This is a genomic window from Salegentibacter sp. T436, assembly GCF_001932675.1.
GTDB classification, from domain to species: Bacteria; Bacteroidota; Bacteroidia; order Flavobacteriales; family Flavobacteriaceae; genus Salegentibacter; species Salegentibacter agarivorans.
This window is the reverse complement of record NZ_CP012872.1, coordinates 400889-862261: the sequence shown is the minus strand read 5'-3', so window position 1 is coordinate 862261 and position 461373 is coordinate 400889. Positions and strand designations below refer to the sequence as shown.

Here is a 461373-nt window from a genome sequence, read left to right as displayed (position 1 = left end):
CTGTGAAATGCAGGTGGACTGGATGGCTCTTTCTTTTGTGCGTCACGCGGAAGATTTAAAAGAACTTCAGGATTTAATTAAAAAGCACAGCGAATATAAAATCCCAATTATAGCCAAAATCGAAAAACCGGAAGGTGTAGCCAATATTGATAAGATTGTGGCCTACTGTGATGGTTTAATGGTGGCTCGTGGAGATTTAGGAGTAGAAATTCCTGCGCAGGAAGTTCCACTTATTCAAAAGAAATTAGTTTTAACGGCCAAGAAAGCAAGAATTCCGGTAATAATCGCTACTCAAATGATGGAGACGATGATTACCAGCCTTACGCCAACAAGAGCCGAAGTTAATGACGTAGCGAACTCAGTTATGGATGGTGCCGATGCGGTAATGCTTAGTGGAGAAACTTCAGTAGGGCAGTACCCAGTGCAGGTGATTCAAAAGATGACACAAATTTTGGAGAGTGTTGAAAACTCACCATTAATTAAAGTTCCCCACGATCCGCCGCATGTACGTACCAAGCGTTATATTACCAAATCTGTTTGTTATCACGCGGCCCATATGGCTAACGAAATTAAGGCCAAAGCAATTTGTACCTTAACCAATAGCGGGTACACAGCTTTCCAAATCTCTGCTTGGAGGCCTGAAGCGCATATTTTAGTGTATACTTCTAATAATAGAATTCTTTCACAACTTAGTTTGTTATGGGGTGTTAAAGCTTTCCATTACGATAAATTTGTAAGTACAGACGAAACTATAGAAGATATTAACCGCATTGCAAAAGAGAAATCTTTTGTAGAGGTGGGGGATTATACCATTAACCTGGCTGCGATGCCAATTGGTGAAAAAGGTATGGTAAATACGCTAAGGATTTCAGAAATAGAATAATCTAATAATATTTATACTTCAAGCCCCGAATACACTCTATTTGGGGTTTTTTTTTGTTTAAAATTCAAACTTTAGCTGTACTTCAACTTTTTTCTCTTCTTCCGGTTTCTTTTCGCTTTTATCGGTATTTAGGTTGGAAAGAGAAATTCCCAAAAGTCGTACGGAATTCTTCATTTTTTCCTGGTATAATAACTCCTTTGCATTTTCAAGAATTAATTCTTTACTGGAGATATAGAACGAAATAGTTTTACTGCGAGTCTGCAGGGTAAAATCGCTATACTTAATTTTTAGGGTCACCGTTTTACCAGCAACCTTGCTTTTTTTGAGCCGACGTTCTATTTCTTCGGCAATGTTTTCCAGCCTTTCCAGCATAAAAATTTCCGAAGAGATATTTTCATTAAAAGTGCGTTCGGCACCAAGAGATTTTCTTATTCGGTTTGGTTTTACTTCGCTCAAATGTATACCGCGAACCACGTTGTAATAATGCGCACCGCTTTTCCCGAATTTTTCGATTAAATATTCTTGAGATTTCTTTTTAAGGTCTTTCCCGGTAAAAATACCCAGCATATACATTTTTTCAGCAGTCACTTTACCTACTCCATGAAATTTCCTGATGTCTAAAACTTCCAAAAAAGCTTCTACTTCTTCAGGATTTACAGTTTTTTGTCCGTTAGGTTTATTAAAATCACTGGCAATCTTTGCGATAAATTTATTGATAGAAATTCCTGCCGAGGCATTTAATCCTGTTTTCTCCTTAATTTTCTCCCGTATTTCTTTTGCAATTAGGCTTGCACTGGGATTTCCTTTTTTATTCTCGGTTACGTCCAGGTAAGCTTCATCTAAAGAAAGTGGCTCTACCAGGTCTGTATATTCATAAAAGATCTCCCTTATTTGTTGTGAAATCTCCCGGTAACGGTCAAAACGGGTTTTTACAAAGATTAGATGCGGGCAATTGCGTTTGGCAATTATGCTACTCATAGCGCTTTTAACGCCATATTTTCGCGCTTCATAACTTGCCGCGCTAACTACACCTCTTTGCGAACTTCCGCCCACAGCAATCGCCTTACCGCGTAATTCGGGATTATCCAGTTGTTCTACCGAAGCATAGAACGCATCCATATCTATATGAATGATTTTTCGAAGAGGAAGGTTTTGGTTCACTTTACAAAGTTAAAGAAACTTCAAGTTGTCTGGAAAGCTATTTATTTCCCAAACCTGTTATAAAATCTTTCAACTTCAGAAATTTAAAAATCGTAACTTTATAAAAATCAATTAAAAAAAATGAAGAAAGAGAAGGAGCTTAAGCAACGGGTTTTGGCTTACGTTCAGGAAGCTGATGAAGAATTACTTCATCTTATAGCAGAAGTGGCTGAAACTTATAAAAAGCAAAAAAAAGGTGATTTGTGGGATAAGCTTAGCGACATTGAGAAAGCTGCTATTCAAAAAGGCTTAGAGGATGCCAATAACGATAAGGTGTTAGCTAATGAAGATGTTATGCGAATGTTTAAAAAATGGCATTAGAGATCTTTTGGACAGAGACTGCAAAGACAGGTTTGCAGAGAGTGCTGGAATATTTGGAAGAAAATTGGACTGAAAAAGAAATATTTAAACTGGAAGAAAAACTTAAAATAGTTATTCAAATCATCATTTTAAACCCAGAATTTGTTTCCTAAGTCCACGCAAAACCCTAAGCTTTTTAAAGCTTTGATAGATAAAAATAATTATATAGTTTATAGAGAAAATAAAGAGAAACAAAGAATCGAAATAATTAATTTTAGAGGAACCAGAAAAAGACCGGTTCATTAATAAATAATATATGCCAAAAACAGCAATAATTTTAGGAGCTACCGGCCTAACCGGAGGAATGTTACTACAGCAATTACTTGAAGACGACAGGTATGGGAAAATCAAACTTTTCTCGAGAAATTCAGTAGAAAAAAAACATCCTAAAATCGAAGAACATTTAATAGATCTTTTTAAACTGGAGGAATATAAAGACAAATTTACCGCCGATGAGGTTTTTTGTTGTGTGGGTACCACCAAAAAGAAGACCCCAGATCACAATACGTACACCAAAATTGATCGCGGAATTCCTGTGACAGCGGCCAGGCTTTGTAAAGCAAATAATATAGATACATTTCTGGTAGTTTCGGCACTTGGAGCGAATCCCAAAAGCAGGGTGTTTTATAACCGTATTAAGGGGAAAATGGAGAAAGAGGTATTAGAGCAGGAAATTAAGAATACCTATATCTTACAACCTTCACTTATTACTGGTGAGCGGAAGGAAAGCCGAAGCTTTGAAAAAGTTGGAAAAGTAATGCTCAATTTTATAAATCCGTTTTTCCTGGGAACTTTACGTAAATACAAGTCTATTTCGGCTGAAAGTATTGCCAGGGCTATGGTAGCCATTGCTAATAAGCCCGAATTGGACGTAGAAAGAATTCCTTCAGATGAAATTAAAAATATAGCACACAATAATTAAATGCAGGAAATTGAACGTAAATACCTTGTACTTTCAGAAGATTTTAAAAAGGAATCATTTAAGAATTTCAGCATAAAACAAGGATTTTTAAACACCGATCCCGAACGTACAGTGCGCTTAAGAATTACCGGCGATAATGCTTTTCTTACTATTAAAGGGAAATCTTCAAAAAACGGACTTACACGTTTTGAATGGGAAAAGGAAATTGATATAAAGGAAGCCGAAGCGCTATTTGGACTTTGTGAACCTGGAGTTATAGAAAAAACCCGCTATTTGGTGAAAGGCGGTGATTTTGTTTTTGAAATTGATGAATTTCACGCTGAAAATGAAGGTTTAACCGTAGCAGAAATAGAATTGAATTCTGAAACCGATACCTTTAAGAAACCCAATTGGCTGGGAGAAGAAGTAACCGGAGATATAAAATATTATAATTCACAATTAAGCAAGAACCCGTATAAAAACTGGTAAAATTTAATATGAAGAAATTAATTTATATACTCGTTTTTCCGTTTTTAATACTTTCCTGTAAAGATATTCCAGAACAGGAGCGAGGTATTCCCGGGCCAGAGAAAGTTGAGAAGAAAAAGCCCAAAACCAATATAGATTCTATTGCGAAACATTTAAATGAAAAAGGTTATCAAACTTTTACCTACAAAGAGGGCGACAGCACTTATTTGATGCAGCAATATTATATGGTTTTTTTGAAAAAGGGAGAAAACCGCAACCAGGATTCTACTGAAGCGGCAAAACTGCAAAAGGAACACCTGGCTTATTTAAGCAAAATGGCACAAGAAGGCTACGCAAGCTTAATTGGCCCCTTTGGTGATGACGGGGATATTCGTGGAATTGCGGTTTATAATACGGCTACGCAGCAAGAAGCCGATAGTTTGGCAAAACAGGATCCTATGGTAAAAGCCGGTAGATTAAAAGTTGAAGTTCATCCCTGGTGGACCGCAAAGGGTGGAAAACTCGATTAAATCCAGACAAAATTCTTAAAAATTTGAATTATGAAGATTGAACAAGTTGATGAAATTAAGAAGGGCTTTTTTCAAGCTTTGGAAAATGAAAAAATTGCCGGGAAAGTAGAATATACCTGGGCAGGCCGAAGCAAGTTTATAATAGACCATACCGAAGTTGACCCCGATTTTAAAGGCCAAGGTATAGGCAAGAAATTAATAAAAGCTACTGTAGATTTTGCAAAAGAAAATAAGCTGAAGGTGATTCCGCTATGTCCTTTTGCAAAAAGTGTGATAGAAAAAGAACCCGAATTTCAGAAGGTTTTAGCTTAAAATAATTTCAAAAACATACATTGCTTCCCAGCTTTAGGTTTCTATTAGGAATTAGAATTAATAATATTTACAATTTCAGCTTTTTGTAAAACTCCAGATTGTCTCCAAAGTTGCTGGCCATTTTTAAATAGCATCATTGTGGGAACACCGCGCACCTGGTATTTTCCCGCCAATTCCTGGTTTTTATCTACATCTATCTTTACAATTTTTACGCCATCGCCCAATTCGGCCTTTACGTCTTTTAAAATTGGCGCCAGTGTTTTGCAAGGGCCACACCAGTCAGCATAAAAATCAACTAGAACAGGTTTTTCATCTTTTATAATATCACTAAAACTACTTTTCATTTTAATAAAATTTAAGCTTTCTTAAAGTTACTGAATTTACTCGATAATCGAGATTTAAATGCTACGAGGTTTGCCTCAAATCAAACTATTTTTCTTACAAAAAGTCCCGTGGGCTTGCTCCAGGTAGTGTACTGGCTTAGTCGAAATTAAATTTCAATCTCAACAAAAAAACAGCCCCAAAATTTAATTCTGGAGCTGTTTATTCAACAATTAACAAAACAAATTCAACACAATTTATTGCCAGCCTCCACCAAGGGCTTTATAAAGATTTACGATGGAATTCAATTTATTGTATTCAGCATTTATAAGGTTTAGCTGAGAATTTAAAGCATTTTCCCTTGCGGTTAATACTTCCAGGTAATTTATAAGACCGTTATTCAATAATTCTTCTGAATAGCCTGAAGCCTTATTGTAAGCTTCATATTCATTCTCAAGAATATCTATGCGTTCGGTACTTGCCTGGTAATTAGAAAGTGCATCTGAAACTTCCCTGCCGGCCACTAAAATGGCTTGTTTAAAGTTTAGTAAAGCTTCTTCTTGTTGTGCCTGCGAAACTTCGTACTGGGTTCTTATTTGCCGCTTATTAACAATTGGCTGCAAAAGCGAAGCACCCAAATTAGCAAAAAGGGAATTGGCATTTAATAATTTATCCAGTTCTAAACTTTGAAAACCACCTGAAGCGGTTAATGTAAGCGAAGGATAGAAGTTAGCGCGAGCCGCATTAGTAAGTTCAAAAGCATTAATTAATCCGTACTCGGCGGCAATCACATCTGGCCTATTTCTTAGGAGTTGTGAGGGCACTCCTGTATTCAACGGACTTACAATATTTTGTTGTGATAAATCAGTTCGTTCTATTTCCTGTGGCCCTGCGCCCAGTAGAATGGAAAATGAATTTTCCAGCAAGCGAATTTGGTTTTCAAGCTGCACTACTAAAGCCTCGGCTGTATGCAACTGCGCTTTGGTTTGTTGTACACCAACTTCAGTTACATTTCCGGCATCTTTAAGGGCCATTGTAGTTTCCAGGCTGCTTTTCCTGGTTTCCAGGGTTTCTTTTGCAATTCTAAGTTGCTCGTCCAGGCTTAGTAATTGATAATAATTATTAGCAATATTGGAAATAAGCTGAGTCTTTACCGCTTTATGAGCAGCTTCACTTTGTAGATAAGCTGCGGTAAAAGCACGATCGTTACTTCTTATTTTTCCCCAAATATCAGCTTCCCAGGAAAGATTTCCGGTAACGTCGTATTGGGTAATACTTCCGTCAAAGAAAGAACCAAACTGGCTGTTAGGAGATAAGATTTGATGATTTACGGCCGGCCCTGCACTTAGGGTAGGGAAATAACTCGCTTTCCCTTGTTTTACATAAGCTTCGGCTGCCAACATTTGCTGTATGGCAATGCGTATATCTATATTATTCTCCAGGCCTTCTTCAATATGGTTTTTCAGAATAGGATCGGTAAAAATTTCGGTCCAGGAAATAGTGGCCATATTTAAGGAATCCTGCGGAAGATTATCTGTTCTATACAATTCTTCAGAAATCTCTTCTATTTCAGGACGTTCGTAATCTTTGGCTGCAAAACAGGAAACCAATAAAAATGGTAAGGCTCCCCCAAGCAAAAGTTTATATATACTGTTCTTTCTCATTGTTATTCTTTTTCAGAAATTGATTTGTTTTCTGTTTTAGCTGCTTCTGGTATCCCGGTTATTTTTTCCTGTAAATGTTGGAAAATGATATAAAGAATTGGAATAATAAAAACTCCCAATATGGTACCAACTAATAAACCTCCAACAGCTCCCGTACCTATAGAGCGGTTACCTGCAGCACCTGTACCACCGGCAAAAACCAAAGGAAGTAAACCAATAATAAAGGCAAAAGAGGTCATTAAAATAGGTCTTAACCGCACTCTTGCACCCTCTAAGGCAGCATCTACAATAGAAAGGCCTGCCTGCCTTCGTTGCATGGCAAACTCTACAATAAGAATTGCGTTCTTAGCCAGCAGCCCCAGCAGCATTATTAAAGCAATTTGGAAATAAATATTTGCCTGAAGCCCTGTGAATTTAGTTACCAGGTAAGAGCCCATTACCCCAACCGGCAATGAAAGTAGCACTGCGAAAGGAATAAGGTAGCTTTCATATTGAGCTGAAAGAATGAAGTAAACAAACAGAATACTTAAAATCAAGATAAAAGTAGTCTGTGAACCTGCTGAAACTTCTTCCCTGGTAAGTCCGCTATAATCTACGCTAAAATTAGAGGGTAGTGATTCTGCACTTACTTCTTGTACTGCTGCAATAGCATCTCCAGAAGAATATCCCGGAGCCGGGGCACCGTTTATAGTTGCCGAGTTAAACAGGTTAAACCTGGTTACCGATTGCGGACCATAAACCCGTTTTAAGCTTACAAATTCACTTAAAGGCGCCATTTCTCCCTGGGAATTTCTTACAAATAGAGAATTTAAATCGTCGGTGCCGGCGCGATCTTCAGGTAAAGCCTGAACATACACACGATATTGTTTACCAAATCTAGAGAAATCTGCTGCGTAAATACTTCCAATATACCCTTGTAATGTTGAGAAGATGGTAGAAATATCCACGCCTGCTTCTTTAGCTTTCGGAATATTTAAATCCATTTCATACTGCGGATAATTTGTGTTGAAAGAACTTTGTGCATACTGAATTTCCGGTCTTTGGGAAAGCGCTGCAATATAATTTTGGGTTTGGGTATCCAGTTCCTGGAAACTACCACCTGATCTATCTAACAATTTAGCTTCAAATCCCCCTGAAACTCCAAAACCTGGAATACTGGGAGGAGAAAAGAATAGCATTTCAGCATCAGAAAATGAAGCGCCAATTTGAAATAATTGTCCCTGGATAGATTCTACCGATAGGTGATCTTCTTCACGTTCACTCCAGTCGTCTAATTTAATAAAACCAAGTGCATAGTTACTACCTGCTCCACCAATTAAACTATAACCATTTACTAAAGAAACACCCTGTACACCTTCTATTTGTTGTGCTTTTTTCTCTAATTCTGAAGTAATTCCCACGGTTCTGTCTAAAGAAGCACCGGCAGGTAATTCAACATTTACAAATAATATTCCGCGGTCTTCATCTGGTACAAAACCGGTTGGAGTAGTCTTAGCTCCCCAAAATATAGCAAGTACCGCAGCTACAAGGATTAGCCCTGTAATCCACTTATGTTTACTTAAAAATGAAAGGGAATTCACATACTTGTCAGTAGTTACTTTAAAAGCGGTATTAAACGAACTAAAGAAGCGCTGTAAAAAATTCTTTTTCTTATGTTCTTCGTCTTCACGATGTGGTTTTAAGAAAATGGCACAAAGCGCAGGACTTAAAGTTAAAGCATTAACTGCAGATATTGCAATAGCTACAATTAAAGTCACCCCAAATTGTTCATAGAAAACTCCTGTGGGTCCCGTGATAAAAGTTACGGGAATAAATACCGCTCCCATTACCAGCGTAATAGAAATAATCGCCCCGGTAATTTCGTCCATCGCTTTTCTTGTACCGCTTATGGCATCTTTAGCTCCTTCTTCCATTTTTGCATGTACGGCTTCTACTACTACAATAGCATCATCTACTACAATACCAATAGCCAGTACCAGCGCAAATAGCGTTAGTAAGTTTATAGAGTACCCAAACAGGTTTAAGAAAAAGAATGTACCAATTATGGAAACCGGTACCGCAATGGCAGGAATAAGGGTAGACCTAAAATCCTGAAGAAATATAAAAACTACAATAAATACCAGTATAAACGCTTCAATAAGCGTTAAAATCACTTTATCTATAGAAGCGGTAAGAAATTCGTTGGTATCAAAATTTATATATACCGAAAGCCCGGTTGGAAAATCTTCTTCCATTTCGTCCAGCTTCTGGTGAATATTTTCAATAATTTCCTGGGCATTAGAACCTGGCGTTTGGTAAACAGCCATATTCACTCCTGGCTTACCATTGGTATATCCAATAACATTATAACCTTCGGCATCCAGTTCAACTTCTGCAACATCGTCTAACCTTAGGTATTGCCCATTATCAAGGGCTTTAATAATAATATTTCGGTATTGATCTTCGTCCTGGTATCTTCCGCTATAACGCAGTACATATTCAAAAGCTTCAGCATTATTTTGACCTAAAGATCCCGCAGCAGCTTCCTGACTTTGCTCATTAATGGCTCCAATAACATCTGAAGGGATTAAATTATAAGCCGCTAATTTTTCAGGCTGAAGCCAGATTCGCATCGCATATTTCTTGGCGCCAAATACATTTACGTTCCCAACCCCGTTAATACGCTGTAATTCTGGAATCACGTTAATATTCAGGTAATTCTGAATAAAAGTTGCGTCATATTCTTCGTTGTCTGAAACCACGGTAAAGAACATCAATGCACTGGTTTGTTCTTTTTGCGTGGTTACCCCAGATTGGGTTACTTCCTGCGGCAGTAAAGGTGTAGCACGTGCCACACGGTTTTGAACGTTTACCGCGGCAATATCTGGATCTACTCCCTGGTCAAAAAATACCTGTATACTGGCACTACCGTTGTTACTGGCAGTAGAGGTAATATAATCCATTCCCTCAACCCCGTTTATTTGCTCTTCAATGGGAATAATTACACTCTCCAGTACTGTTTGAGCATTTGCCCCCGGGAAATTAGCCGAAACCTGAACCGTTGGAGGGGCAATATCTGGATACTGCGTTACAGGCAGTGTTGAAATTCCCAACACACCCAATACCACAATTATAATGGAAACGACCGTAGATAATACCGGTCTTTCTATAAATTTCTTTAGCATCTTAAAGTCTTATTTAAATACTGTATTAATAGAATTCGCAATACTATCAAAAGGAATTTCTTGCGGTTTTATTGGAGTGTTGTTTCTTAGTTTTGCCACGCCCTGAGCAACAATTTTATCGCCTTTTTTAAGGCCGGAAGCAACAACAATAAGATTATTTACTCTTGAAGTTTCTGTGATTGGTGTAGAAACGGCCAAACTATCACCCTGAACTTTGTAAACGTAAGTTCTTCCCTGTTGCTCATAACTTGAGATTTCGGGTACTACAATTACGTCTTCAAAAGTTTGTGGCACTCGAATCTTACCACTATTACCGTTAGATAATAGTTGATTTGGATTAGGAAATTTGGCCCTGAAGGTTACTGTACCTGTTGAAGGATCAATTTGTCCAGAAATTGTTTGAATTTTCCCTTTTTGTTCATATTCTTTACCATTGGCCAGAATTAAACTTACATCTGGGAAATTAGATATCTTTTCTTCTATACTGCTGCCCGAAGTTTCCTGAAGAAAACTCATATAATCTTTCTCGTTCATAGAAAAGAACGCATAAACCTCATCGGTTTGGGAAACCGTAGTAAGCGGTGTAGGGTCTCCGGGAGATACAAGTGCTCCATTTCGAAAATTAATATTACCTACATAACCATCTACCGGGCTTTTAATATTTGCATAATCAATATTTGCAGCTATACTGTTGTAGTTAGCCTGGGCCTGGGAGAGCTGTGCTTTTGCGGTTTGTAGTTGTACTCCACTAATAATATCTTTTTCAACTAAGGGTTTTAGTTTTTCAACTTCAACCCGGGCGGCATTTACATTTGCCTGGGCAGCTTCAGCATCACCCGATAAAGATTCTGTTTCAAGCTTAAAAAGCCTTTGTCCTTTTGTTACTTTTTCTCCTGCATCTACTAAAACATCTGTGATATAACCAGAAACTTTTGCTCTAACCTGACTGTTTACCACACCCTCTATACTGGTAGGATAGGAAGTGAAACCGGTAACTGTCTTTGTTTGTACTTCTAATACCGGGAGTGGTTGTGCACCCTGGCCCTGTGCTGCTTGCTGTTCTTCTTTCCCGTTAGAACAGGAAGTGAAAACGGCAGCACCTATAAACAGACTGAAATAAATTATCTTTTTCATTGCTTTTTATTGTAATTAATGGTTGTTGATGTTCTTCTTTAATTTATTAAGCGCTGCCGTTGCTTCATCTAAAAAGTCTAACAGGCTTTTTTGAAATTCCATATCAAAAGGCGGATCTTCTTTATTCAATTCGTTGCTCTTTTGCTTGTATTCCAGAACCTCTTTATGAATACATTTTTGAGCTTCCCACTTCGCGGTGAGCTCATCAATATGGTTTTCCATCAGGTCGGGTTTTACAATAAAATACCGCTTTCTGTCTCCAGATTTTGTGTAGTATTCAATACGGTTTGTTGTTTGAAGATGTTCTAAATGAGTAGAAACCGTACTTTTTCCGGCATTTAAATCTTTTACCAATTGCTCAAAAGTGATTCCTTTTTTACCGGTAACAATAAGCGTGGCAAAAATCCTGGCTGCAACCGGAGCTAACTGATGCTCTTTTTCAAACTGAACGCCCAATTTTTCAATTAAACGTGTTTTTTGTGCTTGTAAGTCCGTATTGTTCATTTTAATAAATTGAAGGCGCGAAATTAATATTTAGTTCCGAATAACCCGAACCAAATTTCTAAAAGGTTTGTTAAATTGCATCGGGAAGCGATTTTAGGAAGTTTAATTCGTCTGATTTTAGAACGAAGCCTGCGCGAATCATACTTCGGTTTTCTTCAAAATTAATAAGGCTTTCTGCATTTCCTTTATACCACTCCAGCATTACCTGGAAATTAGAAGAATTAAAAGGTTTATAAAGAAACCTGGTGCGCACCGTTCCATTCCAGTTTTTAATTCCCTTTCTAAGCATAAGATCTACCAGTAATTTTTCTGGAATTAAATTGTAAGTAAGGCTTATTTTTCCGTAGCCAACATAATCAATTAGCTCGGGATTATCCTTTTTATATTTAAATGGCAACCAGCCTTTTACACTAATTAAAAGGTTTTTATTTATCGCGGTGTGATAACTTAAAGAAAGAGAGTTCCAGCTTCGGGAATAAATACTATCCCGCCCGTTAGATTCGTGTTCCAACTGTAAATAGGCCATTCCGGCCAAATCATCATTTTTATTATATACTGGTTTTCCCAAGCCTACCCCCGGATTAAAATTAAGTTCGCGAAAGGGGCTTGAAAACTCATAAATATTCCAAAAAGCTTTTTGGGTATAAGTGAGAAACAAGTAGGTATCAAGCGGTAGGGTATTACGCGTAATTAATGCTTTAAAACTAATTTGATATTTTGCATCTGCAGATTTAGAATTGAGATCTTTATTTGTAGAAATTCCCGTGATAAAATAATTATCCTTATGAATAGAAAAAGTGGGCATATTTTCTATGGTATCGTTTATTTTTTCACGTGATAAACGTTGTGAAAAAACCTCTCCATAACAGAATATAAAGACCAATATTAGAATTACACCGTACTTATTTCTCATTTGTAAATTATTTAGAAGTTTGCAAAATTATAATTAGTTCGGAATTCTCCGAACTAACGAATTCTAAAATTGAGTTAAAAAAAAGCCCAACCGTTTAGGTTGGGCTTGTAAAGATCTTATTTCAAAGGTTATTCGCTATAGATTCCTATTTCCAGGTCGCCGTCTTGGTTCATTTTTGCACGGTACATCCCAGCGGTATTAAATTCCATGGAAACATTCCCATTACGATCTATAGCAATGATGCCACCGTTTCCTCCCAGTTCGGGATTTTTGTTTTGAATTACTTCTTTTGCAGCTTCAGCAAGGCTCATTCCTTTATATTCCATCATTGCTGAAATATCGTAGGCTACCACGCCCCGTATAAAAAACTCTCCCCAGCCGGTTGCTGAAATCGCTGCGGTTTTATTATTAGCATAAGTTCCTGCGCCAATTATGGGTGCATCTCCTATACGTCCCCATTTTTTATTAGTCATTCCGCCGGTTGAGGTTCCTGCGGCAAGGTTTCCATTTTTGTCTAAAGCGGCACAACCAACCGTACCAAATTTAGAATCTTTAATAAACGGATCTACAAATGCAGTTTTGCTATCGTGATCCAACTCTGTTTTTTCTGAATCTCTTGCTTTTAAACGTTCTAAACTTTTAAAGCGTTTCTCGGTATAAAAATATTTTGGGTCTACAATTTCCAAATTTCGTTCTTTAGCAAACTGTTCGGCGCCTTTCCCTGAAAGCATTACGTGCTCTGAATTTTTCATTACTTCCCAGGCGAGATTTATAGGGTTTTTCACAGTAGTTACTCCAGAAACTGCACCTGCATTTAGAGTTTCTCCTTCCATTATGGAAGCATCAAGTTCGTTTTTGGCATCATTTGTAAAAACGGCACCTTTCCCTGCGTTAAATAGCGGCGAATTCTCCATCACATTTATGGTTCGTTGTACGGCTTCTATCGCGGTACCGCCATTTGCTAAAATTTCGTGCCCGGTTCTTATGGCTTCTTCCAGCTTGGCTTTGTAAGCCTGTTCCAGAGAATCACTCATATTTTCTTTTAGAATTGTGCCGGCACCACCATGAATAACAATCCCAAAATTGCCTACGGAATCCTGAACTTTTTCAGCTTCGGGGGATTCATTTTTTTCTGAATCTTTTTCAATTGAAATATTACAGGCTAAAAAGAGAGAAAGACTGAATAAAAGGAATATTTTTTTCATATTGAGTGTGATTTTAAGTCGAAGATACGCATTTTGTTAAGTTTTTTATTTTGCGCCAGGGATAGCAGCGTAAAGCCCACAGGAGCCGATAGGCGACGAGGACTTGTAGCGTATAGCCCGTTAAGGTGCCCAAAAAGATAAGAAAATGGGGCATTTGTCTAAGCTTTAAGTTGTAATTTTAAGGAATATAAATTAGAAATCATGGCAGTAAATAAACCTTTTAATCTTAATAAATGGATTGACCAAAACCGGGAATCTCTTAAGCCGCCGGTGGGCAATCGAAATCTTTACAAAGAATCTGAAGATTATATTGTGATGGTGGTTGCAGGGCCAAATGCGCGCAAGGATTATCATTATAACGAAACCGAGGAGCTTTTTTATCAATTGGAAGGCGAAATTGAAGTACATATTCAGGAAGATGGTAAGAAAAAAACGATGAAATTAAGTCCTGGAGATATGTATTTGCATCCCGCAAAAGTGCCACATTCGCCGGTTAGAAAAGAAGGTTCTATTGGGCTGGTTGTAGAGCGAAAACGCGTGCAACTTGAAGGCAAAGATGGGCTATTATGGTTTTGCGATAATTGTAACCATAAATTATATGAAGTTTATTTTCCATTAGAAGATATTGAAAAAGATTTTTTAAAGCATTTTAAACATTTCTACGGAAGTAAAGAATTACGTACCTGTGATAATTGCGGGGAAGTAATGCCGGTAGATGAGCGTTTTGTAGCCGAAACGGAATAGCATAAAAATTTTATTATTTTAGCAGGAAACACACAAAAGAACAGATAAAATTTACAATTTAATGAGTGAAATAGCAGAAAAATTCGGAATTAAACAAGCTTTAAAAGATCTTGGTTTACAGGAAACCAATAATGGAACTTCTACCGGAAAAGATTTTTTTAGTAGTGGTGAAGTAATTGAATCTTATTCTCCGGTAGACGGTGCTTTAATTGGAAAAGTAAAAGCCACCACCAAAGAAGATTACGAAAAAGTAATTACTACTGCCACTGCAGGTTTTAAAGAATGGCGCACCTGGCCGGCACCTCAGCGTGGTGAAGTGGTTCGCCAGTTCAATGATGAATTAAGAAGATTAAAAGAACCTTTGGGGAAACTGGTTTCCTACGAAATGGGAAAATCTTACCAGGAAGGTTTGGGCGAAGTTCAGGAAATGATAGATATCTGTGATTTCGCAGTGGGACTTTCCCGCCAGTTACACGGATTAACCATGCATTCTGAACGCCCCGGGCATAGAATGTATGAGCAATACCACCCGTTAGGAATAGTTGGAATTATTTCGGCATTTAACTTTCCCGTAGCGGTTTGGTCATGGAATACCGCTTTAGCCTGGGTTTGTGGAAATGCTTGCGTTTGGAAAGGATCAGAAAAAACTCCGTTAACTTCTGTGGCCTGTCAAAATATCGCAGCAAGAGTTTTTGCTGAAAATAATGTTCCTGCAGGGATTTCTTCATTAATCACTGGCGATTATAAAGTTGGTGAAATGATGACCAACGATAAACGAGTGCCGTTAATTTCGGCTACCGGTTCAATTAGAATGGGAAAAATAGTTGCCCAGGCCGTGGCCGCAAGGTTAGGAAAATCACTTCTTGAATTAGGAGGAAATAACGCGATAATCGTAACGCCAGATGCCGATATTAAAAATACGGTGATCGGTGCGGTGTTTGGAGCCGTAGGAACCTGTGGGCAGCGTTGTACTTCTACCCGAAGATTGATAATTCACGAATCTATTTACGATAAAGTAAAAGATGCTATTGTAAAAGCTTATAAGCAATTGCGTATTGGAAACCCATTAGATGAAAATAATCACGTGGGGCCGCTTATTGATAAAGATGCGGTTAAAAATTATCAAAGCGCTTTAGATAAAGTTGTAGAAGAAGGCGGTACGATCTTATTTGAAGGCGGTGTTTTGGAAGGCGAAGGTTATGAAAGCGGATGCTATGTGAAACCAGCCATTGCCGAAGCAAAGAACGAGTTTAAGATCGTGCAGCACGAAACTTTTGCGCCGGTGCTTTATATTATGAAATATTCCGGAGATGTTTCTAACGCTCTGGAATTACAAAATGGGGTAGTGCAGGGACTTTCTTCAGCAATAATGACCAACAATTTAAGGGAGGCCGAGCGTTTTCTTTCGGTTGAAGGTTCAGATTGCGGGATTGCAAATGTGAATATTGGAACTTCAGGTGCTGAAATTGGCGGTGCTTTTGGCGGTGAAAAAGAAACCGGAGGCGGAAGAGAATCTGGTTCTGATGCGTGGAAAATCTATATGAGACGTCAAACCAACACTATTAATTATACCACTGAATTGCCATTGGCGCAGGGTATTAAATTCGATTTGTAGTATTTAATAATAGAATCGTCACCCTGAACTTGTTTCAGGGTCTAATGTGTAGATTATAAAAAACTTAGATTCTGAAATAATCCGCAGTTTCGGGAAAGAATGACGGAGTAGCTTAATTGGAATTATGAACAAAACCTCACAGCATTTAAAATCTGTGAGGTTTGTTTTTTCTCAGATTTTAGCATTTCCCTAATTAAACCTTCAATAATAATTTTATATTTTGTGGTCATCAAAAAAATAGACAATGAGTAAAATCGATAACGAAACAATTAAGAAAGAGCATAAAAAGCTTCAGGACGATTTTGAAGAAGAAGATATAGATGATGTACTGGAAGATGAAGATGCGATAAAATCTAAATTTGAAAATAAAGGAAAATTACAGCGTTATCTGGATGATGCGGTAATACTTTTTAGTTTGCTAAAAGATTATGCGAACGGGAATTACAGGGAAGTACCCTTTAACGTAATTGCAGCTATTGGAGGCGCTCTTCTTTATGTACTTTCGCCCATAGATCTAATCCCCGATTTTATTCCAATTATTGGTTATTTAGACGATGCTGCGGTAGTTGCTTTTTGTCTAAATCTCATAGAAAAAGATCTAATTTCTTATAAAATTTGGAAGAAACAGGAAGTGTAGTTTTAAAGATTTCTCACGAATAAATTCAAAAAAAAGACCTCACAGGTTTTCATAACTTGTGGGGTCTAATTTTTTTATAGACAAATTGCCTTAAATTCTTCCGTTAGGCTCAACCCATTTAAAGATATGCTGATCTTGCGGAACAGCCATACGGTCTGCAATTCTTCGCATTCTATCGGGCAATCTCATAAGATAATCCCTGGCTTTTTCAGCTTCATCGGTAAGGGAACGCATTTTATCAATTTCCCAGTATCCATTTAGTTTTTCAAGGATTTCAATATAATCGTAAGTGGTGTATACGCCAAGTCTTTGGGCTGCGTTAGAGAAGTTTTCAAAAGCTTCGGCAATTCCCTGTCCGCTTTCACGTAAAAACTGAGCTGGCATAACAATCTTTCTTTTCATCATATCGTGAAAAGCCAGCATCATTTGGCTGGGATCGTGTTCAAAGATGGTTTTTACAAATTCCCGGTAAGCCATATAATGTCTCATCTCGTCTCCGGCAATAATATTACACATTTTTCCCAGCATTTTATTGCCTTTTTTCTTAGCTAACTGGCCAACACGCTTATGCGAAATATTGGTTGCCAATTCCTGGAAACTGGTATATACAAAGTTCTTATAAGGATCACGCCCCGTTCCAATGTCAAAACCATCATTTATTAAATGTTGTGTGGTTTTTTCAATTTCACGCATATTTACCCTACCAGAGAGGTAAAGGTATTTGTTAAGCGTATCTCCGTGGCGGTTTTCTTCTCCGGTCCAGTGACGAACCCACTTAGACCAGGCGTTTTCTTCACCACGGCTTTTACCGTGTTGTTTTACCCCTTCCATGTCCATAAGCCAAGATTCGTAGGTTGGGAGGGCTTCTTCGGTAACCATATCGGCAACTAAAACTACCCAAAAATCGTATTCAAGTTCTTTTGCTTCTTCCCTAATTTGGGTAAGCTCATTCATATAATCCTCTCCCTGTAAATTTGGAAGTAAATCTGTAGGTTGCCAGATTTCTTCTACCGGGATAAGGTATTTTTCAATGAAACCGTCTACCTCTTTCTCAACGGTGTTCATTACTTCTAATCTAATATTATCGAGGGCCATTTTATGTGGATTGGAGCAGGTATTTTAGAAACCCTGCTGGGATTTATAATTATGCTACAAAAACTGTGTTTTAGTTTTTACTAATATAATTCAGCTTAAATAAAACTCAAAATCATTAAAGTACAAAGATATAAAGAGTAAAGGCGTTTTCTGGTAAAATCGTCTTAATTTCTACCTTCCTCCTCGGGATATAGCTTAAAAACTGGCTCACTTTGCCATATTTCCTTTGAATTTACATCTATAGCCGATAATTTTCCCATAAAAGCAGCGCCGGTATCTACATTCCAAATGTTTGCTTTTTTTACCGGGACATCTTCGTTAATTCGGGTAACCGGGGTATGGCCAATAAATATTTCATCAAAAAGTCTTAGGCGCTTTGGGTAATTTATATCATCTGGCTTTATATTTTTATCTAAAGAAAGTGCCATTTCCCATAGGGTTCTATCCCAGTAAAATCCGGTATCGTGGTATTCCTGTTCGGGACCATGTTGATTTGTAAACCCCGCGTGCACAAAAAGCCTGTTTTTTTTATCTACGTAATAATTAACCATCTGATTAAAAAACTCGATATGCGCTTTTATTTCTTCTGAAGAAAAATTTCTATACGCATCAATACTGGATTGCCCGCCGTGCTCCAGCCACTTTTCATTAAGCTCTCCAGATTCCAGCCAGCGATGAGTAAGATCGTCATGATTTCCCCGTATAAAAATACAGGTATTTTGCTTTGCGAATTCTATTAAATAGGAAACCACGTTTGCCGAATCACTCCAGCCATCTACATAATCGCCCAAAAAAATTAGTTCATCGTCTGGGGTGACTTCAATTTTTTTAAGCAGTTGTATTAATGCTTTTAATCCGCCGTGAATGTCTCCAATGGCAATACTTCTACCCATATTAATTGTATTTTACTTTTCTTAAAATTCGCATACTTTCCTTATAATAATTATAAACTTCCTGGCTGTATTCTTTTAAAAATGGTTTGGCTTCTTCCAGTTTGTCTATTGCCTGTGCAAAGTTATTTAAATAACAAAGTAAATAAGTTGAAGGCAAATTTTTGAGATCTTTTATTTGTTGTTTATTTAACGGAAGTTTCTTTTTAAGTCTTTCCAGAAGTTTATTGTTTGTGTTGTATATATGATAAAGTGTTTTCTTGTCGAATTCTGGTGGCTCAAATAGCAATTTGCTTTCTATCTCATAACTCACGCTGTCTTTAAAACGAATAGTTACCTCTTCTAAGGGATAAAACTGGTATTTATCGTGCAGTCCCAATTGTACATATTCCAGGATTTTAAATTGTTCTTCGGTAAGGCTAATACTCACCTGGTCCAAATCTGAATAAAACAATTTCACCTGTTCGTTTATTAATTCTATATCTACACGGGAGTAAAATGTTTCATTTTTTACCTGAATCTTTTTTCCGGCCCAACAAACCACAAAATATTCTTTAAAAACTTTATAAGTGGCGTTATAATCTTTTCTCTTCTGAAGAAAATCAAACACCCCGTCCAGGGTTAATTCTATATTATTATGGGAATGGTTTTCTATAGAATTTACCACTTCTGAATTCACATCGCTAATAGTAATATCAAAAACCTTGGGCATACTAATGCTCCCGTCTCTAAGAAAAACCGAGCCACCATAATATTTCCAAATGTTTTTTCTAAGCGAGCATATTTTTCCGTGGTTGGGCTTAATGGTCACCAGGCCAACCACAAGGTTTCCCGGCAAATGCGGAAAAGGAATATTTTCATAAGATATTAATGGCGGATTACTTAAATAAGCATTCACCAGGTTTTGAATTTTACTATCGTCAAAAAAATCGGTGCCAACAATACGGTTATCTTCGTCCTGGACTCCAATTACGATATAAGAATTGTTTTCAGGATTGGAATTAGAAAGTGCGCAAACGTGCTTTAAAAACTTGGCTTTTCCTTCGCGTTCGCCAATATTAAGCTTCAGCTTTTTATCATAAAAGCTATTCTCGTCGTTATGAGCGAGTAAGTTTTTTATTAAAAGCCGTTTGTTGATCATATTTACTTTGTCATTTCCGTGAAGACGGAAATCTCTTTAATTATTATCTATTCTTTTTCCCATTACATATCTGCGTTAAACCATATCATTTTTCAATATTTTTATTCCTAGGGTATTCCAAAAACTAAACCTATAAGGTTTTTAAAACCTTGCAGGATGTAAATCTCAAGAAATATTAATTTTTATTCACCGTAGTGCTGTTTGCTTGCGCGGTTGGCATCACTACTAAATCTGCAATATTTACGTGATAAGGCCGGGTTACCACAAACCTGATTATATCTGCGATATCTTCCGGGCGTAAAGCTTGAAATCCTTCATAAACACTTTTCGCTTTTTCGGAGTCGCCTTTAAATCTCACTTCGCTAAATTCTGTTTGAGTAAGCCCCGGGTTTACGGCGCCAACTTTAATTCCGTGTTTGTTGAGGTCTATACGCATTCCCTGGTTTAAGGCATCTACCGCGTATTTGCTTGCGCAATAAACATTTCCGTTAGGGTAGACTTCTTTCCCTGCGGTAGATCCAATATTAATAATATGCCCGGTTCCCTGGTTTATCATTTTTGGAAAAATTGCTTTGCTAATATATAGCAGACCTTTTACGTTAATGTCTAACATGGCATCCCAATCGTCTATATTTCCATCCTGTATGGGGTCTAAACCGTGTGCGTTTCCGGCATTATTTATTAGAATATCAATTTTGCTGAATTTCTCTGGAAGTCCATTTATTTTTTCAAAAACCGCAGCTTTGTCACGAATATCAAAACAAAGGGTATAAACCGCGACCCTTTTTGACAATTCTTTTTTTAATTCGTCTAAACGTTCTTCCCTTCTTCCACAGAGAATTAAATTAATGCCTTCTCTTGCAAAAGCATTGGCGGTAGCTTTTCCAATTCCACTGGTGGCGCCGGTAATTAGTGCAGTTTTCATAAGTTTTTCTAAGTTATAAAGCTTCTACAAGAAACTAGCTTAAATGTATAAATGCAATTTAAAATCCTGTTAAATTTAGTTAATCTAGTCATCTGGATAAAATTTATTCAATGATGCTGCGTTTTCCTCTCTAAACAATTAATAAACCTATTTATGAAAAGAACGATGAAGAACCTAAAATTAAAAAGCTTATTGCTTGCGGCAGTAGTTGCTTTTGGATTTACCAGTTGTAGTGATGATGATGAAAACGGAGTGGAAGAAGGCAACGCCCAATTAACGGTTAGAATGACAGATGCCCCCGGAGACTACGATGAAGTTTGGGTAGATGTGCAGGATGTAATGATTAAAACAGAAGCCGCCGTTGGCGAAGAAGAAGCGGAATGGGAAAGCCTTTCTAATGTAGAAACTGGCCGTTATGACCTTCTACAATTAACCGGCGGAGTATCACAATTACTGGCCGATGTTGAAATTCCTGCAGGTTATCTTGATCAAATAAGACTGGTTTTAGGACCAGACAATGTGGTGGTAATTGATGGAGAAGAGAATCCTATGGCTACCCCAAGTGCACAACAATCTGGATTAAAATTAAATGTGCAACAAGAGCTGGAAGCAGGAGAAAGCTACGAATACCTTCTGGATTTTGATGTAGACGAATCTATCGTGACAACCGGGAATGGAGGTTACATCCTTAAACCTGTAATTAGAATGTCTGCTATGGCTAATACCGGTTCTATTGTAGGCGAAGTACATCCTAACGATAGAAAATCTTTGGTAAAAGCTCAGAATGCAAGTCATACTATTTCGGCTTATACTGACGAAGACGGCAATTTTGCGCTGCACGGGGTGCCGGCAGGAACTTATAAAGTTATTGTAACTCCAGATGCCGAAACTGGGTATGATGCCATTACCGAAGACAATGTCGAAGTAGTACAGGGGGAAGCAAAAGATCTGGAAACTATTTATTTGGAATAATTAAAAGATTTCCCTTATAAAAAAAGAGCGGCTATTTTTAGCCGCTTTTTTGTTTTTTAACCATACATTAACAGCAGAAACGCTAATAATTTTCCAATTTGCGGCCTCGAATTCACGGTCTTAAATACGCATAAAATGATAGATAACAACGCCTCTGTAGATATTGCAAGTTTAAATGAAAAAATAGAGAGGGAAAGTGCTTTTGTAGATTTACTAAATACTGAAGTCAATAAAGTAATAGTAGGGCAAAAGCATATGATGGAGCGCTTGCTTATTGGTTTATTGGGGCAGGGCCATATTTTGCTGGAAGGTGTTCCCGGTTTGGCAAAAACCTTGGCTATTAATACCCTTTCTCAAGCCGTTCACGGTAGCTTTAGTAGAATTCAGTTTACTCCAGACCTTTTGCCTGCAGATGTTGTGGGTACTATGATCTATAATATGAAGCTGAATGATTTCAGTATTAAAAAAGGACCCATTTTTGCAAATTTTGTTCTGGCAGATGAGATTAACCGGGCTCCAGCCAAAGTACAATCGGCTTTACTGGAAGCTATGCAGGAAAAGCAGGTAACCATTGGCGAAGAGACCTTTATTTTAGATAAACCGTTTCTGGTAATGGCCACGCAAAACCCGGTGGAACAGGAAGGAACTTATCCTTTACCTGAAGCCCAGGTAGACCGTTTTATGCTGAAAACCGTAATAGATTATCCCGAAATTAACGACGAGCAGTTAATTATGCGCGCCAATTTAAGAGGGGAATTCCCAAAAGTGAATCCGGTGGTGAGCATTGAGCAAATTTTACGTGCACAACAGGCTGCCAGGGAAGTTTATATGGATGAGAAAATTGAAAAATATATTCTTGATATTATTTTTGCCACTCGTAATCCTGAAAAATATAATTTAAAAGATCTAAAACCTTTAATAAGTTTTGGCGCTTCTCCAAGGGGAAGTATTAACCTTGCGCGGGCTTCAAAATGTTACGCATTTATAAAACGTCGTGGTTATGTAATTCCAGAAGATGTTAGAGCCGTGGTTTTAGACGTGCTTCGCCATAGAATTGGAATTACCTACGAGGCGGAAGCCGAAAATGTAACTTCAGAAGATATTGTGCATAAAATAGTGAACGAGATTGAAGTTCCATAAACCTTGTAGTTCACTTAATTTTCGCATTTTCCAATAATTGCTGTGTAAACACACAACCGCTTCCTGATGGATACCAAAGAACTTTTAAAAAAAGTAAGAAAGATTGAAATAAAAACCCGGCGTTTGAGCGATCACGTTTTTGGCGGGGAATATCATTCTACTTTTAAAGGTCGTGGGATGACGTTTAGTGAAGTGCGGCAGTACCAATTTGGCGATGATGTTAGAAGTATAGACTGGAATGTTACCGCTCGCTACAATGAGCCCTTTGTAAAGGTTTTTGAAGAAGAACGTGAACTTACCATGATGCTTATGGTAGATGTTTCGGGTTCAGAATTCTTCGGCACACAAAATCAGCTTAAAAAAGATGTGATTACCGAAATTGCTGCAACTTTAGCTTTTTCGGCTACCCAAAATAACGACAAGATTGGGCTGATGCTTTTTTCAGACAAAATAGAGCTTTATATTCCGCCTAAAAAAGGGCGTTATCACGTGCTTAGAATTATCAGGGAATTAATAGAATTTAAACCGCAATCTAAAAAAACTGATATCGCGGTAGCCATAAAATACCTTTCTAATGTGATGAAGAAAAAGGCGATTGTCTTTATGCTTTCAGATTTTATGGATGATGATTACCAGCAAACTTTAAAGATTGCGGGTAATAAACACGATGTCACCGGAATAAGGGTTTACGATTCGGCAGAGGAGGAAATTCCAAATTTAGGATTGGTACAAATGTTGGATGAGGAAACCGGCGAGTATGTAACTGTAAATACAGGCTCTAAATCGGTTAGAAGAAATTATGCTGAATATTATCGCGAAAGAGCTGCTTATTTTAACGAAAGTTTTACCCTAAGTGGAGCTGGCGTTATCAACAATCGTGTTGACGAGAGTTATGTGAAAAAATTACTGGGTTATTTTAAAAGAAGAGGTTAGAAACAAATGAATAATAGATTTACAACAACATTAAATAGTTTTAAAGCGGCGGCCTTGTTGCTTTTTTTGTTGTTGTCTTTTTCAGCTTTCGCCCAGCAACCTCAAATTAATGCTGGCATAGATTCAACTTCCATAAAAATTGGAGAACAAATAATTTATAGTATTGAAGTAGAAACTGATTCTACCAATTTGGTGGTTTTCCCTGAGGGCCAAACTTTTGACCCAATGGAAATGGTGGAATCTTTAGGGGCCGATACTACCACAGTTGAAGATCGTTTCAGGCTTTTAAAGAAATATTCGCTTACGCAGTTCGATTCCGGTGCATATACTATTCCGCAGCAAAAAATTATTATTCAAAATAGGGAATATTTAACCGATTCTTTTAGAGTTGAGGTTGCCGATGTGAAGGTGGATACCACTCGCCAGAAAATGTATCCTATAAAACCGGCGGTAGATGTTCCAAAACCTTTTAGTATTCCGAACTGGATTTGGTGGTTACTTGCCGCTTTAGTAATTCTTGGACTTGCTTTTTACTTTTTTAGAAGAAGAAAGAAAAGAAAAGAAGCAGAACCCGAATTACCACCTTACGAGCAGGCCATGTTCGAGTTAAAACAATTAGATAATTCTTCTTTGTTGCAAGACAGGGAAATCAAGGAATATTACTCAAATCTTGCCTTTATTGTTAGAAAATATTTAGACAGAAAAATTTACGATAGGGCACTGGAGAGTACAACCTCAGAACTTATTGCGTACCTGGAATTAAGAAAACAAGCGGGAGAATTAAGTTTAAAAGATAAATCTATAGATAATTTTCAGCAATTATTAAAACGCGCCGATTTAGCCAAATTTGCTAATTCGCGCCCCGATGTAATTACCGCAAAAAGTGATAGAACTAAAACCGAGCATCTTATAAAAGACATTCGCCAGGTAGTTCCTGAGCCAACCGAGGAAGAATTGATGCAGGATGAAAAATACCGAACAGAGAAATTAAGAAGAAAAAGAAGAAATAAAATTCTGGCCATAATTGGTGGTGTGTTGGTGCTGGGAATTATTGTAATAGTGGTTTTGGTAAATACCAGAGGATTTGATTATGTAAAAGATTCGGTTTTGGGAAATGAGACCAAAGAATTGCTGGAGGGCGACTGGATTAGAAGTGAATACGGCACACCAAGTGTAACCATAACCACTCCAGAGGTACTGGTAAGAAAGGCTGTAGATAGGGACAATGAGCTACAGGAATTGCTTCTGGGAAGTGAAACTTTTGATTCTGGAACACTGGAGAGTAATTTATATATTTTATTAATTACTGGGCCGGTAAATCCGCAAAGTGATTTTAACCTTGATAAGGCAGTAGACGGTATTTATGAAAACCTGGAAAACCAGGGAGCCCGTAATATTATTATGAAAGAAGAAGAATTTTCAACTTTAGATAGCGCCAAGGGAATTAAGGTTTTTGGAACTTTTAATCTTGAAAATCCAATTACCGGCGGCCCAATTCAAAAGCAATATGCTATTATAAACCTGGGAGAAAATGGCGGATTTCAGCAGGTTATGGTAGTTTTTGATGAGGATGATAAATATGCCGAAGAAATATTACAACGAGTAGAAAGTTCTATAGAATTAAGAAATCAGTCTAATTGATGTTTGCTAATTATACATTCGAAAATCCAGAATTTTTCTGGCTGCTTTTGCTGCTTCTGCCGGCAACGGCCTGGTATTTCTGGAAACGAAAGCAGCAAACTCCAGAACTTAGAATGTCTAGTGTAAAAGGTTTTAAGGTAAAGCAATCGCTGCTTTCAAAATTAAAACCTATACTTTTTGTCTTACGCTTACTAGCCTTGGCCCTGTTAATAACTGCAATGGCCCGTCCAAGAACGGTAGATGTAACCACGCAAAGCAGCAACATTAGGGGTATAGATATTGTAATGGCTATAGATGTTTCGGCAAGTATGCTGGCCCGCGATTTTGAACCTAATCGACTGGAATCTGTAAAGGAAGTAGGAGCTGAATTTATAGAAAATAGGCCTACAGATAGGATTGGTTTGGTGCTTTTTGCTGGAGAAAGTTTTACAAAAACGCCCATTACCAGCGATAAAAGTATTGCTTTAAGAGCTATTGAAGAAATTGAATACAGTAATGTATTACAAAACGGAACGGCAATTGGTTCAGGTTTGGCAACTTCGGTTAACCGTTTAAAAGATAGTGATGCCGAAAGTAAAGTGATCATTTTATTAACCGACGGGGTAAATAACTCCGGGTTTATAGATCCTAAAATAGCCAGCGAGCTCGCTGTGGAATTCGACATTAAAGTCTATACAATTGGCGTGGGAAGTAATGGAAATGCCCTAACTCCAGTAAATATTTTGCCTAACGGAAAGTTTCAATATGGGGTGCAAAAAGTAGAGATAGATGAAGCTTTATTGCAGCAAATTGCTGCAGATACCGGCGGGAAATACTTTAGAGCTACCAATAATGAAACCCTCGAAGAGATTTATGAAGAAATAGACAGCCTGGAGAAATCTGAAATAGAAGAATTCAGGTATTATAATTATACCGAAAAATTTAGGCCTTATGCTTTACTGGCTTTAGGATTATTACTTTTTGAAATAATCTTGCGGTATACAGTATTTAGAGGCTTTATTTAAAAATTAGAAAGAAAGTTTTAATGATCTTAGAAGAAAAAATATATTTATGGCTTTTACTACTCCTTCCGGTAGTAATCTTGCTATACCTTATTTTTAGGCTTTGGCAGAAGCGTGCACGCTCAAGGTTTGCCAAACCCGAGCTTCTAAGTTTTTTATCCCCAAACAAATCGGCATTTAAGCCTGTTTTAAAATTATTGCTCATCCTTGGCGCTTTTGCCAGCTTAATTTTTGGCCTTGTAAATCCTAAATTAGGTTCACAGTTAGAAACAGTAAAACGCGAAGGTGTGGATATTGTTTTTGCGGTAGATGTTTCTAAAAGTATGGAGGCCGAAGATATTGCGCCCAATAGATTAGAAAAATCGAAGCAATTGGTAAGACAAATAATAGGCAACCTGGGAAGCGATCGCGTGGGAATTATCGCCTATGCAGGGAGCGCTTTTCCGCAGTTGCCAATTACTACAGATTACGGCTCGGCAGAGATGTTCCTGGAAAGTTTAAATACCGATATGATTTCCTCGCAGGGAACCGCCATTGGAGATGCTATAGATTTAGCTACCGGCTTTTTTGACGATAACCAACAAACCAACCGGGTGATGTTTATTCTAAGCGATGGCGAAGATCACCAGGGTAATGTTGAAGATATGGCGGAACGAGCCGCTGAAGCCGGGATTAGAATTTATACTATAGGTGTAGGCACCACCAAGGGAGGACCAATTCCTATTAAAAGGAATGGAGTGGTGCAGAATTATAAAAAGGACAACCAGGGCGAAACCGTAATTACAAAACTTGATCCGGCAATTCTAGAGCAAATTGCGAGCGAAACAAATGGAGAATATATTGATGGTAGTATAACTGCTGAAGTAACCGAAAAAGTTCAGGAAGAGTTGCTTACCATTGAAAAAACAGAATTTGAAGCAAAACAATTTGCCGATTATAAATCGCAGTTTCAGTGGTTTGTTGGTTTGGCAATCTTATTGCTGTTACTGGATGTATTTATGTTAGAACGCAAGACCGGCTGGATAAGGAAGCTTAATTTATTCAACGAAAAAAGAAAGACAGAGGAGTGATTCAATGAGAGGTTTTTCAGCAAACATATTACTCGATAATCGAGATTTAAATTTATCCTTGAGCTTTCTTCGAGTTAGTTTATGTGTGTTTTTTGGGTTGGTACTTGGACTTCCGGTATTAGCCCAGCAACAAAGTGATAAAGAAAAAGAAAAAGCCCAAAAGGAAGCCCGGCAATTTATGCAGGAAGCTGATGTTGCTTTAGGAGAAAATAATTTCCCGGAAGCCGAGGCGGCTTATAGAAAAGCTATTGCCAAAGATGCTGAGAATGCAGACGCGCGATATAATATGGGAAATATGTATTATACCCGTGAAAATGCACCACAGGCTGCACAACGTTTTAAACAGGCGGCTGAGGTTGCAGACACGAAAACTGCCAGGCACAAAGCCAACCATAATTTGGGAAATGCTTATATGAAGCAAAAAATGTATCAGGAAGCGGTAGATGCCTATAAAGATGCTTTAAGAAACGACCCAACTGACGATGAAACCCGCTATAATTTAGCCCTGGCTAAAAAGATGCTGGAACAGGAACAGGAACAGGAACAGGAAAACCAGGAAGATAACCAGGATGGTGGCGATGATGAGAATGAAGATCAGGAAAATCAGGATCAGGAAAATCAAGATCAAAACCAGGAACAGGAAAACCAGGAGCAGCAGAATCAGGATGGTGAGGGAGATAATGAAGGTGATCAGGATCAACAGGATAAGGATCAGGAAGAACAGGAAGGCGACCAGGATGATCAGGAGCAGCAAGATGGCCAGGGCGACGAGCAAGAGGAAGAGCAGCAACCAGAGCAAGGCCAGCCTCAACCCGCGCAGGGACAATTGTCTCCAGAGCAAATTCAGAGTTTACTGGAAGCGATGAATAATGAAGAAAGAAAGGTGCAGGATAAAGTAAATGCGGAAAAACAAAAAGGTGCCAAAGTGCAATCTGAAAAAGATTGGTAAAATTTTTGATACACTTCTTTCCAAAATCATACTTATCTTAAAGAAAGGAATTTTATAGATGAAGGTGAAGTTTTTAATACTTAGCATTTTATTATTTACCGGCTTTGGTTTACAGGCCCAGGTAAAGTTCGAAGCAAAAGTGAGCAAGGACAAACTTGGGGTAAACGAACGCCTTAGGGTAGATTTTGAAATGAACCAGGATGGCGATAATTTTCGTCCTCCCTCTTTTGATGGTTTTACCGTTGTAGGCGGCCCAAACCAGTCGGTGAGTAATCGCTGGATTAATGGGGATCGTACATATTCAAAAACATATTCTTATTATTTACAGCCCAATTCCCGCGGAAGCAAAACCATTGCCCAGGCTGAAATTACCATAGACGACAAGATTTATAAAACCACCCCTATAGATATCCAGGTTACCGCTGCGGTAGACCAGCCAACCGATGGTGATAATTCAGATCTTATAGCTTCAGATAACCTGCATTTAGTTGCTGAAGTGTCCAATCCCAATCCTTATTTAAACGAAGGGATAACCGTGGTTTATAAGTTATTTGTGAGTCCGCGAATTAGCGTGAGCAATTTCAGGGAAGTAGATAGCCCTAAGTTTTCAGATTTTTGGAGTCAGAATATTGAAATAAGGGAATTAAGACCGGAAAATGGGGAATATCAGGGAGAGCCATATCGCTATGTAGTACTTAAAAAGGCGGTGCTTTATCCCCAGAAAACCGGTAAATTAGAGCTTGAACCACTTACTCTGTCAGTTTCGGTAGATGTACCAAGTGACAGGCGTGACATTTTTGGCAGTAGAATTTATAAAACTATAAATAAAACTGTTGCTGCGGGCACTAGAACAGTCGATGTAAGACCATTGCCCGAAGGGAAACCTGCTGGTTTCACCGGCGCCGTGGGACAATTTAGTTTAGATGTGAGCACCACTAAAGATAAGCTGGATGCTTCAGAATCCCTGGAAGCAAAGGTTGAAATTAGAGGAAATGGGAACTTAAATTTATTTGAATTACCCTCGCTTGAGGTACCATCTTCACTTGAAATGTATGATCCACAAAGAACCGAAAACGTTACCACTACTTTAAATGGAAAACAGGGAAGTATTATAGATTCTTACACTATTGTGCCTACCAGAAAAGGTCAATATCCAATTCAGCCATTAACTTTTTCATATTTTGATCCAAAAACGCAAACTTATAAGAGTTTGTCTTCCCAGGAAATTTTAATAGATGTAGAAGAAGGTCCGGTTAGTACTTCGGGTGGTAGAATTGCAGAAAACAGTAAGCGCGCGGTTAATTTACCTTCAGAACAGTTTAGGTTTATAAAAACCCAAACCAATCTTAGGCCGTTAGAGCAACAAGCCTTTTTTAGGTCGTGGACTTATTGGGGATCGTTACTTTTGCCTTTTGCAGCTATTCCGCTCTTTATTTTATTCGGAAAAAAGAGAGAAGCCATTGCCGCCGATGTACATGGAAACCGACTTAAAAAAGCGAATAAACTGGCAAGAAAATACCTTTCTGAAGCCAAAAAGAACCTTGGCGATCAGCAGGCTTTTTATGAATCTTTAGAGCGTGCAATGCACAATTATTTAAAAGCGAAACTTCATATTCAAACTTCTGAAATGAGTAAAGAACGCATTTTAGAAATTTTGAAGGAAAAAAATGTTCCCGATGAAACTTCTGCAGAATTTATTGAGGTTTTAAAAAGCTGCGAGTTTGCGAGGTACACCCCAGCGTCAAATTCTGCGCAGCAGGAAGATTACGATAAAGCTGTAAAAGTAATTTCAAAACTGGATAAAGAGATTTAGTATGAAAAAGCTGATGTTAATTTTTCTGGTATTTGTTTCGGCCACGACTCTGGCACAAAAGCCCACGCTTTTTGAAGAAGCAAATGAGGCCTATGCAAACGATGATTTTGAAACTGCCATAGCCAAATATGAAGAAATCCTGGCAAATGGAAAAACTTCAGTAGCAACCTATTATAATCTTGGAAACGCGCATTATAAATTAAATAATGTAGCCCCAAGTATATATTATTACGAAAAAGCATTACAGTTAGATCCTACAGATGAGGATGTGCAAAATAATATAGAATTTGCACGTAGTATGACCATAGATGATATTCCTGTGGTAGAGGAAACCGGTTTTGAAAAAAAAATTAATCAATTTCTATCTACGTTTTCTTATAATACCTGGGCTTATTTTTCTATTGCTTTCTCCATAATCTTTGTAGTGCTCTTTTTATTTTATTATTTCAGTAGAAAACCGCTTATAAAACGAACTTTGTTTGGATTTGCGATCTTCATATTTTTACTTGGAGGAATTTCAGTATTCTTTGCATTTCAGCAACAGGAGATTCAATTCAACAATCAATTCGCTATAATTTTTACTGAAGAAGCGGCCGTAAAAAATGAACCTTCCCCTCGGGCCGAGACTGCTTTCAGCCTTCATGAAGGTACAAAAGCTAAAGTGCTTGAAGACTACCAGGGATGGGTGAAATTAGAACTATCTAACGGCACCCAGGGCTGGACAGAAAATAATAATTTAAAGCGACTATAAAAATTATTGATATTAGTTTAACATTAAAGTATGAGTATTTTTTGCTAGTTAGACGCATTTCTTGTTATTTTTGTCGCTGTGAAAACACCGGTCTACATTCTAACTTTTATTTTTATGGCATTTCTAGCAACGCCTAGCATTGTTGCCTATATAGATAATTCTGTAGATGTTTCTTTTGCTTTTAATGTAAATGAAGAAGAAAGTTCTTCTAAAAACCAGATTAACCTGGAATTTAATTTTGAAGAGCAAAATACTAATTACGCCAGTATTCATTTTCTTCAGGAGCAGGATTATACCAAAGATTTCTATACTGAAAGTTATCCTGTAGTATTTTTAGACGTGATCTTTCCCCCACCCAAAAACGCATAATCTAATTTAAATTTTTCTGGATTTTTAAGAACTATCTGCAATTTCTGCAGTGGCTATAGCATTCGTATCTAGATTGTTATAAAAAATTCTATTCATTTTTCTAAAAATTAGATTTTAGAGACATTACTAGGCTAAATTTTGCTTAGGTCTCAATTAATAAAGCGTTTTATATGTTTAAACATTTTAATAAAGATTTCCCGGCAAGTATTGTAGTATTTTTTGTAGCGATTCCGTTATGTTTAGGAATTGCACTTGCCAGTGGAGCCCCACTATTTTCCGGTTTAATTGCCGGTATGGTTGGAGGTATCGTTGTAGGTAGTATTTCAAATTCTCAATTAGGGGTTAGTGGTCCTGCAGCAGGTTTAGCGGTTATTGTTTTAGGAGCAATACAATCGCTTGGGAGCTACGAAATATTTCTGGTTGCCGTAGTAATCGCCGGAATTCTTCAAATAGTAATGGGAGCTTTAAAAGCTGGTATTATTGGATATTATTTCCCTTCATCAGTAATTAAGGGTATGCTTGCGGGTATAGGTATTACCATTGCTATTTCACAAATTCCAAACGTTCTGGGCTTTTCCAGTGATTTAGAAATTTTTTCTATAGATGGCGGTATTGGTTCTGCATTAGGTAACATAGCAGATAACCTTCATTATGGTAGTATATTAATTACTCTTGTGGCCCTGGCAATTTTACTATTATGGGAAAAAGTTCTTACTAAAAAGAGCAAAATATTCAGTATTGTTCCAGGACCTCTGGTAGCCGTTGCTATGGGGGTAGTTTACTATCTAGTAGTAGATGGTCCTGCTTTTGGGATTCAGGATTTTCAATTAGTAAGTGTACCTGTACCAGAAAGTGCAGCTTCTTTCTTTGGGCAATTTTCTATGCCTAATTTTGCTGAAATCACTAATTCTGAAGTTTGGATTGTTGCCGTAACAATAGCTATTGTTGCCAGTTTAGAAACTTTATTAAGTGTGGAGGCTATAGATAAAATAGACCCATTAAAAAGAACCACAAATACCAACCGTGAGCTTTATGCGCAAGGTGCCGGTAATATGATTTCTGGTCTTATTGGAGGTTTGCCAGTTACACAGGTAATTGTAAGGAGTTCTACTAATGCACAATCTGGTGGTAGAACTAAACTTTCTGCAATTTTACACGGTTTCCTCATACTTTTTTCTATTATCGCTATACCAACTGTGTTGAATATGATTCCTTTGGCCGTACTTGCCGCCGTGCTTCTACTGGTGGGTTATAAGTTGGCTAAACCGGCACTTTTCAAGCAAATGTTTAAATTAGGAAAGGGACAATTTCTTCCATTTATTATTACCATTCTTGGGGTTGTGTTTTTGGACTTGCTAATGGGTATAGGACTTGGACTTGCAGTAGGAATTGGAGTTATTCTAATTAATAGCTACAAAAACTCTCACTTTCTTCACAAAGAAGGTTACGATGTTAATGATGGCCAGTACAAAATCACACTTGCTGAAGAGTTGTCTTTCTTAAATAAAGGTGCAATCCTAAGAGAGTTAAATGAAATTCCAGATAATTCTACGGTAATTTTAGATGTAAGAAAAACCCGTGTACTGGATTATGATGTACTTGAAATCTTAGATGAATTTGCTATTAAGGCAAAACGAAAGGATATAACTATTAAGCTTATTGCCGATAAAGGTGAAGTAGTGAATCCTGAAAGTTTTAGAAGATTTTTTGGACTGGACGTTCCGGTTTAAAAGTATAGAATAGAATTTTTTAGAGGAAGTTTGAGAAGTTTAGTTCTCGTCAGGCTCTCCCGAAATTTCGGGATTAGCTTCTAAAATTTTAGATCCTGAAATAAAATTCAGGATGGCGAACTAAAACTTTTTAAACTTCCTCTTTTTCATTCCTGAAGAAATCATTTTCTTCATTTAATATATCTCGTTCTCTGGCTTCTCTTATAATTGAAGGGAGTACTGCCGGGGCTATGGTTTTTACAGGAGCATATAATTTAGATTCCTCCAGGCTTTCTTCACTTACCAAATCTATTTCTTCGTTTGTAGCGCCAAAAAACATAATAACCACACTGGCTAAAAAAGCCATTTTTAGTAGCCCAAATGCACCGCCGAGTAATTTATTCACAATGCCAAGGGCAGCAAAACCGGCCATTTTGGTTAAAATTTTCCCGGCAAGGGAAATTAGAAAAACAATGAGAATAAATGTAATAGCGAAGGCGATTAGGTTAACATAATCTGAATCCCAATTCATATTTTCAGAAAAGAAATCGCTTAAAATATGAGAAAAATGAATGGCACCGTAAATACCGGCTACAATACCTACCAGGGAAGCAATTTCGGCCAGCAGGCCTCTAAAAAAACCTCTAACGAGTCCGTAAAGCAGGATTAAAGCCAGGACGATATCTACTGTGTTCATATTTCAAATATAGTAAAAACTACCTCGGAGCAAGCGTACGAGATATTCGATAGAACCAAGATTTAATTTTAGAGGCAGGCTTCGGAGTATTTAAATCGCGAGTATCGAGAAAAATACCTTTATCAAACTTTCCGCAAATTAATTCAAAGAAATCAGTCCTGTGAGAGGCTAAATACAAATACTAAGATATTATCTTTGCGGTATGACAAGAGACGAAAATTTGAAAGGGAGATGGGAAGGTTTGCAAAAAAAGCTTTCTAATCAGTTTGCCGATGGAGAATCAATGGATCTGGATGCGATAATTTACGTAATTGGCGTTCAGGAATTAGGTCAGCCACACAAGAAATTTAAGAAAGATCATAAAATAGATTTGATGCATATTGCTATTTGCCGTTTGCTGGAACCTTACGGTTACTATGAATTTGATTATTTTGATGAAGACGGATGGCCGCATTATAAGATCTTGGAGCAATTACCTACTTTAAAAGCCGGGGAACAATCGGTTTTAATGAAGGAGGCCATTGTAAATTATTTTATCAATAACGGATACATAGATTAAGGGCGACACGTGCTGCCTAAAACTACATTTTTACTAAATTTGCCCTTCTGAAAAGAAAAGGATCTCATGATAGACAAAATAAAGCAACATATAGCTGAAGTAGAAGCTTTTAAAACCGAATCGGCTAAAGAAGTAGAAGCATTCAGAATTAAATATCTTGGTAAAAAAGGAATTTTAAACGATTTTTTCGCTTCGTTTAAAGAAGTTCCCAACGAACAGAAAAAAGAGTTTGGCCAGGCCGTAAATTCACTTAAAAAAGCTTCTGAAGCCAAAGTTGCGCACCTTAAAGAACTCCTGGAAAGTAAACAGGAGGAAAGCGGGGTTTATGGCGACCTTTCAAGACCGGGAGAACCTATTGAAATTGGAGCAAGACATCCTATTTCTATCGTAAAAAACCAGATTATCGAGATCTTTTCAAACATTGGTTTTAATGTTTCTGAAGGGCCCGAAATGGAAGATGACTGGCATAATTTTACGGCCTTAAATCTTCCCGAATATCATCCGGCTCGCGATATGCAGGATACTTTTTTTATTCAAACAAATCCCGATATTTTATTGCGTACCCACACTTCTTCGGTGCAGGTGCGTTATATGGAAAATAACAAGCCGCCAATTAGAACAATTTCTCCGGGAAGGGTTTTTAGAAACGAGGCTATCTCGGCACGTTCCCATTGTATTTTTCACCAGGTAGAAGGACTTTATATAGACAAAAATGTAAGTTTTGCCGATCTTAAGCAAACTTTACTTTATTTTACAGAACAATTATTCGGGAAATCTAAGATAAGGCTAAGACCTTCTTATTTTCCGTTTACAGAGCCAAGTGCCGAGGTAGATATTTACTGGGGCCTTGAAACCGAAACCGATTACCGAATTACTAAAGGAACCGGTTGGTTAGAAATTATGGGTTGCGGGATGGTAGATCCCAATGTACTTAGAAATTGTAATATAGATCCTAAAGAATATTCAGGATTTGCTTTTGGAATGGGAATAGAACGTATTGCAATGCTGCTTTATCAAATAGGCGATATTAGAATGTTCTATGAAAACGACCTAAGATTCCTGGAGCAGTTTAAATCGTCGTTTTAATAACCTGCCTTGGCCGAAAGCTAAAGCAAAATATCTTTTTTATGAAAAAAATTGGTTTAGTAATTTTCGGGATTCTTGCCCTTGGGGTAATTGTTATTTTAGTTGCTGTAGAAATAATAGAACTGGCTTTAGGAGCTATTTTATTAGTTATTGCAGCACTTATTCTTTGGGGCTTGTTCAAATGGGCTAAAAATAAGATTGAAGATTAGTGAAGAAAGATATTGATATACCAAAGGTTGAAAAAGTTTATGTAGCGGCGGTGAAAGTCTATAACGAAGCTTTTAAGGTAGAGGAGTGGAATGCATATCTTATAAATGATAAAGATGAGGCTATCGAGATGGCTTTAATTGTGAGTAAGGGTTTTGATGAAAACAAAGTGACCTCTACCATTCGCCATAAACTGGAACATTTACCTGCGAAATCTTTCGCTAAAATCGAATTCATACAGGATGAAGTGCTTGCCCTTAATAATCAGTTTCAGGTGACTTTCTTTTCTGAAGGTAAAATGTATGAGAAGAAATATGTATTCAGGAAAAACAGCGTAAACGAAAAAGCTTTGCGCGACCTCCCAATTATCCCAAACAAAGGAATTTTAGCCAAATAATTAAGTCAGCTTTTCTGCCAGTTTTTTAATCACTTTTTTAGGATTTTTTCCTTCGTAAAGAATGCCATAAACTGCGTTTATAATTGGTGTTTTTGCACCTTTGTCTTTATTTATTTTATAAGCACTTTCGGTAGCGTAATAACCTTCAGCAATCATACTCATTTCCATCTGTGCACTTTTGACCGTGTAGCCTTTTCCAATCATATTCCCGAACATACGGTTTCGGCTAAATACAGAGTATCCTGTAACCAAAAGGTCTCCTAAATAAGCTGAATCGTTTATATTTCGCTTCATCTTATGTACTTTTTTAATAAAGCGTTTCATTTCTTTTATGGCGTTACTCATTAGAACACTCTGGAAATTATCTCCATACCCTAATCCGTGGGCAATTCCGGCTGCAATGGCATAAATATTCTTCAGCATTGCAGCATATTCGGTTCCGGTTACATCATCGCTTATTTTGCATTTAATGTATTCACTGTCCAGGTTTTTAGCCACGATTTTAGCTTTCTCTTCATCGGTACAGGCAATGGTAAGATAAGAAAGCCTCTCCAGGGCAACCTCTTCGGCGTGGCAAGGCCCGGTAATTACTCCAATATTATCGGCGGGAACGTGGTGAAAATCTTCAAAATGTTCGCCCACAATAAGGCTACTCTCGGGCACAATTCCTTTAATAGCCGAAAAGATTATCTTGTCTTCCAAAGAAACCGTTAGCGCGTCTAATTCGCGCTTTAAAAAGGCCGAAGGAATGGCGAAAATTAGATAATCTGCGGCCGCAATAGTTTTATTAATATCATTGCTTAGTTCTAACTGGTCGTTATCAAATTCAACCGAGCTAAGGTAATTTGGGTTATGTTCCTGTCTTTTAATATGCTCAATAGCGTAGGTGCTGCGCATATACCAATAAATAGTATCTACATTTTCGCTTAGCATTTTTACTATTGCAGTAGCCCAGCTACCGCCGCCAATTACGGCAAACTTTGGAGACTTATCCATAGGTTGTTTTATTGTAATTCAAAAATAAGCAATTTTCTAAGTATAACTAAAAAGACTGCGGTTATAAAGCAAAATATTAATGAATAATCAAAGAAATCAAGACTAAACTTTAACATCTATAAATTTTACCAATTTACAATTCTACACAAGTTTTTGCGTTCTCTTATAGACGATGAGGTTCTTTTTTAAAGAAAATGGATTTCTTAGTTTTTTGGTTGGTTATTTAGTTGAAAACCGCAAACTCGCAATATCTATTGTGGTTTGCGGTTTTTGTTTGAGAATTGAAAAATCTAACAAAAATTTAGGACTAAGAGTAAGACGATTACAAATTTCCTTTTGTACTTTTCTTTCACTAACTTAGTAATCAAGGATATGGGAATATTTTCATTTATAAAAGATGCCGGGGAAAAAATCTTCGGAAAAGAAAAAGAACAGGAAGAAGAAAACATAGAAATTTCTGAAGCGAAGAAAGAGATTATACGAAAAGAGAATGCAAAAGCGGCAGATAAGCTCTTAAATACTATAAAGAGCCTGGATTTAAAAGTAGAAAATCCTGTAATTAATATTGAAGATAGTACAGCTATAGTTTACGGACTGGCAGATTCGCAGTCTGTTCGTGAAAAGATAGTGCTTGTTATTGGCAATTCTGGCGGAATTGCGAAGGTAGATGATAGGTTGGCCGTGAAGAAAGAAGAACCTGAATCTGGTTTTCATACGGTTGAAAGAGGTGAGAATTTAAGCAAAATAGCCAAAGAGCATTATGGGGATGCAAATAAATATACGGTGATTTTTGAAGCCAATAAACCAATGCTTAAAGATCCCGATAAAATATTTCCGGGGCAGGTTTTACGAATTCCGCGCCTGGATAAGAAATAAAGATTAAAGACTGTTTAAAGTTTTTGAGGTTGTTACATTGAGGGCAGACGACGTCCTATAGCTTGTAGTTCCACAATGAAAAAAGTAGGTTCAATCAGCTAACCAGAACAGCTAACATAAGATTTTTAAACAGTCTTTTGTTTTTTTTTAATTCCGACTACTTATAAAAATTCATCAGTTTAATATAATCCCAAACCGCATCAGGCAACATGGGCTTTATAAACTTTCCTTCCTTTACCGCTTTTCTAATAAAAGTTGAAGAAATTTCTATCACGGGAGCCATTACGCGGGTTATTTTTGGATGATCTTTAAACTCATTTTCCACCTTTCTGCCTGAAATTCTTGGGTAAACATATATTTGATGATTTTCCAAAATCACCTCGTAATTCTTCCACTTGTGGAAGGTTTTCAGGTTATCCTCCCCCATAATCGGGCAAAATTCGTTTGTAGGATATTTTTCCTGAAGATGTGCCAGCGTAGTACTTGTATAGTTGGGTTGCGGTAAACCAAACTCTATATTAGAAGGTTTTAAATGTTCAAAACCTTCGCAGGCTTTGTATACCATCTCCAGCCGGTGATGATTTTCAAGTAAAGTACTTTTCTTTTTATGCGGATTATGAGGAGTAACCACCAGCCAAACTTCATCTAAATCTGAAAATTCAGCCATATGATTGGCAATAATAAGGTGTCCGATATGAACTGGATTGAAAGTCCCAAAAAACAAACCGACTTTCCTATTCATTTTTAGCCGAATTTTTTACGCCTACATAAGTTGCCACAAGATCGTAAGCTTCCTGAAGTGCGGTATCTAAATGATGATTTTCAATAATAAAATCGAATTGTGGTGCGGTTGCCAGCTCAATGGAAGCTTTTGCAACTCGCATATTTATTTTATCGTCACTTTCCGTTTTTCGCTTTTTCAACCGAATCTTTAATTCTTCAATACTTGGTGGTTTTACAAAAACCGCCAGGGTTTTATCCGGATAGATATTTTTAATATCCAGTCCGCCTACAACATCAATATCAAAAATCACGTTTTTTCCGTGAGACCAGATGCGTTCTACTTCGCTTTTTAAAGTTCCGTAGAAATTATCGCGGTAAACTTCTTCCCATTCCAGGAATTCGTCGTTTTTTATCTTCCTTTTAAAGTCCTCTAAAGAAAGGAAATAATAATGCTGCCCGTCTTTTTCTTCACCTCTTGGCTCACGAGATGTGGCAGAGATAGAAAACTCCAGGTCCAATTCTTTGTGCTTTAATAAATGTTGGACTATCGTGGTTTTTCCCGATCCTGAAGGCGCCGAGAATACGATAAGTTTACCATCGCTCATTTAGAGTACGTTTAAAAGTTGTTCTTTAATTTTTTCCAGCTCATCTTTCATTTGCACCACCAACTGTTGCATTGGGGCATAGTTAGATTTACTACCTATTGTATTGATCTCCCGGCCCATTTCCTGAGAAATAAAACCGAGTTTTCTCCCGTTTGAATCCTGTGAATTTATGCTTTCGTTAAAATAGGCAAGATGGTTTTCCAGCCTCACTTTTTCTTCGGTAATGTCGAATTTTTCAATGTAGTACACCAATTCCTGTTCAAAACGGTTTTCGTCTACATTCTCTTTAAGATCTGCCACTCCTTTTCTAAGACGTTCCTTTACCGCCTCAACCCTTTCTGGGTCAATTCTTAGAACTTCCTGCAGTAATGCTTCAATGTTATTTACACGAAGTTTAAGGTCTTTCTCTAAAGCTTCCCCTTCATCTGTTCTAAATTGGTTGATTTCTTCCAGGGCTTCAATCACCGCGGCTTCAATTGCTTTAAATTCAGATTCATCAATTTCTTCGCGCTCGGTAGTCACTGCATCAGGCATTCTTACTGCCATTTTTAGCAATTCGGTTTTATCGCCATCAACAATACTTTTTAATTGTTGCATATAGTTTCTCACTACTCCCCGGTTTACAGAAGCGGTAGTTTCCTCGCCGGTTACCTCTACAAAAAGGGAAAAATCCACTTTTCCGCGGGTAAGCGATTTAGAAATTGTATTTCTTAGTTGAAGTTCTTTTTCGCGGTATTGCGAAGGGATTCGGGCGTTTACGTCAAGGTTTTTGCTGTTTAGCGACTTGATTTCAACGGTTACTTTTTTTGATGGGAGTTGCGTTATGCTTTTCCCAAAACCTGTCATTGACTGAATCATGCGTGATTTTTAAGCTTGCGCAAAGATAATCAATTCTGTAGCAGCGCAAAGCCGGCCAAAGCCTATTTTGAAGATTCTGAAATTATTGACTTGCTTGAAGTTATAAATTCTAAGGCCCGCTGTTCGTGATAATATATTTTTTTATGCTGAAAAAACCCTACGTGTCCCCCGTGTTTTGGAATTTCTAAATGAAGAAATTCAGAATTTTTTGCCACTTCTATGGGATAGGAATTTGGCGAAAGAAAAGTATCATTTTGTGCATTAAGCAAAAGTGTGGGAACTTTAATATAAGGTAGAAAACCTATACAGCTGCATTTTTTATAATAATCTGAAGCATCTTTAAAGCCGTGCGCTCTACTGGTATAAAGTTCATCTATGGCGAGTAGTGAATTACATTGTGTGATCTCTTCTTTACTAATTTCCGAAGGAAAATGGATTTGCCTAAGCTGGAGTTCTTTTTTTAGATTTTTAATAAAGCGTTTTGAATATAAAAAATTATGCGTTTTATTAAGTTCTTCCAGGGAAGCACCTAAATCACAAGGGGTAGAAATCGCGACTGCTGATTTAATTTCTGAAGGAATCTCATTTCGTTCTCCCAAATATTTCAACATTAAATTGCCACCCAAACTAAACCCCACCAGGCCGATTTCTTTATACTTTTGTTCTTGCTGAAGATGATTTATCACCGCTTCAAGGTCTTCAGTAGCACCCGCGTGGTAGCTGCGGTATAGTCGGTTTATTTCTCCACTACAACTTCTAAAATTCATGGAAGCTATATCCCAGCCGTTTTCCTGAAAATACTTTGCCATTCCCAACATATAAGGGCGATTGGCGTGTCCGGCGAGGCCGTGTAATAAAATGATTATTTTATCATTTTCAGCAGAATAAAAACTACGCTCCAAATCCAGGAAATCTCCATCGCTTAATTCAATGCGATCTTTTCTGCCAAAACTAAAACTTACTTTTCGTAAAGTAGCGGCATAAATACTTGAAACATGGGCATTTTTAAAAATACCAGGAGATTTATATTTAGTGTTTATTATAGGCATATGGCGCTAAGGTAAGGATGTAAATTTTTAAAATAATTATGCGTGCATAATATTTATGCTTAATTTTATTAAAAAAATAAAGAGAATGTACACCAAAGAATTTGAAATACGCTGGAGTGATATAGATGCAAACAGGCATTTGGCCAATACGGCTTATGTGAATTTTATGAGCCACACCCGGATGGCTTTTTTAATGGAAAACGGGTTTGGACAAAAGGATTTGGCGAAGAATAATATTGGTCCGGTGGTTTTTTACGAGCACATTTATTATTTTAAAGAAGTTTTTGCGGGAAAACCCATAAAAGTGACTTTACAGTTAAAAGGCCTTGCTGAAGATGGCATGTACTTTGAATTCCTACATAATTTTTATGATGAAAAAGGTCGAAATTTTGCCAGCTGTGAAATGATGGGTGCGTGGATAGACTTAAAGGAAAGAAAACTTACCAAATTGCCTAAAGCCCTGCGAGATAATTTAGACAGTTTAAGCCACACCGATGATTTTAAAATTTTAACTAAAGAAGATACCAGGAGATTTGGAAAACGGCCTCAACATTTAGATCCGGAAAAGTTAGGTTTTTAAACCCTTCTTCAGCGAAATTGCTTAAATTCCCGCATCGAAAAACATCAATTTTATATAAAACCACAAAAAGAACAAACCCGGGAAATCCTTAGATTTTCCGGGCTTGCTTTTTTGATATTTCTTGGATTTGTAATTATTGCACTAATGCTGGAATGGTATTATTTGCCATTATTTGTAGCTCCGCTAATCCTATCGGTTTTGGCGCCGTTTATAGATACACCCCAGGGAAAGAAGCAGGGAAAATTGATTTATCATTCTCCACTTTTTATTACTGAAAAAGAGAAAAATGGTAGAATTATTATTCACGGCGGGACTTTATTTGATTATTACTACGTGATTGATAGAAACTGGAAAGCGAAGCAACGCATAAGATATATTTTAAGGCAGTATATTTTAGGACTGGTGAATCTTACTGAATCTTATTCCGAAAAGGAAGCCGCTGAAATCACTCTGGAAGGTACCAGCTATATTTTAAATAAAAGAACAGCTGAAAAACTGGGTTTTACAACAAAAAGAACCGATATACTTCAGCAAATTATACTCATTTATAATTATTTACAAATATTACTTGCAAATTCTATGGCCAAAGGGAAATTGAGTTTTCCAGACGTAGGTAAGGTAAATACTTATACCGCTTCCCTTTCTTCCGTTAAGAAAAATAAGAATTACTTAAAAAAACTTGCGGAAAAACTGGCAGATTAAAACCTAAGCTCTTATTTCGGTTTTCTTCTTGGTAACCATATACACTCCTACAAAAACCAGAATTGCTGCCACTACTTTTACCATATTCAGCTCATCTGCGCCGGTTAAAATTGCATAGGTAATTGCAATAAGCGGTTGCATATAGATAAACACGCTTATGGTTGAAGCCGAAAGTTGTTTTAGTGCATAAATATTCAGCAAATAGGTAGAAAAGGTGGTTCCTGCTACTACAAAAGCCATTTTCCAAATCGCATCAAAAGGTAAACTTGTCCAATTTACATCGGTAAATTCACCAATGGTTATAGGGAAATTGATGATTACCCCAATTAAAAATAGCCATTTCATTAAGGTAAACGCGTGATATTTTGCGGTTAGGGGTTTTACCAGAATTAAATAAAGTCCGTAGCTAAAAGCGTTTACAATAAATAGTACGTTCCCCATAGGAATGTTAGGTGCATTTCCGGCACTTTCAGCGCTAAAAAGAACCAAAACCAGGGCACCGGCCAAACCAACGATTATTCCCAGGGTTTTTAATAAGGTAATGCGTTCCCTGATGAGAATTGAAGCCAGGATTAACACCATAACCGGCGAAAGCGTGACAATAACCGAACTATTTATAGGTGTTGAAAGGCTTAATCCTTTAAAGAAGAATAGCATATTAATTACCATTCCAAAAACGGCACAACCTAAAATTCTTGGCCAGTCTGAAGTTGCAATTTTTTCTTTTGGCCCCAGGAAACTAATTACCCAAAATAGAACAGCAGCGCCGAAAACCCGTAAAAAAATAAATCCGAAGGGTTCAATATAAGTAGGCATTACGCCTTTAGCAATCGTATGGTTAAGTCCGTAGATCGCACTTGCGCCAATGGCCGCAAAGATGGCCAGAATACGTTTGTTATCCATGAACCGCTGCTTTGGCCGCCGCGACGGTTTTCTTAGAATTTCCTATAAAAATTTCCTCATTATTAATAATTACCGGTCTTTTCAGGAAAGTATAATGATCTAAAATTAGTTCTTTATAATCGGTTTCAGAAAGTTCCTTTTCCTTAAGCTCTCTTTCGCGATAAAGTCTTGCCCTGCGGCTAAATAAAGCTTCGTAACTACCGGCGAGCGCTTTCATTTCTTCGAGTTGTTTTTCAGTAATTTCTTCTTCTTTTATATCCTGAAGCTCAAAAGAACCTGGCAATTCCAGTTCTTTTAAAATCTTTTGGCAGGTGTTGCAGGTAGAGAGATGATATACTTTTTTCATAGCTAATTTTAATTAGTAGTTAAGCCATTCGCTTACTTTATTCTTCGGAAAAGAAAGTTTTAATTCCCCTTCGGCATAACTGGCAGCTTCGTACCGATTATAAACCAGGATAACCCGGTTTTTGGTTACGGCAATATTTTCCGGAAGTGCAAAACTATCCTTTTCAAAGAAAAATCCGTTGGAATTTATATTTTCTCCTTCAGGAATCTCATATTTCTTTCTGAATTCTTTTTCAGTAAAATTCGTAAAAGCTTCCAAATCTGAAAATAAATCGTTTTTATAAAGTAATTCGCCTGAAGTGATATCGTAATTAGCATAACGCGTTGCACCGTAACCGTGCGCACCACCGGTGAAAAGGTAGAAATTTGTTTCCAAAACCAGTAATTTCTTCGTCTGGCTTAATACCGATTGAGAGATTTCAACTTCATATTCGGCTTGAGATTCGGGGAAATCCCTTTTAAAATTCTGAAAATCCTGGATAAATTCATTAACCACGGCCTTTACATTTTCAGCTTCAGAAGCTACTTCAGTATTATTAAAAATTTTAATAAGGTTCTCCTGGTTGTAACTATTCATTTCTTTGGCAGCCTCCCTATCTTCTCTAAATTTTAAATAATTGACTCGTATTTTAGGGCATGTTTCGGTTTTACAGGCTTCAAAATCTTTTGGTAAAAAGCTTTCTTCGTAGAAACTAAGCGCTTCGGTATCGCCCTTCACCTGTTTTACGCCGGCGTCAGATTTTTCGTCCCGACAGGAAGTGAATATTAGGAAAATAACCAGGAGGGAAAGGATTTTTTGAGACATAGAAAAGGCTGTTAAATACGCGAATAAAGATAAACCTATTTTGTTTAAAGACAATGAGCGCGCTACATTTGCTGTAAACGCAAGAATTATGAAATTTAATACTAAAACCATACATGGAGGGCAGGAAAATATAGATCCCGCATACGGCTCTGTAATGCCGCCTATATACCAAACAACTACATATTCACAAAGTACACCCGGTGGCCATAAAGGTTTTGAATACTCACGAAGCGGAAATCCAACCCGTTCGGCTTTAGAAAAATCCCTGGCTAGTTTAGAAAATGGGAAATTTGGACTTGGTTTTGGTTCCGGACTTGCGGCGATAGATGCGGTGATGAAACTTTTTAAACCCGGTGACGAAATAATCTCTACCAACGATCTTTATGGTGGTTCTTATAGGTTGTTTACCTCCATTTTTGAAAATATGGGGATTAAATTTCATTTTATTGGAATGAATGAAGCCGGTAATATTGAAAAATATATAAACGAAAACACCAAATTACTGTGGATTGAGACCCCCACCAATCCCATGATGAATATTATTGATATTGAAGCGGTTTCTAAAATTGCCAAAACACATAATTTACTACTTGCCGTAGATAATACTTTCGCTACGCCTTATCTCCAACAACCTTTAGAGCTTGGGGCTGATATTGTGATGCACAGCGCAACAAAATATTTAGGCGGCCATAGTGATGTAGTTTTGGGTGGATTAGTTGTAAAAGATGAAAAATTAGCTGAAAAACTATATTTTATTCAGAAAGCCAGCGGTGCAATTTGCGGTCCGCAAGACAGTTTCTTGGTTTTACGTGGAATTAAAACTCTGCACCTTAGAATGCAGCGTCACTGTGAGAATGGAGAAGCCGTTGCAAAATTTCTGAGATCACACCCAAAAGTAGGAAATGTTTACTGGCCCGGATTTGAAGATCACCCAAACCACGATATTGCAAAGAGGCAAATGAAAGGTTTTGGCGGAATGATCTCTTTTAGCACAAAAGAAAATACTCTAGAAAGTGCAACAAAGCTTGTTGAAAAGCTAAAAATTTTCACCCTGGCCGAATCGCTTGGCGGGGTAGAATCTTTAGCCGGCCACCCCGCCACTATGACTCACGCTTCTATCCCAAAAGAAGAACGAGCAAAAACCGGGGTTGTAGATTCCTTAATTAGATTAAGCGTGGGAATTGAAGATGAAGAAGACCTGATAAACGACCTGAAACAAGCTTTAGGGTAGCTTGTTTTTTTAGAGAGAATTTAAAATTCAATTAGAATCGTCATTGCGATCCCGTTTTTATCGGGAGAAATAATCTCAAACCTGAGTAACAGAAATGGACAGATTGCTACGCAATGACGAAACTTTATTATACTAAATTTACTAAATCACCTTTTTTAAAGTCCATATTAATCGTTGTACTTCATCCAGGGTGTTGTAATGCACTAAACTTACTCTAACCACGCCATTTTTCTCTTTTAAACCAGCATCTTCAATAAGTTTTTTGGCATAAAAATCTCCAAATCTAATACCTATTCTAAAATCATCAACCTTTTCAACTATTTGATCACTCGTGAGCTCATTATGTACAAAAGAAATGGTAGGCACTCTTTTTTCCCTTTCTGCAGTATTCTGGCCAATTATTTTAATTTTTGGATGTTCATTTAAATAAGAAATCAAAGGTTTGCTTATTCGCTCTTCGTGCCTGCCAATCAGCTCAAAAATTTTATCCAATTTTTCCTGAAAATCGGTTTTCTTTTCCTTCGGAAATTCGTGCTTAAATAATTGATCAAAATATTCGATAATTCCGAGTAAACTATAGGTTAATTCAAAATTAAAATTTCCGGGCTGAAATTTATATGGCACATCTTTTTTAGTGAAAAAATAATGGTTAAATCCTTCCATTTGGTATAATTGATTATACCTGCCATACATCACCGCTAAATGCGGCCCATAGGTTTTATACCAGCTAAAAACATAAAAATCTACATCCAATTTTCTAACATCTACCCGTCGGTGGGGTGCATAGGCAACTCCATCTACACAAATAAGTGCTCCTGCTTTATGTACCGTTTTTGCAATTTCTTTAATAGGATTTATACTTCCTAAAATATTTGAAGCGTGGGTAACGGCAACCAGTTTGGTGCGCTTGTTCAGTAATTTTTTTAGATCGCTTATTTCCAGTTCAAGACTGTCGGGATTGGCTTTCCAAACCTTTATATTAATGCCTTTTTCCTTTAAATCTGTCCAGGGAGAAACATTGGCTTCGTGATCTGTATTGGTAACAATCACCTCGTCTCCTTCCTGCCATTGTTTGCTAATACAAATACTTAAAATTCGTAATAGCATAGAAGAAGAAGGCCCTATGACCACTTCTTCTGGTTTGCCGGCATTTATAAACCTGCTGACTTGCTTAGTGGCGTAATTCAGTTTTTCACCAGCTTCCCGGGAAACTTTATAGGAAGCTCCTAGTTGTACGTTATGATGGAGTAAATACCCGCTAATGCGCTCGGCAACCTTTTTTAAGGTTTGAGAGCCACCAGCGTTATCCATAAAAGTAAATTCCTTTTCCAGAGCTGGAAACTGACTTCTTACAAATTCAATATCCATTAGTCTAAAAGGCTTTCATTGAACAATTCAAGGATTCTACGGTACTCATCGGTCCAACTGCTGGGTTCAACAAAACCGTGATCTTCTACGGGATAAATTGCCATTTCCCAGTCTTCCTTGCCTAATTCAATTAAACGTTGTGAAAGCCTAACCACATCCTGAAAATGCACATTTACATCTACCATTCCGTGGGCGATCAATAAATCTCCTTCCAGACCTTCAGCAAAATAAATGGGTGAAGATCTTCTATAAGCGATTGGGTCTGCCGCAGGTTCATTTAAAATATTAGAAGTATAGCCGTGATTATAATGCGCCCAATCGGTTACCGATCTTAATGCAGCGCCGGCTTTAAAAGTTTCAGGTTCGGTAAACATTCCCATTAACGTGATAAAACCGCCATAACTTCCGCCATAAATCCCGACTTTTTCAGGATTTATCCCATGATTTTCAACTAAATATTCCACCCCGTCAACCTGGTCAGAAAGGTCTTTTCCTCCCATGTGGCGATAAATCCCTGTACGCCAGTCACGACCATAACCAGCACTTCCGCGGTAATCAATATCTATTACGGTGTAACCAAGATCGGTTAATAAATTATGGAACATATATTCTCTAAAATAACTGCTCCACCATTTGTGAGCGTTTTGCAGGTAACCTGCACCGTGCACAAAGACTACCGCAGCGTCATTCTTTACATTTGCTTCGGGTTTGTATAACCTGGCGGGAACCATAGCGCCATCTTCGGCTTCAAATTCTATTAATTCGGGTTCTCTCCAGTCGTAGCTGCTAAATGCTTCAGATTGTCCTTCGGTTAGTTGTTTGACTTCAGCATTTGCTTTCGTTTTCTTTAAATATAATTCCCACGGCTTGTTACTGTAGGAATGCAAAATGGCCATGTTTTTTTCATCGGGAGAAAGGAAGACATTGTTATTCCCTTCCATTTGGGTAAGTTTTTCCATTTTACCACCCATCACCGGCATTTTATAAAAGTGACGTTCTCCGGGTCCAACTTCAGAGGTTGTTAAAAACCAATGTTTTTTATTGTTTGAAAGTTCAGGATCAAAAACTTCAAAATCACCTTCGGTTAGTGCTATTTTATTTCCGGTATTCACGTCTAATAAATACAAATGCGAATACCCGGTTTCTTCACTTTGAAAATAGATATGTTTATTGTCGGGTAACCAACCCATTTCTTCACCGCCGTAGTAAGCGTAGCCAATTCCCGGCCCGGCAATCCAGGCTTCATCTCTTTGGCGGTCTAAAGTGTTTAGCTCGCCGGTTTCCAGGTCAATTTTAGCGATCCACCGGTCTTTATTGTCTTTAGAACGTATATTGACCACCGCGTGTTCCCCATTTTCTGAAAAATAAACCGTTGTGGGTGCTACCTCCCTGTGGGTTTCTTCCCATTCCTTATCGGGATAATCTTCTACGTAATCAGGCAAATCGGTAATTCCTGGTAAATTATCAGTTTTTAAAGTATAAACAGTATCCTTTTCAAAATTGTAAATCGCCAGTTCAATACTGGTTTTATCTTCACCAACTTTACTTCTGGCAGGTAGGTTAGCGGTATAGCCAGATTCATCTACATAATTTGGTACATCGGTGCTTCCATTTCGCTCCCGGGTAATAAGTTTGAAAGTTGCAAATTTCGCATTTGGTGAAACCTGTAAATTACTAAGATCGCGATCTTCTAAGTAAAAGGTATAGTCCTCTTTTTCAGCCGTAGCTTCACGGTAGGTTTCCCTACTTTCTTTTTCAGTTTTACGCTGATTTACAACTTCCAGGAGTTCCAGGTTTTCATCCCGTACCCAGGCATCTTTTTCTGAAGTTTTATCTTCTTTTTCCTCTTCAGCTTTACCATCAGTGATATTGGTTAGTTGTTTAATACTTCCCGCTTTTCTATCGTATATAAAAGCATTGTTACCGGAGTTGAAGCTAATTTTATTTTCGTCTGCGAGGAATTCAGCATTGCTAATAGCTTCCGATAGGTCTAATAATTGAGTAGTTTCGCTAGATTTTACATCGTAAATAACGAGGTTACCATCCTTGCTGAAAATCTTTTTACTCCGGTTTTTATTGAAATCGCCGTAGGATGGAATTATTCCTCGCTCTTCTTCCAAACTCACTTTACTGATTTTAGAAGTATTGTTCAACTCTATTTTATAAAGCGAATCCTTTACATTTTTCTCAGGATTATAATCAAAATAGATGGTTTCGCTATCGGCACTCCATTTTACGTTTGACGGGAAAGTACCCATCCAATTAGGATCTTGCATAATTTTTTCTACAGAAAGTTCGATAGTTTGGGAAATTCCGGAAAAACTTAAACCTAAAAATATTAAAAAGAGAAACTGAAATTTAAAATTGAAGGGGTTTTGTAGCGTTTTTTTCATTGATTTAAGGAGTTGTGGGTTTATTTTTTAAAAACACTGCCAATATAGTTAAATAGATAATATTTGTAAAGAATCTGTAGGAAATGCCCACCCGGATTTAATTAATATATTTACGCTTAAAATTTAAATTTAATAATTCAGGATGAAGAAAAATTTCCGCACACTTTTTAGTTTATTCCTTGTAGCCGGGGCATTGCAGGTACAGGCACAGGAAGAGATGGTTAACAAAATTGTAACCGAGGCCAATGAAAATTCAAAATTAGAAGAACTTGTCCACGAACTTGTGGATGTGGTAGGACCACGTTTAGTAGGGACACCACAGATGAAAAATGCTCACGACTGGGCAGTAAAAAAATATGATAGCTGGGGAATTTCAGCTGAAAACGAAGAATATGGCACCTGGCGTGGCTGGGAGCGTGGCATTACCCATATTGACCTTGTAGAGCCAAGATTAAGAACGCTGCAAGGTAGGCAACTTGCCTGGAGCCCTTCAACCGGAAAAAAAGGGGTAACCGCTGAGGTTGTGCTATTGCCAGAAGCTTCAGATTCTACTGCATTTGCCAATATGCTTTCTTCGGTTAAAGGAAAATTTGTGATGATCTCGGTTAATGAACCTACCGGTAGACCTCCATACAACTGGGAAGAATGGGCTACTGAAAAGTCATGGAAAAAAATGCAGGGAAGTATAAAAGAAGCCGATTCAATTTGGAGAGACCGAATTAGCAAAACCGGGTATGGTTACAGAGAATTACCTAAAGCACTTGAAAACGCAGGAGCTGCCGGAATTATAACTTCTAACTGGTCTCACGGGTTTGGAGCAAATAAAGTATTTGGAGCTTATACCAATAAAATTCCAACTTTAGACCTTAACCTAGAAGATTACGGCTTGCTTTATCGTTTAGCTGAAAATAATAATACTCCCAAAATAAAAGTGGTTGCTCAATCTAAAGATCTTGGAGAAGTACCTACGTTTAATACTATTGCAAGAATTGAAGGCAGCGAAAAACCTGAAGAATATGTTGTTCTTTCAGCACATTTTGATTCCTGGGATGGTGGAACCGGTGCTACAGATAACGGTACGGGAACTATTGTAATGATGGAAACAATGAGAATTCTTAAAAAACTTTATCCAAACCCGAAGCGAACAATTATTGCGGGACATTGGGGAAGTGAAGAACAGGGACTTAATGGTTCTCGAGCTTTTGTAAAAGATAATCCGGAGATTGTAGCTAATGTACAAGCCTTATTCAACCAGGATAATGGAACTGGAAGGGTTAAGAATATTAACGGACAGGGTTTTCTACACGCCTACGATTATATAGGAAGATGGCTGGAGCCGGTTCCGCAGGAAATTAAGGGAGAAATTGAAACTTCATTCCCGGGAACTCCATCCAGCGGAGGAACAGATCACGCTTCTTTTGTAGCAGCCGGTGCGCCTGCATTTATGCTAAACTCCTTAAACTGGTCTTACTGGGATTATACCTGGCATACCAACTTAGATACTTATGATAAAATTGTTTTTGATGATGTGAGAAGCAACGTGATCTTAACCGCTATTATGACCTATATGGCGAGTGAAGATCCAGAAACTACCTCCAGGGAAAAAGCAGTATTGCCAATAAACAGAAGATCGGGTGAGCAAATGACCTGGCCTGAGCCAAGAGATGGAGAGCGAAAAGGAGGATTGGATTAAGGGCTAACTATTAAAAAGCTTGTTTGATTTTTTCTCTTTTCGTCAAACTGAACTTGTTTCAGCTTCTAACTTGTTTTAAATCCTGAAAAAAGTTCAGGATGACGAATTTAAAAACGTCATTACGAAAGACGAGCAGTCTGTATATTAATAGCAGATTACTTCACTCCGTTCGTAATGACGTTTTATTTTTTTATTTCAGAATTTATAAAACCTCAAAATTAACTTTGAAGATCAGCTCCTACAGGAATGGAGCAATCGTGATAGGGCTCACCGTGTGGAGGGTTTTTAGAAGGTTTTGAATCCTTCAACCTAATTGGTGAAGTAGTCATTTCAGATCCTGAACCTGCATTGGTGTTGTTACTTGCTCCGCTTAAAGAAGCGCCAACCGGCATATCACAGCGGTGCCCGGGTTCACCATGAGGGGGGTTTACATTTGGGGTTTCTGCATTTCCAGATGTGTTTCCACTCATTTGGGTATTTGGAGCAGTTTGGGTTTCTTCAGCAGTTTTTTCTTCTGCGTCTTTACAAGAAGTAAATGCGGTAAGTGATACAACCGCAAGTCCAAGCATAACTTTATTAAAAGTAATTTTCATAACAGCATTATTTTAAGTTATAAAGATACTAAATCTGTGAAGATTACTTAGTAAGCATCTTCATTTCCTCTTTGCTAACGTTTATTAGGCCGGCTTTGGGCAAACGCTTTAGCATTATTCTCCAGTTTTCGTCTTCATCAAAAATCCTATCAAAAATTTGTTTCGCTTCTTGTAAACGATCGCTGTTAGCAAGAGCCACCGCTTTCCAAAAACGCATTTCCAGGTTGTTGGGAAACATACTTTCTGCGGTGCCGTATTCTTCTAAAGCTTTTTCTACATTTCCTTCTTCCATGGCAAGATCGCCGCGGTTCATAAATTCGTAGGCTCTTGCGGTTTTAAGCAAACGTTCTAATTCTTCAATAGGATTTTCGTGATCGTCTACCCTAAGATCTATTTTTTTGTCTTTCCAAACTTCGTCCACCTTATCTGGCCCCACCACAAATAAGGCCGCCGATTGTTTTCCGCGTATGTCTCCGCCAGCATGCTGGGCGGCTTTTAAAACCGCAACAACTCTTTCAGCCAAAGGTAAGTTTGCATTTTCAACGAAAGCTTCTGCCATTGCGGGAACAACTTTATCATTCAGCATCATATTAGCCTGGACCGAAAAATTATCTCCATTAAGATGTTCGGCTTCAGCTACACATTTTTCCCCGGTATATGCAGCATTAGCGCCAGATTTTCCTAAAATGGCAAGCTGTCTAAAATCGCGACCTTCATCATTATTTATAAGACTTTCTACGGCTTCTTCAGGCGTATAACCTTCATCTAAAAGTTTGAGCCCCTGGGGACCAAATGCGGGATTTACAAAAGATTGAGTAGCAACCACTCCAACCCCAGATTTCCCCCAGGCTACCAATGGACCCACCGAAAACCAGTGACTTTGAACGCCCACGGCCATTTCCCCGGTTTTTGCATCGCGAGCCACAATAGAATACGTGTGCGCGAAAGCGTCTCCGCTAATTTCAGAAGTTTGGGCTTTGGTATTTAAGGTTGAAATAAATATTAAAGCGAAAAAAAGTAAAAATTGCTTCATAATTCAGGTTTCTGATTAGAAGCTAAGATAACGAAACTCTGCTGAATAGCTTAAAAAGTATGATGCAGGCTAAGCTGAATTTGTCCTTTGCTAACCGTATTAGTAGTTTGTGTCATATACCCGGCCTGGAGTTTGAGATTGTCTTTTAGGGCATAACCCAGGGCAGAATAGAACCGGTTACGGTCAAATAATTCAACACTTCTACCATCACCAATTTCGCGTTCGCCATTAATGAAGATCTCGTTATATAAGGCAAGATAAACAGCATTTTTATTAAGGTTTGGCTGATTTAAAGGCACATTTAAAAACAAATTATAGCGGTAACGCGTTCTAAAATCCTGATTTTCTACCCAACGCTGTTCGTATCTAAAGCGGTGCGTGAGGTAAAATCTATTGCTCAACTTATGCGGAAGTAAAGCTTCCTGGTAAATCCTGTTTTCGCCCGAAGTTTCGTTAGCCTCACCAAACTCACCGGAGGTAATATTTCCATATCCCAGGGTGAGTTTTATATCGGCATTTTTTGGAGAATAGGTGAGTCCGCCACGAATAAGCAATTGTTCTAAATCACCGCCAAGATCCCAGTTTCTATATTGAATATCTCCCTGAAGGCCCCATTCACTTTCACCAAAATTTGTATTCCAAAAATACATATACCAGGCGCCGGTTTTTTCTTCATCAACTTGGGCATTGACAGAAAAAGAAATGAATAAACTAAAAAGAACTGCGGAAAGGAGTGATTTTTTCATTTTTGCTTTTTCCGCAAATATAACATTCCGCCTGGAAAAAAACAGGTCTTTACTATTCTTTCACCTGGGTAACGAGAATATAATCTGGCCCTCCATCTACGGGGTAACCTTCAATTTTTGATCCTGAAATTGTAACTTCTTTCCCTATATATTCATCCAAACTTACTTTGTCACTCTTAAGTGCATAAAATTCATCTTCAGTATTTAAAGTATGAGTGCCATATTGGTAGGAAGTTATACCCTGGCTTTCTATAGTTCCTGTAAGTTGCATATGTTCTTCAGAATTTTGCCTGTCACAATTTGTACTTAAAAAAATGAGCCCTGTAACCATGCTTAAAATAATAGCTTTCATAAAGATTGGGTTTAAAATATAAGTTTGATTAAAATTAATAAAAGCAAAATAACCAGCTGAAGTTTTAAATTATAATATGATGAATTTCTGAAAACATTATTATTTTTGTCCCGCTTACAAGGCCTCATAGTTCAACGGATAGAATAAGAGTTTCCTAAACTTTAGATCCAGGTTCGATTCCTGGTGAGGCTACTTTATTGAAATGGGGTGCTTGCTATAAAGTAGGCTGAGATGATACCCAGGAGTTTTACTCGATAATCGAGATTAAAACATTTAAAATGTTTTTTCTCGAATAAGATATATTTCCAAAAATGCCTTTTGGGGCTTGCCCCGAGGTTATTGACTCCAAACCTGATCCGGATAATGCCGGCGTAGGGATTTTCTAAGCATAGGTTGCATTACTGCAATTTTTAGCTATTTCATCACCTCATTTCATTGATAATTTAGAACAATGATAGAGGATTTCTTTACACAACTTACCTGGCTACAAGCCCTGGGAACCACTTTTGGAGTGGTGCAGGTGTTATTGGCACGAAAAAACAATATTCATAATTACTTATTCGGGATTGTCTCCATTCTTATTAGTCTGTTTGTAATGTACCGGTCTAAACTTTATGCCGATATAATTCTAAACCTTTACTATCTCGTAATGAGTATTTATGGTTGGTTTTACTGGAGATACGGAAAAAAAGAAGAAGAAACCCCCATTTCTTATTCCACTAAATCTGAACATTTAAAAGCCCTGGGAATTGTATTGACCTGTTTTACAATAATGAGTTATTGGCTTCGCTTCCATACAGATTCTGATGTTCAATTTTGGGATGCAGCGGTTAGCGGTTTTGCCTGGGCGGGAATGTGGCTTATGGCTAAAAGAAAAATGGAGAACTGGATTTTCCTTAATATCAGCAATAGCATTGCTATTCCTTTACTTATTTATAAAGAATTATACATATATGCCGGCTTAACCATTTTCCTGTTTATTGTAGGAACTTCGGGGTATTTTAAATGGCGAAAAATTATAAAAAATGAAAAAAGACAACAGGCAGCAAGTGCTTAGAGAGCTATGTTTGGGTGCAGATATATTTCCTGAAGAAGTTTTAACCTGGATTTCCGGAGAAAATCTCTGGAATATTTGGGTGCCTAAGAAATATGGCGGACTGGAATTTACGCTTACTGAAGGGCTTTTAAAACTGCAGGAACTGGCCCGAATTGACGGTAGTCTTGGTTGGACGGTAACTCTATGCAGTGGCGCTAATTATTTTATAGGAAACCTGGAACCTGAAACTGCAGCACAGATTTTTAAAACTCCAAATCCTACTATTTTAGGAGGTAGTGGTGGCTTTTTTGGAACAGCTGAAAAAATTGGTGATGATTATAAAATTTCCGGAACCTGGCGTTATGCGACAGGCGCAAATTATTTAACCCACTTTACACTTAATGCTGAAATTTACGAAAATGGTAAAGCCTTATTAAATGAGGATGGCTCACCCAAAATACGCTCGTTTATTTCACCTAAAAATGATGTGAAAATTGTTGAAGATTGGAACACGATGGGTTTAAAAGCTTCGGTTACGCATTCTTTTGAAGTAAAAAACGTTTTTGTTCCTAAACGCTTTAGTTTTATTTACAATGAATTTTACCAGCCGCAGGATATTTTTAAAATTCCTTTTTCAGTATTTGCCGATTTAACACTTTGGGTTAATTATTTGGGGATGGCCCAGCATTTCCTGGAAGAAGCACGCAGTTTTACTTCTAAAAGTATTCTGGAAAACTTAGAAAAATGTACTGCTGTTTCTCAAGATGAAATTTCAGCATATTCTAAAACTATTGAAAATGAGATTGCAGCCGGAAATAAAATTTTAGATTCCTATTCAGAAGAAATTCATTCTTCGGCCTCCAATTCAGTAAAAAACCTTTCAAAAAATATTATTGAAATCTATCCTTTTTTAGGCGTAAAAGCCAGTAGAAACGGTCATTCTTTAAACCAGGTTTTTTGCGATTATTTTACCGCAACCCAACATCATATTTTCAAAAAATAGCGCTTCTAAAAAGAAATAAGATTTAAAGTGAATTCATCTATTTAGTGGTGAAAAATGATTATCATGATCAATGCGGTAATTTATTTAAAAACCGACTAAATACTTAAGATGAAATATAAAATAAACATAGAGAAAGTTCAAACACTTGATGAAATTAAGGAATATTGGACGAAAGAAGATTATATAGAATTGCTAAAAAGATTTGATTATCCAGAGGCAGAAGAGTCTGATCCTGAAACTTTAAGGGAATTGCTATTTATGGCTATTTCCGATTTTGAACCCGTGGAAGCGGCAAAATTGGTTTTAGATTACAAGCTGGGCGAGGAATTATCTGAAGGCCAAATTGAGCAAATCTCCAATGATATGTTGATAGATACGGTTTGTGAAGAATATCCTGAAATGGAATTACAATCCAGGTTATTCCATGTTAATCAACTACTTTTTAAAGCTTACAACGGCAAATTCCCCAGTTCTAGCGCTACTATTATTCATTGCTCCATTACTTCCCCAGACGCCTCTGCAAAAATGGATAAAGCTACAATACTAAGATTATTGAATGATGGACTTTCTGACAGGAATATTGTGAAAAGATTGTTTGAAGAACAAATGAATGGTAATGGCGAATTTCCGGAAGCAGAAAATATTATCTGGGATTTAGAGGTTTCAGACAACGAGCATTATAAAATCACAACTTCTGGAAATCTTATTAAAAAAGATGAGATAATTGCTTCAGAATGGGAGAAAGAAATAGAAGAAAATTCAGAAAAATAAACTGAATAAGATTGCTACAGAGGGATAGAAATTTTATCTATTTTTATCTCTCTAAAATCTAATTATGAAAAAAACTTTCCTGCAGTTTCTTGCGGTAATTTTATTGCTTGTTTCCTGTTCTACCGATAATAATAATCCTGAAAGTTCAGAAAATCCTGAGACAGAAATTGAAGACACTTTCAATTATCTGGCTCTTCGTGCTAACGGGAATTTATATGAAATTGGAAATAAAACGGGAGAAGTTACGGCTGTGGGTTCAATTTCAGCAATGCGGGGTAATCTAAATATGATTCCCAGTACGGTAACGGCTTCAGCAGAGAAAATCTTTATTTACGAACATCTTTTTGATCCCTTTCACGGTCGGGTATTGGTGATGGATAAGGAAACCAGATCTGTAGAAGTTTTTGCACTTGATTTTCCGGTAGAAATATATGGTGAAAATGCCGGCTTAAATAGTTTAGATTGGGATGCTGCGCAAGGCAATCTGGTAGGAATTGTAAAAGATGAGATGGAGTATAATAACAATAATACCAGCCGTGTAGTGAGAATAGATCCTGAAACTATGGCCCTTAGTTATGAGGGGATTTCTTTTGATCATAATATTACGCTTTCAACAAGTCTGCTTGGTAATAAATTGTATGCACTAAGCTCTACTACCGGGGAGTTGGAAGATGCTGAACTTCTGGAAATTGATTTGTCTACCAAAACGCTTGAGCCTCTTGAAATTTCTGACACCGAACTTTTTATGGGAAACCTCGCCAACAATGGAAAGGATAATTTTCTTTTTGGTTTAATGCCGGTTAGAGGTAGTTCTTTGATGGGTGAAATGAAAGCCTATAAATTGAATCTTACTAATAATGAATTTGAAGCACTGCCGGAGGTAGGAAGGTTCTCTGGCCGTCACATTGCCCGAAAGAGCTTTTACAACAAAGAATTTAAAGAATTTGCTGAACTAATTTACAAGGACAATAAAAATCAGCTACTTCAATATAATCACCAGGAAAATGAATTAAGTGTCCTGGAATTAATAGGAGCCGGGGATTTTGACACTTCTGTTATAATTATAGATTATGTGAAAGTTCAGTAAAAATTCTATTATTTTTCCCGAACAATTGTAATCGAATATTATGAAAAAAGCCTGTACTTTATTTCTATTCAGCCTTATTATTACTCAAAGTTTTTCCCAAGAAAAAATAAAGGTAGCGGTGGCGGGCTTAACTCATGGTCATGTAGATTGGATTTTTAACCGGGAGGGAAAAAACGATATAGAAATTGTTGGTATTTATGAAACCAATAATGAACTCATTAAAAAATATTCAGACAACTATAACCTGGATAAAAATCTCTTTTACACTGATTTTGAAAAAATGCTGGATAAGGTAAAACCTGATGCGGTTTCAGCATTTGGGGCTACCGAAGAACATATTAAGGTTGTGAGGGCCTGTGCACCAAGAAAAATTCACGTAATGGTGGAAAAGCCACTTGCAACAACTGTCCAGGACGCTAAAGAAATTGAAAAGCTGGCCAACCAACATGAAATTCACGTGCTTACTAATTATGAAACTTCCTGGTATGCAAGTAATCAGTATATAAAAGATTTAGTTGAGAAGGGCGAACTTGGTGATATTAGAAAAGTAATGGTTAATTCTGGCCATCAGGGCCCTAAGGAAATTGGTGTGAGTAAAGAATTCCTGGAAATACTTATTGATCCCGAGAAAAATGGAGGCGGTGCCTTAATGGATTTTGGTTGCTATGGGGCTAATTTAATGACCTGGCTAATGAAGGGTGAAAAGCCACTTTCAGTTACCGCAGTAACTAATCAAAATAAACCCGAAATTTATAAAGAAGTAGAAGACGAAGCTACTATTATTCTTCAATATGAAGAAGCACAATGTGTGATCCAGGCTTCATGGGATTGGACTTTTTCCCGAAAGGATATGGAAGTCTATGGTACCCAAGCTTACGCAATAGCCAGCGATGCTACCACCATTAAAATACGTGGTGTGGAAAGTGAAAGAGAACAAACCATCAAGTTAGATCCAAGGCAGTCGCCTCACAACGATCCATTTTCTTACCTGGCGGCCGTTGTAAATAAAGACATAGAAATAAATGATTTTGGATTGTACAGTCTTCCGTTAAATGTTACCGTAGTAGAAATTTTAGAGAAGGCCAAAGAATCGGCAAGGATAGGAGAAACAATATATTTTCAAGAAGGTTGATTTTTAAAATTTTTGTATAAAAAAAGGGGGATTGACTTTCATTTCAGAATTGCCCCCTTATTACTCCAATTATACACTTCAAAATTAAATCAGATAAGGCCTATTCAGGTTAAATCAAGTTCAAGTAAATACTAAGCTTGTATTAATCCCATAGATTTGTTTCTCGGCTTAACATTCATTTAAAAATCAGGGATAAAGCCTTAATTTTTAAATAACCTTTCCAAAAATGTTTACATCTAATTTTGCTTAAAATAAAAGTAAAAAATCAAGTTATGGATTTAAGCGAAAAGAACAATTTAGCTTTGGAAACTTTAAAATTTCCGGTTAGGTACGATAGCAGGCAACAAACAATATGGGATGCAAAAGGAATGATGGTTTGTGATATTCGAGGCTGGGGAAAAATTCAATTTATGAACAAATCTGAAGCACGCCAGGATGCTATAGGTGAATTAATTACTAATTTGCTCAATAAATTTCACCGCAATGAAAATTCCAAAATAGACGAAGAACTTTTTAGGATGTTGGCCTCTTAGGTTTAAGTATTTTTAATTGAATGTGTTAAATTCATTCTTAAGTTATAAAGAATTAAATAAGGATCTTATATTTAGCTGCATTTTCCTTGAGTATTTTATTAAAAACCGCCCTTCCGGTTTACTTAACCAATCTCTATATGCGGCAATATTTTATACTTCTATTTTCTATAGTACTACTTAGTACTAATTTCAGCGTTTTTTCGCAGGAATACAGGGAAGAATTTAAAAATTTTGATGAGCTCGTAAATATTGAAAACACCAATTTATTATACGGCAAGGAGTATGTAGAACAGCACGCCACCATAAACAATAAACATAAATTTTTTCAAACCTCTGGGTTTTTGAATGGAGACGTGGTTTATAGCGGGGAAACTTATTACGACCTCGACTTAAAATATAATATTTTTGAAGATTTACTTGTTGTAAGAGTTAAAAAGGAAAACGGAGATGTAACTTACCAGTTATTTAAAAATAGGATTAATAGGTTCAGGATTGGTGGGCGAAATTTTATAAGTATATCGCCGAAAAAAAATAACAAAATTCAGGGATTTTTTGAAATAATTAGTGAATCTGCTTCTCTGAAACTGCTAAAAAATCATCGAAAGAAATTAAAGAAAATCCTCACTTCAGATTTTACTTATTTTGAATTTGAACCCGAGCCGGCGCAGTATGCCGTCGCTATTTCAGAAAAATATTTCCAATTAGAGTCTCAATCGGAGTGGATAAATGTCTTTCCAGAACATAAGGAGAAGATCGAAAGTTTTTTTAGCTCTAATCGGGCTTTAAAAGAAAGTGATCCCGATAGCTTTATGCTGCGATTGTTTAGCGAGATTTCTGAATCCTATAAATCGAATAACTCTTAATTCGAATGAGAATATTTCTAATTTTTCTATTCTTTCTCTGTAGTGTTTTAAAGCTTTCGGCCCAGGAAGCCCCACGAATAGATCTAAGTTTTGAAGATTCACCGGTAGAAGAAGTTATGATGATCATTGAAGACCGCACCGGATACAAGTTTTTTTATTCCGACGAATGGTTAGATGATAATTTAATTTCCGGGTCGTATACCAAGGAAGATTTAGAAACCGTACTTACTGAAATTTTTAATGCTACTAACCTCAATTTCTTTATCCTCAACGATCAAATAATTATTACGAGGAATAATGTGATTTATGATGAGTTGCCCACTAGTTTTTATCCTGAAAAAGACACAGATACTATAGCCAGGGATAAACCCGGGGCGGTGAGTGAAGATTCTGAAGAAAGAAATTATAAACCTGTTTTTTACCGGGAATCAGGAACTGTTGCAGCAGAAGAAATTGAAACAATTTACATAGGGAAGGAAGAAAAATCAAACCCTAGAAATCGATTTATGCTTTCAGGAATTGTTACTCATACTGAAACCGGGTTACCTATTTCAAATTTATCGGTGGTAACCGCAAATGGAAATCAGGGTTCGGTTACCAATGAGGAAGGTTATTATGAACTGGAACTTCCTGCAGGCGCCAGTATTATTGAAACTATCTCCCTGGGAAATTTGGATCTTAAAAAACGGATTGTGATTTATAATGATGGTCAACTAAACCTTAGCCTGGAAGAAAGTTTTGAGCAGTTAGGAGAAGTTTTGGTAGACTCTGAAGCCGATCGGAATGTGAGGAGCGTTATTGCCGGAGTAGAAAGTATAGACGTAAGTCAAATTAAAAATATACCCCTGGTACTTGGCGAAAGGGATATTTTAAAGGTTGCCACTACTTTACCGGGAATAACAACCGCAGGGGAAGGTGCTGCCGGTTATAATGTTAGGGGTGGAAAAACCGATCAAAACCTTATTTTACTTGATGATGCGGTAATTTATAACCCTGCCCATTTCTTCGGAATTTTCTCCGGGATAAACCCTTTTACAACGGGCGAGGTAGATATTTATAAAGGAAATATTCCTGCCGAATACGGCGGTAGGCTATCATCAGTATTTGATATTAAAAGTAAAGACGCTAATACTGAAAAATTCGCTGGCGAAGTTTCAGTGGGTCCCGTAACCAGTAATGTTGCTTTAGAAATTCCTATTGTAAAAGATAAATCTGGCTTGATACTGGGCGGAAGAAGCACTTATTCCGATTGGATCTTGAGAAACCTGGACGAAGAATCTCTTTCTAACAGCAGCGCTTCGTTTTATGATCTTATCGCGAAATATAATCATAAGTTTAATGAAAAGACTAATTTAAGAACTACGGGATATTACAGCCGCGATGTTTTTAGTATTACTTCAGATTCGTTGTTCAGGTACAGTAATCTGATTTTTTCGGCAAATTTTAATCATAAATTTAACGAGCGCAATGAGATGGAAGTGGTACTGTCTAATAGCGGTTACCAGTTTGATATAGATTATGAAAGTGAGTTTAATAATAATTTCACTTCCGGGTATAATATTAATGAAACCGAAGCGAAAATAAAGATGACTTACCGGCATAGTGCTGCCCACAATTTTGAATATGGTTTAAGTAGCAAACTTTATCTTGTAGATCCGGGGGAAATTTCTCCCCTAGGTAGTGAATCTATAGTTGAGCCTTTACAAATTGACAGGGAGCAGGGACTGGAGAGTGCAATTTTTATTTCCGATAATTTCAAGGTGAACGATGAGTTGCTGATAAGTGCAGGATTAAGATATTCCTTGTACGCAGCCTTGGGACCCAAATCTCAAAATACCTACGAAGAGGGCTTACCGAGGAACGAATCTACTATGGCAGGTACACGGGAAGTAGGAAATGGTGAAGTAATTGAAACCTATGCCAGGCCAGAGTTCAGGCTATCCGCCAGGTATGCTTTTTTGCCCGATTTTTCCGCTAAAATAAGTTATAATAATACCTATCAATATATTCATACACTTTCCAATAACACCACTATTTCACCCACTGATACTTATAAGCTAACCGATCTTAATATTAAGCCACAACAGGCAAAACAATATTCTCTGGGATTATATAAGAATTTCAAGGAAAATATGTACGAGTTTAGCGTTGAAGGCTATTATAAAGAATCAGACAATATTTTAGATTATAAAGTAGGAGCCCAGTTATTTTTAAATGAAAACGTTGAAACCGAAGTATTACAGGGTGATGGAAAAGCATACGGAGTAGAGTTTCTACTAAAAAAATCTGAGGGAAGGCTTAATGGTTGGCTAGGATACACTTATTCCAGGTCTTTGCTTAGGTTAGATGGCGAGTTTAGGGAACAAAGGGTAAATAATGGAGATTTTTTTCCGGCAAATTTTGATAAACCTCACGATGTTAGCCTTGTAGCTAATTATAAATTGACTAAAAGGTTTAGTTTTTCAGCTAACTTTGTTTATCAAACCGGAAGGCCAGTTACCATACCGGTGGGTAAATTTAATCCGGGAACCGGTCAATTGCCGGTTTACAGCGATAGGAACCAATTTAGAATTCCCGATTATTACAGGTTAGATCTTAGTTTTAATGTTGAGGGGAATCACAAGATTGAAAAATTTGCGCATAGCTTCTGGAATATTTCAGTGTATAACGTGTTGGGGAGGAACAATCCGTATTCGGTATTTTTTGTAACCGATGATGGTGATATTCAGGCATATCAGAGTTCTATTTTTTCAATACCAATTCCTACGATTACGTATAATTTCAGGTTTTAATTTAAAAGATTGGGGAACATGTTTTCAAAACAACAAATATTAATACTGCTTTTTACCGGTTTTTGCCTGTTTCAGTCTTGCGTAGAACCTATAGAATTTGAAACCGATGAATATGAAAATATTCTTGCGGTTAGAGCCACAATAACCGATGATTTAGAAACACAAAAGGTTTATTTAAGCCGAACTTTTCCTTTTGGCGAAGATGGTCCCGCACCCGAAAGTGATGCTTCAGTTTGGATTACGGATGCCGTAGGGAACGAGTATGAATTCAGGGAAACCGAAAATGGAGAATATCATTCTTTAAATCAATTCAAGGCGCAACCGGCAACTGATTATCAACTTCAAATTGAAACTAAAAATGGAATTTCTTATACTTCAGAGCCCACGCAATTAGCGAGTAGTTCGCCTATAGATAATGTAGAAGCACAGAGACTCACAGTAAAAGGAGAAAACGGGATAGCCATTGAGGTAGATAATTATAATACTAATGACGCGACTCAATTTTATCGTTATGAATATGAAGAAACCTATAAGATAGTTTCGCGTTATAGTTCCGACTCCGATCTTATTTATGAAAACGGACAATTTAAAGTCATTCCTAAAACCCGGGAAGAACGGGTTTGCTATAATACCTTAAATTCTACCAATTATATCCTGGCAAATACCAGCAATTTAAGTGAGAATAATATAGAAAATTTTCTGGTTAAATTTGTTGAAACAGCTAATCCAAAACTCTCGCAACGCTATAGTTTATTGGTAAGACAAATTGGTATTAGCAGGGATGCGCATTATTATTATAACGCCTTGGAACGCCTTTCAGGAAGTGATAATTTATTTTCTCAAAATCAGCCTGGTTTTGTTGAAGGAAATATTATTTCTGAAAATCCCGACGTAAAGGTTTTAGGTTATTTTAATGTTTCTTCGGTGTCAACCAAAAGGATATTTTTCGATTATTACGATTTTTATGAGGTAGGCGAAGATCCCAGGCCATATTTTAGCGAAGACTGTAACCCTGCACATCCTGTATTGCCTGAAGAATTGGAAAAACTCATTCCAATGTTGCAAAGTGGTTATGTGAAATTGCTTAGAACCAAATTTCCAACCTATGAAGTTGTGGAAACCGAATGTATAGATTGCAATGTATGGGGTACAAATGTTAAACCAGACTTTTGGGAAGAGTAAAAACTTAAAAATGAATAATTTATTTAAAATACTCTTAGTTTTCCTTCCGCTTTGTGAGATGTGGGCACAGCCTGTAACGCCCAATATGCAATTGCAGGAATCTTTTAAAGAACTTCCACAGGAAAAGGTTTTTGTGCATTACAATTCTTCTCTTTTAATGCCCGGAACTCAGTTTTATTATAAGGTCTATGTGTTAAATACTGCTGAAAATAAATTAAGTGAACTCAGTAAAGTAGCTTATGTAGCATTGATAGATAAGAGCGGTGAAGAAGTTTTCAAACATAAAATTTACCTTGAGAATGGAGTAGGAGCGAGTGATTTTTTTATTCCAAATTCGGTCAATTCGGGTCATTATAAGTTGGTAGCCTATACCCAATGGATGCAAAACGGAGGTGTTAAAAACAGCTTTAGAGCAGATCTTTTATCCATAAATCCATACCAGAATGAACAGGATATTATTGATACTGATAAGGAAATTAGTGCTGGGAATTTAAAAGATAATAATTCCGATGAATTTCTTTCGCTTTCTGTACCGAAAACTACCTATGAAAAAAGGGGAAAAATCAACCTGGAAATTATAAATACAGAAAAGATTACAGGAAATTTCTCGGTTTCAGTCAATAAGCTCGCCGAATTTGAAGTTCCTGAAAAGCCTACCAGCGCTAACTATGGCAGAAATTATGAAATTGATAATAAATCTACTTCAGAATATTTTATTCCGGAGTTAAGGGGAGAGTTGCTAATGGGAAGTATTTCACCTCGGCCTATTAATTCAAATCGTAAACCACAAGTTGCTTTATCAATTAACGGGAATCAACAAATTTTTAGAACTTCTGTAGTGAACAACGCCGGTGAGTTTTTCCTTAATCTTGATGAAAAGTTTGATGGGGAAACCGCGCTTCTTCAGGTTTTGAAGGATGAGGATTCAGAATATAAAATTCAGTTGAGGGAAAAGGAAAAAATCAATACTTCAGCATTAGATTTTAAGGATTATAAAATAAGTGCGGAAGCCACCGATGAGATTTTACAACGTAGTATTCATCATCAAATAGAAAACGCTTATTTTGAAGTAAGGGCTGATAGCCTTGCGGTAGCTGAAATAGAAAATAAGGAATTGTATCCAGGGGAGTCACAGTTGTATGTACTGGATAATTATACTAGATTTAAAACCCTGGAAGAAACCTTTGTAGAAATCATTTATTTGGCAAGAATCAGAAAAGGCGAGCATGGAGAGCCGGAGTTTAGGGTAAGCGGCATTGAAAACTCCCTGGATTATGGTTTGCCGCCATTGTTGCTGGTAGACAATGTGCTGGTAGAGGATCATTCTCATTTTATTAATTATCCTTCAGAAAAAGTGGAAAGTGTAGAAGTTTTTCGCAATAATTTTTACCTGGGTCCTATGGTGGCTCAGGGTTTAATAAGGGTTAAAACTCTTGAAGGTGATTATGTTGAAAGTTTAGATAAGCTAACCGAAATTAAAATTAAAAGTCCCCAGTTGAATAAAAATTATAGTTTCCAAAACTATAACCAGCTGGAAAAATTTAATAGAATTCCCGATTTTAGGTATCAACTTTTCTGGTTGCCTCAAATTGAGCTTGAAGAGAAAAATAAGTCTATTGAATTCTTTACTTCAGATGTTAAGGGTACTTTTGAAATAAGCCTGGAAGGTTTCACTCGGGATGGAGAGCCCGTTAGTTTAAAGAAACAATTTGAGGTGAAATAAACTTTTCCCAGGGCTAATTTATTTCCCAAAACTCCTTAAAACCGTACTTTTGTAGATTCACACATATTAAAGTAGAATTTATGAAAAGTCGATTAATATTAGGCCTCTTTTGCCTGGTTGTTTTTGGTAGTTTGCAAGCCCAAAAACTAGAATCTCCTAACGGAAACCTGGAGATGAATTTCTCTCTTCAGGAAGATGGTACTCCGGTTTATAACCTGGAGTTTGAAGGACGTGCTATTATTGAAAAAAGTAAGCTTGGCTTAGAGTTAAAAGAAGGGCAGCCTCTTACCTCTAATTTTAGCATAGAAAACACCGAAAAATCTACTTTTAACGAAACCTGGACACCGGTTTGGGGTGAAGAAAGTGAGATTAGAAATCAATATAATGAGCTTGTAGTTCATTTAGATCAGGAAGATTCAGAGCGTAAATTGGTTTTGCGCTTTCGTTTATTCAACGACGGACTCGGGTTTAGATATGAATTTCCGAAGGACTCCAGGCTTGGGCATTTCGTGATCTCAGATGAAAAAACCGAATTCGCTATGACCGGTGATCACACCGCTTTTTGGATCGCCGGCGATTATGATACCCAGGAATACGATTATACCGAAAGTAAACTTTCAGAAATACGAGGCTTGATGACAGAGGCGGTAACCGCTAATGTTTCTCAAAAATCATTCTCTCCCACAGGAGTGCAAACTTCTTTAATGCTTAAAACCGAAGACGGCCTTTATATTAATTTACACGAAGCCGCTTTACTGGATTATCCTGCAATGCATTTAAACCTGGACGACGAAACTATGGTTTTTGAATCCTGGTTAACACCAGATGTAAATGGGGATAAAGCCTTTATGATCGCTCCCGGAATAACGCCATGGAGAACTATAATTGTAAGTGATGAAGCTAAAGATATTCTTTCTTCAAGAATCACTTATAACCTGAATGAACCCAGTAAGATTGAAGATACTTCCTGGATTAAGCCAATGAAATATATGGGCGTTTGGTGGGAAATGATCACGGGAATGAGCTCTTGGGATTATACTGATGAATTTGCAGCGGTTAAACTGGGTGAAACCGATTTTGAAGCCGCTGAACCGAATAGTACTCACGCTGCAACTACTGAAAATGTAAAATACTATATAGATTTTGCATCAGAACACGGTTTTGACGGCTTATTGGTTGAAGGCTGGAATGTAGGCTGGGAAGATTGGTTTGGAAATTCTAAAGATTATGTCTTCGATTTTGTAACGCCTTATCCAGATTTTGATGTAGATGAAATTAGAGAATACGCCAAAAGTAAAGATGTGGAAATGATTATGCACCACGAAACTTCGGCTTCGGTTAGAAATTACGAAAGGCACTTAGATACGGCTTACCAGTTTATGAAAGCCAATAATTATAATGCGGTTAAAACAGGTTATGTAGGCGATATTCTTCCAAGGGGTGAAAATCACTATAGCCAGTGGATTGTTAATCATTATCAATATGCGCTTGAAAAAGCTGCGGAATATGAGATTATGATCAACGCGCACGAAGCTGTTAGACCAACCGGAATTGCCAGAACCTGGCCAAACCTTATCGCTAACGAATCGGCTCGTGGAACTGAATATCAGGCCTTCGGCGGAAATAAGCCAAATCACGTGGCCGTTTTACCTTTTACGCGTTTAATTGGCGGCCCAATGGATTACACTCCGGGAATTTTTGAAATGGATATCAGTAAACTAAATCCAGACAATAATTCTCACGTAAACAGCACGTTGGCTAATCAATTGGCTTTGTATATAACAATGTATTCGCCTTTACAAATGGCAGCCGATTTACCTAAGCATTACGAGCAGTTTATGGATGCATTTCAGTTTATAAAAGATGTAGCGATAGATTGGGAAAAAAGTGTTTACCTGGAAGCAGAGCCGGGAGATTACATTACGATTGCCAGAAAAGAAAAAGATGGAAATAACTGGTTTGTAGGTAATGTAAACGGACTTACTCCAAGAACTTCAGAAATTGAATTCGATTTCCTTGAAAAAGGAAAAACCTATATCGCAACTGTATATGCCGATGCTGAAGATGCGCATTATAAAGATAATCCTCAGGCTTATGAGATCAAGAAATATAGAGTGAACAGTAAGTCTGAGCTTTCACAAAAATCTGCTCCCGGCGGAGGTTATGCCATAAGCATTATGGAAGCCAGTAAGGATGAAGTAAAAGATTTAGAGAAACTGTAGATCGAAAAATGTATAGTGTATAATGTAGATTGTATACTGCAAATGATTCAATAACAAGAAACCCTCGTCAATTTGGCGAGGGTTTTCTTTTGGGAGCTAATCAAAAGCTTTTCAATTAGAAACCACATTTTATAAGAATTTAATAAATAATTTATAGTTTTAAGCAGTGTTAATAGATAATGCCCATCCAAACCCTACTTTGGGATGGGATATTTTAGTATGAGACTAATCGAATATTACAGTCAATTTTTGGTAGATCAGCACGTATAAATCTAAAAATTTGAACCTTAGCAATTTCATAGAAAATACCTTTAAAAAACTTATCCCGGCGCCCTTTACTTTAGCGGTGCTACTTACATTAATTACCCTTTTTGTCGCGTTCTTTTTTACGGAAGAAACGAACACTAATTCTGCAATTCAAATTCTCGATTTCTGGCAAACCGGGATGTGGGATCCCGCTCTTATTGTCTTTATGGTGCAAATGATGCTCATTTTGGTTTTGGGGCACATTTTAGTACTAAGCAAACCTGTTTCCTGGCTTACGAGTCAGTTAACTAAAATAGTGACCGGAAATGCGAGCGCAGTAATTATCGTTTCGGTTTCAACAATGTTAGTAGCATTTTTTAACTGGGGACTGGGATTGATCTTTGGTGCAATAATGGCGAGGAAAGTTGCCGAAGCCGCTTCCAATAGAGGCTTCAAAATTAATTATCCATTAATTGGAGCCGCCGGTTATGTAGGTTTAATGGTTTGGCACGGAGGAATGAGCGGTAGCGCTCCGTTAAAAGCGGCTGAAGACGGCCATTTGGCCAGTCTTTTCCCAGGAGCAGATGCAGATTTCCTTTCGTTATTACCGAATAATCTTCCTACTTCTATAACAATTTTTTCCACCTGGAATTTATTGATTTTCGGAATTTTATTGGTGTTAATTCCGCTTACGCTTTATTTGCTTTCCAGGATCAGCAGAACGAAGGAGGTGAAAATTGAAGCTGAAACAAAAACAAATCATATCGCAAAAATCACCGGTGCCGAAAAACTGGATCATTCAAAATCGCTAAGATTAATTTTTGGATTTCTTCTCCTAGCAGCTTTTTTCGCAAGTTATTCTGATGAAATTTCCGCGGGACACCTTACACCTAATATGCTGAATTTTCTAATGCTTTGCTTGTGTATTTTGTTACACGAGTCTTTTGCTTCATTTTTAAAAGCTCTAGAAGAAGCCATTGGGGGAGCGGCGGCTATTTTAATCCAATTTCCTTTGTATTTTGGGATAATGGGCATAATGCGGGAAACGGGATTGGTAAGTGATATTTCGGGGCTTTTTGTAAGTATCGCAACCGATGTTAGTCTGCCGGTTTACAGTTTCTTCAGCGCAGGCCTGGTAAATATTTTTGTTCCCAGTGGCGGCGGTCAATGGGCGGTACAGGGCCCAATAATTTTAGAAAGTGCTTTAAAACTTGGAGTGCCGCTTAACAAAGCTGTGATGGCTTTGGCCTATGGAGACCAGATAACGAATATGCTGCAGCCATTCTGGGCGTTACCATTACTTGCCATTACCAAACTAAAAGCCCGGGAAATCCTTCCCTATACGCTGGTAATGATGTTAGTGGGGAGTCTTGTTTATATAATCGGATTGGTACTGGTTTGATTATTAGAATTTCAATAAATTACTTTTGGGAGATAATTATCGGCAATAAGAGGAATTAATCTCGATTAACGAGTAAAACAGATTTAGATTTCTTATTTTATATAGGAATCAACAATTCTAATTATGGTACCACCAAAGACTAATCCGATAAAAAGACATAAGGCTATTCAACCTTTGAGTAGAGAACATCACCAGGGGCTTTTGCTCTGCTGGAAAATCCGAAAAGGTTTTGAAACCGGCGTGGAACCGCAACGCATAAAAAAATATACCGATTGGTTTTGGGAAAACCAGTTACGGGTGCATTTTCAGATTGAAGAAAAATATGTTTTTCCGGTTTTAGGTGCTAAAGATGTACTGGTAAAACAGGCCCTGGAAGAACACGAACATCTGGCATCATTATTCTGCCAAAATACTGATATCTCCCTTGCCTTAGAAATGATTAAAAACGACCTGGAAGGCCATATTAGGTTTGAGGAACGGGTGCTTTTTAATAAAATCCAGGAAGAAGCTTCAGCAGAAGAACTTCAGGAAATTCAACAACACCATAACAAAGAAATAACCTGCGGAGTGTGGGAAGATGAGTTCTGGAAATAAATTCATCTAAATCACCAAAATTAAGCAGCTTTTTGCATATGCTGCCTATCAGTCACTTCCTGTTTTAACCTAAAAACAGTGTCTTTTTCGTAAGCCAGAAAATAGTAGATCACAAAGAACAGGAAATACATAATCATTGATTTTTGCCTAAGAATTATACCAAGATTAGACATTACAAATGTCATTGCAAAAGACGTGGTAAAAAATAAGATTAGACTGAGTTTTACATGGCCCGGTGCCGTTTTTAAAAATCCGAAAAAACTCTTTTTAAACAATTTCCCGAACAATAATAAATAGATTAAATTCTCTATGGATACTATAACTCCAAGAATTCCGGGAGCATCAAAAAATAGTGGTCTAAACCAAAAAGTAAAGAATTTCTCTAGAAGTGAATAATCTGTCATTGGGACACCCGAAGTGGCATTATCCAGGTTATTAGAACGGTTTTCGGTAAAAGAAAGAAAATCTGCAATTAGGTTTTGAGAATTTCCAAGGTTTACCACATCCAGAATTTGTTTATGAAAAAGCAAGAGAACACCAGTTATAGCGCCCACAAAAATTGCTTTTTGTTTTAAACTAATCTGGTTTTTATTGATAAATATACTCAGCAGTCCTGCTCCTGCCAATAGTAAAAACATATGCGGCCTTATGGCAAAAACCAGTAAAGAGCCCAAACTTAAACTATAAATTCTGTTTTGTGGTTTTCTAAGGGCATAAGCAAATAACATTAAGCCCAGAAAAATAGGTGCTCCTTTGCCCAAAGATGCTGTCCAGAAGTGCATATTTGGTAGAAAAAGAATTAAAACCAAAAAATCTATTTTCTTAAAGATCTTAATATTTATAGCTATGTTTTCTTTAAAAAATAGGTAAGCATAAACAAAGCCCATAAAACCAACCCAGCTAAAAAGCAACATCATCATTTCGTAGCTAAAGCCGAAGAAATTTATAAATGGATAAGATAGAAAATCTATAAAAGAGGTGCCTGTTTCTAAAAATCCGTTCCAGGTTTTACCTTCTTTTCCCGGCACACTAAAATAGCGCTTTGAATCTGAAGGATTAAAAAAGGCGTAGGTGTAATAAACTCCGGCAAAGATTAGATGATAATAGAACAATTTATTCATCAGGTTTGCTGAGAAAAAATCGTGTTTTTCACTAATTTTTTTGAAAATATACTGGTTTGCCAGGTGCAAAAACGGAATAAGCATTACCGCCTGCAATAGGTTATGAATTAGGTTTATATTTGGGGACATTTCTTAAAATCTATTTATCCCCTTAAAACCAATTTTCTTACCTAAAATTTTTAATTATGATAGCTTTAAGTTTTAAGCCAATAATTAACTGAATTTAAGTCTTTTGTGGTAAAATGTTTTCAAGTTAACAATACTTTCAAATTTGAATACTGTGAACTTCTACAGTAATGTTTCCACAGGTGTGTAGATTTCAACACGGAAATTTAGAATTTAAATCCAAAAGTAAAGGTTAATCTTCCACCATCGTCACCGTAATAATATCCTGTGTTTGCGGTAAAAGCATTAAAGCCATTAATCCAGATTGAGCCGCCATAGTTGTTTCGCCATTTATCTGAAGTTGAATCTTCTGCCCATACCCGGCCGTAATCAAAGCCGGCACTTACTCCAATTTGCAGGGGAATAAAATTAGTTTTGAATCGGCTTATTCCAACTCTAAGATCGGTAGAGTGGTAGAAAGATTGTTTCCCATTGAAACGTTCCCAACGATAGGCCCTCAGATTTTCATTTCCGCCAAGGATAGCACCATCATAATATTCATAATTATCACCAAAGATGGCTTTACCACCAACTTTGGTAGCTAAAACCGCAATTCCGCTTTCGTGTAACGGATAATCTATAGCCAGCCACGGACTTACATAAGCAAATTCGTTGTTGTGACCGTCAATATTGGTTTTATAACCTGTGGTGATATCAGCTTCAAATCCGCGGGATGGATATGCAGGGTTATCCCGATTTTCATAATGATAATTTAATTCCCCTCCGGCATAAAGTTGTTGGTCAAAAAGATCATTTTCTTCAGGAAAGGCATCTGCTATAAATCGTTCTTCATCATAAGATACTTCTCTAGATTGTAGCATTGGCTTTGCATAAAAGCTTCCACCTGAATTTCCACGCCAAATTAGGGAAGGGGCAATTTCCCATTGCTCAATACGAACCCGGTTGTAATCTCTTCCAAAGGTATCACGTTGATTTTCGGAATTTATACCTTCTCCAAAATAATTCACAGCAAAATTAGGACTGGTATAACTAGCTAATATTCCCAGGTTCCAGTTGTAGAAAATATGTGCAAATTCTCCCTGATATCCTACTTCAAAACCGTTAGTGGCAAAATAATAAGCAGCATCAAAAGTATGTTGTGTATTAAATGGATTATTGGTGAGCCCGTATGTGGTGTAAGTATCTTTAATGCCTAAAGAAAGCCCTTCGTCGCCATTATAATCTACTTGCGGCATAATTTTATTTTCACTTCTTTTTCGTTTATCGGGGTTAAAAGTGTTTATCTCGTAATCGTCTACCAACCATTTTCTGGAAGCAGAATTGATGATTGTGTTTTCTTTGCTTTTATGATCGAATAATTTGATTTTTCTTGTATTCTGAAAATCGTAGATATCGTTTTCTTCTCCACCAACTACTTTTATTTCTACAGGATTATTTCCTTTTCCTAAAGTTTTAAAGGTATCGTCACCATCAAATCCATAGATCCAAATTTCATCGGTAGTTTCTGAATTATAAGTGTTTCTAAAGACTTCTTTTCCGTCTTCATTAATCATTATAATCTCGGTAAGACCATGGTCTTTTCTTTCAATACTAAAAGTATCATCTTCTTCGGTTCCTGTGAGGATTTGAAACTCCTGCAAATAATTATAATAGCGTTTGGCGATATCTTCTAAATTATCTCTTCTCGCTTTTAGGCTACTTTTAATATTTTCAATAGTTTCATCCTGAGCTTCTTCTGGTAAAGCTTTAAAAGCAGTCTCAATTTCATTATCGCTAAGTCGGGATTGAATAAACTCTACCTGTTCTTCCCAGTCTTCCCAGGTTAAGGTTTTTAATAAACGCTGGTCTAAAGGGTAACCCGATAAATTAAACCATTTTACATTATCTACATTCGCATCGTAAGTTTCCATTTTTCTAACCAGTGGCAATCCTAATTTTACCAGATCTGGAATAAAGCCATCATAATTTGGAAAGGCAAAATCACGGTCACGGGGTATGGGTTGGTAGAGTTTCGTGCTATCTTTCTGGGTGTGTAATGCCCATCGCCATTGATCGAAGTGTCTGTCCCAGTCGCCAATTAACATATCTACCAGCCTGTTTTTAATAAATTCTTTCTCATCTGTCCTGATGTTTTTAGATTTTCTCATTTCCTCAAGAAGATCGCGAGTACTTATAATATCTTCGGGCGAACCAAATCTTTCAAATTCTTTATTTTCATCTCCTACGTGGGCTTCAAACATATAAAGTTCATCGCCATATTCATCATTATTAAGTCCTAAGGCTTTTTGCTTTGGCACATAATATATCTGAGGTTTACCCGCGTAAATATCGAGTAGATCATTAATGTGTTTTAAAGAGTAACGGGCATAGGGGTGTGCACTGGTAAAAAGATCCATCGCATAGCGTTGGGCCACGGTATTTTCAATATAATCTTTAATATAATGGTCTTTAATAGTGGTGGCCTGTAAAAACCGGGTAGCGCTTTTTCTTAATGCACGAATAGTAAATTCATTTTTATCATCGGCAATAAACCTAAGGGAGCGGGATTGCATACCACCGCCTTCTTTTAAAGGTTGCAGGTTCCCTTCCAGGGTGTCCAGGAACAGCACGGGCGCTTTTATTTCTTTACTATACACTTCTCTATAAAAATCACCAATTAGGCTTTTATAGAGGCCAGATTTATCGGTTTCTTCTTCGGTATATATAGAAGCATTTACGGAGTCACCAATTTGTTCTTTAGTTTTAAAATCAATCTCGCTCCAATTTGGTTCGTCGCTTTTAAGCGTTTTGCTAAAAATGGGCTGATCTGAATTTTCAATGCTGAAAAATTCAATAAGCGTTTCATTATTTTTATAAGCTTTTATTCTAGCATAACCGCTTTTGTTGCTTCCAAAATGCTCGTTTTCTTTTCTAATACTAAGTTTTTGGGATTTTCCCGTGCTTCCGCTTATTATTTGCGGAATGCCGTCATCTTCTAAATATTGAAGATTTCTGTCCAGGCCTGAAAGAAAAATTACATTATCAAACTGGCTGGCAAGGGTCTCCAGGCGGCCTCTTAAATAACTTTGTTCTTTGCTTTGATAATCCTGTACTGAAAAACCTCCAATTTTTTCAAAGAAGGATCTTTTTGAATTACTCATTACCGGATGCTGTAGAGACACCAAAATGGTCTTACCGTGGGCATCTTTTATATCATCTTTAAATTCAGCAAAAAAGCGTTCTCTTGTTTTTATATCGCATTTAGAATTCATATTGGGATGGTCGTCCCAATCTTCTAAATACCACTGGGTATCTACGGTAATAAGAATTAGATCATCGGTAATATCTTCCTGTTCAATTGGGCAACCATCATCTGGCCAAACTTCTATGTTAGATTGGTTATCCTGAAGAAAAGACTCCAGATCATCTATTCTATTTTGTCCACCTTTGGTCCATTCATTACGGCCTGGAGTAAATATCACTTTACCGTTAAATTCCTGAACCGCATCTAATAGATTCTTTTTTAAAAATTCCTGTTGGTTCTCTCGTTCCCCTTCTTTTTCATATCCTTTCTGTGGAAGAAAATTTCCAGGAATTAATAAGGAAGCATTATCATCATTTTTTGAAGCCTCTACAATAGTATTTAGAATTTTTAGACCATCACCTGTAAGATCATTTCCAATATTACCGGCAACATAAAAAGTATGTTCCAGGGTTTTAGGCTCTTCGGCACCTGGAGAAACCTGTGCGGTAGTCGAGATAACTGAAGCTATAAATAAAAAGACGAATTTATAAATGGTATTAATATTCCCCATAGATGCGTTAACAATTTTAATTTGAACAAGCTTCAAATTTTTGGAAAAAAAGCCACTTAACAATAGCTTTTAACGCATTATAACACTTGTCTTTAGCAAGTCTTTAACTTTGGTTAAGCAGGGAATTAATTCAAATTTCGTTTCTCAATAAAAAAACGCTTTAATAATGCCGAAGCTTCATCTGCAAGAATACCAGATTTTACCTGGGTTTTAGGATGCAGCTTTACCCCGGTTTTTCGGTAGCCACGTTGTTCATCTTCCGCAGCGAAAATAAGTTTTGAAATTTGGCTCCAATATAGAGCACCAGCGCACATTTGGCAGGGTTCCAGGCTTAAGTACATAGTGCAATCTTTTAAATATTTTCCGCCCAAAAAACTTGCAGCAGCGGTTATTGCCTGCATTTCGGCATGCGCGGTAACATCGTTGAGGGTTTCGGTTAAATTATGTCCGCGAGCTATAATCTGGTTATTTATTACAACTACAACCCCAACAGGAATTTCGCCCCTTTCAAAAGCTTTTTGGGCTTCTTCCAGGGCTTTTTTCATAAAATATTCATCGTTAAAAGGCTGCAACATTTAAATAATCTTTTCTGCGGAAAGATAAAAATTATAAAATTAGCTTCTGAAGAAATCCTTGTAAGAAATAACTTTTCATAGCTTAACTTTGCGTACTATGAATCTTAATATTTTAGAAGATATAAACTCACCTGAAGACCTGAGGAAGCTCCCGGCTGAAAAGTTACGGGAAGTTTCAGCAGCGCTCAGGAAATTTATAATAGATATAGTGGCAACTAAAGAAGGCCACCTTGGTGCCAGCCTTGGAGTGGTAGAATTAACGCTTGCCCTGCATTATGTGTTTAATACTCCTAAAGATTTATTGGTTTGGGATGTTGGTCACCAGGCTTACGGGCATAAAATTTTAACGGGTAGACGTGAGATTTTTCATACTAACAGACGATTAAACGGTATTAGCGGATTTCCAAAGCGGGAAGAAAGCGAATATGATACTTTTGGGGTTGGGCATTCTTCTACCGCGATCTCTGCTGCCCTGGGAATGGCTATAGCTTCAAACCTTAAAGGTGAATTTAAAAAACACCATATCGCTGTTGTGGGAGATGCTTCTATTGCTAGCGGGATGGCTTTTGAAGGTTTAAATCATGCGGGAGTAACAAAAGCAAATTTACTGGTGGTGCTCAACGATAACGCTATTGGAATAGACCCCAGCGTTGGAGCTTTAAAACAATACTTAACAAAAGCGCGGGTAGGTTACAAACCTAAACAAAGTAATATTATTGAAGCGCTTAATTTTAAATATTTTGGGCCGGTAGATGGCCACGATATTGCTGGATTGCTTGAAGTTTTTAAACAAATGAAACAAATTGAAGGTCCCAAATTCCTTCACGTAATTACTACTAAGGGTAAAGGTTTAAAAAAGGCTGAAGAAGACCAGGTAAAATATCACGCACCCGGGAAATTTAGACCAGATACCGGGGAGCTTTTGCCATACGATACGGCAGGGCTTCCTTTAAAATACCAGGATGTTTTTGGTCTCACCTTGGTAGAATTAGCAAAAAAGAACGATAAAATTATAGGAATTACTCCTGCCATGCCTACAGGAAGTTCTTTAAAATTCATGATGCAGGCTTTTCCAGAAAGGGCCTTTGATGTTGGCATAGCCGAACAACACGCAGTAACACTCTCTGCAGGGATGGCTACCCAGGGTTTTAAAGTTTTTTGCGCTATTTACTCTACTTTTTTACAGCGCGCCTACGACCAGGTTATTCACGATGTGGCCATTCAGAAACTGCCGGTAGTTTTTTGCCTGGATAGGGCAGGACTGGTTGGGGAGGATGGGGCAACACATCACGGCGTTTTTGATATCGCTTATCTAAGATGTATTCCAAATATTATAATTGCCGCGCCCAGCGATGAAACAGAGCTTAGAAACCTGCTTTACACCGCCCAGCTAGATTTAAAACTTCCAATGGCCATAAGATACCCAAGAGGTAGGGGCGTTAAAACAAACTGGGAAACTCCTTTTGAGGAAATAACAATTGGAAAAGCCAAGAGCCTGAAAGAAGGTGATAAAATTGCGGTTTTAAGTATTGGAAATATGGCACAGAATGCAGCCAAAGCCATAGAAAGTATTAAAACAGAAAAAATTGGGCATGTTGATATGCGCTTTGTAAAACCGCTAGATGAAGAATTATTGCACGTTCTTTTTAGGAAATACGAAGCCTTTATTACTATTGAAGATGGAACTGTGGTGGGCGGCTTTGGTAGTGCTATTTTAGAATTTGCAGCAAAACACGATTATAAAGCTAAAATTAGGAATTTAGGTTTGCCAGATAATTTTATTGAGCAAGGAAATATAAATGAATTACAAGAAATTGCGAAAATTAGCGTTGAATATATTAGGGAAGAAGTAGTGTCTCTTCTTCAAAATCTTTAATTTTGCCATTCCGAAAAATCTAAATTAACTAATGAAAACCAAAGTCTTATGTCTTGTAGCATGCTTCGTTTACTTAACCACCACCGCCAACAATTCAATTTCAGATTATTATTTTGACATTTATAACGATACTATAAAACCTTCAGATTCTATTAAAGTGGTACAGGATACTACGAAAGTAGATTCTGTTATAGTAACGTTTTGGACAGAAAAGAATGAAGTTGGGGTAAATTTAAACGAGGTTGCTTTTATTAACTGGAATGCCGGTGGAAATAATTCAATTTCGGCTCTGGTTCACGGTAATGTAGAGCGCAATTATAAAAAAGATGATCTTAATTGGCGAAACCGGGCTACAGTGCGCTATGGTATAAACTCCCAGGAGGGCCAGAAACTTCGAAAAACAGAAGATGAGTTACGTTTAAATTCATCTTTTGGTTATAGAAAAGATTCGGTTTCCAATTGGTTCTATTCGGCAAAATTCAACTTTAATACGCAGTTTACCAATGGATATAAATATCCTGATACCGATAGTCCTATTTCGAAATTTATGGCTCCGGGTTATTTATTTCTGGGTATTGGTACAGAGTATTCAGATCCGGTAGAAGATCTTAAAGTATATATTTCACCGGTAACGCAAAAATCTACTTTTGTTCTTGACCAAAGATTGGCTAACGAAGGGATGTTTGGTGTTACGGGGGCAGTGAGAGATACGTTGGGCAATATTGTTGAAAAAGGAGAAAATGTAAGAACTGAATTTGGTTTTTTGGTTACCAGTGATTTTTCTAAAGAAGTTTTTGAAAATGTTGAACTGGATAATCAATTAAGCCTGTATTCAGATTATCTCAATAAATTTGGGAATATTGATGTGGAGTGGCAGTTAAACGTGAATTTAAAAGTAAACGATTTTATAAAAGCCAATGTGGGTTCCCATTTACGCTACGATGACGATGTAAAATTTAAAGAAGATATTAATGGCGATGGGGAGCTTGAAACTACCGGGCCCAGGGTGCAGTTTAAGCAAATGCTGGGCGTAGGCCTCGTCTACGAATTTTAAAGATGCCGGCTGTCTAAGCCGGCATTTTCTTATAATTTAATTCCTTTATATTTTTCAAAAGAAGCTACGGTAAACCCATCAGTCAACGAAGCGGTATGCGAACAAATTTCTAATAAACGCCTATAAACCGAATTCTCCTCCTGGAGATAAGCTAAATTTGGAACCGATTTTAAAACCAGTTTATTAAAATTAGAATATTCTTCGGCTTTCAACGGAAGTAAGGCTTCGGTATAAGTATCTAAAAGGTGCGAAAGCATTTTATACCCTGCAATTTCTTTACTTATTACCTCTTCACTCTGGTAGATTTTTTCAATACTAATTTTAATAATATCGTCTATTTGCGCTTCGTATTTACTCTTATCTAACAATCCCTGATGAAAACTTCCTGAAAGAATTGCATCTTCATTTTTTAAGAAGGTTTCTACCGCTTCGGTAATTAAGGTATTTATAGCCAGGGCTCTTAGGTAACTTAACCTATCTGCAGTATTTGTAAGGCTATTGTATTTGCCGGTATTTATATTGTCTTTTACTAGTTTTATAAGATATTCCAACGCATAATCTTCATCAATTAGACCAAGGTTTATCCCGTCTTCAAAATCTATAATGGTATAGCAAATATCATCGGCTGCTTCCACCAGGAACGCGAGAGGATGGCGGTAGTAACTTATATCGCCGTCTTTTCCTGTTTTAATTAAGCCTAATTCGCTTGCAACCTCTTCAAAAATCTCTTTTTCTGTCTGGAAAAACCCAAACTTCTTGTCGGCTATATTTTGTGAGGGTTTATGAGGTAAAGATTCTTTAGGATATTTTATAAAAGCTCCCAAAGTAGCGTAAGAAAGTCGGAGACCACCAGAGATTCCCGGTTTATTTTGTGTAAGGATTTTAAAACCGTTGGCGTTCCCTTCAAATTTTATAAGATCCTGGTATTCTTTTGGAGAAAGTTCATCTTTAAAACGTTTTCCATGACCGTGGCTAAAATATTCCCCAATAGCTTTTTCTCCTGAATGCCCAAAAGGGGGATTCCCAATATCGTGAGCCAGGGCAGCAGCGGCCACAATGGCACCAAAATCGTTCATTTTGTAAGCATGGGTTTTTTCCAGTTGAGGATGTTTCTCCAGAATTTTTTGCCCTGCCAGTCTACCTAAAGATCGCCCAACTACCGAAACTTCTAAACTATGCGTAAGCCGGGTATGTACAAAATCGGTTTTGGAAAGCGGAATTACCTGGGTTTTATCCTGCAAACTTCTAAAAGCCGAAGAAAAAATAATTCGGTCGTAATCTACCTCAAAACCAAGACGGGTTTCGTTTTGCTCTTTTCTTAAGCGTTTATTGGTATCTCCAAAACGTTTTAAGGAAAGAAGTTGCTCCCAGTTCATCATAATTTAGTGCTGTTTAGAATTGAATTTATAATCCAGGTTCAAAAATAGAAAAAGCTTATGAATATTGGCCGGTTGAGCGTGATTTGCTGAAAGGTATTAGCCTGAATCATTTAATTGAACTTGTGCATTTGAAATTTGGAAAGAAAAATAAACCGGGGGGCGGTAGTTTAAAAAAACTGAAACAGCGTCATATTGGGGAGCATGGCGCCAGTTCCAGTTTTTACAAATCAGTTTTTTTACTGATTTTATTAAACTCTTTATCTGTTTTGTTAATTTGAGAGTAATCTTGTGCTCTCTTATTTACTAAATTTTCTTTAGCAATGTTTTCCTCTTTTAAGTTTCTATTCAGTATTAAATCGGTAAACAATCTTTTGCTTTCGTACTCAAGATATTCGGTTAAAGATTTAATTTTGAGGTCAATTAAATCTAAAGGAAGAAAGTCAGCAATAAATTCTTTTTCTATAGCTACAGCTTCACCAATAATTTGCTGTATTTTTTTGTCTGAAATTTCTTCTAAAAGGTGATCTCTAAAAAGTTGAACTGCAAAATCCCTGTGTAAGGCTTTATCGCGGTAAATAAGCTCATAGGTAAAGCAAAGCCCAGGTATTAAACCGCAATTTTTTATCCAGAAAATAGTAGCAAAACTACTATAAGAAAAAATACTTTTTGCAGTAGCTAGAGCTACTAATTTTTCGGCAAAAGAGTTGCTATTAGTCCATTTTTTTATCCATTCTTCCCTGGCTGATGTAGCAGGTATTTTTTGAATGTCTTTAAAAACATTTTCTTGTTGAGTTGTATTAAAAAAGGAATTTAAACACATACTATAGGCTTCGGTATGTGTATTTTCCATAACCAGTTGTAAATCCAGAAAGGATCTAGCCTCAGGAAGATTAATCTTGTTGCTAATTTTTTTGGTTAAACTGCTCAGGTTTCTTTCTGCAGAAAGAATTAAACCAAGAACTTTATTAAGAAACAGGCGTTTCTCTCCATTTAATTCTTCCCAGGATAATAAATCTTTTTGAATATCTATTTGTCCCGCAGTCCAAAAATTAGCTTCAATAGCTTTATAGGCATCCCAAATATCGTTGTGTTTCACAGGAAATATTACAAATCTGTCTTTGTTATCCCGTAGCAAGGGCTCCTGTTTACTCATTTAAGTGGGGGTGTTACCGTTTATTTATTGGATTGGCAACAAATATTAAAAAAAATTCTTATTCCGCTAATATGCTTTGTTTAATATTTTTATAAAGTTTTCAACACAAAAAACTAATAATTAGTAGTTTGTATAGCCTGATATGGCTAATATCGTAAGAAATATGATTTATATATGTTGAAAAGTACGAAATAAAACAAACGTTAAAACCCCCTAATAGATTACTATTGGGGGCGTAAATTTACAATCTTACTTTTATGAAGAAAAATACCAGTTAATTTCTGAAGGGGTATTTTCAACTTGTTGTATCTCTGTAGTTTTAGGATAAATTTTTCCTGAAGAATCTTCAAAAACTTCAGTAATATGGTATTCAATAAGATTCCATCCTTTTTTTAGCTCTAAAGAATAATTTTCTGAAGCTTTAAAACTTTCATTTTGAGCCTGGGTGAAAGTTGTATTAATGCAGGTGCCTTTTACAGTAGCCGGTTCGTCAAGATAAGTCCATTCTATGTACTTCCCGGTACCGCTATTTTCTTCACCGTAAGTAAAGAAATAATCGGCAATAGCTTTTTTGGAGGCGGGCATAAGTAAACCCAAAATTTCTTTCTCTCCTTTAAACACCACAAGCTGTTTTGGTAAACTGCTTAAGTTGGTTTCTCCATTATTATATGATAGACCTCCAGATAGGCAAGAGAAAGTTCCGGAAACGGTTTTTAAAGATGCCTGCCAACCTTCAGGAGATTTTTCCTGTTCTTTCTCCATTTGTGCTTTCATTTTCTGAAGAAAATTTGGTTGCAATTCAATAGTTAGATTTCCATTGTTGTCTATACCACCAAATTCCTGGACACTACCTGAAATAAAATCCAGCACTCCGATTTTGGCACTACCATATTCCCAGTTTTCTACTTTAGTTTCAATTAGATTTTGAGAAAGCGCATTAAAACTAAACAGAAAACAGACTATTAAGTTTATAATTAAAGTTTTCATTTTTTAAATCTTAGCAAACCATTTCTCAAACTGATGCCCAAGCATAGGTACCGGTTTTGTTTTATGATTAATAGCATTTATAAGCCCCATTATCCATAAATACAACAGGAATATTGAACCGAGAAAACTTAGAATCCATCCCAATATTGGGATCATTCCAATAATAAAAAGCCCTAAACTAAGTATTACCAATCCCAGGGATTGTTTAATATGAAATGCTGCAAATTCGTCTTTTTTATCGTTATTTAAAACAAAGGCTACCACGAGCCCAATAATGGTTAAATAGGCAATAATAGCTATGGTTTTAGGGTCAAAAGTATTTTTCACTTCGTTAGATTGGTGTGTGTTTGAATTCTCCATAATCTTATATATTATTTAGATGCGCCCAGGGCAGCATAATTTTCTTTATTTATTGAAAAAGACTTTTTCTCAAGGCTGGTGCAGCGCATAGTGGTGTTGTGATCTGGATTATTTTTATCCAGCATTTGCATTTCCATCATTAAGGCATCGCCGTCTTCCAGCCAGTCTGCATTCCATCCTTTTGGAATATTGCTTTTTTCGTCACTATACATGTTGGCAAAACTAATAGGAGCTTCCCGGGTGAGGTAGAAGGTAAACTTGTTTTCTTTTGTTTCGGTTTCATAGCCCTGGCATTCATAACCCAGAATATTTTTTGTGCCAATTTTCTTTAATTCTGAATTTTCGTAAGGATTAGTTTCTTCTTCAGTATTGTCAAGGTTTATTTTACTGGCGGTAATAAAGTTAGTGTCATCTGAAGAGAGATACATAACGGTAAGTTTCCTATCCATATCCAGCACCATAAACATACCTTCGGCTTGCGGCACCCGCATTCCAAAATAGGGTGCATCTTCTTTAAGAAGATAGGTCATATCTACATTGCCATCTTTAGTTTCCATATTTAACTGGTACTCCCAGTTAAAATCGTAAGATTGCGGAACTTCACTAACATCTACCCGGTTAGCACCCATTGGGATAGGGCTATTTTTAAGATCGGTTTCCCACATTTTGTTGAGAGACTTGTTAGCTTCATTTGCAGCTTTATTAGAAATATTTTCAGTCACTGCATGTTCAACTTTTTTTTCTACTTTTTCTTTTAATTTCTTTAAAAATTGGGCCTCTGTAGTAGAAACACATAATAAAAGAGAGCACCCTAATAGAATAAGTTTTTTCATAATATAAATTTTAGGTTATCAATAAATTGTAACTAAACTACCTTGAACCATGCCCAAGGCATTCATTCAAACCATTGTTTAATTTTCGAGGCAGGCCTCGGAGCATTTAAATCCCGATTATCGAGTAAATGCTTAGGGTTAGGGGCGTAAATTTAAAAATGTAGGGGAATAAATAAATACCGGTTTAGAGGGTGAGCACCGGATAAATTAGGGGTGAAATTCAAAAAATGAATATACGAAATCTTTTAGAATATTTAAAATAATATTCTGCCAATCAAATGGATAAGAAATAATTCCAGTATTTAAAGGTCTTTAGCGGCTGCTTCGAGTTGATTGTACCAATCTTCGCCAAATTTTCTAATAAGTGCGTCTTTGGTGAATTTATAAACCGGTACCTGAAGTTCGGCACCCAAACTGCAGGCATCATCACAAATTTGCCATTTATGATAATTTACCGCAGAAAATTCTGAGTATTCCTGTATCCTAATTGGGTATAAGTGGCAGGAAATAGGTTTTTTAAAATCAATATCCCCCTGGTTGTAGGCTTCTTCAATTCCGCAGAGTGCAATACCGTTATCATCAAAAGTAACGTAGGCACAATCGGCGCCATCTATTAACGGAGTTTCAATTTCGTCAAGATCGGTAGTGATGTAGGTACCTTGTTTTTCTATGGCATCTATCCCTTTTTGTCTCAAATAAGGTTTTACTTTGGGATAAATTTCGTCTAGAATTTGACGTTCTTCTGGTGTTACCGGTGCCCCGGCATCGCCGTCTACACAGCAAGCACCTTTGCAAGCCGAAAGGTTACACACAAAATCTTTGGTTAAGATCTCTTCTGAAACTATGGTTTTTCCTATTTGAAACATAGCCGCAAATATAAATTTAACTTGTTTGATTTAGAAAGTTTTACCTAAAATTTCTATTATGATTTTTTCAACCTGAAATTTTCAGCGATAATTTCAAAAAATAGATAATCAAAATTAAAAAATTCGGTTTTATGAATGAAAAGTCAAAATTTTTAGAAGGCAAAACCTATCCCTATGTTGGCCATGAGCCCAGAAAATAGTAAGTTATAGGGTTTCACTTCAGAATCAAATTCAAAATTTATAGTTTCCCTGCTGCCATCGTTATACACCTTTATGGCTTCTACATGGTCTGGTAAAGAGGAGAAAGAGTAACCCACTTCAGGTCTAAAATAGGATAAACCACCTAGTTTTGCTCCCAACTTAATATTCAATGAACCGTGAGAAGCATCTAAAATATCCCTGGAATCTTCATAGTGAACAGTTCCTTTAATATTAATATTGCCATAGCTTAAGCCTCCATATAAACCTCTCCCGGGTTTAAAAAAATAATAATTTAATCCGCCTTCTATATAGGTGTAATTAAGTTCGTCGTTATTAGATGCGTCCACTTGCTCTTCTCCAACGAGCCAATCAGACTTTATATTAGAATAATCTACACTAACCGCCAATTTTTGATTAAGAAGTGGCGATACATATTCAAGGTTTCCACCTATAATAATGGGAAAGCCAATTTTGGCGCCAATTCTTATTGGTCTAAGCTTTTTTTCTTTTGCTGAATTTTCATTTATAGAAATAGCTTCCTGTGCGTGGAGATTTGCAAAACCGAACAAAACTGCACATACAATTAGAATATTTAAACTTCTTTTCATCTTTAAAATTCGTGGATTTAAAAATTCACATAAAATATCTAGAAGAATATCTTCTTATTTCTTAAAAAAAGTACTTGAATTAAGAAAATGGGGTGTGGGGAAGGATAAAAATATTTTAATTTGAATATGCTTCAAATACCTGATTATGGGTATTTTTTGGCAAATGTTATCTAAAATATTTAGCGCTTTAAGTTGAAATTAATCTTCGTTGAAATCACTATAAAAGAACACCTCAATTTTAATAAAAATTTTACCTGTTAATTCCTTGATGCTGTGTTTTTAAAAATTAATTTTGCGCAAAATTTTTCAAAAAGTGAGTTATGTGGAAATTACTCGATGCAAAACAAATTTTTACCGCCGGAATGATTCTTTTTGCGGTAATTGATATTATTGGAAGTATCCCTATTATTATAGACCTGAGAAGAAAAGTAGGTCATATTCAAAGTGAAAAAGCTTCGGTGGTCGCAGGTATTATTATGATTGTTTTCCTGTTTGTGGGAAAGGAGATTTTGAATTTAATTGGGATAGATGTAAACTCATTTGCCGTGGCAGGGGCGTTTATCTTGTTCTTCCTGGCTCTGGAAATGATTTTAGGAATTACACTTTATAAGGACGATGAACCCGAAACCGCTTCTGTAGTTCCGCTTGCGTTTCCCTTAATTGCCGGTGCAGGTACACTTACTACCCTGGTTTCACTTCAGGCAGAATATGAAACGGTAAATATCATTGTAGCTATACTTATCAATATTATCTTTGTATACGTGGTACTAAAATCTTCTACCAAAATGGAGAAAGTTTTAGGTAGCCAGGGAATTAGTGTAATTAGAAAAGTATTCGGCGTAATTTTGCTGGCTATTGCCGTAAAATTATTCGCCACAAACATTCAGAGTTTATTTTCATGAAGTTATTTATTTATACCGTAATTTTTTTAGCTGTAGTCATAATTGGTTACAGCGCAACTGTTTTAAATTTTGATGATCTTTTAAAAGGCGATAGCGCAACCGCTGTACTGGTTATTGTTGGAAGCCTTTGCGTAATTATTCTTATGGGGATTTTATTAACCTCCAGAAGTATTGCGAAAAAGCATAATTCTTAATATGAAATTTGATGTTCTTATTATTGGCGGTGGCGCGGCAGGAATGTCTTGCGCACTTATCTTAGGATCTGCACTGCAGAATAATATTATTACCAATAAAAAGGTAGGCTTGCTTACTCACCAAAAAGCTTCGCATTTAAATTCGGCGCTCTTAAATAATATTTTGGGAGTTGTGCCGGGAACTTCAGGACAACAAATTCTAAAAGATGGAATTCTACATTTGGAAGAACAATATCCTGAAATTGAACAATTAGCGAAAGAAAAAGTAAAAGAGATTATTCCTATAGCTGAAGGTTTCAGTGTAATTACCAACAAAAATACATACGAAGCCGAAAATGTAGTGCTGGCAACAGGTTACACCAGTCCTTTTAGAATTAAAGGTTTGGAAGAGGAAGTTATTCCGCATAAAAAAGCTAAAGTTTCTAAAGACCGTATTCAGTTAAAAAATGAAGATCATTTAGTGAAACCGGGATTGTATGTAGCCGGTAGTCTCGCTGGTTGGCGCAGTCAATTTTCTATAGCCTGTGGTAGTGGTGCAAGTGTAGCTACAGATATTTTAAGTTTCTGGAAAGGAGAGCATACGAAAGTACACGATAAGCTTTTATAGCATAAAATAGCCGGTAACCATCAAAGGAATAGAAAGTAGCATTAGAATTAAACAGGTACGGTGCAATCTTCTATAAAGAAGGGCAAGCCTTAATTTCTCTTTGAATTCTTTATCCTGAGTTTTTTTAATCTGATTTTTAATAGAAGTAACCGAAACATTTGCAGAAGTAACCAAAATATCCTTTTGTAAAAAGAGTAATGCGCTATTATCTAAAAGCCGGAAACTCACCGCAATTATGAAGAAAAATAGCGGGGAAACGGTTAAAAAAATTATAAAGTTTTCATGATTCGCACTCACGCATGCAAGCTATTAATTTTTTTGCGATAATTCAAGAATTTTCTCAATGGCAGGATCATTTTCATTAATTAGTTTTTCAAAAGCCGTGGTGCCGTAGAGCTGTTGGGCAATTACCGCTTTTAGATATTGCTTTAATAAAGTGGTATGGTTATTTACATTAAGCCTAATATTTCCATTTCCAACAAATCTTACAAAATCCTGCACCATTTCGTTAGAGATTGTAACTTTTTCATCAAACTCTTCCCGCTTTACATTATTGTAAAAAGTACGGTTTTCTTCGAGGACATTAAATATAAACCGACTCATATACCCGCCGTGTAAAAGAAGCTTTATATTGTTTCTTTCATTATCACTGTCTTGCGGAATAAACACATCGGGAATTATCCCTCCGCCGCCATAAACCACTTTTCCTTTAGGTGTTTCGTACCTAAGTGAATCATCTACATTTATGCTGTCGGCGCTATTGAGCTCCCCATTTTTATAGCGTCGCATATAATCTTTAAAATAGCTCTCATTACCGTTATCATATGGCTTTTGTATAGAACGGCCCGTTGGGGTGTAATATCGTGCAATGGTTAATCTTACCGCGCTACCATCGCCCAAATTCATTTCACGTTGCACAAGGCCTTTACCGTAAGATCTACGACCTACAATGGTACCGCGGTCGTTATCCTGTAGTGCGCCGGCCACGACTTCACTTGCCGAAGCTGAATTTTCATTAATAAGAACAAAAAGATCTCCATTCTCTAAAAGACCTTTTCTTCGGGAAAAAGTTTCTTCAACCGAGCCGCTTTTATTTTTGGTGTAAAGAATTAATTTATCGTCTTCCAGGAATTCGTCTACAATCTTAATCGCTTCTGAAAGATAACCGCCAGGATTGTCTCTAAGGTCCAAGGCTATTTGATTAGCGCCTTCTTTCTTGAGCTTTTTCAAGGCGTTTTGAAATTCTTTATAGGTAGTTTCAGAAAACCTGTTCACTTTAATATAACCTAAATCTGGCGATAACATATAAGCGGCATCTACACTTTTTAGCGGTACACGGCCCCGCTTCACTTTAAAGGTGAGTAAATCCTTGATTCCTTTTCTTTTAACTTTAAGTGTTACGCGAGAATCTTCTTCTCCTTTTAGGTGTTTTGTAAGCGAATCGTTAGTAATATCTTTATTAAAAAGGGGAGTGCCATCGGCATATAAAATACGGTCGCCACCGCGAATTCCTATTTTTTCACTGGGGCCGCCTTCCAAAGCCTGTATTACCACTACGGTATCGTTAACGTTATAAAAACTAACCCCAATGCCTACAAAATCGCCCTGCATATTTTCTACTACGCCGGCATATTCTTCTTTTGGAATATATACCGAATGCGGATCAAGATTTTCAAGAATTCTATTAACCGTAATATCTACAATACTATCGGTATTTACATCGTCTACATACTCATAGTCAATGTAGTCTATAAGTCGGTTGAGTTTTTGTTTTTTGGGATTTGAAGAAAAAAGGGCATCAGAAGAAGAAAAATCCAGTTTTCCGCCCAGCAAAACGCCGGCGGCGCAAGCTGTAGCAAGAAGAATAGGAATTAATATTTTTTGCCTGGTATTCAATCTTCTAAATCGTTAATTTGTTCAAGGGTGACCCCTGCTTTTTCAAGAAAATCCAGTCCGGAATTATCTTTATAATCTATATGATAAACCAACCTGGTAATTCCTGCCTGGTGAATTAATTTACTGCATTCTTTACAGGGAGACATTGTGATATAAAGTGTTGCGCCATTACAGGATTGCGTAGATCCTGCAACTTTTAAAATAGCATTGGCTTCAGCGTGCAGCACGTACCATTTTGTGTAACCTTCGTCATCTTCACAATAATTTTCAAATCCTGTTGGAGTGCCGTTGTAACCATCAGAAATTATCATTCTATCTTTTACAATAACTGCGCCAACCTGCTTTCTTTTACAATGCGATAATTTACTCCATTCGCGGGCAATTCTCAAATATGCCTTATCGTACTTTAATTGTTTTTTCTTATCCATATTAGCGCTATAATGCGGCTTTTTTAGACGAAATTTTTCGTCTTATTTTTAATTCACTAATTTATTAAATAGCCTGAAAATTTTCCTGGAGAATTGGTAAAATAATACCAATTACTATGGCTGAAGTTACTAAGATCCAGTCCCTTTTGGAAACCGAGAAGATATTTTGGGCAATAAAACCAAGAATTATTACAGCAATAACTACAATAACCTGCGCAGCTTCTATACCAAGTGCGAATTCTAAAAGTGGTAGAAATTTGCTTTCTGTATTTGAAGCCACCATTTTAAAATATGAAGAAAATCCAAGTCCATGAATTAAGCCGAAGAAAACCGTTGTAAAATATAACGGATTATGATTTTTATTACGTTCTTTTTTACTTGCTGTGATAATATTGTAAAGAGCTGTGAGAATAATTGTAATAGGAATTAACAATTCTACCCAGGCTGAATCTACTTTTACAATTTCATAAACCGAAAGAAATAAAGCTAAGGTGTGGCCAATTGTAAATAGGGTTACCAGCCATAGAATTCGTTTCCAGCTGCTAAAGGTGTAAGCGGCAACAAGTACAATAAGAAATAAAATATGGTCGTAAGCCTGCCAGTCAAGAACGTGTTCCAGACCTAATCTAAAGTACAGCCAGAATTGGGACATATCAGAAATATTAGAAAAACCCGAAAGTACAACTTATTCAGAATATTGCAAAAGCTTTTGCGGCTCTTAGTTTTAAGCCCAAATGCGTTATAAAATGACATTTTATGAGCCGTTTTTTGAGAAGATTTTTTTAGAAAATTAACACTTCTTGTGGTTTCACATGAAATAATGATAATAGACGTTTGTTAATTGTTGAGGTATTTCTTCTAAAAACTCAACATTAACGTTGATTTAAAGAGTGTTGAATAAGATTTTAGGTAGTTTTGTTTGTTAAATAGATTGCGAAATAAAACCTGAATTTGTTCACCGCTAAAAAAAGACTATGAAGAAGAATCTAATGAATATGCAGTGTCTTGATATTTATCTTTCCTCTTTAAGCCAGGAAGAATATGAAGAAATTGAAGACGAAATTACTGTTTCTGATATTAAGGTGATGCCTCTTCGCAGCTGGGATATTTATAACGAGCATTTTGCAGAGCAATTATTGAATTTAAAACAGGAAAAAGCAATTAAGTCGTTTAAAAAATTAGCCAAAAAATTCGATTGGAAAAACAACTGGAAAGAAGTGTTTCAAAACAAATCTTTTGATGCTTTGGTTTTAACAAATCAGGAAGCTAAAATCCAGTGGGTGAGTGAAGGTTTTACTGATATGACTGGTTATAGCAGCAAATTTGCGATAAATAAAACACCTCATTTTTTACAAGGAAAAGAAACCGATAGGGCTGTTTTAAACCGAATTAAACACAAATTGTCACGTGACGAACCTTTTACTGAAGTTTTGGTAAACTATAAAAAAGATAAAACTCCTTATAAGTGCGAGATTAGCGTTATTCCCTTGATAAATGACAGAACCACTCATTATTTAGCCCTGGAGCGGCAGGCCTAAACCTTTCGTCTTTTATTAAATTTTTGTAATTTCTGAATAAGAAATCAGAGTTATGAAAAAAACCATCCAGAATATTGAAATTGAAGTTTTTCAAGGAGATATAGCTAATCTACCCAATGTGGAAGCTGTGGTAAATGCTGCCAATGCACAACTCACCACTGGAGGTGGCGTTGCAGGGGCAATTCATCGTGCTGCCGGCCCAAAACTTTATGAAGAATGCAAACCTCTTGCACCTATCGCTCCCGGCGAAGCAGTAATTACCGTCGCTTATAATTTACCCAATAAGTATGTAATTCATAGTTTAGGGCCGGTTTACGGTAAAGATAAGCCTGAAAATAAGCTGCTGGAAAACTGCTATAAAAATGTTTTAAAACGAGCAGAAGAGAAGAAAGTAAAGTCTGTTGCCTTTCCTGCAATTTCTACCGGCGCTTTTGGTTACCCTATAAAAGAAGCGACAAAGATCAGTTTTAATACAATTTTAGCCGAAATCCCTAAACTTAAACACTTGCAAAAGCTTAAATTTGTGCTATTCAGTGAAGCAGATCTCGAGATTTACGAAACTATGCTTGCTGAAATGTAAACCAACCAAGCTATGCTAGATTTCTCCGCTACTTATACCGATCAGTATCAACTGGCGATGTCGCAGGTGTATTTTAAAAAGGGCCAAAAAGACCATACCGCAATTTTTGATTATTATTTCAGAAAACTTCCTTATAACGGTGGGTACGCGATTTTTGCCGGACTTCAGGATTTACTGAAGATCATTGAAAATTTAAAATTCAACGATAAAGACCTGGAGTACCTTAAAAAACAGGATTTTGATGATGATTTCCTGCAGTATCTCAAAGATTTTAAATTCCACGGAAATATTTATTCGGTTCAGGAAGGGGACGTGGTGTTTCCCACACGGCCTATTTTGCAGGTAGAAGCCAATATTATTGAAGCGCAAATTATTGAAACCATACTACTTAATTTACTCAATTTTCAAACTTTAATAGCTACTAAAGCCAGCCGAATTAAACTGGTTTCTGGAGAAAGAACTTTACTGGATTTCGGTTTAAGAAGAGCGCAGGGACCCGGAGGGTATTACGCCACCCGTGCCGCAATTATTGGGGGTTTTAACGGGACCAGTAATGTAATTGCCGGTAGAGATTTTAATATTCCGGTTTCGGGAACCATGGCCCATTCTTTTATTCAGAGTTATGATGATGAAATCACCGCATTTAGGGATTTTGCTGAGGGTAGGCCAAAAGATTGTGTTCTGCTGGTAGATACTTACGATACGCTTAAAAGCGGTGTACCCAACGCGATTACAGTTGCAAAGGAAATGGAAGATCGCGGCGAAAAATTGATGGCTATTAGGCTAGATAGTGGAGATTTAGCTTATCTCTCTAAGCAAAGCAGAAAAATGCTGGACGAAGCCGGACTCGATTACGTTAAAATTGCAGCTTCCAATCAATTAGAAGAAAATGTAATTAAAAGTTTGCTGGAACAAGGCGCCAGGATAGATGTTTTTGGTGTGGGAACCAATCTTGTTATTGGAAGTCCTGATGCTGCTTTAGACGGAGTTTACAAACTGGCTTATTCCAACGGAAAACCAAGAATCAAAATTTCAGAAAGTATTGTAAAGGTTACGCTTCCGCATAAAAAACAGGTATATCGTTTAAGAGATACTGAAGGCAACTGCGTGGGCGGAGATTTGGTGGCTCTTTTTGAAGAAGATAATATTAAAAATATGATTCATCCTTTTGAGCCTTATAAACAAATGAAAGTTGATGGTTTAGAAAAAGAAGCATTGTTGAAGCCGGTTATGGAAAACGGGAAGAATAAACTGGAAAAGAAATCGCTTCAGGAAATCGCGGAATATAGTAAAAACCGTCTGGCTGAACTTTCTATAGAATATAAGCGTTTTAACAATCCGCATATATATAAAGTGGGAATTAGTGAAGCATTAAAAGCCGAACGTGATAAATTAATAGCATCTTTTAAAAATTAGTTATGAAAACTTTGATTATTATAGATCCTCAAAACGATTTTATGCCAGGTGGCTCGCTTGCTGTACCTAATGGAGATGAAATTATCCCGGTGATCAATAAAATTCAGGAAAGCTTTGATTTAATAATTGCTTCCCAGGATTGGCATCCAAACGGCCACGCCAGTTTTGCCAGTAGCCACAAAGGAAAAAAGGAGTTTGAAACTATTGATCTTAAAGGAATAGAGCAGGTAATGTGGCCAGAGCATTGTGTGCAAAATACCGATGGCGCCGAGTTTCATAAGGATTTAAAAACTTCAAAAATTGAAGCCATTTTTAGAAAAGGCACCAATCCAGAAATAGACAGCTACAGTGCTTTTTACGATAATCAGCATTTAAAATCCACCGGGCTTTCTGGGTATTTAAAAGAAAAAAATGCAAAAGACCTTTATTTTTGCGGACTTGCTGCTGAAATTTGTGTGCATTTTACCGCTAAAGATGCAATTAAAGAAGGTTTTAAAGCGACCATAATAGAGGATGCTACACGCGCGCTAAACGCGGGAGATTTTAAAAAAGCTAAAGTAGAATTAAAAGAATTGGGTGGTAGAATTATTTCTTCAAATGCTATTGAAAGTTGATATAATAAACATAGCCAACATTCACCCAAAATATATAATCGTTGAATTTATTTTGAGGCGCGTCAATATTTAATCCGTCAAGCCAGTCGCTACCGTAATATTGTCCCCGGGCTTCAATTAAAAGATCGTGTCTAAATCCCAGGCGGTAGCGTAAACCAAGTCCGCCAATTATAGAATAAGTGCTGCCACGGTCAAAATCCATTCCGCCAATAAAAGTTGGGAAAACATTTTTAGGATTTTGCAAAGAACCTAAATCAGAATAGGCATCAGCTTTATAAGAAACAAAATGCCCGCCCAGGCTTATATAAGGAGAAAACATATAACCCGAATGCGTAAAATCCCGAATGCGAAAAGGGTGATATTCCAAATGAATTCCCCCTTCAATAATTTCACTTTCCCCGTGCATAGCGCGTAATAATTGTCCGCCCAGGGTTGGTTTGCTGGCTACAGGACCATAATGTTCTAATTTAGAGTAAAAATAATCCAGTTCATTTCTTATTCTAAAATGATTGGTAAAAAAAGAAGCCGCCTGTGAGTAGTGACAGTCGGTTTTATAGGCAAAGTTCATATAATGGGAAATCCCAATGCCATAGCCCGCGTTATTAAGGTTATTTCTAACATTCCAGCGTTCCCCATAATCGGTAAAAAATGAAGCTGGACCGGCCTTAACGCCAATTTCGTGTGCAATACCAAACTGGGCATAACTCTTTCCCTGAAAGAATAATGTAAAAACTAAAAGAGCTATAAATATCTTGCAATTATGCATAGTACCAGCTTGGGAGGATGCAACAAATATATAAAAACTACTTTAACAAAAAATTAGATAAAATATTCGCTCTATAAAACGCTGAAAGTAAGACGTTAATTTTATATGAAAAGATAAAAATTTGAGGTCGTTTTTTATAGAACTCATATATTTGCAGTACAAAACACAGCTTTTTTTATAAACTATTTGAAGTATCACATAATATGGAACAAAATATTCAGGATTTCCTCGATAAAGTATCAAAAAGGAATCAAAATGAACCCGAATTCATGCAGGCCGTGCACGAAGTTGCTGAGACTATTATTCCCTTTATAGAAGAGAATAAAAAGTACCAGAATATGCAACTTTTAGAGCGTATGGTAGAGCCGGAACGTGTTATTATGTTCAGGGTTTCCTGGTTAGATGATGAAGGTAATATTCAGGTGAATCGCGGGTTTAGAATTCAAATGAATTCAGCCATTGGACCTTACAAAGGTGGTTTGCGTTTTCACCCTTCCGTAAACCTTAGTATCCTTAAATTTCTTGCTTTTGAGCAGGTATTTAAAAACAGCCTTACCACTTTACCAATGGGTGGTGGAAAAGGAGGATCTGATTTTGATCCAAAAGGAAAATCAGATAATGAAGTAATGAGTTTTTGCCAGAGTTTTATGACAGAACTTTATCGCCATATAGGTGCAAATACCGATGTTCCTGCGGGAGATATAGGCGTTGGCGCTCGTGAAGTTGGTTATATGTTTGGCCAGTATAAAAGATTACAAAACGAATTTACCGGCATTTTAACCGGGAAAGGACTCTCTTACGGTGGGTCTCTTATTCGTCCTGAAGCTACCGGTTACGGGAATGTATATTTTGCACAAAATATGCTTAAAACACGCAATGAATCTCTTGAAGGTAAAACGGTAGTGGTTTCAGGATCTGGAAATGTGGCGCAATATGCTGCAGAAAAAGCCCTGGAATTTAAAGCGAAGATTTTAACAATGAGTGATTCTGGAGGTTATATTTATGATGAAGCCGGAATTGATTCAGAAAAGCTTCAGTTTATCATGGATCTTAAAAATGTTAGACGTGGTAGAATAAGTGAATATGTAGATCAATATCCTTCAGCTAAATATTATGAAGGAGAAACACCATGGAGTGTGAAATGTGATGTAGCGCTTCCTTGTGCTACGCAAAACGAACTTCAAAAAGCTGATGCTGAGAAGTTAATTGAAAATGGTTGTATGTGCGTGGGCGAAGGTGCGAATATGCCGTGTACCCCAGATGCTGTAGAGGTGTTTAAGGAAGCAAGAATTTTATTCTCGCCTGGTAAAGCTTCTAATGCTGGTGGTGTTGCCACTTCTGGTTTAGAAATGAGCCAAAATTCTATGCGATATAACTGGACTTCACAAGAAGTAGACCAAAAATTACACGCGATTATGAACGATATTCACGATCGTTGTGTTGAGTTTGGAAAGGAAGAAGATGGTTATATAGATTACGTGAAAGGAGCAAATATTGCCGGTTTCGTGAAAGTTGCCGATGCTATGCTTGCACAGGGAGTAGTTTAATTACTTTCTAAATAGAATTAAATTAAGGTCGCTTTTTGGGCGGCCTTTTTTAATTATCTTCGGGAAGAAATAATTGTTAAGGAATGCTTGTTACCACTCCGGCCATTGTAATTAGTGCTTTAAAATACGGCGAGGCCGATTTGATTGTGAAAGCCTATACTTATAGTGATGGCTTAAAAACCTATATGCTTAAGGGAGTGCTTAAATCTAAAAAAGGAAAGTTCAAAGCTTCCCAGTTTCAGCTGCTTACCCAGTTAGAAATTGTTGCAAACCACCGCAACCAGGGAAAAATGGAATACCTTAAAGATGCAAAGGTATTACACACTTATACCAGCCTTCATACCAACATGGTAAAAGGCGCGATGCTTATGTTTTTGGCTGAAGTTTTAAAAAACGCTATTAGGGAAGAAGAAACCAATCCACAGTTATTTAATTATCTTGAAAATTCACTAATGTGGTTAGATTTGCACGATAAAATCGCCAATTTTCATCTTTTATTTTTACTAAACTTAACGCGCTATTTGGGATTTTATCCCGATTCGGCATCTAAAGAGCTTCCTTACTTTAATCTTTTAGATGGCGTTTTTGAAATGAACAGTATCAATAATTATTGTATAGAAGGCCAAAATATCACTATTCTACGCCAGTTATTAGGCATAAATTTTGATGCTCTCAACGAAGTAAAGTTGAATCAGCAAAGTCGGTCTAATTTTTTAAATATGTTGCTTTTGTATTACGAGTTGCATATTGAAGGTTTTAAAAAACCAAAATCACTCGGCGTACTTAACGAAATTTTTAGCTAAATGCGAAGTCTCACAGGAGTAATACTCCTTTTTTTTATGGTTAATAGTATCTACGCCCAGCAGATACAGGTTTTAGATGAAGAAAGCCATGAGCCACTTGCCAGCGTGGCTATTTACAATGCGAATAAATCTAAAAGTGAGCTTACCAATTTTGATGGGGAAGCCGATATTTCAGCATTCGAAATGGAGGAAATTATACATTTTTCTCACGTAAACTATTCCAATAAAAGTTTAAAGAAATCCCAGATTATCCAAAACCAGAATACAGTTTATCTAAATGGGAATGATAACGAGTTGGAGCAGGTGGTGCTTTCAGTGGCAAAATTTGAAATGAATAAAGATGAAATTCCGCAGAAAATAGTCAGTTTTTCAGCTAAAGATATTATTATGGCGAGCCCGCAAACTTCAGCCGATCTTTTAGAAAGCAGCGGGCAGGTTTTTGTTCAAAAAAGCCAGTTAGGTGGCGGAAGCCCTATGATTCGTGGTTTTTCAACAAACAGATTGTTAATTACGGTAGATGGCGTGAGAATGAATACTGCGATTTTTAGAAGCGGAAATCTTCAAAATATCATCTCAATAGATCCCTTGGCGGTAGAAAATACCGAGGTAATTCTTGGTCCGGGATCGGTGGTTTATGGAAGTGATGCCGTTGGCGGGGTGATGAATTTCTATACTTTGAAACCAAAATTTTCATTTACTAATGAAACTTCGGTTTCCGGGAGCGCTTATTCCCGTTACGCTTCTGCCAATAATGAAAAAACCGTACACGCCGATGTTAATATAGGCCTGGAGAACTGGGCTTTTTTAAGCAGTATTAGCTTTTCAGATTTCGATGATTTAAGAATGGGATCTCATGGACCTGATGAATATTTGCGAAATGAATATGCCGTGCGAAGAAATGGGGAAGATCTAATTGTTTCTAATGATAACCCACAGGTGCAAAAACCAACCGGCTATAATCAAATAAATTTACTGCAGAAGGTTAAATTTATGCCGCATAAAGACTGGGATCTTAACCTCGGACTTATCTATTCTACCACATCAGATTTTCCAAGATTTGACAGGCTTTATAGAAAGCGCGATGCTGAATTGCGATCAGCAGAATGGTATTATGGTCCTCAGGAGTGGTTTATGGGTAATTTTAAGATCAATAAAAAAGGCCACGGATCTTTGTATGATAAGGCCCAGATGACCACCGCTTACCAATTTTTTGAAGAAAGCAGGCATAACCGTGATTTTGGGGAGGATTGGTTATACAACACCAAAGAAAATGTAGATGCATATTCGGTGAATTTTGATTTTGAAAAGACTTTTGAAGAAAGCCGGTTATTTTATGGCGCCGAGTATGTTTTTAATAAAGTAAATTCTACAGGATTTACAGAAAATATTTTAACTGAAGAAGAAAATATCACTGCGTCACGATATCCAGATGCTTCCACCTGGCAGTCAATCGCCGCTTATACCACTTATCAATGGAAAATCCAGAAAGATCTTTCTTTTCAATCTGGACTTCGGTATAATCATATTCTGGTGAATGCTGATTTTGATGAGAATTTATATGATTTTCCATTTCAGAAAGCCAATATTAATACCGGTGCCTTAACCGGGAGCGCGGGAATTAACTGGCAGCAAAACAGGTTTATTGGGTGGCGATTAAATCTTTCAACTGCATTTAGAGCTCCTAATATAGATGATATGGGTAAAATTTTCGATTCTGAACCGGGCGCTGTTGTAGTGCCAAATCCAGATTTAAAACCGGAATATGCCTACAGCAGTGAACTTGGTTTTGACTGGAAACCTGCCGAAAATATCAGTTTTATCGCGACCGCATTTTATACGTATTTGAATGACGCTATGGTACGCAGGGATTTCAACTTAAATGGAGAAACCGAAATAGATTACCAGGGAGAGCCAAGCCGTGTGCAGGCGATTCAGAACACAGCGAAAGCGCATGTTTATGGTTTTGAGAGTGGGATAGAAATTGATTTATCTGTCGCGCTAAGATTCAGTTCCCAAATAAGTATTACTGAAGGAAAAGAAGAGCAGGAAGATGGTTCTACCGCGGCATTACGCCACGCAGCTCCTGTATTTGGAAATACACATTTAATATGGCACAAAAAAAGACTGAAATTCGATCTTTTTGCTGAATATAATGGGCAATTCGATTATGAAGATCTTGCGCCTTCAGAACAGGGCAAAGCCTATTTATACGCCATAGACGATAATGGAAATCCATATTCACCTTCCTGGTATAGCCTAAATTTAACAGGACAATACGAGTTTAGCAAAAACTTGCTGGCAACCGCTTCCTTAGAAAATATTACCGACCAGCGTTACCGAACTTATTCCTCGGGAATCGCCGCTGCAGGTAGAAATTTAATTTTAGCGCTGAGGTATAGTTTTTAATCCTTTTTCGTAATTCTCAAGGCTTTTAAAAATCTTTCTGGGTTTATTTCATTTCAATTTCTTTTGGGTTAGCTTTTTCCGTTTTTCTATCGCACTCTTTTCTTAAATTTGATTATTTTCGCGACTCATTGGAAATTTTGAAAAAATGAGCAATAAGTTCCCTGAATATAAAGGACTTGACTTACCAAAAGTAGCTGAGGAAATCTTAAGTTACTGGAAGGAGAACGATATTTTTGAAAAAAGCGTTTCTACACGGGAAGGCAAAGAACCGTTTGTGTTTTTTGAAGGGCCACCTTCTGCGAACGGGCTTCCGGGAATTCACCACGTAATGGCGCGAGCTATTAAGGATATTTTTTGTCGTTATAAAACCCAAAAAGGATATCAGGTAAAACGTAAAGCAGGTTGGGATACGCACGGTCTCCCGGTAGAACTTGGTGTAGAAAAAGAACTTGGGATTACCAAAGAAGATATTGGGACCAAAATTTCCGTAGAAAAATATAACGAAGCCTGTAAAAATGCGGTAATGCGTTACACCGATGTGTGGAACGACCTTACCGAAAAAATAGGTTATTGGGTAGATATGGAAGATCCATACGTTACCTATAAATCAAAATATATGGAAACAGTTTGGTGGCTGCTTTCTGAAATTTATAAAAAAGACCTTATTTACAAAGGTTACACCATTCAGCCATATTCTCCAAAAGCAGGAACGGGACTAAGTTCTCACGAACTCAACCAACCTGGGACTTACCAGGATGTGACCGATACCACTGTTACGGCAATGTTTAAAATTACTGATGCTTCAGCAGCTTCGGTTGAAAAGGATTTGGAAGGCGCATTTTTAATCGCCTGGACCACTACCCCGTGGACTTTGCCTTCTAATACTGCATTAACCGTAGGGCCAAAAATTGAATATGTTTCAGTAAAAACTTATAATCAGTATACTTTTGAGCCAATCACTATTTTGGTTGCGAAGGCGCTGGTTAAGGCTCAGTTTGATAAAAAGTTTACAGAAGTTGAAACCGAAGAGGAACTTAAAGCTTATAACGAAGGTGATAAAAAGATCCCATTTTTAATCGGGGAAACTTTCACAGGAAAGGATCTGGTTGGGATAAAATTCGAGCAGTTGTTGCCGTATGCATTACCTGCAGAAAATCCTGAAAATGCTTTCCGTGTAATTGCTGGAGATTTTGTGACTACAGAAGACGGTACCGGAATTGTGCATACTTCGCCAACTTTTGGTGCAGACGATGCGTTGGTAGCGAAACAGGCTACACCTCAAGTTCCGCCATTATTGGTGAAAGATGAAAATGGGAACCTTGTTCCGCTGGTAGATCTACAGGGTAAATTTAGACCAGAGATGGGTGAATTTGCCGGGAAGTATGTGAAGAACGAATATTATGACGAAGGGCAGGCGCCAGAGAAATCTGTAGACGTTGAACTTGCTATAAAACTAAAAGAAGAAAATCGTGCTTTTAAAGTAGAAAAATATGTTCACAGCTATCCAAATTGCTGGAGAACCGATAAACCTATTTTATACTATCCGTTGGATTCCTGGTTCATAAAAGTAACCGAATTCAAGGAGCGCATGCACGAATTGAATAAAGGCATTAACTGGAAACCAAAATCTACTGGCGAAGGCCGTTTTGGAAATTGGCTGGCCAATGCGAATGACTGGAATTTATCCAGAAGTCGTTATTGGGGAATTCCCTTGCCAATTTGGAGAACCGAAGAAGGGAAAGAGGAAAAGCTTATTGGTTCTATTGCAGAATTGAAAGAAGAAATGGCGAAGTCGGTTAAAGCCGGCTTGATGGATAAAGATATTTTTGAAGGTTTTGAACCCGGAAATATGAGTGAAGAAAACTACGATCTGGTAGATCTTCATAAAAATGTGGTAGATGAAATCACGTTAGTTTCAGATTCCGGCAAGCCAATGAAACGTGAAGACGATCTTATAGATGTATGGTTCGATTCTGGTTCTATGCCTTATGCGCAGTGGCATTATCCCTTTGAAAATAAGGAAAAAGTAGAAGAAGGAGAACGTCAGGCCGATTTCATAGCCGAAGGTGTTGACCAAACCAGAGGCTGGTTTTATACCCTGCACGCTATCGCTACAATGATTTTTGATGATGTAGCTTATAAAAACGTAGTTTCTAACGGACTTGTTTTAGATAAAAACGGACAAAAAATGTCTAAACGTCTTGGAAACGCGGTAGATCCTTTTGAAACATTGGCGGCTTTCGGCCCAGATGCTACGCGTTGGTATATGATCTCTAACGCCAATCCATGGGATAACTTAAAATTTGATATTGAAGGAATTGCTGAGGTGCTTCGTAAATTTTTCGGTACGCTTTATAACACTTATTCTTTCTTCACTTTATATGCGAATATTGATAATTTCACCTATAAAGAGGATGATATTCCTTTGGAAGAAAGACCCGAGATAGATCGTTGGATCCTTTCAGAATTACATACTTTAATTGAGAAAGTAGATAAATTTTATGCCGATTATGAACCCACCAGGGCAACCCGGGCAATTTCAGAATTTGTTCAGGAAAACCTTAGTAACTGGTTTGTGCGTTTAAGTAGAAGAAGATTCTGGAAAGGCGATTACCAGCAAGATAAAATTTCAGCATATCAAACGCTTTATACCTGTTTAGTTGAAGTGGCCAAACTGGGTGCACCGGTGGCGCCGTTCTTTATGGATAGGCTTTACAAAGACTTAAACAAGAGTACACAAAAAGAAAACTTTGAATCGGTACATTTGGCTGAATTTTCAAAGTATGATGATAAGTTTGTTGATAAATCTTTAGAGCGAAAAATGGAGAAGGCTCAAACCATTTCTTCATTGGTATTATCGCTTAGAAAAAAGGAAATGATAAAAGTAAGACAACCGTTGCAGAGAGTAATGATTCCGGTGCTTGACGAGCAGCAACGTGAAGAAATTCAGGCGGTTGAGGACTTGATAAAATCTGAAGTAAACGTAAAAGAACTTCAGCTTATAGATGATGCTTCAGGCTTACTTGTAAAGCAAATAAAACCAAACTTTAAGGTTCTTGGCCCAAGATTTGGAAAGGATATGAAGCTGGTAGTCAACGAGATAAATAAATTAACTCCTGAAGATATTTCAAAGATAGAGCGAGAAGGCAATATTGCGATAAATCTTAACGGAGAAATGGTTAAATTAGCTTCTGAAGAAGTAGAAATTATTTCCCAGGATATTGAAGGCTGGCTAGTGGCAAGTAGTGGTAATATTACCGTAGCTTTAGACGTTAGTATCTCTGAAGAATTAAAAAAGGAAGGAATTGCCAGGGAATTGGTAAACAGGATACAGAATATGAGAAAAGATTCTGGCTTTGAAGTTACCGATACTATTGATGTGACCCTACAAAAGGACGGTATTGTCGAGGATGCCGTTAACCAAAATATAACCTATATTAAAAATGAAACATTAACTGCAAGTCTCGAATTTGCAGAGGTGGTAACTGAAGGAGCCGAGGTTGCTTTTGACGATATTACTACCAAAATGTTTATTAAAAAACATTAGAAATTATGGCAACTGAAGTAAAAGAACGGTATAGCGATGCCGAATTAGCTGAGTTTAAGGCCCTGATTAAAGGCAAAATCGCGAAGGCACAGGAGCAATTGGAAATTTACGAAAATGCTTATAAAAATGATGGAAACAACGGTACAGATGATACTGCTCCTACATTTAAAGCTTTTGAAGAAGGAAGCGAAACTATGAGTAAGGAAGCCAATTCTCAATTAGCTATTAGGCAGGAAAAATTTATCCGCGACCTAAAAAATGCTTTAACAAGGATTGAAAACAAAACATACGGAATATGCCGTGTAACCGGAAAATTAATCGCTAAAGAGCGTTTAAAATTGGTGCCACACGCTACTTTAAGTATTGAGGCTAAAAACATGCAGAAATAAATATTTTCTGTTACTCAAAATTTATAGCGCCCCTTTGCTTGTGCCTGGGGGCGCTTTTATTTTAAGATTATAAAATTTAAAAAATGCTTCCCAGAAGCTGATTTTTAGCCGGGTAAAAACTAAATAATATTAGTATTTTAGCGGCGTTTTAAATTCCACAGAGTTCATGTCCTTAAAAAAAGCGGGTATTATTATCGTTTTGGTTCTTTTAATAGACCAAATTTCAAAATTTTATATCAAAACAAATTTTTCGCTTGGCGAAGAAGTACCGGTTTTTGATTGGTTCAGAATTTTATTTGTAGAAAATGAAGGAATGGCCTGGGGAACCAAGATCCCGGGAGAATACGGAAAACTTTTCCTTACGCTTTTTAGATTGGTGGCCATTGTCGGTATTGGTTACTGGTTGTGGGATTCGGTTAGAAAAAATGGTTCAAGAATCTTAATCACCGCAATAGCTTTAATTTTCGCAGGAGCTTTTGGGAATATTATAGACTCTGTTTTCTACGGAATTGTTTTTAATGGCAGCTATGGGCAGGTAGCCGAATTTATGCCGGCAGAAGGTGGCTATGGTACCTTATTTCACGGTAAGGTGGTAGATATGCTTTACTTCCCATTATGGCAGGGCAATTTGCCCGAATGGATTCCTTTCTGGGGCGGAAATTACTTCACATTCTTTGAACCGGTATTCAATATAGCCGATACCGCAATTAGTGCGGGCGTAATTTTACTGCTGCTTTTTAATAAACGAGCTTTTCCAAAAGAAGAGGAAGAGGCTAAAGCAAGTAACTAACTAAGCGGCTGCGTTTCCGTTTCTATCAAAAATCTTTTCGAATTTCTTTAATTCTATTGGCTTAATTAGATAATCGGTCACCAAATTAATAGATTTTGCGCGTTCCAAATCTCGCGGATCTATTGAAGAACTTACCACATAAAGTGTGATCTTCTTCTCAAAGTTATTCTTAATTTTAATAAATTCATTTAGAAACTCCCAGCCATCCATAACAGGCATATTGATATCCAGGAAAATAATATCGGGAAGTCTATCTTCGGTAGCGTTTTCAAGAATCAACTTAAAATGATCTAAAGCTTCCATACCGTTTTTAAAAATGAGAAGATTGTTAGAAAGTTTTTTAATTTCAATAATCTTCTTAACCAGGTTAACGTATATCTTATCATCGTCAATAATACACGCCAATTCTACTTTTTGCCCCATGAGAATTAGTTTAATTTTTTAAAATTTAATTTTAAATGTAGTGCCTACATCTACAGTGCTGGTTACCGAGATTGTACCCCCAAGTGTTTCCACTTGATTTTTTGTAATAAAAAGGCCAATACCACGGGAATCCAGGTTCTCATGAAAGGTTTTATACATCCCAAACATCTTGTCACCATATTGATCCAGGTCAATGCCCAAACCATTATCACTAACCTCCAAAAAAGGAGTTTCATTCTTCAAATAGGTTTGAATATAAATTACCGGTTTTCTACCCGGATGTTTATATTTAATGGCATTTGTAATTAAATTTAGTAAAATACTTTCAAGATATTCAGGTATATAGCTAATTTCTTTTAGGGCGTGAAATTCAGCTACGATTTTTGCATTTTCCCGATTAATTAATGAAGAAGTTGAAGCCATTACCCCACTTAGGGCTTTTTCGAAAGAAACAATTCGGCGTTCTTTTCCTAAAACCGTTTGTTTATTTACAATTTCATTAAGCTCATTTATAGCTAAATCCAGATTTTCAGAAATATCGGCTACATTAGGAATTAATTCAATTTTATCTTTATCGGTTTTGGCGTCTTTTAGTAATTCAACAATTAGACACAGGTTACTGCTATGGGAGCGTAGGTGGTGGGAGACAATATGTGCAAAATTGAATAAACGGGAATTTTGGGTAGCAACAAGGTCTAGAGAATTCTGTAAATTCAATTCGTTTATTTTCTGATCGTTTATATCCTGAAAAACACCCCGAATTCCAATAATATCCTGGTCTTCGTTATAAACGGGTTTTCCGGTGGCGCGAACCCAGAAATCTTTGTTATAGAGATTCCGCATTTTTAGTTCAACCTTAAACGGAATTCCATATTTCTCACATTTATCAAATGCTGAAGTTACTTCCTGATGTTCCTCGGGCGCATAAAATCTTAAATGTTCATTGTAGGGTGGTTGATAATCCAGGGGGCATCCAATTATCTTTTTTGTCACATTATCCCAATAAATATTCTTGTTCTGGGTGTCTATATACCAACCCCCGGTATTGGTCATTTGTGCGGTTTCGTGATAATAAAAGAAGTTTTCTTCAATAGTATATTGGTCGCGTTTATTTTGATGAATGTTTACAAAAAGAAGTACTGCGGTTTCCTTATTATTTTCTTTATTCTTTAAGTTTCGGCATTCGAACCAGCGATATTTACCATTATTAAGTTTCAGTTTAAGCTCTATGCTAAAAGCTTCATTTTCTTCGGTAAGTTTATCAAAATAAAGTCTGAAATCGTAGCGATAATCCTGGTGCAGAATTTCCTTTAAAAAATATTCAAAATGAGATTCAGAAAAAATGGGATTCCCCACAAGTGTATCAAAATGTTCGGACCAGCTCACCTCTTTGTTGGGAAGATTGATCTTCCAGTAGGCGATATCAAAATCTTCAAGAATGCTGTTTAATTGAAGGTCGTTTAGCATTAAAGGGGCGAAAGTTTTGTTAAAAATAACAGAATACTTCCTAATTCCCTAATTTTTAAAGCTATATATTTTACCCGGTGTAACACAATAATCCAATGGAATATCGCTGCTAAAAACTTCTTTAAATGCCGGCTCTGCTTCGAAGAATGAAAGTCCTACCTTAATTACATCAGGCTTACATTCACTTAAAAAGTTATCGTAAAAACCTTTGCCGTAGCCTATACGGTGGCCGTTTTCGTCAAATGCGAGAAGCGGTACAAAAACCACATCTATTTGGGCTGGAGCGATTGGAATACCACCCTCGGGCTCTGGAATATTCCAGCGGTTCTTTTTTATAACGCTGCTATCGGTAAGTAAAAAATGTTCCAGTTTATGTTTTTTCACATCGGTTTTAGACAGCACTACGTTCTTGTCTTTTCCCTGGAGAATATGTAAGATATTTTCGGTATCGATTTCTTTTTGTTCCGCAATACTTAGAAAAAGATGGTAAAATTCTTTTTCCCAAACGGGTAGTTGAAGTAATTGATTGGCAATTTCAAGGCTAAGCGCTTCTATTTTTTCTTCGGAAAGCTCTAAACGTAATGCTTTGTATTTTTTTCGTAATTCGGCTTTATTCATCTTTTGGTGGTGCTGAAATATGAAAAATAGCATCTCCCTGGTAAACAATGGGAGATTCGTTAATATTAATTACATAGCCGGTATTTACCGCCTTAATTTTATGCCTGAATTTCCCATAAGGATCGGTAATAGTACCAATGTATTCCCCTTTTTCTACGTGTTTACCACAAGGAATTTTTATGTGAAGCAAACCGCTGTATTTAGCGCGCATCCAGTTGGTATTTTCAATCACTACGGTTTCGGTAATCGCATCTGGATATTCAAAATTTGGATTTAGCATTTCTAAAAAGCTCAAAATTCGCATGGCGCCTTCTACCCCGTGTTTGGCGATATCTTTATTGCTGTCCTGAGATTTTCCGCCTTCAAAAAGTAACACCGGAATTCCTTTCTTAGCACAGGTTTCACGATAAGATTTTGTAATGGTTTTTGAATGTATAGTAAAAGGAGCGCTAAAAATACGTGCGTATTTAAGACTTTGTTCATCGCCTCGTTTCACCCTTATCTGTGGGGCATTAAACCTGCTGGCGCCACCAGTGTGAAAGTCTAAACAGAAATTTGCAAGTGGTAATATTTTCTTTACAAACTGAAATGCAAACCTGCTGGCCAATGAACCGTGTTTGGTTCCCGGAAACATTCGGTTGAGGTCACGACCATCGGGAAATTCCCGGCGTAAGTTCAGAAATCCAAAAATATTCACCACGGGAATACAAATAACGGTTCCTTTTTGAGGCCTATTGATTCCTTTGGAGATAATTTGCCGAACAATTTCTACCCCGTTAATTTCATCGCCGTGAATTCCTGCAGTTATTAAAACAACGGGACCAGGCTTTTTAGAACGTTCAATAATTACCGGTACCTCCACCGAGGTAGTGGTGTAAAGTTTGGCCATATTAAAATTAATAGTGGCGCTTTTTCCCGGCTTTACCTTTTCTCCCAGGATTTCCAGAACATTGTCACTGGTTATTTTTGCCATAGGCTAAACGTTCCTTTCAATATATCTTATTATGGATTTGGCAATATCTTTACCGGTAGCTTTCTCAATACCTTCTAAGCCCGGAGAAGAATTTACCTCAAGAATTAGTGGCCCGCGGGCACTTTGTAGCATATCTACCCCGGCAACCCCAAGCCCCATTGCTTTGGTGGCTTTAACGGCTGCAATTTCTTCTTCGTCGGTAAGTTCAACAACTTCTGCGCTGCCGCCGCGGTGAAGATTAGATCTAAATTCTCCTTCTTTACCCTGTCTTTTCATGGCGCCAACTACGTGACCGTCTACCACAAAAGCCCTAATGTCTCCACCTTTAGCTTCTTCAATAAATTCCTGAACAATTACCCTGGCTTGTAAACCGTTAAAAGCTTCAATTACCGATTCTGCGGCGTTATTAGTTTCAGCTAAAACAACACCAACGCCCTGGGTTCCTTCTAATAGTTTTATAACTAAAGGTGTGCCGCCAACTTGTTTTATAACACCAGATACATCCCTGGAATAGTTAGTGAAAACTGTTTTTGGCAGTCCAATTTTTGCACGGGAAAGTACTTGTAAACTTCTCAGTTTATCACGGCTTCTTACCAAAGATTCAGATTCTGTAGTGGTGAACGCGCCCATCATCTCAAACTGTCTTACCACCGCGGTACCATAAAATGTTACCGAAGCTCCAATTCTTGGAATTACTGCATCTACACCTTCTATATAGCCACCTTTGTAGTAAATATTAGGTTTACGCTTCTCAATAACAATGTCACACTTTAGAGGATCTATAACTTCTACTTCGTGCTTGCGTTTTGTAGCAGCTTCTACAAGACGTTTTGTAGAATATAAATGGCTATTACGCGAAAGAATTTTTATTTTCATTTTTGTTTAAAATTGTAAGAAACGTCAGTTAATTCGGTGTCCACGATAAATTTTTTGGTAAGGAATTTTCGGCCAATTAGCACCGGAAACCTCATTTCCTGTCGGGAGGACAAAGAAAGGGAAATTTTATAGACCTTATTAAAAATTTTAATAGTGGATATTACCTGATATCTTTTTTGAATAATTCCGTTACTGCTGCGCACAAAAACGATATCATAATCTGTAAAAGTAAATTTTTTTCCGTTGTACAAAGGATGTTCTTCATCCAGAAAAGTGCATTCTAAAACCCCATCTTTTTCAACAATATTTTCACAGTGTATAGATGAAGTATAAGCACCGGTATCAATTTTAATAGCTATATCATTTAAATGCAGTGCAGGGAAATCTGCTTTATCAAAACGCCCAATTACTGTTTTCTCCATACCGCAAGGTAGTAAAATACACATCTAATTTTTTTATAGAAATTATAAAATTTAATGAACGTCAAGCCCATAGCTAAGCTGAGGAACGGAATTTTGACCTTCAAATTAATATAAATTTAACATTTACTGGCGCTATCAATTTTTACTGCTACGCATAATAAATTCTACCTTTGGGGAAATGGAAACGCCAGCTTTAGAAGTACAATTAAAAACTCTTCCCAATAGTCCCGGGGTGTACCAGTATTACGATAAAAACGGGAAAATTTTATATGTAGGGAAAGCCAAAAACCTTAAAAAAAGGGTGACTTCCTATTTTACCAAACGCCACGACAGTCATAGAATTGGCGTGATGGTAAAAAAGATAAAGGAGATAAAGCACATTGTTGTAGAATCTGAAACCGATGCTTTACTTTTAGAAAATAATCTTATAAAAAAGCATCAGCCGCGGTTTAACGTGATGCTTAAAGATGATAAAACCTATCCGTGGATTTGCATCAAAAATGAACGTTTTCCAAGAGTTTTTCCTACCCGGAAATTAATAAAAGACGGTAGCGAATATTATGGGCCTTTTACAAGTTTTAAAACGGTAAATACGCTGCTTGATCTAATAAAAGGGCTTTTCAAGCTTAGAACCTGTAGTTATGATCTTTCAGAAGAAAAAATAAGGAACGGGAAATACAAGGTTTGCCTGGAATATCATTTAGGAAACTGTAAAGGCCCTTGTGAAGCAAAACAGCCTGAGGCAGAATACAACAGTAATATTGAAGCGATTCGGCAAATTGTAAAAGGAAATTTTAAAGATTCTTTACAGCAATTTAGAGAGCAAATGAAGTTGCACGCTGAGAAAATGGAGTTTGAAGATGCACAGCGTATAAAAAATAAGATTGATGTACTGGAAAATTACCAGTCTAAATCTACAGTGGTTAATCCAAAAATTACCAATGTTGATGTGTTTTCTATAGTTTCAGATGAAGGCTATGGATATGTAAATTTTCTCCAGCTTTCCCACGGTGCGATTATTAGGTCGCATACCATAGAAATGAAGAAAAAGCTGGATGAAACCGATGAAGAATTACTGGAACTGGCAATTACCGAAATTCGGCAGCGCTTTAGTTCAAATTCTAAAGAAATATATGTGCCCTTTAAGGTTGATGCCGGCGAAGAAGTGAAAGTAACTATTCCAAAACTAGGCGATAAAAAGAAGATTGTAGATTTATCGCTTAGAAATGCCAAATATTACCGCCAGGAACGTTTTAAGCAAATGAAAATTGTAGATCCAGACCGCCACGTAAAACGAATTATGGCACAAATGAAAGAAGACCTTCGGTTAAATGTAGAACCAAGACATATAGAGTGTTTTGATAATTCTAATATCCAGGGAACAAATCCCGTGGCGGCTTGTGTGGTTTTTAAAAACGGCAAACCCAGCAAAAAAGATTATCGTAAATTTAATATCAAAACCGTGGAAGGCCCAGATGATTTCGCTTCTATGGAAGAAGTGGTTTTTAGGCGCTACAAACGTTTGCTTAATGAGGGTGAAGATTTGCCGCAACTCATCATTGTAGATGGGGGAAAAGGCCAGCTTTCTTCAGGTGTAAAAGCATTGGAAGCTTTGGATTTACGAGGAAAAATAGCCATTATAGGAATTGCAAAACGCCTGGAAGAGATTTTTTATCCGGGAGATACCATTCCGCTTTATTTAGATAAAAAGTCTGAAACTTTAAAAATTATTCAGCAGCTTAGGAATGAGGCGCATAGGTTTGGAATTACTTTTCATCGTAACAAAAGGAGTAAAACTGCGTTAAATACAGAGTTGGAAGAGATTACCGGCATTGGAGAAAAAACCGTGGTAGAATTATTAAAACAATTTAGATCGGTAAAACGAATAAAAGAAGCTTCAGAAAAAGAACTCGCCGAGGTTATTGGAGTTTCTAAAGCGGGAATAATTTTCAATCATTATCAAGAGAAAAATTAAAACAGCATTTTGCGCAATATAAATTACAAATGAAAAAACTACTGCTTTTACTTTTTCTGTTTGTAATGCTTCCGGGAATTTCCCAGGAGCAGGAAGATTTAAAAGTTGGGCTGGTTTTAAGTGGTGGTGGTGCAAAAGGCCTGGCTCACATTGGTGCGTTAAAAGTGATTGAAGAAGCCGGGATTAGAATAGATTATATTGGGGGCAGCAGTATGGGCGCAATTATTGGCGGTTTGTATGCTTCAGGTTATACGGCACACGAGTTAGATTCAATTTTTCACGAGACTAATTTTAATATTTTAATTCAGGATAATATTCCGCGTAGCGCAAAATCTTTTTACGAAAAGGAAGATGCCGAAAAATATGCCATTAGCCTGCCTTTTGATGATTTTAAAATAGGTTTTCCCGCAGGACTTTCCAGGGGGCAAAATATCTATAATTTAATGTCCCAGCTTACCATGCATTTGGGAAATGTAGATGATTTTGAAGAATTACCTATTCCGTTTTTTTGTGTTGCTGCCGATGTGGAAACCGGGGAAGAAGTGATATTAGACGAAGGCTCTTTTGCGCAGGCGGTTTCTGCCAGTGGCGCAATCCCTTCTATTTTTAGTCCTGTAAGTTTAAATGGACGGTTGCTAACCGATGGTGGGGTTGCCAATAATTATCCCGTAGAAGAACTTAGAAAAAGGGGTGCTGAAGTGATTATTGGCGTAGATGTGCAGGATAGCCTGGTAAATAAAGACGATTTGCGCAATGTTTTTGATATTCTTGCTCAAATAAGCAATTTCCGGACAATTAGTGATATGAAGGAAAAAATTCCTAAAACCGATATTTATATCAAACCAGATATTAGTCCATTTTCAGTATTGTCTTTTGAGAAAGGAGAGGCAATTATAGATTCGGGAAGGGTGGCTTCGCTAAAAAGAAAAGATGATCTGGAAAAGCTGGCTGCACGCCAAAGCACGGGTCCGCGCAATATTGTAATTCCAGAGATGGATACTTTGCAAATAAGTACGCTTACTTTAGAGGGTAATAATAATTATCCGCGGTCTTATATTCTGGGAAAATTAAGATTGAATTACTTTACAGATTTCACCTTTAAAGAGCTCAACGAAGGGATAAATAACCTATCTGCTACCGGGAATTTTAACCGAATTAATTATAGGTTAATTCCTAATAACGACGACCAACTTTACACTTTAAGTCTGCAAATAGAGGAAAGTAAAAATAAGAGCCTGCTAAGATTGGGAGTGCATTATGATGAACTTTACCAAATTGGTGCCCTTATTAATTTTACTCATAAAAGTTTGTTATTTACTAACGATGTAACTTCTTTAGATGTGGTGGTGGGAGATCAATTTAGGTATAATTTTGACTATTATATAGATAAAGGTTTTTACTGGAGTATTGGTGTTAAATCACGATATAATAATTTTGATTATCCGGTTTCTTTTGATTTTGCCAGTGAAAATGCCGAATTGCAGGATATTGGGGTAAACAGGATAGATATAGATTACCGCGATTTTACCAACCAATTTTATGCGGAAACTTTATTTAAGCAGGTTTTTTCATTCGGACTGGGAGCCGAACATAAATTTTTAAAAATTGCTTCTGAAACTTTAAATAATCCCAATCCTGAAATAAGCGATACCCGCCTTTTTGAAAACAGCCATTATTACAGTGCTTTTGGTTATTTAAAATACGATTCTTACGATAACAAATACTTCCCTTCGCGCGGTGTTTATTTTGATGGGAATTTTCATCTTTACTTGTTTTCTTCAGATTTTAATAATGATTTTTCTGAATTTTCTATCGCAAAAGGAACTTTAGGTTATGCTTTTTCTCCCATCAATAGATTTTCTACCCGAATTGTAACTGAAGCTGGATTTAAAATAGGAAACGACGGTGTAAACACGCTGGATTTCTTTTTGGGAGGATATGGAAATAACCTAATCAATAATTTTGTTCCATTTTACGGCTACGATTTTATTAGTCTTTCGGGAGATAGTTACATAAAAGGACTCGTGGAATTTGATTATGAAATTTTCAGAAAAAATCATGTGATTGCAAGTGCGAATATTGCCAATGTGGGCAATAAATTATATTCTTCTGGAGATTGGTTTACCATGCCAGATTTTACCGGCTATGCCCTTGGTTACGGCATAGATACTTTTATAGGTCCGTTAGAGGTAAAATATACCTATTCTCCCGAAATTAAATCCAGCCAATGGTTTTTTAGCCTTGGTTTCTGGTTTTAGGATATTCAAAAAAAAATTCTATTTTTTAAATAATCACCTACATTTTCTGATGCTAATTTCCTCCAGAAGTTTGCTTTTTTGCTACAGGTTTTTAGAGATGTTTTAAGAATGTTTCCTTAAAAATTCCCGATATTTGTTTTAAAGTAAAATAACACTGAAAAAAATAACAAATTCTCAATATTCTTTTGGAAATTGGGGGTTGAATTAAAAATATCAGATTATGCCTTTTTATCATAAACTCGGTAAAATTCCTCATAAACGCCATACGGTTTTTAAAAAGCCAGATGGCAGCCTTTATTACGAACAGCTTTTTGGAACTATTGGTTTTGACGGGATGTCTTCTAATCTCTATCACGAACACCGGCCAACCCAGGTTAAAGAGGTTAAAGGAAGTTATAGTGTAAAACCAAAAATAGCTTCAGAAAACAATATAAAATCTTATCGTTTTAAAGGTTTTCAGGTAAAACCGAATCCCGATTATCTTGAAAGCCGAAAAGTGGTTTTAACCAATAGTGATGTAGATATCACCCTGGCTTCTCCACAAGGTTCTACAGATGATTATTTCTATAAGAATTCAGATTCAGATGAATTGCTTTTTATCCATAAAGGAAGCGGAAAATTAAGAACACATCTTGGAAATCTTGATTTTAAATACGGCGATTATTTATTAATTCCGCGAGGAACTATTTATAAAATTGATTTTGACGATGAAGACAATCGCTTATTTATTGTAGAATCAAGAAGGCCAATTTATACGCCTAAACGCTACAGAAACTGGTTTGGGCAATTGCTAGAGCATTCTCCATTTTGCGAGCGGGATCTAAGACAACCGCACGAATTAGAAACCAATGACGAAAAAGGAGATTTTTTAATTAAAATTAAAAAGCAGGGCGAAATATTCGATATGGTTTACGCTACGCATCCATTTGATGTAGTAGGTTATGATGGCTATAACTATCCGTATGCTTTTTCAATTCACGATTTTGAGCCTATAACGGGAAGAATTCACCAACCACCACCGGTGCATCAAACTTTTGAGACCGATGCTTTTGTGGTGTGCAGTTTCTGTCCGCGTAAATACGATTATCATCCAGAAAGTATTCCGGCGCCATATAGTCACAGTAATATAGATAGTGATGAGGTATTGTATTACGTAGATGGTGATTTTATGAGTAGAAACGATATTGAAGCCGGACATATTTCGTTGCACCCGGCGGGAATTCCGCACGGGCCGCACCCGGGAGCCGTAGAACGAAGCATTGGCCAGGTAGAAACCGAGGAATTAGCGGTTATGGTAGATACTTTCAAGCCATTAATGCTTACCGAAGATGCAATGGAAATTGCCGATGAAACCTACCATAAATCCTGGTTGGATGAAAATCATTAAGATTTATAATTAAAAATATTAGCAATAAAAAATATAAAAATGAGTACTGATAATACATCACTTAAATTAGAAAAGGTAATGCAGGATGCTGAAGATTTTCTTCCTATCCTGGGAACCGATTTTGTTGAACTTTACGTAGGTAACGCCAAGCAGGCAGCTTATTACTACCAACATGCCTGGGGTTTCCAGCCTGTGGCTTATTCTGGTTTGGAAACAGGTAGAAAAGACAGTGTTTCTTATGTGCTTCAACAGGGAAAAATTAGAATTGTACTTACTTCCCCGCTTCAGCCGGAAGGTGATATTAATGCCCACATTAATAAGCACGGAGATGGTGTGAAAATGGTGGCACTTTGGGTAGACGATGCCAGGAAAAGTTATGAAGAAACCACGAAAAGAGGTGCTAAATCTTATGTGGCACCTTATGAAATGGAAGACGAACACGGGAAAGCTGTGATTTCAGGAATTCATACTTACGGGGAAACCATTCACTTGTTCGTAGAACGAAAAGATTACGAAGGTCCATTTCTTCCCGGTTATAAAACCTATGCTACTATAGTGCAGGCAGAAGATACAGGCCTAAAATACATAGACCATATGGTGGGAAATGTAGGCTGGAACGAGATGAACAAATGGGTAGATTTCTATGCTAAAGTAATGGGCTTCGCACAAATGGTGTCTTTTGATGATAAAGATATTTCTACAGATTATACGGCTTTAATGAGTAAGGTAATGAGTAATGGGAATGGTAGGATTAAATTCCCAATTAACGAACCTGCAGAAGGAAAGAAAAAATCGCAGATAGAAGAATATATAGATTTTTATAATGGTGCAGGAGTGCAGCATATTGCGCTGGCTACAGATAATATTATTGAAACCGTAACTCAACTTAGGGATCGCGGGGTAGAATTCCTGTATGTTCCCGAAACTTATTATGACACTTTATTAGATAGAGTAGGGAAAATAGATGAAGATCTAGAACCATTAAAAGAACTTGGGGTATTGGTAGATCGTGACGATGAAGGTTACCTTTTGCAGATATTTACCAAACCGGTTTTAGACCGTCCAACAATGTTTTTCGAGATAATTCAGCGAAAAGGAACCCAATCTTTTGGAAAAGGGAACTTTAAAGCACTTTTTGAAGCTATTGAGAGAGAACAGGATTTGCGAGGAACCTTGCAATAAATTTTAAAATAACTTAATTAACTAAAGTTTATAGTTAAAAAATTAAATTACTGAAAAATTTTGTGTTAAACTCAATTTTATGGTTGCTATAACTCTATTAAATACGGACTTTTGCGCTCGCATTTTTGGAGTGGTTACCAATAATGTATTTAATTTTTCATAATTTAAGTTTTAGTTGGTTAATAAGACAAAAACCCCGTCATTAATTTGATGGGGTTTTTTGTTTTAATACATTTGGAATAGAAATTGTAAATATCCATAGCCCAAGCACTCTGTAAATCAGTATTTAAAAATTTGGTATGAAAAAAAGTATATTTACAATATTCCTTCTACTTTTAACCGGCTTCGCACTTCAGGCTCAATCTCAAAAGGCATTTGGCGCGGGCGAATGGTTTAAATTCCGTATACATTATGGCCCTTTTAATGCAAGTTTCGCCACTTTAGAGGTAGATGAAACCAATATAAAAGGCAAACCGGTTTATCATATTGAAGGGAAAGGGAAATCTACCGGATTACTGCACTGGTTTTTTAAGGTAGATGATAATTATCAAACTTATATAGATAAACAAGACGGGAAACCTTATAAATTTATTAGAAAAATAGATGAAGGGGGTTATACCAAAGACCTGGAAATAGACTTTGATCATAGCGATAATAAGGCATTCGTTTTTGATAAAAAACACAACGAAAATCATACCTATACGACCAGGCCGAATGTTCACGATATGTTATCGGCATTTTATTATATTCGCAACAATATTAAAAACGACGAACTTCGCCCTGGAGATGAAATGCGCCTCAATCTATTTATAGATGATGAGAACATGGATTTTAAACTAAAATTTTTAGGCCGGGAGGTTATAAAAACCAAGTTTGGTAAGGTGGCTACTTTAAAATTCAGGCCGTATGTTATGGCCGGCAGGGTTTTTAAAGAAAAAGAAAGTCTTACTTTTTGGGTTAGTGACGATGCTAATAAACTGCCTATTAAAATTGAAGCAAATCTCGCAGTTGGATCTTTAGATGCCGATTTAGATGAATATAAAGGCCTAAAGCATCCGTTTAAAATAATTATGGAATAATACATGGAAATTAAGCCGGAAATTGCAGAACGTATTTTTGCATTAGAGGAAAAGTTTAAAAATTCAGGTCAGGATTTGGCTTCCTATTTAGATGGACTTTTATATGATAGGTACCTTACGTATTGGGATTATTTAAGTATAGACACTTTGTTAAGTCTGCAAAAAACCTTAACCCATTTTCCAGACGAAAAAATCTTTATTTCTTACCATCAAATTACCGAACTTTATTTTAAGCTCATTATCCATGAGCAGAAGCAAATAATTGAGGCTGAAGCTCCAGATGCCGGTTTTTTAATTGAAAAATACAATCGTTTAAATCGTTATTTCAGGATTCTAACCGATTCTTTTGATGTAATGATTAAAGGAATGGAAAGAGAGCAGTTTCTTAAATTTAGAATGTCTTTGTTGCCTGCCAGCGGATTTCAATCTGCACAGTTTAGAATGATAGAGCTCTATTCTACTCCTTTAGAGAATTTGGTTTCATTTAAAATTAGAGAACAATTTTCTAAAGAAAGTAGTTTAGAAGATTTGTACGAAAATATTTACTGGAAAAAAGGTGGTATCGATTTAAAAACGGGGGAGAAAACCTTAACCTTAAAACAGTTTGAGAAACGCTATACTGCGCGTTTTCTTAGAATAGCTTCAGAATATAAGGGGAGAACCCTTTACCATAAATATCAACAACTTCCAGATTCGGTTAAAAATAATAAGGGATTAAAAGAAGCATTACGTAATTTTGACGCCAATGTAAATATAAATTGGCCCCTTATGCATATGGGTGCTGCTTACAGATATTTAAATAAGGATAAAGAAACTATTGCTGCTACCGGAGGCACAAATTGGAAAGAATTTTTGCCGTCGGGATTTCAGAGAGTTAGTTTTTTTCCTTATTTATGGAGTGAAGAAGAATTAGAAGATTGGGGCAAAGAATGGGTGAACCATATGTTTAACACACAGAAAGAAAATTGCTAAAAAATTGAAGAAAATAAGTTTCCTACTGGTATTGATGTTGGCTTTCACAGCCTGTGAAGATGACGCAAAAGAAACCGCCCTTAATGAAGAAAAGGTAGAAAAGAAAGTGCCTAAACCTGTTGAGAAAGAATTCGGGTTTATCCTGGATAATTTCGAAGTTGTAAATGGCACTGTGGAATCTGGAGATAGTTTTGGCTATATTCTAGATCAACACGGGGTAGATCGCGGCAGGATTTACCAGATTTCAGAAAAAGTAAAGGACACCTTTAATTCCGCTAGAATTACTGCCGGGAAAAAATATAAAATTCTTAAAGCCAAAGATTCTGCTAATACCCCACAATTTTTCATTTATCAACATGACAGGGTTAATTATACAGTGCTGGGAATTGGTGATAGCATTAGTGTAGAGCGAAAAAAGAAGCCGGTAAGTGTAAAGAGAAGAGAAGTGTCTGGAGTAATTACATCTTCCCTTTCAGAAGCCGTTCAGGCGCAGGGTTTAAGTAATCTATTGGTTTATGAACTTTCAGATATTTACCAGTGGAGTATAGACTTTTTTAAACTTCAGAAAGGCGATCAGTTTAAAATGATTTATTCTGAAAAATATATTGATGATACCATTTTTGTGGGGATTGAAAATGTTGAAGCCGCAGTTTTTAAACACGGTGATAAACCTTTTTATGCATTTGAATACGAAACCGATTCACTAACCGGGCAACCCAGTTTTTATGATGAAGAAGCAAAGGCACTACAAAGCTTCTTTTTAAAAGCACCATTAAATTATAGCCGAATTTCTTCCAGATATACTAAAAGAAGATTTCACCCGGTTCAAAAACGATGGAAAGCGCACCTGGGAACAGATTATGCTGCGGCCCATGGAACGCCAATTGTAAGCACTGCCGATGGAACGGTAATCGCTTCCAGTTATACTTCCGGAAACGGGAATTATGTAAAAGTGAGGCATAACGGTAAGTATACCACGCAGTATTTGCATATGAGTAAACGAAATGTGCGTAGTGGCCAAAGAGTAAAACAAGGCGATGTTATTGGTTATGTGGGGAGTACCGGTCTTGCTACAGGTCCGCATGTGTGCTATCGCTTCTGGGTTCACGGGAAACAGGTAGATCCTTATCGCCAAAATTTACCCACTGCAAAACATATAGAGCCCGAGCATAAGGAACAGTATTTTGCCGCCATAGAAGATTTAAAAACTTCGCTGGATAAAATTCCTTATAAAGAATATAAAAAATAGGTTCCAATAGGAACATCCTTAATATTAGAGTGAAAAGATTGGTTCAATCTTAAATCACTCATTTTAAATAAAAATTAAAAGTTTTAGGCCAAGGCCAGGAAAAGAAAAATTTAAATGAAAAATATAAATCCAACCCAAACAACAGCCTGGAAAAAATTAGAAAAGCATTTTAACGAAGTGCAGCAACTGCAGTTAAAAGAGCTATTTGAAAAGGATACTGAAAGGGCTTCTGCATTTACCATTGCCTGGGAGGATTTTTACCTGGATTACAGCAAAAACCGAATAACTAACGAAACTCGCGATTTACTTCTTGAGCTGGCTAAAGAATGTGAGCTGCAATCGGCAATAGACTCATATTTTAATGGAGATGCGATTAACAAAACCGAAAATCGCGCAGTCTTACACACGGCATTAAGAGCTCCTGCTGGGTCTGAAATTACCCTGGATGGTGAAAACGTAGTGCCTGAAGTGCAGGAAGTAAAAGAAAAGATCAGGAAATTTTCTGAAAAAATTATTAGCGGCGAGAAAAAAGGTTTTACCGGGAAAGCATTTACCGATGTTGTAAATATTGGGATTGGAGGTTCAGACCTTGGTCCGGTGATGATCACAGAATCGCTTCAGTTTTATCAAAACCATCTTAAAGTTCATTATGTTTCTAATGTAGATGGGGATCACGTAAACGAAATCTTAAAAAATTTAAATCCTGAAACTACTTTATTTCTTGTAGTTTCAAAAACCTTTACTACCCAGGAAACTCTTTCTAATGCTACCACAATTAGAAATTGGTTTAGAAAAACTGCTCCGCAGGAAGCAGTTGCTGAACATTTTGCGGCAGTTTCCAGCAATTTAAAAAATGTTGAAGAATTTGGGATCGCTATAGAAAATGTATTTCCTATGTGGGATTGGGTTGGCGGTCGTTTTTCTTTATGGAGTGCGGTTGGACTTTCTATAAGCCTGGCAGTAGGTTATAATAACTTTGAAGCTTTATTGAATGGTGCCCATATGATGGACCAACATTTTAAAACTTCAGATTTTAAAGAAAATATTCCTGTACAATTAGCTATGCTAAGCATTTGGTACAACAATTTTTATAAAGCAGAAAGTGAAGCGGTAATTCCTTATACACAATATTTACACAGGCTTCCCGCATATTTGCAGCAGGCAATTATGGAGAGTAATGGTAAAAGTGTAGACAGAAACGGTAAAAAAGTTGATTACCAAACTGGAACTCTAATTTGGGGTGAGCCAGGAACCAACTCCCAGCATGCTTTCTTTCAATTAATTCACCAGGGCACTAAACTGATTCCTGCAGATTTTATAGGATTTAAAAAATCCCTGCACCAAAATGAAGATCACCACAATAAATTAATGGCTAATTTCTTTGCACAAACCGAGGCCTTACTTCAGGGGAAATCTAAAGTCGAAGTAAAACAGGAACTCGAAGCCCAGGGATTATCCAAAGATGCGGTAGAAAAGTTATTACCATTTAAAGAATTTGATGGGAATAAACCAACCAACACATTGCTTATAGATAAACTTACTCCTGAAAGTTTAGGAAAACTTATCGCGATGTACGAGCATAAGATCTTTGTGCAGGGTGTAATTTGGAATATTTTTAGCTATGACCAGTGGGGTGTGGAATTAGGAAAGCAACTTGCAAGTAAAATTCTTGCGGAAATCGAAAGCAAATCTCCAGATTCTCATGATTCTTCTACTAAAAATCTATTAACCTTCTTTTTAAAGTAATAATTCTAATTTTGTTAACAAAATGTTGAGATCAATAGGCCTCAACAAATCAATTAGTTAAAATTTTGTTTTAGTTTTGCGGCGGAACAGATGTTAAAGTTAATTTCTTAACATTCCAGTGATACTGGCCTGTGAGTATTTAGCTTTTTTTGCATCGAAATTTAAACTCAAAACAAACAAATTTTAAGCATGAGGAAATTATTACTCCTGGCCTTGGTTTTAACTTCGGCCACCATTTTTGCTCAAGGAACTCTTACCGGAACGGTAATCGATTCTGAAATGGATGGTCCCCTGCCCGGTGCAACCGTAATGGTAGAGGGAACAAACAATGGAACTACCACCGACTTTGATGGAAATTTTTCTTTGAATGTAGATTCAAATTCAGGAAAAGTAAAAGTTAGCTTCGTTGGGTACACTACAAAAACTTTAGATTTTAACCTTACCAATGGTACGCAGAATTTAGGTGAAATAATCCTTAATGCTGATGCAGGTGCTTTGGAAGAAATTGTAATAACAAGTTTTTCTCTGGCGATAGATAGAAAAACACCGGTTGCGGTTTCTACTATTAAAGCAGAGGAAATTGAATTAAAATTAAGTAACAAAGAATTCCCTGAGATCTTACAATCTACACCCGGTATTTTTGTTCACAAACAAGGTGGTGGATTTGGAGATGCAGAACTTAGATTAAGAGGTTTTGATTCTGAAAACGTTGCGGTAATGATTAACGGTGTTCCGGTAAACGACATGGAAAACGGGAATGTTTACTGGAGTAACTGGGCCGGACTTTCAGATGTTACTCAAACTATGCAGGTGCAAAGAGGTCTTGGAGCTTCTAAAGTAGCTGTACCTTCTATTGGTGGAACTATAAACATTGTTACAAAATCTACTGATGCCGAAGAGGGAGGAAGTATTTTTGCAACAACCGGTAATGACGGTTATCAAAAATATGGCGGAACAGTTTCTACAGGGTTGTTAGATAATGGTTTTGCCGCTACAGTTTCTTTATCTAAAACTACTGGTAACGGGTACGTAGATGGAACTGAGTTTGAAGGTTACTCTTATTTTGTAAACCTTGCAAAGAAATTTAATGAAGATCATGAATTATCTTTTACAGCTTTTGGAGCACCCCAAGAACATGGGCAAAGAGAAACTTCTCATTTAATTGAAACTTTTCGCCAAAGTGAAAGAGGAAGAAAATTTAACGGAGATTGGGGTTATTTAAACGGTGAGGTTACTCACGTACAAGATAACTTTTACCACAAGCCTCAAATGTCTTTAAACCACTACTGGGATATTTCAGATAAAACTGAATTATCTACAGCTTTGTACGCATCTTTCGGTACAGGTGGTGGCGGTGGCTACGATGGGGCTGCTAACCTAAGAAGTATCGATTCTCCATATAGAAATGGATATCTACAGCCTTTTAATTTAGATTTAGTAGTAGATGAAAACGTGGCAAACGGCGCGCTTGGTTCTGAAACTATTCTGTATAACTCAAGAAACGACCATAACTGGTATGGTGCACTTTCTACCTTAACTACAGAAATTACTGAAGATATAGATTTATTAGCCGGTATAGATCTTAGGTATTACAAAGGAGAACATTTCCAGGAAGTAAAGAATCTTCTGGGTGGTACTTACTGGTTAGACGATAGTAATGCTAACAACCCGGTAAATGTTGCGCAGGTAGGAGATAAAATTAACTATCATAATGATGGCTTGGTACATTGGGAAGGTGGATTCCTTCAGGCAGAGTACTCTAAAGACGATCTTTCTGCATTTATCTCGGGAGCTGCTTCAAATACTTCATATAAAAGAATTGATTATTTCAATTACCTGGATTCTGATAACCTTCAGGAAACAGATTGGGTAAGCTTTTTTGCACCAAGTATAAAAGGTGGAGCAAACTATAACATTAACGACACACACAATGTTTTTGCAAATATTGGTTATTTTGAAAGAGCACCTTTCTTTGACCAGGTTTTTCTAAACTTTGTTAATGATGTGAATGATGAAGCTGAAAATCAAAAGATATTCAGTACCGAAATTGGGTATGGGATTAGAAGCTCAAAATTTAGAGCTAACTTAAATATTTATAGAACGAGTTGGCAGGATAAACCTTTCACACAAACTATTTTCGATACTGAATCGGGTGAGAATTATACGGCTAATATCCTTGGGGTAAATGCTTTGCACCAGGGTATTGAATTCGACTTTAGTTTTAAACCTATAGATAATCTTACTATTAACGGTATGGCTTCTATTGGAGACTGGAAATGGGATAGTAACGTGCAGGATGTAATGATCTTTGATGAAGAACAAAACCCAATTCTTGAAGAAGGAATAGATCTTTATCTTAAAGATATTCCTGTAGGAGGTAGTGCGCAAAATACCTTTGCACTTGGTGGAGACTACGAAGTACTTCCTGGAACGATTATTCGTGCTAATTGGAATTATGTAGATAAGCTTTATACTCAATTCGATATACTTGGCGTGAGCTCGGGAGATGATTATGAGCCCTGGGAAATTCCATCCTACGGACTGTTAGATGCTGGCCTTACTCATAAATTTGAGTTTGGAGGTTTTGAAGCTACTTTAAATGGTAACGTAAATAACATACTGGATACCGAGTATGTAAGTTTTGGTTTTGATGGCTCTAACTCTAATGCAGAAACTGCATCGGTATGGTACGGGTTTGGTCGTACATATACCGTAGGAATGAAAATAAATTTTTAAAAACATAGAGATGAAAAATACTTTTTACCTTTTAATGCTTTTCATAGGGGTCGCCATCACGGGTTGCGAGCCTATGGAAGACATCCATAATGACATTGATGAGAAAATCAGCAATGTTGAGGGGTCTATGGACTATACCCTGCAAGAAGAAGACTATACCGATAATCTTGGTTTAAGTTTTACTAGCTTTGACTCTGAAGACGATGCACGCGAATTAATTCCTGCACTATTATCAGATCTTTATCCTGCTTTGGGAAAAAATTCTTCAGTAAATGTAACTTTTAACGTTTATGACCCAATTAGGGTAGAAGAATATGTGGTTACAGCAACAGATTATGAAGCTGTTGGATTAACTGAAAATTATTTTTCAGGAATGGTAGATATTGTAGATTTTCTTGAATTTCAATTTCCTCAGGCAGAAGAGGGAGATTATGTAGAATTAACTTATAACACTCTTGCCGATGAGGAAGTTTATATGCTTACTGATGCAGATTTCAGTTTAATTGGAGATGAGTTTGAAGATGATTATCCTAATCCGGCATCAAGTGTTAAGGAGCATGGAAACTTTGAAAGAAGAGAAACCAATGATGCGTACTGGAGTAGCGAGATGATTCTTGAAGCGATTAATGAGGTGCTTTTAGAAAATATAGACGGCGTAGAGGGTCAAAAATATAACGTATCCTACGATATATATAATGGAAGTGCAGGGACCGAAAGTATGACGGTTCAGTTCAATGGAAATGCCTATGTAGCTGTAGGAGGAACTCCTTATGAACTAACAACCGATGATTATGACCTGGCTGGTGCAGAATTAGCTGAAGCATATCCCGATCCTGCAGGAAATGCAGCGCAATATCACAGTTTTGCTATAGATGAGGATAGTGATGACTACTGGAGTATGGATATGATTTTAGAAGCTTTTAATATTGTTTTAAAAGAAAATTTTCCTGATGCAGTAGATGGAGATAAATTTGAAGTAAGTTATGATGTATATAGCGGCGGTGTTTCTACCAAATTACAGGCTGTTATTTTACAAGATGGCACTTATGTAATAGATGAAAGTGCTGCAGTATCTACTATTGAAGAAACAAAGGTATTTGCTTTTACTAACAATAGTTGGAATACTCCGCTTATACTGGAAGAGGAAGATTATACCGAAATGGGGCAGAGTTATCCAAACTTTGACGATGAGGATGAAGCTATTTATAAACTGGCTATTTTCTTAGAAAACCGATTTCCTTATGCTCAGGATGGTGATTTTGTAGCCCTTGGTTACGATTTCTACTCTGGCGAAACTACTAGAGAATATGCTAATTTCGTTTTTGAAGATGGTGAGTTTAATTATATTCCAAGTGTAGTAGAAAGTAGCCTTCAGTTTGGAAATGATGGTACACAATGGGTTCCAGACAATACAATTAGATATTCTCTTAGCGGGGCAGACTATGGAATTATAGCTTCTGCTTTAGAAGACGATTACGGAAATCCGGTAGAAAGTATGGAGAATTACTCTAACTTTGATAGAAGAGAAGGTAATTCGGCTTACTGGAGTGATGAAATGTTATTGGAAGCTATGCAGGCACTGCTTAACGAAATTGCACCAAATGCAGAAGTAGGTCAGCAGTATGTGTTAACTTTCGATATTTATAACGGTACAAATACTACCGAGTCTTTAAGCCTAATTAAAGATGAATCTGGAACCTGGGTTCTTAATAATGAAGAGTAAATTTCAGATTTCATAAAAGTATAAACCTCTTATCGGTCAATGCCGGTAAGAGGTTTTTGTTTATAGAATAATTATCAAATTTCAATTTTTTAAAATTTTTAAATGAAAAAGTTTCTTTTTTTAGCTTCAACGATCCTCTTTTTTGCAGGATGTAGTAGTGACGACGATGTTAGCCCGGTAGTAAATCCGGAAACTAAAAATCCTGTTGCGACAGCCGATGCGGTGTCAACTTCAGAAAATGAAGAATTAAAAATAGCAAAAGATTTTTTGCTTGAAAATGATGAAATTGTAGATCTATCCCGAATCAGTGATTTTGATTCTGAAACTACCGAAGGTGGTGAGGTTGTAGATAATCGTGACGGAACCTTTTCATATTTCCCACCAGAAGATTTTCAGGGAGAAGACAGTTTTTCCTATGATTTGTGTGTGCCTGGAAGCCAGGATCGTTGTGCTTCGGCAGTAGTTACTATTGCTGTTGGAGATGCCGGTTCTCCTGTTGCCGAAGATGATTCCTATGAGACCAATGAAGGAAGTGAACTTCGCATTAACAATCATTTATCTAACGATAATTTGATAGATAATGCCGAATTAAGTTCTGTTAACAGCGACGATACCGCTGGTACGGTAGTATTAGAAGATGATGGCAGTATAACTTATACTCCTGCTGAAGGTTTCTCAGGAGAGGATACTTTTACTTATACTATTTGCGATAATGATGAGGAAGCCGAGTGTTCTACAGCTACGGTTACTATTAATGTGATAGATGAAGGTTCACCTGTTGCTGCAGATGATACTGTAGTAATTGATATGAATACATCAGAATTTACTATTAATAGTTTACTAAATAATGATGAGGTTGTAGATGACGCCGAAATCACTTCTATAGACGATACAGACACTCGCGGAGCGTTAACTTTAAATGATGACGGAAGTATATCTTATATTCCTGAAGTTGGATACCTTGGTGAAGATACTTTTACCTATACACTTTGCGATGACGACGAAGAGGCAACCTGTTCTACCGCTACAGTAACCCTAACCCTTGTAGACCCTGTTAGTTTCAATATACCTTCAGAACTGGAAGATTATTATGATGGTCTTGCGATTTCTCAAAACGAAGATCTTAATTATAAGGTAATTTCAGAACTTACCAATGAGATGCATACTACCATTCTTTCTTATGGTCAGCGCCACGATTATCTCTATAATGCCGATGAAGATTTGGAAAATGAAGATAATGTAATTCTAATTTATTCTGGTGAAAGTAGGTATTGGGAAGAATATTCTTCAGGAAATAACTCATACTCTCCCCAAACTTTTAATACAGAACACGTTTTTCCACAATCACTTTTGGTTAGTGAGATAGCTCGTACAGATCTACATCATTTAAGAGCTGCAGATGCAGATGTTAACGAATTACGTTCAAATAATCCATATACAGAGGGTGGTGGAGATTACGATTCTGTAGATGATACTGCTTTCTTTCCAGGTGATGAATGGAAAGGAGATGTAGCACGTATGATTCTTTATTTAAATGTGCGTTATAATGAAGATATTAGTAAGGTTGGAAACCTGGAACTTTTCCTTAAATGGAACAGGGAAGACCCGGTTTCGGCTTTTGAAATACAAAGAAATAATGTTATAGAAGGAGCCCAGGGTAACCGTAATCCATTTATAGACAATCCATACCTGGTGACCCTTATTTGGGGTGGCGATGCAGCTGAAAATACCTGGGAATAATTTAATTTATTTCTTATTCTTAAAGAGGCCGTCTAAAAAGTATTTAGATGGCCCTTTTTCTTTATAAATGTTTTGTAAGAGGAAGCGATTCTTCTTTTTGTAAATCTTCTTTCTGATAAAAAAAGGCAAAGCAGCGCCCCTTTGCTATGCGATACTGAATTTTCTTAAGTTGTGCGCCATAGCTATTAATCCTATCTCAGTAGTTACTTTATCCATTCCCCGCAACATAAACCGCTTAAAGCCCATATTTTGCTTGATATTTCCAAAGACGGCTTCAACATCCCAGCATCTTCTTTTGCGATGTGCTATTCCCTCTTCACTTAGCAGTAGGTTCCTGGCCTTTTCCTTGAGGCGAATCAGGTTGTGATTACGTTCGAGAGTCCTGTTCCCTTTGGCTTTATGACAGCTGCCTCGCAAAGGGCATCCCTTGCAGTTGGCGGCCTGATACCGATGGATTTGCTGCTTAAAACCGGTAGTGGTTTCACTCTCATAACTTCTTACCTTCTTCATCGCCTGGCCCATCGGACAATAATACGTATCGGTTTCTTTATTATAAAACAGATTGTCCGGATGAAATGGGTTTTCTCTGTGCTTTTTATCGCGTTGCTCTTTATGGAAGTAATTGTATTTCACATAGGCAGTAATTTCTTTTTCTTCTAAATCGGTATAATTCTCTTCACTGCCATAGCCGGCATCTGCGGTAAGGCTCTCAGGTGTTTGATCGTAGGAATCTATATGATCTTGCAGGTGGTCTTTTAAGGTAGTGGTATCGGCGGTGGTTTGAGCTAAAGTATAATTGGTAATGAATTGGTTGTTGGTGGAAGCCTGAAGGTTATACCCAGGTTTTAACTGCCCGTTCTGCATATAATCATCTTTCATCCGCATAAAAGTGGCATCGGGGTCGGTCTTGCTATAGCTGTTGCGTTTTCCCAGGATAGCTTCCTGCTCCTGGTATTTCTTCAGGTTCCCAGGCCAGTTCTTCCTGGCATAGTTGAGCTTTTGTTTTACTTTTTTATCGACCTCCTTATCTTTTAATGCGTCATTAATGGCATCAATGGTTTTGGCTACTTCATCCGGATCGATAGCCTCAAAATCAGGCTCATTAGGAAGCAATTGTTCCTGGTCATAAACCTTTTCCACATAAGACCATAGTTCCCGAAGCTGTTTCTTAATACGCTCTTTACTGTTCTTGATAGATTTACCCCATACAAAAGTAAAGCGATTGGCATTGGCCTCTATCTTAGTGCCATCCACAAAGAGTTCCTTTAAAGATAATACACCCTGGTCAGCCAGTAAAAGAACCACCTGGTTGAAAATATTTTTAAACTTCCCTTTTAAGCGTTTTCCTCTAAAATCATTGATGGTATTATGATCAGGTTTACTTTGACCACTGAGCCACATAAAATGAATGTTCTCCAGAAGAGCCTGTTCTATCTTACGAGAGGAATACATATTGCGCAGGTACGCATAGATGATCACCTTAAGAAGCATCCGAGGATGGTAACTGGAAGTACCACCTCCTTTGTAACTTCGCTCCAGGTCAGCGATGTCGATTTGATCAATAATCGTATTGACGATTCTAACGGGATGATTTACAGGAACCAAATCATCATAACTGGGAGGTAAAAGACTTAACTGCGACTGGTTATAGGTCTTAAATACAACTTTAGCTTTCATTACATGAAAATAATAAAAACCTCAAAATAATCCAACAAGAAAGGCTGCCTTTTCAGACAGCCTCTTTTGTTTTAACTAAACTTAACTTTTTTAACAGAAAATGGTTTATTCTCTATCATTTCTAATTTTTTTATCTCACTAAAATTTAAGTTGTTAAGAGATAAATTGTTTCTATTGTATAAAAGTTAAAGTTAAAAACCTTAACAATCAGATAAACTTAGCAGACGATAATTTGAGTTCTTTTGCAGTGATTTTAAACTCAAAAAACAAACAACTTAAAACTCAAAAATGAGGAAATTACTCGCATTAGCGTTGTTTCTAACATCAGCTACAATTTTTGCTCAGGGAACTCTTACCGGAACGGTGATTGATTCTGAAATGGACGGTCCCCTTCCGGGTGCAACCGTTATGGTAGTTGGTACTAACAATGGTACTACTACAGACTTTGATGGAAATTTTTCTTTAGATGTAAAAGCTGCTTCGGGGAGAATAAGCGTAACCTTTATTGGTTATGAAAGACAAACCATTAACTTTAATATAACTGGTGGTGCTACACAAAATTTAGGGACAATTACTTTAGGTCCAGATGCCGATGCATTGGCCGAGGTGGTAATTACCGGTATTGCCGATTTAGCTAAAGATCGTGAAACTCCTGTGGCTGTTTCTACCATTAGAGCTGCCGAAATTCAGGAGAAATTAGGTTCGCAGGAATTTCCTGAAATTTTGAACAACACGCCTTCTATCTACGCCACCAAACAAGGAGGTGGATTTGGAGATGCCCGTATTAATATTAGAGGGTTTGACACTAATAACTCTGCGGTAATGATAAACGGTGTGCCAATTAACGACATGGAAAATGGTTCGGTTTATTGGAGTAACTGGGCTGGTTTAAGCGATGTAGCTTCGGCTATTCAGGTTCAAAGAGGATTAGGTTCTTCTAAATTAGCGGTATCTTCTGTAGGTGGAACCATCAACGTGGTAACAAGAGCCGCAGATAGATCTGAAGGTGGATTTGTAACAGTTATGACGGGTAATGATTCTTACTTAAAGACTGTTGCTTCTTATAACACGGGTCTAATGGAAAGTGGTTTTTCTACAACTGTATTATTAAGTCAAACTCAAGGAGACGGCTATGTTGACGGAACCGAATTTCAGGGGTACAACTATTATTTAGGTTTTGGATACAGACCTAATGATACTCACGATTTTCAGTTTACAGTAACTGGTGCACCACAATGGCACAACCAACGTAGCAGAAGTAGCTCGATTGATGTTTATCAACAATATAGTGATAATGAAGATCCAAATATAAAATATAATGAAAACTGGGGTTATAGAAATGGAGAAGAGTTTTCTTTTACCAGAAACTTCTACCACAAGCCAATTATGTCTTTAAACTGGGATTTCGATATTAATTCTGCCACTAAACTTTCTACTTCAGCTTACGCTTCTTTTGGACGTGGAGGTGGAACCGGAGAAATTGGTACTATAAATGGAAGAAGACAATTTGCGCTTCCAAGAACCGATAATGGCTTAATAAGAGTAGACGATATTTTTGCTTACAATAGTGGGCAGGCCGTTCCAGACTTTGGAAATGACGCTAACCCAGAAGGACAGAGAACACTTACCGATGGTATTTACCTTAACCAGGGTAATGGAGATAGGTCTTCTGCTAACGGAATTACAAGAAGAGCTTCTATAAACTCTCACAACTGGTTTGGTGTGTTATCTAACCTAAGTAACCAGTTAACAGATGAGCTTACTTTAGATGTAGGTGTTGATTTAAGAACTTACAAAGGTATTCACTATAGAAGAGTTAATAATTTAATGGGAGGTGACGCTTATTTACAAACCGATAACGTTAATAATGATCCCAATCCTGTACAACGTCAAACGTACGATGCAGATCCTAACTTCTGGGTATTCTCTGATATTGATTCAGAAGAAAAAATAGATTATTATAACGATGGTTTAGTAAGATGGGCCGGTACTTTTGGACAGTTGGAATATACAAATGATATAATTTCAGCATTCGTTCAGGGATCTATCTCTAACCAGGGCTTTAAAAGAGTTGAGTATTTTGGAGAACTTGAAGGTAGTCAGGAAACCGATTGGGAAAATATAATTGGTGGAAATATTAAAGGTGGTTTAAACTGGAATATTGACGAAAGACATAACATTTATGCAAATGCAGGTTACTATTCTAAACAACCTCTTTTTGATGCAGTGTTCATTAACTTCGGAAATAATTTAAACCCAGATCTTCAAAACGAACAGGTAATTGGTACCGAGATTGGGTACGGTTTTAGATCCAGTTTCTTTAGTGCGAACGTGAACCTTTACAGAACTTCGTGGGCAGATAGATTTGAAAGTACAGGAGCTGTATTTAATGCAGAAACGCCGCAGGAAGTTAGAGGTACTGCAAATCTTTATGGAATTACCCAGGTGCATACTGGTTTTGAATTAGACTTCACCGGTAGAATTTCAGATAAATTAAGATACAATGGGATGATGTCTATTGGTAACTGGGAATATCAGGATGATGTTGAAACAGCATATTTTGATAATGATCAAAGCCCTATCTTAGATGAAAACGGAAATCCACAAACTGCAACTTTAGCTTTAGATGGTGTAAAAGTTGGAGATGCTGCACAATTTACTGCCAGTCTTGGAGCAGATTATACCATTATAGAAGGTTTAAGAGTAGATGCGAATTACAGGTATGTAGATAATCTTTATGCTGACTTTGATGCTACTGATGCTTTAGGTGAGGAGAATTTTGAAGCTTTAAAATTACCTTCGTTTGGATTGGTTGATGCAGGTGCTTCGTTTAGATTGCCAATTGGGCAAAATAACAATAACCTGAACTTTAGAGTTAATGTAAATAACGTATTTGATACAATGTACATTTCTGAAGCTGATACCAATCTTTTAGCGGGTGCTGGTGATGAAACGTACCAGGGAATTAATGTTAATAACAGGGTGTATTTCGGATTCGGAAGAACCTGGAATGCGGGAGTTACTTTTAACTTCTAAATAAAAGAGATTAATTTTCGATAAAAAGAGGCCGTCTAAAAAGTATTTAGATGGCCTTTTTTATTGATAAAAGTTTTTGTGAGAGAAGTGCTTCTTCTTTTGTAGATATTCTTAATGATAAAAAAAGGCAAGGAAGCCCCCTTCCTATGCTATACTGAATTTTCTTAAGTTGTGCGCCATAGCAATTAACCCTATTTCAGTAGTTACTTTCTCCATTCCCCGAAGCATAAATCGCTTGAAGCCCATATTTTGCTTGATATTCCCAAAGACGGCTTCCACATCCCAGCACCGACGTTTACGATGTGCTATTCCCGCTTCACTTAATAGTAGGTTCCTGGCTTTTTCCTTGAGACGGATCAGGTTATGATTGCGCTCGATAATCCTGTTCCCTTTGGCTTTATGGCAAGCACCGCGAAGCGGGCACCCCTGGCAGTTTTGAGCCTGGTAGCGATGAACCTGCTGCTTAAAACCCGTAGTGGTTTCACTCTCATAACGCTTTACTTTCTTCATCGCCTGGCCCATAGGGCAGTAATATGTATCGGTTTCTTTATTGTAGAATAGGTTGTCCGGGTGGAATGGGTTTTCCCGATGCTTTTTATTGCGTTGTTCTTTATGGAAGTAGTTGTATTTCACATAAGCAGTAATTTCCTTTTCCTCTAAATCGGTATAATTCTCTTCACTGCCATAGCCGGCATCTGCGGTAAGGCTTTGAGGTGTTTGATCGTAGGAGCCTATATGATCTTGCAGGTGGTTTTTTAAGGTAGTGGTATCTGCGGTGGTTTGGGCTAAGGTATAATTGGTAATGAACTGGTTATTGGTGGAGGCCTGAAGGTTATACCCGGGTTTTAATTGCCCATTTTGCATATAATCATCTTTCATCCGCATAAAAGTAGCGTCGGGATCTGTCTTACTATAGCTGTTACGCTTGCCCAGAAGGGCTTCCTGCTCCTGGTATTTCTTCAGGTTCCCTGGCCAGTTCTTCCTGGCATAGTTGAGCTTCTGTTTTACTTTTTTATCGATCTCCTTATCCTTTTAATGCGTCATTAATGGCATCAATGGTTTTGGCTACTTCAGCCGGATCGATAGCATCAAAAGCAGGTTCATTGGGAAGCATTTGTTCCTGGTCATAAACCTGTTCCACATAAGACCATAGTTCCCGGAGCTGTTTCTTGATACGCGCCTTGCTGTTCTTGATCGATTTGCCCCATACAAAAGTAAAGCGATTGGCATTGGCCTCTATCTTGGTGCCATCCACAAAGAGTTCCTTTAAGGACAGTACACCCTGGTCGGCCAATAAAAGAACCACCTGGTTGAAGATATTTTTAAACTTCCCTTTTAAGCGTTTGCCCCTAAAATAATTGATGGTATTATGATCGGGTTTACTTTGACCGCTGAGCCACATAAAATGAATGTTCTCCTGAAGGGCCTGCTCAATTTTACGAGAGGAATACATATTGCGCAGGTAGGCATAGATGGTCACCTTGAGCAACATCCGGGGATGGTAACTGGAAGTACCTCCTCCTTTATAACTTCGCTCCAGGTCAGCGATGTCGATTTGATCAATAATCGTATTGACGATCCTAACGGGATGATGGGCAGGGACCAGATCATCATAACTGGGAGGCAAAAGACTTAACTGCGACTGGTCATAGGTCTTAAATACTGCTTTGGCTTTCATTACATCAAAATACTAAAAACCAGAAAATAATACAACAAACAAGGCTGCCTTTTCAGACAGCCTCTTTGTTTTTAAAGGTGGTTAGAAAGACCTGTTTATTAATTTACTTCACTTTTTACAAGTCTTATAAATTCCGCTCTGTAACCTTCCTTATCCTCTCCACGACCTTTTTCGGCAAGATCTAATATGAATCCAGTATTATGATTTTTCACAAATTCTGAATCGGTTAATTTCATTCCATAAAGAGCTACAGCAGCAGCAAACTTAAAATCGGTGCTGGCTTCTTCAAAATCCTTTTCAGTATCTGCTACCGTCTTGGTAATGAGCTTGCTTTTTGCACCCTCTGGATCCTTATACCTAAATTTTACCGTAAATAACTCACCGCTATTATTTTTTAATTCGGTGTTAGTATACTTCAGTGAGTCTATTTCTTTTAAATACTCACTTTCAACTCCTACAGGAATTAGCTCATAAAGAGCTGTAACGGTGTGGCCACTTCCAAGTTCCCCGGCATCCTTTTCATCATCATTAAAATCTTCTGCATTCAATAATCGATTTTCATAACCAATTAATCGGTAGGCCTGGATTTTTGCGGGATTGAATTCTACCTGTATTTTTACATCTTTGGCAATGGTGTGAAGTGTTCCTCCAAACTCAGTTCCCAGAACTCGTCTGGATTCCTGCATGCTATCTATATAAGCGTGGTTGCCATTCCCGGCCTGGGCAAGGCTTTCCAGTTTTGAGTCCTTGTAATTTCCCATTCCAAAACCTAAAGCGGTTAGAAATACACCACTTTCCCTTTTTTCTTCAATTAATTGCTTCATTGCGCTATCACTGCTGCTGCCAATATTAAAATCACCATCTGTTGCGAGAATCACCCTGTTGTTTCCCCCTTCAATAAAGTTCTCTTTTGCAATTTTATAAGCTAATTCTATGCCCTCACCTCCGGCTGTGGAGCCCCCTGCATTTAGGTTATTAATCGCTTCCAGGATCTTTATTTTTTCACTGCCGGGTGTGGATTCTAAAACAACCCCTGCAGCGCCCGCGTAAACCACTATGGCTACCCGATCTTCTTCCCGTAACTGGTTCACCAGGATTTTAAAAGAAGATTTTAGTAAGGGTAATTTGTTAGGGGAATTCATAGAACCTGAAACATCTAATAGGAATGTAAGATTGGATGCCGGGATATCCTCAGTAGGAATGTTTTTACCCTGTACGGCTATTTTCGCGATTTTTGTTTGTTGGTTCCAGGGAGATTTTGCTACCTCTGTATGTATGGCAAAGGGATGTTCATCTTTAGGCCCGGCATAATTGTAGTTGAAATAATTTATCATTTCCTCTATTTTAACGGCGCCTTTGGGTATCTCCTGCCCATTGTTGATCATCCTCCTAATATTGCTGTAAGAAGCACGGTCTACATCTATAGAAAAGGTAGAAAGTGGTGCGGTCTTAACACTCTTGAAGATATTCTCGTTTTTTTCTTTATAAGCTTCTGTGTTAGTTCTATTGTTATAGCCATAGCCAGTCTGTAAACTTGAAGTTCCTCGAATTCTTATCGTTTCTGAAACCGCTACTACTTCTTCGTTCAAAGAAACATTGTCAGGCTCTAAAGAGGCATTAATCACCTTTTTATCTTTAACCTTAACCTCTTTGGTTTTATAACCAATAAAGCTGAAGGTAAGAAGATCTCCTTTTTTAGCTTTAATGCTGTATTTTCCGTCGAAATCGGTTTGTGTCCCGGAATTTGTGCTCTTATTAAGAATGTTAACGCCGGGAAGTGGTGTTGAATTTTCATTACTTACCGTTCCGGTTATTGTCTGTGCCGAAATCGAGTTGCAGAGAAATAGGCTTAAAATAAATAGTAAATTATACTTCATGAATTGAATTTTTTAGGTATTGTAGAAAGTTGATTTTTATTCCTGAACCTGGAAAATTATGGGTAAGGCATAATTTACATTAACAGGCTTTCCGCGTTGTTTGCCTGGTTGCATTTTTGGTAGGGCTTCAATTAGCTTTTTGGCTTCTTCTTCCAGTTTTGGATGTGGCGCTCGTGCCTGTATATTTACGATATCTCCTTCAGTATTTATTTGAAAAAGAATATTGATACGATTTACTCCTGAAAGACCTAATTCACCACCCAGATCCTTATTGAAATTCTTATTTACATAAGTGGTTATTTTTTCACTCATGCAGTTCTTTCTTGCTGTATTATCTTCTAATGCTTCACAACCCGGAAATATTGGTACATCTTCAATTAATGTAAAAGGAACAGTTTCTACTTCTTCATCGGGTTTATGATCAATTATTTCCTCCGGTTCTACAATGTCGTCAAGATTTGCTTCGGTAGACTCAATTTCGTCTTCTTTGGCTTCGGGGTCATCTTTAATGACCTCTATTTCATCTGGAATTACCGGAGCTTTTGGTGGCGGAGTGTTTGCTAACTCGGTAATGGGGATAACTTCTTCTTCAAGATCATTTAAATAGACCTGCTCTTTTGTAAATTCATCCTTGACGTAGGTTTTCCATTCTATTAATAATAAGCTGGCCAGTAAGGCTACAATAAGTCCGAATGATAAAAACAGGTTTGATTTTTTCCGAAGATCGGCTTTGGCATTTTTCTTAGGTTTCATAATAAATTGGATTAATAGTTAGTAAATAAATGATAAGAAACTTAATAGAATGGTTGGTATTTTAAATAACCATCAATTAAAATGCCAAAAAACTAAAAAATATGATTTCAGTTAATATTGAAAAACTGGATATTCAATTCTAAACTTAGAAGTACAATGCTGCTACAATTTTATAGAAAATCCTATCTTTACTAAAAATTTACTCCTATGTATCCAACTGTACAATTCATTCATTCTTATTGGGCTTATTTAGTATTAATAGTTTTATTTGTAGCCTCTATAAATGCAATTATTGGTTATGCTTCTAATAAAGAGTATGGAGCAACTAATTTTAGGATTGCACTTTTCACACTTATCACTTCACATATTCAGCTTTTAATAGGAATAGTTTTATACTTTGTTTCTCCTTATTTTTCAGTACTTCTGGAAGAAGGAATGGGTACGGTAATGCCAGATCCTACTTTGAGACTTTACATTCTGGAACATCCATTAATGATGATTATTGCGGTAACTTTAATTACCATTGGATATTCAAAACACAAGAGTAAACTTACTTCAAAGCCTAAGTTTAAAATCCTTGCTATATTTTATACCTTAGGATTGTTGGTAATGTTATCCCGTATTCCCTGGAACGCCTGGTTTTAAAACTGTATAATTAAATTATTTCTAAGGTTTTACTTTCATCCAATCATCGAGATTTAAAGGCTACGAGGTAATTTATTTATTGTCTCGGTTTGGATTTGAAGAGACTTCTTTAAGCAGGTAAATATAAACCGGAAAATGGTCACTGTAACCGCCCTGATAACCTGAATAGCCGTAACTCCTAAAAGGATAACCTTTATATTGACCTTTCTCAGTAATGAGTTGTTTTTTATTAAAGATACCTGTTTTATAAAACTGAAATGTAGAATAATTTCTCCCGGTTAAACCGCCAGAAACAAGAATCTGATCAAATAAATTCCAGCCATCCCGGTAAGCAAGGGTGCCCATTCCTTTCTTTAGCATTTTTTCCATAGGGTTATATAATTGATGTGGGTTTACTTCATTTTGAGTAGCTACAGTTTTTAATACTTCCTTGAAACTTTTATTGGTGGGATCATCGTTAAAATCGCCCATACTTATAATCTTAGCCAAAGGTTCTTTCTTAAATATGGAATCAAGAATAATTTTATGGTATAGATCCAGTAAAATCAAAGCCAGGCTTTCTGCTTATTACACGCAAATTAAAGATGCTACTGAAATTTCATTTTATTATGCCGATGGACTTTCAGGATTGGGTAGAAATAGCACTACAGCATTCGTGCAAGAGGTTTTAAGCGGAATTGATAAACAACATTTAGGTTTGGAAATGGGAGTTGAGGCCCAATTAACTTCAGCCATAAAATTAAAAGCTGCGGCGGCATTGGGACAATTTGTTTATAGCAATAATCCTGAACTCTATTTAACTTCAGACGATTTTAATGATATGGTAGATTACGGGACTTCTTATTTAAAAAATTACAGGATAGCCGGCGGCCCGCAGAGAGCCGCGCAAATTGGATTTGAATATCGTGACCCCGATTATTGGTGGTTTGGAACTACAATAAATTTTTTCTCCCAGGCTTTTCTGGATGTAAGTCCGTTAACTAGAACTGCGAATTTCCTGAATGATAGCGATGGTCTACCCATTTTGAATTACGATGAAAATGTTGCCGAGAAACTGCTAAAACAAGAACAATTTAAAGATTATATGCTTGTAAATGCCATAGGTGGCAAATCCTGTTTGGTAAAAGGAAAGTTTATCGGCTTCTTTGTGAGTCTCAATAATATTTTTGATAAGCTCTATAAAACCGGTGGCTTCGAGCAATCCCGAAATGCCAATTACCGCACTTTAAAACAAGACCGGGATAGGGAAAACCCCATTTTTGGACCTAAATACTATGGCACCGGTGCTTCCTATTTTGCTATGATTTATGTTAGATTTTAAAATTATAGTTATGAAAAATTTCAATTTAATTGTAACTGTTTTATTCGCTTTTTTAGCTACTTCTTGCGTGAAAACTGATGATTTTCAGCTGCCGGAATCCAAAAATAAAGAGATAAATATTGAAGGAAATATTACCGGAATTTCTGCAGTAAAAAGCAATTTTAATCCAGAAACCGAAGAAATCTATGTTTTTTCTGAAACCAATACGGTAATGGAAGCTTGTGTAGTTTCCAGTGATGAGGGTGGAAATTTTTATAAAGAACTGGTGTTGCAGGATAAACCTGAAAACCCAACTGCTGGCATATTACTTCTGGTAGATGATAATTCGCTTTTTGAAACCTATAATTTTGGAAGGAAAATCTATGTAAAATTAGACGGTCTCGCTTTATGGTCTAACAATGGAGTGCATCAATTAGGAGTTCAAAATAGGGGAGACGTGGTGGCAATCCCACCTTCAAGGATAGACGATCATATTATTAGAACTATGGAAACTGCGGAAATTCTTCCACTACAACTTGAAATTTCAGAATTTAATGAAAGACACGAAAATTTATTTATTAAAGTTAAAAATGTCCAGTTCAATCTAAACCTACTAAGGGAACAGCATCATTATACTTTTGCAGGGGAAATAACCGATGAGTATGATGGTGAAAGGCAGCTGGAAAGTTGCCGTACCGGTGCCAGCGCGATGTTAAGCACCAGTACTTTCTCGGGTTTTAAATCCCTTTATTTGCCTGAAAATTCCGGAAGCGTAAAGGGGATTCTAACCCGTAATTTTTACGATGATTATTTTGTGATCGCGGTAAATTCACCCGATGATTTTAATTTTGATGAAGATCGATGCGACCCCGAATTTCTTAAATGTGAGGGTGATAATATAAGGGGTGGTTCCCTCATTTTCGAAGAAAATTTCATTAATATAGCAAGTCTTTCTGCATTAGAAAATAATGGATGGACTAACATAAATGTAAACGGCGGCAAAGCATTTGAACCGGGAACATTTGACGGGAATAGGTATATTCGGGTTTCAGCATATAATACCGAAGAAACCCCTATGGAAGTCTGGCTGGTGAGTCCGCCAATAGATTTGGATGAAGTTTCAGAAGCAAATTTATCTTTTGAGATTATGTCTTCTTATGATAATGCAACCATTCTAAGCGTGCTCGTTACAGAGGAATTTACCGGGAATGTCCTAACCACGAATTGGAGGCCGGTAGATGCTGTAATTCCTATAGGCCCAACTAATCAATACGGAAAAAGATTTGTAAAAAGTGAAATAGATATTACCTGCTTAAAGGGAGATATCCATTTCGCCTTTAGATATTTAGGTGCTGCACCAGATAAAAGCACAACTTATCATATTGATAACATACGAATAAGCGGGAATTGAGTAAATTGGGAGATTATTTAAACTCGGCGCATGAAGCAAAAATTACTCTTTTTATTCTTGATAATTACATCTTTAAGCTCTGCTCAACATTCCCAGGATTTTGCCGGAAATTGGTTCTGGAAATCTCCAGACGGCCAGAATACCATGGAATTAGAACTGGAGTATGAAAGCCAGGGAAGTATTAAAGGTAATCATTGCGTGATCTTCTCACAGGGTGAAAATACCGATTGTAAAAGAAAAAATGGAAATTCGTTTACAATCAATTTGGTTAAAATCGCTGAAGGTGTTTACGACGGAACTATAGAAAGTGCCGTAAGTTATACTTCAGGAAAAATACGTTTGCAATATATAGACAGTGAAAAAGCTATTCGTTTTTATCTAAAAGAAGTGCCTCCCGGAGAATTCTATATGCCCAAGGAGGCTTTTTTAGTTAGATAATTTATTTTTGATAAGCTTCGCTGTAAGGCGACCAGATTTCATAAATAGGATCTCCTTTAGAGCTTTTGCCTTTATGATGCCATTTGCCATTTTTAACTTCATATTGAAACTCTAAACTTGCTCCTACACGGCTGGCATCTCGTGAAAAGAATTCAATATTTTCAGTATATTTTCCATTTTCTGCAGAATAAGTTCCTCCACCCGTTCCATTAAATTCTTTGGTAGCCGAATTAAAGGCGATCCATTGAAACCTTCCACCGCTTAAAATTTTTACCGTGCGCCTGTCACCTGGGGTCATCGTACTCATTTCCCCGTTTCTTTCACGGCCGGTAATTACCCAGTTTCCTGTTAAAGCATCTGATTTATCTGAAACACGTTCCCATATTTTAGTAGTATTTCCGTCAGAAATTTCCATCTTGTTTTCACCTTCCCAGGTAATATTATATTCCCGTTCAGTCCCAATGTTTTCGGCATCGTAGGTGTCAAAATCCCGGATTTCGGTAAGGGTTTCATCTTCCAGGCTAAGTTCGCCTCCCGCAGCGCCTAAAAATTCATTATTACTTAAATTTTTAGAACCCAGGGCAAAATAACCGTCCTGAACTATTTTAATCACTTCACGATCGCTCACCGTTTCACCGTTTTTTTGAATTAGTTTCCAGGCGCCATCAAGCTCCTGAGCTCCCATTATTCCGAAGAAAAAAAGTAAGGGTAATAAGATTAATTTTTTCATTGTAGTAAATTATTGGTATACCCTAATTTACTGAAAATACCAATAAAAAGCCCCGAAATTTTCGGGGCTGTATACTTTTATTTTTCTTCTCCGTATTTATCATATTCCGGATATAGGAAGTTGTTATAGGGAAAACGGGTAATATGAATTTTACGAACAGCTTCATAAACTTTTCTGCGGAAATCTTCCATATTCTCTTTATTCAAAGCAGATATGAACAGAACGTTATCTCCCATTTTATTCATCCAGGTTTGCTTCCATTCTTTCAACGTATAATGCGCTTTTGTCCTTTCGGTCATTAAATCATCATCTTCAATTTCTTCAGCTTCATATTGATCAATTTTATTAAAAACCATAATCGTTGGTTTGTCATTACTCTTAATCTCACTCATAATCTGGTTAACCGATTCTATGTGATCTTCAAAGTTAGGGTGAGAAATATCTACCACGTGAAGTAATAAATCGGCTTCTCTAACTTCATCTAAGGTAGATTTAAAAGACTCTACTAGTTGTGTAGGCAACTTCCTTATAAATCCTACCGTATCGGTTAAAAGGAAGGGTAAATTTCGAATTACCACTTTTCTTACCGTAGTATCCAAGGTTGCGAAAAGTTTATTTTCGGCAAAAACCTCACTTTTACTAATGGTATTCATTAAAGTAGATTTCCCAACATTGGTGTAACCTACCAGTGCAACCCTTACCAACTGCCCGCGGTTACCACGCTGCACCTCCATTTGTTTGTCTATGGTTTCAAGTTTTTTCTTTAATAGGGAAATTTTGTCTCTAACAATCCTACGGTCAGTTTCAATTTCTGTTTCCCCTGGCCCACGCATTCCAATACCACCACGCTGGCGTTCAAGGTGAGTCCACATTCCCGCAAGTCTCGGTAATAAATATTCATATTGGGCAAGTTCTACCTGCGTTCTCGCGTAACTGGTTTGTGCGCGTTGAGCAAAAATATCGAGGATAAGTGTAGTTCTATCTAAAACTTTACATTTCAGGATTTTCTCAATATTTTTCTGTTGAGCAGGAGAAAGTTCATCATCAAAAATAGCGGTGCCTACGTCATTTTCATCTACGAACTGTTTAAGCTCGTTCATCTTCCCTGTCCCTATAAAAGTTTTTGGATTGGGTTTATCCATATTCTGGCTAAAACGCTTTATCACTTCCCCGCCTGCGGTATAGGTAAGGAATTCTAATTCGTCCAGGTATTCTTCTAATTTATCATGCCCCTGCTCTTTGGTTACAATACCAATTAGAACAGCTTTCTCGTGGGTTAGGTCGGTTTTTTCAATCATAAATACAAAGTTACACAATAGATTGCTACTGCGATTTTTGCGGAAATTATTTCAACATATATTTAACTAAAATAGGCTCATAAACAACAAACCCGCCGGAAAAGGCAGGTTGTATTTTTAATTTTGTGGTGGTTTTGTCTTCACTTTCAACTCGTTTCAGTATTTAAATAATCAAAATAACTACGGAAACAAGTTCAGCATAAATTATGGGTTTGTTATTGGTTAAAATCCATAATTAAACCCTAAACCAAAAACTTCTCTAATTTGAAAACCTTTTACTGCATTGTCGTCGTAAATAGCCTGGAAAATAAGGTTTGTAGAAAGATAATCGTTAATCTTCATTTTCATGTTCATCGTATAATCGATATCTACGTTTTGAGGATCTTCCAAATAGTTGGAGTAGAGGTTAATTAAATTCTCCATAGTTACATTCTCAATTATATCGAATTGCGCGTAACCCGAAACCGATGCACCAAGTTCAAAACGCATGGCTTTCCCTGCATCTACACCAAAATAATCACCATCTACATAATCTGGACCTGAAGTAAAATCTTTATCTACAAAGACCATTCTTCCCGTAGCCGGTGCAAGATTTATATAGAAATTTTCACTTTTTTTCCACATCATACCGGGACCAAATTGAAGGTAAGCGGGAGATAGAAAATTGGTATATTCACTTCGGGTTGTTTGGCCGCTTTCAGGGTCTTCGCCGAATTTATAGCCCTTTGTAATTTGCGTTCTAAAATTAAGAAAAAGCGAATAATACCAGTTTGATTCCTGTACCTGCTTTCCCGCAATCGAATTAAATTCTAAGCGGTCACTTGTTTTCCTGGCAAATTCGTCACTTCGCTGTTTAGTCATCCCATAATCAAGGAGCAATTTATTATCCCAGGTAAAATCGTCTTTTAAATAATTAAAATCGTAATCAAAAAGAAGGTTTCCAGCAATATTGGAAGTTCCACCGCCCGTCCACTCTTCATTAAAGGCTGACTGATTAAAAAGAATGGCTATGTTTCCTTCTTTTGTCCATCCTTGTTTTTGTTCTTTCTCTTCTTCCTGAGCCGATAAATTAAAAATCCCGCCACAAAGGGCGAGAGCAAATAATAATTTTTTCATTTTGTTTATAATTTAGGATCCCTATCTGGATGTTTACCACTATTTTGTATTTACTTCCTGCGTTTTGCTAATTGTAGCAGTATACATCCAGAGGGTTCAACTTAATTTTTTGGTTTTTTATACAATGGTACCGACGAGCAAGCCTCACCATACATTAAACTTTTAACTACCGGTTGCAGTTTTTCTATTAAAAGTAAATAGGCATTTTTTGGAACCGGTTTGTGAGAGCAGCCTTTAACGATCACAGGTTTATCTGTAAGATTACTAACATCCATTTTATTAATAGCTTCGGTATAAAGTACGGTTTCCAAAGTTTCCAGGTCACCGGTGATTACTTTTTTTGCATATGGCTGTAAATAAGTAGCCAATAACATATATGCCCAGGCAGGGATTATTGCATCGCTGGAGCAGGTAAGGGCTATAAATTTATCCTGGTATTGACTCCAGTCGTGGTTTTTGGCCTGTTCTCTAAATTCTCCTTCCCGCAGCACGAAACCTTCCAGAAGCCAGTCTTTTACATCAAACAATACGCGTTCCCCCTCAGGATAATAATCCTCCAGGTTAAAGGTAATAAGTTTACTGTTGGCTATTCGGTTTACTATTTCTTCGGCCATAAAATGGGTTAAGTGTTAATGGTTAAAATTTAATAAACATTTAAAGTAAAAGTTTTTATTCCCCTTTGGGAGCCAAGGGACTTTTATAAAAGACCTAATTCCAGTTTTGCTTCCTCGCTAATAAGGTCCTGATTCCACGGCGGATCGAAAGTAATTTCTACTTCTGCATCTTTTACCGTATCTATAGAAGCTACCCTCTCCTTTACTTCCTGCGGCAAACTCTCTGCTACAGGGCAGTTTGGTGTGGTTAAGGTCATTAATATTTTCACTTCGTGATCGGTATTTACCATTACGTCGTAAATAAGGCCTAATTCGTAAATATCTACCGGGATTTCTGGATCATAAATAGTTTTTAAAACCTTTACGATCTTTTCTCCTAATTCCTGTGTGTCTATTTCCTGTTCCATTTTAATTAAGTTGTGTTTGGTATGCTACAGCATACATTTTAAGTTGTTTGATCATACTCACCAAACCATTGGCGCGGGTAGGAGACAAGTGCTCTTTAAGGCCAATTTCATCAATAAATTTCGTGTCGGCTTCAATAATTGCTGAAGGATGATGATTGGAAAATGCCCTAATTAAAATGGCTACAATTCCCTTGGTAATAATCGCATCACTATCGGCCGTAAAAACCAATTTCTCATCTTCAAGTTCAGCGTGAACCCACACTTTACTTTGACAACCTTTAATAAGGTTTTCGTCTATTTTATATTTTTCGTCTATAAGCGGAAGCGCTTTTCCAAGCTCTATCATATACTCATAACGCTGCATCCAGTCCTCGAACATTGCAAATTCGTCTACAATTTCTTGCTGTATTTCCTGTATCGTTTTACTCACTATCTTCTGTTTTTTGCAGGTTTAAAAGCTCCTGATTTTCTTTAGATAAAAATATTAAATCTTTATCGCTAATTCTAACATTTCTAATTTCGGGAATTACTTCATTCATAATCTCTTCATATTCCATTTGCCCTTCGCAGTACATTTTGGTTCCCAACGGCGGATTGAATTTCACGATAGAATCCTGAATTTTATAGGTGGCTACAAAATTGTTGCAACCGGTTTTTCCCGATAACCTTTTTTCTGTACCATTAAAATTTAAAATGAAACCTTCTGCAGAAATATCTTCTCCATCCATTTCTACTAAATTATAATCGCCACTTAGTGAATTCAGGTCTGCTGGATCTTCTGAAATTTTTTCTTCTGAATTTCCGCAGGAAATCATTAAAAATGCGCTGAATATAAATAAGATCTTTTTCATTTAATATATTTAGGAAAGCATTGATTTTGCTTTTATAACTGCATCAATAAACCGGTCTATTTCTTCTTTGGTATTATAAAACGAAAAAGAAGCCCGAACAGTACCTGGAATTTTATAAAAATCCATAATAGGCTGTGCGCAATGGTGGCCGGTCCTTACCGCGACCCCCATTTTATCTACGAGCGTCCCAATATCATACGGATGAAGCCCTTCAATATTAAAGGAAATAACTGCGGTCTTTTCTCTTGAAGTCCCGTAGAGTTTCATCCCTTCAATTTCCTGAAGTTTTAAAGTAGCATAATCCAACAATTCTTCCTCGTAACGGGAAATTGCTTCAAAACCAATACTATTCATATAATCTATAGCTGCGCCAAAAGCAATGCCACCACAGATATTAGGCGTACCCGCTTCAAATTTATGAGGAAGACCGGCATAAGTTGTTTTTTCAAAGCTTACCGTAGCAATCATTTCGCCACCACCCTGGTAGGGGGGGAGTTTATTCAGCCATTCTTCTTTGCCATATAAAACGCCAACACCTGTTGGGCCACACATTTTATGTGCAGAAACCACATAGAAATCCACATCTAATGCCTGTACATCTGCCTTAATATGCGGGGCAGCTTGCGCGCCATCTATTAAAACGGCTGCGCCTTTCTCGTGGGCTCTATCTATAATCTTTTTAATAGGATTTATGGTTCCCAAAGCGTTTGAAACGTGGTTTAGGAAAACCATTTTTGTTTTTTCTGAAAGCAATTCTTCAAAAGATTCGTAAATAAGTTCTCCCTGTTCGTTCATAGGAATAACTTTCAGTTTTGCACCAGTTTTTTCGCAAAGCATTTGCCAGGGCACAATATTGGAATGATGCTCTAATGCTGAAACCAGGATTTCATCGCCTTCTTTTAGAATAGATGAAAAACCACTTGCCACGAGGTTAATCCCGTGCGTAGTTCCTGATGTAAAAATGATCTCATGAGATTTTCCAGCATTAAAATGTTGCTGAATTTTTTTCCTGGCACCTTCATATTTGTCGGTTGCTTCCTGAGACAGGCTGTGCACACCGCGGTGAATGTTGGCATTGTAATTAGAATAATAATCTACAATAGCATACATTACCTGTTTCGGCGTTTGCGAAGTTGCTGCGTTGTCAAAATAAACCAGGGGGTAACCATTAACTTCCCTATTTAGGATAGGGAAGTCTTTTCTAATTTCGTCAACGTTAAATGCTATATTATTAGTAGCAATGCTCATTTTTATATTTATTTGAGGATTCTATTAAAGCTACTTTTAATAGCGATTTACAGGTTGAATCCTAATTCTACGCCCAATTTAAGGGCTATAAGTTTATTGATTCTCTTCTTAATCTCTGGAATTTTTACACTTTCCAATACATTATTGGCAAATGCATACATTAAAAGTCCGCTGGCTTCTTTTCTTGGAATACCACGAGATTGAAGATAGAATAATGCTTCTTCGTCTAACTGTCCAATAGTACAACCGTGGCTACATTTTACATCGTCTGCAAAAATTTCCAGCTGAGGTTTTGAGTTTATGGTTGCTTTATCGTTTAATAAAACATTATTGTTAGACTGGTAAGCATTTGTTTTTTGCGCTTCTTTTTCAACCACTACTTTCCCGTTGAAAACACCAACCGATTTTTCATCAAAAATACCTTTGTAATCCTGGTGCGATTCACAATTTGGTTCTATGTGATGTACCAAAGTATTATGATCTACGTGTTGTTTTCCTTCAATAATGGTAACACCTTTCATAGTAGAATCTATGCGTTCCCCTCTTTGATAAAAATTAAGGTTGTTACGCGTTAATTTTCCGCCAAGAGAAAAAGTATGTACAGAGCAAAAACTTTCAGATTTCTGTTCTATGTAGGTATTATCAATTAAAGACGCCGAAAGTTTGTCGTTCTGAATCTTATAATAATCTACTATAGCACGTTTATCAGCAAAAATTTCGGTAACCGAATTAGTAAGCACCGGTTGATCTGTTAAACTTTGGTGACGCTCAATAATCTGGCAATGGGAATTTTCGTCTACCACAATTAAATTACGAGGCTGCACTAATAAAGAAGATTCGTTTCCGGTAGAGAAATTAATGATCTGAATTGGTTTATCGGCCATCGTATTCTTGTGAATATGAATAAAAGCCCCTTCTTTGGTAAAAGCAGTATTCAACGAATTTAGTCCATTTTTTGGAGCAATTTTGTTGAAATAATTATCAATTACCGGTTTGTAAAGATCTTTATTTAAAGCCGAAGACATTAAGCAAACATCAATCTTATCATGCGTAGTGCTAGATAAGTGTGATGAGTAAATACCATCTATAAACACTAAATCGTAAGTATCTATCTCGTGGATAAAATACTTTTTAATGTCTTTATATTCAAGCGTATTTTCCTGTTTTGGAAAAAGACTATAATCTTCCTTTAAAATTGATTTAAGGGAAGTATATTTATAATCTTCCTGCTTTCGGTTTGGGAAACCTATAGTTTCAAAATCCTTAATCGCCTGATTTCTTATTTTATGAAGATCATCGTTAGAACCTGTGTACTCTTCTTCAAAAGCCAGGAAAGATGATACTAATTTCTCTTTTAATTCCATGATAATGTATTTTGTCTTTCCCGCGTAAGCGGGAAACTTGACCAGTCTTCAAAAAGACTAAAATAGCTTTTCTTACTTTTTTCGAAATAAGTTATTAAACCGCTTTTTCGGCTTTAACCCATTCGTAACCTCTTTCTTCCAGCTCGAGTGCAAGTTCTTTACCGCCAGATTTCACTATTTTACCGTCTATCATTACGTGAACTACATCTGGTACAATATAGTTAAGCAAACGCTGGTAGTGAGTAATTAGCAAAACTGCGTTGTCTTTGCTTCTTAATTTGTTTACCCCGTCGGCAACAATTTTAAGGGCATCAATATCCAAACCTGAATCGGTTTCATCAAGAATAGCCAATTTTGGTTCTAACATTGCCATTTGGAAGATTTCATTTCTTTTCTTTTCTCCACCTGAAAACCCATCATTTAAAGATCTTGACAAAAATTTACGGTCAATTTCCAAACTTTCAGATTTCTCTCTAATCTTTTTCAGCATTTCATTTGCCGGCATATCTTCCAGTCCATTAGCTTTTCTATGAGCGTTAATGGCGGTTTTCATAAAATTGGTAACTGAAACTCCAGGAATTTCCACCGGATATTGAAAAGAAAGAAAGATACCTTTATGAGCTCTTTCTTCAGGATCCATTTCTGAAATCTCTGTGTTTTCAAAAATAATTTCTCCCTGGGTTTGTTCAAATTCCTCTTTTCCCGCAATTACCGAAGAAAGTGTACTTTTTCCTGAACCATTAGGTCCCATAATAGCGTGAACTTCTCCGGGATTAATATCAAGATTAATTCCTTTTAAGATTTCTTTATCTTCTATACTTGCGTGTAAATTCTTTATTTGTAGCATAAATTATCTGTATGCATCCCGAATAAATTTGGGATTGGTTTATTATTCTTCTTCCTGTTCTTCTAAAGCCTTCTCAGACTCCAGAATTTCTATAATTTCTCTTATTTCTATATTCTCATCCCAGCCTTCCTGTCTTGGGTTGGGCACAATTTTTCCTTTAACTTTTACTGGAACCATATCGAATTCTTCCTTCTGAAATGGTTGTACCTGCTCGGCGAGTACTTTAGACATCGAGTCTATAGTTACACCATAAACAAAATCGCTTCCTCTTAAAATTGCTGCATCGCCGGCATAAATAAATTCACCGGTTAGCGTTTGAATACTATCGGGAACTTTTTCTGCTTCAGGCTGGTTCATTAGATCCTGGCGGCCTTCGTCCTGACAGGAAAAAGCCGTAAAAGCAAGGCTAAGAATTAGTAAAAACTTCTTCATTTCTTCAATCTTCATTCGCCCAAATTATCCTACAGATCCTTCCAGAGAAATTTCTAATAGTTTTTGTGCTTCCACTGCAAACTCCATAGGTAGTTTGTTCAATACCTCTTTACTAAACCCGTTAACAATAAGAGCAATAGCTTTCTCGGTATCAATACCACGTTGGTTACAGTAGAAAATTTGGTCTTCTCCAATTTTACTTGTGGTGGCTTCGTGTTCTACCTGCCCGCTTTTGTTTTTAACTTCAATATATGGGAAGGTATGCGCGCCACATTTATTTCCCATTAAGAGGGAATCACATTGTGAAAAGTTACGGGCATTTTCAGCTCTGCCGTTTATTTGCACGAGTCCGCGATAAGAGTTTTGCGACTGTCCCGCTGAAATACCTTTAGAGATAATGGTACTCTTGGTATTTTTACCAAGGTGAACCATTTTTGTACCGGTATCTGCCTGCTGGTGGTTGTTGGTAACCGCGATTGAATAAAATTCACCAATAGAATTATCTCCTTTTAAAATACAGGATGGATATTTCCAGGTTACTGCAGATCCCGTTTCAACTTGCGTCCAGGAAATCTTAGCTCCTTTTTCACAAAGTCCACGTTTGGTTACGAAGTTATAAACTCCTCCTTTTCCTTCTTTACTTCCCGGGAACCAGTTCTGTACAGTACTGTACTTAATTTCGGCATCATCTAATGCTATAAGTTCTACAACCGCCGCGTGTAATTGATTTTCGTCACGGGTAGGTGCGGTACAACCTTCAAGATAACTAACATAACTTCCCGGTTCTGCAACTACAAGCGTACGCTCAAATTGCCCGGTACCAGCCTGGTTAATTCTAAAATACGTTGAAAGTTCCATTGGGCATCTAACGCCTTTTGGAATGTAGCAAAATGAACCATCACTAAATACTGCAGAATTTAATGCTGCGTAAAAGTTATCGGTTGTAGGTACTACTGAGCCTATGTATTTTTTAACAAGCTCAGGATGTTCCCTGATTGCTTCTGAAATTGAACAAAAAATAATTCCTTTTTCAGCTAGCGTCTTTTTAAATGTTGTGGTTACAGAAACAGAATCCATAACTACATCTACAGCAACACCGGCAAGTTTTTTCTGTTCGTCTACAGAAATTCCAAGCTTTTTAAAAGTATCCAACAATTCTGGATCTACTTCGTCTAAACTCTCGTATTTAGGTTTTTTATTAGGAGCCGAATAGTAAGAAATATTCTGAAAATTTGGCTTTTCGTAATGCACGTTAGCCCATTCAGGTTCTTTCATGGTTTTCCAATGGCGATATGCTTTTAGTCGCCATTCAGTCATCCATTCCGGTTCTTCTTTCTTTTTGGAGATCGCTCTAACAATATCTTCATTTAATCCCACAGGAAATGTATCCGATTCAATGTCGGTATAAAACCCGTACTCATATTCTTTCGTTTCGAGCTCTTTTTTTAAATCATCTTCAGTATATGCCATCTCTTATTTATTCAAAAATATTTAAGGTTCAAAAGTTTAAAAATTTCGAGGTTTAATCTTTATTTTTAAATTCTGTTCCTTTTAATTAATTACAGAGAAAAACTTTCTCCGCATCCACAGGTTCTTTGGGCGTTAGGATTATTAAATACAAATCCCTTGCCGTTTAATCCGCCAGAAAATTCTAAAACAGTTCCTGCCAGGTATAATACGCTGCGTTTATCTACTACTATTTTTATATCGTTGTCTTCAAAAAGTTTGTCATCTTCGGCCTTGGATTTGTCAAAATTTAACTCATAAGACAAACCAGAGCAGCCTCCGCTTTTCACACCTACCCGAACAAAGTCTTTCATATTGTCAAAACCCTCTTCACTCATAAGTGTGGCAATCTTTTTTTTAGCGCTTTCGCTTACTTTTATCATAGCTTAAAAAGATTAATTCTAAATTGGGTACAAATATACTATAAAACAAGCGGTTTACCATAGCGCTGGTATATGTTTTAAGAATACATTGATAAGTCCTGCCAATTCTAATTTTTGAAAGGTCAATTGCTTTTAAATAACTGAAAATTAAAGCATTTAGTGTTTATTTTCAATTCTTTCTGAAATAAATAAACCGTCGTTTTTTTAATCTATGCCTATCTTTATAATGGCAGTTGAATAATATTCAGTTATTTTGCAAATTAAAATAATTAGTTATGTTTCAGGATAGTCAGGATATGCGCACAAACCTTTCAGAATTAGGTGAATTTGGATTAATAGATCATCTTACCAAAGGTTTTGAACCCAAACTTTCTTCAACTGTAAAAGCCATTGGCGACGATGCTGCAGTATTAAATTTTGAAAATAAACACACCGTAGTAACTACAGATCTTTTGGTGGAAGGTGTTCATTTTGATTTGGCTTATATGCCTCTTAAACATTTGGGGTATAAGGCGGTAATGGTAAATGCTTCAGATGTTTACGCAATGAATGCTAAAGCCACCCAAATCACTGTTTCTATAGCAGCTTCAAACAGGTTTCCGGTAGAAGCGCTGGAAGAATTATATTCGGGTATTGAACTTGCTGCGAAATTATATAATATTGATGTGGTAGGTGGTGATACTACTTCTTCAACTTCAGGCTTATTAATTAGTATCACCGCACTCGGCATTGCTGACAAAGAAGATATTGTTTACCGTAGCGGTGCTAAACCAAATGATTTGCTTGTGGTGACCGGCGATCTTGGTGCGGCTTATATGGGTCTGCAAATTTTAGAGCGTGAAAAAGAGGTTTTTAAAGCCAATCCGAACGCCCAACCAGATCTGGATCCTTATACTTATTTAATTGAAAGACAATTGAAGCCGGAAGCAAGAAAAGATATTGCGCCTTTATTGAAGGAACTTGGTGTAAAACCAACTTCTATGATAGATATTAGCGACGGACTCTCCTCTGAAATCATCCATTTATGTAAAAATTCTCAGGTTGGTGCAAATTTATATGAAGAGAAAATTCCGCTAGACCCGGCAGTGATTTCGGTTTGTGAGGAGTTTGATATAGATAGTACTACTATTGCTTTAAGTGGTGGCGAAGATTACGAATTACTTTTCACTATTTCCCAGGAAGATTATGATAAAATAAAAGCAAATCCTAACTTAACCGTAATAGGCCATATGGCAGAGGAAAAAGAAGGAATGCATTTAATAACGCGTGCAAACCAGAAGTTGCCACTAATTGCAAGAGGCTGGAATTCTATGGAAGATAAAAATGAAAAATCTGAGAAAAAGGAATAAATTTCCGGGAATTTAATTCCGAAATAAATGCTTAAGAAGCGTGAGCGTAATGCTTACGCTTTCTTTTTTGGTGTATTTTGGAAATATAATCGTTGGTTTCTTTGAATTTTGGGGTTAAGCGAGCCAAAAAACCATTTGCGGTATCGGTCATTTCCATGCCGCATTTCTCGCATTTGTATTCGTGAACGTGATCTGTAACATTTTTAGACACGCGTAATTTATGCCCGAAAATGCTGCAAAGAACTCTTCCGAATGAAAATCTAGTAGGGTGTTTTTCTTTCATAAAAGCTTGATTTTCTTATTTCTGAAAGTCTAAAGTATAAAAAAAAGTTAAACTTTCGACAAAAAGTTAAAATTTATCGACAAATTGCAAAATTTTAAAGAGTTCATTTTTATCTTCCAAAAAGGCTAAATGACCACCCGGAAGACTTTCAAACTCACTTCCACAACGTTTAGCTATGACTTTTATTGTGTTAAAATCCATAACAGGATCATTTTTTCCTGCAATCACAATTTTTTGTCCTTTAAAATTTGCAAAAAGCCCGGTGTGATCTGTACGAATTTTCATTCCTTTAATTGCAGCGTAGATTCCTTCAGTAGAAAACTTAAGAGCGCGATTTTTTAATTCTTCAATTTGAGGTTTGAATAATTTATTATTTGCTGGCCTCAATAAATTTGAGATAGCCATACTTACAAAAGCCCTTTTGTTTTTTAGAACCAAAGCAGCCGCGCGGTCGCGATTTGCTTTTCGTTCTTCAGAATCTGCCTGCGGAGTAGAATTTACCAACACCAGACTGTTGCACATTGTAGGAAAAATATTTTGAAATTCCAAACTCACATAGCCACCCATAGAATGACCTGCAAAAGAAGCCTGTTGAATATCAAGCTCGTCCAAAACCGCTTTTACTGCTTTTGCCATTTCAGCCATCGTGTGCACTTCTACAATATTCCCAGATTCACCGTGCCCGGGGAGGTCTATGCAAATAACCTTTCGCTTTGCTGATAGTTCTACCACAAAATCCTGCCATATTTCTTTAGACTCTAAAAAGCCATGCAAGAGAACTAGAGGATTTCCTGTTCCCTGTGAGGTAAAAGAAATAGGTGTGTTTTTATAGGTTGTTTTCATTAGTGCTTAAAATAGAAAAAGCCACGAATTCACAAAATAATTCTTGCATTCGTGGCTTTGGTTTTAAATCGTCATCCTGAACTGGTTTCAGGATCTTTCATTATTCTGGTAGATCTCATATTTGAATCTGAAACAAGTTCAGATACGTAAAAAGTAATTGACCTATTCTATTAAGAATTCATAATATCCTCAATCTCCTCAATTTCAATTGGGATATTGCGCATTAAGTTGAAAGGCTCGCCTTCTGGCTGAATTACCACATCATCTTCCAAACGAATTCCGAAACCTTCATCGGGTAAATAAATTCCCGGTTCTACGGTGAAAACCTGGTTGGGCTTCATGGGTTCGGTTAAAATCCCGTAATCGTGGGTGTCTAATCCAATATTATGCGCGGTCCCGTGCATAAAATATTTTTTATATGCAGGCCATTTTGGGTCTTCATTTTGAACATCGGCTTTATCCAATAAGCCATGATCTAGTAATTCTGATGTCATTAATTTACCGACTTCTTTATGGTATTCTGCCCATATTGTTCCGGGAACCAACCATTTTGTAGCTTCTTTTTTAACCTTATTTACAGTGTTGTAAATCTGTTTCTGTCTATCAGAAAACTTTCCTGAAACCGGAATAGTTCTGGTCATATCACTGGAATAATTGGCATATTCTGCCCCGGTGTCTAAAAGGATTAAATCTCCTTCTTTACATTGTTGGTTATTCTCGGTATAATGCAGTACGTTGGCGTTATTTCCACTGGCAATAATTGGAGTGTAAGCGAATCCGCGGCTACGGTTTCTAATCATTTCATGCCAGTATTCGGCTTCAATTTCGTGTTCCCACACTCCGGGTTTTGTGAATTTTAATGCCCTGCGGAAAGCTTTTTCGGTAATATCGCAAGCTTTTTGCATTAGATCCAGCTCAATAGGGTCTTTTACTGAACGTAGACGCTGCAAAATAGGATTACTTTTCGCTACCTGGTGTGCAGGATATTTTTCTTTACACCATTTTATAAATCTTTCGTCACGAGTTTCGGTTTGTACATTCGCACGATAATGCTCGTTGGTATTGAAATATACTGTCTCGCATTGGGACATTACTTCAAAGAAAATCTTCTCAAAATCCTGAAGCCAGTAAACCGTTTCTATACCGCTAACTTCTAAAGCTTTTTCCTTATCTAATTTTGCGCCTTCCCAAACTGCGATATGCGGATTAGTTTCCGTAAGAAATAAAATCTCACGATGCTCCGGTTTTGGGGCATCCGGGAAAAGCACCAAAATTGCTTCCTCCTGGTCTACACCGCTTAAATAAAATAAATCCCTGTTTTGCTGAAAAGGCATGGTGCTATCGGCACCAATCGGGTAAATATCGTTAGCATTAAAAACCGCAAGGCTGTTAGGCTTCATTCCAGCCGTAAAGCTTTTTCGGTTTTTTATAAATAATTTACTGTCTATTTGATCGTATTTCATTTGTTTATATTTTAAACCTCGCAGGTTTCCAAAACCTGTGAGGTTTGTTCGTTTGTAAAGTCTTCCTGCAAAGTTATCATTATCTCCCAGAGGAAAAAACCTCCAGGCAAGCCTATAAGTATTATCTGGAACTATAACTTGATTTCGAGACAAATCCTGGTTTACTCATATAAACCCAAACGGTTTTTAAGCTCTAGATTTTTCTTTTGTAATTTTTTCACCTGCCTTAATAAATGCTGAATTGCTTCAAGCCCTTCCAAATTTATATCGAGGTCGTAATGCAAACGCCATAGCCTCTCAAATTCTGAAATCTCATCGCAATGCACATACTCTGTGTCTTCTACGGTAATAATTTCTATCAAACCGCTTTCGTAAAGCGAACTAACAAAAGTGCGTTTCACTTTATACCTTGCGCAAATCTCATCGGTTGGTATTAAATCTTCTAAATTCATGAGCGTAATTTTTGAAGTTCTTGAAACAGTTCTCTTTCTCTCGCGCTTAAGTTTGTCGGCATTTTTACATCATAAGTGATAATTAAATCTCCAAACTGATTTTCCTTTTTATATTTCGGAAAGCCTTTGCCTTTTAATTTCACTTTAGTTCCGGGTTGGGTTTCAGGCTTTACTTTTAACTTAACTTTTCCGCCAAAAGTGTCTACGGTGAGTTCCCCGCCAAGTAAAGCGGTATATAAATCCAGGTTTACAGTGCAGAATAAATTCTCTTTTTCTCTTTTGAATTTTGTGTTGTTTGCAATATTAAAAGTGATATAAAGATCGCCTTTAGGGCCACCCTGAACGCCCGGCCCGCCGTGACCTTTAATCTTAATGGTTTGCCCATTCTCAACTCCGGCGGGTATTGTAAGTCGGATATTTTTCCCATTTACCGTTAGCGTTTGTTTGTGACTGGTATACACATCGCTTAGGTTTAGCTGAAGTTCAGCATTAAAATCCTGGCCTTTAAAATGACGGCCGCGGCCTGAACCGTGAGCTCTTGCGCCACTGCCAAACATTTCTTCAAAGAAGTCTGAAAAAGTATCATCGTCAAAATTTCCTGAATAGGAATAGCCGCCCTGGCCGCCACCAAATCCGCCGCCCGAGTAAGCTCTGCCGCCAGAAGCTTGCTGTTGTTTTTTAGCTTCTTCGTAAGCATCGGCGTGTTGCCAGTCTTTCCCGTATTGGTCGTATTTCTTACGTTTTTCGGGATCGCTCAAAACTTCGTTGGCTTCGTTTATTTGCTGAAACCTGAGCTGAGCTTCCTTATTATTGGGGTTGAGATCTGGGTGATATTTCCTGGCCAGCTTCCGGTAGGCTTTTTTAATATCAGCCTGGCTGGCAGATTTATCTAATTCCAGCAATTTGTAGTAGTCTATAAAATCCATGAAAACTTATGAATTAATGTTGAAATTCTATCTCCTGAAATTACTAAAAAGCTGGCTTAGTTCCCATTAAGTTTTTGCAAAATCGGAGAAATTAGGAGAAATTCAACCAAAAGGTGATTTTCGCAATCTTCAAGTTTGGGAATAATATTTTTAATGTTTCCCGAAAATTCTACTCGAGTTTACTCCGAAGTAGTTTACTGCTGAAATTAAATTGTAATTATTATTAAAAATTATTTTTAATATGAAGTTAATATTCAATTTTAAATTTTCATATGTAATCAGATATACTCTATTAGCTTTTTTTATGAAATATTTATTCAATATTTGTTTCAATATTAATACTTAAAACTTTAATGCTGTGTGTGGAATTGTTTGTGCATTCGATTTAAAAGAGAAGTCTGAAGACTTAAGACCTCAAATATTAGAAATGGCTAAATGTTTAAGACATCGTGGCCCAGACTGGAGTGGAATTTATAGTGATGAAAAAGCGATTTTGGCGCATGAGCGTCTGGCTATTGTAGATCCTATTTCTGGTGGACAACCATTATTATCTGATGATAAACAGCTAGTGCTTGCTGCAAATGGCGAGATCTATAATCATAAAGAATTAAGAAGTCAGTTTCCAAATTATAATTTTCAAACAAAATCTGATTGTGAGGTTATCCTTGCGCTCTATAAAGAAAAAGGAGATAGCTTTTTAGATGAATTAAACGGGATTTTTGGTTTTGCTATTTATGATGCTGAGAATGATGAGTATTTTATTGCTCGAGATCATATGGGGATTATTCCTTTATATATAGGCTGGGATCAAAACGGAACCTTTTATGTAGCTTCAGAACTTAAAGCTCTGGAAGGAAAATGTACTAAGATTGAATTATTTCCTCCCGGGCATTATTTATCCAGTAAAAAGGAAGGTTTTCAAAAATGGTATGAGCGTGACTGGATGGAATATGATGCCGTAAAGGATAATGAAACCAGTATCGAAGATTTAAAGGAAGCTCTTGAAAAAGCGGTACACCGGCAGTTAATGAGTGATGTTCCTTATGGGGTTTTACTTTCAGGTGGCTTAGATTCTTCAATTACTTCTGCAGTTGCCAAATTGTATTCAGAAAAAAGAATAGAGAGTGACGATAAAGACGCGGCCTGGTGGCCGAGATTGCACTCTTTTGCCATAGGGTTAGAGGGTTCGCCAGATCTTGCGGCTGCACAAAAAGTGGCCGATCATTTAGACACGGTGCATCACGAAATAAAATTCACTATACAGGAAGGATTAGATGCGATTAAAGATGTGATTTATCATTTAGAAACTTATGATGTAACCACAATTAGGGCGTCTACTCCTATGTATTTAATGGCTAGAACTATCAAATCTTTGGGAATCAAAATGGTGCTTTCGGGTGAAGGTGCAGATGAAATATTTGGTGGATATCTTTACTTTCATAAAGCTCCGAGTGCAAAGGATTTTCACGAGGAGACCGTTCGAAAATTAGATAAATTACATCAATATGATTGTTTGCGGGCTAATAAATCTCTTAGCGCCTGGGGTATAGAGGGTCGTGTTCCATTTTTGGATAAAGAATTTATGGACGTAGCCATGAGAATAAACCCGAAAGATAAGATGATTACCGGGGAACGTATTGAAAAATGGGTCCTAAGAAAGGCATTTGAAGATTATTTGCCAGAAAGCGTAGCCTGGAGGCAAAAAGAACAATTTTCAGATGGGGTTGGTTATAGTTGGATAGATACTTTAAAAGAATTGGTTAATGCAGAGGTGAGCGATGAGCAGCTTAAAAATGCACACTTTAAATTTCCAATTCAGCCACCATCTAGTAAAGAAGAATATTATTACCGATCTATTTTCACCGATCATTTTCCAAGTGATGCGGCAGCAATGTCAGTACCTTCTGTACCTTCTGTAGCTTGTAGTACACCAACCGCTTTAGAATGGGATGAGTCTTTTAAAAATATGAACGATCCATCGGGTAGAGCAGTAGCAAATGTTCATGCTGATAGTTACCAAAAAGCTTAGAAAAATAATTTCGAAAATTAAATTTTATTAAAAAGCTACCTAAATCTATGGGTAGCTTTTTTTATGGAGTTTTAATTCCTAACCTGGTTGTGAATTGTGTAGCCGTATTTATATGAATTTTCAGCAAAAAGAATTGAAGTGCCTTGGAAGATAGCATTAGGTAAAGGTTTTAAGCTTTATTATTGTGTTAATTCGGAATAATAATCTTCAACAAAATTATCGCTTACTTATACTTGTTCTAAATAGTCCTATAAACAGCCTTGAAAGTTTGTCCGTAAGTGATTTGGAGTGTATTTTTGCTGTTAAATTTCTATAAAATTATCAAACCAATGGGTGGATTTCTAAATTCAACCATAGCAAGAAAATTTGCTATGGCCTTATCGGGACTATTTCTGGTCTTATTTTTAGCTCAGCATTTCAGCATCAATTTTATTTCAGTATTCAGTAAAGACGTCTTTAATGAAGTTTCTCACTTTATGGGAACCAACTTTTTTGTCCAGGCTTTATTGCAACCGGTTCTAATTTTTGGAGTGATTTTTCACTTTGTAATGGGTTTTATACTGGAAGCGAAAAACCGTGGAGCAAGAGACATAAAATATGTGAAGTTTGCCGGAAATGAAAATTCAAGCTGGGTTTCAAGAAATATGATTTACTCCGGACTTGTAGTTTTAGCTTTTTTAGGGCTTCACTTTTACGATTTCTGGTTTCCGGAAATGATTCATAAATATATAGAATCGCATCCCGAAGACGCTGCTCGTTATTATGATGAGTTAGTGGCGAAATTCCAAAGCCCGGTTAGAACAATATTATACGTGGTTTCATTTGTATTTTTGGCCCTTCACCTTTATCACGGCTTTTCTTCTTCTTTCCAATCTGTTGGATGGAGAAATAAGTACGCTAAAGGACTTAGAGGATTTACCAAAGCTTATGCGATCATCATACCGCTAGGATTTATTTTTATAGCCCTTTTTCACTATATTAATAACCTTTAATACGTAAGATTTATGTCAGTTTTAGATTCAAAAATACCTAAAGGGCCTCTAGCAGAAAAGTGGACCAATCATAAAAATGATATTAACCTGGTAAACCCGGCCAATAAGCGTAATATCGATGTTATCGTTATTGGAACAGGTCTTGCGGGAGGAGCTGCAGCTGCAACTCTTGCCGAATTAGGTTATAATGTAAAAACATTTTGTTATCAAGATTCTCCAAGACGTGCTCACTCAATCGCCGCCCAGGGAGGAATTAACGCCTCCAAAAATTACCAGGGAGATGGCGATTCAGATTACCGTTTGTTTTACGATACTGTAAAAGGTGGGGATTATCGTTCTCGTGAAGGGAACGTTTATCGTCTTGCTGAGGTTTCAGGAAATATTATAGATCAATGTGTGGCACAGGGAGTTCCTTTTGCCCGTGAATATGGTGGTTATTTAGATAACCGCTCTTTTGGTGGGGTGCTTGTTTCCCGTACCTTTTATGCGAAAGGACAAACAGGACAACAGTTGTTGTTGGGAGCATATTCAGCAATGAACCGCCAAATTAACCGTGGAAAGATCAAGCCTTACAACCGTCACGAAATGATGGATTTGGTATTGGTAGATGGTAAAGCTCGTGGAATTATTGCCAGAAATATGGTTACCGGTGAGATTGAACGCCACTCGGCTCACGCCGTGGTATTGGCTTCCGGTGGTTATGGGAATGTTTTCTTCCTTTCTACAAATGCGATGGGAAGTAACGTGATGGCAGCCTGGAGAGCTCACCGTAGAGGAGCTTATTTCGCTAACCCTTGCTATACACAAATTCACCCAACCTGTATTCCGGTTACCGGAGATCACCAGTCTAAATTGACTTTGATGTCTGAATCTCTTCGGAATGATGGACGAATCTGGGTGCCTAAGAAAAAAGAAGATGCAAAGGCAATAAGAGAAGGCAAGAAAAAACCAACAGAACTTTCAGAAGAAGAAAGAGATTATTATTTAGAGCGTCGTTATCCCGCATTTGGTAACCTTGTGCCTCGAGATGTGGCTTCAAGAGCAGCTAAAGAGCGTTGCGATGCCGGTTATGGAGTAAATAAAACAGGACAGGCAGTTTATCTTGATTTCTCTAGTGCTATTGAGCGTTACGGAAAAGAAAAAGCCTTTACCTCTGGAAATAAAAATGCTTCAAAAGAAGAAATTACAAAACTTGGGAAAGAAGTTGTGGCTTCTAAATACGGAAACCTCTTCGATATGTATCAGAAGATCGTAGACCAGAATCCGTATGAAACCCCAATGATGATATATCCTGCGGTTCACTATACAATGGGTGGACTTTGGGTAGATTACAACCTACAAACTACCATTCCTGGTTGTTATGCTGCCGGAGAAGCAAACTTCTCAGATCACGGCGCTAACAGACTTGGGGCTTCTGCATTAATGCAAGGGCTGGCAGATGGTTATTTTGTACTACCATACACTATTGGAGATTATTTATCAAAAGACATTCGTACCGGAGCAATTCCTACAGATTCAGCAGAATTTGAAGAAACCGAGAAAGCAGTGAAGGAGCGAATTGATAAAATGATGAATGCCGGCGGAACGAAATCTGTAGATTCCTATCACAAGGAATTAGGATTGATTATGTGGAACAAATGTGGAATGGCACGTAATGCAGAAGGATTAAAAGAAGCGATTGAAGAAATTGCAGCTTTAAGAGAAGATTTCTGGAAAAACGTAAAAGTTCCCGGAAGTGCAACTTCTAAGAACGCTGAGCTTGAAAAAGCAGGTCGTGTAGCAGATTTCCTTGAACTTGGAGAGTTATTCGCTAAAGATGCACTACATAGAGAAGAATCTTGTGGAGGGCACTTTAGAGAAGAATACCAAACCGAGGAAGGTGAAGCTTTAAGAGACGATGAGAACTTTAAGTATGTTGCTGCCTGGGAATATAAAGGGAAACCTGCAGATGCCGTGCTTCATAAAGAAGACCTGGTATTTGAAAATATAGAATTGAAAACAAGAAGTTATAAATAGAATTGAGATTTTAGTATTGAGTATAAAAGCTCAATACTAAATACTCACTACTCAATACTTTTAACGATATGAAGTTAACACTTAAAATATGGCGTCAGGAAAATGCCACTGCTAAAGGAAAAATGGTAGATTATCCTGTAGATGGGATAGACGGTGATATGTCTTTTCTTGAAATGCTGGATATACTTAACGAGCAGTTGGTAGAAAAAGGAGAAGATACCATTCAGTTTGATCACGATTGTCGTGAGGGAATTTGTGGTTCCTGTTCTTTGCAAATTAACGGGGAGCCTCACGGGCCAGATAAGTTAATCGCAACCTGCCAGTTGCATATGCGTTCTTTTAAAGATGGTGATACCATTTATATAGAGCCATTTAGAGCAAAAGCTTTTCCGGTAATAAAAGACCTTATTGTAGATCGTACTGCTTTTGACAGGATTCAACAAGCCTGGGGATATGTTTCGGTAAATACTTCGGGGAACACCGTAGATGCCAATACTATTCCTATAGAAAAAGAAAAAGCCGATGAAGCTTTTAACGCGGCAACCTGTATTGGTTGTGGAGCTTGTGTAGCAGCTTGTAAAAATGCAAGTGCTATGTTGTTTACTTCAGCAAAAGTTTCTCAATATGCTTTGCTTCCGCAAGGGCGTGTAGAAGCTACTGAGCGTGTTCAGGCAATGGTTAGACAAATGGACGAAGAAGGATTTGGAAACTGTAGTAATACGGGAGCCTGCGAAATAGAATGTCCTAAAGGAATTTCTTTAGAGAATATCGCGCGTATGAACCGTGAATATCTTGCAGCTAGCGTAAAAGGATAAAACTTCCTTAAATACAAATAAATCAATCCCAAATTCCTTTTGAATTTGGGATTTTTTATGCAACTTATTTAAAAATAACATAATGCCAGATTTCCAAAATCTTCCTTCAAAACTTCCAGCCGGAAAAACCAGTATATTTTCAGTAATGAGTGGACTGGCAAGAAAGCATAATGCGATAGATCTTTCTCAGGGTTTTCCGAATTTCGAAACCGATAATCATTTAAAGGAGCTGGTTTGTAAAGCTATGAAAGATGGCTACAACCAGTATCCGCCAATGAATGGCATTCCCGAATTGCGTGAGCAAATAGTTAGTAAAATAGAAAATCTTTACGGGAAGAAATACGATGAAGCTTCTGAAATTATCTTCACCGCTGGAGCTACCCAGGCATTGTATTGTGCTATAAGCGCATTTGTTCATCCTGGAGATGAAGTAATTGTCTTTAAACCGGCTTACGATTCTTACGAACCGGACATTAAACTGGCCGGTGGGAAACCTGTTTTAATTGAATTAAAAGGAAAAGATTTTAAAATTGACTGGCAGGAAGTGGAAGAAAAAATCACTTCTAAAACCAGGATGATCGTAATCAATACACCGCATAATCCGACTGGAACTGTTCTTTCAAAAAACGATATGCAGCAACTTGAAAAATTGCTAAAAGACACCAATATTATCCTGTTAAGCGATGAGGTTTATGAGCATCTTATTTATGATGAGGAACAGCATCAAAGTGCCTCAAAGTTCCTTGGTTTAGCTGAAAGAGCTATTGTTTGTGCTTCTTTTGGGAAAACTTTTCATAACACGGGTTGGAAAATGGGCTACTGCGTGGCACCCGAAGTTTTAATGAAAGAGATCATTAAGTTTCATCAGGCTACGGTTTTTTGTGTTAATCATCCAATGCAAAGAGCTTTCGCTGAATATTTAAAAAATCCGGATCATTATTTGAACCTGGGAAATTTCTATCAGAAAAAGCGAGATAAGTTTTTGGAATTGATGCAGGGCTCAAAATTTAAAGGAACACCTTCAAAAGGAACCTATTTCCAAGTGATGGATTATTCAGAAATTACCGATGAACACGATGTGGATTTTGCGAAAAGATTAATTACTGAATTCGGACTGGCCACAATTCCGGTTTCGGTATTTCATAAAGATGGCAAAGATCACAAACAATTGCGTTTCTGTTTTGCCAAAACCGATGAAACCCTGGAAAAAGCAGCTGAGATTTTACATAAATTATAATATTACGTCATCCTGAACTTGTTTCAGGATCTAATTATGCAAGTCTAAAGGAGAAGGCGGAAGCCGACGCGGCAATCTGTGCTTTTCTAAAATCCGCAAGAGATTACTTCTCCCGATTAGCATCGGGATCGTAATGACGTATAGTTTCATACATTGTAATTAGATGACAATAAACCTCCAAAACCAAACTTTTGAACTCCACCCCAGCGGTGCCGCTTTTTGGAAAGAAGAGGAAATCCTCTTAATTAGCGATGTGCATTTGGGGAAGATCTCGCATTTCAGGAAATTTGGAAGTGCAGTGCCTCATAAAGCTATTAATGCAAATTTTTTAAGGCTGAGTGAAGTTGTTGGGAAATTTCAGCCTAAAACCGTCTGTTTTCTAGGCGATCTTTTTCATAGCGATCTTAATAGTGAGTGGAAATTATTCGAAAACTGGCTCAGTTATGTAGAAGCCGAAGTAGTTTTAATAGCAGGAAATCACGATATAATTTCTCCCTTAAAATATGAAAAGCTGGGCGTTAAAATTCATTCAGAATGGCAGCTTAATGGTTTTTTACTTACCCATCATCCTGAAAACAGAGTAGGTTTCTTTAATCTTTGTGGCCATATTCATCCTGGCTACCGATTAAATGGAAAAGGAAAACAAAGCCTGAAGTTACCTTGTTTTTTCCGAAGAAAAGATCAGTTGATCTTTCCTGCGTTTGGAGAATTCACCGGGAATTTTATGATGAAGCTAAATGAAGGGGAAAAAGCATACGCGATTACCCAAAATGAAGTAATTTTAATAGAAAACAGCTAAAAATGGAAAAACGTCTTGCTATTTTAAATTTCATCTCGGTATTCTTGATCATTGCGGTAAGTTATATTTCCCAAACCGGGATTATTAACGGCAACACTATGGGCAGCCTTAGCGCCGAGTATTATAATCTTTTTACTCCTGCAGGTTACGCTTTTGCCATTTGGGGAATAATCTTCCTTTCGCTTTTAGGTTTTTCCGGCTATCAACTTTTCCAGGCATTTTCCGCGAAAAATGATCTGGAGTTTTTAAGGAATTCTGGGTATTGGTTTCTAATTGCTAACCTTGCCAATGCCGGTTGGGTTATCGCCTGGCTTAATGAATTTACAGGACTTTCGGTTTTATTGATGTTTCTAATTATGTTTTCCTTAATAAAAGTCATTCTCAATACCAATATGGAGCGCTGGGATGCTCCCTTAAAGATCATTGCTTTTAGTTGGTGGCCTATCTGCTTGTATTCGGGTTGGATCGCCGTTGCCAGTATCGCCAATGTTTCGGCTTACCTTTCTAAAATAGGCTGGACAGCCCCGTTTTTTGGGGAAGAAATTTGGACGGTTATTATTATTGCAGTGGCTGTTTTTATAAATATCGCTATCATCTGGCGCAGAAATATGCGGGAATTTGCCGCAGTTGGAGTTTGGGCGTTAATCGCTATTTATTTTAGACATTTTGGCGAAATTCCACTTATTACTTATTCTGCTTTAATAGGTGCGGTTGCTATTTTTTCAAATATTATTTATCACGGTTGGATGAATAAGGAAACTAACCCGATGTATAAGTTCCTTGAGAGTAAAACTAAATCCAGTAGTCAATAAAAAAGTAAAGAATTTAAACCATTCCTTTAATGTCGCTTGCCCAACTGGGATAAGTGAAAATCATTTTTTTTAAAGTTTCACAATCAAGCTTTCCACACATCGCCATTACAAACATATTGATGATTTCTGAAGCTTCCGGGCCAACCAAATGAGCGCCAAGTACCAATCCGGTTTTCTTATCCACTAAGGTCTTATAAGCATATATCTTTTCATTGATGTGTTTAGCATTAAACCAGTCGGGCACTAATTTATGTTCCAGTTCATAGTCGTATCCCTGTTCCTTAGCTTCTTTTTCTGAAAGTCCTACGAAAGCCAGTTTTGGTAGGGTATAAACCACGGTAGGTTGAGGAGGATAATCTGCTTTTTTAGGCTCTTTACTATTTAAAAGATTTGCTGAAACGATCTTTGATTCCTGTGAAGAAAGCGGGGTTAAAGGTAATCCCGAACTGTCTGAAACATCACCACAGGCATACACGTTTTTATTGGTTGAATTTTGAAGAAATTCGTTAACCGTAATTCCCTTTTTTGAAAAGGCAACGTTTCCTTTTTCCAGATCCAGATCTTCTATAGATGGAACACGACCTGCAGTATTAAAAACCATTTCAGCTTTTGCTGAAATCTCTTTCCCATCCTGAATTCCTTTTACCCTAAAGTTCTTTTGCAGCTTTTCAATTTCCTTCACTTCTGCATTAAAAATAAAATCGATTCCCAGATCTTCTTCCGAAACCTGCTGGATGTAGTTCACCATATCTTCATCAAAGTTGGAAAGCGGACCTGGCATAAAATCCATCATGGTGACTTTTACACCAAAACGGGCTGCGATATGCGCGAATTCCATCCCAATATATCCGGCGCCGATAAAAATCATTGTTTCGGGTAATTCTTTTAGATCGAGAAAATCTTCACTTAAAAGAGCGTATTCTTCGCCAGGAATTCTCAACGGCATAGGTTTTTGTCCGGTTGCGATAACGATCTTATCTGCGGTTATCGTTTTGCCTTCCACAGAAAGCGTGTTTTTATCTAAAAATTTCGGAGATTGGTGATACATTTTTATGTCCAGGGCTGCCAGATCTTTTTCGGTAGCAGCAGGAATGGCATCTAAGAATGTTTCTTTAAAAGTCATTAGATCACTCCAATTTACTTCCGGCATTTTCGTAATTCCTTTACCTTGCATTTTAGTGGCGCGATCTATAATTTCGGTAAAACCTACCAGAACTTTTTTAGGATCACAGCCACGATTTGGGCAGGTGCCGCCATACTCCCTGTTATCGGTTATCGCTACTTTCCATCCTGCTTTAGCGCAATCTTTAGCAACACCCTTTCCGGCGGTCCCGGTTCCTATCACAAATACATCAAAATGCTCAAATCCCATAATTATAAATTCTTACAGCAAATTAGGCATCTGCAGGCATTTTTGCTGTTATGAAAATGGTAAAAGTGGAGTAGAGATAAAATTTGTAATTTTATAAGACCAATAATATTCTGATTATGGAAACAATAGCGTTAAAGAAAACGGTCCTTAAATATGTTGAAGAAGCAGATGCACGTCTATTAGAAATGATGCTTTCTCTCGCCGAAAGTTATGAAAATAACGACTCTTCAGTTCTCTCCGAATCAGATTACCATGAAATGGATAACCGCAGGTTGAATCATTTAAAAGAGAAAAGCGAATCATATTCCTGGGAAGAAGTGCAGCAAAGAGCTAAAAATGCTTTGAAGAAATGACTTTTAAGCTTATAATTAAAGAGGAAGCTCAATTAGAAGTAATTGAAGCTTTTCTTTATTATGAGAGAAAACAAAGTGGGTTGGGTGATTTATTTTTAGATCATCTTAACTCGTATTTTAAGTGGATTAAAAACTATCCTTTTCATTTTTCGGAGAAAAGAAAACCATTTAGGGAAGCTGTAGTCAAACGCTTCCCCTATGTTATTATCTACGAAGTCCAGGAGAGTGAGGTGATTGTTTATTCCGTATTTAATTCCTGGCAAGATCCCGAAAAGAAAAAAGTATAAATCAACTAACGTTAAAAAAATGTTGAGAGGTTGCGGGACAAAATTTCTGCAATTATCTTTGCGCCAATGAGTAAAACTATTATCGCCCAAAGCTTTGCACAATCCTCGCAACAGCAGGAATTGAGGGATTCCCTTGTCTCTTCTGAAAAAAATCGGACTAAAATTCAACTTAAAGGACTTGTTGGTTCTGCTTTTTCTTTTGTTGTAGCCAATGCGTTTAAAGAAGCAGAAAAACCCTTTTTGCTGATCTTTAACGATAAGGAAGAAGCGGCTTATTATTTAAACGATCTCGAGCAGCTGGTAGGAGAAAAAAATGTGCTTTTTTATCCCGGCAGTTACCGCCGTCCATATCAAATTGAGGAAACAGATAATGCAAATGTATTATTACGAGCCGAAGTTTTAAACCGAATTAATTCGCGTAAAAAACCAGCGATAATTGTTACCTATCCTGATGCTTTATTTGAAAAAGTAGTTACCCGAAAAGAACTGGATAGAAGCACGCTAAAAATTTCTGTAGAAGATGAACTTTCTATAGATTTTGTAAACGAGGTTTTATTCGAATATAAATTCAAAAGGGTTGATTTTGTAACCGAACCGGGCGAGTTCTCAGTACGTGGGGGGATTATAGATGTTTTTTCCTTTAGTAACGACGAGCCTTACCGTATCGAGTTTTTTGGAGATGAAGTAGACAGCATCAGAAGTTTTGATGTAGAAACCCAGCTTTCTACAGATAAGGTGAAGAAAATTTCGGTGATGCCGAATGTGGAAAATAAACACCTTGATGAAATACGGGATAGTTTTCTAAAATATATTTCAGAAAAAACCGTGGTGTTTGTTAAAAACCTCGATTTACTCACTGCGCAAGCCGATAAACTTTTTAGCAAGGCAGAAGAAGCCTTTAATAAACTTTCTGAAGATGTAAAACATAGTGAACCCAAAGAGCTGTTTTGTGATGGGCAGTTAATTAAAAGTCAGCTAGAGCTTTTTTCAGTTGTTGAATTGAGTAACCAGACTTATTTAGAAGCTCAGAAAAGTATAGAATTTCAAACAAAACCCCAGCCTTCTTTCAATAAGCAATTCGATTTACTGATTGATAACTTAATTGAAAATCAGGAAAACGGGTATACAAATTATATCTTCTGCGTAAGTGAACAGCAAGCCAAACGGTTCCACGATATCTTCGATGATCAGGAACGTATAGTAAAATACCAAACAATTACTTTGGCTTTATTTCAGGGTTTTATCGATGAAACCGGAAAAAATGTTTGTTACACAGATCACCAGATCTTTGAGCGCTACCATAAGTTTCATCTTAAGAATGGTTATGCTAAAAAACAGGCGATCACGCTTAAGGAACTCGGTAATCTTGAAGTGGGTGATTATGTAACCCATATTGACCATGGAATAGGGAAATTTGGCGGACTTCAGAAAATTGATGTAGAAGGAAAAAAGCAGGAAGCGATCAAGCTTTTCTACGGTGAGCGGGATATTTTATATGTCAGCATTCACTCTCTCCATAAAATTTCGAAATATAACGGGAAGGATGGCAAAGAGCCCAAGATCTTTAAATTGGGAAGTAACGCCTGGAAGAAACTAAAGCAAAAGACCAAGGCGCGTGTTAAACATATTGCCTACAATTTAATTGAACTTTACGCAAAACGAAGATTACAAAAAGGCTTTGCCTTTGGCCCAGATTCTTACTTACAACACGAGCTGGAAGCCTCTTTTATGTATGAAGACACGCCAGATCAAAGTACCGCAACCCAGGCGGTAAAAGAAGATATGGAAAACGAGCGCCCTATGGATCGGTTGGTTTGTGGGGATGTTGGTTTCGGGAAAACAGAGGTTGCTATTCGGGCAGCTTTTAAAGCGGTAGATAACGGTAAACAAGTTGCTGTTCTAGTGCCAACCACTATTTTGGCGTTTCAACATCATGAAACTTTCACTGAACGTTTAAAAGATTTCCCGGTAACAGTAGATTATTTAAATAGGTTTAGAACCGCTAAAGAACGCCGAGAAACTTTAGCCGATCTGGAAAATGGAAAAGTAGATATTGTGATTGGTACGCACCAATTGGTTAATAAAGCGGTGAAATTTAAAGATCTTGGATTACTGATCGTAGATGAAGAACAAAAATTTGGAGTTTCGGTAAAAGATAAACTGAAAACTATCAAGGAAAATGTAGATACACTTACATTAACGGCAACGCCTATTCCAAGAACGCTTCAGTTTAGTTTAATGGCCGCGCGAGATTTATCTACCATCACCACTCCGCCCCCAAACCGTTATCCAATTGAAACTAACGTAATTCGTTTTTCCGAAGAAACTATTCGGGATGCGGTTTCTTATGAAATTCAACGGGGCGGACAGGTTTTCTTTATTCATAACCGGATTGAAAATATTAAAGAAGTCGCCGGAATGATTCAGCGTGTGGTGCCAGATGCTAAGATTGGTGTAGGCCACGGCCAGATGGAAGGCAAGAAGCTGGAAAAACTGATGCTGAGTTTTATCAATGGTGAATTTGACGTTTTGGTTTCAACAACGATCGTGGAAAGCGGACTTGATGTTACTAATGCGAACACTATTTTCATTAATAATGCGAATAATTTTGGGGTTTCAGATCTTCACCAAATGCGAGGTAGAGTAGGACGAAGCAACAAGAAGGCTTTTTGTTACTTTATAACGCCACCGTATTCTGTAATGACTGAAGATGCTCGGAAACGAATTAGTGCTTTAGAGCAATTTTCTGAATTAGGAAGCGGAATTAATATCGCGATGAAAGATTTGGAAATTCGTGGAGCCGGAGACTTACTGGGTGGCGAACAAAGCGGATTTATCAACGAAATTGGTTTTGATACCTATCAGAAGATTTTAAATGAAGCGATTGAGGAATTAAAAGAAAATGAATTTCAGGAGCTTTATAATGAATCTGAAAATATAGAGGATAAAACCTTTGTAAAAGATGCGCAGATCGATACCGATTTTGAGATTCTTTTCCCCGATGATTATATCAATAATATTACTGAAAGACTGAATTTATATACACAGTTAAATAAAATTACTTCAGAAGAAGAATTGCAAAAGTTTGAAGCAGAGCTTGTAGATCGTTTTGGGGAATTACCAACCCAGGCGGTAGATTTACTTAATAGTGTTCGTATAAAGTGGATCGCGGCGAGTATAGGTCTGGAAAAGATCATATTAAAACAAGGCAAATTGATAGGCTATTTTATTTCCGATCAGCAATCCAGATTTTATCAAACCAATACGTTTACCAAGGTGCTGCAATATGTACAAACGCATAAGCATAAATGCACCATGAAAGAGAAGAAAACCAGGAATGGCTTGCGATTGCTCTTAACTTTTGAAAAGATCAATTCGATAGAAAGCGCTTTAAAAGTTTTGCAGCCCCTGGATTTTAGGGTTAAGGAAGAAGAGGTTGAAGCCCCCTAACCTCCGAAGCGGGAATAAAAAAAATGTCACCCTCCTTTTTAAGGAGGGGTGGCCGATAGGCCGGGGTGGTTGAACCCTTCCGTCATTCCTTCGGAATGCCACCTCCCCTTAAAAAGGGAAGGAGCTTTTACGTCATTCTGAACTCGTTTCAGAATCTATGTTGTTAAATAGTCACTTCAAATAAGTAAAAAAATTCATTTTAAAACCTAAATATTGTGGTTTTTTCAATGTTTTAGCAAATAAAAACTATGTTTGTAGTTATAACATAAACTATCTAACAAAATGATTAAAAATTTCTTTTTAGTTTTCTTCCTTTTTCTGGGATTAAACTCCTTTGCTCAAAATGTAGATTTCGGTATCCAGGCTGGATATACAAATGTTGAAGTAGAAGCTAATGCCAAGGGTGGTACACAGGTTTCTGCAGACGGTTCCGGTTTTTATGTAGGATTTTTAGCCGATTTTCAATTCACCGAAAATTGGCACCTTCAACCTTCCGTAAATTATTTTAATGTAGAAGAAACCGATTTCTTATCTATTCCGGTTCTTGTGCAGTATTATATAGAAAATTCCGGTTTTTATTTACAAGCGGGTCCTCAGGCAACTATTGTATTAGAAGATGTTCCCACTACAAACGAATTTGGTTTAGATGCGGCATTTGGTGTAGGCTATCATATCACCGAGGATTTCTTTATTGAGGCACGTTATGGTATTGAACTAACCAATAGATATACTGACGAATCTATAGAATTTGCCGAACAATACGATACAGATATTAAAAGTGGAGTAAATACTTTGATGGTAGGAGTAGGTTATAAGTTCTAACCAAACCTCAAGTTTGCTAAACCGAAGTGAAAGGAAAACCTTTCTACAATATAGACCTTACAGGTTTTTAAAATCTGTGAGGTTTTTTATTTACGCCATCTTCAGCCTGGTTCAGAGGGTCTCTAGATTTCCTTCTCAAATTGATAATCCAATACTTCCCCTAAATTAACCGAACTTATTTTCTTGCCCTTAGAAACTCCATTCTGGTCAAAATAGGGAATATTTAAGTTCTTTCCCTTTGCAGTTTTCGTGTAATAATCTTCCTTAGTTGGATGATCTGGACAGGCTGCGTTAAAAGTTTTTCCCCAGGCTTCTTTCTTGATGATCTGATTTATGATTTCTATACAATCTTCCTGTTGAATAAGGTTTACCGGCGCTTTTGAATTTTTAATCCCGGTTTTGTTAGCAAGGTAATTTACAGGATGTCTTCCCGGACCAATTAATCCGCCGAACCTAATAACTGTGGTTTGAAAATGCTGATTTTTCAATAGCATTTGTTCTGAAGAAATAAGTTGTTTAGCGGCTTCTGAAGTTCCGTTAGCTTCGTTTTCTTCGGTGTATTCGGGGAAGTTTTCTTCGTCTTTATAGACTGAAGTAGAACTCACAAAAATCACTTTTTCTACCGGAGATTTTTCTATATAATCTATAATCCTGCCTATTTTACCAACGAAATCGGCTTCGGGATCGCCACGAAGGCCGGGCGGTATGTCTATAATTAGCAATTCAGAATGCGCCAGGAAAGAAGTAAGATCGCCCTGAACGCCTTCTGTAAAAATTTTAATCTGATAAGGCGTAATGCCGGCCTCACGCAATGGCTGCATTTTTTCCTGGCTGGTTACCGAGCCTTTTACTACGTGCTCTTCTTTAAGCTTTTTTGCGAGTGGCAATCCCAGCCAGCCGGTTCCTAATATAGATATGTTCATAAAGCCCCTCCCGGCCTCCCCAAAGGGGAGGTGTTTTTAAGTTTTAAATAAAATATTCGTGTATTCGTCAAGCTGAACTTGTTTCAGCTTCTAATATGAGAAGATTTCTTATCAAGTTAGATCCTGAAATAAATTCAGGATGACGAGTAATAACCTCAAAGCTACAAAACCAAAACCTACTCGGGACTTATGGTTTTCTTAAATATTACAGCATCGTTTAGTACAAAAGGCCTTGGAATCATAGTTTCTGGTCTGGGCTTTACATTTAAATCTTGATTTTCAAGCAAATCATAACTGGACTCGTAAAGTGTGAATTCTGGTGTTTTATCCTTTTTCAAACTGAATTCCAATCTTAAAGTATCCCTTCCCGAAATATGATAAGTCAATATTCGGTCGTGCCATCTACGGGTGTGAATATGAAAATCGTTACTTCCCAGCGCGACAGAATCAGCTTCGAGACCATTCACTTTAAAACTTTCAAAATCTACGGTTCTATCAGCAAAAAGTTCTATTCTATCCGCTTTTCGGTTGGTAGCAATTTTCAGAGAATAGGAATTAAAAGCTGTGGTAGAATCGGTTTTTTCCCAAATTACGCCGGGCGATTTTAGATCAATTTTTGGAGCTTCGGCACGCCAGGTAAAATTTGAGCCGTATTTGCTGCTAAAGGTTTTATTTTCTGAAGGAGCAATTAATGGTTCTTCTCCAAAATATGCTTCAGTCCATTCGTCTGGCATCTTATCGTAAGAATACCAATTGGTAGTATTTTTATCGGCATCAAAAAGATACACCAGCGAATTCGGTTTAGGGTGTTCTTCGGTGAAATCGGCTTTAAAATGTGCGATAATTAAAAGAATATTGAAAACTAAGAAGAATAAAACCGCGATTTTTTTATTGCTTTTAAAATAGGCAAAAACAGGTAACAGCAGTTGAAATAATAAAACGGTGAGTAAAGCTGAGACAAACAATATTTTCAGACCTAAAGCTACCGGAAACATTTTTATAAAAGGCACTAAAATAAATACAGCCGGAAGGCTTAAGAACGCCATTAATAAGGAATTTGGCGATTCCTGACGCATCATAATAAATAGCTGCAGTAAGCCGAAAAAGCCTGGGATTATAAAATATGCCGCGCCTTTTAAAAAGAATGCTAGCAAAGTGCAAAGCAATAACCAGAAAAATAGTGGAACAACAAATAGATTCGCCTTTTTGTCTATATGTCTAAATCGGAAGTAGGTGAAAAACGAAATGAGTAAGCTTAATGAAACAAAAGCAGCGATATAATAATAGCCGTTATAGGTAAAACCCTGTTCCATTTCTGAATATTCAGGGTAGCTGTAAAGTAGAAATTTCCAAAGTAGAAAAACCAATAAGCCAGAAAAGGCCAGGCTCACCATAAACGGAATAATACTCTTTGAAATTTCTTTTAGCTGAAGATGATCCTTGGAAAATCCATAGCCCAGAATGATAAAAAACAAAACAAAAGCGAGAATAAGCATTGGGAATATCCAGGAAAACGGATAACTGATTATTTCCCCGCCCGGAATATTAAAAAACAATACTTCTTTTTCCGCATTTACTTCGCTTAAATCTGCATCTTTAAAATAATCGAGTAGAGGCATTAAATAACTGCCTTGATGTGCTAAGGTTTCTTTATCTAAGTTTTTGGGGGTGTCAGTCGCGGTGTGATAATCAAAATGATCGTCTATAAATGCAAAATTATAACCCGGGATATTTCCCTGTTCCCTTAAAACAGTAAGATCGGTGTCGTTAGGCAGCATTTTATAAACGCTATAAACCAGCGAATTCGTAACTAGAAATTCTGGATTGGCTTCTTTGAAAGAATTAATAAGCCCTGCATTTCCAGAATTTGTTTCCAGGAACATAAAAGAATCGCCATCACTGCCGCGGGCTTCAAAATTAAGGGCAAGTTTGGCATCTTTAGCCCAGGGATGATCTTTTATAAAAAGTTCGGCGCCATTTAAACCGAGTTCTTCAGCATCGGTAAACAGTATGATAATATCATTTTTGTGCTTTTTATTTTCAGCTAAAAATGTACGAATTCCTTCTAAAATTGTTCCCACGCCGCTGCCGGCATCACTGGCACCGGGAGAAGAATGCGGATTACTGTCGTAATGCGTCATAAGCACCAAAGCTTCACCGTTTCCGTTGCCTTCTAAACGTGCTAAAATATTTTGAGGACGCACTAGCGTGCCGCTTTTGGTAAGCGTATAATCTTCGTGAGTTTGCGCCTGTAAGCCCATTACCTGTAACTGGCCTACAATATAATTTCTTACGCGGCTATGAGCTTCAGTCCCTACATAATGTGGTTTCTGCGCAATCGCTTCCACGTGTTTAAAAGCGCGTTGGGTAGAAAAAGTGGTTTCAGGCGCATCTTTAGCTTCAATATTTTTTGGTTGGCTGCTGTAAAAGCTAAACCAAACTGCAATGGTAATAAAAATGAAAGAGAAAAAGCGAGGTATATTCTTCAGCATAATTCAGAAAAAAACAAAAGGTTTACAGGATTTAAAGATACTTAAGATTTTAAGGAATAGTAATACAGGAAAGCAGGCTTTCAGAATAATTAAATTTTACCTATATTTAAGTTATTAGTAATCAAAAATTTAAGTTATGGGTATTAAAAGTTTTCAGGGAAAAAGGGCGGAACCGGAGAAGCCGAAGAGCGCACCCATGTTGGTTAGAGATTATATGAGTACCTCACTGGTTACTTTTAAAGAACACGAAAATATTTTAGATGTTGCCGAAAAACTGACCAAACATAAAATATCTGGTGGGTGTGTGGTAGATGACAATAATAAACTAGTAGGGCTTATTTCTGAAGGGGATTGTATGAAACAAATTTCAGACAGCCAGTATTACAATATGCCCTTAGAAGATACTACCATTGGTAAGCGAATGACTTGTAATGTGGAAACCATAGACGGAAATATGAATGTGATGGATGCCGCAAAACTATTTATTGAAAAACGGTTTAGGCGTTTTCCAATTGTGGAACACGGCAAACTTATTGGGCAAATTAGCCAAAGTGATGTACTTAGGGCAGCGGTGCGTTTAAAAAGTAATAATTGGGGAGATTAAGACCTTTGCTTAAACTAATTATTCAAGCTTTTTAAAAATCTTTGACATGGTTTTCCCGTCTATTGCTTCCATATCTATAAGCTTTAAGGATTCTACCATATTAAGTGTTGAAGATTTATATTCTTTGAAATGTGGTGTTTCCAGATGAGCTTTATAGGCTTCATTATCTGCATATATTTCTAATATTCTTATTTTGGTAGGGTCTTCCTTTTGAAACATTGGGTATATAGAAATAACGCCTGGCTCTAACCTAACAGAAGCTTCAGCTTCATATTTTAAAATTTTTATATACTCTTCAAGATACTGCTCTTCTATTTTAATTTCAGAAATCCTGATAAGCATTTCATCTGTTTGCGGAGTATTTTTCATCTTATTTTGAGAACCACAAGAGTAGATTAAAAAAATTAAAGATAGAATCGTAAATGCCGATTTTATAAATTTCATTTAGTATTAATTTTGAAATCCCTATCGGGAAATGCACTATGTAATAGTGTGTGGTTAACTGCGTTTAACTAAAGCGTAAATTCCATTTTCTAAAGGAAGATATCCCTGGTCGTACACAAAATAATAGACCTTACCGGTTTTGGTTGTATAGATGCTGGTAAAATATTCAAAATTGAAACCACGGGCGAGTAATTTATTTTTACTAATCGTGGTTTTTTCGTTTGGATTGAATTCTTCTAAAATTCGGTAATTTTTGCGAAGCAGGTTATTGACGTTTCTAACCAGGTTTTTCCTGTCTTTGTTGAGGTTGTTATGGTGTGCATTGCGACAATAATCGCTGCAGAATTTCTTATCTACGCGACCTACAATTTTTTCGCCACATTCCAAACAGGATTTTTGCATACTACGCGATAATCGAGGATTAAATATTTCCAGGCTTTACTCGAAATTAAATTTTGTTTTCACAATAAATATAAATAAAAAGCTTAAAAAATACTGAAATTCAGGTTTTTGTAGAGTTATACTTACTTGTTTTTCCGTATTTCCGCTTGGCGCATCGGCATACTATCTATAGTATTAAAAAGTTTTTCTGCGGAAAGCACTTCGGTTTGTTCCAGTTTTTCGCCGCCATCCAATCCGATTAGAATAACCCGAAAATCGCTTTTTTCAGCTTTATATTTCTGAAAAAGCTCAGAAGAATTTTTCCAGTTCTCTTCTTCAAATCCGGTTGTATATTTTTCAGGTAAAATTTGGTAGATTACCAGTTTTCGCTCGTTTAAGCCTTGTTGATGTTTTTGAAGTTCGGTAAGTTGTTGCTGGAATTTTTCATTTTTCTGTTCAGCTACAATCAAAATTAGTCGGTCTTTCCATTGGTGTTTAGAAAGATCTTGCGCATTTAAATTCATAGCGAAAGAGAAAATTAAGATAAAACAACTTATAGATTTTAGCATATTCTAAAATACGAAAAATCTGCTATACCTTTAGTCTAAGCATTTCGGCACGAGCCATAAAAGAATCTTTTAGGCGTTCAATTTTAGGATTCATCGTAGAGGCAAACACCAGGTATTGGCATTTTGTAATATGCTGCGGAATCCTAATTAAATCGTTATAATCGCTGTTTTTGGTTAAGAATTCGGCGTCTTCTACCGCAAGAATCTTTAACTGACTTACATTGATGCCGGTGATTTTAAAAAGCTGAAATAATTTTTTTGGTGTAGCGATCACAATGTCCACACCATCATAAATATCATCTTTTTGTTTGCTGATATCGGGAGCGTCATGCGCGCTATAAACGCGTAAGTCCATGTATTTTGTGAATTTGTTGAATTCTTCTTCCAGCGCCAGGGCAGCTTCTTTGTTCTGAACAAAAATCAAAGCTCTGGGAGCATCTTCAAAAGCTGCGCTTTCTAATTTCTGAATTGTGCTAATTACAAGTGCGGTAGTTTTTCCGGAACCTTCAGGAGCAACGATAAAAAGATCTCTTCCGCTTTTAATTTTGGGTAAAATTTGTTTTTGAAATGGAAGCGGATTTTCAATTTTCAGTCTTTCCAAAGCTTCTTTAAGCGGAATATTCAGTTTTTTAAAGGACATAAGATTTGTTTTAAAGCTACCGACGTTTTAATCTTTCTATATAAATATCAAAAGCTTCTGAAGCTTACAAAGATAACTTTCCCTATAATTAAAGCGCTATAAAACATTATTGCTTTTAGAAAACTTGTTGGAAAAGGGCAGGATTTCAAATCCATTCCTGATTTTCCACGCTTAGTTTATCTTTCACTTCGCCGGTATGTTTGGTACTTGCAGGCTCAAAAAGTAAAATCCAGGCTTCCTCTTCAGCTACAGGGTTATGCTCAACACCTCTTGGGACAATATACATTTCGCCTTCATTTAAGCGAATAGTTTTATCTCGAAATTCAATCTTTAGACTTCCTTTAATAACCAGGAACATTTCATCTTCCTCTTTATGATCGTGCCAAACAAATTCCCCTTTTAATTTCGCGAGTTTTACCTGTTGCCCGTTGAGTTCGCCAATAATTTTAGGCGTCCAGTGCTCATTAAACAACTCGAATTTATCTTTTAAATTTACTTTTTCAGGTTTCATAAGTTTAGGGTTAACTAATTAAAAATAGGAAAATTACGTTCAGTTTTTAATAAGCTGTGGTAATTTAGCTTCAATGGGGAAACCTTTAATTCCTTCTTTGGTCTTTAAATAAGTTTCAATTTCGGCCTCACTCATTTGGTAGGTTTCTTTAAGGCCGTCAATAATTATTTTTAGGTAAAATTCGTGTGGGGAATTTATTTCCTCTTTTAAATAATCTTCATTAGTAAAAGTGAAGATTGGGCAATTTTCATCTTCACCCAGATAAATGATCTTCCCGTACCAGGAATTATTTTTCATATCCAGGCTACGATTTTTAATTACGTGTTGGAGATCTATATCAAAATCGCCTTCAAATTTTATTTCCTGTTGTACCAAATCAACAAATTGCTGCTGGGTGATGAGGTACATTCTACCCAGGGTTTTTATATTTTTATCAAAGTCAGATTTTATAAATCCGGCGCCACCGCCACTCCAGGTTTTTGAAGATTTAGCGAAATAAAGTTCGCCATTTATAGTGATTCCTTTAGATTTTTCAGGCAGGGTTTTATTGGTGCAACCGGGATAAACGCGTTTGGCATTGGCAGGGCGACCACCACTAATATAACAGCTAAAACGCTCTTTTAATAAATTGGAACCATAACAGGCATACCAAACTTTGGGTTCTTCTTGTGGCATCTTTTTTTTACAAGAAAAGCTTTCTTAAAGAGAATAGCAACCTCTACAGTTATTTAGGAATTTTGAAGGTATAGCTTAGTAGCTGTTATTCAGAATACTTAGTAATTAATCTTATTAATAATTCATTTAAAAATTCTACTTCATATTCGCCTATAGAGGGTTCAATATGATCATTGCCTATGCCACTGTGATTAGTAATAAAAACATAAGTGCTATTGGTAGCCATGGAGAAGTAACGCATAAGGAATTCAGTTTTTTTATCAATTCCGCTTGCGGTAACAGGTATAAGTTTAATTCCTTTTTCAGCTGCTTTTTTTATTGAATTTTGAATATCAGCAATAACCTGTTGATTATGATGTGGTGGGGCATCTAATATTAAGAAAGCCAAACGGGTGCGGGCGCTGGTAGACCATTGTAGCTCGTTTAATGTTGTATTTAAAGCGGTATGTACGGCTTCTGGAAAATCGCCACCACCATTTGCAGATTGGTTATTAATAAAACTTAAAGTGGTATTTATATCACTTGAAAAACCTGAATGTCTTACAAGGTATTCATCTTCAGTATCGCGGTAAAAAACCGAGGATGTGAAAATATCAAGATTAGAATTTGAATTTTCAACTTTTTGAATAATGCTCTTCAAGTCATCTTTTAGAAACTCTAACTCGTCTGCCATGGAGCCGGTAGCATCTACAATAAATGCAATTTCCACATTGGTTGGGACTACCTCGGTGTTTTTTATTTGAATCTCATTAATCCCCTGGCCAATTCCTTTTAAAGTAGTATTAATCTTTTCGCCATTTACCCATAGCGAATAATTGCTTAGACTGAAATTTGAGGAATTTTCAAAAGGATTTATCCATAACTCAGCCTTTCCATTATTATCAGATTTGGCAGACCAGGTTGTGTTAGCCTGTTCGTTTTTTAATTCTATAACGGCATCTATAACAGGCAGTGCACTCATATTTTGTATAGAAACTGAAATCCGGTTATTAAAGAAAAAATCCCAATGGTTTAGTTTTTCGCCAAAATCCTGGGTGTTTTTTAATTCAAGCCAAAAGTTCCAGTTTTCAAGGTCGTTCCATTCTCCTGCAGTTATCATACCAGAGGAATCGGAATCACCGTTCCCGTTGTCTGGTTCTCCAGTACCTTCAGAAGAAGCTCCATCAAAAGAATTTCTTACTGCTTCTCCCGTTTCCTCTGTTGATTCACTTAAAGAATCTTCGCTGCAGCCAATAGAGCAGAAAAGTATTAGAGCTAAGCATATTTTAATAAATTTACCCATCTTATTTGAATTTAGTAGTTCTTTCTGTAATTAGATGCGAAAACATTAAAAAGGTTGCGTGGGGATGCTAATGAATTTTATATTTAATTCCTATTTGCATTAAAATGCTGACATCTTCCCCGCCAATTTGCCATTTATCGCTTTCTCTGAACGAACCTACAAGATCAGTCCAAAGTAAAGTGGGTTCTAATTGCAGGGCTAAATTGTTATTTAGCTTAGAACTAATAATTCCGGAAAAACTGACACTCATAAAATTACGATCAACTACTGGAGATAAATTAATTAAATCCTGTCTGAATTCCTGGTGGGTATAGCCAAAACCAAAGTTATAGCCAAAATTCCATTTGCTATTTTCTTTAAGGTGCTCTAACAGAATCATAGAAGTTAGTGAAGTAACATCGCCATCAATAGGTTCATTAGAACTTTTCCAATTTCTGCCTTCAATTGCGGAGTTTAAATATTGTAATTTAAGTTTAAGTCCGAAATAAGAATCAGGTTTCGAATATTTTAGATCAAGATATGAACTAAAGGGTAGCGAGTAATCAATATCAATATTATTATCGGCATTCTCAAACATATATGCGGAACCTGTTCCCAGTCCAAACCCGACTTCCAAATTTTGTGATTTCCCGTCAAGTGTAGCAACTAGAAAAAACAAGATAATTATTGTGATTTTTCTCATAAATTTTATTTGATAATTGAGATTTGAATGTTTTTAAGCTTGCTTTAGGAGCGTGCTCAGAAATAGTTTGCTAATTCTCCGCAGTAAGAATTTTACGGATTTAAAGAAAGCGGTAGCGTATCCCAAAACTCCCTCTAAGTATATCGGCATCAAATAGAATAGGAGCAGCTTCTATGTGAAAACCGAATTTTTTCTCGTTAAACGGGTAAAAGTTAAGTCCAACGGGTGCTACAAGTCCTTCAAAAGCGTTAACTCTATATCCCAGGCCCGCATAAAAATCGTAATTTTCTTTTTTCAGAAATTTATGGGTAATCACAGCTTCTACTGATAAATCTGAAATAAATTGATCGGTGCCCAGTCTTAATTCTGGAGTAAGGCGCTCATTTATATCGTAGCCTATACCAATAAAAGGAAGGTTAGATTGATGGTAGCTTACATTTAATTGACTATAAGAATTTGCTACGAAAAACACGGTGAAAGCTAAAAAGAGTGATTTTTTGTACATTCTATTTGATTGATGAATTTTATGAAATTATATTGAAAATGATGATTTTTTAATAATTATTACAATAATATATAAATTTTATAATTCTATTGATTATTATCTAATGTTTTAATGATTTTAGCCGGATTTCCACCCACCAGTACGTTTGGAGGAACATCATTTACTACTACTGCTCCGGCGGCAATTACACTCCCTGCGCCAATATTAACTCCCGGACAAATGGTTGCACCGCCGCCTATCCACACGCTATTGCCAATAGTAACCGGTTTGCCATATTCTAAAAGCGAATCTCGAGTTTTGGCATCTAAGGGATGCGTTGCGGTATAAATATTTACGTTGGGCGCTAAAAATACGTTGTTTCCAATATTCACTTCCACAACATCTAAAATGCAGCAATTAAAATTCATAAAAACCTGGTCGCCCATTTTTATGTTATATCCGTAATCACAATAAAACGGCGGCTCTATCCAAAGATCTTTACCAGCTTTTCTAAATAAGGAGTAGAAGAGCTTGATTCTTTCATCTGCTTTTTCTTCCCCTAACTTATTTGCTTTTTGAAATATGAGCCTTGCATTATACCTGTCTTTTGCAATTTCTTTATCTGAGCCCAGGTATAATTGGCCTGAAAGCATTTTTTATTTTTCGGTCATGGTAAGTCTTAATTGAAATTTAATATTACAAAAAATTTCCGATTGCTTGATTCATTTCCAAACGTTTACAAACGTATTTAAACGTAAACAAATAATTACCAGACGATTACTACTAAAAGACTGTGCTATGTTTGTCCTGTTGAAATGAACTAACGATTTTCAGCTTTTTAAATTAATACGTTATGAGCACTATTAGAAACAAAGTACAGTTGATCGGGAATGTTGGGAGAGAGCCTGAAATCGAAAACCTGGAATCGGGTAAAAAACTAGCTAAATTCTCGGTAGCTACAAATGAAAGTTACAAAAACGGAAATGGCGAACGCATAACCGATACGCAATGGCATAACATTGTAGCCTGGGGGAAAACCGCAGAGCTGGTTGAAAAATATATAAATAAAGGCAAGGAAGTTGGAATAGAGGGAAAACTCACCAACCGAAGCTGGGATGATAAAGACGGGAACAAGCGCTATATAACCGAAGTAGTTTGTAATGAATTGCTTTTAATGGGAAAATAATCTGATTTGGTTCTTATTTCTCAGAATTATAAAAGAGTACAAATGCTAAGGTGGAGCAAAAGTGGTTATTTTCTTTAAAAAGATAATAACCACTTTATTTTGTCTTTTGTATTGCCTCTATAGCATTGGCAAGATATACAAAAGGAGCATTCCAGTTAATTGCGATTTCATTACTGGCATAACTACAACGGTTATCAATATATGAAGTTGCAGGATGCTTATGCGCAGCCGTGTATTTCTCTGCACATTCATTTTTGTCTTGTTGCCCGGGGTTTGGGCCCCCGGCTAAAAGTCCGGGTACCGGATCTTCATTATCGTCAGCTTCAGAAGGTCTGTGATGCGGATCTCTTGTAGATTTCTCGCCAAAACCGGTTAAAAAAGAAAAGCCCGTGGCATTTCTTCCCAGCAGGTAATCCAAATTGCTATTTGCAGCATCAAGATATTTCCTGTCGCCTGTTATTTCGTATACATTTAAAAGTAGTATTCCCTGATTTGCTGCGGTGGAGTTACTTCCCCAAACAAAATCTGATTCATTTATTCCAATTGGAATCGCATAAGCAGAACTTTTTGAAGAAGTTACCAGATTATTGGCCATTTGGGTAAGCTGCTCAATTATGGCATGAATATTTACAAGCTCACTATTCTTATAATTTTTCCTGTGCCTGGCAAGAGAGTAGAGAGCAAGCGTATTCACATTTGGCCAGGCGGGAATTCCAAAGTTAAGTCCTAAACGGTTTTCCAGCCCAGCTTCCTGGTAATAATCTTTCTTTCCTGTGGTTATGAAAAGTTCTGTGGCAGCCCATTGCAATTCATCTTTAAAATTTCGATCTCCATAGGCTCCGGTGTTTATTTCAGGATCTTTTAATGTTTCCTGCTGGTAAATTACATCGGGGTTTTCTTTCGCCCAGCGATAAGCTTTTTCGCTCATCACCAAAAGCGAATCTGATAATCCTGGTAATTCATCTTTATAATCTTCGAAAATTCTTGTTGCCTGTGCAGTTACTGCAGCAAAATCTAAAGTAGCTGCTGTACTTTTTTGTACTACCCATCGCTGAAGTGTAGCATCTTTTGGCGCAACCGCGCTGTGAAAATTCGCGCTGGTAAGCTTGTGATAAACACCCCCGTCTTTATCCTGCATTGTCATCATCCATCTTAGATTGTACAATGTTTCGTCAAGAAAATCGGGAATATTGTTCTCGCTTTCTGGAATATTTAAATTAAGTGTGTCCAGGTATTCCGGGAAATCTTCATAAAGCGATAACAAAGTCCCCATGGTAATTCCGCTGTTTACAATATACTTTCCAAAATCTCCTGCGTCATACCATCCTCGGGGGCTTGAAATAGTAGATCCAGCCGGTCTATTCTCTGAAGCGGCAGAATTATGGATTTTCACCTTGTCGTCTGGATGGCCGGCTTCTCTCGCCCATTTTCCGGCATATTCTTCGGGTAAAGCAGTAGAAGCTCGCTGAAAATAAAAAGCCTTCATACTTGCTTTTGCTGGCTCAAAATGTACATTTTCGTCTATATGAAAAGGATGGCTGGTACCAATTCCGGGAACTTGTAATACATACTCTCCTGAGATTTCCACGGAAGAAAAATCAGCTTGTTTTACGGTTTCTTTACTATGTGGCCATTTTTTCGCATCGCTAAGTTTGCCTGAAAACACTTCATTCTTTTTATCTGCTGTAAGAATTGAAAAATTGGTAGCTTCTGAAGTTACAACAATCGCTATTTTTTGGCCTGTAGGATAGAATCCAACCTGGTTGATCCTGATTTTATCTGAACCTGAACTTTCTTGATTTAATGGGGCAAATGCTGAAATATTCAGAAGAAAACATAAAATTGGAATCAGGAATATTGTTGCAAGCCTCATAACTTAGATTTAAAATGGATATAATTATATTGAATTAACCGATACTAAAGTTAATGCTCCTAAAGCATTTTTCCATCACCTGTTTTATTTTTCTATTGAAATTGCTAAAAATTTCCTGGTAATTAAAAAGCGGAAAGTGAATTTTTTAAAACGGCAAATTTTGCTAAAAGTAAATTTCTTTAGCCAGTCGGTAAGTATTAGCATGGGCTTCAATAATCACCCTAATTTCTTTAGAATAACCGCCACCCATACTGCATTGAACCGGAATGTTTAAATCGTAGCAGGTTTGCAAAACAAACCTGTCTCTTTCTTTGCAGCCATTTACCGTGCAGGAGAGTAGGCCGAGTTTATCACTCTCTAAAATATCAACACCGCTTAAGTAAAAGATAAAATCTGGTTTTTGTTTTTCTATTAAATCAGGTAATGTCTCTTTTAGTAGTTTTAGATATTCAATATCACCACTGCCGTCGGGGACTTCAATATCGAGATCTGACTTTTCTTTTTTGAACGGATAATTACCTTTTCCGTGCATAGAAAAAGTAAAAACCGAAGAATCATCCTGAAAGATCTCTGCTGTTCCATTTCCCTGGTGAACATCCAGGTCTACAATAAGAATTTTTTCAGCTAAATTTTTATACTGAAGATATCTTGCGGCAATTGCCTGGTCGTTAAGTAAGCAAAATGCTTCGGCCCGGTTAGAATAAGCGTGATGAGTACCTCCGGCAATATTAAAAGCAATTCCATGTTCCAGGGAATAATGCACGGCTTTCATCGTACCATCGGCGATGATCATTTCCCGTTTCACTAAAGCTTCGGAAAGTGGAAAGCCACTTTTTCTAATTTCCCTGGTGCTAAGTTTTAAATCACGTAAGCGTTCAAAATAATCAGCATCGTGAGCTTTTAGAATATATTTATCGGTTGGAAATTCCGGCTCAAAGAAATTTTCTGCGCTACAGGTTCCTTCGTGAAGTAATTGCCTTGGCAGCAATTCATATTTTTCCATCGGGAAACGGTGACCTTCAGGTAAAGGATGTTTGTAGATAGGATGGTAGGCGATTTTGAGCATTTATAAAGAGTAAACCTCACAGGTTTTGAAACCTGTGAGGTTTTTTATTATTTGAGTAAAACAACTAATTTATCGTTGCGCCCGGTTCTACACCATCTTCATCTGGATTTACAAAAACCAGTTTTCCGGCTGAATTTTCTGTCATTAAAATCATTCCTTCACTTTCTACACCACGCAGTTTTCTTGGTGCTAAATTGGCCAAAACAGTCACTTTTTTACCAAGAATTTCTTCTGCCTTATAATGCTCAGCGATTCCTGAAACTACCGTTCTTTGATCCAGACCGGTGTCTACTTTTATCACCATTAATTTTTTGGTTTTAGGCATCTTATGGGCTTCAATAATAGTTCCTACACGCAAATCCATTTTGGTGAAATCTTCAAAACTAGCAGTTTCTTTTTGAGGTTCTACCTTATTGTTTTCGGCTGCATTAGCAGTTTTTGTGGCTTCCAGTTTGTCTAATTGTTGCTGCATTTGGGCATCTTCTATTTTGCTGAAAAGCAATTCTGCTTTTCCAATTTGGTGCCCCGCGGGGAGTAAAGAATCACGTGTAGCGATCTTATCCCATTGTGAATATTCCTTGCCGGAAAGTTGACTTTCAGCATCGGTGAAATTCAGCATTTTTTGAAGTTTCGCTGAAGAAAATGGTAAAAATGGTTCGCTTAAAGTAGCTAGCGCTGATGCGATTTGTAATGCCACATACATCACTGTTTTTACACGTTCTTCATCGGTTTTAATGAGTTTCCAGGGTTCCTCATCGGCTAAATATTTGTTTCCTAATCTGGCTAAATTCATTAATTCACCTTGCGCTTCGCGGAAACGGTATTTTTCAATAGAACTTGCAATAACCGCCGGATAGGCTTTTAGCTCGGCAATGGTTTGCTCGTCCACTTCAGAATAATCATTAGGTTTTGGAACAATTCCGGAGTAATATTTATTGGTTAGTACAACTACGCGATTAATAAAATTCCCGAAAATAGCTACCAATTCATTATTATTCCTGGCCTGGAAATCTTTCCAGGTAAAATCATTGTCTTTGGCTTCAGGAGCGTTTGCAGTTAAAACATAGCGCAAAACATCCTGCTGGTTTGGAAAATCTTCCAGGTATTCGTGCAACCAGACTGCCCAGTTTTTGGAGGTAGAAAGTTTTTTTCCTTCTAAATTAAGGAATTCGTTTGCCGGAACATTTTCTGGCAAGATGTATTCGCCGTGTGCTTTCAGCATCACAGGGAAAATAATACAGTGAAAAACAATGTTATCTTTTCCTATAAAGTGTACAAGTTTCGTGTTTTCGTCTTTCCAGTAAGGCTCCCAGTCCTTGCCTTCGCGTTCTGCCCATTCTTTGGTAGAAGAAATGTAGCCAATTGGCGCATCAAACCAAACGTAAAGTACTTTACCGGCACCACCTTCTACAGGGACAGGAATTCCCCAATCCAAATCACGAGTTACGGCTCTTGCGCGCAAACCATCGTTTAACCAGGATTTCACCTGCCCGTGAACATTGCTTTTCCAGTCGTGAGCGTGCCCTTTTACGATCCACTCATCTAACCATTCCTGGTATTGATCTAAAGGTAAAAACCAGTGACGGGTTTCTTTTAAAGTGGGTACTTCACCGGTAATTGCCGATTTTGGATTAATAAGATCTGTGGCGTTTAGCGAAGTTCCGCAGCTTTCACATTGGTCGCCATAGGCCTCCTCGTTTCCGCATTTTGGGCAGGTTCCGGTTACAAACCTATCGGCCAGGAATTGTCCTGCTTTTTCGTCGTAAAGTTGTTGGGTGGTTTCTTCAATAAACTTCCCATCTTCATACATCTTTTTGAAAAATGCCGAAGCGGTATCGTGATGTACTTTAGCTGAAGTTCTTGAGTAATTATTAAAAGAAACGCCAAAATCTTCGAAAGATTTCCTGATAATTCCATCGTACTTGTCAACGATATCCTGCGGCGTAACGCCTTCTTTCTTTGCTTTTATGGTAATAGGAACTCCGTGCTCATCACTTCCGCAAACAAAAGCCACATCATTGCCCTGCATTCGTAAATAACGGGCATAAATATCGGCTGGAACATAAACACCTGCAAGATGGCCAATATGTATGGGGCCGTTGGTGTATGGTAATGCTGCGGTAATAGTGTATCGCTGTGGAGTATTATTCATTTATCTTAAAATTTATTGAGGGCGCAAAGGTAAGCAACTCCTTAAAAATACGCGTTAAATTCTTGTAAAACAGAAGGCGTCTATAGGAAATGTTCCTCAATTTAGCCTTTAAATTTAATTCGAATACCAAAAGTTTTAAATCGATAAAAATTAACCAATGAAAAAATTAAGCTTAATAATTATTGTACTTAGTCTTGCAGCCTGTGGAAGTTCTAATAGCAAAATGTCTAAAGATAAATTTGTGGTTGAAAACCTTACAAATTATAATGCTGAGGAATTGAAGGCAAATTATCCTGAAGCAGATTTTCTTGAAGATACCGGCATGTTTGAAGAAGGAACAGTAGAGCGGGCCTATACCGTAATGTATCCCGATACGCCCGATGAATTGCATATTACCTGGAAAACTGAAGATCGTAAAGAAATTTTTGATATTCGGTTTTCTGAAAATGGAAAATGGAAATCTACAGAGGGCATTGAAATAGGAACCATGTATGAAGCTTTGAATAAGCTTAATGAAAAGGAGATCTCTTTCTACGGATTTGGATGGGACTATGGAGGTGCGGTTATGTGGAATAACGGGAAACTGGAAAATTCTAATTTAAGAGTGTTCCTGGCACCCAAAGAAGAAGTAGCCAATAAGTTTTATGGTGATCGCATAATCGAAGCCAGTAAAGAGGAAATTGAAAGTTTAGATTTAAAAGTTGCCAGTATAATGCTAGTGAATTAGTTATTTTTTACGGGAAATCCCCAAGTATAGAAACCTGGAATAAATCCTAAATTCACTTTATGGCTCAGCATAACGCTTTGGGGGAATTGGGTGAACGCCTCGCTTTAGAGTACCTTTTAAAACAAGGTTATGAAATTCTGGCTCAAAATTATGTTTATAACAAAGCGGAAATAGACATTTTAGCCCGGAAGCATAGCACTTTGGTAGTAGTAGAAGTTAAAACAAGAAGCACACCCGATTTTGGGGACCCACAAAGTTTTGTAAAGCCTAAACAAATTCGGCAGCTTGTAAAGGCTGCCGATTTTTTTTTGAATGACAATCAATTAAACCTTGAAACCCGTTTTGATATTATTGCGATAATAAAGAACAAAGCCGGAATACAAGTAGAACATCTTGAAGATGCTTTTTTACATTTTGAGTGAAAAACTTCTGGAAAAAACTTTATTCTAACCGCATTGTTTCAGTGACTAGTGGTTATAAAAAAACTGTCTAAAAAGTTCTAAATTCGTCAAGCTGAACTTGTTTCAGCTTCTAACTTGATTTGAATATCAACATCTTAGATCCCCGATCAAAAATCGGGGCAGGCTCTGAAATAAATTCAGGATGACGATAAAATAAAAAGACCTCACAGGTCTACAATACCTGTGAGGTCTACTTTTTGGTAAAGAAAAACCTCACTGTCCCAATGGCGATCGGGACTGTGAGGTCTATACTTTTATTAAAATACTTCCTAAGAAATTTATTACCAGATCTTCACTCGATCTTCTGGGGCAACATACATTTTATCACCTTCTTTAATATCAAAAGTGGTATAAAATGCATCAATGTTCTGAAGCGGTACATAAGCTCTGTACATTCCAGGAGAATGAGGATCGGTCTTGATTCTGTTTTTCAAGGCTTCGTCACGCATTTTTGTTCTCCAAACAGTAGCCCAGGACATAAAGAAACGTTCATCTGGAGTAAATCCATCTATTTTTCCGGGATCTCCGTGTTCTTCTAAATGAATTTGTAACCCGTCATAAGCAGCGTTAACGCCACCAAGATCACCAATATTTTCACCTAAAGTAAATTGACCGTTGATGAAAACACTGTCTAAAACTTCAATATTGCTGTATTGGTCTGCAAGATCTTTTCCAAGAGCTTCAAACTGTTTAAGATCTTCGTCTGTCCACCAGTTATTAAGGTTTCCTTCGGCATCAAAACGAGAACCGCTATCATCAAAGCCGTGAGAGATTTCGTGACCAATTACAGCTCCAATTCCGCCGTAATTTACAGCAGCATCAGCTTTATAATCATAAAAAGGTGGCTGAAGAATAGCTGCAGGGAATACAATTTCGTTATAGCTTGGGTTGTAATAGGCGTTAACGGTTTGTGGTGGCATAAACCATTCGGTTTTGTCTACCGGTTGTCCAAGGTCTGCCATATTATCGGCAACTCTCCATTTGCTGGTATTCATCATATTCTGGAAATAAGACCCACCGTTTTCAACATTTACTATTTCTAGATCGCTGTAGTCTTTCCATTCGTCTGGATAACCAACTTTAATAGTGGTGGTTCCTAGCTTTTCCTTGGCTTTTTTCTTGGTTTCTTCGCCCATCCAGCTAAGGTTGTCTATCCTGTTTTCGTAAGCTTTAATAAGATTTGAAATCATTTCCTGAGCTTTTTCTTTAGCTTCAGCAGGGAAATGTTCGTCTACATATAATTTACCAAGTGCTTCTCCCAGAGTACCGTTTACAGTTTGTAAAGCACGTTCTTTTCTTGGGCGTTGTTCTTGTGCACCTTGTAGGGTTTTGCTGTAAAACTCCCAATTTGCAGTTTCAATATCTGTAGAAAGTGTGCTGGCCGCATCATTAAAAATGCTCCATTTTAGATAATCTTTCCAATCATTAACAGAATTTCCAGCAAAAACATCCTGAAGGGATTCCATATAGTTTGGTTGAGAAACGATTATGGTATCAAGATCTGTAGCACCAATTTCTTCAAAATAAGAATCCCAGTCTATCGCTGAAACCATATTTTTAAGTTCGGCTACAGTTTTAGGGTTATAAGTGTTACGGGCATCACGACGCTCTACTTTGTCAAGTTGAGGTTCTGCAAGGCTGGTTTCAAAAGCAAGAATACGCTCGGCTGCATCTGCAGCTTCATCTTTAGAATAGTCTATATACTGAAGCATTCTGGTAATATGCTCTTTATATTTTTCCCTTTTTTCTTTGGAATCTGAATCGTCTGCTACGTAGTAATCACGATCTGGTAAACCCAATCCTGCAGGATAAAGGTAAGCAGCATTCATATTACTGTTTTTAGCATCGGCACGAACCCCAAAAGAGAAAAATCCGGCGCCACCATATTGTTGCATTTCGGTAAGAAATTCCTGGAGGTCTTCCTTATTTTCAATAGCATCTACTTTTGCCAAATATGGTTTTACCGGTTCCACGCCTTTTTCATTTCGGGCAACGGTATCCATAATTGTTTTGTAAAGGTAAACGGCTTTAGCCTGGTCACTAGACGGGTCTAAACTATCGTTAGCAGAAGCGCCTTCTAAAATAGCCATCGCATCCTCATCGGTACGCTCACGCAATTCCATAAAACTTCCCCAAGTAGTCTGGTCTGAAGGGATCTCGGTAGAATCTACCCATTTTCCGTTTACGTATCTAAAGAAATCTTCCTGAGCGCTTACGGTGGTGTCCATATAGGCAAGGTTAATACCGCGAACCTCTTCTTTTTCTTTACTTTCTTTATCATCGTTTTGACAACTTGTTAGGGTTGCAGCTCCCAAAATCGATAAAAAGAGCACATTACTTATTTTTTTCATATGTGGTTTAAATTATTATGAATTCTCGCGCTAAAGTACTAAAAAGTAGCATATTTAGCTGAGGATTATTCAAAGTATAAAATTGATTGAATTTTTCGCAAAAACTAATCCTGGAAAAGCTGGATTTACCTGAAGGTTTAATCAATTTGATTTATCAAATTTTGATCGAATTCCTTTTTTAATTGGGTTACTTCTTCCACATTTTCGTTGGGTATAGTAACAGAAAGTACATAATGAGTAATTTTCCAGCCATCTTTAGTTTTTAGAAGCACGCCAGAGCCACGACAAATTCCCATTTGCGTGTCAAGAAGTTCATCAAACCATGCGGTTTTACTGTTTTCATCGTTATAAATATTTCGTTCTAAAGTGGTGAAATTCCAGGCCTGACCCTGATCAAAATAAGGTTTTGAAAATTCACGAAAATCATCATTCTGCCAGTTCTCGGTGGCATCGGTGCCTATAAAAACCCCATCTTTGGTAATTAAGCTGAAGTATTTATCAAAGTTACCATCAGCGGCTGCTTGGTGCCATTGGGTTAAAACCTTATCTATTTTAGATTTTTCCTGGGCTGCAATATTTAAACTGAAAAACAAAAAAAGCAGTGCGATAATTTTTTTCATTTTGAAGAATTTTTATTGAAGATATCAATTTTTCTGCACTCAGGATTAGAAAAACGACTACTACAATTTGGCCTGGGGAAGGGAATCTATAGAAATGGTATCTCTTTCGGCTTTAAATTCGTCCAGCTCATCTTCAAAATCTTCCAGGGTTTTTAGGAAAAGCTCATTAAGCTGAATCTTAAAATTATTGAATTCTTCAGGGATTTCCCGGGCAACTTCTGTAATAGCACCGGCATCTAATTGCCGGCGGTGAGATAATTGTTCCAGGACTTTTGCTTTAGTGGTTAAAACGTTGGCGCGGGCCCTAACCGCGTTGGAGCTCAGAGAATCGGGAATGCTTGTGTTTAACGATTCCATAACCTGGGAGATTGGTTTTGAGCTTTCTATGGTTTGTTGTAGATTATAATTTCTTAATTGGTCAACTTCATTTTGGGCAGCGATATACGCCAACCAATTTATAGCATGTTTTCGTGCTTCAGGAAGTAATATTACTTCTTCCTTAGTAGTTTCTAAAGGTTGGTTTAAGGTAATTGAATCTAATTGACTGCCATTACTATCATCGGTCTGAGATTTTTCATTGCAGGCAAAGCAGAGTAAAATAGATAATATTAAAACCAGTTTTTTCATACCTAACAAAGTTAACCTAAAAATTTCCAATTTAAATAATTACAAAAGGAAGTATTTATTACCTCTGTTCAGCTTTGAAATTTTCTTTAATTTCACTTTGTTAATTGAAGAAGTATCGAAACCCTTCCTTCAATAAAAGATTTCTAAAAAAAAGTAAAGGTTTCGGCTGTTTCATTGCGAAAACCTCTATCTAAATAAATATATTTGCGGAAAAATCAATACAATGGCCGGGAAAATTTTAATTATTGGTGCTTGCGGGCAAATTGGAACCGAGTTAACGCTGAAATTACGTGATCTCTACGGAAACGATCGGGTAGTGGCTAGTGATATTAGGGAAGGAAATGAGGAATTAATGAATTCCGGGCCTTTTGAAATTGCCGATGCTACTGATGCTCCATTAATTGAAACCATTATTGATAAATACGAAATCTCCGAGGTTTACCTTATGGCCGCGATGCTTAGTGCAACTGCCGAAAAAGCGCCAATGAAAGCCTGGAATCTTAATATGGATTCCCTTTTTCATATTTTGAATTTTGCTAAAGATAAAAAGATTGAGAAAGTCTTTTGGCCTTCCAGTATTGCAGTTTTTGGCCCTACAACTCCTAAAAACGATACCCCACAAACTACTATTATGGAACCTTCTACGGTTTACGGGATTAGTAAGCAAACCGGCGAAAGATGGTGCGAATATTCTCACGATAAATATGGCGTAGATGTAAGAAGTTTGCGTTATCCCGGCATTATAAGCTATAAAACCCTTCCCGGTGGTGGAACTACAGATTATGCGATAGAAATTTTTCACGAAGCCCTTAAGAATAAAGCCTACACTTCATTTTTAGCTGAAGATACCGGTCTGCCCATGATGTATATGGACGATGCGATTAAAGCTACCGTAGATATTATGGAAGCTCCTTCAGAAAAAATAAAGGTGCGATCTTCTTATAATCTTTCGGCCTTGAGTTTTACCCCAAAGGTTCTTGCCGAGGCTATTCAGAAGGAAATTCCTGACTTCAAGATCTCCTACGACCCAGATTTTAGACAAAAAATAGCCGATTCCTGGCCATCTAGCATAGATGATTCTGAAGCCAGAAAAGACTGGCAATGGAAACACGATTTTGACATGCAAAGCCTAGTTAAGGAAATGCTTGCCGGAGTTTCTGAACAACTGAAAACCGCCAAATAAATACGTGATAATCGAGATTATTTTTTCTTTTTCTTCATTTTATTAAGCCAGATTATGGTTCCGGTAATTGGTAAACTCGTGGCGATTAAGCAGGCCAGGAAATAAAGGATTTTTGAAAAAGTCCCGAATATTTCTCCTGTGTGAATTGGTTTTATTAAAGAAGCTACCTGAACATTTGCTGGTTTTTCTGAAAAAAGCTCTTTTTTGAGAATTTTACCGTCACGGTCTATCACCAGCATATCGTAAGTATTGGGCGACCAGTTGCCAGCTTCATATTTTCTAATGGAAAAAATACCATTTTCGTCCTGTGGAAATGAAATAGATGTCTCCCCGGGATAATCCAGATTTTGATTTGAAATATTAATGATTTCAGCAAGCTCCAGCGTTTTAGAATCTGGATTAGTTTCTGAAGCAATTTTTGGTCCGCCGCGGCCACCAAAAACCTGGGTTCCCAGAACCTGACTGCCGAGGTCTTTATACCAATCAAAAGACCAGAATAATCCGGTTAACGTCATTACAATTAATAATAGGCAGGAATAGAAACCAAGGGTATTATGCAAATCATGGTTAATCCTTTTCCAGTTTGCAGACCATTTAATTTTAAAGCCCGGTTTTAGGGTTTTCCACTTTATTTTTTTCTTCGGAAACCAAAGTACAACTCCACTTATAGATAGAAATAAAAAGATAATGGTTGCAATTCCCACGATAGGTCTACCAATAGCAGAATCGAATAACAACCAGCGATGCATTCTAAACATTGTGAAGAAGAATTCATCTGCAGGATTTTCACCTAGTTGCTGATAATCGCCGGTATATTGATTTACATAAAAAGTAGTGCCGCGTCTATCTTCCGGCGAAGTTTTCACCTTGAATTCATAAGCTTTATTGGGGTTTTTGGGTAACGTAAGCCCGGTAACCGCTCCTTCTTTTTCAAGGTTTTGCTGCAAATTTTCTATAGCAATTAGTTTACCTTGTTGCGGGTCTACTTTTAATTCTTCAGCAAAAAGCGATTTTATTTCGGTTTGGAAGGTTAAGATAGTTCCGCTTAGGCAAACTAAGAAAAGGATAATCCCGCTGCCAAGCCCTAACCATAAATGCAGATCGTTCAGTAATTTTCTAAACGTATATTTTTTCTTTTTTTGCTTCTTCTTTGTCATGGATTCTGGTATAAAACTTAAAATAAGACTGACCGGAAAAAGAATTTCCGGTCAGCCCTTTTTGGCAAATTCAAATATTTTTAGGGCTAAAAAACTCCTATAAAGTGGCTTCCTTCTACATTTACCAGCTCGGCTCCTTTAGTTACCTCACCGGTTTGCGTGTCTATTACATAAATATTTCCGTTTTCTCCTACGGGAGCTTCGGTTACATAAACTTCATCTCCATCTACTACAAATCCCTGGTATTGGAATAGGTAGAAATCTTCGCTATATGGGATTTCATTTATTTTTTGTGCAGTTTTTGCTTCTAAATCTACCAGCGCAAAATATCCCTGGGCTCCAGCTACACCTTCAGCAGAACCTGCGTGACGATAAGCTACAACCGCTTTTCCGCTTGCGGTAGGTCTCCAGGCAAGAATATAGGCATCTTCCACTCCTAATGCTTCATCTAAATTAAATACGTATGAATCATCATACTGGTTATTAGCACCTATTTTTAAGATATGGGAACCGTTTGGATCTCCCTGGTTTGCCTGGTAAACACTTCCGTTTACCAAAAATGCATTAATGCTTCGGTAACCGTTGGTATTTCCCTTTCCAACTTCAGAAGTAATAATAGTTGGGTTTTCTAAAGAAGGGTAGTCTAAAACAATGGTTTTAGAACCTAAAACTTCACCATTTCTATCTGTTTCTCCGGTTTCCGGGTCTACTTTACTTATACGAGCGCCAATGTATAATTTATCTCCGGTAGCATTTAAGGTTGGCATATCAATTCTGCCAATATAATATCCTTGTGCTTCCAACTCTTCACTTAGTTGAAGACTTGATTCTTTAAACTCTTTTATTACCGAATTCTGTAAATCTAAGGTGACAATCCCCATAGTAGCTTGGGTACGAAGATAATTATCCTCATCATCAAACTGGTGCTCGGTATCTACATATACAGCAGCTCCTGTTTGATCTCCGTCAAATAATTTAATCCATCTTGGAGCAGAACCTACATAAGGAGCAATGCTAATTTCGCTTCCGGTTTGTTCAAAATTTTGACCTCCATTTACATTGTATTTCGTGTAGTTTCCTCCAGTATCGCCGGCATAGCTAATATTAAATATTGTGCTGCCGTCTTCAGAAGATTGCAACCTTGCAGTTCTGTTAGAAGGTACTATAAATCCGTTATCAAAAGGTTCTATAGATACGTTTGGGTCTTTAGCGTCTTCACTACTTATGGAGTAGATTAGTGTGCCTCCATTACCGTCTCCAGGGTTTTCTCCCATTCTGGCTGCGGCAACGGTAATCCATCTACCGTCTTCATTTTCACCTGGTTCCTGTCCTGGGTCTATAGGAGAGTCATCGCTACTACAAGAAGCCAGTAAGCCTGTTGCCATTGCTATTGTTGCAAAAGTTTTAATGCTGAAAAAATTACGTTTCATATTATTATCTTTTATAATTGGTTAAAATTTATTGATTGAATAATTTAATTTTAAGTAAAAGGCTCTTCCCGGTTTTTGCACCGATAAATTGTCGTAAACAGGTTTGTTAAAGATGTTTTTTACATCAAAACTCATGACAAAATTTTGGTTGGGGAAGGTGTAGCTAAGTCCAAGATCCTGCGCTAATTGCTGAGGTACTTTAAAGAAATCGTCTCCTACCGTATTTGAACCCTGCGGAACCAGATATGAAAATTCATCGGTAAAGTACATGGTGTAGAATAGGTTTAGCATGGAGTTTTTCTGAATTAAATTTTTAATTGAATAGCGTAAGTTTCCATTCATGGTAAAAAATGGAGTGTTGGGGACGTCTATTTCTACGCCACGGTTTTCAATTTTTAAATCGAATCGGGATATATTAAAATTAAGTCCGAAATTATTATTATAGGTATAACCCAACTGTGCGTCAATTCCTTTTGAAGTACCGCTACCCTGGTTTACATAAACAATTAACTCTTCATCTACATTTAAGGAAGTCTCTATAGGTAAACCAATTCTATCTTTAATATTTCTGGTAAAAAGATTTGTTGAAGCATTAAATTGATGCTTCTTAAAGTTAAAGGTGCCTAGTTTTACCCCTAAATTATAATTGTTACTTTGTTCAGGATTTATGCTTGCGTTGGCCACAACATTATCCCCATCGTTACCAAATATTTCGGTTTCGTTTGGCAGTCGTACTGCTTTTTCGGCCGAAGCCAATAGGGTAATAGTGGGGCTAAGCTCGTAAGAAGCTGCAAAACCATAGCCTTCATATTTTTTATTACTGCTTACAACATCATCCACAATTTCACTGCTTCCATCTGGATTTCTTTGAATTTCAGGATCTACACTTATGCTTTTCTGTTGATAATATTTCCCGAATAAATTGGTTTTTAACCTGTCATTAAAAGCATTTAATTCATAGGTTATCGAAAGTATGTTTTTGTTTAAATCCCGTGTTCCTACAAAGGTATTTTCTAATACAGATTGTAGTTTATCGCTATCTTCTCTATCAATTCCGCTATAAACGTGGTTCGCTAAAATTGTGTGGTTATCGCTAATAGCGTAGGCTACACCAGTTCTAATGGAGGCCACGTTGCGGTTAATTTTCGCAAGCGTTGGTCCGCCTTCTTGCTGTGAGCCCCAGGTATATTTGTATTCGTTGCCTCTAAAATCTATGGCTCTTTCGCCGTTCCAGCTATAAGCCCAGGGCACCGTATCATTTACCTGGCGGTTTCGCTTTCCATAATATCCGGTAACGTTTACATCTAAACCTGGCGTAAATAAATCTTCTTTTTGATAAGTTAAGTTAGCCAGAGAAGCGTCAGACTCAAGAAATCTTCCTTCGTATGGCATAATAGTCATGAATGCGCCATGTTGCACTTCTTTATAGTCATCAGAACCTGTAAAACCTACAAAAAACTGGTCGGCCCATTTTACATCTGTATATCCTACCTGTACCGTACCTCCGGTAGACCTGTAGGCGTCGTTAAAACGTCTAGCGGTAATTGGGGTTTGCTGACCACCTAAACCGGTTACTACAATACTTCGACCTGAAACTTCATAATCATTGTCAGAATAGTTATGAAAGGCAGAAGCTTTTACGGTAAAACCAGAATTATCAAATCTGTACAACCCATTTACATTAGCCTGAAAAGTATTGAATGAGCCATATGATACAGACGCATTAATATTTTTATCAGACTGTTTATTAAGTACAATATTGATGGCGCCGCCCAGGGCATCGTCAGCTAAATGGCCGGGAACAACGCCTTTATAGACTTCAATTCGCTCAATCATTGATGGCGGAATACTGTTTAAGTTATAGGACGAACCAAATGTAGAAATGGGAATTCCATCTATAAAAATACGTACGGCACTACCAGATAAACCATTCAAACTATATTCTGCACGAGAGCCCAAACCACCATTTTGCCGAATTTTTACTCCAACCGTAGTGTTTAGTAATTCGTTTGTCTGAATATTTCTAATACTGGCCTCCCCGGTTTCTACAACATTAAGGGCAAATCCCTTTTTCTCCATTTTGGTTTTGAAAGAATCTGCTCTTAGGTGTACCTCATCTAATTCGTTCTCTGAGGTATTTATCGTAATATTATGGTGTAGATTTTCTGGATTTACCGCTATTTGATGATGAGCTATGAAGTCACCTTTACGAATTTCCAGTAAAAAAACTCCACGCTGTAAATTCTTTATTTGATATTTTCCTTCGGAATCTGATTGCGTGCTTTTACTCTGATTTAGATTGGAAGCCGTAATATTTGCGCCCTTTAGTACTTCCCCGTTTTCATCTTCTATTATTCCAGAAATATCGAAGTTTTTGGCTTCCTTTTGCTGAGCATATATGGTAGGAATACTGGCTGACAGCAACAGTAAAATAAAGCTTATTGTAAAATTTGGAACCACAATTTTAATTTATTATTCTTATTTAAACTAATTTTAAATAACTTGCGGCAAATTTATATTTTGAAGCGCTAAGCCTGTTTCGGTTTTGGGAATAAAAATTACGGTAAAGGTATTATGTATATTGAGTCTAAATTAATAGAGGTAAATGAAACCTTGTTTTCACGGGATCTTTCAGGAAATAAAGATTTGGGAATCATTAAAGATGAAATAAATATCCAATCGTATTCATGGTTGCAGGCAAAATGTAAGATTCAGTTTTCAAAAGGCTTATTTATTGTTGAAACCTTTATAGAGAATAAAAAAAATCTTACCGATATCTTTAGTATAAGCGGGGAATATATTCAAATTTCTTATTTAGGAAAAGGTGATTCGCAACTGGTTTCTTCCAAGGAAAAAACACCCCTTGGGATGGGCAGAATTAACTGCTGTTATAATTGTGATACTGTAAACACAATAGAAATGCCTGCCAATAAACCTACTCACTACCAGGCGGTTTATCTATCAAAAGAATACTACCTTGAATTGTTAAAAAACGAAGTCTGGGTAGCAGATAATTCTTTCTATAATCATATTATTAAGGGTAATTTTCAAAAATGGGGAGCCTGTAATTTTCCTATAGATTATAGTTTATATCATATTTTAAATGAGATAACCAAAAACGATTGGAATACCGATTTTAAAAAATATTATCTTGAATTAAGGCTTAAAGAATTGTTTCTTTCTTTACATTTTTGCCAGGAGGAATTGTGCAATGGAGTAGTGAAAGGGATTAGCGAAGAAAACCTTGAAAAAATAAGAACCGCCCACGCATATTTAATTGAAAACTTTAAAAATCCGCCAACCATTAAAGTACTGGCCAGGAAAGTGCTTTTAAATGAACTTCAGCTAAAAAAAGATTTTAAAATGATGTATGGTAAAACTATTAGAAGCTTTATTATAGACTTACGAATGAAGAAAGCTAAAAGTCTTTTAGGTAAACATACCGTAAGTGAAATGGCTGGCATTTTAGGATATAAAAGCGTTCCGCACTTTATAAACACCTTTAAAAAATGTTATGGCTACACTCCAAAACAAGGTTTAAATCAATAAAATTAAGGCATAAAAAAAGCCGCTATAAAAGCGACTTTTCAAGTTCTTGAAATAGGATAATATATATTATTCTATAACGCGTACTTCCGCAGCGTTAACTCCTTTTCTACCTTCTACTTCAACGTACTCAACTTTATCACCTTCGTTCAAGCTCTCGCCATCTAAACCAGTAATGTGTACGAAGATGTCTCTTCCTGTTTCGTCGTTGGTAATGAATCCGTATCCTTTTGATTCATTGAAAAATTTAACTGTACCTTCCATTGTAATAATAAAATAAATAATTAATAAAGCGCAAAGTTAGTACAATATTATTGAAGACAGTGCAATATTTTCGATTTTCTTTTGAAAGTATTCTAAAACAGCTACTTAATCCAGTCCTTTATCTCGCATTTTATCCATGTTCTCTTTAGTGAGAGTGTAGTCTTGAAGCCGTTTCCCTTTCCATCTCACATACAGGAAAATAGGCATTAAAATAAATGCACTTGCTAAAACTGCAATTCCAATTATACGGTCTCCCAGTACCACATCTTCAAAAGTGCGGTAATAAAATCCTACTCCAATGGCAATTAATATTAATATGCCCAATATTTTTAAAACAGTATTCATAGCATTAAACGGTTACTTCTATTAGTTTTTGACGGTAAGCGGTTAATAGTTTAGATTTAGAAATAAATCCAACGTACACCTCATCTTCTACCACAGGCAGGTTCCATGCGTTTGTTTCCTGAAATTTGGTCATTATATCTTTTGGCCGGTCTTTTCTAAGGTCTATAATTTCAGGGGCACGCTGCATAACATCGCTTACCTTTACTTCCTCATACATTTTCTGGTCAAACATTATCGGTCTAATATCATCTAATAATATAATTCCCAGGAATTTACGATTTTCATCGATAACGGGAAAAAGATTTCGGGAAGATTTTATTACGCCGTCGTGAATAACATCTCCAAGATTCATATCTATATTTAGGGTAACAAAGTTTTTTTCTATAATCTGCTGAATATTCAACAGCGTTAATACAGCCTGGTCTTTATTGTGGGTTAACAAATCGCCACGTTTTGCGAGTTCCATGGTATATACCGAGTGCGGCTGAAACTGGTTGGTAATCATATAAGAAATGGCCGCGGTAATCATTAAGGGAACAAAGAGTTCGTAACCGCCGGTGAGTTCTGCAATAAGGAAAATGGCAGTAAGTGGCGCGTGCAAAACCCCGGCCATTAACCCGGCCATTCCAACCATAGTAAAACTACTTACCGAAATGGGGGTTTTTAATATTCCCAGATTGTTTATAATTAGTGCAAAGCAATGCCCCATAGCGCTCCCCATAAATAATACCGGCGCAAAAATACCGCCAATGCCGCCGGCTCCAAAGGTGAGCGGAAGTAGCCAGGATTTTAAAAATTACAAGTCCAGCAAGGAGGATTATAACAATCCAGATATTATCAAGATAATCATTAAAGAAATTGGTTCCCAAAGCTTCTAAATAATCTTCAGCCAATAAGTTATTTATAACATTATAACCTTCGCCATATAGCGGTGGAATTAAATAGATAAGAATTCCAAGGCCCAGGCCACCCAGCAATAACCTATAGAAAAGAGAATCTATCTTTTTAAAAGCATCGCCTATCTTAAAATAAATATGTGTAAAATACATAGAACATCCGGCAGCGAGGACACCAAGAATAATATAAAAAGGCACTTCAGAAATATTAAAATTGTCTTGAAGATCTACAGGCAAAATAATATCAGAACCAAAGAAAAAATAGGAGGTGAGAATAGCCGAAACCGAAGCGATAAGCAATGGAACCATGGAGATTAAAGTGAGATCCAGGCTAAAAACCTCGATCGCAAAGATAATCGCCGCGATAGGTGCTTTAAAAATAGACGACATAGCGCCCGCAGCTGCGCAACCAATAAGTAATGTACGTGAACTTTGGTTCATTTTAAAAAACCGGGAAATATTAGATCCCAGGGAAGCACCGGTGGCCACCGTTGGTCCTTCCAATCCCACAGATCCTCCAAAACCAACTGTTAAAGGAGCTGTGATAATTGAGGCATACATTTGAAAGGAACGCATAATTCCTTTTCGGCGGGAAATTGCATAAAGCGTAGAGGGAATCCCGTGACCAATCTTTTTCTTTAGTACTACTTTAATTACCAGTAGCGTAAGGCTTAAACCTATAAGTGGAAAAATAAAATAAAAAGCATGATGGTAATTTATAATCAGATTTCCTTCTAGTAAGCGCTGAATGTAGTGTGTAAGGTTTTTTATAACCACTGCACCTAAACCAGCAGTAAAACCTATAATAGCACTTAAAATCATCAAAAATTGTTGATGACTTAAATGCCGGTTACTCCAGTCTGAAAAACGGATTAATAATTTTGTAGCTTTATTGTCCACTCAAAAATTTTTATGAAGATAAAAAAATCCCGATGTGAACCCGGGATTTTTTATCAATTATAATTTTACTCGATACTCGAGATTTAAATGCTCTTGCGTTTGCCTTTAATTGAAAAAATTATTTCCCCTGGCTATTCTTTGAAGTTTCTTCCAGGTAGTTTACCTGTAAATGAAGTTCTTTGAGTTGTGCTTCATCCAGTTTTGCGGGTGCATCTATCATTACATCCCGGCCATTGTTGTTCTTTGGGAAAGCAATAAAATCCCTGATACTTTCCTGTCCGCCTAAAATGGCCACCAGTCTATCAAAACCAAAAGCGATACCGCCGTGAGGAGGGGCTCCATATTGAAAGGCATCCATTAAAAAGCCGAACTGTGCTTTAGCCTCTTCTGGAGTAAAGCCAAGATAATCGAACATTTTTTCCTGTGTTTCCTTATCGTGAATTCTTATAGAACCGCCGCCAATTTCATTTCCGTTTAAAACCAAATCGTACGCATTGGCACGAACTTCTCCCAGTTTAGTCTCCAGTAAAGCAAAATCTTCTTTTTTAGGTGAGGTAAAAGGATGGTGCATCGCGTGAAAACGATTTGTTTCTTCATCCCATTCCAGTAATGGGAAATCTACAACCCAAAGTGGAGCGAATTCATCAGCTTTTCTAAGACCAAGTTCATTACCCAAATGCATTCTTAAAGCACTTAGTTGCGTTCTGGTTTTATTGGCGTCACCAGCCATTAACAATATTAGATCTCCGGGTTTTGCTGAGGTAGCTTCTGCCCAGGTTTTTAGATCTTCTTCTGAATAAAATTTATCTACTGAAGATTTTAAAGTTCCATCTTCGTTATATTTTGCCCATACGAGTCCGTTGGCGCCTACCTGTGGCCTTTTAACCCAGGATATTAATTTGTCTATTTCTTTTCTGGTAAAAGAAGCCGCTCCCGGAACCGCAATTCCCACTACTAATTCCTGCTGATCGAAAACGTTGAAACCTTTGTTTTTGGCCAAATCGTTCAATTCGGCAAACTCCATCCCAAATCTGATGTCCGGTTTGTCATTCCCATATTTTTTCATCGCTTCAGAGTAGGTCATTCTTGGAAATTCGGCAACGTCTACGCCATTGATTTCTTTCAATAAATGCCTGGTTAAACCTTCAAAAATATTCAGAATATCTTCCTGTTCAACAAAAGCCATTTCACAGTCAATTTGTGTGAATTCCGGCTGCCTGTCGGCTCTAAGGTCTTCATCCCTAAAACATTTTACGATCTGGAAATATTTATCCATTCCGCCAACCATTAGCAATTGCTTAAAAGTTTGTGGCGATTGGGGAAGGGCGTAAAACTGACCTTCGTTCATTCTACTTGGTACCACAAAATCGCGGGCACCTTCAGGAGTAGACTTTATTAAATATGGAGTTTCCACTTCAACAAAATCCTGGTTAGAAAGATAATTTCTTACTTCCATTCCTACTTTATGGCGAAATTTCAGCTTGTTTTTTACCGGATTTCGTCTAATATCAAGGTAACGGTATTTCATTCTAAGATCTTCGCCACCATCGGTTTCATTTTCAATAGTAAAGGGAGGTGTAAGGGAAGTGTTGAGAATATTAACTTCATCAACTAAAACTTCAATTTCACCAGTTGGAATATTTGTATTTTTAGATTCCCGCTCAATTACTTTTCCGCTAACCTGAATAACAAATTCGCGCCCCAGTTTTTGAGCTTTTTCCATAAGTTCTTTTGAAGAGCGCTCTTCATCAAAAATAAGCTGGGTAATGCCGTAACGATCGCGCAGATCTACCCAAACCATAAATCCTTTGTCCCTTATTTTTTGAACCCAGCCCGAAAGTTTTACTTCCTGGCCAATTGAAGCTGCATTTAATTCTCCGCAGGTATGACTTCTATACATAATATTCCTGAAATTTTAAGTAGCGCAAAAGTAAGAAGTTCTGGTGGGTTTGGCGGTAAAATAGGCAGAGAAAATCGCTAGAGGCTTTGCATTTTTTTTTTTTGAAATATCGCCTTTAAAAATTAATTATTAAGCCATTTTAAACTTAAATAATACCGGATAAGGATGGTTAGGGAAAAATTTAGCCATCAAGTTTAGAAGACAGTCAAAAATTTGACCGTTTCGTCAATTTTATGATGTTGATAAATTTGTAACAACAAGCCTATCAGGATATTAACAGTTTTTGTTTGATAACCTTTTTTAACAAAATTTTAAATTGACTATAAAGTAGTTGTATTTTAGCTGAAGTGCTATTGTAAAGGGACTATCAATAGCTGAAAAAAGAATACCAAGGGGTCGATCCTTGGTATTGCTTAATAACGTTCCATAAAAAATATTAATATGGAAACAGTTTATTTATTAATGCTCTTATCTTATAGGATAATCAGGGAGCTTTAGTCTTGCAGACCCGTCTGTTGGAGCAGGCGGGTTTTTTATTAGAGCAATAATGTTGTTATTACTATTACAAATATATATAATTGTTACTATTCTGAAGTAACAACCTGAGCAAAAAATAACACTTTAACTAATTATGAAAAATTAAAGCGCTTTCGAAAAAGGAAGTTTTACCAACTGAAGCTTTAGTATTTGCCATTCCTTTACAGTTTTTTTCCGGTTCTAAAAATAGATTTTTTTAATGAAATTTCTTTTAGGATATCTCTATGTTAAGCCGAAAATAGGGGTTTAGTTTTCTGTTTATCAGTTCCTTAGTATTTCAATGTTAATTTAATGTTACGTGATTGTTGCTTTAAAGTAAACATTTAGCTATTTTTGTAAAGTAAAGTTTAAAGAAAAAGACTATGAAAAAGATAAAAAATATATTGATGGCTGCCATTTTTACCTTTGGAGCAGCTGCTATGGCGCAGAAAAGTCCGGAACCAAAATTTGAAAAAGAGGGAGATCTTATAAAAGGAACTTTCTATTATGAAGATGGTTCTGTAAAACAAGAAGGAACTTACAAGGATGGAAAACTTCATGGAAAATGGGTGGCATATGATACCAATGGAAAAAAGCAAAGTATGGCTAACTATACAGAAGGGGAAAAAACCGGAAAATGGTTCTTTTGGTCTTCAGATAAACTAACTGAAGTTGATTACAATAATAACCAGATTGCCGGGGTAAATACCTGGAAAAGTGATGGTACTTTAGCTGAAAACTAATCAAAAATTTATACCTAAACGCAAGAGGCTGTCTGAAAAGGCAGCCTTTCTTGTTGGATTATTTTGAGGTTTTTATTATTTTCATGTAATGAAAGCTAAAGTTGTATTTAAGACCTATAACCAGTCGCAGTTAAGTCTTTTACCTCCCAGTTATGATGATTTGGTTCCTGTAAATCATCCCGTTAGAATCGTCAATACGATTATTGATCAAATCGACATCGCTGACCTGGAGCGAAGTTACAAAGGAGGTGGTACTTCCAGTTACCATCCTCGGATGCTTCTTAAGGTGATCATCTATGCGTACCTGCGCAATATGTATTCCTCTCGTAAGATAGAACAGGCTCTTCTGGAGAACATTCATTTTATGTGGCTCAGTGGTCAAAGTAAACCTGATCATAATACCATCAATGATTTTAGAGGAAAACGCTTAAAAGGGAAGTTTAAAAATATTTTCAACCAGGTGGTTCTTTTACTGGCTGACCAGGGTGTATTATCTTTAAAGGAACTCTTTGTGGATGGCACTAAGATAGAGGCCAATGCCAATCGCTTTACTTTTGTATGGGGTAAATCTATCAAGAACAGTAAAGAGCGTATTAAGAAACAGCTTCGGGAACTATGGTCTTATGTGGAAAAGGTTTATGACCAGGAACAATTGCTTCCTAATGAGCCTGATTTTGAGGCTATCGATCCGGATGAAGTAGCCAAAACCATTGATGCCATTAATGACGCATTAAAAGATAAGGAGGTCGATAAAAAAGTAAAACAAAAGCTCAACTATGCCAGGAAGAACTGGCCTGGGAACCTGAAGAAATACCAGGAGCAGGAAGCTATCCTGGGAAAACGCAACAGCTATAGCAAGACCGACCCCGATGCCACTTTTATGCGGATGAAAGATGATTATATGCAGAACGGGCAGTTAAAACCTGGGTATAACCTTCAGGCTTCCACCAACAACCAATTCATTACCAATTATACTTTAGCTCAAACCACCGCCGATACCACTACCTTAAAAGACCACCTGCAAGATCATATAGATTCCTACGATCAAACACCTGAGAGCCTTACCGCAGATGCCGGCTATGGCAGTGAAGAGAATTATACCGATTTAGAAGAAAAAGAAATTACTGCCTATGTGAAATACAATTACTTCCATAAAGAGCAACGCGATAAAAAGCACAGAGAAAACCCATTTCATCCGGACAATCTGTTTTATAATAAAGAAACCGATACGTATTATTGTCCGATGGGCCAGGCGATGAAGAAGGTAAGAAGTTATGAGAGTGAAACCACTACCGGTTTTAAGCAGCAAATCCATCGGTATCAGGCCGCCAACTGCAAGGGATGCCCTTTGCGAGGCAGCTGTCATAAAGCCAAAGGGAACAGGACTCTCGAACGTAATCACAACCTGATTCGCCTCAAGGAAAAGGCCAGGAACCTACTGCTAAGTGAAGAGGGAATAGCACATCGCAAAAGAAGATGCTGGGATGTTGAAGCCGTCTTTGGAAATATCAAGCAAAATATGGGCTTTAAGCGGTTTATGTTGCGGGGAATGGATAAAGTAACTACTGAGATAGGATTAATAGCTATGGCGCACAACTTAAGAAAATTCAGTATCGCATAGCAAAGGGGCGCTGCTTTGCCTTTTTTTATCAGAAAGAAGATTTACAAAAAGAAGAATCGCTTCCTCTTACAAAACATTTATAAAGAAAAAGGGCCATCTAAATACTTTTTAGACGGCCTCTTTTTGTTTGCCCTGCATGCAAACAATTCCGGGACTTGAAAGAAAGCCCGCTCACCTGATCGGAGGGAAGAGCAATGTAAAGTCAAGTGCGTCACTGGCAACGGTGGGGTGTGAAGGAAGACCTAGCAAGTTAGTGGAACATAGAGAAATCGAACCGATTCTGGCATATATTGGGGGTAAGGTTGCAAAAAGTGCCGATGCCCAAAATCCGAATAGCAATATATGTTAAAACGGATGGCTTCACTAACAGGAATGTTTGCTTAACGGGGGAAGCCTGATTATTCGCCTTTCCAGGCTAAGCAGAAACAAGTCGAGAGACAAGGATTTGTTATGGAAAATCAGGTGGCAGATGAGTCCGTAGTAGTGAGAAAATTTAGGCCTGAGAAGCACTGGTGACAGTGTGGAGGAGAAAACCCAAATGACATTGCACAAGAATCGCATAATCGGTTGCAATGACTGTCACAGATTAACTGTGGCGGATGCGAAGGGACGAAGTTAAATTAAGTACAGGAAGTTCTTTAAAGGAATTAGCCATAAGCGAAGACAATCGGAATTGAAACATTCTGAGGAATTGCAGCAAAGAGGAGTGACGAGCTAACTCTGGCTGTTAATCCGCGCGAGTATTGAGTAGTAAGATTTTCTTTTACTGTTATAGATTGCCACAGTGCTAAAGACAACAGTATACCTTATGAACAAACAATCTGTCTAATTCTGCCTAAAGAAATAAACCGTACTGCAAAGAAGAGAAAGTTTCATTATGCGAAAATGGTACAGTCTTATAGACAAGGTATATGCATTACCGAGGCTGGAACAAGCCTACCGTGAGGTAAGGAAAAACAAAGGTTCCAGAGCCAAGGGAGTGGATAACCAAAGTATAGCTGATTTTAGTTCAGCTTTAGAGGAGAATTTGTGCCAACTCTCCAGGGAACTGAAAGAGGGGAGATATAGGCCACAGCCGGTAAGGCGGGTCTATATCGATAAACCAGACGGGAGCAAGAGAGGATTGGGTATCCCAACCATCAAAGACCGCATTGTACAACAATCGCTGCTTAATGTGTTGCAACCTATCTTCGATCCCGAATTCCATCCCTCCAGTTATGGGTATCGTCCTAAACGAAGTGCTCATCATGCCATTGCCAAAGCAGAGCGCTTTAGTCGGTACTATGGTCTGGATCATGTAGCAGACATGGATTTATCCAAATGTTTTGATACTCTAGACCATCGGCTGATAGTGCAAAGCGTGGGCAAACGGGTAAGCGATGGAAAGATACTTAAACTGATAGGGAGCTTTTTAGAATCCGGCGCACTTGATGGAGCGCGCTTCACACCTACAAAGAAGGGGAGCCCACAAGGGGGAATTATCTCACCGCTTCTGATGAATATCTATCTGGACGCATTCGACCAGCATATGAAAAATTCAGGCATACGAATGGTGAGGTTTGCTGATGACGTGCTGTTGTTTGCACCAACCAAAGCTCAAGCTGGAAAATACATGGCTAAAGCCACGAGTTATCTGGAAAAAGAGCTTCGGTTAGAAGTGAATAAAAACAAGAGCAGTCTGACAAACCTTGAAGAAGGCATCCACTATTTAGGTGTGGTGATAAAGCCCTATGGAGTAGTGGTATCCCACAAAAGCATCAAGAGGTTCAAAAAGAAAGTAAAATTACTAACCCCTCGAACTAAAGGGCAAAGTATAGCTTTCTATATTAAAGAACTGAACCCGCTATTAAGGGGTTTTGCCAATTACTTCCGAATAGGCTTGACCAAAAAGCTGTTCCAGGATCTTTTAAGCTGGATCAGGAGAAGGTTACGAATGATGGTGATGAAAAGCTGGAAAAGCTGGAAACCTCTTCACCGACAACTAAGGCGTATGGGCTATAAGGGGAATTTTCTTAAGATATCGGTAACCCGATGGAGAAACTCCTCCACCAATTTAATACACTATGCCCTGCCCAATAAGTACTTCTCAGAATTAGGGTTGTACGCAATGGACACAGTTGAAGGGAATACTTTGCATCAGTACTATCAAACAGTACTGAATAAGATTTAACATGAGCCGTGTACGAGACCCGTATGCACGGTTCTGGAAGAGGGATGAAGATAATAAATGCTCAAATATTTATTATCTTCACCCTACTTGATTGTTTGACTAAAGTTATTTTTAATCTTTCTCTACCGGCATTGCATCTATAGGATCTTCAAAGGCGATAAAAAGCACGCACGGCGCATCGCCACATTTTGCTGAATGAGGCTTATTAGCCGGGCCATAGGCATACGAACCTTCTTTTAAAGTTTGCGTTTTCTCTCCTTCATATGTTACTTCCATTTGGCCCGAGACAAGAATCATCCTTTCGGGAGACGTATGGGTGTGCATTGGAATATTGGCACTGGCAGGAACTTTAAAAAAGATATCTGCATTTTTTTCAGCGGGATTTCCGTGTAGCACTGCAATATTACACCCATCGGGCATAAAATCTGGGCAGGCACCCCATTCCAAATTCGAATCATTTTCTGTAAATGAAACTGAATTTTCAGTTGTTTCCTGGGCAAAAACTCCGCAAGAAAGAAAGTACATTATCAAAATGACGAAACTCTTTAATTGGTAATTCTGACTATTGATTTTCATAATTTCCTGTTTTTATTGATTAAAACGCTTCTAAAAACAATAGAAGAGTACATTTACCTTTTTAAGATAATTTTTAAACAATACACCAGAAATAAGGGCAATCCTGTAAATATGTAAAAACCCCGAAGTTTCTGCTTCGGGGTTTTCAGTTTTTAAGCTTTTGCTTCCAGTTTTCGTTGTTTTCGCTCCTGGCGCTTATCAGCGGTTTTAACCTTGGCTCTGTTTACCAGGTAAAACATCACGGGAACTACAACCAGTGTAAGGAAGGTGGCAAACACCAACCCAAAGATCACCGTCCAGGCCAGTGGCCCCCAGAAGATCACGTTGTCACCACCAATAAATACTTTTGGATCGTAATCTGTGAACAAACTAAAGAAATCTATATTCAATCCTACTGCCAACGGAATTAAACCAAGTACGGTAGTAATTGCGGTAAGTAATACAGGTCGCAACCTCGATTTTCCACCTCTCACAATACAGTCATAATACTGCTCACGGGTAAGTAAATCATCATCATCTAAATTCAGGTCGCGCTTTTTCCGGTCTATAAGAATTTGTGTATAGTCAATAAGTACAATAGCATTATTTACCACAATCCCCGCGAGGGAGATGATCCCCATCATCGTCATAATAATAATGAAATCCATCTGGAAAATAATAAGTCCAAGGAAAACACCCACCAAACTCAATACCACTGCCATAACAATGATAATTGGTTTAGACAGCGAGTTGAATTGTGCCACGAGAATAAGCAGGATTCCACCCATCGCGATAAGCAAAGCTTTAAGTAGAAAAGCCATGTTCTCTTCCTGTTCTTCCTGCTCACCTGTAAATTCCAGGGTGATATCTTTTGGAAGATCATAACTTCTAAGCGCTGTTTTTAACTGGCCCACAATCTCGTTGCCATTATAACCCTGAAGCACGTTTGAGTAGAGGGTTATTACCCTTTTCAGATCTTTTCTTTTAATAGAACTAAAGGAAGAGGCAGATTCTGTAGTAACCAAAGAAGAAATTGGCACCTGAATTATTTCTCCCGTGTTCTGATCTTTAAAGGTAATTGGCTGGTTGAATAATACGTTTTCATCATAACGATATTCATCAGCAAACCTTAAGTTTATTTCGTAATCATCATCACCTTCTTTGAATGTAGAAACCTCTTCGCCATAAATAGCCCTTCTTAAAGTTTGTCCTACTTGCGAAGTAGTCACTCCAAGCTGTCCCGCTTTTCTTCGATCTACATTTACACTTAATTCGGGTTTAGATTTGTTAACGTCTATTTTAAGTTCCTCGATTCCGGCGATACTAAGATCGTTAACGTAGGAACGTAAGTTTTCAGCCTCCAGGAGCATTTGTTCATAATCTTCACCTTTAAGCTCCATATTTATTGGATAACCCGTGGGTGGGCCGGCAGCATCTTTTTCTACCACAATAGAAGCACCGGGGAATCCCTGAACGGCTTCCCGAACTTCAGATAGAACTTCGCTACTGCTCACACCACGCCTTTCGGTAAACTCACGCATAGAAAGCGTGACCTTGGCTTTATGTGGCATTTCATTTTGTTGGCCACCATCGGTTTGAGGATTTCCTGCACCTTCACCAACCTGAGAAATGGCTGACTCTACCATAAAGTTGTAACCATCTTCATCTTCGTACTGCTTAATAGCGTCAAAAATGCGTTGCTCCACCTCTTTGGTAAGGGCGTTGGTTTTATGAATATCGGTTCCCTGAGGATATTCAATATAAGTGATAACCTGGTTTGGTTCATTTTCAGGAAAGAATAAAACCTTTGGTTGTACCAGGCCAATCAATACAAAAGAAACGAACAGTAGGAGTAAGGTTCCAAAAAACGTTAGATAAGCTTTCTTTCCGCGTAGCGCATATTTCAGGGTTTTTTCATACGCATTTTCCATTTTTTTTAGTGCCGTGTATTGAAAATACTCCACACCTTTGGAAATAAAATATTTATATACCCAAAGTAAAATAGCAGCTAAGATTAGTATATTTCCAAAAGCTCTAAGTGCCCCTGCATCTACTACAAAACCTACTATTAAGAGTAGTGCTCCAAATACTGCGAGAATAGAACTTATTTTTATAAGCCTCTTTTTTGTGAATTCTTCCTCTTCGGTTCTCATAAATTGGGAGGTAAGCATCGAGTTGATGATTAGCGCGACAAAAAGAGAAGAACCTAAAACTATAGACAAGGTAATTGGGAAAATTACCATAAAACTACCAATTATACCCGGCCAGAGTCCCAGTGGGAAAAAAGCAGCTAAAGTTGTAGCGGTTGAAGCAATAATTGGCCAGGCAATTTCACCTAAACCTTGTTTTGCAGCCTGTTTTCGCGGCATACCTTCGTCCATTAATGTATAGACGTTTTCTACCACCACAATACCATTATCCACAAGCATTCCAAGCCCCATGACCAGGGCAAAAAGTACCATGGTATTTAATGTATATCCCATACTGGAAAGAATAATATAGGAGAGGAACATAGATAAAGGAATCGCAATCCCGACAAACAATGCGTTTCTAAACCCGAGGAAGAACATTAAGACCAAAACCACCAAAATTACCCCAAAAATAATGTTGTTCACCAGGTCGTCTACCTGGCTTCGGGTGTTGGTAGAAAGGTCGTTAGTAAGGCTTATGTGTAAACTCTCCGGCAGATATTCTTTCTGCTCTTTTTTTACAATTTCTTTGATCTGGTCTACGGCTTCGATCATGTTTTTACCGGCACGTTTTTTAACGTCCAGCATCACCACCGGGTCACCATATTCCCGGGCAAAAGTGGTTGCATCTTTTTCCCTAAAATTAATTTTAGCAATATCCTGAAGGAAAATATTACCACCATCGGTTTTTACCACAACATTTTCGAGCTCGCTGGGATCTTCAATTTCCCCAACAATCCTTATGTTTTTCTGTACTCCGCTGGTAATTACATTTCCACCCGAAATTGTTCGATTTTCACCACTCACGGCATTTACAATATCTGAAAAACTAACTTTTGAAGCCGTCATTTTATAGATATCTACTGCGATTTCAACCTCCATTTCTTCAGCACCACGAATACTCGCTTCTTTTATCTGCGGAAGTAATTCTATGCGTTCCTGAAGGTATTCGGCATATTCCTTTAACTGCTGAACGGTGTAATCTCCCGTTAGGTTGATGTTTAGAATAGGTTGTTCTTCGGAAATATTAAGATCGAACACATTGGGTTCTACTTTTGCGCCATTATCTAAAGTAGGCCAGGTAGTTTCGGCTTTTACCATATCTACCTTGTCTTTTACCTTGGTTTTGGCACTTTCTACTTCAACATCTTCTTCAAATTCTACAATTACCAGGGAGTAATCCTGGAAAGTAGAAGAAGAAATCTCTTTTACTCCCGCAACATCATTAAACTCTTCTTCGAGCGGTTCGGTGATGAATTTCTCTACGTCTTCGGCAGAGTTCCCGGGGTTAATTGAGCTAACATAAATTTTGGTTTCCACAACCTCGGGAAAGGTTTCCCTTGGCATATTGTAGTACGACATGAGCCCGCCAATCATAATAATGGCGATAATTACATATACCGTCATTTTATTATTGATGGCCCAGGACGAAAGCTTAAATTCTTTATCTAAATTCATTGCAGCTTAGTTTCTTATTTTAATTTCCTGACCATCTCTAAGGTTTTTTGCACCTTCCACAATCAGGGTTTCACCTGTTTCTAATCCGTTGGTTATTTCTACTTTATTATTATAGGAATATCCTGTTTCTACAATCTTTCTTTTTGCAGTACCAATATTTTCTTCTCCTTCTTTTTCCTGAAGCGTGAATACCACACTTTCTCCTTGCGAATTTTTAAGCAAAGCATTCTCTGGAATTACGATGGCGTTTTCTGCAGTATAATCGTTTAATCTAATGGTTGCGATTTGATTTGGTTTTATCATCCCGTTTTCATTGGGAACTGCAACCTGAATACTGAACGAACGGTTGTTAGGGTTAATAGTGTTTCCAACCCTTCTAATTTCACCTTCAAATTCACGATCCAGGGAACTAATTTCTACAATTACCTCGGTACCTTTTCCCACAGTATTTAGATAATTTTCTGGTACAGCAGCTTCTACATACATATTCTTTAGGCTTACTAAACGGAATAACTGACTTTGTCCAGGGCTTACAACTTCGCCCTGCTCGGTAAGTACTTCGTCTATAATACCGCTAAAAGGTGCTCTTACAATAGTTTTATCCAGCTGTGACTGTAATCTTTTTACTGAATTCTGCATAGATTCGTAATTGGTTTTAGCTTCTAAATACTGCATTTCAGATCCAATATTTTGTTCCCATAAACGCTTCTGGCGTTCAAAAGTGGTTTTGGCTAAAGTTGCCTGGGTTTCCAATTGAGCCAATTCGCTTGAAAGTCCGCCGTCATCAATTTTAGCAAGTACCTGTCCCTTATTTACCTGTTGGCCTTCTTCTACCCGAAGATCTTGCAGAATTCCTGAAAATTCAGAATAAATTACAATGTTCTCATCGGTAGCTACATCTCCCTGTACTTCGGCGTAATGCTTAAATAAAGTATCGCTAATTTGTTGAATTTCTACCAGGTCTAAACGCCGGGTTTTATCTAAACGGTCTATAGCCTGATCCAGTTTGTCTAACTTTTGAGTAAGATCACTTTGTTGCTGACTTAATTCAGATTTCTTGGCTCTAATTTCAGCAAGATCTTCATTTTCTATAATTTCTTCTACAGATTTTCCTTCCTCATTGCTTCCGCAGGAAAGCAATAGAAGTGGAATACTTAATAAAACAGCTAACTTTTTCATTCTTAATATTTGATGGGTATATTTAATCTTCATTGTTATATTTTCTGGTATCCAATAGATTTTCTAATTCTACCTTGGCAGTTATTACATCCAGCATGGATTGCAAAAAGTCTTGCTGCGCCTGGTAAAGTTGGCGTTGTGCTTCGCTAAGCTCAAAACTGCTGGCAATTCCTTCAAAAAATTTAATTTGATTTTTATTTTCTATCCTTTCGGCCAATTCAAGGTTTTTCTTTTGGGCCTGGTAGTTCTCAAGGCTAAATTCGTAATCACTTTTAGCTGAATTTATTTGGCGTTTTACTTCATTTTCAGTTTGTTCCAGTTCTACCATTGCCTGTTCGTAGGCAATTTGTTTTTGCTGAGTTCTGGAGTTTCGCATACCGCTGCTAAAAATGGGAATATTTAAACTCACCCCTAAAATAGATTGGCCAAAATATTCCTGGTCCTCATCAAAAAAGGTAAACTCCTGGCTAAAGCCCTGAACTCCATAATTTAGAAATCCGCTTAAAGAAGGCAGCGCTTTAGATTTTTCTAATTTCACTTCTATTTCCCGGGAATCGGCAGTATTGGCGGCAATACGATAATCTATATTTTCTTCTACCGGAATTTCTTCCTGTAAAAGTTCCAAATCAAAATATTGCATTGCTAAAGTGTCTAATTCTTCGGTTAGATTCACAGGTATTTCTACCGGAATCCCGAGTGTTAGATTAAACATTTCGTAAGCGATGTCTCGCATCCGTTTACTTCTGCTTAAGTTATTTTTTAAATTAAGCAATGTGATTTCCAGCTGTTCTACATCTTCCTGTTCGGCGAGCCCATTTTTATAGATCTCGTTGGTTTCATCGTAATTCTTCTGAACGTTTTCCACGTTTTTTTGAAGAATAGCTACGTTTTCTTCCGCCAGTAAAACATTTCCGTAGGCATTAATTACTGCTTTCTTTATTTCGAGATCGGTTTTTGTTTTCGCATTTTCAGAAATTTGAAGCAAAGTTTTGGCCGATTGAATTCCTACAATATAAGAACCGTCAAAAATTAACTGGTTCCAGGTGGCAGTGGCGTTTACGTTGTGCTTTGTGCCAAAAGTAACGGGGATAAATTCGCCGCGTTCTCCTCCTGCAATTTCGGCGGGAAGTAATTGTACGGGTAGTTTTAAATTGTTTTGGTAATCGCCGGTGGCACTTACCTGGGGTAATCCCTGGGCAATAATTTCCCATTTTTGCTTCAGGGCAATTTCAACATCTTTTTGCGCGTTTATTGAAGAATAATTATTCTCCAGGCCAAACTGTATAGCTTCTTCCAGTGAAAAACTGTAATCTTCCGGAGTTTCCTGAGCTATGCTGCTTAGCGAAATCAGTAAAATTAGCAGGTATCTAAATTTCATTTTTTTGCTTATTAGTTTTAATTAATTCTTCCAGGGTATTTAAACCTTTCTGTGTGCAAATGGAGTTGAGGTGGTATCTTAAAAAATAGTCCATCAATTTTGCATTGCTGTATTCGTCTTCTGGGAAGAGGTTTTTATCTTTTATACCCAGCATTCCCACAAAGTAAATTCTGCTTACAAAAGATATAGGAATGTCGCCCTTGTAATGACCGGTAGTAATGCCTCGTTCCAGGTTGTCTATTACAATACGCTGTACAATTTCAAATTGTTTGTCCCTTAGCGGATAATAGACCTCGGGATAATACTTTTTTAGCTGAAATTGAGGGGAACTCTTTTCATTTTTCAGCATTTGCATGGCATACTTTTTCATCTCGTAAGATTCTACAATAGGATTTAATTTTTTAGCGCTAAGAATGCTAATTCCCTGCTCAATTTCTTTAATTAAATACTCTACTGTAGCCTTCACTAACTTGGTTTTTGTGCTAAAATGTGCATAAATGGTTTTCTTTGAGATAGCCATTTGTTGCGCAATGTCATCCATCGTTACACTTTTAAAACCGAGTCTTAGAAAGAGGTCTGCTGCATTTTTTAAAATATCTTCTTTCACTTTTTCTGTAATTTCGTGCAAAACTAAAGCAAGGAAACTTAAAAAACAACAAAAGTTTCCTTAGTTTTTAGTAATTTAACTTCTCTTATAGAATTTGAAGTACGCTCAATTATGTATTTTAGCCGGAAAATTTTTTTGGTATGAAGTCTGTTGCTGAATATAGAGAAGCTTTCCAGGAGTATTTAGATCTTAAAATGCAGGTAAGAAAGCCTGAAAATCTTTACGAACCTATGAAGTATATTCTGGGTTTGGGGGGTAAACGCTTAAGGCCTGTTTTGGTACTTATGGCCACCGATATTTTTGAGGCAGACTATAGAAAGGCATTAGATGCCGCACTTGCCATAGAGGTTTTTCATAATTTCTCTTTGGTTCATGATGATATTATGGACGATGCGCCTTTAAGACGTGGCCAGGAAACTGTTCACGAACGCTGGGATATAAATACCGGAATTCTTTCTGGCGATGCCATGCTTATAAATGCGTATCAGCTTTTTGAAAATTATGAAGGCGAAACTTTTAAAGAATTAGCGCGTTTATTTACCAAAACAGCTATTCAGGTTTGTGAAGGCCAGCAATATGACATAGATTTTGAAACCCGGGATGATGTTGCCATAGAGGATTATATAAGAATGATAGAATTTAAAACCGCGGTTCTGGTTGGGGCTTCCTTGCAAATGGGAGCCATAGTGGCCGGCACTTCTACGCAATGTAAAGAAGCGGTTTACGAATTTGGACGCTTGTTGGGAATTGCATTTCAGCTTCAGGACGATTATTTAGATGCTTTTGGAGATCCAGAGACATTTGGAAAACAACCCGGTGGTGATATTATTGAAAACAAGAAAACCTTCCTTTATTTAACAGCTCTGGAAACTTCCGGAGCAAGTGAAGCCCAGCAGTTGGAGCATTTATACACGATTAATCCGGCAGAAACTTCAGGAAAAATAGAAGCGGTTAAAAATCTTTTTGAAAGTAGTGGCGCTGCAGAATTAACGCGGCAGGAAATAGAAAAATATACCAATAAAGCTTTTGATGTTTTAGATAAAATTGAAATTGCTGAAGAGAAAAAAATTCCGTTAAGACAATTCGGGGAAATGCTTATGAATCGTAAGGTCTAATTTACGGCAAAATCCCGATTGAGAGATTCTTAATTTTTAGGCGGTTACACCTAATATATTTGCAAACAATAAACAATTTTGGGGACATCCTGAAGTTTCTACTATGTTAAACTTCTTATAATTCATAAGATAAATATATAGTTTGCTACCCCCTGTTTTTGCTAAAAATTGTATTTTTGCTGTGTTTTACACTCAAAAGAAACATTAGTTTCAAATTATGGATAGATTTTCATTTTTAAATGCTGCACATACGGCATATTTCGCCGAACTTTACGATCAATATCTTCAGTACCCCGATAGTGTAGAGCCCAGTTGGAGGGCTTTTTTTCAAGGTTTTGACTTTGGAATGCAACAAAACGGAGTTTCTGCGGAAACTATGGAAGAAGCTCCAGTAGATTTCCAGGAAGGAGAAATTCCCGAACACGTTACAAAAGAATTTAAGGTAATTAGACTTATAGATGGTTACCGAACCCGCGGCCATTTGTTTACCAAAACAAACCCGGTAAGAGAGCGCCGCAAATATCGCCCAACCTTAGGTATTGAGAATTTTGGCCTGGAAGAAAGCGATTTGGATACTAAATTTAATGCCGGGGAGATGCTTGGCATCGGGCCCAGCACGCTTCGGGATATAATAAAACATCTTGAAAAAGTTTATTGTGAATCTATCGGGATAGAATATATGTTTATTCGGAAACCTGAAGAAATTCAATGGATTCAGGATAAGCTGAATAAGAATGAGAATCATCCTAACTTTAGTGATGAGGAAAAAAAGAAAATCCTGAAGAAGTTAAATCAGGCCGTTTCCTTTGAATCATTTTTACATAGAAAATATGTAGGTCAAAAACGTTTCTCGCTAGAAGGTGGAGAAAGTTTAATCCCGGCCTTAGATGCGCTTATTGAAAAAGCAGCAGATTATGGGGTAAAAGATTTTGTAATGGGTATGGCCCACCGTGGGCGTTTAAATACCCTTACTAATATATTCGGAAAAAGCGCTAAAGATATTTTTAGCGAATTTGACGGAAAAGATTATGAGCAGGATATTTTTGATGGAGACGTAAAATATCACCTGGGCTGGACTTCCTGTAGACTTACAGATAATGGAAAAGGAATAAACATAAATATAGCGCCAAACCCTTCGCATCTAGAAGCGGTAGGACCTGTTGTAGAAGGTATTACAAGAGCCAAGCAAGACAGGCATTATGGTGGTGATAATATGAAAGTGCTTCCTATACTTGTGCATGGTGATGCCGCTATTGCAGGGCAGGGAGTTGTTTATGAACTTGTGCAAATGGCTAAGCTGGAAGGTTATCAAACCGGCGGAACCATTCATATTGTTGTAAATAACCAAATTGGATTTACCACAAACTACCTTGATGCGCGATCGTCAACCTATTGTACCGATGTTGGGAAAGTAACGCTTTCTCCAGTATTGCACGTTAATGCTGATGATGCTGAAGCTGTAGTTCATGCGATTTTATTTGCTTTAGATTTTAGAATGAAGTTTAAGCGTGATGTATTTATAGATTTATTAGGTTATAGAAAATACGGGCATAATGAAGGTGATGAACCTAAATTTACCCAGCCTAAATTATATAAAGCCATCGCAAAACATAAAAATGCGATGGATATTTATGCCGAAAAACTTAAATCGGCAAATATTATAGACGACGATTACCTTAAAAAGCTTGAAGAAGAGTATAAGGCAGATCTTGAAGAGAATTTAGAAGATTCCAGGAAAGAAGAAACCACCAAGATCACTCCTTTTATGTACGATGAGTGGGAAGGTTTTGATAATGTGCGTGAAGAGGAAATGATGAAGGAGTTTGATACCACCTACAAGATAAAAGATCTTGATAAAGTGGCTGAGGCGATCTCTAAATTACCCGAGGATAAGAAGTTTATGCGTAAGGTGAAAAAGATTATAGACCTGCGTAATCAACTTTATTTTGAAGATAATAAGCTGGATTGGGCTATGGCCGAGCATCTCGCTTATGGTTCTTTAATGAAAGAAGGGTATAATATTAGAATTAGCGGTCAGGATAGTGAAAGAGGTACATTCTCTCACCGTCACGCTATTGTAAAAGTAGAAGATAGTGAAGAAGAAATTATTCTTCATAATAATATAGAGGGCAGAGATGGCGATTTCTTTGTGTATAACTCCCCGCTTTCAGAATACGGCGTAATGGGGTTTGATTATGGCTATGCTATGGCAAGTCCTAAAACCCTGGTTATTTGGGAAGCCCAGTTTGGAGATTTCGTAAATGGTGCGCAAATAATGATAGATCAGTATATTTCTGCTGCAGAAGATAAGTGGAAATTACAAAACGGATTGGTGCTTTTCTTACCTCACGGTTACGAAGGCCAGGGTGCAGAACACTCTTCAGCCAGAATGGAGCGTTTTCTGCAACTTTGTGCAAAAGATAATATGTATGTGGCAGATGTTACTACACCGGCCAATATGTTCCATATCTTGCGTAGGCAGATGAAAGCAGGTTTTAGAAAACCATTGGTTATTTTTACTCCAAAAAGTTTGCTAAGACACTCTAAAGTAATTTCAACTAAAGAAGATTTTGCAGAGGGAAGTTTTCAGCCTGTATTAGACGATCCAAAAGCGAAAGTTAAAGACGTAAAATCTTTAGTTTTCTGTACCGGTAAATTTTATTACGATTTATTGGAATATAAAGAAGAAAACGATCGTGACGATGTAGCCTTAGTACGTGTGGAGCAATTATTCCCGCTGCCTATTGAAAAAATGAAAGAAGCGATCAAGAAATACAAAAATGCAGATGATGTAGTATGGGCCCAGGAAGAACCAAGAAATATGGGGGCTTACGGGCATATGTTATTGCATTTTGATGAAGCTAAAAACTTTAGGGTTTGCAGTAGAAAATTTTATGGTTCTCCGGCTGCTGGAAGTTCTGTAAGATTTAAAAAGCGTCACGATAAAGTGATTGCAAGTGTTTTTGACAAAAATTTAGAAGAATAAATTAATATAGAATTTAAGGTTTTCGCTTTCGCGGAAATAACAATAAAAAATAAAAACAAAGATCATGGCCTTAGAAATGAAAGTTCCTTCTCCGGGAGAATCTATAACCGAAGTTGAAATAGCCGAATGGTTAGTTGAAGACGGCGACTACGTAGAAAAAGATCAGCCAATTGCAGAAGTAGATAGCGATAAAGCTACACTGGAACTTCCGGCTGAAGCCAGCGGTATTATCACGCTCAAAGCCGAGGAAGGTGATGCTGTGGCTGTAGGAGAAGTGGTGTGTCTAATCGATACCGAAGCTGAAAAGCCTGGTGGAGGTGATGATAAAAAGGAATCTAAAGAAGATAAAGAAGAGTCTAAAGATGATTCTTCAGATAAAAAGGAAAAAGAAGATAAGGATAAGGCCGAGGCTAAAACCCAGGAACCTTCTAAATCTTCAACACCTTCTCAAAAACAGGATTCTCATGCAAAAGGTAGTCCGTCTCCTGCTGCTAAAAAAATCCTTGACGAAAAAGGCGTTGATGCTAAGGATGTAGAAGGAAGTGGAAAAGATGGCCGAATAACTAAAGAAGATGCTGTACAGGCAAAAGCTTCTATGGGAAGCCCGGGTAAAGGAAAACGCGGGGAGTCTAAGAAGAAAATGTCTATGTTGCGTAGAAAAGTAGCTTCTCGATTGGTTTCAGTTAAAAATGATACCGCGATGCTTACTACTTTTAACGAAGTAGATATGCAGCCTATCTTCAACTTAAGAAAGAAATACAAAGAGGAATTTAAAGATAAGCATGGCGTAAGTCTTGGCTTTATGTCTTTCTTTACATTGGCCGTGGTTCGTGCGCTAGATCAATATCCAGGTGTGAATTCTATGATAGATGGCGATCACCAGGTAAGTTTTGATTATAAAGATATTAGTATAGCGGTTTCTGGTCCAAAAGGTTTAATGGTGCCGGTAATAAGAAATGCTGAAAATCTTAGTTTTAGAGGAGTAGAAGATGAGGTAAAACGTTTAGCTACTAAAGCCCGTGACGGGAAAATTACCGTAGATGAAATGACCGGTGGTACTTTTACTATTACAAATGGTGGAGTATTTGGTTCTATGCTTTCTACTCCAATTATTAATCCGCCGCAAAGTGCAATTTTAGGAATGCACAATATTGTAGAACGTCCTGTGGCTATAGATGGTCACGTAGAAATTCGTCCTATTATGTATGTAGCCCTTTCTTACGATCATAGAATAATTGATGGAAAAGAATCTGTAGGTTTCCTTGTAGCAATTAAAGAAGCTATAGAAAACCCTGAAGAATTATTGATGGATAACGATGTAAAAAGAGCCCTGGAGCTTTAAGCATTAGAATACATATAAAACAAAAAAGGCAGCCACACGGCTGCCTTTTCAATTTTTAAATAATAAATTAAAACAAAAATAAATTTAAGATGTTTAAAAATAAAACGCATACCACGAAGATGCTTAATATAATATAAAGGAGTTGGTCGCGAAGTTTATTTTTAGACACTACAGGCATTGCTAACATTAATTTAATCAAACTTAGCTAACAGGCGTTCGCGAATCAAGGGGATAATTCCCCTTTATAAAATTCTATTTTAAATAAAGAGAAGGTGTTTTATAGTCTATTACAGCCTTCCCTTTCTTTAAAATATCGGCACCAATAATACCGTGAACTTTTTCGGCTTCGTGATTAATAAGAGCTTCGTTAACATGCCTTAAATCAAATAGCACCAGGTCTACTTTTTTCTTTTTCCAACCTTTTATTTCAATTCGGTTTTTTTGGGCAATTTGTGTGAGCATATTGGTGGCACCTGCACCCGCAGCTTTAATATCACTATCTTCGGCAAGAAGTTTAAAATGTTCTACCGCTTCCAGGCCTACACAAGTGCTGGAAGCTCCTGTATCCAGGATAAAGTTTCCTTCAATATTATTAATTTTGGCTACCAATTCCAGGTGTTGGGTTTTGGTGTATTTCAGTTTTATGCGTTTAAAACCTTTTTCTTTTAGGAATTTTTTTAAAGATGACATTCTTTATGTTTTTCGCAAAGATAGGTCTTCAAAATAAATTATTTTTGCTTTTATGATTTTAACCGATACGCACATACATCTTTATAGCGAAGATTACGAAAAAGACCGTGACGAACTTATAGAAAACGCCTTTCAGCAAAATATTGAACGGTTTTTTCTTCCGGCCATAGATTCTGAAACTACCGAGGCTATGTACGAGTTGGAAGCCAGGTATCCAGAAAATGTTTTTTTAATGATGGGCTTGCATCCAACCCACGTGCAGGAGAATTATGAAGAGGAATTAATACATGTAGAAGAGCAGTTTGAAAGAAGAAGGTTTTATGCCGTAGGTGAGATAGGGATAGATTTGCATTGGGATAAAAGTACACTGGCAATTCAACAGGAAGCTTTTAGAAGACAAATAAAACTCGCTAAAAAATACAAGCTTCCCATAGTAATTCACTGTAGGAAGGCTTTTGATGAGATTTTTGATATTTTAGAAGAAGAAAAAAGCGACGATCTTTTTGGGATTTTTCATTGTTTTACCGGAAACCTGGAGCAGGCGAAACGCGCTCTTTCTTATAACCTGAAACTCGGAATTGGCGGGGTAGTTACCTTTAAAAATGGAAAAATAGATAAATTTCTGAATGAAATTCCACTTAAAGAAATCGTTTTGGAGACCGATGGGCCGTATTTGTCCCCAACGCCTTTCCGTGGAAGGCGTAACGAACCTGAATATCTTATAAAAGTAGCAGAAAAACTTGCTGAAATATATGAAAAACCACTAGCCGAAATTGCTGAAATAACTACTCAGAATTCAAAAGATATATTTGGGATATAAAGGAGGTTAAAATTAAAATTTGTTCATTTGCCTAGCTAACACAATTTTGCGTGAAAGAATTTGAAGACATAAGGTTTTACAACGAGAATGAGGTGCAACCTGCCTTGCAGGAGCACATGAGACATCCCATGTTTAAAACACTGTTGCAGTTTACGTTTCCTGAGAAAAGTTCAGGGGAAATTGCTGCAATTATAGGAGAATGCCATTCTATCAGGGATTTTCAAACTAAAGTAATTTATAATTCGGTATTAAAAGTTATTGAAAAAAGTACGGAAGGACTTACTTACAATGGTTTTGAAAAATTAGACAGCGATCAACCTTATTTTTATATATCCAATCATCGCGACATTATTCTGGATACTTCCTTGCTGAATACTTCTTTGTATGAGCAGGATCTTATTATGACGGCTTCAGCTATTGGAGATAATCTGGTACAAAAGCCTTTTCTCATGGCCCTATCCCGCTTAAACAGGAATTTCCTGGTAAAACGCGGACTTAGCCCCAGGGAAATGCTTAAAAGTTCCATGGTACTTTCAGAATATATAAAGCAGTTGCTCCTGGAAGAAGGTAGATCGGTTTGGATGGCGCAGCGAGAGGGTAGAACCAAAGATGGCAGCGATTACACTCAACAAGGAGTATTAAAAATGCTTGCTATGGCTAAAGGCAAAAAAAGCCTGGCCGAGTATTTTGCCGAACTAAAAATTGTTCCGGTAGCGATTTCTTATGAATTTGATCCTACCGATATTTTAAAAATGCCCGAACTTCTTGCCAAACGAATGAAAGAAGAATATGTAAAATCGGCTAACGAAGATTTTAATTCTATTATGCAAGGTGCTCTTGGCAATAAAGGGCGTATTCATATAAGTGCTGGAAAAGTGCTTGGTAAAGAAGTTTTTGAAACGATTGAAAATGAACATTCTTCTTTAAATGCACAGCTTAAAGCCGTGGCATCTAAAGTAGATGAACATATCTATAAAAATTACAAATTGTGGCCGGCAAATTATATTGCTTTCGATTTGTTGAAGAATTCAGGAACTTACGCTGAAAAATATTCAGATAAAGAAAAAAGGCAGTTTGAGCGCCGACTTAGCCGAAGGGTAGATGTAAAAAATTCCCTGGAACTAAACAGTTATTTATTAATGTATGCAAATCCTGTAATAAATAAAGAAGCGCTATATGAAGAAAAGAGCTAAAATCTTACTTATTTATACCGGGGGGACCATTGGTATGATTAAGGATTATGATTCTGGAGCCCTTAAAGCCTTTAATTTTGATGAATTACTACAAAATATTCCAGAGCTTAAAATTCTGGAGCACGAAATAGACACCCTAAGTTTTGACGATCCTATAGATTCCTCTAATATGAATGTGGAATGCTGGGTGAAAGTTGCCAATACAATTAATGAAAACTTTGAAACCTACGATGGTTTTGTGGTATTGCATGGCAGCGATACTATGTCTTACACAGCATCCGCGCTTAGTTTTATGTTTGAGAATTTAACTAAACCCATTATTTTTACCGGGTCACAATTACCTATTGGAGATTTAAGAACAGACGCTAAAGAAAATCTTATTACCAGTATTCAAATTGCCGGTTTACAGAAGAATGGAAAACCGGTTATTTCTGAAGTTGGGCTTTATTTTGAATATAAATTATATCGCGCCAATAGAACTACAAAGATTAATGCCGAACATTTTCAGGCTTTTGCTTCGTTAAATCATCATCCCTTAGCTGAATCTGGTGTATATCTTTCTGTTAATTACAATGCTTTATGGCGTCCAAATCGCCGACAAAAAACAAAATTGCACACAGGATTTAATAATGAAGTGCTTATTTTAAAGATTTTTCCGGGGATAAATGCAAAAACCGTAGAATATATGTTGTCAAAACCCGGTCTAAAAGGAGTGGTTTTGGAAACTTACGGAAGCGGAAATGCCCCCAGTGATGAGTGGTTTCTGGATATTCTAAAAAGAAAAATTTCTGAAGGATTATTCGTAGTAAATGTTACCCAATGTATTGGAGGAAGCGTAGTTATGGGTCAGTACGAAACCAGTGTTCAACTTAAAAAAATAGGGGTGGTATCTGGCAAAGATATTAGTACTGAAGCTGCGGTTGCAAAATTAATGTATCTTTTAGGAAAAGAATTGTCTCCTAAAGTGTTTAAAACTATCTTTGAAACTTCTCTTAGAGGGGAAATGTCATAAAATTAACGGCAGATGCTTGACGAAGTATATTTTTTTTCGTTATTTGGCGCACCGTTTAGAAAACGTTAAGAAAGAGAGGTGGCCGAGTGGTCGAAGGCGCACGCCTGGAAAGTGTGTATACGCCACAAGCGTATCGAGGGTTCGAATCCCTTCCTCTCTGCAATAATTATTATATTTTTATTAAAAATTTATTTTTATATCTTTAACCCTTTAACTAATTAAATTAAGACAAACAGTAATGAAAAGATTATTTTCTATTTTGGTAATCGCCGCGGTGATGGTACTTGGAGCCGGAAACCTTAATGCGGCCAATAATGTTAACACATTACCTGGTACAATTGTAAACTTTGTACAAGATGAAGAGGCTGCAGCTGCCGCAGATGAGGCAGAGGAAGAAACTCTTGGTTTTCATCAGGAACTTAAAAAACGATTTATAGAAGGTGGTCCTGCATTTATGGGGATTGTTCTTTTATGTTTAATTCTTGGTTTGGCTGTTGCCATAGAGAGAATTATCTTTTTAAACCTTTCTACAACTAACACCAAAAAATTGGCTAGAGATGTAGAAGACGCTTTAAATAGTGGTGGTGTAGAGTCTGCTAAGGAAGTTTGTAGAAATACAAAAGGACCTGTTGCTTCTATCTACTATCAGGGTCTTGACCGTGCAGACGAAAGTATTGACGCGGCAGAAAAAGCTGTTGTAGCTTACGGTGGAGTACAAATGGGACAGTTAGAGAAAAACGTTTCCTGGTTGTCTTTATTTATCGCTATTGCTCCTATGCTTGGTTTCATGGGTACTGTAATTGGTATGATTACCGCCTTCGATAGAATTGAAGCTGCTGGTGATATGCAACCATCTCTTGTTGCCGGAGGTATTAAAGTGGCACTTCTTACAACCGTATTTGGTTTGATCGTGGCTATTATTCTTCAAATATTTTATAACTATATTATCGCTAAAATAGATAGTATTGTAAACGATATGGAAGATGCATCTATCACTCTTATCGATATGTTGGTAGCTTACAAAAACAAAAAAAGAATCTAAGACCAGATTAAATTATGACTTTACATAAAATATTAAAATATGTATCTATCGTATTAGGCGTTGTAGGTCTTATCCTTTTGGGAAGGATCCTTGCCGAAGACGGTGATGCTATAGAGGCCTCGGCCGATTTACAGAATAGTCTGCTTACACCAATAATGTATTTGTCTTATTTCGTGTTACTGGTTGTTCTTGTATTGGTTGCAATCTTTGTGATAAAAGGTCTGTTTAAAGGAAATATTAAAAACACACTTATCGCTGTTGGTGCATTTATTGCAGTTATTGTAATTGCATACCTTGTAACCGATGGAACTCAAATGACGCTTAAAGATGGAGATATACTCTCTGCTAATGCGGCACATTGGATAAGTGCAGGTTTAGTAACATTCTATATCCTTGCTGGAATTGCAATTTTAGCAATGGTTATTTCAGGAGTTAAAAAATTAACTAAATAAGAATATGGCAAGAAGAGAAGCACCAGAGGTTAATGCCGGTTCTATGGCCGATATTGCTTTCTTGCTACTAATCTTCTTTCTGGTAACAACAACCATTGAGACAGATAGCGGGATTAGCAGGAAGTTGCCGGAATGGCAGCCTGAAGAACAGGATCCGCCGGTAATTAAAGAACGAAACATCTTCCAGGTACTGGTTAATGCAAATAACCAATTACTGGTAGAAGATGAGGAGATGGAGATTGAGGAATTAAGACAGGCAGCTGTAGAATTTCTTGACAATGGAGGAGGAACAGGCGAAGAGGCTTGTGACTTCTGCCAGGGAGCCGGAGACCCAGCTTCTTCTGTTAACCCAACGAAAGCTATTATTTCTTTGGTAAATAACAGGGGAACCGAGTATGGAACTTATATCGCGGTACAAAACGAACTTGTAGCGGCTTATAACCAACTTAGAGATAGGGAAGCCGAACGTTTATTTGGTACTAGCTTTACAGCAATGGAAGCCAGGTATAACGACTCACGTACAAGCGAAGGTGATAAAGAAACTTTGAAGGAGAGAATTGAACTTATTAAAGATATGATCCCTCAAAAGCTTTCTGAAGCCGAGCCTACGAGTTAATAACCTTAATATAAAACTTAAATTTAAGACTTAATTATGTCTAAATTCAAAAAGAAAAAGAGCGAAGGGCAACCAGCCATTAGTACAGCATCCTTACCAGATATTGTATTTATGTTACTGTTCTTCTTTATGGTTGTTACCGTGATGCGTCAGAATACGTTAATGGTTGAAAATAAACTTCCATTCGCTGATCAGGTTGAAAAACTGGATAAGAAGGATCTTGTAATGTACATTTACGCCGGTAAACCCAGCCCACGCTACCAGGAAAGATTTGGTAGTGAGGCAAGGATTCAGTTAAATGATAAGTTTGCCAGTGTTGGCGAAGTACAACAATTCATTTTTGCTGAAAGGGAAACTAAACGTGAAGAGTTAATACCATATCTTACAACTGCCCTTAAGGTAGATGAAGAAACAAATATGGGATTGGTTTCAGATATCAAACAAGAATTGAGAAAAGCTGAAGCTCTTAAAATTAACTATACCACTAAAGAAGGTGACGCACTGCAAAATATGCAATAATTACCAATAGGTATTTTTTCAAAACTGTATAAACATCCTGTCAAAATATAATATTTGGCAGGATGTTTTTTTATCTTTAAACTCAATATAGCCGTGGTTTAAAATGAATAGAATATACTACCTTGTTTTCTTCTTTATATTTTTTTCTACGCCGTTATTGGCCCAAACCGAAGAAGAAATTAGATTAAAAAGCATCCCAGACTCCGTTCCGGTGGTAATAGATAGTTTGTACCGGGAAGATCAGTTTTACATTGGGCTAACCTTTAATTTAATAAGCAACAAACCTGAAGCTATATCCCAATCTGGATTTTCCGGAGGGATTCACACCGGATTTACAAGAGATTTCCCCATAAATAAACGTCGAAATATCGCTATTGCAGCCGGTTTAGGCTGGTCTTTGAATAGCTATAGTCACAATTTGTTTATAGGGGAAGATGATAACGGAGAAACCATCTTTAGAAGCTTAACACGAGACATTGATTATAGTACAAATCGCTTTACTGCACAATTAATTGAAGCTCCCCTGGAGTTTCGCTGGCGTACTTCCACTCCAGAAACTTATAAATTTTGGAGAATTTATACCGGATTAAAATTCGGTTATATCTATCATTTTAGGAGTAATTTTGTACAACCAGATAATCAGGTGGTTCAAACTGATGTGCCAGAGTTAGATCGTTTCCGGCTGGGGGCAACCTTTACTTTTGGCTATAATACTTTCAATTTTCATGTTTATTACAGCCTAAATTCCCTTTTTCCTGAAGCTCGTTTAAATGAAGAGACTATAGATATTTCGGTCTTTAGGGTTGGACTTATGTTCTATATTCTATAACCAGAAATATAAAACCAAAGACTGCGGAATTACCCCACAAAATAAACCAAGTAAAAGTTCATTATAGGTGTGTGCTTTGTAATAAAGCCTTGAGGAAGCAGTAATACCCAGCGCGAGAATTAAAAAACTAATGGTGTAGGTTAAGTTTAATTGAAAGTTGAGGCTTACACCTATTAAGAATATTATAAGCCCGCTAAGCGCCATTATATGTAAACTTGCTTTTAACCGGAACAATACTAGAGTAAAGGCCAGTAAAGTGGAAAAAAGAATACCTATAAAAAAATAATATAATGCGGCATAATTATAAGCATTCAAAATCTGGTTGAGCACCATGGTGATTAAAATGGCAAAGAAAAGCAAAGGCCATCTACGCTCGCGTACATCTTCTAAAAAGATTGATTGAGCCTTTCCCAGGTTTTTAAGCAAAAAGTAAAATACAACGGGAATAAATACGGTTAAAATTGCAATGGCAAGAAGTTTTGCCTGCATTACACCCGGCGGGAAAAATCTCGGTGTAAATAAAAAATAAAGTAAACTCCCTGCTAGCGGTATCCAAAGCGGATGAAATATAAAGGAGGCGCTTTTTAAAAGGAATTTCATTAAATTTCTTTTCGCAATCTTGCAACCGAAATATCTAATTGTTCCCTGTATTTTGCTACGGTTCGCCTGGCAATTGGATACCCTTTATCTTTTAAAACCTTAGCGAGCTTCTCATCGGTAAGCGGTTTTCGCTTGTCTTCTTCTTCAATAGACATCTCCAGGATCTTTTTAATCTCCCGGGTAGAAACATCTTCTCCCTGGTCGTTTTTCATAGATTCAGAGAAGAATTCTTTTATGAGCTTTGTTCCGTAGGGAGTGTCTACATATTTACTGTTGGCTACACGTGAAACGGTAGAAACATCCATTTCAATCTCATCGGCGATATCTTTTAAAATCATTGGACGTAGATTTCGTTCGTCGCCGGTAAGAAAATATTCTTTTTGATAGTTCATAATAGAACTCATCGTTACCATTAAGGTTTGCTGTCTTTGTTTTATAGCTTCAATAAACCACTTTGCAGCATCGAGTTTTTGTTTTATAAACATCACCGCATCTTTCTGCGCTTTTGTTTTTTCTTTAGATTCCTTGTAACCCTTCAGCATATCGCTATAATCACGAGAGACGTGCATTTGTGGTGCATTTCTTCCGTTAAGACTTAATTCTAAATCTCCATCTACAATTTTAATGGTAAAATCTGGAATTACGTGTTCTACCATTCGGGTGTTTCCTGAATAAGAACCGCCGGGTTTTGGATTTAAGTGTTCAATAACATCTATGGCTTCCCTTAATTCATCTTCAGAAATATCGTGTCTTGAAAGAATTTTGGTGTAATGTTTTTTACTGAATTGATCAAAAGATCTTTCCAGTATGTCTTCAGCCATTTCTACGCCTTTTGTCGGCTCTTTGCGTCTTAATTGAATAAGTAGGCATTCCTGAAGCGATCTGGCACCTACGCCGGCTGGATCAAGTTCCTGCACCTTTTTCAGCACTTTCTCTACCGAAGCTTCATCTGTATAAATATTCTGGGTAAAAGCCAGGTCGTCTACCACGTCCTGTAGTTCTCTTCTCAAATAACCACTTTCATCTACGCTACCTACTAAAAAAGCGGCAATTTGTTCTTCGGTTTCATCAAACCTAAGCGTACTTAATTGCGTGGTTAAATATTGTGTAAACGAAGTTCCAGAAGCGTAAGGCACGCTTTTCTCGTCATCGTCTGCACTGTAATTATTGGCTTGCAGCCTGTAACTTGGTACTTCATCGTCGCTTAAATATTCATCAACATCAATTTCAGCTTCTATAGATTCGGTTCCTTCATCTTCTCGCTCTCTATCACTATAATCGTCTTCATATTCCTCATACTCATCCTTGGTTTCCACCTTACCATCTTCCAAAGCCGGATTTTCTTCCAGTTCCTGTTTTATACGCTGCTCAAAAGCCTGCGTAGGAAGTTGTATAAGCTTCATCAGCTGGATTTGCTGGGGGGAAAGCTTTTGGGATAATTTGAGATTTAATTGCTGTTTAAGCATATATTTATTTTCCTTTACTCACCTGCGGGTGAGATTTATTCTATTTTAACGCAAGGTCAAAACAATTGTTGTTTACTACAAAAATAAGCAAAACAATGCGACACAGCCTTTGGCATAGTAAATGATTGTGGTAAAATTTTGTTAAGTATTCTTAGAGAAACTCTTAATTTCTCTGAATTTCTTCGGAAGCGGAAGTTCTAAATTCAAATTATTTTTATTCACAGGATGTATAAATTCAAGCCCGGTGGCTGCTAGAAACAAGCCACCTTTTTTTATGATTTTTGAAGGTTTACCATAAAGTTTATCGCCCACAATTGGATTTCTATGTTTTGCAAGATGAATTCTTATTTGGTGGGTTCTACCGGTTTTAGGAAAAGCTTTAACCAGGCTAAAATCTTCGTTTTTAAGCTGAAAATGTTCTAGAACCTCAATGTGGGTTTCCGCATCTTTTTCTTCAATTTTATCGTTTAAAATAACTGAAGCAGAAAGACTTCCAAAGACAAGCGCAACATAACTTTTTTGAATCTTTTTTTCTTCAAATAACCTGTTTAAATCTACCTGCACCGCTTTGTTTTTAGCAATAAGCAATAAACCCGAAGTTGGATTGTCTAAACGGTGAACGGGTAGGGGAGCCGGTAGTGCATCTTTGGCTTTAGATTCATTTAAATTAAAACCTAAAGCATTCTCAATAGTTTTAAAGTAATTTCCGCTGGTGGGAATTCCGGCTGGTTTATGAATAACCGCCAGGTAATCATCTTCAAAAATCACTTCCAGTTTTAAAGTGAATACTTTTCTTACTGGATTTTCGGATTCAAGCAATTCCAGTTTTTGACCTTCCTTAATCCAGTCTGAAGTTTTTGCGGGTTGCCTGTCTAAAAGGATAAGTTCTTTTTTTAAAGCCTTCTTAAGCGAGCTTTTGGTGGGAAGGGAAGCAAAGATAGAAACCGCATATTCTTGTAACCTGATTTTTTCAGTTATTACGGGAACAATATGCGTTTCTCTAATTTTCAATGGTCAGGTGGTTATTATAAACTAAAAGCTTTCGTCAAGCTGAACTTGTTTCAGCTTCTAACATGATGCAAATTTTTAATCAAATTAGATCCTGAAATAAATTCAGGACGGGACATAGACAAGAATAAAAAAACCTCACAAGTTTTGAAAGCCTGTGAGGTTTTTAAAATATCTTAAAACTCAGCGTTACCGGGGAATCTTGGGAATGGAATTACATCCCTGATATTTCCCATTCCGGTTACGAATTGTACCAGTCTCTCAAACCCAAGTCCGAAGCCACTGTGAACACAGGTTCCAAACTTACGAGTATCAAGGTACCACCACAATTCTTTTTCGTCTATATTTAATTCCTTCATTTTATTTTGAAGCACGTCTAAACGCTCTTCCCTTTGTGAACCGCCAACAATTTCTCCAATTCCTGGGAAAAGTATGTCCATTGCTCTTACGGTTTTACCGTCTTCGTTAAGACGCATATAAAAAGCTTTAATATTTGCGGGATAATCGAATAAAATTACCGGGCATTTAAAATGTTTTTCAACTAAAAAACGTTCGTGTTCACTTTGCAGATCGGCGCCCCATTCTTCAATAATATAGTTGAACTTCTTCTTTTTATTGGGCTTTGAATTTTTAAGAATTTCGATAGCTTCAGTATAACTAACTCTCTTAAAGTTGTTATCTATTACAAAATGAAGTTTCTCCAATAATCCCAATCCGCTGCGGTCTGCTTTTGGTTTGGCTTCTTCTTCAGCTTTAAAACGTTTGTCTAAAAACTCAAGGTCGTCATGGCAATGATCTAAAATATATTTAAGTACATATTTTATAAAATCTTCAGCTAAATCCATATTGCCGTCCAGATCACAAAAAGCAACTTCAGGCTCTATCATCCAGAATTCGGCTAAATGGCGGGAAGTATTAGAATTTTCAGCTCTAAATGTTGGACCAAAAGTATAGATCTGCCCAAGTCCCATCGCGTAGGCTTCACCTTCCAGTTGTCCTGAAACCGTTAAATTAGTCTCTTTTCCGAAGAAATCTTCACGAAAATCTATACTGCCATCTTCATTCTTTGGCGGGTTTTCCATATCTAAAGCGCTAACTCTAAACATTTCGCCGGCACCTTCGGCATCACTTCCCGTAATAATTGGAGTGTTTACATAATGAAAGTTATTTTGCTGAAAATAACTATGCACGGCAAAAGACAGTTTAGATCGCACACGCATAATGGCGCCAAAAGTATTTGTGCGCACACGTAAATGTGCCTGCTCTCTTAGTTTTTCCAGGCTGTGTCGCTTTGGTGAAAGAATGGTAAGTTTTACTTCTTCGGGATTTGCATCGCCAAGAATTTTAAACTCTTTTACCTCAATCTCAACTCGTTGCTGATTTCCCTGGCTTTCAACCAAAGTTCCTTTTACAGAAACGGCAGCACCAACGGTGATTCTTTTAAGCTCGTCCTGGTCAAAATTCTCAAAATCTATTACACATTGCAGGTTGTTAATGGTAGATCCATCGTTTAAGGCAATAAAGCGATTGCTCCTAAAAGAACGAACCCAGCCGTTCACCTCAAATTCCTGTAGAAATTGATTGCTGTCTAATATTTCAGCAATTTTTGCTTGTATCATTTATGTTAGATTTAGAAAAAACAAATATAATTTATCCGTCTCAGCCTGCAAAGCAAGCCGGTTTTTATTAATCACACTAGGAGGTTAATTCCCCAAGCGCTTTGTTGATTATCTTTCTGAATTTTTAGATTCCTCTTTTTCAATTTCGGCTTCGTCTTCGTCGGTTTCAATAATCTTCATTGCGGGTTCTTTCATAACCTCTTTGTTGGCAATATTTTTCTCTAAGGAAAGCAATAAAGAAGGAAGTAATAATAAATTAGCCAGCATTGCGAAAAGTAAGGTTGCCGAAACAAGACCACCCAGGGCTACAGTTCCGCCAAAACTACTAATCATAAATACCGAAAATCCGAAAAACAGCACAATAGAAGTATAAAACATACTAACTCCTGTTTCCCGTAGCGCCGCGTAAACCGATCGTTTAATTCTCCAATTATTAGCTTTTAATTCCTGCCTGTATTTTGCTAAAAAATGAATGGTATCATCTACCGAAATTCCAAAAGCTATACTAAACACCAGGATTGTAGAAGGTTTTATAGGAACACCTAAAAAGCCCATCATTCCTGCAGTTACCAGCAAGGGTAGTAGGTTAGGAACAAGGGAAACAATAATCATTCTGAACGATCTAAACATCCAGGCCATAAATATTGCAATTAATAAAATGGCCAAGGAAAGCGAAATAATAAGATTTTTTACCAGGTAATTGGTTCCTTTTTGGAAGATAAAAGCTTTACCCGTCATTGAAATTTCGTAGCGTTCCTGGGGGAAAATTTTATTAATCTGGGGCCAGAGGTCTTCTTCCAGTTCTTCCATTTTATCGGTTCCCACATCTTTCATATAGGTGGTAATTCTCGCATACCTTCCCGTACTGTCTATATACGAAGTGAGTAGGTTTTCATTTGAAGAAAATCCTTTGGTGTACGGCATTATAAAGTTTTGTTCCTGTGAACTCGGTAATTGATAATATTGGGCATCGCCATTATAAAAAGCCTGTTTAGAATATTTTACCAGCCGGGTTATGGAAATTGGTTGGGAAAGTTCAGGAATTTCAGCGAGATGATTTTCCAGTTCTTCCATGCGTTTAAGCGTGGCAGGTTTTAAAACGCCATTTTTACGTTTTGTATCCACAAGAATTTCTAAAGGCATTACCCCGTCAAATTCTTCTTCAAAAAATTTAATATCCTGGAAGAATTCAGCTTCTTCGGGCATATCTTCTAATAAACTTCCCGAGATCTTTATGGTGTAAATTCCAATAATGCTCACAACCAGAAGAACTATAGAGGTTATATAAATACTAATGCGGCGGTGTCTCACCATTTGCTCCATCCAGTTCACAAAACCGCCAATCCATCGCTTGTTAAGGTGTTTAAGGTGTTTACGCCTTGGCAAATTCATATAACTGTAGATAATTGGAATTATCAGCAGGCTGAGAATAAAAATCGCCACAATATTTATAGAAGCTACAATACCAAATTCCTTTAGGAGCGTGCTATCGGTAAGTATAAAAGTTGCAAAACCAGATGCGGTGGTAATATTGGTCATTAAAGTGGCATTTCCCACTTTGGTGATTACTCTTTGAAGTGATTTTGCCTGGTTTCCGTGTTTTTTAATTTCCTGTTGATATTTATTTATCAGAAAAATACAGTTGGGAATTCCTATTACAATAATTAATGGCGGGATAAGTGCAGTAAGTACCGTGATTTCATAATTAAACAAGCCTATTACCCCAAAGGCCCACATTACCCCAATGCAAACCGTGATCATAGAAATAATCGTTGCTCTAATAGATCTGAAAAAGAAGAAAAATATAAGCGATGTCACCCCAAGTGCTGCGAGAATAAAAAGCCCTATTTCATCAATTATATTCTGGGAATTCAAGGTTCTTATGTAAGGCATTCCAGAGACTTTTACGTCTATGCCTGTTTTTTCTTCAAAATTAGCAATGAGGGGTTGCAGCTCATCTATAACAAAGGTTTTGCGTTCTTTAGAATTAACGATTTCTTTATTTAAATAAATAGCCGATTGTAAGGTGTTGGAATGTGAACTATAGACCAGGTTTTCATAAAATGGTAACTCATTGTAAAGTTGATCCTGATATTGTTGAAGTTCTTCTTCGGTAGGATTATCTTCAGTAATAAAAGGCACCATCTCAAATCGGCTGGGATCTTCAAACTTCTTTAATTGCTGAAGATTACTAACCGAAATTGCATAATCTACCGCAGGGAAGGCTTCTAAAGTTTTGGTAAGCTCTTTCCACGCTTCAAAATTTTCCGGTTTAAAGAGGGTAGAATCTTTTACGCCAAGCAAAACCAAATTCCCTTCCTCTCCAAATTTATCTAGAAACTCATTATAGGCAATATTGTCTTCGTGATCGTCTGGTAAAAGGTTGGCTTCGGTATAAGAAAAACGCATATTTTTCCACTGTGTGGAAAGAAATACCGTAGTGGCGATTATAAGTAAAAGTATAATAATCCTGTTCCGCAAAATTAATCGCGCAATTGAGTTCCAGAATCCGAAACTAAAAATCTTGGCCATGGGAAGTTTTTAAGCGAGCGCAAAGGTATAAAAAGGAAGCCTATTTAATGCTGTTTAAACTCCTAAAGTAGCTCAGGATTAAATATCTAAATGAAAAGTGAATTTAAATGCGAAATTTTCATCAAAAGTAGGCAGACTATAGGGGCCATAGCGGTAGGCCGCTCCCAGGCCAAAACCTACAAGTATTTTTTGTAGTTCTATTCCAAATTCATGATAACCCTGTTCTAAACTTTTAAACGGAATACTATGCCTTTCTGGATGGCTAATATCTCCAATGGCGTGGCGGGAAATAAATACAAGTTCTGGCTGAATTAACCGGTGAATATTTATGGGTCTTAATTGATGCTTTATGTGCAACATAGCCTGCTTATCGCTAAAAAACTCGTTATAAAACATGGTTTCAAAACTGCGTCTTCCCGCTACTGAAAACCGCCTAAGGATACCCTTCCGCCTGGGGCTGTTTGGCAGCGAATGAAATAAATGCGTAAGCGGAACTTCGCCTGTGGCATAATTACCTTCCAGGATAATTTCGGTTCGGGATTGGTTAAGTCTTTTTATTTCGTGTTCTACCAAAAGCCCAAATTTGGTATAATCAAAATCGCTTCCGCCAATTCCAGAAATTCCTTTAGTGATTTGGCCCGTAAACTTTGGGTAACCTTTTTCTATTAATTTGGTAGCATTTGGTGTTTTTAGAAATTTAGCAAATGGCCGCCATAAAAAAGAAAATGTAGCTTCAGAAAGCGTGTATTTAGAAAATTCCTGGCCGTTCAGCAAAAAGCTGTAATCTCGAATTTGATAAATATTGCTTTTAGACAACCGAAGTTCAGTTTTAAAATTAGACCCGAATCTATGGGTTAAACCACTGCTTAACGTGCGATGTTCGTAGAAAAAATTAATATTTACAAAGCGTGGTTCTATAATAGAAAAATCGTTTTTGCCTTGTAGATAATTAAAACTTCCGGTTTCAACAATATCGCGGGTGTAGTTGAATTTAAGATCGGTTTCGGTAGTCTTATTTAAATGAATTGAGGTCCCGAGGTTATACTTAAATACTTCATCTTTGGTGCCATATACCAGGTAGCCGTTTAAACTGAATTTTTTAGATAATTGTTCGTTGGTCTTCCCGCCAAATCCCAGGCGAATGCCTTCGTAGTTATTGAATTTAAAGAATTTGCCAAGATCAAAATCCCAAAATCCCACCGGATAATAACCTGTAGCAATCGATTTTTGAAAGCTTATTTTTTCTTCAACTTCTTTTTCCTTAATAAGTCGTTCTGCTCGTTGGCGACTTAGCTTGTTTTGTGTACTTAAAATTTCGGTTCTGTTTTCTTTCCAAAAAAGATCTTCCCGGGAATTCGCATCAGTTTTAACCAAAATTTCAGCTGAGCTTTCTAAGCTCTCTTCAGAATTCAACTGAATATCAAAATTAGTGCTGGTTACATTTAAAAACAGGTTAGGATCACTTCTTCCCGGGGCAAGAATATTATTTAGAATAGATTCTTTTTTCTGAAGTGTTCCTGTAGAAATAACTCCGCCAAAAACCGAAATCGCCTGGTCCCCATTTCCTGGTCTAATGGTGATTTTTTGAGTTTTTGGAAACCATAAATTTTCGTCGGGGAAATATTTGTATTCCTGATCTATTTCTAGTTTTATAGCACCCAGAAGCTGGGCTTTTGTCTGCTGTATGGCGTATGTTTTGGTGTCTAAATAAAGCACCCCTTCTAAACCTGCAACCGCACGTTGCCTTTTAGGTTTAAAATAAATTACATAAGCGGGGCGGGAAGTGGTAGTGGTATCTAAAATTTTAAACGAATAATTTCTGAAAGCAGAATTTTGCAAGGGCGCGGCATAATCTGTTTCAAAAATTCTAAAATCTTTATCGTAGAGTGAAAATGGATTTACCGAAAGCGATAAAATCTCGTACACCGGGTCTTCAAATCCGGCGGTTTTTAAAGCCTGAACTTCTTCTTTTAAACCATCTGCCTGGGAAAAATAAAATCTTGAAACTTTTTCTGAAAAATAACTTGCAGCCGAATTTATAATGGTGCCAATTTCGAGATTGGTGCTATCGCTCGCCATTTCCAATGCGGCGGTTTCATTGTCTACAATAAATTTATTATAGTTTTTAAAATTGAATTTTTGCAGTTTTTCTTCAGGATCGTTTTCGGGCTTTCGGGCGATTGCTTTTTCAATTATTGCATTCGCTTTATTTTTTTCTGAAGAAATAGTTACAGTAGCAAGGCTTTCAATTTTAGGAGTCAATTTAATTCTTACAAATTCTACATCTTTTGAAACTTTGAAGTTTTGTGTTTCAAAACCCACATAAGAAATACTAAGTTGGGTTTCATTTTTTGTAAGCGTAATTGAAAAACTGCCGTCTATTTTGCTTAAATCTTCTTTATCACCATAGGTTATTTTAGCGTAGGCGAGGGGATCGCCGGTTTGTTCGTTTACAATTCTTCCTCTTAGGTTTTGCTGAGCAAAAACATTAAAGGAAAAAAACAGAAAAATAAGCAATAACGGAGAGCGCATAGGTTTTTCTGAATTATGAACAAATTGATTAATCACTAAAATAAAAAAGGCTGTTTGAGAAACTTATTGTCGTCAAGCTTTCCTTTCCCTAAACTTCGGGAGTATTCAGCTTCCAGTTTAGATCCTGAAGCCAGTTCAGGATGACGATTTTAAAATTCTTCAAACAGCCTCTAAAATAACAAGAGAAAATGACTTTCTATTATATAGTCATAATTTCTTTTTCCTTGTTTTCCAGGATAGAATCTATACGGGAAATGTGGGCATCAGTCAATTCCTGAACTTCATTTTCAGCATCTCTAAGTAAATCTTCAGAAATATCAAGTTTCTTCAATTCGTTGTTAGCTGATTTTCGGTCGTTTCTTACTCCAATTTTGGCATCTTCCGCTTCCGCTTTTGCCTGTTTTGTAAGTTGCTTACGGCGCTCTTCAGTTAAGGGTGGTACGTTTATAATTACACTCTCACCGTTGTTCATTGGATTAAAACCAAGGTTTGCCAGCATTATTCCTTTTTCAATATCTTTAATCAGGCTTTTTTCAAAAGGCTGAATAGAAATAGTTCGGGCATCTGGTGTATTCACATTGGCAACCTGTTGAAGCGGGGTTTGAGCTCCATAATATTCTACCATTACACTTCCAAGCATCGCCGGGTTGGCTTTACCCGCCCGAATGTTTTGCAATTGTTTCTTTAAATGTTCAATTGCCTTGTCCATATTTTCCTTGGCGGTGTCTATAATAAATTCAATTTCGTCTTCCATTTTTAAAAAATATTAGTTGAGCGTAAATCTTTATAAATTAACTTTTGTACCTATTCTTTCTCCGGTCACTACTTTTAAAAGATTTCCGGGGGTATTCATATCAAAAACAATTATTGGGAGTTCATTTTCCTGGCTTAAGGTGAACGCGGTGGTATCCATCACTTTCAGGCCTTTTCTAATTACATCGTCAAAAGAAATAAAATCGAATTTTGTAGCTTTTTTATCCTTTTCAGGGTCGGCATTGTAAATTCCGTCTACACGGGTTCCTTTTAAAATAACATCGGCGTGAATTTCAATAGCACGTAAAACTGCAGCAGAATCTGTGGTGAAATAAGGATTTCCAGTTCCGCCTCCAAAAATTACCACGCGGCCTTTTTCTAAATGGCGCATAGCTTTTCTTCTAATAAAAGGTTCAGCAACTTCATTGATCTTTATAGCAGATTGTAACCTGGTTTGAACTCCGGCATCTTCCAGCGCACTTTGTAAAGCTAAACCGTTAATTACAGTAGCAAGCATACCCATATGGTCTCCCTGCACCCGATCCATTCCTTTACTTGCCCCGGCAACTCCTCTAAAAATATTTCCGCCGCCTATAACAATGGCTACTTCTATTCCTTTATCGGTAACTTCTTTAATCTCCTCGGCATATTCTGCCAGGCGATCGGGATCTATGCCATATTGGCGTTGTCCCATTAATGCTTCTCCCGATAATTTTAAAAGTATTCTTTTGTATTGCATAGCCTTTTTGTAGTGATTGGTGCAAATATAGGTAATATCTTAAATTGTAAAATAACATATTCACAATCAATCTTCCGCTAATTACCAATTTTTTTATTGGAGTCTAAGTTTCATTTCAGTTAAAATTCTGTGAGTTTATTTTAAAATGTCAAGTCTTAATTGAAAATACAAATGGCGAGGTTTTTGCTATCTTTGGGTTAATTAAACAGAAAAGAAAATGTTAGGATATTATATTATTGCAGGGCTCATTTTTATAGTGAGTATGTATGTGAGTAATAAACTGAAGAGTAAATTTAAAAAATACTCTAAAGTCCATTTACAAAACGGAATGAGTGGAAAAGAGCTCGCCGAAAAAATGTTACGAGACAACAATATTACTGATGTAAAAGTAATTTCTACACCGGGAATGTTGACCGATCATTACAATCCACAGAAAAAAACAATTAACCTTTCTGAAGGGGTTTACAGCCAACGAAACGCTGCTGCCGCTGCTGTGGCAACGCACGAAACCGGTCACGCTATTCAGCATGCTAATGCTTATAGCTGGTTAACCATGAGAAGCCAGTTGGTGCCTGTGGTAAGTATAGCCTCAAGATTTTCCCAATGGGTGATTTTTGGAGGATTAATCTTAATGGCCACTACGGCTATAGGAAGCACCGTTTTACTTATTGGAATTATCATGTTTGGAATGGGAACCTTATTCAGTTTTATAACTTTACCCGTAGAATATGATGCGAGTAAACGCGCTTTAGCCTGGTTAGAAACCGAAAATATGGTTTCTGGACCGGAACATGAAGCTGCCGAAGATTCTCTAAAATGGGCCGCCAGAACTTATGTGGTTGCCGCAGTTGGTTCTTTAGCAACTTTGCTTTACTTTCTTAGTATTTATATGGGAAGAGATTAATATTGAAAATATTTCTTCGGAAAATTTTATAAAAGAAAACCCGCTTCAACTGAAGCGGGTTTTTTAATTTAATGATCTGAAATAAATTCAGAATGATGCATATTTTCTTATAAAAATCTATTCTGCACGTTTGTCTCTAATTTGCGGGATGCGCTCATCTAATAATTTAAGACCCAGGCCTTCGGTGCCCATAAGATCAAATAACTCTAGCGCACGGCGCATTGTTTGCTCTTCTTCCATTTGCTCTGCTATAAACCACTGTAGAAAATACTCGGTAGTATAATCGTTTAATTTTCGGCATTTACCTACAATATTGTGAATTGCTTTGGTAATAGCAATTTCCTGGTCTAAAGCAGTTTCAAAGATTTCTTCCAAAGATTTAAAATCGTGATTTACACCACTAACTTCTGGAGAATACGCGGTACCACCATTATCGTTAATAAATCTAAAGATCTTCATCATATGCTCTCTTTCTTCTGCAGCTTGCTCGTAAAAGAAATCGGCACTATAAGAAAGGGCATTGTGATCGCACCAGGAAGCCATAGCTAAATAAGCTGATGATGAATGTGCTTCTTTTTCAATTTGTTTATTTAAAAGATCCATGACATCTACATGGATACTTAAATTTTGTCTTACTAAATCTTTCATTTTCTTTGTATTTTTAATGCTATTTACTTCACCAGATTTGTGCTTAACCATTTTTTTGCGACCAGCATTGTGCCGGTTTATTAGTCATTTTCTATAAAATTAGCCAAATAGGCGGTAAGAACCTAATTAGGAATAGAATTTAGAAATAGTCTAAAGTGAAATAGATTAAACTGAATTGGTAAGCAGGGAATTAAGTTCAAGCATAGCAAAAGAACCGGTAATAAATTCTTTAAGATCTATACATTCTAAAGTATTAAAAACAAAGAAGTGTTGCCTATTGCATAGCATAAGCATTTCCAAACCGTGCGGGTTTTGCCCATTAAAATGAGAATCCAGGTCAATTTCTTTAACTTGCTGTCTAAACGCTAAAAACTGGCAAAAACCAAGCTGAATGGTTTTATGCGGAAATTCAATAAAAAAGCATCGCTGCTTATCACATTGATAAGAAGTAAAGAATTGAGACTGGTGTAATACTTTCATACTGCAGCCAAAATTAATTCTTATTTAGAATAAATCCAAAGAATATTAAATTTTGATTTGCCTTTTTATTTGTTGATTTAACGAAATAAAGGTTTCGGTTCTTGAAACCCCTTCTATAGCCTGAATATCTTTGTTGAGTACATTCATTAAATGCTCGTTATCTCTACATAATATTTTGATGAAAATAGACCAATTCCCGGTGGTGTAATGGCATTCAATTACTTCAGGAATTCGGCTTAGCTGTTTTACAGCCTGCGGGTTACTAACTGCTTTATCTAAGTAAACCCCTACAAAGGCCATAGTTTTATAGCCCAACTTGCGGGGGTTTATCATAAGTTTAGAGCCTTCAATTAAACCTGCTTTTTCCAATTTGCGTAAACGCTGGTGAACTGCTGCACCGGTAATCCCGATATTCCTGGCGATTTCTAAAATAGATTTTTTGGCATCTTCCATTAAGAAATTCAGGATGGTTTTATCTATACCATCTATAACAACAGTCTCGTTTACAACTTTCATTTGGGAGGTTTATTGGTTAAAGAGCTAAAGTAGCAAATTGAATTCAAAAATTTAATTTCCTACTTCTCCAAAAGGGTTATAACCCAAATATTCGGTCTCTTTTTCTTTAAAAACAATATCGTGTTTCTCTAATTCTTTTAGAATGGGTTCATAAACTTCTTTTTTAATAGGAAGCTGAACGCCGGGTGTGGTTATTTCGCCCTTTAAGATTTTTAAAGTAGCTATGGCTACAGGAAGCCCCACGGTTTTTGCCATTGCAGTTTCAGTTTGGTCTTTCCCAATGTGCACCATAGTTGAATCTATCTGTTTTTTCTTGCCTTTTAATTCGTAACCAAATTTATGGTACATTACAATCATATCCTTATCGTCTGGGGCCAGGCTCCATTTATCCATTAAGATTTTCTGTAGGGCTTGGGCAGGCGTAGCTTCTTTAATTCCAATTTTTTTGTCTTTATTGAATAAATCCAGGTCCAACAGTTTTTCCCACATAAGATCGTCCTGATCTATTTTTAAATTATGCCGAAGTTTAAGTTCTACAGTATCTGTAGGGGAATAAGGGAGAAAGGAATTCACAAAATCACGATAGCTCATATTTTCTGAATCTTTCATTTTAAAACTATCATCGGTCATTCCAAGTTGCACAAACATATTCCACGCACGGCTGAAGCCAACCCGCCTAATGGTACCGCGGTAAAGTGTAAGTACATCTTCCAGGCCATAAATGCTCATATAGTCTAGCGAATTTCTATTGGCATAACCTTCAAATTTGCCGTAACCTTCAATGTGGAGGAACTCGGTTCTTCTAAATAAACGGTGATAAGGAATGTATTTATATTTTCCTTCCTGTATAAACTCGGCCACGCCGCCCTGCCCGGCAACCACTACATTTCTTGGGTTCCAGGTAAATTTATAATTCCAGAGATTGGTGTCGCTTTCAGGAGCTACAAGGCCGCCTGTAAAAGATTCAAATAAAAGTATTTTTCCGCCTTTATCACGAATACGATCTATAACCTGCATTGCACTCATATGATCAATACCGGGATCTACCCCAATTTCATTCATAAATATGAGTCCGTTTTCCTTTACTTCTTCATCTAAAGCTTTCATTTCTTTGCTTATGTAAGAGGCGGTCACCATATTCTTTTTGAACTTTACGCAAGCTTTGGCAACTTCTATATGAAATCTCGCCGGCAGCATGGAAATCACGATATCGGCACTTTTAACTGCATTCTCCCTGCTTTCAGCATTAAAAACATCTAAATGAAAAGCTTCGCAATGCTTTTTATTCTTGCAGGCTTTTTTAGCATTCTCAAGATCAATATCTCCAATTCTTAAAAAGAGATCTTCGGTCCCGGCTTTGGACAAAAGATGGTCGATTAGGACAGAAGTAGATTTTCCTGCCCCGATTATTAAAATGTTGTTCATAAAATAAATTAGTTTTGTGTAGTGGTTTACGAATGTATTAAATCTTTAACTCATAAAAAATAACCTAAATGAATAGGAAATTTTTAATAACCGGGGCGATTTTTGGACTTTTAGCAGTAATAATTGGTGCTTTTGGTGCACATGGTTTAAAACCATTATTAGATATCGCCGCAAGGGAATCTTTTGAAACCGGGGTTAAATATCAAATGTATCATGGTTTGTTACTTCTTTTTATTGGAGGTTTTAAAATGCCCTCATTTCGTTTTCAAAAACCAATCTTTTATCTGCTCCTATTTGGCGTAATTTGCTTTTCTGGATCTATATATTTACTCGCCACCAATAATTTAACAACTATAGATTTTACGGCAATTGCATTAGTGACCCCGCTGGGAGGTACGCTATTAATAGCCGCGTGGATTTTTTTACTGGTGGAATTCATAAAATTTAAGTCTAAATAATTTAAGAAAGTTTAGCAGTTTATGTGTATAAGATTTATAATTTTGTACCCATAACAAACCACACACTTTAAATTTATGCTTGCACACACCCAAACTACGAAAACGATTTCGTTAGAAAACTACGGGATCAGAAATGCAACGGTACACTACCAGTTATCTCCTGAAGAACTTCATTACGATACTTTAGAACATGGTCTTGGTACCGAAACAAATTCGGGCGCCCTGGCTATTAACACGGGAGCTTATACCGGGAGATCGCCAAAAGATCGTTTTATTGTAAAAGATGAAATTACCCGCGACAAAGTTTGGTGGGGAGATATCAATATTCCTTTTGATGCTGCCAAATTCGACAAACTTTATGATAAGGTTGCCAATTACCTTTCTGATAAGGAAATTTACGCTCGCGATGCCTATGCCTGCGCCGAAGAAAAATACCGCTTAAATATTAGGGTGGTAAATGAGTATCCCTGGTCTAATATGTTTGCCTATAATATGTTTTTAAGGCCGGAAGAAAAGGAACTCGAAAGCTTTAAGGACGAATGGCTAATTCTTAACGCTCCCGGTTTTAAGGCAAATCCTGAAGTAGATGGAACGCGCCAGGAGAATTTTGCTATTCTTAATTTCAGAAAAAAAATTGCTTTAATTGGTGGAACCGGCTACACAGGGGAGATTAAAAAAGGAATATTTTCAGCCTTAAATTTTATACTTCCGGTAGATAAAAATACGCTTCCAATGCATTGCTCTGCTAATGTTGGTGAAGATGGTGATACCGCCATATTTTTTGGACTTTCGGGAACGGGAAAAACCACTTTATCTGCAGATCCTGACAGAAAACTAATTGGTGATGATGAACACGGTTGGACCAAAGAAAATACAATTTTTAATTTTGAAGGGGGCTGCTACGCTAAGGTGATAAACCTTACCGAAGAAAATGAACCAGATATTTACCGAGCCATCAAGCCGGGAGCTATTTTGGAAAATGTAATCTTGGACGAGGACGGGAATGTAGATTTTTCTGATACCAGCATAACTCAAAATACAAGAGTTAGTTATCCTATTCATCATATAGATAATATTCAGGTGCCATCGGTAGGTGAAAATCCCAAGAATATATTCTTTTTAACCGCCGATGCTTTTGGGGTTTTGCCCCCAATAAGTAAACTTACGCCGGGCCAGGCGGCTTATCATTTTATAAGCGGTTATACGGCAAAAGTTGCGGGTACCGAAGCTGGAATAGATGAACCTGTACCAAGTTTTTCAGCCTGTTTTGGTGCGCCTTTTATGCCTTTGCACCCTACAAAATATGCCGAAATGTTAAGCGCTAAAATGAAAGAAGCCGGAGTAAATGTTTGGTTAATTAATACTGGATGGACCGGTGGGCCATATGGTACCGGAAACCGAATGAAATTAAAATATACCCGGGCTATGATTAGCGCTGCGCTAAATGGCGAATTAAAAGATGCGGAATTTAGTACGCATAATATGTTCGGGCTACAGATGCCATTAAATTGTCCTAACGTGCCTGCAGAAGTTTTAAATCCCAGAAATACCTGGAAAGATACTGCAGCTTATGATAAAAAAGCAGGAGAACTGGCAAATTCCTTTAAAAAGAACTTTGAAAAGTTTGAAGCATATGCTAATGATGAAATTATGGCCGGCGGGCCAACTTCATCCTAGCATTGTTTTTAATTAGTTAATTGATTCAAAAAAATCCGGTGTAAAGTGCACCGGATTTTTTATTTAAAAAAATATAAATGGAAGGTAATCTTAACTCACTAGAGTGAGGTTTAAAATTCTTCTATATGTTATTTCTTATTTGCTTCTGCAATATATTTTTGCAACGCCATGGTCATAGATGGGGTATCTGGAGTTGGCGCTTTTATATTAACGGTTAGCCCGTGTTCTTTTGCGGCCTTTATGGTTGTATTTCCAAATACTGCAATTTTTGTTTCTTTCTGCTCAAAGTCTGGGAAATTTTCAAATAAAGATTTGATTCCGCTTGGGCTAAAAAATACCAGGATATCATAGGTTACATCGCGTAGGTTAGAAAGGTCACTTACCACGGTTTTGTAAAATGTAGCTTGTTTCCATTCTACGCCCAGTTTGTTTAGCGTTTTTGGAACATCTGGCTTCAGCATATCTGAAGATGGAAGTAAAAACTTCTCGTTCTTATATTTCTTAATAAGCGGAGAAAGATCGGCAAAAGTTCTTTTCCCAACATAAATTTTCCGCTTGCGGTAAACCACATATTTTTGTAAATAATAAGCTACAGCTTCACTCAAACAAAAGTATTTTAGGGTGTCTGGCACCTTAAAACGCAATTCTTCGGCAATTCTAAAAAAATGATCAACAGCATTACGGCTGGTAAGAATAATTGCAGAATATTTGGTAAGATCTACTTTTTGCTGGCGTACTTCTTTAGAAGAGACACCTTCTACGTGAATAAAAGGGATGAAATCAATTTTTACTTTTTGTTTTTCCTCAAGCTCAAAATAAGGAGAGTTCTCTACTTTAGGTTCGGGCTGGGAAACTAAAATTGTTTTCACTTTCATATATCAATACTTTTATTTGGTCCTTTGTTTAAATTGTAATTAGCTTGTACAAAATAATATAGGGGGCAATTTCGAGAGCGCAAAGGTACAAAATAAAATAAAACCAATTGCCAGTAATCAGGTTTTGATTTTCCCGGTAAATCAATAACAGGCTAAAAAAATTGCTTAGGACTAAAATACCCAATAAAGTATATAGGGCAAAAGCGGTAGGAGTAAAGGTATAGACGAATATTAAGCTAGGAATTAATAATATAAGTCCTATAAAATTGCGGTAGCTTATTTTTTGATAGAGATAAGAGTCTATTTGCGGGTCTAAATTAAAAACGTTGCCCACTATTTTTTCCAGCCCAAATTTTAATAGAACAAAACTACCATAAGCAGTAGCAATACGTATAAAAACAAAAGCCGGGTTTAAAGTTGTATCCTTCCAAAAGAAACTGAAAAACAGATAGAAAAGCAGGGAAAAAGAGATGAGGTGAACAAAGAAAAGCAAAATGTTAAAAGGATGAAAAGCTTTGTTCTTCTTTCCTCTAAACATCATAAATTTGTTAGAGGAAAGCAGTGAAAGAAAATCCTCAAAACGTTGTGGATATGCTGTTCTTACAATAGCCAGTAATAGAAACGCACCCATTAGCGTGAGGGTGATCCAGTCTAGTGAAACAATATGTCTTTCTATGGCTTCCAGGATTAAAACTTTTTTTGCAAATGTATAATTATTTTGAGGTTAAAACTTGAAGGTGATGCCGGGAAACGAAGATTTAAAATGCATACATTTGTGCAAAAATTGATAAGATGGTAAAGGGGATAGTCATTATACCCACCTTTAATGAAATTGAAAACATTGAGCGACTGGTTAGAAACGTGTTTTCTCAACCTACACAATTTCATATTTTGGTGGTAGATGATAATTCTCCCGATGGCACTGCAACCCTGGTAAGAACCCTGCAAGCCGAATTTCATGATAGTCTTTTTCTTGAAGAAAGAGTAGGGAAATTAGGTTTGGGAACGGCTTACATTCACGGTTTTAAATGGGCGCTGCAAAGGGATTACGAGTATGTTTTTGAGATGGATGCCGATTTTTCTCATAATCCTAACGATCTTATAAGATTATACAATACCTGCAAAAGGAATAATGCCGATGTTGCCATAGGTTCCCGATATAAAACCGGGGTAAATGTAATTAACTGGCCTATGAGCAGGGTTTTATTATCCTGGCTGGCATCTAAATATGTAAGATTTATTACCGGAATGGATATTCACGATACCACCGCCGGTTTTGTTTGTTATAAAAGAAAAGTGCTGGAGACAATAGATTTGGATAGCATACAATTTGTTGGCTATGCCTTCCAGATAGAAATGAAGTTTAAAGCATATTTGCTGAACTATAATTTAGAAGAAGTTCCCGTAATCTTTACAGATAGAACACGAGGAACTTCAAAAATGAGTGGCTCCATAATTTCTGAAGCCATTTTTGGGGTAATAATAATGAAGATTAAAAGTCTTTTTAAGCAGATTAAATTGAAATGAAGAAAGTCTTAATCAAGAACGCGAAGATTGTAAACGAGGGTAAAATTAAAGAAGCCGATGTTTTTATTGAAGGTGGAATAATTGTGGAAATTGCCGAAAGCATTAGCGCCAAATCCCCAGATGTACAAATCTTTGATGCCGAAGGAACCCATTTGTTGCCTGGTGTAATAGACGATCAGGTGCATTTTAGGGAGCCGGGGCTTACCCATAAAGAAAACATAGAAATGGGATCTCGCGCGGCTGTGGCTGGCGGAATTACTTCATTTATAGAAATGCCCAACACGCTTCCGCAAACTACCACCATAGAAGAATTAGAAAAGAAGTTTGAATTGGCTGCAGCAAAATCTTATGCCAATTATTCTTTTATGTTTGGCGGTACTAACGATAACCTGGAAGAAATTCTAAAAGTAGATCCTAAAACCACAGCAGCTTTAAAACTGTTTTTAGGTTCTTCTACCGGAAATATGCTGGTAGACGACGAAAAAACATTAGAGCAAATTTTCTCAAAATCTCCATTGTTAATCGCTGTGCATTGTGAAGACGAAGAAACCATTAAAAAGAATCTTGAGGAATGTATAGATCGCTATGGCGATGATATTCCAATTGAATTGCATCCACAAATTAGGAGCGAAGAGGCTTGCTATAAGTCTTCATCCAAAGCGGTAGCTTTGGCCAAAAAAACCGGGGCGAGATTACACGTTTTTCACGTTTCTACAGCAAAGGAGCTAAGTTTATTCAGCAATAAAAAGAAACTTAAAGACAAAAAAATTACGGCCGAGGTTTGTATACATCACCTGTGGTTCAATGATTCTGATTATAAGAAAAAAGGAACTTTGATTAAATGGAATCCTGCGGTTAAAACTAAAAAGGATCAGGAGGCTTTAATGAAAGCTTTAAACGATGATCTTTTGGATGTGGTAGCTACAGACCATGCTCCGCATACTAAAGAAGAAAAGAAAAATGTATATACCAAGGCACCCAGTGGTGGCCCGTTGGTACAACATTCGCTTGCTGCAATGTTACAGTTCTACCATCAGGAGAAAATTTCTTTAGAAAAGATTGTAGAAAAAATGTGTCATAATCCGGCTATTTTGTTTGAGATAAAAGATCGCGGATTTATTAGAGAGGGTTACAAAGCCGATTTGGTGCTGGTAGATCTAAATGCGCCGTGGGCTGTACAGCCAGATAATATTCAGTATAAATGTGGCTGGTCTCCTTTTGAGGGGGTAACTTTTAAATCTAGGGTTACACATACTTTTGTGAACGGTAATTTGGTGTATAAGAATTTTAAACATCAGCCTTTTGCGAATGTGGCAGAGCGTTTGCAGTTTGACAGATAATATGTGTAAAAAATTCTTCTTCCTGTTTTTTATAGGTGCGGCATTTGCTGCCTGCCAGAATATTGATGAATCTGAAAGGCCAGAAAATCTTATTCCTGAAGATAAAATGATAGATATAATTGCCGAAGTTTCCATAATGCAATCGGCCAGGAATTTTAATAAGCGTATGTTCGAAAATACCGGGATTAGAGGCCAGGAATATATCTTCGAGAAATACGATATAGATAGCGTTCAGTTTAAGCGTAGCAACGATTATTATGCCGATAACTTTGAAATTTATCAGCGCATCTACGATAGTGTAAAGAATCGTTTTGAAAAATTAAAAATTGAGCTAGATACACTGCAAAAGCAAGAACAACGAATTAAAGATTCTATTGCAAAAATAAGACGTGATTCACTGGGAGTGGAAAAAGATTCTTTAAACCCTGATAAGGAAATTGAAGAAATTTCTGATTCCTTAGTTAAAAAAAAAGATTCGCTTAGCATGAGCGTTATAGACAGTTTGCCTCCACCAAGATCGCGAGACTAAGATTTGTCCTGTTTGTAGAATTTAGCTGTTTCTGCAATTACATTTTTTATTGGGGTGAATTCAAAACCCAGGCTTTCTTTAATTTTTTTGGTTGAATATTTTGAATGTTGGAAAAGGGTTCTTACCGTATTTTTGGTAATTTGTCTTTTTGCGCCAAAAAATCCCCCAATTTTCTGAAAAAACCAACCTACCCAAAGCATCCATTTTTTGAGCGCTTTTTTAGGTGCAGTTCTATTCAATTCAATTGCAGTTTGCTCAAAAACAGATTTAAAACTTATATTTTTAGAAACCAGGATATAAGCTTCATTTTTTATTTCAGCTTCCATTAGCTGTTGCATCACATTTACTACATCTTTTACCCCCACAAAACCGGCTATTTTGGGAAAATGATAGTTCATTCCTTTATCAATTTTAGAAAAAATTTGACCCGTGCCTTCTTTCCAAAAGCCTGGTCCTATAATAATTCCGGGTTTTACTATTACCGTTGGTACGCCTTCTTGCGAGCCTCTCCAGGTTTCGATTTCGGCACCGTATTTAGAAATTGCATAATCGCTATGGTCTTCTTCGGGGTTCCACATAGCGCGCTCGTTAATCTCTTTGTTGTTTAAACTTCTGCCAAGTGCAGCAACACTGCTAACATAGCACAGTTTTTCAATTTTAAAAGCAACACAAAGGTTTACGATGTTTGCAGTGCCTTCAATATTTATTTTTCGCAGCTTTTTATCATCTGCGGGATCAAAGGAAACAAGCGCAGCACAGTGGTAAACGTATTTTATATTTTCAAACGCTTTATTTAGTTGAGGTACGTTGGTGATATCTGCTTCAAACCATTCAATTTGTTGGAATAAGCTTTTGGCTTCTTCAGTAGAAGTATAATAGTTGAAAACGTGCTCAACCGCTGCGAGGTCGCTATTTTTTCGGTGAAGAGCCCTAACTTTTTTTCCGGCTTTTAATAAATTCAGCAATAAATGTGAACCTACAAGTCCGGTGCCGCCTGTAACTAAAATCATGTGGTAAATATACCAAAACCACTTAGGAAAAATAAGAGTTTATGGTATCTTTACTCGATAGTTGAGATTTAATCTCCAAAATTTTCCAAAAAATCTAAATATTATTTCGTAAAACGGGTTCGGTGACTTGCTCCGAGCTTATTTACTATTATTTTTGAGCAAAATTATTTGAATTATGAATAAGAACTTTGTAGAAGAACTTACCTGGAGAGGTATGGTGCATGATGTCATGCCTGGAACCGAAGACCATTTAAAAGAAGGAATGCGTGCTGCTTATGTGGGCATAGACCCAACGGCCGATTCCCTGCATATAGGCCATCTTGTGAGCGTGATGATGCTTAGACATTTTCAGCTTTGCGGGCATAAACCTTTTGCTTTAGTGGGTGGTGCTACAGGAATGATTGGTGATCCATCAGGGAAATCTGCAGAACGAAATTTGCTTGACGAAAAAACCTTACGGCACAACCAGCAGGCTATAAAAAACCAGCTTTCTAAATTTCTTGAATTTGGAAAAGAAGAGGAAAATGCTGCCGAAATGGTAAATAATTACGACTGGATGAAAAATTTCAGTTTTCTGGAATTTATTCGTGATGTGGGGAAGCATATTACGGTAAATTATATGATGGCCAAAGATTCGGTTAAAAAGCGCTTATCTTCTGATGCTGCCGAGGGAATGTCTTTTACCGAATTTACTTACCAGTTGGTTCAGGGTTACGATTTTCTGCATTTATTCAGGGAAAAAGATTGTACGCTGCAAATGGGCGGTAGCGACCAGTGGGGAAATATCACGACCGGTACCGAGATGATTCGCCGTATTGGAAATGGAAAAGGCTACGCTTTAACCTGCCCGCTAATTACAAAGGCTGATGGGACTAAATTTGGGAAAACCGAAGGCGGAAATGTTTGGTTAGATCCAAACCGTACTTCTCCTTATAAATTCTACCAATATTGGTTAAACACCAGTGATGTTGATGCTGAAAAATATATCAAGATCTTTACATTGTTAAGTAAAGCCGAAATAGATAAAATTGTTGACGAGCATAAAGAAGCGCCTCATAAACGTGTGCTTCAGAAAACTTTAGCCGAAGAAATTACGGTAATGGTTCATTCTCGAGAAGATTTTGAGAACGCGGTAAAAGCTTCTGAAGTCCTTTTTGGAAAAAGTACCGCAGCCGATTTAAAATCTTTAAATGAAGCTACATTTTTAGATGTATTTGAAGGCGTACCACAAGCTGAAGTAGCTAAAGCCGAAATAGAAGAAGGCCTGGATATGATCGCGGCTTTATCGGCAAAAACTAATTTTCTGCAATCAAATGGTGAAGCCAGAAGGGCTCTTAAAGAAAATTCAGTTTCTGTAAATAAGGAGAAAGTAAAGGAAGATTATACCATCACTCCGCAAGACCTTATTAATGATAAATATGTAATTATTAATAAAGGAAAGAAGAATACCTATATTATAAGGGCAATTTAAGCTGCTGGTTGGTTTAATAAAATACAAAGCCCCACAAACAGGACGTTTATGGGGCTTGCAACTAACTAACCAATCTAATATGAAAAAATTTCACTTAGCCTGTAAGACTTATTTTAATCATAATTCATCTTACATTTAATAAGACGAGAAAACTGCTTAAAATTTACATGCTTTAATAAACTTTAACTATAAAGCACTGATCTTTAAGTTTTTATTGGCGAATGTTGATAGCAGAAAGCTTATAGAATTAGAAGGTTGCATCCCCGAATATCACTATTATCAAATCTTCCAAGAATTTCAGTTTGATCTTTCTGGATTTTTCTGCCTAAATCCTGGGTAGCAATAAATGAACAAGAGTTAAAATTAGCCAGGTCTATTACATTGATTCCGCCTGTTTTATGCGCTGGGAGATAGCTTAGCGCATCTTCGGCATCACGAATAAGAATCTTCATCCAGGGTGGAGTATCAAAAATTCCGTCTCCCTTTGAATAGGCTTGCGAAAGTAACTCGGTCATTCCGTATTCACTATGAATCTTTTCTACTCCAAAACCTTGAGAAAGAATTTGATGCAGTTCTGCTCTAATCATTTCTTTACGCCGGCCTTTCATCCCACCGGTTTCCATAATAGTAGTGTTCTTTAAGTTGAAATCGTAATTTTCAACTAAATCGAGTAGGGCGAAAGATACGCCTAGAAGAAGAATATTTTTTCCGCTTTTGTCTAGTGCTGAAAGTTTCTTTTGAAGGTTCTCAAGTTCGTCCAGGTAAAATCCGCTTTCAGGATATTTGCTTCGTTCTATAAGGCTATCGGCCATATAGATTAGCGAAGAGCCCCGGCGTTCTAAATAAGAAGGTAAAAGCGCTAAAACTACCATTTCTTCGGGTTTCCCGTAGAAAAGTTCAAAAGCTTTTAAAAAACTTTGCTCGTAAACCTTTAAATTGGTTACGTAATGTTTACTGGTGGTTAAACCGGTAGTGCCGCTACTGGTGAAAATTATTTCTTCTAAAGCTAAACCAGAAATTACCTTTTTCTTTTTGAAAAATTCTATAGGTAGAAATGGAATCTGTTCAAGAGCTTGAACATTTTTGGGATTCCGATTTAATAACTCGCAAAACTCCCGGTAAACCTTAGTATGCTGATATTGATAAGAAAATACTTCAAGAGTAATTTCATTAAAATCTTTCTGATTAGAAATATTAAAAATTCTTTCAGATAACATTCTCGTGGTTAAATTTAGAGAGGCGAAGTTAAGAATTCTAGGAAATGCGTGAAGTTTGCATTATCGCACCACTAATTTTCTGGTGGCAGAGGCTTCTTCTTCCTTGATTTTTAGAATATAAATTCCTGCACTAAGTGAAGAAACGTCAAGTTCTTTTCCTCTTAATTTGGTGCGTTGTACAGGTTTACCCAAAACATTGTAAATCTGGATTTCCTTTTCTTTATTTTGGGAAGTACTAATATAAACTTTCCCGTTAGTAACCGGGTTAGGGTATATAGATAGGCCCTCTATGGGAATTTCGGTTTTATTCCCCGAGCTGGTAGTATCCTGCGCATTCACTGCATTTGGCGCAGAGAATGTGAGGAAAATAGCTAATATGAAAGTATAGAAGTAGTATTGCTTCATTCTTTAATATCGAGGTTTATACAAAACTACAATAAAATTTCAAAAACGATGCCAGAATTATTGTGTATTTAATCATAATGTTATATTAAAAAAGGCTGCCCTTATCGGCAGCCTTTTCTTTGGCTAATACATAATTATTTAATAATGAGAATGCACTATTCTACCCAGCTAAACATTGCTACATCTACCGTAGCATCGGTTTCGTAAGTATCTTCCAGGGTAGCAGTTTCTCCTTCAATCTGAATTCCAGAAAGATCTGTTCTGGTTTCTTCAGCAATGTCAATAGCAGTTTCGTACCCGGAAAGTGAAAGTCCTGTGATTGTAGCGCCAGATTGTGCCTTAAATTGTAAAGCTACTCCACCGGTTTCTGAAACCGCAGTGAAGTTTTCAACTGTAGGGTTTCCATTTACACCGTCAGCTTCAATCGCAGTAGAAAAGTTTTCTATGGTATGGTAAACATAAGTGTTTGTTACGGCACCATTCCAACCTTCTGTCCAGTCTACAGCATCATCTTCGTTATTTTCCAAATAAAGGTTAGTTGCAGAAACCGATCCTCCAAAGAATTCAACTCCGTCGTCAGAACCATTTAAGATAGCAATGTTTTCGATATTGGTTTCAGAACCAACTGCGTAAAGGGAAAGCCCGTTGTATTGGGATTCTGAATTTATTTGCGCTCCCGCATCTGCAAGTATAAGATACTCGATAGAACCTGAATTGTCTTCAGGATCGTCACCACCGTAGATAATACCGCCAACTTCTGCAGTTGCATCAATACCGGCTGTAGTTTCTGCATTACCTGCAATTACAAGTCCGCCCCAGCTTCCAGGTGCCCCAGAAGTAGAAGACATAACTACAGGTTTTTCTTCAGTTCCCTGGATGTCTATCATTGCTCCCTTTTGAACAACTAGATAAATGCTAGTTCCATCGTCATTATCATCACTTCTTGCAGTAATTTTAGTTCCTGCAGGAATAGTTAAGGTCGCACCTTCCTCTACTGAAACCACACCGTTAATGATGTATTCTGAATTTCCATCTAATGAGAAATCTTCATCTATAGTTCCGGGTAGAACAGAAACTCTACCACGGTTGTCTACCCAATCAAACATCGCGGGGTCTACGGTTTGAGCTTCAGAATAATCCAAATCCAATTCTGCGGTAGCACCGTTTAACTGTATTCCGGAAAGGTCGGTTCTTGTTTCTTCAGCGATATCTAAAGCAGTATCGTATCCAGAAAGTGATAGACCAGTAATAGTTGCCCCCGATTGTGCTTTAAATTGTAAGGCAACACCACCGGTAGAAGAAACTGCGGTGAAGTTCTCGATAGTAGGATTTCCATCTACACCATCTGCCTCAATTGCAGTAGAGAAGTTTTCAATACTGTGTAGTACGTAAGTATTTGTAATGGTACCGTTCCATCCCTCTGTCCAGTCTACAGCATCATCTTCGTTATTTTCTAAATAAAGATTAGTAGCAGCAACTGAACCTCCAAAGAATTCAATTCCATCATCAGAACCATTTAAGATCGCAATATTTTCTATAGTTGTTTCAGATCCTACTGCGTAAAGAGAGATCCCGTTGTATTGTGATTCTGAATTAATTTGCGCACCGGCATCAGAAAGTACAAGGTATTCTATTGAACCCGAATTGTCTTCAGAATTGCTTCCACCATAGATAATACCCCCAACTTCTGCAGTAGCATCAACACCAGCAGTGCTTTCAGCATCACCGGCAATTACGAGTCCGCCCCAGCTTCCTCGTTCACCGTTAGAAGACCTCATAACTACCGGAGCCGAAGATGTACCCTGAATGTCTATCATCCCTCCTTTTTGTACTACGATATACACTCCTGTCGCGTCTTCATCTGTATCAGCAACAATCTCGGTTCCAGCGGGAATTGTTAATGTCGCTCCCGATTCTACTGAGTAAACACCGGTAAGATTGTAAATTTCACTCGCGTCTAACACGCGGTCATCTTCAAGGTTGCCGTTAAGTTCTGTGCCTTCAGGGGTTGGGGTTGGATCGTCGCCATCCAGTCTTTCAAAATCATCGTCAGAGCTACACCCTGAAATTGCCAGCCCTAGAGCAAGGGCCAAGGTTGGTAAAAACCGGTTTTTAAAATTTTTCATAATTTAAGTTTTAATAAAAATAGAATGGTTAATATTTATGGTTAAAATGAATAGTTGATTCCTAAGCTCAAAATTGCCCCTCTTGTATAGGACCTTACGGTTTGGGTGGTTTCTATACCCGTAGAGCTGGGTCTAATATCCTGCACTCTTTCTATTTCAGGATTTAGAAGGTTTTGCCCACGTAACTGGAAATCCCAGTGATCACCAAGACTTTTACTTACTATAAGGTCTAATGTTACAAAGCCTTTTTCTATAATCTCGTCGTTATAAAATACATCTCCTTCGTTTTGGGCTTCTGGTGCTCCAAGCGCATAAATTTTATCTGAAGCATAATTTCCGACTATAGAAGCTCTAAATGGATCGTCTGATTCTGTAGAGAAATTAAGTGAGCCATTAAAGATCCAGTCTGAGGCGCCCTGCAAACCTATTTCACTTTTATTATTGTATCTGAAAGTTCTAATGAAACTTTCACCATCAAAAACCTCTCTAAGGTCTTGTTGGTGCCACATTCTTGAAGCATTGAACGCGATTTCTAGGTCTAAACCTTCGGGACTTTCGTTATCGATTAGCTCCAGCCTCGTTTCAAGTTCCAAACCGTAAATGTTTGCTTCTTCCCCAGCATTGAAATAAGAGAATACACCCGCTGCACCTCTATCCTGTACTTTGTTGATAGGATCTTCAATATTTTTATAGAATCCGGTTAAAGAAATTAACTGACCTGATGTTGGGAAAAATTCATATTTTAGGTCGAAGTTCAGGTTATTGGAGGCTGCCAAATCTGGATTACCACGGGTAACTTGCCCGGTTTGAGAAACATATTCAAAAGGTGCAATTTCTTTAAATTCCGGAAGGGTAATGGTTTTGCTGGCTGATAACCTAATGTTGGAATTCTCGGTTGGTGAATATTTAAAATTCAAACTAGGATAAACATTGTTGTAAGATTGATTGGAAAACTGTGGCCGGTTTGCGGGATAGTTATTTACCCTGAAATCTACATTAAGTTCGTCTTTTTGGAATCTGGCACCAAGGTTAAGGTTCCAGTTGTTTTTACCATAGTTAAAGCTTACAAATCCACCATAAGACTGTAATTCGGCCTGGTAAAAATCGGGCGTAAGCTCGTTAATTTTAAGGTTTCCACTTCTAAAATTATCTATGGTAAAAACGCTGGAAAGATTATCTAATGAGGTTGGGTTATAGGTATTGGTAGGCCGCTCTATAACTCCGTAAAATCGCGAAACAAAATCTCTTTGTTTGTTACGGTAATTTCCGCCAAAGTCTACGAATATGCTTTTGGTTTCTGCATCATCTTCCGGTTTGCTATAAGTAATTTTATCTTCTACAAAAGCATTAATTTCATTATCCTCAATCTTTTGGGACGACTTTCTTTGCTGATAACCACCCATTCTTCCCAACTGAATAAAATTTTCGCCGTCGTAATTTACTTCGTTTCTAATACGGTTTGGTTCATCGGCATTAACAAGATTATATCCTACGCCCCAATTCAATTCATTTTTTTCTGAAAAATTATGGATTCCGTGGAATTGATTTATCCATAACCTTGTTTGTTTGATATTCTGATCGCGTACAAACTGGTTCAATCCCTCCGCAGGGCCGGTTTCTTCAAACACAACTCCTTCACCATTTCTGCCGCTTTCGTAAACTTCATCGGTAAGTTTATTTATAAAGAGGCTGGTTGCTTTTATTTCGTGATTATCAGAAACTTCATAGATAGCATTCAGCATCCCGGTAGTATTATCGGTTTGAGTGAAATTCTCTACATCGGTAAAATAATCGTAACGGTTGTTGTTTCTGTATTCGGTAAACTCCCCTTCACGATATTCAAATTTACTGGATTGAGACGCTGTTAAAAGTACTTTTAGATCTTCGCCAAATTTCTTTCCGGCGGTTAAAGCATACCTTCTGTTTACAGGGGCATTTGCAGTTTGAGGGTCCCAGGGCTGGTTGTATAAAGTATATTGAATGGGAATATTTTGCTGATGAAATCCGAAATAAGCGTTGTCCTGATTCGGACTAACCTTAAAGTCTGAAAATTGTCCTACTGCATTGGTATTTACCCCAACTCTAATTCCAAAATCAAGTTCCTTGCTTCCTGCAAGTTCGCGTGATTCTATATTTATATTCCCGGAAGCCTGGTCGGCCGAGTAAGAAGGTGAATACGTCTTGCTTATTCCCACACTCTTAATAACACGGGTTGGAAAAAGACCCAGATCTATGTTTTTACGCTCCACATCGTCTGATGGAATAGGCAAACCGTTTAGTGTAGAATATAGATAACGATCTCCCAATCCCCTCACAAAAATATCTCCCGAAGCTTCACTACTGGTAACCCCAGATATCTTTGTGGTGGCAGTGCCGGCATCAGTAACCCCAATTTTGGCTAATTCCTGGGCACCAATACTTTCCTTAATTTGAATTGCACTTTTTTGTTCTAAAAGTAAAGCAACTTCAGAATCCTGTCTTGAAACCGTAGAAATAACAACTTCGTCTAAAGCTGCTGCACTGGCTCCAAGACCGGTGTTTACTTCGGTAACTTTTCCTGCTACTACTTCAACATTTGGAATTTGCAATGTTTCGTAGCCTATAAAGCTAAATTCTACTGTATAGGTTCCGGGTTCAATATTTTTTAGGGAGTATAGCCCGTCAAAATCTGAAGTGGTTCCTTTGTTTGTTTCTTTAATGATTACATTCGCAAAAGGAAGAGGTTGTCCCTCCACTTCATTGTCAGATAATTTTCCGACAATACTACCGGTTGTATCATTTTGCGCTTGCATAGCTACACTTAAAATAAGTAAGCTCAGGATAGATAAATACTTCTTCATTACTGTGTTTAGTTCTCTGGCGCAAATTAACGGCAGCATTGTAAAGCCTCTGTTAAGCTGAAATTATGTGTTTATGATTATAATGTTAGCTTAAGGTTACCAAAGGAGTAGAGCTTACGTAAGTTCAAATTTATGGTTACTTTTACCTCACATTATACCAAATCAACTAAACCAAAATGAAAAAAAAGGACATTAAAATCTTACTGGTAGACGATGAACCGGATATCCTGGAAATAGTGGGATATAACCTTTCAGCCGAAGGATACCAGGTAATTACTACAGATAATGGCGCTGATGCTGTAAAACTTGCCAAAAAGAAGAAACCGCAGCTTATTATCCTTGATGTAATGATGCCTGAAATGGATGGGATTGAAGCTTGTGCACAAATTAGAAAGCTGCCAGAGCTGGAAGAAACCATTATTACTTTTCTTACCGCACGGGGCGAAGATTATTCTCAAATGGCCGGTTTTGATGCGGGAGCCGATGATTATATTACTAAACCAATTAAACCTAAAGTGCTGGTGAGTAAAGTGAAAGCTTTGCTTAGAAGATTTAAAGATGATACCGCATCTTCTAATGTGGTGAAAATTAAAGATCTTATTATTAATCGCGATGAGTATAAAGTGATTAAAAGCGGCGAAGAAATTATTTTACCAAGAAAAGAATTCGAATTACTTTCTTTATTAGCATCAAAACCGGGGAAAGTTTTTAAAAGGGAAGATATTTTAGATAAGGTTTGGGGTGCCGAAGTTATTGTTGGCGGGCGAACCATAGATGTTCATATTAGAAAACTTAGGGAGAAAATTGGAGACGAATGTTTTAAAACCGTAAAAGGTGTAGGCTACAAGTTTGTTGTTTAATGGCAAAAAAGTTTAAACGCTCATATAAATTCGCAATAAAGACTTCACTTTATATCACACTTGTTTTGAGTGTGGTGTTGGCAGGTTTTGCATATTTTACCAGCGGATTTATTCCCGGGCCCTTTTTTGCTTTTATTTTTATAACCTATTTGGTATGCTTTTTTATAATTCAGTATAGAGTAGAACATTTTATATATAAAAGAATTAAAAAGATCTACGATAATGTTTCCCTTTTAGATTCTACCACTCTAAAACCCAGCCAGGTTACTACAGATATGGCTACGCTTACCCGCGAAGTTGAAAAATTTACCAAAGATAAAAAGCTGGAGATAGATACTCTTAAAGTTCGTGAAGCCTATAGGAAAGAATTTATGGGAAATGTTTCGCATGAGCTTAAAACACCACTTTTTACCGTTCAGGGATATATTCTTACGCTGCTTGATGGCGCAATGAAAGATAAAGCGGTGCGAAAAAAATACCTGCAACGTGCCAGCAAAGGTGTAGAACGCCTTATTTATATAGTGCGCGATTTAGATATGATCACCAAACTGGAGGCCGGGGACCTACATTTAGAAGAGGAAGATTTTAATATTGTGGAACTTGTGCAGGGCTCATTTGATCTTTTGGAAATGAAAGCAGCCAAAAAGAACATCACCCTAACTTTTGATATTGATTACGACGAACCTATTTGGGTAAATGCCGATAGGGATAGAATTCAGCAGGTCCTTACCAATTTAATCGTGAATTCTATTAAATACGGAAAGGAAGATGGTACTACTGAAGTTAGCATAGAAAACCTTATCAAGAATAAAGTGATTGTTCGTGTAACCGATAATGGTGAAGGAATAGAAAAAGAAAATCTACCGCGTGTTTTTGAACGTTTTTATCGTGTAGATAAAAGCGGCTCCAGGAAGGAAGGTGGCTCTGGCTTAGGACTTTCTATCGTAAAGCATATTATTGAAGCGCACGATGAAAAAATTTATGTAGAAAGTGTTTTTGGGGTAGGTAGTGAATTTTCATTCACGCTGGAAAAGAGCAAAAATATCCCCGAAATTACTTCTGAAATTTAGGTTGCTAAAGCCTGAAAAATCTCTTAAATCCTCAAGTTTTGAAATTTCAAATTTCTCTTGTTTGCAAAAAGGAGCTATTCCTAACTTCATAAAACGTTCAGCTAAATATTCCTGTTCGTACTGGCCGGGAGTGGGAATAAAGAATGCTTTTTTCTCCAGTTTAGCCAAATCCATTATACTGGTATAACCAGGCCTGCATATAATAATTTCACTACTTAGAATTACTTCTTCCAGTTCTTTAAAAGTTAGATAGTTTATAATTTCCAGGCTTTTGTTTAAAGAAGTAATACTTTCCCCGCCTATTATCCCTCTTATAAAAACAATTTTTTTATCTGAATTTTGGAAGGTCACAAGTAATTTTTCTTCCAACATTGTTCGCTGAGGTTCTGGACCAGATAAAACTACTGCGAAGTCATATCTTTTTTGTCCTCGGAATTTATTAAATCGGCTCAGTGGACCAAGGTATTTTACGTTTTCGGGCATTTCTTTTAAATGCCCCATTATTCCGCTTAAATTTTTACTGCCGGGAGTATCGGGAATCCAGCATTCATCAAATTTTGAAATATATTTTTGATGTAATTTACTGCTTAAATAAGTAGTATTTCCACTTAGCACATTTAACTGGTGTGTGATAAAAACCGAAGTGATTTTTGTATGCCGGCATCCAAATCGGTTATCAGAGATTATTCCGTTTAAATTATATTCATCAACAAATTCTTTTATCGCTTTTTTTTCAAGTCTTATAGCACGTAGAATACCTGGAGTTTCAGTAAATAATTTCCATTTAAAAGAACTCGCAGATTTGCTATAGGAAATATTATAGGAGGGAAGTTCCAGGCATTTAATATCTGGGAATTCTTTCTGTAATAACTGTAACGCCACTCCATCTGAGGCGATAAAAACTTCAAAATTATGATTCAGTAATTCATTGATAATAGAAATAGAACGTGTAGCATGACCAAGCCCCCAGTTTAAAACAGCCACTAAAATTCTTTTCTTCTGCATATATCAAATATAATATTAAGTGCCTGTGCGCTATTTTCTTTAATTTTACCAAAATATTAAATTAAGGCGTGGGAAGTAAGAATAAATTAAGACGATTCAGGGAGAATGAAACATTTGAAAATGTGATACAACCCTCTCGGGAAGAGCTGGAGAAAGATCAATTCAGTTTAAAAGGAAAATGGAATAAAGATTTTTTTAAAAATGATAACCCTATAGTACTGGAATTAGGCTGCGGAAAAGGAGAATATACCATTGGCCTTTCTAAGCAGGATGCTACAAAGAATTTTATAGGAATAGATATAAAAGGCGCCAGGTTTTGGAGAGGTGCAAAAACTGCTATAGAAGAAAATCTGGAAAACGTAGCTTTTTTAAGAGCTCAAATTGAATTAATAGATCGCGTTTTTGCCGAAAATGAAGTAGATGAGATCTGGATCACTTTTCCCGATCCTCAAATTAAATACAAGCGTACCAAGCATCGCTTAACAAATGCTGAATTCCTTCAGAAGTATAATCATATTTTAAAACCTGAAGGTCTGGTGAATCTTAAAACCGACAGCGAATTTATGCACGGTTACACGCTTGGCTTGCTTCACGGTGAAGGTCACGAAATTCTATATGCGCATCACGATATTTATGAAAATGAATATTCGCCCAAAGCGGTTAGGGAAATTCAAACTTTCTACGAAAAACAGTATCTTGACCAGGGAAAACCTATAACTTACATTCAGTTTAGGATAAAATAAGTCTCTTTGGAGGAAACAAAACTTTTTCTAATTACTTATTTCGCGGCCTTGCTTGGGGTGATTCCTCCCGGTTTGGTGAATATGACCGTGGCTAAAACCTGTGTTGAAAAAGGAAAGAAAAATGGGCTTTATGTTGCGTTGGGTGCCACAATTATAGTAATTATTCAGGCAACAGTGGCCGTGTTACTCGCTAAATATATATTCGGAAATGAATTTGTTCAGAATATTTTATTACGTGCCGGCCTGGTAATATTTATTCTCCTTGCTGTTTACTTTTTTATTCAGGCAAAGAAACGGGGCGGCATAGAACATAAATCCCGCAAAGCAAATTCCAACAGTATTTTTAAAGGAATGCTCGTGGCGGCCCTAAATATTTTTCCCGTTCCGTATTTTGTGGCTATTGCAGGAGCCCTTCATATTGGCGTTGGGGCCACTTACGATTGGTCCCGAATTATAGCCTTTATTCTGGCTGCATCCATGGGAAGTTTTACAACACTATATGTTTACGTACTTTCCTTTATTAGAATTGAAAAACAGGCTGAAGCATTTTCAAAATACTCCAATTATTTTATGACCGCCCTAATGCTTATTTTGGTAATTGTAACACTTTTAAGAATTTATTACTCTTAGGTTTGGAAGAAAAGAACTTTTTTGAAAGGGTTTATGAAGTAGTGAGACAAATTCCAAAAGGGAAAGTGACTTCTTACGGCGCTATAGCAAAAAGCGTAGGTGCCGCAAAAAGTGCAAGAATGGTTGGGTATGCAATGAATTCGGCTAAAGATCTGGACGATGTGCCGGCGCACCGGGTGGTAAATAGAAACGGACTCCTTACCGGCAAAAGTCATTTTGGAGATCATAGCGCGATGCAGCAAATGCTAACTTCTGAAGGGGTTACGGTAAAAGATTATAAAGTTCAGGATTTTAAAAAGCACTTTTGGGATCCTCAGGAAGATTTGAGATAAATTTTTCTTCTGAAGTTTTACTATAATGGGGCTTTATTATTCCATAGATCAATTATGGGTAAATACTTCGTTTTCTTAGCTTTTCCCCCTATATTTGCGTTTAGAATGAATCTATATAAGCTGATGAGATTTTAGATAAAACTCGCTATTTCAGCTTAAAATTGTCCTGATATTTTTGGGATTATAAATATCTTTTAAATGAAGTTAGACAGAAAAGAAATATTAAAATCGCTGGAAACTATTTCTGTAGCCGGAGAAGGCAAAAATATGGTAGAAAGCGGGGCTGTTCAAAATGTAATGACTTTCGGTGATGAGGTGGTTGTAGACCTGGTTTTACAAACTCCTGCCTTGCATATTAAAAAGCGGGCAGAAGTGGATGTGATGAAAGCAATTCACGAACATGTAGAACAAAAAGCCAAAGTTAAAGTAAATATTAAAATAGAGTCTACCTCTAAAAAACCAGAAATAAAAGGGAAAGCAATTCCCGGGATTTCTAATATTATAGCCGTGGCTTCAGGAAAAGGAGGCGTAGGTAAATCTACAGTAACCGCTAACCTTGCGGTAACTTTATCAAAGATGGGCTTTAAAGTAGGAATTTTAGATGCCGATATTTATGGGCCGTCTATCCCTATGATGTTTGATGTAGAAGCTTCAAGACCACTTTCAGTAAATGTAGATGGGAAATCTAAAATGAAACCTGTAGAAAACTACGGGGTGAAAATTCTTTCTATCGGGTTCTTTACCCAACCAAATCAGGCAGTTATTTGGCGTGGACCAATGGCTTCTAAAGCTTTAAATCAAATGATTTTTGATGCGGCCTGGGGCGAGTTAGATTTTCTTTTAGTAGATCTACCACCGGGAACGGGAGATATTCATCTTTCAATTATGCAGTCTCTTCCTGTAACAGGATCTGTGATTGTAAGTACTCCACAAAACGTGGCTTTAGCCGATGCTAAAAAAGGAGTAGCGATGTTCCGTCAGGAAAGTATAAATGTGCCGGTACTGGGAATAATAGAGAATATGGCGTATTTTACTCCAGAAGAACTTCCTGAAAATAAATATTATATCTTCGGAAGAGAAGGTGCTAAAAACCTCGCAAAAGATATTGAGGCGCCATTTTTAGGCGAAATTCCGCTGGTACAAAGCTTAAGAGAATCTGGTGATATTGGCCGTCCTGCTGCTATGCAGGAGTCAACACCCCTGGAAGAAGCTTTTGAAGAAATTACCCGTGGGATGGTTCAGGAAACAGTGAATAGAAACCAAAGTCTGCCTCCAACTGAAGCGATTAAGATCACTACAATGGCAGGATGCAGTGCAGTTAATAAAAAATAGATGACGAGCGAAGAAGTTAAATTAAATGTAGAAAAGGCCCTGGCTGAAATCAGACCTTTTTTGGAGAGTGACGGGGGCAATATTTCCCTTATCGCTATTGAGAACGATCGCCTGGTTAAGGTTCGTCTGGAAGGCGCATGTGTAGATTGCACAGTAAACCAGATGACGCTAAAATCTGGGGTAGAAATGACTATTAAAAAATATGTTCCACAAATAGAAAGTGTGATCAATATTCAAAGGTAAGCACCTGGCTTACTATCAAATTTACCAGTAGAATGATTAAAACCGATATACTTATAATTGGCGCAGGGCCAACGGGCCTTTTTGCGGTTTTTGAAGCAGGATTATTAAAACTAAAATGTCATTTAATAGATGCACTGCCGCAACCTGGCGGGCAATGTTCCGAAATTTATCCTAAAAAACCTATCTATGATATCCCGGGCTTCCCCGAAGTATTGGCAGGAGACCTGGTAACTAATCTAATGGAGCAAATAAAGCCTTTTGAACCGGGTTTTACTCTGGGAGAAAGAGCTCAAACCATAGATAAACAGGAAGATGGTAGCTTTATAGTTACCACTAATAAAGGAACAAAACACCACGCCCCGGTGGTAGTAATTGCCGGTGGTCTTGGAAGTTTTGAACCAAGAAAACCACCTATTGCCAATATCACCGATTTTGAAGATAAAGGCGTAGCTTATATAATTCGGGAACCAGAAGATTATCGCGATAAAAAAGTAGTAATTGCCGGTGGGGGTGATTCAGCATTAGATTGGGCTATTTATTTAGCCGATGTTGCTTCAGAAGTTTCACTGGTACACCGAAGAAATGATTTTCGTGGAGCGTTAGATTCAGTAGAAAAAGTAGAAGAGCTTTCAAAAATTGGAAAGATAAATCTTATTACCAATGCTGAGGTTACCGATCTTAAAGGAGAGGAAGAACTGGATAGTGTAGTGATTACTCACAAGGATTCCGCAAGAGAAAAAGAAATTAAAGAAACCGATTATTTTATACCATTATTTGGGCTTTCGCCTAAATTAGGGCCTATTGCAGATTGGGGTCTGGAGATAGAGAAAAATGCGATTAAAGTTGATAATGCTTACGATTATCAAACAAATATTCCCGGGGTTTATGCCATTGGAGATGTGAATACATATCCAGGCAAATTAAAGCTGATTCTTTGTGGTTTCCACGAAGCAGCGATTATGTGTCAGAGCGCTTATCAACGCATTTTCCCAGACAAGAAATATGTGATGAAATATACTACCGTAAGTGGCGTAAGCGGATTTGACGGCAGTAAGAAAGAAGCAAAAAAAGAAGTTGTAAAAAGTATAAATTAAAACAGAAAAATTCAGTTGTAGTGTCGTCAACCTGTCCCGAAGTGGCGGGATGGTTTCAGGTTCTAAGAGCTTAGATTCTGAAACGAGTTCAGAATGACGTCCATCTTGAATATTCTTTTATTAGAAGATATGTCTGATATTAAAATAACCATTATAGACAGGGAAGGCGAAGCCCACGTGGTAGACGCTCCAACAGATATGAATATGAACCTTATGGAAGTGGTTCGCTCTTACGAACTTGCTGCCGAAGGAACCATTGGTATTTGTGGCGGTATGGCAATGTGTGCTTCCTGCCAGTGTTATATTCTCAATTTTGAGCATATGCTGCCCGAACAAAGTATTGAAGAGGAAGACATGCTGGATCAGGCATTTTTTGTGGAAGACAATAGTCGTTTAAGCTGCCAAATTCCCATTACTGAAGAATTAGATGGGCTGGAAGTAAAGCTTGCTCCTGAAGCACCTTAATTCTTCTATCGAGTAGATAGTGATCACCATTCTGAATTCATTTCAGGATCTAGGTGGTGAAATCTTTTGAGCTTCTAGCTCAGGATAGGGGATTAGAAATATTAAATAAACCTCAAAGGTTATCAAAACCTTTGAGGTTTATTTTTACAGAAAAAATCTCTTTAAATCGTTTGCAGGTTTTTAGAATCTATATTTTCTGAAATCTCTTCTTCAATGCCTTTCCAAAGCTCTAACCGGGCATCAAGCGCTTCTTCAGCGGTAATTTTTACTTCTTCCCATTTCTCCTCATCATTTCCACAGAGTTCTGCTACCATTTTAAAGGCCATAGGCCCGTGCTCATCCCCGTCTAATTCTATATGACGATCAAAATAATACTTAAATAGACTTAAATCTTCTTTTGGGAAATTTTGTTGCACATTTTCTATAATAGAAGTGAACATGCCGGGAATAAGTCCTTCGCGTCCAAAGGTGAAGGCTGCAGCTATTTTATGCGGTTTTTCTTCTGAAATTACTTCAAAGGTATTTTTTAGAAATATCTTAATATTAAGCGGGAGTTTTGTGGCTGCAATAAGTAAAAAAATATCGGTGCCGTGGGTCACCTGGAGCAAAAAATCTTTTATCCTGCCAGTATCGGCGCCACTTTTTTCCATCGCGTCAAGATACATCTCAAAATGGCTTTGATGATCGCCAAAATAATTGACATCGGTTTCTTCAGCAAGTACTATTTCATTGATTAAATAACGAGTTTCAGGATTGCCTACAGGCACCCAGGGATTGGTGGTTTTGGTAAGTTTTTCCTGTAAAGCGGTTAGCAAAGACATAAAATCCCAAACAGCAAAAACGTGATGCTCCATAAAGATTTGAAGATGCTCTGGAGTGGTTATTTTTCGATATAAGGAATGATCTAAAAGTTGATTTATTTTAGGCTCTAGCGCTTTATTTATCTCTTTTATCCTATTTTTTTCTCCCATTTTGCAAAAATAAGATTCTCTTTAGGATTTATAAAATTTAAACATTCATTTAAAACTGAATTAACGCTCAATTTCAGCTTTTTAAAGTATATTCAAAATATGGCGAAACAGTTTTTAAATTCATATAATGTCATTGTTTTTTATTCAAAAAAATCAAAAGATTATTTGAAAATAGACGGTGTGGTGGCTAAAAATCCCAAACCACTTAAAAAAGAATGCTGTGAAAAATATAAAAAGGGCAAACGTTGTAAACGCTGCCCTTGTTTTGATTTGTTGTAGTTGAAGTGAAACGTCCCTCTGAACTTTTTTCAGTACGTCATCCTGAACTTGTTTCAGGATATAAAATGTTTAGAATTTTAATAGGCCCTCTTGCTGAAATGAATTCAGCTTGAAGATTTTATGTATTTAGTAAAATGTCTATTTACTGAAAAGCCGGAATCCCGGTAATATCCATTCCCGTAATTAATAGGTGAATATCGTGTGTGCCTTCATAAGTAATTACACTTTCCAGATTCATCATATGGCGCATAATACTATACTCGCCGGTAATTCCCATTCCGCCTAAAACCTGCCTTGCTTCCCGGGCTATTTTTATGGCCATTTCTACATTATTTCTTTTCGCCATAGAGATCTGAGCCGAAGTTGCTTTTCCTTCGTTTTTAAGAACACCCAGTCTCCACGCCATAAGCTGCGCTTTGGTGATCTCGGTGATCATTTCTGCTAATTTTTTCTGCTGAAGTTGAGTGCCGGCAATTGGTTTATCAAACTGCACGCGCTCTTTTGCATAACGCAAAGCGGTATCATAGCAATCCATTGCTGCACCAATGGCGCCCCAGGCAATTCCGTAGCGGGCAGAATCAAGGCAACCTAAAGGAGCGCCAAGTCCGCTTTTATTAGGCATTAGGTTTTCTTTTGGAACTTTTACATTGTCAAAAATAAGTTCGCCGGTGGCGCTGGCGCGAAGTGACCATTTGTTATGTGTTTCTGGAGTAGAAAAACCTTCCATTCCGCGCTCCACGATAAGTCCGTGGATTCGTCCATTTTCATCTTTTGCCCAAACAATGGCTACATCGGCAAAAGGTGCATTAGAGATCCACATTTTAGCACCATTCAATAAATAATGATCGCCTTTATCTTTAAAGTTGGTAGTCATCCCACCGGGATTAGAACCGTGGTCCGGCTCGGTAAGCCCAAAACATCCCATAAATTCTCCCGAGGCTAATTTTGGTAAATATTTTTTGCGTTGTTCTTCGGTGCCGTACTTATAAATAGGGAACATTACCAGGGAACTTTGAACAGATGCGGTAGAACGCACGCCACTGTCGCCTCGCTCAATCTCCTGCATAATGAGTCCGTAGGAGATTTGATCCAGACCAGCGCCACCGTATTCTTCCGGAATATATGGGCCAAAAGCTCCAATTTCAGCTAAGCCGCTAATTATAGATTTAGGGAATTCTGCTTTTTGAGCAGCGTCTTCAATTATTGGGGAGACCTCGCGTTTCACCCATTCTCTGGCGGCATCGCGAACTATTTTATGTTCATCGGTAAGCAGCTCGTCAATATTGTAATAATCTGGAGCCTGGAAGTTATCTGTTTTCATTTGTGTGGTGTTTTACACAAATGTAACCAAGCTTTTGAAAGCAAACAATTTTAAGATTATAATTTAAGATAGAAGTCTTTTACAAGATTTTTGTAAGCTTCTGTATAATTATGTCGTGAAATTTCAATGATAAGTTCATTCTCTTGCAGCTCAATTTCTTTAAAGCTAAAACTCAATAAACTTCTTTTTATTGCTGATGTTTCATTGCCGCGTACCCTGGTGATTTTCTTCGGAAAAAGACCAAATTCACTGGCCAGGGCTAAAAAATATTTTTCTTCTTTATGTGGAATAATTGTATTGAACTCCCCTTCTGGATGAAGCAATTTTGACACGCCTTCTACTAATTCTGAAAAAGGCAGGGCTTCAGCAAAACGTGCCTTATTTCTACTTGCGTTTTCTGAAGTATAATCTTCCGCATAAAATGGCGGATTGGAAATTATGAGTTCATATTTCTCTTCATCCTGCATTTCTTCTACAAATTCATCAAAAGCCGCGTGATAACAAAATAGCCTGTCTCCCCAATTGCTTTGTTCAAAATTGTCTACAGCTTGTTCGTAAGCATCTTCGTCAATTTCTAAAGCATCAATAAGAAGGGCAGGGGAGCGCTGTGCGAGCATTAATGTAATTAAACCTGTTCCTGTGCCAATATCCAGAATGCTGTCTGGTTGGTGCTCCAGGGAAGCCCAGGCGCCGAGTAAAACGCCGTCGGTGCCAATTTTCATGGCGCAGCGATCTTGTTCTATCTTGAATTCTTTAAACTGAAATGCTTTTTCTGACATTTGGTAAAATTAAAAAAACCGCTTCAGATTAGTGAAGCGGTTTTTGATTTATTAGGATTTCCGCCTGCGCGGAAATGATAAATTTTAATTACTCTCCTAAAGCAACTCTTTCGAAACCTACAACAGTAAGATCTGAATCTACAGATTTTACGTAGTCTGCAACGCTTTGTTTTCCGTCTTTAATAAAAGCCTGGTTAACCAAAGTGTTGTCTTTAAAGTAACGCTGAATTTTTCCTTTTGCTATTTTATCTAGCATATCTTCAGGTTTTCCTTCCTGGCGAAGTGTATCTTTAGCGATCTCTACTTCTTTGTCTATGGTTTCCTGGTCTACACCTTCTTCGTTAAGTGCGATTGGGTTCATAGCGGCAGCTTGCATAGAAACGTTTTTTGCAGCTTCCTCAGCTCCTTCAGTTTGTTTTGAAAGACCAGTAATTACTGCAATTTTGTTCCCTGCGTGAATATAAGAACCTACGAAAGGAGCTTCTAAAGTTTTAAAAGCACCAATTTCTATTTTTTCACCAATTACACCTGTTTGCTCAGTTAATTTATCTTCAACTGAAATCCCGTTGTAATCTGCTTTTAGTAATTCTTCTTTAGAAGAAACTGTTAAGGCGATATCTGCGAAGCTGTTGGCCATTTTTACGAAATCATCGTTTTTAGCAACAAAGTCGGTCTCACAGTTAAGAGAGATAATAACACCTTTAGTGTTATCGTTGTTTACTTTAGCGATTGCAGCTCCTTCAGCTGATTCTCTATCGGCTCTTTTAGCAGCAACTTTCTGACCTTTTTTACGAAGTACTTCAATAGCTTTATCAAAATCACCATCTGCTTCAACAAGTGCCTTTTTGCAATCCATCATACCGGCACCGGTAGATTTTCTTAATTTGTTTACTTCTGCGGCGGTTATCTTAGCCATAGTATTGTGTTTTATTTAAAAAAGTCGCTTAGAGACCAACTGTTAGGAAAGAAACTAAACGACTTTTTTGGATGTTATAAAATGTTGTTTTATTCTTCTTCGTTAGATGAAGCTTTGTCTAAGGTTTCTTTCTTAGACTCAAGTTTTACATCTTTCTTGGCTTCTTGCATTGCCTTTTTATCTTCGGCATCTTTAGAAGGAGCTTCAGCTTCTGGTTGCTTTACAGCAGCCTTTGGTGCTTTTGGCTCTTTTTCTTCATTTTCTGCTTTCTCTTTTTTAGAATCTTTAGAAGCTTTTCTTTCAGAAAGGCCTTCTACAATAGAATCTGCAACATAAGAAACCACTTTGTTGATAGACTTTGAAGCATCGTCATTAGATGGGATTACGTACTCAACCTCACGAGGATCTGAGTTTGTATCTACCATAGCGAAAATTGGAATGTTTAATTTTTGAGCTTCTTTAATAGCAATGTGTTCACGAGTAATATCAACTACAAAAAGCGCTCCTGGAAGTCTGCTCATATCAGAAATAGAACCAAGGTTCTTTTCTAATTTAGCTCTTAAACGATCTACCTGAAGACGTTCTTTTTTAGAAAGTGTATTAAAGGTACCATCTTTCTTCATTCTATCAATAGATGCCATTTTCTTAACAGCTCTACGAATAGTTACAAAGTTGGTAAGCATACCACCGGGCCAACGCTCGGTAATGTATGGCATGTTTGCTTTTTCAGCTTGTTCGGCTACTATTTCTTTAGCCTGTTTCTTGGTAGCTACGAAAAGTATTTTTCTACCGCTGGCTGCAATTTTTGCAAGGGCATCACCTGCCTCCTGCATTTTAGCAGCACTCTTATATAAGTTGATGATGTGAATCCCATTACGCTCCATATAGATATATGGGGCCATATTTGGGTTCCATCTTCTTGTAAGGTGTCCAAAATGTACACCTGCATCAAGTAATTCTTTTACTTCTACTTTGTTTGCCATTTTTGTAATAGTTTACTTTCTGTTGAAGATAGCAACACGTAAGTGGCTGTTTATTATAAACACGGCCTTACCTGTTTAGATGCTAAACTAACTCCCAATAGCATTTGGGATAACAACAAAATTCTTTTTAATATTAAATGAACTTTGGAATATAGATTCCAATAAAAATTAACGTTTAGAGAACTGAAATTTCTTACGAGCTTTCTTCTGTCCAAACTTCTTACGCTCTACCATTCTTGGGTCTCTGGTCATTAAACCTTCTGGTTTTAACACCGCTCTGTTCTCTGCATCCAGTTCTACCATTGCTCTTGCAAGTGCAAGACGAATAGCTTCTGCCTGTCCTGTAATTCCACCACCGTAAACATTAGCAATAATGTCGAAGTTATCGTCATTACCGGTAAGGTTAAGGGCCTGGTTTACTTTGTAAAGTAAAGGACCTGTGGTAAAGTAGTCTTTAAGGTCTTTTTTGTTTACGCTAAATTTTCCGCTTCCTTCAGAAACGTAAACACGCGCAACCGCCGTTTTTCTACGGCCAATTTTGTGAATAACCTCCATTACTTAAGATCGTTTAAGTTAATAGTTTTAGGTTTTTGTGCAGTATGATCGTGATCTGTTCCTGCGTAAACCTTTAAATTTCTAAATAGGTCTGCTCCAAGTTTGTTCTTTGGTAACATTCCTTTTACTGATTTTTCGATAATTCTCTCTGGATTTTTCTCGAATAATTCAGCGGCTGTTAGACTTTTTTGTCCACCCGGGTAGCCGGTGTGACGAATGTATTCTTTCGAATCCCATTTCTTACCGGTTAAGTTGATCTTTTCTGCGTTGGTAACAATTACGTTATCACCACAATCAACGTGCGGGGTGAAGTTAGGTTTGTGCTTACCTCTTAGTAGCTTGGCTACTTTAGATGATAGGCGGCCCAACGTCTGTCCTTCAGCATCCACGTGTACCCATTCTTTGGTCACGGTAGCCTTGTTGGCTGATACTGTTTTGTAGCTTAATGTGTCCACACTAATTAAATTTACTTATTATTAAACATTCCATTCCCATTCCCAGCATGATTCATGTCGGGAAATCGGGGTGCAAATGTACAATTATAAATTCATATAGCAAATCCGAAATTAATTAATTTATTTTGAGGAAGATAGCTGTACCTCAGAATTTTAAGATTGCGCTTTTTTATAAAGTTTTTGTAGCTATATGAGGCTATTACAGCATTACTCCTACATTTTTCATCTAATCTGAATCGTTAAAAAGCACATAATGAACGTTAAACGGTAATATTTATGTTAATAAAGTCATAAATATCTTCTAATGCACCTTATATTTGTAGCCCCAAATTTATTTGCTATGAAAAACCTATTTATGTTTAGAAACCTTTACGCAGTGTTCGGGTTGGTGCTTGTTTTAGCTTCTTGTGAGCCAAACCAGGATCACGTAGCCGAAACTGAAATTACCGCAACTAATGCAATGGCAACTATTACTCCTGAAGATCTTGAAGGAGAATGGAAACTTTCTGCAATGAATACCGATACCGCTGTAGATCTTAACAACGATCAAGTATTTAATTCTAATATTTTGTTGGAAACCGATTGTTTCCAGGATATGGGGGTTATATTTTATGCCGGTGGTGATATGACCACTACTAACTCCAGGCTTGATTTTAGAGCCGGGGTAAATAATAATGATTTTGAATGTCTTTCTGGCAGAACAGATACCGGGCTCTGGGATGTTGAAAATGAAAACGACCAGGAAAGGTTAGTGATTACTATGACTATTAATGGAGAAACCTATACTCATAAACGTATATTAGAAAGAACCACAAATACCTTTGCATTTGAAGTAAACAAATTAGAATCTCAACAATATTTAAACGGTAGCCCAGATGGGACCGATGCCGAGAATGTAGATGTATTATCTTTAGAATACACTAGAGTGAATTAGGAACCTAACCTATAAATTTTAGTGTTAGATAGAAAAACCTCGCAGCTTTGGTTGCGAGGTTTTTTGTTTTACTAAAGATTGCTTCAGTCGTGCCTCCATCGCAATGACGGAGAAATTCTAATGTGCTTCCAGCCAGTTATTGCCTTCTCCTAATTCTACGTCTAAAGGAACATCCAGTTTGTAGGCGTTTTCCATTTCAAACTGAATCATTTTCTTTACTTCTTCAATTTCATCTTTATGAGCATCAAAAACCAATTCATCATGTACCTGGAGTAACATTTTGGTTTTAAATTTTCCTTCTGTGAGTTTTCGGTAAATATTAATCATTGCCAGTTTTATAATATCTGCTGCGCTACCTTGTATTGGTGCATTTACCGCATTTCGTTCTGCAGCGCCACGCACTACCGCATTTTGTGAATTGATATCTTTTAAATACCGCCTTCTACCTAAAATGGTTTGAACATAACCGTTCTCCCTGGCAAAAGCTATCTGGTCTGCAATGTATCCGGTTAATTTGGGATAGGTTTTGTAATAGGTGTCAATAAGTTCTTTTGCTTCGGCACGAGATAAATTGGTCTGATTGCTTAAGCCGAAGGCTGAAACGCCATAAATAATTCCAAAATTTACAGTTTTAGCGTTGCTTCTTTGCTCACGGGTTACTTCATCTATATTTACGTTAAAAACCTGGGCGGCGGTAGAAGCGTGAATATCTTTACCTTCCTTGAAAGCTTTGATCATATTATCTTCTTCGCTAAGCGCCGCAATAATTCGCAATTCAATTTGAGAATAATCGGCAGCCAGCAGAATATGATTTTCGTCTCGCGGAACAAAAGCTTTTCTCACCTGGCGACCACGCTCGGTCCTTATCGGTATATTTTGAAGGTTAGGATTGTTGGAGCTCAATCTTCCCGTAGCTGCAATAGTTTGCACATAATCGGTATGAATTCTGCCGGTAGCTTTTTGTACCTGGTTTGGTAATGAATCTACATAGGTATTTTGGAGTTTTACCAGCGCACGATACATTAAAACATCCTCTACGATCTTATGTTCTTTAACTAAAACCGAGAGCACATCTTCGCTGGTTGAATATTGGCCTGTTTTGGTCTTTTTGGGTTTTTTAACCAACTCCATTTTTTCAAAAAGAATAAGCCCTAATTGTTTTGGAGAGCTTATTTTAAATTCTTCCCCGGCTTCTTTATAAATGCTTTGCTCCAAATCTTTAATGTCGCTATCCAGTGCGTCAGAAAGGGATTTTAGGAAATTCTCGTCTAATTTTATGCCTTCCAATTCCATTGCGGCAAGCACTCTAACTAGCGGAATTTCAATTTCATCAAAAAGCTTTCGGGTTTCTGCTTCTTTTAATTCCTGTTCAAAGAATTTTTTAAGCTGAAGGGTAACATCGGCATCTTCTACACCATATTCGGTTTGTTCTTCAACCGGAACATCCCGCATCGACTTCTGATTCTTTCCTTTTTTTCCTATTAATTCTGAAATAGGTTGCGGGGTATAATTAAGGTAAGTTTCGGCAAGTACATCCATATTATGACGCATATCTGGATTGATCAAATAATGCGCGATCATAGTATCGAAAAGTTTTCCTTTTATTTCAATATTATATTTTGCTAAAACCTTGATGTCATATTTTAGGTTTTGACCAATTTTTTCAATTTTTTCGTCTTCAAAGAATGGTCTTAATTCTTCAATAAGTTCCTGGGCTTTTTCTCGTTCTTCGGGAAAAGGCAGGTAAAAACCTTTACCGGGTTCCCAGGAAAACGCAATACCTACCAGCTCTGCTTCCAGCGCATTTAAACTTGTGGTTTCAGTATCTAAGCAAACGCTTGTTTGCTTCATTAAATTTTGAAGTAATAATTTTCTGGACAATTCAGTCTTTAAACTTTGGTAGACGTGAGCCGTATCTTTTAAAGATTTTCTTCCGCCAGAACTGGCTTCAATTTTTTCTGAATTATCACCTCCAAACAAAGAAAACTGGCCTTCGCCTGCAGTTTTGGAAACTTTTTTAGCTGAAGGAGAATTTGTGACCTGGGTTTGTGGTTGATCTTCTTCGCCACTAAATAATTTTATAAATTGATCTCTTAACCTTCTGAATTCAAGTTCTTCAAAGATCTCCTGCACTTTTTCGGCATCAGGTTGCGAAAGTTCGTAATCTTCAGCGTGAAATTTAACATCACAATCGGTAAGAATAGCTGCAAGTTTTTTAGAAAGAATTCCCTGCTCGGCATGACTTTCTACTTTCTCCTTCATCTTACCTTTCAACTGGTCAGTATTAGCCAGTAATTCTTCCATACTTCCAAATTGCTTCAGGAACTTTTTAGCGGTTTTTTCACCAACTCCGGGAAGTCCGGGTATATTATCTACCGCGTCGCCCATCATTCCAAGAAAATCTATCACTTGCTCCGGCCGTTCAACCCCAAATTTCTTCTGTACTTCGGGAATGCCCCAAATTTCTATTCCGTTACCCATTCTTGCCGGGCGGTACATAAAAATATTTTCGCTCACCAATTGAGCAAAATCCTTATCTGGAGTTACCATAAAAACCTGGTAGTTTTCTTTCTCGGCTTGTAGGGCGAGGGTGCCAATAATATCATCGGCCTCACAACCGGGAAGCACTACCACCGGGATGTGCATCGCATTTAAAATATCCTGGATAATTGGAATAGCTTCTTTTATTGGTTCTGGCGTAGCATCGCGGTTTGCTTTATATTCAGCAAACATTTCGGTTCTAACCTGGCTGCCTTCTTTGTCAAAACAAACGGCTAGATGATCTGGCTTTTCCCGTCTAATAACATCAAAAAGGGAATTCATAAAACCCATAATTGCTGATGTATCAAAGCCTTTAGAATTAATCCTGGGGTTTTTTATAAAAGCGTAGTAACCACGGAAAATAAGCGCGTAAGCGTCCAGTAAGAATAAGCGTTTTTGAGCAGACATATATTTTGGAATATTGTTTTTCTAAATATCCCAAAACTACAAAGATATTATCATACTGGCTTTAGTGGGTCTTAAAAACTTGAGGTAACCTGCTAACTATTATTTTGCAATTAGTGGTATAGTCAAATTTTATGCTATATGACATTTACGGCACTATTTAGGATAAAAATTTGTCGGGTTATTATAACTAAAACAGGCGTTAAAATAAACCCAAACGAAATTTATAAAGTAATGATTAAAAGTATATTCGCAAAAATTTAAGAGTACTCATGCGCTGGATTATATTAATAGTTTTTTTCCTTTTAATAGAGATTTATGCCTACCAGGTTTTAAAAACACTTACCCGTAATTACTGGGTGATAATTTTATATTTTGTTATTACCGCTGCGGTTTTGGGTAATTTCCTATACCAATGGCTTACGCCAGTAGAAGGTAGTGTCCTCACCGGGGCACGGGGTTATGCCTTTGGGTTTCTACTTTCAGTATTGCTTTTTAAACTTATTCTCACCCTCATTATGTTTGGGGAAGATATTTACAGAATGGGTATCGCAGGATATGAAAAATTATCTTCTTCTAAAGGAAATTTTGCTCTCCCTTCACGTAGAAAATTTTTGAGCCAGTTAGCTATGGGACTTGCTGCCATTCCTTTGGCCTCGGTTTTATATGGAATGTACCAGGGGAAATATAATTTTAGAGTTTTGCGTTATACATTATACTTTGAAGATCTACCCGATGCTTTTGATGGTTACCGATTAAGCCAAATTAGCGATGTTCACAGTGGTAGTTTTGATAACAAAAACAAGATTAAATACGGGGTAGACCTTCTAAACGAGCAAGAAAGTGATATGGTTGTTTTTACCGGGGATCTTGTTAATAACGAAGCTTCAGAAATGGAGCCCTGGAAAGAAATGTTCAGTCAAATAAAAGCGAAAGATGGGGTGTATTCTATCCTGGGAAATCACGATTATGGAGATTATAAAAACTGGAATTCTTCTGAAGAAAAGAAACAAAACCTAGATACTTTGAAGGAAACCCATGCTGAAATGGGTTGGCAACTTTTACTGAATGAGCATAAAATAATTGAGAGAAACGGTGAAAAAATCGCTTTAATAGGTGTAGAAAACTGGGGCGCCGGCGGATTTAAAAAAGAAGGAGATCTAGATAGGGCTGGGGAAGGACTAAGCGAGAAAGATTTCAAAGTTTTATTGAGTCACGATCCTTCTTACTGGCAGGAAAAGATAAAGAAAGATCCTAAACATTATCATTTGACGCTTAGTGGTCACACCCACGGAATGCAGTTTGGTATTGAAATTCCAGGATGGTTTAGATGGAGCCCGGTGCAATATCGTTATCAAAACTGGGCTGGAATATATGAAGAATTTGGCCGTTATATTAACGTAAACCGCGGATTTGGCTATTTGGCTTTTCCCGGGCGCGTGGGAATTTGGCCAGAAATAAGTGTAATTGAACTCAAAAAAGGCTCAAAACCTGCATAATCTGGAGAATTTGCTATATTTGAATTAGTATTTGCTCCGAAAAAAAGTATGAAGTGCGTTTCCCATTTTGAATCTCACTTGGTGAGTCTAATTAAAAGAAAAACTACATGTCAAAATTTGGAGAATTAATAGATCTCAATATTCCGGTCTTGTTAGACTTCTACACCGAGTGGAATGAAGATTCAAAGGCTATGAGTCCTGTTTTACGCGAAGTTGCCGCTTCTATGGGCAATAAGGCAAAAGTGATAAAAATCGATGTAGATAAAAATGCTCAACTTGCCGAAGCGCTTAGGGTGAAAGCTTTGCCAACCTTAATGATTTATAAATCTGGTGAGATGAAATGGCGCCAAACCGGGGAACAGGACGCTGCAACGCTGGTAGGTATTCTTAAGGAATATATTTAAAGCGCTTTAAAACTGATGCCTTTTTCAGCGTAATACTCCAAAACTTTAGGTAGTGTATATTTCAAATTTTTAAAGGCTTTTTGGCTGTCGTGAAAAACAATAGTGCTTCCACCTGAAGCATTATTTATCACATTTTTAAAGCATTTTTCTTTAGAAATCCTGTTTTCAAAATCTCCACTTAAAACATCCCACATCACTATTTTATAATTCAGTTTTACAAGTGCTGAGGCCTGTGAATTGTTGATTTTCCCGTAAGGAGGGCGAAAGAGTTTTTGCGTTGAAGTTTCGGGTTGCGAGTTGCAGGTCACGGGTTTCGCGTTTTCCTGGTTCTGGGTTCTGTTATCTCTTCTCTCTTCTCTTTTTTTTCTCTTTTCTTGAAGTATTTCCTCCGTCTTTTGTACATTTTCAACATAGACTTCGGTTTTAGTTTTCCACCCATTTAAATGGTTAAACGTATGGTTCCCAATACGGTGATTTTCTTTTGACAATTGCTGAAAGATTTCTGGATTTTTCCTGATGTTGTCACCAATACAAAAGAATGTCGCTTTTGCTTTATACTTTTTTAATTGCTCTAAAACCCAGGGCGTGATTTCGGGAATAGGACCATCATCAAACGTGAGATAAATACTTTTTTTATCCTGAATTTGGGTAATTCGGTTGGGATAGAGTTTCCTTAAAATTGAAGGATATTTTATAAAAAACGGGTTCATATTAGAAAAGTGGTTCAGAGAAAAGCTGAATCGGGTTGCGACCTGAAATCCAAATGCTGCCACTCCGTATTTTGAAAAAATATTCCTGCCAGTTTTATAAACCTTGCAGGAATATTTTTAATTTTTTTATTCTTCTACCGCAGAATCTATTCTAAGCGAAGTATTTCCCCGGTTCAATTCAGGATTCAAACCCTCCTGAATAGCACTTTCCTGTGAATCTTGCGGATCTATTTCTTCTTCTTCACCATAAAAATGACGGAACATTTCCAGGTGTTCATTAAATTCGTCGGCTTTTTCTTCGAGAATTTCTTCATCCTGGTGAACTACGAGTAAATCTACCAGCGCGCGGTAACGCTCAATATCAGATACAATTTCATTGAAATTTCGATACTGCCTGTCTATATCCCAGCTGCTGTAATATTCAAGGTTTTCCTGGTAGTTTTTAGCAATTTTCTCCCAAATTTCCCTTGCCTTTTCGGGTTCGCCAACTTCATAATAGCCACTAACATAAGGTTCTAAAAGCGCATAATATTGAAAATGTTCTACCGGCATATGTTCCATTGCAAGGTCAAGCACTTTTTTAGCACGGGTAGTGTCCTGTTCGTTTAACAGGTTTTCTACCAACCTGGCAAGGTTACTTCTGTAGGTAATGGAATTTCGGCGCGTTTCAGTATCGTGATAAATATCGTCTGATCCCATATTACCCCAATCCCAATTCATCACAATATCGTACATCTTATCGGTGTTGATGCGCCCCATATCGTATGGGTTTCTTTGGTCTATTGGTGTTTTAATAGGAACAAGTTTATATGCTACACCTTCAAGCTGCAGGTATTCTTTCATCCAAAGATAATCTTCGTCGCTAAAGCTTCCGCCAGAGAAATAAATTGGTCTTTCCCAATTATTGTTGGCAATAATATCCAGCATTAATAATGTATTCTTATAAATAGCCTGCGACTCTATATTAATTACAATTTCATCTACAATTTGATCTGCAAAGCGTTCTTCTACGATTCCATTTTCTAAAACAGCTTGTTTATCTACAGGAACACTTATATTTCGGGTAGGGAAGGTGTTTATTGTTTGCCCACTTTGTAATTCGGCTTTTGTTCTTGGGTCATCATTTTGAATATAATTCAGCCAGGTTTTAATGGGAATGGTATCGCGGGTAACTTCTTTAGCAAAAACCACATCGTTAACTCCATTGTAATCCTCATTTTCAAATTGTGATGGAATAGGATCACTTTCAAAAGCCTTACGCTTCATTTGGTCTATATACCAGTCGGTGGCAAAAAGGCTTGTGTTTACCACTCTAACATCGGTACGGTAACGTTCAATTTGCTGCACATACCAGAGCGCAAAAGTATCGTTATCTCCAATGGTGAAAATAATACCATTTTCATCTACAGAATCCAGGTACATTTTGGCCATGGTAAGTGTAGAATCCCTACCGCTGCGATCGTGATCGTCCCAGTTTTCTGAAGCTAAAAGTACAGGAACCGCTAAAATTGATGCTGCAATTACAATTGGTGCAGCCAATTTTGGTTTCAGGAATTTTTTAGCCCAGTCAAAGAGGGCGTAGGCTCCAAAACCAATCCAAATGGCAAAAACGTAAAACGAACCAACTAAAGCATAATCGCGTTCCCGGGGTTCAAAAGGTCTTTCATTTAAGTAAATTTTTAGTGCAATACCCGTAAAAAGGAAAAACACCAGTAAGACCCAGAAATTATTTTTATCTCGTTTAAATTGAAAAACAAGACCTATTAATCCTAAAATCAGTGGAAGAAAATAATAGGTATTTCTGGCTTTGTTATTTTTTACATCGCTGGGAAGATTGTCTTGTGGGCCAACGTGGATCTCGTCTATAAAATCTATCCCACTAATCCAGTTACCGTGAACATCGGTATATTTTCCCTGTATATCGTCCTGTCTTCCAACAAAATTCCACATAAAATATCGCCAGTACATATAACCAATCTGGTACTCTAATAAATAGCCAATATTTGAAGCGAAAGAAGGTTTCTCGATATTTAAGTAATCACCAAACTGTCTCAAGAAGTTGTGATAATCGTTATTATCCAGTTCGCCCTGGGAAAAACGATTCTGGAATTCGTTTACCGCACTTACCAATCTCTCTTCACTCTGGTATTCTGGTTTTATGGTAAAATCTAAGGGGCCGGTAAAATCCATGTAATTAGCAGCGTGCTGCGTACTCCACATCCTAGGCAGGATTGCTTTATGCGAATCGTCCAGGTTTTGTTTTGCATTTTTATAATCGTTTACAATAATATACTCCCCGGCTTCTTCGTCTTTTTCATACTTTGGTTTAGCATCGGTATATGGATTATCTTCATCTAAACCGGCGTACATTTCAGAAAACTGCGGGCCGTAGAATAAGTGAGTTTCGCCGTATTGTTCCCGGTTGTAATAAGCGAGCAACTCCCGCGCATTATCGGGACTGTTTTCATTAATAACCGTAGGAGCATTAGATCTTATAGGAAGCATTACCCAGCTGGAAAATCCAATTAGGATAAAAAGAATACAAAGGAATAATGTATTAAGCTGAAAATAATTTTTCTTTCGGGTATAATTGATTCCGAAGTAAAAAGCAGCAACAATTACCAGGAGTGCAATTACGGTTCCTGTATTGAACGGAAGCCCCAGCGAGTTGGTAAAGAATAATTCTGAAGCAGCAAAGAAAGTAAGCGTGTAGGGCAGAAGCAGTTTAAAAATAAACATCAATACAGCTACCACCACAATATTGGCGATTATAAAATTCTTTACGGTAACCTTTTTATAATTTTTAAAGAAATATAGAAATCCTATGGCAGGAATGGTAAGTAATCCCATAAAGTGAACGCCAAAAGATAAACCCACAACCAGGGAAATAAGAATTAGCCATCTATTTCCGCGGGGTTTAAACATATCACGTTCCCATAACAAACCTAAATAGAACATAAGCGCCATTAGGCAGGCGGCCATGGCATAAACTTCGGCTTCTACCGCACTAAACCAAAAACTATCGGTAAAAGTAAAAGCTAAAGAGCCAACTAGCGCACTACCTAAAACAGCCATTTTATTGGCAGGTTTTAATTTTTCTATAGGGCCGGCTACTTTTAAAACCAATAAACTAATAGACCAGAACATAAATAAAATAGCAAATGCACTTGCTGCGGCCGACATAAAATTCACCATAAGCGCCACCTGGGAATTATCTGGTGCAAATGTTGAAAAGAATGCTCCCAGCATCTGGTAGAAAGGCGCTCCCGGTGGGTGGCCTACTTCAAGATTTGCCGAGGTTGCAATGTATTCACCTGCATCCCAAAAACTTGCGGTGGGTTCTAAGGTGAGGGTATAAGTAGTGAGCGCAATTACAAATACCAGCCATCCTAGTATTTTATTCCACTTCCTGAAGCTAAAATCTGTCATTATTGAGTAAAGTTGAGTAGTATGTGGCGAATTTAATAATAAAATTATGAATGCTCTATAATAGATAATTAAATGCTATTAGGCTTACTTAGAAGCCAGGATGTATTTTTCCATTAAGCCAGCTGTAGGCTTTGTTCTGAGATAGCTTACTAACGGAAGTTAAAGCGAAATATTTTCTGAAATGACTGAAAATAAAGCTGTTTTGGGATTTTTATATTTGTAGATATTTCCGTTTAAATTGAACTCGAAAAAAATAGGTTTATTTTTTGCAGAAAAAGTTTGCGCAATAGAAAGTTTGTTTTAAATTTGCATCCGCATTACAGCAATGGCCTATGGTGTAACTGGCAACACGTCTGGTTTTGGTCCAGAAGAGTCTAGGTTCGAGCCCTAGTAGGCCAACAAAATTAACCGAATTCTGAAAAGAGTTCGGTTTTTTTGTTTTTAAAGTCCTGTAAAAATTTTAGCTTCAGCTTTTTGCCCAAAGACATCTCCACAATAGAAACTTTTTTTATCCCTAAAAACTAAACCCAACACCAATTTGTAATTGCGAGGTGTATTCCCGGGTATTTAAAGGAGTTTTACTGTCAAAGTAATAATCGTAAATAGTAAAAACTTTAAACCATTCTGCCAGCGGGATGTCCAGTCTAAATTGTTCTAAGAGCCTGTAATCTTTAAGGTTTTTATAAAGCGGCTGGTAGTAAACCGTATTGGTGACCGAGAAATTTTTTGATTTCGATAAATAGGAAACAGAAAGATAAGTGCTGTTTCTATGCTTGTATTCTGTTGTCCCGGCCCTGTCGCTATATTCAACTTCATACATATAGCTATTGCCAAGATAACCTGAGAAATTCTCGCGGTTCATCCATTTTAGTCTTAAACCTGCACCTACAAGATTTCTTTGTTCAACCACCAGCAGTTGATTGTATTGGCCTTGCAGAAAAGCTTCAAACCTTAAGAGTTGATTAAATTTATAGTTAAAACGGGTATGTAGAAACCAGGAATTTTGCAAATTTCCTTCATCAGCATCTATTAAACGGTAATTTCCTAAAAAGAGATAGGTTTTTTTTAAATCTTTTGATTTTAACTGGGTAGTTAGCGTTCCGTTTATCTGGTTTACCGATACCCCGTCGTTGTTGGAATGGTTAAAAGCAAAATCGGCATTTAATACAAATCGGGTAGAATCGGTTTGAAGGCGTTTGGTTTCAATATTAACCAGTTGCGCCTGCCCCAAAAAGGGTAGAAGTAGAAATAATAATAGGAATCTCCAGTGCATTAAAAGTTTTTGGCAAAACAAAGATAAAAAGTATTGATAACCTTATTCAAAAACCGATTTTATTCTTTCTGGTATTCTAAAATAAAAACTCTGTTTGCTTAATAAATCATTAAACACTTTGTAATTTAGTTTCCTTAAATACCTAACCTATAAATTGTGGCTTTAGAATTTTTTAGAGAAAACGAACAAATATTCAATACATTATTCGAGGCGGCTTCAGAAGGCGTTATCGTGGTAAACAGCCAGCAAACAATAGTTACCGCCAATCAAGCGGCCTTAATTATGTTTGGTTACGACAAGGAGGAGCTTTTAGGTGAACATCTCAATATTTTAATTCCTGTACGCTATAAATCTAATCACCATCAGCATTTTGACAGGTTTATGAAAGATAGTGAGAAAAGACAAATGGGTCATGGCAGGGATTTGTTCGGGGTAAAAAAAGATGGGACACAATTTCCGGTAGAAGCAGGATTAAATCCGTTTCAGGTAGATGGGGAGCGTTTTGTAATGTCTTTAATTGTAGATATTACCATTAGAAAAGAAAATCAGCAGCGCATTAGAGAACTCAATGCCGAGCTAGAAGACAAAATTAAAATTCGTACCCAGGAACTTAGAAATACGGTGGATGACCTTGAAAAGGAAATCACCAAGCGAAAAGAAGCCGAAAAACGTATTAAACTTGCACTAAAACAGGAAAAAGAGCTCAATGAGCTAAAGACAAAATTTCTTTCCCTGGTGAGTCACGAATTTAAAACTCCGTTAAGCGGAATTCTTACTTCGGCTACTTTGGCCGAAAAATATACACAAACCGAACAGCAGGAAAAAAGAACAAAACACCTTACTACCATAAAAAACAAGGTGCATTATTTAAATAATATTTTAAATGATTTCCTTTCGTTAGAACGCCTGGAATCTGGGAACGTGAACTATAAATACACAGCTTTTAGCCTAAACAAACTTATTAACGAGGTAATTTACAATGCCAATGTGACTTTAAAATATGGGCAGGAGATAGAATATGATAGTGAAATGGGAGATGTAACCCTATATCAGGATGAAAAAATTCTGGAGCTTATTCTTTCAAATTTAATTGGAAATTCTATTAAATACTCTCCAGAAGATTCCACTATCTATTTTAGAATATTTCCTACTGAAGAAAAAATTATCTTTGAGGTGGAAGATGAAGGAATGGGAATTCCGGAGAAAGACCAAAAGCATATTTTTACACGTTATTTTAGGGCCGAAAATGCTTTGCTTAACCAGGGCACCGGCATAGGGCTTAATATTGTTAAAGTTCATCTTGAAAATATGGGAGGCAATATTAAATTTGAAAGTATAGAAAATAAAGGCACTAAATTTACTGTAACATTACCTAGCCAAAATAGATAACCGCTTATGTTACTTGAGCGGACATTGAAAATAATTTAAGATGAAAAAAATACTTTTAATTGAAGACGATGTAACCGTTAGGGAGAATACTGCAGAATTGCTGGAGCTCTCAAATTATGAAGTAGTAACCGCACCAGACGGGAAGAAGGGTGTAGATAAAGCAAAAGAAGAAATTCCTGATATAATAGTGTGTGATATCATGATGCCAGAACTGGATGGCTACGATGTACTTACGCGCCTTTCAGAAGATTCAGAAACCAAAGGCATTCCTTTTATTTTCCTTTCGGCGAAAACCGAACATAAAGATGTAAGAAGAGGAATGGACCTTGGCGCAGACGATTATCTAACCAAGCCTTTTGAAGAAGAAGACCTTTTGAGCGCTATAGAAAGCAGGCTGGCAAAAGTAGAGATTTTGCAAGCCCAGAAAAAGGATAATAATGGAGAAACCGTTCAAAATCTTTCGGCTTTTCGCGAAATGATGAGAAACCGCGAGCAGATTAGTTTTAAGGCTGGTGAAAATATTTATGAAGAAGGAAAATCTTCCCTGCATTTTTATATGGTAGAACGCGGGGTTGTAAAAGCCCACAAATATGATAGCCGCGGTAAAGAAATGATTACCGAACTTTACAAAGAAGGAGATTTCTTCGGAAATTTAAGCTTTAATAAGAATTCGGCTTATGGCGAATATGCCACGGCTTTAGAAGACAGTGTGCTTTACGTGGTTTCTAAAGACGAATTAAGGGAAATCCTTAAGAGCAATAGTAATATTAGTATGGAATTGCTCCAGGAAATGGGCGATCATCTTATGGGGGTAAAAGAGCAATTAATGGAAATTGCCTATGCTTCAGTAAGAAGAAAAACAGCCAGAACTATTTTACTTTTCGCTCATAAAATTAAGAAAAACCCATTACACAGTATTAGAATTTCGCGGGCAGACCTGGCAGGAGTCGCTGGTATAGCTTCAGAAACGCTAATAAGAACCCTTTCCGATTTTAAAAAAGAAGGACTTATTGAAATTGAAGGCAGAAATGTGAAGCTTTTAGATGCAGAAAAGCTGGAGGCAATTAGTTAATTTTTACAGAACTGACCGGAATCATATTTAGGATTGATCTTTCACGCTACTTTTGGCCAAAATTAGTGCTGAAAGGTCAAGCCTATGAATATTTTAATACTTACAGATTTTTCTCCCCAGGCTTATAATGCTGCACGCTATGCCTTGAATTCAAATTCAGGCTCATCAAAATTTTATGTGCTTCATGCCTCTTCTACCGGCGTGGCATCAAAAATAGATGAGGCGCTTGTAGACTTTGTTGCCAGGCTTAAAAAAGAGCCTGCTGCAACTGGCCATTCATTTTATACTCTTCCTTTTGCCGATAACCTTATAAATGCAACCCGAAAGGCAATAACCGAAAAAAGGATAGACCTAATTGTGATGGGTGCATCTGGAAAAAATACTTCTAATTTCCAGGGTTTAGGTGGGAATACGTGTAATGTAGTAAAAAAGGTAAAATGCCCTGTATTGGTAGTGCCTAATTGTGAATTTAAACAATGGGAAAGACTTTATCTTCCTATAGATTTACGATTTCCTGTTCATACTGAAGCTTTACAATTATTGCAAAAGTTGCCCGTTGCTCCTAATGTAAGCCTGGATGTATGGGAATTTAATTTGAATAATTCTGAAGGACAAATAGAAGATTTTAAACTGCCCAATTATAAACTTAACCGAAAAACGCTCAAAGAAGAATCAGATTTCTTTGGGAAGTTCTGGCCAGAAGCAAATGTAAAGGCCAATATTATAGTGTTTTTTGCCCGCCAGCTTCATATTACTGAAAAGCTTTTAAACAGGCTTTCGGCTACCGAAACCCGGAAACAAAACCTTCCGGTGCTTATTCTTCACGGCTAAATTTCTAAAATTTGGTTAAAGTTTTCTGTTTAGCTATTAAAGTTAGCTCTTTAGCTGCGTGCTACTTTGCTAATTATAGTAGAAAACCTTATGTTTATGCACGTTCCCAAAATGCAGCTCCTGCTTTTATTTAGAAGGAATGCATAAAATTAAACTTGGGAAGAAGATGATAACTTTATATAACGAAAGAAATGGAGATTAAAGAAATTTTTGAAAACAATAAGAACTGGATTCAGGAAAAATTACAAAAAGACGCAAATTACTTTAGCGATCTGTCTAAAGGCCAAGACCCGGATATTCTTTACATAGGTTGCTCAGATAGTAGGGTTACAGCTGAAGAACTAATGGGAGTAGCGCCAGGTGATGTTTTTGTACATAGAAATATTGCTAATATGGTGCCCAATACTGATCTAAGCGCCATGTCTGTAATAGATTATGCGGTTGCCCATCTTGGGGTTAGACACGTAGTTGTATGTGGCCATTATTATTGCGGGGGTGTTAAAGCCGCTATGCAATCTCAGGATTTGGGTATTCTAAATCCCTGGTTAAGAAATATTAGGGATGTATACCGTATTCACCAAAATGAACTGGATGATATTAAAGACGAAGAAGCACGTTATAAAAGACTTGTTGAATTAAACGTGCAAGAACAGTGTATTAATGTAATAAAAACTGCAGAAGTACAGAGAGCATTTTTAGATAGAGGGATAACCGTGCACGGTTGGGTTTTCGATATTCATTCTGGTAAGTTAATTGACCTTAAGATCGATTTTTCAGAAATCCTGAAAAATGTGATGAAAATCTATCATTTAGATAGTTAATAAATACAAACCTTAGGTGTAACTCAAGTTACAGGCTAAAATAATAGTTACAGCTCTTTCCTTAGGAAAGTTGTTCTGGGTAATTATTTATCAATAAAATAAATTTTAAGAGGCTGTCTAGATTGATCTAATTTAGATCTTTTCCGAAGTTTTAAGATTGTTTTATTTATTTAGGATTAATTTTTAAATAATTCTGAAATCAATTTAAAATGATGATTTAAAATCTTTCTAGACAACCTTTTTATGCTTTGTTTTCTCTAGCCTGAAACATCTTTAAATATAAATGTGAAGACATCTTCCTGGCGTTATTTTTTGCCCGGTTGGCGAGTTCACCTTCGTACAATTCGTCTATAGTTTCAAACCATAAGTTTAGCCAAATCCCGAAATGGTAATTGGAAATCTCCTGGTTGTTTTCCTGGTCTACTTTTACGTGAACCTTTTGAGGATTGCCCTTGTAGGTTGCTTTAAAAAAGAGATTGCTTTCCCAGAAATCGGTTAATTTCTCGAAATGGGCATCCCAGTCTTTTATTACCTCATTGAAAAAATGACCAATTTCAGGATTTTGCCTTACTTTTTTATAAAATCCGGAAACCAGTAAAAAAACATCTTCCCGGGTTTTAATATCATTTTTCATACAGTGGTGCTAGAATATATTTATAAGGATAAAGATAGAGGATATTGCAAGGCTAAGCAAAAGTGCATTAAATACAATTTTAGATTTAAACTGCGCTAAAATCACGGTATTGAAGCCCATACAAACTATAACTACAATAAAAAGCTGAAGCATATCTATAAATGTATGTCCGTTCATTAAAATTAGCATTGCAGCCACAGATCCTAAACAGCTGGATGCGATAATACCAATTGCTGAATATCCCATACTCATTTCTTCAAAATCGGCCAGCAAAGTTTTGTAAAGTTTCATAGTTTTTAATTTTAAATGTGAGGTAAAATTAAGGTTGAAGCTGCTGGAATCTTATGAGCATAATCATAATTGAATTAAAAAAGCCTGGAAAAATTGAATTTCTCCAGGCTTTAAAAATATTTTAAGTGCTTCTATCTAAATTGATTATGTGATTCTTTCTCTAATTGCTCCCTATGGTCTGGATGCGCTATAGAAATAAGTTCTTTAGCTCTTTGTTTCAGGTTTTTTCCATAGAGATTTACAACGCCATATTCTGTAGCAATATAATGCACGTGTGCCCGGGTTGTGGTTACGCCGGCGCCTTCTTTTAGAAAAGGTACAATCTTGGAAATACCGTTTTTGGTGATAGATGGCATTGCAATAATAGGTTTTCCACCTTCAGAAAGTGCTGCTCCTCTTATAAAATCCATTTGCCCGCCAACGCCAGAGAATTGATATTTCCCAATAGTATCGGCACAAACCTGGCCGGTAAGATCTATTTCTATAGCCGAATTTATAGCGGTTACTTTAGGGTTTTGTCTAATTATAGCCGTATCGTTGGTATAAGCCGCTTCTTTAAAATGCACAATAGGATTATCATCAATAAAATCGTATAAATCAGGTGAACCTATGGCAAAACAGGTCACCAGTTTTCCGGTTTTTATTTCCTTACTTGCCCCGGTAATTACTCCCGATTTTACCAATGGCAAAATTCCGTCAGAAAACATTTCAGTATGGATTCCCAGGTTTTTGTGGTTTTGAAGATTATTTAAAACTACATTGGGAATACCCCCAATTCCCATTTGGAGGGTAGCGCCATCATCAATTAGTTCGGCTACATGTATACCAATTTGTTTTTCAATTCCGGTAGGAGCAGTAACACTGGTAGCAAAAATAGGCTGATTCACTTCTATGGCAGCCTCAATCTGGCTGCTGTGAATAATTCCGTCCCCGTGGGTTCTTGGTACATTTGGGTTTATTTGCGCAATTACTTTTTTAGCCTTTTGAATAGCGGGTAACGTGATATCTACTGAAACTCCCAGCGAACAATATCCGTGTTTATCGGGTGGGGAAACCTGGATAAAAGCAACATCTAAAGGCAAGATATCCCTGCGGAAAAGGTTATGAATCTCACTTAGAAATATGGGAATATAGGTTCCTTTATTAGAATTGACCGCATTTCTAACGTTGCCGGCAACAAAACACGTGTTGATGCTAAAAGAACCGGCGTAAGGTTCTTCGGTGTATTTTGCTTTTCCCTCGGTATGAATTTGTATAATTTCAACATCGGTCAATTCATTATAACGATCGCATAATGCATCAATTAGGGTTACCGGCGTCATTGCGGCACCCTGAATAAAAATGCGGTCACCAGATTTTACTTTGGCAACCGCATCCTGAGCTGATAATATTTTTAGATGATTCAGCATTTTAGGTTTTAACGTTTAAATTGAAATTAATTTCTATTACTTCATCCAGGACGATGAGCCCAAAGATTTTACTGGGTGCTTCCAGGTTAAAATCTTTAATATTAAGCTTCAATTTCCCATCAAAACATAGTTGTTTATCTCTTGTAATCTCTACCGGAAACTTATAATCTTTATTAACCCCTGCAATGGTGAAGCCTATGGTTACTATAGAATTTCCTTCCTCGCTCATATCTATTTTCTTTAGTTTCAAGAGGATTTCAGGATGTTCTTTAGATTTTAGAAGTTCGTGAAAGTCTTTATTTATTTTTCGGTTGCCACAATCAAAATTCACATTTTCCAGGGGTAAAACACTATTCTTAAAATGAAGAATTTCACCATTCTCTGTATAATGCACTTTAAAAGTTTCATATTTAAACCTAAGGGTATTAAAATCACATTCAAAATCGTTGATATTGGTTGTGCCTTTAATGCTTAAGTGACTATCTGGAAGAATATCAATTTTTCTGGTTTCCAAACCGGTTTGCGCTACTCCCGTAATAGTAAAAAATAATATAAAAAGTAAAGGAATATAAGTTTTCATCCTGGTTTAATTTAGGGCATTTCTATAAAGATAAGTAATTGAATTCTGGTTAAGAAATGGTTGGCAACAGGAGATAAAAAGCCCCGGTGAATCTCTTGTGAGATAGCAACCGGGGCTCAACATTCAACTTAAAAACTAATCGCTGCTTCTAGCATAAGTCCGTTGAAATTACCTTCGTGCAGAATAGTTCCAGGGTTAAATCCATTGTAGTCCTGAGTTACATATTCTACTTTCGCAAGGATGTTCTTGGTCATAAACCAACCTGCACCTAATTGGTATCTGGTAATATCTATGTCGTTACCGCCCATTTCAGTTCCTTCTACAGTATTGTATCGTCCACCTATATAGAAGTTTTCATTTTGACCGAATCTGTAGATCAATTCAGCTGCAATTTGGTCAAAATCTCTGTCGCTTGTTTCAGCATCTGCTTTTCCGCTCGCTCTTTCATAAGTTCCGAAGAATTCTAATCCTTTGTATTTTACAAAAGGGTTGAACATAAAGGCAGTTAGCTCATTTCTAAGACCAGGATTATAACGTCCAGATCTAAAGTTTCCTGCAGAAGAAGCATCTGGGTTCTCCATTACAAGGTAGTATCTAGAACCTGCACGGTCTGCACTGTATAAATATGCGTTAGAACTTTTACCGGTGTGATAAACAGATCCTGTTAATCTTACTCTTAGATCTTCAGCTACATAATCGTCGTATCCTAATTTTGCAAGGAAAGAAGCTCCAGTTGTTCCGGGGTTATTTACGGCCTGGTTTAATTTACCGTTTGTAAGTCCTACCATTCCAATAAAACCGTTGTCTCTGTAGTATACTTCAGCACCAACTTCGGTAGTGAAGCCATCCATTATATAGTTTCCAACAAATGGGTTGTGGATTGCCTGTGCGTTATCGGTTCTTCTAAAGTGAGCATCACCATAGTTGTTTTCCATATGACCAATTTTCACAGTTACCTTGTCCATTAAGTCTTCCATAAAACCTTCTCTTACAAAGTTTAATTTATCAATCTGGATGTAACCACCTTTTACATAAGGTTCTGGGTGGTGCCGAGAAGATAGGTATGTTCTAAGGTGCATTCTAACTCCATCGTATAGAGCAACATCCAGGTCAAGGTTGGCAGTAGCCAGGTTAAAGTTGTCTCCAATTTCAATTAGTGGTTCACCAGAGTTTTCGTGATCTATAGCCTGGAATTGAATAGTAGAAGCACCACCAACTCTTACTTTTACACCGTCAAAATCTGTGATGGTATCCTTAGGAGCCTCAAAAACGTTGATTCCTCTTTTATCTGGAGCTCTATAGTTATCCAGGTCTCTGTCCTGTGCCTGCATTTGCAAGCCAAAAAGAACGAATGCAATTAAGCCGAAGTATTTGATTGAATTTTTCATTGTAATAATTTTTAAAATTGAATAGTTATTTAGAAAATGTAGATTTGAATTTAATAGTTACTTCCTCGCCGGTGGTAATTGTTCCAAACATAGCAGTAGGAGGGTCAATCTTGTAATTGGTCATATTAAGGCTTTCTTCACCATTTATTTCCAATTTGTTTCCGTTAAGCTTAGCAGTGAATTCTACCGGTACTTGTTTAGAAACTCCCGAAATTTTTAAAGTCGCAAGGCCATTTACTTTGTAAGAGTTGCTGCCGTTGGCTTCAATCTTCTTAACCTCGTCTAACTTAAATTCGATGTTTTTATATTTATCGGTATTAAGTGCTTTGTAAGCATTTTTGTCCATTCCGCCTTTTCCACTTTCCAGGCTTTCAGCTGGAATACTTACCTGAAGTTTTGAGATTCCTGTTAATTTCCCGTCTTCAGTGGTAATGGTTGCACCTCCTTGCTTTGAGGTTGCCTTCATTTCCCAATCGTGGATGTTAGAGGTTCCTTCAACAATAATTTCAGAAGAATTATCCATTTTGAAATTTTGCCCGAACATGTTGCCTGCGGTTAGCAACATAAAAAATACACCTGTAAGAATTACTTGATATGATTTTAAAACTTTCATGATATTAGGTTTTTAAGTTTGGTACAAAGTTGGGGCAGAAATGCAGCAGAATCTATGACGAGAGTCAGTTTTGAGAATGTTTATTTAAATGATTTTTAGGAGACACGATAAGGAACTTTATAGTGTTTACAAGGGGTTTCGCTTACTAAAACGTTTGCGATTATCAAATATACCAAGATATTTTAGCCGAAAAAAATTAGAAAATTATTCTGAATTATTCCTGTTTCTGAGAAAAAAGAAGGCTAAAGCAAGCTTATTAGTAATAAAGCTCGTCGGTTTTTAGGTTTAAAAACCGGGAGGTAGCAAAAAATGTACTTAGCCAGGTAATAAGGATTCCCATAACGAAAACGCCTATAAACAAAGCGGCGAGTAATTTTACATCTGAAGTTAATGAGAGTTGTGGGAAGCTATTGTTAAGATAATAGAGTGCCCCGGCCATACCAATAAGTGCGATTATGGCGCCAATTATTCCCAGTTTTACACTTTGCCAAATAAATGGCCTGCGAATAAAGCCTTTTGTAGCGCCTACCATTTGCATGGTCTTAATAATAAATCGTTTAGAATATACCGAAAGTCTAATAGAACTGTTTATAAGCAATACCGCGATAAAGGTGAAAACCCCGCTGGCAATAAGCACCCAGAAACTAATTTTCTTTACATTTTCGTTTAAAAGTGCAATAAGAGGTTTATCATAAATTACTTCATCTACAAAATTTTTAGAAGTAAGATCGGCTGCTATTTCATCTACCTGTTCGCCAGAGACATAATCGGCGTTCATATAAACATCTATAGAATTCTGCAGAGGATTATAGCCTAAAAACTCCATAAAATCCTCACCTATTTCCTTGCTGTGGGCTTCGGCGGCCTCTTCTTTAGAAACATAGGTGGTAGATTTTGTATAATCTGCCATTGCCAGGCTTTTCTTGAGTTGTTCTATCTCAACTTCTTTGGCGGTATCTTTTAAATATACGGTGAGCGCAATTTGCTCTTTAAAATGATCGGCTACTTTTTTGGTGTTTAAAACCAGTAAACCTAACATTCCCAATAAAAAAAGTACTAAAGCAATACTAATCACTACCGAAAAATAAGACGAAATTAATCGACGTCTTTGGTACTTTTCAAAAGATGTGCTCATAGGTAACTTTAGATTTTTTGTAAAAATAAAAAAGATAAGCTTGCAATATCTTTAAAACGTTTAAAGTTTAAAAAAATTAGCAAGTACAAAAAATATTTTAGTCAGGAATCTCAGAAATATCTATAAGTTGTCTCAAAAAAATCTAATTTCGTCAAGCTGAACTTGTTTCAGCTTCTAACATGTTTAATAACTTAGAGGTTATAATAAGTTTAAAATCCTAGCTTATTGTAAGAGACCAAATTTTACATCCTGCAAGGTTTTTTTATACCTTGTAGGTTTGGGAACTTTTGCAAACCTACGAGGTATAAAAAAACCTCGCAGGAAAGGTAGGTTAATTCTATTTTGCAATGAAAAGCACAAATAATATGAAAATTTTAATCTTCGGAATTGGTGGTGTTGGTGGTTATTTTGGTGCGAAACTCGCCCAGGCGGGTTATGATGTAACGATGATTGCCCGCGGAAAACATTTGGAAGCAATTAAGAAAAACGGGCTCGTAGTTGAAAGTATCAACGGGAATTTTAAAGTGAAACCTGATTTGGTTACCGATAATTTAGCCGAAGTTCCTACTCCAGATTTGGTGATTTTAGGAGTTAAATCCTGGCAAATCCAGGAAGTAGCAAATAAATTGAAGCCACTAATTTCGCCCGAAACAATTGTTTTGCCTTTACAAAACGGTGCAAATAATGTTGAAAAATTACAGGAAATTCTTCCGAAGAAAAATATACTCGCTGGCCTCTGCCATATTGTGAGTTTTGTAGAAAAACCCGGAGAAATAAAACACATTTCTTTTGAACCCCGAATCACTTTTGGTGAGATTGATAATTCAAATTCAGAAAGAATTCAGCAATTAAAAAAGGTATTGGATAAGGCTGAAATCACCAATTTTATTCCTGAAAATATTCAGCTGGAAATTTGGAAGAAATTCCTCTTCATAACTACCATAAGTGGTCTTGGCGGATTAACACGGGTTTCCATAGATAAAATAAGGGAAAGCGAATATTTATATGAACTTTTACAAAAAACCGCTCAGGAAATTAAATTAGTGGCTAATGCTAAAGGAATACCGTTAGCAGACGAACACCTGGAAAAAGCTTTTGAAATTATTCAAAATCAGCCCACGGGAACCACAGCTTCCACACAACGTGATATTATGGCGGGACAACCTTCAGAATTAGAAAATTTCAACGGATTTATAGTAAAAGAAGCCGAAAAATTAGGCCTTGTAACACCCGTAAATAAAATGATCTACGAGTGTTTACTGCCTATGGAAAGTGAAGCGAGGGATAATTAGTTCTCCCCGTTTTCCCCATTGAAATCCAGTTCTGAAAAGTTCTCATCTATAATCATAGTGAGGCACCCGTTAACCTGTAAATGCTCCAAAGATTTAGTTTCATTATCCAGCTGAATCGTTTTTATTTCAAACGGTAACCCGTGGATTTTTAATTTGAAATTTTTGCAATCGCTTTCAAAAGAGCCTTCTTTATGCTGCTGAATAATTAACTGGTTTTTCCTTCCGGTAAGTTTAAAACTTCTTAAGCAGAAACGCCCTTTAGTATAATCGTATCCATCGTGCGCATCTTCAAAGAATTGAGAATCTTCCTTGCCTTGTTTGTAATAAACTTCAAGAGTTATTTCTTCTATTTTTTTCTCCGAGACGTACTGTTGAACAGGATATTTGGGAATAATAGTACCTTCCTTAATAAAAACTGGCATACTGTCTATATCGGCATCTACCCACATTTCCTTGCCGCCTTTTACCAATTCGTCGGTCCAGTAGTTATACCAATTTCCACGTGGTACATACATACGTCTACCTTTGGCATTTGGCTCTATTACGGGGCAGGCAAGAATACTATCTCCAAAGATAAATTCATCTATTCTATAGTGCGTGTTCACATCTTCCTGGTCAAACATTACCAAAGATTTTATCAGCGGAACGCCTTTTTCAGTATAATCCCAAAATGCGGTGTAGAGATAAGGAAGTAATTGGTAACGCAATTCAATAAATTTTCGAACAATATCGGTAATATCTTCATCAAAAGTCCAGGGTTCCTGGTCGCCGTGATCTCCGGAAGAATGCACCCTGAAAAATGGGTGAAAAGTTGCTAATTGAATCCATCTTGTGAAAAGTTCACCGTGAGGTTGTTCAGCGAAACCGCCAATATCACTTCCGGCAAAAGAAAATCCGGACATTGCCAGGCGCTGTACCTGCACGTTCGCGATCCATAAATGTTCCCAGTTGGCGATATTATCGCCAGTCCAGGTTGAGGTGTAACGCTGAGTACCGGAATATGCTGCTCTGGTAATCACAAAAGGCCTTTTTGGGTGGGAGAATTTCTTTACGCCGTGGTAGGTTGCCCGGGCCATTTGCATTCCGTAAATATTATGCGCTTTTCTGTGGCTGCAGGGATTTGCATCATAATCGTGCCTTACATCGTGCGGAAAAGTCTTATTTGGCACTTCCATCACCGCGGGCTCGTTCATATCGTTCCAGATACCTTTAACCCCAATATCTTCAATTAATTCTTTAAAAAGTCCGGACCACCATTCCCGAACTTTCGGATTGGTGAAATCGGGGAAATAGCATTCTCCCGGCCAAACTTTTCCTTTAATATAAGGGCCATCAGCGCGTTTACAGAAATAATCGTTTTCCAGTCCTTCTTTATAAACCCAGTAATTTTTATCAATTTTAATCCCGGGATCTATAATCGCAACGGTTTTAAAACCATCGGCTTCAAGTTCCTTTACCATTCGTTTTGGATCTGGAAAATATTCTTTGTTCCAGGTAAAGCAGCGGAAACCTTCCATATAATCAATATCCAGGTAAATAGCATCACAGGGAATTTGCAATTCCCTGAATTTAGAAGTGATTTCTTTTACTTTACTTTCAGGGTAATAGCTCCATTTGCATTGATGAAAACCAAGTGCCCACAAGGGTGGTAAATCTGGTTTTCCGGTTAAATCGGTATAGTATTCTACAACATCGGTCATTTTTGGGCCATAAATGAAGTAGTAATTCATCTCGCCTCCCTGTGCCCAAAAACTGGTTACAAAACGCCGTTCCTGCGCAAAATCAAAATAAGACCTAAAGGTGTTGTCAAAGAAAATTCCGTAGGCTTTTTTATTATGAAGCCCGGTGTAAAACGGAATGGTTTTATAAATAGGATCGGTATCTTTTCCGTAGGCATAAGAATCGGTTACCCAATTTTCAAAGCGTTTTCCTTTTAAATTAAGGTGTCCCGGTTTATCCCCAAGTCCAAAATAGCTTTCTCCATCGTGAGAAACTTTACTCATTTTTACGATGTCACCCCCAAATTCGTAGCTTTCTTCCCAATGGAAGCCCAGCTCATCTTCATTGATTAATGTACCGTCTGCCCGATCATAAATCTTAACTCTTAAACCCTTTTTTGAAACTTCGCAAATAATTTTGGTAGTGGTAATGCTATAATTGTCCTCCTTTTCTTCAATATCTAATTGATTATAGCCTATGCTTGCGTGTTTGGTAATTGCATAAGAAAAATCTTTAGCAAACATCCCGGTGGTAGAATATCTAAAGCGAAGCAAGCCATCTCGTAGGATAGTAATTTGCAATGCAACATCATTTTCTGTGGTAAAATAGAGTGTGTCCACATCTTTACGGAAGGAAACTACATTAGATGGAAAAGCATTTCCTTTTTGTTCTAACTCGGTATTGGTGATCATATTTTATAATGGATTACTGGGCAATAAAAGAACTGAATTGTTTTGATATATAAGTTAGTATTCACAAAATATTTATGAGCGTTTATTAACTATATCGTTGTTTTTCATTTAACTAAGCCAAATACTTAAAAGCAAGCATCGCCAGTGGTGGAAGTTTGATAGTGGCAGAATGTTTTTTACCCTGCCATTCTTTTGAGGTTGCGGGTTTCCTTGGATTTTTATATTTCCCTGTACCGTGATATTCTTTTTTATCGCTGTTGAAGATTTCCTCAAGTTCACCTGCTTCAGGTAAGCCAATTTGATAATTCTCCCGCGGAATAGGGGTTAGATTACAAACAATAATTAAATTATCTTTCGGCGTATTTCCTTTTCTAATAAAACTAATTACCGAATTCTCGGCATCGCTATAATCTATCCACTCAAAACCATCTTGCACAAATTGCTTTTCATATAAAGCAGGTTGGGATTTATAAAATTGATTTAAAGCTTTTATTATTTCCTGTATTCCTTTGTACGAATCATATTCCAGTAAATGCCAGTCTAAACTCTTTTGAAAATTCCATTCTTCACTTTGTGCAAATTCACAACCCTGAAACAGTAATTTTGTTCCCGGATGCATAAACATATACGCATATAGCAAGCGTAAATTGGCAAAACGTTGCCATTCGTCTCCCGGCATTCTTCCTAAAATTGAATGTTTGCCATACACCACTTCATCGTGAGATAGTGGAAGCATAAAATTTTCGGTAAATGCATAGGTGAGGGAAAAAGTAATGTTGTTTTGGTGATGTTTTCTGTAAATGGGTTCTTTCGCAAAATACTGAAGCGTATCGTGCATCCAGCCCATCATCCATTTCATCCCAAAACCGAGTCCGCCGAGAAATACCGGTTTTGAAACCCCGCTATAAGCAGTAGATTCCTCGGCAATGGTTTGTACATCTGGATAAGAGGCGTAAACTTCTTTGTTTAATTCTTCTAAAAACGATATCGCCTCCAGGTTTTGATTTCCCCCATATTGATTGGGTTCCCATTCGCCTTCTTCCCGGGAATAATCCAGGTACAAGATAGAAGCCACGGCATCTACCCGAATCCCGTCAATATGAAATTGTTCTAACCAGTATAAAGCGTTACTAATTAAAAATGCTCTTACTTCGTTTCGGTTATAATTAAAGATTAAACTTTTCCAGTCGGGATGATAGCCTCTTTTTGGATCGGGGTGTTCATAAAGGTGTGTTCCGTCAAAATAACCGAGTCCGTGGCTGTCTTCCGGAAAATGAGAAGGTACCCAATCCAGGATTACTCCAATATCATTTTCGTGAAGTTTGTCTACTAAATATTTAAATTCATCGGGATAGCCAAATCGCGAGGTTGGCGCGAAATATCCGGTAATTTGATATCCCCAGCTTGGGTCGTATGGATATTCCATAATAGGCATAAACTCTACGTGAGTAAACTCCATTTCTTTTACATAGGAAACCAGCTCTGTAGCGAGTTCCCAGTAAGAAAGTGACCTGTTTTCTTCAATTTTTTTCTTCCAGGAAGATAAATGCACTTCATAAACCGAAAAAGGAGCGTTTAATGAATTATGTTTTTTTCGTTTTTCAAGCCATGATTTATCTTTCCACTCATAACTGTCTTCCCAAACTACAGAAGCAGTATTTGGCGGGTGTTCGCAGCGCCTGGCATAAGGATCGGCCTTTTCGGTAATAATGCTATTATGGTGACTATGGATTTTATATTTATACAAATTTCCTTTTTCAACATTGGGAATAAAACCTTCCCAAATACCGCTACCGTCCCAACGCACGTTTAGTAGATGTTCGTCATCTTTCCAGGAATTAAAATCGCCAATTATCGAAACCTGTTTGGCGCCGGGTGCCCAAACTGAAAAATAAGTTCCTTTAAGCTTATTAAGCGTAATGGGATGTGATCCAAATTTCTCGTAAAGGCGAAAATGCTTACCCGATTTAAACAGGTTAATATCAAATTCTGAAAATAAACTGTGCGTTATAACTTTTGTCATACTATCCTATGGTTGTTCCAGGGGGAAGTACTGCTTCTTTTTTAAGCACTACAATTCCTTCTTTAATTACGTAAGCATCGGTTTCATCATCTTCTAAATGTGGGCCACCGTTTATGGTAGTATTGTCTCCAACTCTACAATTTTTGTCGATTATTGCATTTTGAATGTTGCAATTTTCCCCTATCCCGGCCAGGATTTCAATATTATTTCCTTCAATTTCTTCTAAAGATTCATAAAAATCGGTTCCCATCATATAACAGTTTTTTATAACTGAACCTTTTCCAATCCTCGATCTCACACCAATTACCGAAGATTCAATTTCTTTGGCGTGAATAATACAGCCTTCAGCAATAACCGATTTTTTCAAATTAGTACCAGAAATTTTTGAAGTGGGAAGAATCCGTGCTCGCGTATAAACCCTGTTTTCCATATCATATAGATTGAATTTAGGGATATCGTCTGTCAGGCCAATATTTGCTTCAAAAAAAGATTCTATGTTTCCAATATCGGTCCAGTAACCTTCAAATTGATAACCGCAAACCTTTTTATTTCCTATAGCCTGCGGAATTATCTCTTTACCAAAATCTACCGTACTCTCATCGTCCATTAATTTTACCAACAATTCCCGGTTAAACACGTAAATTCCCATAGAGCCGAGATAATTTCTGCCTTCAGCTTCCATTTCGGGGCCTACCGGGGAAGTCCAGTCGGGTAAAAGATCAGATTTCGGTTTTTCTATAAATGAAGTGATATTGTTATCCTGGTCGGTTTTCATAATCCCAAAGCTCGGGGCTTCTTTTGCATTTACGGGTACAGTACCAATAGTAATATCGGCGCCAGTATCTATATGCTGCTGAACCATTAAATTATAATCCATATGATATAATTGATCGCCGGAAAGGATTAGGAAATAATCGAATTTATGCTTTTTAAAATGATGCATTCCCTGTCTAACCGCATCTGCCGTGCCCTGGTACCAGGTTTTGTTGTGTGGTGTTTGCTCTGCCGCTAAAACATCTACAAAAGCCGAACTAAAAAAGCTGAAGTGAAACGTGTTTTTAATATGCTTATTTAACGACGCCGAATTAAACTGAGTTAACACATACATTCTTTTAATGTTGGAGTTAATACAGTTGGAAATTGGAATATCTACCAGGCGGTATTTACCCGCAATTGGCACGGCGGGTTTAGATCTACTTTCTGTTAATGGGTGAAGCCTGGTGCCCTGGCCGCCTCCAAGAATAACCGATAATACTTTGTCGTTTAACATAATTAGCCGCTTTTTAAGGAGTTATACAAATCAATATATTGTTTAGCCGAAACATTCCAGGAATGGTCAATGCTCATTATGTATTTCCTGGTTTTCTTAAAGGTACGCTCTTCCTTGTAGAATTGTACGGCCCTATTTATGGTTTTAGAAATATCTATTTCTGAAGCTTCAGCGTGAGAAAATCCAAATCCGCCATCTTCAATATCTATTACAGTGTCTTTTAAGCCACCAATACTTCGCACTAAGGGAATGGTTCCGTAGCGCAGGGAGTATAATTGGTTGAGTCCGCAGGGTTCTACGCGGGAAGGCATTAATAAGAAATCTGCCCCAGCGTAGATGAGGTGCGAAAGCTTTTCATCGTAACCAATAAAAACATTATAAACCCCTTTATATTTTTTCTTCAAATTCTCTAATGCGTTTTCTACTTCAGAATTTCCAGAACCTAAAATGAGAATATTGCATTCTTTTTTTAAAAGAATTTCTTCTAAAACTGTGGGTAGTAAATCGGCTCCTTTTTCGTAAACCAGTCTTCCAATAAAAGCGAATAAAGGCTTTGAAGCCGAAAAACCAAATTGTTTACACAGCCATTTTTTATTAGCTGTTTTTCCGGTTTGAATATTTTTAGCTGAATAATTTTTTTCGATAAATTCATCGGTTTCAGGATTCCAAACTTCAGTATCAATTCCGTTTAGAATTCCAACACATTTTTTATTTTCGTGACTCAATAAACTTTCCAATCCATTCGCAGCCTGTTGCAATTCTTCCATATAACTCGGGGAAACCGTAGTTACCCGCCAGGCGCATTTTATGCCTGCAGCTAAAGGGTTTATCACGCCATCCCAATCTAGTAAACCGTTATTAGAAATATCAAAAGCCGGGAGGTAATACACTTTATCGTGCGAAAACCAACCCTGATATTGGGCATTATGAATTGTGAGAATAACCGGAATTTGATTCAGGGATTCATATTTAAAACATTCCTGCGCCATAAATGGAATTAATCCCGTATGATGGTCGTGACAGTGAATTATAGAGGGTTTTTCTTTTAAAGTAAGTAACCAATCCATTACCGCAATTTGGAAAGCCGTAAAACGCGCGGTGTCATCATCGGAATACACGAAATTTTTAAATAAGAGTTTTGGTATATCTACAAACAGCACGTCAATATCTAAAACCTCTTCTTTTAATTTCAAGAATTTATAAGGATAAATCTCTTCGCCCAAAACCAATTCTGATTCGTAAATACTTTTAAAACTGTGAGCTGCACTAAATTTATTATCATAAAATGGCATAATTACCTTAGCACCAACACCAGCTTCAGACTGGTATTTTGGTAAAGAACCAACTACATCTCCCAAACCACCAACCTTTGCAATTGGGTAGCATTCAGCGCTTACGTGTATTACGTTCATATAAAAATCTTTGAAAGATTATTGATTTAACCAGGTGTTTTTTAGTGAATTTTAGGATGATTTTTTTATGAAAATTTAAAATCATAGCCATTGAAATCACCATTTCCCTATAAATCTACTGAAATAATAGGATAAGCTGCATTAAGGAAGTCTTAAAACTGTTTCTATTTGGTATTAAGATTTGTTTCAGATAGAAACTTATCTTCTAATCCATTACACCTAAATTCCCATAAGTGGTTTAAAATTGTAAATTTGCAGGCATTAATAAAAAGTCGCGTTGCGCGTAATTTAGCAGGTAAGAAAAATATAACAATGAGTTACAACTTTAACGAAATTGAAGCCAAATGGCAAAACTACTGGGCCGAAAACCAAACTTTTCGTGCCAGCAATTCATCAGATAAACCAAAATATTACGTGCTGGATATGTTTCCTTATCCATCTGGTGCCGGACTTCACGTAGGACACCCGCTGGGTTATATTGCCAGTGATATCTATGCTCGCTACAAACGTCACAAAGGTTTTAATGTTTTGCATCCACAGGGTTACGATAGTTTTGGCTTGCCTGCCGAGCAATATGCAATTCAAACCGGGCAACATCCTGCGCTTACCACGGCGAAGAATATTAAAAGATACCGCGAGCAACTCGATAAAATAGGTTTTTCTTTTGATTGGAGCAGGGAAGTGCGCACCAGTGACCCCGAATATTATAAATGGACACAGTGGATATTTATTGAGCTTTTTGAAAGTTGGTATGATATGGAAGCTGAAAAGTCCAGGGCAATTTCAGAATTAGAAGAAATTTTTGCTGCTGAAGGGAATTCCCGGGTAAATGCTGCCTGCGATGATGATGTGGAAGATTTTTCTGCAGATAGCTGGAATAATTTTTCTTCTGAAGAAAAGCAAAGAATATTATTAAAATATAGACTAACCTATTTAGCTGAAACCGAAGTAAACTGGTGCCCACAACTGGGAACCGTTTTAGCTAACGACGAGATTGTAAACGGCGTTTCAGAGCGTGGAGGCTATCCCGTGGTGCGAAAAAAAATGACGCAATGGATTATGCGAATTTCAGCATTTTCAGAGCGTTTATTACAAGGTTTAGATCAACTGGACTGGACCGAAAGCTTGAAAGAAAGTCAGCGTAACTGGATCGGGAAATCGGTTGGGGCAATGGTTCATTTCAATTTATACGGTGAGACTCTGAAAAAAGTAAAAGATGATGGAAGCCTCGCTGAACATCAAAAAAGGATTTCAGTTTTTACTACCCGACCTGATACTATTTTTGGCGTGAGTTTTATGACTTTAGCGCCGGAACATGATTTGGTTAAAAAGATTACAACCCCGCAACAAAAAGAAGAAGTTGAAGCCTATATCGCTGCCAGTGCAAAAAGAAGTGAGCGTGAACGTATGGCCGATGTAAAAAGTATAACCGGTGTATTTACCGGGGCTTATGCCGAGCATCCTTTCACCAAAGAACCGGTACCAATCTGGATTGGGGATTACGTGCTTGCCGGTTATGGAACCGGTGCCGTAATGGCGGTGCCTTGTGGTGACCAGCGGGATTATGATTTTGCAAAACATTTGGAAATTCCTATTCCTAATATTTTTGAAAACACCGATATTTCTGAGGCTGCTTTCTCCGGAAAAGAAGGTACGGTAATCGCGAACTCCGATTTCCTTAGCGGCCTGGAATATAAAGAAGCGCTGCAAAAAGTGATTCTGGAATTAGAAAAAACCGGTCACGGTTACGGAAAAACAAATTATAGATTGCGCGATGCGGTATTTAGCCGCCAGCGTTATTGGGGAGAGCCATTTCCTGTTTATTACGTAAACGGAATGCCGCAAATGATAGATGCCCAGCATTTACCTTTGCGACTTCCCGAAGTTGAAAAATATCTACCTACCGAAACCGGCGAACCGCCATTAGGAAATGCGACTACCTGGGCCTGGGACACAAAATCCCACGAGGTGGTAAGCAATAAGGAGATAGATGATAAAACGGTATTTCCACTGGAATTAAATACTATGCCGGGTTGGGCCGGGAGTTCCTGGTACCTTTTCCGCTATATGGATGCCGGAAACGATAATGAATTTGTTTCTAAAGAAGCTCAAAAATACTGGGAGAACGTCGATTTATATATAGGCGGAAGTGAACACGCCACCGGCCATTTATTGTATTCCCGTTTCTGGACAAAGTTTTTGCATGACCGTGGACAACTTTCGGTAGAAGAACCTTTTAAAAAGTTGATTAACCAGGGGATGATCCTGGGGCAGAGTGCTTTTGTTTATAGACTGGAAGGAGAGAACGTGCTGGTTTCTAAAAGTCTGGTTGGAAAGAATCAGGTTCAGCCTATTCACGTTGATGTTTCTTTAGTTAATCATTCTGATGAATTGGATATTAAAGGTTTTAAAGAATGGCGTCCCGAATTTAAGGATGCTAAATTTTTAAACGAAAAGGATGGTTCTTATATAGTAGGTCGCGAAGTCGAAAAAATGTCTAAATCCAAGTACAACGTGGTAAACCCCGATGATATTTGTGAAGATTACGGAGCTGATACTTTAAGAATGTACGAGATGTTTCTTGGTCCGTTGGAACAGGCAAAACCCTGGAATACCGCTGGAATCACCGGGGTGCATAATTTCCTGAAAAAGCTTTGGAAATTGTATCATAGTGGGGAAAAATTTGAAGTTTCGGAAGAAAAAGCTTCAGCCGATTCTTTGAAAAGTCTGCATAAAACCATTAAAAAGGTTACTGAAGATATCGAGGAATTCAGTTTCAATACTTCGGTTTCTACTTTTATGATTTGTGTAAATGAACTTTCAGCACAAAAATGCAATAGCAGGGAAATCCTGGAGCCGCTAGTGATTTTACTTGCGCCATATGCGCCTCATATTTCAGAAGAACTTTGGAGTAAATTAGGGCATTCAGAATCTGTAGTAACGGCTGAATATCCGGTTTTTGAAGAAAAATATTTGGTAGAAAGCACTAAAAACTACCCGGTTTCTTTCAATGGGAAAATGCGATTTACAATGGTATTGCCACTGGATATGCCAAAAGATGAAATCGAAAAAACCGTGATGGCAGATGAAAGAACTCAGAAACAATTAGACGGAAGAACACCTAAAAAAGTGATTGTAGTTCCAGGTAAAATTGTAAATATTGTAGGTTAAAAGTTTAAAGATTATATAATTTGAAAAATCCGTTTCCTGGTATTGGGGAACGGATTTTTTATTTTGGAACGATTTGTCACTTATCGTCACCCTGAATTTATTTCAGGGTCTAAGTTGTTAGAGGCTGAAACAAGTTCAGTATGACGAGTTATCATGAATGTATTTCTGCGTCAGGTGAAAACCATCACTGCAAACTGCCTACTAAAAACTGCTAACTAAGATACAACTCCACCAAACCTTCTGGAGTAGTTAGATAAATGGTGTTGTTTTCCTTATCTATTTTATCTATAAACTCATCGTTCATAGGGATAAGGATTTGCTTTTCGCCTTTTTGAATTTCAAAGAGAGCCTGTGCAGTACTATCGTTTATAGAAGTGATTTTGCCAATATTACCGTGGGTGGCATCTATTACGTCAAAACCTATAATTTCGTGAAAGTAGAACTGGTCGTCTTCCAGCTCTGGAAGCATAGTAAGTGGAAGATAAGTAAGAGCGCCTACAAGGTCTTCGGCATCCTGCTCGGTTTCAATATCTTCAAATTTAACGCGAAGTAAGGTGCTTTTTTGCAGCGAACTTCTTTCAATAAAAAATGGAACCAGGTTCTCATTATATTCAATGAGCACTGATTCCATTTCTAAATACATTTCGGGAACATCGGTGTCTAATTTAATAAGCACCTCGCCCTTAAAGCTAAATTTACCAACGATTTTACCTAAAAAGAAACATTCGTCTTTAGTCATCGCCAGTTAAGGTTTTAGCCTTTTTTTTCTTCGGTTTTTGCTTCTTCGGCAGTCTCTTGATCAACTTCCTTTTCCACATTAGCCTCAGGTTCACCCTCCTCGGTTACCGCAGCACCTTCGGCTTCAGCAGCAGCGGCCGCTTCGGCTTCTTTTGCTTCAGCTTCACGCTTAGCGTTCACCTCTTTTTCAGCATCAAGAGCTTTCTTTCTAGCTTCTTGTTGTTCTTTGGTTAGGTTATCTTTCTTAGCAGCAATTTTAGCTTCTTTTTCTTCCAACCAGGCTTCGAATTTCTTCTCAGCTTCTTCTTCAGTTAAAGCGCCTTTTTTAACGCCACCTGCAAGGTGTTTTTTAAGTAAAACTCCTTTGTAAGAAAGAATAGCACGAGCAGTGTCTGTTGGCTGCGCACCGTTTTCTAACCATTTTACCGCTCCGTCTACATCTAACTCGATTGTAGCAGGGTTGGTGTTTGGATTGTAGATTCCTAATTTGTCTAAGAATTTACCATCTCTTTTTGAGCGCGCATCTGCGGCTACGATCCAGAAAAAAGGTTTTCCTTTTTTACCGTGTCTTTGTAATCTTAATTTTACTGGCATAAAAATTAATTTGTGGGGTTCCCGACCCCGATTATTAATAAGGCTGCAAAGATACTACATTTTTCTAATTCACAAGGAGTTGGACTTAAAATAAATTTTAGATGCCGGCAGGCTATAAATCACCGAATTTGGGAAGTTTTTAGGTTAAAATAAGACGCTGTTGTTAAAAGCAGTTAATTAGTGCTAAACCTTGTTAAACAGGTTGTTGCTGTAGATTGGGCGCTTTATCTTTATAACTGAATTTATTAAAAAAGCGAAGTGAAGATGAGATATCCTGAAAAAGTTTCAAAAAAATTGAACGCCTTACTTGAAAAGAATTATGATGCCGAGAAAGGCTATAAATATGCTTCTGAAAACTCTCAAAACCCACAGCTTAAAGCTTTTTTTTCTGAAAGGGCTCAAGAACGATACGATTTTGGCCACGAGCTTAAAACTGAAATCCGTGATTTTGGGGAAAATCCCGAAAAAGGTTCCAGTTTAGCCGGTGACGCCCATCGTACGTGGATGAACCTAAAAACAAATTTTTCAGGAAATAAAGATGAAGCTTCGCTTGAAGAAGCAATAAGGGGCGAGAAGGTAGCTGTAGATGAGTATGAAGAGGTTTTAAAAGATCCCGAAATACCGCCAACAACGGCAAATCTATTATTAAAACAAAAGAATGGGATAGTAGCCTCACTCAATAAATTAAAGAGTCTGGAATTAGAAGCCTAATTGTCAATAAAAAATTAATCAACTATGAGAACCAAAGAAGAAATGGGCAATAAGCTCAACGAATTACTTGAAAAGAGTTATGATGCACGAGAAGGCTTTAACGCTGCATCTAAAAATGCAAAAAACAGGAAGCTTCAGGAGTTTTTTAAACAAAAGTCACAGGAGCGGGAAATCTTTATTAAAGAATTAAGGGAAGAGATTACAGGCTATGGCCAGATACCCAAAGAAGATGGTAGTGCAAAAGGAGATATCCACCGCACCTGGATGAAGTTAAAATCTTCTGTAGAGAGTGACAATGATGAAGCTATGCTGGAAGAAAGCTTGCGTGGGGAAAAGGCCGCTTTAGAAGATTATAAAGAAATAACTAAAGAAAAAGATTTACCGCCAAGTTTAAGTTCTAAACTTAACAGGCAGCAACAAAATATACAAAGCAGCATTAATAACGTAAAAGTGTACGAACAGATGTTTGATTGAAGTAGTAGTTTTTAGTGTTCGTATAGACCTCACAACTTACCGGAAACGGTGTTTGTGAGGTTTTTTTATTTATGCAAAATAGGAACTTCTTTTAAGTGAAAAAGTATCGTTAATAAATCCTGAAAAATTAACTTGAGGTTGCGCTAAATTATATGTAATTTTAGCCTCGAAGCAGGTGTTTTTTCTTCTGAAATAAACATCTCATATTCAGCTTAATTCCTAATTTTCGCCGCACATGTACCTTATTTTTGATACCGAAACTACCGGTCTTCCCAAACGCTGGGATGCTCCTTTAACCGATTCTGATAACTGGCCAAGATGTATACAAATTGCCTGGCAGTTACATGATGAAATGGGGCGGCTTGTTGAAAGTCAGGATTATCTGGTAAAGCCCGAAGGTTTCAATATTCCATACGATGCTGAAAAAGTCCACGGAATTTCTACCGAGCTTGCTGCTGAAGAAGGAATCTCTTTAACTGAAATGCTAGAGAAATTCCAGGAAGCGCTGAATAAAACCAAATTTGTAGTAGGGCAAAATGTAGGTTTTGACCTGAATATTATGGGGGCCGAATTCCATAGGGAAGCGATGGAAAATAACCTCCAGGAGTTACCGGTTTTGGATACCTGTACCGAAGTAACCGCACAAATGTGTAAAATCCCCGGTGGGCGTGGCGGGAAATTTAAATTACCCACCTTAACCGAATTACACGAATTTTTATTCGATGAACCTTTTGGCGAAGCCCATAATGCCACTGCCGATGTGGAGGCAACTACCAGGTGTTTTTTAGAATTAGTGCGTCAAAGAGCTTTTACAAAGGAGCAGCTTGATGTACCTGCAGATTATTTTGAGAATTTTTCAGAAGCTAATCCGCAGCCTATAGAGCTTATTGGATTAAAACACATTAACCTTAAAAAGGCCTCCGAAGAAATAAGAAAAAGGCTTCAAAAGCAACAACCTACTTCAGAAATCACTACTGAAGAAATTGAGGAAAACCTTGAAAAGCTTGATGAGGTTCCTTTTTCGCATTTACATAACCATTCACAGTTTTCGGTTTTACAGTCTACAATTAGTATAAAAGATCTTGTAAATGTTGCTGCAGAAAATAATATGCCTGCTGTAGCGCTTACAGATCATGCAAATATGATGGGCGCTTTTCATTTTGTAAAAGAAATTGGCGATTATAATAAAGCAATTAGAGCAAAAAATGAAGAGGCAGTTGCCAATAACGAACCGGCAGAAGCCAGGGAATTAAAAGCTATTGTAGGCTGTGAATTTTTTGTTTGTGAAAATCACGCTGATAAATCCCGAAAGGATAATGGCTACCAGGTAGTAATGTTGGCCAAGAACAAAAGAGGCTATCACAACCTGGCCAAAATGTCTTCTAAAGCTTATACCGATGGGTTTTATTATGTGCCGCGAATTGATAAGGAGATTATAAAGGAGTACAAAGAAGATATTATTGTACTTACCGGTAACCTTTACGGGGAAGTGCCGAGTAAGGTTTTAAATGTTGGAGAAAACCAGGCTGAAGAAGCTTTGCTTTGGTGGAAAGAAGAATTTGGCGAAGATCTTTACATAGAGATCATGCGTCACGACCAGGAAGATGAAAATCGTGTAAATACAGTGCTGGTAGATTTTGCTAAAAAGCATAATGTAAAACTGGTGGCTAGTAATAACACCTATTATTGTGCGAAAGAAGATGCCAACGCCCACGATATTTTATTGTGTATAAAAGACGGCGAGAAGCAGGCGACTCCAATAGGTCGTGGTCGTGGTTACCGTTATGGTTTGCCAAACCAGGAATATTATTTTAAGAGTGGCGAAGAGATGAAAAATCTCTTTAAAGACCTACCTCAGGCCATTAGTAATGTGCAGGAGGTTGTAGATAAGATTGAGCCTTTTGAGCTGGCTCGTGATGTACTTTTACCTGCATTTACCATTCCTGAAGAATTTTTAGTTGAGGAAGATAAAAACGATGGTGGTAAACGAGGGGAGAATGCATACCTGAAACATATCACTTTTGTTGGTGCTAAAGAGCGCTACGGGGAACTCACTCCCGATATTGAAGACCGACTTAATTTTGAGCTTTCGGTTATTGAAAATACCGGTTATCCAGGCTATTTTCTTATTGTAGAAGATTTTATTCGCGAGGCCCGGAATCTGGATGTTTCGGTTGGGCCCGGCCGTGGTTCAGCGGCTGGAAGTGCCGTTGCCTATTGTTTAGGAATTACCAATATAGACCCCATTAAATACGATCTGCTTTTTGAGCGTTTCCTAAATCCCGATCGTGTAAGTATGCCCGATATTGATATTGACTTTGATGATGAAGGTCGAAGCCGGGTTATGGATTATGTAATTCAAAAATATGGTGCTAACCAGGTGGCACAGATCATCACCTACGGAACCATGGCTGCTAAATCTTCCATTCGAGATACCGCCAGGGTGCTGGATCTTCCTTTAGGAGATGCCGATAGGATCTCGAAATTGATCCCTACCATGTCAAAGCTCGGGAAGATCTTTGGAATGGATGAGAAGGAACTCAAAAAGAAATTCAGGAGTGAAGATCTGGAAAAAGTAAACGAACTTTTAAATATAGCTGAAGGGGATGACCTGGAAGCACAAACAGTAAACCAGGCGAGAATTCTTGAAGGCTCGGTTAGGAATACCGGGATTCACGCTTGTGGGGTGATTATTACTCCGGGAGATATTACTAATTATGTGCCGGTTTCGGTAGCAAAGGATTCCGATCTTTATGTTACACAGTTTGATAACTCGGTTGTAGAAAGCGCCGGACTACTAAAAATGGACTTTTTGGGGTTAAAGACGTTAACCTTGATTAAAGATACGGTTCAAATTGTAAAAGGCAGGCATAATATAGATTTGGTGCCCGATGAATTTCCGTTAGATGATGAAGAGACTTACAAGCTTTTCCAACGTGGGGAAACGGTAGGGATTTTTCAATATGAATCGCCGGGAATGCAGAAGCATATGAAAGATCTTAAGCCAACGGTTTTTGATGATCTTATTGCTATGAATGCATTGTACCGTCCCGGGCCAATGGAATATATCCCGAGTTTTATTGCCCGAAAGCACGGCGACGAGGAAATTGCCTACGATTTACCTGAAATGGAAGAATACCTCCAGGAAACCTACGGAATTACGGTTTACCAGGAGCAGGTGATGTTACTTTCGCAAAAGCTGGCCGGCTTTAGTAAAGGTGAAGCCGATGTTTTACGTAAAGCGATGGGTAAAAAGATCTTCGCTTTGCTGGAGCAATTAAAGCCAAAATTTTTGGATGGTGGTGAAGCAAAAGGTCATCCAAGAGATGTTTTAGAGAAGATTTGGAAAGACTGGGAAGCTTTTGCAGCTTATGCTTTTAATAAATCTCACTCTACCTGTTATGCCTGGATTGCTTACCAAACCGCCTATTTAAAAGCGCATTATCCTGCGGAATATATGGCAGCGGTGCTTTCTAATAATATGAACGACATTAAGCAGGTTACTTTCTTTATGGAAGAATGTAAGCGAATGAAGCTTGACGTGTTGGGGCCAGATGTGAATGAATCTTTTTATAAGTTTTCGGTAAATAAAGATTATGCCGTTCGTTTTGGAATGGGCGCTATAAAAGGTGTGGGTTCCGGTGCGGTTGCTACTATTGTAGAAAACCGAAGAACAGAAGCTGGACCATATAAATCTATTTTTGATATGGCGAAACGTATCGATTTGCGTTCGGCTAATAAAAAAGCTTTTGAAAATCTTGCTTTAGCGGGCGGTTTCGACGGATTTGGAGATACACACCGTGCGCAATATTTTCACGATGATGGCGGCGGAATTACCTTCTTGGAGAAAGTGATAAAATATGCTGCAAAATTCCAGGAAAATGAAAACTCTTCCCAGGTCAGTTTATTTGGGGAAGCCAGTGAGGTCCAAATTCCCGAACCTGTTGTGCCGCCTTGTGAAGAGTGGGGCACTATGGAAAAACTGAGAAGAGAACGGGAAGTGGTAGGAATCTACATTTCGGGTCACCCGCTGGACGATTTTAGGTATGAGATGGATTATTTCTGTAACTCCAAATTGGGAGAATTTAATGATTTGGAAAGATGCGTAAACCGTGACCTAACTTTTGGGGGTGTGATTAGTGATGTGCAGCACAGGGTTTCAAAAATGGGTAAAGGCTGGGCGATGTTTTCGGTTGAAGATTATACCGATACCTATGAGTTTAGGATGTTTGGAGAGGAATATTTAAAATTCAGACATTTTTTGGTGCCGAATTCTTTTGTGCATATCAAGATCTTTGTAAAAGAAGGCTGGACCAATAAAGAAACCGGTAAAAAGGGAGAGCCAAGAATTCAGTTCAATAACATTTATTTGCTGCACGATGTGATGGATCAATTTGCGAAAAAGCTAACGATTCAACTGGATATTGCCGATCTGCACGAGGAGAAAATCAATTGGTTTAAAGATGTTTTTAGAACCCACAGAGGTGACCATAAACTGAATTTTGTGGTTTATGAAATGAAAGAACAGGTGAAATTACATATGCCGAGCAAGAAACAAAAAGTAAAAATATCACAAGAGCTTTTACATACTTTGGAAGATGAACAGGTAATGTATAAGTTGAATTGATTTCAGTTGGCAGTTTTTCAGTAGCAGTATGCAGTAATATGTTTTTTAAGGCCACGAATGCACGAATATTTATTTTTCACTGCTCACTGCTCACTGCCAACTAGAAACTGATTTTTCCGGTTAGGTATTGAAGCAAGCTACCGTGTAGCGCTGAAAGCCCGACCCCGCGCTACGAGCGTGGGGAAACCGCCAAATAAACGAGTTGAATAAGCGTATAATTAAATACAATATCGCTTGTGTAAGGAAAGCAAAAATATTTGACTAATTTTACACTTTAATGATAATAACAGAAATTAAAAATAGATAATTATGGCTATTGAAATAACTGATGCGAATTTTGAAGAGCAGGTACTAAAAAGTGACAAACCTGTAATGGTAGACTTTTGGGCTGCATGGTGTGGACCTTGTAGAATGGTAGGACCAATTATTGAGGAAATTAGTACTGAATATGACGGGAAAGCCGTTGTAGGAAAACTAGATGTTGATGCTAACCAGGAGTTTGCTGCGAAATACGGAGTGAGAAATATCCCAACCGTGCTTATTTTTCAAAATGGAGAAGTAGTAGGCCGCCAGGTAGGTGTTGCACCAAAAAATACTTATGCTGAGGCTTTAGACGAATTGCTATAAATTTTAGCATTTTATATAATTTGAAAACCCGGTCTTGTACCGGGTTTTTTATTGCCGGTTTTTTAGTTTTAAAACAGCGGCTTTTATTTATCTTAGTACAGGATGGATTTAAAGGAAGAAATATATAGTTCGGCGGCGGGGTTTACCCAGTTAGAACTTTTGGCGAAACAGGTGGTAGAAGGTTATATTTCGGGAATTCACAAGAGTCCGTTTCACGGGTTTTCTGCGGAATTTGCCGAACATAAGATTTATAATAACGGCGAAAGCACCAAACATATAGACTGGAAGCTTTTTGCCAAAACCGATAAACTCTACACAAAACGCTACGAAGAAGAAACCAATTTGCGTTGCCATTTTATAATGGATAATTCGGCTTCGATGCATTATCCTGAGGTGAAGAAATTTTCGGCAGACTCACTTAATAAAGTCGGTTTTTCGGTATTATCTATCGCCAGTATTATGCAGATTTTAAAACGCCAGCGAGATGCTGTGGGTCTTAGCATATATAGTGATGAATTTGAGTTTTACGCGCCTGAAAAAGGCAGCGATCGCCATCAGCATATGTTACTGGATGCGCTTAATAAAAGTCTTGAAAAGAAAACAACTCATAAAGCAACTAAAACTTACACTTTTCTACATCAAATTGCCGAAAAGTTAAAACGCCGTTCCCTGGTGTTTTTGTTTACCGATATGTTCCAGGCCGATACCGAAGAAGCAGCACTTTTTGAAGCTTTGCGGCATTTAAAATACAATAGGCACGAAGTTGTTTTGTTTCACGTAATGGATAAAAAGCGGGAATTAGAATTTGACTTTGAAAATATCCCGAAACGATTTACCGACGTGGAAACCGGGGCCGAAATAGATCTTTATTCTGAAAATATTCAAGAAAGTTATCAAAAGGCGGTACAAAAATATGTTGCTGACCTGAAATTAGAATGCGCTAAATACAAGATTAATTATGTAGAAGCGGATATTAATAAAAACTTCGATAAAATTTTGACAACCTATTTTGTTGAAAGACAAAAGTTTGCCTAATGGTATAAAAATAATGCTGAAAAAATTTTAAAAAAAGGTTTGTGTAATAATAAAACAGATGTATATTTGCACTCGCAATAAAGCAACGGTCTGGTAGTTCAGTTGGTTAGAATACCTGCCTGTCACGCAGGGGGTCGCGAGTTCGAGTCTCGTCCAGACCGCTTTTAAAGCACCAAAATATCCCAAAAAGCCTCAAAATCAATGATTTAGAGGCTTTTTTTATTCCCGAATATATCAAAATATCACAAAAAATGCTAAATGATTGGTGCTGAATTCGGTGCGTCTTTTTCTCGAACAAAAAGACGCACCGAATTTATCATAAAGCACTGTTAATGAATAGGTTGCGTAGATTCTTTAACACTTTTAAGCCTTCTTCTTTTGTATCTTTCGGTGAGCATTTTAAAAGACGCACCTATGTCAACATTATTAAATATTCTATTTTTCCCGAAAAAAGGGAGATCTACACTGGATGGAGAAGCAATTTTATATTGTAGAATTACCTACAGAGGTAAAAGAGCCGAATTTAGTACCAGCCGAAAGATTAATCTTAAGTTATGGATTAATAAAAGCGGGAAAGCCAGGGGTACTTCCGAAGAAGCAAAAGTGGTGAACCGATATATAGATCATATCCGGTCTTCACTTTATGATATTCACGACCGACTTTTAAGAGATAATAAGCGTGTTTCAGCTTCACTCATAAAGGATATCTATTTTGGCAAGGAGGAGAAGCAGTATATGCTAGTAGAAATTTTTCAGGAGCATAATGATGATATGGAAAAACTAATCGGAAAAGGATATACCAAAGGAACTTTGCAAAGATATAATGCCTGTAAAAAGCATATCGAGGATTACCTTGCTTTTCGGTATAAAACAAAAGACATGCCCGTTGAAGATGTAGACCACCAATTTATTGTTGGGTTTAATCATTATTTAAAATCGGATAAAGACTGTGCTCACAATACGGCCCAAAAGTATATCGTAAATTTTAAAAAGATCATTCGTATCGCTTATGCTAATCAATGGATAGAAAAAGACCCCTTTTTCCATTGGAAAGGGAGTTGGAAACCTTCTGAACGTAAGTTTCTTACGGATATTGAACTTCAGAATTTGGTGGAACAGTATTTTGAAATTCCGCGCCTGGATCGAATGAGGGATATTTTCGTCTTTTGCTGCTATACCGGTCTATCATTCTCTGATGTAGAAAAATTGAGCGCAAATGATATCGTTTTGGATTCAAAAGGTAAGCAATGGATAAAAACCAAAAGACAAAAAACCAAATCACTAAGCAGTGTACCTTTGCTTGATATTCCAAAAGCAATACTTGAGAAATATGCAGACCATCCCAAGGTAAAAATGGGGAAAGTAGTTTTGCCGGTTTATTCCAATCAAAAATATAATGCTTATTTGAAGGAAATAGCCAGCGTTTGCGGTATTAAAAAGAACCTTACCACACATTTAGCCCGTCATACATTTGCCACGACCGTAACACTATCTAAAGGTGTTCCTATAGAGTCTGTAAGCAAGATGTTAGGACATAGGTCTCTTAAGACCACACAGATTTATGCCAAAGTTTTAGATGAGAAGGTAGAAAAAGATATGGAAAAGTTGCAGGAGCAACTTAGAAAGGAGCAAGAAAAGAAGAAAAATAAAGAGAAGCCAGGTGAGGAATGAATTTTAATACAATGATCGAGCAATCTTTAATTTATTGAAATAAGCAATATAGGGATAATATTTTATTCTAACCGGATTAAATAGAGCTCCTATAAAAACATCTTTTCCAGTACATCTCCTACGTAATAGGCAAGAAAAGCTGCAATTCCGCCTAATAATAAGGTTTCGAGAATTCCTATAATTACATTTTTTTCGGTTACCAAACTTTTTAGTGCTCCTACAATTGAAAGTGCAACTGCGGTAAGAATACATGAATAAATAAAAAGTTGAGAATTTATGTTGGAGGTATCATCACTCATAAATACATAAGAAAGTAGAGGAACGGCTCCCACTACTATAAAACTTATAAAGGTGACTCCAGCTGTTTTATACGGAGTTTTTTCACCTCTTACCATATCAAGCTTCTCTTTCATCATAGTATCTACCCACACATCCTTGTCAGCTGTTATTACTTCTACAACCTGCTCCAGTAACTCACCACTAAAGCCCTTCGCGCTATAGATCTCCCTTATTTCCTGAACTTCCTTTTCTCTTAAATTTTCAATTTCCCAATATTCAAACTGCCTGTGTTTATCAAAGTTATCTTTCTCGGCCTTGGTAGAGAAAAAATTACCTACAGACATAGAAAAGCCATCAGCAATTAAATTAGCTAACCCCAGGATGATCACTACTGAAATCCCAAGGCTAGCACCTTCGGCTCCGGCTACGACAGCGAAGGTTGTAATTGCTCCATCTATACCTCCATAGACAAATTCACCTATATATTCCTTATTGAAAAATAATTTTTTCCCACCTGAATGAAGAACCGCTTCATTTTCTGGAGATTGATTTGGTGGTTTGTTATCTAACATACGACTTCATGTGAATATTAAAGTTAATAGAAAAAGATTAGAATAATCAAGCTAATTGAAGATTAAAAGATTTAGACTATAAATGTATTAAGGGATATTTTTTAAAAACAAAATTTACTGTTTATAATTTGTTTAAATTCTTCTTACAACTAAGTTTAAATTAATAACTTTCATATATTTGAAATTAATTCTGGCGCTTCGTTCAGTAACGGTTGTATCTTTATAAAATGAATGCTATCCTTTCCATTGGTCTGTCTATGCTGTTTTTATTCCAGGGATTTACTCTAAACCTTAAGGATTTAGCGCAAATCGGGGATTTAGTAGAACACGTGAATTTTCATGCTAATACCTACGGAGATAGTTTTGAAACTTTTCTTTCTAAACATTATGGCGAATTAAAAGAGAAGCACGCGAAAGATAATCAGGAGGAAGAAGATGAGCATGAAAAACTTCCATTTAGCCACCAATTTAATATTCAGAATTTTATAGTTTTTGTTCACTTACCTAATGATAATTTTTGTTCTAAGGTCATTTTAGGTTCAACTACTCCATCAATCTTTTTTTATTCAGAATCTTACTCTTCTATTAGAGAATCTAAGATTTTTCAGCCTCCTCGATTAGCAGCATAAAATTTTAGTTTTTAAAATTCTTATCTGCAAGATGTTTCTTGTGGTTCATTTGTTTTATACGCAATTTTATGCTTTCAAAAATTATAAAGTTCAGTTTGGAGAACAAACTTATTGTTCTTCTGTTTACCCTGTTTATTGCGGGCTATGGTGTTTATACGCTCACTCAAATTCCTATTGGAGCTGTTCCTGATATCACCAATAACCAGGTACAGGTAATAACGACTTCCCAGAATCTTTCTACACAGGATATGGAGCAATTCATCACCTATCCTGTAGAGCTTGAAATGGCAAATTTACCTGGAGTAAAAGAAATACGTTCGGTTTCAAAATTTGGGCTTTCGGTAGTTACCATTGTTTTTGAAGATAATATGGGAACTTATTTACCACGGCAATTAATTGCCGAGAAAATTAAATCAGCTTCCCAGAATATTCCAGAAGGTTTTGGAACTCCTGAAATGGGACCTATAACCACAGGGTTGGGAGAGATATATCAATACATTCTTGATACAAAACCTGGTTACGAAAACCGGTATTCTGCTATGGAGCTTCGTACCATGCAGGACTGGATTGTAAGACGTCAACTTTCCGGCATCCCCGGCGTGGTAGAGGTGAATAGCTGGGGAGGAAAACTTAAACAATATGAGGTAGCCATAAATACAGAAAAGCTTATGGCTATAAACATAAGTACAACCGATGTTTTCACGGCTCTTGAAAAGAATAATAGCGTAGCAGGTGGTGGATATATCGAAAAGGTTAACCAAGCTTATTTTATTCGGGGAGAAGGACTTGTTACATCGCTGGAAGACATTGAGAACATCGTAGTAACAAGAATAGGAAGTAATCCTGTTTATATAAAAGATATTGCCAAGGTAGGTTTTGGTAATGCCATCCGCTATGGTGCCATTACCGCCAATGGGGAGGGTGAAAAGGTACTGGGCCAGGTAATGATGCTTAAAGACGCAAACTCGAATAAAGTAATTGAAGCAGTGAAGGAGCGGGTAGATATCATTTCGGAAAATTTACCGGAAGGTGTTTATATTAATGGTTTCCTTGACAGGAGTGTGCTTATTGGTAAAACCACTTTTACTATTGCTGAGAACCTAATACTCGGTTGTCTTATTGTAATATTTGTGGTGGTTCTTTTACTGGGTAATTTCAGATCGGGACTGGTTGTAGCATCAGTCATTCCGCTCTGTCTTTTATTTGCTCTTGCCCTTATGTACATTTTCGGGGTAGATGCCAATTTGATGAGTTTGGGAGCTATAGATTTTGGAATAATAATAGATGGGGCCGTAATAATTGTAGAATTTATAGCATTTAAAATTACTGCCAAAAAAGGTGAACTTCAAAATCTTCAGAAACAAGAAAGAAGGCTTGTAAAAGATAAGATAACTTTTTCGGGAGCTTCAAAGATGATGAATTCAGCGGTTTTCGGTCAACTAATAATACTAATAGTTTTTATACCTATTCTTTCCCTTAGCGGGGTAGAAGGTAAGATGTTTAAACCTATGGCTCTTACTTTTAGTTTTGCCCTTATAGGGGCTATGATCCTTTGCTTTACGTACGTGCCGGTTATGTCTTCTTTATTTTTAAAACCATCTAATTTATCAGATAAAAATCTTTCTGTCCGCTTAATGCGTTTCTTAACCCGGGTATATGATCCTGCTATCCGTTTTGCTCTTAATGCCAAAAAACTGGTACTGGTTCTTGCTTTACTAATACTGGCAATTTCCATATATATTTTCAATAGTATGGGAGGAGAATTTGTACCTACATTAGATGAGGGGGATTTTGTAATTCAACCTGTTCTAAAGACGGGAACATCGCTTAGTGAAACTATTAAATTGACTACTCAAATTGAGAATATACTTCTGGATAATTTCCCAGAAGTAGATCAGGTGGTTACCCGAATAGGTGCCGCAGAAGTGCCAACAGATCCTATGTCTATGGAAGAAAGTGATGTGATCATTACTTTAAAGCCAAAAGGAGAATGGGTAAGTGCAGAAAGTAAAGATGAACTGGCAGGTAAATTTAAAGAAGCTCTTTCCGTAATCCCGGGTATGGGGGTGGAATTTACACAGCCCATTGAAATGCGGTTTAATGAGTTGATAACTGGAGTTCGTGCCGATATTGCAATTAAAATCTTTGGAGAAGATCTTAGTGTTTTAGGTACTAAAGCTAACGAGATAGAAAAGCTAATAAGCAATGTAGAAGGAGCAGCAGATATAACCGTAGAAAAAATTGAAGGCCTTCCCCAAATGAATGTCAAATATAACCGGTCTAAAATTGCTAGATACGGGCTGAATATAGCAGATCTTAATGATCTGGTAAGTATGGGATTTTCTGGTAAAACTGTGGGTAATGTTTTTGAAGGTGAAAAAAGATTTGACCTGGTAGTAAGACTGGAGCAAGGCAAAAGAAAAGATCTTGAAAGCCTGCAAAACTTATATGTTGATTCTCCTTCAGGAGATAAAATACCCTTACGGGAATTGGCCGATATCTCATACCAAACCGGTGCTGCTAAAATTTCCAGAGATGATACCCGTCGCAGGATTGTTGTAGGGGTAAACGTTCGTAATCGTGATTTGCAATCGGTGGTAGATGATATACAACTACTTATCAATAATAATATTGAGTTACCCGTAGGTTATAACATCGCTTATGGTGGCCAATTTGAAAATCTTGAAAGTGCCAGGAAAAGACTACTTATAGCCGTTCCTATCGCACTTATTTTAATTTTTATTCTGCTTTATTTCGCCTTTAAATCGGTTAAGGAAGCACTTATAATTTATTCAGCAATACCATTGGCTTCAGTTGGCGGAATTCTACTTTTATGGAGTCGGGATATGCCTTTTAGTATTTCCGCAGGGGTAGGTTTTATAGCCTTGTTTGGAATTGCAGTGTTAAATGGAATTGTTCTTATAGAACATTTTAAAGAATTAAAAAAAGAAGGTATGCCACATAATAATGATCTTATAATCTCAGGAGCAAAAGACAGGTTGCGTGCGGTACTTTTAACAGCCTCGGCCGCTGCCCTGGGTTTTCTTCCTATGGCGGTTTCTTCAAATGTTGGAGCTGAAGTGCAAAGACCATTAGCAACCGTAGTGATAGGAGGTTTGGTGTCAGCTACTTTACTTACTCTCATAGTACTGCCGGTTTTATATTCCATTTTTGGAAATAATACCCGTATAAAACCCGGTAAAAATAAACCTATAGGAGGAACAATGCTGATATTACTATTAATTAGTATACCCGGTTTCACCCAGGAAAAAGACCTGAATTTTGAACAAATAAAACAACTTGCCAGGCAGAATAACGCAGGTTTAAAAGCATCTAAGCTTAGTACAAAAGAAGCTGAAGCCATGATAAACACGGCCTTCGATTTTAGTAATACTGAAGTTTATTATCATTACGATCAAAATAATCTGGCTGTAAACAATGAACCTCTAGAGGTATGGGGTGTACAACAGGATTTCTCTTTTCCTACAGTGTATACTTCAGCCCGGAGACGTAATAAAGCAGAGTATAATCTCCAAAACCTGAGTTACGAACTTACCGAAATGGAGTTTGAAGGTGCGTTGGCTTCAGCATATTACCGCTTACAGTATGAGATGGAGCGGCAACAGGTATATGCTTATTTAGATAGTATTTATAAACATTTTTCCCATTCAGCTACCAGGCGCTTTGAACTGGGAGAAACAAATTATTTAGAGAAGATTACGGCTCAGGCAAAACAACGGGAATTACAAACAAGGTATGAACAGGCGGGAGAAGTTGTTATTATTGCCAGGCAGCACCTTCAAAGATTGGTACAGGCAAATGAATCATTAGATGTAGCCAAAATTGAACTGCCAAAATTGGAAATTAAAAATATAGGAGTTGAGGAGCACCTGGTTTTAGATTACCATAAGGCAAGAATTTCGCTCTTTGAAGCTGATGCTAGTTATCGGAAACAGCAATTATTACCCGATATAAGTCTTAACTATTTCACTGGCACTAATTCCAGACTAAATAATTATTTATTTGGATACCAGGTAGGACTTAAAATACCAATTTTATTTACAGGTAAAGCCGCGCGTATAAAATCTAGCGACATTGCAGAGGAGCGAGCTTTACAAGAAGCTGAAGATGCTAAGGTTTTCCTGAAATCAAAATACCTAACCTTAAGTGCCGATCTTAGGAAATACAGTCACGCGTTATCTTATTATGAAAATGAAGGGAATGATCTTTCAGCAGAGATTCTTAAAACTGCTAATTCCAGTTATCAAAACGGAGAAATCGATTTCCTGGAATACATTCAAAGTCTTGAAAGTGCCAATCAAATTCTCTTATCCTATTTAGAGAATCTCAATGCCTATAATCAAACTGTAATTGCCATTAATTATTTAATACCCCAGGAATGAAAAATCTCAATTTTACATTATTTATCCTTTTTTCCATTTTAATCCTTAGCTGTAAGAATGCTGAAGAGAATAAAGATCAGGCTAAAAAGCTTGGTTCCAATGAAGTCATTGTTACGCCAAGTCAATTCAGCAGTAACCAAATGCAACTGGGTAATCTCGTGGAAAAAAGCTTCCCTGAAGTGGTGAAAACTACTGGAGAAATAGATGTGCCACCAGAAAGCCGGGTGGCAATAAATGCTTTTATAGGAGGATATGTAAAACGTATCCCGCTATTGATTGGAGATGAAGTTAAAATTGGTCAGGCATTGGTTACATTAGAGAATCCTGAGTATATAGAAATCCAGCAAGAGTACCTGGAAGTAGCAGAACAACTAAATTATCTTAAAGCAGATTTTGAAAGACAGGAAACCTTACTAGAGGAAAAAATAACTTCAGAAAAAAAATTCCTGCAGGCAGAAAGCGATTTTAGAAAAAACCTTGCCAGATATAATGGTTTAAAGCAGAAATTAAAAATGCTTAATATTAATCCTACCAGGGTGGAGGAGGGCAATATAACTTCAGAAGTTACAATCTATTCCACAATTAACGGAAGGGTCACCAATTTAGGTATAAGTAGGGGTATGTTTGTTTCTCCGACAGATCGTATAATGGAGGTCATTGATAAAGAGCATATGCACCTTGAGCTAATTGCTTTTGAAAAAGATATTTTAAAAATTAAAGAAGGTCAGGATATAACTTTCAGGATTCCTGAGTCGTCTTCTGAATCTTTTAATGCTAAAATCTATCTGGTAGGAACAACAATTGAGAGGGATAGCAGGACTTTAAAAATACATGGCGATTTGCCAGATAGTTTAGTTGATCAATTTTCTGTGGGAATGTTTGTAGAAGCAGATATATTAACCAATAAATCTACTCAGTTTGCATTACCAGAAGAGGCTGTCATAACCCAGGACGAAATTTCGTATGTACTTAGATTGGAAGAAGAAAATGAAGATGGGTATACTTTTAGAAAACAATCCGTAAATGTTATAAATACGTTTGAAGGATTTATTGGAATCGCTAATGAACCCGGGTTCACAAAAAAGGACCGCTTTTTAGTAAAGGGAGGTTTTAGACTTATTGATTAACTGGATTTTTAGCGCTTTGTGAACCAGTTAATAATTGATCATCAAGAATTTTTCTAAATCCATGAATCCCAAGCTAAAGGACTTATGTGTGATTTTTTTGATGACATTAAATTTGATGCTAGTTGTAATATTTTGATAATATAAAACTTAAAAATCAGCCTTCAGGATCACAGAATCGATTAAAAGAAACTAAATAAAATGATAGCTTTTTTATCATTTACTTTTTTCATCTGGAGCATTTTCCTTTTGGACGTCAAAAAAGAACGGAAAAGTAGAAAAGAATGATAATTTCCGTTCTTTAACTTCATTTACTTCTTTCAGCGCCTTCGCATTACCTTTTGATGCACAGTATTTTCACGTTTTGAAATTATAGAGGAGCTATAAATAGCCCTGCGGTTTATGCGCTCCGGGTAATTTCAAAGCTTGTTCCTTAAGCAGCAAAAGGGAAGGCGATATCCAAGAGGTTTTAAAAGAAATAGAGCTAAAATTTTGATTGGTAAAGTAATTGTAGAAATCGGGATGAGTATTGTCTTCCTCATAGTCCCTTATTCGATTTTCGTAGTTATTTTTGGGATCTGCAGCTTCCATTAGAGATTCCAAAATGCCTAAAGTGGGGTTTACTTTATTCTTCTCTATATCTTTCAAAATTGCGATAACTGCATTTATTCTTTTTTTGACTAGGTTTTCCGGAGTCTGCATTTTTGGACCCATGAGTTCATTGGGAGAAATACTATTCAAAAAATTCGACCATCGATAATAGTGTCATTGATTGAGATTTAGATAAAGCCCGGCTGACCCTTCTAAACTTTTTGGCTACGGAAGTCTTGATCTTAAGAGTCTCGAACTTCTCTTTTTTTATATTCTTCATCCATTTTTTAGTAAAATTTCTACCATTTTTCAATGGGTTTCAAGGGTTTTTAGTAATAAAACAGCTTATTTTTAATTATGACCCTTGAATGAAATTACTTAAATAACTGATAAGCAGTTGTTTGTATTTTGAAAGGTAATTCTTAACGTGGCTCTGCCCGTTACCCTCTTGCTCTACCTTTTCGTCCCACAGGGACAAAAGCTTCGACTATTAAATTGAATTTAATACCACTTTAAATATTTAAAAACTACATCCTGTTTTTTATGATTTGAAAAGAAAAACTTTGAAGTTAATTATATCGATAGGAAAGAATTATTGAGAAGAAACTTCAATATATTTTTAATGCTGTTTTAATTTACTTTCAAAATAAATATTTCCTTTTACTGAAGAAATACGATTTCCCAGGGTGTCGTTTCCTGATTTAGGACTCGTTATTTGAACCAGCTCGTTATCGGATTATTGAAATAATGGTTTTTTTGTTTTTATTGAGATAATATCCGGTACTCCTAAAGATAGTTTTGAAGATTTAGGCTACCTAAAAGTTATTATATAGGGAGTTAAAGGAAATGAATGCACAAAATGTACAACTTTGTTAGAATTACCGAAATCGGTGAGGACGAAATACAGTGTGTCTAAATCATTCGCAGTATAATTCTTAACCTACATAGATAAAATATAAGATATATTCAATTTTGAGAGTCTAATGAAAATATCGTATTTTGCTATTATTAACTTTAGTATACGAGCAGCTCAATGGGAACAGTGGATAGGCATCAAATAATTATTGAAAAAATTAATAAAGATGGACAAGTAAAGGTTCAGGACTTATGTGATGAATTTGATGTATCTTCTGTAACAGTGCGGAAAGATTTAAAATTTCTCGAAGAAAAAGGGTTGCTTTACAGAATGCATGGGGGAGCGACACATACTAACCCTTATACTACCGATAGACATGTGAATGAAAAGGAGAAAATTCATCTTTCAGAAAAAATGGGAATTGGTGAAGTTGCAGCGAAAATGGTTACTGCGAATGATTCTATCTTAATAGCTTCCGGTACTACAGTTCTGTCTTTAGCTAAGAACATAAAGCCTCTTGAAAATCTAACCGTTATAACCCCCGCTTTAAATGTAGCCCTGGAATTAAATCAACATAAAGAAATTGAAGTAATTCAACTGGGAGGTATACTTCGTAAACGCTCTTCTTCGGTGACAGGTTTATATGCTGAAAATAACCTCTCTGATTTTTCTTGTTCTAAGTTATTCCTGGGAGTTGATGGAATTGATCTGGAATTTGGACTTACTACTGCGAATATGATGGAAGCGAGACTTAATAGAGAAATGATAAAAGTATCTCAAAAAACAGTTGTGCTTGCTGATTCCACGAAGTTTGGTAAACGGGGCTTTGGTAGAATCTGTGGTTTTGATAGTATTGATGAAATTATTACTGATACTGGGATTTCTAAGTTTACAAGAGAGGCCCTGGAGGAACATGGAATTAAAATCACGATTGTTTAATATCTCTTCAGTTTTCAGAATAATTTTATCTACCGCGTTTATTGCGCGTCGCTATCACTTATTTCTTTTTTTTTATAGAAGATGACTCCTTGTGTGTTTATTACCCTAGAAATGGAAATCAATTTGAAGTCTATATAACGTTCGGTTGGTAATGCTGTGGTCCATATCGTTCAAACTAATATCAGTTTGAATTTTGAGTTTATGGTTTATGATATATTTGGATAACCCTATGGTGTATTGGTTCTCAATGTTATTTGGAAGCTGGAATTTTCGATCAATATGGGTAACTCGTCCTACCAATTCATAATTATTGTCAAGTAAATACCCAATTTGAAAGTTTATTCCGGTACCCTCGTTAACCTTATCTCCAGTTGGAGTTCCATTGGAGTTTAGGGCTATTGGACTTTCTGCATTCCTTTTAGCATACTCGCCCATAATTGATAAGCCTCTATATTTAAACATTGCATCAACAAAATAGGTGTTTATATCTGTCTCGTGGAATCCATAATCTGTACGCATATAGTTGCCCATATTAGAGCGATTTCTTACTGCATTATTGTTGTGGTCAAATGTAAATCCTACTGCAAGTTTTGGGGATTTATATCGATCTAAATCTGCCTGTTCATACGCATTAAAATTCCCGAAGGGAAATAATTCCAGTCTTCCGGTGTATTGAAAACCTCCCAGATTTCCCGAAATAATATTTCGTCCTTCACCCTGAGAAAAACTTATAGCTTTTTTTATTAGAATATTTTCTCCCAGTTGATGAGAATGATGTAATTGCACACCTATATCCCGATCTATGTTATATCGGCTATTTAAAAGAGAGCGATCTACTAATTGCAAATCTCCTGATGAAATAACCCTTTCCCTGTTACCGGGCAGTTTAGTCTGGCCAGCCCATAATACGAAATTTTTATAGAAGTTCCACTTTAGCACGGCATCCAGAATATATCGAGGAGCATTGCCTGTAAATTCATTACCTCCAGAAATATCTCTATTTGAAAGCCCTAGTTCGATTTTATATTCAAGCTTGGGAGAATATGCAAAGCCTTCAAATTTTAATCTTGCTCTTCTAATTAGCATATTCGTTTCTCCAGAAGTGGAGGTGTCATCCTCCGTGAAGGTCCACCGAGAAGAAAATAGCGTCTGGAACCTAGTAGCAAATTTTAGGCTATATGAACTATCTTTTGCAACTACATTAATAAGGCCATTGCCAAAAGTGGATTCTGTAATTTCTTGCGATTTTGCAGATAATCCAAGAAAACATAATAAAACAATTGTACAACATCTTAGTTTTGGTTTCATTCTGGTTTTTTTTATAGAATTTTAAAACTGTACTTTTTTCTTTTCAGAACTTGAATTATTTGCGGATTTTTTTCAATTAAAGACTTGTATTCTTCCTTTTGTTTTTATTAGAGTGATTATCCGTGCTACCAACTGAATAGGCCTGTTCAAATATTGCAAACCTTTTTAGAATCTTTAAGTTTTGTTAAAGAATTATCTATTTCTAAGCCATTTGGAAAGGTTTCTATATTCATTCATTAATATTTTAAATGATAAAATGGTATCAAAAATAACAAATAAAAATAAAAAATGAACTTTTTTTGGTTTTAATTTGTTTTCTTTTGTTTTTATTTTTTACATTTGATTATGTTAACCTAATGTGAATAAATGATTTAGTGGGAACATTTTCTGGTTTACGATATCGTTTTCGCCTTACGTGGTGCGGCGTAGACAAGAGCTAGCTAACATAAAATTAATAAAAGGGCAACTTTCAATTAAGGGAAGAAGTGAAAACTAAACCAAATATTTGCAAACCTAACTATGAAATATAATCCAAAAATTATGAAACAAATTTTAAAACGATTAATGTTACTAACCTTCGTTCTTGGTGGGTGGGTTATACATGCTCAGGAAAGACAGGTTTCCGGGGTGGTGTCTGATGAAATAGGGATGCCTATACCTGGTGTTACTGTTCAGGAAAAAGGAACCTCTAATGGAACCGTTACAGATTTTGATGGAGAATTTTCTCTATCAGTTTCTGATAGCAATAATACTATTTTGGTTTTTTCCTTTTTAGGTTATGAATCTAAAGAAGTTAATATTGGATCTCAATCTGCATTTAATATTACCCTGGAAGAAGATTCAGAAAGTTTAGATGAGGTAGTAGTTGTGGGTTATGGAACACAAAGGGAGGAGAATCTAGTAGGTTCGGTTAGTACTGCAGATTTGGGTAACATCGAAACTCGACCATCAGCCGATATTGCAAGTTCTTTGCAAGGAGCAGTGCCAGGATTAAATATTCGTTCGGCATCCGGTGGTGATCCCTCAACAACTCCAGAGATTAATATTCGGGGTTTTAATTCTATAAATGGTGGGTCTCCGCTTGTTATAATTGACGGGATTGAAGGTGATCTCGCAAATATAAACCCTAACGACATAGAGAGCGTAACGGTATTAAAAGATGCTGGTGCAGCGGCTATTTATGGAGCAAGAGGTTCATTTGGTGTAGTATTAATAACTACAAAATCCGGAAAAGAAGGTGAGTTTAACGTGGAATACTCCAATAATATTGGTTTTACAACAAATACTACCCGAACCGATTTCGTTACTAACCCATATACATATGCTAAATGGGTTGACGATGCTATAGGTTCTTATCATAGTGGCTGTTACGTGTGTTATGAAGACGAAGATTGGGAGATTGCTCAACAAGTGGGTAATGGTGAGCGTGAACCTTTTTATGAACAACAACCTGACGGGACCTATAAATTCTTTGGAAACACAGATTTTTACGATGTCTTATTTAAAGATCGTAGATCCCACCAGATAAATAACATTTCTGTTTCGGGTGGTTCTGAAAAATTACGAGGAGTGATTTCTGGAAGAACCTATGAAAGAGAAAAAATTCAAAATATCCAGGATGCGGAAATGAAACGGTACAATCTCCAGCTTAAATTGACTGCTAAGCCTTATAAGTGGTTAGAATTAAATGCTTTGAGTAGGTTTAGTAGCAGGTATGATGAACAATATGCCGGAACGAAAAATGGTTGGGGCGATGAATTTGGGGTTAGTAAATGGAGAGATCTTTTCCCTAACCATCCTGCTTTTGTTGATGGGTATGGTGTTAGTGTAGGTCGTACCGGAAATGGTTATGTTGGTCGGCTGGGTGCTTTAAAAGAAGGAGCGGCTCATCGTCAATGGACGTATGAAAATCAAACGAATACTCTGGGGGCTGAAATAAAGCCACTCAAAGGCTTAGTGCTTAATATGAATTATAACTATAGCATTGATAGAACAGATAGAACATTTAATTATAAACCGTTTAGTTATCTCTCTGGAAATAAACTCGAGCTATTAGAAAACGAAGGTTTAAATCGACATAATGAATATCGTTGGAAAGATTATTATACTGCGATCAATATTTACGGAACCTATACCACTGAAATCGCCGATAAACATAATTTTAAGGTAATGCTTGGTTTTAACCAAGAAGAGTTTGACCGCGATAGAGTGGGAATGAGGATAGAGGATTTGCTAACAAGGGATAAAGCTAATATATCTTTTGGAACCGAAATGTTGGATATGGAAGGTTCTACCCTGGAATGGGCTATTCAAGGTTACTTTGGACGTTTTAATTATGATTATGACGGTAAATACCTTTTGGAAGTTAATGCGCGTTATGATGGTTCATCCCGTTTTCCTGAAGAGAATAGATGGGGGTTATTTCCATCTATAGCTGGTGGGTGGATTATTGATAAAGAAGACTTTTGGACGCCTTCCCTGGAAAATGTCATCTCTTCTTTAAAGTTAAAAGCCTCTTATGGTAAGCTGGGAAATCAAAGCGTAGGGGTAAATACCTTTAGACAATTAATTGGAATGGGGAGAACAACCTGGTTGTTCAATGGTGAACAGAGTAATTATGCCAGAGTACCTTCACCACTGCCGGCTAATATTGGATGGGAAAAAATAACCTCTACAAATGTTGGATTAAATATGGGATTCTTCGAGGATAAATTAACGACCTCTCTTGAAGTTTACGAACGTAATACCCGAGATATGTATTTACCTGGTCAACCGCTTCCAGCCGTTTTTGGAGCTTCGGAACCTAGAAGAAATTATGCTGCCATGCGGAATAGAGGTTTTGAAGTAACCCTGGGATATAATGATGAGTTTATGGTTTTGGGTTCTGAGTTATCTCTAAGTGCTCAAGCAAATGTGTCTAATAATACAGCAGAAATAACAAAATTTGATAATCCAAATGGTTTATTAAGTACTTTCTATGAAGGACAGCGAATAGGCGAAATATGGGGTTACCGTATAGATGGACAGTTCCAGTCAGATGAGGAGGCTGCCGCCTTTCAAAGTGAATACGGAAGAGATAACCTGTTTAGAGTTTATAGAGGAATATTAGATTACGGATCAAATAGTGACTGGAACCTATTGCGCGGAGGAGATCTTAGGTATGTAGATGTTGATGGTGATGGAAGTATAGACAATGGTAATAATACCCTGGAAGATCATGGGGACCTGGTTCCGATTGGAAATGCTTTACCTCAATTTCCTTTTGGTTTTAATATAAGTGCGACATGGAAGAATATTGACCTAACTGTTATAGGACAGGGAGTTGCAAAACAAGATTGGTATCCTAACGGGCCTTTATATTGGGCAACTTTCCATAGGCCTTATACATCTTTTATCAGAAAAGATTTATTAAACCAGGTATGGGATCCAGCACATCCTAACGATCCAAACAGAATATTTCCACAAAGACAAAGAGCATATAATGCTTTAAGTAATGGTCGTATGTCTTATAATTATAATGACCACTTTTTAACCAATATTGGTTATTTAAGAATTAAAAACCTAACCCTGGGATACACCATTCCGCCAACTTTTACTAAAAAGATTAATGTAAAGAGACTAAGAGTTTTTCTTAGTGGAGAAAATATATTTACATGGAGTTTTGGAGGTTTGACGAAATATCTGGATCCGGAAGAGGTGGGAGCTCACGTAAGTTATTCCAATCCAAATAGCGTGAGTGGAAGATCAGCAACGGATACCCAATTGTATCCTATGGGTAAAACCTTTTCGGCAGGCCTACAAATCAACCTATAATTTTCCCTTTGGGATAGAAGGTTAATAAAATATATAAATCAACAATGTTCAAAATGAAAAAAATAGATATACAGAAAAAGATAGTTCGTGTATCGTCGCTAGTAGCTTTATCGCTTTTTTTGATAAGCTGTGACGCTGATATACTAGACCAACCACCAGGGGATGCAGTAACTTCAGACGAGTTTTTCAATACAGGTGCTGACCTGGAAGCATATACCAATGACTTATATGATGTATTGCCGAGTACATCCGTGTACATGGACGATTCGGATTCAGATAATATTTTAGGTGTAAGTGCAGGAGATAGGCTTAGAGGGACTCGAAGAGTTCCAACTGACCGTGGGAGCGGAGGATGGTCCTGGGGTTATTTGCGTAGGATTAACTATTTTCTAGAAAATTACGATAGGGTAGATGATGCCGAAGCTACGGCGAAATATTCCGGAATTGCAAAATTTTTCAGAGCTTACTTTTATTTCGAAAAAGTGCAACGATTTGGTGATGTGCCCTGGTATAGTGAAGTAATTAACCAGGATGACGAGGAACTATTATTAAAAGCAAGAGATTCCAGAGAATTAGTAATGGATTCCATTATGGCTGATATTGATTATGCCATTGAAAATATACCTGCTGAGAAAGAATTAAATCGAATAACAAAATATACAGCATTAATTTTAAAAGCTCGTATCGCCCTATTCGAAGGAACATATAGAAAATATCATGGAATGGATGATTATGAAAGGTTTCTGTCGGAAGCAGCTTCCGCGGCAAAGCAGTTGATGGATTCGGGTGCATATGAACTTTATACAAGTGGGGGGGAGGACCAGGCATACCTGGATTTATTCGCAATGGAAGACCAAAACATGACGGAAACTATTTTAGCAGTAGATTATGAATTTGGATTAAGAACTCATGATCTTGCTTATCGCATGACTGCTCCTACCCAGGGAAGATGGGGGTTATCCAAAGATTTGGTGAATAGCTATTTAATGGCTGATGGCACTTCATTTACTGATCAACCCGGGTTTAACACTATGGAGTTTTATGAGGAGATGCAAAACCGAGACCCTAGATTAACCCAAACTACAGCAGGACCTGACTTTTCTACTTATGGCTCAGAGGAACGTGAGCCAGTTAATTTAGATATAACAAGGACGGGTTATAGAGTAATAAAAGCCCTTCCACCAAAAGGACCACAGTGGGGATCGGGAGGATCATTTAATGACCTTATACTTTTCCGATATGCGGAAGCCTTGTTGATTTATGCTGAAGCAAAAGCAGAGCTGGGTACATTAACTCAGGGTGATCTTGATATTTCAATAAATAAATTAAGAGATCGTGTAGGTTTACCACATTTAAATATGGCCGAAGCTAATGCTAACCCCGATCCTTATCAGGATAGTCTTTATGAGAATGTAGAAGGACCAAATAAAGGGGTGATCCTGGAGATTCGTCGTGAACGAAGAGTGGAGATGGTTAATGAAGGTTTACGATGGGATGATCTTATGAGATGGAAAGAAGGACAAAAAATTGAGGATCCTATTGAAGGAATATACTTTTCGGAATTAGGAGCTCACGATTTTAATAATGATGGTAATTATGATGTATATGTTCACGATGGGGATGCCTCTGGTGCACCAGACGAAGTAACCACAACGATAAATATAAATGAAAGACAACTTACAGAAGGTACCTCTGGAAATTTACTGCTATTCGAAGGTGGGAATTTTGACGAAACCAGGGATTATCTTTACCCCTTACCGCTGGAAGATTTAGAACTGAATGAAAATTTAGAGCAAAACCCTGGCTGGTAAGTGCAGTTGCAATATTCAAAATAATAAAAGTTTATCATTTGAACTGATTAATTATTATAGGAATTGATTAGCCAAAACCTGCCGTTTCTTTCTCGGCAGGTTTAATTTTAATTAGAGAAATTTGGTAAAAATAGGACAAATAATTAAAATCATTAACCGAACTGTAACTTCAAAAAAAATCCTTTTTCTATTTTTTCTTGTGGGAATTCAGGGCTTATTATTAGGACAGGAAAAACCTCCCAATGTAATTGTGATATTTGTAGATGACCTGGGATATGGCGATCTCAGTTCATTTGGTCATCCCACCATTAGAACGCCACATATAGATCAAATGGCGCAGGAAGGGGTGAAGCTCACTCAGTTTTATGTAGGGGCTAGCATATGTACCCCAAGTAGAGCTGCTTTATTAACCGGCAGGCTACCTATACGTAGTGGTATGGCTGGCTCCAAAAATAGTGGAAACGTTCTCTATCCAAGATCTACAGGAGGGTTGCCACAATCGGAAAAAACAATAGCAGAAGCAGTTAAAGAGAAAAATTATACTACCGGAATTATTGGTAAGTGGCATTTAGGACATTTACCTGAGTATTTACCATTAAATCACGGATTTGATTATTATTTTGGAATCCCTTACTCTAATGATATGCTCCCTCCACGTTATAAAAAAGCTCCTAAATTACCACTTTATGAGAATGAAGAGATTATAGAACACGATCCTAACCAGAAGCTATTAACCAAAAGGTATACTGAAAAAGCTATTGATTTTATAGAAGCTAACAGGGATAATCCATTCTTTTTATACTATCCAAATAATTTTCCTCATACTCCATTACATGTTTCGGATGATTTTGAAAATAGAAGTAAAAGGGGATTATATGGAGATGTAGTAGAGGAAATCGACTGGAGTGTGGGAGAAATACTAAAAACTCTGAAGGACTTAAATATTGACGAAAACACTTTTGTGGTTTTTACTAGTGATAACGGTCCCTGGCTTAAAAGAGGGAAAAAAGGAGGTTCTGCCGGACTACTTTATGAAGGTAAAGCTTCTACTTATGAAGGAGGGTTTCGAGTCCCTGCTGTGGTTAGATGGCCAGGAAAGATTCCTGCAAATCAAACCTTTGATGCAATTACCACTGCGATGGACCTGTATCCAACGATTTTAAATCTTATGGGCTCGCCATTGCCTGATGATCTTACTTTAGATGGTGTAGACCTTATGCCATTGTTAAGCGGAGAAAAAAAGAAGGTCAATGACGTTGTTTATTATTATTTAAGAGATGAGTTGTATGCAATAAGAAAGGGTAGCTGGAAAGCTCATTTTATAACTAAGCCTTCCTATTCCAAGGAGAAACCAAAAATTCACAAAACTCCTAAATTGTTTAATATTGATGTCGATCCTTCGGAAAAATATGAAATTGGAGAACATCACCCTGAAATCATTGAAGAAATAAAAGATATCTATAAAGAACATCAAAAGACTATAAAACCAGTTAAATCCCAATTAGATTTAGGGTATTAAAAGTGAAGAATTAATCTTTATAGCTATTTACAAAATAACCATCAATATTCCGATTCAGTAAAATTCTTTTAATTAGCCTTAACCTGTTAGAATGTGAAATTTGACAAAATTATATTAACCAAAATTTATATGAAAAATGAAAGGAATTAGATTACTAGTATGTTTATCTCTTATCGCTTCACTTAGTTGTAAGAATAACCGTGAAAATAACCAGGATGATAACTCAAGAAAGGATAATCCAGGGTCTAAAAAAGTGCAAGTGCAAGGTCATAGAGGGGATAGGGGTAATTTACCTGAGAACTCTATTCCTGCTTTTTTAAGTGCAGTAGAGAAAGGTGCTGACGTTCTGGAACTGGATGTTGTCGTCTCTCAGGATAAAAAAATAGTTGTTTCGCATGAACCCGTTATGTTAGCCTTGTATATGCTAACCCCAGATGGAGATAGTATAGCTAAAGAAAATGAGAAAAATTATAATCTTTATAAGATGGATTATGATAGTATTCGAAAGTTCGACAGTGGATCGAAAAAAAACCGTTTATTTCCTAATCAACAACCTCAAAAAACCTATAAACCTTTATTGAGTGAGGTTATTGATACTGTAGAGAATTATATTCAGGTTAATGATTTAGATGAGGTTAAATATAATATCGAAATCAAATCCTCTGAAAAGAATTATGGAATTTTTCAGCCGGAACCAGCTGATTTTGTCGATCTGGTGATGAATATAATTGAAGAAAAAGGCATTAAAAATAAGGTGAACCTACAATCATTCGATGTCAATATTTTACAAATTTTAAATGAGAAATATCCGGATATTGAAGTTGCGTATTTAGTATCCAAAGAAAGTATAAATAAGAATTTAGAGAAACTTGGATTCATACCAGATATTTACAGCCCTAATTACAAGCTCTTAAAGAATAAAGAAGTAGTAGATTCTATTAAAGAAAGAAATATGGATTTAATTCCCTGGACGGTAAATGAAGAGGAAGCTATAAATAAGATGTTGGAACTCAAAGTTGATGGTATTATTACTGATTATCCGGAAAGAGTGTTAAATAAAATATAGGTGTTATATTATTAAAATTGTTGATCTCTATTACAAAAAGAGAGGGTTTTGGCCCTCTCTTTTTTTATATTCCTGAATAAGTTTTATGCTCTATAAATTACCTTTATTAAGTAGTTTAATTTAAATAGGGTTTAAGGATCTTAGCCCAGTTTTTATAGGCATGTGCGTTTAAATGCAGGCCTTCCTCCGTAAACTTTCTACTTAACCGATTTTCTTTGTCTAGGAAATGTGGATGAATATCAATAAAGTTAACATCATAGGTTTTCGATAAGTTTTTCAATTCTTTATTTATGGCCAGTATATGTTCATCTTTATTATAATGGTTTTTATATCGTGTAAAGGTATTGTTGACTGGCAGAATACTCTGAATAAATACTTCAGTATTAGGACTTCCTTCTTTAATCCTACTGATTATTTTTTCATAGTTAGAAATGATCAATTCATCAGGATAATTTCTCGCAATATCATTTATACCTATAAGAATAAAAACCTTTGAAGGTTCGCCTTCAATAACTTCATCCAGTCTTTCCAATATACCGAAGGTGGTGTCCCCGGAAATACCACGATTTCTCGCATTCGGTAAACCGAGTAATTCATTCCAATTAGTCCCTGCTGTAATACTATTGCCAAGGAATATTATATCCTCATTAGAATCAGGATAGCCTTGAAATTGATTTACCTGGATGTGGTAATTTCGCGGTCTATGCAAACTGTCTACCTCAATAGTTTGGGAAACCAGCGAGGTGGTAGTAACTAGTAGAATTACAAGTAAAAAGTTAGTAAGTTTCATTATTCAAATTTTAAAAGTAAATTTTATTTGGATTTTTTCCCTCTTTCCTGAACTCCTCCCTCGGGGAGATTCCGTGTTAAATATTTTAGAGAGTGTTATTCCAATCGATATATTTAAGCTTACTGATCTAACATCATGTACAGAGGTGCTCCACTAGCTCCACTAGGGAAAGCAATGCCCAATAGGCTGGCTACAGTTGGTGCAATATCAGGGATTTCAGAGCGCTCTGTAGTACTTCCTGGCTTTACTCCTGCGCCGAAAAAGATGAGTGGAGCATGGGTGTCATATGTAAGACCGCTGCCATGAGTAGATCCGGTTTTAGAATATACAATAGTAGCAGGATTCAAGACAAAAACCACATCCCCGCTGCGTTTTTGATTAAACCCATTTTGAAGTAATTCCCTAATACCACTGCTAAAGTTAGCGCCAGTAAGTTGACTACGTGTAACTACCTTATCAATCTGAGTCTGTTGAATACAATAGAAAGCCACAGAGTTCTCCAGCTCTTCAACACCGATATTTGCGTCTTTGAGCTTTTCATAATTAAAAAATATCTGTCCATTGGAAATATTCTGAATTAAATCTTCTTCATTGAATTCATTAAACACGTATTCTTCCAGGTCCTTTGTAAATTGGATATCATCAAAATATCCACCTGGAATCTTTACCGATTGTAAATAAGATGGAACATCTACAGCTCCATGGTCTGCAGTAAGAAATATCGTGTACTCTCCTTTACCAACATAGTTATCGAGGAATTCTAACAGTTTTGCTATATTTTTATCCAAACGTAAATAGGTGTCTTCTACTTCTTTAGAGTTTACACCAAAATTATGGCCAACATAGTCTGTGCTGGAAAAGCTCAATGTTAAAAAATCTGTGATGTTATCCTGGCCAAGATTTTCTCCTTTTAAGGCTGCCAGAGCAAAATCAGTAGTTAAATCATTGCCAAAAGGTGTAGAACTAATGATACCAAAATCACCATTTTTTCCGCTTAACGATTTTAAATCGTAGGGAAAAGTGGCTGTTTCCTTTCCTGTAAATCCGCGTTCAAAATCGTTCTCGTCTATTCCACTTGCCGTATAAGTTTCAATATCGTAAAGTGTATTCCATTCTTTTAGGTAGGATTCAACCTTTCCCGAGTTGTTGAAATCCTGGACCCATTTTGGTAAATCAACCCTGTAGAATGAACTTGTGATAAACTTTCCTTCATTTCCTCCATAAAACCAATAAGCTGCATTAGCGGTATGCCCGGCTGGCAAAATTGAGCCTCGATCTTTTAACGCCACACCTATAGTTTTACCCTTCATTTGGGTATGTAATCTGTTTTGATCGCTTACAGTGGTGGTTTTGAGTAATACCGGTGACATTTTTCCGGCCTTTGAATTGGTTCCTACCGGGGATACGGAATCATCATCAGTACAATACACAGATTCTCCTTTTACTTTATCAAACCAATTATTGCCAATAATACCATGATTCATAGGGGTTGTACCTGTCCATACTGAAGCATGGCCCGGCCCAGTATAGGTTGGCACATAATTAAAATGATGATTTTTAAAATTATATCCTTCTGTGACAAGACGTTTAAATCCGTCGTCTTCAAAACGGTCCCAAAAGCGGGTAAGATAGTCGTATCGCATTTGATCCACCACAATACCTACTACGAGTTTTGGTTTTTGTGGTTCTTCTTGCTTTTGAGCGTAGTTTTTTGAAATAAATAAGAGACAAATTATTAAAAGATATTTAGCTTTCATGGATAGGGCTTTAATAAAAAATTGATAGATGAATTTAAATATTTAAAAGAAGATATATGGCCGCTGCTATAGTGGCACCAATTAAAGGACCTATAATTGGTATCCAGGAGTAATTCCAATCGCTTTCGCATTTATTTTTTATAGGAACCAGAGAATGAATAATTCTGGGACCTAGATCCCTGGCAGGATTGATAGCATAACCGGTAGTTCCTCCTAAAGAAAGACCGATAGCCCATACTAAAAAAGCAACTGGTATGGCACCCAGAGAACCCATACCTATAGGAGTTTCACTTTCATTTCCCATTACAGGATTTGTTACATAGAAAATAACGAATATTAAGGTAAAGGTTCCAATAATTTCACTTAGTAAATTTGAAAATTTATTTCTAATAGCAGGGGCTGTACTGAACGCAGCTAAATGTAATGCAGAATTACTGGTGCAATTAAAATGTTCGCGATAAATGGCCCAAACTAGAAAACTTCCAGCCATTGCACCTAACATTTGTGCACCTATAAATATAGGTACTTTAGTCCAGGGGAATTCTCCAGCTATGGATAATCCTAAAGTTACTGCAGGATTAATATGTGCGCCACTATAAGGTGCGGCGATCACTACACCTGTAAAAACCGCCAACGCCCAGCCGGTGGTAATTACTATCCAACCCCCATTATTTCCTTTCGTTCCTTTTAAAACCACGTTGGCAACCACACCATTCCCCATTAATATTAAAAACATGGTACCGATAAATTCAGCGGTAAATTCATTCATGATATTTTAGTTTTTAGACCAACAATTAGTGGTGTTTATAGCACGTTGCCAACCCTCTAGCATTTCTTTCAAGGGGATTTTATCATTAGGGTTAAAACTTTCCATAACTTTCCATTTTGCTTTTATTTCTTCTATATCTTTCCATATTCCTGCACCTAATCCGGCTAAATAAGCTGCTCCCAAAGCGGTAGTTTCCGTGATTTCAGGCCGTAAGATACGAGTATTCAGAATGTCCGCCTGGATTTGCATCAAAAGGGAATTCACCGTAGCCCCGCCATCTACCCTTAATTCTTTAATACTTATTTCGCTATCAGCTTCCATAGCTTTTACTACATCATAGGTTTGGTATGCTATGCTTTCCAAGGCAGCCCTGGCAATGTGACTTTGATTGCTTCCTCTGGTAATTCCAACAATAGTACCCCTAGCGTGTTGATTCCAGTGAGGAGCGCCTAAACCTGCAAAGGCGGGTACAAGATAAAGCCCATCAGTAGTTTCTACTTTTGCGGCTAATGCTTCTATTTCTGAAGCAGATGAAATTAATCCCATTCCATCCCGTAACCATTGTACTACAGCTCCAGCAATGAAGATGCTTCCTTCAAAAGCATAATTTACTTTATCCCCTATTTTCCAGGCAATAGTTGTAACCAATTTGTTTTTTGAAATTATGGGTTTATCACCAATATTCATTAAAAGAAAACATCCAGTACCATAGGTGTTTTTTGCCATTCCTTTTTCGGTACACATTTGTCCAAATAGAGCGGCGTGCTGATCACCTGCAATTCCGGTTATGGGAATTTTTTTCGAAAAAATCTCTCCTGAAGTCATAGATAGATCTCCACTGGAATCACAAACTCTGGGAAGCATGCTTTTTGGAATTTTAAACAAAGCTAATAGATCCTCGTCCCATTCTAAGGTATGAATATTATAGAGTAAGGTTCGAGAAGCGTTTGTTACATCCGTTATATGGTCTTTACCATTACTTAAATTCCAAACCAGCCAGGAATCAATAGTTCCTAAGGCCAGTTTTCCTGCTTTGGCTTTTTCTTTAGCCCCTACAACGTTTTCGAGTATCCACCTGACTTTGGTAGCGAGAAAATAAGCATCTAAAACTAAACCGGTTTTTTCTCTTACCATCTCTTCGTGTCCCTCTTTTTTCAAAAAATCGCAATAGTCAGAGGTCCTACGATCTTGCCAAACTATGGCGTTATATACTGGTTCTCCTGTTTCACGATCCCATACCACCGTGGTTTCTCTTTGGTTGGTGATTCCTATTGCCTGAATATCATCTGACTTAAGTTTAGCTTTGGAAACTACTTCCGCAGCGACACTGATCTGGGAAGACCAAATTTCTCCTGGATCATGTTCAACCCAGCCAGGTTTTGGAAATATTTGCTCAAATTCTTTCTGCGCAACAGAAACCGGGCTTCCATTTTTATTGAATATAATAGCCCTGGAGCTCGTGGTTCCCTGGTCAAATGATAGTATATACTTTTCCATAATTATTTGGTTTCTATTTCTTGGGATTTTCTATTTACTGGGTTATAAGGTTCGGGTAAGTAATTTTGTGCCATTTTAATGAAATTTTTTATCTGGTGATTTTGCCAGGAAGAATCTTTTCCTAAAACATCAGCCATGATTATTGCCGTTTCTTCAGCTGCATCAATAGCTGCTCTTGCATCCAAAAATAACAAACGCGTTCTTCTGGCTAAAAAATCTTCTATTGTTCTGGCCATCTCATACTTTGCCGCCCATACCACTTCAGCTTTCAGAACTGGAAATTCTGGGTTAAGTCGTTCCTGTAGTTTTGGATTCTCCTCGGCTAATTTCATAATTAAGTCTGCATCACTACCGTAAATATCTAGATGATTCCCCGTTACTTTCTGGGTAGCACCGTGTATTTTTAAATGATCAGTTTTACTGGGTGATTTTTTCAAATTCCCCGTTTCAATAGCGAAATCAACGGTGTCTTCAGCCATTTTACGATAGGTAGTCCATTTTCCCCCGGTAATCGTTATAAGGTTAGATCTGGAAACCGTTAGTTTATGATCTCTGGAAATTTCTTTAGTTCCTTTGTCTTTATTAGGCTGCACTAATGGTCTCAAACCCGCAAACACACTTAAAATATCTTTCTTAGATGGTTTCCTGGTTAGGTATTCTTCAAGATTGTTTAATATAAAGTCTATTTCACTATCAAGGGCACTTGGTTCCAAAAGGTGCTGTTCTACAGGGGTGTCGGTAGTTCCTACAAGAAGATGGTCGTGCCACGGCAGTGCAAACAATACTCTTCCATCTGAAGTTGAAGGAATCATTAGCGCGTGATCACTTTTCATAAAAGATTTATCTAACACTAAATGAATTCCCTGGCTTGCCTTAACTAACGGGATTTTCGAAGAATCATTCATCTTAAGAATGTTATCTACAAAAACCCCCGTGGCATTGATGACAACTTTCGATTTAAAATTATACACGTTGCCGCTTTCGATATCTTTTGCTTTTACACCCGTTATTTTTTTGTTTTCATCCTTGCTAAGTTCGGTTACTTCAAAGTAATTAAGAAGATTGGCCCCTTGCTCAGCTGCACTTTGGGCTAAATTTATTGCAAGACGTGTATCGTCAAACTGCCCATCGAAATAAAGCACTCCTCCATTAAGGTTTTTTTTATTTATGTTTGGTAAATGGCTTAAAGTTTCCTCTCTGTTCAAGAATTTAGTTTTTTGAAATCTTAAACTTTTTGCCATCCAATCATAAATCTTCAAGCCAATTCCATAATAATACTTGTCCCAGGCTTTATAGCTTGGAATTATAAAAGGTAGCATTTTTACAAGATGAGGTGCATTCTTAATCATTAGCCCTCTCTCTTTCAGGGCATCCATAACTAAGCCTAAGTTTCCCTGCGCTAGATATCTTACTCCTCCATGTACAAGCTTTGTGCTTCTACTCGACGTCCCATTTGCGAAGTCTGCCTGCTCTAAAAGTAATGTTTTAAGGCCTCTTGAGCTGGCATCCAGAGCTGTCCCCAGTCCTGTTGCCCCTCCGCCAATAATTATTACATCCCAAATTTTAGAAAGGTCTAATTTAGAAAGTATGTGATCTCTTTTAAAAGAATCATTATCCGAATTCTCACGAGTATTTGTTTTTTTCATTCTATTTTGACTAATATTCTGTTTCAAATATATTATCAAAATGAAACTAAAACAAACAAAAAGTAATTTTTTATACTTATTTTTGATTTTAAATTATTTTGTTTGTTTATTTGATGTAGTAAGAATTTGACAAATAGACCCAAAAACAATGATATGATAAGAATTAATTCGTTTTATATGCTGGATAAATCCTGACCTCCAAATGAAACTACTGAAACCTCCTAAGCTGAAATCTAAGAGAGAAAATATCTGGAGACATCTTAGGTATGACGTACATTCATTAGAAGATATAACCTTTTGATTACGTTTTATAAATAATAGCTTTCAATTTAAAACTGAAATTTACACCTCAAAATAGATTAGCATGAAGATTTTTAAACTTATTACTTATTTATTAATTACAATCCCTGGGTTGGTAATAGCGCAAAACGCAACAGGCACTATCTTCGAAGATAAAAACGGTAACGGAAAGCTGGATTCCAATGAAGCAGGAATACCAAATGTTGCCGTAACCAATGGCGAAAATGTAGTGCTTACAGACAAAAAGGGAAAATATAAATTACAGGCCTCCAACGATTTTATCATTTCCGTAATCAAACCTTCTGGATATGATTATCCAGTAAACGAAAATAATTTACCTCTATTTTATTATAACCATAAACCCAAGGGCTCACCAGATCTAAAATATGAAGGGGTTGAAGCTACGAGTGATTTACCGAGGAAATTGGATTTCCCTTTAATTAAAAACGACGATGAAAAAGAAAATTTTTCAGCTTTGATATTTGGGGACCCCCAGGTGTATAATGAAGATCAAGTGAGTTATTTTGAAAAAGGTCTGGTTTCCCAGGTAAATAAAAATGAAAATATATTATTTGGAATTTCGCTGGGAGACCTTGTAGGAAATAATTTAGATTTATTTAATCCATATATCCAGGTAATAAAAAAAATAGAACTACCGTGGTATAATGTTTTGGGTAATCACGATCTCAATTTTGATGTGGATAGGGATGAGCATAGTGATGAAACTTTTGAAAAGTTTTTCGGTCCTTCTAATTATGCTTTTAATTATGGTAAGGTACATTTTATTGTCCTGGATGATATATTATACCCGGATCCGCGGGATAATAAAGGATATTGGGGAGGTTTTAGGGAAGACCAACTTAACTTTATTGAAAACGACTTAAAACATGTTCCCAAAGATCATTTAATTGTTCTGTCTTTCCATATTCCATTAAGCGAACCTAATGGAGACGCTTTTAGGAATGAGGATAGGCAACGACTGTTTGAAATATTAAAAGATTTCCCAAATACTCTTTCTCTCTCGGCACATACCCATATTCAGAAACAGGATTTCTTTAATAAAGATGACGGCTGGCACGGAGAAAACCCCCATCACCATTTTAACGTGGGAACAACTAGTGGGGATTGGTATTCCGGTAAACTCAATGATAATGGTATTCCAGTATCAACTATGCGTGACGGGACACCTAAGGGGTATGCAGTTATAAATTTTAAGGATAATAAATACACCATAGATTACCAGGTTGCAGGTGAGTCCAAAGATTATAAAATGCAGATATTTTCGCCTAGAGTAGTGGCTAAGGACCAAAATACCAAGGCAGGTATTTATGTTAATTATTTTATGGGAAGCGAAAATGATAAAGTTGAATACCGAATTGATGACGGATCGTGGTCAGTTATGAAATATGTAGAAGATTATGATCCATCTTACGTAGCTATGGTTTATGAATGGGATTTAACCGAAGAATTGTTTTCCGGTAGACGACCATCTAATCCTATTAAAAGTAAACACCTATGGCGTGCAAAGATTCCAACGAAATTAGCCGAAGGAGTTCATACTATTGAAGTAAAAGTTGAAGATATGTTTGGAAGAATATTTACGCAGACCCACGAGTACAGGATAGTTCCACGAGATAAATAGTAGATTAATTTATCCACTAAAATTTATAGTTGAAAATGCCCATCCTAATACGATGAGCATTTTCTTTTTAATATGGATTCCTAAATATTTACTTCAGAAATTAAATTTTGTTTCTTAAGTGTTAGAGACTACGAGCTTATAAATAAAATGGGAAGTGCATCAGGTTGTCGAACCAAAACTCTGAGTTTTTTTACTAACTTTCTCCCACTTTAACCTCTGTTTAAAAACCTATGATGAGATTTTTCATTTTAGTTGCTATTTTATGGAGTGTTTGCAGCTGGGGGCAAAACAAACATCCTGATTCCTTGTGGCTTTCAAAATCAGAAAGGCTAGATTTTCCAGGTGATCTACAAAAAGGATATAATGCCTTTTTTATTGAAACCATACCTGAATTTCAAAGCAATTTTAATGGTCTGAAGCCATTATTTACTTCCGAAAAGCAGATTCTTTTTATACATGATTTTAAGCCGAAAGAATTACAGAATATTTCCCCGGACACATTAAAAATATCCAGTAATCTTTTTGAATCCTCAGAAGAAATAAAGCTGTTTATTGTAGAAAATAAACGATTTAATAATATCCTTTATCAGCCTGATTCCCTTACTGATTTAGGACTTTGTAAAGAATTTAACCGCGTTAATACAGACAGTTTAAAAAGTAAAAAAGAGATCGATTTTTTTCTGCAAGATTTATTACATACGAAGGGAGTGGTACCGGATCTTATTGTATCTCCTTATATAGCGGATATAGGATATTTAAAAGAGAAGTACTATAAAGAGCCAGTATATAGAGCGAAGGTTACATATAATAATGAAGAATTAAATAATGTAAGTTGGAAAGAATTCCCCCATTTAGAAACCTGTGGTGTCTTTAGAACCAGTGATTCGACCTTATCACCGCAAAAAAGGGGATTTATGTTTTCTCCTGACATCTACAATTTTACCGATAAGAATACAAGAATCTCCGGCCCTAAAACCTTTCGCGCCATAAAATATGAATTAGGGGAAAGGTTAAGATACTCCTTACCTCTGGAGGATGAAATTAATAATCTGGCAAATCGGACTGACAAAAGTACTCCAACAGATATAGATTTTGTAGAAGATATAAATAGAGAAAAAAGCGTCAGTATTTTTAATGGTGCCTCGAGTTACATAGATATTAGGAATAAACCGGAGGAGTGGCTAGAAGAAATAAGTATTAGCGCCTGGATAAAACCTGATGAGGTAGATGGAAGTTTTAGTTTAATTGGTAAAGGGGAAGCCTTCTCAGCTAAAATTTATTTTGGTAGATTACAATTTACTACTACCGGAATTAAAGATCATACTACCTCAAAGCGTGTAATAAAAAAGGGGGAGTGGACTCATGTAGCTTTTGTATATGTGCCAAAACAAAAGCTTTATTTGTATGTAAACGGGAGTTTGGTAGAGGAGATAGCTGCTTCGGATATTCGACAGACCGATCATGCCTTACTCATAGGAACAAATCTCTGGGGTCAATACTATTCCGGACTAATGAGTGATTTAAAAATATGGGATAGAGCATTAAGTGATGATGAAATCAAAAGTGTTTATTTGGAGAAAACGGATGATAATCATCATTCTTTCCTTGCCGATAATTGGTTGTATTTATCCGGTCTTTTTTTGATTCTAATAATCCCTGCATTCTTTATTTTCCGAAAAAAGCCCACAGCAAAACAAGAAACCCCGACCCTGGAGGACAAAGCCCTGGCTCCAATTCATCAAAATATCAAACTAAACAGCATTAACTTACTAAATGGGTTTAAGGTGTGGAACTTGAATGGAGAAGATATAACTTCTAAGTTTTCTCCAAAGCGCCGAGAACTATTAATCCTGATCTTATTATTTACATTGAAGGATAGCGGAATTACCTCCAAAAAACTCAGTGATATCCTTTGGCCTGGGTTTACTGCTCAAAACAAAAAAAATAACAGAAGTACTCAAATAAAGGAATTAAGAAAAATTTTAGAGAAACAGCTTGAATCTGAAATCTTGTTTGACGAAAAGAAATGGCAACTTGAAATTGCAGAAAATGGTAAAATAGATGTCTTCACTCTAAATAAAATACTACCTGATTTTTGGTCATCAGAAAAGGAAATTCATTCTGAGGTTCAGGCTATTGAATTTGCCAGAATTGTTTCAAAAGGCCCTTTATTACCCCAGGTAGAGGTAGAATGGCTTGATGCTATTAAAGCCGAATATAATTCCAGGGTATTGGACTTATTAAGTCCATTTCTTGAAAATGAAGTTTTAAATAGCGCTGAAAAAATTGAAGTTATTGAAGCAATTTTGGTGGTAGATCCTTTATTTGAACCTGCAGTTAGGAAAAAAGTTTCCTGTTTATTACAACAGGAAAAATATGGTTCCGCAAAAAAAACCGTAGAAAACTATAAAAAACTTTACGAAAGCTATTACAACGAGACTATTGACCCGGAATTTATGAAAATAGTTAAATAAATCAGAAATTTCTTCATTTTTTACCCCATTTATTACCCCTAACATTACTTCTTCCTTAGTTAGATTTACGCAGTTAAAAAATTAAATCTATCTAATAACTATGAAGAATAATAGACGTTCTTTTATAAAAAAACTGGGGGTAGCAGGAGCCACTGCGGCCATTATCCCTTCAGTTTTTGCCTCAGAAGGGAAACCCTTAAATTTTCTTAATAGAATCGAAACTAAAAGAAACACCAAGCCAATAGCTATAGCGTTAATTGGAGCTGGAGGGATGGGGGTTGCAGATACCAATACCGCTCTACAGCATGACAATATTAATTTACTTGCCGTTTGTGATTTATATGAGGGTAGATTGGAAGAATCCAAAGAACGATGGGGTAGTGACCTGTTCCTTACCAAAAAGTACGAAGATATCCTTAAGCGTGATGATATTGATGCGGTGATAATTGGTACGCCAGATCATTGGCATAAAAAAATCAGTATTGATGCTTTAAAGGCAGGTAAACATGTGTACTGTGAAAAACCGATGGTCCATTCTATAGAGGAGGGGCATGAGGTAATTAAAGCATGGGAAAAATCGGGAAGAATTTTTATGGTTGGGAGCCAGGGTCTTTCTTCTCTTGGTAATGAAAAAGCCAAGCAATTACTGGAAGCAGGTGCAATTGGAGAAATTAATTATGCGGAAGGATTTTGGGCCAGAAACTCTCCTTTAGGGGCGTGGCAATATCCTATTCCTAATGATGCCTCCCAGGAAACAGTAGATTGGAAGAAGTTTATTGAGCCTACTACCAAAAGACCATTTGATGAAGATCGTTTTTTTAGATGGAGAAACTATACCGATTATGGTACCGGGATGTCCGGTGATTTATTCGTACATCTTTTTTCAAGCCTTCATTTTATAACGGGTTCTTATGGCCCAAACAAAGTAGCAGCTACGGGTGGATTAAGATATTGGAAGGACGGCAGAGAAGTTCCGGATGTATTAATGGGAATGTTTGATTATCCAGATACCGATAACCACCCGGCATTCAATCTTTCTTTACGCTGTAATTTCGTAGATGGCACCAGTGGAAGTACTTATTTAAAAATTGTGGGTAGTAAAGGATCCATGGATGTTACCTGGGACGATGTTATGCTTAAACAAAACACGGCTTCGAATGATAATGATCCATTTACGGCAGAGAAGGCATCTGAAGAAAGTATGACCCGTAGCGATCGAAAAAAGATCTTACCCCCTTCCAATACCTTTTACGAAGCTGAACGCGGTTATAAGGGCGCTCATTACGATCACTTCGCTAATTTTTTCCATGCTATTAGAACAGGCGGAACCGTAGTAGAAGATCCTGTATTCGGATTTAGAGCTGCTGCACCTGCATTGTTATGCAATGACAGTTATCGACAAAATAAATTTATTCAGTGGGATCCAGAACAAATGAAAATAGTATAACCTTTTAAAATATAAAAATGAAAAAAATAATACTAAGCATATTTACTCTTGCGTGCCTGGTGGCTTGTAAAAATGAAGGTAAAGATTCAGATAAAACAGAAATAAAAGAAAAGGATAATGTAGAAACTATAGCGGCCAATGAAAGAGATGAGCAGTGGCAATATCTTTTTGATGGGGAAAATGCTGAAGGCTGGCGGGGGTTTAATGAGAAAAATGCAGAGGGTCTTCCAGAGGGTTGGGTCGTAGAAAATGGAACTTTAAAATCCCTGGGAAAAGGTGGTGATATAGGTGGTGATATCGTGTACGGAGAAGAGAAGTTTGAAAACTTTGAACTGTATTTGGAATGGAAGATATCGCAGGAAGGTAATAGTGGGGTGTTTTATCACGTAGTTGAAGACGAAGCCTATGACTCCCCGTATTATGCAGCTCCCGAATATCAGATTATTGATCAGAAAGGTTTTCCTCAGGAATTAAAACCCTGGCAATCTATTGGGGCAGATTATGGGATGTATGACCCTGAGTATGATGAAGATAATCTTAAAGAAGTGGGAGAATGGAATACCACAAGAATTAGGTTTACTCAGGATAAAGTTACTTACTGGCTAAACGGTCAAAAGACGGTGGAATTTGAGCCTTGGTCAGAAGAATGGGAACAAAGAAAAAAAGAAGGGAAATGGAAAGATTTTCCTGATTACGGTACGGCAAAATCCGGTCTAATTGGCTTACAGGATCACGGCAGCTATACCTGGTTCAGGAATATAAAAATTAAAAAGCTTTAGAATGTATAGTAGTTCTCTATCAGCGGACAGAAAATTTTTCATTTTCAAATGAAAAAATAAAACAGGTTAACGGAAAAGTTGCGCTTAAGATTCACGAGGGGTAAAGGCCCTGGGGTGAAATATTAACCTAAGACATCTTTAGTTAACTGATTTGAAATGATTTTTTCATAATTATTTAAAATCAACTTTTTAGGATGAGATTCAATTAAGCCGACATTTGAAGCCTTCTAAAAATTAACCAATATGAATAACTAAAAACTAAAAATTAAATTATGACGAAAAACATTAAAAAGGTACTTATAGTACTTTGTACCCTTTTCAGCTGGGTGGGCTTTGCTCAGGAGAGAGAAGTATCCGGAAGGGTATTAGATGACGAGGGATTACCTATTCCAGGGGTAACCGTTGCAGAAGATGGTACTTCTAATGGTACCGTTACCGACATGGAAGGTGAGTTTGAATTCAGTGTTACAGATGATGAAAATACTACTTTGATTTTCTCCTTTTTGGGTTTTCAAACTCAGGAGATTATGCTAAATGGGCAAACTGAATTTGAAATAGTTTTAGAAGAGAGTTCTGAAGGTCTAAACGAAGTAGTAGTAGTAGGATACGGTACACAAAAGAAGGCTAATTTAACCGGAGCGGTAAGTCAGGTCGATTCAGAAACTCTGGAAGATCGCCCTATTACTAATGTGAGTTCTGGTCTTCAGGGCTCAATGGCAGGAGTTACTGTTACAGGAGCTTCCGGAGCTCCTGGTAATAATTCCGGCGATATCAGGATTCGTGGAATTGGAACCTGGGGTAATGCTTCTCCCTTAATAGTTATAGACGGGGTGCCGGGTGGAAATTTAGATATATTAAACCCAAGTGATATAGAAAGTATATCTGTATTAAAAGATGCCGCTTCTTCCTCTATTTATGGTGTAAGGGGTGCGAACGGAGTTATTGTTGTGACTACAAAATCTGGTAAAGGGGGAGAACCTACCCTTTCCTATAATACCTATTACGGTATGCAGCGTCCCACAGCTATTCCCGAAAAACTTGGTTCTCCCGAATATATGGAGTTGTTAAATGAGTCACAAATCAATGTGGGTAGAAACCCTACTTATTCTGAAGAAGAGATTCAAATCGCTCGAGATGGTTCAGATCCCAATTATTACGCGAATACTAACTGGGTAAATGAAGTGTACAAAGACTATGCTCCGCAAGAAAGTCATAATCTGAGTGTAAATGGAGGGGAAGAAAATCTTAATTACTATCTCTCTTATGGGTTACTTAAAGAAGGTGGTTTAGTAGTAGGTGATAAGTTTGAAGCCAAACGACACAATATTAGAGCTAAGGTAAGTACTACTTTATTAGATAGGATTGAATTAAATACCAACCTCGGGTATATTGACAGAAATTATATCGGATCTTCTCAGGGATTCGCCCCACTTTACCAGGCTCTTACTGTCAGACCATTGGTTCCTGTTAGAAATACAAATGGAGGTTGGGGATATATAGGAGGTTCAAGTAATCCTGTAGCTACGGCGTATGAAGCGGGAACTAATGATTTTACTTCTGAGGAATTTACAGCCAATGTTGACGCAGCAATAAGAATTTTCGATGGATTTAAAATTCGCGGAAGGTATGGTTTGGTGAAATACAACTCAAGAAGAAATGTATTTGATAGAACTGTAAATTATTATGATGCCGATACTGGTAATCTAGTTTGGCAGATTAATAACCCGAGTCAGATTACAACAAGTAGTTATAAAGGTACCTACCAGACCTTTGTTGGTACGGCCGAATTTGATAGAACCTTTGCTGAAGATCATAGTGTTCAGGCCCTATTAGGGGTTTCCCAGGAGGAAACCATAAACGATGATTTATCGGCATCAAGAACTGATGTAGCGTCTACTTCTGTGGGCCATATTAATCTAGGAACCGATAATCAAAGAAATAGTGGGGGTAATGCACAAAATGCCTTACAATCTGTATTTGGAAGATTAAATTATGCATTTAAAGACAAGTATTTAGCCGAAGCAAATTTTAGATATGATGGGTCTTCTCGTTTTGCTAAAGATGTTCGTTGGAATTTGTTCTCTTCCGCCTCTTTAGGTTGGGTTTTTACTGAAGAAGAATTTTTAGAAAATGATATCTTGGATTTTGGGAAAATTCGTGCTTCTTACGGAACCCAGGGAAATGACAGGATTGCCGACTGGGCATTTATGGATGTTCTTGGACCGGTAAGTACAATGCCAATAGGAAATGCTGTAACCATTGGTTATAGACAAACGGCTGTTGGGAATGAACTCTTAACCTGGGAATCTGCTGAAAAATTAAATGTTGGTTTAGATCTTAGCTTTTTAGATAATCGATTAAACATCACGGCAGATTATTTTGAGAATAATACCAACAATATTTTATTGAGATTACCTATTCCAGACGTTTTTGGAGGTCCTGCTTACCCATATCAAAATGCCGGTTCTGTAGAAAATACAGGTTGGGAACTGGAACTGGGATGGAGAGATCAAATAAAAGAATTTAATTATGATTTGAATTTCAACATCTCCGATGTTCGTAACGAGGTTACTGATCTTGGAGGGACTGAACCTACAATTGGAGACCGAATTCGAAGGGTGGGGGATCCACTAGATGCATTTTATGGTTTAGTAGCCGATAGGATAGCACAAGAATCTGATTTCACTTATGATGCAGGTTCGGATACTTATATTCCAAACTTCCCTTATATCCAGGGGGACCCGGTACAGCCCGGAGATTTAATTTATAAAGATTTAAATGGAGATGGAGAAGTAGACTTGGTTAATGATAGGAAAGTTATTGGAAGTCATATTCCAAGATATACCTATGGTTTCCGTGGAGATTTTGACTACAAAAATTTTGATCTAAGTGTATTTATTCAAGGTGTAGGAAAAGTGAACGGGTTACTGACGGGAACGGCGCGTCATGCGTTAATTTCTGAAAGTGCTATTCCACAAGCTGTTCATTTGGATAGATGGACGCCTGAAAACACAAATGCCTCCTATCCCCGATTGACCTATCAACAATCTTATAATCAAAGATTATCTACTTATTGGTTAGAAGACGCGTCTTATATAAGATTGAAAAATGTTCAGGTTGGATATACACTACCGGAGAATTTTACAAGCAGATTTAGAGTAGATCGTTTAAGAGCGTATGTGTCGGGCGAAAATTTACTGACGTTTACTGATTATTTTGACGGTTACGATCCTGAATCTCCCGTAAGTAGTGGAAGTTTTTATCCACAGATAAGGACATTTACTATCGGTCTAAACATTAACTTAAAGTAAAAAAAGATGAAGAAAATAGCTGTATTTAGTGTGATACTGAGCATGTTTTGCTTAGTAGGGTGTGAAAAAGATTTTCTGGATCGAGCACCAAATGATGAACTAACTGATGAAACCTTTTGGGAGAACGAAGAACACCTTAGGTTGGCTGCGAATGCATTATATGCCAATGTGAAAGCTAAGAATACTGTTGACCAGGAAAATATGGGGGACAATACCTTGTGGCCTTCCACAACCCAGTATCAACGTATAGGAAGTGGAAATTACAATTCAGATTTAAATACCCTGAATACAGAATGGACCACACAATATCGCGGGATTCGCCAGGCTAATTCCTTTTTGGCTAACTATCAAAAAGCAGAAGTTGATGATCCTTTGGTTGCTGAGAGATATGCTGCCGAAGTACGGGTGATAAGAGCATTAATGTACCTTTATATAACAGAGTTCTGGGGCGATATGCCTTTAGTAACAGAGCCACTTAATATTGATGAGCTTATGATACCTCGAGATCCTAAAGAGGAAGTAGTGGATTTTGTACTCAATGATTTAGAAGATGCTGCTCAGTACCTACCTGAAGAGATACCTTCAGGAGAAAATCTGGGTAGAATGAATAAAGGTGCAGCCCTTGCATTAAAAGCCAGGATGGCATTGTATAATGAAAGATACGATGTTGCTGAAGATGCTGCTAAAAGAGTAATGGATATGGGGGTTTATGAATTGTATTCTACCGGAAATCCAGAAAGTGATTACTATGATTTATTTACTTATGAAGGAAAACTTGCCAATGGTAATAACAAAGAAACTATTATTGCCAGGCTATCTTTAGAGGATGAAGCTATGCATAATCTTAGCCGGGAAATACACGTTCCCGATCAGGTTATTCGATGGAACCCAACCAAATCCTTGGTAGATTCTTATTTAATGGCTGATGGATTACCAATTGATAAGTCGCCTTTATATAGTGTTGAAACTTATGAAGACGTTTTTGAAAATAGAGATCCAAGAATGACACAAACTATTTTAGAACCAGGTTCTGAATGGGGTGGTCGTTATGATGGCCGGGAAAATAATGAAAATCCAGAAATTTTTGAAGTCCCGAAATTTCAATCTGATGGACGTGGTGCTGTAACCCTGACCGGGTATTATTTTACGAAATATGCAGAACCTTCTGCAGTACCAACTTATAATCGTGATTTTAATGATATTCATTTACTGCGTTATGCGGAGGTTTTATTAACGTATGCTGAAGCCAGATTTGAACAGGGAGTTTTATCTCAGGAAGACCTGGATATATCCATCAACCTATTAAGAGAAAGAGTAGCAATGCAACCTATGGTTTTGGCTGATTTGGAATCTAATGGATTAGATCTAAGAGAGGAAATCAGAAGGGAAAGAAGAGTTGAATTAGCACTGGAAGGTCAGCGATACTTTGATATTAAACGCTGGAAACAGGGAGAATTATTAGCATCGGACGTCAAAGGAACCAATGTGAAGTGGTTACCAAATCCTGCAATGGCTGATAATTTAAGGACAGATGAGAATGGATTTATTATTGCGTTAACTGACAGGGTTTTTGACCCTGAAAGACACTATCTCTGGCCAGTACCCCTTCCTCAATTAGAAAGAAACCCCGATTTAGTACAAAATCCAGGATGGTAAATCTTATTCAAATGATCGGAATCAAATACCTAATAGGAGCCGTTTTAATGGCGGCTTCTTTTATCTCGTGTGAGGAAAGTGGTAATAAAACTGCCACGGCTAACGAAAATGAAGCGGAAAATGAAGTGGTGGTAGAGCGCACGCTAAGAGTAATGTCTTATAATATTCATCACGCTAACCCTCCCTCTATAGAAGATAAGATTGATATAGAAGCTATCGTTAAGGTAATTAAAGCAGAAAATCCTGATTTAGTTGCTCTCCAGGAAGTAGATTTTAATACTGAAAGGTCGGGAGAGGGGAACCAGGCAGAATTGATTGCTGAAGCCCTGGATATGGAATATTATTTTGCCAAAGCTATTGATTATGATAATGGTGAATATGGGAATGCAATTTTATCAAAATTCCCAATAAAGAATAGCGAAATTTTAGCTCTTCCTAACCACCCGGAAGACAATACTGAAAATAGAGTGGTAGCTTTAGGCTTAATTGAAATTAATGCAAATCAGAATATTTTGTTCGGGAGTACCCACTTAGATTATAAAACGGATTCAAAGAGCAGAATATTACAGGTGAAGAAGTTAATTGAGATGGCAAGCGAATGGAACGAGCCTTTAATATTGGGAGGAGACTTTAACGATGGTCCGAACTCAGAAACCATCCAGTTGTTAGATTCTGAACTCAAAAGGACCTGCAAAACCTGTCCACCGACTATTCCGGTGGAGAACCCTAAACGAGCAATTGATTTTATTTACTATAAACATCCTCAAGCTAAATTTCAAGTAAAATCTCATAAAGTAATTCCAGAAGAATACGCTTCAGACCATAGACCGGTTTTTGCGGAAATTGATATTGTTAAGTAGATTTTTTTATCCATTAAGTGTGTTAGTTAGTGGGAAGACCGTCTTCGATCATCGGGGGCGGTTTTCTTTTGAAAATTTTTGATTAAGTCCAATCATATTCTCTCAGAAACTGTTCGCAAGGAATGTTTGGAAGTTATTATTATCCATCCTATGGTTATTATCTTTATTTATGTATTTAAAACTATAAAATAAGGGTCCCTCTTAAAAATTGAGAAGTAAGGCTCTTCATAATTACAAAATGTTAAACTTTGTTAAAGGTGCCGAATTCGGTGAGTCCTAAAATAGGCGCTTTCGAAAGCCTTGTAAAATAAGGGTGTTTGGAAATAGTTCGAGTCTCGTCCAGACCGCATTCCGAAGCATCGGAAGCAAAAGCCTTTCAGAAATGAGAGGCTTTTGTGTGGAGTAAATTCTTGGATTGCTATAATTCCTATGCTGACTAATAATTATATCTGAAACCTTTTTTATTTTAACCGGTCTCGTATGTTGGAAAAGGATTATCTCAATTAATTTTTAAAACAAATCCTTTTTTATGCAGGTTTTCAATTTTAATATTTGGATCCCGACTTAAATACTTTCGAAGATGAGAAATGAAAACGTTTAAACTTTTTCGGTTAAAATAATCGTTTTTACCCCACAGAAGAACTAAAATGTCTTTATGGCTGCAGAGTCCATTTTTATTTTGCACCAGGTAACCTAATAATTCATTTTCTCTTCCTGTTAAATGAATCACTTCATCTTCAAAAATTAATTCCTGACTTTTAAAATTAAAAGTATATTTTCCAATAGAATGTAAGTCTCCCTGGGTTTCAGGTTCTGTTTGAGTTGGTTGAAGTCGTGATAAAAGCACCTGGATTCTGGCTACCAGTTCTTCTTCATCAATTGGTTTTTTTAAATAATCTACGGCACCAACAGAAAAACCTTTTAAAACATCTATTTTTAATGATCTGGCGGTAAGAAAAATAAAAGGCAAGTCTGGATAATTTGTCGTTATTTTTTGCGCAAGTGTAAATCCATCAATGTCAGGCAGCATAACATCCAGGATAACCAATTCGTAAGAGTGAGCTTCAACAAGATCTAAAGCTTTCTTTCCTGTTGGCGCCCAACGAACATCAAAATCCTTAATTTTTAAATATTCAGAAAGTAGATATCCTAAGGACTCATCGTCTTCTACCAATAATATTTTGTTCTTTTTAATTAACATTGATTAAGGGTATGATTATTATGATTTGTGTTCCAACTTGTAGTTTGCTTTCTAACTTAATTTGGCCTTTATGTCTTTTTATAACTTCCTGAACATAATTTAATCCGAGGCCGTAGCCTTTTACGCTATGTAAATCACCTTCAGGAACCCGGTAGAATTTTTTAAAAATACGGCGTTTTTCTTTATCTGAAATACCGCTCCCATTATCACTTATTACTATATATAAATCATTTTTCTTTGAAAAAGCTTTTAAACTAATAACAGGATCTTCAGCGTACTTTTTAGCATTATCCAGCAAATTGTTTATGGCATTTTCAAAATGGGACAGAGCAACTTTCATATTGTATGGTCCCGGTTCCAAATGGAAGTTGAAGTTAAAATTTTCCAGTTGCGAATGCAATTTAAAATCTTCACACCATTGTAGAAGTTCCGGTCGCAAGTCTTTTTCTTCGAGTTGAATATACTTTTTCCTATTCTCCAGGCTGGCAAGGTCTAATACCTGCTCAATATGTTTATTTAAGCGAGCTACCTGTTTTCTAATTTGTAAAACTATGGGCTTTTTGCTTTCTTCTATATCTGCTTCCAGGATTTTTGTGGCGACCCCAATTGAAAAGACCGGAGTTTTAAGTTCGTGAGTGAGGTTGTTAATAAAATCGTTGGTAATGGTAATGAGGTTTCTTTGCCAATAAAACAATCGCAACATCCAAATCACCACAAAAATAATAATAGCAAGGAAAAGTAAGCCAGGGATTAGCAAGCCATGCAATTGCGATAAAAAATAGGAATTGAGGTTTTTAAACTGAAGTTCAAGGGTGACTTCCTTTTCCAGCATTAGAGGAAGATAACCTTCTAATTTAATCGGGTATTTTATAATAGAATCTTTGCTGCTGAAAGTTGTTGGTGATATTAGCGTTAAACTATCATCTTCAGTGTAAAGATGGTAAGAGAAGTCGGTGTCAATTTTATTGGCCGCTAACCTATCTTTTACAAAATCATTTAAGAAATGACGGGAAGCATCCTGTAAACTGTCACGACTTAAACTAAAGTAGTTTTGGCCGGTAAGCGACTGTGCAATTAAAAAACTAAGCTGATTTTCCGCTGCAAGATCCTTTTTTAAATTGTTTCCGGCCCGTTCAATTTTCTGCTCAAACTGTACTTCAGCGAGGTTGAGTCCAATTCTTAAGTATTGATATTGTACCACGAATAATCCTACCACCGAAATGATAAATACTGCGATATAAATTTTTCTCCGTTTCAAATCGAGAACTATATTACTAAAATTTAGCTTTCAAGTTCGCAATTAGTCTTTTATTAATTCAATTAACCTTTCATTAATCTATTTGATTTTTCATTATCCAAAACCTGTACTAATTAAATCTACTTTGGTTCTTATCAATAATATAAACTACCTGTATGAAGTTAAATTGTAGCCTTTTTAGTGCATTATTATTCGGTTTATTTTTCCAACAAACAATAAACGCACAAGGCTGTGTGGCTATTAGACACTTTTCCTGTAGTATGGGGAATGAACTGGAAAGTAACTTGCTGGGGAAAGGGGATTTTCAGGTGGGGATGAATTACCGGTACTTTAAATCTTTTAGACACTTTAAGGGTACAGAAGAGGAACCGGACCGCGTTTCAAATAATACCGAAGTAATAAACTATTCCCATTCCTGGGATTTTAGTCTTAATTATGGTTTAACAGATAGATTATATGCCGGAATTACTATTCCCACCGTGCTTAACGAACGTTCTTCTTTGTATGAGCACGGACGTGAAGAAAGACATAAAACATTTTCGCGGGGACTTGCCGATATTAGATTGGGTGTTGGATATTGGCTTTTTGACCCCGTGGATCATGTAAATGGAAATTTAGCATTAGGACTTGGCTTAAAATTGCCTACCGGAAATTATAATGCGACTGATGTTTTTTATAACGTGGGTCCTGAAGGTTCGCCACAGGTGAGACCGGTAGATCAATCTATTCAGCCGGGAGATGGCGGTTTTGGGTTTACTGCTGATTTTCAGTTTTACCAGGCAATAAGCACAAATTTGTTTGTTTACGGAGGCGGATTTTATCTCTTTAATCCCAAGGAAACGAATGGAATTAGAACTTTTAGGGAAACCCTAAGTCCTATTTTGGAAAATGAATCCGTAATGTCGGTGCCAGATCAGTTTGCGTTGCGCATTGGTTTAGGTTATAGCTTATCACAAAATTTTTCTGCATCTCTTGGTGCCCGATTTGAAGGTGTTCCTGTAGAAGATGTGCTTGGCGGAAGCGGAGGATTTAGAAGGCCAGGAAACGTGCTTTCTATAGATCCCGGAATTTCTTATATGAAAAATAACTTTTCAATAAACTTAAATGTGCCTGTGGCGGTACGAAGAAACCGGCCACAAAGTGTTACCGATCTTGAAACTCAAATCGCAACCGGAGAACCCAGGAATGGAGATGCTGCATTTGCTGATTATCTAATAAATCTCGGGATCTCCTACCGAATAGGAGGAGGGAAGTCGATTTCAGAAATCGAGCCCGAGTCAAATTTACAGTTTGATTGATTAAGTCCTTATGGTGAATAATTAAACCAGGTTGAAAATAAGGCAAAAGCAAAAGCTCTGGAGTTCCGGGGCTTTTTCTTTGTGCAATAACGAGGGCTCTTACATTAATTTTTAAAGATACTGAAGGTCACAATTCGGGAGTGTAAAATAAATCTTAGTTTAGTACAATTGACTATAAAAGGTTTTCACAAAACTATTCAATTACCTATCCTATGAAAAGAATTTTATTCCTTACCCTGTTTTCTTTATTTTTTCTTTCTTCAGATTTGTTTGCGCAGGAAGCAATTCCTCGTTTACAACAAGTAGGAAATAAATATCAGTTGGTGGTTGATGGTAAGCCTTATCTTATGCTTGCGGGTGAGCTTGGAAATTCTACAGCGAGTACTATGGAATCCATGAAACCAGTTTGGCCAAGGCTGAAAGAATTAAACCTTAATACGGTGTTACTTCCTATTTACTGGGAGTTATTTGAACCAGAAGAAGGGAAATTTGATTATAAACTTATAGAAGATTTAATTCTGGAAGCTCGTAAGTATGATCTTAAACTTGTTGTACTCTGGTTTGGTTCCTGGAAGAATAGTATGTCCAGTCACGTACCTTCCTGGGTGAAGTTAAATCAAAAGAGATTCCCCAGGGCAGTAAGTAAAGAAGGGAAAAGCCAGGAGATTCTCACAGCTTTTTCAGAAAATAATATGAAGGCAGATTTGAATGCATACCAACATCTCCTTAAGTATATTAAAAAAATAGACTGCTCGCATCATACAGTTATACTTATGCAACCTGAAAATGAAATTGGAATGTTGCCCTCTGCCAGAGACTATCATTCCCTGGCAAATCAAAAATTTAAAGAAGAAGTTCCCAGGGAGCTATTGGATTATATAATCAATAATGAAGATATTTTAAATTCTGAATTTTCTGAAATTTGGAAGAATAATGGAGCCAGGGAACAAGGCAGCTGGGAAGAAGTTTTTGGAAAAGGACTTCATACGGATGAAATTTTTATGGCTTATTATTTTTCGCATTATGCCAATGAGGTTACAAAAGCAGGAAAAGAGGAATACCCGTTACCCGCATATGTTAATGCAGCACTAAACCGGCCAAATGTAAAACCGGGAGATTATCCCAGTGGAGGTCCGCTTCCCCATCTACTTGATATCTGGAAAGCAGGATCTCCTAATATCGATTTTTACGCTCCCGATTTTTATAACCCGAGGTTTAAACATTGGAACGATTTGTATGTAAGACAGGGGAATCCGTTATTCATACCCGAACATAATTTTGATAACACTGTAGCGGCAAAAGCTTTGTTCGCCATTGGGCACTACGAGGCCCTGGGATTTGCTCCATTTTCCGTAGAGCAAATACCCAGCGAAGCCTTCACGCCAAAAGAGCAGAAATTAGCGCAGGTGTATGAAATAATTCACCAAATAGAACCGATTTTAGAAGCCAATAGAGGACAAAATCGATTAGAAGGAGTTTTGCTCAATAAGGAAGTAAATGAAATGATATTTACCCTGGGAGACTATGAATTCACTGCAGAACATACCTTTAACCTTGGTTGGGAGCCCAACTCTAATGAGGATGTTTGGGAACCAGCTGGGGCAATTATTGTTCAAACAGCCGATAATGAATTTTTCTATGCGGGATATGGGGTTTCTTTAAAAATGAAAAACCTGAAAAAGCCAAATTCCAGGGTAGGAATTTTAAAAACAGATCGCGGATATTTTGAAGAAGGAAAATGGAAAGTTTTCCAGCATTTAAATGGCGATCAAACCCATCAGGGAAGGCATATTCGTTCTTTTATTGATGATGTTTCTATACAAAGGTTTACTTTATATGAGTATGATTAAATAAAAATTTATCCGATTTAATATGAAATGGAAAGGTGATATTAAACCTATTGGAATTAAAAATAGAAATTATTTCTGCCGATTAAAGAAGGGGGAAAACACCCTTTTTTAGTTTTAACGATCACATTATTATTGTGCCATCAAATGTGAGAATCGCAAAAAGATAATTACTATTTCCATAAACCTGGAGTTTAAATTCTAATTTAAATATGCTCTCTATAGTTGTTTCTTTATTTTTAAAAATTCTAGCTTTATTGTTGGTATTTTTTTAAAATAATAATTTCAAAACTTTTCTTATTGCTTACTTTGAAATTAATTGTTGGGCATCTACATCAGTCTTTCTTCTTAAAAATTTAAAAAGTATTTTAATCATTTTAAAGCTTTTTGACTCATCCCTGAGGAATCTCTTTTTTGATACACTGTCTTTTCAAAGTGGAATTATTAGGGGGGTAAGTGAGTTAATCTTATTGAAATTATTTGGTAGTTTCGGAAGCTTTTTCAGGGTCTAAACAACTCATAATTTTAATTGTAATTTTGGTATATGATAAAGGCAGTAATTATTGACGATGAAATAAATGCGCAAAGTTTACTGGAGAAAACCCTGGACAGGTATTTTCCAAATAAATTTAATATTGTTGAAAAATGCATTTCAGTAGATTCCGGGGTGCTTGCCATCAAAAAATACGAACCAGACCTGGTTTTTTTAGATATTCAAATGCCAGAAAAGAATGGATTTGAACTTTTCAAGCATTTCGAGGTGATAAATTTTGAAGTCATTTTCACCACTGCACATGATAAATTTGGCATTAAAGCAATTAAGCGTAGCGCGCTGGATTATTTATTGAAGCCAATTAATCATTTAGATTTAGCTGAAGCCGTAAAAAAGTTTGAAAAGAAAAATGAAAGGAATTTTGCTCAAAGAAAATTGTCTTTGCTTTTAGAAAATCTGAATGTAAATGACCAAAACGTAAGTAAAATTGCTTTTCCCACCCTTGAAGGGTTCGAACTAATCCATACCAATCAAATACTATATTGCAAGGCAGAAAGTAACTACTGCAGTATTAAAAAAATCGATGGTTCTGCAAAAACAGCTTCAAAGACCTTAAAATTTGTTGAAGAAGTACTTCCGGCTACTACTTTTAAAAGAATTCATAAAAGCTACGTCATCAATTTAAATTACGTGGTTAGATACCATAAGGCAAACAAGGAAATTGAATTAACCAACGGAGAGAAACTTCCTGTTTCTTTTCGAAAAGAAGAAGAGTTTATCAATGCCATTCTACAAAACCATTAAACTATTTCTCATAATATTTTTATGGTTTAATTTCGCCTTTTCTCAAAATTATCCCACTAAAAATTATACTGCAGCCAAAGATTTACCAAATAAGTCGGTTAGATCCATACTAATTGACAGTAAAAATAGTCTATGGATAGGTACTGAAAATGGTATAGTTAAAAAGGAGAATGACGAATTTCAATATTTCTTTGAAGAGGATGGCTTAGCTCAAAACAGCTGTTGGGCCATTGCAGAAGACAAAAACGGCAAATTATGGTTTGGTAGCTACGGAGAAGGGCTTAGTGTGTATGATGGTTATAAATTCAAAATTCTCTCAGAAAAAGATGGATTGGTTCACAACCAAATAACCAAACTGTTTACTTCCGGGAACTATATGTATGTAGGAACCAGTGATGGCGTTTCTCTTATAAATTTAAATACTTTCAAAGTAAATTCTTTAAAGACTCCGGCCGGGAAGGAGCTTTTCAGGGTTCAGGATTTTTTTGAATACCAAAACCAAATCTACGTGGTCACGTATAGATCTGGGATCTTCAGGATTCTAAATGAGGAGGAGCAGACCGCTTTGGTTAAAGTAAATAAGCATAAATTTATTTATTCCGTTTTCCCAGATAATGATAGTATTTACAGCAGTAATAAAGGTTTTTTCACGAAAAGTCATCTTCCCGATTACGTGAGTGAAAAGGATTCTATTCCTTTAGAAAAAAGCGGAACTTCCATTATCTGGGATTATGCAAAAACAGACGACCATAGAATTTTTACTGCGGCCTGGGGCATTTACGATACTAACGGAGGAATTTATGAATTGGTAGAGGAGCGATTAATATCCAGGGCTTCTGAATTTAATATATCTAGCAAAGAAGTTATTTCCCTGGCCTATGATTCAAAATTTGAAAAGTTATATGCAGGAACCCGGGATGCCGGGTTATTTGAAATAGCTTTAAATCCCCAGATTAAAATTCCTGAACTACCGGGTAAGAATATTATTGGATTTGCGAGAACAGAAAAAACTTCCGCAGTATTATTCCACGATGGAATCGTATTAAAAAGAGCTGGAAATGAGCAAAAGATTACTTTATCACAGTTTAAAAATTGGCAGGAAGAATATGTATTGAATACTGCCTTGCCTTTACCTAAACATAAAGATGATTTTTACGAACTGGATTATTCTACAAAGGCTGCCGATTTCAATTTTTATGATATAAAAGTTTTTAAGGATACGTTTTGGATAAATACCAATATTGGAGTGTTTGCCATAAAAGATTCGGGGGAATTGCATCGGTATTTACCATTGCATTCAGAAGAGATCAATTTTACAAAAACGGGGAATCTTATAGAAACCAATCCTTACGGCGGCGTTAGAGTGTATAGTGACCTGGAACTTTTTAAATATACCCACTTTGAAAAGGAAAACCCTCAAACTCCTACTATGGTGGTGAGTAGTTTGCAGAGGGGAAATAAAACTTATTTTTTGTCTGTTTTTTCCGGTCTTTATGCCTGGGAGAATAATCGTTTTGAATCCTATTTAGAAAACGGAATATGGAGCGAAAAAAAATTAAAGCACATCACAGGTTTAGGAAGGGATCTCGCCATTTCAAATGAGTTCGGTGACGTGTTTATCGTTAATGATGATGAATCATTCAAAATTCAAAAGAAAATTCCCAGGGCCAAAATTCAGGGAAACTCTATTTCTTTTTTAGAGAATTACCAGGGAACTTTAATTATTGGCACAGAAAAAGGATTAACGCTCTACAAAAATGGCCGATATATATTTTTGGATAAAGAACAGGGCCTCGAGCAACCTTTACTGAGTGCTGAAGTGACTCAAAGCACTTTATCTATAGGAAGCAACAATGGGTTTTATAATATAGATCTTGATGCCGTAAAGGATTCAACTACTCTGGTAGATCAAATAGAACTGAAAGAAATTTTCATCAATAATAATAAATTTTCTTTGGGATCATCTGCTGAAAGAGAGAAGCTAAAATTGAAGTACAATGAAAATACAGTATTGCTTAAATTTAGCACAAACGCGCACCCTTATCCTAATAAATTAAAATATCAATACCGGTTAAATGAGGAGGAACCCTGGAGTCTTTCATTTTCCAGGCCAGAAATTTTCCTGCCTTCGCTACCAACAGATAATTACGAGCTAGAGGTGAAAGTATTAGATGAAAGTACAGGTTTAAGTTATACCCAGGCCTTACTAAATTTAACTGTGCTTCCGCCCTTTTGGAAAACCTGGTGGTTTGCCTTACTTAGTATAAGTATTATAGTTATGGTAGTTTATAGCTTTTATAAATTTCAAATAAGGCAGGCCAGAAAGTTTGAAGCACAAAAAGGCTTGATCCAAAAGCGTTTTGAAGAAACCAAAATGGAAGCTTTACTGGCGCAAATGAATCCGCATTTTATCTTTAACGCGATGAATTCGATTCAATATTATATTATGGAAAGTGATATAGATAAGGCCACCATATTTTTAGGAGATTTTTCAAAATTGATCAGGTTAAACCTGGATCACTGTACCAAGCCAACTATTTTATTGAGTGAGGAAATTGAATATTTGCAATCCTATATTAGGGTTGAAAATACACGATTTAATAATCGAATTAAGGTAATATTTGAAACAGATCCTTTAATTGATCCGCAGGCGATAGAAATCCCTACTATGCTTTTACAAACTTTCGTGGAAAATGTTTTTGTTCACGCTTTTCCACCTGGTGTAAGTAATCCAACCTTAAAAATTTCTTTTAAGATGCTTTCAGAAGATGTTCTGCAATGTAAAATAGAAGATAACGGAATTGGATTTTCTGAAAATTCATCTAATAAACTTCACGAGTCCAAAGGAGTTTCCCTCGTAAAAGAGCGATTAGCACTACTGGGTTACAATGTGAAGGAAGCAGTTGAAATAATTTCCGCTAAAAATGAAGGGACTTCTGTCTCCATTAAACTTGAAGTATAACGATAACTTTAAGATTCCATACGTTTACTAAACAAGCATGCGCCGCTTTAACAAAATCTTTAGTTTTATAACAAATTAGAGTAGGTGGCAGCTACACCTTAATTGGGTGGTTTTCAAAGAAAATATTATGAGTAGGGTCGTTCTATTTTTGAAGCTACAGTAGAGGTCACTTCTCTAATCTTTTTTTATTCTTTCTGATTGAAGTGCGTCTAAATCACTAGATCGCAAAATTTGGTTAGTTACTTATTTTACTTTGTATAGCGTTGTAACCAAAATTCCTTTAAAGCCGTGCGACTTAATTGATAATAACTGTTTCTCTTCCTCAACTAAAAAGTTAAACGGCGGCGCTAAAAGGTTTACACCACTTTGCTTTTTTAGTCTTATTCCCTGTCCTGAGATAATATCTTTATTGGGTTCAAAATCTTCTTTAGGTAAATGCTCTGTTAGAATAACATATTTATAGTCATATAACTTTTCCACTACACATTTTATTTCAGCATTCGATAAATGTTGTAGCACCTGTCTTAGAATTGCACAATCCCCTTTAGGCAAATTATCTTTTGCAATATCCAAAGTATGAAATTCTAAGTTATCGGCTTTAAACGCCTGTTTGTTATGAGTTATAAGATCTGGAACTATATCTATAGCTATATACTTTTGAGCGTACTTCACCAATTTTTTACCAATATTAAAATCGCCGCAACCCAGATCACAAACAACCGCTGGTGTTTCGATTTTTTCTAAGAAACCGGATACTATAGTTATATAGGGATTTACTACCTCAGGATGATGTGAGCCCAAACCAGAGTGAAATTCATATTTATTACCACCCCAAAGATTGTTTTCATAAATCTGCGCCATGGCAGCCTTTGTTGGCCACGGCTTTTTTATTTTTTTATTTTTTGTCATTTTAAATGATAAAAACCTGGTTATTATTCTATGGAATTGTATAGATCAAAGTAAAGAATAAAAACTGGGCCAGTTTATAGGTTTTTGGCTTTAAAATACCTTTTTTATCTTCATAATTTACTGGCGGTCTGTTATAAAGAAATTCTTACTTCCTAAGTTCTTATTTTTCATATTTTTTGTTTTGCACAGAAACCTATAGAAACCAAATGGCAGACCGAAGATTCTCTGAAGATCCTGGGACTTACTGAAATCCGCCAGAGAGATAGTTTCAGAAATAATCGATTAATCCCAACAGAAAATCAAGAAAAATACTAAAACGTTTTAGTATTTTTCTTAGTTTTATTGTTTCCGTTTAAAAATCAAAATAAAAAAGACAGAGGAGACATCATTAAAACTTGCTTTGCAGCAGAACTTTGAAGATTTACTTTTAGATCGTACTGTAATCCTCATAAAAACATTTCGGTAAACCAGCAAATTACCGGGAAACGTATTAGCCCAGGGAACTGAAATCCATAATTCAGAGGTTTGTTTCTGAATTTATTACTTATATAATTTAATTCAATTGAAAATTACCGAATAATGAAAAAAAGTATATTTTATCTATTTACGTTTTGTATCGTTTCATTTTGTATAACAGGGTGTAAGGTAAAGCAGGAATCATCTTCTTCGCCTGCTGAAGTTGTTATTAAGTCATTTCCTAAATTTTTAAATGAAGCTCATCGAGGGGCAAGCGGCCTTAAGCCTGAGAATACGATTGTTGCAATGACTAAAGCTATAGAAGAGGGAGCAAACGTAATTGAATTGGATGTACATATAAGTAAGGATAAAAAGGTAGTAGTGACCCATGATCCTCGTATAAATCGGTCAATTAGTTTATTGCCTAATGGTGAGGAATTGGAAGAGGGAAATGCTGAAGAATATGCTGTCTACCAGATGAATTATGCTGATATTCGAAAGTATGATGTAGGTAGCAAGTTTTACTCAAGAAAGGGTCAAAAGACAACAAAAGCTCACATACCATTACTCAGTGTACTTATAGATTCGGTAGAGCAATTTGCTGCGGAAAATAAATATCCGAAAGTGATCTATAATATTGAGATTAAAGCAACTCCCGAAAAAGACGGGATTTATCAACCTGCTCCCCCAAAGTTTATAGACCTGATAATGGAAGTTATAAGAGAACAAGATTTAGGCTATGACAGGTATTATTTACAATCGTTTGATTTTAGACTGCTTCAGCAAATTAAGAAGGATTATCCTCAGGTTATAACTGCATTCTTAACCGGTAATAAAGAAAATTCACTGGAAGAAAATATAAATAAACTTGGGTTTACCCCCCAGATTTATAGTCCAAATTTTAATTTGGTAAAGCCAGATCTTGTAGAAAAAAGTCACAAAGCCGGGATGAAGCTTGTACCGTGGACAGTGAACGCGGAAGCTGATATGGAAAGATTAATTGACCTTGGTGTAGATGGAATTATTACTGATTACCCTAATCGGTTAAATCAATTAATACAACACTCAAAGTAAAAAAGCTCACATTTCTTCTGAATAAATAATTGAGGCTCAAATAATTTAAAACCCGTTTATTATCCATATTTTGATTAAATATTTCGGTTTTAGTTTAATAAATCATAACTCCTAAAATTAAAAATTATGAAGTTGATAAAAGTAAGTGTTTTCTCCTTTTTAGTACTATTCTCATATTCTATGTTTTCCCAATGGCAGCCTGCCGGGGATAAATTAAAAACGGAATGGGCGAGCGAGCTTGATCCTGAAAATATCTTACCAGAATATCCACGCCCAATTATGAAGCGTGAACAATGGAAAAATTTAAATGGCCTTTGGGACTACAGTATTACAGATAAAAATAGTGCTCCTTCTAAAATTAATGATGGAGAAATATTAGTGCCATTCGCGGTTGAATCCAGCCTATCTGGAGTAATGAAAAGGGTAGAACCGTCACAGGTTTTATGGTATAAAAGAAATTTCACCATACCAACAGAATGGGATGGTCAACGAATTAATTTAAATTTTGGTGCGGTAGATTGGAAAGCCGATGTATGGATAAACGATATAAAAATTGGAAGTCATACAGGAGGATATGTACCGTTTTCCTTTGATATAACTCCTTTTTTAACAAAAGGAGAGCAGGAAATAAGTGTAAAAGTGTGGGACCCTACAAATGAGGGGCCGCAGCCTAGAGGAAAACAAGTTAGAGAACCAGAAGGAATATATTATACACCTGTAACGGGCATATGGCAAACCGTATGGTTAGAACCAATGAACCCTAAAAGCTTTAAAAAAATCAATTTCACTCCTAATATTGATAATAACACGGTTAAATTGGAGGCCGAGACTACAAATTTAGAAACTGGAGATATTATTGAGGTTATAGTTTTAGAAGACGATAAAGAAATTACTAGGGCAAAATTCGCCGCTGGAGAAAGTTTAGAGATCCTATTGGAGGATCCAAAACTATGGTTTCCTGAGACTCCTTTTTTATACCGAACTATTGTTAAGCTAATAAGTAATAAAGAGACCGTAGATGAGGTAAAGAGCTATTTTGCAATGCGTAAAATTTCTAAAAAAAGAGATGAAAATGGGATAGTTAGAATGCAGTTAAATAATGAAGATTACTTTCATTTTGGGCCTTTGGACCAGGGTTGGTGGCCAGATGGTCTCTATACAGCTCCTACCGATGAAGCTTTGAAATACGATATTTTAAAGACAAAGGAGATGGGGTATAATATGATACGAAAACACGTTAAAGTTGAACCAGCTCGTTGGTATACCCATTGTGATGAACTGGGCATCTTAGTATGGCAGGATATGCCAAGCGGAGATGAACAAAAAGACTGGCAAATGCGGAAATATTTTGAGGGTAATGAATTGGTAAGGTCTAATGAATCAGAAGAAATTTTTAGAAAAGAGTGGCAGGAAATCCTTGATTATCTTATGCCATATCCAAGTATTGTTGTTTGGGTTCCATTTAATGAAGCCTGGGGGCAGTTTAAGACAAAAGAAATTACAGAATGGACCAGTAATTACGATTCAACCAGACTTATAAATTCTGCTAGTGGGGGGAACCATTTTCAAACAGGAGATATTCTGGATTTACATCAATACCCAGACCCGCAATTATATTTATACGATGCAAATAGGGTTACTGTTTTAGGCGAATATGGCGGAATTGGATTCCCTATGGAAGACCATCTTTGGGCAAGTGATAAAAATTGGGGTTATGTAGAATTTAAAAGTAGTAAGGAAGTTACTGATAAATATATTGAATATGCAGAAACCCTAAAAGATCTTGTTCGTTCCGGTTTTTCTGCTGCTGTATATACGCAAACCACAGATGTGGAAGGGGAGGTAAACGGTTTAATGACTTACGATCGTAAAAAAGATAAAATGAATATTAAAAGAATTAGAAAAGTAAATCAGGAAGTGATAAATATCCTGAAAGATTAGTTTTATGGTTTTCATAAAACTTGCTTTAAAGAAATAACATTTTGGAATTTGACTTTAAGAAAATATCGGTTTTTTAAATAAAGAGCCGAAATTTTCTTTTTATATCCTAATCGTAAAAATATGTAAAAAGCAAATTTTTCGGTTTTTTTCTTTATTTTACTTAAAGATTCTAATCAAAAAGGCATATTGATAGAGTTTTATTCCTCTAATAATAGTAATTTAATTAATTATTCTTATTTTCTTTGTTGAACAGTGAAATTTAATATTAATTAAATCCGGCTTAAGAAGATTTCAAGCCAGGGTGCATATTATTAACAGGGGCATATTTATGAAAAAAGCTAAAAAACATTCTGTAAAAGGAATTGCAGAAAAATTAAACATTTCACCTACTACTGTATCTTTTGTTCTTAATGGGAAAGCTAAAGAGAAGAAGATATCTGATGAGATGATAGAAAGGGTTTTAGCTTACGTAAAAGAAATAAATTATAAACCCAATCAACTTGCACAAAGTTTACGTACAGGAAAATCCAAGATTATAGTTTTTATGGTAGAAGATATTTCAAACCATTTCTTCGCCAGTATAGCCCGAAAAATAGAAGATCTGGCCTACGAACAGGATTATAAGGTACTCTTTTGTAGTAACGAGAATAAAGATAAAAAATCCAGGGATCTTATTCAGCTTTTTAAAGATAGACAGGTAGATGGGTATATTATAAACCCTAGTCCTGGGATAAAAAAGGATATAGAAGCTTTAATCCAGGAGGATATCCCTGTGATATTATTTGACCGTTATTTTCCAGGTTTAAAAACTCATTTTGTGGGTATAGATAATGAAGAAGCCTCCTACAAAGCGACGCTTCATTTAATTGAGAATGGTTTTAAAAAAATTGGGTTTATTACTCTTGCCACTACACAAACTCAAATGGCAAATAGAAAAAAAGGTTATTTAAAAGCTACAAAAGAGCATGGGCTCTCAGAGAGGGTTCTGGAAATTGAGTTTGAGGCAGGGAACCCCCAGTGTAAAAAAGAACTTATCAAAGAATTTATATTTAAGGAAGACCTTGATGCTATTTATTTTTCTACAAATTATCTAACACAAAGTGGATTGGAAGTTTTCAAAGAGAATTCACCAGAGCTTATTGATAAATTTGGTATTCTGACTTTTGACGATCACGAATTTTTTAAAATCCACACCCCTACAATTTCAGCAATAGCTCAGCCTAAAGATGCGATGGCTTCAGAACTAATGAAGTTAATGTTGATGCTACTTAAGAAGTCAACTAAAGATTTACCTCCTAAAGAGATTATATTAAAAACGGAGTTATTACCGCGTCAATCCACCCTTCTAAAAAATCATTAGTTAATTCCTTAGGAAATTTTCAGTCAAATTAACATTTTTTTAAACTAAAACGATTTAGTATATTAGCTTCAATCTTTTAGAAAGTATTATTGATAGCCGCATTAAATGCGACATAAAAATTATGTTATTATGAGAATTTTAGTTTTTGGAATCTTTTTTCTGAGCAGCCTTTTATTTTTAATTTCCTGCTCCACAGATAATGATAATCTTGAGGATATTCAGGAAGAGGAAGAAGAGGAACAACCTGTAGACCCTGGGGATGAAGAGGAAGATGAGGTAGATAATTGGGCAGAAGTTGCAGAAAACCTACAGGAAGAAACATATAGTGTTTATTTGGCCTCCAATGGAACTTTTCGGCAGGATAATGAAGGTAATGAGAACTTTAACTATTGGTGGAATGCTCATATGCTGGATGTTCTAATTGATGGTTACCAGAGAACAGGAGATGAGTCTTACCTTCCAAAAATGAAGTCTTTGCTGGAAGGAATTAAAATTAAAAATGGGAATAAATATGAAAACGTCTTTATAGACGATATGGAGTGGCTTGGGATTGCCTGTCTACGTGCTTACAAGCTTACGAATGATGAGCAATACAAGGAAGTGGCAGATTTGCTATGGGAAGAAGTGAAAAAAGGATGGAGTGATGTACACGGCGGAGGTATTGCCTGGAAAACAGATACTCCCAATAGTAAAAACGCCTGTTCTAACGGCCCAGCTGCAATATTTGCTCTTTATCTTTATGAAATTGACCAGGACCAGGAAGATTTGGAATGGGCAAAGAAAATTTACCAGTGGTTAAACGATACCCTGGTAGATCCGGAATCAGGTTTGGTATGGGATAACATAGATTACCAGGATGGAGAAGCAGTTATAAATCGTGACTGGATATTTACTTACAATGTGGGAACTTATATTGGTGCTGCAAACTTATTGCACCAGGCCACCGGGGAAGAAATGTACTTAGAGGATGCTATAAAATCTGCGAGTTCAGTTGTAGGACCCGGTCAAATAACTACGGGTGGAGTTTTAAAAAATGAAGGCCAGGGAGACGGCGGACTTTTTAAAGGAATATTAGTTAGATATTTCACGCAACTTACCCTTAATCCCAATACTCCAGATGATAAACAGGAAGAATTCAAAGAGTTTATTCAATTTAATGCAGAAACTCTGTATCACAATGGATTAACCACTGCAGGGCTTGCGGGGCCAAATTGGAATGACGAACCCAGTGGTCGTGTAGATTTATCTACCCAACTAAGTGGCGTTATGCTCATGGAAGCTAAAGCCCTTTTAGATAGACAATAGAATTTTAAAATAATATACATCCTAAAATGAACCTAGTACAACCCCTTTATTTCCAGACAGGAAAGTTTCTTTTATTTTTCTTGTCTTTTTTATTTATCTCCTGCAATTCTACTAATCAGGATAATGAAGAAGTAGAAGATGATGAGCCTCAAAAATCTTATACTTCAATGGTTAATCCATTTATAGGAACTGCTCCTTTAACCGATCCGGAATTTATAGGTTATACACCTCCAGAAGGATGGCGGGTTTGGGCGGGATTAGTGTTTCCGGGTTCTTCTTTGCCTAATGCAATGGTTCAACTTAGTCCTATAACTGAGTATGGTACCGGTGCTGGTTATGAATATGAAGATACCGAAATACTTGGATTTACCCACACCAATAAAGGGCACTGGAATTTATGTAATATTCCAATTCTTCCGGTTTCGGGGAATGCTAAAGCTCCATTTAAATCTTCATTTTCTCATAACACAGAATCTGCATCTCCTGGGTATTACGAAGTTAACCTGGACGATTATGGAATTAAAGTAAGACTTACCTCTACGTTGAGAAGCGGATTTCACGAGTACACTTATGAAAATGAAACGGATAGAAAGATCCTTTTTGATTTGGCTAAAGCAAATCACGGGGTATCTAACTGGGAAATAACACAAGAAGATGATTATTCAATATCCGGTTTTCAGCATGTGGGAGGCGATAAAATTCATTTTTATGCAGAAAGTAATGTCAATATAAAAAAGCTTGACGTGCAAAAAATGGGAGAAAAAGATGGCTACGCTATTTTAAGTTTAGAAGATGGGAAGAATCCTGTGAGCCTAAAAATTGGTTTATCTTATGTAAATACTGAAAATGCTGCTCAAAATTTAAAAGAAGAAATTGGTAAAGCTGATTTTGAGGAGATTAAAAAACGTGCGAATAATACCTGGGAAGATTTACTTAAAACTATTGAAGTTACAGGAGGAAATGAAAAACAAAACGAAATGTTTTATTCTTCATTTTACCGTTCTTTTTTATGGCCGGCACTTAGAAGCGATGTGAATGGTGAATTTAAAGATGTAAAAGGAGAAATTCAGAAAAAAGATTTTAATTACTATACCAACCCTTCTTTTTGGGATACTTACCGAAATAAACTGGTACTTTTAAGTATTGTTTCTCCTGAAGTAACTACCGATATTATTAAAACCTTAATTGATAAAGGTGAAAAAACAGGTTTTATCCCCACATTTTTTCACGGGGATCATGCAGCACCTTTCATTGCCGGGACTTATTTAAGAGGAAATTCAAGCTTTGATGTAGAAAAGGCTTATGAACTCTTACTGAATAACGCTTATAAAGATGGTGGTCCCAGGCCACATATTAAAGAATACATTGAGAAGGGTTATATTTCAGATCCAGACGTGAAGAACCCTGAAGTAGAAACCAAAGCCAAAGCTGGAGTTTCAAAAACTTTAGAGTATGCCTATGATGATTACTCTGTAGCACAATTAGCCAAAGCATTGGGCGATGAAGAAAAATATGAAGATTTAATAAAACGTTCTGAAAATTATAAAAACGTTTTTGATACTTCAACTAATTTTATGCGTGGAAGACTTGAAAACGGAGATTGGATTAGTCCATTTGATACCGAATATCCTTATTATGAATATATGTACCGTGAGGCCAATGCTTGGCAGGTTTCTTTTTTTGCGCCACATAATATGCCTGAATTAGTAAAACTATATGGAGGGGCAGATAAATTTGAAGAAAAATTAGATTCTTTATTTACGTTGCCCTGGAATCCAGACCATATAGCGAGAAATGTTGCCAGTTTTATAGGTCAATATTCTCACGGCAATCAACCTGCACATGAAGCGCCATTTTCCTATTATTTTGTAGATAAACCTGAAAAATCTCAGGAGATTATTGATGAAATTCTTGGAGATTTCTACGGAGTTGGGGAAGATGGCCTGGCGCTTTCAGGAATGGATGATGCGGGTGAAATGTCTGCCTGGTATGTTTTTTCAGCAATGGGACTATATCCCTTATCTCCTGCAGATCCCGAATATTTAGTGACAGTTCCAATTTTTGAGGAAGTTAAATGGAACCTTCCTAACGGTAAAACACTCACAATAGATAGGGCAAATTCAGGTAGAAATCTAAAGCAAATAATGGTAAACGATGAGGAGCTGAAAGGCTACTTTATATCTCATGATTTGTTTAAAAGTGGGGGAGAAGTAGAGATAATAACAGAATAAAATGTAACTTTTGTTGAATAGGTCCCGGCGAAGTATCTAATGTTTTTCCGGGACCTATTTTATTTCCATTAAGAATTAGACGTTATAGCATTCGGTGATGAATTATCCTTGCTTCAAAAAGTTTGATAAGCTTAAAACTACACGTTCAAAAATTAATTTATGTGCTTCATCATTTAAATGTATGCCATCTCCACTATCATAATCCTTTTTAATAAGATTTTTTTCTGTAGCAAAACAGGTCCATAGATCAATGATGAATTCTTTATCAAAGTATGCATAAGTAGCATCTACCATATCTTTTTGAATATTAACTTTTGCCTTTTCAAAATTTCTGGGTTGTGGAGTGGTTACCCATACCGGAATTTCATTTTTAATAGAATTAAATATTTTCTGGTAATTTTCTAATTGTTCTGGAGTATTGCGGCCTTCTGCAGCATCATTAGATGGTAAGTTAATTATAATAGCTTCGGGATTATAAGAAAGTGCCTTAGAGATATTTTTATCGGGGTGGCCATCAGGAAGAAGATCTGCTGTGGTGAACCCCCCCTTTGCCAGGTTAATAACCTTAAAATTAGTATCGCTTTCCTGAAGGTAGTCTATAAATCTTGGTACCCATGCATTTTCTTTTTTGGTGGGTCCTATTCCTTCCGCTGTAGAAGATCCAAGCACTACAATTACAATTTCTTCTTTAGATAAAGTTGTAAAATGAGGCTTTTTATAAATTGCCTCGTTTTGTTGGCAATACCTTTTTACATTTTCTTGTTTCAAATTTAACCTGGCAGCCATTTCCATCATCATAACCCCACTCAATTGGGTTGAAAGATCTGTTTGATTCTTCGGTTTTTGTGCCCAATTAGGACTTACTACCATTTCTTTCTTATCTAATCCAAAAGTTCTTAGAGTATTTGCATTAAAAGCTAAAAAATCTAATAGGAGTTCTTTTCTTTGGTTTGCCAGCGCGGGATTTTCTGCCAGAAGAGTTAGGTTTCTTACCAAAATCCCTTTAAATAATCCGCCGTCACCCTGGCCTTCGCTTCTTAGAATACCTTCGAAAGTAAGTTTAGGGCTCCTCATTAAAGAGTTTGTAGTTTTCCAGGCTTCCTCCAAATATTCTTTATTTCCGGTATGGTTAAACAATTGCGTAGCTGCTCCTATATAAGTTCCCTGGTTATAAGACAACACCAGATCTTTATTTATTACTGCTTCTTCATCTTGATAAGATATATTATCCCAAACCAGCCCGGTTAAAGGATCTACCAGCGTATTTTTTTGCCATTCAAAAATCTTTTTAGCCCATTCAAGTTCATCTTCGTTACTATTAATAGCATATAAATTAAGTGCTAGCAAAGCGCCCGGACCGTTAGAACAGGCATTTTTTTCTTCTGGTGTATCTGTTCTCCACATAATTCCTCCGCCGTGTACATCTGTCCATCCTTTTTTTACCTCCTCCCAAAGGTATTCTGCTACCTGTTTGTATTCTTCATCTCCCGTGGCTCGATAAGCCCTTACACAGGCAATTCCCAGCCATTCCATATCATCATTAAAGTAAATTTGAAAATTATCCTGATTGGAATTTTTTATTCCCCTAACCAGATCTTTAATCTTTGGTAAATAAGATTCGTCCTTTGTTCTTAAATAACCATCAATTAAAATGTCTACCATATGAGCATTCCACCAGTAATGAAATTTATTTTGTTCCTTATTATCCTGAGTAAACACTCCATTTTCTCCCAGGTAATTTTTATAGGTAGACTCCTGAAGAGAATTGGCAAGGTGAGACCATTTGTTATTATTTTCTAGAGTAACCAATTTGGAAGGTGCTGAAGTTGGTTTTTCTTTTCCAAAAACCAGGCTATGAGCGCCGAGTGTAATTAATATGAAAATTGGTGCGAAGGGTTTTAAGAGCCCAGCTAAACTTAGATTTGAAGATGTAAATTTCATAATAGAAGAATAAATAATTTTAGAGATTTCTAACTTTTATATAATGAAAAACCTCTAAACTCACTGGTTTTTACCAGGAGTAAAGAGGTTCTTTTGAATTTATAATCACCGTAGGAAATGCTTATAAATTAGCTATAATTTTTTAATCTTAATGTTTCTAAACCATACATCGTCACCGTGATCTTGAAGGCCTATATAGCCTTGTTTATCTTCTCCTCCAGCATTTAAGAAGTTTTCCCAGTCTTTAAATTTACTGTCCGCTACCATTTCCTTCCACTTATCAGTCCATAGATGGTATTCTACCACATTTTCTCCGTTTTGAGAGTGAACTACCGTGCCTCTATATACAATAATAGAAGCTTTATTCCATTCTCCAACTGGCTTGGCATTTTGAGGTTCAGCGGGTATTAGGTCATATAAAGAGGCTGACTGTCTATTTCCATTTTTTCCCAATCTTGCATCAGGATGTTTTTCATTATCCAATATCTGAAATTCAGGAGCTGAGGTATAAATAGGTTCGCCATCAATTTCTTCCGCCAGGTAAAAGATCCCGCTATTTCCACCTTCAGAAACCTTCCATTCCAGGGAAAGCTCAAAATCTTTAAATTCCTCTTTGTAAATAATGTCTCCGCCACCACCGGCTTCCCCGGCTCCACTTCCCTGCACTTTTAAGGCACCGTCTTCAATAACCCATCCTTTAGGAAAGGAATCTTTTCCATAACCTCGCCAGCCATCTGTACTTTCTCCATCAAAGAGTAATTCCCAACCTTCTTCTTTTTCTTTTGCTGAAAGTTCATTTAAACCTGCTTCATCTTCTAATTCTTCTGAGTTAGCTTCTATTTGAGCATTGTCCTGGTCTTTATTTTCTTCTTTTTGATCTTTACAACTAGTAAAGATAGCGCCAAGAAGCAAGAGGGGTAGTGCGATGTTTTTCTTTTTGATTTTAGGTAAATATGTCATAGTATTTGTGATTTAAATTGTGTGATAAATTGTTTAGTTGAATGGGTTATAATTTCCAGCCTTCTCTGTAATTATGTTTAATATATTGTTCGGCTGCTTCTCTCGCATTAATGGTAGCATACTGGGTATTAAATTTTGGATCGCCATCTACCACAGTGAATTTATCGGTAGTTACTACCTTAATTTCTTCACTTTCTCCAATATTGGTGATTTTCATATTTTTTCCATCCCAATTTAATTTCTTATTCAGGTCCTGTAAACGAACAGCTAAATTCCCCATTACTACCACCTCATTAAATGGTCCCGAATAACCGAAGTGAGAACTTGCCTCACGGCGGTTGTTTTTAGATTCTTTACATGCTCTTACCCAATCCATCTCATGGCTGGTTTCAACACGCGGAATCACTTTTTTAGTTTGAGGTGGATTGTCTTCTCTTCCTATTATATAAGGATCACGACCATAGGTTCCGCAAATAATGGTTCCTTTGGTTCCAACTACCATAGCTCCGCCATCATTATCACCAAGCACTTTTCCTGGTTTAATACCTTCTGGTCTCTCAGGCAGTAATCCGCCATCATACCAGGTTAATTTTAATTCAGGTCTATTTATTTTATTCAGTTTAGATTGTTCAGGGAAGTAATAAATTACTTTTTCTGCTATGGGAGCACTTTCAGTATTTACCTGGGAAGAGCTACCTTGAAAGGCTGTAGGATGATCCAAATCTAGCGCGAAATATACCGGGTCCATAATATGACAGCCCATATCACCTAATGCGCCAGTTCCAAAATCCCACCATGCTCTCCAATTCCACGGAGTATAAGCTGGATGGTAAGGTCTGTATTCAGCCGGTCCTATAAAGAGGTCCCAATCTAGGGTAGAAGGGATAGCAGGTTCGTTTTCTGGTCTTTCTAATCCTTGTGGCCAAATGGGACGGTTGGTCCAACAATGTGCTTCTATAGGATCACCAATTTCGCCATTCCGAATCCATTCCCCAAAAAGCCGGGTGCCTTCGCCCGAATGTCCCTGGTTACCCATTTGGGTAGCTACACCTGTTTCCTTTGCCAGTTCTGTAAGATATCGAGATTCATAAATAGAATGGGTAAGGGGTTTTTGCAGGTAAACATGTTTACCCATTTTCATACTTTCAGCAGCTGTAACTGCGTGAGTATGATCGGGGGTTGCAATTACTACCGCATCAATATCATCACCCATAGTTTCTAACATCTTACGATAATCTTTAAACTTTTTGGCTTTGGGATAATCGTTAAAAGCTCTTTGAGCATATTTCCAATCTACATCACAAAGGGCTACAATATTTTCCCCGGCCATTTCTCTTAGATTAGCTCTTCCCATACCACCTACACCAATTCCAGCAATATTTAAAGTATCACTCGGTGCTTTGTAGCCAACTCCCCCAAGTACGTGTCTTGGAACAATAGAAATACCGGCGGCAACTGTGGCGGTACGGCTTATAAACTTTCTTCTTGAAAGTTTATTTAAATCCTTATTTTTTTTATCCATTTTAATTGGTTTAAAAAGTTAATCGTTTAAACTATTTGTATTTAAGTTTGTGAAAATCATAAGGGAATTAGAGCTTCCATCAAGATGAGAAAAGTTCTTTGTGTAGTATCTTCTTGATAAATAGTGAGAATATTTAAGAAGAATGTTCATTTTCTATCGGTTAAATAGGTACTTGCCTAAGTATTTACGGCTAATATACTAAAACGATTTAGCAAAACAAGAAATGGTTTAAAAAAAATCTGAGGGGGTTAGAAGGGCTATTTTATTGAAGGTATATTTTTATAATATTATACTCTAATCACTTATAGCATTTTTTGAAGCTATTAATTATGTGACTTAGGAAACTGTTGCTATATAATAGTCCGCTTATTATATTAGAAAGGAGGAATAAAAATCCCTGGCAATTATTTAAATAAATATTTCTGAATTTATATCTGTCAGAATAAAATGTTTAATAAGAGAAATAATTATTAAAATAATTGAATCTCTTTCTGGTCTTCCTTTCAGATAGTTTCCATTTTATCCCTGGAAATAGAACTTTTCTTAATCTTTTTACCCCTAAACATTTATTTCATACCTACATAGAATGTTAAAATTACTAAAATTTTAAATATTATTTTTTTAACTAAACCGTTTTAGTATATTAGCTTTACTAATTTAATGTTAAATACTAACTAAACTTTAAACTAATATGGAAAAAAAGACTAGCCTGTTTGTTCGGTCTATTTACCTTCGATTGAATCTCAAATATTTTTTGTTTTTCTTATTAATGGTATTTCAGATTGCCCAGGCATATCCTTATGCGCTGAATCAAAATACGGTGACAGGAACTGTTACTGATTCTAACGGATTACCTCTTCCCGGGGTGACTGTCCAGGAAAAAGGAACGAACAATGGAGCACAGACCGATTTTGATGGGAATTACTCTATTACATTAGAAAACCAGGATGCGGTGCTGGTATTTTCTTTTGTTGGAATGCAAACGATTGAGCAAAATGTAAATGGACAATCTTTGATTGATGTTCAAATGGAAGTTAGCCAGGAATCTCTGGATGAGGTAGTATTGGTAGGGTATGGTACCCAAAATAGACGGTCTGTTACTACTTCTATTACCAAGGTGACTGAAGATGATTTTAACCAGGGAGTAGTAACTAATGCTTTATCTCTTATTCAGGGTAAAGTACCCGGATTGTCAATTACCCGACCTGCCGGAAATAACCCAAATGCAGGGACATCAATTCAGCTTAGAGGGGTTACCTCAATAACTGGTAATACAGAACCTTTAATCGTTATAGATGGTATTCCAGGTGGTAACTTAGACCTTGTACAGCAAAATGATATTGAGTCTTTTGATGTTCTTAAGAGTGGTGCTGCTTCAGCAATTTATGGAACCAGAGGAAACAATGGTGTTATACTAATAACTACCAAAAAAGGTAAATCTGGAGTAACTAGTTTTGATTATTCTACGTTTTTATCAAGAGATTTTGTAAACGCTAAACCAAATTTTTTGTCTGCAGCCCAGTATAGGCAGGCTATGGAAGATGGCGTTTTCTCTTCAAATGATTTCGGATATTCTACAGATATATTTGATGAACTTGTTAACGAAGCAAACCTTAGTCAGTATCATAATTTTGTTGCTTCTGGTGGAGGCGAAAATAGTAATTACAGGGTTTCCTTATACTATAGGAATCTTGAAGGAATTGCATTGGAAAATGAAAGAGAAGAATTTGGGGTTAGAGCTAGTTTTAATCAATCCGCTTTTGACGATCGATTAAATTTTCAGTCTAGCATTGTAACTAACTTTAATAATGCTAATTTATTAGGAGGAGGTCAATTTGGTATTGTAACCGATTGGAACCCTACTGCACCTATATATGCTCCTTATTCCGTTGAAGAAGGAACCGAGTTGTATAACGAAGGAAAATTCGGTTTTTATCAGCCTCAGCGAGGATACAATCCTTTTTCGGAATATGAAAACAGGTTTAATAAGAGACAGCAGCAAACTTTTTCTGGTGATGCTAAAGCTTCCTTTGAAATTACAGAAGGTCTAATAGTAGCTGCCTTTGGGTCTTACCAACGTAATACCTGGAATGACAGGCAGTATAGATCTATTCAGGATTGGAACCAGTACAACGATGGAAGTCAGTACCTGGGAACTGGTTATGCTTATAAATCAAACTTACTGGATCATACCACTACTTTTGAGCCTACCTTAACCTTTGAACGGGAAATAGGAGATCATGCTTTTGATCTATTAGGAGGCTATAGTTACCAGTATACTACTTTGGAAACTTTTGATATGAATAACAGTGGTTTTACTACTGATGCATTTTTAGACTGGAATTTTGGTGCTGGAAACGCAATTATTGATACCGATTTACCCCGACCTGGTCTAAACAGTTTTAAAAATGATAATACGCTAATCGCGTTTTTTTCCAGAGTAAATTATTCTTTTAAAGATCGTTATTTCCTACAGGCATCTATGCGTAGAGAAGGTTCTTCTAAATTTGGAGCTAATAATAAGTGGGGTAATTTTCCTGCTGTTTCTGCTGCCTGGTTAATCTCAGATGAAGCTTTTATGGAAGATACAGACTTTGTTTCTAATCTTAAACTAAGAGCAGATTATGGTATTACCGGTAATCAGGGTATTCCCAATTATCAATCTCTGGTAACACTTGGGACCGGTGGGCGTTATCCAATTTACCCAGACTCTCCAAATGCCGATGGACAGTATATTCCAACGTTCTATCAAACCTACGGAGCTAATAAAAACCCTAACCCAGATTTAAGATGGGAAAGGAAAAAGGAATGGAACTTAGGATTGGATTTTGGGCTGTTTAATAATAGATTAACTGGTGCTTTAGATGTTTATAACCGCCGCACCGAAGATTTACTTCTAAGTTATGAAGTGCCACAACCGCCGTTTGTTCAGCGTACTATTTATACTAATGTTGGTACCATAACTAATAAAGGGGTAGAATTAGGAATGACTTTTAGAGCTATTAATTCTGAAGATTTTAGCTGGACTATAGATATGGCTGGTAGTTATCAGGAAAATGAACTAACTACACTTTCTAATGATCAATTTATTGCCAGTGAAATTTATGGAGGAAATATTGGAAATCCAGGAAATTTAGGAGATGCAATTAGAAATACCGAAGGAGGGCCAATTGGAAATTTCTACGGAAAACGTTTTGCCGGCTTCACACAAGATGGCCAATGGCTTTTTTATAAGGCCGATGGCTCTGTAGTGCCAGCCAGTGAGATTAGTCCGCGAGAAGATAATGCTATAATAGGAAACGGAATGCCTAAGTACAATGCATCCTTAACCAATACCTTTCGCTATAAGAACTTTGATCTTACTGTTTTCTTAAGAGGTAAATTTGACTATGATATTTTGAATACAGTAGACTTGTTTTATGGCAACCCAAATATTGGAGGCAATGTTTTGACTTCTGCTTTAGACCAGTATAGCCATATTAGTGAGCAGCCTCAATATTCAGATTATTACCTGGAAAGCGGCGATTTTGTAAAACTGGATAACGTAACTCTTGGATATAACTTCAAATTTGGAGAAAATAGTCCTTTCAATGCCCTTAGGGTTTATGCCAACGCACGTAACCTTGCTGTAATAACTGGATATACAGGTAGAGATCCGGAAGTTCAGGATACCGGGCTTTATCCTGGTGTAGATGATAGAAATTTCTATCCTAGAACTACTACGATTACTGCTGGTATGAATGTTAAATTTTAAACAAACAAGAAATGAAGAATTTATTAAATATAAAAAATTTAGCCTGCTTCGCGCTAGTATTTAGTTTCTTCGGATGTATGGATTTGGATGAGAGTCCATATTCTGAACTAGAGGAATCAAATTTCTATAATAATGAATTAGAAATTATTCAGGCTACACTAAGACCTTTTACACACATGCAGGCCTGGTTGTCCTGGTCTGGCCAAAATGGCTATTATTATCACAATGAATTATCAGCTGATCAGGTAGCCTGGCCTCAAAAAGGGCCTCATGGATTTGATGGTGGAGATCATATTAGACAACATTATCACACCTGGACTCCTCAGGAAGGGAGACTGGCCAATACCTGGAGTTTAATGTGGACTGGAGTAGGATATGTAAACTCGGCCATTACTGATATCCAAAATATTGATCCTGAATCTGCAAATATATCTCAGGAGCGTTTGGAATCTTTAGTAGCAGAATCAAAAGTTTTAAGAGCCTACCATTATATGAAATTAATGGATCTTTTTGGTAATATTCCAATTGTTACTCAAGTGGGCGAGCCCCAGAATCCAGCTACTGCATCCAGAGAAGAGGTTTTTGCCTTTGTAGAAAGTGAATTGTTAGAGAATGTAGAAAGCCTTCAGCCGTTGTCACAATCCTTACTTGGTAGAGTATCTAAAGCTGTTGGATACGCTATGTTATCTGAACTTTATCTTAATGCCGAAGTTTGGAGTGGAGAACCAAGATGGCAGGAAAGCATTGAGTATGCCGATAAAGTAATTAATGGAGAAGGTGGGGCACTCATGGGAAGTATGGCCTTAGACCAGGATCCATTAGGTCCTTTTAGTAACCAGAATGAACTTTCTCCAGAGAATATTTTCCAGTTTCCATTTAGTAGAGAAAATGGATTTGGCTATGATTGGCGCGCTTTTTATTCAGGATTCTCCAATATGGCCCCTGCATTAGATGTAAATTATTCAGGTTGGAATGCTTTTGTTGTAATTCCTTCAGCTTTTGATGAATATAAAGAGAGCGATATTAGAAAACAGGAGTGGTTTTTATTCGGACCTCAATATAGATTCGGTACAGATCAGCCAATTTTAGGATCAGAAGAATATAATGGACAGCCTTTGGTTTATGTAAACAATATTAGAAGAAATACTGAAGGCCAAACGGGAGAAGGAAGTATGACAGATGGAGAAGAGAACAGTGGTGCTCGTTTTCATAAATATCGTTCGGGAACACAAACAGATGAAAACTATTTAGAAAACGATTTTGTGATTTACAGGTTAACCGAAATGTATTTTAACAAAGCTGAAGCTTTAATGCGATTAAATGGTGGAAGTGCAACCGCTGAAGCGGTAGACCTTATTAACGAAAGTAAGAGTCGTTATTTTAATGATGAAGACTGGACTGAGGCTTCTTATACCACGGCTACTTTAACATTAGATGAGTTACTGGAAGAAAGAGGTCGTGAATTTATTTTTGAAGGGAAACGTCGTACAGATCTTATAAGATTTGGTGAATTTACCACGGGAACATGGTGGGATCACGAACCTAGTGAAGATTTTAGAACATTATATCCAATACCTCTAAGACAGGTGCAAACCAATCCTAATTTAGAACAAAATCCAGGTTATTAAAAAAATATAATATGAAGACAAAAATTTTCAATTTAAAGAATATCATCCTCGCTACTATTTTAGTAGGCCTGTTTTCCTGTGAGGGGCGCAGGGATTTCCCAGATTTGGTGGAGACTGGAGTTACTCTAGACAATACTGATATTTTACTTATTTCAGGAGAAACAGAGGAGATTAAAGCAAGATTTGTACCCAATATTTTTCCAGCCAGGGACTATGTTTGGGAGATTGATGATCCTAGTGTTGCCGATCTTGTTATGAACGAAGATAAGTCAGTAACTATTACTGCCGTAGGAGCTGGAGAAACTGTTTTAAGAATAGTTTCTCAGGACCAGGAGAGTATAAGTGCTGAAGCACAATTAAAAGTGATTGCCTCTGCCCCGGTAGATATTACTGATGAAGCGGTAATATCTGTAAATAGAGAGAATGGCGGTGGCCCAGAGGGCAATGAAGGCTCCCTAAAATTAATTGATGGAGATTTAAATTCGAAATATTTAGCCGGTTACGAGCAACCGTTTTGGGTAAACCTTGAGTTTGAAGAAGAGAAAGTAGTGAGTTTTTATCAATTAACCTCTGGAAATGATGCACCAGATAGAGATCCGCGCGATTGGCAAATTCAGGGTTCTAATGATGGTGAAAACTGGGAAGTTTTGGATGAAAGAGTTGATCAAACTTTTAGCGGAAGAAATTTAACCAGGGAGTTTTATTTTGAGAATGAAACGGCTTATACTCATTATAGGTTTAATGTAGTAAATAATAATGGCGGAGGTCTATTCCAAATGAGTGAGTGGCGCCTATTATCAATTCCAGAATAAAGTTTTAGCCAAAGAGGTCAAACTAAGTATTTTGACCTCTTAATTTTTATCTGGTAATAATAATCCAGGATTACCTAAGAGTGAATCAATTTAAATTAAAAAGAATTTATAAATAGAAATAGTGGAGGTGAGGCAATCATGTTTTAATAGTTTTTTCATATTTAGTTGTTAGCCTAATTAATTCCACCTCCGCTTTTTCTTATATAAATTTAATACCTATTTGAAAGTATTGACAAAGCTTAGCCTTGTAATACATTAAATCTTTTCCTCTAGAAATCTTTAAAGAGAATAAAGAGCTTGGAATAGAATTGAAAGAAATTAAAAAATGAAAAATACCTGCCTGCTTATCACCTTGTTTACCCTCCTTGTGGTAATCGAAATGCAAGCTCAGAAACCTGAAGTTTTTAAGGAAAAAGATAAAACTCTAATGTTTACCAACGATTCGCCTTTTTTAGATAGCGAGGTAAAGAACGGTTTAGTAAAAACCTTCTTTAAGGTTTATCCAAAAATGGTAAAAGATTTTAATCCTGAAGCTAAGGATACCATTTATGTTAAAATTGATACTTCCTATACCGGGGTTGCCTTTGCGAACAATGGTAAAATCACAATAAGCTCCCAATGGCTTGAAAAGAAACCAAACGATTTAGATGTAATTACTCATGAAGCCATGCATATTGTACAATCCTATCCACATCAAGCGGGTCCAGGGTGGCTTACCGAGGGAATTGCCGATTATGTACGTTATAAATATGGTGTTAATAATGAAGGTGCAGAATGGTTTCTGCCAGAATATTCACCCGATCAATCTTATAAAAATAGCTATAGAATAACCGCCAGGTTTTTAGCCTGGATTTCAAATAATTATAATCAGAATCTTGTTGTAACTCTGGATAGAAATATGCGGGAAAATACCTATTCCGAAGTATTATGGAAAGAACTTACGGGTGCTACACTCGATGAGTTATGGGAAGCTTACGCAGAAAATCCTGATAATATTTAATGAAAAAAAATAGCGTATATACAAGAGGAATAAGAACTATCACTATTAAGTCCTACAGAAATTTTAATATATGAAACGTAGAAAATTTATACAAAATACTGCATTAGCAGGCGGTCTAACAATGTTGGATCCATTTCATCTTAATGCTTCAGAAATAAGCGATTTTTTTAAAAAATTCCCCGTGGTTAGAACTCCTAAGGGAGATCGAAATTTCGAAAGTAAAATAATTGAAAAGGTTATTGCAGAATTTCAGAAAAATGTAAAAGACGAAGAACTGGGATGGCTTTTTAATAATTGCTTCCCTAATACTTTAGATACCACGGTAACCTATTCAGAAATAAATGGCAAACCAAACACCTATGTAATAACCGGGGATATCGATGCCATGTGGTTAAGGGATAGTGTAGCGCAGGTTTGGCCTTATATGACTTTTGTCGAGGAAGATCAAAAACTTAAAAAACTTATAGCGGGTGTTATAAACCAGCAGACTCAGTATATATTAAAAGATCCGTATGCTAATGCTTTTTATAATGATTCTGAAAAGAAAGGTGAATGGTTTAGCGATTTAACCGATATGAAGCCTGGTGTACACGAGCGTAAATGGGAGATTGATTCCCTATGTTATCCTATTAGGTTAGGTTACCATTACTGGAAATCTACTGGCGATACCAGCCCTTTCGATGATAATTGGATAAAAGCCATTGATTCTATCCTTAAGGTATTTAAAGATCAGCAAAAAAAGGATGATAGAGGCGCATATTCTTTTCAAAGAGAAACTCCAAAAGCTACCGATACCCGTGCGTTGCAGGGGTATGGCTATCCAGTTAATCCAGTAGGCCTAATTTGTTCGGCATTTAGACCTAGTGATGATGCCACGGTGTTTTCGTTTTTAATTCCTTCAAATTTCTTTGCAGTGGTTAGCCTGGAGCAAGCTGCAGAAATGTTAACAGAAATCCATGGAGAGACCGATAAAGCAAATGAACTCCTGAAGTTAAGAAAAGAGGTGAAAGAAGCTTTGGATGAGTATGCCGTTGTAGATCATAAAAAATATGGTAAGATCTACGCTTTTGAAGTGGATGGTTTTGGCAACCAATTGTTAATGGATGATGCTAATGTTCCTAGTCTCCTTTCATTACCTTATCTAGGCGCCGTAGCTGCAGATGATCCTATTTATCAAAATACAAGAGATTATATTTGGTCTAAAGACAATCCTTTCTTTTTCGAAGGCACTGCAGCTGAAGGAATAGGTGGCCCCCACGTTGCGCTAGATATGATTTGGCCTATGTCTATTACCATGAAAGGTTTAACCAGTAAGGATGATAAAGAAATTAAATGGTGTATAAATACACTTAAAAATACTCATGGAGATACTGGCTTTATGCACGAAACCTTCCATAAAGACGATCCCACAAATTTCTCCCGGGAATGGTTTGCCTGGGCCAATACGCTATTTGGAGAATTTCTTTGGAAAACTTACCAGGAAAAGCCGCATTTGTTGAAATAACAAAATTATAAAAACCGAAAATCTTACTGCTAAGTTTGCAAATGAAAATATTTCAAGACGAAAGAATAGTTTTAACATTAGATGCAGGTGGGACTAATTTTGTTTTTTCCGCTTTAAAAGGAGGAAAACCAATTACTCCACTTATCACCTTACCATCCAACTCAACAGATTTAGAAAAATGCCTGGAAAATATTATTGAAGGTTTCAAAAGAGTAAAAAAGCTTTTATTGCCAGAAAAGGCAGTGGCTATTAGTTTTGCTTTCCCAGGACCTGCAGAATACGAAAAAGGGATTATTATAAGCCCTCCAAACTTCCCCTCTTTTAAAGAGGGCGTGGCCTTGGGACCAATGTTGGAGGATTATTTTAACTTGCCTACTTATATTAATAATGACGGAGATCTTTTTACCTATGGAGAGGCTATTGGTGGCTTTCTTCCAGAGGTTAATAATGGTTTTAAAGAATTCGGAATAAAAAAAGAATTTAAAAATCTAATAGGTATTACTTTAGGAACCGGTTTTGGCGCCGGGGTTGTTATAAACCAGGAAATATGTGCAGGAGATAATTCTGCGGGGGGAGAAATTTGGTTGATGAGAAATCTCTTAGAGCCAAAAATTATTGCCGAAGAAAGTGTAAGTGTAAGGGGAATCCAATCCTACTATAAAGATTACTCTAAAGAAAGCTTTGAGTTAAGCCCAAAAGATATTTTTCAAATTGCCGTAGGAGATAAAAATGGAAATAGGGAAGCCGCAGTTATGGCTTATGATAGTGTTGCGAAAGTTGCCGCAGAAGCACTGGCCAATGTTATGAATATAATTGATGGAGGTGTAGTTATTGGTGGGGGCATAGCAGGTTCTTCTAAATTACTGTTGCCACAAATATTAGAGCATCTTAATGGAAAAATTGAGAATAGGAACAAAGACAGGTTTAATAGAATAGTATCTCAGGCTTTTTCTTTTGAAGAACAAAAAACTAAGCAGGCATTTTATAAAACTGCAATGAAAAAAATTAAAGTTCCATTTTCTACCAGGGAAATTGAATTCGTAGAAGATAAAAGAGTCCCGGTGGGTATTTCCAGGTTGGGCACCAACAATGCTACTATGTTGGGAGCTTACGCAGTAGCTTTATCGAAATCTGGAAGAGTACTGGAGAAGAAGGAGAAGGTATAACCACATAAATTGAATTAATGTCATTTCAAATAAAGAAGCAATCAACTAAATATGATGTCTGCATAGTAGGCTCGGGTGCTGGTGGCGGTATGGCGGCCAAACTACTTGCTGATGCCGGGTTTAAAATAGCATTGCTGGAAGCGGGACCAGATTTTGATCCTGCTAACAAAGAACAGCGCACCCAACTTAGGTGGCCCTGGGAGTCTCCACGTAGAGGAGCTTCTACTACAAGGCCTTTTGGAGATTTCGATATGGCCTATGGTGGCTGGGAATTAGAAGGGGAGCCCTATACCCAAAATGCAAATACAGAATTTGCCTGGTTTAGATCAAGGATGTTAGGTGGAAGAACCAACCATTGGGGGCGTATTTCTCTTCGCTTTGGTCCCCTGGATTTTAAACGAAAGGATTTTGATGGAAAAGGTGATAACTGGCCAATAGGTTACGAAGACGTAAAACCATATTACGATAAAGTAGATAAATTAATTGGGGTTTTTGGGACTAAAGAAAATATACCAAACGAACCAGATGGGTTCTTTTTACCACCTCCAAAGCCCAGATTACACGAGTTATACATCAAAAAAGGGGCTAATAAAGCAGGAGTTCCTATGATTCCTTCTCGCTTATCTATACTCACAAAACCGGTGAATAAGGAGCGTGGCGCATGCTTTTTTTGTAACCAGTGTTCCCGTTCCTGTATGGCTTATGCCGATTTTTCTTCTTCATCTGTTTTAGTGAAACCAGCTGTAAAAACTGGTAATGTAGACCTCTATGTAAATGCCATGGTTAGAGAAGTCTTAACCAATGGGGAAGGGGAAGCTACCGGGGTTTCTTATATAGATAAAGACGATCTAAGAGATTACGAAATCAAAGCAAAAGTAGTAATCTTAGCCGCTAGCGCCTGTAGTTCGGCACGTATTTTACTTAATTCAAAATCGGCACAGCACCCTAACGGACTGGCAAATTCCAGCGGAGTGGTAGGGAAGTACCTTCACGATTCAACGGGATCTTCCAGGATGGGATTTATTCCCCAACTGGTAGATAGAGAACGTTATAATGAAGACGGCGTAGGCGGAATGCACCTTTATACACCATGGTGGCTAAACGATAGTAAAGACCTTGGTTTTACTCGTGGATATCATATTGAATATTGGGGCGGAATGAGTATGCCTGCTTATGGATTTGGGTTTAATACCCAGGCCTTAAAAGAAATTACCGGTGATACTTCACGAAATGCTTATGGCACGGGCCTCAAAAAAGATGTAAAAAAATTCTATGGAGCTACCTTTGGAATGGCCGGACGTGGAGAAAGTATTCCACGAAAAGAAAATTATTGCGAAATTGATTCAAATACAGTAGATAAGTATGGAATCCCGGTGCTAAAATTCAATTACAGCTGGTCTGATGAAGAAGTAAAACAAGCCAGGCATATGCAAGATACTTTTGAAGAGGTGATGCATAATATGGGCGCAGTTCCATTAGGGGACAAGCCTGGAAAAGAAAAAAATTACGGACTAGAAAATCCTGGAAAGATTATCCACGAAGTGGGAACCACAAGGATGGGTAAAGATCCTAAAAGTTCTGTGGTAAATGAGTTTAACCAGGCGCACGATGTACCTAATTTATTTGTTATGGATGGCGGGCCATTCGTATCCCAGGCAGATAAGAATCCAACCTGGACGATCCTGGCACTGGCCTGGCGTGCTACTGATTATTTGACCGAACAGCTTAAAAAAGGGAATGTATAAAATTTATAATTATGGATAGAAGGGAATCACTAAAAGCACTGGTTCTGGGAGGCGTAGGCTCTAGCTTGTTCCTTAGCAGTTGTGTGACCGATAAAAAATCACCTATTGCTGCAGGAGATATAATTGAAGAAAGAGAGGGGTACGGAAGAACTCCGGCGGAAGAGGAAAGAGATGAAGATTTATATTCTGAGACATTTTTCTCTGAAGAAGAGATGGCTACTATTTCTATATTATCAGATATTATTATTCCTGAAGATGAAGAATCGGTTTCCGCTACTGAAGCAGGCGTACCGGAATTCATCGAGTTTATTGTAAAAGACATTCCCGAGCATCAAATTCCAATGCGTGGTGGTTTAATGTGGATTAATAGGGAAAGCAATAAACGTTTTGAAGCAGCTTTCAATGAGATTTCAAAAGAAAATCAAATGGAAATTATAGATAACATGGCTTACCCCAGAGCTTTTGAAGAAAATTCTCCAGGCCCTGTATTTTTTAGGAATATCAGGAACCTGGTAGTTACCGGCTACTTTACAAGTGAGCCCGGATTTAAATATCTCGATTATCGCGGGAATACTCCCAATGTTTGGGACGGTGTCCCAGCGCATGTGCTTGAGAAACACGGAATGAAATACGATGAAGATTTATTAAAAGTAGCTATGGATCCAGTGACTAGAAATGAGGTAATGGATTGGAACAAATACGAAGTTTAAATTAAAATGCTAAAGATGAAAAATTCTTATAGAAACCTTTTATTATTGATGTTTGCAGCGCTTGCCGTTACAAGTTGCAAAATGAATGCAGAAGATAATAAAGAAAAAGAAGAGAAAACAGAAGAAGAAATTGTTCAAAACAATAATCCCGTCTTTCCCGGTTGGTATGCCGATCCTGAAGGAATCGTTTTTGATGATAAATACTGGATCTTTCCTACTTATTCTGCTCCTTACGAGGAACAGGTATTTCTTGATGCTTTTTCTTCAAAAGACCTCGTAAACTGGGAGAAACACGAAAGAATAATTGATACTGCTGAAGTGAAGTGGGCTAACCGGGCTATGTGGGCTCCTGCTATTATTAAAAAAGATAAAGATTATTTCCTGTTTTTTGGAGCTAACGATATTCAAAGTGATGAAGAGCTTGGAGGTATTGGTGTAGCTAAAGCTTCCAGTCCAGCAGGGCCCTACAAAGATCATTTGGGGAAACCTTTAATTGGAAAATTCCATAACGGCGCCCAGCCTATAGACCAATTTGTTTTTGAAGACGATGGAGAATATTATATGTTCTACGGGGGTTGGCAACACTGTAACGTAGCAAAATTAAATGATGATTTCACCGGGTTCAAAACTTTTGAAGATGGTGAAACTTTTAAGGAAGTGACCCCGGAGGGTTACGTAGAGGGACCGTTTATGTTTAAGCGAGATGGAAAATATTATTTCATGTGGTCTGAAGGTGGCTGGACCGGTCCAGATTACAGCGTAGCTTATGCCATTGCCGACTCACCTACCGGCCCTTTTAAAAGAATTGGCACAATATTACAACAGGATCCAGAGATTGCCAATGGTGCCGGGCATCACTCGGTAATAAAAACACCAGGTAAAGATGATTATTATATTGTGTACCACCGCCGTCCGGGAGGGGAAACCGCACGTGACTCCAGGATGACCTGTATAGATAGAATGTATTTTGATGAAAATGGGTATATAAAATCAGTAGTTATTACTCACGAGGGAGTTAAACCAAATCCAATAAATAAATAAAATATTACTATATGAAAACTAATTTTTTTGTCCTTGCGTTTTGCTTTTTTGCAACGTTTGTCAATGCACAGGACTATCTTGTAGAAAAGGTTGAAAACCCTGTAGATTGGGTAAAACCGTTAATGGGAACAGATTCTAAGCCAAGCATGTCAAATGGGAATGTGTACCCGGCCATTGCGCGGCCCTGGGGAATGAATTTTTGGACTCCACAAACCGGTAAAATGGGTCATGGTTGGGCCTACCAGTATACTGCCGATAAATTGCGCGGATTTAAACAAACGCACCAACCCTCACCATGGATGAACGATTATGGCCAGTTTGCTATTATGCCCATAACCGGAAAAATTCGTTTCAATGAAGACACCCGGGCCAGTTGGTTTTCACATAAATCTGAAAAAGTAAATCCGCACTATTATAGCGTATATCTTGCCGATCATGATATAACTACCGAAATTACCCCAACATCAAGAGCTGCCCGTTTCCGCTTTACTTTTCCGGAATCTGATAGTTCGCATGTTGTTATAGATGCATTGGATATGGGTTCTTATGTAAAGGTTATTCCTGAAGAAAACAAAATAATTGGGTATACCACTAAAAATAGTGGAGGAGTACCAGATAATTTCAGGAACTATTTCATTATAGAATTCGATAAAAAGTTTACCGCTTCGCATACCTTTAGTGGTGAAGAAATTTCAGAAGACCTGGAAGTTGAGGCTGAACACGTTGGGAGTGTGATCAGTTTTAAAACTGAAAAAGGGGAAGTTATTAATGCAAAGGTAGCTTCATCGTTTATAAGTTATGATCAGGCCGAATTGAACCTGAAAGAAATAGGAAATGACGATTTTGAAACCGTAAAAGAAAAAGGTCGCAAAGAATGGAATAAGGAACTTTCCAGAATTAAAGTGGAAGGTGGAACTCCAGATGAAGTAGCAACATTCTATTCTGCTTTGTACCGTTCCTTACTTTTTCCACGAAAATTTTATGAATATAATGCTGAAGGCGAAGTAGTGCATTATAGCCCGTATAACGGGGAAGTTTTACCTGGTTATATGTTTACCGATACCGGTTTTTGGGATACCTTTCGCTCTTTATTTCCATTCTTAAATTTAATGTACCCCGAACTAAATGCTAATATCCAAAAGGGTCTTGCTAATGCTTACAAAGAAAGCGGTTGGTTGCCAGAATGGGCGAGCCCGGGTCTTAGGAATATTATGGTAGGAAATAACTCGGCCTCAGTTGTTGCAGATGCTTATTTAAAAACCGATGGGAAGTTTGATTATGATATCGATTTATTATATGAAGCACTTCTAAATGGAGCAAATAATGAAGGGCCAATGACTGCCGTAGGCCGTGCCGGCGCTGAATATTATAAAGATCTGGGTTATGTTCCTTATGATGTTGGTATTAATGAAAATGCCGCCAGAACTTTAGAATATGCGTATGACGATTTTGCTATATATCAACTGGCAAAAAAACTGAATCGCCCTAAAGAAGAAATTGAACTTTATAAAGAACGAAGTCTTAATTACAAAAAACTTTATGATCCGGAAACTAAACTAATGCGTGGTAAGAAAGAGAACGGGGAGTTTGTAGAAGATTTTAATCCTTTTAAATGGGGAGATGCATTTACTGAAGGTAACAGCTGGCATTACTCCTGGTCAGTATTTCACGATCCACAGGGATTAATCGATCTAATGGGAGGTAAAAAAGAATTTGTAGATCAATTAGATAAAGTATTTGAAATGCCACCGGTTTTTGATGAAAGTTATTACGGTGGGGTTATCCATGAAATCCGGGAAATGCAAGTTGCCGATATGGGGCAATATGCACACGGAAATCAGCCAATTCAGCATATGATTTACCTATATAATTATGCCGGGGAACCGTGGAAAACTCAATATTGGGTTCGAGAAACTATGGATAGAATGTACCAACCTACACCAGATGGTTATTGCGGCGATGAAGATAATGGACAAACTTCAGCATGGTATGTATTTTCTGCAATGGGCTTCTATCCTGTCGCCCCGGCTACAGATGAATACGTAATGGGTGCTCCGCTTTTCAAAAAAGTAACTGTAAAACTTGAAAATGGAAATGAGCTTATTATTAATGCTCCTCAAAATAGTGATTCCAACAAGTATATTCAGAAAATGGAATTAAACGGCAAAAATTACACAAAGAATTATTTAAGTCATAAGGAACTTATGAAAGGCGCGGTAATCGATATAGAAATGGGTGATACCCCTAATAAGAATCGAGGGACTAAAAAATCAGATTTCCCGTATTCTTTGACTAATGAATTATAATATGTGAGATGAAGCTTTCAATCTACATAAATTAAAAAAGAATGAAATTCAACAATAATTTTATTACTTCAACAGGAGCATTTTTAATGTTCCTGTTGTTTTTTTCCTGCGGGAAAGAAGAAAAAACCACTCAAGCGAATAATTTATCTTCTAAGGATGATATAAAAGATCTCGCTCAATTTGTAGATCCTATGATTGGTACAGCCAAAATGGGACATACTTATCCTGGCGCTACGGTGCCTTTTGGAAGCGTGCAATTAAGTCCAGATACCGATACCATTCCTTACGCGGTAGATGGCAAATACAACCCCGATGTTTATAAATATTGCGCGGGTTACCAGTATGATGATTCTACGATTGTTGGTTTTAGTCATACCCATTTTAGCGGGACCGGCCATTCCGATTTGGGTGATTTCTTAATAATGCCCACCACAGGAGAATTAAAATTGAATCCTGGAACAGAAACCAATCCCGATAGCGGTTATCGTTCCCGTTTTTCCCACGAAAAAGAAACAGCCGAAGCTGGATATTATAAAGTTTTATTAGAAGATTATAATATTGAAGCTGAAATGACTGCTTCAACTCGTGTAGGAATGCACCGTTACACTTTTGCAGATAAAGAAGAGGCGCATGTTATCCTGGATTTAATGTCTGGTATTTATAATTACGACGATAAAAATGTATGGACCTTTGTTAGGGTAGAAAACGACACCTTATTAACAGGATTTAGACAAACCAATGGCTGGGCTAGAACACGTAAAGTGTTCTTTGCAATGAGCTTTGATAAGCCAATAAAAAATTACGGGCGGGCACGCTACGATAAACAACCTTATAATGGTTTCTGGAGGAAGTTTGATCAGGATGAGAATTTCCCGGAAATAGCAGGAGAAAAAATCAGGATGTATTTTGATTTTGATATGGAAGCCGAAGAAAAACTTCAAATTAAACTGGCAATTTCCCCGGTAAGTTCAGAAGGAGCGCTTAATAATATGAAGGCTGAAATTCCACATTGGGATTTTGATAAAGTTAAAAATGATGCTCGCGAGCAGTGGAATAAAGAATTAAATAAAGTAGTGGTAGATGCTGAAAATGATGCTGAAATGACCAACTTTTACACCGCTATGTATCACTCATTTTTGGGCCCAACCGAATATATGGATGTGGATGGAAAATACCGCGGGATAGATATGAATATTCACCAGGCAGAAAATTTTGTCAATTATACCAGTTTTTCACTTTGGGATACGTACCGGGCTTTACATCCGCTGTTTAATATTTTACAACCCGAGCGTAATAGCGATATGGTAGAAGCAATGCTGGCACATTATGACCAAAGTGTTCATAAAATGCTACCGGTTTGGTCACATTATGCCAATGAGAACTGGTGTATGATTGGTTATCACAGCGCTTCGGTAATCTCTGATGCGATAGTTAAAGGCAATACTGGTTTTGATGAAGAACGTGCTTTAGAGGCGATGGTACAAACTGCAAAAACTGGGTATTACGATGGCCTGGAGTACTATATGGAAAAAGGATATGTTCCTGAAGATAAAAATGGTGCTTCAGTATCTAAAACCCTGGAATATGCTTACGATGATTGGGCCATTGCTCAAGCCGCTAAAAAATTAGGAAACCAGGAAGTTTTTGAAGAATTCAGCAAAAGATCTGAAAATTATAAAAATGTTTATGATTCGGCATCTGGCTTTATGCGCCCAAAATTGGATAATGGTGAATTTAAAAAGGAATTTGATGCTCTAGATACACACGGGCAGGGATTTATTGAAGGAAATGCCTGGAATTATAGTCTCTATGTTCCACATCAGCCGGCCGAAATGATTGAGATGATGGGCGGAAAGCAACAATTCTCCCAACATTTAGATTCTTTGTTTTCAATGGAATTACCCGATAAATATTTTGAAAACACAGAAGATATTTCGCGTGAAGGAATAATTGGCAATTATGTACATGGAAACGAGCCATCGCACCATGTTGCTTATTTATACAATTGGACCGATACTCCCTGGAAATCTCAGGATAAAATAAGAATGATTCTCAAAGATCAATACCAAACCGGTGCAGATGGTTTAGGTGGAAATGATGATTTTGGCCAAATGAGCGCCTGGTATATTTTCAGTAGTTTTGGTTTTTATCCAGTAGCACCCGGCTCTACAGAATACGCGTTAGGGAGTCCGGCTATTAATAGGGCAACAATAAATCTGGATAATGGGAATACTTTTACAGTAATTGCCAATAACCAGTCTGCAGAAAATGTATTTGTTTCAAAGGTAGAACTTAATGGAGAGGTCCTAAAAGAGCCTTTTATAGACCATACAGATATTATGGACGGAGGAGAATTAAAATTTTATATGAGTAGCGAGCCAAATAAAGAAATTTACAGAGAAAATAAGTAGAACATGAATCAAAAGAAATCTTATCGTACAGCTTTTATATTTGTTACTATCCTCTTTTTTCTATGGGGTTTTATTACCGTGCTGGTAGATTCACTTATACCAAGATTAAGAGAAGTTTTTACCCTTTCTTATTTCCAGGCAGGGATGGTACAATTTGCATTCTTTGGTGCATATTTTTTACTTTCTATACCTGCAGGATATATTTTATCAAAAATTGGATATAAAAAAGGAATTATTTTAGGTTTGGTTACTATGGCTGTTGGCTGCTTACTTTTTTACCCTGCAGCTTCCTATCGTATCTTCGGAATTTTTATGTTTGGGTATTTTACCCTCGCAGCCGGGATTACCATATTGCAGGTAGCAGCAAATCCTTATGTTACTATTTTAGGTCCTGAAAAAACAGCTTCGAGCCGACTTAATCTATCACAGGCTTTTAATTCCCTGGGTACGGCAATTGCACCAGCTTTAGGAGCTTTATTCATTCTTCAGGATAAAGTGAAAACTACTGCCGAGATTGAAGCCCTGGATCCTACTGCGCAAACAAGCTATTATATTTCTGAAGCCTCTGCTGTGCAAACACCTTTCCTTGGTATTGCCGCTTTTATAATAATAATTGCAATTGTTTTCTTTTTCGTAAATCTCCCCAAAGTTGGAGATAAAGAAGCTTCTAATGATTACCGGGGAGTTTTAAAGAATCGAAACTTAATCCTGGGAGCTATTGGCCTTTTCTGTTATGTAGGGGCAGAAGTTGCATTAGGAAGTTATATGGTAAATTATTTTTTAAGTCTTGATTTGGCTGAAACTGTAAGAGAAACATCTTTTATGCGCACCATAGCAAGCTGGATTTTAAGCACTGGCATTTCAGCGTCAAGTGATATGGCGGTAGTAGGTGTTTTTGTGACCTTCTACTGGACAGGAGCTATGATAGGAAGGTTTATTGGTTCTTATTTAACCACTATTTTTAACCCGGCTCGGGTTTTAAGTGTATTTGCAGTAGGAGCAATAAGTATGATACTTATATCTACCTTTTCGGTAGGTCTTGTAGCTATGTGGACAATTATAGCCGTGGGCTTATTTAATTCTATTATGTTCCCAACAATTTTTAGTCTTGCTCTAGACGGCCTGGGAGATGATAAAGCCCAGGGATCTGGAGTACTGTGTACAATGATAGTTGGGGGGGCAATTATACCACCGGCGTATGGATTTTTAACCGACTCCTATAGCTTTAAAATTGCCTTAATTTTAGTGATGATCTGTTATGCTTATATATTTTATTATGCCTGGACTAACAAAAGGAGAGCAGTTATAATGAATAATTAAACTTTTATTAAGCTGCCGATTTCAGAAAAAACGAAAATCGGCCTTCTGGAAAGTCTTATAAAATGCTAAGAGTTTTCGAAAATAGTGAAACACAACGTCAAGAAGCTCCTCAATTGAGGAGCTTCTTGATTGCTTAAATTCACCGGTAATTCAGAAAAACAGGAATAAATTGCTTCTCAGTAAATAGAAATTAAACTTAATCGTCTACCGCTCTAAATAATGAACATCAGGGAGTTCCTGTAGATTATGAGCTGCCTGTTCTGCGGTAATATCTCTTTGGGGGCCGGCAAACATTTCGTAACCTACCATAAATTTCTTAACCGTAGCCGATCTTAATAGTGGAGGATAAAAACTCATATGAAAATGCCATTCCGGATACTCTTTACCATCAGTTGGAGCCTGATGAATTCCTGAAGAATAGGGGAAAGAAGTTTCAAAAAGGTTATCGTATTTTAGAGTGAGCTTTTTAATAATTTCAGCAAAAGCCTTTTCCTCTTCAGCATTTAATTGCCCAATATGTTGATGTTGTTTTTTGGGAATAATCATCGCTTCGTACGGCCAAACTGCCCAGTATGGAATAAGCGCTACAAAATGTTCGTTTTTGGCTAAAATACGCTCATTTAATTCCAGTTCTTGCTTTAAATAATCGCCCAATAAACTGCTCTTATTTTTATTCCAGTAATCTTTAAAATGTTTCGATTTCTTTAAAATTTCTGTAGGAATAGATCTTTGAGACCAAATTTGGCCGTGAGGATGCGGATTGCTGCAACCCATCATGGCGCCTTTATTTTCAAAGATTTGAACATAATTTATATTCTCTTTGCTGCCCAGTTCTTCAAATTCCTTTTTCCATAGGCCTACCACTTTTGCGATATCTTCCACCTCCATTAAAGGGAGAGTGAGGGAGTGATCTGGAGAAAAACATACCACTTTGCAAATTCCGGTTTCACTTTCTGCTTTTAAAAGTCCGTTTTCAAAATCATCAGTGGGGCCGCTGGGGAGAAGTGCGGGAAAATCATTTTCAAAAGAATGAACACCTTTATAATCGGGATTGGTTTCTCCACCCATTCTTGAATTTCCAGGACATAAATAGCAGGATGCATCGTAACTTTCCCTTTTTTCCTGGTTATTTTTTTCGGTTTTTCCCTGCCAGGGGCGCTTGGTTCGGTGGGGTGATACCAAAATCCATTCCCCGGTTAAAATATTATATCTTCTATGCGGGTGCTTGTTTAGTTCTGTGTTCATTTTTCGCTATTTAAACTTTAGTAATTTGGGTCCCTTCATCAGGTACCACCGTTATTGGCGTTGGAGTAATATTAAATTTCTCCTGGTAAGCTTTTGTTACTTCGGTGATATATTCATCAATTTTATCACTTTCAATTAAATTTATGGTACACCCGCCAAAACCACCGCCCATCATTCGGGAGCCGTAAATAAAACTTTTATCTTCAGAAAAATCAACCAGAAAATCCAGCTCGGGGCAGCTTACTTCATATTGATGTTGCAAACCGCGGTGGGAAGCATACATTAATTTCCCCAACTCTTTTAAGTTTCCGCTACTTAACGCTTTCTCGGTTTTCATAACACGTGCATTTTCTTTCAGTACGTAGCGGCAGCATTTTAAACTTACAGGACCAATTTTTTCTTTAAATTCTTCTAGCATTTCAAAACTTACGTGCCTTAAAGCTTTTACTTTCGGATATTTTTGCTGAATAATCTGCACTGCATTTTCACATTGCTGCCGGCGGGAATTGTATTCGCTATCGGCCAGGTTATGGGACACATTGGTATTTAAAAGTAGCAATTTACAATTCTTGATTTCTGCCGGAATAAATTCTGCTTCCAAAGATTCGCAATCCAGTTTGATAAAATGATTCTTTTTGCTCATTACTGAAGCAAATTGGTCCATAATTCCGCAGTTACTGCCCACAAAATTATTTTCTGCCCGTTGGGAAAGTTTTACAATTTCCATTTGCGGCAGGTTTAAACTGAATAATGAATTTAAACCGCCTGCAAAACCACATTCTAACGCTGCTGAAGAGCTAATCCCTGCACCAATGGGTAATTCGCTCTTTAAAATACAGTCAAAACCTTTAAGAGTTTTCCCCAGTTTCTGAATTTCATCAATTACACCAAGCAAATAATTCTCCCAGGAATTTTTACTTTTTAAAATTTTATCCAGGTTAAATTCTACATAGGTTTCAAAGGTTTCACTATAAATTCGGCATAGATTATCATTATTATTTTTCCTGAATTTAAAATAGATTTTCTTGTCTATGGCCGAGGGCATAACAAAGCCCTGGTTATAATCGGTATGTTCGCCAATTAAATTAATTCTCCCAGGGGAGGCGACTTTTACTTCGGTTTTAAAATTCCTAAAATCTTCTGGAATAGTATGATTATTCTCTACTGGTTTCAATTGCAATTGCTTTTTAGAATTCAAAGATAATAAATGTAAATTTTACGTTCATTTAAAATTGAATGAAATTTACAAGTCTTAAAAGCGGTTTTTATTTATCCAAATTCATTTTCTATCTTTCATTAATTAATTTCCCGGGTTTTTTAGAGGAATTTTTCCATTCAATATTTTGTTTATGAGGTTTTTAGGTTTGGTGTTGGTTATTGCCGGATTCTTGTTTTTTGGTTCCTGTACTGACGAACCAGAGCAGGATGAATTCCAGATTGGTTTTGTACAGGCAATGACTACCGATAATTGGCGGAAAGAAATGAACAGAGCGATGGAGGTAGAAGCTTCTATGCACCCCGGTTATAAACTTCACATTAAAGATGCTCAAAATGATGTCTCAAGACAAATTAAGCAAATAGAAGAGTTTATTTCTACTGAAGTAGATGTTTTAATCGTCTCTCCCATTCAATCGGTTCCTATCACCCCGGTAATAGAAAAAGCCATGAATGCCGGGATTCCAACCATAGTGATAGACCGTAAAATTGAAGGAAGCAACTATACCGCATATGTGGGAGCAAATAATGTTGAAATAGGTAAAAATGCAGCAAATTATATTGTTTCCAATTCAAAGCCTAATCAAAACTTAGAGCTGATTGAAATAACCGGACTTCAAACTTCTTCCCCGGCTTTTGAACGTAGCCAGGGATTTAATGAAGTCGTGACCAATCAGGAGAACGTGGATATTGTGGCGTCCATTGCAGGGGATTGGGAAAAAACTTCAGTAGGTGATAATTTGAAATCTATTTTAGATTCAGTGGGAAGTATAGATTATATTTTTGCGCATAACGACCGTATGGCAATGGGTGCCTGGGAAGTGGCACGTAGCAAAAATCTTGAAGATAGCATCCAAATAATTGGAGTAGACGGGCTTTTTGGCCCTAGCGGAGGAATACAACTTGTAAAAGAAGATGTTCTCGCAGCTACCGTGCTTTACCCCACTGGTGGTGCTGAAGCCATTAAGCTTGCTGTTAAACTACTTGAGGGAGACCAGATTGACAAAAATAATATTCTGAGTACTGTAGTTATAGATAAGGTGAATGTGGAAATCATGCAGAATCAGTTCAATAAAATGAACCAGCAGCAAAATGATATCGAACAGCAACAAAAAATAATCACAGAACAGGTAGCTACTTATAACTCACAGTCCAACCTTTTAAAAATTATGGTTGGCCTAATTGTTTTACTCTTATTGCTTGGATTTTGGGCAGTTTATTTGGTATTTAAATTAAGGAAGCGAAAACGCAGACTGGAACTAAACAATGAGAAAATAATTACCCAACGCAATCAAATAGAAAAATTTGCAGAACAATTAAAGGTCTCAAATGAAGTAAAGATCAATTTCTTTACAGCTCTTTCTCACGAATTTAAAACTCCGCTAACATTAATTACCAGCGCGATAGAAAGTATATCACAAAATCCTTATAAACAGCTTAAAGATTTTGCTTATGAAACTAACCTTATAAGCAAAAATTCGGGTAGGTTGCTTAGGCTTATCAATGAACTTCTAGATTTTAGAAAACTGGAAAGCGGGAGCTTTAGGCTTAAGCCATTAAAAACTAATTTATACGAATTTATAAGTAATATATATGAAGATTTTGAAACCGAAGCGCTAAGAAAGTCTATTGATCTTCGTCTGGAGACCAACAATAAGGAGATTATGATTTATATGGATAGAGATATGATGGACAAGGTGTTTTTTAATATGCTTTCCAACGCTTTTAAATTCACTCCTAAAAATGGACAGATTAGTATTAAGGTAGAAGAGAGAGGCGAAGATAAAGTTGAAGTGCGTTTTAAAGATTCTGGGATAGGAATTCCAAAAGAAGATTTTCAAAAAATATTTGATCCATTTAGACAGGCCGGTAATAATACCAAACCCAGTTCCGGTCTCGGACTTTATATTACCCGACAATTTGTTGAACTACATAAAGGTAATATTTCGGTTTCATCGCATCAGGGTGCGGAATTTAAAATTGAATTATTAAAGGGTAAAAATCATCTTTCTGAATATGAATTTTCAGAAGATACTTCAGAAATTAAGAAAGAAGAGTCAGAAAAGGCATTAAAAAGTACTTTTATTCCGGAAGAGCTTTCGCAGTCCTTAAATGGAAATGCTGAAACTATTTTAATTATTGAAGATAATGAAGATCTATCTTATCTCTTGAAGAAAAGATTGCTGGGAGATTACCGGGTAGAACTTTCTGATGGAACAGACGCTATTGAAAAAGCATTGGAAATTATTCCGGATGTAATTATTTGTGATATCAACCTTCCAGAAAAAAGCGGTTTTGAGATCTGCCAGGAACTTAAGAGGGATTTGCGAACTTCCCACATTCCAACTTTGATTCTTACAGCATTAGGCGATGAAGAATCTCGCATAAAGGCCTTGAAAGCGGGAGCCGACTCTTATATCACCAAACCCTTTAATTTTGAAATTTTAAAGGAATCATTACGTTCAGCGTTGTTTAACAGGGAAAAATTGCGGTATTATTATACCAACAAGATAGATCAGGTAAAAGACAATAAATTTGAAGATTCTGAACAGAACTTTCTTAAAGATCTGAATCAAATTATTGAAAAGAATTTAAAGCACGCTAATTTTAATGTAGAAGATTTAGCGCAACAAATGGGAATCTCGCGGGTGCAACTTTATCGAAAGGTAAAAGCGATAATGGGAATTAGCATAAGCGATTATATAAATTCACAAAGATTGAGTAAAGCTAAGAGTCTTCTACAGGAAACTAATTTAAATATCTCTGAAATTGCCTATGAAGTAGGTTATGCTTCTCCGGGCTATTTTTCCACCTCCTTTAAGAATAAATATGGAACTACTCCAAAAAAGTTCAGAAACTAGCTTGAATAAACTATATCGATTTCGAATAGTATTTTTATTTAGGTATCAAAATTAAACTTTTTGTATCATATTTTAAACTATAACGGTTTCGTAAATTTTTATGAATTCCTGTAAGGCCCTGTATATAAAGTACTTTACAATTTATTTCGATTTAATTAACATTTTTGTAATCATTTTAAGGATTCCTAAAATACAGGCAGGAGTTTTAAACATAGCTTAGTTTCTCACTTAGAAATTACGATATGAGTAAAATTTTTGCCTGGTCAATTAGTGCTGCATTAGCAGGTTTTCTTTTCGGATTTGACACCGTAGTTATTTCCGGAGCCGATAAACAGCTACAGGAATTATGGGGAACCTCAGATGCTTTTCACGGCTCTATCGTTATGGCGATGGCGCTTTGGGGAACTGTAGTGGGTGCTATTTTTGGAGGAATCCCCACAAATAAGTTCGGAAGAAAAAATACCCTTATAATAATAGGAGTACTATATCTCCTTTCGGCCCTGGGTTCAGCCTTCGCTAATGATCCTATTACCTTTGCTATTTTCCGGTTTCTGGGAGGATTAGGCGTTGGTGCTTCAACAATTGCCGCACCTACTTATGTTTCCGAGATCGCACCGCCTAAAGATAGAGGTAGGCTAGTATCCCTTTATCAATTCAATATCGTTTTAGGGATTTTAATCGCTTACCTTTCTAATTATTTACTTCGTGACACCGGAGCTCAACCCTGGCGATGGATGGTAGGTGTAGAAGCGATTCCTGCATTTATTTATATCCTTTTTGTGGTATTTATTCCCAGAAGTCCGCGTTGGCTTATCTCTAAATCCAGAAACGAAGAGGCAGCTAAAATACTTCAGGATATTAATCCAGAGGCCGATCTGGAAAAAAGAATGATAGAAATTAAAAAGCAATCTGAAAGTCAGATTACCGGCGAGAATATTTTTATGAAAAAGTATCGCTTTCCATTAATCCTGGCGTTCCTGGTTGCGTTTTTTAATCAGCTTTCCGGTATAAATGCTTTTCTCTATTACGCTCCGCGGATTTTTGAATCGGCCGGCTTAGAAGCCAACACAGCCTTATTAAGTAGTATTGGAATAGGCGTGGTAAATCTACTTTTCACCCTTCTTGGAGTTTTTCTAATCGATAAAGTAGGGAGGAAAAAACTTATGTTTGCGGGCTCTATAGGCTATATCATCTCCTTATCCCTGGTAGCTGCAGCATTCTTTCTAAATTGGGGCGGACTTTGGGTGCCTATTTTTCTATTCCTGTTTATCGCGGCGCACGCCATAGGACAGGGAGCGGTAATTTGGGTATTTATTTCTGAAATATTCCCGAACCACTTAAGAGCCTCGGGCCAGGCATTTGGTTCTTCTACACATTGGGTCCTGGCGGCAATCGTACCTTCTTTAGTACCTGTGCTTTTTGCTACGATAGGTCCCGGTTACGTATTTGCATTTTTTGCCTTTATGATGGTGCTACAGCTAATCTTTGTGATTTTTATGATGCCCGAAACCAAAGGAAAAACTCTCGAGGAATTAGGTGAAGAATTATCCCCCGAGTACTAACAATCAAGCTTTTCAACAATAAAATAATCTATTATGAAAAATAAATTTATATTTCTTTCTTCCTGTCTGTTAAGCGCGATGCTGATGTTTTCGTGTAAGGATAACATTAAAGAGACTAATGAGGAAACGCCGGAAGTTACCGCTCAAAACGATACCGACTTTAGACCGGCTTTTCATTTTACTCCCAATGAAAACTGGATGAACGATCCTAACGGGATGTTTTTCCTTAACGGAACTTACCATTTATTCTTTCAATATTATCCTGAAGGAAATACCTGGGGCCCTATGCATTGGGGTCACGCTACCAGTAAAGATATGATTAAGTGGGAAGAACAGCCCATAGCACTGAAGCCCGATGAACAAGGCTATATTTTCTCAGGAAGCGCGGTAGTAGATACTGAAAACACATCTGGCTTTGGGGATGGAGAAACCGCGCCGGTAATTGCGATGTTTACCTATCACGATCCTAAAGGAGAAGAAGAAGGCCGGGAAGACTACCAAACCCAGGCCATTGCTTATAGCCTGGATGAAGGAAAAACTTTTACTAAATATGAAGGAAATCCAGTAATTGAAAATCCCGGGATTCGTGATTTTCGCGATCCAAAAATAACCCGCGATGAAGTACACGATCAATGGGTTATGGTACTTTCTGCGGATGATATAACGATGTTTTATACTTCTCAAAATTTGAAGGATTGGGAATTAGCTTCTGAATTCGGCAAGGGGATAGGTGCCCATGGAGGAGTTTGGGAATGCCCCGATTTTATACAGATGAAAGTGGAAGGATCTGAAGAGAAAAAGTGGGTTTTGATCCAAAGCTTAAATCCGGGTGGTTTCAATGGAGGCTCCGGGACTCAATATTTTGTGGGTGACTTTGATGGAAAGACCTTCACTTTAGATGATTCTATGCAGGATTTGGGTGAAGATCATCATTACTGGTTGGATTTTGGAAAAGATAATTATGCCGGGGTAACCTGGGCCAATATTCCAGAAGAAGATGGCCGGCATTTGTTTATTGGCTGGATGTCTAACTGGCAATATGCAAACGAAGTTCCCACCGAAACCTGGAGAAGCGCCATGACTATTGCCAGGGAAATTAAACTTAACAAAACAGGAGATACTTACCGTATAGTTTCCACTCCTGCAGCGGAACTTCAAAATTATAAGGGTGAAAAATTCACTAAAAGTACTGTTTCAGTTGAAGGGAAAACGCAAATAGCAACTTCAGAAGAAATAGATATTTCAAATTCAGTGATCTCCTTTGAAATACAGGATTTAAAAGATCAGGAATATCATTTTAGCCTTTCCAGTGAGGGAGATGATGTTTTGAAATTTGGCTACGATCATAGTACAAAAGAATTTTATTTAGATCGAAGCAATTCTGGTCTGACCGATTTCAATGAGAATTTTGGTGATAAAGTTTCAACAGCACCACGACTTTCAAAAGATTCAAATTTAAAAGTAAAAGCGATAGTAGATAATATGTCTATAGAACTCTTTTTCGACGATGGTGAAACCGTGATGACTGAAATTTTCTTTCCGGAGCAGCCTATTAGAAACTTTAGTGCTGAAGGAAATGAATTCAATTTAAAGAATCTAAAAATTAATCAAGTAAACCTCAACTAACCCATAACCTATGAATTCCAAATTATTAATACTATTTCTTTTACCCCTTTCTATGTGGGCACAGGGAATAGACGTATCAGGAAATGTGATTTCTGATGATGATCAAATGCCATTACCCGGAGTTTCTATTCAAGTGGAAGGAACAAATGAAGGTGTGATTACAGATTTTGATGGAAACTATATAATTGAAAACATTGATCCCCAGGCTACTTTAGTCTATAATTATTTAGGTTTTCAAACTAAAAGAGTAGCTGTAAATAATCAAACAAATATTGATGTTTCGCTAATTGTGGATGATCAGCAACTAGATGATGTGGTGGTAACGGGATACACCTCTCAAAGGAGAACAGACATTACAGGAGCAGTATCTGTAGTAGACATGGATGAATTAAATAAACAGCCCGAACCAAATCCTATTAGAGGATTACAGGGGAGGCTTCCTGGAGTTCAAATAACTTCAGATGGTTCTCCCAGTGGTGCAAATACTCAGGTAGTAATACGTGGAGTTGGTACTCTTAACAATACAGACCCTTTATATGTGATTGATGGAGTTCCTACAAAGGCCGGCATGCATGAATTGAATCCGAACGACATTGAATCTATACAAGTATTAAAAGATGCTTCTTCTGCAAGTATTTACGGTTCCAGGGCTTCCAACGGGGTAATTATTGTGACTACCAAAAAAGGTAAAGAAGGTAGAATGCAGGTTAACCTTAATACTTATGTTTCAGCCTCGAATTATGCTAACAGACAGGATGTACTTAATGCAGAGCAATATGGTCGTGTTCTATGGCAGGCACAGGTTAATGACGGTATTGATCCTAATTCTAATAACCTGAGATACCAATTTGATTGGAATAATAATGAAAATGGTGGGGCGGTTCTAAACAATATTATTGTACCTGAATATCTAGATGAGGAACAAACTTTACTATCAGCGGATACGGATTGGTTTGACGAAATTTCTCAAACAGGCTTCGCACAATCTTATGATTTATCTGTCTCGAATGGAACAGAAAAAGGGAACTATCTTTTTTCCCTTGGATATTATGATAACCAGGGAATTGTAAAAACTACTGAATTTAACAGGATTTCCGCGAGAATGAATAGTAGCTATAAATTATTTAATGACCGACTGGAAATAGGGGAAAACTTCACCTTTAATAAAACTAATGAGATCGAAAATCCAGGAGTTTTGGACCTGGCATTGAAAGCATCTCCTATTATTCCTGTTCGAACCGCAGATGGAAAAGGATGGGGAGGACCAGTTGGCGGGATGAACGATAGGCAGAATCCTGTACGTTTGTTGGAATACAATAAGGATAACGGTTATGAATATCACCGAATATTCGGGAATGCCTACGCCGATCTTGAAATTATTGAAAATTTGCATGTAAGAACAAACCTGGGAATTGATTACAGCAACTTTTATCGTCGTTCACTTCAGAGAAGTTATAAATCGGGTTATTTGCAAAACGATGAAACTGCAGTGAATATCGAAGATTGGAAAAGCTTAAAATGGACCTGGACTAACACGGCTACTTACGAGTTAGATATGGAGAAGCATAACTTGAATTTGCTCGCCGGAACAGAGATGTTTAGAGACGACTATAAAAATATAAATTTAAGAAGAGAAGGTTTTATTCTTGAAACTCCAGAATATATGTATCCAGATGCGGGAAGTGGAGAAGCCTATAATGGTGGTTCTGCCACTTCATACAGTTTACTTTCTTTCTTCGGGAAAATAGATTACACTTTTGATAGAAAATATCTGCTTTCGGGTACCATACGTCGAGATGGCTCTTCAAGATTTGGGGAAAACAATCGTTTTGGAACTTTTCCCGCTTTTTCTGCCGGTTGGCGTATTAGTGAGGAAGATTTCATTCCGGATAACTATTCATTCCTATCAGATTTAAAACTTCGTCTTGGATGGGGACAAACAGGGAATCAGGAAATAGATAACAACGCTATTTACTCATTATATGTTTCAGATTATGCCGGAGGTGATCCCACCTGGGGAACTTCTTATGGAACTGCTTACGATCTCTCTGGAGCCGGTTCTGGTTTATTGCGTTCAGGTTTCAGAGGAATTCAGTTAGGAAATGACAATTTGAAATGGGAAACTACTACCCAAACCAATGTTGGGCTTGATTTCGGCTTCTTCGGGTATAAATTATTTGGAAACATTGATTACTACTTCAAAGAAACTGAAGATATCCTGGTATTACCTCCATATCTTGGGACAATAGGTGAAGGTGGAAATAGATGGGTGAACGGAGCTTCTATGGAGAATGAAGGCTGGGAATTTGCACTAACTTATCGTGATAAAACCGAGGGAGATTTCAGCTATGAGATTTCTGCTAACATTGCTACTAATAGAAATGAAATAACTTATCTGCCAGAGGAAGTACAGAACAATTATGGCGGAGATGGTGGTGAAGATAATATTCTCGGGAGACCTATTAACTCAATGTATGGTTATGTTACTGATGGTTTGTTCACTTCTGAGGAAGAAGTAATGAACTCTGCGGAACAGGCAGGGAAAGGTCTTGGCCGTATCCGTTACAGAGATTTGGATGGCGATGGTGTGATTACCGATGATGACCGTACCTGGATAGGAATACCACATCCAGACTTTAGTTATGGATTTAATATTACACTTGGATACAAAAATTTCGATTTTACATCTTTCTGGCAAGGGGTTGGAAATGTAGATGTGATCAATAACCGAAAATTTCAAACAGATTTTTGGAGTGTGGATGACGTAGGATCGAATAAAGGAACCCGGCTTCTTAACGCATGGTCTCCAGAAAACGTGAACTCTTCTGTTCCGGCTCTAACAACTATTGATGATAACGCCGAATCGAGATTTTCAACTTATTATGTTGAGAATGGAAGATATCTGAAATTGAGAAACTTACAAGTTGGATATAGTCTATCAGAAGAACTTCTGGAAAGAATGAATTTCACCAATGCAAGATTATACGTGAGTGGCCAGAATTTACTAATGATAACTTCTTCAGATTTTACCGGAGTTGATCCTGAAAACGCAGGATGGGGTTATCCTCAACCACTTACACTAACTCTTGGCTTAAACCTATCACTTTAATAACATCAAACTCTTTATTATGAAGAAAATAAAATATTTACTAGGCATAGTTCTTCTAACTATTTCTACTGCCTGTTCAGATTTTCTAGAGGAAGAACCTTATGGAGTATTATCTGAAGAACAATTAACAACTCCAGAAAATGTAGATGGTTTTGTGACCTCAGCTTATGCTGCATTGGGTAATGATCATTATGACATACCCTTTAGTCTTTGGCCTTATGGAAATGTCCGCTCTGATGATGCTTACAAGGGGGGAAGTGGTACAAATGATATACAGGTTTTTCATTTTTTTGAAGTATCAGAGAACATAAGAACAGATTTTGGTGAACTGGATGCTTTCTGGTATAACAGTTTTATTGCTATTTCCAGGGTAAACAAAGCTTTGGCTGCATTAAATCAAATCGACGAGGTAGAATTTCCTGAGAAATCCACAAGAATCGCAGAAATGAAGTTTTTAAGAGGACATTTCTATTTTATGTTAAAAATAATGTACAAATATGTTCCATATGTGACAGAAGATATCCCAGTGGAAGAATATGGAACAATCTCTAACCGGGCTCTTAGTAATGACGACTTATGGAGTGCTATTGCAGGTGATTTTGAGGCCGCAGCACAGGTTCTTCCTTCTTCTCAGCCTCAAGTTGGGCGTGCAGATAAAACAGCAGCATATGCATATTTGGCAAAAACACGACTTTATCAGGCTTATGAACAGGATGAAAACCATAATGTAGTAAATATTAACCAGGAAAGATTGCAGCAGGTTTTAGATGCAACAGAGCAGGTAATGGGAATGCACCAACTTGAAGAAGATTTTGCCTATAATTTTCTTCCCGGTAGTTTTGAAAATGGGCAGGAAGCAGTTTTCTCCATTCAGTTCTCCAATAACGATGGTACCCTACATGGAAGACTAAATTATTCTGATGTGCTTGCTACTCCACAGGGAATTGGATGTTGCGATTTCCATAAACCAAGCCAGAACCTTGTAAATGCCTACAAGGTTGATGAACAGGGATTACCTCTTTTTTCAAATTATAACCAATCTAACCTTGACTTCAACAGTCTGGAGAATTACAGGGTTGACCCTCGATTATACCACACTGTAGCAATACCTGGTCTACCCTGGAAATACGATCAGGAAAATATTTACCAGGAAAACTGGGTTAGGTCTCCTAGTACGTATGGCTATACAGCCTCCTTAAAAGAGAATGTAACTGAAGATTCGGAATACCTTGTGAATATTGATCCTTTTTATGGAAATTCTAAAAACAGGATTGAGATTCGATATGCTGATGTATTGTTGATGAGGGCGGAAGCTTTAATTGAACTTGGAAGACAAAATGAAGCTCTTCCTCTGATTAATGAAGTTCGGGAAAGAGCTAATCAAAGTACGACTTTAATATCTTCATATGCTACTAATACTGGGATAAGTCCTTATTTAGACGGAGAAAACATCAACTGGACTCAGGATGTAGCCCGTGAAGCCTTACGTTGGGAACGCAGGTTAGAACTTGCCATGGAAGGAAACCGTTTCTTTGACCTTGTAAGATGGGGTATTGCAGAAGAAACTTTAAATAAATATTATAGTGAAGAAGCAGAAGAGGCTACGTACTACGAAGGCGCCTCTTTTGATGAAGGTCGGGAAGAATATTTACCCATCCCACAGGCCCAAATAAACTTTAGTCAGGACGTATATGTACAAAACACAGGCTACTAAAACATTATAATTATGATGCACTTTAATAAAATAAAAGCTACATCATAATTTATTCAGTAGAAAACCGGCGAGTAAAACTGGTGGGGCATACTGCAGTGGTTGGTAGGGATAATCTTTTCTACGTAGTTTGTATACCAATAATATTGATGGGCTACCAGGGCCAAAGAATTAAGTCTGGACTTTATAGTCCTTTTCAGAAAAAAATAAGTTTAATAAGATGGTAAATAGAAAAGCCGTTTGCTTCGGCGAAATATTATACGATGTATTCCCAGACCGGGAGAGAATTGGCGGTGCACCGCTTAATGTGGCTTCAAGGTTATCGGGATTAGGAATTTTAACAGAAATGATTAGTAAAGTGGGAGACGATGAAAAAGGCGAAAAGCTAATCTCTTATCTGGAATCAAAGAATATTAAAACTGAAAATATCTCCAAAGATCCTAATTTCACTACCGGTGTTGTAAACGTAAAACTTTCAGAAAGCGGTTCGGCTACTTACGAGATTGCACATCCTGTGGCCTGGGATAAAATTGAAATTTCAGAAGCGATAAAAAATTCGGTGAAAAATGCTGATGCTTTTATCTTCGGAAGTTTAATTTGCCGCGATGAGGTTAGTCGTAAAACACTTTTTGAACTTCTGCCGGAAGCAAAGTACAGAATATTTGATATTAATTTACGTCCGCCGTATTATGAAAAGGAAGTTTTGGAAAAACTAATGGAGCAGGCAGATTTTATAAAATTCAATGACGACGAATTATTTGAAATTGCTGAAATGATGGGTTCTAAGCACAATTCGTTAGAACAAAACCTGCATTTTATTTCTGAAAAAACCAATACCAAAACTATTTGTGTAACTAAAGGTAGACACGGTGCAGTTTTGCTAAAGGATGGGGTGCGCTATTATAATAGTGGTTTTAAGGTTAAGGTAAAAGACACGGTAGGCGCGGGAGATTCATTTCTTGCCAGTTTAATCGCCGGATTATTAAAAGAAGAAGAATCGCAAAACACCCTGGATTTTGCCTGTGCAGTAGGTGCTCTGGTAGCTGGGAAGGAAGGTGCGAATCCCGAAATTTCCGGGGATATTATTAAAAAATTTATGTTTCCTTAAAAACAGTCGTATTTGATTTTTAATCAAAGAGATGGCCAAAAATTAATTTCGAAATTCTTAACGGTTCCTGCCTTTTAAAAAAAATACTATCTTGAGTTTCTTTTTAAAAGAATATGCAGCAATTTGCCGATATTTTTATGCCTCTCTCTATCGCTCTAATTATGTTTGGGATAGGCCTGGAATTATGTTTAAAAGATTTTAGAAGGGTTTTTGCTCATCCCAGAGCTATTATTACCGGTCTTGTTTCCCAAATATTTTTATTGCCGCTTATTGCTTTTCTATTAATTTTTTTCTGGCCCATAGATCCTATATATAAAATTGGAATTATGTTGCTTGCCGGCTGTCCCGGGGGTACCGCTTCAAATCTCGTGACAAAAATGCTGAAAGGAAGAGTGGCACTTTCGGTTTCACTTACGGCTTTTAATAGTTTGATTATATTGTTTAGTATTCCGCTGGTAATTGAGTTGAGTTATGCGGTGTTTGGAAATAATGGAGCTAAAGTCCAACTGAGTTTTGGGCAAACCATGGGAGACGTTCTCTTAACTGTAGTTTTACCTGTAATGAGCGGGATTCTAATAAACGAATTATACGGGCATAAGTTCGGAGAAAGTTTTCATAAGGCTTTACGCTATATTTTACCGGGGATAATGCTACTCGCTTTTATTGTAGTTATTTTCTTTGACGAAAATCAAAAAGGGGTGGAATATCTAAAACATTTAAACCTTCTAATTCCCCTAATTATTTTGAATTTCGCAACAATTATAGCCGGTTATTTCGCAGCCAGGCGTATGAAATTAAAACATAGCGCTGCTTACACAATTGCGGTAGAAATGGGCTTGCAAAATAGTGTGTTGGCGCTATTTATAGCCAATCAGTTATTAAAGGATCAGGATATTAGCCTGGTGGCTATTTTATATGGTAGTTTTTCGCTAATTATAACTTTCCTGGGAGGATGGATTCTTAAACATTACTTTGGAAAAGAGAACATTGAGAAAATTTAAATAAAAATGCCGGCCACATAAAGCTCAAACAGACCCTACTCAGTTTTATGCTTTTGCAGCCGACATGTTTTAATTGCCAAATTAAAATAAGTTCAAATACAGATCTATTTGTACTTATGTGTCCCGAATTTAGAGCTTTTGTTACTTAGTATTTTACGGATTTCCGTAATTACAAGTTAACCTTCTGAGAGTGAGAAGTATAAAAATTTATTTTTTCTGAAGTAAATATTTCGATTTCATTTAATTCCCTTAAGCTGAATGAAAATTAAAATGAAATTTGAAGGAATTTTATACGGAATATGGTTTTTTATTTCTTCGGTTTCTCTTACTTCTTAAGCAAGTTTTAAATACTCCGCGGTGCGCTATTTTTAATTGAAAGATCTTTCCTGTATTTAAATTTAACTGCGTTTTCAGAATATTTCAGCAGAAAAAACTTAAGTTGTATCTATGGTAAGACCATACTAACTAAACTGAAAATTTACTCATGAATAAGCTTTTTGATGACGATAATATTAAACTCAATTTGCCGGTAAAAATTAGCTACCGGGTTTTAGAAGATGTACTTCAGGAAAAATTAGTGGGAGAGCAAATAGGAATGGAAGATTCTAAAGGCACGGTAAAAAATTATGCCGAGGTATTGGGCGCCAATCTAGGTAAAAGTCAGGAACCCAATTTTGATCTTACCCTCACTTTAAGACTGAAAACACTCACCACACTTTTTAAAAATAAGGAGGTTACTTTGTTAGTCCATTTAAGACTGGGATTTGATGAAGTAGAGCAGGTGGTAGATGTAGAAGAGTACGAACTGGAAGGCCAAAGTAAAAGTTGGTTTATGGATAATTCTCTTGAAACCCTGGCCAATACTTTAATTTATAAAAAGATTAAAAATAAAATGAAGCTGGATCTCAAGCCACATATTAATGAACATTTGGGAAAAGCAAATAGAAAGCTGGGAGACGAAATGGAAGCTGCCCCGGGAGTATTCCTCTCAGGAAATGTAAACACGCTAAAAGTTGCCGAAATAATCCCCGGAGATAGTTTGTTATTAATCCTTTTGGAAATTAGTGCCTATGGTTTTGTGAACGTAAAAGAGATTAAGCTTTAGGTTCAAAAACTTCAAGAATTTCTTCTAGCGCCATAGATCTGGATCCTTTTACTAAGATGCTGCAATTCTTTAATTCAGCCAGTTGTAGGTGCTTTTTAATATTTTCGGTATTCTCAAATTTTATAATGTTTGGCCTATTGGTAGTCGTTTTTTTGAACTGTTTACCCACAAGGTAGATTTCAGAAATATCAGCATTTTCAAGGTAATTTACCACAACCTGGTGTTCGGTTTCTGAAGCCGCACCAAGTTCTCCCATATCACCCAAAACAGCAATTTTAGTAGTATTGGTTTTTGAATAATTAAAGTGCTGTAATGCTGCCATCATACTGGTAGGATTAGCATTGTAAGCATCTAAATAGATCTTATTTGAATTTCGTTCTATTAATTGCGAACGGTTGTTGGAAGGAACATAATTTTCTATTGCCTCTTTTATCTCGTTAAAGGGAACTTTAAAATATAGACCAACACAGAGCGCAGCCGCCATATTCTTTGCGTTGTAACTTCCGCTTAATTGACTTTTAAACTTAGTATCGTTAAAGATTAACTCAGCAGAATCAGAGGTGTCGGGATAATCTACTTTTACCTGGGCTTTTCTATTATTTCCGAAGCTAAAAGTATGTTTATAATTTATTTCTAACCTTTGCACTTCATCGTCAAGGTTTAAAAATATCAGTTTTTTGTTATCTTTTAGGTGTCGGTATAATTCGGTTTTTGCCTGTATCACACCAGCTAAGCTTCCAAAACCTTCAAGATGTGCTTTTCCGAAGTTGGTGATAAGTCCATAATCTGGCATCGCAATATTTGAGAGAAATTCTATTTCGCCGGGATGGTTAGCCCCCATTTCAATTAATCCAATCTCCGTTTCTTCATCCATTGCCAGTAGACTAAGTGGCACTCCAATATGATTATTTAAATTCCCCTGGGTTGCGGTAACAGCATATTTTTTTGAAAGCACATTATATATAAGTTCTTTGGTGGTAGTTTTTCCGTTACTTCCCGTAATACCTATAATTGGAATACTTAAAAATTTTCGGTGAAATTTAGCGAGGTTTTGGAGCGCTTCCAGAGTATTTTTTACAACGATGTACTCTTTATCATTTAGCGCGGCTTCCTTATTATCTACAATGGCGCAAATAGCTCCTTTAGCAATTGCCTGTGCTGCAAATTCGTTGCCGTTAAAATTTGCTCCTTTTAAAGCGAAGAAAATGCTTCCTGGTTCAATATTTCGGGTATCGGTAGAAATTCCTGTACTTATCAGGAATCTTTGATGAATTAATGCTGTTTTCATATTTAGCGTTTTCTAATTCTGAAATTAAGTTATTCCAGGGCTTTAAAATTAAAGCTATAAAAAAAGCCCTAAACAAATAGGGCTTTTATCATAATTTTTAGAAGATTAGAATTTCTAATTTCTTGCTTTTTTATTGTCATCTAAAGATTTTGAACCAACTCTGGACATTGCATTTCTAAATCCAATATAGTCGGTTGCCATATCTTGTGGGAAATATCTACGTTGTGCCGGGTCTAGCCAGTAAGCACGATCTCTCCATGAACCACCTTTGTAAACTCTAACTTCGTCACTAATAAGGGTAGTTCTGTCTGCAGTGTCATATCCACGTCTTGTTCCCGTAGTATCTGTAGTATTTGCTACATTATAAGTTGGGGAGTTATACATACGTTCCGATTCTTCGTCTGCTTGCTGAAATGATTGATAATAACGGCTAGAGCTCTTATCACCATCTCTAAAGTTGCGTTGATCACTATCGGTGTAGTTGGTACGCATATAAGTATCTTCTTCGGTAACTGGTATTTGAGCAATGTCTCCCGGGTAAGATCTGGCAACCAGTCTACCGGTGGCGAGAGTATCAAATTCAATTTCATCTACACCAACTACTTTTACAGAACCGTCTTCGTTAATAGCGTGTTTTGTATAAACATTCCCTCTATAGTAGTTGAAATCGTTAAATTCATCATCAACTATTGGTCGGTATACATCGGCAACCCATTCGGCTACGTTACCGGCCATATCATAAAGACCAAAATCGTTAGGCTCGTAAGATTTTACTTCAGCGGTAATATCGGCGCCATCATCACTCCAACCTGCAATTCCTCCGTAATCTCCGGCACCTTGCTTAAAGTTAGCTAATTGGTCTCCCTGTCTTTTTACATCACCAGAACGAGTATATTGACCATCCCACGGATATTTTTTTCTTCCTCTGTAAACATTATAATCTCTAATTCCTACTAAAGCAGAGGCGGCATATTCCCACTCAACTTCAGTTGGTAATCGATACTCGGGAAGTAGAATTCCGTCTTTACGTTGTACATAAGTTTGCCCACCAAGAGCATTTCCTTCTGCATCAGTATTTTGATTATCTATCATGTCCTGAGATGCGTCTCCTCCCTGGCTTATTTCGGTATTTCCACCGTATGCCTGGCTTGGTGCGTTTAAGTAGGTTTCGGTATTAAATGTAGTACCGGCTTGAACATCGGTATAACGGGCTCCTTCTTTAGTGTAGCCGGCTTCCTCCAGTAATAATTCGTTTACCCTATCGGTTCTCCATTTACTAAATTCAACAGCTTGTACCCAACTTACTCCAACTACAGGATAATTTCCATAAGCAGGATGACGTAAATAGTTGTTTACCATTGTTTCGTTGAATCCTAATCTATTTCTCCAAACAAGGGTATCTGGTACTGCACCATTATAAATATTTCTGAAATTTTCCTGGGTAGGAGGGAAAACTTTTTTCAACCAGTCCAGGTATTCCATATACATCATATTGGTAACCTCTGTCTCATCCATATAGAAGGACTGTACATGTTGCTGGGTAGGAGTATTGTTCCAATCGTGCATAACATCGTCCTGCACCTGCCCCATAGTAAAGGTTCCTCCTTCAACAAAAACCAGCCCCGGGCCGGCTTCCTGTTCCTTATAATCTGTGTTATATTGAAATCCGCCTTCATCTGAATTAATGTCCCATCCAGTAGCTCTGGAGTTGTCTTCATAGTCCCGGGAATTATTACAGCTTAGTAAACCAACGCCAAGAACGAGGGTTAAAAAGGCTCTAAAAGCAATATTGATTCTCATATTCATCATCTCTTTTGGTAGAAATATTAGGCTTTGCAATATAGTAATTAACGCTAAAAGTACAAGTTTATTTTATGTTCTCTCAAAGGCTTTGGTTTTCTTTAAAACCCTGATGTCCTTAGCACTTAGGCTAGACAAAGCTCTTTTTGATTTCCTGTGTACCGTTAATTTTTGCTCCCGGTAAAGCAGGAAGCAGCAAAATTAATTGTTTTTTATTTAACTGAAGGTTACTGTACTTAAAAAAGTAGCTAAAATTCAAAACGTACAATATTACACCTATTTTAAAGTTGTGATAGACCTACTCTATTTACTTTTATAAGTTTTATTATTCCAGATAAACTTCTGGCCTTGTTTTAATCTGCCTTTAGAATTATTTAAACTTAAGGTCTTTTCTTAACAAGATTATTAGTATATATTTGTTAATCATTAATTAATATGATGAAAAAAATTACAATCTTATTGCTCGGGTTAATATTAAGCTCTCAATTTAAAATGACAGCCCAAGAAGAAAGGGATAGAGTTATAACAACCGCAGTCCCTTTTTTACTAGTAGCTGCTGATGCACGGGCAGCTGGAATGGGAGACCAGGGAGTAGCAACATCGGCTGATGTTTTTTCCCAGCAATGGAACCCAGCGAAATATGCTTTCGCTACCAGTGAACACGGGATAGGGGTTTCTTATACACCATACTTAAGTGATATTGTTAGTGATATCTTTCTTGGGAATATTAGTTATTACCATAGAATTAATGAAAGGAGTGCCGTTGCTTCAAGCTTAAGATATTTTAGCCTGGGTAGTATAGAACGTAGGGCAAGTTTTGAACAGGCTCCTTTAGTGGTTAATCCAAATGAACTTACCTTTGATGTTTCTTATTCTTTGCGCCTAAGTGATAATATTTCTATGGCAGTAGCCGGGCGTTACTTGCATTCAGATCTTGGCTTGCAGGACGAAGAAGATTTAGGTGCGGCCAATAGCTTTGGGGTAGATGTGGCAGCATACTACCAGAGTAATCAAATGGTTTTTTCAAATTTTAACGGAGTTTGGAAAGCTGGCGCAAATATTTCTAATATTGGCCCTAAGATGAAATATGAAGATGCAGGGCAGGAAAATTTTATCCCAACAAATTTTAAAGTAGGAACTGGTTTCGACTTTATTTTTGATATAGAAAATCGTTTAGGTGCTTATGTTGAATTCAATAAACTTTTAGTACCAACGCCAAGAGATTTTAATGATGATGGAGAAATTGATGCTGAAGATGATGCCGAATATAATGATATTGGTGCTATAGAAGGAATTTTCACTTCCTGGGGAGATGCGCCGGGTGGTTTTGGAGAGGAACTTCGTGAAGTAACCTGGGCGCTTGGCGCCGAATATATGTATCGCGAGACTTTTGCATTTAGAGCCGGGTATTTTAGTGAAAGTCTTACCAAAGGTTCCAGGAGATTTGCTTCTTTTGGCGCAGGTTTTAAATATGAGCAGGTAAACATAGATATTTCTTATTTATTCTCTACCTCGCCGGTACCAAGTCCGTTGGAGGGAACCCTTCGTTTTGGTTTAACTTTTAATTTTGGAGGCCAATTCCCTGTTTATTAAATTATATTTCAGTTAATTTAATATTTGCAGCTTAGCAGGTTTCTATTATCTTTCCCTTCCAATAATTTTTATATGAAGCCATTAAAAGTTACCTCAAACTTTGAGGTCTATGATTCTGTTGAAGAACTTCCGCAGGCCATTCAGAGTTTGATGAAAACCGCCGTAGAAGCCCGGGATAAAGCCTATGCGCCTTATTCACAATTTAAGGTAGGCGCTGCTATAGCATTAAATAATAATGAAGTTGTTACCGGAAGCAACCAGGAAAATGCTTCGTATCCTTCAGGTTTATGTGCCGAACGTACCGCAATTTACTACTCAGGTGCCGCTTTTCCCAAAGCTCAAATTCAAAACATTGCCATTTCAGCTAAATCTATGAAGCACTTGGTAGAAGCTCCTGTGCCACCTTGCGGGGCTTGCAGGCAGGCGCTGGTAGAATATGAAGTTAAACAGGAAACCGATATTGCGGTCTATTTTATGGGTGAGACCGGTAAGGTGATGAAAGCAAATTCTATAAAAGATTTACTACCTTTAATCTTTGAGAATTCGGTCTTATAACGTTTTCGTTATTTTTGCTTAAAAACTGTTTTCCATTCTTATTGAAAATAGTATTTTTGTTATCCGCTTGGCAAACCCATCTGTCTGGCCTAAAATTAATAAGTTAAATGAAGAAAGTAACAAAAGCCACGTATTTAAAGTGGTACGAGGATATGCTGTTTTGGCGTAAATTTGAAGATAAACTTGCGCAGGTTTACATTCAGCAGAAAGTAAGAGGTTTTTTGCATTTGTATAATGGGCAGGAAGCTATCCTGGCTGGTGCCCTTCATGTAATGGACCTGGAAAAGGATAAAATGATTACCGCTTATCGTAACCACGTGCAGCCAATTGGTTTGGGAGTAGATCCTAAACGAGTAATGGCGGAACTTTACGGAAAAGCTACAGGAACTTCTCAAGGTCTTGGTGGTTCTATGCATATTTTCTCTAAAGAACATAACTTTTATGGAGGTCACGGTATTGTTGGAGGTCAAATTCCACTTGGTGCCGGTCTTGCATTTGCAGATAAATACTTTAAGCGTGATGCAGTAACTCTTACCTTTTTAGGAGATGGTGCTGCAAGACAGGGGTCTCTTCATGAAACTTTAAATATGGCCGTAAAATGGAATTTACCGGTTGTATTTTGTGTAGAGAATAACGGGTATGCAATGGGGACTTCTGTAGCCAGAACTTCTAAGGGAACAGATATCTGGAAGCTTGGTAATGGTTACGAAATGCCTTGTGGACCTGTAGATGCTATGGATCCTGTTAAGGTTGCAGAAGCTTTAGACGAAGCAATAAAAAGAGCTAGAAAAGGTGACGGACCAACATTTTTAGAAATGAAAACTTACCGTTACCGTGGTCACTCTATGAGTGATGCTCAAAAATATAGAACAAAAGAAGAAGTTGCAGAATATCAGGAATTAGATCCAATCACTACGGTGTTGAATATAATTAAAGATAAAAAGTATGCTTCTGAAGATGAAATAAAAAAGATCAACAAACGCGTTAAAGATAAAGTGTCTGAATGTGAGAAATTTGCTGAAGAGTCAGATTTCCCAGAAAAGAACGTGATGTATGATGTTGTTTACGAACAGAAAGATTATCCGTTTTTAGCACATAAACCTCAGTAAATTATGGCAGAAGTAATTAATATGCCGCGTTTGAGCGATACCATGGAAGAAGGTGTTGTTGCGAAGTGGCTAAAACAAAAAGGTGATAAAGTTGAAGAAGGAGATATCCTTGCAGAGATAGAAACCGATAAAGCTACCATGGAGTTTGAATCTTTTTACGAAGGGACCCTGCTTCATATTGGTATCGAAGAGGGCGAAACTGCACCTGTAGATACTTTGCTTGCTATTATTGGTGAGGAAGGTGAAGATATTTCTGATTTACTAAAAGGTGACGGAGATTCTAAAAAGGACGAGAAAAAAGATAAAGAAGAAGATAAGTCAGATTCTGATGAAGATGAAGACGAGGGCGAAGACGAAGCTGAAAGTGATGGCGATAGCGATGACGGGGGGATTCCTGAAGGTGTAGAAATTATTACTATGCCTCGTTTAAGCGATACCATGGAAGAAGGTACTGTTGCTTCCTGGTTGAAAAAGGAAGGCGATAAAGTAGAAGAAGGAGATATTCTTGCCGAAATCGAAACCGATAAGGCTACCATGGAATTCGAATCTTTTTACGAAGGAACTTTGCTTAAAATAGGTCTTGAAGAAGGCGAAACAGCAAAAGTAGATAGTCTTCTTGCTATTATAGGACCAGAAGGAACAGATGTTTCTAATGTTTCAGTAGACGGGAAGTCTAAAAAGAAATCTTCAGGAAAATCAGAGAAGAAAGAAGATAAATCTGAAGAAAAAGAAGAAAGCAAATCTTCTGAAAAGAAATCTTCAGATTCTACAAAAGACGGTGGAAGAATTTTTGCTTCTCCATTGGCCAAAAAAATGGCAGAAGATAAAGGTATAGATCTTTCAGATGTCAAAGGTAGCGGCGGCAATGGTCGTATCGTGAAAAAAGACATTGAGGATTACAAACCTTCAGACAAACCTGCTGCTGCAAAAGAAAAAAGTAAAGGAGACGCAGCTGCTGCACCACAACCTTATGTGCCTGCAGGAGAAGAAAGCTTTGAAGAGATTAAAAACTCTCAAATGCGTAAAACCATTGCCAAACGACTTGGGGAATCTAAGTTTAACGCACCGCATTACTATCTAACTATAGAGGTAGATATGAGTAATGCAATGGCTTCACGTAAGCAAATTAATGAAATGCCAGATGTTAAAGTATCTTTTAACGATATGGTAATTAAGGCAAGTGCGATGGCACTTCGTAAGCACCCACAGGTAAATAGCCAATGGACAGGAGAATCTATGAAAATTGCTAAGCACATTCATATGGGTGTTGCAGTGGCCGTAGAAGAAGGTCTTGTGGTTCCTGTTTTAAAATTTGCCGATCAAATGTCTATGACCCAAATTGGGAATAATGTAAAAGACGTTGCCGGTAAAGCCAGAAACAAGAAATTACAACCAAAAGATATGGAAGGTAGTACCTTTACCGTGTCTAACCTGGGAATGTTTGGGATAGTTGAATTCACCAGTATTATTAACCAACCAAACTCGGCAATCCTTTCTGTAGGAACTATTGTTGAAAAACCGGTGGTTAAAAATGGTGAAATTGTAGTAGGAAATACTATGAAATTAACCCTTGCCTGCGATCATAGAACAGTAGACGGTGCAACCGGTGCTGCTTTCTTAAAAACGCTTAAAACTTATATGGAAAACCCGGTAACTATGTTAGCATAATCCCGGTTTTTTAAAAATAACTAATTATTAAAATCCCGCAGCTTTGCGGGATTTTTTTATCTTTAACAGTATGAGAAAAATTACACTTAGTTTCACTTTGTTAGCCGCAATTCTGCTAATTTCTTCCTGCGGAAATTCACAATCTGCTACAACTTCAAAAAAAGTAAAAACCAGTTTAAATACTAATGTTCAACAAGCTGAAGTTGAAGAATTACTAAAATATTTATCTTCAAATGAATTAAAAGGAAGGGAAACCGGGACAGAAGGAATTGAACTGGCCGCGCAAAAAATTGAAAGCATTTTTGAAGAAAATGGGATTCAAAAATATTTCGACACATATCGGCACAATTTTGAAATAAAGGGTGTTGAAGGATTTAATGTGGTTGGAATGTTGGAAGGAAACGATCCTAAGCTTAAAGATCAATTTATTATTCTGGGAGCACATTACGATCATATAGGGATCCAGGAACCCGTAGAAGGAGATTCTATAGCTAATGGCGCCAACGATAATGCTGCAGGGACCGTTGCGGTTGTAGAGTTGGCTAAGAAATTTGCCAAAATAGATGATAATAAGCGAAGCATTATGTTCGTATTATTTTCTGCGGAAGAAATGGGGCTTGTAGGAGCAAGAAAAATAGCGCAACAACTTAAGGAAGATAAGCTTGATCTTTATACTCTATTCAATTTTGAAATGATTGGTATACCTATGCACAATAAAGATTATATAGGTTATCTCACCGGTTACGAAAACTCTAATTTTGCCGAAAAATTCAATGAATATTCTGGCAAAAAAGTTCTTGGATTTCTCCCACAGGCCAAAGAATATAATTTATTTAAACGAAGCGATAATTATCCGTTTTTTGAGGAATTTAATGTTCCTGCGCAAACAATTTCAACTTTCGATTTTACCAATTACAATTACTATCATCACGTAGCCGATGAAGCAGAAAAGCTTGATGTAGTACATATGACCAATGTAATTGAAAGCGTAATTCCCGGAATTTTGAAAATGGCGAATACGCCTCAAAAAGAAATAAAACTATTAAAAAAATGAAACATATTGTCATAACAGGAACCAGCCGGGGAATGGGCTACGAAATGGTAAAATTTTTTGCCGAAAAAGGGCATAAAATACTGGCACTTTCCCGAAACGACAAGCCGGTTTCTGAATTAAATCTGGACAACGTAACTACTTTTTCCTGCGATATTTCAAAGCCGGAAGATATTGAAAAAGTTTCAGCATTTATCGATGCAAAATGGGAAAAAGTTGACGTTGTTATTAACAACGCGGGGGCGCTTATCAATAAACCTTTTGAAGAAATTTCAGCAGAAGAATTTCAGAAAATATATAGTACAAATGTTTTTGGGGTTGTCGGTTTAACTCAAAAATTATTGACCTTTATGAAGAAAGATTCGCACGTGGTAAATATTAGTACCATGGGTGGCGTACAGGGCAGTGTTAAATTTCCGGGGCTTTCAGCTTATAGTTCCAGTAAAGCCGCAATAATTACTTTAACCGAGCTTTTAGCTGAAGAATATAAAGAAAACGGACCTTCTTTTAATGTTTTAGCATTAGGAGCTGTACAAACCGAAATGCTGGAAGAGGCATTTCCCGGGTTGGAAGTTCCACTTTCAGCCAGAGATATGGCAGAATACATTGCCAATTTTAGCCTCACCGGGCATAAATATTATAATGGTAAATTGCTCCAGGTATCTAACAGTACTCCGTAGCCAATGAGAGAAATTCTTGAAAGATATATTCCTGAACGAGCGGTTCCCCCGGTTTTTGAAATGATTAAAGCCAATAATGTTCATTTAAAAATTGTAAATGAACGTAAAACAAGGCACGGCGATTACCGCAGAATGCCCAATGGTGCTCCGCAAATTACGGTAAATGCCAATTTAAATAAATACCGGTTTTTAATCACTTTGGTTCATGAAATTGCCCATTTACTGGCTTTTGAGAAATTTGGCAGACAAATAAAACCACACGGGCAGGAATGGAAATTTACTTTCAGGGAGTTAATGTTGCCATTTATAAGACCGGAAATTTTCCCGTCAGGATTGCTTCCGGTAATTGCGCAGCATTTTAGAAATCCTAAAGCCAGTAGTGATACCGATGCAAAATTATCGGTAGCGCTTAAAAGTTTTGATCCTGAGAACGATAAAAACTATATTTTTGAAATTCCGTTTGGAGGAATTTTCCGAATATATAACGGGAAAACTTTTAAAAAAGGGGAAAGAAGAATAAAACGCTACGAATGTCTGGAAGTAGATACGGGTAAAGTTTATTTGTTTCAGCCCAATGCAGAAGTGGAGTTGCTAAAAAATTAATTCCTTTTTTATGAAAAACACAAATCACTACGCAATATTAATGGCCGGCGGGATTGGTTCCCGTTTCTGGCCGGTAAGTACTTCCAAATACCCTAAACAATTTCAGGATATTTTAGGTGTTGGTTCAACGCTTATTCAAACTACTTTTCATCGTTTAGTGAAGCTTATGCCTGTAGAGAATATAATTATTCTAACGCATAAGGAATATAAAGATGTTGTAAAAGAACAGTTGCCACGAGTTAAAGAAGAGCAAATTGTTCTGGAGCCAAAGATGAGAAATACAGCTCCAAGTATTTTACTTGGTGCTTTAAAAATTAAAAAGAAGAATAAAGATGCGCTGATTTTGGTTGCGCCCAGTGATCACTGGATTCAGGGTGATTTAGAGTTTCAGGAAAATATAGAAGAAGCTTTTCAAATTGTTGCTGAGAATGATAAATTAATAACACTGGGAATTGAGCCTACTTTCCCTAATACCGGTTACGGTTATATTAAGTATAACGAGGAAGAAGGAAATGGCGCTAAACCGGTTTTAAAGTTTACCGAAAAGCCTACTTTTAAAAAGGCTGAAACATTTCTCAAAGAAGGAAATTACGCCTGGAATGCCGGCATTTTTATATGGAGCGCCGAATTTATTTTAAAAAGTTTTAAAGAACATCAACCAGAAACTTTTAGGCTTTTTGAGGCGGGGAACGATGTTTATAACACTAATGAAGAGCAGAAGTTTTTGGATGAAAATTATCACAAAGCACAAAATGTTTCTATAGATTACGCTATTATGGAGAAATCTGATAGCGTATTTGTGATTCCTGCCAAATTTAAATGGAACGATTTAGGCACCTGGAAATCCCTGGAAGATGAATTACCGCAAGATGAGTATAATAATACCATTGTGAACGGCCGACTATTACCATTTGAGTCCACCGGAAATATTATTAAAACTCAGAATAATAAGGCAGTAGTTTTGGAAGGCCTTAATGACTATGTGGTGGTAGAAAATGATGCCGTTTTATTAATCTTCCCAAAGGAAAAAATACAGGATATTAAGGAAATTAGAGAAAAGGCTATAGAGAAATTTGGAGAAGATTTAGGTTAAGTATATATGGAGAATAATCAGAAACCTGAAAATAATCAAAACCTTGCTTCACAGGAAAACTCTGAAGATTTGGGTAAAAGTGCCAAGGGGATTTGGCAAAATATAAAAGCGCTTGTAAAAGAACTTCTTGAAATTCGGCACGATACCGATAGGGAATCTACTGTTGAAGCGGTAAAAAAAGATATTTCTTTTAAAGGTCACAATGCCTGGATTCTTATATTTTCAATATTTGTGGCTTCTGTAGGCCTTAATGTAAGTAGTACGGCGGTTGTTATTGGAGCGATGCTTATCTCTCCTCTAATGGGTCCTATTGTGGGCGTGGGAATGTCTGTAGCCATAAACGATGTACTTACCCTTAGAAAATCTTTTATCAACCTTGGTTTAATGGTTGGCTTAAGTGTACTTACCGCCTATATTTATTTTCTTGTTTCTCCCGTTAAAACCGAGACTCCTGAACTTATTGCGAGAACTTACCCTACAATTCTGGACGTCCTGGTGGCAATCTTTGGTGGTTTGGCGTTAATTGTAGCTAAAACCAAAAAAGGAACTATTGCAAGTGTAATTCTAGGGGTTGCTATAGCCACAGCACTTATGCCGCCACTTTGCACCGTAGGTTATGGGTTGGCTATTGGTAACTGGTCTTATGCCGGTGGTGCTTTGTACCTATTCTCAATTAACGCGGTATTTATTGCGCTTTCCACCTTTGTAGTAACTAAAGTGCTTGGTTTTCCTTTAGTAAAATATGTAAATAGTAAAAAACGCCGAAGAACGGCGCAAATAGCTTCTACTATTGCTGTAATTGTTATGATTCCCAGTGTGATTTTGTTTGTTTTCTTACTTCAGGAACAATTATTTGAAACCAAAGCTAAAGAGTTTATCGCTACTGTTATGAGATATGATGGTACTGAAACTATTAAATCTTCGTACGATTATAATGAAAAAAGTATTGAAGTTTATCTTATTGGAAACCGGGTGCCGCAGGCTACAATTTCTACCTGGCAGCAGCAAATAGACGATATTGAGGCTTTAAAAGAAACTGAATTAATAGTACACCAGGGAGCAGATCCCACTGGTAATATAGATCAGCTTTCTACTCAGGTTAGGAGCGGAATCCTGGAAGATCTTTATATTAAAAACCAGGAGTTAATTGAAGATAAAGATGAAAAAATAGCACTTTTAGAAAAAGAAATTTCCAGGTATCGGGGCGACGGATTTTCATTTAGTGATTTAAGTCAGGAAGCAAAAATAAATTATGACGGAATAGACGAGTTAGGCTATTCTAATTTGATTACTACTAATTTTGCAAAAACCGATACAATTCCCACTTTTACAGTAGGCTGGAAAGATAATTTAAATAACCGACAAATCACCGAGCAAAAGCAACGTTTTGAAAAGTGGTTAAAAGTGCGTTTAAAACTGGATACGCTGCAGGTAAAATCTGTTAATTAAAGGCCTTGTTGTTGTGCTTCTCTTACCTTCTGAAAAAGGTTAGAAGAATAAACAAAATCGGTGACGGTTTCATCATCGGTTTTAAATATTTGAGATTTATCACCTTTCCAGGCTAAAACCCCATCTTTTAGAAAGGCAATTTTTTCGCCTATTTCTAAAACCGAATTCATATCGTGAGTAATAATTATAGTGGTGATATTATATTCGTGCGTAATTTCCTGAATAAGATTATCTATTACCGTAGCAGTTTTGGGATCCAGCCCAGAGTTTGGTTCATCACAGAATAAATATTTTGGTCGGTTTACAATGGCCCGGGCAATAGAAACCCTTTTTTGCATTCCTCCACTAATTTCTGAAGGCATTTTTTTCTCAGACCCATCTAAATTTACACGTTTTAAAACCTCTCTTACACGCTCCAGGTTTTCTTTCTTTTTCTTTTTAGTAAACATTCTCAGCGGAAACATTACATTTTCTTCAACCGTCATAGAATCAAATAGTGCCCCGCCTTGAAAAACCATTCCTATTTGCTTACTAAGGTCTTTCTTTTCGTCTTCAGTAAATTCAGTATAAGGTTTCCCGTCGTATTTAATCACTCCTTTTTCAGGTGTAAATAAGCCTAGCATACATTTTAGAAGTACACTTTTTCCTGATCCAGATTCACCAATTATAAGGTTTGTTTTACTTTTATCGAAAGTAAAGTCTATCCCTTTTAAAACTTCCTCGCCATCAAATGCTTTATGTAAATTTTCAACTTCTATCATTAACTTAGTAATAATTGGGTTACTGCGTAATTTGTGATAATTATAACTACACTGGTCCACACAAAAGATGTGGTACTGGCTTCGCCAACTTCCAGCGCGCCACCTTTCATATAATAGCCATGATAAGCGGGAACTGTTGCCAAAATAAAGGCAAATAAGAATGTTTTAATAAATGCATACACCAGGTGAAACGGAATAAAGTCTTCCTGAAGTCCCTGTACAAACTGATCTGGTGGTACAAAACCACCAAAAACCGCTGCCGCATAAGCTCCAAAAACTCCTAAGAACATGGAAATAGCGATTACAAAAGGGTAAAAAAGCATTGCTATTATCTTAGGGAAAATAAGATAGTTTAAAGAATTAATACCCATTACTTCCAACGCATCAATTTGTTCGGTAACGTTCATAGAACCTATACTGGATGTAATATAAGAACCCACTTTCCCCGCCATAATTATAGAAATAAAGGTAGGTGCGAATTCCAGGATTATAGATTGCCTGGCCGCGTAGGCAATAAGCGTTTTGGGAATTAAAGGATTATTTAGATTTAAAGCAGTTTGCAAAGCAACTACAGCTCCAATAAAAAAGGATAAAAAGGCTACAATTCCCATGGAGCCAATAATCAGGTCATCTAATTCTTTAAGGATTAAACCTCTTAAAACCGAACCTTTTGTCATTCGGTGAAAAGTTCCTTTCAGCATTAAAAAATATTCCCCAATGGAGTGTAGATAGTTCATTAAGCAATTTTTGTAAAGCTAAAATACTAAAAAATTACTCCAAAGTATTTAACGTAGAATTAATCTTTAGCCTAATAAGTTTAGTATTTTTGGGCTACTTCTATAAAACAAAATATGATGAAGCGATTTACATTTTTATTATTGGCCACATTTTTGGCATTTCAGGGTTTTTCCCAGGAAAATGAAGAAGAAAAACCTAAACTGGTTGTAGGAATTGTGGTAGACCAAATGCGCTACGATTATCTTACGAGATTTTGGGACAGGTTTGGTGAAGACGGTTTCAAAAAGTTGATAAATGGCGGTTATAATTTTAAGAATAATCATTTTAATTATGTGCCTACCTATACCGGGCCGGGACACGCTTCGGTTTATACTGGTACCAGCCCTATGAATCACGGCATTATTGGTAACGGCTGGTATGATAAATTTATACACGAATCGGTTTATTGCGCAGGAGACGATTCTGTAGAGCCGGTTGGAACTAAAGATGATGCCGGGAAAATGTCTCCGCATAGAATGAAAACCACTACGGTAGCCGATGAAAACCGCTTGCATACTCAAATGCGCGGAAAAACAATTGGGGTTTCTATTAAAGATAGAGGGTCTATTCTTCCGGCAGGTCATACTGCGAATGCAGCATACTGGTTTCACGGTGACGACGAAGGGAAATGGATTACCAGTTCATTTTATATGGAAGAATTACCACAATGGGTTAAAGATTTTAATGATTCAGATAAAGTAGAAGCTTATCTAAAGCCGTGGACTACTTTATATGATATTGAAAGCTATAACGAAAGCGGAAGTGATAAGAATAATTTTGAAGGTGGTTTTAGAGGAAAAGAAGATGCTACTTTTCCATACGACCTTGAAGAGTTGAGTAAGGCAAATGGTGGGTTTGATATCATTGAAAATTCAGCCTATGGAAATGATATTACCCTGGAATTTGCTTTGGCGGCAATTGAAGCTGAAGAGTTGGGACAGGATGTAGATACCGATTTCCTTACGTTAAGCTTCTCCAGTACCGATAAGGTAGGTCATAATTTTGGAGTGAATTCTAAAGAAGTTCAGGATACTTATCTTCGGCTTGATAAAAATATAGCTCAACTTTTAAAAGAATTAGACGCGAAAGTTGGCGAAGGTAATTACACTATTTTTTTAACGGCAGATCACGGTGGAGTTGACGTCCCTTCTTATCTTGAATCTGTAAATATTCCGGCCGGGTATTTCGAGTCTGATGAATTTAGAGAAAAGATTGAAGAATTTGTTTCAGAAGAATTTGATGAAGATAAGCTAATAGAAAGCGTTTATAACAGTCAGATTTTCTTTAATTATGAAGTGATGGAAGAAGCGGGAATCAGCTCTTCAGACTTACAATCAAAATTGGCACATTATATTCTTCAATTAGATCAAATAGATAAAGTATACACCCGAGATCAGCTTAGCAGCGGTAGTTTTGTATCTGGTGCAGGCGCAGCTATTCAAAATGGATTTAATCAAAAAAGGAGTGGAGATTTGGTGTATGTTTTAGATCCTGCAACTATTGTATATTCTGAAACTGGTTCTACCCACGGTAGCGGATTGATGTATGATACCCATGCGCCTTTAATTTTCTATGGAAACGGAGTGAAAAAAGGCAGTACCACCCAAAGAACAGAAATTGTAGATATCGCACCAACGGTCTCAGCATTTTTAGGAATCTCATTTCCTAACGGAACTACCGGAAAACCACTATATATGATGCTGGATGCTGAAGAAACCGAAATTTCAGAATAGTTTCTCCTGTATTTTTTTCCAGCGTAAATTCTTTATAAAACGACCTTCATCTTTATTTACAAGATAAGGTCGTTTTTCATTTTTAGCATATAAGAATCCGGTGATACAGTTTAGGAAAAAGCCCAAATCTTTCTTTTTAAGGGCGAGTTTAGCTGAAGCTATAAAAGTGATCACAAAGCCATATCTCAAGCTGTAAAAAGCTTCTCCCTGCTTATATTTTGAAGTTTTAGTATAATTTTTCCCGGTAGGTTTAAGATGTTTTACCCTTAGGTTTTCATCGGTTTTTATTTCCCAACCGTGATACTGTGCAAGTAGTTCATCTGCGGTATCCCAACCCATAGCCGGTTTAAGACCACCAATATCCTTAAAACAGGCCTTTCGATAGGCTTTTAACGCACCGCGAATATGATCTTTCCCCGTTAGATTTTCCAGGATCCAGTCTCCATTTTTTTGAATTTCACAAAATCCACCGACCATACCGATTTTAGAGTTTTCCTTAAAATGAAGGCTAATTTTCTCTAAATAATTCTTCGGAAAAATTAGATCGGCATCAAATTTACAAACGATATCAAAATCGTCGTCAAGTGTTTTAAAACCTAAATTAAAAGCTTTCACTACTTTGCTGCCGGGCAAATGCTTGCCTTTTGAAAAATTCTTTATCAGCGAGATTTCAGGATGTTTTTCAATAAATTCTGAAACGATTTCTGGAGTATTGTCGGTAGAGCCGTCATCTACCACTACAATTTTATCAGCCGGTTGACTTTGGTCGATTAAAGCCTGAAGAGTTTCGCCAATAAATTCAGCTTCATTATATGCCGGAATAATAATATAGGTCCTCAAGTGGCGAAATTTAAAGGTTCTGCAAAGATTAATTTCGCTTAAATCCTTTCGGCATAAACCGCGTAATATCTAGGCGTGAAATATCTTAAAATTGGTCTAATTCCCAATTTGTTGACAGGATTGGTCCACTTTTTTCTGCTAATAATTTTCCAACCTGCTTTTTCTAAAAGCCAATCAAATTGCCAGTCTTCAAACTCGTGGTAATGCCGGTCGCGCATATCTGTTTTGCTGCGATATGCGCTGGAAAACCACAATTTAAGCGGAACGGTGGCTACTAGTTTATCGGCTTTAATATTTGATAAAACGTTATAAGGAGAAACCAGGTGCTCAAAAATTTCGAAAGCGGTTACCACATTATAAGCGGTAGTTTCTACGGCTGTAGTGTTTATGTCCAGATCTTCCCCTTCAGTATTTTGCACCTTGTAATTATGTTTTTCCATAATTTCTGAAAAAGGGTTTTTTACACCTAAATCAAGAATTTTTTCAGGGGCGGGTACATTTGCTTCTAAAAACTCTAAAGTTTCCTTATATCGTTTATTGGGGAAGCTATTTTCGTACATCTAGTATTGGTAAACTATCGCATTCACATTCATCCCAGCACCAACGCTAGCGAACATCACCACATCTCCTTTTTCAAGTTGTTGATCTGCGATTTTATTTTTTACCACAAGATCATAAAGTGTAGGGACTGTAGCAACACTGCTGTTGCCTAACTCCTGAATGGTCATAGGCATTACCTTATCTGGCACTTCTTGTTTATGAAGTTTGTAAAAGCGTTTTATAATCGCTTCGTCCATCTTTTCGTTAGCCTGGTGAATAAAGATCTTTTTAAGGTCTTTAATATCTTTTCCGCTATTTTCCAGGCATGTTTTCATCGCCCCGGGAACGTGCATCAGTGCAAATTCGTAGATTTTACGGCCGTTCATTTTAATATATCGTAAATCGTCTGGTGCTTCCGTTCGGTTAGATTTTCCAAAGTAAATATAGTTAGCTTCGTTAAAAGCATAAGTACCAGATTCGTGCGCGAGGATTCCACCTTCTTCTTCGGTTTCTTCTAAAACCACTGCCCCAGCACCATCAGAAAAAATCATAGAGTCACGGTCGTGTTTATCTACAACTCGAGATAGGGCTTCGGCACCAATAACAAGGCATTTTTTTGCCATTCCGGCTTTCATAAATGCCTGTGCCTGTATCAATCCTTCAATCCAGCCGGGACATCCAAAAAGTACATCGTAGCCAACACATTTTGGATTTTTAATTCGTAAATGATATTTCACGCGAGTAGCCATACTTGGTACGGTATCGCTCTGAATGCTTTCGTGTTTAACATCGCCATAATTATGGGCAACAATAATATAATCTAAGGTTTCGGGATCTGTATTAGAAGTTTCTAAAGCTTGCTGAGCCGCGATAACTGCCATATCTGAAGTGTTTAAATTCTCTTCAAGATACCGCCGTTCTTCAATTCCCGTTATGGCTTTAAATTTGGCAATTGTTGTTTTATTGTCTTGTGGAAATCCTGTTCCATCAAGATTGAAAAATTCATGATTGTCAAAGTCAGCATTTGCGGTTATAACTTTAGGGATATAACTACCTGTGCCGGTAATTTTAATATTCATCTGACTTTTAATTAAGATTAAACTCCGAATGTACTAATTACAAATATAGTGAGCTTTAAAGAAAAAGGAAAAATATACTAAAATGTGATGAAAGTCACAAAATAAAAAATGCCTGAAAATAGTGTCGGAATTATTTCCGAAGAAAATTTTCAGGCATTTTTAAAAACTTATGCATCCATATACTCCTCAATAGGAGGGCAGGTGCACATTAGATTTCTGTCTCCAAATGCTTCGTCTACACGTCTTACGCTCGGCCAGAATTTATTTTCTGACACATAATTTAACGGGTAAGCCGCCTTTTCTCTTGAATAAGAGAATTTCCATTCATCTGAAGTTAGCATAGTAATAGTATGCGGTGCGTTTTTAAGCACGTTATCTTCTTCGCTATCCAACTCTTCAATTTCCTGCCTAATAGAAATTAATGCATCACAGAATCTATCCAGTTCAGCTTTGCTTTCACTTTCGGTAGGTTCTATCATCATTGTTCCTGCCACAGGAAAAGAAACAGTAGGAGCGTGGAACCCATAATCTATCAATCGCTTGGCGATATCCACTACTTCAATTCCATTCTCTTTAAATGGTCGGCAATCTAAGATCATCTCGTGAGCTGCGCGGCCACGTTCTCCAGAATATAATGTTTTGTAATGTTCGTTTAAACGCTCTTTTACGTAATTGGCATTAAGAATTGCATATTCTGTAGCTTTTTGAAGTCCTTTGCTGCCTAACATGGTTATGTAACCATAAGAAATAAGGCATACTAAAGAAGAACCCCATGGTGCTGAAGAAATTGCGCCAATAGCATTTTCTCCACCAGTTTTTATTACTGGGTTTCCTGGTAAAAATGGTTTTAATTGTTCTGCGACGCAAATTGGTCCAACTCCCGGGCCACCGCCTCCGTGAGGAATTGCAAAAGTTTTATGTAGGTTTAAGTGACAAACATCGGCACCAATTACGCCAGGATTGGTTAAACCAACCTGGGCATTCATATTTGCACCATCCATATAAACCTGCCCGCCATTATTGTGAATAATTTGCGTGATTTCTTTAATAGCCGATTCAAAAACCCCGTGGGTAGAAGGATAGGTTACCATTAAAGCAGCAAGATTATCTTTATGTTTTATCGCTTTTTCGCGAAGATCGTCTACATCTATATTTCCGTTTTCTGAAGCTTTAGTTACCACAACTTTCATTCCCGCCATTACTGCAGAAGCTGGGTTGGTACCGTGAGCTGAAGAAGGAATTAAACATATATTTCTATGACCTTCCCCTTTAGATTCATGGTAAGCTCTAATAGTCATCAAGCCGGCATATTCACCCTGCGCACCAGAATTTGGCTGAAGTGAAGTTGCAGAAAATCCGGTGATCTCGGTTAATTGATCTTCCAGTCTTTTTAATACGATCTGGTAGCCTTCAGCTTGTTCTACCGGTACAAATGGGTGAATATTCCCCCATTGAGGATTGCTTAAAGGAAGCATTTCTGAAGCTGCGTTTAATTTCATGGTACAGCTTCCAAGCGAAATCATAGACTGGTTCAAAGAAAGATCTTTGCGTTCCAGTTTTTTAATGTAACGCATCAATTCAGTTTCTGAATGGTAAAGGTTGAAAACTTTATGCGTTAAAAAATCGGTTTTTCTCTGTAATGCTGAAGGAATTGCAGATGCCTCTTTTAAGCTTTCAATTTCAGTAGATTTTTCACCTGAAACTTTAGCGAAAACCTTCAAAATATTATTGATGTCTTCCTGGGTTGTAGTTTCATTTAAAGAAATACAAACCGTTTCAGCATCTGGGTAATAGAAATTGATTTCGTTCTTTTCGGCTTCAGCTTTAATTTTTTGAGCATCAGCTTTCACCTGAAGCGTATCAAAATAAGCTGAATTAAGCTGCTTAACACCCATTTTATCAAGTTCTTCAGCTAAAGTAACTGTAGAAAAATGAACGGTATCAGCAATATATTTTAGACCATCAGGTCCATGATAAACTGCATACATTCCCGCCATCACAGCCAGTAAAACCTGCGCGGTACAAATGTTAGAAGTAGCGCGGTCACGTTTAATATGCTGCTCGCGGGTTTGGAGTGCCATTCTTAAGGCGTGGTTCCCATCAAGATCTTTGGTTACCCCAATAATTCTTCCGGGAAGATTTCTTTTATATTCTTCTTTAGTAGCAAAATAAGCAGCGTGAGGACCACCATATCCTAATGGAATTCCAAAACGCTGAGTGGTGCCAACAACCACATCTACACCAAGTTCTCCCGGTGCCTGTAGTTTAACCAAACTCAAAATATCGGCAGCAACAGCTACTTTTATATCAGCATCTTTACATTTTGATACAAAATCGGCATAGTCAAAAACCTGTCCGTATTTCCCTGGATATTGTACTAAAGCTCCAAAGAATTTATCACTAAAATCAAATTCTTCGTGATTACCAACCACTAGCTCTATGCCCATAAAATCTGCACGCGTTTTAATAAGATCTATGGTTTGTGGTAAGGCCTGTTCAGAAACAAAGAATTTATTTACTTCGTTTTTCTTCTGCTTACGATCGCGAACAGCGAATAAAAGTCCCATAGCTTCTGCCGCAGCAGTAGATTCATCTAAAAGCGAGGCATTGGCAATTTCCATTCCGGTAAGATCGCTTACCATAGTTTGGAAATTTAATAAAGCTTCCAGTCTTCCCTGGGCAATTTCTGCCTGGTAAGGCGTGTAGGCTGTGTACCAACCCGGGTTTTCCAAAATATTTCGCTGTATCACAGCCGGTAATATTCCCTGGTGGTAACCAAGACCTATATAAGTCTTAAAAACCTTGTTTTTTGCAGCTAGTTTGCCAATATGCTCGGTATATTGATTTTCGCTAAGTGCAGCAGGTAAATTTAAGGGTGATTTTAAACGAATATCGTCGGGGATGGTTTCGTATATTAACTGTTCTAACGAATCTACACCAATGGTGTCCAACATTGCCTGGAGATTACTTTCTCTGGGGCCAATATGGCGTAGGGCAAAAGAATCTGTTCTCATTAAAATAAAGTTGTGTTTTGTGCTGCAAAAGTACATATTTTAAACGTAATTTTTTAGTGATTAGACGTATACACTTGTTAAGATTTATGACGTCAGTTTTGGTTGCGAGAAGAATGATTAATTTAGCAGGATGCAGTGTTTTAAAAATATATTAGATTTCTATATAAATAGCAGTCTGCACGTGGCTTTGGCCGTGGTTTCATTAAGCTTACTAAGCTTCCTGGAATTCAATATTGAAATTAATAAAAACCTGCTGTTTTTTATTTTCTTCGGAAGCATTACCGGCTATAATTTTGTGAAGTATGCCGGCATCGCTAAACTGCATCACGCCAGCCTTGCCCGAAACCTAAAACTTATACAGATTTTCTCCTTTTTTTGCTTCGTGGCTTTGCTGTATTTTGCTTTTCAGCAGGAATTAAAAATACTTTTAGCTTCTGCTATTTTGGGAGTTTTTACTTTACTGTATGCTATTCCTCTAGGTAAAAACAGGCAAAATCTTAGAAATATTGGTGGGATTAAAATTTTTATTATTGCCGTGGTTTGGGCCGGAGTGACTGTTATTTTACCCTTGATGGATCAGGTTAATTTAAAGGAAATCGGTCTCACTTTTTTTCAGCGTTTTTTCTTTGTTATTGCTATAACGCTTCCGTTTGAGATAAGGGACTTGAAGTTTGATTCTGGGAATTTAAATACAATTCCGCAGCAAATAGGAATAGCGAATACTAAGAAAATCGGTTATATATTATTAGGAATTATACTGTTCCTGGAGTTTCTGAAATCTTATTTTTCTGTAATCAACTTAATTGCTTTAAGTCTTATCTTATTGGTTTCGGCGTATTTTATAAAAGCAGCGCGGATAGATCAGGGAAGTTATTATTCGGCTTTTTGGGTGGAAGGAATTCCGGTGTTTTGGCTTTTAGTTTGGCTGCTAGCTAAGATTCTCCTTTAGCCATTTCTTTTTCAATGCTGTTTTTCCAGGCTTTTTTTTCTTTTTCAGAACAAGTTTTAAGTTTAGATTTTTTTATTAAATGGGTGAGTTTAGTGTTTTTGGAGGTGTACTTGCGGCAGGGTTTGCATAAAAGCAAATGCATAAGCATTGATAGTTTTTCGCGTGTTCCAGCCTCGTTATATTGGCTTTTGTCGCAGCAATTTTCTGCTTTTGAACAGTCAAAAATGAAAAATTTTCTTTTCGGCATAATTTAGAACCAGTTTTTTTCAAGGCATGCGGCCAATGCGGTGCGCGCCCTGTGAATGATTACCCAAAGGTTAGACGGACTAATATTGAATTCTTTACATACGGCCTCAGTATCAGCCTCATCAATGGTTTTCATCTTAAAGATGGCGGCGTGTTTTTCGTTGATTTGATCGAGACACTCTAAAATAGCCATTCCCAATTCGTTGTTTTCCATCTCATCCTCGGCAGTACGATCAAAAGCATCGGCTACCTGTTCCTCCATCCAATCGCCATTATTTTCAGAATCTGAATAATTGATGCGAACTTCAGCCTGACCTTTTATGGAGTTTATCTTTCGGTAATAATCTATGATTTTTCGCTTCAGAATAGAAATAAGCCATGTGCGTTCTGTGGCCCTTCCTTCAAAGTTATCTTTAGAATTTAGGCCTGCAAGAAAGGTTTCAGAAATTAAATCGTTTGCCACCTCGCGATCGTTCACCCTAACAATTGCGTAGTTAAATAGGTAATCGGAATATTTATCCACCCATTTTGTAGGATCGAGTTTATGAGTTGGCATAGGCTTGCTTCAAGGTCGAATCAAAATTAGCAAAAGTATTTGACATTATAAGTTATAGATCTTATAAGGTTTTTAAGGTGGAAATTGGATTAGTAAAGAAAAGAGGTTGTTGAAAAAGTCTAATTTCATCAAGCTGAACTTGTTTCAGCTTCTAACACGTTTTACTTACCAAAGTCTTAGATTCTGAAATAAATTGAAAATGACTATTTGAAAATTTTTCAGACAGCCTCTTTAGTCTAATCATTTCTCAATTAATCCGGCACGTTTTAATAAAGCATCGGGTTTTGGTTCTTTTCCGCGGAATTTCTTATAAAGCGTCATTGGGTGATCTGTGCCACCTTGTGAGAGGATATTTGTTTTAAATTTATTGGCGACTTCCCGGCTAAATATCCCGTTCTGCTGAAAATATTCAAAGGTATCGGCATCTAATACTTCTGCCCATTTATAGGAATAATAACCTGCAGAATATCCGCCCTGGAAAATATGAGAAAAAGCAGTACTCATGCAGTTTTCAGCAACATTTGGAAATAATTTTGTACGTTCAAAAGCTTTGTCTTCGTTTGCTTTAACGTTAGTAATTGCTGAAGGATCTACACCGTGCCAGCTTAGGTCTAACATCCCGAAGCTTAATTGTCTTACCGTGGCCATTCCTTCCTGGAAATTAGCAGATTCTTTTATTTTCTGAATCAACTCCATAGGAATTACTTCTCCGGTTTCGTAATGCTTCGCGAACAACTGAAGCGCTTCCTTTTCATAACACCAGTTTTCTAATAACTGACTTGGAAGTTCTACAAAATCCCAATAGACATTTGCACCAGAAAGACTTGGATATTCAGTATCGCCCAACATCCCGTGAAGCGCGTGGCCAAATTCGTGGAAAAGCGTTGTGACCTCGTTAAAAGTTAATAATGAAGGTTGTTTTTTAGAAGGTTTTGTGAAGTTGCAAACAATAGAAATATGTGGGCGTTCTTCCTCGCCATCTTTCTTGTATTGTGATTTGTAACCCGTCATCCAGGCGCCATCTCTTTTTCCCGGCCTTGGGTGGAAATCGGCATAAAACAGGGCCATCTCTTTGTTGTTCTCATCAAGTACCTGGTAGGTTTTTACATCTTCATGATATTTATCTACATCAAAAACTTCTTTAAAACTAAGGCCATAAAGTTTTTGGGCTACCGTGAAAACTCCGTCTATTACATTCTCAAGTTTGAAATAAGGTTTCAGTTTTTCGTCATCGAGATTGAATAATTTCTGTTTTAGTTTTTCGCTGTAAAAAGCGGCATCCCATTTTTGTAACTGGTCAATTCCATCCAGATCTTTTGCGAAATTTTCTAATTCTTTGAATTCGCGCTCAGCAGCAGGTTTTGCTTTTTCAAGAATTTCGTCTAAAAAACTATTCACTTTTTCGGGAGTTTCAGCCATACGCTCTTCCAATACAAAATGTGCGTGCGTTTTATAACCTAGAAGCTGAGCGCGCTGGTATCTTAACTTAGCAATTTGCAGCACATTCTCCTGATTGTCTAACTCATCACAATGAAATCCTTTAGAGCCAAAAGCAAGTGCCATTTTCTTGCGCAGTTCCCTGTTTTCAGCATATTTCATAAAAGGAAGGTAGCTTGGATATTCAAGGGTGAAGATCCAGCCTTCTTTTTCTTTAGAAGCTGCTGCTTGTGCAGCTTCTTCATTAAAACTTTCCGGTAGGCCTTTTAGATCATTTTCATCAGTAAGATGTAATTCAAATTTATTGGTTTCGGCAAGTACATTTTGGCCAAAATCAAGGCTTAATTTTGAAAGTTTCTTGTCTATATCTCTAAGTTCGTTTTGCTTTTCTATTGGCAAATTGGCTCCGTTTCGCGAAAAAGCCTTGTATTTTCGGTCTAAAAGCGTTTTTTGCTCCGTATTCAGGTCAAGCTGGTCTTTCTTATTATAAACCGATTTCACTTTTTCAAAAAGTGCTTTATTTAGAATAATATCATTTCTGAATTCTGATAAAAGTGGGGAAACTTCCTGTGCGATTTGCTGAATATCTTCATTGGTTTCCGCAGAATTAAGATTGAAAAATATGCTGGTTACTCTATCTAATTTTTCTCCTGAAAATTCTAAAGTTTCAATGGTATTTGGAAAAGTAGCTTCATCGGCATTTGTTGCAATCGCATTAATTTCTTCCCGAGCCATTTCTATGGCTTTTATTATGGCGGGTTTAAAATGCTTATTCTCAATTTTTGAAAATGGAGCGTGATCAAATTCCTGTAAAAGTGGATTATTTTGAGTCGTCATTATCTCTTTTCTTTTAATTATAATTTCAAATTTATCTATTAAACATTTCCTGAGCTATACAGGTAATGTACTTAACCTAAATTTGACGTTTTTAGTAACTTTTTTTAACACAAAACGTTGTTTTTCTTTAAAAAACTGTATATTTCGGCTTTAAAATATTGAACGTTTTAAAATTGTAGTAGCTTTTAAAGTTTTTTCTGGTTTAAATATTTAGAATGGTTAATAAATAATTTGTACAGATTTAGGTGAGTTTACTACAAAGAAAGCCACGTCGCAAGACGTGGCTTTTGTTATTTTCTCACCTTTTTGGCGCCTTCAATAACTTTCTCTTTGAGTCCTTCTTTATAGACTAATATCTTATCTAAAGTACATTTATCTGAAGTTCCAATAATTTGAGCGGCAAGGATTCCTGCGTTTTTTGCTCCGTTTAATGCTACGGTGGCAACCGGAACTCCGCCTGGCATTTGTAAAATAGATAAAACCGAATCCCACCCATCTATAGAATTGCTGGATTTTACCGGCACACCAATTACTGGAAGGGGGGAGAGCGATGCTATCATTCCCGGCAGGTGAGCTGCGCCTCCGGCACCGGCTATAATTACTTTAATTCCACGTTCGTGTGCGGTTTTTCCGTATTCAAATAATTTTTCCGGGGTTCGGTGAGCAGAAACAATATCTACTTCTACTTCCAGGTCAAAACCTTCCAGGATATCTATTGCATCTTGCATTACCGGTAAATCGCTGGTACTTCCCATTATTACTGCTACTTTGCTCATAATTTTATGTTCAAAAACTTCGAAAAGTTTATTATTTGGAAATAACTTTAATTGAATTCTTAACCTGTTCGGCTATTTTTCTTGCTTCCGCCAGGTCTTTATTTACTATAGTTACGTGGCCCATTTTTCTAAAAGGACGGGTGATTTTTTTACCGTAAATATGCGGTGTCACGCCCGGCATTTTCATTATCTTCTCAATATTCTCATAAACCACTTCACCTTCGTGAGCTGCATCACCCACTAAATTTACCATAATTCCGCCCACTTTACTATCGGTATTTCCTAAAGGCAAATCTAAAATTGCGCGAATATGTTGTTCAAATTGGTTGGTGTAACTAGCTTCAATACTGTAATGCCCGCTGTTGTGAGGTCTTGGAGCGACTTCGTTTACTAGGATTTCATCATTATCTGTCTGGAACATTTCTACCGCCAGTAAGCCTACGTGCTCAAATGCTTCGGAAACTTTAACCGCCAGTTCCCTGGCTTTTTGCGCGACGGAATCTTCAATTCTGGCCGGGCAGATTACATATTCTACCTGGTTTGCCGTAGGGTGAAATTCCATCTCAACTACCGGATAGGTTTTTACTTCTCCTGAAGCCGATCTCGCCACGATCACCGCTAATTCATTTTTAAAAGGAACGAGGTTTTCGGCAATACATTCAGCATCGGGAAGATCGTTTAAAGCTTTTTTATTTTTTATAACCGAAACTCCTTTGCCATCATAACCGCCAGTAGTACTTTTCCAAACAAATGGAAGATTAATTTTACTGTTTTCAAGCGCAGAAATTAATTCCTTTTTATTTGAAAAAACTTCAAAATTAGCGGTTGGGATTTCATGTTTTTTATAGAAATTCTTCTGAATTCCTTTATTCTGTATTTTCTCTAAAGTTTCAGCTGAAGGATAGGTTTTTACGCCTTCTTTTTGCAATTGTTTTATAGCTTCAACATTTACGCCTTCAATTTCAAACGTGAGCACGTCAACTTTTCTTCCAAAGTTAACCACAGTATCAAAATTCATAAGATCGCCGGTTTCAAAATAATCACAGGCAATTTTACAGGGTGCTTCAGGATTTGGGTCTACAACGTTGGTTTGGATATCGTATTTGCGGGTTTCGTAAAGCATCATTTTACCCAACTGGCCCCCGCCGAGAATTCCCAGTTTAAAATCTGAAGAAAAATAATTGATCATACCTTAAAAGTTTCAGCAAAAATAATTTTTTAGGGTAAGCTGTGCTATTATTCTTATGGAAATCTGGCAGTTTGGGTTGTTAAGAATCCTTATCTTTGCCCTTTAAAATTTTTGAGATTTGATAAAACTGCACGATTTAGAGTTTGAGCCTTATATTTTAGAAGAAGAAATCAATGCCGCTATAGATAAAGTGGCCAATAAGCTTAATGAAGATTATAGGGATGCCAATCCCATATTTTTAGGAGTACTTAACGGTTCCTTTATGTTTGCAAGTGAAGTTATAAAGAGATTTAATGCAGATTGCGAGGTTAGTTTTGTAAAACTTGGTTCTTACGAGGGCACCAAAACAACCGGAAATGTAAAAACGCTTCTGGGATTAAACCAATCTTTAAAAGACCGGCATGTAATTTTACTGGAGGATATTGTAGATACCGGTAATACGTTAGAAGAAATCAATAAAATTCTTTTAAAAGAGGAAGTGGCGAACTATGAGGTGGCAACTTTATTTTACAAACCTGAAGCTTATAAAAAGGAATTCAATATTAAATATAGGGGAATTGAAATTCCCAATAAATTTATTGTAGGTTATGGCCTGGACTATGACGGTTTAGGTAGAAATCTTACTCAAATCTATAAACTTAAAGAAAACAACATGACAAATTTAGTTTTGTTTGGCCCTCCCGGCGCCGGCAAAGGAACACAGGCAGACATTCTAAAGGAAAAATATAAACTAATTCACATTTCTACGGGAGATGTTTTTAGACATAATATTAAAGGCGAAACCGAATTAGGCTTGCACGCTAAATCTTTTATGGATAAAGGGCAGTTAGTTCCAGATGAGGTTACAATAAAAATGTTGAATGCTGAAGTTGATAAGAACGAAGGCGCTAATGGTTTTATCTTTGACGGTTTTCCAAGAACTGCAGCCCAGGCTGATGCTTTAGCTGAATTGCTGAAGTTGAAAAATACCGAAGTAACCGCAATGATTGCTTTAGAGGTAGATGATGAGGTTTTGGTTAATAGACTATTGGAACGAGGAAAAACTTCGGGAAGAAAAGACGATGCCGACGAAGCTGTGATAAGAAATAGGATTAAGGTTTACTATGACGAAACAGCAATCTTAAAGGAATATTATAAAAAACAAGACAAATATTACGGAGTGGACGGAGTTGGTTCTATTGAAGAAATCACCCAACGTCTTAGCGCCGTAATTGATAAGCTACAAGCTTAATACCTCTTAGAGGCTTGTTACGATTTAAACCTTCTGGGCTTTTCTAGAGGTTTTTGATTTAATTTTTAAACTATGACTGAAGGGAATTTTGTTGATTATGTAAAGATTCACGTAGCTTCCGGAAAAGGAGGTAGCGGATCTTCACACCTGCACCGCGAAAAATACGTAGCGAAAGGCGGACCCGATGGTGGTGATGGTGGCCGTGGTGGCCATGTGATTGTGAAGGGAAACAAAAACCTTTGGACGCTTTATCATTTAAAGTTTAAAAGGCATATTCGTGCCGAACATGGTAGCAATGGTAGTAAACAACGCAGTACTGGGGCAGAAGGAGCCGATGAGTACATTGAAGTGCCTTTAGGAACTGTAATTCGCGACACCGAAACCCAAAAAATTATTCACGAAATTACCGAAGACGGCAAAGAATATCTGGTTGCCGAAGGTGGTATGGGTGGCCGCGGAAACTGGCATTTTAAAAGTTCTACGAACCAAACGCCAAGATATTCACAACCGGGAATTGATGGTACGGAGGTAGATATTACGCTAGAGTTAAAAATTCTTGCCGATGTTGGATTGGTTGGATTTCCAAATGCAGGGAAATCTACTTTACTTTCTGTAATTACAGCAGCAAAACCTAAGATTGCCGATTACGAATTTACTACTTTAAAACCTAATTTGGGTATTGTAGAATATCGTGATTTTAAAACTTTTATAGTTGCTGATATTCCTGGGATTATTGAAGGTGCCGCGGAAGGAAAAGGAATTGGCCATAGATTTCTAAGGCATATAGAGCGTAATTCTACGCTCTTATTTTTAATTCCGGCAGATGCTCCCAATATTTCTGAACAATATGAAATTCTCTTAGATGAATTGCGAAGGTATAATCCAGAGATGTTGGATAAAGATCGCCTTATTGCAATTTCAAAAAGTGATATGCTGGATGCCGAATTAAAACTGGAGATGAAGCACGAATTAGATAAAAATTTAGGTGCGCCTTATTTGTTTATTTCTTCAGTAGCTCAACAGGGATTAACCGAGCTAAAGGACAGGTTATGGGAAATGCTAAATAAAGAGACTTCATAAATTATAAGGTTGAAACACGCAGATATATCTTGGATTTGTGTTAATCTTTAGATCTTCTGAACGGTTTTTGATTAAATTTAAGCAGCGTGGATTAATTTCAACGCTGCATTTTTTTGTAAAAAAGTCAAAAATTGATTCTTATGAAATTTATAAAGTTACTATTTGTTTGTGCCTTTGTTTCATCCTGTAATACGCCGAAGGCAGTTTACGATTATGATGACACGGTAAGTTTTAACAATTACAAAACCTATCAGCTTTTCCCCGATTTTCAGTCCGGTCTTTCGCAATTGGACGAGACCAGGTTAATTAGCAGCTTAACAAACAAGATGGATGAAGCGGGTTTTTCTACTTCTGAAGAACCTGGCATATATGTAAATGCTTATTCCCGGGAATTTATGGACCGGAACCGAAGCAGTATTGGCGTTGGTATTGGTGGAGGTGGCAGAAGCGGGGGAGTAGGAGTTTCGGGAGGAATTCCTATAGAAAATAATACTATGATTCTAGAAGTTACTATAGACTTTATAGATGTAACCGAAGATTCTTTAATTTGGCAGGCTGTTGTAGAATCTAAATTCAATGCAAATGCTTCTCCAGAGCAACGCAGGTTGATGTTTGATAAGATAGTGGAAAAGGCTTTAGAAGGTTATCCTCCTAAAGATTAAGTATTATTTATTAAAACAATTTCCTGAATTTTGATCAATAAAAAGAGGCCGTCTAAAAAGTATTTAGATGGCCCTTTTTCTTTATAAATGTTTTGTAAGAGGAAGCGATTCTTCTTTTTGTAAATCTTCTTTCTGATAAAAAAAAGGCAAAGCAGCGCCCCCTTGCTATGCGATACTGAATTTTCTTAAGTTGTGCGCCATAGCTATTAATCCTATCTCAGTAGTTACTTTATCCATTCCCCGCAACATAAACCGCTTAAAGCCCATATTTTGCTTGATATTTCCAAAGACGGCTTCAACATCCCAGCATCTTCTTTTGCGATGTGCTATTCCCTCTTCACTTAGCAGTAGGTTCCTGGCCTTTTCCTTGAGGCGAATCAGGTTGTGATTACGTTCGAGAGTCCTGTTCCCTTTGGCTTTATGACAGCTGCCTCGCAAAGGGCATCCCTTGCAGTTGGCGGCCTGATACCGATGGATTTGCTGCTTAAAACCGGTAGTGGTTTCACTCTCATAACTTCTTACCTTCTTCATCGCCTGGCCCATCGGACAATAATACGTATCGGTTTCTTTATTATAAAACAGATTGTCCGGATGAAATGGGTTTTCTCTGTGCTTTTTATCGCGTTGCTCTTTATGGAAGTAATTGTATTTCACATAGGCAGTAATTTCTTTTTCTTCTAAATCGGTATAATTCTCTTCACTGCCATAGCCGGCATCTGCGGTAAGGCTCTCAGGTGTTTGATCGTAGGAATCTATATGATCTTGCAGGTGGTCTTTTAAGGTAGTGGTATCGGCGGTGGTTTGAGCTAAAGTATAATTGGTAATGAATTGGTTGTTGGTGGAAGCCTGAAGGTTATACCCAGGTTTTAACTGCCCGTTCTGCATATAATCATCTTTCATCCGCATAAAAGTGGCATCGGGGTCGGTCTTGCTATAGCTGTTGCGTTTTCCCAGGATAGCTTCCTGCTCCTGGTATTTCTTCAGGTTCCCAGGCCAGTTCTTCCTGGCATAGTTGAGCTTTTGTTTTACTTTTTTATCGACCTCCTTATCTTTTAATGCGTCATTAATGGCATCAATGGTTTTGGCTACTTCATCCGGATCGATAGCCTCAAAATCAGGCTCATTAGGAAGCAATTGTTCCTGGTCATAAACCTTTTCCACATAAGACCATAGTTCCCGAAGCTGTTTCTTAATACGCTCTTTACTGTTCTTGATAGATTTACCCCATACAAAAGTAAAGCGATTGGCATTGGCCTCTATCTTAGTGCCATCCACAAAGAGTTCCTTTAAAGATAATACACCCTGGTCAGCCAGTAAAAGAACCACCTGGTTGAAAATATTTTTAAACTTCCCTTTTAAGCGTTTTCCTCTAAAATCATTGATGGTATTATGATCAGGTTTACTTTGACCACTGAGCCACATAAAATGAATGTTCTCCAGAAGAGCCTGTTCTATCTTACGAGAGGAATACATATTGCGCAGGTACGCATAGATGATCACCTTAAGAAGCATCCGAGGATGGTAACTGGAAGTACCACCTCCTTTGTAACTTCGCTCCAGGTCAGCGATGTCGATTTGATCAATAATCGTATTGACGATTCTAACGGGATGATTTACAGGAACCAAATCATCATAACTGGGAGGTAAAAGACTTAACTGCGACTGGTTATAGGTCTTAAATACAACTTTAGCTTTCATTACATGAAAATAATAAAAACCTCAAAATAATCCAACAAGAAAGGCTGCCTTTTCAGACAGCCTCTTTCACATTTGGTTGGTTAGTTAGTAGTTAACTACTAACTGTCGTCAGTATTTAATTCATAATAGTGAATTCACTACGACGGTTTTTAGCATACTGCTCGTTTGTACATCCTGTTGGTTCAGTACAATCGTTAAGCGGCATACTTTCTCCATAACCTTTAGAAGTTAATCTGCTGCGGGCTATGCCGTTTTCAACAAGATACTCTAAAGTAGAGGCTGCACGTCTTTCAGATAAGCCCATGTTGTATTTATCAGATCCTCTTGCATCAGCGTGAGAACCAATTTCAATTTTAAGCTCAGGATATTTATTCATAATATTTACCACCTTATCTAAAGTTGGTTTAGACTCAGCTTTTATAGTTGCTTTATCAAAATCGAAATAAATATTTCCAACATCTCTTAATTGCTGTCTTCCTGTTTCAAGGTTTGTTTCTCTATCATCATAATCAACTACAGGAGGAACATAATCTTCTCTGGTAAATACATAAAGGTTATCTGATCCTCTTCTGTTAGAAGCAAGATATCCTTTTTGATTTTCTTCATTTATAATGAATGCGAAATCGTCGTGACCACTGTTTACCGTGTTACCAAGATTTTGAACTTCAGCGAAATCTCCTTCAGCTCTAAAAACATCTAAGTTACCAAATCCCTGGTGACCATCTGAAGCGAAGTAAAGTACTCCCTCTTCACTAATGTAAGGAAATTGCTCACGGTGTGGCGTGTTAACTCCAGTACCAAGATTTTCTGGTTCACCGTAAGTACCATCTTCATTTACATCTACAACATAAATATCAAAAGAACCTTCAGTACCTGGCATATCGCTGGCAAAATAAAGTTTGCTACCATCTGCGCTTAAGCTTGGATGCTCAGTAGAGTATTCGTCACTTGTAAAAGGAAGAACTTCAATATTGTCCCATTCACCATCTACCATTTCTGCACGGAAGATTTTAATGTGTCCAACTCTTATTCCCTCTTGATTTTTCACTCTTTTCTCACTGTTACGATCAAAGTACATTACCTGACCATCTTCACTGAAAGTTGCTGAACTTTCGTGCTCATCGGTATTAATTTCATCAGAAAATAAAACGATGTCACTTAGTTCACCGTCTTCAGACATTTCAGCAGAATAAAGATCTAAGGTTGGTTTCTTGTTCCAGGGATAAACCGGACGTTCCTGATTTCTTGTGGAAGCAAAAGTAATTCGGTCTCCATAAAACGCAATACCAAAGTCAGCTGAAGCACTATTGTTCATAATTTGGTTCGTAGTATAAACGTGAGGAGCAATGGTGTCTAATTCACGCGAAAATTCCTCGTAGCTTATATCCTCACCGGTATAATCACTCATATTCTTATCGGCTTCTTCCTGTTCTCCAATAGCACGTAAAGAATGTGCAAATCGGAATTTGTACTCAGGTTCAGTGATATCTTCATGTCTAAGGAAAAGTGTGCGGTAAACTTCCGCAGCACTTTCCATTTGGTTTGTGTAGAAATAAGCATCTCCAAGGTTTTGTAGCACCTCCTGATTTTTATCTACAACTTTTTCATAAGCTTCTGCAGCATCAATGTAGGCTCTTTGAGCAAACAATTTATCTGCTTTCTTTATTTCGGCGTTTTGTCCAAAAGCGGCAAGGCCTATAAAAAGAATAAAAAGGGTACTATATAAATTTTTCATATTATTCGTTTTTTAGAAGAATCTAGGTGATTTGTCATATCCTTTGGTAAGGCCAAATAGGTCAAGATCAAACAACAACATTACCTCGTGAGTTCCACCTAAATTGTAATTAGCGAATTCTGAAGTAAAGTGATCGTAAGCATACCCTACACGTAGTGAAGGAGTGATCTTGAAGTTTACAAGTCCTGTGATGGTTTCATTAAACCTGTAACCAACACCGGCTTCTAACCTATCGTATAACAAAACGTTTGCAGTAACGTCTACTGCCAACGGCGCACCTTGAACACCTCTTGCCATAAAAGCAGGCTTCAATTTAAGATCTGGGTTTAGTTGAAAAACATATCCACCGGTTAAATAGTAGTGAATTGCTTCTTCTCCTAAAGCTGCGATCTCCTGTTCGTTCTCAATGTATTTTGAAGTAAACACGTTAGGAGCAGAAGCACCTAAGTAGTAGTTATCTCCAAACCAAAAAGCACCAAGTCCAAATACCGGGAAAACTTCGTTTACATTTTCCAAAGCAGGATCTCCAGGATCGTTAGTGCGTAAACCTGAAAGGTTTGCGTCAAAAGTGGTAAGACCACCTTTAAGACCAAAAGAGATTTTGCTTTCTCCACCAGTTGGGATTACGTAAGCGAAATCGGCGGTAATATTGTTTTCTTTTACAATACCACCAATTTCATCATGAACTACGGTTAAACCAAGTTCTACTCTTTCACTAATTGGAGTGTGGGCAAAGAAGTTGGCGGTGCTTGGTGCACCGTCAACATTCTGCCATTGAGATCTGTATATACCCCCCAGGTTAAGCATACCAGGATCATCGGTAGCGTAGGCCGGGTTTATTACACTCATATTATACATATACTGAGTGAACAGCGGGTCTTGCTGAGCCATACCCTTTACTGAGAAAAGGATAACGACTGCGAATATTAAATATTTTGTGATTGTTTTTTTCATTTCTTTCTAATGTTTATCCTTTTATATTATCTGTTCAAGTATACTTTACCCTGACGAGGCTCTGTGCTTCCGTCGTTAAAGTCTACCACATAGAAATATACACCTACTGGTAATACATCGTCTCCAAGACTACCAGATTGGTTAGAAGTTCCATCCCAGGTAGGAGTAGAGGCATTGCCTTTGTAAACTGCATTACCCCATCTGTTAAAGATTGTAATATTGAAGTTTGGATATTCTCTTTCAATATTTTCAATCACGAACCTGTCGTTTCTACCATCTCCATTTGGCGTAATCGCTTCAGGGAATAGTAAAGCACAATCTTCCAGAGTAACTGTAACAGCTAATCTTTCTGAACTTTCGCATCCATTATCTGAAATAAGTGTTGCGTAGTAAGTGATACCATCAGTTAAGGTAGCATTGTTGCTTAATGCAGTCATACTATCTGCTGAATCATACCAGGTTACTTCTCCGCTTTCATTGATCTCGGCTGAAAGGTCTGCAATTGTTGGATTGTCAAACTCACATAGTTCGTAATTGGAACTAATAGTAGGAGCAGGAGAATCTACAATATTAACAGTAAGTACTGCTGCCTCAGATTCGCATCCTTCATCTGATGATTGAGTTACATAGTAATCTCCATCTACCAACAGGTCTTCTTCGCTAACCATCATAGTTAGGTCTGCATCAGAATACCAGGTTAGGTTAGTTCCATCTGCCTCAAGTCTTGCCGCAGTTTCACCATCTATTGCACAGAATGCAATCGCTTCACCAGTTGTTGGAGCGTCAGGAGCTTCACCAAGAGTAATAGTGATTGTAGACATATCGTCTCCACCACAATCAGCATCTTCCCCGGCAGTAACTGTATAGATAACTTCATATGTTCCAACTTCAAAAGCTGAAGGATCCATAATTCCGTCTGCTATAACTTCACCTTCTAAAGTGAATTCGCCATCAGTATCCGCATCTGCAGAAATCAATGAGAAAAGATCTTGTTGACCGTCATTACTGCAAACTGTTACATTCATATCTTCACCCGCATTAGCACCTTGTTGTACTTCAATGGTGAAAGTTGTGCTATCTTCTCCTTCTACACATGCAGTTGTTGAGTCAACCACATAGGTGATTTCATAACTACCAGCCTCGTTCATAGTTGGACTAAAAATTCCGTTTTCGTAACCTTCGAAATACCCATTTTCATTCGCTTCGTCTGAGATAAGGGAATATAAATCTATATCTTCTTCAGTAGAACAAATGGTTAAGTCTTCAATTTCTCCAGCATTGGCTTCTTCAAGAGCATATACTACTACTGAAAGTTCAACTGAATCCGAACACTCTCCTTCACCAACACTAAAAGTAGTTGTGAACGTGTCGATAGGGTTTTCAAGGAATGAAGTTCTTATTTCTGCAATAGAAGGTTCAAAAGTGCCATCCTCCGAGTAATTACTTCCAAGTAAATTGCGGAAATAATTTCTAACGTCAAGAACAGATGGTTCTGGATCAATTTCGTTTATACAAAGTTCAATCGTTCTGTCCTGGCCTAGACTAACACCCTGGATTAATTCAATTTCAAAGGTTGTTGAGTCTTCTCCTTCAACACAGTCTAAATTTTCATCCACTGTATAAGTTACTGTGTAATTTCCGGCTTCAAATGTAGAAGGTGCAAAAATTCCATTTTCTATTATTTCACCTTCAATAGTAAACATACCTCCCATAGTGCCGGTAATTTCATTGTTGAGATCTATATTTTCATCTGTTGTACAGAATGTATAATCATCGAATTCTCCTGCATTTGCTTCTTCAATCTCGTTGATAGTAATTGAAATTTGAGCACTGTCTTCACAGTTTTCATTAGCAACGGTATATGTTGCAACAAAGGGTTGAGAGAAATCTCCGTTATTGTAGTAAGCGAAAAGCTCTTCTACATTTGCATCAAATTCTCCCCTCAAATCAACATCTTCCTCTTGATTTTCAAGTAAAGTGATTAAGAAGTTTTGAGCTTCCCCAGGATTCGCGATAAGCTCTTCGATTTCGCTTTCGCAATACGATAGTGCTAAGTCGCTTCCTGCATTCGGACCTTCAAAAATACTAATCGTAAAGGAGGTAGAAGCTTCACCCTCTACACAAGCAGTATCTTCATTAATTGTATAAGTAACATCATAATCACCTTCTTCCATTATTGTAGGATTAAATATTCCTCCTTCAATAACTTCTCCGTCTATTGTAAAGAAACCTCCTTCAATGCCGTCAGTTTGACCTGCTGATAATTGGATTTCATCATCTGTAGTACAAATTTCAATGTCACTAAACTCTCCCGCATCAGCTTGCTGTAGAGGAGTAACCTCTGCCGTTAGCATGACTGAAACAATTCCACAATCGCCAGTGTCTACGGTATATTCGGTTTCGAATATTCCAAGGCCGTTTTGGTTTTCAAACTGTGTCAAAATTTCTGCTGGGCTTGGATCAAAATTTCCACCTGAATCAAGACTTGTGTTGTTAGCAACTAGATTTGTAAAGAATGATCTAATTTGCACCTCGGTAGGGTTATCCTGAACTTCATCTTCACATAAGATGACAGAAACTGGATTTAACGCTTCTAAATCTTCAGATACAATAATATCGAAGCTTGTAGAATCAGAAGTTCCTTCTATCACACAATCTGCAGAATCATTAACATTATAAGTTATAGTGTATGTTCCCGCGCCGATAGATGGATCAAAATTACCATCTTCATTAAGGACTCCTTCCTCTGCTGTGAAAGTTCCACCTGTGTTAGCATTTTCGTCTAAAATGGAATCATCTAAAATAATTATTCCTGTATTAAAACAGTTTAGAGTGATATTATCAATTTCACCCGCTTCAGCAGCTTGCAGTTCTTGTACTTCAATATTAATATCTAAGGAAGTAACTCCACATTCTTCAGTTTCTAGAGTATAAGTGGTTTCAAAAACACCAATCCCATCTGCAGCAATATACTGTTGACGGATCTCGGCTGGAGTAGGATTAAAATCTCCATCCAAATCTAAATCTGAATTTTGAGCTACCTGGGCTAATAAGAATTCTCTTATTCCGGGAGCAGAAGGATCATCTTCTACTTCGTTTTCACATAAAGTAATATTAATAGGTTCAATATTTTGAACTCCGCTTTCAATTGTAATATCAAAAGTTACAGAATCAGAAGTCCCTTCTATGACACAATCAGCAGAATCATCTACGAAGTACGTAATAGTATAAGTTCCCGGTCCAATCTCTGACGTATTGAATTGGTTGTTTTCAACACCCTCACCGGTAAACGTACCACCTGAATTAGCATTTTCATCTAGGTTTGTCAGCTCAGTTAAGTCAATCATATCTTCTGCCTCACAGGCTATGGTGATATCATCAAACTCACCTGCTTCAGCCGCTTGTAATTCTTGTACTTCAATATTTATATCTACAGTAGTATCTCCACATTCCTCAGTTGCTACTGTATAGGTGGTTTCAAAAATACCAATCCCGTCTGTGGCAATAAACTGTTGACGAATCTCGGCCGGAGTAGGATTAAATGTTCCATCATCCTCATTTAAATTAGTTCTGGCTCTTACCAGATTTCTTAAATAAGCATTAACTTCAAATGTACTTGGATCATCTTGCACTTCATCCTCGCATAAGGATACATTAATAGGTGCAATATTCTCAACTTCACTTTCAACGGTTATGTCGAAGGTAGTAGAACTGGAAGTTCCTGCTATAACGCAGTCAGCTGACTCGTCTACCGAGTAAGTAATAGCATAAGTGTCAGCCTCAAGTCCTGAAGCATCAAATTGATTGTTCTCAACACCTACTCCAGAGAAAGTGCCGCCTGTAGAAGCATCTGGATCTAAATTTTCTAGAGTGGTAAGATCAATTGTTTGCTCACTGTCACAGAAAATAGTAACATCATTAAAGGATCCAGCGTTTGCTTCCTGGTCCTCTTGAATTGTCAATGCAATCTCTATAGAAGACTGGCAATCTTCATCACCATAAGTATAAACTGTATTAAAAGTTTCTTCATCCGTTGGATTGTTTAAATATGCTGAGATATCTCCAATTACACTCTGTAAACCAGGTGTGAATTCCCCATCTGAAGGAATGTCATCCCCTTGCTCTTCGAGTAGTTCATTGAATAAAGCAATAGCCTGAACAGGGTTGGCTAACAATTCTTCTGCTTCTGAAACACATAGAGTTCTGCTTACTTCACTAGAGGAAGCTTCTTCAACTATTATGTCGAAAGTCACGGAATCAGAAGTTCCTGCTACAACACAGAATCCCGAATCATCCACGTTATAAGTAATCGGGTAAGTTCCCGGTCCAACCTCTGATGGATTAAATTGGTTGTTTTCAACCCCTTCACCAGTGAATGTTCCATCTAAATTAGCCTCTTCATCTAAATTCTCTAAATTACTTAAATCCACACTTTCTGGAGCATCACATGCTATAGTTATATTATCAAAATCTCCAGCATTGGCTGGTAATAATTCTGAAATTTCAATATCTATATCTACAGTGGCTTCCCCGCAATCTGTTGCTACGGTGTATGTAGTAGTTAAATTACCAAGACCATTTTGATCTTCAAACTGTTGTCTTATCTCTGCCGGTGAGGGGTTAAAAGTACCCGCTTCCTCATCTAGGGTAGTTCTGGAGCTTATGAGATTTCTTAAATATGCGTTGACTTCAAAAGTACTAGGATTAGGATCAACTTCATCTTCACATAGGTTAACAAGAATTGGTTCAGATTCCTGCGGTTCTCCTGTTAAAGTAATAGTAAATTCAGTAAAATCCTCTCCTTCTACACATTCAATTGAATCATCTACAGTATAAGTAATAGTGTATTCGCCAGCTGCACTGGAAGTGTCAAACTGGTTGTTTTCAACCCCTTCACCCGAGAAGGTTCCGCCTTCGGTGTAATTGGGATCGTTATTGCTTAATTGTGTAAGATCATAGAATGTCTCAGCTTCACAATCTAAGGTTATAGGATCAAATGTTCCCGCGTTGGCTGTTTCAGTGTCCAAAACAGTTACTGAAGCTGTTATCGCTTCACATTCACCATCTATTGTGTATGTAGTAGTGAAAGTGTCGATAGGATTAGTTTCGTATTGAGCAACCAAGTCCGCTGGAATAGGATCGAAAGTTCCGGCTCCTGGATTTCCAATTAGATTTAAGAAAAATCCTTCAAAATCATCAGCATCTGGATTTTCCATTATATCATCAACACAAACTTCTGCATTAACTGTATTGATGATTTCTGGCTCTTCCAAAGTAACTTCAACAGGAGTTCTTTCTCCTGAAGGAGTCTCACAGGGAGGCGTTACACTTCCTCTTTCATTTACAACCTGAGCGGCGAAATAGGTTACACCATTAATTAGTTGTGTGCCTGCTGAAATCGGTGAGTTTGCGGTTTGTGACCGGTACCATCTAATGGCTTGAGTGTCATCATAAGTTCCTTCAGCAACAAGGTCTGCAACAGTAGCTTCTTCACAAAAGGTTTGTGTAGCTTCGGCATCTGGACCTTCAATTTCATTAGGATTGAAACCTACTGCAGTTCTTAGAGATGGGCAATCATTACCTGTAGAAACTTGTCCTACGAAATAACTCCCTCCTGGATTTAACACTCCGTTATATGGAGTTTCCCCGAATTCGGACTCGTATACTTCGATGACGTAATCCGTATCTGCTTCAAATAATGATGCTAAATCTTCAGAATCAAAATCTTCTGAAGCACAGGTGGTAAATTCGAATCCCTGGGTACGGCTTTCGGTAATTTGGTTTACTGGTCGTGGCGCACTAGTTACATTTACTTCTAAAGGCAATCTATTCTCGGGAGCACAATCTTCACCCCCAATATAATAAGTAGTTCCTTCTAGAAGCTCATCCCCAGGAATAGGCTGGTTGTCACCAACTTGATTCGTTTGAAATACCGGGTTACCGTCGGTATCTAAATCATCAATTGTTTCAAGATAACAGAAATCTTGAGTAGCAGGGAAATCCCCTGCTTCGGGGCAGTCTTCTTGCCCAAATGAAGGCAAGGTTCCAATTAACAATACAAAGGCGAAAAGGAACCAATTTGTTCCCTTCCTCCCAAAAGTAAAATTTTGCATAGGCTAGGTGTTAAAATTCAATTATTAGTATTAGGTTTAAATAATTTTAGCAGCACAAATATTAAAATAATTTTTAACATTGTGAGGTAAACTAAGCAGTACTTTAACAAATTTTACCATTTATTTTGGTTCTATATTTTTTTGTTAAACGTTACTTGATGCTTTAGGTCGAAATTCGCGATAAATTTATGAAAAAATTAATAGGATGACTAACAAATTCTTAATATTCAGTATAATTCTCTATTCAATTTTAACGCCTGTTTTAGCTCAGTCTTCTATAGAAACCGGGGAGAAATATCTTAATGAAAACCAAATTAAGCAGGCAAAGAAGGTTTTTAAAGAGCACAAGGAGAATTTAAAGGCCATAGAATACCTTGGTGATATTGCCAGTTTTGAGAAAAAATGGGATGAAGCAATAGATTATTATGAAAAACTGGTGGAAAACCAGCCTAACTCTTCGGCTTATAACTTCAAACTTGGCGGAGCCATGGGAATGAAAGCTATGGAAGCATCTAAATTTAAAGCGGCTTTAATGCTGGGCGATATTAAAACCTACCTGAATAAAGCTGCCGATTTAGATGAAAATCATGCAGAAGTCCGTAGGGCGTTAGTAGAACTTTATATGCAATTACCAACTATTATTGGTGGTAGCAAAGAACTTGCGCAGCAGTATGTGAAAGAACTTCAGTCAATAAATAAAGTAGATGCTTACCTGGCGCAGGCTTATATTCATAAAATAGAAGAAGACCGGGAAGCAATGAAAATAGCAGTGAATAAAGCCCTTGAAGCGGCCAATAAAGATAAAAGCCTGGTAGCGCGTAATTACCTGAATTATGAATTAGGCGAAAGAGCGGCTTTGTTAAATCTGAAGCCGGAAATGGCAGTTGATTTTCTTGAAAAGTATATAAAAAATTATAATTATAAAGATTTGAAATCGCCGGCCTGGGCCCATTTTCATATTGCTAAAATTCAGGCTTCAAAGAATAATCAGGATCAAGCTTTGACTCATATAAATAAAGCCCTGGCATCAAAGTTTAATTTTCCTGAAGCCGAAAAACTCAAACAACAAATATTAGAGATGTAGGCTAAAGGCTTTTCCTAAAGTCTTAACTATATTTGCAACCAGTTAACAGAGTTGAAATTGCCATAATTACTGGCGCGAAAAAGAATCTAATGAAACTTCATTTTATAGCAATTGGCGGTAGTGCTATGCATAGTCTTGCCCTTGCACTTCACACAAAAGGAAATATTATTACCGGAAGCGATGATGCTATCTACGAACCCTCAAAATCTGCTTTACAAAACAAAGGTTTGCTTCCGGAAGAATTTGGGTGGTTTCCTGAGAAATTAACACAGGAATTGGATGCCGTGATATTGGGTATGCACGCCAGGAAAGATAATCCCGAGTTGAAGAAAGCCGAAGAATTAGGCTTGAAAATTTATTCGTATCCTGAATTCCTTTTTGAACTTTCTAAAGAGAAAACACGCGTAGTAGTTGGTGGATCTCACGGAAAAACTACGATTACGGCTATGATATTGCACGTGATGCATTATCATGGGAAAGAAATTGACTATATGCTTGGTGCCCCGGTTCGCGGAATTGAAAATACTATTAATCTAAGCGATGAGAATGACTTTATGCTCATTGAAGGTGACGAATACCCGGCTTCAGCTATAGATCTTCGTCCTAAATTTCATCTTTATCAACCAAATATAGCCTTACTTAGTGGGATTGCATGGGATCACATTAATGTGTTTCCCGCTTTTGAAAACTATCTAGAGCAGTTTCAAATTTTTATAAAATCTATTGTAAAAGGCGGAATCCTCGTTTATAACGAAGAAGATGAAGCTTTGAAAATTTTAGCTGAAAATACCGAAAATCAAATAAGAAAGCATCCTTATTTTACCCCTGAGTACCACGTAGAAGATGGAGAAACAATCCTGGAAACTTCTGAAGGGGATATGCCTTTAGAAATCTTTGGAAGACATAATATGAATAACCTTGCAGGTGCTAAATGGATTTGCCAGCATATGGGAATTGATGAAGACGATTTCTATGAAGCGATGATGGAATTTGAAGGTGCCAGCCGCAGGTTAGAAAAGATTTATGAAAATGAGAACGGAATTATTTTTAAAGATTTTGCGCACAGCCCATCTAAAGTGAAAGCCAGCACAGAGGCGGTCAAAGAACAATATCCCAATAAGAAACTTATTGCCTGTTTAGAATTACACACTTTTAGCAGCCTTAATTCAGAATTTATTCAGCAGTATAAGGATACTTTAAGTGAAGCCGATGAAGCTGTAGTGTTCTATTCTCCAGAGGCAATTTCGCAAAAACAAATGCAAGCTGTTTCTCCCGAGGAAATAAAAAATGCCTTCAATGAACCAAATCTGGAAGTGGTTTCTGAAACTTCAGCATTTAAAAAAATATTGGAATCTAAAGATTTTAAAAATTCGGTTTTACTTTTAATGAGTAGTGGGACTTTTGGAAGTTTAGATATTGAAGAGGTGAAAGCTTTGTTTTAAGGTAAATACCTCATTTTAAATTGTCCCGCTGTAGATAAGAAATCATTTTTTATCTTTATAAAACTATGGGGCAGGAAAATCAGGTTGGTTTTGGAATTAAATCCTGGGCAGAAGACGATCGGCCCAGGGAAAAACTGCTTCATAAAGGTAAACTCAGTCTAAGCAACGCTGAACTTATCGCAATATTAATTGGTTCAGGAAGCCGCAATGAATCTGCAGTGCAATTAAGCAAACGCATTCTAGCTTCTACAGGAAATCAACTTAGCGATCTCGGAAAACTTTCAGTAAAAAAGCTCTGTGAATTTAAAGGAATTGGTCCGGCAAAAGCTATAAGTATTGTAGCTGCGATGGAACTGGGCCGGCGCCGAAGAACAGAAGAAGCCTTAGAGAAGAAGAAAATTACTTCCAGTGCTTCGGTTTTTGAGCTGATGCAGCCTATAATTGGCGAACTTTATCACGAAGAATTCTGGATTATTTATCTTAATAATTCCAATAAAGTTATTGAGCAATTACAACTTAGCAAAGGTGGCATTACCGGCACCCTTGTAGATGTGCGACTCACACTTAGAAAAGCGCTGGAAGTTGGTGCAACTTCTATTATTTTGGCGCATAACCATCCCTCGGGAACTTTAAAGCCAAGTGAAGCCGATAAGCAACTTACCCAAAAGCTTAAAACTGCCGCGCAAAGTTTAGATATAAAGGTGTTAGACCATCTTATTGTTACCGAAAAATCATACTTTAGCTTTGCAGACGAAGGCGTACTTTAAATTGATTAAATGCTACTAATTTATACCCAGAAAATCACCCCGCGAATAGTTTACACTTTCAAACATATTTGCACCAATGTTCTGGGGATTTCTATAAAATTTACTACTAAAATTGAAGAATTTATCGCCCACGAGGGGATGAAACTTTCTTACGGGAAACAAGCCCTGGGAAACGAATTGTTTGTGCAAAAAGTAGATCTTTTACTAGAACAGGGTTTAAGCGAGGTAGAAATAAAAGTACAGCCCTGGGGCGATAATTATTGCTTTTTCCCAGTGTCAGAAAACAGTGCTTTGCCTTTTGATATTTTTGCAGCTTCTTTCTTTTTACTGAGTAGGTACGAAGAATATTTACCGCACGTAAAAGACGATTTAGGGCGTTTTCCTGCTTCAGAAAGTGTAGGTTTTCAGGAAGGATTTTTAAAAACTCCCGTAGTAGATATCTGGGCTTATAAATTTAAGGAAATTCTGCTGGAAAGATTCCCGGAAATTTCACTTGCTAATAGGAAATTTCATACCAGGGCCATAATAGCAGTAGAGCACGTTTTTAATTTTCAGAATAAAGGGTTTTTGCGCAGTTTAGCAGGAATGCATTTAGATATTATAAAACTCCAGTTTAATAAAGTTTTAGATCGTATACAGGTAGTGATGCGGATTAAAAAAGATCCAATAAATATTTTTGAAGATCTAATTGCCTTTATAAAGGAATACAAAGTTCCTTTACTGTTTATGTTTCAGCTTAGTGATTTTTCTATTTACGATCGTAACATTAATTACAACCGAAACCCGTATCGCTCTATTATAAAATATGTGGGAGATTATGCTAAAGTGGGTTTAATGCCCGGTTATTTTGCAATGGAAGATTTTAAAACCCTTCGGAAGGAAAAGTTGCGTATGGAGAATACCGTACATACCCCTTTAGATAGCGTGATTAATGTGAAATATAATTTGAATATTCCTGAGTTTTATAATTTCCTCTCAGAGCTTGAAATTCCGCAGGATTATTCTATGGGATATCCTGAAACTGCCGGTTTTAGAGCGGGGACCTGCAGTCCTTTTTTGTTTTATGATATTAATACTGAATCTACCCTCGCTTTAAAAATTCATCCTTATGTATTCAATTCAAATATCGTAGAACATACAGATTTTGGACAATTAACCGGCGATATTGGCAAAATGATTGCTGAAGTAAAAAAAGTAGGTGGAAGTTTTAAAGCGGTATTTAAAAATCAGGATTTTTCTGAATATTCTAACTTCCAGGCTTATTACGCATTACTAAAACAGATTTATGAAATTAAGTAATATCAATCATATATTTTTCGATTTAGACCATACTTTATGGGATTTTGATCGAAATTCTGCCCTTGCTTTTGAGCGGGTTTTTAAATTCAGAAATATTCCGTTAGAGATAAACGATTTTCTCAAAATCTATATGCCGGTAAATTTTAAATACTGGGAGCGATATAGAAATGATCAGGTTACAAAAGAAGCTTTACGCTACGGGCGGTTAAAAGACAGTTTTGATCTTTTAAAATTTGAAGCCGATAAGGATTTAATAAATAATATTGCGATAGATTATATAGAATATCTACCCGACCATAATCATCTTTTAGATGGTAGTAAAGAGGTGCTGGATTATCTTCATAAAAGTTATGAATTGCATATTATCACAAATGGCTTTGAAGAGGTGCAGCATAAAAAACTTTCTAATTCCGGTATAAGTAAGTATTTTACTACAATCACTACTTCTGAAGAAGTAGGGGTGAAAAAACCCAATAGATTAATTTTCGAAGCCGCACTCAAAAAATCTTCAGCTACCCCCGAAAATAGTATTATGATTGGAGATAATTATGAAGCCGATTGTACAGGAGCTCAAAATTGTGGGATAAAACCCATCTTCTTCGACTACTATGGAAATAAAGAAAACATCGGCGTAATGCATATAAAAACGTTAAATGAACTAAAGACCTATTTGTAATAGTATTCTTTTGTTAATTTCGTTAGTGCAGCCTAAAGCCGTGCCTAATGAAATTACTTTCAAAATTTATTTTAAGAAGTATTGGCCTAGTGCTTATTGGGGTTGTGTTATGCGGTTGCGTAAAAGATATAGATCTTAACCAAAAAGAGGAAATTAGTTTAAGCCCAGATGTGCAAATAGATCTTCTTATCTACGATATAGACCAATCTCAATTTAAAGATCCTTCTACCGGAAATGTTAGAAACCATATAAGTGATACAGTTCGCTTAGAATTTCTGGACGACGATTATATTCAGAAAGATCTTACCTCAGTAGAATTTTATTTCAGGCATATTAATACTTTTCCCCACGAGATAGAAAGTAAGATAAGATTTTTATCTGATGGTAACCGGGAACAATTTGCGGTAAACTATACAATAAAGCCGGGGATTAATGGTAATCCCGTAACAACAGAACAGTTTGAGTTTATTGAAGAAAATCGTATACATTTAGTTCGTAGAACAATAAAAATGGTTGTTGAATTAGAGGTTCAACCGGGATCAGCGAAGTTTGAAGGGGAATTAGATTTCGCTTCCAAAGGCCTCTTTTCGTTTGAATTTTAATGATGTGGAGACTAATAGGATTGTTTTTAATTATTTCAGGAACGGTTGTAGCCCAAAACAAACCGCTACTGTTTAATGTAGACGATTTGCCACAAACTTTAATGAGTAATCCCGGGGCTCAAATTAACTTTACTGGCCATATTGGGATTCCGTTTTTTTCACAAATCCATCTTTCTGCAGGTTCTACGGGAGCCGATCTTTATGATGTTTTTGCCAATGATGGTACTAACATAAATATCCGAATTCAGGAAACCATGCGCAATATGGATTCCAGGGATTATTTTTCCATAAATCAGCAATTGGAAATCTTTTCTATGGGTTGGAAAATAGATAAAAAGAATTATCTGTCTACCGGTATTTACCAGGAAATGGATGTGTTTTCTTATTTTCCAAAAGACCCTGCGATTCTGGCCAACGAAGGGAATAACGATTATTTAAACGAACCTTTCTATTTTGACGATGTGTCTTTTACCGGAGAAATAATGACAGTGTATCACCTGGGAATTAACCATAAATTTGATAACCGGCTCACGGTAGGTGCGAGGGCAAAATTATATTCCAGTATTTTTAATGCCGAAAGTACCGGGAATACAGGCAGATTTACCACCTATACCACTCCCGATGGTAGAAATGTCTACAATCACGAAGTGGTAGATATGAACGTTTTAATTAATACCTCAGGTTTTGCTCCCTTAAAGGAGGAAGAAGGAATGACCGTAGAACAAGCTACCGCCGAATTGCTAAGTCGGTCTTTTTTTGGAGGCAACGTGGGTTTCGGCTTGGATTTGGGTCTTTCCTATATTTTGCATGAACAATTTATCCTATCAGGTTCTGTGCAGGATCTTGGTGCTGTTTTTCAGCGTAAAGATGTAGAAAATTACAGGTATTTTGGATCTTATGAAACCAGCGGGATAGAACCACTATTCCCTGAGTTGGATGCAAATGAGGAAGCATTACCATATTGGGACGATTTTGAAGATGAAGTAGATAGAAATCTTAGAGATGAAACTACCAACCAATCTTATACTACCTGGCGACCTATAAAAGCAAACTTTGCTATGGAATATGGTTTTGGCCCCGCTTTTTTACC

378 protein-coding genes, 4 tRNA genes and 4 pseudogenes (2 of these 386 only partly in view) are annotated in these 461373 nt (G+C 37.1%); 207 read left to right on the top strand and 179 right to left on the bottom strand.

What is annotated here, in order from left to right:
- Positions 1-883, top strand: partial view of a pyruvate kinase gene (gene pyk, locus AO058_RS03775; protein ID WP_075325309.1) — the 3' portion only. It extends 548 nt beyond the left edge of the window; the window shows 883 of its 1431 coding nt (coding positions 549-1431); the start codon falls outside the window, past its left edge; the stop codon is at positions 881-883.
- 57 nt (positions 884-940) lie between these two features.
- Here pyk and dinB read toward each other — a convergent pair whose 3' ends face one another.
- Positions 941-2002, bottom strand: coding sequence for a DNA polymerase IV (gene dinB, locus AO058_RS03770; protein ID WP_442974484.1), 1062 nt, complete (start codon positions 2000-2002; stop codon positions 941-943).
- 162 nt (positions 2003-2164) lie between these two features.
- On the opposite strand from dinB, the gene AO058_RS03765 reads away from it, so the two are divergent.
- The 6 genes from AO058_RS03765 (at position 2165) to AO058_RS03740 (ending at position 4654) form a co-directional block, all read left to right on the top strand.
- Positions 2165-2404, top strand: a complete 240-nt coding sequence (locus AO058_RS03765) for a hypothetical protein (RefSeq protein ID WP_075325307.1) — start codon at positions 2165-2167, stop codon at positions 2402-2404.
- Positions 2395-2556 carry a hypothetical protein gene (locus tag AO058_RS18620; protein WP_232228886.1) on the top strand — a complete coding sequence of 54 codons (162 nt, stop codon included), beginning with the start codon at positions 2395-2397 and terminating at the stop codon, positions 2554-2556. Before AO058_RS03765 ends, AO058_RS18620 begins: the two co-directional genes overlap by 10 nt.
- Positions 2557-2699: 143 nt before the next feature.
- Complete coding sequence (locus tag AO058_RS03755; RefSeq protein ID WP_075325306.1) at positions 2700-3365, top strand: NAD(P)H-binding protein; 666 nt, start codon at positions 2700-2702, stop codon at positions 3363-3365.
- A complete protein-coding gene (locus AO058_RS03750; protein ID WP_075325305.1) occupies positions 3366-3833 on the top strand; it encodes a CYTH domain-containing protein in 468 nt (155 codons plus the stop codon). It begins immediately after the preceding gene.
- 8 nt (positions 3834-3841) lie between these two features.
- Complete coding sequence (locus AO058_RS03745; protein ID WP_075325304.1) at positions 3842-4342, top strand: YciI family protein; 501 nt, start codon at positions 3842-3844, stop codon at positions 4340-4342.
- Positions 4343-4372: 30 nt separating this feature from the next.
- On the top strand, positions 4373-4654 hold the full coding sequence (locus AO058_RS03740) for a GNAT family N-acetyltransferase (protein WP_075325303.1): 282 nt from the start codon (positions 4373-4375) through the stop codon (positions 4652-4654).
- Between the two features lie 44 nt (positions 4655-4698).
- On the opposite strand, the gene trxA (AO058_RS03735) is transcribed toward AO058_RS03740, so the two are convergent.
- From trxA (AO058_RS03735) to AO058_RS03705, 7 genes are all read right to left on the bottom strand, one after another.
- A complete protein-coding gene (trxA, locus tag AO058_RS03735; protein WP_075325302.1) occupies positions 4699-4998 on the bottom strand; it encodes a thioredoxin in 300 nt (99 codons plus the stop codon).
- A gap of 234 nt (positions 4999-5232) precedes the next feature.
- Positions 5233-6639, bottom strand: coding sequence for an efflux transporter outer membrane subunit (locus AO058_RS03730; RefSeq protein WP_075325301.1), 1407 nt, complete (start codon positions 6637-6639; stop codon positions 5233-5235).
- A gap of 2 nt (positions 6640-6641) precedes the next feature.
- A complete protein-coding gene (locus AO058_RS03725; RefSeq protein ID WP_057480987.1) occupies positions 6642-9803 on the bottom strand; it encodes an efflux RND transporter permease subunit in 3162 nt (1053 codons plus the stop codon).
- 9 nt (positions 9804-9812) lie between these two features.
- Positions 9813-10937, bottom strand: coding sequence for an efflux RND transporter periplasmic adaptor subunit (locus AO058_RS03720; protein WP_057480988.1), 1125 nt, complete (start codon positions 10935-10937; stop codon positions 9813-9815).
- Between the two features lie 15 nt (positions 10938-10952).
- Entirely contained in the window at positions 10953-11441 is a 489-nt protein-coding gene (locus AO058_RS03715; RefSeq protein WP_057480989.1) for a GbsR/MarR family transcriptional regulator, read from the bottom strand.
- A gap of 70 nt (positions 11442-11511) precedes the next feature.
- Positions 11512-12354, bottom strand: coding sequence for a phospholipase A (locus AO058_RS03710; protein ID WP_057480990.1), 843 nt, complete (start codon positions 12352-12354; stop codon positions 11512-11514).
- A gap of 128 nt (positions 12355-12482) precedes the next feature.
- A complete protein-coding gene (locus AO058_RS03705; protein ID WP_075325300.1) occupies positions 12483-13559 on the bottom strand; it encodes an isoaspartyl peptidase/L-asparaginase family protein in 1077 nt (358 codons plus the stop codon).
- Between the two features lie 201 nt (positions 13560-13760).
- Here AO058_RS03705 and AO058_RS03700 point away from each other — a divergent pair, with 201 nt between their 5' ends.
- The 3 genes and pseudogenes from AO058_RS03700 to AO058_RS18615 form a co-directional block, all read left to right on the top strand.
- Positions 13761-14303: a 3-hydroxyanthranilate 3,4-dioxygenase gene (locus tag AO058_RS03700; protein WP_075325299.1), complete on the top strand. Its 543-nt coding sequence runs from the start codon at positions 13761-13763 to the stop codon at positions 14301-14303.
- A gap of 61 nt (positions 14304-14364) precedes the next feature.
- Positions 14365-15918 carry an L-piperidine-6-carboxylate dehydrogenase gene (amaB, locus tag AO058_RS03695; RefSeq protein WP_075325298.1) on the top strand — a complete coding sequence of 518 codons (1554 nt, stop codon included), beginning with the start codon at positions 14365-14367 and terminating at the stop codon, positions 15916-15918.
- A gap of 463 nt (positions 15919-16381) precedes the next feature.
- Positions 16382-16486: pseudogene (locus tag AO058_RS18615) on the top strand (YkvA family protein); the annotation flags it as partial.
- Positions 16487-16645: 159 nt separating this feature from the next.
- Here the strand turns inward: AO058_RS18615 and AO058_RS03685 are convergent.
- From AO058_RS03685 to AO058_RS03670, 4 genes are all read right to left on the bottom strand, one after another.
- The gene (locus AO058_RS03685) at positions 16646-17650 is read right to left on the bottom strand and encodes an acyl-ACP desaturase (RefSeq protein ID WP_075325296.1); all 1005 of its coding nucleotides are present in this window, start codon (positions 17648-17650) and stop codon (positions 16646-16648) included.
- Positions 17651-17814: 164 nt separating this feature from the next.
- Positions 17815-18543 (bottom strand): metallophosphoesterase family protein, encoded by a 729-nt coding sequence (locus tag AO058_RS03680; RefSeq protein ID WP_075325295.1) that lies wholly within the window; start codon positions 18541-18543, stop codon positions 17815-17817.
- 1 nt (position 18544) lies between these two features.
- Positions 18545-19681 carry an ATP-binding protein gene (locus AO058_RS03675; protein WP_075325294.1) on the bottom strand — a complete coding sequence of 379 codons (1137 nt, stop codon included), beginning with the start codon at positions 19679-19681 and terminating at the stop codon, positions 18545-18547.
- A 175-nt stretch (positions 19682-19856) separates the two neighbouring features.
- The gene (locus AO058_RS03670; RefSeq protein WP_075325293.1) at positions 19857-20606 is read right to left on the bottom strand and encodes an SDR family NAD(P)-dependent oxidoreductase; all 750 of its coding nucleotides are present in this window, start codon (positions 20604-20606) and stop codon (positions 19857-19859) included.
- Between the two features lie 153 nt (positions 20607-20759).
- On the opposite strand from AO058_RS03670, the gene AO058_RS03665 reads away from it, so the two are divergent.
- The 11 genes from AO058_RS03665 to AO058_RS03615 all read left to right on the top strand — a co-directional run bounded on the left by AO058_RS03665 (position 20760) and on the right by AO058_RS03615 (position 32975).
- Entirely contained in the window at positions 20760-21578 is an 819-nt protein-coding gene (locus AO058_RS03665; RefSeq protein WP_075325292.1) for a DUF4382 domain-containing protein, read from the top strand.
- 135 nt (positions 21579-21713) lie between these two features.
- The gene (locus AO058_RS03660; RefSeq protein WP_075325291.1) at positions 21714-22718 is read left to right on the top strand and encodes an AAA family ATPase; all 1005 of its coding nucleotides are present in this window, start codon (positions 21714-21716) and stop codon (positions 22716-22718) included.
- A gap of 66 nt (positions 22719-22784) precedes the next feature.
- On the top strand, positions 22785-23651 hold the full coding sequence (locus AO058_RS03655; protein ID WP_075325290.1) for a DUF58 domain-containing protein: 867 nt from the start codon (positions 22785-22787) through the stop codon (positions 23649-23651).
- A gap of 6 nt (positions 23652-23657) precedes the next feature.
- Positions 23658-25292 (top strand): LPXTG cell wall anchor domain-containing protein, encoded by a 1635-nt coding sequence (locus AO058_RS03650; RefSeq protein ID WP_075325289.1) that lies wholly within the window; start codon positions 23658-23660, stop codon positions 25290-25292.
- Complete coding sequence (locus AO058_RS03645; protein WP_075325288.1) at positions 25292-26296, top strand: vWA domain-containing protein; 1005 nt, start codon at positions 25292-25294, stop codon at positions 26294-26296. The genes AO058_RS03650 and AO058_RS03645 overlap by 1 nt, the downstream gene beginning before the upstream one ends.
- Positions 26297-26316: 20 nt before the next feature.
- The gene (locus AO058_RS03640; RefSeq protein ID WP_075325287.1) at positions 26317-27363 is read left to right on the top strand and encodes a VWA domain-containing protein; all 1047 of its coding nucleotides are present in this window, start codon (positions 26317-26319) and stop codon (positions 27361-27363) included.
- Positions 27364-27421: 58 nt separating this feature from the next.
- Positions 27422-28312, top strand: coding sequence for a tetratricopeptide repeat protein (locus AO058_RS03635; RefSeq protein WP_232228885.1), 891 nt, complete (start codon positions 27422-27424; stop codon positions 28310-28312).
- Positions 28313-28370: 58 nt separating this feature from the next.
- The gene (locus AO058_RS03630; protein WP_075325285.1) at positions 28371-30125 is read left to right on the top strand and encodes a BatD family protein; all 1755 of its coding nucleotides are present in this window, start codon (positions 28371-28373) and stop codon (positions 30123-30125) included.
- A 1-nt stretch (position 30126) separates the two neighbouring features.
- Entirely contained in the window at positions 30127-30876 is a 750-nt protein-coding gene (locus AO058_RS03625) for a tetratricopeptide repeat protein (RefSeq protein ID WP_075325284.1), read from the top strand.
- A gap of 114 nt (positions 30877-30990) precedes the next feature.
- Positions 30991-31245, top strand: coding sequence for a hypothetical protein (locus AO058_RS03620; RefSeq protein ID WP_075325283.1), 255 nt, complete (start codon positions 30991-30993; stop codon positions 31243-31245).
- Between the two features lie 170 nt (positions 31246-31415).
- Positions 31416-32975, top strand: coding sequence for a SulP family inorganic anion transporter (locus AO058_RS03615; RefSeq protein WP_075325282.1), 1560 nt, complete (start codon positions 31416-31418; stop codon positions 32973-32975).
- A gap of 130 nt (positions 32976-33105) precedes the next feature.
- Here the strand turns inward: AO058_RS03615 and AO058_RS03610 are convergent, their stop codons facing one another.
- On the bottom strand, positions 33106-33651 hold the full coding sequence (locus AO058_RS03610; RefSeq protein ID WP_075325281.1) for a CvpA family protein: 546 nt from the start codon (positions 33649-33651) through the stop codon (positions 33106-33108).
- A 202-nt stretch (positions 33652-33853) separates the two neighbouring features.
- Between AO058_RS03610 and AO058_RS03605 the strand changes: the two genes are divergently transcribed.
- The 4 genes from AO058_RS03605 to AO058_RS03595 all read left to right on the top strand — a co-directional run bounded on the left by AO058_RS03605 (position 33854) and on the right by AO058_RS03595 (position 35900).
- Positions 33854-34210 (top strand): hypothetical protein, encoded by a 357-nt coding sequence (locus AO058_RS03605; RefSeq protein ID WP_075325280.1) that lies wholly within the window; start codon positions 33854-33856, stop codon positions 34208-34210.
- Between the two features lie 66 nt (positions 34211-34276).
- On the top strand, positions 34277-35296 hold the full coding sequence (gene pheS, locus AO058_RS03600; RefSeq protein ID WP_075325279.1) for a phenylalanine--tRNA ligase subunit alpha: 1020 nt from the start codon (positions 34277-34279) through the stop codon (positions 35294-35296).
- A 41-nt stretch (positions 35297-35337) separates the two neighbouring features.
- On the top strand, positions 35338-35505 hold the full coding sequence (locus AO058_RS18310) for a hypothetical protein (protein ID WP_156858127.1): 168 nt from the start codon (positions 35338-35340) through the stop codon (positions 35503-35505).
- Positions 35505-35900 carry a hypothetical protein gene (locus AO058_RS03595; protein WP_075325278.1) on the top strand — a complete coding sequence of 132 codons (396 nt, stop codon included), beginning with the start codon at positions 35505-35507 and terminating at the stop codon, positions 35898-35900. Before AO058_RS18310 ends, AO058_RS03595 begins: the two co-directional genes overlap by 1 nt.
- On the opposite strand, the gene AO058_RS03590 is transcribed toward AO058_RS03595, so the two are convergent.
- Entirely contained in the window at positions 35901-36896 is a 996-nt protein-coding gene (locus AO058_RS03590) for an NAD(P)H-dependent glycerol-3-phosphate dehydrogenase (protein ID WP_075325277.1), read from the bottom strand.
- A gap of 372 nt (positions 36897-37268) precedes the next feature.
- Between AO058_RS03590 and lysM the strand changes: the two genes are divergently transcribed.
- Positions 37269-37772, top strand: a complete 504-nt coding sequence (gene lysM / locus AO058_RS03585) for a peptidoglycan-binding protein LysM (protein ID WP_075325276.1) — start codon at positions 37269-37271, stop codon at positions 37770-37772.
- A gap of 157 nt (positions 37773-37929) precedes the next feature.
- Here the strand turns inward: lysM and nadD are convergent, their stop codons facing one another.
- The 4 genes from nadD to AO058_RS03565 all read right to left on the bottom strand — a co-directional run bounded on the left by nadD (position 37930) and on the right by AO058_RS03565 (position 41007).
- Positions 37930-38514, bottom strand: coding sequence for a nicotinate (nicotinamide) nucleotide adenylyltransferase (gene nadD, locus AO058_RS03580; protein WP_075325275.1), 585 nt, complete (start codon positions 38512-38514; stop codon positions 37930-37932).
- A complete protein-coding gene (gene gmk, locus AO058_RS03575) occupies positions 38507-39100 on the bottom strand; it encodes a guanylate kinase (protein ID WP_075325274.1) in 594 nt (197 codons plus the stop codon). Before gmk ends, nadD begins: the two co-directional genes overlap by 8 nt.
- Entirely contained in the window at positions 39101-39958 is an 858-nt protein-coding gene (locus AO058_RS03570; RefSeq protein WP_075325273.1) for a YicC/YloC family endoribonuclease, read from the bottom strand. It lies immediately after the preceding gene.
- Between the two features lie 62 nt (positions 39959-40020).
- Positions 40021-41007, bottom strand: a complete 987-nt coding sequence (locus AO058_RS03565) for a YheT family hydrolase (protein ID WP_075325272.1) — start codon at positions 41005-41007, stop codon at positions 40021-40023.
- Between the two features lie 85 nt (positions 41008-41092).
- Between AO058_RS03565 and AO058_RS03560 the strand changes: the two genes are divergently transcribed.
- Both AO058_RS03560 and AO058_RS03555 read left to right on the top strand, forming a co-directional pair.
- Positions 41093-41587 carry an acyl-CoA thioesterase gene (locus tag AO058_RS03560; protein ID WP_232228884.1) on the top strand — a complete coding sequence of 165 codons (495 nt, stop codon included), beginning with the start codon at positions 41093-41095 and terminating at the stop codon, positions 41585-41587.
- A 144-nt stretch (positions 41588-41731) separates the two neighbouring features.
- Positions 41732-42289: a hypothetical protein gene (locus tag AO058_RS03555; protein ID WP_083634128.1), complete on the top strand. Its 558-nt coding sequence runs from the start codon at positions 41732-41734 to the stop codon at positions 42287-42289.
- 3 nt (positions 42290-42292) lie between these two features.
- Here the strand turns inward: AO058_RS03555 and AO058_RS03550 are convergent, their stop codons facing one another.
- From AO058_RS03550 to AO058_RS03540, 3 genes are read right to left on the bottom strand one after another with little or no spacing between them, the layout of a single operon-like run.
- A complete protein-coding gene (locus tag AO058_RS03550; protein WP_075325269.1) occupies positions 42293-43192 on the bottom strand; it encodes a DMT family transporter in 900 nt (299 codons plus the stop codon).
- Positions 43185-43538, bottom strand: a complete 354-nt coding sequence (locus tag AO058_RS03545; protein WP_075325268.1) for an arsenate reductase family protein — start codon at positions 43536-43538, stop codon at positions 43185-43187. The genes AO058_RS03550 and AO058_RS03545 overlap by 8 nt, the downstream gene beginning before the upstream one ends.
- 12 nt (positions 43539-43550) lie before the next feature.
- Positions 43551-44342, bottom strand: coding sequence for a DUF3298 and DUF4163 domain-containing protein (locus tag AO058_RS03540; protein WP_075325267.1), 792 nt, complete (start codon positions 44340-44342; stop codon positions 43551-43553).
- 88 nt (positions 44343-44430) lie between these two features.
- Here AO058_RS03540 and AO058_RS03535 point away from each other — a divergent pair, with 88 nt between their 5' ends.
- Positions 44431-45573 carry a cystathionine gamma-synthase gene (locus tag AO058_RS03535; RefSeq protein WP_075325266.1) on the top strand — a complete coding sequence of 381 codons (1143 nt, stop codon included), beginning with the start codon at positions 44431-44433 and terminating at the stop codon, positions 45571-45573.
- 141 nt (positions 45574-45714) lie between these two features.
- Here the strand turns inward: AO058_RS03535 and AO058_RS03530 are convergent, their stop codons facing one another.
- Together AO058_RS03530 and AO058_RS03525 are read right to left on the bottom strand one after the other, a co-directional pair.
- On the bottom strand, positions 45715-46941 hold the full coding sequence (locus tag AO058_RS03530) for a cysteine desulfurase-like protein (protein WP_075325265.1): 1227 nt from the start codon (positions 46939-46941) through the stop codon (positions 45715-45717).
- Entirely contained in the window at positions 46941-49334 is a 2394-nt protein-coding gene (locus AO058_RS03525; protein WP_075325264.1) for a S9 family peptidase, read from the bottom strand. Before AO058_RS03525 ends, AO058_RS03530 begins: the two co-directional genes overlap by 1 nt.
- A gap of 142 nt (positions 49335-49476) precedes the next feature.
- Between AO058_RS03525 and AO058_RS03520 the strand changes: the two genes are divergently transcribed.
- Positions 49477-51027 (top strand): M20/M25/M40 family metallo-hydrolase, encoded by a 1551-nt coding sequence (locus tag AO058_RS03520; protein WP_075325263.1) that lies wholly within the window; start codon positions 49477-49479, stop codon positions 51025-51027.
- Positions 51028-51245: 218 nt separating this feature from the next.
- Here the strand turns inward: AO058_RS03520 and AO058_RS03515 are convergent, their stop codons facing one another.
- Genes AO058_RS03515 through AO058_RS03500 form a run of 4 tightly spaced genes read right to left on the bottom strand, consistent with a single transcriptional unit; the run spans position 51246 to position 53751 of the window.
- Positions 51246-51620, bottom strand: coding sequence for a hypothetical protein (locus AO058_RS03515; RefSeq protein ID WP_075325262.1), 375 nt, complete (start codon positions 51618-51620; stop codon positions 51246-51248).
- A gap of 43 nt (positions 51621-51663) precedes the next feature.
- Entirely contained in the window at positions 51664-52653 is a 990-nt protein-coding gene (locus tag AO058_RS03510) for a DUF1028 domain-containing protein (RefSeq protein WP_093304627.1), read from the bottom strand.
- Positions 52654-52703: 50 nt separating this feature from the next.
- On the bottom strand, positions 52704-53399 hold the full coding sequence (locus AO058_RS03505; RefSeq protein ID WP_075325260.1) for a DUF2490 domain-containing protein: 696 nt from the start codon (positions 53397-53399) through the stop codon (positions 52704-52706).
- A 52-nt stretch (positions 53400-53451) separates the two neighbouring features.
- A complete protein-coding gene (locus AO058_RS03500; protein WP_075325259.1) occupies positions 53452-53751 on the bottom strand; it encodes a hypothetical protein in 300 nt (99 codons plus the stop codon).
- A 120-nt stretch (positions 53752-53871) separates the two neighbouring features.
- Between AO058_RS03500 and AO058_RS03495 the strand changes: the two genes are divergently transcribed.
- The 14 genes from AO058_RS03495 to AO058_RS03430 all read left to right on the top strand — a co-directional run bounded on the left by AO058_RS03495 (position 53872) and on the right by AO058_RS03430 (position 70337).
- A tRNA-Arg gene (locus tag AO058_RS03495) sits at positions 53872-53943 on the top strand.
- A 259-nt stretch (positions 53944-54202) separates the two neighbouring features.
- Positions 54203-54808 carry a nicotinamide riboside transporter PnuC gene (gene pnuC / locus AO058_RS03490; protein WP_075325258.1) on the top strand — a complete coding sequence of 202 codons (606 nt, stop codon included), beginning with the start codon at positions 54203-54205 and terminating at the stop codon, positions 54806-54808.
- Entirely contained in the window at positions 54777-55790 is a 1014-nt protein-coding gene (locus AO058_RS03485; protein WP_075325257.1) for an acyl-CoA dehydrogenase, read from the top strand. Before pnuC ends, AO058_RS03485 begins: the two co-directional genes overlap by 32 nt.
- A gap of 108 nt (positions 55791-55898) precedes the next feature.
- A complete protein-coding gene (locus AO058_RS03480) occupies positions 55899-56561 on the top strand; it encodes a hypothetical protein (RefSeq protein ID WP_075325256.1) in 663 nt (220 codons plus the stop codon).
- 64 nt (positions 56562-56625) lie between these two features.
- Entirely contained in the window at positions 56626-57648 is a 1023-nt protein-coding gene (locus AO058_RS03475) for a hypothetical protein (RefSeq protein WP_075325255.1), read from the top strand.
- 40 nt (positions 57649-57688) lie between these two features.
- On the top strand, positions 57689-58780 hold the full coding sequence (locus AO058_RS03470) for a Gfo/Idh/MocA family protein (RefSeq protein ID WP_075325254.1): 1092 nt from the start codon (positions 57689-57691) through the stop codon (positions 58778-58780).
- Between the two features lie 272 nt (positions 58781-59052).
- Positions 59053-59313, top strand: a complete 261-nt coding sequence (locus AO058_RS03465) for a hypothetical protein (RefSeq protein ID WP_143083648.1) — start codon at positions 59053-59055, stop codon at positions 59311-59313.
- An 86-nt stretch (positions 59314-59399) separates the two neighbouring features.
- Complete coding sequence (locus tag AO058_RS03460; RefSeq protein WP_075325252.1) at positions 59400-60176, top strand: hypothetical protein; 777 nt, start codon at positions 59400-59402, stop codon at positions 60174-60176.
- A 5-nt stretch (positions 60177-60181) separates the two neighbouring features.
- Positions 60182-62968: a carboxypeptidase-like regulatory domain-containing protein gene (locus AO058_RS03455; RefSeq protein ID WP_075325251.1), complete on the top strand. Its 2787-nt coding sequence runs from the start codon at positions 60182-60184 to the stop codon at positions 62966-62968.
- Between the two features lie 18 nt (positions 62969-62986).
- Positions 62987-64150 carry a DUF4249 domain-containing protein gene (locus AO058_RS03450; RefSeq protein WP_075325250.1) on the top strand — a complete coding sequence of 388 codons (1164 nt, stop codon included), beginning with the start codon at positions 62987-62989 and terminating at the stop codon, positions 64148-64150.
- Between the two features lie 10 nt (positions 64151-64160).
- Positions 64161-65873: a hypothetical protein gene (locus AO058_RS03445; RefSeq protein WP_143083647.1), complete on the top strand. Its 1713-nt coding sequence runs from the start codon at positions 64161-64163 to the stop codon at positions 65871-65873.
- An 80-nt stretch (positions 65874-65953) separates the two neighbouring features.
- The gene (locus AO058_RS03440) at positions 65954-68095 is read left to right on the top strand and encodes a glycoside hydrolase family 97 protein (RefSeq protein WP_075325248.1); all 2142 of its coding nucleotides are present in this window, start codon (positions 65954-65956) and stop codon (positions 68093-68095) included.
- Between the two features lie 280 nt (positions 68096-68375).
- Positions 68376-69743, top strand: coding sequence for a short-chain fatty acid transporter (locus tag AO058_RS03435; RefSeq protein ID WP_075325247.1), 1368 nt, complete (start codon positions 68376-68378; stop codon positions 69741-69743).
- Between the two features lie 123 nt (positions 69744-69866).
- Positions 69867-70337, top strand: coding sequence for a hemerythrin domain-containing protein (locus AO058_RS03430; protein WP_075325246.1), 471 nt, complete (start codon positions 69867-69869; stop codon positions 70335-70337).
- A 20-nt stretch (positions 70338-70357) separates the two neighbouring features.
- Here AO058_RS03430 and AO058_RS03425 read toward each other — a convergent pair whose 3' ends face one another.
- From AO058_RS03425 to AO058_RS03415, 3 genes are all read right to left on the bottom strand, one after another.
- Positions 70358-71587, bottom strand: a complete 1230-nt coding sequence (locus AO058_RS03425; protein WP_075325245.1) for a hypothetical protein — start codon at positions 71585-71587, stop codon at positions 70358-70360.
- Between the two features lie 203 nt (positions 71588-71790).
- Positions 71791-75414 carry a metallophosphatase gene (locus AO058_RS03420; protein WP_232228883.1) on the bottom strand — a complete coding sequence of 1208 codons (3624 nt, stop codon included), beginning with the start codon at positions 75412-75414 and terminating at the stop codon, positions 71791-71793.
- Positions 75415-75503: 89 nt separating this feature from the next.
- Positions 75504-75953: a nucleoside deaminase gene (locus AO058_RS03415; RefSeq protein ID WP_075325243.1), complete on the bottom strand. Its 450-nt coding sequence runs from the start codon at positions 75951-75953 to the stop codon at positions 75504-75506.
- Between the two features lie 97 nt (positions 75954-76050).
- Between AO058_RS03415 and dxs the strand changes: the two genes are divergently transcribed.
- Positions 76051-77829, top strand: coding sequence for a 1-deoxy-D-xylulose-5-phosphate synthase (gene dxs / locus AO058_RS03410; protein ID WP_075325242.1), 1779 nt, complete (start codon positions 76051-76053; stop codon positions 77827-77829).
- 31 nt (positions 77830-77860) lie between these two features.
- Positions 77861-78883, top strand: a complete 1023-nt coding sequence (locus AO058_RS03405; RefSeq protein ID WP_075325241.1) for a DUF3078 domain-containing protein — start codon at positions 77861-77863, stop codon at positions 78881-78883.
- A gap of 29 nt (positions 78884-78912) precedes the next feature.
- Here the strand turns inward: AO058_RS03405 and AO058_RS03400 are convergent, their stop codons facing one another.
- The 7 genes from AO058_RS03400 to AO058_RS03370 form a co-directional block, all read right to left on the bottom strand.
- Positions 78913-80259 carry a deoxyguanosinetriphosphate triphosphohydrolase gene (locus AO058_RS03400; protein WP_075325240.1) on the bottom strand — a complete coding sequence of 449 codons (1347 nt, stop codon included), beginning with the start codon at positions 80257-80259 and terminating at the stop codon, positions 78913-78915.
- A 223-nt stretch (positions 80260-80482) separates the two neighbouring features.
- On the bottom strand, positions 80483-81415 hold the full coding sequence (locus AO058_RS03395) for a ribonucleotide-diphosphate reductase subunit beta (RefSeq protein WP_075325239.1): 933 nt from the start codon (positions 81413-81415) through the stop codon (positions 80483-80485).
- A gap of 255 nt (positions 81416-81670) precedes the next feature.
- Positions 81671-82402, bottom strand: a complete 732-nt coding sequence (locus AO058_RS03390) for a hypothetical protein (RefSeq protein ID WP_075325238.1) — start codon at positions 82400-82402, stop codon at positions 81671-81673.
- A 3-nt stretch (positions 82403-82405) separates the two neighbouring features.
- Positions 82406-82762: a DUF4870 domain-containing protein gene (locus AO058_RS03385; protein WP_075325237.1), complete on the bottom strand. Its 357-nt coding sequence runs from the start codon at positions 82760-82762 to the stop codon at positions 82406-82408.
- A gap of 11 nt (positions 82763-82773) precedes the next feature.
- Positions 82774-83595 (bottom strand): DUF4412 domain-containing protein, encoded by an 822-nt coding sequence (locus AO058_RS03380; RefSeq protein ID WP_075325236.1) that lies wholly within the window; start codon positions 83593-83595, stop codon positions 82774-82776.
- A gap of 302 nt (positions 83596-83897) precedes the next feature.
- Positions 83898-84461 carry a DUF3109 family protein gene (locus tag AO058_RS03375; protein ID WP_075325235.1) on the bottom strand — a complete coding sequence of 188 codons (564 nt, stop codon included), beginning with the start codon at positions 84459-84461 and terminating at the stop codon, positions 83898-83900.
- Positions 84462-84613: 152 nt separating this feature from the next.
- Positions 84614-85270, bottom strand: coding sequence for a hypothetical protein (locus AO058_RS03370; RefSeq protein WP_075325234.1), 657 nt, complete (start codon positions 85268-85270; stop codon positions 84614-84616).
- A gap of 320 nt (positions 85271-85590) precedes the next feature.
- Here AO058_RS03370 and AO058_RS03365 point away from each other — a divergent pair, with 320 nt between their 5' ends.
- Genes AO058_RS03365 through AO058_RS03355 form a run of 3 tightly spaced genes read left to right on the top strand, consistent with a single transcriptional unit; the run spans position 85591 to position 86973 of the window.
- The gene (locus AO058_RS03365) at positions 85591-86172 is read left to right on the top strand and encodes a MarC family protein (RefSeq protein WP_075325233.1); all 582 of its coding nucleotides are present in this window, start codon (positions 85591-85593) and stop codon (positions 86170-86172) included.
- A complete protein-coding gene (locus AO058_RS03360; protein ID WP_075325232.1) occupies positions 86169-86366 on the top strand; it encodes a hypothetical protein in 198 nt (65 codons plus the stop codon). Before AO058_RS03365 ends, AO058_RS03360 begins: the two co-directional genes overlap by 4 nt.
- Before the next feature lies 1 nt (position 86367).
- Entirely contained in the window at positions 86368-86973 is a 606-nt protein-coding gene (locus AO058_RS03355; protein ID WP_075325231.1) for an FAD-dependent oxidoreductase, read from the top strand.
- Here the strand turns inward: AO058_RS03355 and AO058_RS18475 are convergent.
- The 4 genes from AO058_RS18475 to AO058_RS03335 form a co-directional block, all read right to left on the bottom strand.
- Entirely contained in the window at positions 86968-87270 is a 303-nt protein-coding gene (locus tag AO058_RS18475) for a hypothetical protein (protein ID WP_075325230.1), read from the bottom strand. The two genes, AO058_RS03355 and AO058_RS18475, sit on opposite strands and share 6 nt — an antisense overlap.
- A gap of 12 nt (positions 87271-87282) precedes the next feature.
- On the bottom strand, positions 87283-88869 hold the full coding sequence (locus AO058_RS03345; protein ID WP_075325229.1) for a S41 family peptidase: 1587 nt from the start codon (positions 88867-88869) through the stop codon (positions 87283-87285).
- The gene (locus tag AO058_RS03340; RefSeq protein ID WP_075325228.1) at positions 88866-89297 is read right to left on the bottom strand and encodes a deoxycytidylate deaminase; all 432 of its coding nucleotides are present in this window, start codon (positions 89295-89297) and stop codon (positions 88866-88868) included. The genes AO058_RS03345 and AO058_RS03340 overlap by 4 nt, the downstream gene beginning before the upstream one ends.
- Before the next feature lie 64 nt (positions 89298-89361).
- Positions 89362-89949 carry a HupE/UreJ family protein gene (locus AO058_RS03335; protein ID WP_075325227.1) on the bottom strand — a complete coding sequence of 196 codons (588 nt, stop codon included), beginning with the start codon at positions 89947-89949 and terminating at the stop codon, positions 89362-89364.
- Positions 89950-90271: 322 nt separating this feature from the next.
- On the opposite strand from AO058_RS03335, the gene AO058_RS03330 reads away from it, so the two are divergent.
- The 4 genes from AO058_RS03330 to pncA are packed head-to-tail and all read left to right on the top strand — an operon-like array spanning position 90272 to position 93445.
- Positions 90272-90835 carry a PAS domain-containing protein gene (locus AO058_RS03330; RefSeq protein ID WP_083634126.1) on the top strand — a complete coding sequence of 188 codons (564 nt, stop codon included), beginning with the start codon at positions 90272-90274 and terminating at the stop codon, positions 90833-90835.
- A 52-nt stretch (positions 90836-90887) separates the two neighbouring features.
- Positions 90888-91415 (top strand): macro domain-containing protein, encoded by a 528-nt coding sequence (locus AO058_RS03325; protein ID WP_075325226.1) that lies wholly within the window; start codon positions 90888-90890, stop codon positions 91413-91415.
- Between the two features lie 12 nt (positions 91416-91427).
- Positions 91428-92831, top strand: a complete 1404-nt coding sequence (locus AO058_RS03320) for a nicotinate phosphoribosyltransferase (RefSeq protein ID WP_075325225.1) — start codon at positions 91428-91430, stop codon at positions 92829-92831.
- Between the two features lie 2 nt (positions 92832-92833).
- On the top strand, positions 92834-93445 hold the full coding sequence (gene pncA / locus AO058_RS03315) for a bifunctional nicotinamidase/pyrazinamidase (RefSeq protein WP_075325224.1): 612 nt from the start codon (positions 92834-92836) through the stop codon (positions 93443-93445).
- On the opposite strand, the gene AO058_RS03310 is transcribed toward pncA, so the two are convergent.
- Complete coding sequence (locus AO058_RS03310) at positions 93432-94211, bottom strand: THC0290_0291 family protein (protein ID WP_075325223.1); 780 nt, start codon at positions 94209-94211, stop codon at positions 93432-93434. The two genes, pncA and AO058_RS03310, sit on opposite strands and share 14 nt — an antisense overlap.
- A gap of 203 nt (positions 94212-94414) precedes the next feature.
- On the opposite strand from AO058_RS03310, the gene gdhA reads away from it, so the two are divergent.
- From gdhA to AO058_RS03280, 6 genes are all read left to right on the top strand, one after another.
- Positions 94415-95758, top strand: a complete 1344-nt coding sequence (gdhA, locus tag AO058_RS03305; RefSeq protein ID WP_075325222.1) for an NADP-specific glutamate dehydrogenase — start codon at positions 94415-94417, stop codon at positions 95756-95758.
- A gap of 83 nt (positions 95759-95841) precedes the next feature.
- Positions 95842-96561: a DNA repair protein RecO gene (recO, locus tag AO058_RS03300; RefSeq protein ID WP_075325221.1), complete on the top strand. Its 720-nt coding sequence runs from the start codon at positions 95842-95844 to the stop codon at positions 96559-96561.
- Complete coding sequence (locus AO058_RS03295) at positions 96562-98967, top strand: TonB-dependent receptor (protein WP_075325220.1); 2406 nt, start codon at positions 96562-96564, stop codon at positions 98965-98967.
- A 145-nt stretch (positions 98968-99112) separates the two neighbouring features.
- Positions 99113-102514, top strand: coding sequence for an isoleucine--tRNA ligase (gene ileS / locus AO058_RS03290; RefSeq protein ID WP_075325219.1), 3402 nt, complete (start codon positions 99113-99115; stop codon positions 102512-102514).
- Positions 102515-102519: 5 nt separating this feature from the next.
- A complete protein-coding gene (locus AO058_RS03285) occupies positions 102520-102903 on the top strand; it encodes a TraR/DksA family transcriptional regulator (protein WP_075325218.1) in 384 nt (127 codons plus the stop codon).
- 166 nt (positions 102904-103069) lie between these two features.
- Positions 103070-103693, top strand: coding sequence for a lipoprotein signal peptidase (locus AO058_RS03280; RefSeq protein WP_075325217.1), 624 nt, complete (start codon positions 103070-103072; stop codon positions 103691-103693).
- Here the strand turns inward: AO058_RS03280 and AO058_RS03275 are convergent, their stop codons facing one another.
- Genes AO058_RS03275 through AO058_RS03250 form a run of 6 tightly spaced genes read right to left on the bottom strand, consistent with a single transcriptional unit; the run spans position 103694 to position 108472 of the window.
- Positions 103694-104116 (bottom strand): response regulator, encoded by a 423-nt coding sequence (locus AO058_RS03275; protein WP_075325216.1) that lies wholly within the window; start codon positions 104114-104116, stop codon positions 103694-103696.
- A gap of 18 nt (positions 104117-104134) precedes the next feature.
- The gene (locus AO058_RS03270) at positions 104135-105583 is read right to left on the bottom strand and encodes a PAS domain-containing sensor histidine kinase (protein WP_075325215.1); all 1449 of its coding nucleotides are present in this window, start codon (positions 105581-105583) and stop codon (positions 104135-104137) included.
- Positions 105584-105631: 48 nt separating this feature from the next.
- On the bottom strand, positions 105632-106201 hold the full coding sequence (locus AO058_RS03265) for a 5-formyltetrahydrofolate cyclo-ligase (protein WP_075325214.1): 570 nt from the start codon (positions 106199-106201) through the stop codon (positions 105632-105634).
- Entirely contained in the window at positions 106194-107174 is a 981-nt protein-coding gene (locus tag AO058_RS03260) for a succinylglutamate desuccinylase/aspartoacylase family protein (protein ID WP_075325213.1), read from the bottom strand. The genes AO058_RS03265 and AO058_RS03260 overlap by 8 nt, the downstream gene beginning before the upstream one ends.
- Positions 107175-107177: 3 nt before the next feature.
- On the bottom strand, positions 107178-108050 hold the full coding sequence (gene rimK / locus AO058_RS03255) for a 30S ribosomal protein S6--L-glutamate ligase (RefSeq protein WP_075325212.1): 873 nt from the start codon (positions 108048-108050) through the stop codon (positions 107178-107180).
- Entirely contained in the window at positions 108047-108472 is a 426-nt protein-coding gene (locus AO058_RS03250) for an ATP-dependent zinc protease family protein (RefSeq protein WP_075325211.1), read from the bottom strand. Before AO058_RS03250 ends, rimK begins: the two co-directional genes overlap by 4 nt.
- A 178-nt stretch (positions 108473-108650) precedes the next feature.
- Here AO058_RS03250 and uvrC point away from each other — a divergent pair, with 178 nt between their 5' ends.
- The 11 genes from uvrC to AO058_RS03195 all read left to right on the top strand — a co-directional run bounded on the left by uvrC (position 108651) and on the right by AO058_RS03195 (position 126519).
- A complete protein-coding gene (gene uvrC, locus AO058_RS03245) occupies positions 108651-110447 on the top strand; it encodes an excinuclease ABC subunit UvrC (RefSeq protein WP_075325210.1) in 1797 nt (598 codons plus the stop codon).
- A gap of 29 nt (positions 110448-110476) precedes the next feature.
- On the top strand, positions 110477-112705 hold the full coding sequence (locus AO058_RS03240; protein WP_075325209.1) for a patatin-like phospholipase family protein: 2229 nt from the start codon (positions 110477-110479) through the stop codon (positions 112703-112705).
- Positions 112706-112925: 220 nt separating this feature from the next.
- Entirely contained in the window at positions 112926-114092 is a 1167-nt protein-coding gene (locus AO058_RS03235) for a homogentisate 1,2-dioxygenase (RefSeq protein ID WP_075325208.1), read from the top strand.
- Positions 114093-114131: 39 nt separating this feature from the next.
- Positions 114132-115274, top strand: a complete 1143-nt coding sequence (gene hppD / locus AO058_RS03230; RefSeq protein WP_075325207.1) for a 4-hydroxyphenylpyruvate dioxygenase — start codon at positions 114132-114134, stop codon at positions 115272-115274.
- Positions 115275-115573: 299 nt separating this feature from the next.
- Positions 115574-116353 carry a DUF3108 domain-containing protein gene (locus tag AO058_RS03225; protein ID WP_075325206.1) on the top strand — a complete coding sequence of 260 codons (780 nt, stop codon included), beginning with the start codon at positions 115574-115576 and terminating at the stop codon, positions 116351-116353.
- 3 nt (positions 116354-116356) lie between these two features.
- The gene (locus tag AO058_RS03220) at positions 116357-117325 is read left to right on the top strand and encodes a tryptophan 2,3-dioxygenase family protein (RefSeq protein ID WP_075325205.1); all 969 of its coding nucleotides are present in this window, start codon (positions 116357-116359) and stop codon (positions 117323-117325) included.
- Positions 117326-117329: 4 nt separating this feature from the next.
- Positions 117330-118574: a M23 family metallopeptidase gene (locus tag AO058_RS03215; protein WP_198036134.1), complete on the top strand. Its 1245-nt coding sequence runs from the start codon at positions 117330-117332 to the stop codon at positions 118572-118574.
- A gap of 114 nt (positions 118575-118688) precedes the next feature.
- A complete protein-coding gene (gene pgi, locus AO058_RS03210) occupies positions 118689-120320 on the top strand; it encodes a glucose-6-phosphate isomerase (protein ID WP_075325203.1) in 1632 nt (543 codons plus the stop codon).
- A gap of 189 nt (positions 120321-120509) precedes the next feature.
- Positions 120510-123056, top strand: coding sequence for a TonB-dependent receptor (locus AO058_RS03205; RefSeq protein ID WP_075325202.1), 2547 nt, complete (start codon positions 120510-120512; stop codon positions 123054-123056).
- A 10-nt stretch (positions 123057-123066) separates the two neighbouring features.
- Entirely contained in the window at positions 123067-124779 is a 1713-nt protein-coding gene (locus tag AO058_RS03200; RefSeq protein ID WP_075325201.1) for a hypothetical protein, read from the top strand.
- Between the two features lie 102 nt (positions 124780-124881).
- Positions 124882-126519: an Ig-like domain-containing protein gene (locus AO058_RS03195; protein ID WP_075325200.1), complete on the top strand. Its 1638-nt coding sequence runs from the start codon at positions 124882-124884 to the stop codon at positions 126517-126519.
- A 144-nt stretch (positions 126520-126663) separates the two neighbouring features.
- Here the strand turns inward: AO058_RS03195 and AO058_RS03190 are convergent, their stop codons facing one another.
- On the bottom strand, positions 126664-128196 hold the full coding sequence (locus AO058_RS03190) for an IS1182 family transposase (RefSeq protein ID WP_075324881.1): 1533 nt from the start codon (positions 128194-128196) through the stop codon (positions 126664-126666).
- 288 nt (positions 128197-128484) lie between these two features.
- On the opposite strand from AO058_RS03190, the gene AO058_RS03185 reads away from it, so the two are divergent.
- Positions 128485-131232, top strand: a complete 2748-nt coding sequence (locus tag AO058_RS03185) for a TonB-dependent receptor (protein ID WP_075325199.1) — start codon at positions 128485-128487, stop codon at positions 131230-131232.
- Positions 131233-131376: 144 nt separating this feature from the next.
- On the opposite strand, the pseudogene AO058_RS03180 reads toward AO058_RS03185, so the two are convergent.
- The 3 genes and pseudogenes from AO058_RS03180 to AO058_RS03170 form a co-directional block, all read right to left on the bottom strand.
- Positions 131377-132910: pseudogene (locus AO058_RS03180) on the bottom strand (IS1182 family transposase).
- Positions 132911-133008: 98 nt separating this feature from the next.
- Entirely contained in the window at positions 133009-134787 is a 1779-nt protein-coding gene (locus tag AO058_RS03175; protein WP_075325198.1) for a vWA domain-containing protein, read from the bottom strand.
- Positions 134788-134823: 36 nt separating this feature from the next.
- The gene (locus AO058_RS03170; RefSeq protein WP_075325197.1) at positions 134824-135540 is read right to left on the bottom strand and encodes an energy transducer TonB; all 717 of its coding nucleotides are present in this window, start codon (positions 135538-135540) and stop codon (positions 134824-134826) included.
- 207 nt (positions 135541-135747) lie between these two features.
- On the opposite strand from AO058_RS03170, the gene AO058_RS03165 reads away from it, so the two are divergent.
- Positions 135748-136185, top strand: coding sequence for a hypothetical protein (locus tag AO058_RS03165; protein WP_075325196.1), 438 nt, complete (start codon positions 135748-135750; stop codon positions 136183-136185).
- Positions 136186-136257: 72 nt separating this feature from the next.
- Here AO058_RS03165 and AO058_RS03160 read toward each other — a convergent pair whose 3' ends face one another.
- Complete coding sequence (locus AO058_RS03160; RefSeq protein ID WP_156858126.1) at positions 136258-136674, bottom strand: endonuclease/exonuclease/phosphatase family protein; 417 nt, start codon at positions 136672-136674, stop codon at positions 136258-136260.
- Positions 136675-136690: 16 nt separating this feature from the next.
- On the opposite strand from AO058_RS03160, the gene AO058_RS03155 reads away from it, so the two are divergent.
- The 3 genes from AO058_RS03155 to AO058_RS03145 are packed head-to-tail and all read left to right on the top strand — an operon-like array spanning position 136691 to position 139334.
- Positions 136691-137506 (top strand): hypothetical protein, encoded by an 816-nt coding sequence (locus AO058_RS03155; RefSeq protein ID WP_177195716.1) that lies wholly within the window; start codon positions 136691-136693, stop codon positions 137504-137506.
- Between the two features lie 10 nt (positions 137507-137516).
- Positions 137517-138896: a DUF5689 domain-containing protein gene (locus AO058_RS03150; protein ID WP_093305656.1), complete on the top strand. Its 1380-nt coding sequence runs from the start codon at positions 137517-137519 to the stop codon at positions 138894-138896.
- A gap of 30 nt (positions 138897-138926) precedes the next feature.
- Complete coding sequence (locus AO058_RS03145; protein ID WP_075325193.1) at positions 138927-139334, top strand: hypothetical protein; 408 nt, start codon at positions 138927-138929, stop codon at positions 139332-139334.
- Position 139335: 1 nt separating this feature from the next.
- Here AO058_RS03145 and AO058_RS03140 read toward each other — a convergent pair whose 3' ends face one another.
- The 13 genes from AO058_RS03140 to AO058_RS03080 form a co-directional block, all read right to left on the bottom strand.
- On the bottom strand, positions 139336-140064 hold the full coding sequence (locus AO058_RS03140) for a hypothetical protein (protein WP_075325192.1): 729 nt from the start codon (positions 140062-140064) through the stop codon (positions 139336-139338).
- Positions 140065-140141: 77 nt separating this feature from the next.
- The gene (gene hflX, locus AO058_RS03135) at positions 140142-141362 is read right to left on the bottom strand and encodes a GTPase HflX (RefSeq protein WP_075325191.1); all 1221 of its coding nucleotides are present in this window, start codon (positions 141360-141362) and stop codon (positions 140142-140144) included.
- 222 nt (positions 141363-141584) lie between these two features.
- On the bottom strand, positions 141585-142478 hold the full coding sequence (locus tag AO058_RS03130; RefSeq protein WP_075325190.1) for a DUF3078 domain-containing protein: 894 nt from the start codon (positions 142476-142478) through the stop codon (positions 141585-141587).
- A gap of 101 nt (positions 142479-142579) precedes the next feature.
- Positions 142580-143092 carry a DUF2480 family protein gene (locus AO058_RS03125; protein ID WP_075325189.1) on the bottom strand — a complete coding sequence of 171 codons (513 nt, stop codon included), beginning with the start codon at positions 143090-143092 and terminating at the stop codon, positions 142580-142582.
- Positions 143093-143175: 83 nt separating this feature from the next.
- Positions 143176-143499: an iron-sulfur cluster assembly protein gene (locus AO058_RS03120; RefSeq protein ID WP_075325188.1), complete on the bottom strand. Its 324-nt coding sequence runs from the start codon at positions 143497-143499 to the stop codon at positions 143176-143178.
- 1 nt (position 143500) lies between these two features.
- The gene (locus tag AO058_RS03115) at positions 143501-143878 is read right to left on the bottom strand and encodes a SufE family protein (RefSeq protein ID WP_075327872.1); all 378 of its coding nucleotides are present in this window, start codon (positions 143876-143878) and stop codon (positions 143501-143503) included.
- A gap of 43 nt (positions 143879-143921) precedes the next feature.
- The gene (locus AO058_RS03110; protein WP_083634125.1) at positions 143922-144350 is read right to left on the bottom strand and encodes an META domain-containing protein; all 429 of its coding nucleotides are present in this window, start codon (positions 144348-144350) and stop codon (positions 143922-143924) included.
- Between the two features lie 9 nt (positions 144351-144359).
- On the bottom strand, positions 144360-145598 hold the full coding sequence (locus AO058_RS03105) for an aminotransferase class V-fold PLP-dependent enzyme (RefSeq protein WP_075325186.1): 1239 nt from the start codon (positions 145596-145598) through the stop codon (positions 144360-144362).
- A gap of 47 nt (positions 145599-145645) precedes the next feature.
- Positions 145646-146962 carry a Fe-S cluster assembly protein SufD gene (gene sufD / locus AO058_RS03100; protein ID WP_075325185.1) on the bottom strand — a complete coding sequence of 439 codons (1317 nt, stop codon included), beginning with the start codon at positions 146960-146962 and terminating at the stop codon, positions 145646-145648.
- A 94-nt stretch (positions 146963-147056) separates the two neighbouring features.
- A complete protein-coding gene (gene sufC / locus AO058_RS03095; protein ID WP_075325184.1) occupies positions 147057-147809 on the bottom strand; it encodes a Fe-S cluster assembly ATPase SufC in 753 nt (250 codons plus the stop codon).
- A gap of 42 nt (positions 147810-147851) precedes the next feature.
- The gene (locus AO058_RS03090) at positions 147852-148256 is read right to left on the bottom strand and encodes a hypothetical protein (RefSeq protein ID WP_083634124.1); all 405 of its coding nucleotides are present in this window, start codon (positions 148254-148256) and stop codon (positions 147852-147854) included.
- A gap of 9 nt (positions 148257-148265) precedes the next feature.
- A complete protein-coding gene (gene sufB / locus AO058_RS03085) occupies positions 148266-149711 on the bottom strand; it encodes a Fe-S cluster assembly protein SufB (RefSeq protein ID WP_075325183.1) in 1446 nt (481 codons plus the stop codon).
- Between the two features lie 89 nt (positions 149712-149800).
- Complete coding sequence (locus AO058_RS03080) at positions 149801-150130, bottom strand: HesB/IscA family protein (protein ID WP_075325182.1); 330 nt, start codon at positions 150128-150130, stop codon at positions 149801-149803.
- 275 nt (positions 150131-150405) lie between these two features.
- Between AO058_RS03080 and thiL the strand changes: the two genes are divergently transcribed.
- Complete coding sequence (gene thiL / locus AO058_RS03075) at positions 150406-151479, top strand: thiamine-phosphate kinase (RefSeq protein ID WP_075325181.1); 1074 nt, start codon at positions 150406-150408, stop codon at positions 151477-151479.
- Positions 151480-151510: 31 nt separating this feature from the next.
- On the opposite strand, the gene AO058_RS03070 is transcribed toward thiL, so the two are convergent.
- From AO058_RS03070 to AO058_RS03050, 5 genes are all read right to left on the bottom strand, one after another.
- On the bottom strand, positions 151511-151762 hold the full coding sequence (locus tag AO058_RS03070; protein WP_075325180.1) for a hypothetical protein: 252 nt from the start codon (positions 151760-151762) through the stop codon (positions 151511-151513).
- 66 nt (positions 151763-151828) lie between these two features.
- Complete coding sequence (locus tag AO058_RS03065; RefSeq protein WP_075325179.1) at positions 151829-152605, bottom strand: alpha/beta fold hydrolase; 777 nt, start codon at positions 152603-152605, stop codon at positions 151829-151831.
- 170 nt (positions 152606-152775) lie between these two features.
- Entirely contained in the window at positions 152776-154068 is a 1293-nt protein-coding gene (locus AO058_RS03060; protein ID WP_075327870.1) for an aminopeptidase P family protein, read from the bottom strand.
- Positions 154069-154229: 161 nt separating this feature from the next.
- Complete coding sequence (locus AO058_RS03055) at positions 154230-154520, bottom strand: chaperone modulator CbpM (protein WP_075325178.1); 291 nt, start codon at positions 154518-154520, stop codon at positions 154230-154232.
- Positions 154517-155446 (bottom strand): DnaJ C-terminal domain-containing protein, encoded by a 930-nt coding sequence (locus AO058_RS03050; RefSeq protein ID WP_075325177.1) that lies wholly within the window; start codon positions 155444-155446, stop codon positions 154517-154519. Before AO058_RS03050 ends, AO058_RS03055 begins: the two co-directional genes overlap by 4 nt.
- Before the next feature lie 358 nt (positions 155447-155804).
- On the opposite strand from AO058_RS03050, the gene asnB reads away from it, so the two are divergent.
- From asnB to AO058_RS03015, 7 genes are all read left to right on the top strand, one after another.
- The gene (gene asnB, locus AO058_RS03045; RefSeq protein ID WP_075325176.1) at positions 155805-157475 is read left to right on the top strand and encodes an asparagine synthase B; all 1671 of its coding nucleotides are present in this window, start codon (positions 155805-155807) and stop codon (positions 157473-157475) included.
- A gap of 329 nt (positions 157476-157804) precedes the next feature.
- Positions 157805-158467 carry a succinate dehydrogenase cytochrome b subunit gene (locus tag AO058_RS03040; RefSeq protein WP_075325175.1) on the top strand — a complete coding sequence of 221 codons (663 nt, stop codon included), beginning with the start codon at positions 157805-157807 and terminating at the stop codon, positions 158465-158467.
- A gap of 12 nt (positions 158468-158479) precedes the next feature.
- Positions 158480-160483, top strand: coding sequence for a fumarate reductase/succinate dehydrogenase flavoprotein subunit (locus AO058_RS03035; protein WP_075325174.1), 2004 nt, complete (start codon positions 158480-158482; stop codon positions 160481-160483).
- Between the two features lie 68 nt (positions 160484-160551).
- Positions 160552-161298, top strand: a complete 747-nt coding sequence (locus tag AO058_RS03030; protein ID WP_075325173.1) for a succinate dehydrogenase/fumarate reductase iron-sulfur subunit — start codon at positions 160552-160554, stop codon at positions 161296-161298.
- Between the two features lie 82 nt (positions 161299-161380).
- Positions 161381-162535, top strand: a complete 1155-nt coding sequence (locus tag AO058_RS03025; protein WP_075325172.1) for a methionine aminotransferase — start codon at positions 161381-161383, stop codon at positions 162533-162535.
- Between the two features lie 163 nt (positions 162536-162698).
- Positions 162699-163334 carry a ligase-associated DNA damage response endonuclease PdeM gene (gene pdeM, locus AO058_RS03020; RefSeq protein ID WP_075325171.1) on the top strand — a complete coding sequence of 212 codons (636 nt, stop codon included), beginning with the start codon at positions 162699-162701 and terminating at the stop codon, positions 163332-163334.
- Positions 163335-163336: 2 nt separating this feature from the next.
- Positions 163337-164146 carry a hypothetical protein gene (locus AO058_RS03015; protein WP_075325170.1) on the top strand — a complete coding sequence of 270 codons (810 nt, stop codon included), beginning with the start codon at positions 163337-163339 and terminating at the stop codon, positions 164144-164146.
- A 13-nt stretch (positions 164147-164159) separates the two neighbouring features.
- Here AO058_RS03015 and AO058_RS03010 read toward each other — a convergent pair whose 3' ends face one another.
- Positions 164160-165518, bottom strand: coding sequence for a dihydrolipoyl dehydrogenase family protein (locus tag AO058_RS03010; protein WP_075325169.1), 1359 nt, complete (start codon positions 165516-165518; stop codon positions 164160-164162).
- A gap of 116 nt (positions 165519-165634) precedes the next feature.
- Here AO058_RS03010 and AO058_RS03005 point away from each other — a divergent pair, with 116 nt between their 5' ends.
- From AO058_RS03005 to AO058_RS02990, 4 genes are all read left to right on the top strand, one after another.
- Positions 165635-165871 carry a hypothetical protein gene (locus AO058_RS03005; protein WP_075325168.1) on the top strand — a complete coding sequence of 79 codons (237 nt, stop codon included), beginning with the start codon at positions 165635-165637 and terminating at the stop codon, positions 165869-165871.
- The gene (locus tag AO058_RS03000) at positions 165868-166158 is read left to right on the top strand and encodes a type II toxin-antitoxin system RelE/ParE family toxin (protein WP_075325167.1); all 291 of its coding nucleotides are present in this window, start codon (positions 165868-165870) and stop codon (positions 166156-166158) included. The genes AO058_RS03005 and AO058_RS03000 overlap by 4 nt, the downstream gene beginning before the upstream one ends.
- 66 nt (positions 166159-166224) lie before the next feature.
- Complete coding sequence (gene mfd / locus AO058_RS02995) at positions 166225-169608, top strand: transcription-repair coupling factor (protein ID WP_075325166.1); 3384 nt, start codon at positions 166225-166227, stop codon at positions 169606-169608.
- A 282-nt stretch (positions 169609-169890) separates the two neighbouring features.
- The gene (locus AO058_RS02990; RefSeq protein WP_075325165.1) at positions 169891-170430 is read left to right on the top strand and encodes an outer membrane beta-barrel protein; all 540 of its coding nucleotides are present in this window, start codon (positions 169891-169893) and stop codon (positions 170428-170430) included.
- Between the two features lie 122 nt (positions 170431-170552).
- Here the strand turns inward: AO058_RS02990 and AO058_RS02985 are convergent, their stop codons facing one another.
- On the bottom strand, positions 170553-171353 hold the full coding sequence (locus tag AO058_RS02985; protein ID WP_075325164.1) for an NAD(P)H-binding protein: 801 nt from the start codon (positions 171351-171353) through the stop codon (positions 170553-170555).
- 176 nt (positions 171354-171529) lie between these two features.
- Positions 171530-173845, bottom strand: a complete 2316-nt coding sequence (locus AO058_RS02980; protein WP_075325163.1) for a M28 family peptidase — start codon at positions 173843-173845, stop codon at positions 171530-171532.
- 136 nt (positions 173846-173981) lie between these two features.
- Between AO058_RS02980 and AO058_RS02975 the strand changes: the two genes are divergently transcribed.
- The gene (locus AO058_RS02975) at positions 173982-174449 is read left to right on the top strand and encodes a CBS domain-containing protein (RefSeq protein ID WP_075325162.1); all 468 of its coding nucleotides are present in this window, start codon (positions 173982-173984) and stop codon (positions 174447-174449) included.
- An 18-nt stretch (positions 174450-174467) separates the two neighbouring features.
- Here the strand turns inward: AO058_RS02975 and AO058_RS02970 are convergent, their stop codons facing one another.
- The 10 genes from AO058_RS02970 to AO058_RS02925 all read right to left on the bottom strand — a co-directional run bounded on the left by AO058_RS02970 (position 174468) and on the right by AO058_RS02925 (position 180770).
- A complete protein-coding gene (locus tag AO058_RS02970) occupies positions 174468-174893 on the bottom strand; it encodes a putative quinol monooxygenase (protein ID WP_093305638.1) in 426 nt (141 codons plus the stop codon).
- 54 nt (positions 174894-174947) lie between these two features.
- A complete protein-coding gene (locus tag AO058_RS02965) occupies positions 174948-175295 on the bottom strand; it encodes a hypothetical protein (RefSeq protein WP_075325161.1) in 348 nt (115 codons plus the stop codon).
- Positions 175296-175417: 122 nt separating this feature from the next.
- On the bottom strand, positions 175418-175798 hold the full coding sequence (locus AO058_RS02960; protein ID WP_177195717.1) for a DUF4174 domain-containing protein: 381 nt from the start codon (positions 175796-175798) through the stop codon (positions 175418-175420).
- A 67-nt stretch (positions 175799-175865) separates the two neighbouring features.
- Positions 175866-176483 carry a DEAD/DEAH box helicase gene (locus AO058_RS02955; RefSeq protein WP_075325159.1) on the bottom strand — a complete coding sequence of 206 codons (618 nt, stop codon included), beginning with the start codon at positions 176481-176483 and terminating at the stop codon, positions 175866-175868.
- Positions 176484-176628: 145 nt separating this feature from the next.
- On the bottom strand, positions 176629-176994 hold the full coding sequence (locus tag AO058_RS02950; RefSeq protein WP_057482536.1) for a cupin domain-containing protein: 366 nt from the start codon (positions 176992-176994) through the stop codon (positions 176629-176631).
- Positions 176995-177033: 39 nt separating this feature from the next.
- Positions 177034-177669 carry a hypothetical protein gene (locus tag AO058_RS02945; protein ID WP_075325158.1) on the bottom strand — a complete coding sequence of 212 codons (636 nt, stop codon included), beginning with the start codon at positions 177667-177669 and terminating at the stop codon, positions 177034-177036.
- A gap of 85 nt (positions 177670-177754) precedes the next feature.
- A complete protein-coding gene (locus tag AO058_RS02940) occupies positions 177755-178951 on the bottom strand; it encodes a vWA domain-containing protein (RefSeq protein WP_075325157.1) in 1197 nt (398 codons plus the stop codon).
- 67 nt (positions 178952-179018) lie between these two features.
- Positions 179019-179633: a hypothetical protein gene (locus tag AO058_RS02935; RefSeq protein ID WP_075325156.1), complete on the bottom strand. Its 615-nt coding sequence runs from the start codon at positions 179631-179633 to the stop codon at positions 179019-179021.
- 100 nt (positions 179634-179733) lie between these two features.
- Complete coding sequence (locus AO058_RS02930; protein WP_075325155.1) at positions 179734-180138, bottom strand: hypothetical protein; 405 nt, start codon at positions 180136-180138, stop codon at positions 179734-179736.
- An 86-nt stretch (positions 180139-180224) separates the two neighbouring features.
- Positions 180225-180770, bottom strand: a complete 546-nt coding sequence (locus tag AO058_RS02925) for a sugar O-acetyltransferase (protein WP_232228882.1) — start codon at positions 180768-180770, stop codon at positions 180225-180227.
- Between the two features lie 200 nt (positions 180771-180970).
- On the opposite strand from AO058_RS02925, the gene AO058_RS02920 reads away from it, so the two are divergent.
- Positions 180971-181303: a single-stranded DNA-binding protein gene (locus tag AO058_RS02920; protein WP_075325154.1), complete on the top strand. Its 333-nt coding sequence runs from the start codon at positions 180971-180973 to the stop codon at positions 181301-181303.
- A 94-nt stretch (positions 181304-181397) separates the two neighbouring features.
- On the opposite strand, the gene AO058_RS02915 is transcribed toward AO058_RS02920, so the two are convergent.
- The 3 genes from AO058_RS02915 to metG all read right to left on the bottom strand — a co-directional run bounded on the left by AO058_RS02915 (position 181398) and on the right by metG (position 186394).
- Positions 181398-183176, bottom strand: coding sequence for a glycoside hydrolase family 9 protein (locus AO058_RS02915; RefSeq protein WP_075325153.1), 1779 nt, complete (start codon positions 183174-183176; stop codon positions 181398-181400).
- Between the two features lie 163 nt (positions 183177-183339).
- Positions 183340-184242: a histone deacetylase family protein gene (locus AO058_RS02910; RefSeq protein ID WP_075325152.1), complete on the bottom strand. Its 903-nt coding sequence runs from the start codon at positions 184240-184242 to the stop codon at positions 183340-183342.
- A 64-nt stretch (positions 184243-184306) separates the two neighbouring features.
- Positions 184307-186394, bottom strand: a complete 2088-nt coding sequence (gene metG, locus AO058_RS02905; RefSeq protein ID WP_075325151.1) for a methionine--tRNA ligase — start codon at positions 186392-186394, stop codon at positions 184307-184309.
- A gap of 157 nt (positions 186395-186551) precedes the next feature.
- Between metG and AO058_RS02900 the strand changes: the two genes are divergently transcribed.
- Positions 186552-187121: a hypothetical protein gene (locus tag AO058_RS02900; protein WP_075325150.1), complete on the top strand. Its 570-nt coding sequence runs from the start codon at positions 186552-186554 to the stop codon at positions 187119-187121.
- Between the two features lie 59 nt (positions 187122-187180).
- Entirely contained in the window at positions 187181-187543 is a 363-nt protein-coding gene (locus AO058_RS02895) for a YraN family protein (protein WP_075325149.1), read from the top strand.
- Between the two features lie 320 nt (positions 187544-187863).
- Here the strand turns inward: AO058_RS02895 and AO058_RS02890 are convergent, their stop codons facing one another.
- The 3 genes from AO058_RS02890 to AO058_RS02880 form a co-directional block, all read right to left on the bottom strand.
- Complete coding sequence (locus tag AO058_RS02890; protein ID WP_075325148.1) at positions 187864-189933, bottom strand: M13 family metallopeptidase; 2070 nt, start codon at positions 189931-189933, stop codon at positions 187864-187866.
- A gap of 137 nt (positions 189934-190070) precedes the next feature.
- Complete coding sequence (locus tag AO058_RS02885) at positions 190071-190553, bottom strand: nuclear transport factor 2 family protein (RefSeq protein ID WP_075325147.1); 483 nt, start codon at positions 190551-190553, stop codon at positions 190071-190073.
- A 60-nt stretch (positions 190554-190613) separates the two neighbouring features.
- Positions 190614-191180, bottom strand: coding sequence for a hypothetical protein (locus AO058_RS02880; RefSeq protein ID WP_075325146.1), 567 nt, complete (start codon positions 191178-191180; stop codon positions 190614-190616).
- Positions 191181-191403: 223 nt separating this feature from the next.
- On the opposite strand from AO058_RS02880, the gene AO058_RS02875 reads away from it, so the two are divergent.
- The gene (locus tag AO058_RS02875; RefSeq protein WP_075325145.1) at positions 191404-192363 is read left to right on the top strand and encodes an NAD-dependent epimerase/dehydratase family protein; all 960 of its coding nucleotides are present in this window, start codon (positions 191404-191406) and stop codon (positions 192361-192363) included.
- 17 nt (positions 192364-192380) lie between these two features.
- Here AO058_RS02875 and AO058_RS02870 read toward each other — a convergent pair whose 3' ends face one another.
- The 3 genes from AO058_RS02870 to AO058_RS02860 all read right to left on the bottom strand — a co-directional run bounded on the left by AO058_RS02870 (position 192381) and on the right by AO058_RS02860 (position 197410).
- Positions 192381-193520, bottom strand: a complete 1140-nt coding sequence (locus tag AO058_RS02870; protein ID WP_075325144.1) for a PepSY-associated TM helix domain-containing protein — start codon at positions 193518-193520, stop codon at positions 192381-192383.
- Positions 193521-193606: 86 nt separating this feature from the next.
- Positions 193607-194950 carry a hypothetical protein gene (locus AO058_RS02865; RefSeq protein WP_075325143.1) on the bottom strand — a complete coding sequence of 448 codons (1344 nt, stop codon included), beginning with the start codon at positions 194948-194950 and terminating at the stop codon, positions 193607-193609.
- A gap of 21 nt (positions 194951-194971) precedes the next feature.
- The gene (locus tag AO058_RS02860; protein WP_232228881.1) at positions 194972-197410 is read right to left on the bottom strand and encodes a TonB-dependent receptor; all 2439 of its coding nucleotides are present in this window, start codon (positions 197408-197410) and stop codon (positions 194972-194974) included.
- A gap of 114 nt (positions 197411-197524) precedes the next feature.
- Here AO058_RS02860 and AO058_RS02855 point away from each other — a divergent pair, with 114 nt between their 5' ends.
- On the top strand, positions 197525-198499 hold the full coding sequence (locus AO058_RS02855; protein WP_075325142.1) for a helix-turn-helix transcriptional regulator: 975 nt from the start codon (positions 197525-197527) through the stop codon (positions 198497-198499).
- A gap of 66 nt (positions 198500-198565) precedes the next feature.
- Here AO058_RS02855 and AO058_RS02850 read toward each other — a convergent pair whose 3' ends face one another.
- The 4 genes and pseudogenes from AO058_RS02850 to aspS form a co-directional block, all read right to left on the bottom strand.
- On the bottom strand, positions 198566-198760 hold the full coding sequence (locus tag AO058_RS02850) for a cold-shock protein (protein WP_037318850.1): 195 nt from the start codon (positions 198758-198760) through the stop codon (positions 198566-198568).
- 105 nt (positions 198761-198865) lie between these two features.
- Positions 198866-199105: a hypothetical protein gene (locus AO058_RS02845; protein ID WP_075325141.1), complete on the bottom strand. Its 240-nt coding sequence runs from the start codon at positions 199103-199105 to the stop codon at positions 198866-198868.
- 4 nt (positions 199106-199109) lie between these two features.
- Positions 199110-200901 (bottom strand): annotated as a pseudogene (locus tag AO058_RS02840) (chloride channel protein).
- 118 nt (positions 200902-201019) lie between these two features.
- Positions 201020-202801: an aspartate--tRNA ligase gene (gene aspS, locus AO058_RS02835; protein ID WP_075325140.1), complete on the bottom strand. Its 1782-nt coding sequence runs from the start codon at positions 202799-202801 to the stop codon at positions 201020-201022.
- An 899-nt stretch (positions 202802-203700) separates the two neighbouring features.
- On the opposite strand from aspS, the gene AO058_RS02830 reads away from it, so the two are divergent.
- The 3 genes from AO058_RS02830 to ltrA all read left to right on the top strand — a co-directional run bounded on the left by AO058_RS02830 (position 203701) and on the right by ltrA (position 207851).
- A complete protein-coding gene (locus AO058_RS02830; RefSeq protein WP_075325139.1) occupies positions 203701-204060 on the top strand; it encodes a toxin-antitoxin system YwqK family antitoxin in 360 nt (119 codons plus the stop codon).
- Positions 204061-204148: 88 nt separating this feature from the next.
- Positions 204149-205681: an IS1182 family transposase gene (locus AO058_RS02825; protein WP_075324881.1), complete on the top strand. Its 1533-nt coding sequence runs from the start codon at positions 204149-204151 to the stop codon at positions 205679-205681.
- Positions 205682-206558: 877 nt separating this feature from the next.
- Positions 206559-207851 carry a group II intron reverse transcriptase/maturase gene (gene ltrA, locus AO058_RS02815; protein ID WP_075325137.1) on the top strand — a complete coding sequence of 431 codons (1293 nt, stop codon included), beginning with the start codon at positions 206559-206561 and terminating at the stop codon, positions 207849-207851.
- Between the two features lie 111 nt (positions 207852-207962).
- Here ltrA and AO058_RS02810 read toward each other — a convergent pair whose 3' ends face one another.
- From AO058_RS02810 to AO058_RS02790, 5 genes are all read right to left on the bottom strand, one after another.
- Positions 207963-208427 (bottom strand): cupin domain-containing protein, encoded by a 465-nt coding sequence (locus tag AO058_RS02810; RefSeq protein ID WP_075325136.1) that lies wholly within the window; start codon positions 208425-208427, stop codon positions 207963-207965.
- A gap of 152 nt (positions 208428-208579) precedes the next feature.
- Positions 208580-212053, bottom strand: coding sequence for an efflux RND transporter permease subunit (locus AO058_RS02805; RefSeq protein WP_075325135.1), 3474 nt, complete (start codon positions 212051-212053; stop codon positions 208580-208582).
- 6 nt (positions 212054-212059) lie between these two features.
- The gene (locus AO058_RS02800) at positions 212060-213232 is read right to left on the bottom strand and encodes an efflux RND transporter periplasmic adaptor subunit (RefSeq protein WP_075327866.1); all 1173 of its coding nucleotides are present in this window, start codon (positions 213230-213232) and stop codon (positions 212060-212062) included.
- Positions 213233-213254: 22 nt separating this feature from the next.
- Entirely contained in the window at positions 213255-214610 is a 1356-nt protein-coding gene (locus tag AO058_RS02795) for a TolC family protein (RefSeq protein ID WP_075325134.1), read from the bottom strand.
- Positions 214600-215217, bottom strand: a complete 618-nt coding sequence (locus AO058_RS02790; protein WP_075327867.1) for a TetR/AcrR family transcriptional regulator — start codon at positions 215215-215217, stop codon at positions 214600-214602. Before AO058_RS02790 ends, AO058_RS02795 begins: the two co-directional genes overlap by 11 nt.
- A 140-nt stretch (positions 215218-215357) precedes the next feature.
- Between AO058_RS02790 and AO058_RS02785 the strand changes: the two genes are divergently transcribed.
- The 3 genes from AO058_RS02785 to odhB all read left to right on the top strand — a co-directional run bounded on the left by AO058_RS02785 (position 215358) and on the right by odhB (position 220660).
- Positions 215358-216332 (top strand): polyprenyl synthetase family protein, encoded by a 975-nt coding sequence (locus tag AO058_RS02785; protein ID WP_075325133.1) that lies wholly within the window; start codon positions 215358-215360, stop codon positions 216330-216332.
- A 217-nt stretch (positions 216333-216549) separates the two neighbouring features.
- A complete protein-coding gene (locus tag AO058_RS02780; protein WP_075325132.1) occupies positions 216550-219318 on the top strand; it encodes a 2-oxoglutarate dehydrogenase E1 component in 2769 nt (922 codons plus the stop codon).
- A gap of 64 nt (positions 219319-219382) precedes the next feature.
- A complete protein-coding gene (odhB, locus tag AO058_RS02775; protein ID WP_075325131.1) occupies positions 219383-220660 on the top strand; it encodes a 2-oxoglutarate dehydrogenase complex dihydrolipoyllysine-residue succinyltransferase in 1278 nt (425 codons plus the stop codon).
- A 252-nt stretch (positions 220661-220912) separates the two neighbouring features.
- On the opposite strand, the gene AO058_RS02770 is transcribed toward odhB, so the two are convergent.
- Complete coding sequence (locus tag AO058_RS02770; RefSeq protein WP_075325130.1) at positions 220913-221350, bottom strand: retropepsin-like aspartic protease; 438 nt, start codon at positions 221348-221350, stop codon at positions 220913-220915.
- A 52-nt stretch (positions 221351-221402) separates the two neighbouring features.
- Here AO058_RS02770 and AO058_RS02765 point away from each other — a divergent pair, with 52 nt between their 5' ends.
- The 9 genes from AO058_RS02765 to AO058_RS02725 all read left to right on the top strand — a co-directional run bounded on the left by AO058_RS02765 (position 221403) and on the right by AO058_RS02725 (position 227833).
- The gene (locus AO058_RS02765; RefSeq protein WP_177195731.1) at positions 221403-222170 is read left to right on the top strand and encodes a TatD family hydrolase; all 768 of its coding nucleotides are present in this window, start codon (positions 221403-221405) and stop codon (positions 222168-222170) included.
- 50 nt (positions 222171-222220) lie between these two features.
- Entirely contained in the window at positions 222221-223363 is a 1143-nt protein-coding gene (locus AO058_RS02760) for a 1-acyl-sn-glycerol-3-phosphate acyltransferase (protein WP_075325128.1), read from the top strand.
- Complete coding sequence (locus AO058_RS02755; protein ID WP_075325127.1) at positions 223347-224375, top strand: asparaginase; 1029 nt, start codon at positions 223347-223349, stop codon at positions 224373-224375. Before AO058_RS02760 ends, AO058_RS02755 begins: the two co-directional genes overlap by 17 nt.
- 72 nt (positions 224376-224447) lie before the next feature.
- A tRNA-Ser gene (locus tag AO058_RS02750) sits at positions 224448-224535 on the top strand.
- A gap of 78 nt (positions 224536-224613) precedes the next feature.
- Positions 224614-225417, top strand: a complete 804-nt coding sequence (locus AO058_RS02745) for a MotA/TolQ/ExbB proton channel family protein (RefSeq protein ID WP_075325126.1) — start codon at positions 224614-224616, stop codon at positions 225415-225417.
- Positions 225418-225431: 14 nt separating this feature from the next.
- Entirely contained in the window at positions 225432-225869 is a 438-nt protein-coding gene (locus tag AO058_RS02740) for a hypothetical protein (protein ID WP_075325125.1), read from the top strand.
- Between the two features lie 4 nt (positions 225870-225873).
- Positions 225874-226485 (top strand): ExbD/TolR family protein, encoded by a 612-nt coding sequence (locus AO058_RS02735; protein WP_075325124.1) that lies wholly within the window; start codon positions 225874-225876, stop codon positions 226483-226485.
- Between the two features lie 36 nt (positions 226486-226521).
- Positions 226522-227004, top strand: a complete 483-nt coding sequence (locus AO058_RS02730) for an ExbD/TolR family protein (protein WP_075325123.1) — start codon at positions 226522-226524, stop codon at positions 227002-227004.
- A gap of 103 nt (positions 227005-227107) precedes the next feature.
- Positions 227108-227833, top strand: coding sequence for a porin family protein (locus AO058_RS02725; protein WP_075325122.1), 726 nt, complete (start codon positions 227108-227110; stop codon positions 227831-227833).
- Here the strand turns inward: AO058_RS02725 and AO058_RS02720 are convergent.
- The 8 genes from AO058_RS02720 to pyrH form a co-directional block, all read right to left on the bottom strand.
- Positions 227828-228433, bottom strand: coding sequence for a hypothetical protein (locus AO058_RS02720; protein ID WP_075325121.1), 606 nt, complete (start codon positions 228431-228433; stop codon positions 227828-227830). The two genes, AO058_RS02725 and AO058_RS02720, sit on opposite strands and share 6 nt — an antisense overlap.
- Positions 228433-229899 carry an RNA polymerase factor sigma-54 gene (gene rpoN / locus AO058_RS02715; protein WP_075325120.1) on the bottom strand — a complete coding sequence of 489 codons (1467 nt, stop codon included), beginning with the start codon at positions 229897-229899 and terminating at the stop codon, positions 228433-228435. The genes AO058_RS02720 and rpoN overlap by 1 nt, the downstream gene beginning before the upstream one ends.
- Positions 229900-230040: 141 nt before the next feature.
- Entirely contained in the window at positions 230041-230910 is an 870-nt protein-coding gene (locus tag AO058_RS02710; protein ID WP_075325119.1) for an RluA family pseudouridine synthase, read from the bottom strand.
- Positions 230911-231083: 173 nt separating this feature from the next.
- Positions 231084-232526, bottom strand: coding sequence for an asparagine--tRNA ligase (asnS, locus tag AO058_RS02705; RefSeq protein ID WP_075325118.1), 1443 nt, complete (start codon positions 232524-232526; stop codon positions 231084-231086).
- A 108-nt stretch (positions 232527-232634) separates the two neighbouring features.
- On the bottom strand, positions 232635-235058 hold the full coding sequence (locus AO058_RS02700; RefSeq protein ID WP_075325117.1) for an efflux RND transporter permease subunit: 2424 nt from the start codon (positions 235056-235058) through the stop codon (positions 232635-232637).
- Between the two features lie 78 nt (positions 235059-235136).
- Positions 235137-237590 carry a DUF5686 family protein gene (locus AO058_RS02695; protein ID WP_075327865.1) on the bottom strand — a complete coding sequence of 818 codons (2454 nt, stop codon included), beginning with the start codon at positions 237588-237590 and terminating at the stop codon, positions 235137-235139.
- 199 nt (positions 237591-237789) lie between these two features.
- Positions 237790-238344, bottom strand: a complete 555-nt coding sequence (gene frr / locus AO058_RS02690; protein ID WP_075325116.1) for a ribosome recycling factor — start codon at positions 238342-238344, stop codon at positions 237790-237792.
- Positions 238345-238374: 30 nt separating this feature from the next.
- A complete protein-coding gene (pyrH, locus tag AO058_RS02685; protein ID WP_075325115.1) occupies positions 238375-239082 on the bottom strand; it encodes a UMP kinase in 708 nt (235 codons plus the stop codon).
- 217 nt (positions 239083-239299) lie between these two features.
- On the opposite strand from pyrH, the gene AO058_RS02680 reads away from it, so the two are divergent.
- Positions 239300-239986: a zinc metallopeptidase gene (locus tag AO058_RS02680; RefSeq protein ID WP_075325114.1), complete on the top strand. Its 687-nt coding sequence runs from the start codon at positions 239300-239302 to the stop codon at positions 239984-239986.
- A gap of 117 nt (positions 239987-240103) precedes the next feature.
- Here AO058_RS02680 and AO058_RS02675 read toward each other — a convergent pair whose 3' ends face one another.
- The 4 genes from AO058_RS02675 to AO058_RS02660 form a co-directional block, all read right to left on the bottom strand.
- Entirely contained in the window at positions 240104-240634 is a 531-nt protein-coding gene (locus AO058_RS02675) for a ferritin (RefSeq protein WP_075327864.1), read from the bottom strand.
- Between the two features lie 165 nt (positions 240635-240799).
- A complete protein-coding gene (locus AO058_RS02670; RefSeq protein ID WP_075325113.1) occupies positions 240800-241114 on the bottom strand; it encodes a hypothetical protein in 315 nt (104 codons plus the stop codon).
- Positions 241115-241159: 45 nt separating this feature from the next.
- Complete coding sequence (locus AO058_RS02665) at positions 241160-241630, bottom strand: Lrp/AsnC ligand binding domain-containing protein (RefSeq protein ID WP_075325112.1); 471 nt, start codon at positions 241628-241630, stop codon at positions 241160-241162.
- Between the two features lie 51 nt (positions 241631-241681).
- Entirely contained in the window at positions 241682-243055 is a 1374-nt protein-coding gene (locus AO058_RS02660; RefSeq protein ID WP_075325111.1) for a saccharopine dehydrogenase family protein, read from the bottom strand.
- Positions 243056-243123: 68 nt separating this feature from the next.
- Between AO058_RS02660 and AO058_RS02655 the strand changes: the two genes are divergently transcribed.
- Positions 243124-243513, top strand: a complete 390-nt coding sequence (locus tag AO058_RS02655) for a DUF423 domain-containing protein (RefSeq protein WP_075325110.1) — start codon at positions 243124-243126, stop codon at positions 243511-243513.
- Positions 243514-243588: 75 nt separating this feature from the next.
- Positions 243589-245190 (top strand): phosphoenolpyruvate carboxykinase (ATP), encoded by a 1602-nt coding sequence (gene pckA / locus AO058_RS02650; protein ID WP_075325109.1) that lies wholly within the window; start codon positions 243589-243591, stop codon positions 245188-245190.
- Between the two features lie 128 nt (positions 245191-245318).
- Here pckA and AO058_RS02645 read toward each other — a convergent pair whose 3' ends face one another.
- Both AO058_RS02645 and AO058_RS02640 read right to left on the bottom strand, forming a co-directional pair.
- Positions 245319-246065, bottom strand: a complete 747-nt coding sequence (locus AO058_RS02645; RefSeq protein ID WP_075325108.1) for a uroporphyrinogen-III synthase — start codon at positions 246063-246065, stop codon at positions 245319-245321.
- 28 nt (positions 246066-246093) lie between these two features.
- Positions 246094-246696 (bottom strand): DUF4271 domain-containing protein, encoded by a 603-nt coding sequence (locus tag AO058_RS02640; protein ID WP_093304364.1) that lies wholly within the window; start codon positions 246694-246696, stop codon positions 246094-246096.
- 161 nt (positions 246697-246857) lie between these two features.
- Between AO058_RS02640 and AO058_RS02635 the strand changes: the two genes are divergently transcribed.
- Genes AO058_RS02635 through AO058_RS02625 form a run of 3 tightly spaced genes read left to right on the top strand, consistent with a single transcriptional unit; the run spans position 246858 to position 249461 of the window.
- A complete protein-coding gene (locus AO058_RS02635; protein WP_075325106.1) occupies positions 246858-247592 on the top strand; it encodes a polyprenol monophosphomannose synthase in 735 nt (244 codons plus the stop codon).
- Complete coding sequence (locus tag AO058_RS02630) at positions 247589-248932, top strand: dihydroorotase (RefSeq protein WP_075325105.1); 1344 nt, start codon at positions 247589-247591, stop codon at positions 248930-248932. Before AO058_RS02635 ends, AO058_RS02630 begins: the two co-directional genes overlap by 4 nt.
- Positions 248901-249461 (top strand): DUF4296 domain-containing protein, encoded by a 561-nt coding sequence (locus AO058_RS02625; protein ID WP_083634122.1) that lies wholly within the window; start codon positions 248901-248903, stop codon positions 249459-249461. The genes AO058_RS02630 and AO058_RS02625 overlap by 32 nt, the downstream gene beginning before the upstream one ends.
- On the opposite strand, the gene AO058_RS02620 is transcribed toward AO058_RS02625, so the two are convergent.
- Positions 249458-250471: an NAD-dependent epimerase/dehydratase family protein gene (locus tag AO058_RS02620; protein ID WP_075325103.1), complete on the bottom strand. Its 1014-nt coding sequence runs from the start codon at positions 250469-250471 to the stop codon at positions 249458-249460. The two genes, AO058_RS02625 and AO058_RS02620, sit on opposite strands and share 4 nt — an antisense overlap.
- Before the next feature lie 175 nt (positions 250472-250646).
- On the opposite strand from AO058_RS02620, the gene tyrS reads away from it, so the two are divergent.
- Positions 250647-251942: a tyrosine--tRNA ligase gene (tyrS, locus tag AO058_RS02615; protein ID WP_075325102.1), complete on the top strand. Its 1296-nt coding sequence runs from the start codon at positions 250647-250649 to the stop codon at positions 251940-251942.
- Between the two features lie 239 nt (positions 251943-252181).
- Here tyrS and AO058_RS02610 read toward each other — a convergent pair whose 3' ends face one another.
- The 4 genes from AO058_RS02610 to AO058_RS02595 all read right to left on the bottom strand — a co-directional run bounded on the left by AO058_RS02610 (position 252182) and on the right by AO058_RS02595 (position 258530).
- Positions 252182-253159, bottom strand: coding sequence for a LuxE/PaaK family acyltransferase (locus tag AO058_RS02610; RefSeq protein ID WP_075325101.1), 978 nt, complete (start codon positions 253157-253159; stop codon positions 252182-252184).
- Positions 253160-253219: 60 nt separating this feature from the next.
- Entirely contained in the window at positions 253220-253564 is a 345-nt protein-coding gene (locus AO058_RS02605) for a T9SS type A sorting domain-containing protein (RefSeq protein WP_075325100.1), read from the bottom strand.
- Between the two features lie 155 nt (positions 253565-253719).
- Entirely contained in the window at positions 253720-255690 is a 1971-nt protein-coding gene (locus AO058_RS02600; protein ID WP_075325099.1) for a hypothetical protein, read from the bottom strand.
- A 41-nt stretch (positions 255691-255731) separates the two neighbouring features.
- On the bottom strand, positions 255732-258530 hold the full coding sequence (locus tag AO058_RS02595; protein WP_075325098.1) for a TonB-dependent receptor: 2799 nt from the start codon (positions 258528-258530) through the stop codon (positions 255732-255734).
- Between the two features lie 176 nt (positions 258531-258706).
- On the opposite strand from AO058_RS02595, the gene AO058_RS02590 reads away from it, so the two are divergent.
- Together AO058_RS02590 and AO058_RS02585 are read left to right on the top strand one after the other, a co-directional pair.
- Complete coding sequence (locus tag AO058_RS02590; RefSeq protein WP_075325097.1) at positions 258707-259390, top strand: response regulator transcription factor; 684 nt, start codon at positions 258707-258709, stop codon at positions 259388-259390.
- Complete coding sequence (locus AO058_RS02585) at positions 259390-260460, top strand: sensor histidine kinase (RefSeq protein ID WP_075325096.1); 1071 nt, start codon at positions 259390-259392, stop codon at positions 260458-260460. The genes AO058_RS02590 and AO058_RS02585 overlap by 1 nt, the downstream gene beginning before the upstream one ends.
- Here AO058_RS02585 and AO058_RS02580 read toward each other — a convergent pair.
- Positions 260407-261465: a glycosyltransferase gene (locus AO058_RS02580; RefSeq protein WP_075325095.1), complete on the bottom strand. Its 1059-nt coding sequence runs from the start codon at positions 261463-261465 to the stop codon at positions 260407-260409. The genes AO058_RS02585 and AO058_RS02580 overlap by 54 nt on opposite strands.
- A 68-nt stretch (positions 261466-261533) precedes the next feature.
- On the opposite strand from AO058_RS02580, the gene trmB reads away from it, so the two are divergent.
- From trmB to AO058_RS02545, 7 genes are all read left to right on the top strand, one after another.
- On the top strand, positions 261534-262208 hold the full coding sequence (trmB, locus tag AO058_RS02575) for a tRNA (guanosine(46)-N7)-methyltransferase TrmB (RefSeq protein ID WP_075325094.1): 675 nt from the start codon (positions 261534-261536) through the stop codon (positions 262206-262208).
- 6 nt (positions 262209-262214) lie between these two features.
- On the top strand, positions 262215-262838 hold the full coding sequence (locus AO058_RS02570; protein ID WP_075325093.1) for a LysE family translocator: 624 nt from the start codon (positions 262215-262217) through the stop codon (positions 262836-262838).
- A 2-nt stretch (positions 262839-262840) separates the two neighbouring features.
- Positions 262841-263170 carry an MGMT family protein gene (locus AO058_RS02565; protein ID WP_075325092.1) on the top strand — a complete coding sequence of 110 codons (330 nt, stop codon included), beginning with the start codon at positions 262841-262843 and terminating at the stop codon, positions 263168-263170.
- A 198-nt stretch (positions 263171-263368) separates the two neighbouring features.
- Positions 263369-264502, top strand: coding sequence for an Mrp/NBP35 family ATP-binding protein (locus tag AO058_RS02560; RefSeq protein ID WP_075325091.1), 1134 nt, complete (start codon positions 263369-263371; stop codon positions 264500-264502).
- Positions 264503-264745 carry a NifU family protein gene (locus AO058_RS02555; RefSeq protein WP_075325090.1) on the top strand — a complete coding sequence of 81 codons (243 nt, stop codon included), beginning with the start codon at positions 264503-264505 and terminating at the stop codon, positions 264743-264745.
- Positions 264746-264777: 32 nt separating this feature from the next.
- Positions 264778-265839 (top strand): NAD(P)/FAD-dependent oxidoreductase, encoded by a 1062-nt coding sequence (locus tag AO058_RS02550; protein ID WP_075325089.1) that lies wholly within the window; start codon positions 264778-264780, stop codon positions 265837-265839.
- Between the two features lie 129 nt (positions 265840-265968).
- Complete coding sequence (locus tag AO058_RS02545) at positions 265969-266304, top strand: 2Fe-2S iron-sulfur cluster-binding protein (RefSeq protein ID WP_075325088.1); 336 nt, start codon at positions 265969-265971, stop codon at positions 266302-266304.
- A gap of 161 nt (positions 266305-266465) precedes the next feature.
- On the opposite strand, the gene AO058_RS02540 is transcribed toward AO058_RS02545, so the two are convergent.
- Entirely contained in the window at positions 266466-267275 is an 810-nt protein-coding gene (locus AO058_RS02540) for a DUF3050 domain-containing protein (protein ID WP_075325087.1), read from the bottom strand.
- Between the two features lie 99 nt (positions 267276-267374).
- On the opposite strand from AO058_RS02540, the gene AO058_RS02535 reads away from it, so the two are divergent.
- The gene (locus AO058_RS02535; protein ID WP_075325086.1) at positions 267375-267554 is read left to right on the top strand and encodes a hypothetical protein; all 180 of its coding nucleotides are present in this window, start codon (positions 267375-267377) and stop codon (positions 267552-267554) included.
- A 142-nt stretch (positions 267555-267696) separates the two neighbouring features.
- Here the strand turns inward: AO058_RS02535 and AO058_RS02530 are convergent, their stop codons facing one another.
- From AO058_RS02530 to rplM, 6 genes are all read right to left on the bottom strand, one after another.
- Positions 267697-268875, bottom strand: a complete 1179-nt coding sequence (locus AO058_RS02530; RefSeq protein ID WP_075325085.1) for an acyl-CoA dehydrogenase family protein — start codon at positions 268873-268875, stop codon at positions 267697-267699.
- 56 nt (positions 268876-268931) lie between these two features.
- A complete protein-coding gene (locus AO058_RS02525) occupies positions 268932-269654 on the bottom strand; it encodes a tRNA1(Val) (adenine(37)-N6)-methyltransferase (RefSeq protein ID WP_075325084.1) in 723 nt (240 codons plus the stop codon).
- Between the two features lie 88 nt (positions 269655-269742).
- Complete coding sequence (tsf, locus tag AO058_RS02520; protein WP_075325083.1) at positions 269743-270570, bottom strand: translation elongation factor Ts; 828 nt, start codon at positions 270568-270570, stop codon at positions 269743-269745.
- 89 nt (positions 270571-270659) lie between these two features.
- The gene (gene rpsB, locus AO058_RS02515) at positions 270660-271553 is read right to left on the bottom strand and encodes a 30S ribosomal protein S2 (protein WP_075325082.1); all 894 of its coding nucleotides are present in this window, start codon (positions 271551-271553) and stop codon (positions 270660-270662) included.
- Between the two features lie 168 nt (positions 271554-271721).
- Positions 271722-272108: a 30S ribosomal protein S9 gene (rpsI, locus tag AO058_RS02510; protein ID WP_075325081.1), complete on the bottom strand. Its 387-nt coding sequence runs from the start codon at positions 272106-272108 to the stop codon at positions 271722-271724.
- A complete protein-coding gene (gene rplM / locus AO058_RS02505) occupies positions 272108-272563 on the bottom strand; it encodes a 50S ribosomal protein L13 (protein WP_075325080.1) in 456 nt (151 codons plus the stop codon). Before rplM ends, rpsI begins: the two co-directional genes overlap by 1 nt.
- A gap of 340 nt (positions 272564-272903) precedes the next feature.
- Between rplM and AO058_RS02500 the strand changes: the two genes are divergently transcribed.
- Positions 272904-273497 (top strand): hypothetical protein, encoded by a 594-nt coding sequence (locus AO058_RS02500; protein WP_143083637.1) that lies wholly within the window; start codon positions 272904-272906, stop codon positions 273495-273497.
- A gap of 117 nt (positions 273498-273614) precedes the next feature.
- Here AO058_RS02500 and polA read toward each other — a convergent pair whose 3' ends face one another.
- Positions 273615-276446 (bottom strand): DNA polymerase I, encoded by a 2832-nt coding sequence (gene polA / locus AO058_RS02495; protein ID WP_075325078.1) that lies wholly within the window; start codon positions 276444-276446, stop codon positions 273615-273617.
- A 269-nt stretch (positions 276447-276715) separates the two neighbouring features.
- Here polA and AO058_RS02490 point away from each other — a divergent pair, with 269 nt between their 5' ends.
- The gene (locus tag AO058_RS02490) at positions 276716-277942 is read left to right on the top strand and encodes a metallophosphoesterase (protein WP_075325077.1); all 1227 of its coding nucleotides are present in this window, start codon (positions 276716-276718) and stop codon (positions 277940-277942) included.
- Between the two features lie 107 nt (positions 277943-278049).
- Positions 278050-278346 carry a thioredoxin family protein gene (locus AO058_RS02485; RefSeq protein ID WP_075325076.1) on the top strand — a complete coding sequence of 99 codons (297 nt, stop codon included), beginning with the start codon at positions 278050-278052 and terminating at the stop codon, positions 278344-278346.
- Here the strand turns inward: AO058_RS02485 and AO058_RS02480 are convergent.
- Positions 278343-279119, bottom strand: a complete 777-nt coding sequence (locus AO058_RS02480) for a polysaccharide deacetylase family protein (RefSeq protein ID WP_335740073.1) — start codon at positions 279117-279119, stop codon at positions 278343-278345. The genes AO058_RS02485 and AO058_RS02480 overlap by 4 nt on opposite strands.
- 63 nt (positions 279120-279182) lie before the next feature.
- Entirely contained in the window at positions 279183-282485 is a 3303-nt protein-coding gene (locus tag AO058_RS02475) for a DUF2723 domain-containing protein (protein WP_075325074.1), read from the bottom strand.
- A gap of 326 nt (positions 282486-282811) precedes the next feature.
- Here AO058_RS02475 and AO058_RS02470 point away from each other — a divergent pair.
- Positions 282812-282884, top strand: a tRNA-Gln gene (locus AO058_RS02470).
- A 115-nt stretch (positions 282885-282999) separates the two neighbouring features.
- On the opposite strand, the gene AO058_RS02465 is transcribed toward AO058_RS02470, so the two are convergent.
- Positions 283000-283758: a DUF481 domain-containing protein gene (locus tag AO058_RS02465; protein WP_075325073.1), complete on the bottom strand. Its 759-nt coding sequence runs from the start codon at positions 283756-283758 to the stop codon at positions 283000-283002.
- Between the two features lie 156 nt (positions 283759-283914).
- On the opposite strand from AO058_RS02465, the gene AO058_RS02460 reads away from it, so the two are divergent.
- The 4 genes from AO058_RS02460 to AO058_RS02445 all read left to right on the top strand — a co-directional run bounded on the left by AO058_RS02460 (position 283915) and on the right by AO058_RS02445 (position 287871).
- A complete protein-coding gene (locus AO058_RS02460) occupies positions 283915-285147 on the top strand; it encodes a PAS domain-containing sensor histidine kinase (protein WP_075325072.1) in 1233 nt (410 codons plus the stop codon).
- Positions 285148-285187: 40 nt separating this feature from the next.
- Complete coding sequence (locus tag AO058_RS02455) at positions 285188-286219, top strand: response regulator (RefSeq protein ID WP_075325071.1); 1032 nt, start codon at positions 285188-285190, stop codon at positions 286217-286219.
- Between the two features lie 84 nt (positions 286220-286303).
- Positions 286304-287050 (top strand): universal stress protein, encoded by a 747-nt coding sequence (locus AO058_RS02450; RefSeq protein ID WP_075325070.1) that lies wholly within the window; start codon positions 286304-286306, stop codon positions 287048-287050.
- Positions 287051-287241: 191 nt separating this feature from the next.
- Complete coding sequence (locus AO058_RS02445) at positions 287242-287871, top strand: carbonic anhydrase (protein WP_075325069.1); 630 nt, start codon at positions 287242-287244, stop codon at positions 287869-287871.
- A 241-nt stretch (positions 287872-288112) separates the two neighbouring features.
- Here AO058_RS02445 and AO058_RS02440 read toward each other — a convergent pair whose 3' ends face one another.
- The 7 genes from AO058_RS02440 to AO058_RS02410 all read right to left on the bottom strand — a co-directional run bounded on the left by AO058_RS02440 (position 288113) and on the right by AO058_RS02410 (position 293921).
- Positions 288113-288505, bottom strand: a complete 393-nt coding sequence (locus AO058_RS02440; RefSeq protein WP_075325068.1) for a group III truncated hemoglobin — start codon at positions 288503-288505, stop codon at positions 288113-288115.
- Between the two features lie 9 nt (positions 288506-288514).
- The gene (locus AO058_RS02435) at positions 288515-288796 is read right to left on the bottom strand and encodes a hypothetical protein (RefSeq protein WP_075325067.1); all 282 of its coding nucleotides are present in this window, start codon (positions 288794-288796) and stop codon (positions 288515-288517) included.
- A 131-nt stretch (positions 288797-288927) separates the two neighbouring features.
- Complete coding sequence (locus tag AO058_RS02430; protein WP_075325066.1) at positions 288928-290205, bottom strand: acetyl-CoA hydrolase/transferase family protein; 1278 nt, start codon at positions 290203-290205, stop codon at positions 288928-288930.
- 1 nt (position 290206) lies between these two features.
- Entirely contained in the window at positions 290207-290785 is a 579-nt protein-coding gene (locus AO058_RS02425; protein WP_075325065.1) for a YceI family protein, read from the bottom strand.
- A gap of 128 nt (positions 290786-290913) precedes the next feature.
- Entirely contained in the window at positions 290914-292173 is a 1260-nt protein-coding gene (locus tag AO058_RS02420; protein ID WP_075325064.1) for a hypothetical protein, read from the bottom strand.
- A gap of 25 nt (positions 292174-292198) precedes the next feature.
- Positions 292199-292786, bottom strand: a complete 588-nt coding sequence (locus AO058_RS02415; protein WP_075325063.1) for a YceI family protein — start codon at positions 292784-292786, stop codon at positions 292199-292201.
- A 256-nt stretch (positions 292787-293042) separates the two neighbouring features.
- Positions 293043-293921, bottom strand: coding sequence for a cell division protein FtsX (locus AO058_RS02410; protein WP_075325062.1), 879 nt, complete (start codon positions 293919-293921; stop codon positions 293043-293045).
- A gap of 365 nt (positions 293922-294286) precedes the next feature.
- Between AO058_RS02410 and AO058_RS02405 the strand changes: the two genes are divergently transcribed.
- Positions 294287-295213, top strand: a complete 927-nt coding sequence (locus tag AO058_RS02405) for a ketopantoate reductase family protein (RefSeq protein ID WP_075325061.1) — start codon at positions 294287-294289, stop codon at positions 295211-295213.
- On the opposite strand, the gene AO058_RS02400 is transcribed toward AO058_RS02405, so the two are convergent.
- The 4 genes from AO058_RS02400 to AO058_RS02385 all read right to left on the bottom strand — a co-directional run bounded on the left by AO058_RS02400 (position 295210) and on the right by AO058_RS02385 (position 302329).
- Positions 295210-297624, bottom strand: coding sequence for a glycoside hydrolase family 31 protein (locus AO058_RS02400; protein ID WP_075325060.1), 2415 nt, complete (start codon positions 297622-297624; stop codon positions 295210-295212). The genes AO058_RS02405 and AO058_RS02400 overlap by 4 nt on opposite strands.
- A gap of 112 nt (positions 297625-297736) precedes the next feature.
- Positions 297737-299647, bottom strand: coding sequence for a 1,4-alpha-glucan branching protein GlgB (gene glgB, locus AO058_RS02395; RefSeq protein ID WP_075325059.1), 1911 nt, complete (start codon positions 299645-299647; stop codon positions 297737-297739).
- 1 nt (position 299648) lies between these two features.
- On the bottom strand, positions 299649-300917 hold the full coding sequence (locus tag AO058_RS02390; protein WP_075325058.1) for a glucose-1-phosphate adenylyltransferase: 1269 nt from the start codon (positions 300915-300917) through the stop codon (positions 299649-299651).
- Between the two features lie 2 nt (positions 300918-300919).
- Positions 300920-302329: a glycogen synthase gene (locus AO058_RS02385; protein WP_075325057.1), complete on the bottom strand. Its 1410-nt coding sequence runs from the start codon at positions 302327-302329 to the stop codon at positions 300920-300922.
- A gap of 312 nt (positions 302330-302641) precedes the next feature.
- Between AO058_RS02385 and leuS the strand changes: the two genes are divergently transcribed.
- Positions 302642-305500 (top strand): leucine--tRNA ligase, encoded by a 2859-nt coding sequence (gene leuS, locus AO058_RS02380; RefSeq protein ID WP_075325056.1) that lies wholly within the window; start codon positions 302642-302644, stop codon positions 305498-305500.
- A 211-nt stretch (positions 305501-305711) separates the two neighbouring features.
- Here leuS and rimM read toward each other — a convergent pair whose 3' ends face one another.
- Both rimM and AO058_RS02370 read right to left on the bottom strand, forming a co-directional pair.
- Positions 305712-306239, bottom strand: coding sequence for a ribosome maturation factor RimM (rimM, locus tag AO058_RS02375; RefSeq protein WP_075325055.1), 528 nt, complete (start codon positions 306237-306239; stop codon positions 305712-305714).
- A 14-nt stretch (positions 306240-306253) separates the two neighbouring features.
- Positions 306254-306832 (bottom strand): 30S ribosomal protein S16, encoded by a 579-nt coding sequence (locus AO058_RS02370; protein ID WP_075325054.1) that lies wholly within the window; start codon positions 306830-306832, stop codon positions 306254-306256.
- 264 nt (positions 306833-307096) lie between these two features.
- On the opposite strand from AO058_RS02370, the gene AO058_RS02365 reads away from it, so the two are divergent.
- The 7 genes from AO058_RS02365 (at position 307097) to AO058_RS02335 (ending at position 315977) form a co-directional block, all read left to right on the top strand.
- Complete coding sequence (locus AO058_RS02365) at positions 307097-307543, top strand: ferritin-like domain-containing protein (RefSeq protein ID WP_075325053.1); 447 nt, start codon at positions 307097-307099, stop codon at positions 307541-307543.
- A 24-nt stretch (positions 307544-307567) separates the two neighbouring features.
- Positions 307568-308017, top strand: coding sequence for a ferritin-like domain-containing protein (locus tag AO058_RS02360; protein WP_075325052.1), 450 nt, complete (start codon positions 307568-307570; stop codon positions 308015-308017).
- Between the two features lie 235 nt (positions 308018-308252).
- Positions 308253-312644 (top strand): DNA polymerase III subunit alpha, encoded by a 4392-nt coding sequence (dnaE, locus tag AO058_RS02355; RefSeq protein WP_075325051.1) that lies wholly within the window; start codon positions 308253-308255, stop codon positions 312642-312644.
- 309 nt (positions 312645-312953) lie between these two features.
- Complete coding sequence (gene trxA / locus AO058_RS02350) at positions 312954-313271, top strand: thioredoxin (protein WP_075325050.1); 318 nt, start codon at positions 312954-312956, stop codon at positions 313269-313271.
- Between the two features lie 102 nt (positions 313272-313373).
- Positions 313374-314306 carry a DUF58 domain-containing protein gene (locus AO058_RS02345; protein WP_075325049.1) on the top strand — a complete coding sequence of 311 codons (933 nt, stop codon included), beginning with the start codon at positions 313374-313376 and terminating at the stop codon, positions 314304-314306.
- Positions 314307-314393: 87 nt separating this feature from the next.
- Positions 314394-314467, top strand: a tRNA-Asp gene (locus AO058_RS02340).
- Between the two features lie 253 nt (positions 314468-314720).
- Positions 314721-315977, top strand: a complete 1257-nt coding sequence (locus AO058_RS02335; protein WP_075325048.1) for a site-specific integrase — start codon at positions 314721-314723, stop codon at positions 315975-315977.
- A gap of 89 nt (positions 315978-316066) precedes the next feature.
- On the opposite strand, the gene AO058_RS02330 is transcribed toward AO058_RS02335, so the two are convergent.
- Complete coding sequence (locus AO058_RS02330; protein WP_075325047.1) at positions 316067-316828, bottom strand: VIT1/CCC1 transporter family protein; 762 nt, start codon at positions 316826-316828, stop codon at positions 316067-316069.
- 227 nt (positions 316829-317055) lie between these two features.
- Here AO058_RS02330 and AO058_RS02325 point away from each other — a divergent pair, with 227 nt between their 5' ends.
- The 3 genes from AO058_RS02325 (at position 317056) to AO058_RS02315 (ending at position 322987) form a co-directional block, all read left to right on the top strand.
- A complete protein-coding gene (locus tag AO058_RS02325; protein WP_075325046.1) occupies positions 317056-317457 on the top strand; it encodes a hypothetical protein in 402 nt (133 codons plus the stop codon).
- 68 nt (positions 317458-317525) lie between these two features.
- Entirely contained in the window at positions 317526-321860 is a 4335-nt protein-coding gene (locus AO058_RS02320) for a CusA/CzcA family heavy metal efflux RND transporter (protein WP_075325045.1), read from the top strand.
- Positions 321857-322987 carry an efflux RND transporter periplasmic adaptor subunit gene (locus AO058_RS02315; protein WP_075325044.1) on the top strand — a complete coding sequence of 377 codons (1131 nt, stop codon included), beginning with the start codon at positions 321857-321859 and terminating at the stop codon, positions 322985-322987. Before AO058_RS02320 ends, AO058_RS02315 begins: the two co-directional genes overlap by 4 nt.
- A 378-nt stretch (positions 322988-323365) precedes the next feature.
- Here AO058_RS02315 and AO058_RS02310 read toward each other — a convergent pair.
- Positions 323366-323855: pseudogene (locus AO058_RS02310) on the bottom strand (BfmA/BtgA family mobilization protein).
- Positions 323856-324608: 753 nt separating this feature from the next.
- Between AO058_RS02310 and AO058_RS02305 the strand changes: the two are divergent.
- On the top strand, positions 324609-325370 hold the full coding sequence (locus AO058_RS02305) for a DeoR/GlpR family DNA-binding transcription regulator (protein WP_075325042.1): 762 nt from the start codon (positions 324609-324611) through the stop codon (positions 325368-325370).
- 105 nt (positions 325371-325475) lie between these two features.
- On the opposite strand, the gene AO058_RS02300 is transcribed toward AO058_RS02305, so the two are convergent.
- Positions 325476-326678, bottom strand: coding sequence for a porin (locus tag AO058_RS02300; protein WP_075325041.1), 1203 nt, complete (start codon positions 326676-326678; stop codon positions 325476-325478).
- A gap of 540 nt (positions 326679-327218) precedes the next feature.
- Here AO058_RS02300 and AO058_RS02295 point away from each other — a divergent pair.
- The 4 genes from AO058_RS02295 to AO058_RS02280 all read left to right on the top strand — a co-directional run bounded on the left by AO058_RS02295 (position 327219) and on the right by AO058_RS02280 (position 334887).
- Positions 327219-330491, top strand: a complete 3273-nt coding sequence (locus AO058_RS02295) for a SusC/RagA family TonB-linked outer membrane protein (protein WP_198036133.1) — start codon at positions 327219-327221, stop codon at positions 330489-330491.
- Positions 330492-330544: 53 nt separating this feature from the next.
- A complete protein-coding gene (locus tag AO058_RS02290) occupies positions 330545-332302 on the top strand; it encodes a RagB/SusD family nutrient uptake outer membrane protein (protein WP_075327863.1) in 1758 nt (585 codons plus the stop codon).
- Between the two features lie 121 nt (positions 332303-332423).
- The gene (locus tag AO058_RS02285) at positions 332424-333821 is read left to right on the top strand and encodes a sulfatase family protein (RefSeq protein ID WP_198036132.1); all 1398 of its coding nucleotides are present in this window, start codon (positions 332424-332426) and stop codon (positions 333819-333821) included.
- Between the two features lie 136 nt (positions 333822-333957).
- Positions 333958-334887: a glycerophosphodiester phosphodiesterase family protein gene (locus AO058_RS02280; protein WP_075325039.1), complete on the top strand. Its 930-nt coding sequence runs from the start codon at positions 333958-333960 to the stop codon at positions 334885-334887.
- A 115-nt stretch (positions 334888-335002) separates the two neighbouring features.
- On the opposite strand, the gene AO058_RS02275 is transcribed toward AO058_RS02280, so the two are convergent.
- From AO058_RS02275 to AO058_RS02255, 5 genes are all read right to left on the bottom strand, one after another.
- Positions 335003-335677: a GDSL-type esterase/lipase family protein gene (locus tag AO058_RS02275; RefSeq protein ID WP_075325038.1), complete on the bottom strand. Its 675-nt coding sequence runs from the start codon at positions 335675-335677 to the stop codon at positions 335003-335005.
- 119 nt (positions 335678-335796) lie between these two features.
- Positions 335797-337434, bottom strand: coding sequence for an alkaline phosphatase PafA (pafA, locus tag AO058_RS02270; RefSeq protein WP_075325037.1), 1638 nt, complete (start codon positions 337432-337434; stop codon positions 335797-335799).
- A gap of 34 nt (positions 337435-337468) precedes the next feature.
- Positions 337469-338203, bottom strand: a complete 735-nt coding sequence (locus tag AO058_RS02265) for an MIP/aquaporin family protein (protein WP_075325036.1) — start codon at positions 338201-338203, stop codon at positions 337469-337471.
- A 6-nt stretch (positions 338204-338209) separates the two neighbouring features.
- Positions 338210-339700: a glycerol kinase GlpK gene (gene glpK / locus AO058_RS02260; RefSeq protein WP_075325035.1), complete on the bottom strand. Its 1491-nt coding sequence runs from the start codon at positions 339698-339700 to the stop codon at positions 338210-338212.
- A gap of 2 nt (positions 339701-339702) precedes the next feature.
- Positions 339703-341346 carry a glycerol-3-phosphate dehydrogenase/oxidase gene (locus tag AO058_RS02255; RefSeq protein WP_075325034.1) on the bottom strand — a complete coding sequence of 548 codons (1644 nt, stop codon included), beginning with the start codon at positions 341344-341346 and terminating at the stop codon, positions 339703-339705.
- Positions 341347-341710: 364 nt separating this feature from the next.
- Here AO058_RS02255 and AO058_RS02250 point away from each other — a divergent pair, with 364 nt between their 5' ends.
- From AO058_RS02250 to AO058_RS02220, 7 genes are all read left to right on the top strand, one after another.
- Positions 341711-343288 (top strand): calcineurin-like phosphoesterase C-terminal domain-containing protein, encoded by a 1578-nt coding sequence (locus AO058_RS02250; protein WP_075325033.1) that lies wholly within the window; start codon positions 341711-341713, stop codon positions 343286-343288.
- Positions 343289-343518: 230 nt separating this feature from the next.
- Positions 343519-345762 (top strand): LamG domain-containing protein, encoded by a 2244-nt coding sequence (locus AO058_RS02245; protein WP_083634121.1) that lies wholly within the window; start codon positions 343519-343521, stop codon positions 345760-345762.
- A gap of 100 nt (positions 345763-345862) precedes the next feature.
- Positions 345863-347209, top strand: a complete 1347-nt coding sequence (locus tag AO058_RS02240) for a Gfo/Idh/MocA family protein (protein ID WP_075325031.1) — start codon at positions 345863-345865, stop codon at positions 347207-347209.
- Positions 347210-347226: 17 nt separating this feature from the next.
- Complete coding sequence (locus AO058_RS02235; protein WP_075325030.1) at positions 347227-347988, top strand: 3-keto-disaccharide hydrolase; 762 nt, start codon at positions 347227-347229, stop codon at positions 347986-347988.
- A gap of 272 nt (positions 347989-348260) precedes the next feature.
- Positions 348261-351299: a SusC/RagA family TonB-linked outer membrane protein gene (locus AO058_RS02230; RefSeq protein WP_075325029.1), complete on the top strand. Its 3039-nt coding sequence runs from the start codon at positions 348261-348263 to the stop codon at positions 351297-351299.
- A 6-nt stretch (positions 351300-351305) separates the two neighbouring features.
- A complete protein-coding gene (locus AO058_RS02225) occupies positions 351306-352955 on the top strand; it encodes a RagB/SusD family nutrient uptake outer membrane protein (RefSeq protein ID WP_075325028.1) in 1650 nt (549 codons plus the stop codon).
- An 11-nt stretch (positions 352956-352966) separates the two neighbouring features.
- Positions 352967-353815, top strand: coding sequence for an endonuclease/exonuclease/phosphatase family protein (locus AO058_RS02220; protein WP_198036131.1), 849 nt, complete (start codon positions 352967-352969; stop codon positions 353813-353815).
- 499 nt (positions 353816-354314) lie between these two features.
- Here the strand turns inward: AO058_RS02220 and AO058_RS02215 are convergent, their stop codons facing one another.
- Positions 354315-355016, bottom strand: coding sequence for a response regulator transcription factor (locus AO058_RS02215; RefSeq protein ID WP_075325027.1), 702 nt, complete (start codon positions 355014-355016; stop codon positions 354315-354317).
- Positions 355006-356274, bottom strand: coding sequence for a sensor histidine kinase (locus AO058_RS02210; protein WP_075325026.1), 1269 nt, complete (start codon positions 356272-356274; stop codon positions 355006-355008). Before AO058_RS02210 ends, AO058_RS02215 begins: the two co-directional genes overlap by 11 nt.
- A 155-nt stretch (positions 356275-356429) precedes the next feature.
- On the opposite strand from AO058_RS02210, the gene AO058_RS02205 reads away from it, so the two are divergent.
- The 4 genes from AO058_RS02205 (at position 356430) to AO058_RS02190 (ending at position 363678) form a co-directional block, all read left to right on the top strand.
- Positions 356430-357572, top strand: coding sequence for a protein involved in meta-pathway of phenol degradation (locus AO058_RS02205; RefSeq protein ID WP_075325025.1), 1143 nt, complete (start codon positions 356430-356432; stop codon positions 357570-357572).
- A 212-nt stretch (positions 357573-357784) separates the two neighbouring features.
- Complete coding sequence (locus AO058_RS02200; protein WP_075325024.1) at positions 357785-359422, top strand: GH35 family beta-galactosidase; 1638 nt, start codon at positions 357785-357787, stop codon at positions 359420-359422.
- A gap of 541 nt (positions 359423-359963) precedes the next feature.
- The gene (locus AO058_RS02195; RefSeq protein ID WP_075325023.1) at positions 359964-360716 is read left to right on the top strand and encodes a LytR/AlgR family response regulator transcription factor; all 753 of its coding nucleotides are present in this window, start codon (positions 359964-359966) and stop codon (positions 360714-360716) included.
- Positions 360694-363678: a sensor histidine kinase gene (locus AO058_RS02190; RefSeq protein WP_075325022.1), complete on the top strand. Its 2985-nt coding sequence runs from the start codon at positions 360694-360696 to the stop codon at positions 363676-363678. The genes AO058_RS02195 and AO058_RS02190 overlap by 23 nt, the downstream gene beginning before the upstream one ends.
- A gap of 243 nt (positions 363679-363921) precedes the next feature.
- Here the strand turns inward: AO058_RS02190 and AO058_RS02185 are convergent, their stop codons facing one another.
- Complete coding sequence (locus AO058_RS02185) at positions 363922-364587, bottom strand: class I SAM-dependent methyltransferase (RefSeq protein WP_075325021.1); 666 nt, start codon at positions 364585-364587, stop codon at positions 363922-363924.
- Positions 364588-365166: 579 nt separating this feature from the next.
- Between AO058_RS02185 and AO058_RS02180 the strand changes: the two genes are divergently transcribed.
- The 5 genes from AO058_RS02180 to AO058_RS02160 all read left to right on the top strand — a co-directional run bounded on the left by AO058_RS02180 (position 365167) and on the right by AO058_RS02160 (position 372954).
- Positions 365167-366117 (top strand): glycerophosphodiester phosphodiesterase family protein, encoded by a 951-nt coding sequence (locus AO058_RS02180; RefSeq protein WP_075325020.1) that lies wholly within the window; start codon positions 365167-365169, stop codon positions 366115-366117.
- Between the two features lie 126 nt (positions 366118-366243).
- Positions 366244-368058, top strand: a complete 1815-nt coding sequence (locus AO058_RS02175) for a glycoside hydrolase family 2 protein (RefSeq protein WP_075325019.1) — start codon at positions 366244-366246, stop codon at positions 368056-368058.
- Positions 368059-368386: 328 nt separating this feature from the next.
- Positions 368387-369418 (top strand): LacI family DNA-binding transcriptional regulator, encoded by a 1032-nt coding sequence (locus tag AO058_RS02170; protein WP_075325018.1) that lies wholly within the window; start codon positions 368387-368389, stop codon positions 369416-369418.
- 129 nt (positions 369419-369547) lie between these two features.
- On the top strand, positions 369548-370723 hold the full coding sequence (locus tag AO058_RS02165) for a glycoside hydrolase family 76 protein (RefSeq protein ID WP_075327860.1): 1176 nt from the start codon (positions 369548-369550) through the stop codon (positions 370721-370723).
- Positions 370724-370803: 80 nt separating this feature from the next.
- On the top strand, positions 370804-372954 hold the full coding sequence (locus AO058_RS02160; RefSeq protein WP_232228880.1) for a GH92 family glycosyl hydrolase: 2151 nt from the start codon (positions 370804-370806) through the stop codon (positions 372952-372954).
- A 102-nt stretch (positions 372955-373056) separates the two neighbouring features.
- Here the strand turns inward: AO058_RS02160 and AO058_RS02155 are convergent, their stop codons facing one another.
- The 3 genes from AO058_RS02155 to AO058_RS02145 form a co-directional block, all read right to left on the bottom strand.
- Positions 373057-374895 (bottom strand): glycoside hydrolase family 76 protein, encoded by a 1839-nt coding sequence (locus AO058_RS02155; protein ID WP_075325016.1) that lies wholly within the window; start codon positions 374893-374895, stop codon positions 373057-373059.
- Between the two features lie 132 nt (positions 374896-375027).
- Positions 375028-375855 (bottom strand): 3-keto-disaccharide hydrolase, encoded by an 828-nt coding sequence (locus AO058_RS02150; protein WP_083634118.1) that lies wholly within the window; start codon positions 375853-375855, stop codon positions 375028-375030.
- Between the two features lie 46 nt (positions 375856-375901).
- On the bottom strand, positions 375902-377377 hold the full coding sequence (locus tag AO058_RS02145; protein WP_075325015.1) for a Gfo/Idh/MocA family protein: 1476 nt from the start codon (positions 377375-377377) through the stop codon (positions 375902-375904).
- A gap of 691 nt (positions 377378-378068) precedes the next feature.
- Between AO058_RS02145 and AO058_RS02140 the strand changes: the two genes are divergently transcribed.
- From AO058_RS02140 to AO058_RS02085, 12 genes are all read left to right on the top strand, one after another.
- A complete protein-coding gene (locus tag AO058_RS02140) occupies positions 378069-381131 on the top strand; it encodes a SusC/RagA family TonB-linked outer membrane protein (RefSeq protein WP_075325014.1) in 3063 nt (1020 codons plus the stop codon).
- Between the two features lie 11 nt (positions 381132-381142).
- Positions 381143-382759, top strand: a complete 1617-nt coding sequence (locus AO058_RS02135; RefSeq protein WP_075325013.1) for a RagB/SusD family nutrient uptake outer membrane protein — start codon at positions 381143-381145, stop codon at positions 382757-382759.
- An 11-nt stretch (positions 382760-382770) separates the two neighbouring features.
- Complete coding sequence (locus AO058_RS02130; RefSeq protein WP_075325012.1) at positions 382771-383571, top strand: discoidin domain-containing protein; 801 nt, start codon at positions 382771-382773, stop codon at positions 383569-383571.
- Positions 383572-383896: 325 nt separating this feature from the next.
- Positions 383897-384571 (top strand): basic secretory protein-like protein, encoded by a 675-nt coding sequence (locus AO058_RS02125; protein ID WP_075325011.1) that lies wholly within the window; start codon positions 383897-383899, stop codon positions 384569-384571.
- A 70-nt stretch (positions 384572-384641) separates the two neighbouring features.
- Positions 384642-386075, top strand: a complete 1434-nt coding sequence (locus AO058_RS02120) for a glycoside hydrolase family 125 protein (RefSeq protein ID WP_075325010.1) — start codon at positions 384642-384644, stop codon at positions 386073-386075.
- Between the two features lie 41 nt (positions 386076-386116).
- Positions 386117-387241, top strand: a complete 1125-nt coding sequence (locus AO058_RS02115; RefSeq protein WP_037317837.1) for an ROK family protein — start codon at positions 386117-386119, stop codon at positions 387239-387241.
- A 17-nt stretch (positions 387242-387258) separates the two neighbouring features.
- Positions 387259-388986: a GMC family oxidoreductase gene (locus AO058_RS02110; RefSeq protein WP_037317834.1), complete on the top strand. Its 1728-nt coding sequence runs from the start codon at positions 387259-387261 to the stop codon at positions 388984-388986.
- Between the two features lie 11 nt (positions 388987-388997).
- Positions 388998-389696: a gluconate 2-dehydrogenase subunit 3 family protein gene (locus tag AO058_RS02105; RefSeq protein WP_075325009.1), complete on the top strand. Its 699-nt coding sequence runs from the start codon at positions 388998-389000 to the stop codon at positions 389694-389696.
- Positions 389697-389711: 15 nt separating this feature from the next.
- Complete coding sequence (locus AO058_RS02100; protein WP_083634117.1) at positions 389712-390737, top strand: glycoside hydrolase family 43 protein; 1026 nt, start codon at positions 389712-389714, stop codon at positions 390735-390737.
- Between the two features lie 11 nt (positions 390738-390748).
- A complete protein-coding gene (locus AO058_RS02095; RefSeq protein WP_075325008.1) occupies positions 390749-393043 on the top strand; it encodes a GH92 family glycosyl hydrolase in 2295 nt (764 codons plus the stop codon).
- A 41-nt stretch (positions 393044-393084) separates the two neighbouring features.
- The gene (locus tag AO058_RS02090; RefSeq protein ID WP_075325007.1) at positions 393085-395454 is read left to right on the top strand and encodes a GH92 family glycosyl hydrolase; all 2370 of its coding nucleotides are present in this window, start codon (positions 393085-393087) and stop codon (positions 395452-395454) included.
- A gap of 3 nt (positions 395455-395457) precedes the next feature.
- Positions 395458-396774, top strand: a complete 1317-nt coding sequence (locus tag AO058_RS02085) for a sugar MFS transporter (RefSeq protein WP_075325006.1) — start codon at positions 395458-395460, stop codon at positions 396772-396774.
- Positions 396775-396978: 204 nt separating this feature from the next.
- Here the strand turns inward: AO058_RS02085 and AO058_RS02080 are convergent, their stop codons facing one another.
- Positions 396979-398019, bottom strand: a complete 1041-nt coding sequence (locus AO058_RS02080; protein ID WP_075325005.1) for a UDP-glucose--hexose-1-phosphate uridylyltransferase — start codon at positions 398017-398019, stop codon at positions 396979-396981.
- A gap of 10 nt (positions 398020-398029) precedes the next feature.
- Entirely contained in the window at positions 398030-399193 is a 1164-nt protein-coding gene (gene galK, locus AO058_RS02075; RefSeq protein WP_075327857.1) for a galactokinase, read from the bottom strand.
- A gap of 175 nt (positions 399194-399368) precedes the next feature.
- Between galK and AO058_RS02070 the strand changes: the two genes are divergently transcribed.
- The 8 genes from AO058_RS02070 to AO058_RS02035 all read left to right on the top strand — a co-directional run bounded on the left by AO058_RS02070 (position 399369) and on the right by AO058_RS02035 (position 413317).
- Positions 399369-402095 (top strand): substrate-binding domain-containing protein, encoded by a 2727-nt coding sequence (locus tag AO058_RS02070; RefSeq protein ID WP_075325004.1) that lies wholly within the window; start codon positions 399369-399371, stop codon positions 402093-402095.
- A gap of 242 nt (positions 402096-402337) precedes the next feature.
- Positions 402338-403657: a sugar porter family MFS transporter gene (locus AO058_RS02065; RefSeq protein ID WP_075325003.1), complete on the top strand. Its 1320-nt coding sequence runs from the start codon at positions 402338-402340 to the stop codon at positions 403655-403657.
- Between the two features lie 33 nt (positions 403658-403690).
- A complete protein-coding gene (locus tag AO058_RS02060; protein WP_075325002.1) occupies positions 403691-405283 on the top strand; it encodes a glycoside hydrolase family 32 protein in 1593 nt (530 codons plus the stop codon).
- A gap of 10 nt (positions 405284-405293) precedes the next feature.
- On the top strand, positions 405294-408392 hold the full coding sequence (locus AO058_RS02055) for a SusC/RagA family TonB-linked outer membrane protein (RefSeq protein WP_075325001.1): 3099 nt from the start codon (positions 405294-405296) through the stop codon (positions 408390-408392).
- Between the two features lie 19 nt (positions 408393-408411).
- Entirely contained in the window at positions 408412-410106 is a 1695-nt protein-coding gene (locus AO058_RS02050) for a RagB/SusD family nutrient uptake outer membrane protein (protein ID WP_075325000.1), read from the top strand.
- Between the two features lie 217 nt (positions 410107-410323).
- Entirely contained in the window at positions 410324-411211 is an 888-nt protein-coding gene (locus AO058_RS02045) for a carbohydrate kinase family protein (protein WP_075324999.1), read from the top strand.
- 113 nt (positions 411212-411324) lie between these two features.
- Positions 411325-412212: a bile acid:sodium symporter family protein gene (locus AO058_RS02040; protein WP_075324998.1), complete on the top strand. Its 888-nt coding sequence runs from the start codon at positions 411325-411327 to the stop codon at positions 412210-412212.
- Positions 412213-412696: 484 nt separating this feature from the next.
- Positions 412697-413317 carry a DUF4403 family protein gene (locus AO058_RS02035; RefSeq protein ID WP_075324997.1) on the top strand — a complete coding sequence of 207 codons (621 nt, stop codon included), beginning with the start codon at positions 412697-412699 and terminating at the stop codon, positions 413315-413317.
- On the opposite strand, the gene AO058_RS02030 is transcribed toward AO058_RS02035, so the two are convergent.
- Both AO058_RS02030 and gldJ read right to left on the bottom strand, forming a co-directional pair.
- Complete coding sequence (locus tag AO058_RS02030; RefSeq protein ID WP_075324996.1) at positions 413307-414605, bottom strand: UDP-N-acetylmuramoyl-tripeptide--D-alanyl-D-alanine ligase; 1299 nt, start codon at positions 414603-414605, stop codon at positions 413307-413309. The genes AO058_RS02035 and AO058_RS02030 overlap by 11 nt on opposite strands.
- A 114-nt stretch (positions 414606-414719) precedes the next feature.
- Positions 414720-416405, bottom strand: coding sequence for a gliding motility lipoprotein GldJ (gene gldJ, locus AO058_RS02025; protein ID WP_075327856.1), 1686 nt, complete (start codon positions 416403-416405; stop codon positions 414720-414722).
- A 438-nt stretch (positions 416406-416843) separates the two neighbouring features.
- Between gldJ and porV the strand changes: the two genes are divergently transcribed.
- The 9 genes from porV to AO058_RS01980 all read left to right on the top strand — a co-directional run bounded on the left by porV (position 416844) and on the right by AO058_RS01980 (position 426206).
- The gene (porV, locus tag AO058_RS02020) at positions 416844-417998 is read left to right on the top strand and encodes a type IX secretion system outer membrane channel protein PorV (RefSeq protein ID WP_075324995.1); all 1155 of its coding nucleotides are present in this window, start codon (positions 416844-416846) and stop codon (positions 417996-417998) included.
- Positions 417999-418070: 72 nt separating this feature from the next.
- Positions 418071-418553, top strand: coding sequence for a cytidine deaminase (gene cdd, locus AO058_RS02015; RefSeq protein ID WP_075324994.1), 483 nt, complete (start codon positions 418071-418073; stop codon positions 418551-418553).
- 107 nt (positions 418554-418660) lie between these two features.
- Positions 418661-419662, top strand: coding sequence for a pyruvate dehydrogenase (acetyl-transferring) E1 component subunit alpha (gene pdhA, locus AO058_RS02010; protein WP_075324993.1), 1002 nt, complete (start codon positions 418661-418663; stop codon positions 419660-419662).
- Positions 419663-419665: 3 nt separating this feature from the next.
- Entirely contained in the window at positions 419666-421330 is a 1665-nt protein-coding gene (locus AO058_RS02005; RefSeq protein ID WP_075324992.1) for a pyruvate dehydrogenase complex dihydrolipoamide acetyltransferase, read from the top strand.
- A gap of 70 nt (positions 421331-421400) precedes the next feature.
- Positions 421401-422384 (top strand): M20/M25/M40 family metallo-hydrolase, encoded by a 984-nt coding sequence (locus AO058_RS02000; protein WP_075324991.1) that lies wholly within the window; start codon positions 421401-421403, stop codon positions 422382-422384.
- On the top strand, positions 422381-423061 hold the full coding sequence (locus AO058_RS01995) for an SDR family NAD(P)-dependent oxidoreductase (protein ID WP_075324990.1): 681 nt from the start codon (positions 422381-422383) through the stop codon (positions 423059-423061). The genes AO058_RS02000 and AO058_RS01995 overlap by 4 nt, the downstream gene beginning before the upstream one ends.
- A 3-nt stretch (positions 423062-423064) precedes the next feature.
- Positions 423065-423664: a SprT-like domain-containing protein gene (locus AO058_RS01990; protein ID WP_075324989.1), complete on the top strand. Its 600-nt coding sequence runs from the start codon at positions 423065-423067 to the stop codon at positions 423662-423664.
- A 10-nt stretch (positions 423665-423674) separates the two neighbouring features.
- Positions 423675-424757: a mannose-1-phosphate guanylyltransferase gene (locus tag AO058_RS01985; protein WP_075324988.1), complete on the top strand. Its 1083-nt coding sequence runs from the start codon at positions 423675-423677 to the stop codon at positions 424755-424757.
- A 6-nt stretch (positions 424758-424763) separates the two neighbouring features.
- On the top strand, positions 424764-426206 hold the full coding sequence (locus tag AO058_RS01980; RefSeq protein WP_075324987.1) for a DUF389 domain-containing protein: 1443 nt from the start codon (positions 424764-424766) through the stop codon (positions 426204-426206).
- Here the strand turns inward: AO058_RS01980 and AO058_RS01975 are convergent.
- Positions 426203-426967 (bottom strand): ABC transporter ATP-binding protein, encoded by a 765-nt coding sequence (locus tag AO058_RS01975; RefSeq protein WP_075324986.1) that lies wholly within the window; start codon positions 426965-426967, stop codon positions 426203-426205. The two genes, AO058_RS01980 and AO058_RS01975, sit on opposite strands and share 4 nt — an antisense overlap.
- Positions 426967-427704, bottom strand: coding sequence for an MlaE family ABC transporter permease (locus AO058_RS01970; RefSeq protein WP_075324985.1), 738 nt, complete (start codon positions 427702-427704; stop codon positions 426967-426969). Before AO058_RS01970 ends, AO058_RS01975 begins: the two co-directional genes overlap by 1 nt.
- A gap of 117 nt (positions 427705-427821) precedes the next feature.
- Here AO058_RS01970 and pafA (AO058_RS01965) point away from each other — a divergent pair, with 117 nt between their 5' ends.
- Positions 427822-429477, top strand: a complete 1656-nt coding sequence (gene pafA, locus AO058_RS01965) for an alkaline phosphatase PafA (RefSeq protein ID WP_075324984.1) — start codon at positions 427822-427824, stop codon at positions 429475-429477.
- On the opposite strand, the gene AO058_RS01960 is transcribed toward pafA (AO058_RS01965), so the two are convergent.
- The 4 genes from AO058_RS01960 to gcvP form a co-directional block, all read right to left on the bottom strand.
- Positions 429469-430317 (bottom strand): glycosyltransferase, encoded by an 849-nt coding sequence (locus AO058_RS01960; protein ID WP_075324983.1) that lies wholly within the window; start codon positions 430315-430317, stop codon positions 429469-429471. The two genes, pafA (AO058_RS01965) and AO058_RS01960, sit on opposite strands and share 9 nt — an antisense overlap.
- A 38-nt stretch (positions 430318-430355) precedes the next feature.
- Positions 430356-430877, bottom strand: coding sequence for a methyltransferase domain-containing protein (locus AO058_RS01955; RefSeq protein WP_075324982.1), 522 nt, complete (start codon positions 430875-430877; stop codon positions 430356-430358).
- Complete coding sequence (locus AO058_RS01950; protein ID WP_075324981.1) at positions 430878-431936, bottom strand: 3-oxoacyl-ACP synthase III family protein; 1059 nt, start codon at positions 431934-431936, stop codon at positions 430878-430880.
- A 167-nt stretch (positions 431937-432103) separates the two neighbouring features.
- Positions 432104-434950, bottom strand: coding sequence for an aminomethyl-transferring glycine dehydrogenase (gcvP, locus tag AO058_RS01945; RefSeq protein WP_075324980.1), 2847 nt, complete (start codon positions 434948-434950; stop codon positions 432104-432106).
- Positions 434951-435080: 130 nt separating this feature from the next.
- On the opposite strand from gcvP, the gene AO058_RS01940 reads away from it, so the two are divergent.
- Positions 435081-435899, top strand: a complete 819-nt coding sequence (locus AO058_RS01940; protein ID WP_075324979.1) for a hypothetical protein — start codon at positions 435081-435083, stop codon at positions 435897-435899.
- A 250-nt stretch (positions 435900-436149) separates the two neighbouring features.
- On the opposite strand, the gene AO058_RS01930 is transcribed toward AO058_RS01940, so the two are convergent.
- From AO058_RS01930 to AO058_RS01915, 4 genes are all read right to left on the bottom strand, one after another.
- On the bottom strand, positions 436150-436701 hold the full coding sequence (locus tag AO058_RS01930; protein ID WP_075324977.1) for a sigma-70 family RNA polymerase sigma factor: 552 nt from the start codon (positions 436699-436701) through the stop codon (positions 436150-436152).
- Between the two features lie 240 nt (positions 436702-436941).
- Positions 436942-438975: a M3 family metallopeptidase gene (locus AO058_RS01925; RefSeq protein ID WP_075324976.1), complete on the bottom strand. Its 2034-nt coding sequence runs from the start codon at positions 438973-438975 to the stop codon at positions 436942-436944.
- A gap of 290 nt (positions 438976-439265) precedes the next feature.
- On the bottom strand, positions 439266-439751 hold the full coding sequence (gene purE / locus AO058_RS01920) for a 5-(carboxyamino)imidazole ribonucleotide mutase (RefSeq protein WP_075324975.1): 486 nt from the start codon (positions 439749-439751) through the stop codon (positions 439266-439268).
- 31 nt (positions 439752-439782) lie between these two features.
- A complete protein-coding gene (locus AO058_RS01915) occupies positions 439783-440940 on the bottom strand; it encodes a 5-(carboxyamino)imidazole ribonucleotide synthase (RefSeq protein WP_075324974.1) in 1158 nt (385 codons plus the stop codon).
- Between the two features lie 118 nt (positions 440941-441058).
- Here AO058_RS01915 and AO058_RS01910 point away from each other — a divergent pair, with 118 nt between their 5' ends.
- From AO058_RS01910 to AO058_RS01900, 3 genes are all read left to right on the top strand, one after another.
- A complete protein-coding gene (locus AO058_RS01910) occupies positions 441059-442171 on the top strand; it encodes an adenylate kinase (RefSeq protein WP_075324973.1) in 1113 nt (370 codons plus the stop codon).
- 72 nt (positions 442172-442243) lie between these two features.
- Positions 442244-443251, top strand: a complete 1008-nt coding sequence (obgE, locus tag AO058_RS01905) for a GTPase ObgE (RefSeq protein ID WP_075324972.1) — start codon at positions 442244-442246, stop codon at positions 443249-443251.
- A gap of 140 nt (positions 443252-443391) precedes the next feature.
- Positions 443392-443913, top strand: coding sequence for a DUF4136 domain-containing protein (locus AO058_RS01900; RefSeq protein ID WP_075324971.1), 522 nt, complete (start codon positions 443392-443394; stop codon positions 443911-443913).
- Positions 443914-444078: 165 nt separating this feature from the next.
- Here AO058_RS01900 and AO058_RS01895 read toward each other — a convergent pair whose 3' ends face one another.
- From AO058_RS01895 to AO058_RS01880, 4 genes are all read right to left on the bottom strand, one after another.
- The gene (locus AO058_RS01895; protein ID WP_075324881.1) at positions 444079-445611 is read right to left on the bottom strand and encodes an IS1182 family transposase; all 1533 of its coding nucleotides are present in this window, start codon (positions 445609-445611) and stop codon (positions 444079-444081) included.
- Between the two features lie 115 nt (positions 445612-445726).
- A complete protein-coding gene (locus tag AO058_RS01890) occupies positions 445727-447346 on the bottom strand; it encodes an OmpA family protein (protein WP_075324970.1) in 1620 nt (539 codons plus the stop codon).
- Between the two features lie 12 nt (positions 447347-447358).
- Positions 447359-448300 (bottom strand): PorP/SprF family type IX secretion system membrane protein, encoded by a 942-nt coding sequence (locus AO058_RS01885; protein WP_075324969.1) that lies wholly within the window; start codon positions 448298-448300, stop codon positions 447359-447361.
- Between the two features lie 26 nt (positions 448301-448326).
- Positions 448327-454413, bottom strand: coding sequence for a gliding motility-associated C-terminal domain-containing protein (locus tag AO058_RS01880; protein WP_075324968.1), 6087 nt, complete (start codon positions 454411-454413; stop codon positions 448327-448329).
- Between the two features lie 205 nt (positions 454414-454618).
- Here AO058_RS01880 and AO058_RS01875 point away from each other — a divergent pair, with 205 nt between their 5' ends.
- The 7 genes from AO058_RS01875 to AO058_RS01845 all read left to right on the top strand — a co-directional run.
- Positions 454619-455497: a tetratricopeptide repeat protein gene (locus AO058_RS01875; protein ID WP_075324967.1), complete on the top strand. Its 879-nt coding sequence runs from the start codon at positions 454619-454621 to the stop codon at positions 455495-455497.
- A gap of 89 nt (positions 455498-455586) precedes the next feature.
- Entirely contained in the window at positions 455587-456939 is a 1353-nt protein-coding gene (locus AO058_RS01870; RefSeq protein WP_075327855.1) for a UDP-N-acetylmuramate--L-alanine ligase, read from the top strand.
- 65 nt (positions 456940-457004) lie between these two features.
- Positions 457005-457706, top strand: a complete 702-nt coding sequence (radC, locus tag AO058_RS01865; RefSeq protein ID WP_075324966.1) for a RadC family protein — start codon at positions 457005-457007, stop codon at positions 457704-457706.
- Between the two features lie 9 nt (positions 457707-457715).
- On the top strand, positions 457716-459005 hold the full coding sequence (locus tag AO058_RS01860; protein ID WP_075324965.1) for a polysaccharide deacetylase family protein: 1290 nt from the start codon (positions 457716-457718) through the stop codon (positions 459003-459005).
- Positions 458992-459681, top strand: coding sequence for a YjjG family noncanonical pyrimidine nucleotidase (locus AO058_RS01855; RefSeq protein ID WP_075324964.1), 690 nt, complete (start codon positions 458992-458994; stop codon positions 459679-459681). Before AO058_RS01860 ends, AO058_RS01855 begins: the two co-directional genes overlap by 14 nt.
- 47 nt (positions 459682-459728) lie before the next feature.
- Positions 459729-460283, top strand: coding sequence for a hypothetical protein (locus AO058_RS01850; RefSeq protein WP_075324963.1), 555 nt, complete (start codon positions 459729-459731; stop codon positions 460281-460283).
- Positions 460283-461373 carry the 5' portion of a DUF5723 family protein gene (locus tag AO058_RS01845; RefSeq protein WP_075324962.1) on the top strand. It continues 316 nt past the right edge of the window, so the window shows 1091 of its 1407 coding nt (coding positions 1-1091); it begins with the start codon at positions 460283-460285; its stop codon lies beyond the right edge, outside the window. The genes AO058_RS01850 and AO058_RS01845 overlap by 1 nt, the downstream gene beginning before the upstream one ends.

Coding starts and splice junctions, on each gene's coding strand:
- AO058_RS02105 (WP_075325009.1), top strand. CDS start 388,998: ATGGATAGAAGGGAATCACTAAAAGCACTGGTTCTGGGAGGCGTAGGC.
- pdeM (WP_075325171.1), top strand. CDS start 162,699: ATGACAATAAACCTCCAAAACCAAACTTTTGAACTCCACCCCAGCGGT.
- aspS (WP_075325140.1), bottom strand. CDS start 202,801: ATGTATAGAAGTCATACCTGCGGAGAATTAAATGCAGCTTCAATTGGC.
- AO058_RS01975 (WP_075324986.1), bottom strand. CDS start 426,967: ATGATAGAAGTTGAAAATTTACATAAAGCATTTGATGGCGAGGAAGTT.
- AO058_RS02910 (WP_075325152.1), bottom strand. CDS start 184,242: ATGCTCAAAATCGCCTACCATCCTATCTACAAACATCCTTTACCTGAA.
- pncA (WP_075325224.1), top strand. CDS start 92,834: ATGAAAACTTTGATTATTATAGATCCTCAAAACGATTTTATGCCAGGT.
- AO058_RS03015 (WP_075325170.1), top strand. CDS start 163,337: ATGGAAAAACGTCTTGCTATTTTAAATTTCATCTCGGTATTCTTGATC.
- AO058_RS03715 (WP_057480989.1), bottom strand. CDS start 11,441: ATGAACAATACGGACTTACAAGCACAAAAAACACGTTTAATTGAAAAA.
- AO058_RS03670 (WP_075325293.1), bottom strand. CDS start 20,606: ATGAAAACTGCACTAATTACCGGCGCCACCAGTGGAATTGGAAAAGCT.
- AO058_RS03195 (WP_075325200.1), top strand. CDS start 124,882: ATGAAAAAGTTTCTTTTTTTAGCTTCAACGATCCTCTTTTTTGCAGGA.
- AO058_RS02850 (WP_037318850.1), bottom strand. CDS start 198,760: ATGGAAGGTACAGTTAAATTTTTCAATGAATCAAAAGGATACGGATTC.
- AO058_RS01985 (WP_075324988.1), top strand. CDS start 423,675: ATGAAAAACACAAATCACTACGCAATATTAATGGCCGGCGGGATTGGT.
- AO058_RS02645 (WP_075325108.1), bottom strand. CDS start 246,065: ATGAAAGTGAAAACAATTTTAGTTTCCCAGCCCGAACCTAAAGTAGAG.
- AO058_RS03175 (WP_075325198.1), bottom strand. CDS start 134,787: ATGAAGTATAATTTACTATTTATTTTAAGCCTATTTCTCTGCAACTCG.
- AO058_RS03335 (WP_075325227.1), bottom strand. CDS start 89,949: ATGTCCCAATTCTGGCTGTACTTTAGATTAGGTCTGGAACACGTTCTT.
- AO058_RS02185 (WP_075325021.1), bottom strand. CDS start 364,587: ATGACAAAAAATAAAAAAATAAAAAAGCCGTGGCCAACAAAGGCTGCC.
- AO058_RS02740 (WP_075325125.1), top strand. CDS start 225,432: ATGACTTTACATAAAATATTAAAATATGTATCTATCGTATTAGGCGTT.
- pckA (WP_075325109.1), top strand. CDS start 243,589: ATGCTTGCACACACCCAAACTACGAAAACGATTTCGTTAGAAAACTAC.
- AO058_RS03405 (WP_075325241.1), top strand. CDS start 77,861: ATGAAAACCAAAGTCTTATGTCTTGTAGCATGCTTCGTTTACTTAACC.
- AO058_RS02770 (WP_075325130.1), bottom strand. CDS start 221,350: ATGTCATCTTTAAAAAAATTCCTAAAAGAAAAAGGTTTTAAACGCATA.
- AO058_RS02845 (WP_075325141.1), bottom strand. CDS start 199,105: ATGAATACTGTTTTAAAAATATTGGGCATATTAATATTAATTGCCATT.
- leuS (WP_075325056.1), top strand. CDS start 302,642: ATGAGTTACAACTTTAACGAAATTGAAGCCAAATGGCAAAACTACTGG.
- AO058_RS03445 (WP_143083647.1), top strand. CDS start 64,161: ATGAATAATTTATTTAAAATACTCTTAGTTTTCCTTCCGCTTTGTGAG.
- AO058_RS02040 (WP_075324998.1), top strand. CDS start 411,325: ATGCAGCAATTTGCCGATATTTTTATGCCTCTCTCTATCGCTCTAATT.
- AO058_RS03145 (WP_075325193.1), top strand. CDS start 138,927: ATGAAGCAAAAATTACTCTTTTTATTCTTGATAATTACATCTTTAAGC.
- AO058_RS03235 (WP_075325208.1), top strand. CDS start 112,926: ATGCCTTTTTATCATAAACTCGGTAAAATTCCTCATAAACGCCATACG.
- radC (WP_075324966.1), top strand. CDS start 457,005: ATGGGGCAGGAAAATCAGGTTGGTTTTGGAATTAAATCCTGGGCAGAA.
- AO058_RS03560 (WP_232228884.1), top strand. CDS start 41,093: ATGTACACCAAAGAATTTGAAATACGCTGGAGTGATATAGATGCAAAC.
- AO058_RS03065 (WP_075325179.1), bottom strand. CDS start 152,605: ATGAAAACAACCTATAAAAACACACCTATTTCTTTTACCTCACAGGGA.
- AO058_RS03320 (WP_075325225.1), top strand. CDS start 91,428: ATGCTAGATTTCTCCGCTACTTATACCGATCAGTATCAACTGGCGATG.
- AO058_RS03675 (WP_075325294.1), bottom strand. CDS start 19,681: ATGATCAACAAACGGCTTTTAATAAAAAACTTACTCGCTCATAACGAC.
- AO058_RS01900 (WP_075324971.1), top strand. CDS start 443,392: ATGAAATTTATAAAGTTACTATTTGTTTGTGCCTTTGTTTCATCCTGT.
- AO058_RS03500 (WP_075325259.1), bottom strand. CDS start 53,751: ATGAAAGCTATTATTTTAAGCATGGTTACAGGGCTCATTTTTTTAAGT.
- AO058_RS01940 (WP_075324979.1), top strand. CDS start 435,081: ATGCAGTGTTTTAAAAATATATTAGATTTCTATATAAATAGCAGTCTG.
- AO058_RS03725 (WP_057480987.1), bottom strand. CDS start 9,803: ATGCTAAAGAAATTTATAGAAAGACCGGTATTATCTACGGTCGTTTCC.
- AO058_RS03555 (WP_083634128.1), top strand. CDS start 41,732: ATGCTGGAATGGTATTATTTGCCATTATTTGTAGCTCCGCTAATCCTA.
- AO058_RS02865 (WP_075325143.1), bottom strand. CDS start 194,950: ATGAAACGTAATTTTTTCAGCATTAAAACTTTTGCAACAATAGCAATG.
- AO058_RS01870 (WP_075327855.1), top strand. CDS start 455,587: ATGAAACTTCATTTTATAGCAATTGGCGGTAGTGCTATGCATAGTCTT.
- AO058_RS03025 (WP_075325172.1), top strand. CDS start 161,381: ATGCCAGATTTCCAAAATCTTCCTTCAAAACTTCCAGCCGGAAAAACC.
- AO058_RS03455 (WP_075325251.1), top strand. CDS start 60,182: ATGAGAATATTTCTAATTTTTCTATTCTTTCTCTGTAGTGTTTTAAAG.
- AO058_RS02555 (WP_075325090.1), top strand. CDS start 264,503: ATGACGAGCGAAGAAGTTAAATTAAATGTAGAAAAGGCCCTGGCTGAA.
- AO058_RS01925 (WP_075324976.1), bottom strand. CDS start 438,975: ATGACGACTCAAAATAATCCACTTTTACAGGAATTTGATCACGCTCCA.
- AO058_RS03750 (WP_075325305.1), top strand. CDS start 3,366: ATGCAGGAAATTGAACGTAAATACCTTGTACTTTCAGAAGATTTTAAA.
- trxA (WP_075325050.1), top strand. CDS start 312,954: ATGGCTATTGAAATAACTGATGCGAATTTTGAAGAGCAGGTACTAAAA.
- AO058_RS02360 (WP_075325052.1), top strand. CDS start 307,568: ATGAGAACCAAAGAAGAAATGGGCAATAAGCTCAACGAATTACTTGAA.
- rpoN (WP_075325120.1), bottom strand. CDS start 229,899: ATGCTTAAACAGCAATTAAATCTCAAATTATCCCAAAAGCTTTCCCCC.
- AO058_RS03655 (WP_075325290.1), top strand. CDS start 22,785: ATGGATACCAAAGAACTTTTAAAAAAAGTAAGAAAGATTGAAATAAAA.
- AO058_RS02435 (WP_075325067.1), bottom strand. CDS start 288,796: ATGAAACTTTACAAAACTTTGCTGGCCGATTTTGAAGAAATGAGTATG.
- AO058_RS01855 (WP_075324964.1), top strand. CDS start 458,992: ATGAAATTAAGTAATATCAATCATATATTTTTCGATTTAGACCATACT.
- rpsB (WP_075325082.1), bottom strand. CDS start 271,553: ATGGCAAACAAAGTAGAAGTAAAAGAATTACTTGATGCAGGTGTACAT.
- AO058_RS03360 (WP_075325232.1), top strand. CDS start 86,169: ATGAAGTTATTTATTTATACCGTAATTTTTTTAGCTGTAGTCATAATT.
- AO058_RS03510 (WP_093304627.1), bottom strand. CDS start 52,653: ATGAAGCAATTTTTACTTTTTTTCGCTTTAATATTTATTTCAACCTTA.
- AO058_RS02415 (WP_075325063.1), bottom strand. CDS start 292,786: ATGAAAGTTTTAAAATCATATCAAGTAATTCTTACAGGTGTATTTTTT.
- AO058_RS03630 (WP_075325285.1), top strand. CDS start 28,371: ATGAAGGTGAAGTTTTTAATACTTAGCATTTTATTATTTACCGGCTTT.
- AO058_RS03370 (WP_075325234.1), bottom strand. CDS start 85,270: ATGAAAAGAAGTTTAAATATTCTAATTGTATGTGCAGTTTTGTTCGGT.
- AO058_RS03740 (WP_075325303.1), top strand. CDS start 4,373: ATGAAGATTGAACAAGTTGATGAAATTAAGAAGGGCTTTTTTCAAGCT.
- AO058_RS03470 (WP_075325254.1), top strand. CDS start 57,689: ATGAAAAAAGCCTGTACTTTATTTCTATTCAGCCTTATTATTACTCAA.
- AO058_RS02970 (WP_093305638.1), bottom strand. CDS start 174,893: ATGAAATTTATAAAATCGGCATTTACGATTCTATCTTTAATTTTTTTA.
- AO058_RS02085 (WP_075325006.1), top strand. CDS start 395,458: ATGAATCAAAAGAAATCTTATCGTACAGCTTTTATATTTGTTACTATC.
- AO058_RS02605 (WP_075325100.1), bottom strand. CDS start 253,564: ATGAAGCAATACTACTTCTATACTTTCATATTAGCTATTTTCCTCACA.
- AO058_RS03125 (WP_075325189.1), bottom strand. CDS start 143,092: ATGGCCGAAGAAATAGTAAACCGAATAGCCAACAGTAAACTTATTACC.
- AO058_RS03340 (WP_075325228.1), bottom strand. CDS start 89,297: ATGGATAAGAAAAAACAATTAAAGTACGATAAGGCATATTTGAGAATT.
- rpsI (WP_075325081.1), bottom strand. CDS start 272,108: ATGGAGGTTATTCACAAAATTGGCCGTAGAAAAACGGCGGTTGCGCGT.
- AO058_RS02055 (WP_075325001.1), top strand. CDS start 405,294: ATGAATTCCAAATTATTAATACTATTTCTTTTACCCCTTTCTATGTGG.
- AO058_RS02560 (WP_075325091.1), top strand. CDS start 263,369: ATGAAGTTAGACAGAAAAGAAATATTAAAATCGCTGGAAACTATTTCT.
- AO058_RS02335 (WP_075325048.1), top strand. CDS start 314,721: ATGTCAACATTATTAAATATTCTATTTTTCCCGAAAAAAGGGAGATCT.
- AO058_RS03640 (WP_075325287.1), top strand. CDS start 26,317: ATGATCTTAGAAGAAAAAATATATTTATGGCTTTTACTACTCCTTCCG.
- AO058_RS02660 (WP_075325111.1), bottom strand. CDS start 243,055: ATGAACAACATTTTAATAATCGGGGCAGGAAAATCTACTTCTGTCCTA.
- AO058_RS02695 (WP_075327865.1), bottom strand. CDS start 237,590: ATGCGCTCTCCGTTATTGCTTATTTTTCTGTTTTTTTCCTTTAATGTT.
- AO058_RS02295 (WP_198036133.1), top strand. CDS start 327,219: ATGAAACAAATTTTAAAACGATTAATGTTACTAACCTTCGTTCTTGGT.
- AO058_RS02535 (WP_075325086.1), top strand. CDS start 267,375: ATGGCGAAACAGTTTTTAAATTCATATAATGTCATTGTTTTTTATTCA.
- AO058_RS03310 (WP_075325223.1), bottom strand. CDS start 94,211: ATGCATAATTGCAAGATATTTATAGCTCTTTTAGTTTTTACATTATTC.
- AO058_RS01930 (WP_075324977.1), bottom strand. CDS start 436,701: ATGCCAACTCATAAACTCGATCCTACAAAATGGGTGGATAAATATTCC.
- AO058_RS02115 (WP_037317837.1), top strand. CDS start 386,117: ATGAAAATATTTCAAGACGAAAGAATAGTTTTAACATTAGATGCAGGT.
- AO058_RS03000 (WP_075325167.1), top strand. CDS start 165,868: ATGACTTTTAAGCTTATAATTAAAGAGGAAGCTCAATTAGAAGTAATT.
- AO058_RS02005 (WP_075324992.1), top strand. CDS start 419,666: ATGGCAGAAGTAATTAATATGCCGCGTTTGAGCGATACCATGGAAGAA.
- AO058_RS02325 (WP_075325046.1), top strand. CDS start 317,056: ATGAATGCTATCCTTTCCATTGGTCTGTCTATGCTGTTTTTATTCCAG.
- pgi (WP_075325203.1), top strand. CDS start 118,689: ATGAAAAATATAAATCCAACCCAAACAACAGCCTGGAAAAAATTAGAA.
- AO058_RS03170 (WP_075325197.1), bottom strand. CDS start 135,540: ATGAAACCTAAGAAAAATGCCAAAGCCGATCTTCGGAAAAAATCAAAC.
- AO058_RS02955 (WP_075325159.1), bottom strand. CDS start 176,483: ATGTCCTTTAAAAAACTGAATATTCCGCTTAAAGAAGCTTTGGAAAGA.
- AO058_RS02450 (WP_075325070.1), top strand. CDS start 286,304: ATGAATATTTTAATACTTACAGATTTTTCTCCCCAGGCTTATAATGCT.
- AO058_RS02070 (WP_075325004.1), top strand. CDS start 399,369: ATGAGGTTTTTAGGTTTGGTGTTGGTTATTGCCGGATTCTTGTTTTTT.
- pafA (WP_075324984.1), top strand. CDS start 427,822: ATGAAGCGATTTACATTTTTATTATTGGCCACATTTTTGGCATTTCAG.
- AO058_RS03680 (WP_075325295.1), bottom strand. CDS start 18,543: ATGGGTAGAAGTATTGCCATTGGAGACATTCACGGCGGATTAAAAGCA.
- AO058_RS02120 (WP_075325010.1), top strand. CDS start 384,642: ATGAAACGTAGAAAATTTATACAAAATACTGCATTAGCAGGCGGTCTA.
- AO058_RS03480 (WP_075325256.1), top strand. CDS start 55,899: ATGAAATATAAAATAAACATAGAGAAAGTTCAAACACTTGATGAAATT.
- AO058_RS02585 (WP_075325096.1), top strand. CDS start 259,390: ATGGCAAAAAAGTTTAAACGCTCATATAAATTCGCAATAAAGACTTCA.
- AO058_RS18310 (WP_156858127.1), top strand. CDS start 35,338: ATGAAAAAAATTGGTTTAGTAATTTTCGGGATTCTTGCCCTTGGGGTA.
- AO058_RS03090 (WP_083634124.1), bottom strand. CDS start 148,256: ATGAAGATTGAAGAAATGAAGAAGTTTTTACTAATTCTTAGCCTTGCT.
- AO058_RS02420 (WP_075325064.1), bottom strand. CDS start 292,173: ATGAAAAATTCAATCAAATACTTCGGCTTAATTGCATTCGTTCTTTTT.
- AO058_RS02890 (WP_075325148.1), bottom strand. CDS start 189,933: ATGAAAAAAATAAGTAATGTGCTCTTTTTATCGATTTTGGGAGCTGCA.
- AO058_RS03610 (WP_075325281.1), bottom strand. CDS start 33,651: ATGAACACAGTAGATATCGTCCTGGCTTTAATCCTGCTTTACGGACTC.
- dxs (WP_075325242.1), top strand. CDS start 76,051: ATGAATCTTAATATTTTAGAAGATATAAACTCACCTGAAGACCTGAGG.
- AO058_RS02550 (WP_075325089.1), top strand. CDS start 264,778: ATGATTAAAACCGATATACTTATAATTGGCGCAGGGCCAACGGGCCTT.
- ileS (WP_075325219.1), top strand. CDS start 99,113: ATGAGCAATAAGTTCCCTGAATATAAAGGACTTGACTTACCAAAAGTA.
- AO058_RS02235 (WP_075325030.1), top strand. CDS start 347,227: ATGAAAAAAATAATACTAAGCATATTTACTCTTGCGTGCCTGGTGGCT.
- AO058_RS03745 (WP_075325304.1), top strand. CDS start 3,842: ATGAAGAAATTAATTTATATACTCGTTTTTCCGTTTTTAATACTTTCC.
- AO058_RS02215 (WP_075325027.1), bottom strand. CDS start 355,016: ATGTTAATTAAAAAGAACAAAATATTATTGGTAGAAGACGATGAGTCC.
- AO058_RS02175 (WP_075325019.1), top strand. CDS start 366,244: ATGAAGTTGATAAAAGTAAGTGTTTTCTCCTTTTTAGTACTATTCTCA.
- AO058_RS03375 (WP_075325235.1), bottom strand. CDS start 84,461: ATGTTTCAAATAGGAAAAACCATAGTTTCAGAAGAGATCTTAACCAAA.
- AO058_RS02145 (WP_075325015.1), bottom strand. CDS start 377,377: ATGGATAAAAAAAATAAGGATTTAAATAAACTTTCAAGAAGAAAGTTT.
- AO058_RS01875 (WP_075324967.1), top strand. CDS start 454,619: ATGACTAACAAATTCTTAATATTCAGTATAATTCTCTATTCAATTTTA.
- AO058_RS02195 (WP_075325023.1), top strand. CDS start 359,964: ATGATAAAGGCAGTAATTATTGACGATGAAATAAATGCGCAAAGTTTA.
- dnaE (WP_075325051.1), top strand. CDS start 308,253: ATGTACCTTATTTTTGATACCGAAACTACCGGTCTTCCCAAACGCTGG.
- AO058_RS02590 (WP_075325097.1), top strand. CDS start 258,707: ATGAAAAAAAAGGACATTAAAATCTTACTGGTAGACGATGAACCGGAT.
- AO058_RS03710 (WP_057480990.1), bottom strand. CDS start 12,354: ATGAGAAATAAGTACGGTGTAATTCTAATATTGGTCTTTATATTCTGT.
- pheS (WP_075325279.1), top strand. CDS start 34,277: ATGATAGACAAAATAAAGCAACATATAGCTGAAGTAGAAGCTTTTAAA.
- AO058_RS03390 (WP_075325238.1), bottom strand. CDS start 82,402: ATGAAAACTTTAATTATAAACTTAATAGTCTGTTTTCTGTTTAGTTTT.
- AO058_RS02365 (WP_075325053.1), top strand. CDS start 307,097: ATGAGATATCCTGAAAAAGTTTCAAAAAAATTGAACGCCTTACTTGAA.
- AO058_RS02385 (WP_075325057.1), bottom strand. CDS start 302,329: ATGAACGTAATACACGTAAGCGCTGAATGCTACCCAATTGCAAAGGTT.
- AO058_RS02245 (WP_083634121.1), top strand. CDS start 343,519: ATGATGAGATTTTTCATTTTAGTTGCTATTTTATGGAGTGTTTGCAGC.
- AO058_RS02885 (WP_075325147.1), bottom strand. CDS start 190,553: ATGAAAAAAATTATCGCACTGCTTTTTTTGTTTTTCAGTTTAAATATT.
- AO058_RS03225 (WP_075325206.1), top strand. CDS start 115,574: ATGAAAAAAAGTATATTTACAATATTCCTTCTACTTTTAACCGGCTTC.
- pyrH (WP_075325115.1), bottom strand. CDS start 239,082: ATGCAATACAAAAGAATACTTTTAAAATTATCGGGAGAAGCATTAATG.
- AO058_RS03520 (WP_075325263.1), top strand. CDS start 49,477: ATGAAGAAAAATTTCCGCACACTTTTTAGTTTATTCCTTGTAGCCGGG.
- AO058_RS01955 (WP_075324982.1), bottom strand. CDS start 430,877: ATGTACGAAAATAGCTTCCCCAATAAACGATATAAGGAAACTTTAGAG.
- AO058_RS02725 (WP_075325122.1), top strand. CDS start 227,108: ATGAATAGAATATACTACCTTGTTTTCTTCTTTATATTTTTTTCTACG.
- AO058_RS02190 (WP_075325022.1), top strand. CDS start 360,694: ATGCCATTCTACAAAACCATTAAACTATTTCTCATAATATTTTTATGG.
- AO058_RS03155 (WP_177195716.1), top strand. CDS start 136,691: ATGGAATCAAGAATAATTTTATGGTATAGATCCAGTAAAATCAAAGCC.
- AO058_RS02225 (WP_075325028.1), top strand. CDS start 351,306: ATGAAGAAAATAGCTGTATTTAGTGTGATACTGAGCATGTTTTGCTTA.
- AO058_RS02950 (WP_057482536.1), bottom strand. CDS start 176,994: ATGAAACCTGAAAAAGTAAATTTAAAAGATAAATTCGAGTTGTTTAAT.
- AO058_RS01915 (WP_075324974.1), bottom strand. CDS start 440,940: ATGATCAATTATTTTTCTTCAGATTTTAAACTGGGAATTCTCGGCGGG.
- AO058_RS02135 (WP_075325013.1), top strand. CDS start 381,143: ATGAAGAATTTATTAAATATAAAAAATTTAGCCTGCTTCGCGCTAGTA.
- AO058_RS03260 (WP_075325213.1), bottom strand. CDS start 107,174: ATGGCAAAAATAACCAGTGACAATGTTCTGGAAATCCTGGGAGAAAAG.
- AO058_RS03050 (WP_075325177.1), bottom strand. CDS start 155,446: ATGGATTTTATAGACTACTACAAATTGCTGGAATTAGATAAATCTGCC.
- glpK (WP_075325035.1), bottom strand. CDS start 339,700: ATGGAAAAGTATATACTATCATTTGACCAGGGAACCACGAGCTCCAGG.
- AO058_RS02090 (WP_075325007.1), top strand. CDS start 393,085: ATGAAATTCAACAATAATTTTATTACTTCAACAGGAGCATTTTTAATG.
- AO058_RS02600 (WP_075325099.1), bottom strand. CDS start 255,690: ATGAAAAATTTTAAAAACCGGTTTTTACCAACCTTGGCCCTTGCTCTA.
- rimM (WP_075325055.1), bottom strand. CDS start 306,239: ATGACTAAAGACGAATGTTTCTTTTTAGGTAAAATCGTTGGTAAATTT.
- AO058_RS03665 (WP_075325292.1), top strand. CDS start 20,760: ATGAAAAGAACGATGAAGAACCTAAAATTAAAAAGCTTATTGCTTGCG.
- AO058_RS01950 (WP_075324981.1), bottom strand. CDS start 431,936: ATGAATATTAAAATTACCGGCACAGGTAGTTATATCCCTAAAGTTATA.
- AO058_RS02640 (WP_093304364.1), bottom strand. CDS start 246,696: ATGGGTGCGTTTCTATTACTGGCTATTGTAAGAACAGCATATCCACAA.
- AO058_RS02880 (WP_075325146.1), bottom strand. CDS start 191,180: ATGAAAAAACTGGTTTTAATATTATCTATTTTACTCTGCTTTGCCTGC.
- AO058_RS03515 (WP_075325262.1), bottom strand. CDS start 51,620: ATGAAAATTACTTTTAATAAAGTTATGCTTGGACTTGCGGTTGTATCA.
- AO058_RS02280 (WP_075325039.1), top strand. CDS start 333,958: ATGAAAGGAATTAGATTACTAGTATGTTTATCTCTTATCGCTTCACTT.
- AO058_RS02465 (WP_075325073.1), bottom strand. CDS start 283,758: ATGCACTGGAGATTCCTATTATTATTTCTACTTCTACCCTTTTTGGGG.
- AO058_RS02400 (WP_075325060.1), bottom strand. CDS start 297,624: ATGATCACCAATACCGAGTTAGAACAAAAAGGAAATGCTTTTCCATCT.
- AO058_RS02050 (WP_075325000.1), top strand. CDS start 408,412: ATGAAGAAAATAAAATATTTACTAGGCATAGTTCTTCTAACTATTTCT.
- AO058_RS02800 (WP_075327866.1), bottom strand. CDS start 213,232: ATGAAAAAGTTAGCTGTTTTATTAAGTATTCCACTTCTATTGCTTTCC.
- AO058_RS03165 (WP_075325196.1), top strand. CDS start 135,748: ATGTATCCAACTGTACAATTCATTCATTCTTATTGGGCTTATTTAGTA.
- trxA (WP_075325302.1), bottom strand. CDS start 4,998: ATGAAAAGTAGTTTTAGTGATATTATAAAAGATGAAAAACCTGTTCTA.
- AO058_RS02530 (WP_075325085.1), bottom strand. CDS start 268,875: ATGAAAACAGATAACTTCCAGGCTCCAGATTATTACAATATTGACGAG.
- cdd (WP_075324994.1), top strand. CDS start 418,071: ATGAAGCCATTAAAAGTTACCTCAAACTTTGAGGTCTATGATTCTGTT.
- frr (WP_075325116.1), bottom strand. CDS start 238,344: ATGGAAGACGAAATTGAATTTATTATAGACACCGCCAAGGAAAATATG.
- AO058_RS01895 (WP_075324881.1), bottom strand. CDS start 445,611: ATGAAAGCTAAAGTTGTATTTAAGACCTATAACCAGTCGCAGTTAAGT.
- AO058_RS02805 (WP_075325135.1), bottom strand. CDS start 212,053: ATGAATTTAGATAAAGAATTTAAGCTTTCGTCCTGGGCCATCAATAAT.
- nadD (WP_075325275.1), bottom strand. CDS start 38,514: ATGAATAGGAAAGTCGGTTTGTTTTTTGGGACTTTCAATCCAGTTCAT.
- AO058_RS02620 (WP_075325103.1), bottom strand. CDS start 250,471: ATGATTTTAGTTACAGGCGGCACCGGACTTGTAGGTTCACATTTATTG.
- sufB (WP_075325183.1), bottom strand. CDS start 149,711: ATGGCATATACTGAAGATGATTTAAAAAAAGAGCTCGAAACGAAAGAA.
- AO058_RS02670 (WP_075325113.1), bottom strand. CDS start 241,114: ATGAAAGTATTACACCAGTCTCAATTCTTTACTTCTTATCAATGTGAT.
- AO058_RS03115 (WP_075327872.1), bottom strand. CDS start 143,878: ATGTTCGAGGACTGGATGCAGCGTTATGAGTATATGATAGAGCTTGGA.
- AO058_RS02785 (WP_075325133.1), top strand. CDS start 215,358: ATGAAGTCTGTTGCTGAATATAGAGAAGCTTTCCAGGAGTATTTAGAT.
- AO058_RS01860 (WP_075324965.1), top strand. CDS start 457,716: ATGCTACTAATTTATACCCAGAAAATCACCCCGCGAATAGTTTACACT.
- AO058_RS02155 (WP_075325016.1), bottom strand. CDS start 374,895: ATGAAATTTACATCTTCAAATCTAAGTTTAGCTGGGCTCTTAAAACCC.
- AO058_RS03285 (WP_075325218.1), top strand. CDS start 102,520: ATGGCAACTGAAGTAAAAGAACGGTATAGCGATGCCGAATTAGCTGAG.
- AO058_RS01880 (WP_075324968.1), bottom strand. CDS start 454,413: ATGCAAAATTTTACTTTTGGGAGGAAGGGAACAAATTGGTTCCTTTTC.
- AO058_RS03365 (WP_075325233.1), top strand. CDS start 85,591: ATGTGGAAATTACTCGATGCAAAACAAATTTTTACCGCCGGAATGATT.
- AO058_RS02735 (WP_075325124.1), top strand. CDS start 225,874: ATGGCAAGAAGAGAAGCACCAGAGGTTAATGCCGGTTCTATGGCCGAT.
- AO058_RS01990 (WP_075324989.1), top strand. CDS start 423,065: ATGAGAGAAATTCTTGAAAGATATATTCCTGAACGAGCGGTTCCCCCG.
- AO058_RS02980 (WP_075325163.1), bottom strand. CDS start 173,845: ATGCTGAAGAATATACCTCGCTTTTTCTCTTTCATTTTTATTACCATT.
- AO058_RS02390 (WP_075325058.1), bottom strand. CDS start 300,917: ATGTTAAACGACAAAGTATTATCGGTTATTCTTGGAGGCGGCCAGGGC.
- hppD (WP_075325207.1), top strand. CDS start 114,132: ATGAGTACTGATAATACATCACTTAAATTAGAAAAGGTAATGCAGGAT.
- AO058_RS02000 (WP_075324991.1), top strand. CDS start 421,401: ATGAGAAAAATTACACTTAGTTTCACTTTGTTAGCCGCAATTCTGCTA.
- AO058_RS02345 (WP_075325049.1), top strand. CDS start 313,374: ATGGATTTAAAGGAAGAAATATATAGTTCGGCGGCGGGGTTTACCCAG.
- obgE (WP_075324972.1), top strand. CDS start 442,244: ATGACTGAAGGGAATTTTGTTGATTATGTAAAGATTCACGTAGCTTCC.
- AO058_RS01980 (WP_075324987.1), top strand. CDS start 424,764: ATGGAGAATAATCAGAAACCTGAAAATAATCAAAACCTTGCTTCACAG.
- AO058_RS03505 (WP_075325260.1), bottom strand. CDS start 53,399: ATGAAAAAATCACTCCTTTCCGCAGTTCTTTTTAGTTTATTCATTTCT.
- AO058_RS02265 (WP_075325036.1), bottom strand. CDS start 338,203: ATGAATGAATTTACCGCTGAATTTATCGGTACCATGTTTTTAATATTA.
- AO058_RS02370 (WP_075325054.1), bottom strand. CDS start 306,832: ATGCCAGTAAAATTAAGATTACAAAGACACGGTAAAAAAGGAAAACCT.
- AO058_RS02445 (WP_075325069.1), top strand. CDS start 287,242: ATGGAGATTAAAGAAATTTTTGAAAACAATAAGAACTGGATTCAGGAA.
- AO058_RS03120 (WP_075325188.1), bottom strand. CDS start 143,499: ATGGAACAGGAAATAGACACACAGGAATTAGGAGAAAAGATCGTAAAG.
- AO058_RS02485 (WP_075325076.1), top strand. CDS start 278,050: ATGTCAAAATTTGGAGAATTAATAGATCTCAATATTCCGGTCTTGTTA.
- AO058_RS03550 (WP_075325269.1), bottom strand. CDS start 43,192: ATGGATAACAAACGTATTCTGGCCATCTTTGCGGCCATTGGCGCAAGT.
- AO058_RS02730 (WP_075325123.1), top strand. CDS start 226,522: ATGTCTAAATTCAAAAAGAAAAAGAGCGAAGGGCAACCAGCCATTAGT.
- gdhA (WP_075325222.1), top strand. CDS start 94,415: ATGGAACAAAATATTCAGGATTTCCTCGATAAAGTATCAAAAAGGAAT.
- AO058_RS02170 (WP_075325018.1), top strand. CDS start 368,387: ATGAAAAAAGCTAAAAAACATTCTGTAAAAGGAATTGCAGAAAAATTA.
- AO058_RS03730 (WP_075325301.1), bottom strand. CDS start 6,639: ATGAGAAAGAACAGTATATATAAACTTTTGCTTGGGGGAGCCTTACCA.
- AO058_RS02095 (WP_075325008.1), top strand. CDS start 390,749: ATGAAAACTAATTTTTTTGTCCTTGCGTTTTGCTTTTTTGCAACGTTT.
- AO058_RS02965 (WP_075325161.1), bottom strand. CDS start 175,295: ATGCAAAAATCCTGTTTGGAATGTGGCGAAAAAATTGTAGGTCGCGTA.
- AO058_RS03330 (WP_083634126.1), top strand. CDS start 90,272: ATGAAGAAGAATCTAATGAATATGCAGTGTCTTGATATTTATCTTTCC.
- AO058_RS02920 (WP_075325154.1), top strand. CDS start 180,971: ATGAGCACTATTAGAAACAAAGTACAGTTGATCGGGAATGTTGGGAGA.
- AO058_RS02655 (WP_075325110.1), top strand. CDS start 243,124: ATGAATAGGAAATTTTTAATAACCGGGGCGATTTTTGGACTTTTAGCA.
- AO058_RS02755 (WP_075325127.1), top strand. CDS start 223,347: ATGAAGAAAAGAGCTAAAATCTTACTTATTTATACCGGGGGGACCATT.
- AO058_RS02610 (WP_075325101.1), bottom strand. CDS start 253,159: ATGTTATCTGAAAGAATTTTTAATATTTCTAATCAGAAAGATTTTAAT.
- AO058_RS02855 (WP_075325142.1), top strand. CDS start 197,525: ATGTATATTGAGTCTAAATTAATAGAGGTAAATGAAACCTTGTTTTCA.
- AO058_RS03270 (WP_075325215.1), bottom strand. CDS start 105,583: ATGCTAAACGACCTTCAATTAAACAGCATTCTTGAAGATTTTGATATC.
- AO058_RS02305 (WP_075325042.1), top strand. CDS start 324,609: ATGGGAACAGTGGATAGGCATCAAATAATTATTGAAAAAATTAATAAA.
- AO058_RS03620 (WP_075325283.1), top strand. CDS start 30,991: ATGGCATTTCTAGCAACGCCTAGCATTGTTGCCTATATAGATAATTCT.
- AO058_RS02825 (WP_075324881.1), top strand. CDS start 204,149: ATGAAAGCTAAAGTTGTATTTAAGACCTATAACCAGTCGCAGTTAAGT.
- AO058_RS03110 (WP_083634125.1), bottom strand. CDS start 144,350: ATGAAAAAGATCTTATTTATATTCAGCGCATTTTTAATGATTTCCTGC.
- AO058_RS01995 (WP_075324990.1), top strand. CDS start 422,381: ATGAAACATATTGTCATAACAGGAACCAGCCGGGGAATGGGCTACGAA.
- AO058_RS02250 (WP_075325033.1), top strand. CDS start 341,711: ATGAAGATTTTTAAACTTATTACTTATTTATTAATTACAATCCCTGGG.
- AO058_RS02230 (WP_075325029.1), top strand. CDS start 348,261: ATGACGAAAAACATTAAAAAGGTACTTATAGTACTTTGTACCCTTTTC.
- AO058_RS02680 (WP_075325114.1), top strand. CDS start 239,300: ATGTTAGGATATTATATTATTGCAGGGCTCATTTTTATAGTGAGTATG.
- AO058_RS01885 (WP_075324969.1), bottom strand. CDS start 448,300: ATGAAAAAAACAATCACAAAATATTTAATATTCGCAGTCGTTATCCTT.
- AO058_RS02895 (WP_075325149.1), top strand. CDS start 187,181: ATGGCTCAGCATAACGCTTTGGGGGAATTGGGTGAACGCCTCGCTTTA.
- AO058_RS03525 (WP_075325264.1), bottom strand. CDS start 49,334: ATGAAAAAAACGCTACAAAACCCCTTCAATTTTAAATTTCAGTTTCTC.
- gldJ (WP_075327856.1), bottom strand. CDS start 416,405: ATGAGAATCAATATTGCTTTTAGAGCCTTTTTAACCCTCGTTCTTGGC.
- pdhA (WP_075324993.1), top strand. CDS start 418,661: ATGAAGAAAGTAACAAAAGCCACGTATTTAAAGTGGTACGAGGATATG.
- AO058_RS03200 (WP_075325201.1), top strand. CDS start 123,067: ATGAAAAATACTTTTTACCTTTTAATGCTTTTCATAGGGGTCGCCATC.
- AO058_RS03685 (WP_075325296.1), bottom strand. CDS start 17,650: ATGGCCCTCGATAATATTAGATTAGAAGTAATGAACACCGTTGAGAAA.
- recO (WP_075325221.1), top strand. CDS start 95,842: ATGCTTGTTACCACTCCGGCCATTGTAATTAGTGCTTTAAAATACGGC.
- AO058_RS03415 (WP_075325243.1), bottom strand. CDS start 75,953: ATGTTGCAGCCTTTTAACGATGAATATTTTATGAAAAAAGCCCTGGAA.
- glgB (WP_075325059.1), bottom strand. CDS start 299,647: ATGACAAAAGTTATAACGCACAGTTTATTTTCAGAATTTGATATTAAC.
- AO058_RS02315 (WP_075325044.1), top strand. CDS start 321,857: ATGAAAAATCTCAATTTTACATTATTTATCCTTTTTTCCATTTTAATC.
- lysM (WP_075325276.1), top strand. CDS start 37,269: ATGGGAATATTTTCATTTATAAAAGATGCCGGGGAAAAAATCTTCGGA.
- AO058_RS02150 (WP_083634118.1), bottom strand. CDS start 375,855: ATGACATATTTACCTAAAATCAAAAAGAAAAACATCGCACTACCCCTC.
- tsf (WP_075325083.1), bottom strand. CDS start 270,570: ATGGCTAAGATAACCGCCGCAGAAGTAAACAAATTAAGAAAATCTACC.
- AO058_RS03430 (WP_075325246.1), top strand. CDS start 69,867: ATGGTACCACCAAAGACTAATCCGATAAAAAGACATAAGGCTATTCAA.
- odhB (WP_075325131.1), top strand. CDS start 219,383: ATGGCCTTAGAAATGAAAGTTCCTTCTCCGGGAGAATCTATAACCGAA.
- AO058_RS02140 (WP_075325014.1), top strand. CDS start 378,069: ATGGAAAAAAAGACTAGCCTGTTTGTTCGGTCTATTTACCTTCGATTG.
- AO058_RS03060 (WP_075327870.1), bottom strand. CDS start 154,068: ATGAAATACGATCAAATAGACAGTAAATTATTTATAAAAAACCGAAAA.
- tyrS (WP_075325102.1), top strand. CDS start 250,647: ATGAATAAGAACTTTGTAGAAGAACTTACCTGGAGAGGTATGGTGCAT.
- AO058_RS02675 (WP_075327864.1), bottom strand. CDS start 240,634: ATGAAAGATTTAGTAAGACAAAATTTAAGTATCCATGTAGATGTCATG.
- purE (WP_075324975.1), bottom strand. CDS start 439,751: ATGAGCAAAGTAGCAGTAATAATGGGAAGTACCAGCGATTTACCGGTA.
- AO058_RS02745 (WP_075325126.1), top strand. CDS start 224,614: ATGAAAAGATTATTTTCTATTTTGGTAATCGCCGCGGTGATGGTACTT.
- AO058_RS02580 (WP_075325095.1), bottom strand. CDS start 261,465: ATGCAGAAGAAAAGAATTTTAGTGGCTGTTTTAAACTGGGGGCTTGGT.
- uvrC (WP_075325210.1), top strand. CDS start 108,651: ATGGAAACGCCAGCTTTAGAAGTACAATTAAAAACTCTTCCCAATAGT.
- AO058_RS03625 (WP_075325284.1), top strand. CDS start 30,127: ATGAAAAAGCTGATGTTAATTTTTCTGGTATTTGTTTCGGCCACGACT.
- gcvP (WP_075324980.1), bottom strand. CDS start 434,950: ATGAGAACAGATTCTTTTGCCCTACGCCATATTGGCCCCAGAGAAAGT.
- AO058_RS02630 (WP_075325105.1), top strand. CDS start 247,589: ATGAAGAAAGTCTTAATCAAGAACGCGAAGATTGTAAACGAGGGTAAA.
- AO058_RS02180 (WP_075325020.1), top strand. CDS start 365,167: ATGAAAAAAAGTATATTTTATCTATTTACGTTTTGTATCGTTTCATTT.
- AO058_RS02975 (WP_075325162.1), top strand. CDS start 173,982: ATGGGTATTAAAAGTTTTCAGGGAAAAAGGGCGGAACCGGAGAAGCCG.
- AO058_RS03615 (WP_075325282.1), top strand. CDS start 31,416: ATGTTTAAACATTTTAATAAAGATTTCCCGGCAAGTATTGTAGTATTT.
- AO058_RS03425 (WP_075325245.1), bottom strand. CDS start 71,587: ATGTCCCCAAATATAAACCTAATTCATAACCTATTGCAGGCGGTAATG.
- AO058_RS03325 (WP_075325226.1), top strand. CDS start 90,888: ATGAAAAAAACCATCCAGAATATTGAAATTGAAGTTTTTCAAGGAGAT.
- AO058_RS02795 (WP_075325134.1), bottom strand. CDS start 214,610: ATGAAATTTAGATACCTGCTAATTTTACTGATTTCGCTAAGCAGCATA.
- AO058_RS03475 (WP_075325255.1), top strand. CDS start 56,626: ATGAAAAAAACTTTCCTGCAGTTTCTTGCGGTAATTTTATTGCTTGTT.
- AO058_RS02985 (WP_075325164.1), bottom strand. CDS start 171,353: ATGAACATATCTATATTAGGAACCGGCTGGCTGGGATTGCCACTCGCA.
- AO058_RS03205 (WP_075325202.1), top strand. CDS start 120,510: ATGAGGAAATTATTACTCCTGGCCTTGGTTTTAACTTCGGCCACCATT.
- AO058_RS02440 (WP_075325068.1), bottom strand. CDS start 288,505: ATGAAAAATGATATTAAAACCCGGGAAGATGTTTTTTTACTGGTTTCC.
- AO058_RS02930 (WP_075325155.1), bottom strand. CDS start 180,138: ATGTACAAAAAATCACTCTTTTTAGCTTTCACCGTGTTTTTCGTAGCA.
- AO058_RS02405 (WP_075325061.1), top strand. CDS start 294,287: ATGAAAATTTTAATCTTCGGAATTGGTGGTGTTGGTGGTTATTTTGGT.
- AO058_RS03705 (WP_075325300.1), bottom strand. CDS start 13,559: ATGAAAAAAATATTCCTTTTATTCAGTCTTTCTCTCTTTTTAGCCTGT.
- polA (WP_075325078.1), bottom strand. CDS start 276,446: ATGTCTGCTCAAAAACGCTTATTCTTACTGGACGCTTACGCGCTTATT.
- sufC (WP_075325184.1), bottom strand. CDS start 147,809: ATGCTACAAATAAAGAATTTACACGCAAGTATAGAAGATAAAGAAATC.
- AO058_RS02720 (WP_075325121.1), bottom strand. CDS start 228,433: ATGAAATTCCTTTTAAAAAGCGCCTCCTTTATATTTCATCCGCTTTGG.
- hflX (WP_075325191.1), bottom strand. CDS start 141,362: ATGATTGAAAAAACCGACCTAACCCACGAGAAAGCTGTTCTAATTGGT.
- AO058_RS03005 (WP_075325168.1), top strand. CDS start 165,635: ATGGAAACAATAGCGTTAAAGAAAACGGTCCTTAAATATGTTGAAGAA.
- AO058_RS03275 (WP_075325216.1), bottom strand. CDS start 104,116: ATGGGGCAAAAAGTAGAATTGGCGTGTATTATTGACGATGATAAGATA.
- dinB (WP_442974484.1), bottom strand. CDS start 2,002: ATGGATGCGTTCTATGCTTCGGTAGAACAACTGGATAATCCCGAATTA.
- AO058_RS03250 (WP_075325211.1), bottom strand. CDS start 108,472: ATGGAGAAAACAGTAATTGGGCGTTTTGATAAAGCAGATTTCCCTGCA.
- porV (WP_075324995.1), top strand. CDS start 416,844: ATGAAAAAAATTACAATCTTATTGCTCGGGTTAATATTAAGCTCTCAA.
- AO058_RS02595 (WP_075325098.1), bottom strand. CDS start 258,530: ATGAAGAAGTATTTATCTATCCTGAGCTTACTTATTTTAAGTGTAGCT.
- AO058_RS03035 (WP_075325174.1), top strand. CDS start 158,480: ATGTCAGTTTTAGATTCAAAAATACCTAAAGGGCCTCTAGCAGAAAAG.
- AO058_RS02030 (WP_075324996.1), bottom strand. CDS start 414,605: ATGAAAACAGCATTAATTCATCAAAGATTCCTGATAAGTACAGGAATT.
- AO058_RS03190 (WP_075324881.1), bottom strand. CDS start 128,196: ATGAAAGCTAAAGTTGTATTTAAGACCTATAACCAGTCGCAGTTAAGT.
- AO058_RS03465 (WP_143083648.1), top strand. CDS start 59,053: ATGGATTTAAGCGAAAAGAACAATTTAGCTTTGGAAACTTTAAAATTT.
- AO058_RS02065 (WP_075325003.1), top strand. CDS start 402,338: ATGAGTAAAATTTTTGCCTGGTCAATTAGTGCTGCATTAGCAGGTTTT.
- AO058_RS03565 (WP_075325272.1), bottom strand. CDS start 41,007: ATGCCTATAATAAACACTAAATATAAATCTCCTGGTATTTTTAAAAAT.
- AO058_RS03185 (WP_075325199.1), top strand. CDS start 128,485: ATGAGGAAATTACTCGCATTAGCGTTGTTTCTAACATCAGCTACAATT.
- metG (WP_075325151.1), bottom strand. CDS start 186,394: ATGAATAATACTCCACAGCGATACACTATTACCGCAGCATTACCATAC.
- AO058_RS03765 (WP_075325307.1), top strand. CDS start 2,165: ATGAAGAAAGAGAAGGAGCTTAAGCAACGGGTTTTGGCTTACGTTCAG.
- AO058_RS02080 (WP_075325005.1), bottom strand. CDS start 398,019: ATGAACACAGAACTAAACAAGCACCCGCATAGAAGATATAATATTTTA.
- AO058_RS03535 (WP_075325266.1), top strand. CDS start 44,431: ATGAAATTTAATACTAAAACCATACATGGAGGGCAGGAAAATATAGAT.
- AO058_RS03570 (WP_075325273.1), bottom strand. CDS start 39,958: ATGATTCAGTCAATGACAGGTTTTGGGAAAAGCATAACGCAACTCCCA.
- AO058_RS02500 (WP_143083637.1), top strand. CDS start 272,904: ATGAAAAACCTATTTATGTTTAGAAACCTTTACGCAGTGTTCGGGTTG.
- AO058_RS02060 (WP_075325002.1), top strand. CDS start 403,691: ATGAAAAATAAATTTATATTTCTTTCTTCCTGTCTGTTAAGCGCGATG.
- AO058_RS02425 (WP_075325065.1), bottom strand. CDS start 290,785: ATGAAAACTTATATTCCTTTACTTTTTATATTATTTTTTACTATTACG.
- AO058_RS02635 (WP_075325106.1), top strand. CDS start 246,858: ATGGTAAAGGGGATAGTCATTATACCCACCTTTAATGAAATTGAAAAC.
- AO058_RS02290 (WP_075327863.1), top strand. CDS start 330,545: ATGAAAAAAATAGATATACAGAAAAAGATAGTTCGTGTATCGTCGCTA.
- AO058_RS02960 (WP_177195717.1), bottom strand. CDS start 175,798: ATGAATTTAAATGCGCAAGATCTTTCTAAACACCAATGGAAAGACCGA.
- AO058_RS03070 (WP_075325180.1), bottom strand. CDS start 151,762: ATGAAAGAAAAACACCCTACTAGATTTTCATTCGGAAGAGTTCTTTGC.
- AO058_RS02945 (WP_075325158.1), bottom strand. CDS start 177,669: ATGCCACAAGAAGAACCCAAAGTTTGGTATGCCTGTTATGGTTCCAAT.
- AO058_RS03605 (WP_075325280.1), top strand. CDS start 33,854: ATGACAAGAGACGAAAATTTGAAAGGGAGATGGGAAGGTTTGCAAAAA.
- AO058_RS02810 (WP_075325136.1), bottom strand. CDS start 208,427: ATGAAAATCAATAGTCAGAATTACCAATTAAAGAGTTTCGTCATTTTG.
- AO058_RS02625 (WP_083634122.1), top strand. CDS start 248,901: ATGTGGCAGAGCGTTTGCAGTTTGACAGATAATATGTGTAAAAAATTC.
- AO058_RS03590 (WP_075325277.1), bottom strand. CDS start 36,896: ATGGATAAGTCTCCAAAGTTTGCCGTAATTGGCGGCGGTAGCTGGGCT.
- AO058_RS02475 (WP_075325074.1), bottom strand. CDS start 282,485: ATGACAGATTTTAGCTTCAGGAAGTGGAATAAAATACTAGGATGGCTG.
- AO058_RS02240 (WP_075325031.1), top strand. CDS start 345,863: ATGAAGAATAATAGACGTTCTTTTATAAAAAAACTGGGGGTAGCAGGA.
- AO058_RS03010 (WP_075325169.1), bottom strand. CDS start 165,518: ATGGGATTTGAGCATTTTGATGTATTTGTGATAGGAACCGGGACCGCC.
- AO058_RS03540 (WP_075325267.1), bottom strand. CDS start 44,342: ATGTCTCAAAAAATCCTTTCCCTCCTGGTTATTTTCCTAATATTCACT.
- sufD (WP_075325185.1), bottom strand. CDS start 146,962: ATGGAATTAAAAGAGAAATTAGTATCATCTTTCCTGGCTTTTGAAGAA.
- AO058_RS03280 (WP_075325217.1), top strand. CDS start 103,070: ATGTCCTTAAAAAAAGCGGGTATTATTATCGTTTTGGTTCTTTTAATA.
- AO058_RS03400 (WP_075325240.1), bottom strand. CDS start 80,259: ATGAACTGGGAGCAACTTCTTTCCTTAAAACGTTTTGGAGATACCAAT.
- AO058_RS18620 (WP_232228886.1), top strand. CDS start 2,395: ATGGCATTAGAGATCTTTTGGACAGAGACTGCAAAGACAGGTTTGCAG.
- AO058_RS03105 (WP_075325186.1), bottom strand. CDS start 145,598: ATGAGCATTGCTACTAATAATATAGCATTTAACGTTGACGAAATTAGA.
- AO058_RS02900 (WP_075325150.1), top strand. CDS start 186,552: ATGAAAAAATTAAGCTTAATAATTATTGTACTTAGTCTTGCAGCCTGT.
- asnS (WP_075325118.1), bottom strand. CDS start 232,526: ATGATACAAGCAAAAATTGCTGAAATATTAGACAGCAATCAATTTCTA.
- AO058_RS02870 (WP_075325144.1), bottom strand. CDS start 193,520: ATGACAAAGAAGAAGCAAAAAAAGAAAAAATATACGTTTAGAAAATTA.
- AO058_RS02545 (WP_075325088.1), top strand. CDS start 265,969: ATGTCTGATATTAAAATAACCATTATAGACAGGGAAGGCGAAGCCCAC.
- mfd (WP_075325166.1), top strand. CDS start 166,225: ATGAGTAAAACTATTATCGCCCAAAGCTTTGCACAATCCTCGCAACAG.
- AO058_RS02875 (WP_075325145.1), top strand. CDS start 191,404: ATGGCCGGGAAAATTTTAATTATTGGTGCTTGCGGGCAAATTGGAACC.
- AO058_RS03355 (WP_075325231.1), top strand. CDS start 86,368: ATGAAATTTGATGTTCTTATTATTGGCGGTGGCGCGGCAGGAATGTCT.
- AO058_RS02100 (WP_083634117.1), top strand. CDS start 389,712: ATGAAAAATTCTTATAGAAACCTTTTATTATTGATGTTTGCAGCGCTT.
- AO058_RS03700 (WP_075325299.1), top strand. CDS start 13,761: ATGGCAGTAAATAAACCTTTTAATCTTAATAAATGGATTGACCAAAAC.
- AO058_RS02780 (WP_075325132.1), top strand. CDS start 216,550: ATGGATAGATTTTCATTTTTAAATGCTGCACATACGGCATATTTCGCC.
- AO058_RS02525 (WP_075325084.1), bottom strand. CDS start 269,654: ATGTCAGAAAAAGCATTTCAGTTTAAAGAATTCAAGATAGAACAAGAT.
- AO058_RS03030 (WP_075325173.1), top strand. CDS start 160,552: ATGAAGTTAACACTTAAAATATGGCGTCAGGAAAATGCCACTGCTAAA.
- AO058_RS01850 (WP_075324963.1), top strand. CDS start 459,729: ATGAAATTACTTTCAAAATTTATTTTAAGAAGTATTGGCCTAGTGCTT.
- AO058_RS02765 (WP_177195731.1), top strand. CDS start 221,403: ATGATTTTAACCGATACGCACATACATCTTTATAGCGAAGATTACGAA.
- AO058_RS02490 (WP_075325077.1), top strand. CDS start 276,716: ATGCGCTGGATTATATTAATAGTTTTTTTCCTTTTAATAGAGATTTAT.
- AO058_RS03450 (WP_075325250.1), top strand. CDS start 62,987: ATGTTTTCAAAACAACAAATATTAATACTGCTTTTTACCGGTTTTTGC.
- AO058_RS02110 (WP_037317834.1), top strand. CDS start 387,259: ATGTCATTTCAAATAAAGAAGCAATCAACTAAATATGATGTCTGCATA.
- AO058_RS02700 (WP_075325117.1), bottom strand. CDS start 235,058: ATGGCCAAGATTTTTAGTTTCGGATTCTGGAACTCAATTGCGCGATTA.
- AO058_RS03040 (WP_075325175.1), top strand. CDS start 157,805: ATGGGTGGATTTCTAAATTCAACCATAGCAAGAAAATTTGCTATGGCC.
- AO058_RS03130 (WP_075325190.1), bottom strand. CDS start 142,478: ATGAAAAAATTATTATTTGCTCTCGCCCTTTGTGGCGGGATTTTTAAT.
- gmk (WP_075325274.1), bottom strand. CDS start 39,100: ATGAGCGATGGTAAACTTATCGTATTCTCGGCGCCTTCAGGATCGGGA.
- AO058_RS03150 (WP_093305656.1), top strand. CDS start 137,517: ATGAAAAATTTCAATTTAATTGTAACTGTTTTATTCGCTTTTTTAGCT.
- AO058_RS02830 (WP_075325139.1), top strand. CDS start 203,701: ATGAAAAAGATAAAAAATATATTGATGGCTGCCATTTTTACCTTTGGA.
- AO058_RS02275 (WP_075325038.1), bottom strand. CDS start 335,677: ATGAAACTTACTAACTTTTTACTTGTAATTCTACTAGTTACTACCACC.
- AO058_RS03055 (WP_075325178.1), bottom strand. CDS start 154,520: ATGAATTTAGAAGATTTAATACCAACCGATGAGATTTGCGCAAGGTAT.
- AO058_RS01970 (WP_075324985.1), bottom strand. CDS start 427,704: ATGAACTATCTACACTCCATTGGGGAATATTTTTTAATGCTGAAAGGA.
- AO058_RS03530 (WP_075325265.1), bottom strand. CDS start 46,941: ATGGATATTGAATTTGTAAGAAGTCAGTTTCCAGCTCTGGAAAAGGAA.
- AO058_RS02255 (WP_075325034.1), bottom strand. CDS start 341,346: ATGAAAAAAACAAATACTCGTGAGAATTCGGATAATGATTCTTTTAAA.
- AO058_RS02430 (WP_075325066.1), bottom strand. CDS start 290,205: ATGCTGAATCATCTAAAAATATTATCAGCTCAGGATGCGGTTGCCAAA.
- AO058_RS02330 (WP_075325047.1), bottom strand. CDS start 316,828: ATGTTAGATAACAAACCACCAAATCAATCTCCAGAAAATGAAGCGGTT.
- rimK (WP_075325212.1), bottom strand. CDS start 108,050: ATGAAAATAAAAATTCTTTCGCGTAATAGCCATTTATATTCTACAAAA.
- AO058_RS02990 (WP_075325165.1), top strand. CDS start 169,891: ATGATTAAAAATTTCTTTTTAGTTTTCTTCCTTTTTCTGGGATTAAAC.
- AO058_RS03650 (WP_075325289.1), top strand. CDS start 23,658: ATGAATAATAGATTTACAACAACATTAAATAGTTTTAAAGCGGCGGCC.
- AO058_RS02935 (WP_075325156.1), bottom strand. CDS start 179,633: ATGAGAAAAATCACAATAATTATCTTGTTTTTTCTAGTTGCTACACTT.
- AO058_RS02130 (WP_075325012.1), top strand. CDS start 382,771: ATGAAGACAAAAATTTTCAATTTAAAGAATATCATCCTCGCTACTATT.
- AO058_RS03720 (WP_057480988.1), bottom strand. CDS start 10,937: ATGAAAAAGATAATTTATTTCAGTCTGTTTATAGGTGCTGCCGTTTTC.
- AO058_RS02540 (WP_075325087.1), bottom strand. CDS start 267,275: ATGGGAGAAAAAAATAGGATAAAAGAGATAAATAAAGCGCTAGAGCCT.
- AO058_RS03220 (WP_075325205.1), top strand. CDS start 116,357: ATGGAAATTAAGCCGGAAATTGCAGAACGTATTTTTGCATTAGAGGAA.
- AO058_RS02940 (WP_075325157.1), bottom strand. CDS start 178,951: ATGGGTAAATTTATTAAAATATGCTTAGCTCTAATACTTTTCTGCTCT.
- AO058_RS03755 (WP_075325306.1), top strand. CDS start 2,700: ATGCCAAAAACAGCAATAATTTTAGGAGCTACCGGCCTAACCGGAGGA.
- AO058_RS02925 (WP_232228882.1), bottom strand. CDS start 180,770: ATGCTTTCAGGCCAATTATACCTGGGCTCAGATAAAGAAATTGCAAAA.
- AO058_RS01890 (WP_075324970.1), bottom strand. CDS start 447,346: ATGAAAAATTTATATAGTACCCTTTTTATTCTTTTTATAGGCCTTGCC.
- AO058_RS03385 (WP_075325237.1), bottom strand. CDS start 82,762: ATGGAGAATTCAAACACACACCAATCTAACGAAGTGAAAAATACTTTT.
- AO058_RS03440 (WP_075325248.1), top strand. CDS start 65,954: ATGAAAAGTCGATTAATATTAGGCCTCTTTTGCCTGGTTGTTTTTGGT.
- pafA (WP_075325037.1), bottom strand. CDS start 337,434: ATGAAAGCTAAATATCTTTTAATAATTTGTCTCTTATTTATTTCAAAA.
- AO058_RS03395 (WP_075325239.1), bottom strand. CDS start 81,415: ATGAGTAAACAGGAGCCCTTGCTACGGGATAACAAAGACAGATTTGTA.
- AO058_RS03295 (WP_075325220.1), top strand. CDS start 96,562: ATGCGAAGTCTCACAGGAGTAATACTCCTTTTTTTTATGGTTAATAGT.
- AO058_RS03645 (WP_075325288.1), top strand. CDS start 25,292: ATGTTTGCTAATTATACATTCGAAAATCCAGAATTTTTCTGGCTGCTT.
- AO058_RS02915 (WP_075325153.1), bottom strand. CDS start 183,176: ATGAGGCTTGCAACAATATTCCTGATTCCAATTTTATGTTTTCTTCTG.
- AO058_RS02165 (WP_075327860.1), top strand. CDS start 369,548: ATGAGAATTTTAGTTTTTGGAATCTTTTTTCTGAGCAGCCTTTTATTT.
- AO058_RS02665 (WP_075325112.1), bottom strand. CDS start 241,630: ATGAAAGTTGTAAACGAGACTGTTGTTATAGATGGTATAGATAAAACC.
- AO058_RS02455 (WP_075325071.1), top strand. CDS start 285,188: ATGAAAAAAATACTTTTAATTGAAGACGATGTAACCGTTAGGGAGAAT.
- AO058_RS03080 (WP_075325182.1), bottom strand. CDS start 150,130: ATGATAAAAGTAAGCGAAAGCGCTAAAAAAAAGATTGCCACACTTATG.
- pnuC (WP_075325258.1), top strand. CDS start 54,203: ATGATAGAGGATTTCTTTACACAACTTACCTGGCTACAAGCCCTGGGA.
- AO058_RS02200 (WP_075325024.1), top strand. CDS start 357,785: ATGAAAAGAATTTTATTCCTTACCCTGTTTTCTTTATTTTTTCTTTCT.
- AO058_RS03660 (WP_075325291.1), top strand. CDS start 21,714: ATGATAGATAACAACGCCTCTGTAGATATTGCAAGTTTAAATGAAAAA.
- AO058_RS03380 (WP_075325236.1), bottom strand. CDS start 83,595: ATGAAAAAACTTATTCTATTAGGGTGCTCTCTTTTATTATGTGTTTCT.
- AO058_RS02045 (WP_075324999.1), top strand. CDS start 410,324: ATGGTAAATAGAAAAGCCGTTTGCTTCGGCGAAATATTATACGATGTA.
- thiL (WP_075325181.1), top strand. CDS start 150,406: ATGTTTCAGGATAGTCAGGATATGCGCACAAACCTTTCAGAATTAGGT.
- AO058_RS03140 (WP_075325192.1), bottom strand. CDS start 140,064: ATGAAAAAATTAATCTTATTACCCTTACTTTTTTTCTTCGGAATAATG.
- AO058_RS02410 (WP_075325062.1), bottom strand. CDS start 293,921: ATGAGCACATCTTTTGAAAAGTACCAAAGACGTCGATTAATTTCGTCT.
- AO058_RS02300 (WP_075325041.1), bottom strand. CDS start 326,678: ATGAAACCAAAACTAAGATGTTGTACAATTGTTTTATTATGTTTTCTT.
- amaB (WP_075325298.1), top strand. CDS start 14,365: ATGAGTGAAATAGCAGAAAAATTCGGAATTAAACAAGCTTTAAAAGAT.
- AO058_RS03485 (WP_075325257.1), top strand. CDS start 54,777: ATGAAAAAAGACAACAGGCAGCAAGTGCTTAGAGAGCTATGTTTGGGT.
- AO058_RS03265 (WP_075325214.1), bottom strand. CDS start 106,201: ATGAATAAAGCCGAATTACGAAAAAAATACAAAGCATTACGTTTAGAG.
- ltrA (WP_075325137.1), top strand. CDS start 206,559: ATGCGAAAATGGTACAGTCTTATAGACAAGGTATATGCATTACCGAGG.
- AO058_RS02035 (WP_075324997.1), top strand. CDS start 412,697: ATGAATAAGCTTTTTGATGACGATAATATTAAACTCAATTTGCCGGTA.
- AO058_RS02205 (WP_075325025.1), top strand. CDS start 356,430: ATGAAGTTAAATTGTAGCCTTTTTAGTGCATTATTATTCGGTTTATTT.
- AO058_RS02320 (WP_075325045.1), top strand. CDS start 317,526: ATGCTTTCAAAAATTATAAAGTTCAGTTTGGAGAACAAACTTATTGTT.
- AO058_RS03240 (WP_075325209.1), top strand. CDS start 110,477: ATGAAAAAACTACTGCTTTTACTTTTTCTGTTTGTAATGCTTCCGGGA.
- AO058_RS02125 (WP_075325011.1), top strand. CDS start 383,897: ATGAAAAATACCTGCCTGCTTATCACCTTGTTTACCCTCCTTGTGGTA.
- AO058_RS02220 (WP_198036131.1), top strand. CDS start 352,967: ATGATCGGAATCAAATACCTAATAGGAGCCGTTTTAATGGCGGCTTCT.
- AO058_RS03545 (WP_075325268.1), bottom strand. CDS start 43,538: ATGAAAAAAGTATATCATCTCTCTACCTGCAACACCTGCCAAAAGATT.